This window comes from Mycetocola sp. Y171, assembly GCF_056713165.1.
This window is the reverse complement of record NZ_JBWYGX010000002.1, coordinates 167575-617888: the sequence shown is the minus strand read 5'-3', so window position 1 is coordinate 617888 and position 450314 is coordinate 167575. Positions and strand designations below refer to the sequence as shown.

Genomic DNA, 450314 nt, shown 5'->3' with positions numbered 1-450314 from the left:
CACCGACCCGAACTGGGTGACGAAGACTGTACCGATGCACCGGAACGCCGAAAACGTGTGGGTGGGCCGCTCGCGGACCCTCCGCGCCGGCACCCGCTACTCGATCCGCGCATCCGGACCGTCCTCCCCCACCGCCGCATTCAATCCGTCGCGCTTGCTCATCGACCCGTATGCGCGCGGTCTTGTCCGCGTGGCAGCCGGCCAGTACCGGTCCGCCGTCGTCGACACGGACTTCGACTGGGGTGACGTGGCGAAGCCGGCCGTTCCCCTCGACCGCACGGTCATCTACGAGGCGCACGCCAAGGGCCTGTCGAAACTCAACCCGCACGTGCCTGAGGCGCTTCGCGGAAGCTACGCCGGTCTCGCCCACGAAGCGTCGATCGGGTACCTCACCGACCTCGGCGTCACCGCGGTCGAACTCCTGCCCATCCACGCCTTCGTCTCCGAGCAGCGGCTCATCCGGCAGGGGCTCACCAACTACTGGGGATACAACACCCTCAACTTCTTCACCCCTCACGCTCCATACGCCTCGAAGACGGCACAGGCGAAGGGGCCGGATGCCATCCTCCGCGAATTCAAGGGAATGGTCAGGCTGCTGCATGAGGCGGGCATCGAAGTGATCCTCGACGTCGTCTACAACCACACCGCCGAAGAGGGCAGGGGCGGGCCGACCACGAGCCTCAGGGGCCTCGACAATGACGCTTACTACCGGCAGAACGCCGCAGGCGACTACATCGACGTCACCGGCTGCGGCAACAGCCTCGACACGTCCCACCCCGCCGCAAGACGCCTCGTCATGGATTCCCTGAGGTACTGGGCGAACGAGGTCCAGGTCGACGGCTTCCGGTTCGACCTGGCCGTGACACTCGGCAGGGACGAGCAGCACGCGTTCTCTCCCCACCACGAACTCCTCACCGACATCGTGTCGGACCCGGCGCTTGCCGGGGTGAAGATGATCTCGGAACCGTGGGATGTCGGCATCGACGGCTGGCAGACCGGCAACTTCCCGACCGGCTGGATCGACTGGAACGACCGGTACCGCGACCGGGCACGCAACTTCTGGCTGTCCGACGTCGACTACGCCAGGCGAGCCAGCACCGCCCCGGTCGGGATCGGGGGCTTCGCCACCCGCCTGGCCGGGTCGAGCAACACGTTCTCGGCCGAGCGGGGTCCGTTGGCATCCGTCAACCTCATCACCGCCCATGACGGATTCACCCTCGCAGATCTCGTCTCGTACGACGTGAAGCACAACGTCGGCAACGGTGAGTCGAACCGCGATGGCACAGACAACAACCGTTCGTTCAACCACGGCGCTGAGGGACCGACGGCGGACGCGACCATCCTGGCCACCCGGCGGAAGGCGATGCGGAACCTTCTCGGCACCCTACTGCTTTCGGCGGGTGTCCCGATGCTCACGGCCGGCGACGAGTACGGCCGCACCCAGCGCGGCAACAACAATGCCTACTGTCACGACTCAGAACTGACCTGGCTGAGCTTCCCTGTCGACAAGTGGCAGCACAACCTGCGCGCGCACACCCGCCGCCTGATCGAGCTCAGACGCGAGAACCCGGCTCTCCGGCCTGTCCGCTTCGGCCGGTTCGGCGAGACCGTGCCGAGTGCGAGCCAGATGGACTGGTACGACCAGTCCGGCGACACGATGAGCGAGGACGACTGGACGAGCGCACGCAACCGCACCATCCAGTACGTTGCGGCGAGCACCCCTGAGGTCGAGGAGTTCAACCGGATCCTGCTCATCGTCCACGGCGTGGAGTCGGGCCTCACAGTGACGCTTCCCGCCCATGACGCCGTCACCAGGTACGAACTGCTCTGGCGGAGCGACGATGAGCTCCCGATCGACACCGTGTCCGTGTTCGCACCCGGCGACACCGTCGACCTCGCCGCCACCTCGATGCAGTTGTTCCGCGCGGTGTCCGGGGAGTAGCCGTGGCGAAGAAGACCTCGGCGGGCACGCCGGCGACCGCGGCTCTCATCGCGCGAGGCATCGCGTTCACACCCCACCCGTACGAACATGACCCAGCCGCGGCAAGCTACGGTCTCGAGGCTGCAGACGCCCTCGGCGTCGAGGCCGACCGGGTCTTCAAGACGCTTCTGGCCGATGTGGACGGCGCACTCGTCGTTGGGGTCGTCCCTGTGACCGGGCAGCTGGACCTCAAGTCGCTGGCGTCGACGGTGGGAGGCAAGCGGGCGAGCATGGCGGATCCGGCCGTCGCCGAACGCAAGACCGGCTACGTCATTGGCGGGATCAGCCCGGTCGGCCAGAAGACCCGTCTGCGCACGGTCGTCGATGAAACGGCGACACTCTTCCTCACGGTCTTCGTATCCGGCGGGCGCCGCGGTTTCGACATCGAACTCTCCCCCGATGACCTGGTCCTGGTCACGGGGGCGTCGTTCGCCCCGATCGCCAGGCCCTGACCCGCCTGGCGTCGTGCGACCGGCTCAGGCGACCGCGATGAGCCCCAGTTCTGCCGGGCTGGCAAGAAGAGGATTCTTCGGAACCACGCGCACGCTGTAGCCGAAGCCACCGGGGCGGTTCAGGCTCACCGTTCCTGCGAACAACCACTCGCCCGGGTCGGACGAGTCCGTCCCTTCCGTCTCCGCCTCGAGGTCGGCCGTCTGCACGTCGCGGAGATCGTCCCCGTTCGCGCCGCTCCGCCCGTAGACGACCTGGACCGACACGTCGTCGGGTGTGAGGCTGCCGAGCCGCACGATGGCTCGGAGGTGAAGTTCCTCTCCCACCTGCGGCGTGAGGTCGAGGCCGCCGGATTCGACGTGGGCGATGGCGACGCCAGACCAGGCCTCCGTTACGCGGGCTTTCCACTCGGCGAGCTGCCTGGCGTTCTTGAATCCGTCCTCACGCAGCACCGTGTTGCTGGCGAACGCAGGGCGGTAGAGGGACTCCACGTACTCCCGGACCATGCGGTCGGCACTCAGCTGCGGGGAAAGCGTCGACAGGGTGTGCCGGATCCTCCGCAGCCAGTCGACCGGCAGCCCGTCGGAGTTCCGGTTGTAGAAACGCGGAGCGATCTGGTGCTCGATCAGGTCGTACATGGACTCCGCCTCGAGCCGGTCGCGTTCCTCCGCGTCCGCGGTGACCGCAGACGGGATGGCCCAGCCGTTGTCGCCGTCGAAGAACTCGCTCCACCAGCCGTCGAGGATGGAGAGGTTCAGCACGCCGTTGAGTGCGGCCTTCATCCCGGAGGTTCCGCACGCCTCGAGGGGGCGCAAGGGGTTGTTGAGCCAGACGTCCGTGCCCGGGTAGAGCTTCTGGGCCATCGAGATGTCGTAGTTGGGCAGGAAGACCATGCGTTCGCGGATCTGCGGATCCTTGGCGAACTCCACGATCTTCTGGATCAGCCGCTTGCCCTCGATGTCGGCGGGATGCGACTTGCCGGCGATGACGATCTGCACCGGGCGATCCGGGTCGAGCAGGATCTTCCGCAGCCGGTCGGTGTCGTGCAGCATCAGGGTCAGCCGCTTGTACGTCGGGACCCGGCGCGCGAACCCGATGGTCAGGACACGCGGGTCGAGAAGCGTCGAGATCCAGTCAGGGGCCACGCCACCCGGGTTCTGCTGACGCCAGGCGCGTTCAAGCCTTCTGCGGGCATCCGTGACGAGTTCCTGGCGCATGTCGTTGCGGACGGACCACAGGTCGGCATCCGACACCGCCGGGTTTGCCCAGTCGGCGTTCGCGGTATCCGCGGTGCCGAGGTTGCGTATCGCGAGGGCGCTCAGCTGCGGCGCGGTCCAGCTCGCCGGGTGGACACCGTTGGTCACCGAGGCGATCGGCACGTCTTCGATGTCGAAACCGGGCCAGAGGTCGCTGAACATCTGCCTGCTCACCTCACCGTGCAGCTGAGAGACGCCGTTCGCCCGCTGGCCGAGCCGCAGTCCCATCACGGCCATGTTGAATGCGCCGTTCTCGCCTGCTCCCGGCTCGCGCCCGAGGGCGAGCACGTCTTCCACGGCGACCCCCGGCAGGAGGTCGGTCTCGAAGTACCGGCGGATGAGGCCGGCGTCGAACCGGTCGATGCCAGCGGGAACCGGCGTGTGCGTCGTGAACACGGTCCCTGCGCGCACCACCTGGAGCGCTTCGGTGAAGCTCAGGCCGCCGCGGATGAGGTCACCGATCCGTTCGACGCCGAGGAAGCCGGCGTGACCCTCGTTGGTGTGGAAGACCCGGGGCGGCTGGACCCCTGCGCGCTCCGCCCAGGCGCCGATCGCCCGGACTCCGCCGATGCCGAGCAGGAGTTCCTGCTGCAGTCGGTGCTCCTCGGACCCGCCGTACAGTCGGTCGGTGACGTGCCTGAGCTCGTCCGTGTTCTCCGGGATGTCCGAATCGAGCAGGAGAAGGGTCACCCGCCCGACGCGTCCCTGCCAGACGCGGGCGCTGAGCACCTCGTCGTCAGGGAGCATGAGGGTGACGATGACCGGGCTGCCGTCCGGCTGGCGGAGCACGCGAAGCGGGAGCCCGTCCGGGTCGAGGATCGGGTACGTCTCCTGCTGCCAGCCGTCCGGGGACAGCGCCTGGCTGAAGTATCCGGCGCGGTAGAACAACCCGACGGCGACGAGCGGGACCCCGAGGTCCGAAGCACTCTTGAGGTGGTCGCCGGCGAGGATTCCCAGACCGCCCGAATACTGGGGCAGGGCGGCAGCGATGCCGAACTCCGGCGAGAAGTAGGCCACGAGCTCGGGCTTGTCCCCCTCGAGCCCCTGGTACCAGCGAGGCTCGGTGAGGTACCGGGAAAGATCGTCCCTGAGTGCGTTGGCGCGTTCGACGAAAGCGTCGTCAGCCGCCAGCTGGTCGATGCGCTCCTGGGTGATCTGCCCGAAAAGGCTGATCGGGTCGTGCTGGAACTCGCGCCAGGCATCCGGTGCGATCTCGGAGAACAGATCCTGGGTGGGTTCATGCCAGGCCCAGCGGAGGTTGCCTGCGAGTTGCTCGAGTGCTGACAACCGCTCAGGGAGCGCCGGGCGCACTGTAAAACGTCGAATCGCCTTCATTCGTTCAGCCTAAGCGAGCGGGGTGAGCCGGGAGCAACACTGCGGCCATATTGGCTCGGCGGAGTTTGGTCAAGGCAGCGACTCTCGTCGCCGATTCGGGGTACGGTCGGACGTGTGGCGAAGAAAGCAATGAATACTGCGGCCGGACCTGTCAAGGCCGCGCCCGCTCAGTCAAACGTTCGCACGGCCCAGGGAATCGGAAGGATTCCCGTACTCGGCCTCTCCCCTGTCGTATCCTGCGGCCGATGGCCCGCTCGCGGCTTCGTCGGTGAGGTGATCCCCTTCCGCGCGACCGCGTTCAGGGAAGGTCATGACGCAATCGGGGTGGAGCTGCTGCTCACCGACCCCGCCGGCGTGACGACACGACATCCCATGCATATCATCACCGCCGGACTCGACGATTACGAAGCCCTCGCCCGAGTCGACAAGCAAGGCACGTGGACATTCAAGGTCCGCGCCTACTCCGACGATTTCGAGACCTGGCACCACAATGCCGCGATCAAGATCCCAGCAGGGCTGGACGTCGAGCTGATGTTCACGATCGGAGCCCAGCTGCTGGAGCGTGTCTCCGCCGAGGCCTCCCGTCCGGCAGACGAGCGCGCATACCTGGCGCAGAAGGCCGCGGTCCTCGCCGCGACGGATGCCCCGCTCGATGAGCGCACCGCCGTCCTCGAGGACGCACGCCTGCACGACATCGCCAGGCGGCGGCCGATGACGACGATCTCGAGCGTGTCCGAAGAAGCGGTGGTCCGCGTGGAGCGGACGCGCGCAGGCCTGGGTTCCTGGTACGAGTTCTTCCCCCGGTCAGAAGGAGCGAAGAAGAATGCGGACGGGTCCTGGACGTCCGGGACGTTCCGCACCGCTGCCAAGCGCCTCCCCCCCGTCGCCGCGATGGGCTTCGACGTCGTCTACCTGCCGCCGATCCACCCGATCGGGAAGACCTTCCGCAAGGGCCCCAACAACACACTCACCCCCGGCCCGCACGACCCCGGCTCCCCCTGGGCCATCGGTTCTGCCGACGGTGGTCACGACGCCATCCACCCCGAACTCGGGACGGTCGCGGACTTCCGCTACTTCCTCGGCCAGGCCGCGAAGAACAACATCGAGATCGCGATCGACCTGGCGCTGCAGGCCTCCCCAGACCACCCCTGGGTCACCGAACACCCGGAGTGGTTCACGACCCTCCCCGACGGCACCATCGCATACGCGGAGAACCCGCCGAAGAAGTACCAGGACATCTATCCGATCAACTTCGACAACGACCCGGAAGGCATCCGTGCCGAGGTGCTCCGGATCGTCCGGTACTGGGTCTCTCTCGGGGTGAAGATCTTCCGCGTGGACAACCCGCACACGAAGACCGTCGAGTTCTGGGAATGGCTCATCGCCACGGTCAACGCCGAGGACCCCGATGTCATCTTCCTGGCCGAGGCCTTCACCCGCCCGGCCATGATGCAGGCTCTCGCACGGGTTGGCTTCCAGCAGAGCTACACCTACTTCACCTGGCGGAACACGAAGGAGGAACTCGAGGAGTTCTTCACGACGATCAGCAGCGAGACGGCCGACTTCCTCAGGCCCAACCTCTTCGTCAACACCCCGGACATCCTCACCGAATACCTCCAGTTCGGCGGGCCGGCCGCGTACACGATCCGTGCAGCTCTCGCGGCTACCGCTGCTCCGGTCTGGGGCGTGTACTCCGGATTCGAACTGTTCGAGAACGTTGCACGCCCCGGCGCCGAGGAGAACATCGACAACGAGAAGTTCGAGTTCAAGCAGCGCGATTTCGACGCCGCGGATGCCGCAGGAAGATCCCTGTCCCTGTACCTCGGGATGCTCAACGGGATCCGCCGCGAACATCCCGCGCTGGGGCAGCTGCGCAATCTGCACCTCCACTCGAGCGACGACGATTCGATCCTCGTGTACAGCAAGCACCTCGCCGCCGAGTTCACCGACAGCGGCGAATCCGACACAATCCTGGTCGTCGCGAACGTCGACCCGCACTCGGTGCGGGAGACCACGGTACACATCGACAGTTCCGCGTTCGGCCTCGGACCAGGGACCCCGTATCAGGTCACCGACCTCATCACCGGCGCGAGCTGGACGTGGGGCGAGCACAACTTCGTGCGCCTCGACGCGTTCACCGAACCGGTCCACATCTTCCACGTTCAGGAGGCCACTCAGTGACCGATCCCACCACACCCGCAACGACTCCTTCACAGAGCACGACCCCGCCGAAGGCAGCCGCCGCCAAGGCGACACCGCTGACGCAGGCATCCGCGCCCCAGGCGCCGTCGCAGCACGTCCTCGACTCCGTCGCCACCGGCTCGTACTACGACCCGCACTCCGTCCTCGGACAGCACCCGTACGGCGACCGGACCGTCGTCCGCACTCTCCGGCCGCTTGCCCGGACGGTCACGGCCATCCTCGACGGCGGCGAGAGGGTCGAACTCAGCCACCTGCACAACGGCATCTGGGAAGGCAAGCACTCCGCCGGCTTCCCCGACTACGCCGTCGAGAGCGACTATGGCGACGGTGTCCTCTGGACCACGGATGACCCGTACCGGTTCTCCCCCACCATCGGCGAACTCGACCTCCACCTCATCGGTGAAGGACGCCACGAGCAGCTCTGGGAGGCGCTCGGCGCGCACCTCGTCGACCACTCCGCCGGAGGCGCAGCCGTCGCGGGCACCGCGTTCAGCGTGTGGGCACCGCACGCGCAGGCCGTCCGTGTCATCGGCGAGTTCAACGGCTGGGACGGGCGCCTTCACTCCCTCCGCAACATGGGGCCGACGGGCGTCTGGGAGCTTTTCGTTCCCGGGCTGGCCGCAGGAACCCTGTACAAGTTCGAACTGCTCGGAGCCGACGGCAACTGGGTCCGCCGCGCCGACCCCATGGCGCGTTTCACCGAGACGCCGCCTGCGACGGCATCCGTCGTCGGCGAGTCCAGCCACGAATGGGCGGATGCCGCGTGGATGGATCACCGCGCAGCCACAAACCCGCACGACGGACCGATGAGCATCTACGAGATGCACCTCGGCTCGTGGCGCCCAGGACTCGGCTATCGTGACGTCGCGGACCAGCTGATCGAGTACCTCCGCGCCCTGCACTTCACGCACGTCGAGTTCATGCCCCTGGCGGAGCATCCGTACGGCGGTTCGTGGGGATACCAGATCACCGGGTACTTCGCCCCGACGAGCCGGTTCGGCCGCCCGGACGACCTCAAGTACCTCATCGACCGACTGCACCAGGCCGGCATCGGCGTGCTCATGGACTGGGTGCCAGGACACTTCGCGACGGACGAATGGGCGCTGGCACGTTTCGACGGCCAGGCGCTGTACGAGCACCCCGACCCTCGCCGCGGAGAGCACAAGGACTGGGGCACGTACATCTTCAACTTCGGCAACAGTCAGGTGCGCAACTTCCTCGTTGCCAACGCCCTGTACTGGCTGGAGGAGTTCCACGTCGACGGCCTCCGGGTCGACGCCGTCGCCTCGATGCTCTACCTCGACTATTCGCGCGAAGAGGGCGAGTGGTACCCGAACGAGCACGGTGGCCGCGAGAACCTCGAGGCCATCAGCCTGTTGCAGGAGGCGAACGCCACCGCATACAAGCGCAACCCGGGCGTCGTGATGATCGCTGAGGAATCCACCAGCTGGCCGGGCGTCACCGCTGCGACATCAGCCGGTGGTCTCGGTTTCGGCATCAAGTGGAACATGGGCTGGATGCACGACTCGCTGCAGTACATCAAGCACGACCCGATGTATCGCTCGTACCACCACGGCGAACTCACCTTCAGTTTCGTCTACGCGTTCAGCGAGAACTTCCTCCTGCCGATCAGCCACGACGAGGTCGTGCACGGCAAGGGGTCGCTCCTCTCGCGGATGCCTGGGGACCACTGGCAGAAGCTGGCGAACATGCGCGTGTTCCTCGCGTTCATGTGGGCCCACCCGGGCAAGCAACTGCTGTTCATGGGTTCGGAGTTCGGCCAGCCGTCCGAATGGTCGGAGGCCCGCGGCCTCGACTGGTGGATTCTCGACCAGCCCAGTCACCAGGGCCTGTTCAGCCTGGTCGGCCAGCTCAACGGCCTCTACGGCGAGAACTCGGCGCTCTGGGCCCGCGACAACGACCCGGGCGGTTTCGAGCTGCTCGACGGCGGCGACTCGGCCAACAGCGTCGTGTCGTTCCTGCGCAAGGATCACGACGGGAACACCATCGCGGCCCTGTTCAACTTCTCCGGCGCGCCGGTCGGCCCGTACCGCGTCGGCCTGCCTGAGTCCGGCGAATGGGAAGAGCTCCTCAACACGGACGCCGCCGAGTTCGGCGGCTCAGGTGTCGGGAACTACGGCACTGTCGTCGCCGTCGACGAGCCGTGGGCGGGGCGCCCGGCCTCGGCCGAACTGACCCTCCCGCCGCTCGGCGCCCTCTGGCTCAGGCGCCGCCGGTAGGACGCCCGCACGCGAAAACACCCGCTTCGGTCGAGAGCATCAGTTGCAACTGATGTCCTCGACCGGAGCGGGTGTTCTCGTTGGCGTCCGGCGCTAGAAGAGCAGGTTCGTCAGTCGCGCACGAGCGCGGACGACCCGCGGGTCGTCCAGCCCGGCGACCTCGAAGAGCTCGAGGAGTCGCGTGCGGATGGTGTTGCGTCCGTCGGCGTCAGCGCCCTCGAACAGTGTCAGCAGCCGGTCGAAGGCGTCCTCGACGTGACCGCCGGACAGGTCGAGGTCGGCGACGTCGAGTTGCGCGTCGAGGTCGTCCGGCCCTGCGGCACCCGCTGAGCGGATCTTTTCGATCGTCTTCCCCTGCAGGCGATCGAGAAGGCTCACCTGGGCGAGCCCTGCGACGGCCATCTTGTCCGTGGGGTTCTGTGCGATCGCGGTCGTGTACGCCCGGATCGCCCTCGGATAGTCGCCCTGCTCGATGGCGTCGTACGCCTCGGCGTGCAGCGGCGGCAGCGGTGGTTCGACCGGTTCCTCGGCTTCGACCGGTACCCCGGAGACGGATGCCGCCCCGGTGACGCCGCTCTGCGCGGCGGCCTCGAGCACCTGGTCGAGTACCTGCCTGACCTGGTCCTCAGGAAGCGCGCCTGCGAACAGCTGCAGGGGCCGCCCGCCGATGAGCGCGACGGCGGCGGGCACCGACTGGACCTGGAAGGCCTGGCGCAACTGCAGGTTCGCCGTGACGTCGACGGTGACCAGAAGGAGCCGGCCGCCGTAACTCCGCACGATCGTCTCGAGCTCAGGTGTCGGCGAGCCCGCCCACAGGTCGACGACGATCGGCACGTTCATCGACAGGTCGAGGAACTGGCTGAAGTTGGCGTCTGTGCCTTCGAGCACGAGCGAGGGAACGTCGACGGCGGCGCCTGGCGCGGGTGCCACCCCAGGCCCTGCAGACGCTGCGGGGCCCGCTGGGGCGCCCGGCTGGTTCCGGTTCACGAGGCTGGAGAGATCGACGGCGCCGCGCAGGTGTTCAGCGGCCGGCTGGATGCCACTCATCAGAGTTCCGCCGCCTTCGTCAGGCCCTGGCTGAAGCCCAGCAGGCGGATCTTCTCCGTGCTGCCGGCGGGCGGGACGTAGAACAACAACTGGTCACCGTAGGTCGACTGCACACCCTTCTCCGTTTCTGTCACACCGCTCAACGCCGCTACGGCGCCGGCGAGTTTGATTTTCGCACCGGCCTCGACCGGTTTCACCACTTCGGTCTCCACGATGTTCACCGCGACGATGGCGCCCGACTCGTTCGTGGCAAGCGCGATGGGAGACATCGTGCCTGCTGCCGTCGAGAACTCGATCGTCGCGGTCGTGGGGAGGGCCTTCTTCTTCGCAGCCCTGTCGGCGGTGATCGCCGTGCGCAGGGAGTCTCCCTCGGCGTCGAAGAGATCGAAGTACTCGCTCTCCTCGCCCTTGGTGATCACGTCTGCGTATGCAGCCGCGAGCTGGTCGGGCGGAAGCACCTGGAACGTCGAGTCAGGCGGAAGCTGCGCCGTCCCGATCGTCGCAGGGGCGACATCCGGGATCTGGGCGTCCGGTTCGAGCCGGACCGCCGACTGGATCTCGTAGTTGGCCCTCGGGCTCTCCTGAACGAGCACGATGGCGGTCGGAGCGATGGTCTCGTCCGACTGGTCGTGGACGACCGTCATGACGGTGCGCGGCCAGGTGTCCGTCGCCTGGGGCAGGGTGAGTCCGCCTGGCGCCGCGGGGATCGGGGTCGGCAGTGCGAAGTCCGTGATCGTGCCCCGAATGGCGTAGTTGGCCGTGCGCTCATCGAGCGCGGGCCCGGCGAACCGGGTGCCTGCGAGTGCCGGGTCGAGCTCGGCGTCTGCTTCGAGGGCGACGCCGGAGATCCGGGCAACGATGCGTTCGAGCTGCGGGGCGGTCACCGCGGGGGCCGGCTGGTCCTCGTCTGGGATGACGTCGGTGGGCGTCGGCGTGGCGCTGGGGTCCCCCGTACCGGAAAGATCGGGCCAGAACCCAGCCGAACAACCGCTGAGTGCCAGTGACGTCACCAGCACGACCGGCACGACCGCGATCATCGACTTGCGGCTCACACGCTTGCGTTTCGGGGCGCTGCCGTGCTGCTTGTCTGACTTGTACCTGGACGGCTTCGGCACCTTGGGCATCTTCTCCATTCCCGGTCCTGCGGAGATGCTCTTCCGGCGAGGGCCGCGGGACTTGCGCATGTGGTGGATGCCGAGGAGGTAGAGCACGAGGCCGCCGATCAGCAGGATGATGCCGCCGACGATCAGCGGGCCTGCCCACGGCGTCGCATTGTTGAGCGGCCAGGAGACCTGGACGGTGTCCGGTGCCGGGTCGGTGCCGTTCGAGGCGATGATCACGGAGACGTCCTCAGGGACGCTGATGGTCGCGAGGACGGCGCCTTCCTCGGCGTATTCGGCGAGCCACAGGTCGCTGCCTGCGGGGTCGGCCAGTGCTTCTGCCGCCGCCTGCTCCTCCTCGGTCAGGGGCTCGCCGTCCTCTCGCGGGTCGGTGTCGTCGGCGTCGACGACCTCGGGGGTGACGACGGATGCCGTGAGGCTCCCCTCTTCCGCCGTGTCGACCGAGAGTTCGTTGTACGACGACCCGTCCAGCCATGCGATGACGTCGGCCGTCCTGCCGTATGCGAGGAAGACATCGTCCGCTCCGGAGACGGTCAGCGATTGCTGCCCCGGCTGCGACGCCAGCTCCTCACCGCTGATGACGGTGTACGGCAATTCGCCTTTCACCGTCGTCTCGACGGCGTAGGTCGACGGGCCGAGGAAAACCGTGCGTTGGGCGATGCCCAGCACGATCATGGTCGCGGCGACCACAAACGCCAATATCGCAAAAACGAAGCGCACTACATCTCCTTCTGGGTTGCGACCGCAGGGGCGGTGCACCCGCAAATCCTCAGGATTCCGGGCCGGTAGCAACAGGACAGACGTTTCAGCGTAGTCGAAATCCCTGAGAGGCCGCTTAATGCGACCACCCGCCCTCGTGCGATGCTGTCGCGCGCCCACTGGCCAGTACGATTGGCTGACGTTGTGCGATGGAGGATCTGCAAGTGAAGATTTCGAACCCGTTCCGGGTCGGCCTGATCGGCACTCTCGGTGTCGGGCTCGGGCTGCTCATCATCGTCTCGGTGATCAGCCTGCAGACGATCCTCAGTTACATCGGCGCTGCCATCTTCATCTCGCTCGGCCTCGACCCGATCGTCTCGTGGCTCGAGAAGAAACGATTCCCCCGGTGGGCAGCACTCGTCACCGTCATCGTCGGCGTGCTCGCCCTCTTCGCCGGGCTGGTCTGGATGGTCGTGCCGATCATCATCGACCAGATCTCCGAGCTGATCAGGATCATTCCAGGATTGCAGGCGCAATTCCAGGACTATCCGCTTGTGGAGGTCCTCTCCGACCAGTTCCCCGGCATCGACGTGCGGGCGATCATCGAGGACGCAGGCAATTTCCTCACCGACAACATCACGAACATCAGCTCGGGCGCCATCCAGGTCGTCCTGGCGATCGGCTCGACCTTCTTCGGCGCGTTGATCATCCTGATCCTCACCATTTATTTCACGGCGTCCCTCGGCTCGATCCAGCGTGGCCTGTACCAGCTGATCCCCGCAACGCGTCGTGAGCGTTTCGCCGACCTCGCCGAGCAGATCACCGATTCCGTCGGCCGCTACGTCATCGGCCAGGTCAGCATCGCAGCGTGCAACGGCATCCTGAGCTTCATCTTCCTGTCGATCATCGACGCGCCGTTCCCGCCAGTGCTCGCGTGTATCGCGTTCTTCTTCTCGATGATCCCCCTCGTCGGAACGCTGACCGGGTCGATCATCATCACGCTCGTCTGCCTCATCCCAGGCCTGGGCTCGCCCGTCACGGCACTCTGGGCTGCGATTTACTACCTGATCTACATGCAGGTCGAGGCGTACGTGATCAGCCCGAATGTCATGAAGCGGGCGGTCGCCGTGCCCGGCGCTGTCGTCGTGATCGCCGCTCTCGCCGGCGGTGCGCTGATGGGACTCCTCGGAGCGCTCATCGCCATCCCGACGGCCGCCGCGGTCCTGCTCATCATCAAGCAGGTCGTGATCCCGCGGGCCAACGAGCTCTAGTCAGGCGACGCAGCGAACCTAGGCCCACTCCGTCGGCAACGGCAGCGCCTGGGGGTTCACGGCCCGCACGATCTCCTCGAGCACGCGCCTGGTCTGGTTCTCCCCCACCCACAGGTGTTTCCCGCCCTCGACGGGGATGAGGGTCATGTCCGGAACACTCGCGAACCGTTCAGCAGCCTCATCAGGCCGCAGGTAATCGTCGAACTCGGGGATGATCGCGATCAGCGGGCGGTCGTGACCGTGCCACGCGGCCACATCATCCGCCTGGGCCCGGTGCAGCGGCGGCGACAGCAGGATGGCCCCGTCGATGGGGTGTGCTCGACCGTATTTCAGGACGAGTTCCGTCCCGAACGACCAGCCGACGAGCCACGGGTGCGGGAGTCCTCGTTCGGCGACGAAAGCCATCGCGGCGTCGACATCGTGCTCTTCTGTGACGCCGTCGCCAAAGATTCCCTCGCTCTTTCCGCGCGGCGACGCGGTTCCGCGGGTGTTGAACCGCAGCACGGCGATGTCGGCCAGCGCGGGTAGCCTGGCCGCGGCCTTCCTGAGGATGTGGGAGTCCATGAAGCCGCCCGCGGTGGGCAGCGGATGCAGCGTGACGAGCGTTGCGGACGGCGTCCGGTCGATCGGGGTCGCCAGCTCGCCGACAAGGGTCAGGCCGTCTGCCGTCTCCAGCTCGATCTCCTCGCGAAGGGCGGGTAGTTCGACGCCGCCTCGGATCTCCAGGGTCATGGCATCCTTCCTATCCGATTCGCCAGCAGTGCGTGTGCCAGTGCCTGCGCGACGCGAGGTCGGCAGCATCGCCGAGCACCCCGTCAGCGCGCCAGATCACGAGGTGTGCCGTTCCGCGGGCAACGGTGAGCGAGCAGGCGGGGCAGACGTAGTCCTTGACCGCTTTCGCCGCGCTCACGGGCTGCACGTGCCATTCGGCTCCTCGCCGGGTCTCCGTACGTTTCCAGCCGCTCAGCAGGTGCGACAGGTCGTCGGCATCGTCCCGTTCGGGCCGGGTGCCGCGTGGTCGGTTGCTTCGGGGCATGAATTCATCCTAGGCAGAACCGCGTGGATGCGGCCTGCTCGCCACAGTGTGGCTCAGACGCCGCCGGGACGCGCGCGTGGAACGAGGGGCGGCTCAGTACCAGCCGACGGCCTGCGAGTGTCCCCAGGCGCCGCACGGCGTGCCGTAGCGACCGCTGATGTAGCCGAGGCCCCACTCGATCTGGGTCGCCGGGTTGGTTGCCCAGTCGCTGCCTGCGCTGCCCATCTTGCTCCCAGGGAGCGCCTGCGGGATGCCGTAAGCACCGCTCGACGGGTTCGCCGCGTTCACGCGCCAGCCGGATTCCTTGTTCCACAGGGCGACGAGGCAGGAGAACTGGTCCTCTCCCCATCCGCGGGCGAGGACCATGTCGTGCGCGATCGCCTGCGCGGAACCCGGGTCCGCCGTCACGCGAGGAAGCGAGCTTCCGCCACTGGATTTGCTCTCGGTCTTCTCTACGACGGGCTCGGGCGGCGGGGGCGGCGGAGCGGCGATGACGCTGTAGCCGTCGCGGGTGAAGCTGTTCTCGTACGCACCGCTGACCGCGAGTGCCTGAGTGTCCTTACCGTCGTATCGCGCGGCGACCTGGAAGTACGGCGACGCAGTGGCGCCAGAGTACGGGTCGACCACGTTCACGGCGACAACGGCAACGGCCGCGGTGAAGGCGAAGAGGAAGAGCGTGAACGGGCTCCGCGATTTGGGTCTCTCAAAAGCCCTTCTGACCTTCGGAGCTGGAGCAGAGGACTCGAGTTGCGCTACATGTTTACCCACGATTCGACGATTTTAGCCCAGAACAGGGGCAGAAGCGAGCCGACGGGCGGGCGCGTCACCGAACGGCGAGCATGACCTCGGTCACAGCGTCGAGCAGAAGATCGACCTGTGACTCGACGTAACCTCCGCGCTGAGCCCGGAATACCGCGGTTCTCACCGTGTCGGCGCTGATCGGTGCACCCGTCTCGAAATACGCCTTCAACCGCAGAGCAATTGCATCGACATCTTCGACCCGATACCCCTGTGCGAGGACGCTCGTGCGTGAAAAACGGTGCCCTTCGGGGCGATTGAGGCGGTTGAGGATGACCTGTGCGGTCTCCCGCGCCGAGCTCAGCCACTCCCCCTTGCCGCGCTGGGCGAATGCTCGCTGCCGTTCACGCAGCGCGAAGGCATCCTCGAGTCGTTCGAGTGCGGCATCGACCGCGTGGGTCGCGTACCCGCCACGGGCGAGCGAGAACGATGTCCGGCGGATGTCTGCTGCGGTCATCACGGGCGGCTCGCTGTCATCGAGATCATATGCGGCGCGCGCAGCCGCCAGGAACGCATCGACCTGTTCGCGGTTGTACCCGCGAGTGCGGCCCTGTGCGGTGGGGAATGTCGTGCTCACCGGTTCATCCTTTCAGCCTCTGGCTCACGTGTCGTCGCCGCGGTCAGCCGGCGATGGGTGCCCCGCTGAAGAGCAGGAACAGTCCGAGCGCGATCGGCGCAGACGGCAGCATGGAATCCAGCCGGTCGAGGAAGCCCCCGTGCCCCGGCAGCCAGGAGCTCATGTCCTTGATGCCCAGGTCGCGCTTGATGAGCGACTCGGTCAGGTCACCCATGGTCGCGGTACCGAGGATCGCGAGGCCAAGGATGATGCCGACCCACCAGGTGCTGTGCAGCATGAAGATCGCGAGCAGGACACCGGCGACGACAGCGGTGAGTGCCGCTCCTGCGAAGCCTTCCCAAGTCTTCTTCGGGCTGATCAGCGGCGCCATCGGGTGCTTCCCGAAGTTCAGGCCGCTGACGTATGCGCCGATGTCGACGGCGATGACGATGATGAGGAACGCGAGAACCCACCATTGCCCTTCCGGCTGGCGAAGGAGGATGATCGCGAAGCTGGCGAGCACGGACACGTACACCTGTACGAAGACTGCAGAGGACAGGTCGCGGATGACGTCGAGGGTACGGCGGTGAGCGTGGTGCGCCATCTGCGCGATCAGACGCCACGCCAGAATGAAGACGACGACGCCGACGAGTACGGCCCAGCGGGCCGCGGGGTCGAGGAAGTAGCCGGATCCGACGATGGCGAGGCTGCCGAGAATCGCAGGCCACACGTCGACCGCTCGGCCGGCCTGGCGAAACGCGTGAACGAGCTCGAACACGGTGAACGCGACGATCGCGCCGGTGAAGAGAACGAAGAGTTCCTTGACGACGATCAGGCTGAACAGCATCCCGAGACCGAGGCCGAGGCCGATCACGGTCGCGAGAACGAGGTTCCGCCCGGCACGCGCCTCGATCCGGGCGTTCGCTTCATCGAGCTGGGCGCGCTTGGCACGCACCTGGCGTTCGATGTCATCGCGCCGCGACTTCAGCTGCGCGGAGATGTCATCGCGCCCGCCCCGTCGCAGACGGAAGCGGCGACCGGGTGCACCGGTACCATCGTCGGGGTCAGTCACTGCCGCACCCAGGTCTTCCGTTCACAGGGTTCGGTCCTAGATCTCGAGAAGCTCGGACTCTTTGCGTTTCAGGGCGTCGTCGATGGCGTCGATGTGGCTCTTCGTGAGCTGTTCGAGCTCTTTCTCGCCGCGGGCGACATCGTCATCTCCGACCTCGCTCTTGAGCGCGTCGAGGTCGTCCTTGGCCTTGCGACGGATGTTGCGGACGGACACCTTGGCGTCCTCGCCCTTGTTCCGCACGATCTTGACGTATTCCTTGCGGCGCTCAGCCGTCAGCTCGGGCAGGGTGACCCGAACGATCGTGCCGTCGTTGGTCGGATTCGCACCGAGGTTGGGAACGTCGCGGATGGCCTGCTCGATTTCCTTGAGCGCGGTCTTGTCGTACGGGCTGACGATGATGGTGCGCGCTTCGTTGTTCTGGAGCGAGGCCAGCTGGTCGAGCGGGGTCGGCGTCCCGTAGTAGTTCACCAGGATCTTCTGGAACATCTGGGGGTTGGCCCGGCCGGTGCGCACGGTGGCGAAGTCTTCCTTGGCCACATCGACTGCTTTGCCCATGCGGGTTCCAGCGTCGGTCAAAACATCCGCGATCACGGCGACTCCTTCTTGTTGCGTGGTGTACCCCACCCATTCTAGATGGGCGGGTGGCGCTGGCCTCTGCTCGAGGCCCTAGTTGCTGACGAGGGTGCCGATGCTCGCGCCGAGGATGGCCTTGGTCACGTTGCCCGCCGGTTCCATTCCGAAGACCTGCATCGGCATGGCATTGTCCATGCACAGGCTGAATGCGGTCGAGTCGACGACCTTGAGGCCCGTCTGCAGGGCTTCCTGGTAGGTGATCGTGTCGATCCGGGTCGCGGTGGCGTCGAGTTTCGGGTCGGCCGTGTAGACACCGTCGACGCCGTTCTTGGCGAGAAGGACGATCTCGGCGTCGATTTCGAGGGCACGCTGGGCGGCGACGGTATCGGTGGAGAAGTAAGGCAGGCCTGCGCCGGCACCGAAGATGACCACGCGGCCCTTCTCGAGGTGGCGCTCCGCGCGGCGCGGAATGTACGGCTCAGCGACCTGGGTCATGGAGATGGCCGACTGGACTCTGGTCTCAGCACCGGCCTGCTCGAGGAAGTCCTGGAGCGCGAGGGCGTTCATCACGGTGCCGAGCATGCCCATGTAGTCGGCACGACCGCGGTCCATTCCACGCTGGGAGAGTTCGGCTCCGCGGAAGAAGTTGCCTCCGCCGACGACGATCGCCACTTCAACGGTTGCGGATGCTTCCGCGATTTCACGCGCGATCTGGCTGACGACATCCGGGTTCACACCGAGTGAACCGGCGCCGAAGGACTCTCCTGACAGTTTGAGCAGAACCCTGCGCTTCTTCGTGGCTGATGACATCCGTTTATCGTCCTTTCGTGGACCCCTGACAAAACTACTGTGTGCCGGCTCGCGGTTCTATGAAACACGTCGCGCACATGAAAAAGGAGTCCGGATCACAATGTGATCCGGACTCCCAAGGCGAACCTACGCGCCGACCTTGAAGCGGGCGAAGCCCGTCACGTCGAGCTTGGCATCGGCCAGAACCTTCTTGACCTGGACCTTGCTGTCGCGTGCGTAGTCCTGTTCGAGCAGGGCGACCTGCTTGAAGAACCCGGTCAGGCGACCTTCGACGATCTTGGGCAGTGCAGCCTCAGGCTTGCCCTCGTTCTTCGAGATCTCGGTGACGATCTCGCGCTCCTTGTCGACGATCTCGGCCGGTACGTCCTCACGGGTGAGGTACTGCGGGTCGAACATCGCGATGTGCTGCGCGACGGCGCGAGCCGTCTCAGCGTCATCTCCCGAGTAGCTGACGACGACGCCGATCTGCGGGGGCAGGTCCTTCGACGTCTTGTGCAGGTACGTGGCGAACTTCTCGCCGGAGACCAGAGCGACGCGGCGGAGCTCGACCTTTTCGCCGAGGATCGCTGCTTCGTCGTCGATGAGCTGGGCGACGGTCTTGTCACCTGCAGGAGCGGCAAGCGCTTCCTCGATCGATGCGGCGCCCGAAGCTGCGACAGCGTCGAGAACCTTCTCGGCGAGGGCGACGAACTTGTCGTTCTTCGCGACGAAGTCGGTCTCGCAGGCGAGCTCGATCAGCGTGGTGGTCGCACCGTTGTCCTTGGCAGCGACGAGGCCTTCGCTCGTGGAGCGGTCGGCACGCTTCGCGTTGCCTTTCGCACCCTTGAGACGCAGGATCTCTGTGGCCTTCTCCAGGTCGCCATCGGCTTCGACGAGGGCGTTCTTGGTGTCGACCATTCCGGTGCCAAGCTGCTCGCGAAGAGCCTTGACGTCAGCAAGATTGAAATTTGCCATGGTTTGTTGCACTCCTCGTTCGGGTTAGTTGTTGTCGGCGGCCGGCTGCTTCTCAGCGTCGGTCGCTTCAGCTTCGAGGCGCTCTTCGGTCTTCTCGTCGCTCTCGACGGCGACGACCTCGACGGGTGCGTCTTCTGCGATGGCGGCGTTCTTCTCGGCAACCTCAGCGTCGGCGTCGTTCTGCTCGACCGGTGCTTCGGTGGCTTCGGTGCCGGCTTCGGCGCCGAGGAGCTCTGCTTCCCAGGCCGCGAGCGGCTCGACGGGGGCTGAACCCTCTTCGGGCTTCTGGTGGCGCTGGATCAGGCCTTCGGCAGCAGCGTCCGCGATGATGCGGGTAAGCAGGCCGACGGAACGGATCGCGTCGTCGTTACCCGGGATCGGGTAGGTGACCTCGTCCGGGTCGCAGTTGGTGTCGAGGATGCCGATGACGGGGATGCCGAGCTTCTTGGCCTCGTCGATCGCGAGGTGTTCCTTCTTCGTGTCGACAACCCACAGCGCCGACGGCGTCTTGGTGAGGTTGCGGATTCCGCCGAGCGACTTGTGAAGCTTGTCGAGCTCGCGCTTCTTGATGAGGAGTTCCTTCTTGGTGAAGCCGGACTTCGAGGTGTCCTCGAAGTCGAGCTCCTCGAGCTCCTTCATGCGCGCGAGGCGCTTCGACACCGTCTGGAAGTTGGTGAGGAGGCCACCGAGCCAGCGCTGGTTGACGTACGGCTGGCCGACGCGGGTCGCCTGCTCGGCGATCGCTTCCTGTGCCTGCTTCTTCGTTCCGACGAAGAGGATGGTTCCACCGTGGGCGACGGTCTCCTTGACGAAGTCGTATGCCTTGTCGATGAAGCCCAGCGACTGCTGGAGGTCGATGATGTAGATGCCGGAACGCTCGGTGAAGATGAAGCGCTTCATCTTCGGGTTCCAACGGCGGGTCTGGTGCCCGAAGTGCACGCCGCTGTCGAGCAGCTGGCGGATGGTTACGACGGCCATGAGCCGTTCTCCTGTTCTGACGCGCCCATACCGGGCAGGCGTCGATCGGTTGATTCGAAGCGGCCGACTGGCCGCTTGTCCTGGTGCCCGGCGCACGTCCGCCGATCTCCGGAGAGAAAGGACCGAGTGGATGTGTTGGCCGAATGGGCACGCGTAGTCACCCCGACATGCGGGATGCTTCCCCAATCATAACAGGAAGCCGCCGGTGTCCGGGTCCTTCACTCCCCCTGCCGGTCGGCGCGATTCTCCACCGTTCGAGGACGATCACGCTTCGGTGTGGACCGGTGCGGGAGGCTTGCCCGGATGAGAACCCTGTCACGCAACCGGAGGCATCCGATCGTCCTGATCCTGGCGGTCGCGGGTGTGCTCGCGCTGGTCGTGTTCGGGCCGGCACCCGCTGCCGCTGTCGGGCCGTCCGGGTCGACCGGGGTGTGGGAATGGCCGGTTGCTCCACCGCGTCAGCTGCTGAGGCCGTTTGTGGCTCCTCCGACGCCGTACGCTGCGGGCCACCGGGGTATCGACGTGGCAGCATCGCCCGGATCGACGATGTTCGCAGCCGCTGACGGCGTGGTTTCGTTCGCCGGTGTCGTGGTCGACAGGCCCGTTCTGTCGATACGGCATGCCGGTGGGTTCGTCTCCAGCATCGAACCGGTGGCTGCCGGCGTGGCGGCCGGAGACGCGGTCGGGGCAGGCCAGGCCGTCGGGGTCGTGGCATCCGGCGGCCACTGCGATGCCCGTTGCGTGCACTTCGGCGTGCGGCTGCACGGTGAGTACGTGAACCCGCTCGGGCTTCTCGCGACGATCGAACGGGCCGTCCTCCTCCCGTTGGGCCGGTAACTGACTCTGGGACGTTTCCCCGCGCAGCGGTACCGTGAGGGGGTGAAGGTGTCCCGGTTCCTGACAAGCGTTCGTCAGAGCCTCTGGCTCGTGCCCGTGGCCTGCGTGGCATTCGGCATCATCCTCTCGATGAGCACGATCGCTGTCGACCGATATTTCGACTACCAACTCGTTCCCGAATCGGTCGTGGGCGGCCCGGATGCCGCGATGGAGATCCTCTCGGTGGTCGCAGGGTCGATGATCAGCCTCGCCGCCCTCGTGCTGACCATCACCATGGTCGTGGTTCAACTTGCGATGGGCCAGTTCTCGCCGCGGATCGTGCAGCGCATCCTGCAGGACAAACCCAGCCAGTTCGCGATCGGGCTGTTCGTCGCCACGTTCGTGCACGCGATGCTGGCGCTCCGCGAAGTCGACCCCGGTGGCGGCGGCCAGGAAGGCACTGTCCCGGGCGTGGCCGTATTGACCGCATTCGTGCTGGTCGTTGTGAGCATCGCCGTCCTGGTCATCTATGTGCAGCACCTCGGCCAGACCCTTCGCGTTTCGGCACTCATCGAACTCGTCGGCGATGACACGCGCAAGCTGCTGGACCGTGTCTTCCCCGACAAAGGAGACGACGCGGAATCCATCGACAGCACCAACCCTGTGATCGTGTCCGCCAAATCGGGCGTCGTCACGACGATCGGTTATGCACACATCGTCGAAGTGGCGAGGCTGGCGGGATGCGTCGTGGAGCTGGTTCCGGAACTCGGCGAGTTCGTGCCGGCATCGGCTCCCCTGTTCATCGTGCGAGGCGACGCATCGACCCTCGACGACAAACGTTTGATAGAGGGAATCGTGCTCAAGTTCGAGCCGACACTCGATCAGAACGTTGCGTACGGCGTGCGGATGCTGGTGGACATCGCCGAACGTTCGCTGTCGGACTCGCCGTTCCAGGACCCGTCGACCGCAGTACAGGCCATCGACCGCCTGCACGACATTCTGCGGCAACTCGCCCGTCGCCCGTTCCCCGACGGTCGGTACAGTGACGAAGACGGTGAGCTGCGGCTGGTGGTGCGGGTGCTGGACTGGGACGGGTACGTTCACCTCGCTTTTGATGAGATCCGCATGGCCGGAGCCGGCTCTCCCCAGGTGGCGAGGCAACTGCGAAGAGCATTGCTCGATCTGAGGCGGGTTGCGCTGCCCGAACGCAGAGCGGTCATCGACGAGCAGATCGACCTTCTCACGACCGCCACGACGGTGGCAATGGATGACGAGCGCGACGCCAGGAGGACGTTCCTGGATGATGACCGGCCCGCAGGGCGCCCCGACGAGAAGTGATCCAGCCGGCTGCCTGGACGGACGCCATTTCGGGTCATGCCCGCGGGTGAGCCGTGCGGTAGCTCTCCTTCAGCCGCTCCATCGAGACGTGCGTGTATATCTGTGTGGTGCCGAGTGAGGCGTGGCCGAGCAGTTCCTGCACGGCACGGAGGTCTGCTCCTCCGTCGAGAAGGTGGGTCGCAGCGGTGTGACGGAGCGTGTGCGGGCCGGATGCCGTGCCTCCGGGGAGGCCGGCGAGGAGACGGCTGACGAGGTTGTAGACGCTGCGAGGGTTGAGCCGGCCTCCGCGGGCGCCGAGGAACACCGCTGGGGGTGGTGTTGTGCTGCGTGCGAGAAGTGCCGGGCGGGCCCTTCTGAGGTAGTCGACGATCGCTGAATGCGCGGGGACGCCGAACGGGACGACGCGTTCTTTCGATCCCTTTCCGAGCACCCGGACGGTGAGCCGGTCGAGGTCGAGGTCGTCGACGTCGAGGCCGCACAGCTCGGAGACACGGAGACCGCTGGCGTAGAGGAGTTCGATGAGTGCCGCGTCCCTCAGTGCGACGGGATCTCCGGTGCCGGCCTGTTCACTGAGCCGGTCGAGGAGAACGTCCATCTGGGTGCGCTGGACGACGTGTGGGAGCGAGCGTCCGGTCTTCGGTGACCGGAGTCTGGCTGCGGTGTCGACAGGGACCTCCCCGTTGCGTGCGAGCCAGGCCGACCAGCCACGTACAGAGGCGGACCGCCTGGCCAGGGTGGCGGAGCCGAGGCCCGCTTGCGACGACTGCCAGAGCCAGTCCCGCAGCAGCTCGAGGTCGACATCCGTCACCTCGTCGATGCCGCGTCCTGCCGCGAACGTCGTGAACGCGGCGAGGTCGGACTCGTACGCCCGGCTCGTGGCCTCCGAGTACTGGCGCTCGACGGAGACATAGTCCACGTAGCGCGCGACAGCCTGGGGGATCTTCACCCGTCCAGAATCCCCCATCGACGGCTGGTTCGGCCGCAGACTCACCCGCTTGCGGCCCAGCGCGATTTCGCGGAAGGCTGGGACGCATACGGTCAGAGAGGACCCACCGATGTCGATCACCGCCTTTGAGAGCATCACGCTGGACGGAGTCATGCAGGCCCCAGGCCGCCCGGATGAAGACCAGAGGGGCGGGTTCGTCCACGGCGGATGGGCTGCCGGGTTCCAGGACGAGGTGTCGATGCAGTTCGCCGGCGAGGGCATGTCCGGCGACGGGGCGCTCCTGTTCGGACACAGGACCTACAAGGACCTTCTGGGGTTCTGGACCACAACGGCAGACGCGAACCCGTTCACCGACGTGCTCACCCGCACACGCAAGCACGTCGCATCCCGGTCCGCCGACACGGTGCTCGATTACCCGGAGTCTGCTCTCCTCGCCGGTGAGGCCGTCGACACCGTCGGGGCGCTGCGCGAGGAGTCTGACCTCACCATCCTCGGAAGCGGTGAGCTCGTCCGGGCGCTGCACGCAGCGGGCCTCGTCGACAGGTACATCCTGCTGATCCACCCGATCGTGCTCGGCTCAGGGACCACACTCTTCGCCGACGGTGATCGCTCGGATCTCCGCCTCGAGCGGTCGGTCACGACGACCACGGGCGTGATCATCGCGCAGTACGTCACCTCTCGATAGACGACATCAGCCTGGCTGCGGCAGGTAGACCCAGCCGCCGCCCTTGCCGGCGACGAGATCATCGAGTTCGAGAAGCCCGAGCACCGACTGGACGGTGTCCACAGGCAACCCCGACCGGACGGCGATGTCTGGAGCGCTCCGCGGCGACCTCACGCTGAGGGCGTCGAGCACCCTGATTTCATCCGAACTGCGCTCCGCAGGTGTCGAGTCTGGCCCTGGTGGCACGACGCCTGCCAGTTCGGCCATCTCGTCGACGGTCGTGACGCAGACGGCGCCGTACTCCCGGATCAGACGATGGCATCCGGCCGAGGCAGCGCTCGTGATCGGACCGGGAACGGCCCCGAGCGGCCGGCCGATGGCCGCCGCGTGGCCCGCGGTGTTGAGTGAACCGGAACGCCAGCCGGCCTCGAGCACGATCGTCGCGTCGCTGACAGCCGCGATGAGCCTGTTGCGCTGGAGGAACCTCCACTTGGACGGCGCTCCCCCGCACGGCACCTCGGAAGCCACGGCCCCGGTATCGATGATCCGGTCGATCAGCGCCGAATGCCCGCTCGGATACGGGCGGTCGACACCACCGGCCAGGAACGCGACGGTCGTTCCCTGCGACGCCAGCGCGGCTCGGTGGGCCATCCCGTCGATACCGTACGCAGCACCGGACACGATGGTGAAATCACGGCCGACCAGACCGCTGGCAGCTTCCATCGCCACGTGCTCCCCGTACCCGGTCGCCGCGCGGGCGCCGACGAGCGCGACGGACCGGGTGGTGCGATAGAGCGCATCGGTCCGGCCACGCAACCAGAGCGCCAGAGGGGCATGCGCGCCGAGGTCGTCGAGGCGGGCTGGCCAGGCCGGATGGTCAGGGGTGACGAGGACGGCCCGGCACGTGGCTGCCAGGGTCAGCTGCCGCAGGGTCGCCCGCGAGTCCAGTCGAGGCAGCCAGCGTGCCGTCGCCCGCTCGAGCTGGGTGCCAAGAGCCTCCCGGTCGGCGGCAAAGTCGAGCACCGAGGTCATCTGATCCACGCTCCAGTGATCGACGAGCATGGTGAGCGCGGCGGACGCGCCGACGGCCGACACGAGGAATCCCGCGACGCTGTCGCCCGGTTCGGCGATCCCGCTCCACGCGGCGCGGGCGAAGCGCTCCGTCGGGTCGGTGTCCGTGTCGGTGCCCGCCGGGTCGACCCGAGCGATGCTGCTTCTCACCTCGGTGGCGTCGAGCCCGAACAGTGTGCCTCCTGGTCGGTGTGTCATCTCAGATCCCTTTCCTCAGGAACAGCGCCCGGCCGATCTGCGTGGCATCCGGCCGGTCCGTTCCATCGAGGTCGCACAGCGTCCATGCGACGCGGAGCACGCGGTCGTAGCCGCGCATGGTGATGGCGCCACGCTCAAGGGCACGGTCGATCGGCGCCGTGACCGATCGCGCCGGCTTCCTGTCGCCGCTGCGCAGCCACGGCCCAGGGACCTGCCCGTTCGTCGTCCACGGCGTCCCGGCCAGGCGCGCTGCGGTCCGCCGGCGTGCCTCGGCCACGACCCGTCGCGCTGCGTCACTCGTCAGCCGTTCCTCGTCCGCGGACACCGCCAGTTCGGCGGAGGTGATCCTCCGCACCCTCAACTGGATGTCGATGCGGTCCATCAGCGGCCCCGACACCCGGCCGAGGTAGCGCCGGATCGCGCTGGGAGGGCAGACGCAGGTGTTCTCCTTCGCACCGTACTGACCGCACGGGCACGGATTCGCAGCGAGCACGAGCTGGAACCTGCCAGGGAAGTGGGCGACCGCGTTCGCTCGATGAATGCTGATCGTGCCCGACTCGAGCGGCTGCCGCAGTGCGTCGAGTACATTCGCCTGGAACTCAGGCGCCTCATCGAGAAAGAGCACGCCGTGAGCCGAACGCGCCGCGGCGCCCGGCCGGATGACTTTGCTGCCCCCTCCGAGGATCGCCGCGGCCGTCGCCGTGTGGTGCGGGTTCTCGAACGGTGGGCGGAAGGCCAGGCCCCTGCCGACGCTCTGCCCGCCCAGGGAACGGATCGAGGTCACGTCGAGCGCCTCGGGCACGGTGAGATCGGGCAGGATCCCCGGCAATCGCGCGGCAAGCATCGTCTTCCCTGCACCGGGCGGACCCAGCATCATCAGGTGGTGTCCGCCCGCTGCGGCAACGAGCATCGCCTGGACGGCATCCTCCTGGCCCACGACGTCGGAGAGGTCGGGTTCCTGCTTTCCGGCGTCGGCTGGTTCCGGTTGCAGGATGGGGTCGACGGGGATCGGGTCGAGTTCGGCGCCGTGCCAGATCGCCGCCTCCCTGAGGGATGCGACACCCACGACACGGATGTCGGGGACCAGTCGCGCTTCGTCCTCGTTCCCGCGCGGAACCATCACTGTCGTCCTGCCCGCGCGCATGGCGGCGAGAACCGCTGGCAGGATCCCGGGGGTCGGCCGGAGCCGTCCGTCGAGGCCCAGCTCGCCGATGTGGACAACCCGGTCGATCGATTCGTTGGAGACCACCGCGTCTGCAGCCAGGCAGGACAGGGCGATGGCGAGGTCGAAACCAGAGCCGTTCTTCGGAAGGCTCGCCGGCGACAGGTTGACGGTGATCCGCTGGCCGGACAACCGGCATCCGGAATTCGTCGCCGCCTGCCGCACGCGGCCCTCCGCTTCGCCGAGCGACTTGTCAGCGAGGCCGATGATCACGAACCGGGGCAGCTGCGACGAGATGTCCGCCTCCACCTCGATGAGCGAACCTTCGAGGCCGAGGAGGGCAACAGACCAGGTTCGGCCGACCGGCATCAGAACACGCCCAGGAGGTGCTCGATCTGGGGCCGCTGCCCGCGCGGTGCGACCACGGCGATGGCGTCCAGACGGATGCGGGTCGCCGACGGGGAGTGCTCGGCGCACCACGCGCCGGCCAGGCCACGGAGGCGCGCGAGTTTCGACGCCGTGATCGCCTCGAACGGATGCCCGAACGCGAGGCTCGATCGTGTCTTCACTTCGACGAAGACGATCGTGTCGCCCCTCTCGGCGATGATGTCGATCTCGCCCTGCCTGCAGCGCCAGTTGCGTTCGATCAGGCGGTAGCCGGCATCCTCGAGGAAGTGAGCGGCGAGGTCCTCTCCCCTGCGCCCGAGCTCGTCCTTACGTGCCATGATCGCCTCCACCACCCGATGGTGTCGGACGAGTTGCGACAGGGACGCGGGCTCACCAGATCTGTGGATCCGCGCGACGGCGGCGCGAACTGTGGAGGGCTACTCCTCGTCCTGCTCCCCCAGCGCCCGCGCCAGCACGGCAGCCTCGTGCTGATGCCCGAGCACCTCGTATCCGATGACGATCACCGCCGGCGCAGCGGTCACCACGAGCAGGCACACGCCGAGCGATACCCCGCCAGCCGCCAGGACGACGGAGAGCATGAGAACGAGGACCGTTCCGACGAAAAGCCCGACATGAAACCGGTCGAACTCCCCGACCAGGAAGCTGTACAGCGCGAACAGCGACGCGCAGAAGATGAGCACGGGAACAGCAACGGCGAGCACCGCCCCGACGACGCCGATGTGCGCGACGTCTTCCACGACGTACGCGGCGACGTGCAGCCCCGCCCCCGTAGCCGCGATGGCGGAATACACCACCATGTGTCCGTACCCCCAGACCCAGCTTCGCCCGCGGTAGCGCGCCAGCAACGGGCCGGACGGGAGCACGAAATAGTTCCACCACATCCCGAACGTGATGCCGACCCCCGCAACGACGACGAGCACCGCCTCGACGCTCCAGCCCTGCTCGTCGACCACCGCGGCGACCGAGGCGACCGTTCCCAGAATCACTTCGCCGAGCGCAATGATCGTCAGCAGTCCGTATCGCTCGGCGATGTGGTGCGGATGCCACCCGAGGCCGCCATACCGGTACTCCGCTACGATCGGCCCCCCGACCTCGATCAGGTAGAGCACAGGCGCCACGACCAGAACGAGGGCGATCGATGTGTCCAGGACGGCCATGGCGATCCAGCCGATCTGGGCCACAGTGATGAACGCGGCATAGGTGAACGCCACATTGCGCCTGGCCGGGTCCTGTTTCGCTGCGCGCAACCACTGGGCCACCATGGCGATGCGCATGATCACGTAGCCGGAGACGACGATCCCGTTGTCCAGGTGCTCACCCTCGTCGATGGATTCGAAGACGGCGGGCAGCCCGAGCGCGAGCACAATGACGCCGATCATCTGCACCATTGTGGTGATCCGGTAGAACCAGTCGTCGGTGTCGTAGGCGGAGGCGAACCAGGAGAAGTTGATCCAGGCCCAGCAGATCGCGAACATCGCGAATGCGAACGCACCCAGTCCGGATGCCACGTGTCCCTCGGCGAGCAGGTGGGCGAGTTGCGAGCTCGCTGTGCCGATCGCGACGACGAAGGTGAGGTCGAAGAGGAGCTCGAGAGGGGTCGCCGTGCGGTGCGATTCCTTGGGGTCCCTCCCGGTCATCGGGATGAGACGATGGCTCAGCCCTCGCTGCTTCTGCGGGTCGGTGATCTCGGCCATGTGCACAATAGTGACACGCGTGAGGACCGGAATCGAGGCAGGAATCGGTCGCGTCCGCGGAGGCGGGAACACGCGCGAAGCTCCGCGCAACTCCCGAAAAGTGAGTGTCACTCAGATGAGGCCTAGACCGCGCGGGTCAGATTCGGCAGAATCGTGCTCATGACGCACACCACGGGTGCCATCCGAACGCCCGACCATCGGTTGCGAGTCTTCGTCAGTTCCACCCTGAAGGAGCTCGCCATCGAACGGAAGTACGCGCGCCTGGCGGTCGAACGCCTCCACCTCGCTCCCGTCATGTTCGAGCTCGGTGCCCGGCCACATCCGCCCCGTGAGCTGTACCGCGCCTACCTCGAACAGAGCGACGTCTTCGTGGGCATCTACGCCGAACGATACGGCTGGGTGGCACCTGGCGAAGCGGTCTCCGGCCTCGAGGACGAATACAACCTCGCCCCTGACTTCCCGAAGCTGATCTACATCCGCGAGCCCGCCCCCGACCGGGAGCCCCGCCTCGTCGACCTGCTCTCCCGCGTCCGCGACGACGATCGGGCATCATTCAAGACCTTCGCGACGCCGCAGGAGCTCAGGAAGCTGATCGAGGCCGACCTCGCGACGCTCCTCGCCGAACGGTTCGACCAGAGCAGGCCGACCCCGACCACCGAGACGAACCCGATCGTGCTCGGTGACCGGGCGGCAAGTCTGCCAGCAGCGCTGACCGAGCTCATCGGTCGTGAGGCGGAGATCGACAGTGTCGACGATCTGCTGCGCCGCCCCTCCGTCCGCCTGGTCACCCTCATCGGGTCCGGAGGCATCGGAAAGACCCGACTCGCCCTCGAGGTCGCCAACCGGGCGAAGGCGATCCCCGACGTCGAGGTCACGTTCGTCGACCTCTCGTCGGTGCAGGATGCCGCGCTCGTGCCGAACGCGATCGCCGAGGCGCTTGGGGTGCTCGACACGGGTGACGAACCCGTGGTCGAGAAGCTGAAGACGGCGCTTCGAGAACGGCGCATGCTCATCGTCATGGACAACTTCGAGCAGGTGCTCGACTCCGCACCGCTCCTCATCGCGCTGCTCTCCGTCGCGCCACACGTGAAATTCCTCGTCACGAGCAGGTCCCTTCTCCGCGTGTCTGGGGAACACGCTGTCGAGGTCGGCCCGCTCGAACTGCCGGACACGGCGCGATCGCTGAGCCCCCGAAACGCGATGATGTCGGCATCCGTGGCGCTTTTTGTCGAGCGTGCCAGAGCGGTCAAACCGGACTTCGAGGCGACCGCGGACAACGTGGACGCCATCGCCGCCATCTGCGTCGCCCTCGACGGCGTCCCGCTGGCCCTCGAACTTGCCGCCGCCCGGATCCGGATGCTTCCCCCCGCGGCGATCCTGTCCCGTCTCGACCGGCGCCTGTCGCTGCTCTCCGGCGGCGCGAGGGACCTGCCGTTGCGGCAGCAGGCGCTGCGCAGCACCATCGAGTGGAGCACCCAGCTGCTCGGCGCGGACGAGAAGCGCCTGCTGGCCCGGCTCGGCGTGTTCGCCGGCGGTTTCTCGCTGGATGCCGTCGAGTTCGTAGCCGGCGAGGTGTCGGAACCAGGGGCGGACACGATGACCGCGCTCGGAGTACTCGTCGACAACAGCCTGGTGCAGGAACTGGACCGCGGCGACCTCCCCTACTACTCGATGCTGGCCACCGTCAGGGAGTATGCGCTCGAACAGCTGGAGGCCTCAGGCGAACTCGACGCAGCACGGGCCGCTCACGCACGGTACTTCATCCGGCTCGCGTCAGAACTCGAGGACGACCTCGAAGGCACCAGGCAGCGCGACGTGATCGCGCTGCTCAACGACGACAGGGACAACCTCCGGGCCGCGGCTCGCTACCTGCTCGATTCGAAGGACATGGTCACGGTCGCCCAGTTCACCTGGTGCCTCCTCATCTACTGGTGGGTCGGTGGCCTCCTCGGCGAAGTTCGGGCCTGGATGGAGGAGGTACTCGCCGGCGAAGAGCCGCTGCCCGAGCGCACGAGGGCGATCGCACTGTATTTCACTCGATCGATCCTGCTCTGGCACGAGGCCAACGACCGCGTCGTTCCAGGCCTCGCCGAGAGCGTCGACCTGTTCCGTCACATCGACGACCGGGTCGGGGAGGGATTCGCCTTGATCTTCCTGGCTCTCGCGGTCGTCGCCGATCGGAAGCCGGACACCGCCCGCGCAGAACAGTCACTGGAGCGGAGCGTCCAGCTGCTTCGGAACGCGGGCTACCGCTGGGGCGAATCGATGGCCCTCGTCACCCTCGGCCGTCTCGCGTTGATGCAGGACGCCGTTCCCGAGGCGATCAGGCACTTCCAGCAGAGCCTCACCCTGACCAGGAAGGGCCACGACGATCTCGGCACGACCGTCGCGCTTCAGCACCTCGGCTGGGCGCAGTTCGTGAACGGAAAGAACGTCGACTCACGCATGCTCTTCGAGGAGAGCCTCGAGACGGCCGCACACATCGGGCATGCCGAGGGGGTCGTCTACGGGCTCGAAGGACTGACCGCCATCGCGGCGGCCGGGCGGGAGCTGAAACGCGCCGGGCGGCTGCTCCACGCGGCGGACGAGCTCCGGAAGCAGACCGGACTCTACGGAGCGAACCGGTTCTCGTTCCACGAACGGTACCTGGCCCCTCTCCTCGCCGGCGAGGACGCGGAAGCGCTGGAGAAGGTCCGTTCGGAGGGCGAAGCGTTGTCGATCGACGAAGCCGTCGTCTACGCCCTGCACGCGGACTGACCGTCACACCGGGCAGACGGAGATCACTCGTCGAGCGCGAGTTCCTTCGGCAGTTCGAAGTCCCGGGTCGAGAGCTCCTCGATGTTGACGTCCTTGAACGTCAGCACGCGCACGCTCTTCACGAAACGGTCGGAACGGTAGACGTCCCAGACCCACACGTCGTTCATGGTGATCTCGAAGTAGAAGTCGTGCTCGGTGTCCCTGCGGACGAGGTCGACATCGTTGGCGAGGTAGAACCGGCGCTCGGTCTCGATCACAAATTTGAACTGCGACACGACGTCGCGATACTCCCGATACAGGGCAAGCTCGACCTCGCGGTCGTAGTCCTCGAACTCGTCTTCTTCCATGGTGCATCCATCCTACGCGTAGGCGACGAGCCAGCTCTTCCGGTGGAGCGACGTCACGCCGAGCGACCGGATGGCGTTCAGGTGGGTCTCGCTGCTGTAGCCCTTGTTGCCGCTCCAGCCGTAGCCGGGAGACACACTGTCAGACGCGATCATCATGGTGTCGCGGTGCACCTTCGCGATGACGGATGCCGCCGCGACAGACACACAATCCCTGTCGGCCTTGATACGGGTCCGCACGTCGAGCGGGCTCGCCAGCACGGGGTTGAGGTAATCGGAGTTGCCGTCGAGCAGGATGACACTCGCCGCGATGTCGGCGCCCTGGTCGAAGAGCTGGCGCAGGGCGCGCTTCGCGGCGAGGCCGAGGCAGTGGATGATGCCGAGCTCGTCCACCTCCACTGCGTCGGCGAGGCCGACCGCGGAGAACAGCACCCAGTCGCGCAGGAGCGGGTCGAGTGCGACTCGGCGTTTCTCGCTGAGCATCTTCGAATCGCGAAGGCCGTCCGGGTGGGGTCCGCAGTCTGCTGCGACCACGGCCATCCCGACGGCGACCGGTCCGGCAAGTGCCCCACGACCGACCTCGTCACAGCCGATGATGTATCTGGCCCCTCCGGCGAACAGTTCGCGCTCGACCTCGTCCGACGGGTCTGAGACCGCCATCATTTCGCGGAGACCTCGTCGGGCACGCCCGAGAAGACCTCCGGATAGTTGGAGAGCCAGTCCCAGTGCGCGGTCGGCCAGCTGATGACGAAGGCGCGCCCGACGACGTTGTCGACGGGGACGAAGCCGTTGCCGGGCTGTTCCTGGTTGTAGCGGGAGTCGCGCGAGTTGTAGCGGTTGTCCCCCATCACCCAGAGCGAGTTCTTCGGCACGACGACGTCGAAGGCGACCTCGGAGACATCCGTCTTTCCGGCGGGCATCGTGATGTACGGCTCGGTCAGGGGCACATCGTTCACGCTCATCTGACCGAGCGCGTTGCAGCAGACGACGTGATCGCCCGGCAGGCCGACCACCCTCTTGATGAGGTGGTCGTCGCTGTCCGAGGCGGACAGGCCGACGAGGGAGAGCACCCAGTCAGCCGCGGCGGTGAGGGGCGGCAGGTCGGGGCCGGGGGTCGGGGGCAGCCATCCGCCCGGATCACGGAAGACGACGACGTCGCCGCGTTCGAGACCGACGAGGTCTGGGACGAGTTCGTTGACGAGGATCCGGTCGTCGATGCGGAGCGTCTGCTCCATCGATGCTGACGGGATGTAGAACGACCGCACCAGAAACGTCTTCACGAGGAAGGAGACAAGGAGTGCGACGATGAAGATGACAAGCACATCGCGCAGAAAAAGGAGCGTTCCCTTCTTGCGGGAACGCCGACGTGGCCCGGCGGACAAATCGTCTGCCGGCAGGATTGTTTCAGTCATTTAACCGCCCGAGCTCCCCACCAGTTTATCGGTGGGGAGCTCGGGTTCGGTTCACTCGGAACGGATCTGCGGGACTTAGTTGTCGCGCTTTTCCTTGATCTTCGCCTTCTTGCCGCGGAGTTCGCGGAGGAAGTACAGCTTGGCGCGACGCACGTCACCGCGGGTGACGACCTCGATCTGGTCGATCACCGGGGAGTGCACCGGGAACTTACGCTCCACGCCGACACCGAAGCTGACCTTGCGGACGGCGAACGTCTCACGGACGCCCTCGCCCTGACGGCCGATGACGATGCCCTGGAAGACCTGGATACGAGAACGGCTGCCCTCAACGATGTTGACGTGCACCTTGACGGTGTCGCCCGCACGGAATGCAGGAATGTCGGACTTGAGGGATGCTGCATCGACGCTGTCGAGGATGTGCATGATATTTCGCTCTCTGTAACCGCCACAGGTCGACTACGAATTCAGGGATGATGGGGGGTGTGTCCGGCGCCTCGATTTCCGAGGCAGTGGCGCTGGCTCCCCTGTGGCAGAGTCTGGCCGCGGCACAATCGTCTATTCTGCCATGAACGGGCTCTCCCGCGCAAAAGCGCGAGGTCAGTCCTGAGGGTCGATCGGCTTCTCCCGGATAACGATGAGCTCGTCGCCGTCACGGATACCGGACGGGCTCACGCTCGACGGCCGCGCGGCCGCCTGCTCGAACTCGGCGATCGTCTCGCGTGCGCGGTCCCTGGCGTCGGTGAAGAACTCCCACAGCACCAGCCAGAACGCGGCGAGTCCGACGATCACTCCGAGGACCGCGAATGCGTTGGATGCCGGTCCGAAGAGGCCGAAACCGATCACCGACACGTGCCAGAGGGTGAGGATGCCGACGTCAGGCCAGGAGACGGCCCTCTCGCGGCGCACCGTCGGTCGGGCCCAGATGAGACCGGCGACGACCATCATCGCGATGAACAGGATCGGCATGGAGATGAGCAACCCGAGGAACGCCCAGCCGCCACCGCCGAAGATGCCCCAGCCGACAAGGGGCCAGATCGGCAGCACGACGGCCGCAATGACCATCCAGGTGCGGAAAGCGCGACGAATAATCATGGCACCAGCCTAGAACCTATGCGCTGGGAGAATCCCGGTGATTTTCAGCCCCCGCGAGCAGGTCAGGCCGCACACGTCTGGTCCGCTCGAGCTGCTGCTCCTTGCGCCAGGCCGCGATGGCGCCGTGGTTCCCGCTCAGGAGGATCGGTGGCACGTCGAGGCCGCGCCATGACGCCGGCTTGGTGTAGCTGGGAGCCTCCAGGAGCCCGTCCTCGTGTGATTCCTCGACGAGCGAGTGGGGGTTGCCGACGACGCCGGGGATAAGCCGGCCGATGGCCTCGACCATGGCCATCACGGCCACCTCTCCCCCGTTGAGAACGTAGTCTCCGAGGCTGACGAGTCGCACCCTGGCCCTGGTCGACGTGTCGTCGAAGACACGCTGGTCGATGCCCTCGTAGCGGCCGCAGCCGAACACGAGGTGCGGTTCGGCAGCGAGTTCCCGCGCCATCGCCTGGGTGAAGACCTCTCCGGCCGGCGACGGGAAGATGACGAGAGGTCCGGCATCCGGTTCGTCGTCGGCATCGAGGATGCCGTCGAGGACCTGCCCCCACGGCTCCGGCTTCATCACCATGCCGGCTCCCCCTCCGTACGGGGTGTCGTCGACCGTGCGGTGCCTGTCGGTCGTCGCGTCGCGCAGGTTGTGCACGCCGAGGTCGATGATCCCCGCCTGGCGGGCTTTGCCGAGCAGCGAGATATCGAGCACGTCGAAGAACTCGGGAAAGATCGTGACGATATCAATGCGCATGCTGAAATCCTAGGCGGACACACGCGCCAGGATCGCCCCGGCCGGATGGAGCTAACCCTGCTCAGGAGGCGTCGGCCCCTGCGAGCATGGCGAGGTAGCGGTCGCGCACGATCTCGATGAGCTCGGCAGGCGCCTCGCCTCCGTCGGTGAGGAGCGGCGGCGTTGCAAGTTCGGCACTCGTGGCGTTCGCGAGGTCGGCGAAGTAGCCGGGCGCCAGGAGGTAGGTGGCGACGAGCACCCTGGCGTCAGGACTAGCGGAACGCGCTTCGCCGACGGCGGTCTCGATCGGCGGGTGCGCGGCCGAGATGAACCCGAGGCTCACCGGGCGGTCGAGCACACGGCTGAGCCTCTCGGCGGTCTCGCGGCAGTCGGCGACGGCCCTGGCATCGGTGGACCCGGCGGCACAGAGCACCACGGAATCCGAATCGGTGAGTCCGGACTCGTCGAGCCGACGGGCGAGAAGGCTGACCAGCCGATCGTCGGGGCCGAGGGCGCGAGCGATCGCTGTCACCCGGCCGGAGGCCTCAGCTTCGTTCACGAGGTCGACGTGCACGTGGAAACCTGCGGAGAGAAGCAGCGGAACGATCACCGCTGGCTGGTCTGTGTCGAGCCTGTCGAGGGTCGCGGGTACGTCCGGCTGCTGGACGTCGACGAATCCGCCTTCGACCTTCGAGCCGGGCAGGCTCGCCGAGACCGCATCGACCAGGCCTTCCACAGCGGCCTGGCCCGCCGGGGAACTCGTCCCGTGCGAAATCGCGACGAGAGCCGCGGTGGTCCTGGTGCGCGGGAACCCGGCGAGCAGCGTCACGCTGACAACTCCACTTCGATCATTCCCCCGACGATGCGGGTGCGGTACGTCTGGAGAACGAGTTCCGGATTGCTGAAGCACTCGCCGGTCGCGAGGTCGTAGACCTCCTTGTGGAGGGGTGATGCGACGGTGGGCCTGTCGCCCTTCGAGCCGACGATCCCCCTGGCCATGACGTTCGCGTCCGTGTGCGGGTCTCGATGTGACACGGCATACACCTCATCTTTCGACAGCAGGAACAAGGCGATCTGCTGGGCCCTGAGCAGGGCCACCTCACCCCACGAGGGTTCGAGATCCTCGACGGCGCAGACGCTCTCCCACTCGGCCACCGGTGTCCGGCGAACGTCCGTGTCGATTGCTATGGTCATGCGAACCACCCTGCCCATCGTGTCCCGGCTCAGCGCGGTGCGAGCCTTTCCGGTCACCAGCGACGCTATGCGCACCCTGTTTCGCCGAGGGCAATGGGATGTTTCGGTCGTGTGAATCCGTCCTCTCACTCCACTCCACCCGCTGTGCGGCGCCCGACAAGACGTGGACATATCCGGGAAATTGGGCGGTAACGGCGTGAGGTTACGCTCGCCGGACACCAGTTACTTGGAGGTACCTGACGATGACTGACTCCACTACGGGTCCGGCCCGGTCCGACGGCGTTCGCGAGATCGTCGTGATCGGAGGAGGCCCCGCCGCCCACCGATTCGCCGACGCCGTGCACTCCCGTGACGATGCACGCACCCTCCACGTCACGGTGATCTGCGAGGAGCCGTACCTCCCGTACGACCGCGTCGCACTCAGCAAGCGCCTGGAACACGACGCAGATCTGACCCTGCAGCCCGCGAACGTCTGGGACAACGACCACGTGACACTGCTCCTCGACGAACGAGCGGATGCCGTCGACCCCGACGCGAAGACCGTCACGACGTCCAGCGGACGCACGCTCCGGTACGACGACCTCGTCTTCGCCACCGGCTCATCGGCTCCCGTCCCTGAGATCACCGGGCACGAACATGCCAAGGTGTACCGCACGATCGACGACGTCGACTACCTCTCCGCCGAGGTCGACCGGCTCGCCGTCGAGCTGGGCCGCCCCGCGCGCGTCCTCGTCGCCGGTGGCGGGCTGCTCGGCCTCGAAGCCGCAGGCGGCCTGTCCAGACGAGGTGCTGACGCCAGTGTCGTCCACTCCGGCTCCTGGCTGATGTCCGCCCAGCTCGACGAAGGCGCCGGCCGCGCCCTCGGACGCATCATCTCCTCGCAGGGCATCGGCCTGCACCTCGGGACCCGGCCGCGCAGCATCCTCGACTCCGACAACGGCACGGTGACCGGCGTGAAGTTCGCCAGCGGCCAGCAGATCGCCGCGGACCTCGTCGTCTTCGCCATCGGCATCCGCCCGCGTGACGAACTCGCCCAGGCCGCCGGGATAGACCTCGGCGAGCGCGGCGGGATCGTCATCGGGACGGACTGCAGGACCTCGCACGAGAACGTCTGGGCGATCGGCGAGGTTGCGAACTTCGAAGGGCGTTGCACCGGGCTCGTTGCCCCGGCCAACGCCATGGCCGAAGTCGTCGCCGACCGCCTCCTCGGCGGGTCGGCAGAATTCACCACCGTCGACGACGCCACGAAGCTGAAGCTGTCCGGTGTGGACGTCGCCAGTTTCGGTGACGCCCTCGCCACGACGGAGCACTGCCTCGAGATCGTCTACGCCGACCCCGCCCGCGGCCTCTACCAGAAGCTCGTGATGACCGACGATGCGAAAACGCTGCTCGGCGGCATCTTCGTCGGCGACGCCTCACCGTACGCGGCGCTGCGCCCCATGCTCGGGTCTGAGCTCTCCAGCGAACCGGCCGCGTACCTCTCCGCATCGGGCATGGAAGCGCCTGCGGGTGACGAGCTGCCTGACGACGCCCTCGTCTGCGCCTGCAACAACGTCAGCGCCGGCACGGTGCGCGACGCCATCAACGGCGTCCACACCGACGCATGCACCGACCTCGGCGAGCTGAAGACCTGCACACGGGCGGGTACCCAGTGCGGATCGTGCGTCCCCCTCGTGAAGAAGATCCTCGAGACCGAGCTGACCCGGTCGGGTATCGCCGTCTCACGTGCCCTCTGCGAGCACTTCGAGCTCTCCCGCCAGGAACTGTTCGAAACCGTCCGCGTCTACGAACTGACCTCGTTCGACGAGATCATCGAACGGTTCGGGCAGGGCAGGGGCTGCGACGTCTGCAAGCCGGCCGTCGCATCCATCCTCGCCAGCCAGCACGACGGCCACATCCTCGATTCCGGCCGTGGCACCCTCCAGGACACCAACGACCGCGCCATGGCCAACATGCAGAAGGACGGCACGTACTCGGTGGTCCCCCGCATCCCCGGCGGCGAGATCACCCCGCAGAAACTCGCCGTCATCGCGCAAGTGGCCACGGACTTCGGTCTGTACACGAAGATCACCGGCGGCCAGCGCATCGACCTCTTCGGAGCGCGCCTCGACCAGCTGCCGCAGATCTGGAAGATCCTCGTCGACGCAGGCATGGAGTCAGGACAGGCCTACGGAAAGTCCCTGAGGAACGTCAAGAGTTGTGTCGGCTCCACCTGGTGCCGCTTCGGCGTCCAGGACTCCGTGAGCATGGCCGTCGCCCTCGAGCTGAGATACCGTGGCCTGCGCTCGCCGCACAAGTTCAAGATCGGCGTGTCCGGCTGTGCCCGTGAATGCGCCGAGGCGAGGGGCAAGGACGTCGGCGTCATCGCCACAGACAAGGGGTGGAACCTGTATGTCGGCGGCAACGGCGGCTTCCAGCCCACCCACGCACAGCTCCTCGTGGGCGACATCGATGACGAGACCCTGATCCGGTACATCGACCGCTACCTGATGTACTACATCCGCACAGCTGACCGGCTGCAGCGCACGGCCAGGTGGATGGAAGACCTCGACGGCGGTATCGACCACGTCCGTGAGGTCGTCGTCGAAGACTCACTCGGCCTCGGCGTCGAGCTGGAAGAGTCGATGGCGAAGCACGTCGACAATTACGAAGACGAGTGGGCGGCCACTCTCGCCGACCCCGAGCGCCTCAAGAAGTTCCGCTCATTCGTGAACGAGCCAGCAACGGCCGACCCGAGCGTCGCACGGGTTTCCGAGCGGGGACAGATGCGCCCGGCGACGAGCGAGGAGATCGAGAGAGGCGACGCCGTCTACCTTGCAGGGCCTACCATTCCTGTAAGGGAAGGGGCGTAATGACGGATGCCGGAACAGTCACGCTTGTCGGTGGAGGACCCGGGGACGAAGCGCTGCTGACAGCCGCTGCCGTCGCCGCGCTCAGCCGCGCAGACGTCGTCCTGTACGACCGGCTCGCTCCGCACTCTCACCTGACCGAACTCGCCCCGAAGGCGACTCTCATCGACGTGGGCAAGCGCCCTGGGCACCACCCGATCGGGCAGGAGGGCATCGAGGCGGAAATCGTCCGGCACGCCCTCACCGGTGCGAACGTTGTCCGGCTCAAGGGCGGCGACCCGTATGTTTTCGGACGCGGAAGCGAAGAGGTTCTCGCCTGCCACCGCGTCGGCATTCCGGTGAAGGTCATCCCCGGCGTGACCAGCGCCGTCGCCGTTCCCGCCTCAGTCGGCATCCCGCTGACCCACCGTGGTGTGAGCCACATGTTCACCGTTGTGTCAGGTCACGCCCCGCTCACCGACAGCGAACACCGCCACCTGGCCGGTCTCGGCAGCACGATCGTCGTGCTGATGGGGGTCGGCACGTTGCCGACTCTCAGCCAGGGGCTGCTGCGTGAGGGTCTCCCCTCAGACACCCCCGTGGCGATCATCGAACGCGGATTCAGCGTCGACCAGCGAACGACGATCGCCGACCTCGGTTCTGTCGTCCACGTGGCGGCCCAGGTCGAGGTCCGCTCGCCCGCCGTCCTCGTGATCGGACGGGTCGTCGACCTCGCATTCGAGGGCGATCTCGACGCCGGCGCGCTGATGGACCGCGCCGGCCGGATGGCGGCGTTCGGATGAGCGACAGCACCACAGGCAGCACCGTTCCCGGATTCCGCGCCGACCAGCTCGAAGGATTCCGCATCGGGGTGACCAGCGACCGCCGGTCACAGGACCTGATCGATTCGTTCGAGCGCCGCGGGGCGCAGGTCGTCCACGCGCCCACCCTGCGCATCGCGCACGCTGCACACGACGAACCGCTGATCGCAGACACCCGCGCGATCATCGCCGCCCAGCCCGATGTGCTTCTCGCGACGACCTCGTACGGCATCCGCCGCTGGTTCGAGATCGCAGACACAGCAGGCCTCGGCCACGACCTCGTCGACGCCCTGTCTGAGACCTCCATCCTCGTCCGTGGCCCTAAGGCGCGCGGGGCGATCCGGGCCACAGGGCTGAACGATGTCGGGATGAGCGAGGAGGAGACCACGGCGTCCCTCGTCACGAAGGTTCTCGCGGATTTCCCACCCGGGCTCCGCATCGCCGTCCAGCTGCACGGCTACACCGACGAGGGGCAGCTCGACCGGTTGCGTGCCGTCCACTCCGAAGTGCTCACCGTCGCCCCGTACCGCTGGGCCGACCCCGATCAGACCGACGACAGGGTGAAGAAGCTCATCGATGCGGTCATCGGTGGAGCCATCGACGTCGTCACATTCACGAGTGCCCCGGCTGTCGACGCCCTGTTCAACGCCGCTGAGGCGCTCGGCCAGGACTCTGACCTGCTCGATGCGTTCCTCGGCGACGTCTTCACCGCTGCCGTCGGACCCGTCACGGCCGCGCCGCTCATCGCCTACGGGATCAGCCCGATCATGCCGGAGCGATACCGGATGGGCGCGCTGATCCGGCTGGTCTGCGAACACCTCGAACAGTACGGGGTGATCCGGCTGGAGACACGCCTGGGATCCGTCGCCCTGCGCGGATGCCTCGTCGACCTCCCGACCGGACGGGTCCAGCTGGCTCCGTCGGCTCTGGTGCTCTTCCGGCGGCTGATGAAGGCAGGCGGCGGAGTGGTCTCGCGCGCCGAACTGGCCGCCGCCCTTCCTGGGACCGTCGACGAGCACGCCCTCGAGGTCTCGATGAGCCGGCTGCGGCAGTCGCTCGGGGTACCAGGCCTCGTCAACACCGTGGTGAAGCGCGGCTACCGGATCGACGTCTGAGACCGAGATGACCCAGCCCCCTTCCTCGCGGACTACGCGACCGGAAACGACCGAGAGGTACCGCCGCCAGACGGTGCTTCAGGAGGTCGGAGCGGCAGGGCAGGAACGCATCTCCGCCGCACGGGTCCTCGTCGTCGGTGCAGGCGGGCTCGGCTCACCACTCCTGATCTCGCTCGCCGCCGCTGGGATCGGCACGATCGGGCTGGTCGACGACGACGTCGTCGCCGAGTCGAACCTCGCCAGGCAGACCGTCCATCGGTCGGACAGTGTCGGTGAGGCGAAGACGTCCTCCGCGGCGCGCACCCTCGCGACGGTGAACCCGGACGTGACCGTGATCCAGCATCCGGTGCGCCTGACCCGGGAGAACGCACTCGCCGTGACGACGGGGTACGACCTGATCGTCGACGGAACGGATACGTTCGAAACGCACTACCTCACTGCCGATGCGGCCGAGCATCACTCGGTCCCGCTCGTGTGGGGGTCCGTTCTCCGGTTCGATGGGATGGTCTCGGTGTTCGATCCAGCGTCCGGGCCGGACTCCCCCGGGTTCCGCGACCTCTTCCCCGATGAGGCGGCATCGAACACCGCCGAGTCCTGCGAGCTGGTAGGTGTGCTCGGCTCGAGCTGCGCGATCGTCGCCGGGGTGATGGCCGCCGAGGTGATGAAGCTCGTGGTCGGCTTCGGTGAACCCTTGCTCGGGCGGGTGCTCGTCATCGATGCCCTCACCGCCGGGTTCCGCGAAATCCCCCTGCGGGCGGGGGGTTCCCGGCTGCACGGGTCGACGAGCCCGCCGACCGCGACGCACGAAACCGTGACCGCTGCCGAGTTCGACGCGCTTCGTGCTGACGGAAGCCGTCTGACGGTGATCGACGTGCGCGAAGCGGATGAACACCGTGCGTCAGCGATTCCGGGATCGCTGAACATCCCGCAGGATGACCTCGCGGATGCTCTCGGCCGGCTCGACCCGGACGTTCCGCTCGTCGTGTACTGCGAGATCGGCGTGCGCTCCGCGGTCGCCACCGCGTTCCTCACCCGGCAGGGGTACCAGGCGATGAGCCTCGACGGAGGCATCCGTTCCTGGCTGAGGCGTCAGCCGCCCGCGAACGGCGGCAACACGTCGAGCTGATCGCCGTCGGCGAGTTGCCTGTCCCGATCCCGCGTGGTGACTCCGTTGACGATGAATGAGCAGCGTCCGAGGACGGTGCCCAGCATCGTCTCGCCTGTCGTCGCCGACCGCTCGACGTCCGCGAGAACCGCGTCGATCGTGACGGGCTGTGAGTACTCCAGCCGGTCCGTCGTCCTGCCGACGCCTGCGGCCGCGGCTGCGAAGTAACGCACGTCGATTCCGATGGTCATCCGCTCAGCCTCCAATGGCGCTCATCGTGCGTTCCGGCTGCACGAAACCGGGGGTGTTGACCTCGTGCCCTGCCGCCTTTCGCCACATCTCACCCTGCCAGAGCCGAGCGAGCGTGTCATCGTCTGCTCCGCTTCGCAGCGGGCCGAGCAGGTCGGTCTCATCGTTCGCGAACAGGCAGTTGCGGACTCCGCCTTCAGCTGTCAGCCGGGTCCGCCTGCAATCGCCGCAGAACGGTTCGGTCACCGATGCGATGATGCCGACGCGACCGAGAAGCCTGTCGGTCCCCGGCCTGCGGACCTGCCAGAGCTCCGCCGGCGCACCGTCCCTCGGGACGACATCCGGTGTGAGCGCGAATTCGGAGGACAGCATCCGCCGGATCTCCGCTGCCGTCACCATTCCCTCGCGGGTCCAGCTGTGGTCAGCGTCGAGGGGCATCTGCTCGATGAACCTGAGCTGGTGGCCGTGGCGCAGCGACCAGTCCAGGAGTTCGACGGCCTGGTCGTCGTTCACCCCGCGCACAAGGACGGTGTTGATCTTGATCGAGCCGAACCCGGCCGTCCCTGCTGCGGCGATTCCGTCGAGAACCCTCTGGAGGAACGGACGCCGGGTGATGAGGGCGAAGACGTCAGGGTGCAGGGAGTCGAGTGAGATGTTCAACCGGTCCAGGCCTGCGGCGTGGAGTTTCTCCGCCCGGGAGGCCAGGCCGATCGCATTCGTGGTGAGGGAAATCTCCGGCCGGTCTGGCAGGCCAGCACAGGCCGCGACGATGTCGACCAGGTCGGCGCGCAACAACGGCTCCCCGCCGGTGAACCGCACCTGGCGCACTCCGAGAGTGCCGACGGCTATGCCGACGAGCCGCCTGATCTCGTCAGCGGTCATCAGCGCGTCGACCGGCTGGCTGGGGAGCCCCTCAGCCGGCATGCAGTAGGTGCAGCGCAGATTGCACTTGTCGGTGAGGGAGATCCTGAGGTCGGTGGCTGTGCGTCCGAAGGTGTCGATGAGGGCGTCCGATCGCGGCCGTTCGACCGGCAACCGGAACGATTCCGGCTCGATGGCGCTGGGGCGATGGCGCGGGATGCCCAGGGCAACACTCATGCGGTAACCCTACGAAATTCTTCGCCGAGCCGCATTGCGGGCATGTTTCGTGAGCGTAAATTCGGCTCAAAACCGCGGTTTTCGGGCTGCTATGAGGGTTATCGTTGCCTAGCACCGACGAAACGGAACACGCGAATGCCCCCCTGCCTTGCCTCCTGCAGTCCCCGGTTCTCAGGCGGTGGCGACCATGTCTCCGACGAGTGACGGCGGCGTTCAGGACGAGCGCTCCGACGCGGTGAAGGTCGCGATCGTGACCGCGGACCCGATCGATCTCGACGGGCTTCGTGCCGCAGTGACGGACGCCACGATGGGCGCTGTCGTCACGTTCGAGGGCGTCGTGCGCAACCATGACGACGATCGGGGCGTCACCTGGCTGAGCTACTCGGGGCATCCGCTCGCCGGGGACGCGCTGCGCGCCGCGGCGGAGTCGGTCTGCCGTGATTTCCCCGACGTCGTCGTCGCGGTCGCCCACCGGGTCGGCCGACTCGACATCGGCGGGCTGGCCCTCGGCTGCGCTGTGGCGAGCGCCCACAGGGCCGAGGCGTTCCTGGCATGCGCTGCCCTCGTCGACCGGGTGAAGGAGTCCGTTCCGATCTGGAAGGAGCAGGCGTTCGACGACGGGGGCACCGAATGGGTGCAGGCGATCGGTTGATGCTGGCCCCTGCTCCGACGGGCCGTCGCGCCTCATGTAACGAACATGTGACGCGTGCCCCACGGAGTACCCGCACCGGTGTGAGCGGCAGGGAATGCAGCGTTAACGCCCCACTCGAAGAACGGAAACACGGACTCTCTAGCGTCGGAACCAGACATACTCCGCACCGCCTTTGCTCCCCCGACGTTCTTGGAGTCCTCATGACCGCACCGCTCACCGCCCCGCCCGCCACCGCAGCGCCGTCCACGGTCGAACTGGTCCACCGGCCAGGCCGCTGGATCGACAACTGGGACCCGGAAGACACCGGATTCTGGGACCGGCAGGGCCGCTCGATCGCCCGCCGCAACCTCAGCTGGTCGATCTTCGCCGAGTTCCTCGGCTTCGTCATCTGGCAGCTCTGGAGCATCGTCGTCGTCATGCTCCCCGCCGCCGGGTTCACCTTCACGACGACCGAGACGTTCTGGCTCATCTCCATGCCGAGCCTTGTCGGGGCGACGCTGAGGTTCCCCTACTCGTTCATGGTGCCGAAGGTGGGCGGCCGCAACTGGACGATCATCTCGGCCGGGCTGCTCCTCATCCCCTCCATCGCCCTCGCGTTCGCCGTGCAGAACCCGGAGATCCCGTTCCCGGTCATGCTCGGCATCGCAGCCCTCGCCGGCCTCGGCGGCGGCAACTTCGCCAGCTCCATGTCGAACATCACCTTCTTCTACCCGCAGAGGGAGAAGGGCTGGGCACTCGGCCTCAACGCCGCAGGAGGCAACCTCGGTGCATCCGTCGCGCAGTTCGTCGTGCCGATCGCCGTCACCATCGGAGCGGGAGCCAGCCTCAACCTCTCCCTCGCCGGCTGGATCTGGGTGCCGTTCATCCTCCTCGCCATGTTCGGCGCATACCGCTACATGGACAACCTGTCGAGCGCCAAGGCCGACTTCGCCGGCTCAGCGGCGGCTCTCCGCGAGCCGCACCTGTGGATCCTCGCGGTCCTCTACATCGGCACCTTCGGTTCGTTCATCGGTTTCGCCTCGGTCTTCCCGAAGCTCATCGCCGACCAGTTCCCCGAGTTCTCCACCTTCGCCGTCGGGGCAGCATCGATCTCCCTGGCGTTCCTCGGTGCGCTGACCGGTTCGCTCGCCCGACCGTACGGCGGCAAGCTCGCCGACCGCTTCGGCGGTGCCGTAATTACGATGGTCGCTTTCAGCGTCATGGCCGTCGGCGCTCTCGCCGTGCTGTGGACCCTTCCGCTGGGCAACTTCTGGCTGTTCCTCGGTTGCTTCCTCGTGCTGTTCATGGCGTCAGGTGTCGGGAACGGTTCCACCTACCGGATGATCCCGAGCGTCTTCGCCGCACGGGCAGGTTCGACCAACGCCCACTCGGCCGGGTCGGATGTCACGACTCAGCGCAAGGCTGCGGCCGCACTCGGCCTCATCTCGGCGATCGGCGCATACGGCGGGTTCGCGATCCCGCAGATCCTCAACCTGTCGCAGTCCACGACGGGAGGTTATGAAGCCGCGTTCTTCGGATTCGTCGCCGCATACGCCGTGCTCGTCGCCGTCACCTACCTCGTGTACTACCGCAAGAACGCCTCCCTGGCCGGCCAGCGACTCTGAACCGCCCACGAACGAAAGCACCACACATGAGCACCATCGGAACATCAGCTGGGACAGCAACCCACTGCCCGTACTGCGCACTGCAGTGCGCCATGGCGCTCACCCCGCAAGACGCGACACCGGAAGGCGGCCCCGCCCGCCTTCCGGTTGTCGTGTCCGGTCGCGACTTCCCCACCAACCGTGGCGGGCTGTGCAAGAAGGGCTGGACGTCAGCCGAGCTGCTCGCGTCCGGCGGGCGCCTCACGTCTCCGCTCCTGAAGGATGCGACCGGTGATTTCCGCGAGGCCGGCTGGGAGGAGGCACTCGACCTCATAGCCACGCGGCTGATCGGCATCCGTGAGGCTCACGGGGCGGATGCCATCGGCGTCTTCGGCGGTGGCGGGCTCACGAACGAGAAGGCATACCAACTCGGTAAGTTCGCGCGGATCGCCCTCGGCACGAGCCGGATCGACTACAACGGCCGTTTCTGCATGTCCTCCGCCGCTGCGGCGGGGAACAGGGCCTTCGGCCTCGACCGCGGGCTCCCGTTCCCTCTCGAGGACCTCGATGGGGCATCCACGATCCTCATGCTCGGTTCGAACGTCGGCGAGACGATGCCCCCGTTCATCGGCCACCTCACAGGAGCTCAGGCGGCCGGAGGACTCATCGTCGTCGATCCGCGGCGCTCATCCACAGCGAAGCTCACCGACGACGGCAAGGGCATCCATCTCCAGCCCGCGCCGGCAACCGACCTCATCCTGCTGCTCGGCCTCATCCACATCGTGATCGCCGAGAAGCTCGTCGACGAGGCGTACGTGGCTGGGCGCACGACCGGGTTCGCCGAACTCCGCCGCAGCGTGAGCGCCTGGTGGCCCGAGCGGGTCCAGGCATCCACAGGAATTCCCGTCGCACAGTTGCGTGAGGTCGCGCGCCGCCTCGCATCCGGCGGCGGCAGCTACATTCTCACCGGTCGCGGCATCGAACAGCACGTCGACGGAACAGACACCACGACAGCCGCCATCAACCTCAGTCTCATCCTCGGCCTTCCCGGGCGACCGGGATCCGGCTACGGCACGCTGACCGGGCAGGGTAACGGCCAGGGGGGCCGGGAGCACGGCCAGAAATGCGACCAGCTCCCCGGCTACCGCAAGATCACCGATCCGGCCGGCCGGCGCCACGTCGCCGCCGTCTGGGGCGTCGACGAATCCCTGATCCCCGGCCCCGGGCTCCCCGCCGTCGAACTCCTCAAAACGCTCGGCCGCCCCGACGGTATCCGTGCGCTCCTCGTCCACGGGTCGAACGTCGTCGTCTCAGCGCCCAACGTCAGTTCGGTGCGCGACGGTCTCGCCCGGCTCGACCTCCTCATCGTCTGCGACTTCTTCCTCTCCGAGACCGCCGCTCTCGCCGACGTCGTCCTCCCCGTCACCCAGTGGGCGGAGGAAGAAGGAACCATGACCTCCCTCGAAGGCCGCGTCATCCGCCGCAGGAAGGCGCTGGACGCACCGGCAGGAGCACGAACGGAACTGTGGATCATGCACGAACTCGCTCGCCGCCTGGACTCCCCGTCGACCTTCAGCACTGACCCGCGTGAGGTCTTCGACGAGCTCGCCCGCGCGTCCGCAGGCGGCATCGCCGACTACTCCGGCCTCAGCTACGAACTCCTCGACACCGAGGCCCCTGCGTTCTGGCCCTACCCCGTCGGATCGACAGGAACCCCCCGCCTGTTCGCCGAGTCGTTCGCGCACCCCGACGGCCTGGCCCGCATCGTCGCCGTCGCTCCGCACGCGAAAGCCGAACGGCTCTACACCGACGGGCAACTCACCCTCATCACCGGCCGCCTGCTCGAGCATTACCAGTCTGGCGCCCAGACCCGCCGCGTCGATGAACTGAACGACGCCCAACCCGAGGTGTTCGTCCAGATCCACCCGGCAACGGCCGCACGGCTGGGCATCGTCGACGGAGGGATGGTCGACGTGGCCAACGATCGTGGGCAGCTCCGCTGCCGGGCGAGGCTGAGCACAGACATCCGTCACGACACGGTGTTCGTCCCCTTCCACTACGCGGGAGCGGATTCGGCGAACCTGTTGACGCAGGATGCCACCGATCCGGTGTCCGGGATGCCCGATTTCAAGACGGCGGCCGTCACGGTGAGTGCCGTTGCAGGGGCGGTCGTCTGATGCGAGCCGCTGAGCGGGTCGTCCTCGTCGGGTTCGGGTCCGTCGGCGCCCGGTTCGCCGAGGAACTCCTCCCCTCCGTGAGCGACGGTCGGATCGCGTTGACGGTGATCGGCCGCGAGGACTCCGAGCCGTACAACCGCGTACTCGTCGCCGAATACGCGGTCGGCCACGCCGAACTCGACGCAATGATCCTGCCGGGCACTGCGGAGCTCAGCGCCGCAGGCGCCACCGTGCACACGGGCGTCACGGTGCTGTCGGTCGACCGGGAGCTGCGTCTGGTCGGGCTGAGTTCGGGCGATCAGGTCCCGTATGACCGTCTCGTCCTTGCCACGGGCGCCCGCGCCAACGTCCCGACGCTCGAGGGTGTCGACAAACACCGCCGGGACCGGATGTCCCTCGAGAAGTACACGGATACCCTTGTCGGCGCCGACGACGAGCTGCCGGACGGCATCACAGTGCTCCGCGACCTCGCCGACGCCGACAGGGTCAGGAATGCGGTCGACGGCAGGAAGCGGATCATCGTGCTCGGCGCAGGCGTGCTGGGCCTCGAGGTCGCCCTCGCCGCTGCGAAGGAGGGCGCAGAGGTGTGCGTTGTGCACCACGGCGGGTTCCCGATGCCGCGCAACCTCGACCGTGGAGCCGGCAGCGTGCTCACCGCTGCCCTCCGACGGCTGGGCGTGAGCGTCGTCGCCCACAGCAGGGCCGAGGCCGTGAGCTTCCACACCGACGACAGCGCAGGCACGCACACCTTCGACGCCCTCATCACCGCAGACGGCAAGAAGATTCCCGGCGATCTGCTGATCCTCTCCTGCGGAGTGAGCGCCCGCACCGACCTCGCCGTGCTTGCCGGCCTGCGGGTCGCCGCCGGCATCCTCGTCGGCGAGAACCTCCGGTCCTGGTCGGACGACCGCGTCTACGCCATCGGCGACTGCGCCCAGATCACCGAGCCGACAGACGAACTCCGGGTGCAGCGGGACGTACCCGGCGCCCCCTCTGGCCTGATCGGCCCCGGCTGGCGGCAGGCTGAATGGCTCGCCGGCCACCTCGCCGCAGAGGCCGCAGGCGATCGCGCTCCGACTGAACCGCCCGTCGAACGACCGGCCCTCGTGATGCTGAAGGCCGACGGCGTCGACGTCGTCGCTGTCGGCGATGTGTCGGTCGAGCCGTGGGACGACGACCATGACCCCGCCAGCGGCCCTGTGCACCCCGTCGCTCCGCGGCGGGTGGCGCAGTGGGCCGACCCGGAGCATGGCCGCTACCTCAAGATGGTGACCCGCGACGGCATCCTCACCGGATTCGTCAGTGTGGGTATGCCGAGGACGGCCGCGGAACTGACGATGCTGTTCGAACGCGGAAGCGAACTGCCCGCTGACCGCTCCGTGCTGATGCGCTTCGATGGCCCCGACTACTCCGCAGAATCGACCGCTGACGCGTTCGCACCGACCGCGACGGTCTGCTGGTGCAACGGCGTCACCGTCGAGAAGATCGAGGAGTCGGCACACCAGGGCAACACGACAGTGGCGTGCATCGGGAAATCCACCCGTGCTGGAACCGGCTGCGGCGGGTGCAAGGGCCGCATCGGTGAGCTGCTCACGCGTTTCGCCGAGTCGGAGGGGAAGCAGGAGCTGGCAGTCTGACCGGCTGCCCTCACCAGGGCAGGTCGAGCAGCCTTACGCTGAAGCCGGGTGACGCGTCTGACGGTTCGACGACGAGCAACCCGTCCGCGTCTGCCAGTCCCCTCAGCATTGCTGGGCCTCGCCATCGGCTCACGACGGGGATGCCGCGTTCCCGGCTGAACGGGACGAGAACGGTGAGTCCGCGGCCGACGGCGGTCGTCACGTCATGGGGCAGAGTCGGCGTGTCGATCTCGGGGATGGTCTCGTCGTCCATCCCGAGCATCCCCCGGATCAGCGGGATGCCGAAGCTGACGAAGCAGACGAGTGCAGCGAGCGGGTTCCCCGGCAACGCGAGCACCGGGGTGCCTGCGCTCGTTCGCCCCAGGAGCACAGGATGACCGGGGCGTACGTCCACACCGTCGAACACGATCGCCCCTGAGCTAAGGAGCACGGGCCGCACCCGGTCGGTGTCACCACGTGAACTCCCCCCAGTGGTCACGACGAGGTCGCCCTCCGCCCTCTCGATGGCGGCCTCGGTGCCGACGGCGGTGTCACTGACCGCCTGGACATCGACGATGGTCGCGCCCGCCCCGCGCACGAGACCGGGGAGCACAGGGCCGAGCGCATCCCGCACCGAACCGGGCGACGGGATTCCCGACGTCAGGAGTTCGTCTCCGGTGATCAGGATGGTGACCCGAGGGCGTTCCGTCACCAGGACAGAATCGTGCCCGCAGGCCGCGGCCAGGGCGATGCGGGCGGGCGTGAACACCGCACCGGCACGGACAAGGGTCGTGCCAGCGTCGAGTTCCTCCCCACGCAGCCGGACATGCGCGTCCGCGGTCGGGTGGTCGGGACCGATTCGCGTGCTGCGCTCCAACCACAGGGTGCCGTCCGTGTCGGGCTCGACCCGGCCGTGTTCGCTCCGCAGCACGCCGAACGTTCCTGCGGGAATCGGTGCGCCTGTGGTGATCGGACGCGCCGAGGACGACGCGAGCGGGATGTCGTCGGGAACGCTGCCCATTCCGACCCGTTCGCCCACGCGCCAGGGAGGGTCGCCGGCGACGGCCCATCCGTCCATGGCGCTGACGGATGCCGTCGGCAGCCCGACGAGCGCGATGAGCGGCGCGGCGGCGATCCGGCCGAGGGCCTCGTCCAGCGGGACACGCGACCGTTCCAGAGGTGTGTCGCGCCCCGTCTGCCACGCCAGATCCCGCGCCGTCGCCCAGGACGTACCGCTCACGGCGTCTGGTCGCCTGCGGCCAGGGCGCTCGCTGTCCGGCTGAGTGCTTCGATGTCGCGTGCCGACCCTCCGGTCTTCCCTGCCGCATAGCCGACCAGGAACGTGGTCAGCGGGGCAGCGGGGCGCGCGACACCGTGCGCGGCGTCGCGTGCGAGGTCGAGGATGAGCGCGATGTCGGGGTCGAAGTCGGGGATCCCGAGTGCTTCGGTCAGCCGGCGCGCCCACCCTTCCAGGTCTGATGGATCGGTCATGAGATGTCGCTTCCAGTGAGGACGGGAACGCGGATGCCGTGACGGGCGGCATCCTCTGCGGTGTCGATGTCGGCGCAGAGCCCGCCGTCGATCTGCACGTCGGTGAGTTCGATGGCGTCGATCAGCCGACGCAGCGGAAGTCCGTCGAGACCACCGGCGTACCTGGCCACCTCCCGGCGCAGTGCTCCGCTGGGGTACACACCGAGCAGGAACTGGCGACGCCCGGTGTCGTCGACCGCGAGGACGCCTCCCCCTGTGCGGAGAAAGCCCCGCAGGAGCTCGGGGACCGCGTCTGTGGCGCGTGGAAGGTCTGCCGCGAGGACGAGCGTGAAGGGGGCTGCGTCCGGCCCGAGCGCGGCCAGTCCGGCGGCGAGGGCGGCGGAGGGACCCGCGAATGCGGGCTGTTCCCTCGTCACCACGAGCTCCGGCCAGGCGTCGACGGCGAGGGCAGAGGTCGACTCCCCCACCCAGACCACGCGGCGGGCAGCCCGCACGGCGGTCAGGACGTGTCGTCGGAGGGGTGCGCCCCTGAAGACGAGAGAGGACTTGTCCGTCCCTCCGAGACGGGAACCTCGGCCTCCGGCGAGGATGACGACGTCGAGGTCGGCGAGCAGGGTGGGTGCCACGTCTGCGTGTTCCGACATGTCGTGCCTCGATCCGGCGCCGTCAGATGTCCAGGCGCTGTACCCAGCCTAGATCGGGCGTGTTTCCGACGTGTGACGGCGCCGGAGGAGAGTCGTCAGCGCGACGAGTCGTCCTCGGTCGTCGATGCGTCGTCGGTTTCGAGGACGCCCGGTGCGTCGGTGGTGTCGCCGTCGGCCGCGGTTTCCCCGGCGGCGGGCTCGTCGTCGTCTGCGTCGTCCTCGGGGAGCTCTTCGAAGAGCCCGGCGGGAGGAGTGACGGTGACGATGCCGGTCTCGATGTCGACGGCGGGCACGAGTGCCTTGACGAACGGCACCATGACGTCACCGGTCGCCGTGGTGACGATGAGGAGGTCCTGGGCCGGGAAGTGGTCGACGCGGGCGACGGTGCCGACCTTCTGGCCGTCACGGTGAACGGCGAGGCCGACGAGCTGGTGGTCGTACCAGGCGTCCTCTTCAGGGGATGCCTCGGCCGAGTCCTGCTCGATCCAGAGGATCGCCTTCACGAGCGTCTCAGCCTCTGAGCGGTCGGTGACACCCTCGAAGAATCCGACCGGGTGGCCGTTGTACCAGCGCAGCTCGGTCAGAGTGAGCGATTTGCCGTGCCAGGCGGACCCGGTGGGAACCTGGAGGGTGAAGACGGCCCCGGGGACGAACCGGCGTCCGGGGTCATCGGTGAAGAGTTCGAGCTTGATGGCTCCCTTGAGCCCGTGGGCCTTCGTGAGCCGTCCGACCCTGAGCTGGGTCTTCGGCGTCTGGGCAGCGCTCACGTCAGGAATCGGTGTCGACGACGTCGACGCGAACGCGGCGACCATCGGCGAGAGCGGAAACGAGTGTGCGAAGCGCCTTGGCCGTCCGGCCTGAGCGGCCGATCACACGGCCGAGGTCCTCGGGGTTCACGCGAACCTCGAGGACCTCACCGCGTGGTGAGCTCTGCGCTACGACGGTCACGTCGTCCGGATTGTCAACAATCCCCTTGACGAGGTGTTCGAGAGCAGGTGCGAGCAATTGTTACGCCTTGTCTTCTTCAACGGCCGGAGCGGCCTCAGTCTCGGCGGGAGCTTCTTCCTTGACCGCAGGCTTTTCGGCCTTCGGCTTGAGAACGGGCTTCTTCTTCTCGTCGGCGACGAACGGAACCTTGGGCTCCTTCACCTTGACGGTCGAGACGGCATCCTTGTCACCCTTGAACTTGCCCCAGTCGCCCGTGAGCTTGAGGATGGCTTCGACCTGAGGGGTCGGCTGGGCGCCGACGGACAGCCAGTACTGTGCACGCTCGGACTTGACCTCGATGAACGAGGGCTCCTCGGTGGGGTGGTACTGGCCGATTTCCTCGATGACGCGGCCGTCACGCTTGGTGCGTGAGTCGGCGACGACGATGCGGTAGTACGGTGCGCGGATCTTGCCCAGGCGCTTCAAACGAATCTTGACAGACACAATTCTCCTGAAAGTTATTTGTTGTGTGATTGTGCTCGTCACCGGCTGCGTGGGGGCACACTCGGTCCGAAAGCTCTTATTGCTGCAGCGCCTGATTAGAGGGTCGGGCGAGTGCAGACTCGACTAACCATTCTGTCAGATATTCGGCGACTGTGTTACCAGCGCGCGTGGGAGGTTCAGGATGTGACGCTGTCACGCCAGGCGAGCCAGCGCTTGACGTTGGCGATGTCGTGGTGAGGGCCGGTGATCCCCAGGGTGAACATCGTCGTGCCGAGGGCATGCAGCTCGTCTGCCGTGGCCTCGTCCCTGCCCCTCAACTCGGTGGAGATCTCGATGGAGGTCGTGTCGCGGCCGACGGCGTCACCGTGCCCGCGGAGGATCTCCAGTTTCTCGGTCAGGACCTCCGGCGTGCTGAAGCTGTGCCAGATGTCGGCGTGCTCGGCGACGATGCGCAGGGTCTTCTTCACACCGCCTCCGCCGATCATGATCGGGATCTGACGCGTGGGCGGCGGGTTGAGCTTCGACCAGCGGTCGGTGATGACCGGGAGCGCCTCGCCGAGTGCGGCGATCCGGCTGCCGGGCGTGCCGAACTCGTAGCCGTACTCGTCGTAGTCGCGTTCGAACCAGCCGGCACCTGTGCCGAAGATGAAGCGGCCACCGGAGATGTGGTCGAGCGTGCGGGCCATGTCTGCCTGGAGGTTGGCGTTGCGGTAGCTGTTGCAGTTCACCAGGGTGCCGAACTCGACCCTGCTGGTCTGCTCAGCCCATGCTCCGAGCATGGTCCAGGCCTCGAAGTGCAGCCCGTCCGGTTCGCCGCTCAGCGGGAAGAAGTGATCCCAGTTGAAGATGATGTCGACGCCCAGGTCTTCGAGCTCGGTCACCGTGTCGCGGATCGCGGCATAGGGGGCGTGCTGAGGAGCGATCTGGACACCGATGCGGACGGGGCGGTTCTGCGCTGAGGACATTGCTCAAGCCTAGGCCCGGCATGGAAGGATGAAGCGTGCCGGACGACCACCCGGCAGAATCGGACGGGTGAACATGGGAATCGACTTCGCCAGGTCGGAACGATCGACGGTGGGCATCGAGTGGGAGCTCGCCCTCGTGGATCGTGACAGCGGCGAACTCGTGTCGGCAGCGGACGAGGTACTCCTCGCCCTGCACCAGCCGGACGGCTCCCCGCACCCGTACATCACCGGTGAACTGCTGCTCAACACCGTTGAACTGGTCAGCGCGGTGCACACGACCGTCGGCGCCGCGGTCGCCGACCTCGACGGACAGCTGCAGGAACTGCGGCAGGTCACCCTCGGCCGCGGGATCGACATCATCGGGAGCGGCTCGCACCCGTTCGGACAGTGGTACGACCAGCCCGTCGCCAACAAGGAGCGCTACCACAAGCTCATCGAGCGCACGAAGTGGTGGGGCAGGAACATGATGATCTGGGGCGTGCACGTGCACGTCGGCATCGAGGATCGCGACAAGGTGATGCCGATCCTCAACGCCATGCTCAGCTACATCCCCCACCTGCAGGCGATCTCGGCGTCCAGTCCGTACTGGAGCGGGATCGACACCGGCTACGCCTCGAACCGTGCCCTGATGTTCCAGCAGCTCCCCACCGCCGGGCTCCCCTACCAGCTCGCCGACTGGGCCGCATTCGAGAACTACGTGGCCGACATGACCACCCCGGGGATCATCGACGACTACACCGAGGTGCGCTGGGACATCCGTCCGTCACCGCACTGGGGCACCCTCGAGGTGCGGTTCTGCGACGGCGCGTCGACGCACCGCGAACTCGCCGCTGTCGCCGCCCTGATCCACTCCCTCGTCGAGCACCTGTCCACGCGACTCGACCGTGGCGAGACCCTGTCGGTGCTCCAGCCCTGGTATGTGCGAGAGAACAAGTGGCGGGCCGCACGCTACGGCCTCGACGCGGAGATCATTCTCGACAACGAGGGCAACGAACGCCCCGTCACCGACGACATCCGTGACCTCATCGGGACGCTCGCGCCGGTCGCCGACCGGCTGGGCTGCGGCGCGGAACTCGCGTCGATCGAGAGGATCCTCGACGACGGCGCAAGCTACGCGAGGCAGCTGCGGGTCGCCCAGGCGAACGACGGCGACCTCACGAGCGTCGTGAAGGCGCTTGCCCAGGAGTTGCGCGAGGGTTCGGTGCCGCGACCGGATCTCTAGCGGCCGAGGAACTTCTGCAGGCTGGCGAGCTCTTCTTCGCTCGGCCCTGCGGCGCCCGCTGCACCGCCGGCACCGCCGAGACCGAACCCGGTCCCGCCCGTCGGAGCAGCCGCAGGCTTCACGCCTGAGGCCAGTGCCGCGTTCTCAGAAGCGCGCTTGGCCGGGTTGCCCGACTTCGAGCCCTTCTTCTTCGGCTGCTGCTTGCGGGAACCGCCGCCGCCGCCGCCGGGGATCGGGCCCATGCCCGGGATCTGGGGCACGCCGCCCTTGGCGACGGTCTTCATCATCTTCGCGGCCTGCTCGAACCGGTTCACAAGCGCGTTGACCTCGGTCACGGTCGAACCGGAACCCCGGGCGATCCGCAGGCGACGGGACCCGTTGAGAAGCTTCGAGTTGCGGCGCTCAGCGAGGGTCATCGACTGGATGATTGCTTCGGTCCGCACGATCTCCCGCTCGTCGAAGGCGTCGAGCTGCTGCTTCATCTGGCCCATGCCGGGGAGCATGCCCATCATCTTCTTGATCGACCCCATGTTGCGCAGCTGCTGCATCTGCTTGAGGAAGTCTTCGAGGGTGAAAGTGTCGGTCGAGAACTTCTCGGCCATGGCGCGGGCTTCGTCCTCGTCGAACGCTTCCTGCGCCTGCTCGATCAGGGTGAGGATGTCACCGAGGTCGAGGATGCGGCTGGCCATCCTGTCGGGGTGGAACGGCTCGAAATCGTCGAGACCCTCACCGGTGGAGGCGAAGATGATCGGGCGGCCGGTGACGGATGCCACGGACAGCGCGGCACCGCCCTTGGCGTCGCCGTCGAGCTTCGAGAGGACGACACCGGTGAAGTCGACACCGTCCTGGAACGCCTTGGCCGTTGCGACGGCATCCTGTCCGATCATCGCGTCGATGACGAACAGCACCTCATCGGGGCTGATGGCGTTACGGATGTTCGATGCCTGCTTCATCAGCTCGGCATCGACACCGAGACGGCCGGCCGTGTCGACGATGACCGTGTCGTACTGCTTCGTGCGCGCGTAGGCGATGGAGTCCCGCGCGACCCTGACCGGGTCACCGACACCGTTGCCCGGCTCGGGTGCGTAGACCGCGACCCCGGCCTGCTCCGCCACGACGCTCAGCTGGGTGACGGCGTTCGGGCGCTGGAGGTCGGCGGCGACGAGGAGCGGCGTGTGACCGTCCTTCGCAAGCCACTTGGCCAGCTTTCCGGCGAGGGTCGTCTTACCTGCACCCTGAAGGCCGGCGAGCATGATGACCGTCGGCGGGTTCTTCGCGAACTCCAGCCGGCGCTGCTGACCGCCGAGGATGGCGACGAGTTCGTCGTTGACGATCTGCACAACCTGCTGGGCGGGGTTGAGAGCCTTGTTGACCTCGTCGCCGAGGGCGCGCTCGCGCACCTTGCCGGTGAAGTCCTTGACGACGTCGAGCGAGACGTCGGCCTCGAGGAGGGCGCGCCGGATCTCGCGCACGGTGCCGTCGACGTCTGACGCCGAGAGCGAGCCCTTCTTACGGAGGTTCTTGAAGGTCTCGGAGAGCCGGTCTGAGAGGTTTCCAAAAGTAGCCATTTGACATCCAGTTTACCGAGCCCGACGACTCTGTCGCGCCGCAACGGGCCGACACCGTCGAAGGCATTATTGGACTGCGTCCATTTACTACTAGGCTGACCGCATGACCGACGTTCTCGTCGCCGGAATGGCGCCCTCGTATCTGAAGTACATCGACGGGTGGGAGATGCAGCGTCGCATCCACCGGGAGGTCGTCGACGGTTCGTCCCCCGACACGCTGATCCTGTGCGAACACGCCGGCGTGTACACGGCAGGAAAACGCACGTCGGCAACCGAACGCCCCACAGACGGCACCCCCGTCGTGGATGTCGACAGGGGTGGCAAGATCACCTGGCACGGTCCAGGACAGCTGACGGGGTATCCGATCGTGCGGCTGCAGGAGCCGGTCGACGTGATCGAGCACGTCCGCCGCCTCGAGCAGCTGATGATCGACGTGATCGCCGGCGTCGGTGTGCGTGGTGAGCGGGTCGAGGGGCGCTCTGGCGTCTGGGTCGATGGCGTGAACGGGTACAACAAGATCGGTGCTGTGGGTGTCCGTGTCGCTGACGGCGTCACGATGCACGGCTTCGCCCTCAACTGCAGCAACTCGCTCGAACCGTTCAGCCACATCGTGCCGTGCGGCATCACGGACGCCGGGGTCACCACGCTCAGCGTCGAGTCCGGGCAGACGATCACCCCGTCGGAGATCCTGGACAGGCTCGTCTCGGTGTTCCTCGCGGATGCCGACGCCGCCGACGACGACGAAAGCGCTGCATGAGCGCGTGCGGCAGCCCGGCACAGGCCCCACAACTCCCCGGGAACGGGCGCAAGCTGCTTCGCCTCGAGGTGCGGAACGCGGCCACCCCGATCGAGAAGAAGCCGGACTGGATCAAGACGAAGGCGAGGATGGGCCCCGAATACCGACGACTGCAGGGTCTCGTCCGCGACGAAGGCCTGCACACCGTGTGCCAGGAAGCGGCGTGCCCCAACATCTACGAGTGCTGGGAAGACAGGGAGGCGACCTTCCTCATCGGCGGCTCGCAGTGCACCAGGCGGTGCGATTTCTGCCAGATCGACACCGGCAAACCTGCCGAGTACGACACAGACGAGCCGCGCCGGGTCGCCGAATCGGTGTCGGCGATGCAGCTGCGCTACGCCACTGTGACCGGTGTGGCGCGCGATGACCTGCCGGACGAGGGAGCCTGGCTGCACGCCGAGACCGTGCGCAGGATCCACACCGACAACCCGGGAACAGGCGTCGAGATCCTCGCCACCGACTTCTCCGGCAACCCGGACCTGCTCGGCGAGGTGTTCTCCTCCAGGCCGGAGGTGTTCGCCCACAACGTCGAGACGGTCCCGCGCATCTTCAAGCGGATCCGCCCCGCATTCCGCTACGACCGGTCGCTGGGTGTCCTGACCCAGGCCCGTGCCGCCGGGCTGATCACCAAGTCGAACCTCATCCTCGGCATGGGCGAGGAGGAGCACGAAGTCGCTGAGGCCTTGCGTGACCTCCACGATGCAGGCACAGACATCATCACGATCACCCAGTACCTGCGTCCGACTCCCAGGCACCTGCCCGTCGCCCGCTGGGTGCGACCGGAGGAGTTCCTGGCGTTCAAGCAGATGGCGGAGGAGATCGGATTCCTCGGGGTGCTCGCAGGCCCACTGGTGAGATCCTCCTACCGCGCTGGCCGCCTCTGGGCGCAGTCCATGCATCGCAAGGGCCTGCCGATCCCGGCCGGTCTCGAACACCTTGCGAACCCGGAACTGGGATTCGCGCAGGCGGTCGGGGAATTCAGCTGAGCAGTTCGATCCCGACGGATTCGCCGCGCGGCGAGAGGAAGACGATGAGTGCGAGATCCGAGTTGTCCGGGTCGAATGCGAACTCGAACGAGGCGAACGGCGCGCTCTCTCCGCCCTGGTGGGGCGAGACGGCCACGCGGATGAGCTGGAGCGACCGGATGATGTCGACGTCGTTGTCGCCTGAGTGGTCGACGAGCATCTCGACGAGGTCCTCTCCGACCTCCTCGACCGTCTGTTCGATGAACTGGGTCACGTCAGACGTACGGTCGTCGACGTCGGACAGCATGGCCTCACGCGCGCGAAGGTCGAGGCCCTCGAGCGAGCTGATGATGCCTGCGGCCGTGTCGAGTGCGTCTGCGGAGATCTTCTCGCCGGCGGGGGCGCTCAGAGACACATCGACGGCCTGGTCGCCGACTTCGACGGTCTCCGACCAGTAAAGGCCGCCGGAGGCATCCGTCTCGATCGCCCCGAAGAAGTCGTGCTCGATCATCAGCCCACCAGTTTCTGTGCGAAGACGTGCGGGGTGAAACCGGTGAGGTCGTTGATCCCCTCACCCTGGCCCACCAGTTTGATCGGGATGCCTGTGCGTTCCTGCACGGCGAGGACGAAGCCTCCGCGGGCTGAGCCGTCGAGTTTGGTGAGCACGAGCCCGGTGACCCCGGCGTGTTCGATGAACGCCTCAGCCTGAGCGAGCCCGTTCTGCCCCGTCGTGGCGTCGAGGACGAGGAGCACCTCTGAGATCGGCACCTGTTTCTCGACGACGCGACGGATCTTCGACAGCTCGTCCATCAGCCCGCTCTTCGTCTGCAGCCGGCCTGCCGTATCGATGAGGACGATCTCGATGCCGTTTCTCTTCGCGTAGTCGACGGTCTGGAAGGCGACGGATGCCGGATCCTGGCCCTGCTGCTGCGGGCGGATGATCTGCGCTCCCCCACGCTCGGCCCACGTCGCGAGCTGCTCGACGGCGGCGGCGCGGAACGTGTCTGCAGCTCCGACGACGACGCTGCGTCCGTAGGTGCCGAGGAATTTGGAGAACTTGCCGATGGTGGTGGTCTTGCCGACGCCGTTGACGCCGACGACGAGGACGACGGCGGGGCGCTCGGAGAGTTTCAGCGTCGTGTCGTATTTCGACAGCCGTTCCTCGATCGACTCGCGGAGCATCCGCTGGAGGTCCCTCGGGTCGGTCGTGCGGTAGCGGTCGACCTTCGCTCGGAGGTCGTCGATCGTCGATTCGGTGAGGTCAGGCCCGAAGTCCGCCGTCAGCAGCGCGTGTTCGAGGTCGTCCCAGGTGGTGTCGTCGATGGTCTGCTTCTGAAACATGCCCCTGAGGGCGCCGGAGAGTGACCAGGGCGTGCGTTCTGCCATATGCCCAGACTATCGAGACTTCGCGGGGTGCAGCGTTCAGCCGGCTTTCTCCTCCGGCGCTGCGACCCGCTGGCCGACGACGGCGGAGACGCCATCCTGGCGCATCGAGACGCCGTACAGGGCGTCGGCGATCTCCATGGTGCGCTTCTGGTGGGTGATGACGATGAGCTGGCTGGTGCGCCTGAGGTCTTGAAAGATCGTGAGGAGTCGTCCGAGGTTGGCATCGTCGAGGGCAGCCTCGACCTCGTCCATGATGTAGAACGGGCTCGGCCTGGCTTTGAAGATCGCGATGAGCAGGGCGACCGCGGCCAGCGACCGTTCACCGCCGGAGAGCAGCGACAGGCGCTCGATCTTCTTGCCTGCCGGCTTGACCGCGACCTCGATGCCCGTGGTGAGCAGGTCGTCGGGGTTGGTCAGCGAGATGCTGCCTGTGCCTCCGGGGAACAGCACGGGGAACACTTCGGCGAATGCGGCCTTCGTGTCGTCGAAGGCGTCGCCGAAGATGACCTGCATCTTCTCGTCGAGCTCGTCGATGATCGCGAGGAGGTCCTTGCGCGTGTTGGTGAGGTCGGTGAGCTGCTCCGTGAGGAACGCGTGCCGCTGCTCGAGGGCGGCGAACTCCTCGAGGGCGAGGGGGTTCACACGACCGAGCTGGGCGAACTTCCGTTCCGCCTTCTCGAGGCGTCGTTGCTGCACAGCACGGTCGAACGGGATGCCGGCGGGTGCTGCGTCCTGCTCGTCGCCCTCAGGAGCATCCGACCCAGCCCGCGACGGCGCCTCTGCCTGCGGCTCGGTGCCGTCGGGCGGGACGGGGACGTCCGGGCCGTACTCGGCGACGAGGACGTCTTCGACCAGTCCGAGTTCGGAGCCGGCACGTTCGAGGAGGCTGGAGAGGTGGAGTTTCTTCTCGTAGATCTGGAGCTCGAGCCCGTGGACGTTCTCGGTGATCGCCTGCAGCCGCTCGCGGAGTGCTGCTTCGTCCCTGCGCAGCGCGACGAGTTCCGCGTTCTGGCTGGCGCGTTCCTGTTCGGCGCGTTCGAGGACGAGTTTCGCCTCGGCCACCGAGCGGTCGACCGAGGCGAGGACGGCGGGGAGGGCGTCTGCGACGCCAGTGGCTGCTTCGACCTGCCTGGCGCGGATCACGGCGCGTCTGGCCGCAGCCTCGGCCGCGAGCCGGTCGGCTTCCATCTGCGTGACGAGGTTGCGAGTACGTTCCTCCTCGGCGCGGACCCGTTCCCTCGCGGTCTCGAGTTGCAGGCGGGATTCGAGTTCGCGTTCGCGGGCAGCCTCGAGCTCGACGAGGAGCGATTCCCTGGCGCTGAGGTCGAGGATCGGCCTGGGCCTGGACTTGGCGGTGTCAAGGTCGGCTTTGGCCTTCGCCGCGGCGTTCTCGGCTTCGGTGACGGCGTCACCCGAGAGAGCGAACGCGGCGCTGAGCCGGTCGAACTCCGCTGCCGACGCCTCCACCTGGACGCGGGCCCGGTTGAGCCTTTCGGCCTGGGCTGCCACCTGCGAGTCGAACTCGCGAAGGGCACCGAGGGCATGCTTCGACTGTTCCTTCGCCGAGCTGAGGAGTCCGCGGTGCTCGGCCAGGTCGAAGCGGACCGTGTCGAGGAGTGATGTCACCTCTGCCAGGCGCTCGGCGGCAGCGTCGCGTTCGGCGAGGAGTTCGATGCGCCCCTGCTTGCCGCCTGACCCGCCGCGCAGAACGAACTCGGTCAGCACGTCTCCCGCCCGAGTGATGAGGGTGACCGGTCCGCCGAGTTTCGCCGCGGCGAGGGCGGGTGCAGCTGCCCGTGCCGCCTCGACGTCGTCGGCGATGGCGAGGAAATTCAGGATGCCGAGGATGCCGTCCGGCGCTGTGACCACGGAGGCAGCGGGGATGACCCCTGGCAACGATGGCCAGTCGACCGGCGTGCCTGCGGCATCGGCGATGACGATCTCGACGCGCCCGAGCTCGTTGGCGCGCGCGTGTTCGATGGCGCGCTCGGCGGCGGTGCGGTCGTCGGCGAGGACGGCGTCCGCGAGGGTGCCGAGCGCTGCGGCCACGGCGCTCTCGAATCCGGGCTGCACCGAAACCGAGTCCGCGACGACACCGCGGATGCCAGACAGGCCGGCGGCGACGAGGTCGGTGGACCCGTCCTTGATGTCGAGGGCCCTCGACAGGGCGCTCGTCTGCGCGGCGAGGGCGTCCCGCTCACGCTCGTGGCCGTGCAGCAGGTCGCGGAGACGCTCGATCTCCGCCTCGGCCTCGAACACGGCGGCCTGAGCGAGTTCGTAGGCTTCGTCGAGCCCGCTCTCCCCCGCGTCGACGTCGCCCGCGGACTCCTCGACCTCGTCGAGCTGCCGTTCGGCGGCCCGTCGCCGATCTGTTGCGGCGTCGAGGGCGTTCTCCTGTCGCAGCCGCTCACCGCGGACGGCAGCGAGCCGGGACGCGGCCGTGTCTGCCTGCCCTGACAGTTTCGTGATCTCGAGGTCATGGCGCGACACCAGCGCGCTCTGGGCGGCGATCTCACTGTCGACGGCGTCGAGCCGGCTGCGCGCCGATCGGGTGCCGGCCTGCGCGCTTGTCCACGCGGCCTCGGCGGTGCCGATCGTCTCCCTGAGCCGCGCGACTTCCGCCCTGGCATCGTCGACCATCGACCGGGTGACGCTGGGGCCGGCATCCTGGGCGTCGCCCTGCGAGCCGAGGAGCGCGAGCCTCTGGTTGGCGAGGGTGAACAGGTTGCGAAGGCGTTCCTGCGCGCTCTCGAGGGCGAAGCTGGTGCGCCTGGCGCCGTCGACGGCGTCTCCGACCTGCGCCTGTTCGATCCGCGCGATCCTGAGCTGTTTCTGCTCCAGCTGCTCCTGCAGCACGATGCGCTCGGTGTGACGTTCGCTCTCGGTGCGGCCGTGGTCGTCGAGCGCGCGGCGGAGCGTGACGACGTCGTCAGCGAGGATTCTCGCCCGGGCGTCGCGGACGATGGCGGCGATGGTCTGAGCCTCACGCGCGATCTCGGCCTGGTGCCCGAGCGGCTTCAGCTGCCGGCGGATCTCTCCGGCCAGGTCGCTCAGCCGGGTCAGGTTGGTCTGCATGGCGTCGAGCTTGCGGAGGGTCTTCTCCTTGCGGCGACGGTGTTTGAGGATGCCTGCGGCCTCCTCGATGAACCCGCGGCGCTCTTCGGGGCTGGCGCGGAGAACCGCGTCGAGCTGCCCCTGGCCGACGATGACGTGCATTTCACGGCCGAGACCGGAGTCGCTGAGCAGTTCCTGCACATCGAGCAGCCGGCAGTTCTCGCCGTTGATCGCGTAGTCGCTTCCGCCGTTGCGGAACAGGGTCCGCGAGATGGTGACCTCGGTGTACTCGATCGGCAGGGCGCCGTCGGAGTTGTCGATGGTGAGGATGACCTGTGCCCGGCCGAGAGGACCTCGAGTGGACGTGCCGGCGAAGATGACGTCTTCCATCTTGCCGCCGCGGAGCGTCTTGGCGCCCTGCTCCCCCATCACCCAGGCGAGGGCGTCGACAACGTTGGACTTGCCGGAGCCGTTCGGACCGACGACACACGTCACTCCGGGTTCGAAGGCGAATGTTGTCGGTTGCGCGAACGATTTGAAGCCCTTCAGCGTGAGGCTCTTCAAATACACCGCGGATTCCTTCCGTGTCGCGCCGGCCGCGCGAATCTCTGGACTACCGTACCGAAGGATGCCCGCTGCGGGGTTCAGCGACCCGCTATCGCCCCGGGAACCTGAGGCCCGCGCTGATTGTCGGATGTATTCGGTACGGTCGAGGCATGCAACAGAGCTCCAGACCGCCGGTCGTCCTTGAAGGTGTGACGCTGCTGGCCGACGATGTAGCCGCGATGGCTACGTTCTACCAACAAGGCCTCGGATTCGATGTCGCGGTGCGAGAGACGGACTATGTCGCTCTCGCCACCGCAGGCATCCGTCTGGCGATCTTCCGGCGGTCAGGGATGGGTGCGCACACCCGTGACCACGTGTCGTTCCGCGAGCCGCGCGGCGGCCAGGCGGTGGAGCTCAACTTCGAGTGCGCGACCCCCGACGACGTGCGTGCCCGGTTCACCGAGATGGTCGCACTCGGCGCCACGGCGATCGCGGAACCCACCGAACAGGACTGGGGTCACCTCACGGGATTCTTCGCAGACCCCGAGGGCAACATCCACTCGCTCTTTGCAACGATTTCTCGCTGACCTTCCTCTGGCAGCGGGCGGCGGCCTTCGCTAAGCTGGTCGGCTGTTCGAATCCGGGCGGCAGACACGACACCGCTGGAGCTGCCATGAACGCCGACACCGTCATCGACGGCCTGATCATCGACGAACTGCCGATCCCGGAGAGTCTGGACGCGCCGGGCGGCGCGGATTTCGCCGAGATGGTTGCCGTCCGTAACACCGTCGAGCAGGAGATCCTCGGAACCGACGACATCTCGCCGACCGCGAAGGAGCTGCTGGCGTTCTTCCGGGACCCGTTCGCTCCGAAACGCCTCTTCCTCGCTCGCGTGGGCGGGCGCATCGTCGGGCGCGCTGTGTACGAATGGCAGCCAGAGGAGGGCGCAACTGCGGCGTTCCTCGAGGTGGAGGTGGCGCGGGAGGCCAGGCGGAAGGGAGTCGGGACCGCCCTGCTCCGCGCTGTCGAGTCTTCGGCATCCGGTGACGGCCTGAAGGTGTACCAGTCGTGGAGCCTGCACCTCCCCCCGGTGAGCGACGACCTGCTCAGGCCACCGACCGGTTTCGGTGCGATCGACACGGACTCCCCTGCTGTCCGATTCGCCCTGACGAACGGGTACCGGATCGAGCAGGTCGGGCGGATGTCCCGCATCGACCTGCCCGTAGACCCTGCGCTGCTCGCGGCCAAACGTGCGGAGACCGCCGCGTACGCCGCGGACTATGACGTCGTGCAGTGGGTCGGCCCGTGCCCTGAGAAATGGCTCGGCGACATGGCCAGGCTGCACCAGCGCATGTCGACGGATGCCCCGTCAGCCGGGATCGAGTTCGCCGAGGAGCAATGGGACGAGAGCCGGGTGCGCAACCTCGACGACATGAACGAGGCAGGAGGCCGGCTGAATCTCACCTCGGCGGCGCTGCACGTACCGACGAACCAGCTCGTCGGCTACAGCGACATCGCTCTTCCGGAAGAGGAGGGTCGCCCCGCGACGCAGGAGGACACCCTCGTACTCAAGGAACACCGTGGCCACCGGCTGGGCATGCTCGTGAAGATCGCGAACCTCGAACTGCTGGGGCGGGTGTCGCCGTCAACACCGAGGATCACGACGTTCAACGCCGAGGAGAACCGCCCGATGCTCGACGTGAACGAGGCGGTCGGATTCGTGCCGACCGCGTACGAGGCGGCCTGGAAGAAGACCGTCTGACGCGTGCCGCGCGCGGGGCCAGCGCTCGACTCGGCGCAGACGAGCCACCTACTCACCCGTTCCGGACGCAGTCACCCCGCGCACCACGTGAGTGCGTCCGGAACGGGTGAGTGCGTCGACTGCGAGGACTACGCGGGTCAGCGGCGGCGCTGGCAGCGCGGGCAGAAGTGCGAGGAGCGGTTCATGAACTTCTCACGCCGGATCGGTGTCCCGCAGCGCGCGCACGGCTCCCCCTGACGCCCATAGGCGTTGAGGCTGTGGGCGAAGTACCCGGATGCTCCGTTGACGTTTACATACTGCGCGTCGAAGCTCGTCCCGCCCTCCGCAAGCGCCTTCGCCAGCACGGCCCGGACCTCGGCCAGCAGGAGGTCGGACCGCGCCCGCGAGAGGGACGACGCCTGCTGGTCGTAGTGGATCCGCGCCGCCCAGAGGGCTTCGTCCGCGTAGATGTTACCGATCCCCGACACGAGGGTCTGATCGAGCAGTGCCCGCTTCACCCCTGTCGCCTTGCGAGCGAGCAGCCGCAGGAATCGATCGGTGTCGAAAGCGGGATCCATCGGATCGCGGGCGATGTGCGCGACCTGGCTGGGCACGAGGGCCGGTCCGATCACGGCACCGGAGAACCCGCCGGGGAATCCGTCAGCGGTCGGGAGCATGAGGTCGACGGCCATCCCGCCGAAGATGCGCTGGTCGACGAAGTTGACGACGAGTTCGCCGTGGTCAGGCGACTCGATGCCGATCCGGATGCGCGTCAGCCGGTCGTCCATTCCCGGTTCGCGCAGCAGCATCTGCCCGCTCATCCCGAGGTGGGTGACGAGCGCCTGGCCGTTCTCGAGCGGGAACCAGAGGAACTTACCCCTGCGGACAGCAGCGGTGATGGTCTGCCCCATCAGGACGTCGGCGAAGATCCCGGATGCCGCGGCGTGGCGTTTGAGGGATCGCTGGTCGAGAACCTCGACGCCGCTGATCCGTGCGCCGGTGACGGCGGGTTCGAGGCCGGCACGGACGACCTCGACCTCAGGAAGCTCTGGCACTCAGCTCGGTCCACGCTGTGAGCGCCGCGGACATCTCGGCGTGTTTCTTGCTCGAGCCCTGACCGACAGCGGTGACGAGGTCGCCCACGGTGACGGTGGCGATGAAGACCCGATCGTGGTCAGGGCCTGAGCTCTCCATCGAGTACACCGGGGCAGGGGCGTGATGCGCTGCCGCCGCTTCCTGCAGGCTCGTCTTCGGGTCCATCGCCGCACCGAACCTGGCCGGGTCGGCGAGCAGGGGCTCCACGAGACGGAGGACGAGAGCGCTGGCGACGTCCAGGCCCTGGTCGAGGTAGACGGCGCCGATGAGTGCTTCCATCGTGTCGGCGAGGATCGACGCCTTCTCACGTCCACCCGTGAGTTCCTCACCCCGGCCGAGCCGGAGGTATGGTCCGAGGCCGATGGTGTGGGCGATCTCCGCCAGGGCGACCGTCGACACGACGCTCGCCCGCATCTTGGCGAGCGACCCTTCGGGGAGGTCGGGGTTCTCTCGGTACAGCTTCTGCGTGACCGACAGCCCGAGCACGGAGTCGCCGAGGAACTCGAGCCGCTCGTTGTGCGGGATGCCGCCGTTCTCGTACGCAAAGGAGCGGTGCGTGAGCGCATGCTCAAGCACCGCTGGATTAAGCGACACACCGAGGGTCGCCAGAAGCGGCCCTCGGTCTGTCAAGCTCTCTGCCATCCGGAATCGATGGAGTTCAGCGTGATCGCAGACTAGACGTCGGCGACCTTGCGGCCCTTGTACTCCATGAAGAGTGCGGTGCCGGCCGAGTCTTCGACAACCTTGGCGCGGTGCGGCAGGCTGTAGGTGACCTTGCCGTTTTCGACGGTCTTCACCAGGGTGGGCGCTTCGGCCTTCCACTGCGCACGGCGTGCACGGGTAGAGGCTCGTGACATTTTCCGCTTCGGAACAGCCATGACTTATCTCTCTTCTTTGCTTACAGCATCCGAGTTGTCGGAGCCTGGGTCTGGGGAGAACCCGGCGAGCGCAGACCAGCGAGGATCGACGATCTCTTGGGGTTTTCGGTCCGGGTTTTCTGCCAGCCGCTCGCCGGTCTCGGGGTCGAGTCCGGGGCAATCTGGCTGGCATACCGGCTGAAACGGCAGTGACAAAACCACTGCATCTCTGATCAGAGGTTCAAGATCCACGTGGTCATCGTGAACTTCGTAGTCAGAGGCTTCATCACCAGAGTACGCGAAAAGTTCCTGAAACTCGACTTCGACGCTCTGCTCCATGTCGATCAGGCATCTCCCGCACACGCCGGAGGCGACGGTGTCGATCTGCGCGGTGACGAGGACACCCTCGTGGACCGACTCCAGCCGGACGTGCTCGTGGATCGGCGTGCCCTCCTGGACCGCAACGAGTCCCTCGCCGAACTGTTCGGGTGCGTTAACGACGAGGTCGTGCTCACGCATCTCTCCGGGGTGCCGTACGAGGTCGCGCATATTGATCGCGAACGGCAGTTTCTTGTATTTACTCACACCCACGATTCTATCGTCGGGATGCGCCCTCACCTGCGTGCGCGCTGAATCCGACGGGGTCAGGCGGGCACTGGGCGCTTGCTCTCCCTCACCGGAGACAACACGGATGCTGGCGCGCACGTCGCGCGCACCCGGTCGCCGATCCCCGCGCTGCGTCTGACCGCGGCGCTGATGAGCTCGGTCGTGTCCGCGAAGCCGCGCCCGATGATGGCGGCGTCCGGGCGGTTCGGGTCGGCGAACCGCACGTGTTCGACGGCGTCGAGGAGCTCCGCGAGGGCGTCCCGCTCCCGCGTGGTCGTTGCCGCGCGTTCGGCGAGCACCCCAGCGAACGCCCGCGGCGTGTCGACCTCGCTCACCGGGATGCCGTGGTCCTGGGCGGCGTCCGAGATCTCGCGCCAGGCGACGAGCGGGCTCGCGCGACCCGATCGCAGGGCGCGGAGTCTGCTCCGCCGTCTCGCTGCGCGCAGGAGCGCAGGAGCACTCAGGATCAGCAGGAGGACGAGCGCCGCACCGGCCAGCACACCGGGAGACGGCGGCTCCGACGTTCCCCCGCCGGTCGACGATGTCGTGGTCTCGGGGGCGGCAGGGGCCTGTTCCGCCTGCTCACGCTGGCTCACGCCGAGGTCGCCGGGGTCCCTGCCATCCGCGCCGCTCGTCTCGGCCCTGGCGTATGCGGGGACGACGCCGCGGCCTGGCGTCGGCTCGAACGGTACCCAGCCGACTCCCGAGAAGTACAGCTCAGGCCAGGCGTGCAGGTCGTCAGTGCCCACCGTGTAGGTCGACCGGGTGTCCGCGCCGACGACCCGGTCACCGGGCAGGTAGCCGAGCGAGATCCGGGCGGGAATGCCCGCCATCCTGGCCATGATCGCCATGGCGGAGGAGAAGTGCACGCAGTAACCGCTCTTCTTCTCCAGGAACTCCGCAATCACCGCGAATCCGTCGCCGTCGTATCCATCGTCGACCGGCGCCTCCACCGAATAGAGGAACGGTGTGTTCCTGAGGTACTGCTGGATGGCGAACGCCCTGTCGTAGGCGTTGGTGCTCTCGGCGGTGACCTCGAGAAGGGTCTCGGTGATGATCGGTGGAATCTCCTCGGGCAATTCGAGGAACGTGTCGACGCGCTCGGGGAACGACGGCTGGGCCGCGATCAACTGCTCCCTGGTCGGCTGGATCAGCACGCTCTCGGCGATGTAGCTCTGCCCGCTCGCACTGGACAGCCTGCTCGACAGGGTGAGCCCGTCGGTGTCCCACATCCAGCGCCCGTCAACACCCACCACCCTGACGCTCGGGAACGGAACGGGGAGCCACGGCGCCACCATGCCGTCGACCTGGATGGTGGTGGTGGTCGGATCGGTCGCGATCTCATCGGACAACCCGGGAACGGAGAGCAGGGTGTCCGCTTCGTTCACCCGCCGATTGCGATCCGACCCCGCGCTCCAGGTGGTCCCGTTGAACTCGTCGAGGGTGAGCAGTCGGAAGTACAGCGACTGATCCGTCGTCGTCGAATAGGAGAACTGCTGTGCGCCTCCCGGACGGCGAAGATCCTTGCCGAGATCGACAAGCGGGCTCACGCCGCGACCGAACACCGATCCGCCGCTGGACGCCAGCAGGCTCTCCCCGTTGAACCCCGGGGCGGCCGCGGCGAACACGAGCGAGCCGATCACGGCGATCGCGCCGATACCGAGCATCCCGCCTGGTCGCTGGTCGGAGACGCGCCGCACCCGGGTATCCGCCCACAACACCAGCAGGTACGAGGCTCCGCAGACGGCGAGGGCCAGGAGGTTGATGTCGCCCTGGACGAAGCCCGGGACGAGGGCGATGGCGACGGCGGGGATACCGACGAATGCCGGCATCCGTGCTGCGACACCCACGGCGTCGAGCAGCAATGCGAAAGCACCCGCTCCGACCGCGAGCACGAAACGGATGCCGAGGTCCGCCTCGGCCGGAGTGCCCTGCCTGGCGATCGACCGCATCCCGTCCCTGCCGAGTTCACCGAAGACGTCGATGGTGTCGAACGTCGGGATGACGAGAGCGAAGGAGTCCTCAGGCGCGAAGAAGAGCACGAGAAGAGCGAGCCAGACGACGGTCGCGATGAGGGTGGCGACCCACGTCCTGGCGCCGATCGACCGGGCTGCTGCTGCCGAGCACAGCACGACGGCACCGAGCATGGCGACGCTCAGCCACCATGCTGCGCCGTCGAGGAGCGGGCTGAGCGTCGATACGGTGACGACGTAGAAAAGGATGAGCGCTGAGGTGAGACCCCAGAGCCGGTGTGCCTGTTCCCTCCGCGCCATGAGGTCCACCTGCGCACGGGTCCTGCGGGGAGCGCTGGGCCGCGTGGCCGGGCGCTGCGGGCTAACGACGACCATGGCTCGCCGCCCTCTCCGCCGCCGCCGAGTCGCCGAATGCCACGCGGGTCCACGCCGCCTCGACTGTGGTGCGCTCGTCGAACAACGCGGCGCGCCAGCCGGCATCCGCCATTGTCCTGACCTCGTCGAATCGTGGTTTCCCCGTGGTCTCTGCGCGGGTGAGGAAGACGACGGCGGGGTCCGCGTTCACCTTCGTCGACACGAGGCGCCGGGCGCCGAGCGGCGACAGCCGGCCGACGACCGCGAAGACGGGCATGACCTTGCCGGTGCGGCGGATGACGGGGCGCAGCCCGACGCTGAGATCGTAGAGGTCGGAGACAGCGAAACGTTCCGTCTCGGCGAGGGTCTCGAGGAGCCCTCCGGCCTCGCCAGGGGCGAAGCGGGAGATGCGGTACGGGATCGTGCCGTCGGTGAACGGAACGGCATCCGTCGCGGTCTCCACGAGGGAGACGACGTAGCCTGAGTCCAGGAGATGGATGCCGAGGGATGCCGTCAGCTCGACCATGCGTTCGAAGTGCGCGTCTGAGACGGCCCCTGCGACCTCGTTCTTCGCCGGAATTGCCGTGTCGAGGAGGAGAACGGCCTCCGGGTCGCCTTCCTGTTCCTCCTGGCGCACCATGAGCTCACCGCGCCTGGCGGTCTGGCGCCAGTGCACGCGACGGAGCGGGTCCCCTGGCCGGTACTCCCTGGCGATGAGTTCGTCGGCCCGCTGTGTGGCGAAGTGATTGAGTTCGTGCTGCACGCCATCGCCGCTCGAGGACCGCAGGCCGGCGTCGGTAAGGACTGTGACGCGGGGCGTGACCGTGAAAACGCTCGGGTCGGCGATCCGCCGCTCTGTGGTGACGAGGCCGAACGGGTCACCGTGTGTCACGCGGAACGGGCCGATCTCGAACCGCCCGCGGTGCGACGACCGCAGTTCGTATTCGAGGATCGCGCGATAGCCGCGCACCGTCCCTGGCAGACGCCTCGGCAGTTCGCCACTCGGTGTGCGGGCGAACACCGGAGGAGCCTCATCGCGCCAGGAGGCGATCGCTGCGACGTCCTCGTCGCGGGTCTGGACCGTTGTTCTGACGATCGCAGGCTCCCCCACCGAAACCGAGCCGGGCGTGAACGTCCGCGTGGCGGTGAGTCGCGGCCGGTGGGTGCGCACGTAGACGGCGGACCCGGCGAACAGGAGGATGAGGAACAGGAAGAGGAAGAGGCCTTCCTTCCTGTCGACGAGCGTGGCTGCCACCAGCACGCCAGTGGCCACGGCGACCACACCCCAGCCCCGAGCCGTCGGTCTGACGGCTCGGAATCTGCCGGGCTGCGGCGCGCGCACGGTGGCTACCTCGGGTTCGGTGTGGTGGGCGGGACGACCGCCTGATCGATGATGCCGCGGATGAGGTCCGCGATGAGTTCGTCACCGTGCTGGTGGTGACCGAGCGCCCGGCTCGTCGGCATGAGCCGGTGACCGAGGACGGGAAGTGCGAGTTCGTCGATGTCGTCGGGGAGCACGAAGTCCCGTCCGGCGACGAGAGCGAGGCCCTTCGCAGCACGGACCAGTTGCAGGGTCGCACGGGGACTCGCCCCGAGGCGGAGGTCGGGGTGGCTGCGCGTGGCGCGGACGATGCCCACCGCGTACTCCTTGACGCTCGGTGAGACGTAGACGTTGCGCACGGAGACCATCATGCGCTGCAACGACGCAGCCGAGACGACCGGCTCGAGGGTCGACAGAGGGTTCGATGTGTCGCGGGTCGTGAGCATGCTCAGCTCGGATCCCTCGTCCGGGTATCCCATGGAGATCCGCGCCATGAACCGGTCGCGCTGGGCCTCAGGGAGCGCGTACGTCCCCTCCATCTCGATCGGGTTCTGGGTGGCGATCACGGTGAACGGGCTCGACAGCGGGTAGGTGGAGCCGTCGACGGTGACCTGGCGTTCCTCCATGCATTCGAGGAGCGCTGACTGGGTCTTCGGCGACGCACGGTTGATCTCGTCGCCGATGACGATGTTCGCGAACACGGCTCCCGGTTTGAACTCGAACCGGCGGTCGGCCTGGTTGTAGACCGAGATTCCGGTGACGTCGCTGGGCAGCAGGTCGGGGGTGAACTGGATCCGCGACACCGTCGCATGCACCGATTTCGCCAGAGCCTTGGCGAGCATCGTCTTGCCCACACCGGGGACGTCCTCGATGAGCAGGTGCCCTTCGGAGAGCAGGACCGTGAGGGCGGTGCGCACGGCGTCACGCTTGCCGTCGATCACCGACTCGACGTTGCGGATGATGTCCCCAGCCAGCCGGTGGGCCTCGGTCGTCGGCAGCCCGTCGACGCTTGGCGCGAAAGCCGATGAGCCGTCGGTCGGGGCGTGGGTGGGCAGGCTGGTCATGATCGCTGGAGGAATCGGGCCACTGCCGGCGGAACGTAAGGCGAGACATCGCCTCCGAGCGACGACACCTGTCTCACCAGCGAGCTGGAGACGTGGGCGTGGGCGGGGTCTGGAAGCATGAAGATCGTCTCCACTCCTGCGAGGTGCCTGTTGACGATCGCCATCGGTGTTTCGTAGGCGACATCGACCTGCGATCGAATGCCCTTCACGAGAACGGATGCTCCGACATCTGTCGCGTAGTCGACGAGGAGTCCGACGTTCCAGGAGGCGATGACGATGTTGCCGGGAGAACCGGCATCCTCGATCGACTTCTCCAGGAGCGAGACACGCTCGGCGATCGGCAGGAGCGCCGTCTTGGCCGGGTTGTGCACGACGAGGACATGGAGCTCGTCGAAGAGCCCTGCGGCGCGCTGGATGACATCCATGTGCCCCAGGGTGACGGGGTCGAACGAGCCCGGAACGACGGCGATCCTCTGCATTGCTCAAGCCTAGCGGGAGCACCAATCCCGCGGCCACGACAGACAGAAAACGGTCAGGCTTGGAAACCGCCCGTCAACGGCCCGATTTCGTCAGTTCTTCGACAGCGCGGCTCGCGCCGAGGCGTCGACGCGCTGCTCGAGGGCGGCGCGGAGCGCCGGGTGATCCGACAGCGCCGGGTCGGCGTCGAGCACCGCGGACGCCTCCGACCTGGCCCTGGCGATGAGGTCGGCGTCGTGGACGACCCGGAGAAGCTTGAGAGACGACCGCCCGCCGGACTGGGCGCTGCCGAGGACGTCGCCCTCTTGCCGCAGTTCCAAATCCACCTGGGCGAGCTCGAAACCGTCGAGTGTCGCCGCCACGGCGTCGACGCGTTCCCGCGCGATGCTTCCCGGCTCCGCTGCCGTCACCAGCAGGCACAGGCCCGGAAGGCTTCCGCGCCCGACCCGGCCGCGCAACTGGTGCAGCTGCGACACGCCGAAGCGGTCGGCGTCGAGCACGACCATGGCGGAGGCGTTGGGGACGTCCACCCCGACCTCGATGACCGTCGTGGCCACGAGGATGTCGATACCCCCCGAAGCGAAGAGCCGCATCACGGCATCCTTCTCGTCACTGGGCATCCGGCCGTGGAGTGCGGCGATGCGCAGCGAACGGGTGGCTTCCGTGGCCGCGAGTTCGGCGACGGTGCCGACGACGGTCGCGCGCTGCCGCTCCTGTGCGCCTTCCGTGGCGGGCGGTCCGTCGTCGACGGCGCTCTCCCCGTCGTCCTCAGGCTGCCCGACGTCGATGGCCGGGCAGACGACGAAGGCCTGCCGCCCGGCGGCGACCTCCTCTGACACGCGCGTCCAGACCCGGTGGATCCACGCCGGGTGGTCGACGAGACCGACGACGAACGAGTCGATTCCCGCCCGCCCGGCCGGCAGCTCACGGATGGTGCTCACGTCGAGGTCTCCGAAGACGGTCATGGCGACCGTTCGCGGGATCGGAGTCGCCGTCAGCACGAGCACGTGCGGCGGCTTGTGACCCTTCTGCCTGAGCGCCTCACGCTGTTCGACGCCGAACCTGTGCTGCTCGTCGACGACGACAAGGCCGAGGTCGAAGAAAGTCACGTTCTCGCTGAGAAGCGCGTGGGTGCCGATCACGATCTTCGCCTGGCCGCTGACGATCCGGAGCATGGCCCGTTTGCGCTCCGCTGTCGGCAGCTGCCCGGTGAGGAGGGTCGGCATGAGGGTGGCGGCGAGATCGGGTCCGAGCGACCGCACGATGGAGCGGAGGTGCTGGGCGGCGAGCACTTCCGTCGGCGCGAGAAGGGCGGCCTGCCCGCCGGAATCCGCGACGGCCAGCATGGCGCGGAGGGCGACGAGGGTCTTCCCGGAGCCTACCTCCCCCTGTACCAGCCGGTTCATCGGGACGGGGTCGGCGATGTCTCCGGCGATCTCGGCGCCGACGAGCTGCTGGTCGCCGGTGAGATCGAACGGCAGCGCTGCGTCGAAGCGTTCGAGGAATCCGCCCGGCGTCGGCACTCGTGGGGTCGTCTCTTCGAAGCGTGCGATCTGCCGCTGCTGGAGCAGGGCGGCCTGCAGGAGGAACGCCTCCCGGTGACGGAGGGTGTCGCGGGCGACGTGCGCGTCTGCATCCGTTTCCGGGCGATGGATGCGTTCGATCGCCTCGCGGTAGCCGAGGAGGTTCTCGCGTTTGCGGACGGCGTCCGGCAACGGGTCAGGGAGCTCGCCGAGGCCGTCGAGAACGATGGCCATGGCCTTCGCGACCTGCCAGCTGGCCACACTCGCCGTTGCCGGGTAGATCGGGATCGGTGTCAGGGCCCACTTGCGTGCGGCTTCTGCACTCGTGCCCTGCTCCGCCGCTTCGAAGAGTTCGTAGTCGGGATGCGCCAGCTGGAGGGCGCCCTTGTAGTCGCCGACCTTGCCGGCGAAGATTCCGCGGACGCCAGGCGCGAGCTCCTTGGCCCGCCAGGCCTGGTTGAAGAAGGTGAGGATGAGGATGCCCTGGCCGTCGGTGATGCGGACCTCGAGGATCGATCCCCGCCTGGCCTTCATCGGCCGCTCGCGTACGTCGACGACCTCGGCGACGATGGTGACGCTTTCACCGACCGGGATACGGCTGAGCGCGGTGAGTTCGCCCCTGCTGGCGTACCGGCGCGGGTAGTGCTCGAGGAAGTCTCCGACGGTGACGACGCCGAATGCACGCTGGAACGCCGCGGCCGTCCTGCCGCCGAGCACGCCGTCGAGCTTCATGGCGGTGGCGTCGATCGGCATACGTCGAGTCTAGGCACCGCCGCCGACGCAGGAGGCTGCACCGGTACTGTTGAGCGGTGACGAGAATCGTGTCCGGGTTTGCCGGCTCCCTGACGCTGAAAGTGCCGAAGTCGGGCACCAGGCCCACCAGCGACCAGGTGCGAGAGGCGATGTTCTCCGCCCTCGAGGCACGCGACGCCATCGACGGGGCACAGGTGCTCGACCTCTACGCCGGGTCCGGTGCCCTCGGCCTCGAAGCGGCGAGCAGGGGTGCCGTCGAAGTGGTCCTGGTCGAACGGGCCGCCCCTGCTGCTGCCGTGTGCCGCGAGAACGCGCGCGCCGTGCAGAAGGCGGCTCCAGGCAAGCTGCTGGTCACCGTCGCCCCGCGTTCGGTGCAGAGTTACCTGGACTCGGCGGTCGGAACGTTCGACCTCGTCTTCCTCGACCCGCCGTACGACCTGCCTGAGCGCGAACTGTCGTCCAACCTCGCCGCGCTCCCTCGCGTGCTCTCGGAACACGCCCTCGTCGTGGTCGAGCGGAGCACCCGGTCGCCTGAGCCGACCTGGCCTGAAGATCTCACCCCGTTGCGCTCGAAGAAGTACGGCGAGACGACGGTGTGGTGGGCAGAGCCCACGCACGAGGAGTAACGCCGCCCGCCCTGCTGGTCGCCTTCGAAGGGCTGCCCGGGCCCCCGGCGAACGACCACTCGGACCCACCCGAACACGACAAAGGATGCGACCGCAGGCGCGGATCGCGATTCGCCACGATTCGTCGTCCACTGCGCGCCTGGAGGACACGTTGTGGCGACCCGCGCACGCTGACGACGCGTTGTGGAATCTCGAGCGCACACGGGCGTCAGAAACACCGGCCCGCCGCAGGCGCCTAGCCCGCGCGGCCGTCCCAGCCGACGTACGGGTCCCAGCCGAGCACCCCGGCGATCTCTTCGCCGTCGAGGGTCACTCCGCTGCCGTTGACGACGCTGCCGATCACCCGGAATGTATCAGGGAGCGTGGCTTCGGCAGGGAACGTGGCGAGTAGCGCGTGGTCCTCCCCACCCCGCAGCGCGGACTCCGGATCCTCGCCGAGCGCGGACGCCCACAGGTCGACACAAACGCCGCTCGCTGAGGCCAGGCGTCCGGCGTCGAGGGCGAGTCCGTCCGACACGTCGAGCATGGCGGTCGCGCCCGCGACGGCGGCATCCACGCCGGACGAGATCGGCGGTTCAGGGGCCAGTTGAGCCCCGACGAGGCCCGGCTCGCTCTCGCGCAGCCGGGCGGCCGCCTCACGATCCGGGATGCCGTCGGCGTCGACCCCGCGCTCGAACAGCAGGCGGAGCCCGGCAGCGGCATGACCGGCCTTCCCGGCCAGCGCGACAACGTCCCCGACTGCCGCGCCAGACCTGAGCACCGGGGCGCGCCCATCGAGGTCGCCGAACGCCGTCACGGCGATGGTGAGCGTGTCGGAGACGGAGAGGTCTCCCCCGACCACGCCGCAGCCCGGTGCGAGCTGCGCGCAGGCATCCCTCAGTCCGGCGGAGATTCCCTCGAGAACGCCGACCGGCGTCTCTGGGGTGGCCGCGATCGCGACGACGAGCGCCGTCGGCCGAGCACCCATGGCGGCCACGTCGGCGAGGTTGGATACCGCGGCCTTCCAGCCGAGATCGTGCGGTTCCGACCAGGCGAGTCTGAAGTCAGGGCCGTGGATCATCATGTCGGTCGTGACGACGTAGCGTCCGTCGGGCGCGGCGACGACGGCCGCATCGTCACCAGGGCCAAGCAGCTGGGCCGACGAGGTGGGCAGTAGGGGGAAGATCCGCCGGAGGATGGCCGACTCGTGCACCTCGTGCACGGTATCGGCGCCTGGGGCTGCCGCCGGCCGCTCACCGCTTTCTGTCATGCGTTCAACGGTAGCCTGAGAGTGATGTCTCCCCGCACCGTGCTTCTCCGTTCCCTCGCCCGCACGACCGTCCTCGTCGCTGTCGCCACCACGCTCCTCACCGGCTGCGCCCAGGCGGTTCCGCTGTCCGCTGCTGACGACGCGAACAACCCGGCGTGCGCGGACGTCACCGTGCGACTGCCTGAGGTCGTCGCCGAGAAACCGCAGCGCGAGACGGCCGCACAGGCGACCGGCGCATGGGGCGACCCCGCAGCGGTGATCCTGCACTGCGGGGTCGCCGTTCCGGGTCCGACCACCGACGCGTGCATCTCGCTCAACGGTGTCGACTGGATCGCCGACGAGTCCGAAGCCGCAGACGACACTTACCGCTACACGACGTACGGCCGCGACCCCGCGATCGAAGTCGTGATCAACGCGGATGCCGCAACAGGCGGCGTCTCAGGGACGACGGCACTGATCGACCTGACCGCCGCCGTGCAGGCGGTCCCGGCCACATCGGCGTGCGTCGGCGCCGAAGACCTCCTCGAGCCGGAATCAGCCGACTAGCACCGCGGCCGCCGGGCGACGCGCTGCAGCGACCTCGAGCAGTTCGGTGATGAGGTCTTCGTAGCTCAGCCCCGACTTGATCCAGCAGGTGGGGAACATCGAGATCGGCGTGAATCCGGGCATCGTGTTGACCTCGTTGACGATGATGCGGCCGTCTGCGGTGAGGAAGAAGTCCACCCGGGCCAGCCCCTCGGCACCGATCGCGTCGAACGCGCGGATCGCGACGCCTTGCACGCGCGCGAGTTCGTCAGCAGAGAGGTCTGCGGGGCAGACGAGGTCGATGCCAGGGGCGTCGAGGTACTTGGCGTCGAAGTCGTAGAACTCACGACCGCTCAGCACGATCTCACCGGCGACGGATGCCCGTGCGGGCTCCCCAGGACGACCGCCGAGGACGGCGATCTCGACTTCACGCCCAGGCACACCGGCCTCGATGAGCACCTTGGAGTCCTCGGCGAGAGCGACGCGCATCGCGGCATCCAGTTCCGAGACATCTGACACGCGGCTGACGCCGACACTGGAGCCGGCGCGGGCAGGCTTGACGAAGACGGGGGTTCCCAGCGCCTCGAGGGCCTCAGCGGCCACCTCGGGTCGCGCCAGGTACTCGCTGTCGCTCACGGTGCGCCACGGCGCAACGGCGATTCCTGCGTGTTCGAGCACGGTCTTGGTGAAGTGCTTGTCCATCCCGAGCGCAGACGCGAGGACGCCGCTGCCGACATAGGGGTAGCCGACGAGCTCGAGCATCCCCTGCAGGGTGCCGTCCTCGCCGAACGGCCCGTGGAGGATGGGGAACACGATGTCAGGGCTGCCGAGAGACCGCTCAACACCGTCCACGTCTGTGACACGGAGTTCGCGGGAACGGATGCTGTCAGGCCAGCGCACCCGGCTGCCGTTGTCGACGACTTCTGGGAGCCTGGCAGGGTCGAGCGCGAATTTCGCCGGGTCGTCCTGCTCGAGCACGAAAGCGCCGTCACGGGTGATCCCGACAGGGATCACGTCGAAGCGGCTGCGATCAATTGCTTTGAGGACTCCGCCCGCCGTCGCGCAGCTGATCGAATGCTCGCTTGATCGACCTCCAAACAACACCACCACCAGGCGCTTCTGCGTCATCGTTCGTCCTTTCGCCTTGCGGCTCGTCGCTGTCTGTCGTGAGGTGAGGTGCAATGTCTTTGGGGTCGAGGGTGCCGTCGAGCACCTGTTTGACCTGCTCGACGATCGGCATCTCCACGCCGATCGACCTGGCGAGTTCGAGCACGGGCGCGACGGATGCGAGGCCCTCCGCGGTCTGCTGCATCTGCTTCACCACCGCCGAGTAGCTGTAGCCCTGACCGAGAAGCCTGCCGGCCGTGTTGTTGCGTGACAGAGGCGACTGGCAGGTGGCGATGAGGTCGCCGAGTCCGGCCAGCCCTGCGAGGGTTTCGGCCTGCGCGCCCTGGGCCACCGCGAAGTCTGTCATCTCGACGAGACCACGGGTGATGATCGACGCCTTGGTGTTCTCGCCGTAGCCGACGCCGTCGACGATGCCGATGGCCACGGCGATGAGGTTCTTGAGCACACCGCCGAATTCGGTGCCGATGACATCCGTGTTGACGAACGTGCGGAAGTAGCGGTTGCGGGCGAGCAGAGCGACGGCCTGGGCGGTCTCCAGGCTCACCGAGGAGACCACGGCGGCCGTGGGCTGTTCCCTGGCGATCTCGAGCGCGAGGTTCGGACCGGATGCCACGGCGATGCGCGTCGGGTCGATGTCGAGACCCTGCCGGATCACCTCACTCATCCGCAGTCCCGAACGCTTCTCGACGCCCTTCATCAGCGACACGACGATGGTCTCAGGCCCGATGAACGGTCGGATCGCGACGAGGTTGTCCCGGAGCGACTGGCTCGGGACGGCGATGAACACCTGCTGGGCGCCGTGCAGGGCCTCGGACAGGTTCGACGTCGCCGTGAGGTTCGCAGGCAGGTGGATGCCAGGCAGGTAGTCGCTGTTGCGGTGCTGCTTGGCGATCTCCCTTGCGAGCTCCGGTCGACGGGCCCACATGGTGACGTTGGCGCCGCCGTCGGCGAGGATCTTTCCGAAAGTGGTGCCCCAGCTGCCGGTCCCGAGCACGGCGACGCGCGCCGGTGCTGTCAGTCGTCGGCTCAAAATCGACCCGTGTCCTTCTGGTTGTGCTTGCTCGGGTCCCAGGGCTCGGCGGGTGCCTTCTCGCCGCGGAGGTCTTCGAGCAGAGCCGTGATCTCGGTCATGACGACAGCGGTCGCCTCGGTGAGGGTGGCCGCGTCGAGTGGACGGTCGGCGAATGCCGAGAGGTCGACGGGGTCGCCGACCTTGACGCGGATCTCCTTCGGCGGGAAGAAGCTGATCTTGCGTGAGTATCGCGCCATCACTTTGTCTGTGCCCCAGTGAGCGATCGGAGTGATGGGGATGCCGTGGGTGAGCGCCACCCGCACGGCACCGGTCTTGCCGCGCATCGGCCACATGTCTGGGTCGCGGGTGAGCGAGCCCTCCGGGTAGATGACGACGCCCTGACCCTTCTCGACGAGCACTCCGCCGGCGCGAACGGGATCGTTCCCCCGCGTCGTCCCGGCCCGCTCGACAGGGATCTGGCCTGACTTCGTCAGCAACCAGCCGATGACGGGAACCTTGAACAGCCCGGCCTTCGCCATGAACCGGGGCTGCCTGCCCATCTTCCAGACGGCGACGCCGATCACGATCGGGTCGATCTCACTGAAATGATTCGGAGCGAGCACGAACGGGCCGTCGATGGGCAGCTTGTGCCCGTCCGTGATCCGAACCTTCATCATCAATCCGGCAGGCGGGAGTGCGATGCACGCCAACAGCCAGTAGATCGAGGGCCTGGTCTTCTCGTGGCTCGCCCTCCTGCGCTTCTGCGTCGTGGTCACCCGCGCATCAACCTTCGAGAACGAAGTCGGCTCCCAGCTGCTCCAGCTTGGTGATGAACTTCTCGTAACCGCGGCTGATGATGCCGACGTTCGAGACCCTCGAGGTTCCCTCCGCACTCAGGGCCGCGATGAGGTGGGAGAAGCCACCGCGCAGGTCAGGAACGACGATGTCGGCGCCGTGCAGGTGGGTCGGACCGGAGATGACGGCCGAGTGGTTGAAGTTCCGCTGTCCGAACCGGCAGGCCTGGCCTCCCAGGCACTCCTTGTGCACCTGGATGGTCGCGCCCATCTCGACGAGAGCGTCGACGAACCCGAAACGCTGTTCGTAGACGGTCTCGTGGACGATGGAGACACCCTTCGCCTTGGTCAGCGCGACGACGAGAGGCTGCTGCCAGTCGGTCATGAAGCCGGGGTGCACGTCGGTCTCGATGATGACCGGGTTCAGCTCGGTTCCCGGGTGGTAGAACCGGATGCCGTCGTCAGCGATGTCGAACTTGCCGCCGACCTTGCGGAAGACGTTGAGGAAGGTGAGCATCTCCGGCTGACGGGCGCCGCCGACGAAGATGTCTCCCTCGGTGGCGAGTGCGGCTGCGGCCCAGCTGGCGGCCTCGTTGCGGTCGAAGAGCGCGGTGTGCGAGTACCCCTCGAGGCGGGCGACACCCTCGATGCGGATGACGCGGTCGGTGTCGACCGTGATGATCGCACCCATCTTCTGCAGGATGTTGATGAGATCCATGATCTCGGGCTCGATCGCCGCGCCGCGGAGTTCGGTGATGCCCTCGGCACGGACGGCGGTGAGCAGGACCTGCTCGGTCGCCCCGACGCTCGGGTACGGCAGGTGCACTTTGGTGCCCTTGAGCCCGTTCGGCGCGGTCATCTTGATGCCGCTGGGCAGCTTGTCGACAACGGCGCCGAACTGGCGGAGAACCTCGAGGTGGTAGTCGATCGGGCGGTCGCCGATGCGGCATCCGCCGAGGTCGGGGATGAACGCCTCGCCGAGACGGTGCAGCAGTGGACCGCAGAACAGGATCGGGATCCTGCTCGAACCCGCGTGCGCGTCGATGTCGGCCATGTGGGCGCTCTCGACGTTGGACGGGTCGAGGTGCAGCACACCGTCTTCGTCACTGGTGACCTTGACGCCGTGGACGTCGAGGAGGCCGCGGACGACACGGACGTCGCTGATGTCTGGCACGTCGCGCAGAACGCTGGGGGTCTCACCGAGGATCGCTGCGACCATGGCCTTGGTGACCAGGTTCTTCGCGCCCTTCAGTTCGATGCGGCCGCGGAGCGGACGTCCACCGTGAATGGTGATTGTGTCGCCTGTGAGGCCCACGCTGGCTCCTGCCCGTGATGCGTCCTGAAGAAGTGAAGTCAAATGAATTACCTGCGCTGCCTGTTACTTGATCGGAAGAGCCCTGGGTCTCCAGGACTCTCGTGCGGCCTCGAACCGGGTGATTTGCGCTTCGTTACGCAGGGTGAGACCGATGTCGTCGAGGCCTTCGAGGAGCCGCCACCTAGTGTAATCATCGATCTCGAATGAAACCGTGAGGTCACCTATAGTGGCCGTCTGTGCAACCAGATCCACCGTGATCTCTATTCCCGGCTGCTCGTCGATCTTCGCCCAGATCTTTTTCGTGTCCTCTTCGGAGATCTGCGCGGCCAGCAGGCCCTGCTTGCCCGAATTGCCCCGGAAGATGTCGCCGAAACGCGGGCTCAGGATGACCTGGAACCCGAAGTCCCTGAGCGCCCAGACGGCGTGTTCACGAGACGAACCTGTGCCGAAATCCTGGCCGGCGACGAGGACTTTGGCGCCCTGGAACGGGGGCTGGTTGAGCACGAAGTCGGGATCCTGCCTCCACGCGGCGAAGAGGGCATCCTCGAAGCCGGTCTTGGTCACCCGCTTGAGGTAGACGGCGGGGATGATCTGGTCGGTGTCGACATTCGACCGGGTGAGCGGCGCGGCGATACCGGTGACTGTGGTGAATTTCTCCATGGTCAGTTCGCTCCTTCGAGGTCGGCGGGGCTCGACAGGGTGCCGCGGATCGCCGTCGCCGCTGCGACCAGCGGTGAGACGAGGTGGGTGCGTCCGCCCTTGCCCTGGCGGCCTTCGAAGTTACGGTTGCTCGTCGATGCGCATCGCTCCCCCGGGGCCAGCTGGTCCGGGTTCATTCCCAGGCACATCGAGCAGCCGGCGAAGCGCCACTCGGCGCCGAAATCGGTGATGATCTTGTCGAGGCCCTCTGCCTCCGCCTCGATCCGCACGCGGGCCGAGCCCGGCACGACCATGACACGAACACCGTCGGCCTTCTTCTTGCCTTCGATGACCGAGGCGAACGCCCTGAGGTCCTCGATCCGGCTGTTCGTGCACGAGCCCATGAACACGGCGTCGACGGGGATCTGCTTCATCGGCGTGCCCGCCGTGAGGTTCATGTATTCGAGGGCGCGCTCGGCTGCTGCGCGTTCGTTCGGGTCTGCGATGTCGTGCGGGTTCGGGACGGCGTCGCTGAGCGAGACACCCTGCCCGGGGTTGGTTCCCCAGGTCACGAACGGATCGAGCGTGTCAGCGTCGAGGAACACTTCGGCGTCGAACGTCGCGCCCTCGTCAGTGGGCAGGGTGTCCCAGTAGGCCACCGCCTCGTCCCAGTCGGCTCCCTGAGGAGCGTGCGGGCGACCCTTCAGGTACTCGTAGGTCGTCTCATCCGGTGCGACCATCCCCGCGCGGGCGCCGGCTTCGATCGACATGTTGCAGATCGTCATCCTGCCCTCCATCGAGAGCGCACGGATGGCCGAGCCGCGGTATTCGAGCACGTAGCCCTGGCCCCCGCCTGTGCCGATCTTGGCGATGACGGCGAGGATGATGTCCTTCGCAGTGACGCCAGGTCGCAGCGTCCCCTCGACGTTGATCGCCATCGTCTTGAACGCTTTGAGCGGAAGGGTCTGGGTGGCGAGCACGTGCTCCACCTCGCTCGTCCCGATCCCGAACGCCATGGCGCCGAAAGCTCCATGCGTCGAGGTGTGGGAGTCACCGCAGACGACGGTGATCCCCGGCATGGTCAGTCCGAGCTGGGGCCCGACGACGTGCACGATGCCCTGCTCGATGTCGCCGAGCGAGTGCAGGCGGACACCGAATTCGACGGCATTCTTCCGCAGCGTCTCGATCTGGGTGCGGCTCGTGAGGTCGGCGATGGGCTTGTCGATCGCCAGTGTCGGCGTGTTGTGATCCTCGGTGGCGATCGTCAGGTCGGGCCGGCGCACCGGGCGGCCCGCGAGCCGGAGTCCGTCGAACGCCTGCGGGCTGGTGACCTCGTGCACGAGGTGGAGGTCGATGTAGATGAGGTCAGGGGTGCCGTCTTCGCCCTTGGCGACGAGGTGGTCTTCCCAGATCTTTTCGGCCAGGGTGCGCGGCTGTCGTGCCGGCGCGGCATGGCGGGGGTGCTTGGCGGTGTCGGTCTCCTGACCGGCAGACGTCACGGTGTTTTGCTGCATCAGTGTCCTCGCAAGAAAGGGTGGATCAGGCAAGTCGAACCCCGCGACGGGGAGGCCTGGAAAGTTAGGCCCCGTCGCGGCGACTAAGAAGGAACCCGAACAGCACGAAGCCAGAATAACATCCGCTCGCGGTCGCCTCCCGCTGGCGCGCCTGAAACGAGGACGGCGCCCCGGGAGAAACCCGGGACGCCGACATCTGCTGAGCGTGGTCAGTCGATCGAGATCGATTCCTTCTTGCGCGCGTCGCGGCCTGACTTGATGAGGCTTGCGATGGTGGCGACGGCCATCGAGATGATGATGACGCCGAGCGAGGTCCAGGTGTTGATCTCGGGCGCCCACTCGATGTGCTGGCCGTTGTTGATGAACGGAAGCTCGTTCTCGTGCATGGCGTGCAGCACCAGCTTCACGCCGATGAAAGCGAGGATGAAAGCGATGCCGTACTTGAGGTACTCCAGGCGCTCGAGAAGACCGCCGAGCATGAAGTAGAGCTGGCGGAGACCCATGAGCGCGAAGATGTTGGCGGTGAACACGATGAACGGACTCTGCGTGATTCCGAAGATCGCGGGGATCGAGTCCAGAGCGAACATCACATCGGTCGTGCCGATCGCGATGAACACGATGAGCATCGGCGTCCACACCTTCTTGCCGTCGATGACGGTGCGAAGTTTCGAGTCGTGGAACTCGGGCGAGATGCTGATGTGGCGCTTCATGTATGTGATGAGTGCGGTCTCGCCGTCCTCGGCATCGTCGTTGTGGCCGAACGCCTGCTTCCACGCCGTGTAGAGCAGGAAGGCGCCGAAGAGGTAGAACACCCAGCTGAAGCTCTCGATCAGCTGCGCGCCGAGGACGATGAAGATTCCGCGGAAGATGAGGGCGATGATGATGCCCACCATCAGCACTTCCTGCTGCAGCCGCTTCGGCACCGAGAACCGCGCCATGATGATGACGAAGACGAACAGGTTGTCGATCGACAGGCTGTACTCCGTCAGCCAGCCGGCCAGGAACTGCCCCGCGAACTCACCGCCGGAAATGAGGAACATCAGCCCGGCGAAGATCAGCGCGAGGGTGACGTAGAAGACGACCCAGAGGGTGGATTCCTTCATCGATGGGATGTGCGGCCGCTTGACGACGAGCAGGAGGTCGGCGAGCAGGATGAGTCCGAGCACGACGTATGAGCCGATTTCGAACCAGAGGGGCAATACCGGGTGCATCCGGGACCTTTCGGTGGGAGTGTGAGTGGGTGCGGTGAACGCCCGAAAGTCTCTCCCGCATCGGCCGGGGAACGGCCGTGCCACGACGCCCGGGGTCTCAACGATGTGACCCGTGATGACGGATGCCGTGCAGAGGGATACTCCCCTTCGCTGTGTCCACTTTAGCCGATCCTCACGGCCTGCCGTGCACACCACCGCGGCGGAAACTCGCAGGTTCTCCACCCTAGGATTTACGCAACGCGCCTTCGCGCGGCATCCGTCGCCCCTCATCCCCCAGGAGCTCCTGTGTCCTCATCCCCGAATCCGCCCGTTCGCAGTTTGGCAGTTTCCAGCATCGGCTACATGATCTTCCTCAGCCGCTGGCTGCAGGCTCCGCTCTACCTGGGACTCATCGTCGCCCAGCTCATCTACGTGTGGGTCTTCATCCAGGAGCTGTGGCACCTGGGCGATGACGTGATCAACCACTCCGCCGACGTCACCGAAGCGAGCGTGATGCTCGCCGTGCTCGGCCTCATCGACGTGGTGATGATCGCGAACCTGCTGATCATGGTCATCATCGGCGGGTATGAGACGTTCGTGTCGAAGATCAACCTCAACGGGCACCCTGACCAGCCCGAGTGGCTCTCCCACGTCAACGCCAACGTGCTCAAGGTCAAGCTGGCGATGGCCATCATCGGGATCTCGTCGATCCACCTGCTCAAGACCTTCATCGAGGTGGGCAACATGACGGATGCCGGAAGCGGCCAGGAGGTGACGGACGAGAACTACACCTCGCTCGGCGTCCTCTGGCAGGTCGTCATCCACATGGTGTTCATCGTCTCGGCGCTCGCTCTCGCCGCCATCGACCGGATGTCGAAGAGCACGGCACACCCCGCGCAGCCGCTGCCGGGGATGCCGGGTGTCGACGCGGACCCTGCGGGACACGGAACGGCCGAACGCCGGCTCACCGACAGCCATGTCGACCACGACGCGATCGCCAGGGCCGCAGCGGACCGCTCGCCCGCCCGGTTCTGAGGCAACTCCCGCCTCCAGCCCCGTGATCGGCTTTGCTGGGGAACCGGCGGGAGAACGCCGACGACCCGGTCCGCGGATGACACACTGAACCCGTGGCCATGGGAATCGAAGACTACGCGCTGATCAGCGACTGTTACACGGCGGCGCTCGTCGGCGCCGACGGCAGTATCGACTGGCTGTGCATGCCGAGGTATGACTCCCCGTCGATGTTCGGCGCACTGCTCGGCACCGAGGACCACGGCCGCTGGCACCTGGCGCCGACCGACCCCGATGCGACAGCGACCCGGTCGTACGAAGGCGATTCGTTCACACTCATCACACGGTGGACGACCGCGACCGGCATCGTCGAGGTCACCGACGTGATGCCTCGCGCCGACCACCGCGCCGACATCATCCGCCGCGTGCGTGGCATCTCCGGCCACGTCGAACTCAGCCAACGGCTGCGCATCAGGTTCGGCTATTCGATGGCCATGCCCTGGGTGCGGAAGATCCACGGTGACGACGGCACAGCGCTCGTCGCCGTTGCCGGACCCGATGGCGTCATCGTCCGCGGGCCGGAGATGGCCGCCACCGACCACGAGCACGCCGGTTCCTTCGTCGTGGCCACGGGCGAGATCGTCGACATCACGATGACCTGGTTCCCCTCCCACCGCGAACCGCCTGCCGCGATCGACGTCGACTCACAGCTCGCGATGACCCGCGACTGGTGGGAGGACTGGTCGGGGATCTTCGAGCAGCACGGCGCGTACTCCAGCGAGGTGGCCAGGTCCCTGCTCGTGATGCGGGCGCTCACGCACGAGGAGACTGGCGGCATCGTCGCAGCCGCGACGACGTCTCTGCCCGAGAACTTCGGTGGCAGCAGGAACTGGGACTATCGGTACGTCTGGCTTCGCGATGCATCGCTCACGGTCACCGCGCTCCTCTCGTGTGGCATCACCGAGGGAGTCGACCGCTGGCGGCTGTGGCTTCTGCGGGCCATCGCCGGCGATCCGAAGGACGTGCAGATCATGTACGGCCTCGGGGGGGAGCGCGACCTGCTCGAGCGGGAGATGCCGAGCCTGCCCGGTTACGCCGGCTCGTCGCCGGTGCGGATCGGCAACGCCGCGGCACTGCAGTTCCAGTCGGACGTCATCGGCGAGGTCATGATCGCCCTCCACGATGCTCGCGTCGCCGGGGTCGAGGAGACCTCGTTCTCATGGTCGCTGCAGCGCTCCCTGGTGAGCTTCATCGAGACCCACTGGCAGACACCCGACCAGGGCATCTGGGAGATCCGGGGGGAGCCCCGCCGCTTCACCCACTCCCGCGTCATGATGTGGGCGGCGTTCGACCGCGCGATCCGGGCGGTCACCGACTTCGGTCTCGACGGCCCTGTCGACCGGTGGATCGAGATGCGGGCGCTCATCCGTGAGGAGATCGAAGCTGAAGGCTTCGACGAAGCGCGGAACACCTATACGCAGTTCTACGGCACCACCGAGGTCGACGCCTCGCTGCTGCAGCTCGTCGACGCCGGTTATTGTCGAGCGGACGACCCGCGGATGCTCGGCACGGTCGCCGCCATCGAGGCAGACCTGTTGCGCGAGGGCCTGCTGCTGCGCTACCGGACGCAGGCGGGTGTCGACGGACTGCCGGGCGACGAGCATCCATTCCTGGCCTGCTCGTTCTGGCTGGTCTGCCAGTACGCCCGCACCGACCGGCTCGATGAGGCGCGTGCGCTCATGGACCGGCTCGTCGGCTTCTCGAACGATGTCGGCCTGCTGAGCGAGGAATACGATGTGACGAACGGCCGCCAGGCCGGCAACACCCCTCAGGCGTTCTCCCACCTCGCGCTCGTGCTCGCCGCGAAGGCGATCCGCGCCGGTGACGCCCGCAGGGCCGCCTGATCACCAGGGCGGCCGCTGATCACCGCCTGCCGGACGCCAGGGCCATCAGCCGCTCCATCGGCCCGCGACCGAAGACGTACCGCCACAGACTTGCTCCGACGATCGACGCCACCGCCAGACCGATCAGCAATGGCCAGCCCGGGTAGTCGGGACCACCGGCATCTCGGGCCCCTGCCACCATCGCGAGCACGACGATCTGGGTCGTGTAGACGGTGAGCGCCAGCGCCCCTGTCGCACCGAGAGGCCACAACGCGAACCTGACGGCGCTGGGCGCCCCTTCGCCCGTCGTGGCGAGGACCAGGAGACCGATGACGGCGATCGCCGTTCCGCCCGAACCGAGCATCTCGGCTGTCGATGAGGAATGGGCTGCCGCCGTGACGTCGGGAAGCACGGCTGCGCCGCCGTAACCGGCTACTGCGCCCGCTGACCCGCCGAGAATCATCCAGGCCTGCGTTCGGCGCCGGCGCAGGCCGGACCGCGCGGCGATGAGTCCGGCGATGAGGACGGGTAGCCAGACGAGTGCCGGGTACGCCCCCGTCAGGAGATAGTCCCGGGCGAGCTCGATCGCCGAACGGACGACATCATCCTCCGGAGCGACCTGCCGCGCGAGCGCAGGCGCTGCGAAGAGGAGCACTGCAGCGATCACCGCCAGCGCGACCCGCGGCAGGAAGAGGAGCGGGAGAAGAAGCAGGAACATGACGGCGTAATAGTCGAGGATGATGGCGATCTCGCTGCCGAGGGTGGCGAGCAGCACGCCGAGCAGGAACACGAAGAGGGCACGGACGAGGACGACGCGTCGGATGCCTCCGCGCGCACCGCGAGCAGGCGCCTCCTCCCCTCCAGACAGCAGCCCGAGCGAGACGCCGGCGAGTGCGGCGAAGAGGATCGATGAACGCCCGTCGACGAGGAGTTCACCGTCACCGTCCCTCGGCATCGCGTGAGCTACGAACATCCCGAGGATGGCGAGGCCGCGCGCGATGTCGACCCCGGCGATGCGGGGAGTTCCCACAGCGACGGGGTCGGACACGGCGGTCACCTGCGGTGAGACTCAGGCAGGCGCGTCTGCTGAACGCAGGGTCGCCAACACGCGGCGTCGTTCGGCCTGCGCGATCGGATCCGGCACCGGCAGCGAAGCCAGCAGCCTCTGCGTGTACGGGTCCTTCGGTGCCCCGAGGACCTCGTCGCCCGTCCCCTCCTCGATGAGTTTGCCGTGGTAGAGCACGGCAATCCGGTCGGAGAGGATGTCCACGACCGCGAGGTCATGGCTGATGAACAGCGCAGCGAAGCCGAGTTCGCTCTGCAGCTCGGCGAACAGCTCGAGCACACGGGCCTGGACGGAGACGTCCAGCGCCGATGTGGGCTCGTCGGCGATGAGCAGGCTCGGGTCCAAGGCGAGGGCGCGCGCCAGGCTGGCACGCTGACGCTGGCCTCCGCTGAGTTCGTGCGGGTACCTGTTGCCGAAAGCCTTTGGCAGCTGAACCGCCTCGAGGAGTTCACCCACACGCTGGGTGACGGCTCTCTGGTCGAGATCCTTACGGTGCACCTTGAGGGGCTCTGCGACGCACTCGGTGATGGTCAGCAGCGGGTTGAAGCTCGTTCCGGGGTCCTGGAACACGAATCCGATGGAGCGGCGGAGCGGCCGGAACCTGCTCTCCTTCACCCCGTTCATCTCGGTTCCGAGCACGGTCAGCGACCCGCCGGTCACCGTGGTGAGTCCGGCGATGGCGCGACCGATCGTGGTCTTGCCTGACCCCGACTCCCCCACCAGTCCGACGACCTCACCGGGGGCGATGGAGAAGGACACGCCGTCCACGGCGACGAACCCGGGCCGGCCGAGACGGCCGGGGTATTCGATCTGCAGGTTCTCGGCACGAACGACAGGGACGGCGGCTGTGTCGACCGGAGCCTTCCTCTCGGCGGCCTCGATCTTCTGCCCGATCCTCGGCACTGCGGCGAGGAGCTTCTTCGTGTAGTCGTTCTGCGGGTTCGCGAAGAGGGTCAGGGCATCTGCTTCTTCGACGACGCGACCCTGGTACATCACGGCCACCCGGTCGGCGAGGTCGGCGACGACACCCATGTTGTGGGTGATCAGCACGATCGACGCACCGAATTCGTCGCGACAGCGCCGCAGAAGGTCGAGGATCTCGGCCTGCACGGTGACGTCGAGGGCGGTCGTCGGCTCGTCGGCGACGATGAGTCCCGGGTTCAGCACGAGCGCCATGGCGATGACTACACGCTGCTTCTGGCCACCGGAGAACTGGTGCGGGTAGTAGTCGACGCGGGTCTCCGGGTCGGGGATGCCCACCTGGGTCAGGATCTCGACGGCACGAGCGCGTGCCGCCTGGCGCTTCAACTTCGGGTCGTGGGCCCTGAGGCCGGCGGCGATCTGCCAGCCGACGGTGTAGACCGGGTTCAGGGCGCTCGACGGCTCCTGGAACACCATCGAGACGTCTGCGCCACGGATCCGGCGGAGTTCGTCCTTCGACACCGAGACGACGTCGTTCTCGGACATCCCGTCCCTGCTCCGCAGGATGATGGCGCCGGCACTCGTCGCCGTCTCGGGAAGGAGACCGAGGATGGTCTTCGCTGTGACGGTTTTGCCACTGCCGGACTCCCCCACGATGGCGAGGACTTCGCCTGGTGCGACGGTGAGGCTCACCTGATCGACAGCCTTCACGGCTCCGGCGTCCGTCGCGAACGAGACGTCCAGGTTTCTGATCTGCAGCACGTCGCTCATGGTCGTCCTTCGTTCTCGAGCCCGGCGAGTCCGCCGGGGCCTGCAGTGAGCGTTCCGCCGGGTACGACGGATGTCTCAGCGACGGTACCTGACGCGGCTCCGACGGCACGGCGGCCGCGCAGGCGCGGGTCGGCGAGGTCGTTGAGGCTCTCGCCGACGAGGGTCACACCCATCACCGTGAGGACGATCGCGAGACCGGGCGGGATCGAGGTCCACCAGATCCCGCTGGACACGTCTGCGAGGGCCTGCTTGAGGTCGAAGCCCCATTCTGCCGCCGATGTGGGCTCGATGCCGAAACCGAGGAATCCGAGGCCCGCCAGGGTGAGGATGGCCTCGGAGGCGTTGAGCGTGAAGATCAGCGGCAGGGTCCGTGTGGCGTTCCTGAGCACGTGGCGGAACATGATCCGGACGTTGCTCGTGCCGACGACCTTCGCCGATTCGACGTACGCCTCCGACTTGATCCGCACGGTTTCGGCGCGGATCACCCGGAAGTACTGCGGGATGAAGACGACGGTGATCGAGATCGCCGCCGCGAGGATGCCGCCCCAGAGGCTGGACTGACCACCCGAGATCGCGATCGACATGACGATCGCGAGAAGCAGCGTCGGGAAGGCGTAGATCGCGTCGCAGATCACGACGAGCACGCGGTCGAGCCAGCCGCCGAAATAGCCGGAGACGAGGCCGAGAGCGACACCGGCGAAGATCGACAGGATGACGGCAACGACGATGACGCCGAGCCCGGTCTGCGCTCCCCAGATGACCCGGGACAACACGTCGTACCCGCCGACGGTGGTGCCGAGCAGGTGCTCGGGATTCGGGGGCTGTTGTGCGCCGAACGGCCCGTCTGCGTCCCGCAGCTGGCTGAACCCATACGGCGCGAGCACAGGGGCGAAGATCGCCGTGAGGATGAACAGGGCGGTGAGAACGAGGCCGGCGACGAGCATCCCGCGCTGGATCCCGACACTCTGGTGCAGCTGGTGGACGACGGGCAGGCGTCGCCAGAGGCTCCGCTTGCGCACAGGGGGAACCGTCGATGTCTGAGGTGTGGTCACCATGGTCAGTACCTCACTCGCGGGTCGATGAGCGCCGCGATCACGTCGACGATGAAGTTGGTCACGGCCACGATCACGGCGAGGAGCACGACGATGCCCTGCACCGCGACGAAGTCACGTGCCTGCAGGTATTCGGTGAGCTGGAATCCGAGCCCCTTCCATTCGAAGGTCGTCTCGGTCAGGACAGCGCCGCCGAGCAGCAGGGCGATCTGGAGTCCGATCACCGTGATGATGGGAATGAGCGCCGGGCGGTAAGCGTGCTTCGTGACGAGACGGTACTCGCTCACCCCGCGGGACCTGGCCGCGTCGACGTAGTCCGTTGACAGCGTCCCGATGACATTGGTCCTGACGAGACGGAGGAAGATTCCCGCCGTGAGCAGTCCGAGTGTCAGTCCGGGAAGGACCGCGTGGGCGACCACGTCGCCCAGGATCTCGGGATCCCCGATGCGGAGTGCATCCCAGAGGTAGATCCCTGTCTTGCCCTCGAGCAGTTGCATCTCGAGTTCGGTGTTCGTGGTGCCACGCCCTGAGACGGGCAGGACCTTGAGCCAGACCGAGAAGACGAGCTTCATCAACATGCCGGCGAAGTACACCGGGATGGCGTAGAAGAGGATGGCGAGCACGCGGAGAACGGCGTCAGGCACCTTGTCGCGGAAGTAGGCCGAGACCATACCGAGCGGGATTCCGACGGCGAAGGCGACGACGAGCGCATACAACGCCAGTTCCAGCGTCGCGGCGCCGTAGACGAAGAGCACTTCGATGACGGGCCGGTTGTCGCTGAGGGTCGTGCCGAAGTTCCCCGTGAAGATCTGTCCGAGGTACTCGAAGTACTGCACGAAGATCGGCCGGTCGTAGCCGGCGGCGGCGATGCGCTCGGCCAGCTGGTCGGCGGTGAGTCGGTCGCCGAGGGCGGCCGTGATCGGGTCGCCTGTCGTGCGCATGAGCACGAAGACGAGCGTCACCAGGATGAAGATCGTGGGGATGATCAGGAGGAAACGGATGAGGAGATAGCGCCAGAGGTTGCCGCCGAGGCGCTTCCGGGAACGTGCGGGAGCCGGCTTCGTCGCCGGTGTCTGACTCCCGTTCGCGGGGAGAGTGAGGGAACTCAGGGTTCGACCTGCCAATCACAAAGGGTGTGCAGGGCGACCGGTCTGTCGACCGATCGCCCTGCACGAGGAGACCGAAGAATACTTCGGCCGGTTACTTTACTTGGTCAGCGTCGCGTAGCGGAACTTGAACGACGCGTCGAGGGTGACCCCGCCGACGTCGGCTCCGGCGACCGCGACCTGCGATCCCTGGAGGTACGGAACCGTCGAGAGGTCCTCGGCAACCTTCGCCTGGATCTCTTCGAACACGCCGGCACGCTCGTCGGGGTCGACGGTCGATGCCTGCTTCAGGATCAGGTCGTTGACTTCCTGGTTCGCGTAGTGGTTGGCGAGGAAGTTCTCGATCAGGAAGAACGGCGTGAGGTAGTTGTCACCGTCGGAGTAGTCCGGGAACCATCCGAGCTGGTACGCCGGGTAGACGTCGCTCGAGCGGTCCTTGGAGTACTGCACCCATTCCGTGGTCTGCAGGTTGACCGTGAACAGTCCCGACTCTTCGAGCTGCGACTTGATCAGCGCGTACTCGTCGCCAGAGGACGGACCGTAGTGGTCGTTCGAGTACTGCAGGTTCAGCTCAACGGGCTCGGTGATCCCCGCGGCCTCGAGACGTTCAGCGGCCTTCTCTTCAGAAGGTGCGCCGCTGCCGTCGCCGTACAGGTCCTTGAGCACGGTGGTCGCGCCGGTCAGGCCGTCAGGCATGAAGGAGTACAGCGGCGTGTATGTGCCCTTGTAGACCTCTTCAGCGATCTCGTCGCGGTCGATCAGGTCGGCAACGGCCTGGCGGACGGCGAGTGCCTTGGCCGGGTCGGCCTCCGCGGTCGTCGCGCCGAACGGCTGAGTGTTGAAGTTGAAGACGATGTAGCGGATCTCTCCACCGGGGCCCTGGTGAACCTTGACGTCCTTGTTGCCCTCGAGGTCGGCGATGTCCGTGGCGCTGAGGCTGCGGAATGCCACGTCGATGTCGCCCTCCTGAACGGCGAGCTTGAGGTTCGAGGACTCGGCGTAGTACTTGACGTTGACCGTCTTGGTCTCGGCCGCACCGAGCAGTCCCTGGTAGTCGGGGTTCGCCTTGTACGAGATCAGGTTGTTGAAGTCGTAGCTCGCGATCGTGTACTGGCCGGCGAAGGCTTCACCGTCGACGATCTCCTTGTCGGGAGTGATCGCGTCAGCCGCGAAGACTTCCTCATCGACGATCGGGCCTGCGGGGCTCGAGAGGATCTGCGCGAAGACCTGGTCGTTCTCCTGCTTGAGGTTGAAGACCGCGGTCAGCTCGTCAGGGGTCTCGACGCTGTCGAGGTTGTAGAGGAGCGAGGAGGGACCGTTGTCATCGGCGATCGCCAGCTGGCGGTCGAACGAGAACTTCACGTCTGAGGAGGTGAGCTCGTTGCCGTTCGCCCAGGTGAGTCCTTCCTTGAGCGTGACCGTGTACTGGGTCGGCGAGGTGAACTCGGCGCTCTCGGCGATGTCGGGTTCGACGTCCGGGCTGCCGTACGGGGTGTTCATGAGGAACGGGAACACCTGGTTCATCACGGCGAATGAGCCGTTGTCATACGAACCGGCCGGGTCGAGGGTCGTGACCTTGTCGGTCGTTCCCACCGTGATCGATGACGCTTTGCCGTCTGATGACTTGTCGCCGGACGTGCCTGCGCAGCCGGAGATCGCGAGGGCCGTGACAGCGAAAGCTGCTGTGACCGTTGCGATTCGCTTGCCGTTGGTGGATGCGGATGCCATATCCGTCTCCCCTTCTGTGAATGTGCGGACAGAGGGCGCGCAGACAGTTCTCTGCAACGCCGCAGTGCTTTGGTGTGTTCCTTTACTAGCACAGGACTATGCAGGACGTGAGGCACTACGGCCCAGGACGCGCGGGATTTACACATTCGCAACAATACGGCGAAGATACTGCAGCGAATTGCGGAGATCGCTGTACGTGGGAGAGAAAGCAAAAATGCCCGGCCCCCTTTTTCAAGGGAACCGGGCGTGTTGTGACCCCAACGGGATTTGAACCCGTGTTACCGCCGTGAGAGGGCGACGTCCTAGGCCGCTAAACGATGGGGCCGGAAACAACGTGTTCGAGTATGGCACACGAATCGGCGGTGATCAAATCAGCCCGGGAGCGAGAACCCGGAGCGCTCCGGGGAGCACGTGGATGTCGATCGGGAGCGGGCCGATCCGCTCTCCATCCGCGTACGCGACGACACCATCTGCATCGATCCTGACTCTTTCCAAAGTGCGAAATGACACGACATCCAGCTGTGTATGCGTGCCGGCGAATACTTTGGGGAAGAACCGCAGCAGCCGGAATCTGCCGACAGGAGCGACCGTGAAGAGGTCGAACCGCCCGTCGTCCACCCGGGCATGCGGAACCACCTTCATCCCGCCTCCGATGGACACGTTGTTCGCCACAGAGATGAGGACGGCGTCCACGGCGATGGGCACGCCATCGACAACGAGGTCGTACCGTCTGGACGACAGGAAGAGAAGCTCACGGAGCAACGCGAGGGTGTACCGACTCTTGCCCCTGGGCCGCCGCCACGAGTTGGCGCGGTCGTTGACGAGGGCGTCGAACCCGGCCGAGACGACGCCGACGAACCGGGTCTCGGAGATGCCGTGACGCACGACACCCACGTCGATCACCCGCGGCGCAGTGCCGAGAGCACTCAGCAGGCCACTGATGGCCGCGACGGTGTCGTCGACGGGGATCCCGAGACCGCGTGCTGTGTCGTTCCCGGTTCCGCTCGGCACGATCCCCAGGGGGATGCCGCTGTCCCCGAGTTCGTTGACGGCCAGGCTGACCATCCCGTCACCTCCGACGACCACGAGGGCGTCCACGCGGTCGTCGACGGCGCGGGCGACGGCGATACGCAGAAGCTCGGCGTTCGGCTCCTTCAGCGCCCTCACGTGGTGGCCTGCCGCCAGGAGAGCGTCGACCACGGCAGGGCCGACGTCTTGGGTCCGGCCGAAGGATGCGGTCGGGTTGATCGCCACGGCGATGTGGCGTGTGATCGGGTTCACGCTGTTGATTATGGCAGTGGAACACACCGCCTCTGCGCGCCGTCTTGAAAGCGCACCCGCGAGGGTATTAGCTCTGGGTATGCGATTGACCAAGCTCGAGCACGCCGCCCTCATTCTCGAAGAAAACGGACGCAAGCTGTTCATCGACCCCGGGTCGTTCACGACGGCGATCACCGAGTCGGCCCAGGCCGTGGCGATCGTGATCACCCACGAGCATCCCGATCACTGGACCCCAGAGCAACTCGGTCGCATCCTCGACAAGAACCCGGATGCGCAGGTGTTCGGGCCCGCCGGCGTGGTCGCCGCTGCCGCGCCGTTGCCCGTGCGGATGGTGCAGGCCGGGGACGTCGTCGAGGTCGGCGGATTCACCCTCGAGTTCTTCGGCGCCAGGCACGCGGTCATCCACGAAAGCATCCCCGTCGTCGACAATCTCGGCGTGCTCGTCAACGGGTCGGTGTACTACGGCGGCGACTCGTACACCGTGCCGGAGGGCGTCGAGGTCGACGTCCATGCCGTGCCGGCAGGCGCCCCATGGTTGAAGATCGGCGACGTCATGGACTACGTGCTCGCGGTGAAGGCGAAGCGCACCTTCCCCACCCACGAGATGACCCTCTCGAAGGCGGGCAAAGACATGGCAAATCTGCGGATCACCTGGGCCACGGAGCAGAACGGCGGAGAGTTCTTCGCCCTCAACCCCGGGGACACCCTCGACATCTAGGAGTGCGCGGGAACCTTCGCGTCGAGCGGGAGACGCAGGGTGAAGACCGTGCCCGCCCCCTCCACGCTGGCTACATCGAGCTCTCCCCCGTGAGCCTGCACGATGGCCTTGGTGATGACGAGGCCGAGCCCCACCCCAGGCACTGCGTTCGCCGTCGCCGTCGTGGCCCGGAAGAACCGGGTGAACAACTGGTCGAGTTCAGCGGCCGGGATTCCGATGCCGGTGTCGCGCACGGTGATCTCCAGAGGGCGATCGCCGTCGGGCTCGACGAGTCCTACGCTCACACTTCCTCCACGCGGCGTGAACTTGATGGCATTCGAGATGAGGTTGTCGATGGCCTGCCCGAGCCGTCCCCGATCACCGAGGATGACGAGGTCGCTGAAGTTCCCCTCGGCGGACAGCTGGATGCCTGCGGCCTCTGCGACCGGCCTGGCCGAGTCGACGGCACTCGACACGAGTTCGCTCGGAACGACCTCCCCGAGGGAGAGCGGGAAGCCACCTGAGTCGGCCTGTGCCGTGAAGAGGAGGTCGCCGACCAGGCCGAGCAGACGGTGGGCGTTGCGCTCGGCCACGCCCAGGTAGAGCTGCTGCTCCGCGGAAAGCGGTGAGTCCTCGTCGTCCTTCATGAGCTCGAGGTAGCCGAGGATCGAGCTGAGCGGTGTGCGGAGCTCGTGGGACACGAGCCCGACGAACTCGTCCTTCAACCGAGACACCTCGACCGCCTGCGTGATGTCTGTGGCGACAAAGATGTACCCGCTCGTGGCGCCGGCAGCGTCCACGCGCGGCGTCACGGCCACCTCGACAGGGAACTCCTCGCCGTTATGCCGCCGGTAGGTCCAGTCATGCATCTCGGGCACCCCGAGGCGAGCGGATTCGACCAGGGCTGAGAAGCCCGGGTTCAGTACTGTCGCTCCTGGAGGATAGTTCAGCTCCCGTGAGCGGTTCTCGAGCTCGTCTTCCCGGTGGAAGTCGAGGATGGACGCGCGTCCGATCGTCTCCTCCGCCGTCCGGCCCAGCATCGAAGCCGCACCCGGATTCCACACAGCGATCGTTCCCGTCAGATCCGTCCCGATGATCGCCTGAACGGTGACGGCGTCGAGCACGCTGCTCGTGAGCTCGTTGGCTTTGCGCAGTTCGAGGCCGGACTGATGAAGCTGTGCTGCCTGCTCCTGAGCTTCGGCGAGGGCCGCCTCGCGCTCCTCGGCGAGGGCGCGGATGGACTGCAGCCGGGCGCGATTCTGACGGGACATCTCGTTGACGACGGCAGCGACGACGGTGAAGACGAACGGCGCGACGACCCCGCGCAGCCATTCGGCCCTACCGTCGGGCACCTCACCGAGGACGATGAACGGCATCATGAGGGCAACCGCCGTGCCGACGCCGGCGACCAGGATCCAGCGCCGTCCCTCCTCTGCCGCGATCCAGACCACCGGCAGGATGATGAGCGACGAGAAGAGCGAAGTTGCCCCTCCCGTACCGACCCGGAGCAGGGCAATCGCGAGGAGGGCGATCAGGGGGACGACGAGTGCGACCGTCGATGACACCGGCCTGCGGGTGAAGACGAAGGCCAGCACCACCGAGAACAGCCCGACGAGGATCGATGCGGTGAACGCCATGGGCTGGGTCACCGGCAGATCGGGCGCCGTCAGGGAGATGGCGACGGCGACGCCGAGGGCGATGGTCGTTGGGACGTGTTTGATCAGAGGACTCGGCCGGTCGACGCTGACCCAATGGCTGACGATTGCGAACGGCGATCTCACTCCGCGCGCCCCCGTTCTGCGGCGAGGGCGATAAGTTTCTCGGACAGCAGCTTCGGGCTGAACGGCTTCGGCATGAAGTCGTCAGCACCCGCCTGGGTTCCGGCCTCACGCGAGGCGCCGCTGACGCCGGCGGAGAGCAACAGCACAGGGATGTGGGCGAGCGACGGTTCGCTGCGCACGAGGCGGCACACGTCGAGTCCGCTCATCCCTGGCATGGACACGTCGAGGACGACGAGTTCCGGCTTGTGATCCTGGATGGCTCGCCAGGCGTCATCTCCGTCGACGGCCGTGGCCACGAGCTCGAGGCCTGCCTTGCGAACGGCGATCTCCACAAGCATCCGCATGTCCGCATCGTCGTCGGCGATCACCACGCGGCGGGTCACAGCGGATTCACTCATCGGTACTCCAGTCAGGGAGGCAGTTCGCTAGCACGTCCTCGACCTGCGCGCGGGTGAACGGTTTGGGCAGCACGCCGTCCGAGCTCGGGAAGTCGCTGGGGTCGAGCACGCTCGTCACCACGATCGCGCACTCAGGACGTTCGCGCTTCATCTGGGTGATGAACGTCGGGCCGTCCATTCCGGGCAGGATCAGGTCGACCACCGCGAGATCCGGTGTGGTCTCCCGGTACGAGACGATGGCCGCTTCGGCAGATTCTGCCAGGACCACGGTGCAGCCGGCACGCTCGAAATTGAGACGGAGAAGGTCACGCTGATCGACGTTGTCCTCGACGATGAGAACCAGGGGGCCAGCGCTCATACGAAGAACAACTCACGGATGACGACGAGGACGACGACGAACGCGAGGGCGATGACCGCTTTCGGGATGAGAGCCCACTCACCGGAGCGGTTGCGATCGATTTCTTCCTGGAGGACGGCGTCACCGCGATTTCGCGGATCGACGGGTGCTGCATGTCGAGCGGTCATGCGGTGACCCTTCCCGTCTTTTCGGTCTTGTCCCACTTCGCCTCAGCGTGTCGGAGTTCCTTGATGTACGAGTCGAATGTGATCGCGCACAGTAGAGAACCATATCCGACGAGATAGACGAGAGTGGGCGTGAGCACGCGGCCGATCGCCGTGTTCTCGATTTTCCGAGCGAGCCACGCGCCAAGCATGGATACGGAGATCCAAAGGTAGATCGACAGGGTGATCCAGAACAAGCCGCTCTCGGTCACTTCAAGACCGAACAACGATGGCAGCCACTCCAGGAGGAACCCGGGGAAGAACGCGGTCAGCATGACGAGCATGGAGATGATCCCGGGGAAGGTGAGCACTTCACGCCAGGTCTTCCGCGTCAGTTCAGGATCGAGCTGGACCGCGAAGGCAAGCGTGAAGACGAACGTGCACGCCGCAGAGATCCAGAGTGCCCGGAAGATGACCGAGGCCAGGTCACTCTGCAGCAGGAGGAGCCCGACCAAGCCGACCGACGACAGAATCATGGCGATCGGCAGCAGCCAGAGACTGAACCAGACGAGTCCGAACGAGATCGTGCCGAGCTTGTGGGTGCGGGAGGGGCGGAACCAGATGTTGCGATACCTCGAGGTGACCGTCACGTTGCCGCGTGCCCACCGCAACCTCTGCTTCCACAGCGCGTCGATCGATCCGGGCTCCTCGGCGAGGACGATGGCGAGCGGTTCGAAGACCACGGTGCGGCCGCCGAGTTGCGTCTCGAATGTCGTGATCGTGTCTTCGGCCAGCGACGACGTGTCGATCTGACCGCCGATGGCGAGGAGGTTCTCCCTCGAGTGCAGCTGGGCTCCCCCGGCGAGGCAGGCCTGCGCGCCGAGGACGTTCTGGGCGCGCCTGGCCGCAGGCTGGGAGAGCACATACTCCAGCGCGATGAACCGCGTCAGGTAGTTCTTGTCCCTGCTGCCCTCGCGGATGTAGGCGGAAACGGCCCCGACCTCAGGGTCCGCAAGGTGGCGGGTCATCCGCCGAAGCGAATTGGGCGAGTAGATCACGTCGGCGTCCATGACGAGCAGGGCTTCCATCCAGTCGTCTTCGAGGATGACCCGGATGCCGTGGTTGAGGGTGTGGGCCTTGCCCTGGCCACCCTGCTCACGTCGCAGGTGGAACACGTTGCCGGGGAATTGTTCGGCCTTCGCGCGGATCACGTCAGGGGTGTCGTCGGTGCTGGCGTCGTCGACCACGTAGAGCCGGAGCGATTCCAGAGGGTATTCGAGGGCCATCAGCCGGTCGATGGACGCACCGATCACCGCGCCTTCGTTCCAGGCAGGGATGACGATGGCCACGCGCGGCGTGTACGGCTTCGCCTTGGCGTAGTGATTGCGGAACGCGTGGAGAGGGATCGCGAGGAATGAGTATGCCGCTGAGATCACGGGAATCGCACCGGTGCCGACGAAGACGAGGAGCACGATGGTCAGAGCGCCGAGAAGGATTGTGCCGATGTCGAGGGCGTTCATCGGGCACCGGCATCCGTCAGAAGTGTCACGACCTCGGCGTATCGGCCGACGTCCTCGGCCGAGTGGCTGTCGGTCGACGCGACGAGCTCGACCCCTGCGTCGAGGGCGGCCCGCAGCGTTCGCGGCACTGGGCACGCCCACTTCTCGTTCACTTCGAGGAGCGTCCCGGTGCGTGCGGCGGCCGTGGCCCACGCGGAGAGGTGCTCGTCGGTGAGATCTGACTCGGCCAGCCCGATCTTCGGAAGGATCGAGAAGCAGTGGGCGAGCTGGCCGGCCGGCACGGACTCCATCGCCCCGATCAGAGCCCCGACGAGAAGGTCGATCGCGTCGGATGCCGCGAGGCCCGCATCGAGTCGCTCGCGGGTCTCCCGTGGCGACCAGGGCCCGTCCGGCCCGGGGAACTGGTGGTCGGCGATGAGAACGGCGTCGATCCCGTCTTTTCCGAACTGCAGGCCGGGAGGCACGTCGAGGGTTCCCCTGGCGTCGAGGATCTTCGCTTCGACACCGCTGAGCACTGTGAGCCCGTCGGGGACGTCGAGTTTCCTCACCGACTCAAGGAACTCGGGCACCCACGCGGTCGACTGCCGGACATGGTCCACGAGGCGGATCCGCTCGAGCCCACGTGCCGCTGCAGCGGCGACGTTCTCCGACAGTGTGCTCGTCGCGTCGTCCGAGTACGTGGAGTGGACGTGGTGGTCCCCCGCGAGGATCGAGCGGACCCCAGCTGTCACTGTTCGGGTCCTTCGTCGTGCGCCGCGTTCTCGGAGTACAGGATGTCGTCGATGGGCACGAAGACGTCTTCGAGGAACCTGACGTTTGCGATCTCGGCGAATGGGACTGATTCGGGCAGCTGCACGCCGAGCGCGAGGTCGAGGGCCAGGGACGGCATGTCGACGCCCGCCGCGATGGTGAGCGGCATCGCCCCTGGAAACCTCGGGTTCACTTCGAGAAGCGCCGCGACTCCGTTGCGGTCGTACCTGAGTTGCACGTTGGCGACACCGACGAGGCCGATGGCCGCTGCGACGGAGGCTGCGGTGCGCTCGAGTTCGTCGTTGCTGACCGTGCGCCCGGCGATGGAGACACCGGAGTCGACCCGGGTGCGGGTGCGGGGCACGGCTGCGATCACACTGCCGGAGGCGTCGGCGAAGACGTCGACCGAGAACTCATCACCGGGGAGGTGCTCCTGGATGATCAGGGCATCGTCGTGGCCGAGCGCGGTGAGCGCGTCGCGGTCCTCGACGACACGCACGCCGCGCGAACCGGCCCCCCGGCGGGGCTTCACGATGACCGGGAATTCCCACCCCTCTGCGACACCGTCGGCGTCGAGCAAGCGAGTCTCTGGGACGCGGACGATCCCTGTGCAACGTTCGGCGAGGAGGAATTTGTCGAGCGTGACCTCGAGGGTCTCGATCGACGGCGCCGCGAGGACGGCTCCGGTCCCGTCATGGAGCTCGTCACGGCGGGCAGCCAGTGCCGGCAGTTCGGCGTCGACGGTGGAGAAGACGACGTCGATCTCGTCGGCCCGGCAGATGTCGATGATCGCGTCGACGAACTCGGGGGCGAGACCGCGCGGGACGATGCGACGACGGTCAGCCGGCACGAGGTACAGACCACTCGCCCAGCCGTCCATGTCCGCCGAGAACAGGTCGACATCCGCCCGCTTCAGCAGCGAACGGACCACGGCGACGCCGGCAGGACCTCCGGTTCCTGTCACGAGTACTCGCGTCATCGTTGTGCTCCCTGCTCGTAGTTACGCTGTCTCTCGGCTCGCGCGGCGCTTTCGATGTCGGCGTGCGACGCCTTCACGTCGGATGCTTCCCTGATGATCTCGAGAGGCTCGCTGCTCTTCCCCGCGCCGTAGCGACTCCAGTACCGGGCGGTCGCCAGCACGAAATCAGGTTCGAGGTAGTCGCGGATGTCAGCCTGCGACGCGAAGCAGGCCAGCAGCGCGAGCTTCTTCTCGGTAAAGCCGTCGATGGAGGCGAACCGGTTGGGTCGGAAGTCGACCGTGGCCGACGGGCTCTGGAAGCACGCGACCGTCTTCACCCGGCGCGTGGCGACGAGGGCGGCTGCGTGCACGGCACGGTGGTCCTGGTGGCGATCGTGGTCGCTGTGCGTGTAGACGATGGTCGGTTTGACCTCGGCGACGACCCGCTCGATGATGCCGACCGTCGGGTCGGCGTTGCTGATGGCCGTGTCAGGCAGGTCTTCGAGGAAGAGGCGAGCACCGAGCATCTCCGCCGATGCCAGGGACTCGTGCTGCCGGCCGTCTGCCTCGCCACCGCGGGCGCCGCGGGACAGAGTGAGGATCGCGACCGTGTCTCCTGCGGCCCTGTGCGCGGCGAGCAGACCACCCACGCCGATCTCGACGTCGTCAGGGTGGGCGCCGATCGCGAGTACGACATTGCGGCTGACGGACGCCTGTGCTCGGCGGAATTCTTCGGCGAGCCGGGTGGACACGCTCACGAGATCGGCGGATGAGACAGGTTTCGTCAGGAACTCGTCCGCTGCGTTCCGCAGGGCGGAAACCGCGTAACTGACGGAGACGTGGGCGGTCATCACGACGACAGGGGTGCCCGGCTGGACGTCGCGGACCTGTGCGATGAGGTCGAGTCCGCTGAGCCCCGGCATCTCGATGTCGGTGATGACGACGTCTGGCGCGAAATCGCGTACGGCCTGTGCGGCCTCCAACGGATCGGAAAGCGCCTGGACCTCGAATCCACGCCGCGTGAGCACGGTGCGGACGTAATACAGGACGTCGAGGTCGTCTTCCACCACGATCGCGCGGAACGGGTTGGTTGTCACAGGTCTCCCCTCAAGGCCGTCCGACTACTCTAGGTCCCAGAGGATCGGCGTCACCGCATATGTCCCGCTCACCGCCCGGCGTTTTCACTATCGGCCGCTTACCGGCGTAGCGTCATCCGTTACACCACAACCCGACCATCGCACCACGGGCACCACCTCGTTACCGCTCGATGCGGACAGCGGGCATATTCTACAAACGCGGGAAGGCCGACCGCCGCTCCGCGGCCACCTGACCAGAGGAGCACGACACGATGACTGACGAACCGGAGATCGAGCCGATCGAGATCACCTATGACGAGGATCTCTACCCGGCACGGCCCAAGCGCCTGCGGCCCCGCTCCAACATGAGGGCCAGCAGCATCCGCCGTTCTTTCTCCGACCCGAGGTCCGCTGACGGATCGAACCCGTCGTACGTGGAGTGGCTGACCCGCCAGTCGATGCTCAGGGATGCCGAGGTCCTCGGTCGGGGACTGTCAGGGCAGCCGAGCATGTGGAGGAACCCCTACGCCCGCCCGGATGCTCGCCGGGCGATTCGCACGGCATCGGTCTGGTTCACGGCGTACCCGATCTCGCTGATCACCGGCGAGCAGTCCTACCTCGCCTCGCTCGGAGACGAAGCTCTGTGGGAGGCCTTCGAGAAGATCGGGATCACCGCGGTGCACACCGGTCCGGTGAAGCAGGCAGGCGGAATCACCGGCTGGGCGAGCACCGCAAGCGTCGACGGTCACTTCGACCGCATCAGCACCCAGATCGACCCTGCGTTCGGGTCAGAGGACGAGTTCAGGCAGCTCTCCGACGTCGCCGACCAGCACGGCGGCAGCGTCATCGATGACATCGTTCCCGGTCACACCGGAAAGGGCGCCGACTTCCGCCTCGCCGAGATGGGTTACAAGGATTACCCGGGGATCTACCACATGGTGGAGATCCCTGAGGAGGACTGGCACGAACTGCCCCCGGTGCCGGACACGCGGGACTCCGTGAACCTCGACGCCGCGACGGAGGCCAGGCTCGCCGACCTGGGATACATCATCGGTCAGTTGCAGCGCGTCATCTTCTACTCCCCCGGCACGAAGGAGACGAACTGGAGCGTCACGGCCCCGGTGCTCGGTGCCGACGGCCGGACCAGGCGATGGGTGTACCTGCACTACTTCAAGCAGGGTCAGCCGTCGATCAACTGGCTCGACCCCACCTTCGCCGGGATGCGGCTCGTCATCGGCGACGCCCTCCACTCACTCGGAGACCTCGGATCCAGCGCGCTCCGGCTCGATGCGAACGGATTCCTCGGCGTCGAGAAGAGCGCAGAAGGCACCCCGGCGTGGTCGGAAGGGCACCCCCTGTCCGAAGCCGCCAACCACCTCATCGCCGGCATGGTGCGCAAGGTCGGGGGCTTCTCGTTCCAGGAGCTCAACCTGACCATGGAGGACATCCGCGACACCGGTCGTGTCGGCGCCGACCTGTCGTACGACTTCATCAACCGGCCTGCGTACCAGCACGCCCTCGCGGTGGGTGACACGGAGTTCCTGCGCCTCACGCTTCGGACCTCGCTCACGACGGGCGTCGAGCCGGTCGGGCTCGTCCACGCCATGCAGAACCACGACGAGCTCACCTACGAGCTGGTCCACTGGGCGACGAGACACCGCGCGGACATCTACCCGTTCCGCGACGAGGAGATGACCGGCGCCCAGCTCGCCGAGACCATCCGCGGCGACCTCCTGGAGAAGCTCACCGGGGACTCGGCCGACTACAACCTCGTGTTCACGACCAACGGGATCGCCTGCACCACGGCATCCGTCGTCGCGGCCGCACAGGGACACACCACCCTGGCGTCGATCACCGAGGCGCACGTCGACGAGATCAAGCGCGCTCATCTCCTCCTTGTGATGTTCAACGCCTGGCAGCCAGGGGTGTTCGCGCTTTCCGCGTGGGACCTCCTCGGCATGCTGCCCCTGCCGTCGAGCGAGGTCACGGACCTCATCGCCGAAGGTGACACCCGCTGGGTGCATCGTGGCGCCCACGACCTCATGGATGTCGACCCGGAAGCGACCGTCTCCAGTTCGGGGATGCCTCGAGGGCGGTCCCTCTACGGGTCGCTCCCCCACCAGCTGGCCACTGAGAATTCCTTCGCCAGCGAGGTGTCGCGCATCCTGACGATCCGGTCGACGCTCGGTATCGACGTCGGAACACAGCTGGACATCCCGGATGTCGCCCACCCGGGCATGCTCGTGATGGTGCACAGGCTCGACGACGGCGACGCGTCGATTGACGACGCCCAGATTCAGGTCACCGTGCTCAACTTCACCGGTGAGCCGATCGAAGGTACGGTGCGCTCCGAGGCACTCATCGCGCGGCGCTCGGTCATCGACGCCGAGAGCGGTCTCGAGATCGGACGGGTCGACGACCTCGAGAGCTTCGCCGTACGGCTGGAGCCGTACGCGGGTCTGTGCCTGCTGATCGGTGATGCCGAGGAGGATGCGTCGGTCGCGAACGACTGACCGGGAATCCGTCGTCGGGGGCGGTCAGAGCTTGATGCCGCGGAACGCCATCCACGGTGCCGGGTCGATGAATACGCCGCCGACGCGGATCTTGAGGTCGAGGTGGCAGCCTGTGGCGACACCGGTTGCTCCGACGTTCGCGACGATGGTCCCTGCACGGACCTGCTGCCCGACGGTCACCTTGCGGGAGCCGAGCTGGGCATGCCCGTAGACGGAGGCAACGCCTGCACCGTGGTCGATGATTACTCGCTGGCCGAAACCGCCTCCATCCCCGGAGAAGGTCACCCGGCCGGGTGACACGGCCTTGATCGGCGTTCCGCAGGGCGAGCCGAAGTCGATTCCCTCGTGAATGGACGAGGAACAACCAGCGGGGTTGCAGATGATGGGTCGCGGTCCGAACACCGAGGTTACCCGCCCAGGGACCGGTCTGATCCATGCGGCGTCAGCGTCGTGCATGTAGTTGCCGTCCGCGGTCACGGCAGCCCCAGCCGGCAGCGCGACGCCACCGAGAAGGCTGGGGACGCCCACCAGCAGTGCGAGGAGCGACAGGACCGCGGTGCGACGCAACCGCGACATCGCCGGCGGAGCGGTGGAGGCTCGGCGGGTCATCGGGGCACAGGTCCGGCGCTCGAACGGGGCAGCTGGTCAGCCATGTGAGTGTGTCCTGTCGGTCGGAAAGATCGGAGGCCGCGCGAGCGGATACCGTCGAGGACTCCCCCACCACCGGCAACCCTCGACGGGATGACGGTGCGCTGACCGGTACCCAGTGTCGCACGCCGACAGCGTCTCGGGGAGGCCTCTTTCGCGGGGTGCCTGGCGCGCCGCCGCTTTCCGATGGCTAAGGTTTCCTGTGGAGGGAAGATGAAGACTGGTCGACGGCGCCCAACGGTGTACGACGTTGCCGAGCGCGCCGGGGTGTCGATTGCGACGGTGTCGTTCTCGTTCCGCCGCCCGGATCAGGTGCGCGAGGAGACTCGAAATCTGGTTCTCGCCGCCGCCAAAGAGATCGGCTACATCCCCAGCGCTTCAGCGAGAAGCCTCGCGCACGGGCGTACCGGCGCCTTCGGACTTCACTCGTTCGATCTGCTGCTCGAGGAACCACAGGGCGGCGATGCGACCGCGTCCGATCGGGTCGGCTCCTCGCAGACCCTCGACATCTCCCAATCGATGATCCCGTGGGACGACGCCAACGACGACCTGCTGTCGAATCCCAGGGCGTTTCCCCTCTACGTCGACGAGGTCCAGCGTGGATTCGAACTGGAATGCAACAGCCAGGGCCGCCCTGTCCTCCTCAGCAGCGGCGCTGAGGCAAGCACGTCTGTGGCCGAGACAGCCGGACGGGTCGACGGACTCGCGATCTTTCCGGCGCAGACCGGACTGGCCGCACTCGAGCACGTGTCGTTGAAGATGCCCGTCGTCTTGTTTAGCGCTCCTCCTGCTGACGACGGCCACCACCGCGTGCTGGTCGACAACGACGGCGGCATGCGCGAGCTCGTGACCCATCTTGTCCGCGAACACGGACAAACGGATCTGGCATTCGTCGGCGCCCTGACGGTCGCGGACTATCGCGAACGATTCCTCGCCATGCAGGACACCCTCCGGAGTTTCGGTCTCCCCGCTCCCGAGTCGGAACTGGACGCAACGGTGCTCGGAGAAGGACGTGGCTTCGCGCGGGTGCTCGAACTGCTCCGATCGGGCAATCTCCCTGGCGGACTCGTCTGCGCCAGCGACCAGCTCGCCCTCAACCTCCTCGACCTGCTCCAGAGCCACGGCGTACGGGTGCCGGAGGATGTCGTCGTCACCGGTTTCGACGGCATCCTGGCCGGCCGGTTGTCGCAGCCGTCGATCACCACGGTGCGGCAGCCGATGGAGACCATGGGCCGCGTGGCCGCCCGTCTCCTGATGGACGAAACATCTGCTCCTGCCGCTGAGGCCCGGGTGATCCGGCTCGGAACGAAACTGGTCCTGCGGGCCAGTTGTGGCTGCCCGGCCCGCACGATTCACGTCGTTTAGTTGAACTGGCCCCGTTCTCGTGCCATACTCGTGGGCATCCGATCTATGCGCTTAGATTCGGACGACTCGCTGAGGCGAGCTACTTGTTCAAGGAGGAACACGTGAAGAAGACCACCCAACTCGGCGTCCTGGCGGTGACGATGGCTGCGGTACTCGGGCTCACCGGCTGCGGCCGTGCCGACGAGTCTGCGTCCACTCCGGATGACGCGAGCACGATCGGATCCGGCCCCGCCACAGGGACTGTCACCATGTGGGCCATGGGCGCCGAAGGTGAGAAGCTGCCCGAATTCGTGAAGGAGTTCGAGAAGGCGAACCCTGATGCCACCGTCGAAGTGACCGCGATCCCCTGGGATGCCGCTCACAACAAGTTCCAGACTGCGATCGCCGGGGGCAACACCCCGGACATCGCGATGATGGGTTCGACGTGGATGGCTGACTTCGCCGACGCGTTCACCACCGTTCCGACCGACCTCGACACGTCTGACTTCTTCGAAGGTGCGCTCAGCACCACCGAGGTCGCCGACCGTGCGACCGGTGTGCCGTGGTACGTCGACACCCGCGTGCTCTACTACCGCACCGACTTGGCCGAGAAGGCCGGCTGGAGCGGGGCTCCCACGACGTGGGACGACCTCAAGCAGATGGCCTCCGACATGAAGACCAAGGCAGGAGCCGACTTCGGGATCCGCCTCCCTGCGGGGAACGACTCCTTCCAGGGCACGCTCTGGATGCCCTGGTCCAACGGTGCGAGCCTGACCGCGGACGACGCCTGGACTCTGGACACGCCCGAGATGGTCGAAGCCTACGAGTACTACCAGAGCTTCTTCGCCGACGAGGTCGCGGACGCTGACGCGGATGTGTCCGCCGGCGCCCAGGAGGCCGCGTTCGTCGACGGAAGCACGCCGATGCTCATCGAGGGTCCGTTCATGATGGGCCAGCTCGACACCCTCGGTGGCGAGGGCTTCGCCGACAAGTACACCACCGCTGTGCTGCCCACGCAGGAGTCGTCGACGTCGTTCAGCGGCGGGGCAAACCTCGTCGTGTTCGATAAGAGCGAGAACCAGAAGTCGGCGTGGAAGCTCGCCCAGTGGCTCAGCACTCCCGAGACCCAGCAAGCCTGGTACGAACTCACGGGTGACCTGCCGGCAACACCGACGGCATGGGATGCCCCTGCACTGGCCGACGACCCCAAGCTCGCCGTGTTCGGCACCCAGCTGGAAACCGCTGAGGCGCCTCCGGTGAGCACCACCTGGGTTCAGGTCTCAGCGGCAGCCGACCAGGCGCTCGAGCAGATCCGACGCGGGAACGTGTCGGTCGCTGATGCGCTGAAGGATCTTCAGGGCAAGGCTGACTCGATCGGTCTGGACTGATCTTGTCTCTCCCAGCCGTCCTCCCGGCCGAGGTGCGCCAGCGCCCCGGCCGGGGAGGCAAGACCAGAATCCGGCAGTCGCCGCGAGCACGTCGGCATGCGCTCATCGCGTGGGGCTTCGCGCTCCCGTTCGTGATCGTCTTCGCAGTTTTCATGCTCGTGCCGATCGTCGGCTCGTTCGCGATGTCGTTCACCGATTTCCGGGCCAGCGACATCCAGACCCCGTTCGCGGTGAGCTTCACCGGCTTCGAGCAGTACGCAACGCTGTTCGCCGACAACCGCTTCCTGAAATCGCTCGGTGTCACCGGGATGTTCGTCATTGTCGGCATTCCCCTCACCATGGCGGTCGCCCTCGCGCTCGCCCTCGGCCTGAATACCGGCAGGGGACGGATCGTGTCCGTTCTCCGGGTCGGCTTCTACGCTCCCGTCGTCACGAGCATCGTCGCCATCTCCGTCGTGTGGCGCTACATCCTCCAGCAGGACGGGCTCCTCAACAGCGGTCTCGCGATGATCGGCATCACCGGTCCCAACTGGCTGAACGACACGACCTGGGCGCTCCCGTCGCTGATCATGATGGCGGTCTGGCGCAACGTCGGAACCCTCATGGTCATCTTCCTCGCCGGCCTGCAGGCCATCCCGGAGGACGTGCAGGAGGCTGCTCTCATGGACGGCGCCGGCCCGTGGCGCCGACTGCGCTCGATCACGATCCCGCTCCTGCGCCCGACGCTCCTTCTCGGTGCTGTCCTGATCTCAGTGGGCTACCTCCAGTTCTTCGAGGAAGCGTTCGTGATGACTAAGGGTGGGCCGCTGGATTCGACCCTGTCCATCGCCTATTACACCTACCAGCAGTTCGGATTCGGCGAGTACGGTCTCGCGTCGGCTGCCAGCTATGTTCTGTTCCTCGCGATCGCTCTCCTGGCGCTGGTTCAGTTCCGCGTCCTGCGTTCGAAGGATTGAGGGAAAAGCCATGACCGCGACAACCACCTCACTCTCCGCTCCGGCCTCCGTGCAGGACACACCACCTCCCGCACGGCGTCGCCGCCGCCGTGTCAGCGGACGCGCCCTGACCTTCATCGTTCTCGGCCTGGGCCTCCTGGTCTGGCTGGTGCCGTTCGTCTGGATGGCACTCGGGTCGGTGAAGACCCAGAGCGAGATCCTCCAGCGACCACCCACCTGGTGGCCGGAGAACCCGACATTCGATAACTTCGCCCAGTGGTTCGGGCCGCTGAACTTCGGTACATTCTTCTCGAACAGCCTCATCGTCGCCGTCATCACCGTGCTCGGCAACATCGTGTTCTGTTCCATGGTCGGCTACGCCCTCGCGAAGCTGGAGTTCCCCGGCAAGAACGTGCTCTTCACCCTGGTGATGGTGACCCTGATGGTCCCTGGCGTCGTCACCTTCGTGCCTCTGTTCGTGATGGTGTCCAAGCTCGGTCTCGTCAACACCTATGCCGCGCTGATCCTCCCGTTCATCACAGCCCCGATCGGGGTGTTCCTGATGCGGCAGTTCATCCTCGGCATCCCGGATGCGCTCATCGAGGCCGCGAGGATCGACGGCGCCGGGGAGTTCCGGATCTTCTCCCGGATCGTCATGCCGCTGTGCGGTCCCCCGCTGGCGACTCTCGGCATCCTGACCTTCCTGGCGTCGTGGAACAACTTCCTTTGGCCACTCGTCGCGGCGCAGAGCGAGTCGAAGTACACCCTGCCGGTCGCGCTCTCGCTGTATTCGACCGGTCAGAACGCCACCAATTACGGCATCCTGCTCGCGGGATCGGTGCTCGTCATCACCCCGATCCTCGCTCTGTTCGTACTGCTCCAGCGCTACTTCATCCGTGGCGTGGCCACAGCGGGGCTGAAGTAACTCGTCCGGTCCGCTCCATCGACCTGAAAGATACGACTCCATGACACCGAACGACCTTCGCTTTCCCGACGACTTCATCTGGGGAGCGGCGACCGCCGCACACCAGATCGAGGGCAACAACGTGAACACCGACTGGTGGGTGCGCGAGCACGCAACAGGCACGGACATCGCCGAGCCCAGCGGAGACGCCGCCGACAGCTTCCACCGGTACCCGGAAGACATGGCCCTTCTCGCGCGGCTGGGCTTCAACACCTACCGGTTCAGCATCGAATGGGCACGCATCGAACCGGAGCAGGGATTCGTCTCGAAGGCGTCTCTGTTGCACTACCGGCGCATGATCGACACAGCGCTCGAACTTGGGCTCACCCCGATGGTGACTCTGCACCACTTCACGAACCCGAGGTGGTTCGCCGAGGGCGGGGGCTGGACGCGCGAAGACGCACCTGAGCTCTTCGCGAGGTACACCGAGATCGCGTCGACGATTCTGCACGGGGTCCCGTGGGTGTGCACGATCAACGAACCCAACATGGTCGCCATGACGCGCGGCACCGAGGGCACCGACATGGCGGCGGCCGCCCTGCCCTCCCCCGACGCCCGCATCACCGGGCAGCTCATCAAGGCGCACAAACGTTCCCGCGAAGTCCTCGCGGCGACAAGCAGCGCGAAGACCGGCTGGACGATCGCCGGCCAGGCCTTCCACGCGGCACCAGGGTGCGAGGTCGAGATGCGCGCATACCGGTACCCGCGGGAGGACATCTTCCTCGAGGCGGCTGCCGGCGACGATTACGTCGGCGTCCAGGCATACCTGCGCACGTTCATCGGCAAAGACGGCCCGCTCCCCGTCGCCGAAGGCAGGGAGACCACGCTGACCGGCTGGGAGTACTTCCCGCAGGCGCTCGAGATGGCTGTCCGCCATGCCTGGGACCTGACGGACCGGACTCCGATCCTCATCACCGAGAACGGACTCGCGACATCAGACGACACGCGCCGCATCGACTACACGCATGTCGCGCTGTCCGGACTTCACGCCGCGATGAGCGATGGGATCGACGTGCGGGGCTACTACCACTGGTCGGCTCTCGACAACTACGAGTGGGGCAGCTTCACACCGACGTTCGGTCTCATCGGCTGGGACAGGGAGACGTTCGAACGCACGCCGAAGCCGAGCGCGCACTGGCTCGGCGACGTCGCCCGCACCGGGACGCTCGCCCACCGGGCCGAGTCCGTGCCAACGCCCGCAGGCTGAGGCGGGACTCACCCGAGTTCAGGCCCGATGCTCTCAGCGTCGCTTCGTCAGCTCAGCAGCACGAGGTTGTCGGACAGCCGGATCCAGTCGTCGTGCTCTATCTCCGGCGAACCTGGCGGGAGATAGCGAACTGCGCGTTGACCGTTCATGTGCGTTGTGAGCTCTCCGCCGCCGCTGCACGCGCGGTACCCGGCCTGCGGGGACTCAGCGGGCACGACGAGAATGCACACCCCGTTCTTCGTGTCCGTGTCGGTGGACCGAGCGAGGAAGTAGTCGTTGCCGTCATGCGTCCCGACCAACCGGACCGAGTCGGCGTCGATGCCGTCCTGGTGCCCGTATCCGTCCGGGAGGAGATCAGACGACGTCTGCTTCGAGGACAGCTCGGTGTACGCCGGCGGCGTGGCCGCTCCACATCCGCTCATCAACAGAACCAGGGCAGCCATCACGCCGATTCGCCTCACCGCTGAACGACCCATGTCCCCCACTTTCGTTGGTTCACCGTATCGGATCAGGGAGACGAAAACACGGCCCCATCAGGGTGAGCTCCTGGTTCGGGTTCCTGACCGCGTGAGTCAGAGTCCCCGACGCCGCCGACTACGGCCAGAGCGTGTCATAGACCGGCTGCGTGGTGTCCGCCATGGTGCCAGCGGTGCTTGCTCGCCAGCTGCTCACAACGAGCCCGTCGCGGAAGTAGAGCTCTTCTGACACGGTCCACTGATCCGGGTCTTCTTCCGGGCTCAGCTGGACGGAGATCGAGCACACTGTGTACGAGTCCGCGTCATTGTCGACGCAGGTGAAGTCTTCGGCTGTCGCTGCGGCGATGAGGGCGGCCCTCTGCTCGGGCGTTGTCGAGTTCACAGCGTTCGAGCTGCCGCCTTCGGTCGCGCCGCCCCAGAGGCAGTCGATTCCCGGGAGCGTGACGCGGATGTCTTCGATCGCTGGATGACGGGAGATGCCGACACCATCGAGCTGGGGCGAGTTCAGTTCCTCGCCTGCCCATGCGTCCAGGAACTCCTGGGTGTAGATCTTCCTGCAGTCGGTGGGAAGCGCAACGGGCTGGACGGTCGGTGTGGGCTCCGCCGTGACCGTGGGAGTCGGGGACGGGGTGTCCGTCGGTGTGGGTTCGGCTGCCGCAGGGGGCGTCGGCGCAGGCTGGTTGCTGAGAGTGAAGGCAATTCCGGCGCCGACGATGACAACGACGGCGAGTGCGATCGCTGTTCCCCAGACGAGCCTGCGCTTGCGCCGGCTCGCGTCAGGTATGGAGGTGTTCGGAGTCATGGTGGCCCTTCGCTCAATTGTGAGAATAGGCGGCATCGGCGACATCCGTGTCCACCTCGGTGATGACACGCGGCGACCACCCGCCGCAACACGGCTGAGTCGCCACAAACGGTCGCCCCCGCGACATCGTGAGCGAGACTTTGTGGCAACTCGAGCGCACGGCCTCGGCGGGTGCCCCGCCCGCGCCGATTGGCGGGGGCAGGGCGCGCCAGCACTCATCCCGACGAAAGGTGTAAGCACTGGCTTGAACACGCTATCCGTCGCCGTCTGTCTGCCCGCACCCCAGTGCGGGGCACACCGTCGGCGTCTCAGACCGCGGCGACCCGACCGACGGCATCGCCCGCGCCCAGTTCGCGCTACGACGACCGTGCGAACAGGACCTAAAGTCCTTCCGCGATCGTCTTGATCGCGGAGAGGCGGCGGTCCCATTCCGCGGCGACGGCGTCGAGCCGGCGCGCGGTGGCGTTCAGCTGCGAACCGATCACCCGGTACTTCAGCTCGCGACCGGCGCGCACCGGTTCGACCAGGCCGACCTCATGGAGCACGGCGAGGTGCTTCGCGATGGCCTGGCGGCTGACCGGAAGACGCCCGGCGAGAGCGGACGCTGACGCGTCGCCCCCGCCGAGCGCCTCGAGGATGCTCCACCGAGTCTCGTCACCGAGAGCCGCGAAGACGGGAACCATCGTCACAGCGGTCATGACACGGTCTCGAGCAGGGCAACGAGTTTGTCGAGTTCAGCTGTCCACCCGTCGACGTGGCTCGCGAGGTTCGCGGCCGGGTCCGACGTGCGGTCGAAGCCAGTCTCGACGACGGTGAGTTGCGTGCCGTCCGCCGTGGGCTCGAGAGTGAAGGTGAATACGGTCGAGGTTCCGTCGTCGAATTCCCGGGGAGGCCGACCGAGCGCGTCGTCGTTGTTCCATCGGTAGGAGACCCGGCGCTGCGGGTCGATCGCCTCGATCCGCAGCGGAATGGCGCCACCATCTTCGAACGTCATGTTCCCCTGCGCCCCCGCCTCGGTCCCGTCGAGCTCGGTACGCCCGAACCATGCGGAGATGTGGGAGGGTTCGGTGACCGCGGACCATACCTTCGCGAGAGGAGCGGCGATCCGGATCGTGCGCCGCACCGAGTACTCGCCTTCATCGGCGACGGCTGGCTGATTGGTTGTCAGGCTCATGCTGATCAGTCCCTTCGATTTCGTGTCGCAGTCTCTGCGTTCACTGCGATCTGCAATTCAACGATTGCAGATTACTCACCGAAATGCAACCTCAGAGTTGCATCAAGTTCCGAATCCGACCGCGGAGACCTCGAGGCCCTGTCCTAGTTGTCTCCTGGGAATGTGTTACTCCTCATGTGTGAGCGTCATTGGTTGAGAAAGAGGTTGACGGTGTCGCGGCTCACGGTCAATGTCCTACCTGGACCGCGCGAGGAGAGTGCGAGCAATGCTCCTTCCGCGGTGGGGGCACGCGCGGTGGACCGGAGCCCGACAGCATCACGCTCGAAAACTACGGGCGCGAGATCCCCGAAGCGTAATTCGGGTCGGCGCTCCACGACGCAAGAAGTTTGAGCCGCTCCGAAGACGGGGACCCGGGCTCGGCGGTGTAAATCAGGAGCACGTTGCCCGGCTCGGCGGTGATCGCGAGCTCCTCGTACGCGAGGACGATTTCGCCGACAAGCGGGTGCTGGAACCTCTTCGTCCCCGAGCCGTGGGTCCTCACGTTGTGCGCCGCCCACAGGGTGCGGAAGGTGTCACTGCGAGTCGAGAGTTCGCCGACGAGGTCCTGGAGCGCTTTGTCGTGGGGATCCCGGCCGGCTTCCGCCCGCATGATGCCGACACACATTTCAGCGAACAGGTCCCAGTCGGGGTAGAAATCACGGGAAGCAGGGTCGAGGAATTGGAAGCGGGCGAGGTTCGGCGTGCGTCCACCGTCGCCGATGACCAGTGAATAGAACGCCCGGCCGAGTTCGTTGACGGCGACGAGGTTCTGCCGTGGGTCTCGCACGAACGCGATCCCGTCGGTGATCGATGCCAGCGCCCACTCCAGACTCGGCCGAGGGGCGGAGGGCTTGCCGACGCGGCGGCGGGGCCGGCCGGAGGTCGGAATGCCGTCGGCGGCACGGGCGAGGTCGAGCAGGTGAGCACGCTCGGTGTCGTCCAGTTGCAGCGCACGCGATATGGCGTCGAGGACGGATGCCGAAGCGCCGGCGATCGCCCCGCGCTCGAGCTTGGAGTAGTACTCCACGCTCACACCGGCGAGCGCCGCGACCTCGGTGCGCCGCAGTCCGGTCACGCGCCGGTTGGGTCCGGCGGAGATGCCGGCGGCGTCGGGGGTGACGCGGGCTCGGCGGGTCATGAGGAATTCGCGTACCTCTGCTCGGTTGTCCATACGACCAAGGGTAGATCCGCTGCCCCCAAGAAGGGATGCCCTGTCATGGCACCCCTGAGGATGAGGGGTCCTCTCGCAGTACACCCCTCATCAGAGACTCCCACCCGGGGACTGCGGCACGAAGACTGGGTTCATGCCAGACACCACAGCACCGTCCCGATCGCGAGCCGTCGCCCTGTTGCCGACGCTTCTCCTGCTACTCACGGTGTTCGGTCCGATCTCGATGGACCTCTACCTCCCAACGCTTCCTGCTCTCACGGTCGAGCTCGCCGCCGCCACATCCGTGGCCCAGCTCACCGTCACGGCCTGCCTGATCGGCCTGGCCGCCGGACAGCTGATCGCCGGGCCCCTCTCCGACAGGTTCGGCAGACGGGGCATCCTGCTGATCGGTGTCGTCGCGTACATCGCGACCTCGGCGCTGTGCGCGTTCAGCCCGACCATCGAACTCCTCATCGCCGCCCGATTCGTCCAGGGCCTCGCGGGTGGAGTCGGGATCGTGATCGCTCAGGCCGCCGGCCGAGACGTCTACTCCGGCGGTGCGCTGATCCGGTTCTACGGGCGGCTGACCGTCATCGGCGGGTTCGCCGCCGTCGTCGGCCCCTTGCTCGGCGGTGTGCTGAACACGGTTCTGGACTGGCGGGGGCTGTTCCTCTTCCTTGCGGTGGTCGGCGCCGGCATTCTCATCATCACTCTCTTCGTCTTCCGGGAAACGCTTCCGGCGACGCGCCGCACCCGCGGCGGGCTCAGGCAGACCGTGCACGATTTCCGCACATTGCTCGCGGACCGGGTGTTTCTCGGCGCGGTCCTCAACCAGGGATTCCTCTACGCGGCTCTGTTCGCCTACCTGGCAGGAGCGACCTATGTGCTGCAGGACATCTACGGGCTCTCTCCGCAGGAATATGCGGCGGCATTCGCCCTCAACTCCGCCGGATTCATGATCTTCGGATATCTCGCCGGCCGCGCTTCGGAACGATGGAGCATTCCGGGTACCCTCACGATCGGTATCCTCGTCGCCGGTATCGGAGCGACGGGCCTGCTCGGATCCGGCCTGACGGCAATGCCGTTGTGGGTGGTCATCGTCTCGCTGTTCGCCCTCGCCAGCGGTGTCGCGATCTCGTCGACCCCGGCGACGACCCTCGCCCTCACCGAATACCCGCAGATCGCCGGAACGGCGTCTTCCCTGCTTGGAATGGTCCGGTTCGGGTTCGGCGGCATCGCAGCCCCGCTCGTCGGCGTCGCCGGCGCCACCAGCATCCTCCCGCTCGGGGTGGTCACGGTCACTGCGGTGATTCTCGCCGCGGCCGCCTATCTCGTCCTCGTCCGCCCCTCCTCTGCCCGGTCTGACACCACGACGCTGTCGGCGTCTGAACCAGCCGCGTAGCCACCCAACCCCAACCGAAGGAGAACACCACCATGCGTGGAGTCACCATGTACGCCCCAGGCGACGTCCGGGTCGAAGACCGCGAGATACCGGCGATCGTCGATCCGACGGATGCCATCATCCGCGTGTCGGCGAGCTGCATCTGCGGGTCAGACCTCTGGCCGTATCGCGGAGCCGAACCCGTCGACCACCAGGCGATGGGACACGAGTACGTCGGCGTCGTCACCGAGATCGGTTCCCAGGTCTCGACCATCGCCGTCGGCGATTTCGTCGTCGGCTCGTTCTTCGCCTCAGACAACACCTGCGAAATCTGCCGGTCCGGCTACCAGACTCACTGCATCCACCGGCAGCCCGGTGCGCCGACCGGTGCGCAGGCGGAGTACGCCCGCATTCCTCTGGCCGACGGCACCCTGGTGGCCACCCCCGGGCAGCCGGACGCCGACCTCATCCCCTCGCTGCTGGCGGCATCCGACGTTCTCGGCACCGGCTGGTTCGCTGCTGTCGCCGCCGAGGTCGGCCCAGGGAAGACCGTGGCCGTGGTCGGAGACGGCGCGGTCGGTCTGCTGGGCGTTCTCGCCGCCCGGGAACTGGGCGCAGAACGGATCATCGCCATGTCCCGTCACGCCGACCGTCAGGCGCTGGCTCGCGAGTTCGGGGCCACAGACATCGTCGAGGAACGCGGAGACGACGGAGTGGAGAAGATCAAGGAACTGACCGGGGGGCTCGGCGCTCACAGCGTCATCGAAGCCGTCGGCACTCAGGAGTCCATGCGTCAGGCGATCCAGTCCACCCGTGCCGGAGGCCACGTCGGCTACGTAGGAGTCTCACACGATGTGACCATCGACGGGCTCGAACTGTTTTTCTCCGGCGTGCACCTGCACGGCGGCCCGGCCCCGGTGCGCCGCTTCCTTCCCGAGCTGATCCAGTTGATCTGGGACCGCAAGATCGACCCGGGAAAGGTCTTCGACCTCACTCTCCCGATCGAGCGCGCTGCCGAGGGATACACGGCGATGGACGAGCGTCGCGCCATCAAGGTTCTGCTCACCACCGACTGATCGAACCGGGTGACCGGGCGCCTGGGTGCCCGGTCACCCGCCAACCCCAAGGAACACAATGAACATCGAACCAACCACACCCACTGTCAAGAACGCGCCCGAGCAGTTTGCCGGCGACGTCTGGGTCGACGTGATCGCCTCACCACACGCGCCCGACCAGCGGATGACCGTCGCCACCGTTCGTTTCGCACCTGGCGCCCGCACCGCCTGGCACTCCCACGCCCGAGGCCAGTACCTGCGCGTCACCCAGGGCGTCGCCCGATTCGGCGACCGCGATGGCAACGTCATCGAGGTCCACCCCGGGCAGACGTTGTACACACCGCCCGGCCAGGACCACTGGCACGCTGCCGCACCTGGCTGCTTCATGGAGCACATCGCGATGCTCGAAGCGGCAGACGACCCGACCGCTACCACCCAGTGGAAAGAGCACATCACCGACGCCGACTACACCGGACCCGCCGGCGCCTGAGGAGGCCACGAACTATGACGAATGAACAACCGTCCGCAGCCCGGCGAACGCTCGGCGGGTTCGCCGACAAGCTCGTCGACCTCACCGACGACGTCCTCTTCGGGGACGTCTGGGAACGCCCGGAGCTCGCTGCGCGCGACCGAAGCCTCATCACCATCGCGGCCCTGGTCGCCGGCGGTCACACCGAACAGCTGCCATTCCACCTCGACCTCGGGAAAAGCAACGGGCTCACCGAGGAAGAGTTGGTGGAGGCCATCACGCATCTGGCGTTCTACACCGGTTGGCCCAGGGCCATGTCCGCCATCGCAGCCGCGCGTACGGCATTCACTCCACAGACGGACTTCACCGCATAGTAGAGGCCGCGAGCCTACGCCGCAGGTGGCACCTGGGACCGCACAGGCCGATAGGTGATGTGCGTCACGAGCGATGCCTCTCGCACCGAGACCCGCTCAAGCGCCTGCGCAGGCACTCCGTCGAACACCCGCTCGCCAGCGCCGAGGATGCAGGCCGTAACGTGCAGCCGGAGCTCGTCGAGCAGCCCGGCGGCAAGGAATTGATTCACCGTCCCCGCGCCGCCCGCAATCGAGATGTTCTCATCGCCCGCTGCGGCCCGTGCTCTCTCGAGGGCGGAATGGATGCCGTCGGTGACGAAGAAGAACGTCGTACCGCCTTCCATCTCGATGGGCTCATGCTCGAAGTGGGTGAGGACGAAGACGGGCCCGTGGTACGGCGGCTCAGGACCCCACCAGCCCTGCCAGTCGCGGTCCCACTCCCCCCGGACCGGACCGAACATGTTCCGTCCCATGATGGTCGCGCCCGAGTCGACGATCGCGTCGACCTCTTCGCGGTTCTCCTCGTACGTCTCGAACATCCACCGGTGCAGCCAGTTCTCATCGATGTCGCCGAGCGGCTTCTCCTCGCTCTGATTCACGCCGGCGGCATAACCGTCGGCCGAGACCGCGATGTCGCAGAACACTTTGCCCATGGTCGAACTCCCCCGTCCAGAAATTTCCGTTGATTGGCAGGCTAACGAACCGGGTCGAAACCGCAAGGGGCGGTTTCGACCGGGTCGCTCATGCCTCTCCAGCGTCAGACCCAGAATTCAGTGAGCCGCGCGGCCTGCGCTGCCCCCTGCGCGTATCCGGCTCGAGCAGCGAGCGGACGCAGCGACAGGTCCATCGCGTTGGGGCCGAACAGGTGCTCGACACTGCTCTCCGGGAACACCGTTTCGACCTCGCTGCCGCGCGCACGGAGTTCGTCGACTTGTGTGGCGAGATGCGTACCCCAGTCGACCGGAGTCAGGGATCTGCCCCCGAAGGGTGACAGCACCAGCACTCGCCCGTATCCGGCTGCCAGATCGGCGTTCTCGGCATTGGATCGGTATCCACCGTCGATGTATCGGTGATCTCCGATCCGGTACGGACGGCCGCTGGAACAGCTGGCGGCGACGGCGTCCACCAGGTCTACGTCGCTGAGCTGGTCGAACACGACCGGCTCACCGGAGTCGGCATCCACCGCCGTGATGAGAACAGCGCGTTGCGGCCAGCGCACACCGGGCAGGCGTGAGGCGACCGTGGCACGCCACTGTGTTTGCCAGGAGCCATCGGACGCATCCATGTCGATCGCCGATGCGCCCATTCTGCGGCGCATGTCGGCGGCATCCGCAGAGGAGGCGATGATCGTGGTGATCCTCTCCATATGGTCCGTCACCGGCCGGGTCGGTGCCCGTCCTTGATCGGATCCGACGGGACCGGTCGGATGCTTCGGCGCAGTGGCTTGGATGGCCTTGAAAAGCTCGGTCGGCGTGGCACCGGCGATCTGGGCCGCGGCGGTCGACCCGGCCGACGTCCCGATGGTCAGGTCGGCAGTGGTCACGTCCAGGCCGGCATCGAACAGACCAGCGAGAACGCCGATCAGCCAGGCGTTGCCTGTCGATCCCCCACCGCCGAGGACTAGGGCCGTCTGGGCGGAGTGTGACCGGATGCCGTCGGAGACTGTCTCCGGGTTGAACTGAGGTGAAGAACTCATCGTCGTAGCTTTCTGAGAGTGCATGCAGCGCTCCCCGCGACGGCTACGTCAGTCGCGCGATCGTGAACTCGAAGGAGCGCCCAGAGTGGACAGTGTGTGCATCGGGCTCACCTCCTCGAATCGTGTCACGTTCGTCGAGGACTCTACCGCTGCGCCGGCCTGCTCGCCATCCGCCCTGTCGCGCTGACCCGCGCGGACGCCGGCGCCATTCGGTCATCCGAACGTGAAGCAGTAGGCCTCGACCCCTGCCTCGAGGAACTCGATTTCACATCTGAGGTCCTCGATCGGTCCCGGCTGGCGGACGAGTTGATAGACGTTGTGGTCGCGAACCGTGCCGCGCCCGTCCTCGTCGACGTCGCTGCCGCTGGCATCGCCGAGGGAGTGGCCGTCGACGGTGACCACGAAGGGAATGGCGGTGTCCGGCTTGGCCGAGCCCATGACGAGGTTGACGTCCCTGGCATGGAACTGGAAAGCGATGCGCGAACCTGGGCTGTTCGAGCGCGCGGTATTCGCGGCCACGGTCCAGTTTCCCGAGAGGTCCCACGCGTTGAGCGGCAGCCAGGATGCTGCGTAATAGTCGTGAGGCAAGTCCAGTGCGGCCTCCGCTTCCGAGGCGAATCCCTTGCTCTGGGTGTAACCCAGGTAGGTCTCAGGGGAACGTAATGCTGGCCAGTCCGCCGCGACTTCGAGCCCGCGCGGCGTGGCTTCAACGAGGTCCATGTCGATGTCGGCTGCGCCAGCGTTCAGCAGAAGCCGCTGGATCACCATCTCGGTCTGCGCGTACTCCCCCTCGCCGAAATGATGGAATCGGATTCGACCGTCGGCATCCGCGATGTAGACCGCCGGCCAGAACCGGTTCGCGAATGCACCCCACACGCGATATTCGCTGTCGATCGCGACCGGGAACTCCACGCCCAGGTTCCGCGTCTGGGTCACGACGTTCGCGACGTCGCTCTCGAAGTCGAACTCCGGAGTATGTACGCCCACGACGGTGAGCCCGGCTGTTTCGTACTTCGCTGCCCATGCCCGCACATAGGGCAGCGTGCGCAGCCAGTTGACGCAGGTGTAGGTCCAGAAATCGACCAGCACGACTCGTCCGCGAAGTCCGTCCGGAGTCAGGGGCTCGGAGTTCAGCCATCCGGTGGCGCCATCGAACGCCGCGAGTCGCCCCTCGACAGGCAACTCACCTGTGTCCCCTGCGAGCCAGTGAGCGATCGTGCGGACGACGCCGGTGCGGGCAGGCGGCGGCGATCCGCTCGCATCGTTGTCGGGATCCGGCTGGTCAGACACGAGCGACCTCCTGTTGTGCGTGTGACTCCGATGTCAGGCAGGACCGAATGCAGCGCGCCGACACAGTAGCCGATGCCGTCGGCGGGGTGACCGGGGACGCGCGCACGTGCAGCCTGGCAGCGAGCCGAACTGAACCATCGATTTGCGACGGAATTTACTCCGCACCATGCCGGTGCGCAACCATCGGCGCCCCGCGGAGCGCCGCGAGTTGCGTCGAAAGTCAGCCGGCCGCCCGCGCAGTCATCGTCGCCACGATCATGTCGCCGATGAGACGCCGGTGCGGTTCCTGGAGGGCGGGCTCGAGCATGTCGCGGTCGAAAATCGCGGCGAAGGTGTGCCGGTTGGCGACGTGAAAGCACGCGAAAGCGCTGATGATCATGTGCACGTCAAGCGCGTCGATGTCATCACGGAAGACGCCTTCGCCGACACCCCTCTGGATGACCCCTTCGAGCACTGTGATGGCGGTCGCATTCTCGCGCAGGATTGTGGGCGACTGCCGAAGATGCTCTGCGCGGTGGATGTTCTCGATGCTGACGAGCTGGATGAACTCCTGATGCGTGGTGTGGTGGTCGTACGTGGCTTCGGCCAGTTTGCGCAGGGCATCGCTCGGTGACAGCTCGTCGATCCGGACCCCGCGCTCGACCCGACGGATCTGGGCATAGACACGCTCGAGGACGCTGAGATAGAGCCCCTCTTTCGAGGTGAAATAGTAGTAAATCATCCGTTTGGTCGTCCGGGTCCGCGCGGCGATCTCGTCCACCCTGGCGCCGGCGTATCCGTTGGCAGCGAACTCTGCTGTGGCGACATCGAGGATGTCTTCCCTCGTTCGTACGGCGCGCGCCGTCGATCCGGTGTCTCGAGCCTCGCGCAACTCTTCAGTCATCTCTGTTTCCATCACCCTCGTACCGCCCGTCCAGACGTCTCCTCCGGTCGGATGAGTGCACGGAAGTGCTCTTCCATCCGTTCCCGGTCGGGCTGCTCACCCGTGATGATCTGAAGGCTAGCGTAGGCCTGACCGACGGCCATCCAGCCACCATCAAGCACGGGATGGCCTCGGTCGACCGCCCGGCGGATGAGTTCCGTCTCCAACGGCCGGTAGACGACGTCAGATACCCACGCCTCCGATCGAAGGAGTTCGACGTCGAACGCGACTCCCGGATGGTGGTGCATCCCCATCGGTGTCGCATGCACGACGCCGCTGGCCTGGGCGATCATCCCCGCGAGACCATCGCGCCGAATTGTGGCGACGGTCTGCGTCGGAAAGTGTGAGCGCATGCGTCTGGCAAGCTCCTCCGAGCGTGCGTGGTCGACATCGAACAGGTCGAGCCTCGCGGCTCCGCACGAAAGAAGCGCATAAGCGGTCGCCGCCCCGGCACCACCGCAACCGATTTGGACGACGCGTTCGAAGGAAGCATCCGGCAACCCGGAGACGAGACCGTCGCGGTACCCCATCCAGTCCGTGTTGAACCCGATCATGCCCTCGTCGTCGAACAACACCAGGTTGACCGCTCCGAGGTGTTCAGCTCGCGGGTCCAACCTGTCGACGATGTCGAGCACCAGCTGTTTGCAGGGGTGGGTGATGTTCATCGCGGAGAAGCCCTGTCGGCGAGCATCGGCGAGCAACGTCCCGACATCCTCCGCCTGCTTTCCCAGCTCGATGAGGTCGAGGATGCGGTATTCGTAGTCGAGCCCCAGCGCTGCCGCTTCGACCTCGTGCATCGGCGGAGTGAAAGACGCCGTGATTCCTTCGCCGATGAGACCGACCAGGTGGCGGTCACGGTGCGTGCGCGACCCACCGTGCTCTTGTCGGGTCATCACGTTTCCGGGACCTCGAAGTCGACGGTGGCCAGCGACAGCTTCACTGGTGCGGAGATCCTCAGGACCTCCGCGTGCGCCGGGTGCCGGTTGTACGCTTCGAGCCCGTCGAGGTCCTCGAAGTCAGCGACGATGGCAAGTTCGTGCGAGGTGACCCCGCCGAGCACATCGACGCCGACACTCATGCTTCGCAGGGACGGGATCTGCGACGGCAAGGCCCTCAGCAGCGACATCCAGTGCTCTCGTTGGTCACTGGTGAACTCAGGCGCGAACCGGAACACTGCGACATGTCGGATCACGCCGGTACTCCTTTCGCCTCACGCCGCTGCTGGTACTGAGCGGCAAGGCGGACGGGCGCGTTGAGAGCCCCGTATCCCTCATAGCCGTCGCGGCGCTCGACGACCTCGAGGAACACCGTCCCGATCGGATGGGTGTAGAAGTGGAGAAAATCTCCCGTCTCGTCCCGGTCGTACATGACGTTGAGCTCTTTGAGCTCGTCGAGAAGCGACGGCGGAATCTCGTACCGCGCCTCGATGTCGTCGTAGTAGTTGGCTGGGATGTCGAGAGGGTGGAATCCTCGCTGTCGCGCCTCTCGCGCCAGCGCGAGGACGTCGGATGCTGCGAAGGCGACGTGCTGGGGAAGGATTGCGTCGTCGTTCGCACCGGAAGGCACGAGGTTGAGTGCAATACGAATGACCCCATCGGCCGCCCTGAGCACCTGACTGCGTACGAGACCGACAGGGGCGGCCACCTCCATGGAAGGCTGCGAACGGAGATCAAGCACTGAATGGAAGAAGAGCACTCCGGCGTCGAAATGATGCCAGTGCTGCGCAAGGTTGATGTGGTCCACTCGCGCGATGCGGTCGACGCCGGTGCCGGCTGGCTCCCCGAACTCCCGCACCCACCCTGGTGCAGACTTTCCCTCAGCGCCGAAGAATATCTCAGATCCATCCGGTGCCCGCACGCCGACCAGCGGCTCATCGCCGGGGCCTTCCGAACGGTGGATCTCCGGCGCGAACAGCTCAATGGCCCGCAGGAGAGCCGCCTTCGGATCGTGTACCGACAGTCCGATTCCCGCGACGGTGGGGATCGGTTGGTGTGACTCGGGACGGCCGAGCACGACACGCGCGGCCCCCTGAGACCAGAGCTCGACATTCTTGGTGCGGTGGCGGCCGTGCGCGGAGAATCCGAGCTGCTCGAGAAGGGTTCGCAAGTCTTCGACCGCGTCAGTGCGCAGCTCCACATAATTGATGTCGGCGGGCGGCTCCACCACCGGCAGCGGTCTGGCGGACATCTGGCCCGCGCGACCACCAGAAGTCCCACCCAGCCAGCTCAGCGTCTCGTCCTCAAGCAAACGGAGGGAGCGTTTGGCGTCGATTGCCGTCGCTCGCGGATCCGACTGGCGGAACGTGTCGTTGAAGATCTCGAGCGACACCGGCCCGTCGTAGCCTGTCCTCATCAAGTGACCCATGAACCCAGGGAGGTCGAATCCACCCTCTCCGGGAAAGAGGCGGTGGTGGCGGCTCCAGGAGAGCACATCCATGGACAGGATCGGAGCGTCGGCGAGCTGGACGAAGAAGATCTTGTCGGCGGGGATCGTCTCGATCGCCTCTGGGTTGTGCCCCTTGGACAGGATGTGGAAGCTGTCGAGGCAGAGCCCGACTCTCGGGTGATCTGTGAGCCGCACGATGCGCGCGGCCTGCTCGTAGTCGTCGACGAATCGGCCCCAGGCGAGTGCCTCATAAGCAACGCGGACGTCGAAGCGCTCCGCCAGCTCGCCGAGTTCGCGCAACTGCGCGGCCGCGAGCTGTTCGTCTCCGCTTCGGGCCGTCGCAACGTTGCTGCACAGCAACATCGTGTCGATGCCGAGGCGGTTCATGAGTGCGAACTTCGCCGCCGCGCGTCGCAGGTTCTGCTCCAGCAGGTCCGGCCCCACCCCTTCGAAGTCGCGGAACGGCTGGTAGAGGTCGAGTGACAGTCCGAGTTCCTGCGCCCGTGCGCGAATGTTTTCGGGTGAGTCCGGCGATGCGATGAGATCGGGCTCGAATATCTCCACCCCGTCGAACCCGGCCTCAGCGGCGGCCACGAGCTTCTGGTCGAGCGTCCCCCTGAGGCATACCGTCGCGATCGAAGTTCGCATGTTTCCTCCAGCGGGCACCGACGCTGGTGCCCCGTCCGATGTTCAGAATGGGCGTTGCAGAGAAACGTACTAACTAGTACGTTCGACCACAACGGGCGATCATGGACGATTCAACCCGCAAAGAGGAGATCTTCAATGATGAGTTTCGCCGAGTGGAACACGCCGAGTAACCCGGCAGCCGATTCGGCGTCGGTGCTCGAACGTATTGTGGCAATTCTCGAGGCCGTGAAGGAATCGGGTTCCCTCTCGGTCACCGCACTCGCGGTACGAACCGATATGCCGAAGTCCACCGTGTCGCGGCTGGTGGGCGAACTGGTCCAGCAACGCTACCTGGAGCGCACCGAGGACGGTGTGACGCTCGGTTTCCGACTCTTCGAACTCGGGGCGCGCGTCAGCCTTCCGCGTCGACTTCTCACGGCCGCGGCCCCGGTGATCCGAGAACTCGTGGAAGTGACCGGCGAGCGTGTCGGTCTCTGGGTGCACCGGGGAACCCACATGATCTCCATCGCGGCGGTGGCCGGACGGCTCCCGATGCTGCCGACGCGCGCCGGCATGCGTTCGCCCGCCCTGACGACGGCCAGCGGAAAGGCATACCTCGCATTCTGCGAGGATCGCAGTGTCGTCGAGCGAGCGGCCGCCCCCCTCGTCGATGATGCGGCCGACCAGTTCCGAGACGAATTGAGCCAGGTGCGGGCGACGGTGGTGGCCACTGACAGAGGGGTCGCGTACCCGGGCATCCTTGCTGTGGCGAGCCCGGTGCTGTCTGCGAACCGCGTCGTTCTCGGCGCGATCTCCATTGCTGGACCGAGCGGTGGGATGGACCCGGACCAGGTGGCGCCACTGGTGCGTGCGGCTGGTATCGCCCTGACACGTCGACTCACGGCGGCGTAGCGACGATGCGAAACGCAGCGTGGACCACGTCCGTGAGCGTGCTGGATCGTGTCACGGCCCTTTTCGACGCTTTCGGAGAGCACGACGAGGGTCTCGGTGTTTCTGAGCTGGCCCGCCGCGCGAATCTCCCGAAGTCCACGGTGTCGCGGATCGCCGCCGACCTGGTCGATCAACGCTTCCTCGATCGAGAGGGCAGCAAGCTGTATTTGGGAATTCGCCTCTTCGAGCTTGGTCAGACCGTCGCGGAACCGCGGAAGCTTCGCGAAGCGGCGCTTCCGCTGATGAATGAGCTCAGCCTTGCCACCGGGCGAAGCGTTCATCTCGCCGTCCTGGAGCATGCCGACGTGATTCTTGTCGCCGTGGTCCGCGGAGGGCGCGAACTGAAACCGCTTGGACGAGTCGGCGAGCGACGCCCGGCTCACGCGACGGCGCTCGGGAAGGCCATACTCGCGTTCTCGGCGCATGATGTGGCCGCAGAAGCGGTGCGCGGTGTACTCGATCCGCACACCCGTCGCACCCACAGCGAGCCATCGAAGCTCCTCCGGGAACTGGCCGAGATCCGCAAGACCCGAATTGCAACGGAACTGGAGGAATATGCCGCGGACATCGTCAGTGTCGCAAGCCCGGTCCTCGGTCATCTTTCCGTCCCGGTCGCCGCGATCTCCGTCGCTGGCCCCACCGAGAAGATGGATGCTCGCGGACTTGCTCCCACCGTTCGCTCTGCCGCCGTCAATCTGAGCCATCGGATCGGTGCCGGACGAAACCGACCGGCCTAGCGTGGGAACGGGGTGGCCGCGAGAATCGCAACCACCCCATTCGTGCCGGAAAGGCTAGCCAGCCATCTCACGGATGGCCTGGTAGGCCTCGAGGGTCTCTCCCGAGAAGTGGTCTTCGAAGAAGGACTCGGCGTCACTGGTGAACGCGTCCATGTCGATGTCCTCGGTTTCGATGACGGTGAAGCTGTCGTCCGCCCGGTACTCGTCGAGGATCTCTTCCGTCGCCTCGTCGACGCAGTCGCGATTCTCAGGACGGATCTCGTGGATCGCCTCCTCGAGCACGGTGGCCTGCTCATCGCTCATCCTTTCGTACGTCTTGTCGCTGACAATGATCCAGTGGATGCCGACGTTGTGGTTGTTGAGAACGGCGACGTTGAGCACCTCGTCATAGCTCGATGAGCGCGTTGCCACGATGGGGTTCTCCTGGCCGACGGCGATCCCCTGCTGCAACGCCGTGTAGAGCTCTTCGACCGCAACGGAGACGGGGTTGTCGACTCCCAGCGCCTCAGCGTTCGCAAGGAAGGCAGGCGAGTTGGGGAATCTGATCGGCACTCCCGCGAGATCCTCAGGTCCACGGATCTCGACGTCCTTCGTGGTGAACGTTCGATTGCCGAAGAACCATCCATCGACGATGCGGACGCCAGTCGCCTCCTGGAACCCCGAGAACATGTCTTCCGATCCTTCGTCGATCCAGTTGAAGGCGTGGTCGACGTCGTCGAACGCGTATGCCGCATCGACAACGCCGATGGGCTCGTAGGTGGAACTGAGCGCGGAGGCGCCCTGCAGATCTATGTCGATGTCACCGGCCTGAACGAGCGGGAACCGATCCGCGTCAGGGCCGAGCTGGCTTGCCGGGTACAACTCGACGGTGAGTTCGACGTCTGCCTCCTCGAGCCGTTCCTTGAGCAACTCGACTCCGCAGTAATAGTTCGGGGTCTCCTCGTTCTGGCTGGTGGCGACGGTGATCGTGACGGGCTCGTTTGTCGAGTCACCTTCGCCGGAGGTACTTTCAGGGGTGCCGCCACCGGCGCAGCCGGTGACGACGAGCGTAGTTGCTGCGAACACGGACGCGACCATCAGGCCTCGACGCGTCGATCGGGGTGTGCCCATGTGACTCTCCTCTTTTCTGCGCACGCCTTCGTGCATGGGTGATATTCATTCCGTGACCGACATCGCGACACTGAGTCGATGAGGCCTCTGCTGGGACGAGGGCACCGTCGACCACATTGTCAATGAAGCAGCCCTGTGGCAATGCCGACTCTCGTCCAGCCCGATGCGTTCGTAAAGCAACGTCCCGGCGAGTGGAACACGTGCGGCGTCCGAGGCCGAACCGTCAGCCTGCGCCGCTGAATGGGACACTCCGTGTGTGTCGACCCATGCTCGCATACGCTGGGCTAGACCAACCTCCGAGGCAGTGATGCAGGAGTATTCGTGACCGCAACAACGTCCAACGCCGTCCACATCGGCGTCATCGGCGCCGGCTTCATGGGGCGTCAACACATCGAATTCGTTCGGATGGCAGCGGACGCTGAGCTGTCGGCGGTCGCCGATCCTGTCGCCACCGACGAACTGTTCGGGTGCCCGGTATATCCGGATGCAGACGCGATGCTCAAATCCGAAGAGCTCGATGCGGTCATCATCGCGAACCCGAATGCGCTCCATGTGGGCACCGCGATCGTTTGTCTCACGGCGGGTGTCGCTGTGCTTCTCGAGAAGCCCGTCGCCGTCGACTATGCCGAGTCTCTGCGGCTCGTCGACGCGGTCCAACGTCTGGACGGCCGACTCCTCGTCGGGCACCACCGCCGACATCACCCCGCGGTCGGCCGAGCGCGGGCCGCCGTGCTCGATGGCGAAATCGGGCAGATGGTCGGAGTCAGCGGGATGTGGTCTGCTCGCAAGGAGAATTCCTACTTCACGGAATCTCCCTGGCATCGGCAACGTGGCGCGGGCGTGCTGCTGATCAACCTCGTGCACGACCTCGATCTCCTGCGCCATCTGTGCGGTGAGGTCGCTTCGGTCCAGGCGATGGTGAGCTCGCATGCTCGCGGCCTGGAGGTCGAGGACACCGTGGCCGTGAATCTCCGTTTCGAGAGCGGTGCCATCGGCAGTTTCCTTGCCTCGGATGCCGGAGTCTCGCCGTGGGGCTGGGACCAGTCCACGGAGGACACCACCGAGTTCCCCTTCCTCCCCGACGGCGTCGCCTACCAGTTCGTCGGCACCCGCGGCGCGCTCGCGGTGCCAAATCTCGCGAAGTACTCGTATGATCCGTCCGTGGACGCCGACTGGCACTCCCCGCTGTCCCGCAGCTACCTCCCGGTCACACCGCGTGTCTCGTTCCACGCTCAGCTCGAACATTTCGTCCGGGTCGCACGAGGGGCCGAACCGCTTGTCTCGGCGGAGGATGCCTCGCGGACGCTTGCCCTGGTCGAGGCTTCAGTCCTGGCGGCAGACCGTCGCGAGACGATCGACATCGCTCAGTTCCGTGCAGGCATTGTCGCGAGGGCGCGAGCGTGAGGGCTGCGTCGGTCGCTCACCCCGCACCGTGCACGTTCAGCCGCTCGCGGCGTTCGTCAGCCTGTCGGCTGCACGAATAGCCAGTTCGTACCCGAACACACCAGCGCCGGCGATCACCGCGTGCGCCGCGGTCGACATGAGCGAGTGACGATGGGCCGCGTCGCGCGCGTGGATGTTGGTGATGTGTACTTCGACGATCGGCGTATCCAGGATCAGCAGAGCATCGAGCACAGGCACGGAGCCGAAACTGAAGCCTGCCGGATTGATCACAACGGTCGCCTTCTCGCGGTACGCATCGTGGAGCCATTCGACGATCTCATGCTCCGCGTTCGATTGCGCGAAGAAGAGATCGAAACCCAGCTCGTCGGCGACACGTGCGCAGTCTGCTCGAACGTCGTCGAGAGACGCGCTACCGTACAGTTCCGGCTGTCGCTGACCGAGCATGTTCAGATTCGGGCCGTTCAGAACGTAGAGCTTTCTGGTCACTGGTGGTTCCTTTCCGCGGGCATGGGTGCCCCTATTGGTTCATTCGGCCGACGACGGGGTCCGCCGTGACGTTGATGCTGACGCACGGATGTCACAACAGACCGAGAAGTGTGGGAACGACGGTGACAATCCACGGAAACACGGTCAACAGCAGGAGCACGACCCCCAACGGGATGAGAAAGGGGAGGATTCCACGGAAGAGCTCACCCATCGGTCTGCGCGTGATCGAGCCGACGACGAAGAGGACGGCTCCGACGGGCGGTGTGAGCGAGCCGATCATGAGGTTCAGGATCATGATGACTCCGAGATGGACGGGGTCGATTCCGAATTCCGCACTGATCGGCATCAGAATCGGCACGAGCACGAGGATGACGGGTGGTGCCTCCAGGAAGATGCCCAGAAGAATGAGGAGCACGTTGAGCAGCAATAAGAAGACGATGGGGTTGTCCGTCAACGACGTGAGCCACTCCCCCAGGTTTCGGGAGACCTGTTCGCGCGCAAGCACCTGACCCATGAGGTTCGACGCCCCGAGGATCAGAAGGATCCCTCCAGAGATGATGACGGTTTCCTTGGCCGCGCGGTAGAACACCCGCAACGTCAGGGTCCGGTAGAAAAGCCCGAGAACGAGCATGTACGCGGCAGCAATGCCCGCGCTCTCCGTCGGCGTGAACATTCCGCTGAAGATACCGCCGAGGATGATCACGGGAAGCAGCGCGGGGCCGATGACCCGTACCGCCGCTTTGCGGAGCATTGCACCTTCGAATGGGCGGCTGACCGCCACCTTCGGATGCATCCGCACCCAGATGAAGATGTACACCGCGAGGCCGACGGCCATCAATCCGGCGGGCAGGATGGAGCCGGCAAAAAGGGCACCAGTGGAGATGGATGCGGTCGCTGCGAAGAGAACCGCTGGGATGCTCGGTGGCATCACGGTGCTCATCAATGATCCCGACGCCGTCAGACCCGCCGAGAAGCCGTAGGGGTACCCTGCTTTGAGCATCTGAGGAATCTGCACCTTGCTCGTCGACGCGGCATCCGCGAGCGCAGAACCGCTGATCCACGAGAACCCGATCGCGGTGCCCAGATTCACGTAGGCGAGGTTGCCAGGCAGCCGCGGGAGCAGGGCCTTGGCGAAGTCGTACAGCCGTGTCGCAATGCCGAGATGATTCGCGATCGTGCCGACGAAGATGAACAGCGGCACTGCGAGCAGCGGAAAGCTGTTGATTCCGTTGACGATCGACGAAATCGCGTAGCCCGCTGACAAGCCATGGCTGTAGAAATACAGCATGCTGGGGGCGATCATCGCGAACGCGACGGGCACCCGGAGCAGGAGGAGGACGACGAGAAGGAGGATGTAGAGCCAGAGATCCATGCGGTCAGCCGTCCATCTCTGAGATGTCGAGCTTGCGTTCCGGACGGTTGGCGTACGGAATCTTCCACGCTGAGTGAATTGCAGCTGACACGAATCCAACGAATGCGAAAACGTACAGCATCCCGAGCGGTATGTGCATCGCCGCGCTGGTCCGAGCCCATTCGGTGTCGATCTTCACGTAAGCCTCGTACGCCAGTGCCAGGCAGGTCGCGACCATGATGAGGGCCGAGACGACACGCAACACGACAAAGAGCTTTCGGCCTGCGAGTGCCTGATCGAAGACTTCGATCACAATGTGACCGTTGAGACCGACGAGGTAGCCGGTGGTGATGAAGGTCAGAGCGACCATCGACATGAGCGCGAGTTCGCCTGCGCCCACCCATCCGAGCGCGGGAATGTAGCGTCCGAGTACCTGCCACATCACCCCGATGACAATGAGTGCGAACAGTGCGACGCCGATCGTGATCTCCGCGGCGGAAAGCACGCGGATGAATTTCGGGTCGGGCGGAACACCCTGGTTGAGGGCCGGGGTGCTGAAGGGCTTCTCCGAGTGGTTGTAGATCGACTCACCGGGCTCGTTCTCCGTCATGACACCACCGCCCACGCGAGGATCGATGAAGAGCGGGGCGTGGTGCCCCGAAGGTGGTGCGCCATGGAATCACGGTGCATGTTCAACCTCTCTGTTGGTCAGGGTCCCCGCGTGCGCACACATGCGATCGCATTCCGACTTTGGTCGTTGTATGCATCCAGGCAAAGCGTTGTCTCGCCGAATGGGACATGTTGCGCGACAGCCAAACGCTATACGGTGTGGATGTCATCGATCGAAGGATTCACCATGTCTACTCACCACGAGCACGCCCCTCAGGAGCACAATCCCGACCAGGGTGGGCCGACCATTCCGGAGCTCGAGGCCGACGAGTCCATCGCGCCGCGTCCGGAAGAGGAGATCGCCGACATCCTGCGGGCGGAACCAGATGTCGAGGACCACAGCCGGCATGCCGAGTGATGGTTCCTCATGTGCCGGTCGGCACGAGCGAAGTGGAAGGCTTCCGCAAGCCCCTGCTCGCTTTCGGAGATGCTCCGTAAACTCACCGGATGCTCCTCATCTTCGGCACGACACTCCGCGACAGGGTCCTCGTCGTGGTCAGCTTCATCTGTAACTACTGCGGCGTATCTGCGTCCCAGGACGTGATCGAGCGAGCCACGAAGTTCTCGGCATTCTTCGTCCCGCTGTTCACCGTCTCGCGGCGGCATCTCGTCGTCTGCTCGAACTGCGGCGGTGTGACGGCCCTGAGCAAGGAGCAGGCGACGAACGGTCTTGAGTGGGCCGCGCGAAACCGTCAGATGAGTTGACGAGGTTCGCCGCGCTCGCGTTGCGGAGCGCCGCTCCGCTCATATTCGTTGATCGGGTCCCCGTCAAGACCCTGGGCCCTTTTAGGTGCTCCTCAACGCGGTGAATAGTCTTTCCGAGGCCCTGGCGACCGTCAGGGCAACATGTCGGAAACGTCTTCCGTCCCCTTTGAAGGAGAACACCATGTCGAACATTCCCGGCACCGCTCGCAACGAGCACAACACCGCCACCACAGTCCGTCGCGTCGAGACCAAGCCGGCCTACAAGACAAGCGAGTTCTACGCGTGGATCGTCGTATCCCTCGCCATCCTCGTGGCTTCGGCCATGGTGGACAACGGCGAAGACGGCCAGGGCTTCGGCGCTGACCACGCCTGGCAGTACGTCGCCTTCGTAACCGTCGCCTACATCCTCAGCCGTGGCATCGCCAAGGCCGGAACCCGCGGCCGCGCGCGCGACGACCGCAACTAGTCAAGCCGCGCGACCCGTAAGGTCGCTGGAAACGACAAGCCGCCTCGGTTCAATCGAGGCGGCTTGTCTCGTTCCGTCGCCTAGCCGATGTGCTGGACGACGCCCTTGTTCGAACACTCCACATTGGTGCAACGCCACCCGGACTTCCCTCGCGAGCCTGGTTCGATCACCGGCACGAGCGACAGGTGCCCGCAATACCGGCAGATTCGTTCCTCGTTTGCCATGCTTCGAGCCTAAACCTGGTCGGATCAAAGCATCCAGATCCAAGGCCGGGCGGGAAACCGCCAGCGGCCGACCGAATTCACCCGCCCGGGGCGATCCACGGACGAGAGATGTGGCCCATAGTCGACGATGCACGATGTCCGTGGCCGCCGACCGACGTCGACAGGGAGTGGTTCATGACCGGTGAAGGGCTGGCACTGCTTCTCATCTCGGTCGCGGCGGTGCTGGCGGGGATCGTCGCCGCCGCCGTTGGCCGGGTCGCGCGCATCCCGCTGGTCGTTTTCGAGATCCTGTTGGGAATGCTGCTCGGCCCGAGCCTGCTCGGATGGATCCAACCGAACGACGTCACGGATGCCCTCGCCGACTTCGGTCTCGCCATGTTGTTCTTCATGGCCGGCAGCGAGATCGACTTCGCCGCGATCCGCGGGCGCCCCCTCGTGCGCGCGAGTCTCGGCTGGCTGATTTCCCTCGGCGCCGGCGTCACGGCCGGTGTGCTCTTCGCGCCGAACCTCGCCGCCGGGGTGATCATCGGGATCGCGCTCAGTTCCACGGCCCTCGGAACGATACTGCCGATCATCCGCGACGCCGGCGAGCTTCAGCGACCGTTCGGGAGGGCTATCACGGCGATCGGGGCAGTCGGCGAGTTCGGTCCGCTCATCGCCATCTCGATATTTCTCAGCGGACGCCAGCCCGGGCCGTCGACCGCAGTCCTGATCCTCTTCTTCCTGATCGCGGCAGGCGGGATCTGGATTGCGTCACGCGGATCCCACCGGTCGTTGCATCGCCTCGTGGCGGCCACACTGCACACCAGCGGCCAGTTCGCGGTTCGCCTGGTGCTCCTGATCGTCGCCGGCCTGGTTTCGCTCAGTGCGGTGCTGGGCCTCGACATGCTCCTCGGTGCCTTCGCGGCCGGGGTACTCTGGCGGATCCTCGTTGCCGAAGCGCCGACGCACGACCGCGAATTCGTCGACGCGAAAATCGACGCGGTCGCGTTCGGCTTCCTCGTGCCTGCGTTCTTCATCAGCACCGGCGTCACGTTCCAGCTGCAGGCCCTCCTCGGCGATCCGCGTGCCCTCATCCTCGTCCCAGTTTTCGTGCTGTTGCTGCTCCTCGTGCGCGGCCTCCCTGGCCTCCTGTCCACACCAGCGGATGCCAGCGGAGCTGACCGCCGTGCCATCGTGCTCTTCAGCGCAACGGGCCTCCCGATCATCGTCGCGGCTACCGGCATCGGCGTCGAACACGGCGTGCTCGAGGAGGCGACGGCCGCGGCACTCGTCGGAGCAGGGATGGTCTCGGTTCTGCTGTTCCCGCTCATCGCCCTGGCCCAACGCCCACGTGTGCCGGTTTCCACCCGCTGATCACTCCACGATGCGTACGACGCGGCCGTCGATGGCCCTCAGCAATCGTGAATATGTGAGAAACCCTCGCTTTCATCCCCCGAAGGGGAGTAACGTGCGAGCCACGCTTCGCCGGCCGCGTCCCTCGACGGTCCGTGCGAAGTCGTCCGGGTACCCGAACCTGAGGAGACGCCGATGTCGCCAACTCCGCTCCACGCTCCGCGCCTTCGTGCCGAAGGGCAAGGGATTCGACGGCGCACCGTCGCCGTTTTCGCGGCAATTGCCGTCACGGCCACCCTCGTCGTCGCCGCGCCGCAGCCGGCCGGCGCGCACGAGGGGGACCTGCCCTCGCTTCTCGTCAGCTCTGCGGCCAACCGGTCCGCAGCCGCATCGCTCAGCGGCGCGACGGTCAAGGGACCGATCTACCCGTTCTTGCCGGAACAAACGGGAATCAGCGTTGTGGAGTTCTGGCTCGACAACACGTCGATGACCGGCGCTCCACGCCAAGTCGAGCGAGGCACTCCCTTCGACTTCGCGGGCGGATCCACTGCCACCGCGAATCCCTTCGACACGACGAAGGTCAGCGAGGGCTCCCACACGATCTCGACACGGGTGACGTACACCGACGGCGACGTGCTCACCGGTGAGACGACATTCACCGTCGACAACATCCCGGAGCCTCAGCCGCCCGCACCGGCATCGGCGCTGCGTTGGAATGCCGGTGGTGGCGCGGTTACGACGGGCGGCGCGACCTGGGCCGCTGACGCGAATTTCTCTGGCGGAAAGTCGTACTCCAACCCAGCTGTCACGGCGATCGCGGGAACGACCGACGATTCGGTCTATCTCAATGAGCGCAGCGCCACCCAGAGGCTCGGCGGGTTCAGCTATTCCATTCCCGTCAGCGCTTCCGGAACGCACAACGTCACGCTCCACTTCGCAGAGATCTACCACGGCGCGACCGGAGGCGGCCCCGGCGGTGCAGGCAAGCGCGTCTTCAGCGCGAACTTCGAAGGCGGCAACGCTGAGCTGGTCGACTTCGATATCTTCGCGACCGTGGGCGCGATGACGGCCACAACACGCTCCTTCGCCGTTCCCGTCACGGATGGCCGACTGGACATCGCGTTCACGGCAAGAGTCGATCAACCATCCGTCGCGGCAATAACCGTCCTTCCGCCTGCCGGCGGCCCGACGACTCCCCCGCCCCCGACCGGAGATTCCACCCAGTTCACCTGGGACACTCGAGCGCAGTCACCGATCGCGCGCTCTGAAGGCCAGGGCGCCGTCGTGGCAGGCAAGCTCTACGTGTTCGGAGGTTTTTACACCGGCACAACCACCACGGCGAGAAGCGACGTCTACGACCCTGCCGCGAACTCCTGGTCGCAACTCCCTGATCTGCCGGAGGAGCTGACGCACTCGGCGGTCGTCGCCGATGGCAACACCGTCTGGCTGGTCGGCGGTTACGTCGACAACCACCCTGGGCCCTCAACCCGAAGCGTGTGGAAGTACGACACCGTCAATCGCACGTACACTCGCGGACCGCTGCTTCCTGCACCACGGGGCGCGGGCGGCGCGGCGATCGTGGGGCGGGAGTTGCACTTCTTCGGCGGCACCAGCCGCGTGGCCGGGTCGACGGCCGACCCGGATCAGCGGGACCACTGGGTGCTGAACCTGGACAACGGAACCTCCTGGGCCGCTCGTGCAGCCCTGCCGAATCCGCGGAATCACCTCGCAGGCGCGACTGTCGACGGCAAGATCTACGCGATCGGCGGCCAGCACAACGAGAACGAGAACACCGGCCTACAGTCCGATGTCCATCGGTTCGATCCGGCCACAAACGCCTGGACGAAGATGGCGAGCCTGCCCAAGGCCCGCAGCCACATCGTGAGCGTGGTGCGCGACGGGCAGATCCTGGTGCTCGGCGGAACCAACCCGGGCAACACGGCGAGCAGCGATGTGACGGCGTACGCGCCTGAGAGCAACACCTGGTCGAAGCTTCCCTCGCTTCCGGGCGGCCGCAAGACCTCGGTGGCGGGACTCGTGAACGGTGTCGTCTACCTCACGGGTGGCAGCCTCGCGACCAGCACCTATGCGGGCCGCTTCGCCGCGCGATGGGAGACCGGCCCGTCGATGCCCGTCGCGCTCGGCGAAGTTGCCGGCGGCCGTATCGGATCCACCCTCTACCTGGTCGGTGAGAGCAGCAACGCGACCCTCGCACTGGACCTGGCAACTGGCGTCTGGCGCTCCAACCTGCCTGTCCGGCCGTTCGTCGGCCACCACCACGCTGCTGAGGTGGTCAACGGCAAGCTGTACCTCCTCGGCGGTCTGGGCGCCGGGGCGGGCAAGGTGCAGATCTACGACCCGGCGACGAACGCCTGGACGCTCGGCAAAGACATGCCGTTTGCCGCCGGATCCAGCTCCTCCGCCCTCATCGGAGGGCGGATCTACCTGGCGGGCGGCATCATCGGGTCGGTCACGACGAACCGCACGGCCCGCTACGACCCCGCCTCGAATACGTGGACGGAGATGGCCGCGATGCCGCTGGGTCGCAACCACGCCGCATCGACTACTGATGGCTCCCTGCTCTTCGTGGCCGGCGGTCGCGGCCCCGGCAGCGGAGACGGGAACACGGTCGCAAACGGGTTCAACACCCTGCAGGTCTACGACCCGGCAACCAACACGTGGCGCTCCAGCACGACAGCTGGGTCTGGGCTCGCAGCGCTCCCCCAGGCCAGGGGTGGGATGGGCAAGGCAGTGTTCTTTGGGGGTGAATTGTATGTGATGGGTGGCGAGACCCAGAACGGCCCCGGAGCCACCAACCGGAACGTGTACTCCCGGGTCGACATCTACAACCCGGCGACGAACACCTGGCGCCTCGGAACACCGATGTTGACCGCCCGGCACGGTATTTTCCCTGTGCTCACCGGGAACAGAATCACGGTGGCCGGCGGCGGAGTGCAGGCCGGGTTCTCCGCTTCGTCGGCCGTGGAGACGTACACCGCGCGATAGGGCGCGACGCCGAGGGCCCCGATCAAACCTTGTGATGAGCTACGCCAGCACAGGAACCGGCCCGACGGTCGGTGTGGCAGCATGACGTCATGCCACGACTTCTTCTGATCCGGCATGCGGACGCAACCGGTCACGACGCTGATGACCCGGGCCTCTCTCCGAAAGGGGTGGTTCAGGCGAAACAGTTGGCCACGGCTCTCGCAGGACTCGACGTTCGCGCAGTCTGGCATGGGCCGAGACTCAGGGCCGAACAGACAGCAATCACGATCGAAAACCTGGTCGGATGCGAACGACTGCGAACCGAGCTGCTGGACGACCGGACACCGTATCCCGCTGATGGTCGCTGGGGCGACTATTCGCAAGCGCGACGGGAGTGGTTCACCGACATTCCGGCTGACGAAAGGGATCCGGGTGGGGCAGCTCTCTCGGCTGCGTGGACGACGATCTCCTCGGAGTTCGACAGTCCAGGGACGGTCGTGGCGGTCACGCATGCGTTTGTCGTCGCCTGGTTTGTGGCGCGAGCGTTGGATGCATCCGAGTCGTCGTGGACCCACCTGGCTGTGGCGAACGCGGCGATCACTGAGATCGAGCTCCGCGCCGGTGGACATCACATCGTCCACCGCTTCAACGACAGGGCACACCTGAGTCCGTGACATCGGGCTCGAGCCCGAATCGTGTCCTCAGCTCGCGTCGCCACGGCGGATTCGCTCCTGCCCGGGAGGTCGTGACGCCCGCGACAGTTGCCGCCCAGTCGCCGATTCGACGAAGCGTGGGCGCGGAAAGCTCTTCGAGTCCTTCTCGCCGTACGCCGTCGATGATTGCACCCATGGCGGAGTCCCCAGATCCGATCGTGTCGGCCACGGTGATGCTTGCGGCGGGCACGTCGACGCTGGCGTGTCTCGATGCGAGCAACAGGCCATCCCCGCCACGGGTGATGATGGCGAGTCGAACGTCGAGCGCAAGCAACCGGGCGATCACCCGTGCGGGAGTTTCGCCCGGGTACAGCCAGAGCGCGTCTTCGTCACTCAACTTCACGACGTCGGCAACGGAGGCTAAGGCCTCGAACCGCTTGAGGGCCTCGTGATGGGGACCGATGATCGACGGTCTGATGTTGGGGTCGAAGCTGCTGGTGACTCCGGCGGGAAGCGTGCTGAGGAGTTCGCGGACTTTGTCCGCGCCCGGGGCGAGGAAGGCCGCGATCGACCCGACGTGAACATGCGCCGCTCCCCGAACTTCCGGTGCCACGGGGTCCCACGCGATGTCAAATGTGTATTCGGCAGATCCATCGATCTGTATTCGGGCGAGTGCAGTTGGCGTCCGCTCCGCGGCCCGGGAGATGACCCGTACGTGTGACTCGGCGAGGTGCGAGCGGGCACGTCGACCCCGGTCGTCGGCGGCGATGTCGGTGACGAGTCTCACAGGGTGGCCGAGCCGTGCGAGGGTGAGCGCGACGTTGGCGGGCGAGCCGCCGACGTGTTCAGTACGTGCGCTGCCGCGGTCGACGATGTCGATGATCGTCTCCCCCACGACCAATACATCGCCCTCAGCGGTGGAGTTGCTTTCGCTCATCCTCCAGGTCCTCTCGTGGCAGCCTTTGTCAGCGGACGTCGATCGGCTCGATATGCAGCGTGGTCAGCGGAACCGAAGGATGAACCTGTTCGGTGAAGGTGATGAGGCCGCCGGCGGCATAGACCTCGACGATCGACGCATCGACGATCACGCGAACATCGATCTCGCCAGTGTGGCCAGCGGGCAGGGGCGCCCAGTCGACGGAAGGGAAATCCGGGTGGAAAGTGACGTTCCCGCTTTGGGTCCGGTCGAACGTGATGCTTCTGTCGTCTCCGTCGATCGTGATGACGACGCGATCCGCGCCGCCCTCACCCGTCAGAACCACAGCGTTCCTGTCGTTGGGACCACACGGAACGGACAGTTCGAAAATGTCGACTCCGACGGTGCCGGCGGGAAGCACGGGTTGCTGTCGAACCCGGAGCTGACCGCCACCGTCGCGAACGAGCACAACTTCGCGGACAAGTGACATGGCGGACCGCCAGGGGTGCGTGGGGGTGTGCCCTGCATACTGCCAGTTGCTGGCCCAGCCGATCATGAGGCGCCGTCCATCCGGTGCGTCGTTGAAAGAGACGGGTGCGTAGTAGTCGCGGCCGTAGTCCAGCCAGTCGTAGTCTGCGAGGTTCTTGGAATCCGTGAGTCTTTCCGCAGTGAACGTCGCGCCATCGAAGTCCCCGATGAAGTATTGGGCGCCGGAGCCACCGGCGATCCCGCCCGGGTTCAGGCTCACGACGAGTACCCATCGGGTCTCGTCGGTCCCGTCGACGCGGAGCGGGAACAGGTCGGGGCACTCCCAGACGCCGTCGACGGCGTGGGCGGGTCCGAAGCGTGATTGCAGGTTCCAGTCACGGAGATTGTCGGAGGTGTAGACGACGACCTCGCGCGCCACGGCTTCGACGGCGACCATGACCCAGTGTCCGTCGGTGCCGCCGTACCAGAAGACCTTCGGGTCCCGGAACTCATCCGAGCCGATGTCCAGGACCGGGTTCCCGGCATAACGGGTCCAGGTCGCTCCGCTGTCCAGGCTGTACGCGAGGGACTGAGCCTGAGATCCGGGGTGACCGTCCCGCGGTGGTCTGGCACTGGTGAAGATCGCGACGAGCGCGGTCTCCCCCGAGGCAGCGAACCCGGCCGTGTTGTTGACGTCGGCGACGGCGCTACCGGAGAACACCATTTCCTCTGCGGTGTACGGGATCGCGATGTCCTGCTCGGTCCACGTGACCAGATCTGTCGAGGTGGCGTGACCCCAGGACAAGTTGCCCCAGACGTTCGCGTGCGGGTTCGTCTGGAAGAAGAGGTGGTAGACGCCGTCGTGATAGAGCAGCCCGTTGGGGTCGTTGAGCCACGAGGCGGCAGCGGTGAAGTGCGCTGCCGGGCGCGCCGGAGTGCTGGTGGGCTGGTCGGCGACGGTGGTCGCTTCGGGGCGGGGCGCGGTCACAGAGAACTCCTGGTGGATCGGTTGGGGTGAGCATTCGGTGCAGAATTTGCAGAGATTTGAGCCGGTGCAGAAAGGATCTCTTCCTGCACCGGCTACCGGCTACTTGCCGCCTTGCTGGAAGCGGTCGTATGCGCTCTGGTATGTGGCGATGACGTCATCGATGCCCATCGACTCGAGCTGGGAGACATAGCCGTCCCATTCGTCGTCGATTGTGCCGTTGACGATCCACGACGCGAACTTCTCCTTGACGAGGGTGTTGATGTCGGTGACGGCGAAGGACACCTGATCCAGTTCATCGTTCGACAGCATCACGGGCGGGTAGGCGTCGTTGGCCTTGTGTGGGGCGTAGTACTCGGCAACGAGGTCCTGTCGTTCCTTGGCGCGCGGCTCGGGTGCGACGACGGTTTCGAAGTCTTCCTTGGTGGTGATCTTCGGTCCGCCCGGGGCGACCTTCTGACGGCGTTCGCCCTCGGACTCCCCTGCTGCTGCGGGGATCTGTTGGAGGATTCCGTTCTCGTCTTCTTCGAGGGTGACGCCGATCGGTCCCCAGTTGACCTGCGCGGACATCACCGGGTCGAACAGCCGGTCTGCCCAGCGCATGGTGGCGGCGGGGTATTCGTTAGCGCGGGTGATTGCCATGGCGCCACGGCCGATCTCCTGGTTGTTCGCCACGCTGGCCAGCTGCTCGCCGTCGACGCCTTCGAGGATGCCGACCATCTCGTAGTCGCCGACTCTGTCGTCACCGACCATCTCTTTCAGTTCCCACCAGAAGAACGAACCGAGGACCGGGGTCGCTGCCTTGCCCTTCGACAGGTAGGCGACGTCGTCCTGGGAGAAGGATTCGGGGTCGATCAGCCCATCGGCGTGCCAGTCTGCCAGCGCGGCGACTCCCGCCTTGTAGCCGTCGGTGTTCGCCGTGAATTCGACTTTGCCGTCACGGACGATGCGATGGTCGTTGTTCTCGGGCTGGCCGCCGAGTGCGGCGATGAGGTCGTTGGGGTTGGCGCAGAAGGAGTCGGTCCTGAAAGACAGCGGGATCTCATCCGTTTGGCCGTTCCCGTTCGGGTCCTGAGTCCTGAATGCTTCGAGAGCGTCGCGGTACTCCTCGATGGTCGAGGGCATCGGCAGGTTGAGAGCGTCGAGCCACGACGTGTTGATGTACAGGAAGTTCGGGTACTGCAGGATGCCCAGCTCTTCGACAGAAGGGAGCGTGTAGATGTGGCCGTCGGATGCCGTGATGGCGGCACGGATGTCTGGACGATCGTTCAGGATGCCGGAGAGAATCGGCGCGTGTTCCTTGATGAGATCCTCGAGCGGTAGCAGGGTACCGTTGTCACCGTTCTGAACGATCTCCGCGTCGGTCAGTCCGGAGTTGTACAGCACGTCGGGAAGCTCGTCGCTGGCGAGCATGAGGTTCTTTTTCTCGGCGTACACCTGTTCAGGGACGTTCTTCCAACTGATCGCGATGTTCGTGTCCTTCTCCCACTGCTTGACGAGTTCCATCTCGGAGTACTCAGGAGCGAGCGGAGACTTCGTGCCGCCGAAGGTGAGGGTGAGGGTGTCGTCCACGATTGGAAGACCTTCGGTGTTGAACCCGAAGTCGGCCGACTTGTCTTCGATCTTCTTGGCATCCCCTCCGCCGGCGCAGCCGGCGAGCAGAACGGTGCCCGCAATCGCGATGGCAGTGGCGGTATAGAAACGGCGGTGTCTCATGTGTTTTGTCCTTTGATTTCGAGGTGTGGTGCAGGAATGTGGGAGGTCAGCTCTTGACGGCGCCGAGCAGGGCGCCCTTGGTGAAGTGCTTTTGCATGAAGGGAAGGATGATCAGCAGCGGGATCGTGGAGATGACGATCATTCCGTACTTGATCAGCTCACCCAGGCGTTGGGCTGCGGCGTAGGAATCGAGTGCACCCGTGCCGCCGGCCGAGGTCACTTCGGACTGAATGAGCACGTTGCGCAGAACCAGCTGGAGCGGGTACTTGCTCTCGTCGTCGAGGAAGATCAGTGCGTCGAAGAACGCGTTCCAGTTGGCGACGAGGTGGATCATGATCATCAGGAAGATCAGCGGCTTGGACAGGGGAAGCACGATGCTGAAGAAGAAGCGGAAGTCGCTTGCGCCGTCCATCTGTGCCGCGTCGCGGAGCTCCCCGGGAACGTTGTTCTCGAAGAAGGCCCTGGCGATGATGAGGTTCCAGACTCCGACAGCACCAGGAAGTACGACCGCCCAGATGGTGTCGAGCATGCCCAGGTCGCGGACCACGAGGTAGCGGGCGATGAGTCCGCCGTCGATGAACATCGTGATGATGAACAGCAGCATGAAGAACGTGCGGCCGTAGAGGTCTTTCCGTGACAGGGCGTATGCGGCGCAGAGGATCGTCGCCACGCTGATGATCGTTCCGAGCACCGTGTAGAGGACGGAGTTTCCGAACCCGCGGAGAATGGTGGAGTCGGAGAAGATCCTCGTGTAGCCCTCGATCGTGAAGCCCTGCGGCCACAACCAGACGTTGCCGTTGAGGATTTCGGTCGGTTCGCTGACCGAGGCGATGACGATGAAGTACATCGGGTAGATGATCGCGGCCATGGCCAGGATCAGGGCGCCGATCGCGAGGGTGTTGAACAGCGGATCTGCGAAACGATCGCCGAAAGTGGCGCGTTTCCTGGGCCGAGGGGGCGTCAGACGGCCGTCTGAGGGAGACGACTCGTCGAGTCGTTCGGGCGCGGTGTGCAGTGTGTGGGTCATGGGGTCGTCACCAAAGGCTCGATTGGCCCGAACGGCGGGCGACCCAGTTGAAGGTCAGCAGCAGAACGAGGTTGATGAGGGAGTTGAACAGACCGATTGCGGCCGAGTAGCTGAACTGCGCTTGTTGCAGCCCCGCCTTGTACACGTAGGTCTGGATGACCTCGGAAGTCGGCAGGTTGAGGTCGGTTTGCATCAGCAGCACCTTCTCGAACCCGAGGTTGAACAGGTTGCCGATCGCAAGGATGAACAGGATCGTGATCACGGGCATGATTCCAGGGATGTCGATGTGTCGGATCCGCTGCCACTTGTTCGCTCCGTCGACGCGGGCCGCTTCATGAAGTGCCGGGTCGATGGCGGTGAGTGCGGCGAGGTAGACGATCATCGAGAAACCGGCGGTCTGCCAGATGTCAGATCCGATGTACAGCGGCCGGAACCAGTCAGGCGACCCCATGAAGAAGATCGGATCACCGCCGAAGGTGACGATGGCGTTGTTGACGATGCCCGATCGCGGGGAGAAGAGCAGGTGAATCATTCCGACCACGACCACGACCGAGATGAATGACGGCGAGTAGAGCACCGTCTTGGTGAGCTTTTTGAACCGCTCGCTCTGCAACTGGTTCACGATGAGGGCGAGGATGATCGGCACCGGGAACGCGAGCAGGAGCCCCAGGGCGTTCACGGTGAGGGTATTCACCAGGAGCCGCTCGAACTGGAACGATTCGATGAAACGAATGAAGTGTTCCAGCCCGACCCATGGGCTGCCCGCGAACCCGTCCGCCGGGTTGTAGTCGCGGAACGCGATTTGCGCACCGTACATCGGCCAGTACTTGAACAGGAGGATGTAGACGACGGCGGGGGTTAGTAATACGTATAACTGCCACGAGTGGAGCGCTCGACGTACGTGCGAACGCACGCGCCCAGCCTTCGGGGCAGGCCTCTCTGGGGAGAGGATCCGCGACGGGGTTTCTGTGGTCATGCGGGCACCTTTGCACTCGCCACTGATCCACGACGGACCAGTGAACATTCAATGGGATTCTGGGTGGGCGTCTCAGCGGTGAGAAGCAACTCGACGGCCCGCCGGGCCATCTGTTCGTAGGGCAATGCGACCGTGGTCAGACCAGGATCGAGATATGGGGCGAGGGTGTCCTGGTTGTCGAAGCCGACAATGGAGCAGTCGTCTGGGGCCTGCAGGCCGAGGGACTCAAGGGCTCGATACGAACCCCAGGCGGTCCGGTCATTGCCGGCGAAGATCGCGGTCGGCCGGTCCCCCTCGTTCCACAGGTCTCGAGTGAGGTCGTATCCGTCTTCGACAATTCCGGAACCGTAGCGCAGCAGGCGGGGATCCTGTTCGATCCCGGCTTCACTGAGAGCGCGACGGTAGCCAGCGAGTCGGCCGATTCCGGCAGGCAGGTCGCTTTCGGGTGGCTGGATGTTGATCATCCCGATCCGCGTATGGCCGGCTTCGATGAGGTGTTTCGTGGCGGTGTATCCGCCCAGCTCCTCATCAGGGAAGACGCTGGACACGAGGCCGGCGCGATCTTGCGCGTTCACCACCACCGTGGGGATACCGGCCAATGCGGCCGGCACGTCGACGACACGATGGTACATCGACGCGTAGACGACTCCTTGCACGCGGTAGGACAGCATCATGTCGATTGCTGCCGCTTCGAGTTCGGGTTCGTTGAAGGTGTCGACGCTGAGGATGACGTTGCCGGCCTCCCATGCGCAGAGCTGGCTTCCCTTGAGCAGCTTGCCGGCGAAGGGTGCGCTGGCAACTTCGTCAGAAATGAAGCCGATCATTCCGGACTTGCCGCTCCGCAGGGACTTCGCGAAAGCGTTGGTCCGGAACCCGAGTTCCTCGACCGCGTCCAGAACCCGAGCCTTGGTCGCCTCGGCCACGCGGCTTCCGCCGACATTGTTGAGCACGAGGGAGACGGTGGCCTGAGAGACGCCGGCACGCTCGGCGACCTCCCACATTGTCGGAGTATTGCTCTTGCGTGCCATGTTTCTCACCTCTTCGTAAGTTGGTTATTCGTATAACTTGATCAGAGTAACCCCTCCTGCCTCGTGCGTCAACAAGAAGTTTCGAGACTGAGCTGAAGGTCATCAGTTCTTCCTCTCCGACGGCACCGGATGCCAGGCTAAGTGCCCAGTCGCCCCTCGGCACGCAGCCTCTCCGTCAGAACATCCAGCACGGCCAGCTGCCCTCGCACCAGCTTCGCCCGGGCCTCTGCCAGCCCCACCCAGCGGGCATCGTCCACCTCGGGGAATTCCCGCAGCACGCCGGATCCCTTGGGCCACTCCAGCTCGAAGGTATTGCTCGCCAATTGATCAACGGCGAAGTCCGTCTCCGCGGCGAACACCGTCACCACCTTCCCCGACGGCTGGCGAAAGTCCCCCAATCCCACATACTGCACATCGGGCGCCGGCACACCGATCTCCTCCTCGAACTCGCGCCGCGCGGCCATGATCGGGTCTTCCCCAGGCTCATACTCCCCCTTCGGAATCGACCACGCCGCATCCTGCCTGCCCGCCCAGAACGGACCGCCCATGTGTGCGATCCAGACCTGCGGCTCCCCTGCTTCCGTCTGTCGGTAGAGCAGGATGCCTGCGCTTCGCACCACCATCAGCTCTCCGTTTCGTTCAGCTTTCTCGGCTCGCGATTCCTCAGGTCAGACATCACCAGCGCCCGTGGTGGCCACCCTAACCATCCGAGGGGTAGCTCTATAGACTGAGTGTCGGTGAGCCGGGAAGTCTGGTCGGCGTTCGATCAATTCGATCGATCTGATGTAGATGATTCCGCTCTGCGCGGAGGACAGGCCACCATGACGATCTCTGCAGCCGGCCAGAAGAAGATGCGTCTGTTGCCACGGCGAAACCCACGTCAACTCGTCGACTCGCTAGCCAAGAGCTCACCCGCGCGTCTGGCGCTTGTGGTTTTCGCTTTCGTCGCGCTCACCTTCACATTGCTTTTGAGCCTCCCGATCGCAGCGGCTGACGGTCGATCTACCCCACTGCATGACTCGCTGTTCACTGCGTTTTCGGCCGTGACAGTCACGGGCCTCGTCACTGTGAACACAGCAGTGCATTGGTCCTTCTTTGGGCAGGTCGTCATCCTTCTCGCAATCCAGGTGGGTGGACTGGGCATCGTCACGATGGCTACACTCCTGGCCCGCGCCGTAACGAGGCAGCTTGGCATTCGGAGCAAGCTCCTTGCCCAGCAAGGCATCAGCACAGGGAAACTCGGCGAAGTCGGAAGCCTGCTTCGGATCGTTGTCTTGACGACGCTGGCAATCGAACTCGCGCTCGCCGTACTTCTCGTCCCGAGTTTCATCATCGCCGACAAATCGTGGACGACGGGGCTCTGGCATGGGATCTTCTATGCCGTTTCGTCCTTCAACAACGCCGGCTTCGTCTCCCACCCGGACGGGTTGGCTGGCTTCGCCGACAACCTCTGGATCCTTCTTCCGATAATGGTGGGAGTGTTCGTTGGCAGTTTGGGCTTCCCCGTTTTCATGGTGCTCATGGCGACCCGGTTCGAACTCCGCAAGTGGAATGTTCACACCAAGCTGACGCTCCTGGTCACGACGATATTGCTCATCGCCGGGGCGGCCATCTGGGCTGTATTCGAGTGGTCCAACCGTTCGACGATCGGCGACATGGACACGGCAGAAAAGCTCTTCAACGCGGTCTTCGCTTCGACGATGATGCGTTCAGGTGGCTTCAGCATCGTGGATCCGAGTGCGTCAAACTCGGTGACGTTGCTCGCCACAGACGCCCTGATGTTCGCAGGCGGGGGGTCGGCATCCACGGCGGGCGGCATCAAGGTCACGACAATCGCGGTTCTCTTCCTCGCGATCATTGCCGAGGCACGAGGTGACTCGGATGTTAGGACCTTCGGACGCACGATCACCGAGGGAGCGCTGCGGGTAGCGATCAGCGTTCTGTTCCTCGCTGCCACGCTGATTCTGGTCGCAACCGGACTTCTCATGGCCGTCAGCAGGGAACCACTCGATCGGATCCTCTTCGAGGTGATCTCAGCCTTCGCCACCTGCGGACTCAGCGTCGGCCTCAGCGAGGAATTACCGCCGTTTGGCAAGTACGTGCTCTCAGTGCTGATGTTCGCCGGTCGGATCGGCCCGATCAGTCTCGCGGCGGCCCTGTCCATTCGTCAACGACGTCGGCTGTACCGGTTCCCGAACGAGAGTCCCATCATCGGCTGATGGGGTGAACGGACATACCATGCCCATCCTTCGCACTCCCTGCCCGCCACATTCGGGTGTCCACTCATGACCGCGGCGCGGGTGCGTGCCCGTGGCCTCGTCCGCGCGTTCAGCGCAGACGTCGGCATCCGAGGAATCGACCTCGACGTGGCTCCGGGCGAAATTCACGCTCTCGTCGGGCTGAATGGGGCGGGCAAGTCGACTCTGATGCGCCTGCTGCTCGGCATGCTGCGGCCCACTACAGGCACCGTCGAACTCGACGGCCACGACATCCGGGCTTTGCCGTTGGCGGCATGGGCCGGAGTGGGGCATTTCGTCGATTACCCCCTCGCCTATGCGGAGCTGACCAGCCGTGACAACCTCCGGCTCGCCGCCCGCTTGCACGCCGTACCCCGCGCCGAGATCACGACGATGGTGGAGTCGTCCATCGATGACCTGAACTTACGGCCGTACGCGTCGATTCGTGCCGGACGCCTGTCGCTCGGGAACCGTCAGCGACTAGGACTCGCCTCGGCGCTCCAACACCACCCGCGACTGATCATCATGGACGAGCCGACCAGCGCCCTGGATCCTTCGGGTGTGATCCTCCTCCGCGAGACGTTGCTGGCTCGTGCCGCAGCAGGCGCCGGAGTGCTCGTGTCCAGCCATCACCTCGATGAGGTGGCGCGCATCGCCGACCGAATCAGCGTGATCAACAAGGGTCGCCTGATCGGCAGCCTCGATCCGCACGGGACCGACCTCGAGCGGTCATTCTTCGAACTCGTCCACGCCGACGACCGGCAGCGTCCAGCATGATCGGGGCCGCTCTCGCCACCGAAGCGATGCGCTTCGTGCGCGCCCGCGTGACCGTCGTGACCGCTGTGCTGCTTACCCTCGGCATTGCCGCGCTCTGCGGTTCGCTGCTGCTGGCCGTCGACACGACCGACCCGCTGCTCAGGGCGAAGCTTGGTCCACTCCTCGATCCCGGCGGATGGGCTGGGTACCTCACGACGACGGCGCAGGTCACGACCGTCGCCGGTCTGGTGGGGTTCGGCGTCGTGCTTTCGTGGATCTACGGTCGCGAGTTCGCCGACGGGACGATCACCGGATTGTTCGCGCTTCCCGTCGGCCGGGGCACAATCGCGGCGGCGAAGTTCCTCATCTATCTCGCCTGGGCGGTTGTCGTGAGTCTCGTGCTCGCGATGGTTCTCGTGGCCGTGGGGTTCGTGCTCGGCCTCGGTCCTTTCCCGGCCGACGCATGGCCTGGCCTCCTCCGATTGGTTGTCGGTGCCGTACTCACCGCTCTCGTCGCCGCCCCCGCTGCGTGGGCGGCGACACTCGGCCGTGGCATCCTGGCCGGTATCGGTACGGTCAGCGGCATCGTGGTCGTCGCTCAGATCGCCGTGGTGGCCGGGGTCGGCGCCTGGTTCCCCTTCTCCGCTCCAGGGCTGTGGGTCGTGTCAGGCGGCGTTGCAGTGTCTGCGGGTCAGCTGGCCCTGGTTGGCCCGACCGTCGCCGTGTTTCTCGGTTTGACGATCGGTTCGTGGCGGCGCCTCCAGCTTGACCGCTAGAAGATCTAGCCGACCTGCAACCGCGCTTGAGAGGGCGTCGCAACGTCTCGCGCCCGAACTCCCTGGCACGCCGATGTTCTCGTCAATAACGGCCCAACCGGGGTCATATTCACAGATGCAACCACCCCGTCAGGAATGGACCGTGCGCTGTGGCGGCCATTACGCTTACGAGGATCTGGCCACACCGCAAGTGGAAGGGGCTTCGTGCGATCCGTGCTCCTGGCCGTTCGGCTGATAATCCTCGCCCTGACGGTGTGGGCGCTGTTGTCTCGAACCAGTTGCTTCTACATCTACGGGTCGTGCGCCGCCATCAACGTCCTCAGTTACTTCACCATTCAGAGTCACGTGATCATGGTCATCGCCCTGGCTCTCGCTATCGCAGTTGGCATCCGAGGCAATACGGAGCCTCAATCGCTCACCATTCTTCGCCTTCTGGCGACCACGTACGTTGTCGTTTCCGGAGGCGTGTTCGCGCTGCTGATCCTCGACGAGTCGCTCTCGCCGTTCCTGTTGCAAGCACCGCTTTCGTCACGACTACTGCACTTCGTCCTCCCCGTGTACGCGGTCGGGGATTTCATTCTTGCGACTCAGCGTCGCCTGCCGTGGCGAACGGCCTGGCTGGCCCTGGCATTTCCGGTCGCATGGGCCGCATACACACTGGTGCGGGGACGGGCTGCGAATTGGTATCCGTACTTCTTCCTGGACCCCGATGCGGCGGGTGGCTACGGAATGATCAGCTTCTATGCCCTCGGTCTTGCCTCGGTGATCGTCTCGCTGGCCTGCGCCCTCGTCGCATCGACAAGAATCCGACCGGCCACTCGGCAGTCGTAGTGCACTTGGTTGTAGAGTGACCGTAGGAGTGCCGGGAAGCCTGGTCGGCGAGTAATCGTCGATTGGATCCAGCAATGCGAGTTCTCATCCTCACCTTCGGCACCCGAGGCGACATCGACCCGTTCGCCGCTCTCGCCGAGCGTCTCAGTGCATCCGGCCACGTCGCCGTGCTCGCTGCGCCCGAGCCCTACCGCGATGTCGTCTCATCCGGAGTCAGCTTCGAGCCGATGGCAACAGAGATGGATCGGGTCATGCGCGCCGGCATGTCCGACCTTGGCGGTCCTGCGCAGGCCCTCACCCTGGCACGACAGATGATGGCGGCGATGCGGACGTCGCTCCACGAACAGTGGGAGATCGCCCAGCGAGTCCAGCCGACGCTCATCGTCGCGCACCCCAAGGCTCTCGGGGGCCTCCACATCGCTGAGCGACTCGACGTCGCCTTCGTCCCCTCGCTTCCGCTGCCGTTCCTCACGCCCACGAACGCGTTTCCGATACCGTTCCTCGCACGCCCGCTGCCGTGGGGGTTGAACCGGCTCACCTACCAGTTCAACCGTTTCACGGCGCTGGCGTACGGCGGAATGATCAACAGGTTCCGTCGTGACCGTCTCGGTCTGCCGCGGATGAGCAGACTCAGCGACTACCTGACGACGCGGAGCGATGATCCCGCACCCGTGCTGTATCCGTTCAGCCGACACGTCGTCCTGGTACCGGGCGACTACCCCGCCTCGGCACACGTGACCGGCTACTGGTTTCGGGAAACTTCGTCGACATGGGACCCGCCAGTAGATCTCCTCGATTTTCTGAAGGGCCCTCGGCCTGTCATCTACGTCGGTTTCGGCAGCATGGCATTCGGTGCGAAGGCACACGAGCGGGGTCGGGTCGTGTTGCAAGCGATCCAGGATGTCGGTGCGCGGGCCGTGGTCGCGACCGGGTGGGGCGGGCTCGCCGCTCGATCAACGAATGAGATCTTCGTCGTCGAGGACGTGCCGCATGAATGGCTGTTCCCACGAGTGGACGCCGTCGTCCACCACGGAGGGTCGGGCACGACCGCAGCCGGCCTGCGTGCCGGCAAACCCACGCTGATCTGCCCGGTTCTGGGCGACCAGCCGTTCTGGGGTCGGCGTATCCACGAGCTCGGCGCAGGACCTCGCCCGCTGCCCTTACGCAGCGCGGTTCCCGACACTCTCGCGGAACGAATGCGCGAACTCCTCTCGCGCAAGGAGTACGCCGCCGCATCGGCGGCTATCGGCGAGCGAATCGCCGCTGAGGATGGCACCGGCGATTCGGTTGAGGTTTTGCAGTCCATCGAGGCGACCTTTACTGCCCGTCGCGTGGCGCCCGACCCTTAGGACTGTCTTGCGGCTCTCCAGCGTTCAACGACGATCACGCCTTCGACGCGGATGAGACGGATTGTGTCTTTTCGACGCCGAGCTCTATAAGCATGGCTTCCACGTGGCCCCGGATGTCGTCGCGCACGCGACGGACGTCCTCGAGCGGGAGGCCGGCCGGGTCGGTGAGGGCCCAGTCCTGGTAGCGCTTGCCGGGATAGAGAGGGCAGGCGTCTCCGCAACCCATGGTGATGACGACATCAGCTGCTTGGACGACATCGTCGGTGAGGGGCTTCGGGAAGGCCGTATCGAGATCAAGCCCGATCTCGGCCATCGCGGCAACGACCAACGGGTTGATCTGATGAGCTGGCGCGGAGCCGGCCGAACGCACGTGCACTGCACCGTTGGACAGTGCCGCGGTGAGGATGGCAGCCATTTGTGACCGTCCTGCATTCTCCTCGCAGACGAATAGAACCTCAGGCACCGGGCGATCGATTGCGCCCTTCGCCTGTGCCAGCGCGGTGAGACGATCGGTGGCGAATCGGATCGTGTTGTTCGTCAGATGAGCCTTGACCGTCGAGGTTCGCAACAGCGCCGTGTACGACTCCAAGACGTAGCGCTCAACAGTTTCGAGTGCGAAGACGCCGACGAACTTCGCGGCGAGATCGTCTGCGAGGCGCTTCAGGTGATCCTCCGGGAAAGTGAGGCCAGGAAGGGCACGACGCGAGTAGATGTCAGACATGGCGGGCCTCTAGACGGACGCGGGAAGGATCTCGGCGAGGAGGCCCTGGATGCGGGCTTTGATGTCATCGCGAATCGGGCGCACTGCGTCGATGCCCTGGCCGGCCGGGTCGTCGAGCTTCCAGTCCTCGTAGCGCTTGCCGGGGAAGATCGGGCAGGCGTCGCCGCAGCCCATGGTGATCACGACATCCGAATCGCGCACCGCCTCGGTGGTGAGAATCTTCGGCACGTTGTTCGCGATGTCGATGCCCTCTTCGGCCATGGCCTGGATCGCGACCGGGTTGATCTGATCCTTGGGTTCGGACCCGGCGGAGAGTACCTCGACGCGGCCTCCGGAGAGTGCGGTCATATAGCCGGCGGCCATTTGGGAGCGGCCGGCGTTGTGGACGCAGACGAAGAGAACGGAGGGCTTGTCAGTCATGGGGAAACTCGCTTTCGGTCGGTACATAAAGCATAGACCCGTATCTATGGGTTGTACCAGTGGAGGTGGCTGAGTTCACAGACCGTTCACCTCAGAGGGTCGCCAGGAGCTCCCGGACGCGTGTCTCGATTTCGTCGCGGATATGGCGGACCTGGTTGAGCGGGAGCCCCGCGGGGTCGTCGAGTTCCCAGTCCAGGTAGCGCTTGCCTGGGTAGACCGGGCAGGCATCTCCGCAGCCCATGGTGATCACGACATCCGCCGCACGGACGACTTCGTCCGTGAGCGGTTTGGGGTACTCGCCGTCGAGGGAAACGCCGATCTCGTCGAGCGCCGTTGCGACGACGGAGCGCACCGCTGCCGCGGGTTCCGATCCGGCGGTGCGAACCAGGACCTTGTCGCCGGCGAGGTGGCGGAGGATCGCGGAGGCGATTTGCGAGCGTCCTGCGTTCTGCACGCACACGAACAGGACTTCGGGGATCTCGGTGGCGAGCCTGGACTTCTCCTTGGCGAGGGCGGATAGTCGGTCGGCGGCGAATCTCGACGTGAGGGATGTGAGGTAGCGGCTGATGTGCGCCCGCTCTGCGAGCAACGCGTAGCTCTCGTGGACGTAACGCTCCACCGTCTCGGCGCCGAACGTGCCGGCGAATCGTTGCGCCAGATCCAGGCTGATACGACCGAGTACATCCGCATCCACAGGCGACTCCATGGGTTTCCGAAGCACCTCGGAGACCTCGTCGACACGGTCAGGAGCGACTGAATACCACACCTGCCGACCCACCGGTTCGCGCTGGAGAATGCCGTCCTCGGTGAGTGCTTTCGCGTGGTGCGAGAGCGTCGGTTGGGACAGGTCCAGTCGCTCGGCCAACCTCGTCACCGTCGCCCGCCCGTGTTCGCTGTCCAGGATCAGGGTGATGATCTTGGCGCGCGTCGGATCTGCAAGAAGGCGAAGGGTCGCAGCCGGAACTGACGTTTGAGCTTCACTCATAGACCGGAGTCTATGCGATCAGGCGGTCATGAGCAGCAGGATGATCCGGATGCCTCATCGGTTGAGCACACCCCGGTCGCAGGCAGGACGAGTTCCACCTTGCTCGCAGCCGTCATATCGTCGTCCAGCCACGCCGAAATCGAGCGCACCTGCTCGTAGCCGGTCGCGAGCAGGAACGTCGGAGCGCGGCCGTAGCTCTTCATCCCGGCGATGAAGAAGTTGGGTTCCGGCTGCTGCAACTCGGCGAAACCGTGAGGGGCGACGGTCCCGCAGCTGTGCAGATTCGGGTCGATCAGCGGCGCGAGTCGACGGGGCGCCTCGACGATCTCATCCAGCTCAAGCCGAATCTCGCGCAGCATGTCAAGATTCGGTCGGAACCCTGTCGCGTTCACCACGATGTCGGCGTGGATGCTCTCGACACCGCCGGCGCGGCTGCCAATGACGACAACGCCTCCGTCCGAGCCGGCGAGGCGCACGATCTCGAACCCGTCGATGCGGTCGATCGCCCCGGAGGCGATCAGCCGTTCGACGCGCTGACCCAGCGATGCCCGGGCGGGGAGTTCGTCGTCGTCCGAGCTGGATACCCGCACGGCCGTGCTGTTCCGGATGACCCACGTGACAGTTGTCCCAGATTCCTCCCGTGCGAGTTTGGCGAGATTGATGAGGGTGTTTGCGGCGGAGTGGCCGGCACCGACGACCACGGTGTGTTTGCCGGCGAACCGTTCCCGTTCGGCGCCCAGGACGTCAGGCAGGGCGTGACTGATCCTGTCGGCGACATCCGCGTAGCCCAGGGGAACCAGTCCGTTCGAGCTGAGGCTGTTGGGGTTCCCGTAGGTTCCGGAGGCGTCGATCACGGCCCGCGCCGTCACCTCCGACACGTCCGCCCCACTGTGAATACGAAGGACGAAGGGGGTGCTCGCTCGCCCGGTCGACCGGGTGCGATCCATGCCCTCCCGCGAAACCGACTCCACCGTGACTCCGAGTCGGGTGCGGGATGCGATCGGCTCGAGCGCGGCGAGCGGCGTCAGATAGTCGTCGATGATGGCGGCGGCGTACGGCGCAACGCCGGCTTGCGGTTCCTTCCACCCCGTGGGTTCCAACAATCGTCTGGCGGCCGGGTCGACGAGGTGCTCCCACGGAGAGAACAGCCGGATGTGACGCCAGGCGTTCATGCTGGACGCGATTGAGTCGCCGCTTTCGTAGATGACGAAGTCGATGCCGCGCTCGACCAGGTTGGCCGCGGCCGCGAGCCCGATCGGCCCGGCGCCGATGATCGCGACAGGCAGGCTGTCCAGCCGGGACGAACGGCGAACCGTGGGCGTGAGGTCGAGCAAAGTCATGACTACTCCGGCTTTCTGTATATCGACGGATCTCGATGAACTGAGTATGACAACCTATATCGACAGTTGTCAATATCCCGTATGCTGTGGTCGTGTCCACAATCACCCTGCTTCCTGTCACCGACGTCGCGGCCTGCTGCGCCCCATTGACGCGCGAGACGCTCAGCCCCGAAAACGCCGACGGCCTGGCGCGAAGCCTCAAGGCATTGGCGGACCCGACTCGACTGCGTCTGATCTCGATCGTCGCGGCATCCGAAGGTGAAGAGGCCTGTGCCTGCGACCTGACCGAGCCTGTGGGCCTGAGCCAGCCCACCGTGTCACACCACCTCAAGGTCCTCGTCGACGCGGGTTTCCTCACCCGCACGCAGAGAGGGACGTGGGCATATTTCAAGCTCGTACCGGGTGCACTCGACGCCGTTTCCCGCCTGCTGATCAGCGCGTGAAGCGTTCCGCGCCCGCCTGGGCACGCTCCTCTCTTGCCGAGTTCCTGGGCAGCGCCCTTCTCACCGCGCTCGTTATCGGTTCAGGTATCGCCGCAAGCAATCTGTCGCCGGGAAACACCGGCCTTCAACTCCTCGAAAACGCCTTCGCAACCGCCTTGGGCCTGTTCGCGCTGATCCTCATCTTCGGGCCGGCCAGCGGTGCTCACTTCAATCCCGTTGTCTCGCTCGCTGACGCCGCCCTTGGCTACCGCCCCTGGCGCGACGTCGTCTATTACATACCGCTTCAGATCCTCGGATGCATCGCCGGTGCGGTCCTTGCCAACAGCATGTTCGGCGAGCCGACGACATTCAGCGCAACCGACCGGATGACGGGGCCGCACTTCCTCGCCGAGATCGTTGCCACCGCAGGCCTTATCCTCGTCATCTTCAGCCTCGCCCGTACCGGCCGTTCGACACTGGCGCCAGCGGCCGTCGGCGCTTACATCGGCGCGGCATACTTCTTCACGAGCTCTTCCAGCTTCGCCAACCCCGCGATCACCATCGGCCGGACCTTCAGCGACACCTTCGCCGGCATCGCGCCGACCTCAGTCCCTGGCTACGTGGTCGCCCAGATTGTCGGACTGGTGATCGGACTTCTCGTGATCACGGTGCTCTACCCGCGCGCGGACTCCCCCGATACCCCGGTCGGCGATGGGCGCACCGTTCTGGTCAGCGCGGACACCAGCCCGTCGGCGTGACGCAAACCGATGGCCGAATGACCTCGCCGGTGCCTCAGAGGTAGGGCGCGAAGTCGAGTTCCTCGAACGCGGCCACTTCGTTCGCCCAGCGCGTGGTCACGAAGCGCTGGTGATCAGGATGCTCGTTGTAGGCGGCGTACGCTCCCTCGTCAGTGAACGTCATCGCGAATTGGAACTGATAGTCGCTCTTCGGACTCACCTGTCGAGACACGGTGAAGTCTTGTACCCCGGGGATGGCACGCAGTGCGTGAGAACCCGACGAGAGGAACTCGGCCTCCTGCTCAGACCCGGCAGGGTGAACGAGAGTGAACGCTACGGTGTGACGGATCATGCGATCAGACTATCGATCCCCGACGCAGTGTGACGCCGGCACCAGTCAGCCCAGTCGCACACCCGCGGCCCTGTAGATCATGTCGACACTGTCCATGGTCGAGACAGAATCATGCCCCTCGGTCGGCAGCAGCTCGCCGGTCGCGATGCCGGACAGAAGCGCCTCAAGCTGGTGATCGTAGGTACTCCGACCGGCGACGGTTTCGGTCCGCTCGATGCCGTCGATAGTGTACGAAATGCTGTGACCCTTGGACGGGAACACCACTCCGCTGACGCGAAGCTCACCCCGCTCGCCGACCACCCGAAGCCAGTTCTCGAAGTCTGCAGACATGCTTGCCCGGACAATGCCGGTCACACCGGAAGGAAAGGCGAGCTCGGCCTCGATCGACTCATCGGCGCCCGCCGGGTTGAGTGTTGCGACAGCTGTGGCGCCAACGGGCTCTTCGTCCAACAGGTTCCGGATGCCATGGAGTGGGTACACACCCAGATCCATCAGCGCGCCGCCCCCCAGCGCGGGCTCATGACGCAGAGCCCCTGGCGTGAAGGGGTTACGCGCGAGGAATACCCCTTCGACGCTGATCAGACGCCCCAGCATGCTCGCGAGAACTTTCGTCCGGGCCGCGAGCGGGTGGTAGTGATCGTGAAACGCCTCCACAAGACGCCGACCGGTTGCTGCTGCTGCGTCTGCCATCATTCGGGCTTCCGCTCCGTTCACCGCGAACGGCTTCTCGCACAGCACATCCTTCCCCGCCTGAAGCGCCGCAATCGACCACTCGGCGTGCGCGGATGGCGGAAGTGCCACGTACACAAGGTCGATGGCGGGGTCTGCCAGAAGCTCCTCGTACGAACCATAGGCCGTTGCGATGTCATGCTGGCGCGCGAAGTCACGTGCGCGTTCGATCCCGCGAGAGGCGATCGCGGTTACCGTCACATCGGTGCGCCGGCGAGCGGGATCGATGATCGCTGCTGGGGCGATGGCAGCTGCACCGAGAATGCCGACTTTCAACATGATGACTCCTTCAGAATGAGAGATGGGTAACCGTGCCGACTTGTCACGCCAGATCGATCGCGCCCAGATTTACGCCAGGTCGCAACACAACATCGTGCACTCGCGGAGACGATCCAGTATTGCGCAATCGCCGAACGGGCGGACAATCTGACTCGGCTACCCCGACGCGTCTTGCGTCAGGCGGCAGCCCGAGCTGGCTCATGCTTCAAAGGTTCCCGCGGCATCACGCAGAAACTGCATGACTTTTTCCTCTGGCACCTCACACGGTCTGAGAATTGAGCCCTCAGACGTCACCCACACGTTTGCGCCGAGATGCTCGTTGCCGCCGAGACGCTCAGCATCGAACGAGATCGTCTTGCCGCCCGCACGCGTGGTCCGCGTGATTCCCCAACCTCGACCCGCGATCTGCACACGGGTCCATCCCTCGGGTATCGCCCGGATCAGCGCTGCGAGCTCGTGATCCGGTTCTACATCCATGTGTCCATCCTCACCCGCGAGAGAGACGATCCCTCATTCTGGTTGTGCCCACCGTCAACACGCCGCTGAACTCCGAAGCTCCCCATATGAGTCGATGATGCCAACAAAAACCCTCGCCGAAGCGGAAGGTTCGGTGCGTTTCTGGTCACGCTCCAGAAGTTCTCTCGCCAATGCTTGACCGGCCTGAGGCTTGATCGCAGGACGAGCGCAATGCAGAGCCGATGACCGCAGCGGACGTTTCGAACAGGGCGGTCCCGAGGAGGGCACGGACGACGCCAGGGTCACCCAAGGTCGTCAAGACGCTGTGTAAAGAGTTCGGCCAGAACGAGAGCTGCCTGGGTCTCGGCCGGGCGTTCGGCGACCCCGTGGCCGAGGACGGACTGAATCCGCTCAAGCCGGTTGATGAGTGTGTTGCGGTGCAGAAAGAGCCGCTCGGCAGCCGGAGCGATACGCATCCGGGTATCGAAGAAAGTCCGGAGCGTCTGGCGCATCTCGGCCATTTCAGGGCTGTCAGTGGCGAGTCCGCGAAGCTCATGTTGAACGAACCAGCGGGCGCGTTCCTCGTCCCGGCTGAGGACGATCGCCAAGGCGGCGTCGCCGTAGGAGACTCCGCCTTTGTTGCCCAGACTGGCAGCCAGCCACAGCGCATCGGATGCTTCCAGGTAAGTCCGCCGAAACCCGTCGGCGCCGGGATGGGATTCGCCAATGCCAACCAGCAGCGACGAAGGGACGTGTAGATCCTCAACTCGAGGTGCCCGCCCGGGGAGATCTGTGGTGACCCAGAGGTGAACCTTCCCTGCGTTCGTTTCATAGCGCAGCATTCGATCGCTGCCGACGAACCGAGTGAACAAGTGCACGACGCCGTCCAGGATTCGCCGTTCGACCGCACCTCCCGGAGGTACTCCGATGGCACAACTGAGGTGCCAGCCGATCAGCGGAATCCGCAGCAACCGGGTGGCTGCATCGGCGTCCACGGGCCCTCCCGCCACCAGCGATTCGATCACGCTTCGACTGCGAACCTGTTCGGCCAGGTAGACCCGTCGGCGCTCGTCGACGATCGCGTCGGTCGCAACGCTGATCCACGAATCCATTGCCCCGGTGACGGATGTCGCCAGGCCAGGCACGAGGCGGATGCCGTCTGGGCCGGCGTCCACGGCGGCGTCTATGAGGAGCGAGAGCCACTCACGCTGCATGCGCCGCAATGCCTGAGTGATGTCCGACAACGGGATATCCCTCGCTACGATATCTTCGGCAATCTGGCGATCGATCGTCCCTGTGGCGGCTGGCAGCTCATCCTCGCCGGCAATGCTGAGCAGGGTTGTGGTCAATACGTGCCGGGCATACGTCCGAATCAGCGGCCACGGTGCGAGCGAGTCGTGAATCTGCCCGTGCAGTGCGCCAAGAGACTGTTCCACCGCCCCGGCAACCCACCGGGTTGCGCCGTCTCCGAGTCGGGACCGCAGCTGCTGGACCTCAGGTACCGCCAGAGAGGCCGGTCCGAGGTCACCGTCCCAATCCAGCGAGGAAATGATCTTCGCCACCGAGTCTGCGGTAGACACGCGGTCAGTCTAGCCCCAGGGATGCAGAGTGCACAGAAATGCGTCCACGGCCGCGACAGAACGCACGATGACCCGAACGCCCCTTCACGGGATGGTTGATGTGTCGCGGAAATGCCGCGGCAGTCCAATGAAAACCAACGTGATCTGGAGGTCACTTTTATGTTCGAACACAATGTCATCGCCGTCTCTTTCGAGGACCGCAGCAATGCGTACCAGGCACTCAGCGAGCTCAAGCGCGCCGGACTCGACGGGCGAGTTGAGGTGCTCGCTGCGAGCATCGTCACCCGCGACGAGCAGGGCCGATTCGACACCCCGGAGGGAGACGATGTCGTGGGTGGGGCCGCCACATGGGGAGGCAGCCTGATCGGGCTCATGCTCGGCGTCATCGGCGGCCCGATCGGAATGCTGTTCGGGTGGACCGGAGGCCTGCTGGTTGGAGGGGCCTTCGACATCCGTCGTGCGGACCGCTCAGACAGCGTGCTCGGCGAGATCAGCCGCTCCATCCCACTCGGCGGAACGGCCGTCGTCGCAGAGGTCAACGAGTACACCGTCGAAGTCATCGACAAGCTGATGACCGAGCAGGGCGGGGCCGTGTACCGCCGTTCCGCAGATGTGGTCCTCGCCGAGCTCGAGGCGGCAGAGGACGCCTACGCGAAGGCACAGGAGGAAGCCGATCGGGCAGCGCGCGAACAGCGCAAGGCTGAGCGCCGCAAGAAGGCCGAGGAACAGAAGGCGGTCATCAAGGAGAAGCTCACCATCCACTGAGCCGGGCGAATCGGGGCACCGAGCGTACCGCGCGGTGCCCCGATCGCCGCGACTCTCCGGCAAAGACGAGCAGTTTTGATCGGTTGGCCCAGAGCATCCGCCAACCAGGAGCGAAGGATCTTATGGAAACCGAACGAGATACGCGTGTCACCGATGCCCCCGGAGGCACCGGGCCGACGCGAATGACGCAGCACGCCCGGGAGGCGCTTTATGCGTCCATCAGTGGCGTCGCCACTCTGTTGGTCATGATGCCGTCGTCTGAGGCGTTCACCGGGCGCTCCGCCGCGAGCAGTCTCCTCGGCACCATGGGTGGCCTGTTTGCCGCAGGCCTGGTCGCCGACACGATCGCACACGCCAGCGAAAGCGGAGGGGCAACACGGCGCAGCACGATGCGTCGCATCCTGGGAGCGTCGACCCGCGCCCTGGAAATCACCGTCGTGCCCGCCATTCTTCTGCTGTTCAGCGACACCGGCATCTGGAGTCTGAAGACGGGTCTGACGCTCGCGATTGCGACTCTCACCGTCACCCAGCTCGCGTTGGTTCTCTGGGGCTTGCGCGGGAGCGTAACCACGAAGTGGCAGAAGTTGGGTTTCCTGCTGCTCCAGCTGGCCGCGGTCGGCGGAGTGGTGCTGCTCAAGGTCTTCGTCCACTAGCTCACACCTCGACCACTCGAAACGACGGAGAATCATGCCAACACGTAGTAGGTCACTCTGGAGCGGCGGGCTCGGGCGCGCCGCGACCCGCGGGGCGCAGGTACTCCTCGTCAGCGTCGTCGTCGCGGCACTGCTCTGGCTGATCAGCCGCCTGGCGGTCGTCACAGTACCTTTTGCGCTTGCCCTCATTCTCGCGGCAGCGTTCGCACCGTGGATGAAGTGGACACAGCGACGCCAGCTCCCGCCCGCCATTGGCGCTGCGCTCGCGCTCGTGTTCCTTCTCACCGTGATCACCGGCGCGCTCGTCTACGTCGTAGCGTCCGCCAGCCAGGAATGGCGCGAGCTTACGCTCAAGAGCCAGGACGGCTTCCAGCGCATCGTGGCCTGGTGGCAGGCTCTGCCTTTCTCTCTGGACCGGCGTCTCCTGGACGACGTCACCGAGCAGATCAGCGGTTTCGTCACGAGCGCCGAGTTCGGGTCCGGAGCACTGGACGGAGTCGGCGCCGTGAGCGAAGTCAGCGCCAGCGTCGGGATCACGGCGATCGTCCTCTTCTTCCTCCTCAAAGACGGCCCGCTGATATGGGAGTTCGTCCTCCGACCTTTCGAGGGAATCGCCTACGACCGCGCAGAGCGCATCGGGCGCAAAACCGTCGCCGTTTTCGGGGGCTACATCTCCAGCACAGCCGCCGCTGCACTGTTCGACGCCTTGGGAATCCTCATCGGTCTATTTCTTCTGCGGGTCCCCCTCGCGGTACCCCTCGCGATTCTCACCCTCCTGCTCGCCTTCATTCCGATCATCGGAGCCGTGAGCGCGGGTGCAGTCGCAGCGCTTGTAGCCCTCGTCAGCAACGGACCGCTCACCGCGGCACTAGTCGTGCTCATCGTCGTCATCGTCAACCAACTCGAAGGGAACGTCCTGAAGCCGATCCTGATGGGAAAGACGGTCAACCTGCATGCGTTCGTCGTCCTGGGAGTCATCGCGGCGGGCACGGCCATCGCCGGAATAACAGGAGCCCTCCTCGCCGTCCCACTGACCGCCGCCGCCTGGGGCATCGTCAACGTGTGGGACGGAGACAACACCCCCGCACACTGGGCGCGCCCGAAGACCCGCGATCGGCCGGCGCCGGCCCCAAGTGGGACACTGCCACCCTCTGTGGCGGGCGATTCCGTCGTAAATTCTATGCCGGAGGCGTCAGCGGCCGGTCACGGTTGACCCGCCGAGAACATCCCCCAGCATCGGTCCGCGATGTCCTTCCCGGCCTGCGCGCTCGACTTCCAGTGGGTCCGGGGCCGGGTCACCGTCCGGCAGAAGAGCAGGTGCTTCCCGCTGCTCGACCATGGCGCCCTTTGCTTCCTTCTTGAGCAGCTTCTTCGCAGCTTTCTCGACGAGGACCGGAACGAAGTCACGGACTCCACCCTCGCCGAACTGCCGGTGCTCCTGCTCGACGACCTGCGCGATGTGGTCGCGCTCGAGAGTTGGAAACCGCTCGGCCAGACGGTTGATTACCTGGTCAATTGCTTGAGTTTCGTCGAGCTCGCTCATGGGGACATTCTCGTGGGTCGGCGCTCCCCCAGCAACTGATTCGACGTGAATTATTGCATCGCGCAATGGATAGCGCCGTCAGCTTGCTGCGCCGTAGCGCGGCCGGGCGCCCTCGCACAAGAAGAGACAACCAACGAGCGGAGTCGCCTCAATTTTCGGCGCTCCACTGGCTCGAGCCGTCGCGACGGCGGCGCCCCTCACTTTTCTGAGGTTCGAGCACGTTCAGGACGCGGTAGTCGATGACGCACCAGCTTCGCTCCGCGATATCGACGGCGTGATCCTCCCCCGCGGCTATATCGAACATTCCACGGACCTGGACCTGTCCGCGGACTCAGGGCGCATTCTGGTCAAGCCGAGGGGATTCTTGGCGCGTTTCTGGTCACATCTTCCATGGGGCGCACGATGAGGCAGGTGCTTGATGCGGTGGCGAGGAGCCGCCCGTCGGCATCGCGAAGGTCGGCCTCGACGAAGGTCGCGTTCCGCCCGCCCTTCGTCACCCAGCCGTGTGCGGTGACAGTGCCGGTGTCAACGGTGACCTGCCGAAGGAACGAGACCTTGAGCTCGAGGCTCGTGTACCCGACGCCAGCCGGCAGCGTCGAGTGGACGGCGCAGCCGCATACCGAGTCGAGGACGGTGGCGAAGAAGCCGCCGTGGACGGAACCGATCGGGTTGTAGTGTGACTCATCGGGCTCGGCGGTCATGACTACGTCGCCTTCCTCGACGCTCACGACGCGCAATCCGACGTGGCTGCTGATCGGCGGATCCGCGACATCGCCAACGGCCATTGCTCGGAGGTGCTCGATTCCCGACCGCGAGAACACGGTCCCGGCGTCGCGTTCCGCCGGGTAGTACTCGAGTGTCTTCAGACGAACCTCGGAGTCGGACATCGCATCTCCTTCGAAACGGTCGGTGGACCTCAGGCGGGCAGGATCGCCTGGATCTGGTCGGCGATCTCGTCGATGATCTCGTCGACTGATCGCCCAGCGTTGGCGGTGGCGGCCATACTGATGAACATGATGGCGGAGACGACATGGGCGAGGGTGCGCGCGGTCTCAACGGACACGCGCTCCTTCCGCGCGATGACTTGCGCGACAAGCTCCTCCGTCTCACTCGTGAGGCGGAGTGCTTCGCGGTGATGCGGCTCCCCTGGATCACCGAAGACGATCTCGCGCAGGTAGGTGCGACCGTTGTCGATCTGTTTGCGGTTGCATTCGACAACGGGGCGAACGACGGCCAGAACCCCGTCGAGCACACCCGCGGCTGCTGCGGCACCTGCCCTGCCCTGGTCGAGCGCTACGGCGTAGGCCGAGTTCTGCACGAGTAGCAGCAGCTCGCCTTTGGTTTTGGCGTAGAGGAACAGCGTGCCGGTGCCAATGTCTGCGCGGTCGGCGATTTCCTGGGTCGTGACATCGTCGACGCCACGAACGGCGAAGAGTTCCCCGGCCGCAGCGGTGATCCGTTCGAGCTTGTCGAGTTTGTTGCGCTCGCGCCGGCCCAGCGATTCGATCTCGACGGCCATTTGTGTCCTTCAGGAATAGATGTTGACTATGCTCAGTTATGAGCATAGTCACTGTTGTGTGGGCTCGAATACGTTCAGGCTCATTATCCCACGCCGGTCAAAGACACCGAGTTCTTTGACCGAGGGCGGTGGCGGACGCTACGAACACCTAAGGATCGACTCCATGACCTCTCCATCCCTTTGGCAGCCCTTCACCCTCGGCCGGGTGGAGTTGCCGCACAGGCTCGCTCTTGCCCCGATGACCCGGAACAGGGCGGAAGCAGACGGCACGCCCAGCGACCTCGTCGCGGAGTATTACGGGCAGCGCGCCTCGCTTGGGCTGGTCATCACCGAGGGGACGCAACCATCGGAAGACGGCCAGGGGTATCTGAACACACCCGGCATCTACACCGAGGAGCACATAGCCGGTTGGCGTCAGGTCGCGGACGCCGTGCACGCTGGCGGCGGCTCGCTCTTCATCCAGCTGATGCACGTCGGACGGATGTCGCACCCTGACAACACCCGGCATCACCGCGAGCCGGTCGCCCCATCTGCGATCGCCCCGGGACAGGAAATGTTCACCGCGAGCGGCCCCCAGTCGATCCCAACGCCACGAGAGCTCAGCATCGAGGACATTCAGGCCACCATTGGGGAGTTCCGTCACGCCGCGGCGTCGGCGATCTCCGCCGGCGCGCAGGGCGTCGAGATCCATGGCGCCAATGGCTACCTTCTCCACCAGTTCCTCTCCCCCAACGCGAACCACCGCACTGACGCGTATGGCGGGTCCATCGAAAACCGCTCGCGCTTCACCATCGAAGTCGCCCAGGCAGTTGCCGACGAGATCGGCGCCGACCGCGTGGGCATCCGCATTTCCCCCGCAATGCCGCTCGGCGGACTCGACGAGGGCGATACCGAGAGCGTGCGTGCGCAGTACCGACAGTTGGTCGGTGCACTCGCACCGCTGAACCTCGCCTACCTGCACGTCCACCATGTCGGTGACGACGAGCTCCTGCGTTCCTTCCGCGAGGCATGGCCGACCGCAGTCCTCGTCGTCCGGTACGGCCGCACCCGTGAGCAGATCGCCGACGACATCGAAGCCGGCCTCGCCGACATCAGCCCTCTCGGCCGTTTTGCCCTGGCGAACCCCGACGTCGTCGACCGCCTCCGGACCAACGCCCCGCTGAACGACGTCGACCCTGCCACGGTCTACAGCGGCGGCGCCACCGGCTATACCGACTACCCCGTCCTGGCCCGAGCCTGACTGGTTTGACCGCCCGCCCTGGTCCCGAAAGACCGGGGCGGGTCGCACCCCTTCTCACCCCGCCACCTGAAATACCACCGACAGAAAGTTCATGATCATGCCTTCACTTAATGGAGCAGTCGTCCTCGTCACCGGCGCGAACGGCGGCATCGGCACCCACTTCGTTCACGAAGCTCTCGCACGCGGTGCGGCCAAGGTGTACGCAACCGCACGCACCCCCAGAGCCTGGGATGACGAGCGCATCGTGTCCCTGGCCCTCGACGTCACCGACTCGGCGTCGATCGCGGCGGCAGTCACCGCCGCGCCGGACGTCACCGTCCTCATCAACAACGCGGGCGTGTCAGTTTCGACCGCAGGCATCCTGTCGCACAGCGATGATGAGATCCGAGCGAACGTCGAGACGAACTTCCTCGGCCCGCTCTTCCTGGCTCGAGCGTTCGCCCCGATCCTGTCGGCGAACAACGCATCCGCGATCATCGACATCCACTCCGGCCTGAGCTGGTACGCCGTCGCCGGAATCTACAGCGCCACCAAGGCCGCCTTATGGTCAGCGACCAACTCGCTCCGGCTGGAACTCGCACCGGCAGGAGTTCACGTCGTCGGGGTGCACGTGGGCTACGTCGACACAGCGATGGCAGCGAACGTCACAGTTCCGAAACTCGAACCGGCCGTCCTCGTGGCCAAGGTGTTCGACGCGACGGAAGCGGACGAGTACGAAGTGCTCGCAGACGACACCTCCGTGCAGCTCAAGGCCGCGCTGAGCGCGCCGCTCGAAGCGCTGTACCCGGAACTCGCCAGGACCGCCGAGTAACTGAGACTCATGTTGGCGCCGCGACCGATCACTATTCTCGGCCGCGGCGCCACCGCCTGCCAGGGCTCCCGGAGTCCAGTGACGGCATCGCCGCCCAGGAGAGGATGCGGGCTCAGCGGGTGAGGAACTCGACAGCGACCGGCGCGAACTGCTCGTGGTACTGGAAGATGCCTCCGTGACCGGAGTTCGGGTAGATGATCAGCTCCGAGCCGGCGATTCGCCGGTGAAGGTCCTCGGAAAGCACGGAAGGCACCATACGATCGTTGTCGCCATTCGCGATGAGCGTTGGCTGCGTGATCTTCGCGAGGTCTGACGGAGCCGAGCGGCCGAAGCGTTGAATCGCCTTGAGCTGAGTCTGAAATGCCCTTGTGCCGATCGCCGCATCTCGGTCGACGGTGCGCTCGGTCAGACGTTTGACGAAGGCCTTGCCCGCACGCTTGCCCTCGGTATCGCGATTGAAGAAGAGGAATTCCTTCGGATCGGAACGCGTCACCGTGGCCCGGAGGATGTCCCAGTAGGTGGTGCCGACGACCTTGTCCATGTCCTTCCCGCCGCGCGGGCCGGTGCCCGTGAGGATGAGCTTACGGACGAGGTGCGGGTGCTTCACGATGAGGTCTTGCGCGATCATGCCGCCCATGGAGAAGGAGAACACGTCGATAGTGTCGTGGCCGAGCGCGGTGACGAGCTCGTACGCGTCGTCGGCTGCTGCCTCGAGGGTGTTCGGCACGTTGCCGCTGGAGGCGCCGACGCCGCGCTGGTCGAAGGTGATGACGTGGCGGTGCTGGGCAATGGGATCGATGATGCGGGGATCCCAGTTGTCGAGCGTCGCAGCAAGGTGGACGAAGAAGACGACGGGGATGCCGCCCTTCGGACCGAGTTCCCGGTACGCGTAGGTGACACCCCCGGCCGTGATGGTTTTCGCCGGTGCGTGCGCGTAAGACGTGACCGTTGGTTCGTTTGAGGTTTTGCTCATGATGATGCTCCTTGCGTGTTGAGTGAGACTGAGAAGAACTGACGTTGGTGAGTGCGGGTCGATCAGGGATTGCTGACCACGGCTTTGCCGCGGACGCCGCCGGTCGCCAACGATTCGAGGCCCTGGACGGTTTCGTTGAAGGGGTAGACGCGTCCGACGATGGGACGGATGGCTCCGCGATCGATGAGCGCCGTGATCTCGCGCAGCTGATCGCCGCTCGCGTGCATGAGGAGGAACTGGTAGCTGACGCCGAGTCGCTTTGCCTGCTTCCGGAGCTTGCTGCTCAGCGCGGTGATCGCGATCCGCAGCATGGGGTTGAGGCCGGCTGCTCGGGCGAAGTCGGGCGTGGGTGGTCCGGAGATGCCGATCGCCTTTCCGCCGGGCCGCAGAATACGGAGGGATTTCTCGAGGTTCTCGCCGCCGAGGCTGTCGAGGACGAGGTCGTAACCGCTGAGCACCTGCTCGAAGTCGTCGCTTCGGTAGTCGATCACATGATCCGCGCCGAGCTCGCGGACGAAGGCGGCATTCGATGCGCTGGCCGTGGTCGCCACCTGTGCGCCGAGCTGCTTCGCAAGCTGGATCGCGATCGACCCGACTCCGCCCGCTCCGGCGTGAATGAGTGCTTTCTGGCCCGGTTGCACGTCGCCGAGCTCGACGAGCGCCTGCCAGGCGGTCAGCGCGACCAGGGGCAGAGAACCCGCCTCCTCCATGGTGGTTGAACTCGGTTTGAGCGCGACATCGCCTGCGTCGATGGCGATCCGTTCAGCGAAAGTGCCAATGCGGTGGTCCCGGGGTCGTGCGTACACCTCGTCACCCGGCTTGAAGCCACGCACGCCGGCGCCGACGCGGATGACGGTACCGGCAACATCGTGGCCGAGGATGATCGGCAGCTTGTACGGCAGAATGGGCTTGAACTCGCCGGCCCGGAGCTTCTCGTCGAGTTGGTTGAGTCCCGCGGCCTGCATGCGGACGAGGACGTCGTGCTCGCCGACGATCGGTTCTGGCATGTCTGCCGCGTGCATTGCGGTCTTGTACCTCGAGAGGATGAACGCTCTCATGGGGTGATGCTCCTTAAGGTCCGGTGTCGATGTCGTTGTGCTGGTATGGGGAGTCGAATCGGGCTTCAGCGGCGCAAGAAGGCGCGCACCGCGATGACCACGTCGTGGTGGTTCTGGAAGACGACGCCGTGTCCGGCGTCGGGGAACACCCTGATCTTTGCCGCCGGGAACACTCGGGCGAGTGAACTCGTATTCGCGACCGGAACCATCCGGTCGCTGTCGCCGTGCAGGAGGAGTACTGAACCGCCGAAAGGTGACCTGCCCGCAGGCGGCCGGAGGCCCCAGCGATGCACTGCCCTGAGCTGCGCCCGCAGCACCCCAGGCGTGACGGCGGCATCCCGGTCGGAGGTGCGCTCCCGGAGTCGGGCCAGATACTCGCGAGCAGCGTTCCTGCCGTTGGCCGTGCGGGTAAAGAAGAGTCTTACCTTCGGGTCAGTGAACCCGAGGAATGCGCGCGCGGTGCCGAGGATCATGACGCGGGTCATGTCGGCAAGCCCCGGCCCGCCAGCGGAGCCGCTGCTGGCCAGGATGAGGCGATCGACGATCGCGGGCTGCTGGGCCACGATCTCCTGGACGACCATGCCGCCCATCGAGAGGCCGAAGAGGTCGAACCGGTCAATGCCGAGCGCTCGCGTTGCAGCGATCGCGTCGCGGGCCATTTCCTCGATCGACGTGCGGACGGGACCGCCGGATCCACCGACGCCGCGGTAGCCGAGGAGGATGACGCGACGATCTATGGCAAGGCCATCGATCGTTCGCGGGTCCCAGTTGTCGAGATTCGCTCCGAGGTGATTCAGCGCGACAAGAGGGACACCATCCGGTCGGCCGACCTCACGGTAGACGACACTAGCCCCGTCGACGAGGATCGACCGTGTTGCCGCGTCACGGAACCAGCTGGCAACTGCCTGCGGTGTCATCTCGTGCCTTCCGGTCCCATTCTCAGATTTAACCGAGTAAACTCAATCATGAGTGAACTCAGTTATTTTGTCAAGGAGGTCGGATGAGTAACCAAGGAATGCCGCCGGGGCGCCGGGAACGGGCCAAACAGGACAAGCGCGATCGAATCATGATCGCCGCGCGCGAAATGTTGGCTGTCACGTCCCGGAGAGCTGACCCGAAACGCTGCCCCGCTTGCCAGGAAGAGTACGACAGGTTGAGCGCCGAAGAGAGCGCCCGTCGTGACGTCGCTCGGAAGGTCGAACAAGACGCCCGCGATGAGCGGTACCGTGAGCAGCTCCGCGCAGACCGGACGGTCGAGGAGATATACGCCGAGAAGACATCACCGCTGGACGGTGACGGCCGCGTGCTGGGAAGCATCCAGCGGGTCGCCGACGAGTTCTACCGGGACGAATCGCAGAACGCGTTCTAACTCGTCGGATGCACAATCACGTTCTCCGAGATACGGACCCAACCATCGGGGAGCTCCAAACCTGAGCTGGCCGGCGGGCGGAACCGGACTGACCCGAACCCGGTCCATCCCAGAGTGAACTCCCCTCCTCCGCTGCAACCCGAAGTGTCGCCGTCACCGTCAGGTGTCTGCATGATCAGGCAGACGCCGCCGCGGGTGTCAGGGTGGGTGGAGATGGCGAGGTAGATGTCGGAACCGTCGTGCGATCCGACGTAGCGGACAGACTCGGGGTCCACGTCATCCGGCGTCCCGCTTGGAATACTGTCGTCCTCAATCTGCGGGTCGCCCAGCTCGGTGAAGGCAGGTTGAGAGGCGGTTCCGCACCCGCTCAGAAGAAGGACGATCGTTGTGAGCGCTCCGATGCGCCACGGTGTTGAACGGGCCATGGTCCACTCCTTCGTGTTGGTTCACCGTAGCGGACCCTCCGACAGCTGGACACGACGGTCGCGCTCGCTGCACTCGCTATTCCAGGTCGTCCTCGGTAGTCGGCGGCCCGACCCCGACATAGTGGGGGCTGCGTGTGCTGCTGACCACCTCGTCCCGAGGTGCTCTAGCGTGCGTCCTTCTTTGCCTGTCGTTGAGCGCCTTGCGACTGGCTCGACGCGTCGCGTTTCATCCCGCCGGTGGTTTTCTGGTGCGAACGCGGTCGACCAGATCCGCCCGCCGAGGGGTCTTCGAAACCGGATGCCTGTGGTCCGGGTGATTTTCCGGCTCGCGCCCGTGCCAGCCGCTCATCCTTGAGTGCTTCGGCGGCGTCGTGGGCGACGCGAGCTAGTTCAGTGCTGACGATCGAAAGGGCCTCCTCGAACACGTATGCCCGTGCCCGCGCCTTGTCGGACTTGTTGGCCGCAGCCCCTCGTCCGCCCGCTTCCGACACCTTCGACGCTGCCTTCCGGCGATAGTTCGTCGTGTGTTTGTTTCGAGCGCGCCGCACCCGTTTGTGCAGAGCCAGGAGGCCGTCCTCGTCCAGTTCCGCGAGGCGGGAATCCTCCAGTTCACGGATCAGGTCGAGCTCGTCATTCTTCAACACCCACAGATATTGGTCCATCTACCGATGCTTCCACACTCGAGGCCGGAGGGATAGAGACGAAGATCCAGGTGTCCAGCGACTACCGCTTCATGAGCCCCGGCAGTTCCCAAAAGACAGCCAGACGGCGTTCCGTTGCTTCTCGGTCGGCTCAGCTCCGCCGGAGTTCATGTCCGGTTTCGCTGAATGTCAGAGGGTGAGTGTATAGTCACTCACATGACACAACGCAGCTCCATCCTCTCCACCGCCGAGACCCGCAAACCTCTCGTCGCTTCTATCGCCGTCCGTGAGTTCGCTCAGCGCGGCTTCCACGCCACGACGGTCGCGGACGTCGCCAGGGAGTCGAAGATCTCACCTGCGTACGTCTTCAAGCTGTTCCCGAGCAAGGAGCGCCTCTTCGTCGCGGCCCTCGATGACTGCTTCGAGCAGATCGTCGCGGCACTGGATGCCGGTGCCGACGCAGCTACTGATCAGAATGCCGACTCGCTGCTGTTCGCGATGGGTACCTCCTATGCGGAGCTGATCCAGGACCGCACGCTGCTCATGCTCCAAGTCCACGCCCAGTCCGTCGCAGACATCCCCGAGATCGGTGACGCGCTTCGCGCTGGACTAGAGAAAGTGACCATGTTCGCGAAGGCTCGGTCCGGCGGCAGCGATGAAGCCGTCCAGCATTTCATTGCGTACGGGCAGCTGTGCCATCTGATCGTCACTGCCCGGATCGAAGAGATTCCGGAGGCGTGGGCGACGCTCCTGTCCCGAGGCATCCGCCACCCCGCCTGAGCCCCGGCGTGCCGTTCGTCCGTAATGGCATTTCATATCCAAAAGAGTGAGTGACTAGTCACTCTCCGCACACATGTAGGGAGAACGTCGTGAAACAGATCCCATCCAACACCGCAGCAACAGAGAACAGAAGGCAGATCATGAGCGAGAACAGCACCGCAGCACCGCAGGCTCCGGCCAGCACCCATCAAATCGAAAGGAGCAGCACTATGACCACCACAGCCACAAGTCCGGCCGCTTCAGCGCCCGCATCCGCCACCCGGAGCACCCGCCGCTGGCTCGCCCTGAGTATCCTCGCTCTGGCCCAGTTCCTCGTCGTTCTCGATGCCTCCATCGTCAACATCGCCCTACCCGTCCTCGGTGCCCAGCTCGGCATGGACACCGTGGCACTGGCCTGGGTCATCACGGCGTACGTCCTGCCATTCGGCGGCCTGCTACTCCTAGGCGGCCGACTCGCGGACCGCTACGGACACCGCAAGCTCTTCCTGATCGGCACCATCGGCTTCGTTGCCGCATCTATGCTCGCCGGACTCTCCACCACCAGTGCCATGCTCCTCGGCGCCCGCGCCATCCAGGGAGCATCCGCAGCCCTCCTCGCCCCGGCAGCCCTCGCCCTCGTCACTCAGCTGTTTCCCACCGCAGCCGACCGCACGAAGGCACTCGGCATCTGGGGTGCCGTCGCCGGCATCGGCTCCGCAGCCGGCGTGCTGCTCGGCGGCGTCCTGACCGCAGCCATCGGCTGGCAGGCCGTGTTCTACGTCAACGTGCCCATCGGAATCCTCGTAGTCGCTCTCATCCCGACCCTCATCACCCGCGACCCGGCGAGCACACCTTCACGCCTCGACTACCCCGGAGCCGCCACCATCACCGGCTCCCTCGTCGCTACAGTCGGCGCGTTCAGCGCCGCCGAACAGGTCGGCTTCACCAACCCGCTCACCATCGGCCTTCTCGCTCTGGCTGTCATCCTCGGGATCTCGTTCGTGCTGATCGAGCGACGCACGGCGAACCCCCTCGTCCCCCTCACCGTCTTCCGCAACCGCAACCTCACCGTCGGCAACCTCGCCATGCTGCTCCTCGGGGCCGCTATGGTGGCGCTCTTCTTCGCACTGTCCGTCTACATGCAGGCCGTCCTGCACTACGACGCCCTCGCTGCCGGCCTCACCCAGCTCCCGCTCGCCGGTGCGCTCGTCATCGTCGCCGGTCTCGCCCCCACCGTCGTCGCCAAAGTCGGATTGAAAAGCACCCTCATCGGTTCCCTCGTGATCCTTGCCGCTGGCCTGGTCTGGCTCGCAACCGCGCCCAGCGACGCGAGCTTTGTGCTTCACATCCTCGGACCGAGCATCGTCGTTGGTGTCGGCCTCGGCGGCGCGTTCGTGACGGGAACCCAGCTCGCCGTCGACGGCACTGACGGGGGCGAGGCCGGCCTCGCGGGTGGACTCATCAACACCAGCCAGCAGATCGGCGGCGCACTGGGCCTCGCCATCCTTGCGTCAATCGCTACGGCCCGCACCGCCGCCCTGGAAGCCACGGGCATCGCAACCCCGGATGCCCTCACCTCCGGGTTCTCCTGGGTGTTCCTCGGAGCCGCCGTCTTCGCCCTCATCGGAGCCGCCATCGCGACCCGCGTACACACCACACGCCAGAGCCAGTAAACCCGACCCGGCCGACCGGGTCGGGCCCAACACCCAAGCCACACCCAATCACAGAAAACGAGAACAACCATGCCCATTCAGACGCCCACCACGACCCCTTCCACACGACCGCAGAAACTCCGCCGAGCCCACCCTGCGATCACCGTCTCCGCCTGGGCGATCCCGCTGCTGATCCTCGGTCAGTTCGCGCTCCTCGCCGTCGTACCCGTCGTCATCGCGCTCATCGCAACCCTCCGGGACGCCCGCAGCCGGGCGTTGCGATGGTGGGTGGGCACACTCGCGGCGCTCTACGCCGCACCACTCCTGATCTGGGCCCTCAACCCCGACCGGGCACAGAGCCTCAGCAAGGACATCAGCCCCATCTTCGTGGCCCTGATCGTCGCCTTCTCCACCGCTCTCATCATCAAGATCCACACCCGCCGCAAGCGCTGAACAACCAACCAAGGAGATCACCCTCATGTCAACACCCACCTCGATCAACGAGTCCGCCCCCGTCGTCGTCCGTCACAGCATCACCATCGACGCACCCCTCCAGCGGGTCTGGGAACTCCACACCAACGTGGACCGATGGACCAGCTGGCAGCACGACATCACAGACACGAACGGCCCCTCGCCCATCGCCGTCGGTGACTCATTCACCTGGACGAGTTTCGGGTTCACCGTCACCTCCACTGTCTACGCCGTCGACTCGAGCACACGTGTCCTCTGGGGCGGCGAAGCCGGCGGCATCATGGGTATCCACGAATGGACATTCGAGACAACGCCAGCCGGAACGCTCGTGTCCACCGCCGAGTCATTCGCCGGCACACCCGTCAACGACGCCCGCGACGAACTCGGGGCTCAGCTCGACTTCTCACTCACCTCATGGCTCGAGAAACTCAAGGCAGCGGGTGAAGCGAACGAGGCTCAGGCGTTCGACGCATCCGAGCCGGTCTAGTCCGGAGCTACCCAGTCTGGCCTCCCGGAACTGCACTGGACACGGTAACGCCAATCTCGGAACGCTCACTACCCGCCCCGGAGAAAGGGGCGGTAGTGAGCGTTGAAGCTCCAGCGAGGCGCAGCGGCTGCGCGTAGTTTGCGTTCCGCAAGACGACAAAGCCGCCGATCCGCTAGGTTTCAGTTGTGTCGCATCGGCTTGGAGACGAACGGGGATGCAGTGGATCTGGATGTAGCCGGGGTTGGACAGGCGGCGGGCACAGGGGCCGTACCTCCGAAAGCGACCATTGATGAGCTCCTTATCGCAGCTTTCAACCGAGCTGAGGCTCACCATGAAGGTGTCGTCGCGGATTACATTCCGGTCCTGGCGCAGGCCGACCCTGATGCGTTCGGCCTGTGCATCGCCGATGTCGACGGTGGCCTTCATGAACTGGGCGACACCCGCACCCGGTTCTCCATTCAGTCCATATCGAAGGCGTTCGTCTACGCCCTCGTCTGCGAGGAGTTCGGCCACGAGAAGGTCCTCGACGTCGTCGGGGTGAACAACACCGGGCTCGCGTTCAATTCTGTTGTCGCAATCGAACTCAACGATGGCCACCCGATGAACCCGATGGTGAACGCCGGCGCTCTAGCCACCACGGCTCTCATGCCCGGAGACACGGCAGAACAGAAATGGGCTGCCATTCTCGCCGGCTTGTCCGCATTCGCCGGACGACCTCTCGATGTCGACGAGGTCGTCTACCGCTCGGAGGCGGCAACCAATCAGCGCAACCGGGCGATCGCGCGCCTGCTCGAGAGCTACGGACGGATCACTAACGACCCGGTCGAGGTGGTCGACGTCTACACTCGCCAGTGCGCCATCTCGGTCGACGCCCGCGACCTGGCCGTGATGGCAGCGACCCTCGGTGACGGCGGCGTGAACCCCGTCACCGGAACGCGCGTGGTCTCCGCCGAAGTCGCCCGCGACACCTTGGCGGTCCTCGCGGCGAACGGGCTGTACGAACGCTCTGGTGAATGGCTTTTCGAGATCGGGCTGCCCGGCAAGTCTGGAGTCGCTGGCGGTCTCGTGACGGTCGCACCCGGAAAGGTCGGCATCGGCTCCTACGCGCCGCGCCTGGACTCCGCCGGAAACAGCATCCGAGGCCAGATCGCCGCCGCGTACCTGTCCAGAACTCTCGGCCTGAACGTGTTCGCATCCGATTCCCACTTCACGTCGGCGAAGCCGGCGTTCCGCAGCAACGAGGAGACACGATGACATCCGTCACAACCCGGCCGGAGCACCGCACCTCCTGGGTTCCGATGATCGGCCTCTTCCTGGCGCAGATCCTGATGTCGTACAACGTATCCGCCCTCCCTGTGTCACTCGGCGGCATGGTCGACGAATTCGGGGTACCACCCACCGACGTCAGCACGGCGATCGTCACCTACGGACTCGTCGTCGCCGCTCTCGTGATGGTCGGCGCGAAGATTGGTCAGCGTATCGGCTGGATCGTCGTGTTCCGCGTCGTGGTTGCGCTGTTCGCTGTCTCCGCCGTCACTATGATCTTCGCCCCCTCCGTCGGGTGGGTCATTTTCGCTCAGGCCCTTGCCGGTGCTTCCGCCGCCATCATCGTGCCGTCGCTGGTCGCCCTCATCGCCGAGAACTACCGCGGCGCCCAGCAGGCGACCGCCATCGGTTCCCTCGGCTCGGCACGCGCCCTCGCCGGCGTCAGCGCCTTCCTCATCGGCGGCACCCTCGCCACCCTCGTCGGCTGGCGCCAAGTGTTCGTCGTCGTCCTGCTCCTCGCGATCGCGGTGTTCATCCTCAGCTTCTGGCTCCGCTCCGACAAGGGCAACCCCGACGTCAAGATCGATGTCGTCGCCGCGATCCTTATCGGTGCCGGAATCGTGATGCTGACCCTTGGGGTCAACAACCTCAACTCCTGGGGCCTGTTGCAAGCGACATCCGGTGCCCCATTCGACATCGCCGGAATCTCCCCCGCACCGGTCCTCATCGTGCTCGGCGTCGTGTTCGTGCAGCTGTTCTTCCTCTGGACCCGCCGCCGCACGAAGGCCGGCAATGTCCCTCTGGTGAGCCTGTCTGTGTTCGGTTCCTCGCGGGAACGAGCCGCGGTCTACGCCATGTTCATCGTCGTGTTCATGGAAGCCGCACTGAACTTCACCGTGCCGCTCTACATCCAGATCGTGCAGGGACGCACACCGTTCGACACGTCCCTGGCGATGCTCCCGTTCAACCTCACCGTCTTCGTCACCGCGACTTTGGTCGTGCGGTTCTACAAGAAGTTCACGCCGCGCACCATCGGCATGTTCTCCTTCGGGCTCACGACCATCGCGTTGATCTGGCTGTCGTTCGTCGTGACCAACAACTGGGAGACCATCCCGACGATCCTCGGCCTGGTCGTCTTCGGCATCGGCCAGGGCGCCCTCGTCACCCTCGTCTTCAACGTTCTCGTCACAGCATCACCGAAAGAGCTCGCCGGCGACGTCGGCTCCGTCCGCGGCACCACTCAGAACCTCGCGTCGGCCGTCGGAACAGCCGTGGCAGGTGCCCTCCTCGTCGGCATCCTCACTGCGAATGTCGTCAGCGCACTCGCCGGCAACGTCGACCTTCCCCCGTCCCTGGTATCCCAGGTGGACTTGGACAGCACGAACTTCGTCAGCAACGACCGGCTCAAGGACGTGCTCTCCGAGACCGATGCCTCCCCGGCGCAGGTCGACGCGGCTGTTGCACTGAACGAGGATGCCCGCCTCAGCGCCCTGCGCACCGGCTTGCTCGTGCTCGCTGGTGTCAGCGCCCTCGCGATCGTACCCGCCAGCCGGCTCCCGAAGTATCGACCGCAGGAGATCCCGGAATCGGTGGCCACCGGAGAACGCGCTAGCGCCAGTCGCTGACGGGGGAAACCGGTGACGGGGATGCGTGAACGCGAGCAGGCGGAGCAGCGCAGCCTCCGTCTGTCGATCGTGTTCTCGATGGCGCTGGCCGTCGTCGCGTTGCTCGTGGGCATGTTCTCCGGGACCCGCATCATCATCTTCGACGGCGCTTACATGCTCATCGGGCTCATCTTGTCGTGGGCGTCATTGCGGGCGTCGTCCGCCGTAGCTGCGGGACCGACAACCCGGTTTCCGTTCGGGCGGGATGCCCTCGCCCCGTTCGTCGTAGCGATCCAAGGCGTCGCCATCGCGGGGACCCTGCTGTATGCCGCTGGGGACGCCGTCGTGATCATCCGCGACGGAGGCACCGAGGTGAATCCGGTCGTCATCGTGGCATACGGTGCTGTCACGGCGGCCGTCGGAACGTTTGTGGCCTGGTGGTTGCCGCGCACGGCCCGCGGATCGGACCTCGTCGCGGCTGAATCCGCCCAGTGGCGTGCAGGCGCGGTGCTCAGCGTCGTCATGACCGTAGGTGCAATCGCCGCCATTCTTATCGAGCTGACTGACCTTCGAGAGGTTGTGCAGTACGTCGACCCGGTGCTTGTCCTCATCTCCTGTGTGATCCTCGCCCCCATCCCGATCCGGTTGATTCGCTCGGGGTTGAACGAACTGCTCGAAGGAGCTCCTCCCCGCGCGATGACCGAGGAGATCGCCCGCGTCGTCGGACTCGTCCGGGACCGGTTCGAGCTCGGTGAACCCATTATTCGTTCCAGCAAAGTCGGACGAAAGCTGTACGTCGAGGTGGACTTCGTGGTCGCGGCGTCCCAGTGGGACGTGAGCGATGAGGACGACGTACGGCATGCGGTCATCGACGGACTGGCCCACGTGGGTCTGGAGGTGTGGGCCACCGTGGCTTTGACGACGGACCCTGGGCTCATCGACTGAGACCTATCGCGGATCCACCCCAAGCTGGCATGCTGAGTGCATCGCGTCGACTGGTTCGGGGGCTCAGTGGTCAAGATCGCAAAGCATCACGAGGGCCGAGTCGTTGGTGTGGTCGCGTTGGCTGGCTGCGCCTTGATGCTCTCAGCATGCTTCCCGTCGCCTTCGCCTGACCCGACTGGGGAGCCGGACGACTCGCGGCTGCCGCAGGTCGCTGACCCGCTCCCCCTTTCCGACCTTGCAGCGTTCAGCGGTGTCGCACGCCTGAACATGGGATCCAACTGCACCGGCACATTCATCGACACCGGGGCCGCAGACGCTCCCGCCTACATCCTGACGAACGGGCACTGCACCGGCGACATCGGCCGCAGTTCCCAGGGCGTCACCGTCGGCGAGGAGTGGTTCGGTCCCGCTGACTTCTTCGCCGCCGCAGGAAGCGACGCCGTCGTACCCGTCGAGGCGGAGGTGCTCGAGTACTCGACGATGCGTGGTCGAGACATCGCCATCGTCCGACTTGACAGCACCCTCGGCGAACTCGAACAGCTGGGCGTCCAGCCTGTCCCGATCGCTGAGGAGGAGCCGGACACCGGAGAGTCCGTGGTGAACATTGGCGTTCCTGTGCAGGAACTCGACCCGGAAGACTGGGTGCTCCGACGGGGTGAATGCACCCTCGGCGAGCAGCACACCCTCATCGAGTCGTCCTGGCTGTGGTCCGGGGCATGGTCGAACGACTGCCCCGGCATCATCCAGGGGTCGTCCGGGTCACCGCTCCTCACCGTCGACGACACCGGGGCGCCCACCTCTATCGTGTCGGTGATCAACACGACCTCCTGGGGTGTGACAGCCGCCGACGGCGGCGCGTGCTCCATCAACCGTCCCTGCCAAGTGACGCCGGATGGCGCCGAAATGGTTGAGGAAACCAGCTACGGCGTCTCCGTTGCCGGTGTCAACCGGTGCTTCAACACTGCCGGTGTGTTCACGCTGGGCGGTGAATGCCCGCTCGAAACGTCGTCAGTGTGGGCGACCCGTGGAGGTGGCAGCTTCCGTGGCGGCCAGGTCGCGAACGCGGTCGGCCAGGTCCCGGAAGTGTCGCTTGCTGGCACGGACTCCGGAACCGCGCGCACGGCGCTCGTCCCACTGGATGACGGAGCCGCGTGCCTCTCGCCGGACACCTATACGTCGGCGCAGGATGTCGCATTCCGTGCTGCTGGCGAGCCGTGGGAGGACGGCACTATCGTCCCGGTCACCCTTCCTGAAAAGGAAGGACATTACGTGTTCTGCGCCGTTGTCGGCGACGACTACGCCGGCGCAGCCTCCGTCCTCTTCGACGTCGATCGAACACCGCCGATCTTCGCGGCCGACGCCACGGTCGAACCCGTCGGTGAAGGGGCGATGCTGGTGCGCCCGCATCTGAACCCGCCCGAGATCTCAACCGTGCGTTTCACCTGGGGTGACCCGGATGACATTGACTGCGACGAGACGGCCGCGTTCCAAGACCTGTTCATCGCTCCGCTTACCATTCTGGATGAGGACCTGCCCGCGACGTACTGTGTGTACGGCATGGACGCGGCAGGTAACCCGACCCCGGTGAAGAAGATCGACATCCCACGCGAGCGGTGACCCACAGGGGCGGCCGGGTTGCCCCAGGGAGACAGGTTCGTAGCCTCCGGCGGCATGGTCATCCCGCCACACTAGCTTCAGGTCTCACCACTTCCCTAGCCCCGGCAGTCCCCCGGACACAGTCCAGACGCTCCGCTTCTTCTTGCTGGCGTTCCGCTGCTTCTCGGACGGTTCGACTCCGCCGGAGCACCAACGCCCGGTGGTCGGTTTCTGGTGTGCAGCGAGACGGTCAGGTTTACCGCCGACGGTGCGACCGCAGACCGGGCATTCGATCCCGGCCTTCTTCGGCTTCACAGTGGCCGGTTTCTTCTTGGCGGCCGCGGCTGCATTCTGCGCCTTCTGCACCGCGCGCTTCCGGGCCCGTTCGTCGGCGGCGGCCTGCTTCTGCTCCGGGGTCATCTGCGGCCCCCGTGATCCCGCTGAATGAGCGGTCCGAGTGAAGGTGCACGGTGCGCCGTCGACCAGGTGCTCGCGGACGTAACCGCCACGGATGACGGTGACCTCCTGATGGCAGGTCGGACACGGAATGAGAACAGGCATGGTCTCAGTCTGCCGACGGCGTCTGACGAAATGGAGATCGGCTCACCCGGTGTGGACCGACGCTCAGAGAGGAGCCTTGGGTCACAGCGTCGGACGGAACATCAGGTTCTCCGAGATCAGGATCCAACCCTCGTCGAGCTCTGACTCGACGATGGGCTCCCTCTCGTAGCGGGCTGTTCCCCAGGTTGGCCAGGTGCTCCTGATCTGCCCGTCGCCGCAGGCCGCGGCATCTCCGACGTCAGCATTGTCTGCTGAAACCAGGATGCAGACCCCGGCGTCCATGTTCGGGTTGCCGTACTTCGCGAGGTAGAACGATGCTCCGTCGTACTCGCCGACGAGCCTGACCGAGTCCTCTTCGATGTCGAGTCCATCCCCGAGACCGATGGGAAGGAGGTCCTCGTCGGTTGACGGGTCTGACAGCTCCGCGTATGCGGGCGCGTCGACCGCCGCACATCCGCTCAACATGAGAGCCATCACGGTGAGCGCTCCGATGCGCCACGGGGCTGAACGGGTCACAGCGATTCCTTCGCCCACCTGCCCGCACCGTGTGGCCCCCGAACGCACGATCAATTCACCCGCCGTATTCGGCCATGATGGTGACCGGCGTCCCGTTGTCGTCACACACCTGGGTGGTGATGTCCGACGCAGCCATAAACGGCTTGTTCGCGAGGAGGGTGTCGGCAGTCGCGTAGTCACCCGCGAGCGCTTGGGTCAGGGCTGGCACCTGCTGACCTATCAGTCCGCTCGGGTTGTCGCTGAGCTCCGTTAAGTCCGTCCGGGTCTGCTCAAGGATCGCCAGCCAGTCGTCGGCATCGATGTCGCCAACCTTGAGACCTTCGCTGGCGTTGAAGAGCGAGGTTTGAATTGTCGAGAGAACCTCGCAGTCAGCGGCTTTGATGGGATCCGGGACCGTTTTGGTCCGGACGAACGATCCAGTCAGAGCGAATGTTGCGTCTTCGTCGAACAACGTTGCCGTGAGCCTGAGATTCTTGGTGTGCGTTACTGGAACGATGTAGGTTCGTGCCCCGCCACAAGGTCCGTGACGATCTCCCGCCATCTGCCCGCCGAAGCCGATCAGGAAAACGCCGCTTGTGCAAGCGAACTCGACCTGGAGCGAATTCGCCCCCTTGGGTACTGTGACACTCTCGACGAGCTCCCCTCCACCGCTGAGAGCCACGACTGGCCACGAGCTGTCCGTGCCACTCCCGACTGCGGCGGCAGGTGTTCCTGTTGCATTCGGGGTCTGCTTCGCCGCGCAGCCCGATACCGAGAACAGAACGCCAGCCGACAAAACTGCCACCGCTGACAAAACAGCCTTCGATCGACGCACGTTTCCCCCAGTCACCCACCCTTTCCGGGTGCGTGCTCAAGCTAGCAGCCAGACCGTCCGCGGTCCAGAGCACCGGACTTCCCGTCCGATAGCACTGACCCTTGCGTGGCTTGTGATCGCAGGCGCCCCTCCACGCCTACCAGGCCGGCTCCTCGAACCCGTAGGTGCCGAGCACGATCGAATCGCCGTTCGCTTCCACTCCGGTGACCCACACGCCCATCCAGCGGATGTCACTGAGCTGCCCCCGATCCTTGAGGATCTGGATGTACGTCGGCACCTCGGTTCCCGGGCCCGGTTCACTCACCCACGGGCTCGATCCTTCCGGCACTGGAAGGCCGGCCGGGATCCTGACCTCGAAGTCGACGATTTCATAGTTGCCGAGAAGTCCGGGCTTCTGAGTTGACGTTTCGACGATGGAACCCTCAGGGAAGTCGACGTCCGTCGCCGATTCGATTTCGGACAGCGGAATCTGCACGCAGGTCGGGCCGTAGCACGGGATCCTGCCCAAATGACCGAGCGCCTGAGACAAGGCCCACTGTGACGAGACGTGGACGAGCAGGATCAGAACGATCACGCTCACAACGACGGCGACCAAGATCTGTGTGACGGTACGGCGAACGGGCGCATCCTCAATCTCCATGCCCGCGGCGGCCGCTGCGAGCTCGTCGACGTTCGTCGGCAAAGCTGGCGCCTTCGACCCGGCACGAAGGATCATCCTGTTCCGCATGACGGGACCGGATGATCTCGGCACTTCGTCAACATAGCGGTGCGGGTGAGCCTCCCTACGCGACGGTTCCGGTTCCATCTACGACCGCCACGGTTCGAGCATGCAGAGGTTGAACAGCCGATCGTATGGTGTGAGGTCGTCCCAGCGTTCTTTCTGCTTGACGGCCGCCTCCCATGACCCGCTCGCTTCGAAGACGTCCTGCGGTGGGACGAGTGCGCTGGTCGCCATGCTCTCGCCCGTGCTGGCCTTCGCCGCTTCGATACGTTCGGCGATGTCAGGGTTGCTGCACAACTCGCGCTCACCCGTGTCGAGTTCAACGGTGATGAGGGCCAGGTCCTCGGCGGAGATCGCCGGTGTTGACGAAGCGGCGCCGTCGACACCTGGTGCTGCGGTCGATGGAACCGTGCAGGCCGTCGTTCCGAGGAGTACGGCGAGTGCGACCGCCGCCATCGACGCACGCGGACGTCGTTGACCTTTGTCCACTGACCCTGTCATTCCACTGCGCCAGATCGTCAAACGGTTCATGCCCACTCCATCGTGTTGATTCGAGGTCGATCAGCCAGCCCAGTAGAAGATCTGTCCGCACCACGGACCCTGCTCGTCGAACGGGCCACAGACGATACGCTGCGACTCGAACCACGCCATGATCGCGAACGCCGGGAGGTAGACGAGAAGGACCGCGAGGACGAGGAACACCGCCACGGTGACCGAGAACCGAACAACGGACCGCCGGGCGGGTTCGTCGTCGAACTCCCCCGTCCCCGCGACGATCAGGACGTCCAGGTCATCAGGCTGATCATCCGCAATGACGTCCGCATGGCGGCTCGCCCGGTCCCGCGGCGGGAGTGCGTGCGGCTGCGTCATGCTGTCCATCCTCCGTGTGAGCACGCGAGCCGGTCATGACCAGCGACCTTCTCGACGGTGAAGGCAGACTCTCTGCCTTGCAGCAGAAACCCGGCCGCCATCACGAGCACCACCAAGATGACTCCCCCGACGCCGGAGATGATGAGGGCACGTCTGTTCCGGGGCATCAGCGGGTCCAGCGCGTAGGCGTAGGTGAAGATCAGGCCGCCGATGCCCAGCCCCGCCGGGATGAGAGCCAAGACGTACCCGGCGCCCGCCTCCCCTTGGTCGTACATCTGACTTTCGACGAACTTGCCATCGATCAGAACGAGACCCGTCAGCGAAAACATGAAGATCGCAACAAGGCCGAAGAACAGCACGACGATGGACATTGCGACCACAGCCACCCATGACGTTCCGCCCTTCGGTTTCCTCGCCTGCGGCATCGTCATGTCGTCACCATACCGGGTGGCTCAGACCCTCCGGGTAACGGTTCCGAGATCTTGCTGGCCGAACGTCGGATCCTCCAGCTAGGTTGAAGCCAGCGCCGGAACCACCCGGTCACGTGCGCAATCGAGGCCTTGAGGCTCGACCGCCCGTGAGGAGACGATCCGTGCCGACCCGTTCAACGATCAGCCGCGCTGTGCTGGCAGCTGCGATTGTCATGCTCGCCTTGTCAGGGTGCAGCCCGGTCACCGCGGCACCGACCCCAACGTCGACCCAGGCGGCGAAGCCCGCGAAACAGGCAGGCCCACAGTGCCAGGAGATCTCCCCGTCGCTCCTGACCGCACTGAAGGACCTCGTGGCCGCGAAAGGGATGGACGCCACGCTGACCGTCGGCGCCGCCCTGTTCGACGAGGAATCAGGTTTCACTCACGTGGCGGGAAACGTGGACATCACCGACCCGGCCCAGGAAGACGTCGCCGCCATCTGGGCAACCCTCGGTGACGTCACCGCAGACCCGTTCGAAGGCAAGATCTGGTCCACCAACGACGGCGGTGCCCAGATGTACTCGGATGCCCCGGTGACGAATGAGGCGAACCTCGACCCCACTCGCGTGCCGGTGCTGGGGTGCTTGCACAAGGCGATGAGCGGCTAGGCACTCGAGGATTCGCGGTCCCGAGCGGGATCTATGACGTCCAGAAGTCGTGCTTCGGCGGATGGCTCAGCACCCGCAACAGGTTTATCCCGTTGCCCAGCGTGATGACGCCCACCAGCAGGTTGACAGCGTGCCGCCAGAATGACCCGTCGATAACCATCAGAGCGATCGCAGCTCCGATTATGAGAGTGCCGGCCCAGCACGAGACCACAGCGATCACCCGCAGCCGGCGTTTGGCTTTGGCAGCATCGACGGACGTATTCGGCGGCCAAGTTTTGTCCGTCCACGACTTCCTCAACGTCCAGACAGCACCGACGGCGAAGAGGATCGAGGCGCCGACGATGAGGACTGCGCCGAGGATGCCTGCCCAACCGTACTGAAACAGGGTGCCGCCGAAGATGGCCAGGCCGATGGCGGCGATCATGACGAGGATGCCTGTGAGGCGGGGGCTCATGACTCACGCTCCTGAGTCTCGCACTTGCGACGGATGGCCGCCCAGATGAAGAAGGTCGCCGCCGCGATCGCTCCCCAGATTGCGAGGGGAAGGAACGGGATAAGGACGCCGAAGATGGCGAGCACCCCATTCAAGCAACCCATGACAAAGAGGTACCTTGCCGAGTCGGGCTGCCTCTTCGTCATGGCCTCTGTCTAGCAGACCGGCAGGATGGGTGCACTGGGGTCGAAACCCGGTCGGTGGCCGCCGGGTGTTGTACCGCTGGCCCTCAAGGGCTACAGCCCGTATGGCTCGTATGTCTTGAGCCGTCCCCACCGAAGCCACCCTGGTTGCGGAACGAGCAGCGTGAGACAGCCTTCGAGGTTGACCGTCGTTTCGGGGGTGCCGTCGGCGAGCTCAACCGTCACTGCCGACCGACCAAGTGCACTTCGCTCGGTAACCCTGCCAGCGATCGCTCCTTCGAGGAGCTTCTTCGCCAAGTCGATGTCGTCGTCGTCATAGCCGAGTTCCCAATTGTCACCGCCGATCCGGATGTGAAGGAACTGTTCCGCGAGGATTCCGATAGGGCATGCCTGCGGGTTGTAGGGAACCACGTCGAGTGCGCGAATCACTTCGTTGGGCGACCAGCGTTTGAGCTTCGCCACTCCGCCGACGAGCGGAAACAGGAAACGTTCGAACTCATTGACCGCCAGTTCGAATTCGGGGTACATCGGGTCGGCCGCAGTCTCATCGGGCATCCGGTCAATCACCCCACCCGAAGCGTTCCCACGCGTCGTCCCGTTGCGCACCGGTGAGGAATTCGATTCGCAGCTGGACGGGTTCGTCGTCCTCTTCAGTACCTGTCGGCTCGTGGTCGATCTCGAGCATCCAAGGGGCCACCGGCCAGAGGTCCACTTCTACCTCACCCGGTCCTGAGGCCGTGAAGGACCAGTCGTTGACGCGTTCGTCTGGACCACCCGGGCGAAGCCAGTCCATCGACTCGAGGATGTAGAACGGCTCAGAGAACCGGCTCCACCAGAGTGCGCCGCTGGTTCGTGTCGCGGTCATGCGCAACCGGAAGGAGACGTATCCCACAGGCACGCCGTCGTGAAGGAGGCGTCCGACGGTGTTGTCGAATACGACGAGGTGCGCGGGGACGACATGACCGTCCGGCCGACGGGGCTTCCAGGGCACGGCCGTACCTCTCTTGATGGATGGGTGAATCGGGGTTCAGTGATCAGCACATGCGGCGCGGAATTCTACGACCGCAACCGACGAGCCTATGTGGGCTTGGCGGTCAAGCGCAGCCCACAAACGGGGCGCTCCGTCCTGACGTCCTCGCCTTCCCGGTCGGTGGCCGCCGGTATCATCAGCCCCATGCCCCTTCACTCCCGCGTCTGGTCCGCGCTCACGACGATGCCCCGCCGCGAGCTCTTCTGGACGATCCTCGGGGTCGCCGGTTTCCTCGGCCACGTGTTCTGGGGGACCCTCCACTTTCTAGGCAGTCAAGACTTTTGGCTGCTCATGTGGGTCATGCTCGGTTCGTTCGCGTGCTGGCTCATCGCCTCCATCGATTACGGGGTCTACAGAGTGGCCCAGGAGCACCGCAGGTGGAAGCGGAGGAATGATCCCAAGCCCGTCGGCGGGGAACGCACGCAAGCGCGACGGCTGCTGGCTGAGGGCGGCGACGCAGCCTAGAACGAGTCGTCGCTGAAGTCGGCGGCCACCCCTACGCTGACCGCATGACTAAGACGATCGTCGCCATCACCCGCGACTGGCGAGCGAACCATGGCCTCGGGGAGCGCATCCTCCGGGAGCTGTCTGGGCGCGGGGTCCCAACGCTGTACCACTTCGGCGAGTACGGCGCGAGACCAGACCAGTACGGTCGCAACTGGTACGCCGAGACGATCGAGAACCTCTGCGCAAAGTACGGTGTCGAGATCCGGGTCGCGCCGAGCGAGGCCGACAAGCTCTCGTGGGAGATGTCCCGGCTGATCGAAGACGCCGGAGACGAACCACAGCCAGTCATTCCCGTATTCGGTGAGCACCAGCTGATGCTCACGTCCGGACAGCTGGACCCGGCGATGACCGCGACGCTCGCTCGTCTGGCGGAGCGGTCACGGCTCGGGATCGTGAACCTCGGTGCGCGCCGCCTCCGGCCGCGCTGGGTCGACCTCATCGTCTGACCCGGCCGGGGGTAGCCGCAACCGCCCTCACCTCGCGCGCCGCCCCGGTGCCGACGATCTTCCCGCGGTAGCGGAAGAGCACCGGCGCCCTCGTTCCTCGGTCGCCTCGTCCCTGCGTCGCTGGCGCTCCCTCGAACCTTCCGTCCTTCCGGCGTTCTGCGATGGACGATCCCGCTAGGAGCGGGGCCACTGCCGACGCTGGCTCCTACAGAAACCGTGGTCCCCGCCGGAGGTTACGCGTGCCCCTGGCGCAGGACCTCGACTTCCCGCTCCAGCAGCCGGATCCGCTTCCATAAAATCCCTGCTGTCTTTGCTCGGCAAGGGGTCCGTCTGCTCCTCGTCGGCCTGGTCGGCTGGTGGGTCCTTTGCACCGGGTTGGGCAGGCGATTCCTGAACCGCCGGGACTACTCTGAGGCATGAATAGTCGAGTACAGACCTGGCACGACAAGCACAAAGCATCCCTGACTCGGGGCGAGCGGGCCGCCGATGTCATGCGCAACGGCATGGGGAGCTGGCCCTTCGTGGGAAGCTTCATCGGTTTCATGCTGATTTGGGCCGCCATCAATACCTGGCTGCTGGCGAAGAACGCTTGGGACCCGTATCCCTATATTCTCTTGAACCTCTTGCTTTCCATGCTGGCCGGGCTCCAAGGCGCCATCCTGCTTATCGCTGCCAAGCGCCAGGACGCGATCGCCGCGGCGAAGGCGCAGGACGACTACGAGACCAATGTGAGAGCAGAAGCAGAGATCAAACTTTTGATGAAGGTCAACAACCAGCAACTGGAACTCCTGCACGAGCTAAAAAGCCTCGCGACCGCGGGAGGCCCGGGTGTGGACCGGAGCCCGGGTGCCTGACTCACCCTTTACCCTCCAATATGCGTGTCGGCAGTTCAGATGGACGGCGACGGAGTTCTAGCGGTTGGACTGCCCTAGCCGCAGGGTGGTGTCCGGGGTCCGATTTACGGGCGGATCGGGTCAAGGGCGGCACGGCTCAACGGGGCTTGAGTTATGCGATCAGGATTCGGTGCTGGAAACGGGGCTCCCTTTCACCGAGCTCGAGGAAGGTCTTACGCACTCGTGCGATCAATCGTCACCACTGAGGGTTCCCGCTGAGGGTTCCTCGTCCGCACCTCGTACTTGTGGCTGCCGTCTCTGCCCGGGATACTGGGCGGATGCTGTCGTCGAAGACTCGTGTGATCGCCTGGTGCATCGCTGCCGCTGCGGTGATCGCTGGCTGGGCGGTTCTCGCGAACCTCGCGGTCCGGCTAAACGCCTACGGCGAGTTCATGGACCAGGTCAGCGGAAACTCATACTCGTTGCCGGACGAGACGTTAGCGCTCGTTACCGGGATTGGCCTGATACTCACCGGTGTGATCCTCGGGTTTGTTCTGGTTGTGCGAGCGCACCGGTACGTCGCCGCGAGCGAGTAAGCGCTCCCGATGATCCGAGTCGCGTAGAGCGTTACTTGGAAATCGCCACGATTCGTTAGTGTGACGTAATTGGGCACCGGGGGAACCATGCAGAAATCAACAGCCGCTGTCACCTTCGTGGCGGGTCTGGTCATCTTCCTGGCCGTGTTGCTCTTCAACTACTGGACGGGGCTCCGAAACCCGGACTTCTTCTGCCAGGTCGTAGCTCCGTACCCGCCAGAGGCTCTGCCCGAAGGTGAGATCACTGGCGAACCGTCCCTTGTCCCACTGGGCATCACATGCCAATTCCCGGCGCGCGCAGGTGGGTACATTTCCGTGCAGCCTACCCGGACAGCAACGGTCATCGCAGCGAGCGGGATCGCGTTGATGATCACCGGAGTCGTTCTCTTTGTGCGCAGTCGTTCCAGCAAGATCTGATGCAGTAGGGGTTCCGCCAGCGCGGCCCGGTGGGTGCCGCTACGGGACTGCGAAGGACATAAGCTATGCCCCACAATGACGGACAGCGATGAGCGGGCTCGATACGTACCGATTCGACCAGAGTCGGCCCGTACCGTGCCCGCTCATCGTCTGCCGTTCGACATTTCGAACCTGTCAGTGACCGGTCTGGTGATCATTTGCGAACTCGATGACCCGTCCCCAGAAAACCTCAGGCCTTCCATGAGCATGAAGATGACTCAGTATTTCCGGCTGTCGGACGAATCGATGATTCGTCTCGATATGGATCGCGGAGTGTCCGCGTCCAAGCTGGGGCGGCTCGTCGAGCCCGTTTCTTGGAAGCGACCCGCGGCCGATGTGATCTCAGAAGTTCTCGACCTGGTGCAAGCAGATGCACCTGAACCCAGTTCATTTGCGTGGGAACAATACGCGGAGGCCGCACGGTTGCGGGGAATTTCGGTTGACGCCGAGGCGCTGCGCGACCTCCCACACACGGTGCTGCTGTCGGATGAGGTCGCCGCGATCTACGAACTCTGATCGACACGTCTCACGGCGTGCCAGCTCGGCTGGGTCTTCGATCGGCCAGACATGAACGCCAGCAAATAGTTGCCGTTGAGGGTTCCGTTTGAGGTGCGGTCCAGCGTTGCAAGGGCAGACCCTTGTCACCGACGATGTCATCGTCTCCGATGCGGTGGTCTCGGCGGCCGCGGACGTTGGGATGGATTGACCCTGTCTATGTCGTCGTGGGTGATGGTAATAGTCAGCGGGAGCTCGGTGACCAGGTTTATGGATGGTATCGCCGCGTGTACGAGGTGCTGACCTACGCCGGCGTCTATGACTCTATTCGCGGGAATATCGACGTGGACGCGAGCATATTCGCCGGGATCGAGAATGTATGCCGGACTCTGCCCGCCGACATACGCGTACATGTACCCCTCTGGCATTTCTACATCGCCACTCGCCGCGACCAGCATGCCGACCGTGTGAAAGTCGTCCACCGGGGTGGCGGTCCAACGCTCGGTTGACGTGTTGAGCACGTCGATGAACAAATGATCCACTGACGCGTCCGCCGCTGCTTCTGGCCACCTCAGCTTCAGACTCGCGCGGCGTTCTTCCCGGGATGGGAGGCGTGAAACGGGGCCGTGAAAGGAGAAGTTCCACTGGTCGTCATGCTTTGTCAGCTGGCCCAAAAACCAGTGCCCGGCCTGGAGCGGAGCACCAAGCATTATCCGGTCCTCTCGGTCAAGTGAGGTCGGCAGGACCCGCCATCCCGAGTGCGGAGCTCCTGAGCCTGCAAACTCAGAAGGCACGTCCAGCTGCCGAGGATCTAGAAAGCTTCGTAAAGGCTCGCCGTCGCCGTCCAAGGCGGTAATCGAAACTTCCACCGGGCCCAACTGCGCCATGCGCTCACTGTTCATGACTCCACCGTCCCACACCGCTGCTCCGTGGCTCCACCCAAAGTGGCTGACATAGACACCAAAGGGCGTGGGTCTCCGTAACCTGTCCCGCTGAGCGTTCCCCGAACGAGTGAGTCCCATGTTGGTGACGTTAGCAGGACCTCTTGCTTGCCGGTGTCCCAGTTGGGCCGAACGCACTAGAGCGTCCGCCCCGGTTCCTTTGGAGGGCGTCGCCCGCGACCGATATGCCGAACGACCCTCCGCTCCATGCCATCGTGCAGGAGCGGAGAGTTTTGTCGTGGGTACGTCGATCCGGTCAATCCGCCACAGGACCATCGCGGGTCCACCGACGTACGCGCAACGGTGGCAGCTCATCCTCGGGAACGTCTGTGGCCACGATGGCAGCGATCGGCGTGGCAGAGATGTAGCCGGTCAGGCCCTCGTTCGCCAGGATCACACGAAAGTGCTTACCGATCGCATCGGAGTACAGCCGGTGAATTTCGACGAAGTTCGCGCCGAAGGGCTCGGGTTCCTCGTCTTCACCGGGAAGCACCCGCATCCGAAAGTTCACCAAGTCGAGGTCCACTCGGGTGCCGCAGGGCGTTTCAAAGGTGATCCGCATCAGTAGCACCGTTTTCATGCGCTCATCCTCTCGTGCGCCAGTGACGCTCACTCAGTCGAAGCTGATGTCGCCGTCGGCGTCGTAGTTCATGAAGTCCTCACGCATCCATACCGGGAGGGGCGGTTCACGTCGGCCCGCGGAGGGCTGGAAGAGCCGCAGGCTCGTGAGCTGTTCAGAGACCAAGTACTCACCGACGTAGGTGATCAGACGAAGCTCTTCGCCTACAGCCACCGTTTGAACCCAGCCGATCTCCAGGCGCTCCGCCGTGACGCCTTTGCTGGCAACGATCGCTACGAACGGCCAGCGTCCGAAATCGATGTCCCATCGACGGCGGGCCTCGTCGGTCGCAATGAAGCGCCCAGGGTTCAGGGGCGGCAACGTGCCGTACGAAACGTACATGGACCCCTCCCTTCTTGTCTCTCGGTCTATGGGCGGCAACCGACTTTCGATGCGCATTGCCAAGTTTCCTTCGACGACTGCGCAAAAGACTTGAGGTGCCGCGCATGAACTGGGTAGAAGCCCGAACCGGGGCTTCATCCTCACCAACGCTGGGCAGTGAAGGTGAGGATGAAACCCCGGTTATCTGGGTCCACCGACCGTAAACAGAGCTCATGACCTACCCGACCCCGACCACTCGAAGTAAGCACCGCCGGCTCCCCCGCCGCCTTCTGGACGCTCCCCCGATCCCAGAGAAGGGCGCACCGGTGAACATGATGGTCACGATCAGCGGGACGGGCCTCTGGCGCGTGACGAGCCGGTTCGTGTCCCCGGAGAACTCGCTTACCTACCGGGCGTCCTCCCGCGGTACCGACATTCGAGCGGTCACACAGCGACACCTCGAGCGCCTGGGCCTCGTCGAGCCGGCCGTGTCGGACGCTGGGCAGAAGCTCCTGCGAGCACACCCGCGCAAATCCTGGCTCAAGCCGCGCATGGACAGAGTGTGGGAAGGCGCTGCGCTGGCTCTGACTACGAGATGCGGGCCCGGCATGGCACCGCATCACCGGGTAACAACTTCGCGGGCACGCGAAGTTGTCACCCGGTCTCACCTCGCGTGCATAGAGAAATTCGAGAGGCATCCCGCCTCACCGAAGGAGCAAAACCGATTGAGCAAGACAGCACCCGCCCGCCCCACGGCGCCGGCAACCCAGATCACCGCCCTCGCCCCCGAACCGTTGTGGACCGTCGAAGGGACTGCTGAGTACTTCGGCATCACCCCCGGCGGGCTCCGGAACATGCTGACGCAGGACCGGTTCCCCATCCGTCCCGTACGTATCGGCCGCAACGTCCGGTTCCGCGGTGAGGACGTCCGCTCGTTCATCGACAACCAGCTGGTTGTCTCATGAAGGGCCGGCCCCCGCTGAACCTCGGCCAGCACGGGAAGATCAGCACCAAGAAACTCCCAACCGGCAAGTGGAGGGCGACTACGTCCTACCGTCACCCGAGCACCGGCGACTTCTCCGTCATCACCCGGAGCGCCCCGACCGAGTACAAGGCCCGTGTGGCCCTCCAGGAAGCCCTGGCTGTCGCAGGCGGCGTCAACCAGAGAGACGGTTCGATGACCGTCGAGGAGCTGTGCGGAATCTTCGCGGGACAGATGACGCAAGCCATCCAGACCCGCTCCCGGTACCGCTCGACGATCAAGAACACCATCACCCCGAAGATCGGTCTGCTCCGGCTGAGGGAGCTCACCAAGCCGAGGTTCGTCGGATTCATGAAGGAGGTCCCTACCGCCAGTGAGAAGCGGACGGCGCGCGCTGTCCTCAACGGCGCGATGCAGCTGGCGATGGAGAAGGGCTGGGCGGGGCAGAACCCGACAGTGGACTCCGGCATCCGGATCGACGACAGCGGGAAGAAGCAGACCCGCGCCCTCAGCTTCGAAGGCGTGCAGGAGGTTCTCGACCTCATCACCATCCACGCCAAAAAGGAGCGGGGCGGTGGACCGAAAACCAGGAAGCTCCACGAGGACCTCGGAGAACTCCTCCTCATCCAGCTGGCCGCCAACGGTCTCCGGCCCGGAGAGGCCGCCGCGATCCGCGCGCAGGATGTGGACCTCGAGAATGGGACCGTATTCGTCCACGCAACGGTTGTCTATCAGGAGACAGAGAAGGATGAGGAGGGGAACGTCGTCGTCCCGGGCGGGTACATCGTCCAAGAGAACACGAAGCCCAAGGACCTCGTCACCGTCCGGCTGCCGGACTACGCGCTGGATATCCTCCGCCGCCGGATGGAGAAGCCCGGTGAGGGTGGGCTCCTCTTCCACACGGGCCAATGGAAGGGCTCCCCTGGGAAGCCGCTGAATCTGAACAACACCAGAAGGACCATGAGGGAGGCGCTCGCAGACACTGAATTCGCCTGTGTGACTCCCCACTCCGCGCGCCGGACGATCGGAACCCTCGCATACCGGGACCCGCAGTTCGGTCTCGACGGCGCCCAGGCGCTCCTCCGCCACAAGCACCGGGCAACCACCGAAATCAGCTACGTCGAGAAGAACAACGTGGCCCCGGACGCCCGGTCCATCACTGAGAGGTTCGCCCGGTAGCCCGACAACCAAAAGCCCCGCTGGTCATATGACCGGCGGGGCTTTTTCTGTACCCGAATCCAGAAGTATTCCCGAGCAATTCCGGACTTATTCCAGCAATATGCAGATGCAACCCGGTGATCTGGGATGACAACCGATGACAATGTTGACGTCCGCCGCAGCGTTCCCCGGATAGAGATCACATGAACTTCCGCATGATTCCGGGGCGAGGGCAAGAAAAAAGCCCCGGTTTCCCGGGGCCAACTTCGTCGTATAGAGATTTCATGAGCTGGGGTACCTGGACTCGAACCAAGAACAAATGAACCAGAATCATCCGTGTTGCCAATTACACCATACCCCAATGGCCAAAAGCATTGCCCCGGCCGAGTGTCAACTGTAGCCTACCGGCGGCTCACTCTCAAATTGAGCGGGCCTCAGCGAAGACCGTGTCACGGATGATCGTCGCGGACACCTGAGCGCCCTCCCCCGCGGCCACAATGAGCTGCTCAGGCCCCGGCGGAGTGATGTCGCCAGCGGCATATAGGCCGGGAATCGACGTGCGCCCGGCGACGTCCACGATGAGCAGGCCGTCCTCGTCGGTGTCGGCGCCCAGGGCGTCGAGGTAGTCCAGTGCGGCTGTCCAGCGCGGTCGCACGAAACCGGCAGTGCGCGGCACGACCTCACCATCTTCGAGTCGCAGGCCGGTGAGCTCACCCCGGTCGCCGACAATCTCGGCCACGACGCGTCGCTCCACCGGGATGCCGCGCGCAGCGAGCATCCGTTCGTCGTCGTCGGTCACGGTTCCGACCCCGTTGGTGAAGACGATGATGTCGTCGCTCCACACCGCGACCATCAGGGCACGCTCGACGAGGTCGTCGGTTTCTCCGATCACGGCCAGCGCCTCGCCGGCCTTCTCGTAGCCGTCGCACTCGTAACAGCTGTGCAGGGCGGTGCCATAGTAGGCGCGCAGGTTGCCGATCGACGGCAATGTTTCGCGGAGCCCGGCAGCCACGAGCACGCGCGTCGTGGTGACGTCACGGTCGGGAGCACCACGCACTCCGGATGCCGTGACGCGGAATCCGCCGTCAACCGCCGTCACACTGTCGACGAGGGCGAACTGCACCTCTGCATCGGAATACGACGTAACCTCAGCGCGGCCCATCCGACGGAGCTCAAGCGGCGAGACACCGTCGCGGGTGAGGAATCCGTGCGAGTGCAGGGTGGCCGCGTTCCGCGGGCGGTTGCCGTCGAGCACCAGCACGCGCTGGCGCGCCCGGACCAGGTTCAGGGCAGCCGAAAGGCCGGCCGGTCCCCCGCCGACGACGACGACATCGACCGGCGCGGTCATGCGGCCAGGTGCGCCGACAGTCGCGACAGACGCGCAAGCGTGTCCGTCTTGCCCAGGATGTCCATCGATTCGAACAGCGGCGGCGAGACGCGGCGACCGGAGACGGCGACCCGGAGTGGGCCGTAGGCGATCCGCGGCTTGAGCCCGAGTCCCTCGATGAGCGTCGCGGCGAGGGACGCCTGCACGCTCTCGTGGTTCCAGTCCGCGTCGGCGATCGCATCGAGCGCAGCAACGGATGCCGTGAGCACCTCGTCGGCGTTCTGCGGGAGGCTCTTCAGCGCGTCGTCCTGGTACTCGATGCCTGCGGCATCCGTGAAGAGGAAGCCGAGCATCCCCGGCGCTTCACCGAGCAGGCCGATGCGTTCCTGCACGAGCGGCGCCGCCGCGGTGAGAATCGCGCGCTGGTCATCGCTGAGCGGCTCAGTGAGGACGCCTTCGGTCACGAGATACGGAATCGTTCGTTCGGCGAAGTCGGCGACATCGAGCAGGCGGATGTGGTCTCCGTTGATCGACTCGGCCTTCTTGAGGTCGAACCGCGCGGGGCTCGGATTGACGTTGACGACGTCGAAGGCAGCGACCATCTCGTGGAGCGAGAACACGTCGCGGTCGGCGGACAGCCCCCAGCCGAGGAGGGCCAGATAGTTGACGAGGCCCTCGGGGATGAACCCGCGGTCGCGGTGGTGGAACAGGTTCGATTCCGGATCACGCTTCGACAACTTCTTGTTGCCCTCGCCCATGACGTAGGGCAGGTGGCCGAAGCGGGGAACGAAGGTGGTCAGCCCGATGTCGATGAGCGCGTGATACAACGCGATCTGGCGCGGGGTCGACGGCAGGAGATCCTCTCCGCGGAGCACGTGGGTGATCCCCATCAGCGCGTCGTCGACCGGGTTCACGAACGGGTAGAGCGGGTGCCCGTTGGGGCGCACGACGACGAAGTCGGTGAACGAACCGGCCGGGAAAGTGATCTCACCGCGGACGAGGTCGTCGAAGCTGAGGTCGGTGTCCGGAACCTTGAGCCGCAGTGCGGGCTGGCGGCCTTCTGCACGGTAGGCGGCCTTCTGCTCGTCGGTGAGGTCGCGGTCGAAGTTGTCGTAACCGAACTGCTTGGGCCGGCCGGCGGCGGCGTTGCGCTCGTCGATCTCCTCGGCGTTCGAGAAGCTCTCGTAGACGTGCCCGGCCTCCATCAACCGGTCGATCACGCCGCGGTAGATGTCCGAGCGCTGTGACTGGCGGTACGGCCCGTGGTCTCCCCCTGCGCCCTCGCCCTCGTCCCAGTCGAGCTTCAGCCAGCGCAGGGCCTCGATGATCAGACCATAGCTTTCCTCGCTGTCGCGGGCGGCATCCGTGTCTTCGATCCGGAAGATCAGCTTGCCTCCCGTGTGCCGCGCATATGCCCAGTTGAACAGGGCGGTGCGGATCAGCCCGACGTGAGGCGTACCGGTCGGAGACGGGCAGAATCGGACGCGAACGTCGCTGCCGGTGGCCGTTGAGAAGAGGGAAGAAGTTGCGGTTGACATCACCGGCAATCCTAGCCGTTGCGCGGCACGAGGGTCGGTGGCCGCCGCGAGACGACGACGGCACCGACCACGACGACAGCGACGAAACCACTGCCGGCGACGGCCAGTCCGCCGAAGCCGATGAGGGCGAGCGTCGGCCCCGCGAGTGCTCCCCCGACGGCGCCGGACAGGTTCATCAAGGTGTCGGTGATGCCCTGCACCCGCGGCCGCCGGAGCGGAGCCGTCGATTCGGTGACGAGCGCCGAACCGGCCACGGTCGACGCACTCCAGCCGAGGCCGAGCAGGATGAGCCCGACGGTGACCGCAGCGGTGGCCTCGGCGCCGATCGCGATGGTGACGAGCGCGGCTGCGAACAGTCCCTGGCCGAGCAGGATGATCGGGATCCGGCCCAGCCGGTCGGCGAGGATGCCGAAGACGGGCGACAGCGCGAACATGCCGGCGACGTGCAGGCTGATGGTGAGCCCGATGATGGTGAGGGTCGCCCCGTGGTGCAGCAGGTGCACCGGCGTCATCGACATCACGGCGACCATGGTCGCATGGCTGAGCGCCACGGTGAGGATCGCGAAGCGTTCCCTCGCGCGGGACTCGTGGGCGGCCACCGCTGGCTTCGCCGAGGCATCCGCCGTTGCGCCGAGCGCCCGCGCCGTGAGGAGCGGGTCAGGCCGGAGGGCGAGCAGGTAGACGGCTGCGGCAAGCACCTGGGCGGTGATGCCGAACAGGAAGGGGCCGCTGAGCGGCACGAGCCCGAAGATCCGGCCGACAGCGTCTCCCGGTTCGAGGAGGTTCGGGCCGACGACCGCGCCGAGGGTAGTGGCCCAGACGACGATCGAGAGGTCACGGCCGCGGGTACGGTCGGTGGCCAGGTCTGTGGCGGCGAATCGTGCCTGCAGGCCGACAGCGGCGCCGGTGCCGATCAGGGCGAGGGCGAGCAGCAGGAGAGGGAAGCTGCGAACGGATGCCGCCACGATGGTGAGCGCGGCACCGAGCGCGGAGACCAGCGCCCCCGTGCTCAGCGCGACCCTCCGTCCGCGGCGAACGGCGAGTCGGGCCAGCGGGATCGCCGCAATGGCCGCGCCGAGAGTCGACATCGTTGCGGCCATCCCGGACCACGCGTCCGAGCCGGAGATGTCAGCGGCGAGGAGGGCGCCCAGCGAGAGCGTGGCGCCGATGGCGAACCCGCCGAGTACCTGACCGGCAGACAGGAGCCAGACGGTGCGTCGCTGCAGGGCGGCGAGCTCCGCCTCCTCGAGTCCGCTGGCGGTCATCCGCGTCAGACGGCGGTGTTGCGGAGGATGCCGAGTCCGGAGACGGCGACCTCGACAGTGTCTCCGGAGACGATGGGACCGACACCCGCGGGAGTGCCGGTGAGGATCACGTCGCCGGGGAGCAACGTGAAGACGGCCGACGCATAGGCGATGATGTCGGCGACGGAGTGGATCATGTCAGACAGTGGCGCGTGCTGGCGTACCTCACCGTTCACGCGCGTCTCGATCGTGGCGCCGTCGAAGGAGAACTCCGTGTCGATGACAGGGCCGAGGGGGCAGAACGTGTCGAAGCCCTTCGCCCGCGTCCACTGGCCGTCCTTCTTCTGGAGGTCGCGTGCGGTCACGTCGTTGCCGATGGTGTAGCCGAAGATGACGCTCTCGGCATCCTCAGGGCGGACGTTCTTCGCCACAGAGCCGATCACGACGGCGAGTTCACCCTCGTGTTCGACCCGTTCGGAGATGGCGGGCAGCACGATCCGGTCGCTGGGCCCGATCACCGACGTGTTCGGCTTGAGGAAGAGCAGCGGCTCGGCTGGGGCCTCTCCGCCCATTTCCTTGGCGTGGTCGGCGTAGTTCTTACCGACGCAGACCACCTTCGACCGTGGGATGACCGGGGCGAGGAGCACCGCATCCGCCAGGGCGACCCGCTCGCCGGTGGTCTCGAAACCACCGAACATCGGGTCTGCGGCGAGCACGACGAGATCGGACTCGTCGATGATTCCGAAGTTGATGGCACCGTCATGACTGAATCGCGCAATTTTCACGAGTCGAGCCTAGCCGGTGTGTCTCGCGAGCGTCAGGCGATCTCGCCGAACAGCCGGTTCCGGTCTGCCGAGGTCTCGACGACGGCATCCAGCACCGTTATCAGCTGGCGTTCCTCATAGCGGAAATGTGTTTCCATCACGGCTTCGATGCCATCGAGGTGCGCGAGCTGCTCGTCAGCGCTCAACCCACGGTCCATCGCCGCGCGGAGGCCCTGGATGAGATGGTCGATCATGTTGTGATCCTGGCGGAGATTGGCGATCACCGGTTGAAGGTCCGGGCGGGCGGCGACGATCTCGGGGAACAGTGCGGAGTCCTCGCTCCGGTGGTGACCATCGAGCGCGGCGCAGAAACCCCGGCAGTAGACGAGGAGATCCGCAGTGGGATCGCCAGGTGGATCTGCCCCCTCGAGCGATTCCCGCGCGAGTTCGAGCGCATCACGCAGGCGCCGGTGGACGGCCCGCAGTTCATCGCCCCACCTGACGGCGCGGGCACCGTCACCCGACACCGGTCGGGTGGGTGATGTTCCGTCCACCATGTGATTCGTCGCGATGCGTCAGGCGTCGAGCCGGACCAGCCAGCCGTGCCGATCCTCGACGCGGCCGTACTGGATGTCGGTGAGTTCCTGGCGGATCGACATGGTCAGTTCGCCGGGCTCTGCGTCTGCAGCGCCGATCGAGTACTCGGCGGTCTTGAGCTCGCCGATCGGAGTGATGACGGCGGCGGTGCCGCAGGCGAACACCTCGGTGATCTCGCCGGAATCCATGTCTGCACGCCACTCCTCGACCGTCACAGCGCGTTGCTCGACGGTGTACCCGCGGTCCTCGGCGAGCTGGATGATGCTGTCACGGGTGACACCCTCGAGGATGCTGCCGGTCAGTTCGGGCGTGACGATCCGCTTGTCCTTGTGCACGAAGAAGATGTTCATGCCGCCGAGCTCTTCGATGTGGGTGCCGGTTTCGGCGTCGAGGAAGAGAACCTGGGCGCAACCGTTCTCGGCTGCTTCCTGCTGCGGGAGGAGGGATGCCGCGTAGTTGCCGCCGCACTTCGCCGCACCGGTGCCACCGCGACCCGCGCGGGTGTACTGGGTCGACAGCCAGATCGACACCGGCTTCACACCGCCGGAGAAGTAGGCGCCTGCCGGGCTCGCGATCACGTAGTAGCCGACCTTCTGGGCTGCACGCACGCCGAGGAATGACTCGTTGGCGATCATGAACGGCCGGAGGTACAGGCTCGTGTCGTCGCCGGAGGGCACCCAGTCGAGGTCGGCTGCGACGATCTGGCGGAGCGATTCGAGAAAGTCGTCGACGCTCAGCTCGGGCAGCGCGAGGCGCCGGGCCGACCGCTGGAACCGCTCGGCGTTCTTGCCCGGGCGGAACGTCCACACCGATCCGTCGGCATGACGGTAGGCCTTGAGCCCCTCGAAGATCTCCTGGCCGTAGTGCAGCACCGACGACGCCGGGTCCAGCTGCAGCGGACCGTACGGCTGCACGCGGGCGTTGTGCCAGCCCTCGTCGACGGTCCAGTCGATGGCGACCATGTGGTCGGTGAAGTGTTTGCCGAACCCGGGGTTGGCGAGGATCTCCTCGCGTCGCGCCTCGGCGACCGCGTCTGCCGTCGGACGCTGCTCGAAGGCGAGGGGGAAGGAGTCTGTGCCTGTTCCTGTTGCGAGGGTCATGTTCGTTCCTTTGGGTGCTGAGATCTAGTGTGCGCCGATGTCTGCGACGATCGCATCCCCGACCGTTGCCGTCGAGCGGGAACCGCCTGTCCTGGCGGCGATGTCTGCGGTGACCGCGCGGGTGACGGCTGCCGATTCGTCGGCGAGGCCGAGGTGCTCGAGCAGGAGCGCCACGGAGAGGATGGCGGCGGTCGGGTCTGCGACCTGTTGTCCGGCGATGTCGGGAGCTGAACCATGAACCGGCTCGAACATGCTCGGGAACGTGCCGTCCGGGTTGATGTTGCCGGAGGCCGCCAGTCCGATGCCGCCGCTGATTGCGCCGGCCAGATCGGTGAGAATGTCGCCGAAGAGGTTGTCCGTGACGATGACGTCAAATCTAGCAGGATCCGTGACTAGGAAGATCGTCGCAGCGTCGACGTGAAGGTAATCGACGGTGACGGCCGGGAACTCGGCTCCCACGGCGTTCACGATTCGCTGCCACAGGCTGCCTGCGAAGGTCAGCACGTTCGTCTTGTGCACGAGCGTCAGCTTGTTGCGGCGTTCGGATGCCTTCGCGAACGCGAACCGGACGACCCGCTCGACACCGTATGCCGTGTTCACGGAGACCTCGTTGGCGACCTCGTGCTCTGTCCCCTGCCGGATGGCTCCGCCGTTCCCGACGTACGGACCCTCCGTGCCTTCGCGCACGACGACGAAGTCGACGTCACCGGGGTCGGACAGCGGGCTGGGTACCCCGGGGTAGATGCGGGTCGGCCGGAGGTTGACGTAGTGGTCGAGTGAGAACCGCAGCTTCAGCAGCAGTCCGCGTTCGATGTTCGCCTGAGCGAGTCGAGGGTCCCCTGGCACTCCCCCGACGGCACCGAGAAGGATGGCGTCGTGCGAGCTGATGGCGGCGAGGTCTTCGTCGGTGAGCACGTCGCCCGTCTCGAGGAAGCGCGCGGCACCGAGGGAGAACTGCGTCTTGTCGAAGCTGACATCGCTGCCCGCTGTGACGGCATCCAGTACCTTCACGGCTTCGGCGATGACCTCGGGGCCGATCCCATCGCCGGGGATGACCGCAAGCTTGACCTGACGCGACATGGACGCTCCATCTTCGAGAGAGTGTGGGTTTCAGACCCGTCCAGCCTACTGCGCGCGTTTCACCGGCTACCGCACGCGGCGGAGGGAGACGGCTGCAACGATCCCTGCGGTCACGATGAGGGCGAACCCGATCCAGGCGGCGAGGCCGACACCGCTGTCGAAGGCCAGTCTGGCCGAGTCGATGAGCTGTGTCGCGGCGGTCGCCGGGAGCTCCCCGGCCACGGAGATCGCCCCACCGAGCGTCTCCGATGCCGCATGCTGCTGCTCGGTGCTGAGACCGCTCGGCAGCACGACGGCGTTCCGGTAGCTGGCGGTGAGGATCGTGCCCAGGGTCGCGGTGCCGAGCACCGCACCCAGTTCGTACGCCGTCTCCGACACCGCGGATGCCGCACCGGCCTTGTCGATCGGGGCGTTGGCGAGGATCAGCTCGTTCGACACGGTCTCTGCTGCACCGATCCCGAGCCCGAGGGCGACGAAACAGATCGCGATTCCGACGGCGGACACGTCACCGCCGGTGAGGGCGATCGCACCGTAGCCGACCGCTGAGAACGCGAGGGCGACCGGAACGACGACCGCCGGCCGCACCCGCGCGGCGATCGGCACGATGACGAGCCCGGCGATGATCATGGTCACCAGCCCGGGCACGAGCGCCAGTCCGGACTCGAGCGGGGAGAGACCGAGCACGAGCTGCAGGTGCTGGGAGACGAAGAACAGTCCGCCGACGAGCGCGACGACGCTGAGCAGGTTGATGAGCACGGCACCGCTGAACGCGGGCTGGCGGAACAGCGCCATGTCGAGCATCGGAGTCTCGAGCCGGAGCTGCCTGCGCACGAACAGGACGCCAGCGGTGAGGCCGACCACGATGGAGGCGATTGCGAGGAGGTCGAAACCGTCGGTGGCCGCGTGCTTGATGCCGTAGACGACGGGGAGCATGGTGACGAGCGACAGGATGATGCTCGTCGGGTCCAGCTTGCCCGGGTTCGGGTCGCGTGACTCCGGCACGAGGAACGGCGCCAGGACGAGCAGGGGCAGGAGGACAGGAACGGCGATGAGGAAGACGGAACCCCACCAGTGGTGCTCCAGCAGGATGCCGCCGATGACCGGGCCGAGCGCGCTGCCGGCCGCGAATCCGCTCGCCCAGACCGCGATCGCCAGGCGGCGCTGGTCACGGTTCCGGAAGATGCTGCGGATGAGTGAGAGGGTCGACGGCATGAGCATGGCGCCGAAGAAGCCGAGGGCAGCGCGGGCGGCGATGAGCAGCTCGATCGACGGAGCGAACGCGGCGACGACCGACACGGCGCCAAAGCCGGCCGAACCGATGAGGAGGAGCTTCTTGCGCCCGATCCGGTCGCCGAGGCTGCCCATGGAGACCAGGAGACCGGCCAGGACGAGCGGGTAGATGTCGATCATCCAGAGCAGCGATGTGCCGCTCGGGGTCAGCGCTTCGGAGATGGCCGGGAGGGCGAAGTTGAGCACCGTGTTGTCGACGGAGACCAGCAGCACCGGCAGCATGAGGACGGCCAGAGCCACCCAGCCTCGGACGCCGACACGGTCGGTAGAGGTCTCGGGGCGGGCGCCGAGAACGGGGAGAGTCACAGGAGGTCCTTGCGGGTGGAACGAATGGTTGATCCTTTCACTATACCGACTGGACGGTATAGTGGCAATATGAGCCCCTCCCCTCCTCGGTACGATGGCCGCATGACGCGCACCGAAACCGCCCGCGATCGCATCCTCGTCGCCTTCGAAGACCTCCTCATCGAGTCCGGTGAGCGCGGAGCGACCCTCGATGCCGTCGCCGCCAGGGCAGGCGTGTCCAAAGGCGGGCTGCTCTATCACTTCGGTTCGAAGGACGCTCTCACCGCCGGGCTGATCGAACGCCTGACTGAACTCACCGAAGCGGATGTGACGCTGATGCGTGCCGCTCCTGCCGGGGTCGTCGATTACATGGTCCGCACGTCCGTCAACGTCGGCTCTGCATTCGACCGTGCCCTCATCGCGGCCGCCCGCCTGGCTCAGACTTCGGATCCGCGTGCCGGCGACGCACTCGCATCCATCAGGAACAGGTGGCTCGAGATCGTGACCGAGGCCGTCGGTGACGCGACCCTCGCCAGGGCTGTCGTGCTGATCAGCGACGGCCTGTACTACAACTCGGCCCTGATGGGGATGGGAACCCCGGATCCCGCCGACACGTCGGAGGAAGGGCTCGACCGCCTGATCGAGATGATCGGCCGGCTCTCGCCTACCACAGACTGAGGCCGACACTCCGGAAAACGGCATCCCTAGCACCGCGAGGGGAATAGCCCATAGTGTGATCTCACCAGACATCTAGTGGATGTCCACCAGAAAGGGAGCAATCACGATGAGTATTGGTTTGGGAATTTTTCTGTTCGCCGTCGGTGCGATCCTCACGTTCGCATTCAACATCACCGTGGACTGGATCGACCTCGACCTGGTCGGCTGGATCCTCATGGGAGCCGGACTCGTCGTCGTCATCATCGGCATCGCGCTCCTCACACGGAAGCGCCGCTCGGTCACGACCACCCGCAGCGGCGTCGACCCGGCCACAGGGGCTCGCATCAACACTGCTGAGCGCGACGACACTCTCTAGACCACGCAGGAACGACGAGAGGGCCACCGCATTCCGCGGTGGCCCTCTTCGTTTCGATCGGCGGGTTACTGCTCTGTGACCTCGATCGCACGGAGAACGGTCGCGTCGATGTCCGACCGGACCGACTCGAGGATCGCGTCGGGAACGGGCGAGTCGACGGTGAGGACGCTGAGCGCCTGTCCCCCGGCCTCGCGGCGGGCGATCTGCATACCGGCGATGTTGATGGATGCCTCGCCGAAGCGACGACCGTAGACCGCGACGATTCCGGGGCGGTCGGTGTACAGCATGACGATGTGGTGCTTCGCGATCGGCACCTCGACGTCGTAACCGTTGATCTCGACGAGCTTCTCGATCTGCTTGGTGCCCGTCAGGGTGCCGGAGACCGAGATCTGCGAACCGTCGCTGAGCGCACCGCGCAGCGTGATGACGTTGCGGTACTCCTCGCTCGAGCTGTCCGTGATCAGACGCACGACGATGCCGCGCTGTTCGGCGAGCAGAGGCGCGTTGACGTACGACACCGTCTCGCTGACGATGTTCGTGAAGATTCCCTTGAGGGCGGCGAGCTTGAGCACGCTCACGTCGTAGTCGTTCAGTTCACCGTGAACCTCGACGTCGACGCTCGTGAGTGGCGAGTGCGCGAGGGAGGCGAAGATCTGGCCGAGCTTCTCGACCAGCGGGATACCCGGGCGCACGTACGGGTCGATCACGCCGCCGGCCACGTTGACCGCGTCAGGGACGAGTTCGCCGCCGAGTGCGAGCCGCACGGAACGGGCCACTGACACGCCGGCCTTCTCCTGCGCTTCGTCGGTCGACGCACCCAGGTGCGGTGTCACGATGATGTTCGGCAGACCGAGGAGCGCGTCGTTCGTCGGCGGTTCGGAGACGAAGACGTCGAGGCCTGCTCCGGCGATGGTTCCGGTGATGAGCGCTTCGTGGAGAGCATCCTCATCGATGAGGCCGCCACGGGCGACGTTCACGATGTAGGCCGTCGGCTTCATGAGGGCGAACTGGTCGGTACTGATCATGCCGGTGGTCTCCGGCGTCTTCGGCATGTGGATGGTGATGAAATCTGAGCGCTCGAGGAGTTCGTCGAGGGTGACCAGCTGAACACCGAGCTGCTGGGCGCGAGCGCTCGTGACGTAGGGGTCGTACGCGACGATCGTCGTACCGAAGGCCTGGAGCCTGGCGGTGATGAGGGCGCCGATCCGGCCGAGTCCGATGATTCCGACGGTCTTCTCGTAGACCTCGGTGCCGGTGTACTTCGACCGCTTCCACTGGCCCTGGGCGAGGGCGTTGTGCGCCTGCGGGATGTGACGGGCGAGGCTGAGGATGTGACCGACGGTGAGCTCGGCCGCCGAGATGATGTTCGACGTGGGGGCGTTGACGACCATGACACCGGCGGTGGTGGCCGCTTTGATGTCGACGTTGTCGAGACCGACGCCTGCGCGTGCAATGACCTTCAGCTGCGGTGCTGCGGCGAGGGCCTCGGCGTCGACCGTCGTGGCGGACCGGACGAGGATGGCGTGCGCGTCAGCGAGCGAGGCGAGCAGTGCCGGCCGGTCGGTGCCGTCCACCTGGCGGATGTCGAAATCGGGCCCGAGGGCGTCGACGGTTGCTGGCGAGAGTTCTTCGGCGATCAGTACGACCGGTTTTGACACAGGGGACATCCTTTGCTGGCAACGGGGAGGCCGGGCGTCGCAGCCGTCGGGACGCACGTGCTCCAACTTTACTCGACCCGATGCGGGTGTTACGTCAGCACGGCTCCGACCCCGAACAGGGCAAGCAGGCTGAGCGAAACGGCAGCGACCGTGCCGAGACCGGCGAGGTACAGCAACACCTGGGAGAGGACGTCCCGTTTCCGGCCGAGCTGGAAGGCCAGGGCGAAGACGGCGACAGGAAGCAGGATGCCGATGATCAGCACCACCCAGCCGACGGCATTGATGCTCGTCTCCAGGCCAGTTGCGATGAGACTGACCCCGGCGAGGTTACCGACCGCCTCCCACACGTCGTAAGCGAAGAGGAGCCCGAACAGGATGGCGAGGGTGAGAGTGAGCCAGCGCGGCGTAGCCGTGCGGGCGGCGGGAACGGTGGATTCGGTCATGTCAGCTCACCCCGACGATGAAGGGCCACGGCGCCAGAACGACGGCGCCGACGACGAGGGCGATGAACCGCGCACGCAGCGACTGTGACGCCCTGGTCACCCAGAACGTCGCCGCGATCCAGAGTGCGGGCGCGAGCACGGCGAACCACAACCCGACGGTGTACATTGCAGCGCCGACGATGTCGGTCGGGGCGGCGGTGCTCCGCTGGGCGGCGATGAGCCAGCCGATCGAATAGAGCAGGTAGATGCCGGCGATAATCCCGAACGCGACGAGGGCGACCGAGCTCATCTGCCCCTGTCGCTGATCGGCGGGCTCGGGAGCGACACGGCCGGGCTTGCCGACGACCTTCCACCCACCGGCGACCGGGGGCGTGGCGGGCGCCTGTGCACCGCGCGCGGGCGGTGGCGTGGGCTCCGGATCTCCGGCCCAGGTCAGGGCGTCGTCGTCTGGGTGATCCGAACTCATGACTGCCAGCGTACCGGTCGCCCGAACTCTGCGAGATCGCAGTTAGGCACCCAAAACGACCCGATCAGGGGTTTTTGGGTGCGTAAGTGCTCTCTCGCGCGGCGGACACTGCGCGCGCGACGGTGCCGGCATCCGTCACGTCGTGGTTGTCATCGCCACCGCCAGGGCCGCTGCCGAATGTTCTGCCGGCGGCCGCGCGGGCGGAGAGGTGGACGGCGTCGACGCCGATCGACGCGAGCGAGGGGATCGACTCGACGGTCACTCCCCCTCCGGCCATGATCTCGACCCGCCCCGCCGACTCGCGCACGAATTCGGCGAGGACGTCGAGTCCGTCCGCACTAGAGGCGGCGCGCCCCGAGGTGAGGATCCGGTGCACACCCAGCTCCGCGAGCTCTGACACGAGCGATGCGGCGCCCACCGCGATGTCGATCGCCCGGTGGAAGGTGACGGTCAGGTCCCCCGCCGCGGCGACGAGGCTCTCGATGGTGGGTCGATCGAGCGACCCGTCCTCGGTGAGGGCGCCGATCACCACTCCCGCCACTCCCAAGCGTCCGAACTCGTCGATGTCCCGTTCCATCACGTCCCTGTCGCTGCGCGAGAAGACGAAATCGCCCGGCCGGGGACGGATGAGCACGTGGACGTCCTGCGCGCCCGCCGCGCGAGCATCCGCCACGGCGACGCCGACCGCTCCGACGGACGGGGTGAGTCCGCCGAGCACGAGTCCCTGGCAGAGCTCGACCCGCGTCGCCCCGTGTTCCCTGGCGATGCGGGCGCCCTCCACGCTCTGCACGGCGATCTCGACGGCAAGGCTTCCGGCGTGGGCGGGAACGCGGGCGCGGGTCGAATCCATGACGCGAACCTACACGGCGTCGGCCCTCTCCGCACACGCAGACACCGTCCGCCCATGCGGCACTCGGTCCAGGCGAAACGGATGCCGTAACGTCGTCCGCGAGGACGGTCATTCCGTTCGATCCCGTCGCGAAGGACTTCGAATGAACAACGCCCCAGCCTCGCCCGACGTCGCCTGGTTCGACCTCGGGCGGTTCGGCCTCTTCATCCACTGGGGCGTGTACGCGCTCCCGGCGCGGCATGAATGGGTGCAGAACCGCGAATACATCCACCCCGACCGCTACGAGATCTACAGCGAGCACTTCGACCCCGACCTCTTTGACGCACGCGACTGGGCGCGACGGGCGCGACAGGCGGGTTTCACCTACGCCGTCCTCACCACGAAACATCACGACGGGTTCTGCCTCTGGGATTCGGCGCTCACCGATTACTCGGCGCCGAAGACGACCGCCGGGCGGGATCTCGTCCGCGAGTTCGTCGAGGCGTTCCGTTCCGAGGGCATGCGCATCGGGTTCTACCACTCCCTCATCGACTGGCACCATCCGGACTTCACGGTCGACGGCATCCACCCGCTCCGCAACGATCCGGCCGAGATCGAGCGCAACAGTGAACGCGACTTCTCGCGGTACCGCGACTACCTGCACGGGCAGGTGAGGGAGCTGCTCACCGGCTACGGCCAGGTCGACTACCTGTTCTTCGACTTCAGCTATTCGCAGGGCATCGGCTCGCTGCCGGGCAAGGGCGCGGCCGACTGGGGGTCCGACGAACTGCTGCACATGATCCGGGAGCTCCAGCCGGGCTGCATTGTCAACGACCGGCTGGAGATCGGCGGAGACGTCACGACGCCGGAGCAGTACCAGCCCGCCGTCACGCCGACCGGCCACGATGGCGCGCCGATCCGCTGGGAGGCCTGCCAGACCATCAACGGGAGCTGGGGCTACGACCGCGACAACCTCGCGGACAAGTCGAGCGAGCTCCTGCTCAAGATGCTCATCGACACCGTCTCGAAGAACGGCAACATGCTGCTCAACATCGGACCGGATGCCCGTGGGTCACTGGACGACCGGACCACCGAGCAGATGAGCGACCTCGCCGACTGGTTCCGCCTGCACAGCCGGTCGATCTACGGTGCGGGCGCGAGCGAGTTCACGCCCCCGACCGACGTCAGGTACACCCAGCGCGGCGACCGGCTCTACGTGCACGTGTTCTCGTGGCCGTTCGTGCACCTCCACCTGCCGGGGCTCGGCGGTCGCGTGCGCTACGCGCAACTGCTCGCGGACGGATCCGAGATCCCATTCAAGGTGCACCTGCCCGAGCATGACCAGCCGAACCAGCACACGCAGCCCGTCGGTCTGGGGTCAGACACGGTGACGCTGCACCTGCCGGCGCGTTCCCCGAACACCCCTGTCCCGGTGATCGAGGTCTTCCTGACCGAGGCGTGACGGCGAGATCGCAGTTACGTACTCAAACGGGCTCGAAATGGCCGCTGTGGGTGCGCAACTGCGATCTCGAACAACGACACAACAGAGAACGGCCCCCGCCTGAGGCGAGGGCCGTTCTCTGTTCAAGCCGGTCGGACCTTAGCGGGCGACTGAACCGTCGGTGTAGTCGTCATCGTTCGACGCGTTCCACGCGAAGAGCTTGCGCAGTTCGCGGCCGGTCTCTTCGATCGGGTGAGCCTCGCCCTTGGCGCGGAGCTCGAGGAACTCGGGTGCTCCTGCGTCCTGGTCGTCGATGAAACGCTTGGCGAACGCGCCGGACTGGATGTCGGCGAGAACGGCCTTCATGTTCTCCTTGACCGAGGGGTCGATGACCCGCGGGCCGGAGACGTAGTCGCCGTACTCGGCAGTGTCTGAGACGCTCCAGCGCTGCTTGGCGATGCCACCCTCCCACATGAGGTCGACGATGAGCTTGAGCTCGTGAAGAACCTCGAAGTAGGCAACCTGCGGCTGGTAGCCGGCTTCGGTGAGGACCTCGAAGCCGTACTGTACGAGCTGCGAGGTGCCACCGCAGAGGACAGCCTGCTCACCGAACAGGTCGGTCTCGGTCTCTTCGGTGAATGTGGTCTTGATGCCGCCGGCGCGGAGTCCGCCGATTGCCTTCGCGTAGCTGAGGGTCAGCGGCCAGGCGTTGCCTGTCGCGTCCTTTTCGACGGCGACGATGACGGGAACGCCACGGCCTGCCTCGTATTCGCGACGAACGGTGTGGCCAGGGCCCTTCGGGGCGACCATGATGACGTCGACGCCCTCAGGAGCCTCGATGTACCCGAAACGGATGTTGAAGCCGTGGCCGAAGACGAGGGCCTTGCCGTCAGAAAGCTGGTCCTTGATGGACTCTGCGTAGATCGTGCGCTGGAACTGGTCGGGCGCGAGGATGACGATGACGTCGGCCCAGGCAGCAGCCTCGGAGACGGTCTTCACCGTGAAGCCCTGCTCCTCGGCCTTCGCGATCGAGTTGGAGCCCTCCTTGAGGCCGATGACGACCTCGACACCGGAGTCACGGAGGTTTAGTGCGTGGGCGTGGCCCTGTGAGCCGTAGCCGACGACCGCGACCTTCTTCCCCTGGATGAGCGAGAGGTCAGCATCTGCGTCGTAGAAAATCTCAGACAATTGTTGTTTCTCCTTGTTGTTGAGGTTGTTGGTTCGGGCTGTGCCGTCTGTGTCGGCGGATGCCCGGCTAGTTCTTGAAAACGCGCTCGGTGATCGACTTGGAGCCGCGGCCGATGGCGAGCAGGCCCGACTGGGCCATCTCCTTGATGCCGTACGGCTCGAGCACCTTGAGGAACGCGTTGGTCTTTCCCGAGTCTCCCGTGACCTCGATCACGACGGCATCCGTTGCGACGTCGACGACGCGGGCGCGGAACAGGTTGACTGCCTCGAGCACCTGGGACCGCGTGGTGTTGTCCACGCGGACCTTGATGAGCAGGTGCTCACGCTGGACGGACTGGTCGGGGTCGAGCTCGACGATCTTGATCACGTTGATGAGCTTGTTCAGCTGCTTGGTGATCTGTTCGAGCGGAAGACCTTCGACGGTCACAACGACGGTGATCCGGCTCAGGCCGGGGATCTCGCTCGTGCCGACCGCGAGGGACTCGATGTTGAAGCCACGACGGGCGAACAGGCCGGCGACTCGGGTGAGCAGACCGGGCTTGTTCTCGACGAGCAGGCTCAGGACGTGGGTGCTCATGGTCTAGGCCTCCTCATCGAACGACGGGCTGTGCTCTTTGGCGTACTGCACGTAGCTGTTGCTGACGCCCTGGGGCACCATCGGCCACACCATGGCATCCGCGCTCACCACGAAGTCGATGACGACGGGGCGATCATTGGTCTCCAGTGCGAGCTTGATCGCGGCGTCGACCTCTTCGGCCTTCGTGACGCGGATGCCGAGGCATCCGTATGCGTCGGCCAGCTTGAGGAAGTCGGGGATCCTGATCGTGTCATGACCGGTGTTCAGGTCGGTGTTGGAGTACCGGCCGTCGTAGAACAGCGTCTGCCACTGGCGGACCATCCCGAGGGACGAGTTGTTGATGACGGCGACCTTGATCGGGATCTTGTTGATCGCACAGGTCGCGAGTTCCTGGTTCGTCATCTGGAAGCATCCGTCACCGTCGATCGACCACACGACGCGGTCGGGTTCGGCGACCTTGGCCCCCATGGCGGCAGGAACCGAGTAACCCATGGTGCCTGCACCGCCCGAGTTGAGCCAGGCGTTCGGGCGCTCGTACTTGATGAACTGGGCGGCCCACATCTGGTGCTGGCCGACTCCGGCCGCGTAGATGCCTTCAGGTCCGGTCAGTTCGCCGATCCGCTGGATCACGTACTGCGGCGCGAGGAGCCCGTCGGTCGGTTCGGTGTATCCGAGCGGGAACTCCTCGCGGAGTCCGTTGAGGTAGGTCCACCACTCGTCGGTGTCAGGCGTCGATTCGCGCAGTACTGTGCCGAGTGCTGCGGTCAGGTCGATGATGACATCCTTGGCGTCGCCAACGATCGGGACGTCAGCCGTGCGGATCTTCGAGATCTCGGCCGGGTCCACGTCGACGTGCACGATCTTCGCGTTGGGTGCGAACAGCGCGGTCTTGCCGGTGACCCGGTCGTCGAAGCGGGCTCCGAGCGACACGATGAGGTCCGACTCCTGGAGTGCGAGCACAGCGGGAACCGTTCCGTGCATGCCGGGCATGCCGAGGTGCTGCTTGTGCGAGTCGGGGAATGCCCCGCGCGCCATCAGCGTGGTCACGACGGGGGCGCCGATGAGCTCGGCGAGCTCGAGGAGCTCGGCCGATGCCTTGGCGCGGATCACGCCGCCGCCGACATACAGCACCGGTTTCTTGGCCTCGACGAGCAGCTGTGCCGCCGCCTGGATCTGCTTGCCGTGAGCCTTCGTCACCGGACGGTAGCCGGGCAGGTCGATCTTCGGCGGCCAGATGAACGGCGCCTCCTGCTGCTGTGCGTCCTTCGTGATGTCGACGAGCACGGGCCCGGGCCGACCGGTCGACGCGATGTGGTACGCCGATGCGATGGTGGCCGGGATGTCTGCGGCATCGGTCACGAGGAAGGAGTGCTTCGTGATCGGCATGGTGATGCCGACGATGTCCGCCTCCTGGAAGGCATCCGTTCCCATGAGATTGGAGAACACCTGGCCGGTGATGGCGAGCACGGGGACGGAGTCCATGTGCGCATCCATGATGGCCGTCACGAGGTTGGTCGCGCCGGGACCGGAGGTCGCGATGGCGACACCGACCTTGCCGGAGGATGCCGCGTAGCCCTCGGCCGCGTGGCCTGCGCCCTGTTCGTGGCGGACGAGGATGTGACGGATCTTGGAGGTGTCCATCAGCGGGTCGTAGACCGGCAGGATCGCACCACCGGGAAGACCGAACACGTCAGTGATACCGAGAAGCTCGAGTGTCCGGACGACGGCTTGTGCGCCGGTGAGCGTTTCGGGGCCGTCTTGGGCGGCTTTGAGATCGGCGGGCGATATGGCGGTGCGAGGTTCCGCAGGCATCGTATGGATTCCCTTGTCGATGGTTGGATCTGAACTGAACGCGGAAGCTATCCCGTGATCGCGCCCTCCGCAGCGGAGTGGACGAGCTTGGAATACTTTGCGAGGACGCCACGGGTGTAGCGCGGGGGAAGCGGTGCCCAGCCGTTGCGGCGGGCGGCCAGCTCTTCTTCGTCGACAAGTAGGTCGAGCGACCGAGCTGCGATATCGACCCGTATCAGATCACCATCGCGCACGAAGGCAATGGGACCAGCGTCCACTGCTTCGGGTGCTATGTGGCCGATGCAGAGGCCGGTTGTGCCGCCTGAGAATCGACCGTCCGTCAATAGTAGTACATCTTTTCCGAGGCCAGCGCCCTTGATGGCGGCGGTGATGGCGAGCATCTCGCGCATGCCAGGGCCGCCCTTCGGGCCCTCGTAGCGGATGATGATGACGTCTCCAGCGGAGATCTGTCCGTCGGTGAGCGCGTCCATCGCCGCACGTTCGCGTTCGAAGACGCGCGCTGGTCCTTCGAAGACGTCGGCGTCGAAGCCGGCCGTCTTCACGACGGCTCCGTCCGGTGCGAACGACCCGTGGAGCACGGTGATGCCGCCGGTGGCGTGGATCGGGTTGTCGAGGGTCCGGATGACCTCGCCGTCGATCGGCATCGGGTTGAGGTCGGCGAGGTTCTCGGCGACCGTCTTGCCTGTCACGGTGAGAGCGTCACCGTGGAGCAGGCCGGCGTCGAGGAGGGCCTTCATCACGACGGGGACACCGCCGTGGCGGTCGACGTCGTTCATCACGTACTTGCCGAACGGCTTGAGGTCACCGATGTGCGGCACGGTGTCGCCGATGCGGTTGAAGTCGTCGAGGGTGAGGTCGACGTCGGCCTCACGGGCGATCGCGAGCAGGTGCAGCACGACGTTGGTGGAGCCGCCGAATGCCATCGCGACGGCGATGGCATTCTCGAACGCCTTCTTGGTGAGAATGTCGCGGGCGGTGATCCCGAGACGCAGCATGTTGACGACGGCCTCACCTGAGCGGTGGGCGAAGTAATCGCGGCGGCGGTCGGCGGAGGGCGGCGAGGCGGAGCCCGGGAGGCTCATGCCGAGAGCTTCGGCCACTGAGGCCATCGTGTTGGCCGTGTACATGCCGCCGCAGGCACCTTCGCCGGGCGCGATGGCGCATTCGATGCGCTTGAGGTCTTCTTCGCTCATCGTGCCGGCCTTGCACGCGCCGACCGCCTCGAAGGCGTCGATGATAGTGACATCCTTCTCGGTGCCGTCGCTGAGCTTCACCCAGCCGGGCGCGATCGACCCGGCGTAGAGGAAGACGCTGGCAAGGTCGAGGCGAGCAGCGGCCATGAGCATGCCAGGCAGCGACTTGTCGCAGCCGGCGAGCAGCACGGTGCCGTCGAGGCGTTCGGCCATGACGACTGTTTCGACGGAGTCGGCGATGACCTCACGCGAGACGAGGGAGAAGTGCATGCCCTCGTGGCCCATCGAGATGCCGTCCGATACGGAGATCGTCCCGAACTGCAGCGGGTATCCCCCGCCGGAGTGGACGCCTTCCTTGGCACCCTGCGCAAGCCGGTCGAGCGACAGGTTGCACGGGGTGATCTCGTTCCAGCTCGACGCGATACCGATCTGGGGCTTGTCCCAGTCCGCGTCGCCCATCCCGACCGCGCGGAGCATTCCGCGTGAGGTGGTGGCTTCGATTCCGTCTGTGACTGCTCGGCTGCGAGGTTTCAGGTCGATCTCTGACATGGTTCGAGTCTAGAACCTCGAACATGCCCCGGCTTTCATCGGCCGGTGGCGGCTCTCAGCACGGCCAGGCGCTCGAGAACGGCAGCGACCTCGATCGGCTCGGCGACCCGGAACGGCGCAACGGTGGGACCGTCGCCGCTCTTGAGCGCGAGGTCCTCGCCTCCGAGCACCTTGAAGGCATCCTCGTCGGTGACGTCGTCGCCGGCGTAGAGCACGGCCGTGGCGCCGGTGTAGTCGCGCAAGTGCAGGATCGCGTCTCCCTTTGTGGCAGACAGCACGGAGAATTCGAGTACGTCCTTGCCGTCGCGGATCGTCGCATCCGGGTAGACGTCTGCGACGATTCTGCGCGCGGCATCCTCGGCGGTGAACGCGGCGTCGGAGCCGACGCCACGCGTGTGGACGGCGAACCCGGCCGGCTTGCGTTCGATCCGCGTTCCGGGGTGGTCATGGGTGAACCCGGTGAACGCCTGCACGAGGGCGGCGACCCTCTCGGTGTCCTCAGCGTCGAGAGGCGGATGCGCGTCGACGCCGTCGAACCTGTACTCGGCACCGTGCGAACCGACGAGGAGTACTCCGGCCGGCGCCTCCGACGCTCGCTGCAGACTGTCGACCGCGCGTCCGGAGACGAAGGCGACTGTCGTGTGCGAGACCTCGAGCAGCCGCTCGACCGCGAGTCGGGCCTCAGGCAGGGCACGCGCATCCTCCGGGTGGTCGACGAAAGGGGCCAGCGTTCCGTCGAAGTCGAGAGCGACGAGGAGGTGTTCGGTTTCAGCCAGCCGCCCCAGCGCGGCGTCGAGGGCCGGGTCCACGGCGCTCACTTGCGCAGGTCCGGGTACTCGTGGGAGACCGGGTGTGACGTCGAGGCGAGCGCGAGTTCGTCAAGGAAGACCCTTGACCACTTCACCACGTCGTTCTCGAGGACCCGTTTGCGCATGGCCCTCATCCGCCGTCGTCGCTCTGTCTCCGGCATGTCGATTGCCCTGATGATGGAATCCTTCACACCGTCGATGTCGTGCGGGTTGATCAGCAGCGCCTGGCGAAGGTCGTCGGATGCCCCGGCGAATTCGCTGAGGATGAGCACACCACCGAGGTCGGCGCGGGTCGCCACATACTCCTTGGCCACGAGGTTCATCCCGTCGCGGAGCGCTGTGACGAGCATGATGTCGGCGGCGAGGTACAGCGCGACCATCTCCTCGCGCGGATAACCCTGGTGGAGGTAGTTGATGGCTGTGTGGCCGATCGAGCCGTAGTCGCCGTTGATCCGCCCGACCGTGAGTTCGATCTCGTCACGGAGCTGCATGTAACTGGCGACACGTTCACGGCTCGGGCTGGCGACCTGGACCAGTGTCACGTCCTCGACGGCCAGTCGCTTCTCGGCGAGGAGTTCGCCGAACGCCTTCAGCCGGTGGCCGATGCCCTTGGTGTAGTCGAGGCGGTCGACGCCGAGCATGATGGTCTTCGGGTTGCCGAGTTCCTCACGAATCTGGGCCGCCCTGGCCTTGACCTCCGGGCGCTGGGCGAGTTCGACGTAGCTCTCGGCGTCGATCGAGATCGGGAACGCCCTGGCGATGACCCGGCGGACAGGCGCGCCGCTCGTGTGGGAGCGGTCGCCGGTGCTCTCGTCAGACGAGTCGCCGACCGGCACCCAGATCCGGGTGCCCTTGGTGTCGTAGCCGAACAGCCGGCGGACGGCGCGGGCGAAGTTCCCGGCATCGGCGACACGCTGGAAGCCGATGACATCGGCGCCGAGCAGGCCGGAAATGATCTGCTGCCGCCACGGCAGCTGCGAGAAGATGCCGTACGCGGGGAACGGGATGTGGTTGAAGAAGCCGATGGTGAGGTCGGGGCGTGCCTCACGGAGCATCCCGGGCACGAGCTGGAGCTGGTAGTCGTGCACCCAGACGGTGGCGCCGAAGTCCGAGATCCTCGCTGCCGTATCTGCGAATCGACGGTTGACGGCCACGTACGCCTCCCACCATTCCCGGTGGTAGCCGGGCTGCGCGATGACGTCGTGGTAGAGCGGCCAGAGGGTGTCGTTCGAGAAACCCTCGTAGTAGTTCTCGATCTCTTCGGTGTTGAGCGCGATCGGCACCATGCGGATGCCCTCGTGCTCGAACGGATCCAGGTGCACGTCCGGTGCTCCCGGCCAGCCGACCCATGCGCCGTCCGACGCCTTCATCAGGGGCTCGAGCGCCGCCACGAGTCCGCCGGGCGACATCCGCCATCCGGAGCTCCCGTCCGGGCCAGTGACGCTGTCGACCGGGAGCCGGTTGGCGACGACGACGAAGTCGTATGTCTCGTCTGCGCTGGATGTCGTCTCGATGATGTGTTTCCCCCTCGGCCCCTGTTCGGACACCGCCTGTCGGCGACTGTCCGGTGGCCTCACAGGTTACCAGTGGTTGCAGAATGGACACCCCGTGTTCAGGCGCAGATCCTAGGCTAATGGCGTGATCAGGATCGGAATGAGCACATCGTGCGTGTACCCGCTCGGAACGGAGCGGGCGTTCGAGTTCGCCGAGGAGGCCGGCTACGACGGCGTCGAGGTGATGGTCACGAACGACGACGTCACCCAGGAAGCGAGCGCATTGAAAGCGCTGAGTGAGGCCTACCGGATGCCTATCCTCTCGATCCATGCACCGGTTCTGCTTCTCACCCACTTCGTCTGGGGAACGGATCCCCTGGTGAAGCTGCAGAAGTCGGCTGAGCTGGCGAGGGATGTCGGGGCGGACACCGTCGTCGTCCATCCGCCGTTCCGCTGGCAGAAGGAGTACGCGGACGGCTTCCTCGACCACGTCCGCACGATCCGGCAAGACTCTGGCGTCCGGATCGCCGTCGAGAACATGTTCCCCTGGCAGGTCCGCGGGCGCACCATGAAGGCGTACTCCCCCGGCTGGGATGCCGTCGAACTCGACTGCGACGACGTCACCCTCGACTTCTCGCACGCGGCCCTGTCCGGCCAGGATGCTTTCGACCTGGCCACGAGGCTCGGCCCCAGGCTCCGCCACGTGCACCTGTGCGACGGTTCCGGTTCGATCGATGAGGGCCGGGTCTTCGACGAGCACAGCCTCCCAGGGCACGGCACCCAGCCGGTTGCCCGCGTTCTGGAACTCCTCGGCGCTTCCGGCTGGAGCGGTTCGGTCGTCGCTGAGGTGAACATCCGCAAGGCGAAGTCGGACATCGAGCGCCATCTCGCACTGCACGAGACCCTCGAGTTCGCCCGCAGGCACCTCGGGCACCACCGCCCGGGGCCGGATCATCTCCGCGCGTTCCGCCGCCGTTCTCTCGACGCATTGCTCGGGCGCTGACGCGTCGACCGTGACTCCTCCGGCGAATGCCGATAGCGTTGAGAACCTTGGAGGTGCACCCAGATGCGCAAATACATCCTGAACTTCACGGTCATCAGTGCCTTTTTCGGCGCCGTCACCCTGATCCGGACAAGCAAGTCGGCCCCGCGTGACTGGCGGCTGGCGCTTCTGTGGCTCGGCTGGCTCGTCACCGTGGCGAACGCGTTCGCCCAGGTATCGGAGCGGGCCGACCAGGACAAGGTCGAGGCGGAGGGCGGCGAGAGCAAACTGAAGCGCAGGGCAGCCGGAAAAGTTTGATCGACCGCGCGGCCGGAAATACCCTCCACTCAGGAGGTTTCCCGCCGTGATCCGGCGTGTCAACGCCCCGTTTCATGGCCACTCGGCGACACTGTAGACATCACCACAGTCAGTAGCAGGGAGCACCGGACATGTTTGGTCGCCGTCGTCACCGCGCACCGGTCATCGTCGCCCCTCCGGCGCCGGTCCCGATCCCGGGTGTAGAACTCTCCGAAGAGCAACTCTTCGAGAAGATCCGCAGCCGACTCGACCAGCATCTGGGAGCCGGTGGAGACTGGACGCTCGTCCGCCGCAGCGACTCAGACACCGACACGTTCTTCCACGAAATGGCTGCGTTCTCGCTGGCCCGTGAGATCACGTCCGCCATCGTCGCGACCCCGGTCGCTGCGCCCGCCGAGCAGGCCGCAGCCACTGCCGCCGACGTCGTGCCGACCATCACCGTCCAGACCGTCCCGTCAGCGGCATCCGGTCTCACCGACCTCGACTCGGCCTTCAGCGGCGCGCCGGCGGTTGCAGAGCCCGCTCAGGCAGAGGACCGCGAGGTCCTCGAGCACGTGATGTTCGAGCTGAACACCGTGGCTGTCTGGGCGGACCCGCAGCGCCACGACCCGTCGCACGTGGACGCCGGGATGGTCACGCCATCCGGATCCTTCAGAAGGCGCTGGAACGGCACTCGCGCGTCCTGAGCGCGCCTGTCGGTCGACCTCAGGCCTCGGCCGCCTTCGCGGCGACCAATGCCCGTCGTCTGCGGCGGATGACGAACATCGGCCAGCCGATGACCAGAGCAACGAGTCCGAGCGCTGACGGATCGTGACGCCCCAGTGCGTGGCGGCGATCCCACGCACGCCTGAGCGCTCCTCCCCTGCTGCGTCGCGCCGGCCTACGGACGACCAGTCTGCGGTTATCGCGATCGGCCATCAGGTCGGAGAGCCGGCCCTGGAACGTGTTGTCCTCGACGGCGTGGAAGTAGTTCTGCGCCAGCCAGCCCGGTTCGAGCTGCGGGAATCGCAGGTTCAGAAGGTCGTCGGACGGCGCGAGTAGCCCGCTTCCCACGAAGACCTCGGTGATCGTCTCCGCTCCGACCCCGAAGTCGTCCAGCAGGATACTCGGCACCCCGAGGGCTGCCGCTTCGAGGACGGCGGTGGAACTCACCGACGCGAAACCGGCGGCGCGGCGCAGGTGGCCACGCATCGGCCCGGCCTCGACGATGAGATTCGGTGGAGCGTCCGCCGGCAGCAGGTCAGGAAGCGGATACGACTCGGCATGGGTCTGCTCCTCGCCCAGGAGTGCGCGGACCTTGAGAACGACTCGCAGGTCGGGGTGCCTGTGCGCCAGCTCGCACAGTTGCCCGACCAGCCGTAGGCGGTCTGGACGCTCGCGAGGAACGATGGCCTGCGCGGCGAAGATGATGCTGTCCCTGGGGCGATCGGGCTTCGGCGCTGAGCTCGCGGCCCTGGCAAACGGAAGCGTAGCGAGCACGAACTCGACCGGAGTGTCGTGTTCCCGAGCGAGTTCGTCGTATGCGGCCACCTCGCGATGGCTGTGCAGCACGAACAGGTCTGCCTGTGCCCTGTAGAAGATGCCCTTCCACTTGGCAGGGATCGAGATCCCCGGGAGTCCGCTCACGAGCACTGGGCGCTCGGGGCCCCTGCGGGCCAGGGCATGGAGGATGACCTCGGCGACCGGCCCCCTGCACGCGACCAGCACGGCATCCGCACGCGAGACCTCGGAGTCGGCGAGAAGCTCGGCGACCGTGAGGAAGCGGGTTCCGCCCTTCCCGAACCGCGTGTGGGCAACGGCATCCGCCACCTGCCGCGGGCTCGCGGTGAGCGCGCTCGCGACGACGACGAGTGTCAGTTCCCAGTCGTCAGGCAACGAGTCGAGAAGGCTCGCTCCCCATTTGACGAACGAATCCGAATCGGCGATGCCGACGACACGCCGTCCCACCTACGCGCTGACGCGGCGGAGCTTGGCCAGCGGTGCGAGCTCACCCGGGTACACGCGTTTCACCCCGTCGCCGAGTGCCTCCTCGAGCACACGGATGTCCCGGACGAGAGTGGCGAAACCGTGCGGTTCGAGCGAGGCCGCGTGGTCGGAGCCCCACATCGCCCTGTCCAGGGTGATGTGCCTCTCAACGACGCAGGCCCCGAGGGCAACAGCGGCGATGGAGATCTGCAGGCCGCGTTCGTGCCCCGAGTATCCGATTGGGATGCCGGGGAACCGGTCGGCGAGGGTGGGGATCATCCGAAGGTTCGCTTCCTCAGGCGGGAGCGGGTACGTCGACGTCGCGTGGAGGATCGAGAGGCGCTCCGGATCGAACAGGGACACGGCCCTGTCCACCTGGTCGAGTGTCGACATCCCCGTAGACAGGATCACGGGCCTGCCGGTCTCTCCGATGCGACGGAGCAGCCCTTCGTCCGTGACGGATGCCGATGCCACCTTGTATGCGGCGACGTTCAGGTCCTCGAGGAAATCGACACTGGGTTCGTCCCACGGGGAGGCGAACCAGTCCAGGCCGCGGAGGGTGGCGTGGTCGCCGATCTCGATGTACTGCTCCCGGTCGAACTCCACCCGGTAACGGTAGTCGAGGTAGGTCATCTCACCCCACGGTGTGCTCCGCAGGACGCTCTTCATGTGTTCGGGGGTCGAGATCGCCGGTGTCCGTTTCTGGAATTTCACCGCCTGCGCTCCCGCGTCTGCGGCCACGTCGATGAGTTCCTTCGCCAGGGCGACGTCTCCGTTGTGGTTCAGCCCGATTTCACCGATCACATAGACAGGGTGGCCGGGGCCGACGGTGTGGGTTCCAATGGTCAGCGTCATGGCTGCGTCCTTTCGGTGAGTACGAGATCGGCGAGTTCGCGGACGGCGCCGTCACCGCCGCCGCGGGAGAGAATCAGGCGTGCGGCCGGGATGACGTCCCGGTGTGCGTCTGCCACCACGACGGGCCAGCCGACGAGACGCAGGCATTCGAGGTCGTTGACGTCGTTGCCGAGGTAGGCGATCCGGGTCAGCGGAATGCCCTTGCTCGACGCCCAGCCGCGCAGGGCGGACGCCTTGTCTTCCACGCCGTCGCGCACATCGACCGTGAGCTTCGCTGCGCGGGCGGCGACGACCGGGTTGGTCTCTGTGGACAGGATGAGAACGGGCACGCCTGCGGCTTTGAGGAGCGAGACACCGAGCCCGTCACCGCGATGCGCTGCGATCGATTCGGTGCCGTCCTGAGCGACGTGGACTCGGTTGTCGGTGTGCACACCGTCGAAATCCGTGACGACGGCATCCACATCGATACGACGCCCAGTACGGCCTTCAGCGGAAAGCACAGCGGACGCGAGGTCGGCTTCCGTGTCGATCTCAAGAGCTGATGACGGTGAGACGATGCCCATGCCGATCCGGCCGAAGAACCGGTGGCCGGACCGTTTGAAGCCCTCAGTCCTGAGCACGTAGAACCCGCCCGTTTCCAGGAACTGGGGATCACGGTCCTGCCTGCGCGGGCGGGTCGACGCGTCGTGGTTGACGGCAGCCGCCCCGGTCGGGCTCTCCCGCCAGAGGAACGCATGCGATTCGGCGGCGGAAAAGACGACGTCGCACTCGCCGAGCGTGACCCGTTCGATGGCGTCATCGAGGTCGTCAGGCTCGAGAAACGGCGACGTCGCCTGGATGAACACGAGGATGTCAGCGTGGATGCCGTCGTTCTCCAGTTCCTGGAGCGCGTGGAGCAGCGCGCTCTCGCTCGACGCCTCATCGGTGGCGAGCTCGGCGGGTCGTTCGATGACATGCGCGCCGTATGCGGCCGCGACCTCAGCGATCTCCGGAGCGTCCGTCGACACGAACACCGAGTCGATGAGCGTGGCCGACCGGGCAGAAGCGATCGCGCGGCCGATCAGCGGCACGCCGCCGACCCGCCTGATGTTCTTGCCGGGGACGCCCCGGGAACCACCGCGCGCGGGGATGACGGCGACGACCGTGGTCCTGGGTCTTGAGCTCATTTCCTCAGGCTAGGAAGGCTCTCCCCCGCAAAGATGGCCGCGCCCTGACGATCGGGTGAACGATCGGCGACGGATCGGGGCGCACCGTTCGGCTACACCGCCTCGCCGATCGGCTTCCAGCCGTCCGGGCCGGTCGACCCGGCGGGATACTCCTCGAGCGGCACCTCGCCCGAGCGCCAGGCGGCGAGTACGGATTCCACGATCCGCCAGCATTCCTCTGCGGTGTCTCCGCGAACGGACAGAGAGGGGTCGTCGTCGAGGATCCCCTCGAGGACCTCACCGTATGCGTTCAGCTGGCCCGGGCCGAAGTCAGCGGCGAACGTCATCCGCTCCAGTTCGTGTGGGTCGTCCGGTCCGTTGATATTGATCGACAGCGACATCTCGTCTGGGGCGAGGAACAGCCGGAGCACGGTGGGCTCTGTGCTCCCGCGGAATCCCGCCGGGACCTGGTTGGCCGGTTTGAACGTGACGACGATCTCGCGACGCCGCTCCCCGAGCCCTTTGCCCGACCGCAACGTGAACGGAACTCCAGCCCATCTCCATGTGGCGACGTGGAAGGTGACTTCGGCGAGTGTCTCGGTCTCGAGGGCCGGGTCCACTCCCTTCTCGTCGGCGTAGGACGGATAGACCCGGTCGTCGACCGTCCCTGCGGTGTAGCGGGCACGCCGCCCTGCGCCGATCGGGTCATCGTCCCACGGACGTGTCGCGCGCAGCACGAGTCCCTTGGCGTCGCGGAGATCGGCGGCATCCAGTGACGCCGGCGGCTCCATCGCGAACACGGCCAGCACCTGCAGCAGGTGGCTCTGGATCATGTCGATGAGCGCACCGGCTTTGTCGTAATAGCCGGCGCGTCCCTCGAGTCCCAGTTGCTCGTCGTAGACGATGTCGACACGTTCGATGTGCTCGGCGTTCCAGAGGGGCTCGAAGATGCGGTTGGCGAATCGTAGTCCGAGCAAGTTGAACACGGTGGCCCGGCCGAGGAAGTGATCGACCCTGTGGATCTGTTCTTCAGGAACCAGGCGCGCCAGCAGCCGGTTCAGCGCAGCGGCACTGTCACGATCGGTGCCGAAGGGCTTCTCCAGCGCCAGTAGAGTGCCTTCGGGAAGCCGGACCTCCAGCAGCGCCGCGCACGCCTTGACCGTGACGGCAGGGGGCAGGGCGAAGTAGAGGACCGGGTTGCCCTCGGATTCCGCGAGGAGCGGCTCGAGGGCGGACGGATCCGTGACGTCGGCGTGACGGAACACCGTGTCCCCGAGGAGCGCGTCGACAGCGGGTCCTGCCCCGTCGACCGTCGCGAACGATGCCCTGACGATCTCGCGCCAGGCGGCATCCGTCAGCTCGTCGACGCCGACTCCGACGAGGTGAACCCGCCGATCCGGCTGGTGGGTCAGGAGCTGGCCGAGGGCAGGGAGGAGGAGCCGCGAGGAGAGGTCTCCTCCCCCTCCGAGCAGGAACAGGGTCGTCGAGGGCTGCGTCATGGTCCGACCATACGCCAGTGGCGCGCCCTGCACCGTTGTGCTCGCCTCAGGTGTACATCAGCGACCCGGGTGTGGTGAGGAGCTGCCCCGACTCGAGCCAGGTCTTCAGTCCGGACAGGATCATCGGCCAGCCCCCGTAGAGCTGATCGTTGGCGCCTTCCCGCAACTGGTCGTGCGTGACCGTGAGACGGCAGGAGTCCTCGACCTGCTCGATCTCCCACGTCACACGCGATGTGCCCTCGCTCTTCACATCGTCGCCCCAGAGAGCGACCATGCTCTGAACCAGGCGCATGGGAGGGTCGAACTCGAGGATCTCGCCCTCCCCAAGCGGCGCAGACGCGTTCCCGTTCGTCATCTCGTAGTGCGATCCGGGCGCCCAGTCAGTGACGATGCGGTTGCCGAACTGATACTTGCTCCGGATGTCGTTGTCGACGATCGCCTCCCAGAGGCGGTCGGGGGTCGTCTTGATGTAGATCTCGAAAATCTTCTCCATGGTCTCTTCCAGTTCGCTTTTCAGGCCGCTGAGTCCAGCGGTCCAGTTCTCTGCGTATTTGCTCACCCAACGGTCGTGGACGAGCTGAATGGGCACGGCGTTCAGGAAGTGAAGTTTCTCCCGCCCGTCGCGCCTCGTCACAACGAGTCCGGCTTCCTCGAGCTGTTTGAGGTGCTTCATCACACCGAATCTGGTGATGTCGAATCGAGCCTCGAGCGCGCCCAGGGTCTGGCCGTCCTCACGGAAGAGCTCGTCGAGCAACGCACGCCGAGTCGGGTCGGCCAGCGCCTTGAAGATCTCATCCATGGATCGAGGTTATGTGACCATTTGGTCACATGTCAAGGGTGGTGATGAATCCGGTCGGCTCTGGTTACTGCAACGCGGAGGTGAGACGCGCCACCCCGTCGAGGAACGTGGCCGACGCCGGTTCCTTCTGCCATTCCTCCAGGGTGAGCTGCCGACCGGCGTCGCGGTAGCCCTGCTCGACGGCACGCATCTGGGAGACGAACGACGCGCCGCGCACCAGGAGCGACCCCTCCGAGTTGAGGGCGAACGAACGGATGTCCATGTTGCTCGAGCCGATCACGGCGACGTCATCGTCGACCGACAGGTGCTTCGAGTGCAGGATGTACGGGCCCGGGTACAGCCAGATCCCGACGCCTGCACGGAGGAGACTGCCGTAGTAGGAACGCTGGGCGTGCCACACCGAACCCTGGTCGCCGATCTCCGAGACGAAGAGCTGCACGTCCAGCCCGCGCTGGCACGCCGAGGTGATCGCGTACATCATCGCCTCATCCGGCACGAAGTACGGGCTCGTGATGATCACCTTGCGCTGCGCGGACGTCACCAGCGTGAGGAACAGCCTGAGGTTGTTCTCGCCGTCATAGCCCGGCCCGCTCGGCACCACCTGGCAGACCAGGGCATCCGTCGACGTGTCTGCGGGCACGTCGACGGCGGCGAGGTGGTCGTCGTCGCCGAGCAGTTCATCGGTTTCGAGGTACCAGTCGGAACGGAAGACGGCGTTGATGGCGGCGACCACAGGGCCGGAGACTCTCGTCATCAGTTCCTGCCACTGCAGGCCACGCTTCAGGTTCTTCGGCGAGTTGTAGCTGCGATCGATCAGGTTCTGCGAGCCCATGAAGCCCACCAGTCCGTCGACGACGACGAGTTTGCGGTGATTGCGCAGGTCCGGTCGCTGGTACTGCCCCTTGAGCGGCCGGACCGGAAGCATGTAGCTCCAGGTCACGCCGATGCGGTCGAGTTCGGCGAACGTCTCGTCATTTCCTGCGACCCGCCTAGACGCGACGTAGTCCGCCAGCAGGCGCACCCTGACACCCCGTTGGACGGCGCGTTCGAGGGCTGCGAAGAAGCCCGTCGTCGTCGAGTCGAACGACACGATGTAGAACTCCACGTGCACGAAGCGGGTTGCGGTGTCGATCTCGGCGGACATGGCGTCGATCGACCCCTGATAGTCCCCGAGAAGTGTTGCTGTGTTGCCGCCGAGCGGAGGCAGTGCCCCGAGTTCCTCGTTCTGTGTCGTGAGAGTGGTGAACCACTCGGGCCACGTATGGCGGTCAGGAGCAAGATCGACGCCCTCGGCCTTCGCCCGGATGATGCCGTCGATCTCCCTCTGCTTGTCGCGGCGCGCTTTGGGCAGTTTGGAATTGCCGATCAGCAGGAAGAAGAGGATCCCGATGAACGGGATCAGGAAGATCGCGAGCAGCCAGGCCATCGCCGCCGTCGGCTTGCGCTCTCTGGGCACGATGATGAGCGCCGCCACCCGGATGGCGAAGTCAGCGAGCACGAGAATGCCGCCGAGAATGGCGGCCCACTGCCCGTTCACCGACGGACCCCGGACACTGACTGATCGCCCATCTGATCGCTCCCTGTGATCCTCGCCCGGCACGGCTCGCCTGCGCCGATGTCGGCACACTAGTCCCGGGCCGGATCCTGTGGATCACACGGATGGGGTGAGGGTCGGGCCGACGCCTGACCCGCGCCTCAGAGACCCTCGCGGCGTCCCTTGACGAAGTAGGCGATCGGGCCGATCCAGTTCACCGCGATGATCACGGTCCACATGCCCTTCGGACCATTGACTTGATCGGCGGGACGGGTGGCGAGATCCCTCCACGCGACTGCGGCCAGCGCGAGCTGCACCGTCCCGATCACGAGGACGACAGCCTTCCGTCCGGTGCTCATCTCGGTCCACTTCAGCTGCTTCGACTTCGAGTTCTTCGTCACGATCGATGCTCCTGTTCTCGGGAATGCGGTGTGTCGTCTCCCAGACTCCCGGCATCCGCCCCGTGGCACAACCGGTCGAACCATCTTCGGCCGAGTCCAGCGCTCGAACGGCATGAAAAAGCCCCGGTCGAGTCTACGACCGGGGCTGGATGGTGCACCCCCCGAGACTTGAACTCGGAACCCACTGATTAAGAGTCAGTTGCTCTGCCGATTGAGCTAGAGGTGCGTTTTCGACCCACCGACTGCGCGGTGAACCGTGGAAAACCTTAGCATGCGATCCCTGTCGTTCGCCAATCGAGCGGGGCTCGCGACGAGGACCCGTCGATACCCGCAGCACTATCGTGGGAGCATGACTGCGCCTCTCCCCTCCCTTGCCGACGATCTCGACCTGGCCCGCCGACTGGCTGACGTCGCTGACGCGATCTCGTTCGACCGGTTCCGCTCAGCGACCCTGGAGATTTCAACGAAACCGGATGCCACGCACGTGACGGATGCGGACCTGGCGGTGGAGCGCGCACTGCGCGACGTCCTGGCCGCCGAACGCCCTGACGACGGCATTCTCGGCGAGGAATACGGCACGGAGGGTTCGACGGAACGCCAGTGGATCCTCGACCCGATCGACGGCACCGCGAACTTCCTCAGGGGCGTTCCCAACTGGGCGACGCTCATCAGCCTCGCCGTCGACGGCACTCCTGTCGTCGGGGTCGCGAGCGCACCGGCGTTCCGCAAGCGGTGGTGGGCCGCTGAGGGTTCCGGCGCATGGCTCGCCGAGGACGGTCAGGAGCCCAGGCGCCTGCACGTCTCCGGCGTCGAGAAACTGGAGGATGCATCGCTCAGCTTCCAGAGCATCGCGCAGTGGGATGAGGCCGGTTACCTCGACCAGCTGATCGGCCTGTCCCGGTCGGTCTGGCGAGACCGCGCCTTCGGCGACATGTGGTCGTACGGGATGCTCGCGGAAGGACTCATCGACATCGTCGGCGAGTTCGACGTGAAGGAGTACGACATCGCTCCTTTCGTGATCCTCGTCCGCGAGGCCGGCGGCCGGTTCACGTCGATCGACGGTCGCGACACGATCGCGGGCCGCAGTTCCCTCGCGAGCAATGGCATCCTGCACGACCAGGTGCTTAGCACCATTGGCCACGGTCCCGCCATCCTCGCTCAGGACAGCTAGATTCCCCGTCGTTCCCTCTACGCTTTCGGTATGAGCGCGCGAACCAGGGAACCCGTCTACACGACCGCCATCGCAGCGGGACGGCTGCTCTTCGGTGGCCTCCGGCTGAAGCCCGTCGTCACCGGAGCCGAGCACCTTCCCGCAACGGGCGGCGCCGTGCTGGCCATCACACACTTCGGATACATGGACTTCGCTCTGACCGAATGGATGGTCTGGCATCGCAATCGGCGGCGCATCCGCTTCCTCGCCAAGAAGGGTGCGTTCGACAAGCCGGTTGTCGGCTGGCTCCTGCGTGGGATGCGGCACATCTCCGTCGACATGAAATCAGGGGCCGCGGCATATTCGCAAGCCATCGCGGCACTCGAGTCCGGCGAGATGCTCGGTGTCTTCCCCGAGGCAGGCGTCAACACATCCTTCACCGTGCGCGAACTGAAGACCGGAACGATCAGGATGGCCGCCGAAGCCGGGGTGCCGGTCATTCCCATCGCGGTCTGGGGCGGCCACCGTCTGCTCACCAAGGGACACAAGCCATCGCTCAGCGAAGCGCACGGTGTCCCGATCCGATTCGCCGTCGGGTCGCCGCTCGCCGTCGATGCGTCAGGCGACGTCCGAGAGTTGACGGACACCTTGCGCCGAACCATGCAGGCACTGCTCGATGAGGCTCAGTCGAGCTACCCGGACGATGGTGCCGGCGCATGGTGGCAGCCCGCCCACCTCGGCGGAACCGCTCCGACACCGGAGGAGGCCGCAGTGGTCGAAGCCGAGCGTCAGCGACGCAAGGCCGCCGAGGCCGAATCCAGGTGAGCGGCGTGCGACGTCTGCGCACGGTGATGCTCTGGGTTCTCGCCGTCGTGCTGCTCCTCGTCGTGATCGGCCTGGTCTGGGCGCACTCGGTCATGGCCGGCGATCGTGACGCCGCCCTCGAGGCCTGGCGGAACGACGCGATCGCGATCACGTCGACCGATGCGGCGATCGTGATGGAACCGAGCGACAACGCGTCGGCGACCGGCCTGGTCTTCGTGCCAGGCGCGAAGGTCGACCCGTACGCCTATATGTACAAGCTCTCAGGAATCGTCGAAGACGGAGCGACCGTCGTCATCACCAAACCGACCCTGAACCTCGCCATCGCCGACCTGCGCCCGCTCGATGCGTTCACGTCGGCAGCCCCAGGTGTCGAGCGCTGGTTCGTGGGCGGCCACTCCCTCGGCGGAGTGAAAGCCTGCCAGTACGCTGAGGGCGGCGACACCGCCGGCGTCGTGCTTTTCGGCAGCTACTGCTCGTCCGACCTGTCGGGAAGTGGACTGCCAGTGTTGAGTTTCGTCGGCGAGAACGACGGCCTCAGCACCCCCGAGAAGGTCGAAGGCGCGGCAGGCAACCTGCCCGACGACGCCGTCACCATCGACATCCCCGGCGCGAACCATGCGGACTTCGGTGACTACGGCGTCCAGCCGGGCGACGGCGAATCCACCGCAGACGATTCGGACGTCCGGCAGCTCATCGCAGACGAGTTCCGCGCGTGGGCCGACTCCCCCACCGACTGACGAAGATCAGGCGGGCTGGGGTGACCGCAGGAGACCGGGCAGGGCGTCGACGAGTGGCGCCAGCTCCGGGAGCGCGGATGCCTCGCTGAGCGCGCGTTCCAGCGCCTCGTTGTAGACGGGTCGGGCCTGTGAGAGCAGGTAGGCGCCCGGGGGCGTGAGCTCGGTATAGATTCCACGCCGGTCGTCGGCGCAGAGGATGCGGGTGAGCAGGTTCCGGTCTTCGAGCCGGTTCACGAGCCGAGTCGTCGCACTCGGGCTGAGCGCGGTCGCGCGGGCCAGTTGCTGCATCCGCATGTGCCAGCCCTGCTGGCGGCTGAGCGCGTCGAGCACGGTGTACTCCACGGCCGACAGTGACACTGCCGACTGCAACGCGCGTTCGAGTTCGGCCTCGACGAGACCGTGCAGCGCAGCGAGCGTTCGCCATCCCTGCGTCCGCACCTCTACGGCATCGTCTTCGATACTCATGGACCCTCCATCGATTCGCTCCGACCTGCAACACAATTAGTTGCTTGCGCTGGTTAGTTGCGTATGCAATGATTTATCCCGCGCCTGCAAATAACAGCGTACGCGTCATTCAAGCGTAAGTACAGATCGGGAGACACATCCTCATGCCCATCGGCCTCATCGCCCTCGCCATCGGCGGATTCGGGATCGGACTCACGGAGTTCGTCATCATGGGGCTTTTGCCCGACGTGGCACGAGACTTCCAGGTCACCGAAGCGGCGGCTGGCTGGCTGATCACTGGCTACGCGCTCAGCGTGGTCGTCGGCGCGCTTTTCCTCACCGCCGCCGTGACCCGCTTCCCCCGCAAACACGTGCTCGTCGGCCTGATGGTCCTGTTCATCGCCGGGAACCTGCTCTCGGCCCTCGCCTCCGACTACCCGAGCATGATGATCGGGCGGATCGTCGCGGCCCTCTGCCACGGGGCCTTCTTCGGAATCGGATCGGTCGTCGCGGCGAGCATGGTCGAGAAGAACAAGCAGGCGGGCGCCATCGCGATCATGTTCACCGGCCTGACCGCCGCGAATGTGCTCGGCGTCCCGTTCGGCACGTTCCTCGGGCAGACCTTCGGCTGGCGTTCGACGTTCTGGGCCATCACCGCCATCGGGATCGTCGCCCTCATCGGTCTGGTGACCCTCGTTCCGAACGTTCGCTCCCATGGATCGACAAGCCTCAGGAGTGAACTGGGCGCATTCCGGTCCGGCCAGGTGTGGCTGTCGATCCTCGTCACCGTCTTCGGGTTCGGCGGTATGTTCGGCGCGTTCACCTACATCGCGTTCACGCTCACCGAGGTGAGCGGGTTCCCCGCCGGCGCCGTGCCGTGGCTTCTCGTCCTGTTCGGAGTCGGGCTCTTCCTCGGGAACGTGCTCGGCGGCAAGGCCGCTGACCGTGCCGTGGACCGGACACTCATCGTCATCCTCGCGGGCCTGGTCGTCGTCCTCGCGGTCTTCGCGCTGACGGCGCAGAACCCGGTGGTCACCATCGTGTCGCTGCTGTTCATGGGCGGATTCGGCTTCGCGACGGTTCCCGGGCTGCAGATGCGGGTCATGCGGTACGCCAGCAACGCACCGACCCTCGCCTCGAGCGCCAACATCGGGGCGTTCAACCTCGGGAATGCTCTCGGCGCCTGGCTGGGTGGACTGACGATCTCTGCCGGCCTCGGCTACACGTCGTCGATCTGGGCAGGGACGGCGCTCACCGTCGTCGCACTCCTCGTGATGATCGTCGCGGCGGTGACGGCGAAACGCACGACGTCACGCACCTCAGAGACGTTCGCGCCGCCGGTCCTGCAGCACTGACATCTTTCGGCGTCGCTCCGCGAGAGTCAGCGTGGGGCGGATGCCAGCCGGCCCGGCCCGAACGGCAGCAGCGGAGGCACGTACACGAGCGGAGCAGGAGACCCGGCTGCGATGGTGATCTCGGCCGCGCCGAACCGCCACAGCCGGTTGAACAGGAACACGGTCACCTCTGTGGGACCATCCGCCGAGACCTGCCAGGTGCCAGTCCCCCACTGGGCGGGCTGGCCGCGGCCGTTGAACACGACGGTTGGCTTGGGGAACCAGCCGATGCGGGGTTTTCGCAGGGTGAGCTCGAGCCGTTCGCAGTCCGCCATGGTCCCAGCTAACCACGGATCGCCGGAAGCGCCGGCACGCAAAAAGGCCGCCCAGTGGGCGGCCTTTCGGCGTTCAACATCGCGTGACGGCAACAGATGGTGGAGATGCGGGGAATTGAACCCCGGTCCACTGCTGTGGTCGTGTGCCTTCTACGGGTGTATCCAGTGCAGGCGTTCTACTCGGCTCCGGAATTTGCCACTGGCACCTAATCCGACGAGCCCAGCCCCAGTTTGAGTCCCTCTACGCCCTGAGACGAAACGTAGAAGCAATCTCTCTAAATGGCGCCAGGGTCCGGGTAGAGAGCATTTCCGGCCTGACGGACTTCTTTAGTGCGCTCGCTTAGGCAGCGAGGGCGAAGTCAGTGCGCTTTGAATTGGCACTTATTGTTTTCCAGAGATCGTTAACGAGATAACCCTGGATCCTCGACCCGCTTCTCACAGTTGCGCAGGCAATGTCGAAACCGATCATCCCCATGCACACTCCGTGGAGTGAGTTGCTGTCACGCGCTGTGAAATTGCCAAACCGGATGAACCGGCTTCTTCTGGTGCCTTTCGGCCCAGCTTTTCAGTATACGCGTTCCCGGGGCGCTCTGCCAGAACGGGTGAGGCCGAGCGCTCTGGGCAGCACCGGCCGCGGCCTGTAGTGTCGCTGCATGACTGAGAAATCCGAGGCCGGTGGGGTCGTCATTTCCGTGCGCGGCGTCGCGTTCGCCGAGACAGGCGCAGAACGGGCGACCGTTGGTCTGACCATCGGGTTCGATGGGGCGGAACGAACCGACGTCCGCGCGCGGTCCACCCGCGCGCTGGCCGAGTGCATCGACTCGATCACACGTCTGCACGACAGCGTCGACGGACCTCTCGTCGAGTGGACAAGCGACGACGTGCAGGTCTGGGCCGACCGTCCATGGAGCAACGAAGGCATCCAGCTCCCCCTCGTCCACCACTCCCGCGCCACAGTATCCGCAACCTTCGTCGACGTCGTCCAGCTGAGTCTGTGGCTGGAAGAGACCGCGAACCGCGACGGTGTCACCGTGGGCGGGATCGCCTGGACGGTGACGGACCTCACGCGGCGCGAGCTCGAGGCACGCGCACAACGGGATGCCGTCGCGCACGCGCTCGACAAGGCATCCGTCTACGCGGCGTCGCTCGGTCTCAGCACGGTGGCTCCGCTCGAACTCTCCGAGCCGACGGTCTTCGCCCAGCCGTTCGGGCGCCAGGAGGATGCACGGATGTTCGCGATGGCAGCAGGGGCGCCTGTGGACTTCACCCCGGCTCCGGTCCGCGTGGACGTCGAGGTCCACTTGAGGTGCACGGCACGGGGAGACGCCCCGAGCTGACCCGCGCGGTCAGGCGCGATCGACCAGGGAGGCGTGCAGCAGCTCGAGGTCGTGCATGCTCAGCCCCGAGCGGAGCAGGTATTGGCGAACCGACCCGTACTCCTCGTCGATCTCGTCGAGCACGGCATCGAGCACCTCCGCCGGGCTCCCGCCCATGAGCACGCGAAGTTCCGGTGTCTCGACTCCCCCGTGTTCGACGATGAGCTCGATCATCCCCTCGAGCCATTCGCCGCTGAGGTTCGCCTCCGACCTGGCGTAGTCGTCGACGACGAGCCGTCGGTCCACGCCGACCGCGAGCAGCGCGAGCGCGACGACGATGCCGGTGCGGTCCTTGCCCGCGGTGCAGTGCACGAGAACTCCGGTGCTCGCGTTCGCGATTTCGCGCAGGGCCCGCACGACGACGCCCGCGTGCTGGGTGACGATCTTTGTGTACAGCACAGGGAGGCTCACCGCCGCGCTCCCCTGCGACGCGCCAGACCCCTCGAACACCGGGAGCCGGACCACTGTCACATCCAGCCCGTCGAGATCGTCCGGCATGATCTGGGCCTCGAAGTCGTCCCGCAGGTCGACGACGACCCCGACTCCGAGTTCACGCAGGTGGCGTTTGCCGTCCGGTCCGAGCCGGTACAGGCCGTCTGAGCGGAGCAACCGTCCGGATCTCACGTGGCCGTCCACCGCCGGGAACCCGCCGACGTCGCGCAGGTTGTACGTGCCGTTCACGGCGATCCGGCGTGAAGTCGTCATTCGCCCAGGTGGTTCTTCGCAGAGATCGCCCGCGCAGCTTCACGGGTCGCTTCGCGCTCGCGCAGCGTCTGGCGCTTGTCGTACTCGCGCTTGCCCTTGGCGATGGCGATCTCGACCTTCGCCTTGCCGTCGCTGAAGTACAGCTGCAGCGGGATGATCGTGTACCCGCCAGGAGCGACCTTGTGACTGATCTTGAGGATCTGGGCCTTGTGCAGCAGCAGCTTGCGCTTGCGCCTCGGCGGGTGGTTGTTCCAGTTGCCGCCGGAGTACTCAGGGATGTGCACGGCATCGAGCCAGGCTTCCCCACCCTCGATGAACGCGTACCCGTCGACGAGAGATGCCCGGCCGGCGCGCAGCGACTTCACCTCGGTTCCTGTGAGGACGAGACCCGCCTCAAAGGTGTCTTCAATCAGGTAGTCGTGGCGCGCTTTGCGATTGGTGGCCACGACATTTTGACCACGTTCTCTGGGCACGGTTCACTCCGACAGTCGATGCGCGGCGGGGTGCCGCTGGATGCTTGCCGCACCGGTCGCGCGACAGCCCATCAGTCTAACAACACGAAGGATGCCGGTTGGCCGGTCCCGGCTAGATCTTCAGGTACCGCTTGATCGCGAAGTTGGCCGACAGCGCCGCGAGCACCATCCCGAGGAGGATGAGGAGCGGAACGACCACGAAGGCGTCGGAGACGTCGACGAAGCTGACGAACGGCATCCGCGGGGCGAGGTAACCGGCGATGAAGTAGTGCACGATCCCGACGACGGCCGCGCCGGCGAGGACCGAGCCGATCACCGCCGAGAACACGCCCTCAAGGATGAACGGTGTCTGGATGAACCGGTTCGACGCACCGACGAGGCGCATGATCCCGATCTCCTTGCGTCTCGAGTACGCGGACAGCCTGATCGTCGTAGCGATGAGCAGCACGGCGGCGACGAGCATCAGCCCGGCAATGCCGATGGCCGTGTAACTGGCCACGTTGAGCACCTGGAAGATGGCGTCGAGGTATTGGCGCTGGTCCGTCACCTCTTCCACGCCTGCGGTGCTGGAGAACGCTTCGACGAGGACCTCGGACTGGGACGGGTCGTTGAGGTTGACCCAGTAGGTCTCGTTGAGCTGCTCGGGGACGACGAGGGCAGCGAGTTCGTTGCCCTCGAACTGTTCCTGGAAGTTCTCGTAGGCGAGCTGGTGGTCCTCGAAGTAGAACTCATCGATGAACGGCGCCAGGGTCTCCCCCTCGAGTTGCGCGGTGATGCTGGCCTTCTGGTCGTCGGATGCCGCTCCGCCGGTACACGTCTCGGCCGGCGAATCAGCGGTGCAGAGATAGATCGCCACCTGCGCGCGGTCGTACCAGTAGTTCTTCATCTGGCCGATCTGCATCTGCAGCAGGACGGCCGTGCCGACGAAGGTCAGCGAGATGAAGGTCACGAGGATGACAGAGATCACCATGGACACGTTGCGACGAAGGCCGGTGCTGGCCTCCTGCCAGATCAGTGAGAGCCTCATTTGACGGGCCCCACACTCTGCTCGTCGTCACTGTCCGGTTTGTCGGCGGCCCGCAATCCGAGTCGCTCAGCGAGCGACAGGTGGTCGGTGACGGCGCTGAGGTCGTCGGCGTCCGACCGAGGGAGGTTGATCGCCCCGGTCGCTGCGGCCGGGGTCACCCGGTCGGTCTCACCGGTGTCGCCGTGGGCATGCAGGGTCCTGCGCTGTGCTGGCGTGGTCTCGGGTGCTGGGGTGTTGATGAGAATCCGGTGTGCCTCTGTCTCGGCGTCGGCCTGGGCGGTCGCTTCTGCGACCTCCTGGCGGGCGGCCTTGGCCGACTGGCCCTTGGCCACGGCGGGCTTGAGTTCAGGAACGATCCCGGTGGTGCCGTATCCGCCTTCGCGCTCATCGCGCACGATCACGCCGTCGACGAGTTCGATCACGCGGCGCTGCATCTTGTCGACGATGCCGGCCTCGTGGGTCGCCATGAGCACGGTCGTTCCTCCGGCGTTGATCCGTTCGAGGATCTGCATGATCCCTGCGCTCGTCGCGGGGTCGAGGTTTCCGGTTGGCTCGTCGGCGAGGAGGATCTGCGGCTTGTTCACCACTGCGCGGGCGATCGCCACACGCTGCTGCTCACCACCGGAGAGTTCGTGGGGCAGGCGGTCGGCCTTGTTCTCCAGTCCGACCATCTTCAGCACGTCGGGCACGGCTTCCTGCACGTAACCGCGTGACTTGCCGATGACCTGGAGGGTGAACGCCACGTTCTCGAAGACCGTCTTGTTCGGCAGCAGGCGGAAGTCCTGGAAGACCACGCCGAGGTTGCGGCGGAAGTAGGGGATCTTCCGGCTGGAGATCGACCCGAGGTCGTTCCCGAGGACGAAGATCGACCCCTTGGACGGCTTCTCCTCCTTAAGGATCAGGCGCAGGCAGCTCGACTTTCCGGAGCCGGACGCACCGACGAGGAAGACGAACTCTCCCCTGGCGATCTCCAGGTCCATCTCGTTGATCGCCGGACGCTTGGTGCCGGAGTATTTCTTCGTGACGTTCTCAAACCGAATCATGACGATTCGAGCCTAGGCAGGCTTCGGCTCAATGCCGACGTGACACGCCTACGCCCTCCGGGTTGCCGGGCTCGCCGGTCAGTCGTCAGTCGGCTGTTTGCGCCAGCGGATCCCTGCGGCGATGAATCCGTCGATGTCACCGTCGAAAACGTTCTGCGGGTTGTTGACCTCGTGGTCGGTGCGCAGGTCCTTGACCATCTGGTACGGCGCGAGAACGTACGAACGCATCTGGTCGCCCCAGCTCGCCGTGATGTTGCCTGCGAGTTCCTTCTTCTTCGCGTTCTCCTGCTCGCGCTGGACGAGGAGGAGCCGCGACTTGAGCACGCGCATGGCTGCTGCGCGGTTCTGGATCTGGCTCTTCTCGTTCTGGCAGCTCACGACGATGCCGGTCGGGAGGTGGGTGATGCGCACGGCGGAGTCCGTCGTGTTGACGGACTGGCCACCGGGGCCGGAGGAACGGAACACGTCGACGCGGATGTCGTTGTCGGGGATGTCGACCTCTTCGGTCTCCGCCATCAGTGGGACCACTTCGACCGCGGCGAAACTCGTCTGGCGCTTGCCGGCCGAGTTGAACGGGCTCATCCGCACCAGGCGGTGGGTTCCGGCCTCGACGCTCAGCGTGCCGAATGCGTACGGCGAGTCGATCTCGAACGTGGCGGACTTGATGCCGGCCTCTTCGGCGTAGCTTGTGTCGAGCACCGTGGCCTTGTACTTGTGCTGTTCGGCCCAGCGCAGGTACATCCGGAACAGCATGTCGGCGAAGTCGGCGGCGTCGACGCCTCCAGCTCCTGCACGGATGGTGACGACGGCGGGCAGCGGGTCGTACTCACCGTTCAGCAGCGTCTGCACCTCGAGGTCGCCGATCTGCTTCTGCAGGTCGAGGAGTTCGGTGCGGGCTTCAGCTGCCGATTCTTCGTCGCCCTCGGCGATGGCCAGGCCGACGAGCACCTCGAGGTCGTCGAGCTGGTTCTCGATGGCCGTGATGCGCGCGAGTTCGGACTGCCGGTGGCTCAGGGCGCTCGTGATCTTCTGCGCCTTGTCGGTGTCATCCCACAGATCGGGCACACCGGCCTGCTCGCTCAGGTCGGCGATCTCGGCCCGGAGCCGGTCGAGTCCGACGACTTCACGGATGTCGGCGAAGGTGGTGCGAATGGCCGCGATCTGGTCGTTCAGGTCTAGATCTAACATGTCGCACCCAGCCTACCTTCCGGCGGCTCTCCCCGGTCGGCCGCCATAGACTCGAATCACCATGACAGACGGCACCCCGGCATTCAGCATCCGCTCCGTGGCCACCGTGGTCTTTCTCCCGACGCTGTTGTTCTCGATCGGTGAGGGCGCGTTGATCCCCCTCATTCCGATCGCCGCAACGAGCCTCGGCGCCAGCCTTGCCATCGCCGGGGTCATCGCCGGGATGCTCATGATCGGCGAGCTCGTCGGCGACATCCCGAGCGGATGGCTGGTCAGCCGGGTCGGTGAGCGTCCCGCCATGATCGGGGCCGCCCTGCTCTCGATCGTTGCCGTCCTCGGGGCCGTCCTCTCCCCCAACGCCTGGCTGCTCGGCGCCTCGATCTTCGTGCTCGGGCTCTCGACAGCCGTGTTCGCGCTGGCCAGGCACGCGTTCATGACGAGCTACGTGCCGCTGCAGTACCGGGCGCGGGCCCTGTCGACTCTCGGTGGCGTGTTCCGCGCCGGTCTGTTCATCGGCCCGCTCATCTCCGTCCCGGTGATCCACTTCACCGGAGGAGCGCAGGGCGCGTTCTGGATCATGGTGGTGTCGTGCCTCGCCGCCGTCCTGATCCTCGTGCTGCTCCCGGATCCGGAGTCCATGTTCGGCTCAGTGGCCCAGGCCCGGCGCAACGGGCACACCCACACCGCCGGCCAGGACCTGGCCGCTGAGGAGTCCCACGGCTTGTTCCGCACTCTCTGGATGTTTCGGGGCGTGCTGGCACGGATGGGGTCGGGGGCCGCTCTGATCGGCGGCATGCGAGCCGCGCGCACGCTGATTCTGCCGCTGTGGGCGGTGAGCCTTGGCGTCAGTGAGGCCAACACCGCCCTCATCATCGGACTCGCCGGCGCCGTCGACTTCGCGCTGTTCTACGTCAGCGGCCAGGTGATGGACCGGTTCGGTCGCCTCTGGAGTGCCGTGCCGTCGACGATCGGCCTCAGCCTCGGGATGCTGCTGCTCGCCTTCACCCATGACCGGCCGGACGCCGTGGTCTGGTTCATCGTCGCAGCCGGCGTGCTCTCCGTCGCCAACGGACTGGGCAGCGGCATCCTGATGACGCTCGGAGCCGACCTCGCTCCCCCGGCGCATCCGGCCCCGTTCCTCGGGGCGTGGCGGTTCACCGGTGACGCGGGTTCGGCGACGGCGCCGCTCGTCGTCGCCGGGCTGACCGCCCTCCTGTCGCTGTCGTTCGCGGCTGGGGCGGTCGGAGTGATCGGGGCGATCGGGGCCTGGCACCTCGCCCGGATGATCCCCCGCTATATCCCCGGTCGGCCGAAACAGGCGGTCTAACGCAACGACCCCCACGCTGACCCGCTGATGACGACGACGCAGATCAGCGTGACGACAGCGATGGCGCCGAAGACGCTGGCCAGGGCCAGGAGCCGCTTCCGCCCAGCCGGGACGGCGAAGCGGACGACGAGCAGGGTCAGGTAGAGGCAGATGACGACAGTAAGCCCGATCCAGGCGACGACCGGTTCCAGCGCGACAAGGCCGAACAGTACCGCGACGCAGATCCCCGTGAGGAAGGCGCCGAGCACCAGCCAGACCAGTCCGGTCGATGTGGTCAGCGCGGGCTGGTTGCGTACCCCGGTCGGATCCGGCAGGTCAGTCATTTCTGCTCCGCTCGCCAATCGTCGCTCGTGATGTGGGAACCGCCCTGCGGCCCCATCTGCAGCATCCCGCCGTCGACCGCCCAGGATGCACCTGTCACATAACTGGACTGGGCGGATGCGAGGAAGGCGATCACCGCGGCGACCTCACGGGCGTCGCCCGGTCGGCCGAGCGGAACTCCCGGTCGGTGGTGGTCGTGCGGGTCTTCGTCCTCCTGGCCGGTCATCCCGGTGGAGATCTCTCCTGGGGCGACCGAGTTGGCCGTGATCCCGAACTCGCCGAGTTCGAGGGCGAGAGTCTTGATCAGACCGCCGAGCCCGTGCTTCGCCGCATCGTAGGCGCTCGAGGCGTATCGCGGCTGGTGTTCGTGCACGCTCGTCGTGGCGATGATCCGTCCGCCGGCCCCTGCGTCGACCATCCGTCTGGCGGCGCGCTGGATGCACACGAAGGCGCCGTCGAGGTCGGCCGCGACGGTGTGGCGCCACTGCTCGAGGGTCATCCCGAGGAACGGGACGTTGTCACCGAGACCGGCGTTGTTCACGAAGACGTCGATGCCGCCGAGGTCGTCGCAGAGCGCGTCGATGGCGTCGCCACAACGCTCCAGGTCGGTGGTGTCGAGATGGGAGACGACCGCGTTCCTACCGCGCGCACGGACCTCTGCGGCCGTTCTGTGCGCTCCCTCTTCGTTGCTGCTCCAGGTGACCCCGACGTCCATCCCGGCTTCGGCGAGCGCAACCGCGGTCGCGCGCCCGATCCCCGAACTGGAACCGGTGACGATGGCAAAGCGAGGGGTGAACGTCATGTGAGGAGCCTCCAGGTGCGGCGATCGGAATGCTCCCACCGAACACCCTCGTGCGCCTTCGTCTCAAGCCCTTGACGTCATTTCGCCCTCAGCAGGCGATGCGATGTCATCCCGCGGTCGGCGAGACTACCTCCGCAGGAGGACGAGGCGACCGGTGTCGGACCCTCAGCATGGAAGACATGAACAGCGCCTCACCACGACACCGCCTCCTTCCCGCCCTCGCGCTCGCCCTCCCACTGGGGATCGCCTTGTCCGGCTGCTCCGTCATCGACGAGGTCGCGCACAAGATGCGCACGGAACACTTCGACACGGCAGCCGAGCTCACCGACGATTGGCAGGGCGACGCGCCGTGGTTGCCGACAGATGCCACAGACATCCGGATCCGTGAGTCGACGATCAACGACACAGCGGTGCTTCTCGCCACCAGCGACACCGATCTCGATCCGGCGGTGTGCACCCAGGTCAGCCGACAGTCCGCTCCCGCCTATTCAATTGACGATGCGCCCGATGCCTACGGCACTGATCAGGTGTACGCCTGCGGTGTCTGGACCGTGATGGCGTCTGATGACGGCTGGTACGGCTGGAACCCGGGCCACCCGGACGAGCAGGCGAAGGCACCGAAGCCGTAGCCCGGTCGGGGTGGCGTCACCGACGCCGGACGTCAGCCGAAGGTTGCCGCGAACTGAGGCGAGCAAGTCTCTCGCGACGTTGGGCCGCCGGGGAACCGATGGCCTTCGTCGAGGAGAACCGAGCGGAACTCCGTGTCCTCGATGAGATGGAATGCCAGCTCGCCCTCGAACCGGTCGACGATCCGGTACAGGTCGTCGTGTGAGACGCCCAGACGTTCGGTGAGCGCTCGCTCCAGGTCCTCTTCGTCGACACTGACGAGGGCACTCAGCCGAGCCAGGGCGGACTCCGCAGGGTGGGTCGCGAGTCGGCTCGCCACGGCTTCGGGCGCAGGGAGCGGCGCGGTGAGCATGGCGGCAGCATCGACGACTCCGGAACCGTAGGCGTCGGCATCCCAGTCCGCCGGGACGCGGGATCCCCCTGAGCCGAGTTGGTGGAGGAAAGCGGCCTGGACGCGAGGGCCGTACCGTTCCCTGAGCGCTTCCGGCCCGTGGTGCGCGCACCACAGGGCGGCGACACCGGCCAGGTGGGCGACGGCGTAGGAGGTACCCGAGGACCGGAACACGTCCGCGTGCGGGGTGTCACCGGTCCAGAGATACCCAGCGACGTGCACTCCCCACCCTGGCGCGCTCACGTCGACGGCACGGCCCCTCGACGACTCCGGCCATGGCTGGTCGTCCGGCCCGGTCGCCGCGACAGCCAGGCAGTTCGCGTACGAGGCGGGCGCGACAACGATCCGCACATTGTTGCCGGCCGCGGCCATCACGATCATCCCGGCGTCCACCGCGCGTTGGATCGCGGCACGCAGGCCGAAGAACCCCTTGCCGCCGACGCTGATCGACACCACCGGGCAGCCGGTGACCCGCGCGTGTTCGACCGCGCGCGCCACGTCACTGTCGAAGAGCTGTACGACGCTTTCCACCGCGCGGAGCGGGACCACGCGCGCCCCGGGCGCAACGCCGACGATGCCGTCTTCCTCACTCCCCTGCCCGACCATGACACTCGCTGTCGTCGTGCCGTGCCCAGGAAACGCAAGCGGCCAGGGGGAATCGCTCGGGGGCACCATCGGGTCGCGGGCGTCGTCGTCGTTGTCGATGACATCCCGGTCGGTGGCGAGATCCAGTGCCGCCCTGCCGAGATTCGGATGGAGGGTGTACCCGGTGTCCGGATGCCCGATCCGGATGCCGTTCCCTTGTCCAGGCTCGAGCGCCCAGGCCTCATCGCACCGGATCGCGTCACGGGCCCAGCGCGCGGACTCGCTTCCCGGAGGGAACTCCTCGGCGACGAGCGACCGGGCGTCGTGCGGCTCACCGATGAACGCCGTCACCGGGAGGTCCGCTTCCGCCCTGCTGACCGTCCCGGTCTCGAGGATCTCCTGCACCAGGGTGTGGGCACGACGGGCGTACTCCGCAGTGCCGACCTCCTCGTCGACGTGCCCGCAGATCAGCACCAGGCGGTCGTCGTCCGCCGCGAGCGGCTCGATGTTCCAGTCGCCGAGCGAGCCGTTCAGCACATCAGACAGCGCATCGGGCGGGGACTGGAGCGGGTGGCGGCTCTCGACGCAGATTCGCATCTCGTGCACTCGCCGCGTCGCTGCGGCATCCGCTCTGTCCATCTGGCACTCCGCTCCGATCGGGAACCCGCGTGGGTCGGAGCCTAGCGATGCGGTGCGCCGCCGGACAAGGGTCACCGGAACACCGAGCGAGCCACCGCCGTCACTTCCAGCCGGATGCCGTCCGGCACGAACAGGGTCAGGACCGGTGGCGGCCACGCCGCAGACACCGTCACGGTGGCACTCTTGCCGTCGAGGGAGGCGGCTTCTTCGAGGGCGAGGCGATCGAAGGTCCCGACGGGGTTGTCCTCGAGGAAGCCGGTCACGGCATCCCTGACTTCCGGCGACCGGAGGGTGAGTGCCGGCTCACCGCCGTCGAGTGACACGGATGACAGCTCGAACGCCTCCGCCCCGACGAGGGCAGCGGCGTCGGCAAGGCTGTACAACCTCTTCCGTTCGAGGTACAGCGACGTGGCCGCCGCGACCAGCAGGATGAGAAGAAGAGAAAGCATCCCGTAGAAGATGGCGAGAATCAGGGTCGAACCGTCTTCGCCGGGCCCGCCGCGCAGCATCCGTCTCATCGCTCGGCCCAGAACCGGGAGACCTGCTGGCGCGCGGTCGCCTCCACGGGCACGCTCGCCGCATGGGAGAGGTTGAGCACATCGGGGACCAGCGGCAACGGCACGGTCACCCGGACGGTCACTGTCACGACGGCATTGCGAGCCGGGCAGGAGGCGCCGGTCGACCCGCTGCACGACACAGAGACGGATGCCGCCTCCGGGTCGATCCCGTAATCGGCCAGCCCGAATTCGATCGCGCGAGCTGCGCGCTGGGCTGCGTCCTCCGGCGACTCCGCCTGGACGAAGACACGGGCCGCCTGCCGCGCCGCGCCCTCTGTCGCGAGCGCTCCGGCCTGCACGGTGGCCAGCGTCAGGATCAGATACACGAGCGGGACGAGAAGGATCAGGCCGGCCGTGACGAACTCGAGTGCTGCCGTTCCCGCGTCATCGACGAGGCGGAACGGGCGCGGACGGTGCTCACTCGTCGAGGGTTTCGATGGCGGCATGACCGCTGACCTCCAGTGCGCTGTCGAGTCCCACCAGCCCGATCAGGGGCAGCCGGGTGACGACACGGATGCCGACGCTGGGGTGACCGAGGTACGTCCCGTAGTCGGCGGAGACGTCCGAGGCGAAGTCGGACCCGACCGCGACGGTGATGAGCTCGCGAGTGCGCGCCACACCATCTGCCGGTTCGTTGTCGGCGAGCGCCGCGACTCGCGCTCCTTCCGCGGCCGCGTCGATGACAGTGTTCCGCACATGCAAGGCCAGCCCGAGCTGGAGAACTGCGAGGGTGAGCACGGTCAGCAGGATGGCCACGAACGTGAACTCGACAACGGCGGACCCGTCGTCGTCTTTCCACGCCGCCCCAACCATGACTACATTCCCGAGACCCGGGCAATGGCCTGCTCGAAGATCTGGCTGAGTGCCGGACCGGCGAGACTCCAGATCAGGACGACGAGTCCCGCAGTCATCAGGGTGATGAGGACCCAGCCCGGAACGTCGCCCCGTTCGTCATGAACGTGATCGCGCAGGGATCGGTATCGTCTCGACAGGGTGGTCATGATGTCTCCTTCGGTTCGTTGGGATGCGTCCGGGCTGCTGTCAGAATCCGGACTGGAGCACGAAGACTCCCGGGTAGATGGCGAAGAGGATCGAGAGCGGCAGGATCAGGAAGACGAGTGGAACGAGCATCGCCACCTCCTTCTTGCCGGCGATCTCCAGGAGTGTTCGTTTGGCATCCTCACGGGCATCCTGCGCCTGGGCCCGCAGCACCTCTGCCAGTGGAGATCCGCGCTCCAGTGCCGCCGTCAGTTGTTCGACACAGCGGGTGAGTGCGGCGAGGTCGACCCGGCGAGCGCAGTCAGCAAGGGCTTCGGTCAGGGGGATGCCGGTGTTCACAGCACTGACGACCCCACGGAACTCGCGGCTGACCTCGCCGGACCCAATGCGGGCCACCCGCCGGATCGAGTCGAGGATGCCCTCCCCCGCCGACAGGCTGAGACTCAGGAATTCGAGCACGGTGGGAAGCTCGGCGGCGATCCTCCCCAGCCGTGATCGCGCCTGACGCTTGAGTGCCGTGTCGCGGGCTACTGCTCCCGCCACGGCGCCGATGATCGGCGCTGCCGCGACGAGGATCGTCGGGAGGGTGCGGTTGGCACCTCCGACAACGGAGACGAGCACGCCGGCTGCGGCGCCGACGAGTGCCCAGCCCAGTTGCTCCACCCGGAATCGATGCACGGTGGAGGCGCTGCCCGCCTGGCCCAGACGGCGCTGCACGACGGCCGTCCCGCCGAGCAGTCCGGCCAGGAACTCGACGAGTCGGTGCACCGTTGGGGCGAGGAGGGTCCCGAGGATGGGGATCGGATCCACGGTCCGCTTGAGGGTGAAGACCCGTGCGCCTTCTGACACGTCCACGATGTACGGCGCGACGCGTTCGGCGAGAGTCGGCCCGCCCATTCGCGGCAGCACGGTCGCGAGCGACCAGAGGCCCAGCCCGAGGATTCCGCCGAACAGCACGCCCCAGGCCAGTGTCGCACTCATCGGAACCACCGTCGTTCCTGCGGCAGCCGCCCGAGCGAGAGCATCGCGCGGTAGGCGAGAAGTGAAACCGCCGCACCGCCGGCGATGAGCACCGCCCCACCAGCGGAGTTGTACGCCAGCGCTGCCTCCGGTCGTGTGGCCAGCAGAAGGAGGATGCACCAGGGCGCCGCGACTCCAAGCTTCGCGGCGTTGCGGATCCAGGATTGCCGAGCCTCCACCTCTGCGCGGATGGCGATGTCCTCCCGGAGGTATGCGGCGAGGCTCCGGAGCACGACCGTGAGGTCTGAGCCTCCCACGTCCCGTGCCATCCTGAGCGTTTCGAGGATCCGGTCGGGAACCGGATCGGCCAGGGTGTTCTTCAACCGGTCCAGACATCCGCCGAACGACCCTGTGCTTCGGTAGTCGTTCTCGAAGGAGACGAATTCCGGACGCAGGGCCTCAGGGCCGGTGTGCGCGAGACTCGCGACGGCGTCGGGCAGGGCCAGCCCCGAACGCACGGCGCCGATGAGGTGGTCGACGACGTCCGGCCAGAGCGAACGGTTCGACGCACGACGTGCGCGCGCCCTCCACCGGACGATAAGAAGAGGCGTGAGTCCCCCGAGAGCGGCTGCGCACAGCGAGAGCGACCCGACACGCAGCACCGCCTGGGCGAGCGCGCCTGTAACGATCCCGGCCAGCACGGAGAGTGTGACGAAGACGGCCGGGGGCACCCGCCCCAAGCCCGCGAGCGCAAGCGCCGCCTGAAACCGTCCACTCGACTGCGTCCGCTGCCGTGTCTCCTTCGCCCGTCTGGGGAACAGCCAGGGCGAGGCCACAAGCAGCACTCCGGCCGCCAGGAGACATCCGAGTGCGATGGCCATCAGGTACCTCGCCGGAGGATCGCCGCGGGGTTGAGTCCCGCGTTCTCGAATTTCACCAGCCGGGTGGGGTGGCTCCCCGTCGGTTCGAGGAGTCCGTCTCGCATCGCGAACAGAGGGCTCGCCTCGATCACCGGCCCATTGAGGGTGCCGCTGAGTGCGAGGATCTGGACCACCCGCCTGAAGCCGTTCCGGTCCAGCTCGCAGTGCACGACGATGTCGATGCAACTCGCCACCGTGGGTTGGACGAAGGAGGCGTCGATGTTCCGGCCGGCGAGCAGCGGAAGCGTCGACAGTTTGACGAGGGCGTCCCTGGCCGAGTTGGCGTGGATGGAGCACATTCCGGGGACCCCGGAGTTGAGCGCGATGAGAAGGTCGAGGCTCTCCGCCTCACGAACCTCGCCGACGATGAGACGATCCGGCCGCATCCGGAGCGCCTCCTTGATCAGCCGACGCAGGGTGATCTCGCCAGTGCCCTCCAGGCTCGGCTGCCTGCACTGCATCGCGACGACATCGGCAGCGGCGAGGTCCAGCTCGAACGTCTCCTCGACGGTGACGATCCGTTCGGTCGTCCGCACACTCGACAGGAGTGCGCCGAGCAGCGTGGTCTTGCCCGCCTGCGTGGCACCGGAGATAAGGATGTTCTGGCCGGCGAGAACACAGCACCGCAGGAACTCCGCCGCCTGCGTACTGAGTGACCCCCCGGACACGAGACTGCTCAGGTCGCGGACGTGCCGGCTGAACTTGCGGATGTTCACGGCCATGTGCCGCCTGGTCACATCCGGGATCACGACGTGAAGGCGGGAACCGTCCGGCAGGGACGCATCGACGAACGGAGAGCTGAGGTCAACGCGGCGACCGGTGGTCTGGAGCATTCGCTCCACGAGGTCGCGCACCGAGGTCTCGGTCAGCACCGTGTTCGTCAGTTCGGGGATGCCGTCCCGCGCCACGAACACGCGCGTTGGCGAGTTGATCCAGATCTCCTCGATGCTCGGGTCATCGAGGTAGGGCTGCAACGGCCCGAACCCCGTCAACGAGGCGACCACCTCGCGCTGGGTCACGACTTCGTCATGCAGAAGCGGGAGCGCGCTGCCGAGGGCGCGTTCGCTGTAGCGCCGAACCTCTTCGCGCACATAATCCTCGGCGAGACCGTCTGCCCCTGACAGGTCGACGCCCTCCCGCCGCACCCGGTCGCGGACACGGCTGGTGATGATCTCGGTTGCCGACGTCATCCTGAAAGTCTGCCCAAACCATCCGCGGCCCGTTCGGGTTATCCACAGGGAGGTCCCAACGGTGCTTTGGAACCTCACAGGATGCTGAGATCCCTGCCTCTATGCTGGTAATCACTCGCGGGAGTGGTGAAATTGGCAGACACGCAGGATTTAGGTTCCTGTGCTTTCGAGCGTGTGGGTTCAAGTCCCACCTTCCGCACGAGGGCATGTCGCCGACCGGCCTCACAGACAACTGACTATCGGAGTAGCTTCGCATGATCCATACCGGGCTCATTCCCTGGCTCGACCCAGCGACCATCATCGACGGCGCGGGGCCATGGGCCCTACTCGTGATCTGCCTGATCGTCTTCGCCGAGACCGGGCTCCTCGTGGGCTTCCTTCTCCCCGGTGACACTCTCCTCGTCATCACGGGCATCTTCACCTTCGGTGGCATCATCAACATCGACATCTGGTGGGTGGCCCTCGCAATCGGCTTTGCAGCTTTCCTCGGCGGTGAAGTCGGCTATCTGATCGGCCACAAGGCCGGCCCGCGCATCTTCGAGCGCAAGGAATCCGGCATCTTCAGCATCGAGAACGTGCAGCGCACCAACGCGTTCTTCGAGCGGTTCGGCGGTCTCGCCGTCATCCTCGCCCGCTTCGTGCCGATCATCCGCACGTTCGCGCCCGTCGCCGCCGGTGTCGGCCACATGAACTACAAGAAGTACACGCTTTACAACCTGATCGGTGCCGTCATCTGGGGCGCAGGTCTCACCTACTTCGGTTACCTGCTCGGGTACATCCCTCCTGTGGCTGAGTTCGTCCAGGAGTACATCGACGTCATCCTCATCGGTGCCGTCGTGATCACGCTGATCCCGACCGTGTGGCACTACATCCAGTCGAGCCGCAAGGCCAAGCGTCTCGCAGCAGCGGGCGCAGACGTCGTCACCGATGAGGACGAAGCGCGTCAGATGGTGCTCGACGCCAAGGCGTTCGAGAAGAAGCCCGAACTCTAGGACCTCATTCCCGCTCAGGAATGTTGCGGATGCTCGTGACCGGCGTGTTTGGACGGCTCGAGCTGGAACGTCGAATGCTCGACGTCGAAGTGACCGGCGAGGCACTCTGACAGGGTGTCGAGCATCTCACCTGCTCGGCCTTCTGCGAAGACCGCCGGTTCGACGACGACGTGCGCCGTGAACACGTGCTCCCCCGTCGTGATCGACCAGACATGGACGTCGTGCACGTCGATCACGCCCGGGGCACCACGGATATGGCTGCGGATCAGCTCCACGTCCGTGTCAGGCGGTGTGGACTCGTTGAGCACCCGCCACACGTCGCGCAGGAGGAACCAGGCGCGGGGCAGGATACCTGCGGCGATGATCAGGGAGGCGATGGCATCCACCTGGACGAACCCGGTGAGCAGGATGATGACAGCGGCGATGATCACGCCGATCGACCCGAGCAGGTCGCCGAGCACCTCGAGGTAGGCCCCTCGCATGTTGATCGACGTCTTTGCCGAGTCGCGCAGGATGAGCATCGACACGGCATTCGCCACGAGGCCGACGATCGCCACGACGAGCATCGGCCCGCCGAGCACCTCGATGCCCTCAGGGTCCATCAGGCGGGTCACGCCCGTCACGGCGATCGACACAGCGACGACAACGAGGATGATTCCGTTCGCCAGCGCACCCATCACTTCGACCCGCCGGTACCCGTAGGTGTGCCGTTCGGTGGCTGGGCGCGCGGCGATACCGAGCGCCACGAGTGCGATCAGGAGGCCGGTGAGGTCGCTGAACATGTGGCCGGCGTCTGCAAGCAGGGCGAGGGACCCGGTGAGGATTCCTCCGACCACCTCTGCGACGAGGACGACGGCGACGATGGCGATGACGAGCACCAGCTTGCGCCGGTTCGTCGTGTTCTGAGCGTGATCGTGTGCCATGGTTCTTCCACGCTAAGCCCCGTCTGGGGCTCCGGGCCAGCGGAACGCACAGATAGGAATGATCGCCGTTCTCATCACCGCGGCTGCGAGGTCCGGAGGGCTAGCCGAGCGCCGGCTTCACGTCCCGCACGATCGATTCGAGGATGCGGGCGTTGAACTCCACGCCCAGCTGGTTGGGCACCGTGACGAGCAGGGTGTCAGCGGCGGCGACCGCCTCGTCCTGTGCGAGTTCGGCGGCGATCTGATCGGGTTCGCCGACGTAGCTGCGGCCGAACCGCGCGAGTCCGCCGTCGAGCACGCCGACCTGGTCCTTCGCCTCGACCTGGGCGCGGAGGCCGAAGTAGTGCCTTGTCTCGTCGTCGATGAGGGGAATGATGCTCCGGCTCACCGAGACGCGTGGTTCACGATCGTGACCGGCTTCCGCCCATGCCGCCCGGAACATCCGGATCTGCTCCGCCTGGAGCTGGTCGAACGGCACACCCGTGTCTTCGGTCAGCAGAGTCGAGCTCATGAGGTTCATCCCCTGCTCGGCGGCCCAGACGGCTGTGGCCCTGCTGCCGGCGCCCCACCAGATCCGCGCGGGCAGACCGTCGGAGCGCGGCTCGATCGGGAGCGGCTGGTCGACGCCCGTCATCTGCGGGTTCGACCGGGCCACTCCGGCGCCGGCGATGGCCGCACGGAAGAGTTCCGTGTGCCGCCTGGCCATGTCTGCGTCGCTCTCGCCGTCGGCGGGAAGATGGCCGAATGATTCGTAGCCGCGCAGGGCGGTCTCGGGTGACCCTCTGCTGATGCCGAGCTGCAGCCGCCCGTCGCTGATGAGATCCGTTGCCGCTGCTTCCTCGGCCATGTAGAGCGGGTTCTCGTAACGCATGTCGATCACGCCGGTGCCGATCTCGATGCGGCTCGTCCTGGCTGCCGCAGCGGCGAGCAGCGGGAACGGCGAAGCGAGTTGCCGGGCGAAATGGTGCACCCGGAAATATGCGCCGTCGACGCCGACTTCCTCAGCGGCCACCGCGAGCTCGATCGACTGGAGAAGCGCGTCCCTGCCGGTCCTGACCTGCGATCCGGGTACCGCTTGCGAATGGCCGAAGGAGAGGAACCCGATGCGCGTCATGCTGAGTGCAGCGCCCAGGGGTGCGCGTGTATTCCTCCGGTCAGGCGAAGCGGATCTCTAGCGCCCATCCTTCTTCGCCTGGCGCCTGGCGCCCTGCGACTGGCTCGATGCGTCGCGTTTCATTCCCCCGGTCGTCTGCTGATGCGAGCGCGCTCGACCCGTGTCAGTGCCGGGTGCGCTCTCGATCCCGGATGATCCCGGTCCGGTCGATTTGCCGGCGCTCGCCCGTGCCAGACGCTCATCCTTGAGCGACTCAGCGGCGTCATGCGCGACCCGAGCCAGTTCGCCGCTGACGATCGACAACGCTTCTTCGAAAACGTAGGCCCGCGCCCGAGCCTTGTCGGACTTGCTGGCGGCAGCGCCACGGGCCCCGGCGTCGACGACTTCGCCCGCCGCTTTTCGTCGATAGTTCGTCGTGTGCTTGTTCCGCGCCCGTCGGACGCGCTTGTGCAGCGAAAGCAAGCCGTCTTCATCCAGCTGCGCGAGGCGAGCGTCCTCCAGTTCGCGAATGAGATCGAGCTCGTCCTGTTTCAACACCCACAGATATTGGTCCATTTGCCGATGCTCGCACACTTCGCCGTACCGGGAAAGAGAGGATGTTGCGTCGAGTCGCCCACTTTGACGGGTGCTCGCGGCGGCTCACCCGTCGAAGTGGGCAACTCGCGGTCAGATCAGGGTGCGGAGCGTCGGCACGAGGTCGGCGAAGGCCCGTGCCCGGTGGCTGATCTCGTTCTTCGTCTCCGGCGGCAGTTCGGCGGAGGAGACCGCGTGGCCTTCGGGGATGAAGATCGGGTCGTAGCCGAACCCGTTGGTTCCGGATGCCTGCGTCGCCAGTCGACCGGGCCACACGCCCTCGGAGACATGCTCGAACCCGCCGTGAGGGAGTCCATCAGGCACGACGAGAGCGATCGTGCAGCGGAAGCTGGCCGACCGGTGTTCGGCAGCGATGTCGGCGAGCTGGGCCAGCAGGAGGTTGAGGTTGTCGCTGTCGCTGTGCCCCGGTCCTGACCACCGAGCGGAGAAGATGCCTGGGGCCCCGCCGAGCACGTCCACGGAGATGCCGCTGTCGTCGGCGAGGGAGATCTTCCCGGTGTGCGCTGCGGCCGTCCGAGCCTTGATCAGCGCATTCTCGCTGAAACTCACCCCGTCCTCGACGGGTTCGGGGCCGTCGTACGCGACGACCGTGATCTCGGGCATGGCGCCGCCGAGGATCCGCTGGAACTCCTGGACCTTGTGCTGGTTGTGCGTAGCCAGCACGACCTCGATACTCATGCCGAGTCGCGCCCGAGGGCCTCGACCTGCAGCTTCGTCAGGTCCGCGGCGCCGCCGAGGGCGAGGTCGAGGAGCGAGTCGAGTTCGCGGCGATCGAATGGGGCGCCTTCGGCCGTGCCCTGCACCTCGACGAAGAGGCCGCGGCCGGTGACGACGACGTTCATGTCGGTCTCTGCGCGCACGTCTTCGACGTAGGCGAGGTCGAGCATGGGTGTGCCGTCGATGATGCCGACCGACACGGCCGCAACGCTGTCGATCAGTGGTGAGGACTTCTGGCCGATGAACTTCTTCTCGCGAGCCCACTCGATGGCATCCGCGAGGGCGACATAGGCGCCGGTGATGGCGGCTGTGCGGGTCCCGCCGTCGGCCTGCAGCACGTCGCAGTCGATGACGATGGTGTTCTCTCCAAGAGCCTTCGTGTCGATGACGGCGCGGAGGCTGCGCCCGATGAGGCGGGAGATCTCGTGAGTGCGCCCGCCGATGCGGCCCTTCACGGACTCACGGTCCATGCGGCTGTTCGTCGACCGGGGAAGCATCGAGTATTCGGCGGTGACCCAGCCCTTGCCCTTGCCTGCCAGCCAGCGCGGCACTCCGTTCGTGAACGAGGCGGTGCACAGCACCTTCGTGTTGCCGAAGGAGATGAGGGCCGAGCCTTCGGCCTGGGCGCTCCAGCCGCGCTCGATGGTCACCTCACGCAGTTCGCTCGTCGTTCGGCCGTCTTTGCGGGTGATGTCGGTCATGTCGTGGTTCTCCCTGGTGGGCGCCGATCGGCGCGGGTGTCGGAAAGGCGAAAAATCAGTGGCTGCGGATGTCGGATGCTGCGCGAAGGCCGGACAGGTCGATGACGCCGGTCTGCACGAGGTCGACGTGCGAGATCTCGCGGCCGATCAGCCGGTGGGCAAGTTGCAGGAACTCATCCTCGCTCGCGCCGGTTGCCTCGTAGTGGTGTGCAGGCGGTGCCGGGCTGGTGCGTTCGAGACCGCTGGAGACCAGCTCTCGGTAGACGTCGTTGGCCGTCTCCGTGTCGCTCGAGACGAGGGTCACGTCCGAGCCCATCACGTACGAGATGGCCCCCTTCAGGAACGGGTAGTGCGTGCAGCCGAGCACGACAGTGTCCACGCCGGCGTCTTTGAGCGGCTGGAGGTAGGCCTGCGCTGTGGCAAGGACCTCGGGGCCTGTGGTGATGCCGTTCTCCACGAATTCGACGAACCGGGGGCAGGCCTGGCTGAACAGTTCCAGGTCCGGGGCTGCGGCGAACGCATCCTCGTATGCCCGGGAGTTGATGGTCCCCGCTGTGCCGATCACGCCGACGCGGTGGTTGCGTGTGCTGCTCACGGCCGTGCGGACGGCGGGCTGGATGACCTCGATCACCGGAACGGAGTACCGCTCACGGGCATCCCTCAGCATGGCCGCGGATGCCGTGTTGCAGGCGATCACGATCATCTTGACGCCCTGGGCGACGAGATCGTCGAGCACCTCGAGGGCATACCGTCGCACGTCCGCGATCGGCTTCGGACCGTACGGGGAATGAGCGGTGTCGCCGATGTAGAGGATCTCTTCGTTGGGAAGCTGGTCCTGGATCGCACGCGCCACGGTGAGCCCGCCGACGCCGGAGTCGAAGATCCCGATAGGCGCGTCATTCACACTCCCAGCCTACTCGCCGCATTCACCGGCCGTAATCGTCGCCGCCATCGCTAGGCTGGCGTCGTGAATCCAACGCCGATCCCCGGGGCCTCGACCGCGCTGCACACCGATCGCTACGAACTGACCATGGTCGATGCGGCCATCCAGCACGGAACGGCAGACACCGAGTGCATGTTCGAGGTCTTCGCACGCCGGCTGCCAGGCGCCCGCCGCTACGGCATCGTCGCCGGCACCGGCCGACTGCTCGACCTGATCCGCGACTTCCGGTTCGGTGACGCCGAGCTCTCCTGGCTCAGGGAGAACGACGTCGTGACCGCGAGAACGCTGGACTGGCTGGCCGATTACCGCTTCTCCGGCGACATCTGGGGGTACCGCGAAGGTGAAGCGTACTTCCCCAACTCCCCCGTCCTCGTCGTCGAGTCCAGCTTCGCCGAGGGTGTCCTCCTGGAGACGCTCGCGCTCAGCGTCCTCAACTACGACAGCGCCGTGGCGAACGCCGCCACGCGGATGGTGACCGCCGCGCGAGGCCGTCCGCTGGCCGAGATGGGCTCACGCCGTGCACACGAGCACAGCGCCGTCGCAGCATCCCGCGCCGCGTACATCGCCGGTTTCGAAAAAACCAGCAACCTCGAAGCGGGGCGCACCTGGGGCATCCCGACCATGGGAACCGCAGCGCACGCTTTCACTCTGCTCCACGACTCGGAGGAGGAAGCGTTCCGCGCCCAGGTGGCAGCGGTCGGCGCAGACACCACTCTCCTCGTCGACACCTACGACGTCCTCGAAGGGGTCAGGGCAGCAGTGCGGGCTGCTGGCACGGGCCTCGGCGCCGTCCGACTCGATTCCGGCGACCTCCCCACCCTTGTCGTCGAGGTCCGCGACCTGCTCGACTCACTCGGCGCGACCGGAACGAAGATCACGGTGACAAACGACCTGGACGAGCACGCGATCGCCACACTCGCCGCCGTCCCTGTCGACTCATACGGGGTCGGAACATCGGTCGTCACCGGCTCCGGATCCCCCGCGGCGGGAATGGTCTACAAACTCGTTGCGCGCCGCGGCGCGAACGGCGAGTGGATCTCTGTCGCCAAGAAATCAGCTGAGAAGGTAAGCATCGGCGGACGCAAGTTCCCGGTTCGACGGCTCAACGGGGCGAACATCGCCGTCGAGGAGCTCATCTACGTCGGCGACGGCCCCGAGGATTCCGATTCGGGTTCCACTTCGGAGCGCCCCCTGCTGGTTCAACTCATCCGCGACGGGAAGATCGACGAGCAGTACACCGGTCCTGAGGGCACCAGGCTGGCCCGTGAGCACCGTGCGCGGATCCTCTCGGAGTTGCCGGCGGATGCCTCGCGGCTCGGTCGCGGGGACCCGACGCTCCCGACGACCTTCAGGAACTGAACGGCTCTATTCGGACTTCATCTTCTCGTAGATGGCCTTGCAGCTCGGGCAGACCGGGAACTTCTCCGGGTCGCGCCCCGGGGTCCACTTCTTGCCACACAGGGCCTTGACCGGCTTGCCGCTGAGCGCCGACTCGAGGATCTTGTCCTTCTTCACATAGTGCGAGAAGCGTTCGTGGTCGCCGGGTTCGATTCCCTCGTTGTTGAGGAGTTCCTCCAGCTCACGGTCCAGGACCGAGGTGCCGCCGCCCTCCGATGGGGAGCCGGGATCTGCAATGCTCAGGCGCGCGTCAATCATGGGTCGATTCTACCCGCGTCCGCTGAACAGTCGAGCGGAGTCAGTGGCTCAGGGCGAACGCCATGATCTCGGGACCGCGACGGTCGAAGACCCGACCGCCCGCCCAGACCCCGACGATGACGGCGATCAGGCCCGCACCGACGCCGAAGAACAGCGACGCGAGGTGCAGCGCCGGGTCCTGGGTCAGGCCGAGCCAGCCGAAGATCAGCGCGGGCGTCGCGACGACCAGAGACCCGATCAGGCCGATCGACTGGGACAAGCCACCGAGTGTTCCGGAGGACTGGGGCTGCTGGAACGGGCTGTCGCCGGGCAGTGTGGCCGGGTACGGCAGGCGTGCGGAGATGTAGCTGGACAGTCCGACACCACCGAGGAACAGCGCGCTCGAAACGCCGATCATCGACGGGAGTGCCGACCAGTCGCCGTACAGCAGAATGCTCACCATCGACCCGATGATGACCAGCGGGATGCCGATGAGCAGGACGGGAAACATCCGTCCGATCCGGTCGGCATACCCGCGAACTCCGGAGACGAAGTGCAGCCAGACGGCCGTCGAGTCGAAGGCGAGGTCGTTGTGCAGCGACCAGCCGAGGAAGATCGCCATCACCGGGAGCGGGAGCAGCGCGAGCGTCTGCAACGGCACTCCGACGACGAGCAGCGCTGCGACCATGACCACGGGGACGACAGGGATGATCACGATCGACGAGAGATAGCGGGCGTCGCGAGTCCAGTAGCTGATGCTGCGGGCCGCGATGACGGATGCCGGCCGGGCCGGAAGCACGTCGAACCAGCCCATGCCGCCGTAGGTCTTGACGACCTGCTCGCGCTCGGGGGTGACAAGCATGTGGGCGACGAGTCGATCCCAGGCCAGCCAGAGCAGCCCGACGGTCGCCACGGCGATGACAAGTTTGAGGAGGGTGGCGAAGATATCGCCCAGAGCGGCGTCCCCGGGGATCGACCACACGGAGCCGAACGGTGTCCAGCTCACGACATTCGCAGCATCTCCCAGCACTGCGGCACCGTCGCGGGTCCAGTCGACGCTGGACAGGAGGATCACGGCTGGCGCAAGCAGCACGAGGACGAGCGTTCCGATCACTCCGGTCAGCTCGCGGGAACGCCGCGTGGCCAGAAGAAGGGAGGCAAGAGCGGTCATGACCCTGGCGGCCAGGACGCAAGTCGCGACGGCCAGTGCCGCGGAAATGACGGCGAGGATCACCGGGAACACCCCGCGCGACCAGGTCACGACGGTGAGGAGGCTGAGGATGATGATCACGACGGACGGCACGCTGACGAGGGCCGCGATGAGCAGACCGGTCGACAACTCACGCGGTTTCAGCCCGACCAGCGCGAATCTCCGCGGATCCATGTCGTCATCGACGCCGAACACGAGCGGGAGCAGCACGAAACCGAGCACGACGAACGACCCGACGATGACCAGCACGTTCCTGGTGAGTTCGTCAGGCGCGAACCGAAGCGCGATGAGCCCACTGCCGATGAGCATGATGAGCGCGATACCGGCAGCGGTGCCGAAGACGATACCGATGACCTGCCAGACACTTCGCCGGAACCCGTTGGCCAGCAGCTGCAGCCTTAGTCGGAGAAGCTGTGCAACCATTCCATTCCTTCTGCGGCCTTGCGACCGCCGGCAAGTTCCACGAACCGGTCTTCGAGCGTTCCGTTGCCGCGCACGTCGTCGACGGCCCCGGATGCCAGCACCTGACCGTTGACGATGATCGCGACGTGGTCGCACACCCGCTGGATGAGGTCCATGCCGTGGCTCGACAGGACGACGGTTCCGCCGTGGGCCACGTACTTCTGGAGGATCTCGATGACGTTGGCCGCTGACACGGGGTCCACCGACTCGAACGGCTCGTCGAGCACCAGGAGTCGTGGCGAGTGGATCATCGCGGCGGCAAGGGCCACCTTCTTGGTCATACCGGCCGAGTAGTCGGTCACGAGGCGGTTGAGCGCGTCTTCGAGCCCGAATGCCTTGGCCAGGTCCTTCACCCGGGAACGGACGGTTCCGCCGTCGAGGCCGCGGAGGATCCCGGCGTAGTAGAGAAGTTGTGCGCCGGTAAGACGGTCGAAGAGGCGCAACCGGTCCGGCAGCACGCCGATCGATCGTTTCGCGGTGTCGGGGTCTGCCCACACGTCGATCCCGTGGACGGAAATCGACCCGGAATCCGGACGGAGGAGGCCGGTGACCATCGACAGTGTCGTGGTCTTTCCCGCGCCGTTCGGTCCGACGATTCCGTAGAACGACCCTTCGTGCACGTCGAGGTCGATGCCATCGACGGCGACCGTGTCGCCGAAGCGGCGTGACAGGCCGGAGATCTGGAGCACGACGGGCGACGTCGACGGGTCGACCCTGGCGGCGTCAGCTGCACCGGTCTCGTCTGCGGCCTCGATTTCGTCGAGAAGCTCATTCACCATCGCTGCATCGACGTCGGCGGATGCTGCGTCGACGGCGTCGTCACTGACAAGCTCCTCCTCGGTGACGGGAGGGGCAGCGACAAGCGCGGCAGCCGCGATGGCGGCGGTGAGTGCGGCGTCGTCGGCCAGGGAGTCCTTGGATGCGTCGCGGTCGGTATCGCCAGGCCCGACGAACTCGGGTTCGATGAACTCACGTTCGATGGACTCACGTTCGATGGACTCCGGTTCGATGGACTCCGATTCGACGAGCGGAGCATCGGCGTCGATTGCCGTGTCCCGGCCGGGAGTCTCGTCCAGGACGAGCGCGTCGGCCCCGGGTTCCTCGGCCGCGTCCGACGGCTGTGGCTCGGAAAAGATCGGCTCTGCTTCCTGGGCCGGAAGCGGAGGCAGGGGTGGCACCGGCGGCACATCAGAGACGACGGTCTCCTGGAAGTCGGAGGCCGTTTCGTCGGGCTCGTCGCTGACGGGGCGGGCGTCGACGTCCGGCTCCGCGACGGACGATGCCGGCACGAGCGCGAGGAACGGCCAGCGTTTGCTCCACACGAACCGCATCGGCTCCTGGTCTTCGAGGAGCGGGTGCTGCTCGGGAGCCTCTGGCATCGTCTCGAACTTCAGCGCCGCCTCTTCGGGGCTCAGCGATGGCAGCGGAGGAAGGACACCGGCGGGAGCGGGCACGGCGTCCGTCGGCAGGACAGCGGTGGCGGCCTCGGGCGCGCCTGCGGCCGGCGCACCGGTCTTCCCTGAGTCGCCTGGGGCTGTGATCGCGAAGTCGCCGGAGGTGACCTGCGCGGCAAGGGTGAGAGGAGCGCGCTTCGCAGGTGCTCGTTTCGCCGTGGTGCCCGGGCCGTTCCGCGGCGCCGATGACGTTGACTTCCGTGCGGGAGTCGTCTTCTTCGCCGGTGTCGTCGAGGGGCTGGCGGTGCGCTGAGGTGCTTCAGCCGATTCCGTCGTGCCTTCCTCGGCGGGACCGGCAGTGTTCTCTGCCGAAGGCGAAGAAGTCGGTGTCGCGGCAGCGTCGACGGCAGCGGGTGTGGAGTCGATGGTGGTCGGTACTGTCTCGGAATCCGGAACGGGCTTCGTCCCAGCGGCGGCCGGCTTCCTGGCGGCGGCATTGGGTTTCTTCGCGGAACCACCGGTGGCCGGACGCTTCACCGTCGACGCGGGGCGAACGGGCGTCGTCGGCGCCGGGGTGGTCGAATCACCCTCGGGCGCTGGCGACTTCGGTGCCGTGCTCCTCGGAGTCGTCGTCCGCGCCGGGCGCGACGTGGTGGGCGTGGCTTTCACCCCGCCGGCCTTCGAGGCCGCTGGCTTACGTGCGGCGGGCTTGCGGGCAGCGGGACGCGCGGCTGGTGTCCCCGTCGCCTCGGTGGAGCTTGAGGCAGACTGCGGCTTAGCAGACGATTTCGCGCCGGATGTCCCGGATTTCGGCGTCGAGCTGCTGGTCTTCGGTGACCTCGTCGTCGCGGATTTTGTCGAGGGTGCGGAGGCATCCGACGACTGCCCGACAGGGGATGCGTCCTGCATCTTCTGGTCGGGCGCGTCCTGGGGGGAATCGAGCTCGGGAGTCACTGGTACAACCTACCAAGTGGCCACCGTCTATTCGAGGCCGAGGCCGACTTCGACGTCATTCGAACCTGTTAATACCCCGAGTGCCGTATTACGATACGACAACAACAGAGCGGCCACTGCTGTCCCCAGTAGGGGTGTCGCGCTAACGTGGGCGGTGGCATAACGGGGTGTCATTTCATCGACTTACAGGTTAATTCCACGCAAACGTTGCCATCGCTGGCGGCCGGGGGGCCTGAATCTATCTTGAGGAGAATCTCGTGACGACCCAGGTTGTAATTCTTGCAGCGGGCATGGGCAGCCGACTCGGCCGCTCGCTGCCGAAGCCGCTCACCGAGCTGAGCGACGGCCGCACGATCATGCAGCAGCAGTTCGACAACATCCACCACGCGTTCGGCAAGACCGCCAAGGTGACCATCGTTGTCGGCTACAAGCTCGAGCACATCATCGAGGCGTTCCCTGACGCATCCTTCGTCTACAACGAGCAGTACGACCAGACGAACACGTCGAAGAGCCTGATGCGCGCACTGAGCGCGTCACAGCCCGGCGGCGTCCTCTGGATGAACGGCGACGTGGTCTTCGACCCGACCGTCCTCGACCGCGCTGCCGCCATGATGGCTCGCGACCAGTCCTTCGTGACGGTCAACACCTCGAAGGTGTCCGACGAAGAGGTCAAGTACACGACCTCAGCCGAGGGCTACATCAAGGAACTGTCGAAGACCGTCAAGGGTGGCCTCGGCGAAGCCGTCGGCATCAACTACATCTCGCGCGACGACAAGGCGAACCTGCTTCGCCACCTCGCCCGCGTCGACGACCAGGACTACTTCGAGCGTGGCCTCGAACTCGCCATCGAACAGGACGGCCTCCTCGTCGAGCCCGTCGACATCTCGGACCTGTACGCAGTCGAGGTCGACTTCGCCGAAGACCTGGAACGAGCGAACCTTTTCGTCTAGACCGCACAGACACACTGACCGGCACGCGTCCCTGACCGTGCCGGTCTTTGTTTGCCGGTAGGTTGGTCGCTGTGAGTTCACCCGCCGCCGTACGACCGCCACAGCGCTCGTCCGTCACTCGCTACCGGCACGCGCTCTGGCTTCTGACCAAGAGGGATCTGCGCGTCCGGTATTCGACGAGCGCGCTGGGCTACGTCTGGTCGATTCTCGACCCGTTGGTCATGGCCGGGATCTACTGGTTCGTCTTCGCTGTCGTCTTCGACAGGGGCGGGCGTATCGGCGAGCAGCCATACATCGTCTTCCTGTTGATCGGACTGCTGCCGTGGATGTGGTTCAACGGTGCGGTCTCAGACAGCACCCGCGCTTTCCTCCGCGAGGCAAAGCTCGTCAGATCCACGTCGATCCCCCGCACGATCTGGGTGAACAGGCTCGTTCTGTCGAAGGGCATCGAGTTCATCGCTGCCCTTCCGGTGCTCGCACTGTTCGCGATCGTCGGCGGCGCACCGTTGCACTGGGAAGCCGTGTTCTTCCCGCTTGCGATCCTCATCCAGGCGATCCTCACCGTCGGCGTCGGCCTGATCGTCGCTCCACTGGTGGTCTTCTTCCGTGACCTCGAACGGGCGACGAAGCTGATCCTCCGGTTCCTCTTCTATGCCTCCCCTATCGTCTATGGGCTCAGTGATCTTCCGCCCGAGATACAGCCCTTCGCGCGATTCAACCCGTTGGCCGGGATCTTCTCGCTCTACCGTGGCGCATTCTTCCCCGCGCAGATCGACTGGCTCGCCGTCGCCATCGCCATCGGCATGTCCCTGCTGTTCCTCGCCCTTGGCCTGTGGATCTTCAAGAGGTCCGAACGCACCGTCCTGAAGGAACTGTGATGCCGGCACCCGTGATCCGCGTCGACAACGTCGGCATCCGTTTCCGAAGGAACCGCGGCGGGCGACGCAACTTCAAGGACCTGTTCTCCAGCCGCGACCGACGGTCACGCCCTGGCGAGTTCTGGGCGTTCCGCAACGTGTCGTTCGACGTCCAGGCCGGCGAGGCGATCGGCGTCGTGGGTCGCAACGGGCAGGGCAAGTCGACCCTCCTCAAGCTCGTCGCCGGCGTCGTGCTCACCGATGAGGGAACCGTCGACGTCAACGGAGGCGTCGCGCCGCTCATCGAGATCACCGGCGGTTTTGTCAACGACCTCACCGTGCGCGACAACGTCTATCTCACGGCCGGCCTGCACGGCATGACCCGTCGCGAGATCGAGGAACGGTTCGACGAGATCATCGAGTTCGCCGAGATCGGCGACTTCATCGACACGCCGTACAAGCACCTCTCCAGCGGCATGAAGGTGCGGATCGCCTTCAGCGTGATCTCGATGCTCGAAGAGCCCATCATCCTCGTCGATGAGGTCCTGGCCGTCGGAGACCGTGGCTTCAAGGAGAAGTGCTACCAGCGCATCGAAGAGCTCCTCGCCGGCGGGCGCACGCTGTTCTTCGTCTCGCATAACGAGAAGGATCTGCGCCGGTTCTGCACGAGGGGCCTCTACCTCGACAAGGGCAAACTGGTCCTCGACGGGCCGATCGGCGACGTCCTCGACCGCTACAACGCCGAATACCACCGCTGAGGCGGTTCGGGAACCCCACGGTCGATCCTGCTCGTTCCCAGCACGGAAACCTAGACTTGTGCGCGAACAGCACCACCGATCGTGCCGCAGGGGGACGAATGACCACACAATCTGACCGCGTGAGAATTCTTGATGACGCGACGCCGGCATCCGCACCGGAGAGCGGCCCGGCATGGCTCCGTGGCATCGACAAGGCACTCTCAGTACAGCGCCCCGTCGTTGTCGCCCACATCCGTGCGCTGAGGCGCGCACACCCGAACGCGACGCCTGCCCAGCTGGTGCGCATCCTCGAACGGCGCTACCTCGCTGCAATCACCACCGGCGGCGCAGCCGTCGGCGCGACCGCGATGGTGCCCGGCTTCGGCACAGGCCTCACGCTGACGCTCTCAGGCGTCGAGACCGTCGGTTTCCTCGAGACCACCGCGCTGTTCGCGCAGTCGGTCACCGAAGTGCACGGCATTTCGCTCGATGACCCGGTGCGAGCCCGCGCCCTCGTGATGACTCTCATGCTCGGCTCCGCCGGAACGGACCTCGTCCGGCAGTTCACCGGTCAGGTGCTTGGGAGCGGACCTGCCCGGAAAGTGTTCTGGGGCGAGATGGTCGCACAGCGCGTGCCCCAGGCGATGATGGGACCGGTCGCCGATCAGCTCAAGCGGCGCTTCATGAAAATGTTCGTCGTCAACCAGGGCACCTCGTTCATCGGCAAGGCGATGCCATTCGGCATCGGCGCGGCCATCGGCGGTATCGGCAACAACATCGCCGGTCGGCAGGTCGTCAACTCCTCCCGCAACGCGTTCGGGCCGGCGCCGCTCTACCTGCCGCTGGAACTCGAGCCGGTCGGCCGGGCGCCACGACCGACGATCAGGGAACTGCGGGAGCGCCTTCCGCTTCCACGCCGCGCGCGACGAATCGACAAAGCAATCGTCAAAGACAGCACGCAGCCCTAGCGGAGGTCGTCGTCGTCCTCGCCGGTCTCCTGGGACTGGGTGGGGTCGTCGGCGCCGGTCGGCTGCATGGTCGGTACCGCGGTCGAACCGGTCTCGGCGGATGCCGCGAGCTGCGTTTCCTCGTCGTCGGCGTGCAGGGCAGCGTAGCGCTCCCACTCCCCCATCAGGTGCTCGACTGCATCGTGGAACCGCTGCGTCGCCGCGCCGGGCGTAGGGTCCCCGAAGTAGCGCCGCACCCACTGGTCCAGCCTCCCGACGGTCTCGGGGTCATGGAGCAAACGGTCGGAGTGTGCGACGATCGACGACGCTTCCGAAGCATCCAGCCATTCGCACGCCGCGAGGTAACCGGCGGTGTCGACCTGGGCTTCCGGATCGGCGGGGCGGGTGATCATCAGCGGCTTCCCGCTGGCGAGACGGTCGTAGACCATCGCGGAGATGTCGACGACGGCGACGTCGGCTGCTGACAGCTGCCAGCCCAGGTCGGAACCGGTGTCGTACACGTGGTGTGCTCCGGGGTCGGACGCATTGGCGGCCGCGAGCATCCCGATGATTTCCCGGTTCGCTGCGCCATAGGCGTGATCGACGACCCCGCTGCGCGGATGCGGCCGGTAGATCACCCGGTGCGTCCCTGTGGCGAGGAGAGCACGGACCATCGGCACACCGTGCGTGGCGATCGACCCGTATGCGGCGGCCCTGCGGTCGCCCTCCCAGGTGGGCGCGTAGAGCACGACCGTGCGGTCGTCAGGGGTGTACGGCAGGGTTCCTGAATAGTGGTCCGCCTGCGGCCGGCCGATCTTGATCGCGCGCTTGTCGAAGTCGTAGTCCCAGAGCACCTTCTGCAGCCGGGCGATGGCGGCGTCGCCGGCGACCAGGCTGTAGTCGTAGGCCTTGAACTGGTTCGTCGTCATGTACATCTTGTCGCTCTCACCATGGTTGATGAAAACGTGCCAGCGCTGCCCGTAGCGGAACATCTGGAAGTTCTTGGTGTTCTGATTGACGTAGAACACGATGCGGATGTCCTGCTCGGCCAGCGTCTGTTCGAGCGCGACGACCGTGCGCACGTAGGCAACAGGGAGCGGGGACTCCTCGAAGAGCCGGGTCGCGGCTGTGGCGCCCCTGCTGAGGACGACGACCGGCCACGTCCGACCGAGGACCTCGAGCGGCTTGTACCACTGGCGGATCTGGTACATGTTCACCTGGCTGTCGGCGAAGTACACGGCGATCTTGTACTTGCCTGGCTCGAGCGGAGGGAGCTGCGCCAGCCGATGTGACAGCGCGGCACGTGCGCGGCGGTTGGCCAGGAGGTCCCGGCCGATCCTGACAGCCTTGCGCGCGTCCCTCAATACACCCATGGGATCCAGCGTAGCCAACTAGATCACCGGGGGTCGGCCTGCGCGGGTCATCCGCCAGACTGTCGACCATCGAATCGGGCGACGCTCCTCCGGGTCGCTTCGCCAGCCTTCACGCCAGCCGCCGAACCAGGCCCGCAGCGCCTTCGGCTGCCGCCACCAGCGCAACAGGTGCACGCCGGTCCAGGCGCCGACGTAGACGGGAACAAGCGGCAGCGGCAGGTTGCGGCGCGCCAGCCAGACCCGGTTGCGGGCGTTGAGCCGGTAGTACTCGGAGTGCCGGGTCTGCACGACCACGGGGTGGTGCGCCTCGAGATCGCCCGCGTACCACGCACGCTTGCCCTGGTCCCAGACCCGCCACGCCAGCTCGATGCCCTCGTGTGCATAGAAGAAGGGCGACGCCCATCCACCGGTCGCGTCGAACACCGCGCGGGGCAGGAAGACCGCCGCCTCGAGGCAGGAGAACACATTGCCCGGGTCGCGCGCGTCACCCTTGCGGATGCGTGGAATCCAGCGCCGCGGCGCCGGTTTGCCCGTCGGATCGGTCAGTCGTGGCTGGATCAGGCCGATCCCGGGCTGGCGGTCGATCAGTGCGATACATGCGGTCAGGAAGCCGGCATCCGGGATGAAGGCGTCGTCGTCGAGAAAGAAGATGTACTGGCCGGTGACGGCATCCGCCCCCCGGTTCCTGCCTGCCGGGATTCCGATGTTCTCGGGCAGCGCGACTCCGCGCACCCCGTCGGGGAGCCCCTCCGGCTGCCAGCCGTTTCCGACCACGACAATGTCGAGGTCGACGCCCCGCTGGTCCTGCATGCTCCGGATGCCACGCGCCAGGTCCTCAGGACGCGTCCCCTGGGTGAGGATCACGACGCCGACGTGTGGGAGCAGCTCAGGCACGGACGCGCTTCGATGACATGATCGCGACGAAGTGGCCGAAGAGCGTGATGATGCCCAGGCCGAGGAGGAGGACGAGGACGGCACGCATCGCGGTCAGCTCACCGACGAACAGTCCGACGATCGCCGCAACGAAGATGACCATGGTCAGTTCGACCGAGTGGAAGATCCGGTGGAACGGGAGGAACTTGGCGACCCGGCGTGCGACCGCGAGGATGCCGCCGGTCGGGGCGGACTCCCCCTCGGTGTAGGTGAGCTTGGGGGCGCCGTAGTTGGCCCTGGCGACCCTGACCATGTCGTTGAGCGCCTTGTTGAGCACGATGACGAGCGCGAGCAGCGCACCGAGTGTCGTGTACAGGTAGTCGGCCGGTGCCTCGAACGGGTATCCGGCGGCACGGATGGCGAGAGCGAGCGGGATCAGGGACTCCGTCGAATAGTGGCCGACGGCATCCAGGAACGCGCCTGCGGGTGAGGAGGTGCGACGCCATCTGGCGACCTCGCCGTCGCTGCAGTCGACGAGCATCTGCAGCTGGCCGAGGAGCAGGCCGAGGAACGCGCCCCAGATCCCGGGGATGAGCAACGCTCCGGCGACCGACCAGCCGGTGAGGATCATCAGGCCGGTGACGCCGTTGGCGGAGATGCGCGTGCGCAGCAGCAGCCAGGTCAGGTATGGCGAGATGTCACGCAGGTACAGCGACGCCGTCCAGTGTTCCGCGTTGCGCCTCCCCCTGACCTCAGGAGGTTGCGCGACTTCGCGCAACTCCGCGATCGACCGGGGCTTGAGCGGACGTTCAGCCGGCGCTTCCGACACTCGTGCCTCCGGTTCTTTCGTTCTTCAGTGCTGAGATGTTGCTCGCCAGCGACAGGAAGCCCAGCACGAAGCCGACTCCCCAGCAGAAATGGATACAGGGCAACACTACGAGAAACCAGAGCTGCGACCGAAGACCGTCACCGCGAGCGACGACGAGCGTCGCGACGATCACGAGAAGGAGGTAGACGGCGGGGACGAACCAGCCGAGCAGGAGGACGGTGGGGTTGCCCATCGCTGCCTGGAGCAACCCGACGAGGCCGAGGATGATGCCTAATCCGACTCCCACCACCATGACCGGAGGGGCGAAGTACCTCAGGGTGTTCGCGGTCGGGAATCGGCGGGTCAGTTCTCCCCGCCACATGCCGGTGGAGAAGAATTGACGGGCGAGGGCGGTGAAGCTCGGCCGCGGACGGTAGGTCACCTTGAGGTCAGGCGTGAACCAGACGACTCCCCCAGCGGAACGGATGCGACGGTTGAGTTCCCAGTCCTGACCGCGCTTGATGCGTTCGTCGAACATGCCGACGCGTTCGAGCGGTTCACGCCGGAACACCCCGAGGTACACGGTGTCGGCCGGGCCTTCGGCTCCGCCGACGTGGTGTGGGGTTCCGCCGAGTCCGACGCGACTCCCGTAGGCGCGCGCCACGGCGCGCTCGAACGGGGTCGTTCCCTGCGCGTCCATGATCCCGCCGACGTTGTCAGCGCCGGTCCGCTGGATGGTTTCGACGGCGATCCGGGCGTAGTCACTCGGCAGCACCGAGTGTGCGTCGACCCGCACGACGACCGGGTAACTGGTCGCCTGGATGGCGATGTTGAGACCGGCAGGGGTCGACCCGACGGGGTTGGAGAGCACTCGGATGCGGGAGTCAGCGCGGGAGAGCTCCTCGACGAGCTCGTTCGTTCCGTCGATCGACGGACCGACGGCGATGGCGACCTCGAACGGTCCGGTGTAGTCCTGGCTGAGGAGGCTGTCTACGGCCGCTCGCACGTGGGTGACATCGTTGAGTACCGGCATCACGTAGGAGACTCCGACAAGAGCGGCGTTGGCGCCGGTCGATGTGCTCTCTGCCATGGTCTCCACTCGATGATTTGGTCGGTTGAGCCTATCAGTGGGCCTCATGGCCAACGTGTTCCGCCCACGCAAAACGCCCGCGAGCAGAGCTCGCGGGCGTTCCGGCGGAAGGATCAGAGAACGAGTTCGCCGAGCGTCACCTCGACGGTCTTGGTCTTGCCGTCGCGCACGTAGGTGACCTCAGCCGTTGCGTCTGCCGCGAGTGCGCGGACCTGCGCGGTGAGGTCGGTCGCGTTGGTGACCGGATGTCCGTCGAAGTTGGTGACGATGTCACCCTTCGCCAGACCCGCAGCCGCTGCCGCGCCACCCGAGCTCACGTCGCTGATGAGGGCGCCGACGACCGGGCTGTCTGCCGAGCTGGCGGCGTCTCCGACGCTGGCACCGAGCAGACCGTGGGTCGCTTCGCCGTTCTTGATGATCTCATCGGAGACGCGCTTGGCGATGTTCGCGGTGATCGCGAAACCGACGCCGATGTTTCCGCTCTGGCTGGAGCTCTCCGAGCTGCCGGCGCTGGCGATCGCTACGTTGACACCGATGAGCTTGCCATCGCCGTCGACGAGCGCGCCACCGGAGTTACCCGGGTTGATGGCGGCATCCGTCTGGATCACCGAAAGCGAGATCACGGACTGGCCCTGGGTCTGGGTCTCCGGTTCTTCACCGGGAAGCTGGAATCCCCACACGTCGTACGGGCTGTCAGAGCTGTCGTCGCCTGAGGAGTCCTCGGGGACTGCAGACGACGCGACGGTGATACTGCGGTTCAGCGCGCTGACGATGCCGTCGGTGACGGTGCCGGCGAGCCCGAGCGGTGCACCGATCGCAACGGCGGCGTCACCGACGTTGAGCTTGTCGGAGTCGGCGAACTCCATCGGGGTCATGCCGCTGGCGTCCTCGAGCTTGATCACTGCAAGGTCGTAGACCGGGTCGGTTCCGACGATGGTGGCCTTGTAGAGGTTGCCGTCGTTGTCGGTGACCTGGATCTGCGGGTCGGACAGCTTGCCGTCGAGGGTGACGACGTGGTTGTTGGTAAGCACGTAGCCGTCTTCGCTGAGCACGACGCCTGAGCCGCTTCCGCCACTGTCTGAACTCTGGACGGCAATCGTCACGACGCTCGGGGAGGCTTTCGCCGCGATGGCCGTGGCGCGGGTCACGTCGCTCGTGTCGTTGATGGTGACGTTCTGCGATCCGGTGGCGCCGGAGGTGACGGTGCCTGACTGGTTCTCCATGAGCAGGGCAGCGGTGCCGGCTCCTGTCGCACCGCCGACGAGGGCGCCGATGGCGAGCCCTGCGATCAGCAGGCCGACGCTGGCGCGGCGCTTGCCGGGCTTGTCGGTCGGCGCCGGGGCACCGGCGAACTGCGGGGCATTCGGGTCGGTCGGGAAGTGCTGGCCGGCGAACTGGTGCTGGTCACCGACCGGCGGGTACACGTCTGTGGCGTAGCCGGTGGGGTTTGTCGGGTAGGCGGCGGTGTGGCCGTGCGGCGCCTGTGCACCGATTCCGAAAGCGGCTCCGGATGCCTGAGGGTATGCGTCTGTTGCAGCTGTCTGCGAGTACTGCGGCTGTGCGGCCTCGGGGAAATACGTCGGCGCCGGCGGAATGTTCTCCGAGGCGGGCGCGGTGGGCGCTTCGACGGCGGGTGTCGCGGCTGCCGGCTCGTGTGACGGAACGTACTCGGGGGTGGATTCGTGGGAACCGTCCGTGGGCGTCGCCGTGGCAGCGGGTGTCTCCGTGGCGCTGGAGGCGGCATCCGTTGCGTGGTCAGAAGGAGCCTGGGGCTCCCGAGCGTCGTTCGAGTCCTGTGGGTGTTCGTTCATGGTGATTGCTCCTTCCAAGCACAGTCAGCATCCAACGCCAAGCTGTACGTTCTATAAGCGCGCGCTGTGAGCGGACTTTGGTCCCGCCGTGACCTTGCCACAGGCACTGCTCGCGGGTTTGCAGACCTTTGAGGAGCGGACTTCCAGCCTAACGCCGGATCAGCAACCAGGCCCGGTCGGATTCCTCGTGCACTCCCGTTCGACCAGTACCGTCTTGGCGTCTCCGGCGAGCGCGGCGACGATCGTCGCCGGGCCGGGAAGAGTGCCTGCGATGCTCCGCCACGGCAGGGAGTCGACCCGGAATTCCACGGTGTACGACACGGTCACGCCGATCCGGTAGACACCCTTCGTGTCGAACACGTGGCTCGTCGGAGTGGGAGAGAATTCTGGGAGGCCGAGGGCAGCCCAGGATGCCCCGGGAACCGTCGACCGCGACGTCGAACCATCGCCCCACGACCATGCGTAACTGGTGGGGGTGAACCGGACGTCGAGCGGGTAGCTGAACAGCGTGCCCGAGACGACATGGGTCTGCGTTCGAACCATGAAGTTCGCTGGGAGGCCGATAAGCATCCAGCCGTCCGGCTCCATCGTGAGGGTCGGTGCGATCGGACGGAAACTCGCGAGGTCGCTGAGGGTGATCGCTTCGATCACACACATCGGTCCGCTCCCGCATTCGAGGTCACGATTCGGAACGCTTGGCCCGGCGTCTCCCCCACCGCCCCCGTCGTTCCCATCGCCACCGTCGTTGCCGCCGTTGTTCCCTCCGTCGGTGCCCCCATCACCCCGGATGATGGCCTCGCCGCCGTCGATCGAGCCCTCCACACAGAGGCCTCGCGCGGCATCGGCGGCGGAACACTCCGCTGCAACAGCCGTGCTGGCGAACGGCCCCACGATCAACGGCGAGAGTGTAAGCGCTAACGCGGCCAGCGCGGCTAGCAGAAGTCGTCGCCGGACCATGATCCGCTGTCAGCAATCAAGAGCTCGGCAGACTGAGGCGCTGAAGAAATCAACTCGACCTCAACCGGAAATCGCTCAAGCCGAGTCGATGGAGTCACGTCGTTGCCGTTTGCATCGAGAATCTTGACGGCGGACACGTCGCGGCACAGACGAACGCGAACGCTCGCCAACTCCTCGGCTTCAGACTGCGCGACCAACGCAATACTGTCGAAGGTTGTTACACCGCTCGTGTGCCATGCGTTCTTCTTCAAGAGACTCGGAACCTCGAGCTTCTCGAAATATTCCGGCGTGACCAGCGGACGCATGAGCTCTGCCGAAACATCGCCGTTAGCCGATTCCTTGTCCAGTGCAGCCGTGTACTGCTGATACACATCCGTCGCCGCCGCGAGCGCTTCCTCCTCGGAAGCGAAGATCGAGGTCGGCGTTGGCGTCGCAACCGGTGGATCCGCGGGGGCACATCCGACGAGCGCGACGGCACCGAGAAGGCAGGCGAGTGATCCTGCGACCACGCGCCGCAGCATCCGTGTCATCGTTCGCGACCGCTCGAAGGCCATGGCGACAGGTTAGAGCAGTGCTTCTCGGGGCGGGAGAGTTATCCACAAGATCGGACCGGCCCACGGCTAGCCTTGAACCCTCGGCGGCAGGCGCCTCCGGCGAAAGGACAGGTCATGGCGGAGCACGGAGGCTGGCAGCGAGCGGCAGCGGGTGCAGGGCTGCTTCAGCCGGATGGGTCCATCGCGGCCACGATCTTCGCTGAGATGAGCGGACTAGCCGTCGCGACCGGTGCGATCAACCTCGGCCAGGGATTCCCTGACGAGGACGGGCCACAGGAGGTGCTCGATGCCGCACGGCAGGCGATCAACGACGGAGCGAACCAGTACCCGCCAGGTCGCGGCATCCCTGACCTGCGCCTCGCCGTCTCCGAGCATCAGCAGCGCTTCTACGGACTCGCTGTCGATCCTGACACCCAGGTGCTCGTCACCGCGGGCGCGACGGAGGGCCTCGCCGCTGCGATCCTCGGCCTGACCGAACCGGGAGACGAGGTCCTCACCTTCGAGCCGTTCTACGACGCGTATGGCGGACTGATCTCCCTCGCCGGCGCCGTTCACACGACGGTTCCTCTGCGCTGGCCGGACTTCCAACCGGACCCTGACGACCTGCGCCGCGCTGTGACGGACCGCACCCGGGTCATCCTGATCAACAACCCGCACAACCCGACCGGAGCGGTGTTCGACCGCCAGACACTCGAGCTCATCGTCGAGCTTGCTCACCGGCATGACGCGGTCATCGTGACCGATGAGGTCTACGAACATCTCACCTACGGGGTCGCACACACGCCGGTCGCGTCGCTGCCCGGGGCGTGGGAACGCACCGTCTCCTTGTCCTCAGGCGGCAAGACCTTCAGCACCACCGGCTGGAAGGTCGGTTGGGCCACCGGCCCCGCCGGGCTGATCACGGCGATCACCACCGTCAAGCAGTTCCTCACGTACGTCAACGGCGCGCCGTTCCAGCCGGCGATGGCCACCGGCCTGCGCCTGCCGGACGAGTACTTCCACCGGATCTCGGCCGACCTCGCGGCGAAGCGTGACATCCTGGCCGCCGGTCTGACATCCGCGGGGTTCAGCCTGTCGCTTCCTGACGCGTCCTATTTCATCGTGGCGGATGCCGCAGCGTTCGGCGTCGCGGATGCCGCGGAGTTCTGCCGCCAGTTGCCGTCCCGCGCAGGGGTCGTCGCGGTTCCCATCACGGCCTTCGTGCACGAGGACCACCGGAGCGACTACCGCTCACTGGTGCGGTTCGCTTTCTGTAAGCGCACGACCGTCCTGGAGGAGGCAGCCGCTAAGCTCGCCGGCCTCAACGCCTGAGACAGCCGACTCACTCGGTGCGCGGGACCACCGTGAAGCGACGCGCCTGAAGGGCGGGATTGACCGAGCGAACCGCAGCGATCGTCGCCGCCGACGCGAACCCGACAGCGACATCCGTCTCGGTTCCAACGCCGGCGATCTGCGTTCCCCTCGGGTCGATGATCATGCTGTTGCCGACACCGATCGGCGGCGCGTGGTCGGCAGCAGCCACGTAGACCGTGTTCTCGATCGCCCGCGCCGTCACCAGGGTGCGCCAGTGGTGCTCCTTGAGCGGCCCCCTCACCCACTCGGCCGGAACCAGGACGACATCCGCGCCGGCGTCGACGATGCGTCGCGTCACCTCGGGGAAACGGATGTCGTAGCAGGTCTGGATGCCGAACCGGAGTCCGCCCGCCTCGAAGGTCTCGGGCTCATCCAGGTCACCAGGAACCACCCAGTCACTCTCGCGCTGGCCGAAGGCGTCATAGAGGTGCTGCTTGCGATACCGCGCGACAAGTTCAGCCTCAGGAGACAGGACGACGATGGTGTTCGCGAACCGAGAAGGATCAGCCGTTCGCTCGACGAGGCCGGCCACCACGTGGACGTGGAGTTCCTGGGCCAGCCCGGAGAGCGACTGCACGAACGTCCCATCGATCGGCTCGGCGTGCGAGACGAGGTCCTCCCCCATCGGATCGCTGAAGTAACTCGAGTACTCAGGGAAGACGACGACCGATGCTCCGCGCTCGACCGCACGCTCCGCGAGGACGCGAATGGTGAAGAGGTTGGCCTCTGCGTCTGCACCGGGAACGAACTGGGAGACGGCGACCCCGACGGGCGCATGTTCGGTCATTGCCCCAGCTTAGGGAAGGTGAACCCCAAAGTGGTGGCCCGACTTGACCGCATACATGCCCGTAGTCGTGCAGAATGAGTGCATGGGATTTCTGGTCTATGGCGATGGCACTGAGTACGAGATCGACGACCGGGCACTTGCGCACCTCAAGATCGTCGTCGGGTCGAAGCTCCGGCGGCAGGAGGGCTTCTTCGTCAGTTGGGAGCATTCCCCCGAGCAGGGCTCAGGACGGGTCTCGATCTGGGTGTCTCCGTCCATTCCCCTCCAGTTCCGTTTCGTGGGCAGCAAGACACCTGAATTGAACCGGCAGTGGCTCGAGGTTCTGGCGGACTCCTCCTTCGGCCCGCGCGGACTCCACCTGATCAGCGAGGCCGAAGCGAGCAAGCAGGCACCGGCCACAAAGCCCTGACCTCCGCTGCACCAGCCGTAAACTTCGTCGCGGGCGCCTTGGAACAACCTGTGCATTTGCATGGATTTGTCGATCTGCCCGCACTGCTGGTCCGGTCCCTTTTTGCCATGATGTTGCGACTGACCCCTGTTCAGGTGTCAGTTTGCGCGCAACCGCGTATTAATCGCACGCATCTTGCTTCACCGGCCGTTACCGATTTGTTAACTTAACCGCGCTAAGAGATGAAAATCGGGCCCGTTTCGCGTAGGGTCTATGTAGTCCAACCGCTCGAACCTGAGCGACCGGACGTGCGTGAGATGCCTCCCCTCTCGTCTTCTCACGCGGTCAATCCCGAATCATGTTGCAGACGAGGCAGCGTCCTTTTGCGTGTCGCTCGTGAGGCCCCCGGAGAATTTACTTTGGCGAATGATGGTGCCCCCCTGTCACGGAACGGCGAGTTGACCCGACGCGACAGACAGCGAACCATCCGCGAAGCAGCCGTCGAAACCACGGAACTCCCCAGCCGTCGCGTGCTGCGTGAACGCGCCGCTGCCGCACAGGCGGCCAACCTCTCGTCTTTTGATGTCGAGGAGCCCTCCGCGCCGCTCACTCCTGAGCCCACACCTCTTCGACGCCGTCGTGACGCCCGTGCCGCGGTGCAAGCGGAGCGCCCCACACCTCTCGAAGACATCCAGATCGTCGAAGAGACCGTCGACCTGTCGCCCGTCTGGGCAGACCCGACGCCGTCGCAGGACTTCACCGAGCCGGCTGCTGTGGATGCGGCCTCTGCTCCCACCTACGACGCACTCGGATCGCCCGATGAAGCCGACGCCCCTCGCGAAGACGCACCGGCTGACGCCTTCACCCCGATCGATGCTCACCACTCCTTCATCGCAGCGGCGTTCATCGCTCCGCCTACGGCCACCCATCGCCCGCTGATCATGTCAGCAAGCGCGGAGTCCGCACCGGTCCGCGCCAGCGACGCAAGCGCCCCGGCGCCCGCTCCGAAGCCCGGCCGATGGCGTTCACTCCGTTCTCCTGCGATCGTCGCCCTGGCCATCCCCGCTCTGCTCGGCACCGTCGCCCTCCCCGCCTATGCGTTCTCGCCCGGCAGTGGCACGGCCGCAATCACCGACGCGAATGCAGCGCTCTCCAGCGACAACCTCACCGCCCAGTCACTCACGGTGAGTGACGACGTCACTCTGGCCGAGGTCGAACGCGATGGCTACTCGGCCACGAGCGAGGCTGAGCTCGAAGCGAGCTATGCGGCCGCCGGCTACATCTACGACAGCGCTGCTGCCCTTGCCGGGTACCTCGCACCCTCGTCCAGCGGATGGTGGCGTCCCCTGCCCGGCGAGATCACGTCGAAGTACGGTCCTCGTGGCCTGATCTGCAACGGCGCCGGATGCTCCAGCTCGTTCCATGAAGGCATGGACTTCGGCGGGGCGTGCGGCACCCCGATCAAGGCCACCGCGGCTGGCACCGTCAGCTTCACCGGCAACGCCGGCGCGTTCGGCAACCGGGTCATCATCGACCACGGCAACGGCCTGCAGACGATCTACGGCCACCTGCTCGGTGGGTCGTACAAGGTTGCGGTCGGCGACGTCCTCACCGGCGGAGAAGTCATCGCAGAAGTCGGCGCCACCGGCGTCGTCAGCGGCTGCCACCTCGACCTCAAGGTCGTCATCGACGGAGCACACACCAACCCCGCACCGTTCCTGCGCGAGCACGGCGTCACCGTCTAGTTTCCTGCGCATCGCGCGCTGCCTACAGGCCCGGCGACGTTTTTGCTTGCCATTCGGCGTCCGAGCGGCCAAAATCGGCACTACCCGTCGGTCACGGCGGGATGTTCGCGATCAGGCTTGCCAGGTCGCAGACCTGGTTCGGATGAGACGAGTGGGCATGGGCACCCTGACGTACGACGGCGTGATCGTTGAATTCGACGACCGGCTCCTCGCACACCTCCAGATCGTGATCGTCCAGAAGCTCCGATGCGGCGAGAGTTTCCTCCTGTCGTGGAAGGATGCCGTCAGCATCGGCAACGGCCGCAGCTCTGTCTGGCTCCACCCATCGATCCCGCTGTACTTCAAGTTCTGGGGAAGCCGACCGCCGACCATCAACCGTCAGTGGATCGCGGAACTGACCGCCTCCGCGAACAGCGCGCATGGCCTCGTGGTCTTCGGCGAGGATGGCTCGCACCAGCCCACCGCGGGTCGCGGCGGCGAGCCCGCCGGGCCTCACGCGCCCCACGCACCCGGCGAGAATCCGCCCCAGGAGCACTGACTGCCTGGCCTGTGCGGCGCGGCATCACCCACGATCAAAGTCAAGCCCTTGTCGGGCCCCTGTTCTTGAGGTTTGATGTAAACGATCATTCACTGAGTCTGCCCGCCATCGGGACGGAAGACGGACACGTGGCTGATCATGACCCGCTGGAGATCAGAATGACCATCGAAGCTGTGCTCCCTCCTGCCGGTACTCAGAAGTCGTTCTCGGCAGTCTGGGTGCCCGTCGCGACCGGCCTGTGGGCCGGCAGCACCGAAGGCAACTTCATCGGGTTGATCGAGAAGGTCGCCGATCGTGGGTTCACCGCCAGGAACGGCCGGAGCGAGAATCTGGGCCTGTTTCCGACGCTGCCGGAGGCCAAACGGGCTGTGGAGCGCCAGCGCCGCTGAGTGCTCCTACGGTTGCTCGGACCGCTCTCCTGTGACGTTCACGGAGGTCTCCGCACCGTCGAGCCATGATGTGAGGACACGGGTGGCCGCTGTGGCTAGAGCGGGCCCAAAGGTCGTGGCCTGCTCCCGGATGGTGCTCGGGTCGATACCGCGGGCAGCGAGTTCGTGCGCGTGGCCGATGAGCCATCTTTCGATCTGCGTGTGATCGGCCTCCAGGTGAAACTGGATTCCGAGCACCCTGTCCCCGATCAGGAACGCCTGGTGCGCTGTCGTCGGCGTCGAAGCGAGGGATGTTGCTCCTGGCGGGAGGTCGAACTCCTCCCCGTGCCAGTGGAACACTCGCACACGCTCCAGCGGACCGAGCGCCGAACCGACACCCGCAGGGGAGAGATCGATGGTGGCGTAGCCTATCTCGGCCTTCGTCGACGCGCGAACCGGGGCATCGAGCGCCCTCGCGATGAGTTGCGCGCCGAGGCAGACGCCCAGGGTGGGCCTGTTGACGGCCAGCCGCTCGCGAATCGCATCACGTTCGTTCGACACGAACGGATACGTGGTGGTGTCGTTCACGCTGATCGGACCCCCGATGACGACGACGAGGTCCGGCGCGAGAAGAGAATCGACTTCCATCGGAAGAACGCCGGCTTCGACGTACGTCACGTCATACCCGCGGGCGTCGAGAATCGGCTCCAGAAGGCCGAGATCTTCGAATCCGACGTGGCGGATGGCTGTCACTGTGCGGCTGATGTGATGCTCCCTTCAGGCGGTGCCGTACTGCCCGCTGGTCGGCCCGGAGAAGAGCGTCACCCGCGAGCACGTCCCGAGAGGACATGGTCACCACAGCTCAGCATTGTAGGGACGCGACCAGAGAGCAACCGTTAGGGTCACGGCCTTGAACCACGCCTGGTGCATCGCCTCGAGTTCTTCCCGGCTGGAGACACCTCTGGCGAGAAACGGCTCGATCGTTGCAGTGATCGGCACGATGAAGGCGATGAGGTGTCGCATCGGGATGTAGGGCGACGCGGATGCCACCTTGTCGGTGCGATTCTTTCCATCTGGAGTGTGACGCCATCGTCGGAGGTCCTTTCGTGCCGTGATGGGTGTTGAGAGGGGCTGTCGGATTTGTCAGCTGTAACGGTCGGGCGGGGCGGACTTCACCCGCCCGACCGTCGTCATTGCTCCTAGCGGGTCGCTTTCACTGCGCTGAGAATGAGGTCGACGACCTTCTTGGGCTGGCTGATCATCGGCACGTGGGAGCTCCTGACCTCGACCGTCTTCGCTCCGGCCCGTTTCGCCATCGCTCGTTCTGCCTCAGGCGGGATGATCCTGTCGTTCGAGGCAACCATGTACCAACTCGGGATCGTCTTCCATGCCGGCGGCCCTGACGGGGTGACCAGAGACGCAAGGGCGCCGGGACGCTGGCTCGCAGCCATCACGGACGCCTGCTTCTTCGACAGATCCTGCGCGAACAGGCGGTGGAACCAGACGGGATCGATGTAGGCATCCTGATTCCCATCAGCGGCTCCAGGAATCGGTCGCGTGACGAGATGATTGATCACGTCCGTGTGACCGCCGCCGAGTTCGTTGGCCTGTTGCACCGATTCACCTTCGGCCAGGGCGAACGCAGCGATGTAGACCAGCGCTTTGACGTTCTTGTTCCCTGTCGCGGCATTCGTGATGACTGCACCGCCGTACGAGTGCCCGACGAGAACAATCGGTCCTGGAATGGTTGAAAGGAATGACTTGAGATACTCGGCGTCGGTGGGCACTGCCCGCAGGGTGTTGGGCGGGGCGTAGACCGTGTACCCATCCGATTGGAGACGTTCGATGACACCGGACCATCCGGATGCGTCCGCGAACGCCCCGTGAACGAGTACGATCGACGGTTTTGCGCCTCCTTTGCCTCCGCCCTCCTTCGCCGGTGACGCCGTCGCGGGTGCCGCGAACGTGAGGCCGGCGAGGAATGCGGTGAGGAGCGCCAGGACGATGAGTCGCGGCTTTCTGCGTCGGGTTTCGGTTCTGAACTGCATTGTGATTCTCCCTTGCTTGGCAGAGCGAATTCGCCCGAACGGTTGCTACGGCGACCGTTCTTGTGATGGCGATTCGACCGGTGTGGGCACGCCTGCCTGGAGCCATCGGATCGTCGATCTGACGGCATCAGGAGCGTGGCTGAACACTTCCCGGGCGCTCGTGGCACCCTCGCTGAAGTGGCTCCACCCGTCCGTGTGAACGGGTACGGCGATTCTGGGTTTCAGGCCGGCAAGAAGTGTGGTCGCCTGAGTGGCGGTCATGGTGAAGCGGAGGGGGCCGGTGACGCCGAAGCGCACCGCCCCCATATGCAGGACGGCGACATCGACGTCCAGTCGTTCGGCGACCTGCTTCAGTCCCCGGTAGTAGACGGAATCCCCCGAGAACCACACGGCGGCTTGCTTCTCGGATTCTCGGCGGATCGCGAATCCGATCACCGCCCCCGCGATCGGCCGGCTCAAGGGTGGACCATGACGGGCTGGTGTGGCCGTCACGATGATCGGCCGCCGGCCCGGGTGTTCGAGTCGGGTGCTGGACCACGTACGCAGGCCACGTACGTTCGATGCCGCCAGTCGTCGGCTGCCTGGCCGGGTGGTCACCACGGTGGGGATGTTCGGTAGGAGGGCCCTACCGACGTCATCCAGATTGTCGGCGTGATGGTCGTGGGACAGAAGGACAGCATCCAGGGGCCCGAGATCCTCCAGCGGAATCGCAGGCGGCTCTGTCTTGACCGAGGATGTGCCGAACCCGAACGAGTAGCGTCGGCCCGGGACATCGAAGGTGGGATCCGTGAGAATCCTCCAGTCATCGATCTCGAGAAGCACCGTTGGACCACCTATGTGAGTGAGCACGATGTCGTTCACGGATCCCACCTCCAGCCTCAGTGAAGAAGTTGCGACTGGTTCGTTGTGGCGTGCGTCAGCGCCCAGGACAGGGCATAGTCTGCGACTTCTTCCCACCCCTTCTGGCTGACGATGCGGTGCGAACGCCCGGGGAACTCCACACGCTCCACCAGCGACGGACCCGCGGAATACTTCTTCAGCATCGCTTTCTGGATGGCCGGAGGTGCCACGTGGTCGATACCACCCGAGATGAGCAAGAGAGGTGCCCGGTCCTTCTTCAGGAAGTCCACTCGGGTGATTCCTGTCTTCTTCTTCGGGAGCGAGAGGACGCCCTCGAAGAAGATGCGGTTGGCGGAGTTCACAGCGCTGGCTTCCCACTCGCGGTCGGATTCAGCCCGGCCGAGATCATTGCCGAAGGTGTAATGGAAATGGCCTGTGCTGAGTCGATTCGCCTTATTGATGCGGAACGGGTTGGACAGGATCGGCAGCCCGGTCCGCAGAGTGGACCACGGCAATGTCAGGACGCCGGCCGGCTGACCGGGTTCGACGCCCACTCCGGCGATACCGAGTCCGCGGTCGAGCAGAATCTGAGTGAAGATCCCCCCGAAGGAATGCCCCATGATGATGGGTTTCGCCGGGAGGTCGCGAATGATTCTGTCGTAGTGGTCCACAGCCTTCGTGATACCGAGACCCTCGAGGGGTTTCGGATTGCGGCGGACCTCAGCCGGCGTCCGGTCGCCGATACCGGGCCATCCCGGCACGATGACGTCGTGGCCCAGGTCCCGGTAGCGCTGCGCCCAGGTGTCCCAACTGGATGGGGTCATCCAGAGTCCATGGACGAGGACGATGGGCGGTTTGGGTGCGAGGTTGTCTGACATGATGCTTCCTTCGGGTTGGGGTCAAGACCGGATGAAGTCGAGGAGGTCCTGGGAAAGGCGATCCTTCTCGGTGTCGGTGATTCCGTGGGCTGAGCCTTCGTAGACCTTGAGTTGCGCGCCCTTCACCATCGCCGCGGAGCGTTTCCCCCCGACTTCGAAAGGGACGATCTGGTCGTCGTCACCGTGGATGACGAGGGTGGGGACATCGACCTTCTCCAGGTCCGGGCGGAAGTCGGTGGCGGAGAATGCAGCAATGCACTCGTATGCTCCGCGGTGGCCGGCCTGCAGGCCGTTCAGCCAGAATGCGTCACGGACTCCTTGCGGTACATCGCCGGTTCGGTTGTTGCCGAAGAAGGGTCCGTCCGCAAGATCCCTGTAGAGCTGCGACCGGCCGCTCTTCTCCCCCGCTCGGATGCCGTCGAACACCTCGAGAGGAAGTCCTTCCGGGTTGTCGTCGGTGCGAAGCATCATCGGCGGTACGGCGGAGACGAGCACGAGTTTGGCCACCCGACCGCTTCCGTGGCGGCCGATGTAGTGTGCGACTTCACCGCCGCCGGTCGAGTGCCCGACCAGTACCACTCCCGTCACGTCGAGCGTGTCGAGAAGCTCTGCGAGATCGTCGGCGTATGAATCCATCTCGTTGCCGTTCCACGGCTGGGACGACCGCCCGTGCCCGCGCCGGTCGTGGGTGATGACGAAGCATCCGTGTTCCGCCAGGAAGAGTGCCTGTGATTCCCAGGCGTCCGCGTTCAGAGGCCAGCCATGGCTGAGCAGGACTGGGGTCCCCCCTGGTTCACCCCAGGTCTTGTAGTAGAGATCGACGTCGTCGCGGGTCTTGATGTAGCTCATGGGTATCACTTTCCGTCGGTTCTGTGCGTTGGACCGCCAGGCGGTGCTGGCTGCTTGTAATGACAAGAGCGAATGTAATGACAGGTGGGTGCGCACCGCCTTCACGCAGGGTGCACATTCCTGTGCCACCCGTGCACGAGGAGGCACGACGGCACACCGGGAGGCACTCCGTGCACAGGAAGTTGCACGCTCGGCCATCGCGACCGCGGCCAGCGGCGATTATCGTCCTTCTCGACGGGAGAACTTCGACCGTCGCGGCTGGCTGAAGGGGTGCCCATGAAGCGCTTCGACGCAGACGTCGCCCTGGTGACGCGCGCCACGGATGCACTGGGAGAGGAGTTCGTCGCCGCCTTCCTGCGGGAAGGCGCTTCGCGGGTCTACGCGGTTGGCGAGACTCCCCGGGAGTGGGCTGACAGCCGTGTGGTTCCTCTCGTATTCGATCAAGCGAAAACCGGCTCTCTGACGGATCTGGTCTCGGTCGCTCGGGACGTCACCGTCGCGGTGAGCATCCCGGCGCCCGAACCGGCAGCTGTCCCGCTCCTGACGGTCGACGACGGGACGTTCACGGACCTGGTCATGAAGAACACACTGGGAGCGATCCACCTGGCCGGCGCCTTCGGTCCGGTCCTCGCGAAGAACGGTGGAGGCGTGCTCGTGATCGTCCGGTCGGTCCAGGCATGGATCAGCGTGAACGGTGCATACGCGGCGAGCCAGGCTGCGCTGTGGTCCGTGACGAATGCGCTGCGGGTGGAACTGGCCTATGCCGGAATCGACGTCGTCGGTGTCGTGCTCGGCCTGACCCTGCGTGACGCGACCGGTGATCCGTCGCACCCGCGAACCGATGTGCGCTCTGTGGCCACGATGACACTGGATGCCATCAGCCGGCAGGATCCCGAGGTCCTCGTCGATGAGTACTGCCGCTCGGTGAAGTCGCGCCTCTCCCAACCTCTGGTGATGCTGTATCCCGAGCTGGAATGACGTCAGGGTTACGGAAGGTGATCGGGAGACCACGCCTGTCGCCGACGGAGCACGACCTGTTCGCCCGGGCCCCGGTGGGACCATTCGGAGGGTGCGCAGCCGAACCGCAGCCGGAAGGCTCGCGAGAAGGATGAATGGTCGCCGAAGCCGCACAACCGCCCGACAGCGGCAACGGAGATGCGGGCGTTCTTGGGCTCGCCCAGCATGGTCGCGGCGCGGATCAGTCGCTCTTCGCGAATCCATTCATGCATCGGCACGCCGAGTTGGCGCATGATGGTGAAGAGGTACCGACGTGAGATGCCGAAGTGTGCCGAGATCCGCTCCGCGGTGAGATCTGACTCGGTGACGTGGGCACGGATGTACGTCATCACACGTAGTCCGAGAGTGCGCCCAAGGGGCTCCCGGCTTCGGAATTCGTCACCGACGGCGATCGCCAGCACGGCTCTGACGATGTCCATCGACGGGGTCGCCAGCACTGACTCGCTTTCCGACTCCATCGGAGGCAGGTCGGCGAGGCTCGTGATGTGGCGGGACAGCAGCGAAGCCAGCGGGCTCCTGCTCAGATCCTTCGTCACCAGATCGCGGACGAGAAGATGCGGGAGCCCGAGTTCGTCCATTGGAATCGAGAATCCCCAGAAGGAACTGCGTTCAGGCACGGCCACTTTCCAGGGCGACAAGCTCCAGATCGGAACCAGCGATCGACCTCTGCCGCGAACCTGCCCGTCGCCCTGCTCGAAGTCGACCCGGCCCTCGGAGAAGGTCAGAACGAGACGCGGTGATGACAGGTCCCTGGCCTGAGATGCCGTCCGCTCCCCCAGATAATTGCAGAAATCCGTGCTGGTGAGTTCGATGTCGCGAAAACGGCGGGTCCTGTGGGTGAACTCGATAGCCGCTGACGGGTCAAGAGCCCGGGCGTGGAACGGAACCGAGGCACCCTGGGCGACCTCGTCGAGCAGCGCGGAGCGCTCCGACGAGCGCAGGTCGCGCAAGCTGAACTCTTCCATGCGGTCGCACCGGCCCTAGAAAGACGGATGCAGCTCGGCGTCCTCCCGAGCCGCTGTTGGCACGACAGTAGCGCACGGCCAGAGACGTTGGCTAGCGGGTTTGAGAGCGCGATCATCGGCGAACGTCCGCAGTGGATGCTCGCGGCGGCGAACAGTCGGTCGGAAGTGCCGGTCAACGGGCGCAGCCGGAGAAGAGAATGGCTGTCCCGGGCAAAGGAAAAGGCCCGGAATCTCAATGATTCCGGGCCTTCTTTGTTGCGGGGGCAGGATTTGAACCTACGACCTCTGGGTTATGAGCCCAGCGAGCTACCGAACTGCTCCACCCCGCGGCACAAGAACTTACTCTAGCACGGGATCAGGGGCCGCGCGAATCGAGGCGGGCCCGGGATCGGGGTCAGGACAGGATCGCGTACGCCTTGATCGACCGTCGCTCGTCCATGGCGCGATAGCCCTCGGGGATCGACTCGAGATCCACCCGCAGATCGAAGACACGGCCGGGATCGACCCGCCCATCAAGGACATCCGGAAGCAACTCGTCCGCATACGCACGGGCGGGCGCCACTCCCCCGACGAGTCCGATATTGCGCCTGAACATCAGGGTGATCGGCACGTCCACGCCGTGCGGCACCCCGACGAAGCCGACACGCGAACCGGCTCGGGCCAGCCCGAACGCGGTCGTCATGGACTGCTCCGTTCCCACGCACTCCAGCGTGGCATCCGCACCGACGCCGTCGGTAAGCTCCAGCAACTCGGCCACGGCGTCGTCACCACGGGAGGCCACGACGTCCGTGGCGCCGAACTCCCGAGCCTTCGCCTGGCGGTCGGCGTGCCTGCTGAATGCGATGATCCGCGCAGCGCCGAGGCGCTGAGCGGCCAGCACACCGGACAGACCGACAGCTCCGTCCCCGACGACGGCGACGGTCGCCCCAGGCGCCACGCCGGCGGACACGGCGGCGTGGTGGCCCGTGGCGAAGACGTCCGAGAGGGACAGGAGCGACGGCAGCAGCTCATCGGCCGGCCTACCGCCGGGAACGACGATGAGAGTGCCGTCGGCAAAGGGAACGCGGGCGGCCTCACCCTGGCCGCCGTCTGCGCCGGCGGAACCCCAGGCCGACCCGTGCGTGCAGACACTCGTGAAGCCATGGAGGCAGTTCGCGCAGGTGCCGTCGCTCCAGGTGAACGGCGCGATGACGAAGTCGCCGACCCCAACCTTCGCGACGTCGCTTCCGACCTCGGTGACCTCGCCGAGAAACTCGTGCCCGATCGTCGAGCCGGATGCGCGCGGGTTCTCGCCGCGGTACGGCCAGAGGTCACTGCCGCACACGCAGGTGGCGACGATCCGCACGACGGCATCCGTGTCGTCGACGATCACCGGGTCGGGTCGGTCGACGACGCGGACGTCGCGTGGCCCGTAGAACTGGATGGCTCTCATGACGCGGCTCCGTTCGGTTTCGATGCAACAAGGGTCAGCGCGAGGGGCAGCCAGGTCGTTTCGGGCCAGCCGAACATGCCCTCGCCTCGCGGCACGAGAGTCGGGAACATCCGCCACGGCAACTCGTCGTGTTCGCCGAGGTGGTCGATGGTGAGTCCGGCCTCGCGAAGGGCGCCGAAGGTGGCGGACAGCGGGTGCATCCATTCCCACGTGCGCGTGTTCTGGAGCACAGCGGTCTCGTCGGCGTAGTCGACGGTGTCGTCGAAAATGTCGGGCTCCGCGTCGGAGTACGAGTAGGTGAACACGGGAAGGCTCCCGCCCGCCGGGTCCTCATCGAAGACCTGGGCTGACGGATGGCTGTCGGCGAAGTACAGCATCCCGCCCGGCTTCAGGAACCATTCGATGATGCGCGCCCATTCAGCGACATCCGGAAGCCAACCTATTGTTCCCCAGGTAGTGAACACGAGGTCGAAAGAGTCGGGTTCCGGCAGAGCGTGCCTGGCGTCGTAGATGTTCGCCGCGACGAAGCGGGACCGGTCGGCGAGACCGACCTCCTCGGCGAGTTTCCGTGCCTCGCGGACGGCTGGGAGAGAGAAGTCGAGTCCGATGACGGATGCTCCCCGCTGGGCGAGGGTGAGTGTGTCTGCCCCGAAATGACACTGGAGGTGGAGCACACGCTTGCCGCTGAGGTCGAACCGGCCGTCCTCCCCCGGGAACACGCGTGCCAGCTCGGCCTCATCGACGCGGGTGAGCCGACCGGAACCCTGGCGCAGCGCCGACTGGTCGTAGAAGGTGCTGTTGACGTGGATCGGGACGCGTTCGTCCCATTGTGCCCGGTTGGCGTCGAGCCAGTCACCTGAGCGGAGATCGACCGGGCGTGGGATGTCTGACGTGTTCTCTGTCATTCACCCCACGCTACCGGTCGACTAGCCGTCCAGCAGGTCGAGAGCCTCGGCCAGTGCCGCGTTGAGTCGGGCGTCGGCTTCGCCGTACGCCGTCCAGTTGCCCTCGGACAGAGCGGCAGCCTTGTCGTCCATGGCCGTCTTCGCGTCATCCAGCGCGTTGCGGAGCGCTGCGTCGACAACCGGGTTGCCGGTGTTGGGATCGACCAGGTCGTCCGGCTCCTCCGGCTCGGTCGGCGTCTCCGGCGCTGCCGGGTCGTCGGTCCCCGGCGTGTTGCCGTCTCCGGCGCTGGCGCCCGAGTCGCCGCCGAACAGGGAGTCGAGCGCCTCATCGAGGGTGTCCTCGAATGCGATCTGGTCGCCGAACGCCACGAGCACCTTCTGCAGCAGCGGATAGCTGGTCTCACCGGTGGACTGCACGTAGACCGGCTGCACGTAGAGCAGTCCGCCACCGACAGGCAGTGTCAGGAGGTTTCCGTTCAGCACCTTCGACTGCCCCTGCTTGAGCAGGTTGATCAGTGAGGAGACCTCGGTGTCGGTGTTGAACGCGTTCTGCACCTGCCCTGGGCCTGGAACCGTCACGTCCTTCGGAAGGGTCAGCAGCCGGAGCTTGCCATAGTCATCCCCGGGCTTTCCTGCACTGGCACCCGCATCGGCATCCACGGCCAGGTAGCCGGTCAGCACACTGGACGCGCTGTCACCGGTGCCGCGAGGCACGAAGGTGGAGTACAGCGAGTACGTCGGCGCCTCCTGCCCAGGCATCTGCATGGTCAGGTAGTACGGCGGCTGGAGCAGGTTCTCGGCGGCTTCGGACTGCGGGTCGGTCGGAGTCGACCACGCGTCGGTCTTCGAGTAGAACTTGCCGGCATCCGTCACGTGGTACTGCCCGAGGATCTGGCGCTGCACCTTGAACAGATCGGCCGGGTAGCGCACGTGGCTCATCAGGTCGCCACTCATCTTCGACATCGGTTCCACCGTCGACGGGTAGATCTTCTGCCACGTCTTAAGGATGGCGTCGTCCGTGTCCCAGGCGTAGAGGGTGACCGATCCGTCATAGGCGTCGACCGTGGCCTTCACCGAGTTGCGGATGTAGTTGATGTCGTCGAGCGCGAATCGCTGGTCTGCTGTCGCGGAGTCGGCGATCGCCGTGGACAGGCCCACCGTGCGTGAGTAGGGGTACGCGTCCGAGGTGGTGTACCCGTCGACGATCCACACGACGCGGCCGTCGACCACACTGGGGTACGGGTCGGAGTCGAGCGTCAGGTACGGCGCGACCTTCTTCACACGCGTCGCCGGGTCACGGTCGTAGATGATCTGCGACTCGCTGGTGACGTCGTCCGAAAGGAAGATCTGCTCGGACTGGAACTTCAGCGCGTATACGAGCTTGTTGAGCACGTTGTCGAGTTTGGGTCCGCCGTCGCCCTCGAAGGCGTTGTAGGTCTCTGACTCGCCTTCGTCTCCGGACGGGTAGTCCAGCTCGACCGGCTTGTTGCCCTTGGGAGCTCCGACGATGGAGTAGTCGGGAGACGCCTCACCGAAGTAGATCCGCGGCTCGAAGTCGCCGAGGGCACCGGTGGTGGGGATGCCTGACTCGAGGAAGACGGGCTGGCCGTCGACGGAGCGCTGGTTGCCGTAGGCGGCGACCAGGCCATAGCCGTGGGTGTAGACGAAGGTGTTGTTGTACCAGGTGTCATCGGCGTCCTGCTTGAGTTCGCGGAGCGCGACGACAGCGTCCTGGCTCTCCCCGTCGACCTGGTAGCGGTCGACGTCGAGGTCTGGCGAGAAGCTGTAGTAGTTCTTGAACCGCTCGAGCTGCGAGATCGACGGGCTCACGAGTGCCGGGTCGATGATCCGGATCGACGCCGTGGTCTCGGCGTCCTCACGGAGGGCACCCTTCGCGGCGTCCGTCGTCGCGTTGTACGGGATCTCCTCGACATCGGCGACGCCGTACGCGTCCCTGGTCAGGTCGATGTTCCGCTGGATGTATGGCGTCTCGAGGGTCTTCGCGTTCGGGTCGACCTGGAACCGCTGCATCACCCACGGGTACGCGGTACCGACGAGGAGGCCCGCCACGAGGAGCAGCGCGGTTCCGACGACCGGGAGCCGCCAGCGTCCGATGAACGCTGTCACCAGGAACAGGACGGCGACGAGAGCGGCGATTCCGGCGAGGATGACCCGACCGGGGATCGTGGCGTTGTCGTCGGTGTAGTTCGCACCGGTGATGAGGTCGCCGGTCTGGTTGAGCGTGACGTACTGGTCGAGCCAGATCGAGACGGCCTGGAGTGCGATGTAGAGGGCGGCGAGGATCGCGATCTGGATCCGTGCGGCCTTCGAGATGCGGAGCTCACGGCCGGAGACGCGGATAGATCCGTAGAGGTAACTGACGGCGATGGTCAGCAGGGTTGCGAGCAGCACGACGGCCGAGGCGAAGCCGACGAGGCCGCGGAAGAACGGAAGCTCGAAGAAGTAGAACGAGACGTCGAGGCCGAATTGAGGGTCGGTCTCACCGACCGGCGTGCGGTTCAGCCAGAGAAGCACGACTTCCCACCGCGTGGCGGCGGCGAATCCGGCGAAGAGCCCGAGGACGATCGGGATGCCGTAGGTCGCGAGGCGCCGCAGCGGCTCGACGAGTTCCTGGTAACGGTCGAGCTGGCTGCTCAGCTTCGCGTAGACCGGACGCAGTCGGTAGGCGAGCTGAATGCTCGCCCAGATCGGAATGGCCATGCCGAAGAAGCCGATGGCGAACATCACGGCGGTCGCGATCCACTGGGTGGTCAGGACCTTCGCGAAGCCCAGCTGCTCGAACCAGAGGTAGTCCGAGTACAACCCGGCGAAGATGAAGAACGCAACCACGAGCGCGCCGACGACTGCTGCCGTGATGGCGAGCGGCGCGCGACTGCGGTTGGGGGCGGGACGAGCTTGTGCTGCTTGAGCGGATGTCACTTGTGGCCTCTGTCAGTGTTCGGGGTCTGGTCACAAGTCTATGGGGATGTGCACTCCAGAGGCTGGGAGCTAGCCGGTCGACTGGTGGGGATGCGCCCGGCGAAGGCTGGAAATCAGTCGGTCGACCTCGGCGCCTCACAGGTGGGGAGGGCGTCCAGTCCGTTCGACGACTCGATCGCGTCGAGGGCGGCCAGCGAGTCGTCCAGCGTCGCGACGCTCAGCACCCGCAGGCCGTCAGGAACATGGCCGACCACTTCGTTGCAGTTCGCGGCCGGGGCGAGGAAGTAGCTCGCGCCGGCGTCGAGGGCTCCGTAGAGCTTCTGACGGATGCCGCCGATCGGCCCGACGGTGCCTTCGGCATCGATCGTCCCCGTGCCTGCCACGTTCTCGCCGCCGTTCAGCTTGCCCGGCGTCATCTTGTCGATGATCCCGAGCGCGAACATCATGCCAGCACTCGGACCTCCGACATTGTCGAGCTGAATCGTCACGTCGACAGGGAAGTCATAGAGAACCTTCGTCGCGATGCCGATGATGCTCGTGTCCTCGCCGTCAGCGGACGTCGCAGCGACGGGAGTGATCGACACCGTTGACGGCACTCCCCCTCGAACGATGTCGAAGGCGGCTGCCTGGTCGGTTCCGTTCGCAGTGATGGCGTCGCGCAGCGACGTGAGGTCGCTGACGGCGGTGTCGTTCACCGCGATGATCTCGTCATCGACTTTGAGCTTTCCGTCCGCCGGGGCGCCGTCGGCGACCTGCCCGACAGCGAGCTGCGCCGGGAAGTCGTAGTCGAGTTCGGTCAGAGCCGCCGCAATGGCATCCTGCTGCGAATCGACCATGAGGGCGGCGTTCTCCGCTTCGCGCTCCTCGGTCGACACACCTTCCGGGAAGAGAGCTTCGACGGGCACGACGGCCTTGCTCGGGGAGAACCAGGCGAGGGCGATCTCGAACCAGTTCGGACGCTGTTCCCTGTTTCCGACCGCCTGGACGGTGAGCATGTCGAGTGCACCCCCGGTGTCGAAGGTCTCCGCCCCCTTCACGGTGACCATCGGTACTTCTTCGTCGTCGATCGTCACAGTGCCGAGCGTGTTGAACACCGGGCCCGGCTGCTGGATCACATAGGACGTGGGCCAGAGTGCGAGGGCGAGGAGGATCACGAAGGAGAGGGCGAGGGCCAGCCAGCCGCGGGTGCGTCGACGGTGCGCGCGCTCCATCGACGCGAGCTCCGCCTCCGAATAGAGCGCCTGCGGTTCGGTGCCTGGCGGGTATTCGCTCAAGAGACTCATCGTGCCTTTCATGGTGTTCGCGACGGGCGGACAGCAGCCAGGGGCAGCCGCGCGAAACTCGGAGGATCACCGACTAGCGTAGATCCCGCAACCGAATGCTGTCTGAAAGGTGGCCTCTGTGCCCGACGAATCCGACAAAAACCCCGAGGACGAGTTCCGCGACATGCTGCGGCAGTTCCTGGCAGGGAACGCCGGGATCGACCCGAGTCAGCTCGCCGGTGCCGCCGGTCTTCCCGGTGATCCTGCGTCGGTCAACGCGATGCTCAGCCAGCTCCGAAACGCGCTCCAGGGCGGCGGAGACGGAAGCATCAACTGGCAGGCCGCCACCGACCAGGCCGTGACGCTCGCGAACGGTGAAGCCGTCCCGACGAGTGCCGAGCAGCGAGCTGCGCTCGACCAGGCCTTCTCGATCGCCGCGTTGTGGCTCGACGACGTCACCGGCATCACCGAGCTGACGAGCGTCCCGAAACTCCTCACCCGCGCCGAGTGGGCCCGCGCGACGATGCCGGTCTGGACCCAGCTGGCCGAGCCGGTCGCCACCAGCATCTCGGATGCCCTCACCCGCGTGCTCAGGGAGCAGGCACCCGAGGAGTTCCAGGGCATGGTCGAGAACGCCGGAGCCCTGTTGAGGAGCATCGGCGGCGCCCTCTTCGCCATGCAGCTGGGGCAGGTCGTCGGCCAGCTCTCGATGGAAGTCGTTTCTGGCGGCGACGTCGGAATCCCTCTCCTCGACGACAACCAGGCCGCGATCCTCCCGCAGAACGTCGCGGCGTTCGGCGACGGGCTCGACATCCCTGACGACCAGGTGCAGCTGTACCTGGCGGTGCGGGAGATCGCCCACGCCAGACTGTTCCGTCACGCCCGCTGGCTCCGCCTGCACCTCATCTCCTCGATCACCGAGTTCGCCCGTGGCATCCGAATCGACACCGACCGGCTGGAGAGCCTCGCGGACGGCTTCGACCCGTCGAACCCCGAGGAACTGCGCCAGGCCATGGTCGACGGCTCGCTCATCCCACCGAAGACCGATGCCCAGCTGGCCACGCTCGCCCGCCTCGAAACCATCCTCGCCCTCGTCGAAGGCTGGGTCGACGTGGTGACCGCCCGCGCGACCTCACGCCTGCCCAAGGCCGACGCCATCGCCGAGATGGTCCGTCGTCGCCGCGCGACCGGTGGTCCCGCTGAGTCCGCGTTCTCGACCCTCGTGGGGCTCGAACTGCGGCCACGGCGATTGCGCGAAGCCGCAGCGATGTGGCAGCAGATCACGGATGCCGTCGGCGACGAGCAGCGCGACGCGCTCTGGTCGCACCCTGACGTCATCCCGACCGGCGAAGACATCGACGACCCGGCAGCGCTGATCGCCCGGCTCGAGGCGCATGCTCGCGGCGAGGTACCGGAACCGGACGACTTCGACACGGCGCTCGAGAACCTTCTCCGCGGCGAAGAGGGCTCAGGCAGCAGCGAGAACCCGCCGGTCGTCTGAACTGACGACGCTGCCCTGTGGAGAAACCGCACGGGGCAGCTCCAAGTGGGGCATGATCTCCCGCATGCTTCTCAGACTCGACCCCCGGTACCCGATCGTCTGGCGAACTCCGACGTCGCTGCAGATCGGCGCCGAGCAGGCCATCGCCCGGCTCGACACGATCAGCACGGCCGTCGAGCATCTGCTCGGAGCGGTGATCGCCGGCATCAGCCGCGAAGAACTCGATGAGCTGGCCGTCCGGGTCGGAGCGGCTCCCGCCGAGGTCCAGGACTTCCTCGACGGTGTCGCGCCTGCACTCGTCTCCCCCGAAGCCCAGCGCGAGTCGCCCGTCTGGATCGTCGACGGGCACGGCAGCACTGCCGACGGCATCCGCTCACTGCTCCTGCGCGAAGGACTAGCGGACTCTGAGGACCCCGACACCGAACGACCTCCGGACCTTGCGGTGGTTGTCGCCACCCACGTGATCGACCCGAGACGATACGTGAGGTGGCTGAGCCTCGACATCCCGCATCTCGCGGTGGTCTACACCGACGTCGGTGTGGAGATCGGTCCCCTGGTCGAACCGGGCGCCGGGCCGTGCCTGCACTGCCTCGCCCTCGAACGGACGGATGCAGATCCGGCGTGGCCGGCGATGGCATCCCAGTTGCTCGGTCAGCCGTCCCTGGCCGAACGCGAACCGCTGGTGAGCGAGGTCAGCGCGCGCGTCGCCCGGATCGTGACAGCCCGGCTCGCCGACGGAACGAACGACCTCGCCTCCGCATCCCTCAGGATCGACGGGTTCCGGGTGACGGGGCACCTGCTCGCGCACCGGCCACACCCGGATTGCGGATGCCGATCTCTGTCAGGAACCGCGAGCGATCCCGCGGTTGCGGCGAACGACCGGAGTGCTCCGCCCACGACATGAACAGGCGGGACCGCGCCCTCGTGATCCCGACGTACATCAGGCGCCGTTCCTCATCCACCTGCTCGAATGACTTCGCGTAGCTGATCGGGACGAGTCCCTCGCTGAGCCCGAGGAGGTAGACGACGTCCCATTCGAGTCCCTTGGCGGAGTGGAGGGTGGCCAGCGTCACCGCAGACACCGTCGGTTCGTGCTGTCCGGCCTGCCGCTCGAGCAGTTCGTCGGTGAACTGCCGGAAGGTCGTTCCAGTCGGAGCCTGATCGACGAGACCCATGATCGCGTTGAGGGACTCCCACTTGTCACGCACAGCGCCGGCGACCTCCGGGGCGACCTGCGTCCAGCCGAGCGAGCGCAACACGTCACTGACCGACTTGAACAGGGGCTCCCCCGTGATCGACACGGATGCCCCGCGCAGCGCCATGATCGCCTGGCGGACCTCGGGCAGGTCGAAGAAGCGCTTGCTGCCCCTGAGCAGGTACGGGACTCCGACATCGCCGAGCGCCGTCTCGAGCGCCGCCGACTGCACGTTGACGCGGTAGAGGATCGCGATGTGCTCGGGTTTCGTCCCCGTTGCGATCTGCTCGAGCACGGATTGCGCGATCGACCTGGCCTCGGTCATGTCGTTCGGGTACGCCGTGATCTCCGGTTGCTGGTGCGTATCGGCCGACCGGCTCGCATGCAGGCTCAGCGCGCCAGGGCGTCCGCGCATGAGGCGGTTGGCTGTGTCGACGATCTGCGGTGTCGACCGGTAGTTCTGTTCGAGGCGCACCACCGTCGCATCCGGATGCCGCGCCGGGAAGTCGAGCAGGTATTCGCTGCGCGCACCGGCGAAGGAGTAGATGGTCTGGCTGGCGTCACCGACGACGCAGACGTCGTTCCTGCCGCCGATCCACAATTCGAGGAGTTGTTGCTGCAGCGGCGAGACATCCTGGTACTCGTCGACGACGAAGAACCGGTACTGCTCGTGCACCTGCATGGCCACGGCGGGTTCCGTCTGGATCATCCCGGCGCAGGCCAGAAGCACGTCTTCGAAGTCGAGCTGACGGCGCTCGTCCTTGAGGTCTTCGTATGCCTGTTGCATCGCCGCCACCTGGTCTGCGGCGAGGTTCTGGGGTGCAGGGCGGTCGGCAGCCGCGTACTGCTCGATGCTCAGGCCAGACACTTTGCGCCATTCGATCTCGGCCGCGATGTCACGGAGAGTCGCGGTGTCGAGTTTGAGCTGGAGGCGTTCCGCCGCATGCCCCAGCATCCGTCCCTTGCTGGTGACGAGAGCCGGCATGATTCCGCCGACCGTGTGCGGCCAGAAGTAGTTGAGCTGGCTCAGCGCTGCAGCGTGGAAGGTGCGTGCTGCCACCCCGCCTGCACCGAGGTGGCGGAGCCGGCCCCGGAGTTCGGCTGCAGCCCGGTTCGTGAAGGTGAGGGCCATCACCCGGTTCGCGGCGTAGGTTCCCGTCGCGACTCCGTGGGCGATCCGGTGCGTGATCGCGCGCGTCTTACCGGTTCCGGCACCGGCGAGCACGCACACAGGTCCTCTGAGCGCCTCGGCGGCGACGCGCTGATCGTCGTCCAGGCCGGCGAGGAGATCGGTCGGCTCAGCGCTCATGCCTGTGTCACCGCGGAATCCGCCGAAGCGGCCCGCGCGGCTTCGTCGAGACCGGGGCCACCGTCTGCGACGAGCCAGTGGTCGATGAGGGAACGGGCGATCGACGCCGGACCCGGCAGGAGCAGGGTTCCCGCTTCGCTGCGAAGCTGCTTGCGGCTCAGCCAGCGCAGGTCGACGATCTCCTCTCCGTCCGGTTGGAGAAGGTCGGGGTCGTGTCCTGCTGCGACCCGGGCGGAGAAGCCGAGCATCATGGACCGTGGGAACGGCCACGGCTGGGAACCGAGGTAGACGGGATTCTCAACCGTCAGTCCGGACTCCTCAGCGATCTCCCGGCACACGGCCTGCTCGAGCGACTCGCCCGCTTCGACGAAGCCGGCCAGAAGCGAGTAGCGGCCTTCGGGCCAGAGGATGTTGGACCCGAGGAGGAGCCGGTCGTCGTCGTCGAGGACGAGGACGATGACGGCGGGGTCCGTCCGCGGGAAAACCTGGTTGTGGCAGTTGGGGCAGAGCCGCATCCAGCCACCGAGCGACGGCTGTGTCGCGGTTCCGCACTTGGGACAGTGGCCGTGGGAGGCGTGCCAGTTCGCGAGGGCAACGGCCGCGGTCATGAGGGCCGAGTCGCCGGCGCCGAGTGTGCTCCCAGATTCCCTGAGCGACACCCACCTGTCCGGGTCCGCTTCGATTGCGTGCGCGACGGCATCCGTCACCACGGCGAGGACCACCGGAGCGCCGACCTCGGCATGGGTTCCGGCGTCGACCGTGCGTCCGAGGTAGCACAGCACCTCTGCGGCCGGCATGGCTTCGGGAGTGAGCAGGGCCAGGCGGTCGCCGTCCATCAGAGTCTTGCCATGCCAGAGCGGGAGGACCCGCGCCTGCGGGTCGGCAAGCAGTTCGCGAAACAGGTCGGGTCTGACCCGGGCGTCGGCGTCACGGTTCACCGCGGTCCGAGCGAGGGGAAGATCGGTGAGCGCGCCGAGAACGAACAAAAGCACTCCCAAGTGCAAGGGCGTGGCGGATAGCTGCCACGGGGGTGGGCGACCTAACCTAGATGCCATGGCCAGATCGCATCTAACTCTAGCCGCGTTGGCAACCTCAGCTGTCGCGGACCTGCAGATCGTCGGCGCAGGCCCGTTCGGGCACGGATCGACTGGCGATTTCGACTCGGCGCTGTTGCGCACGAGCGATGACCGCGAATTGGTCATCCGGGTTCCCGCGAATGAGCGAGCGGCGAGCGAGCAGTCCGTCGAACTCATTGCGCTGCAGGCGATGACCGCGGGCATCCGCAGTCGGCTTCCCTTCGATGTCCCTGCCGTCGTCGGGCAGGTGTCGACGCAAGGCACCCGTGCCGTCGTGTACGACTACCTTCCCGGTTACACCGTCGAAGCCGCCGGAATTCCCGCAGGCGACGGCGTCGCCAGCTCGATCGGTGCGGCGATCGCCGCCATTCACGCCCTCCCCGGCTCGTTCGTCGCGGAGGTCGGGCTCCCCCATCTCACCGCCGCCGAGTGTCGCAACGAGGCGCGAAGCGTCATCGAACGCGCCGCGTCTACCCGATTGCTCCCCACCGCCGTACGCAAACGATGGACGGATGCCGCCGCTGACGACAGCCTCTGGCAGTTCCAGCCCGCGGTGATCCACGGGTCCCTGGGCGCGGAGTCGTTCGTGATCACCGATCATGATGTCGGACCGATCGTCACGGCCGTTCTCGGCTGGAACGCGCTCCGCGTCGGCGACCCGGCCAGGGATCTGCACTGGCTGAGCGGCGCGGGCGAGGCGGCGGAAAGTGTGCTGACCGCCTACCGCTCCGCATCGTCTCGAAACCCGGATCGTCTGCTCGTTCAACGCTCCATGCTGCACGCCGAGCTCGAGTTGGCCCGCTGGCTGCTCCACGGAGTCGACGCGAGAGACAAGAGCATCGTCGATGACGCCGTCAGCCTCCTCGACGGCCTCGTAGACCACGTCCTCGGCGACCTCATGCATCCGCTGTCGCCACAGACCGGACCGATCATGGCCGTGTCGGATGTCGAGGACATGCTCACCCGCACGCCGCAGGCTTCTGGCACGCCCGGTTCGTCAGGGATCGGCATGGAGACCGACAGTTACGACCGCTCAGAGCTCGAGGCCGTCTTCGGTCAGGACGCCGAACGGATCGGTACCGAGAAGACGTCGGTTCCCGCCGGCCAGGCGCGAACCGCGGATGAGAACGCCGCGGAACCCGACGATGCTCCTCTGGTCTTCTCCGACGCTTTCGACCCGGATGCTGTCGAGACCGGTCCGATCGAGATCGTCTCCTCGTCGGACGACCGCTCATCGGACGACAGCGGCGAACGGCGCACAGACGACCACCGCGGCGATGCCGGCTACACGGCCGAGTTGGACTTCTCCGCGCTCGAAGCGGCGGAGTCCGGCGAGATCACTCCCCTGGTCCAGCGGCGACCGAGGTCTTCGGCGGAGTAGAGCCACTCCGGCCGGATCACGAGGTCATCGGTCACGTAATAGAACACGGCGTCGATGATCTCGGGTGAGACCCTCTTCCACTGCGCGAAAGCGAGACGGTAGAGCGCGAGCTGGTACTGCCGTTCGTCGAGCTCAGCGGCTGTCTTCGGGGCTTTGCCCGTCTTCCAGTCCACGATCTGGAACCGTCCGTCCCGCTCGTACACGGCATCGAGTTTGCAGATGATGATCTGTTCCCCGAGAACGAAGTTGATCTCCCTCTCCACCTCGACCGGGCGGAGATCCGCCCACTCGGACGCCTCGAAGGTGCGCTGCAGGACTCTGAGTTCGTCGATCTCCCTCTGCTCGAGTGGCAGCAGGGTTCCGGGCGCCTGGTCGATGTCCTGCTCGAGCAGGGTGGAATCCAGCGATTCCTGGCCGCCGGCGACCCCGGCCCGCTGCTCGACCCAGCTGTGGAACAGCGTGCCGAGCCTGGTCTGCCGGTACGGGCGTTCAGGGAGCGGACGCCGCATGCGTGTGGCGAGGGCAGCGGCATCCGTCACGAAGTCCTTGAACCGGGAAGCGGGGACTCGATCGGGCAGGTCGACGTACTCGTCGGACTGCTGGCGGGCTTCCCGCTCGGCGAGGAGGAGGGCGATGTCGTTCGACCAGATGGTGCGGAGATCGGGATCGGCTGATCGCACCGCTGTTGCGGCGGCGTGCACGGCTCCCGTTCTGGCGCCGAGCGGGTCGAGCGGCCACACGACGGCGTTCTGTTCGTCAGCGAGCGGATTCTCCTCGAATTCTGATTCGTCGGGAAGTCCGTCGCAGCTCGATGGGACGGCAGCGACGATTTCACGGAGGAACCGGCCCGGCCCGCGGGGCCTCGCCTGGGTGGACCAGAACGATCCGCTGGCGAGGAGGGCGTCCCTGGCCCTGGTCACGGCGACGTACGCAAGACGACGCTGCTCGCCCGCGTTCCGCGCCTCGAGTCCCTCGCCGAACGCCCCGTATGCCGCGTCGAAATCGGCCTGAGTGCCGGCTCCCCGCCAGTCCAGAGCGGGCAATTCGCCGCGGTCGCCGCGGAACTCGTACGGCAGTTCACCGAAGGCCGTCCAGCCCCGCTTGCTGCGGAGCGTGCCGGGCAATTCGTCCTGGACCATTCTCGGAACGACGACGCTGTCCCATTCGAGTCCCTTGGACCCATGGATGGTGAGGATCTGGACGGTCCCCGGCTCCGGATCCTCGCCCCTCGGACTGAGGTTCTCTCGTCGCTCGGCCTCCGCCAGCCAGGACAGGAAAGGGCCGAGAGTTCCCCCGTCATCGATGGCGAGGTACGACGAGATCTGCTCCGAGAATGCGTCGAGGCTGGCCTGGCCGAGCGGGTTCTGCTCGTTGGCCGCTACCTCGATGTCGAGCTGGAGTTCTTGCACCACGAGGTTGACGAGGTCGTAGAGGTCGAGACCCGAGCGGCGACGGAGGGCATTGAGCTGGCGGGCCACGAGCCGCATCCGGCGGATGCCCTCTGCGCTGAATTCGCGCAGCGCACTGTGATTCGCGGGGGCAGTCTGGAGGAAGTCGATGGCGTCGACGATGGATTTGCCGTCGTCGTTCGCCGCGGATGCCGCGATCCGCTCGCGGATGTCTTCCGCGATCGGCTGCTGGGCCAGATCACGGTCTGCGAGCCACCTGGCGAGCCCGCTCAGCGCCTTGATGTCTTTCGGCCCGATCCGCCAGCGTGCGCCGGTGAGGAGCCGGACCAGCTCCGAACCTGCGGTCGGGTCGTGCAGGACGCGGAGGGCGCAGACGAGGTCGACGACGACCGGCTGCTCGAGCAGACCGGCGACACCGAGGATGTGGAACGGCACGTTGTTGCGACGCAGTGCCTCAGTGAAGACGTCGACCTTCTTCAGCGAACGGCAGAGCATGGCCGCGGTGCGCTGCCCTCCCCTGCCCGACGGCCGGCCAAGTTCCGCGGCGAGCCAGCGGGCCACGGCATCCGCTTCGTCGACCACCGTCTCGGCGAAGACGACGGTGATGTCGCCGGCACCCGCGTGCGGTGGGCTGGACAGCTGCCGCACCGGGACCCGCGGTGTGGGAGGAAGAGGTGCGACGATCGCGTTCGCAGCGTCGAGCACGCGACCCGAGTTGCGCCAACTCGTCGAGAGCGCGAATGCCGCTGCCGTTCCCGTCGTCGCGAAGTCGTCGGAGAACCGTGCGAGGTTGGCCGCACTCGCTCCCCGCCAGCCGTAGATCGACTGGTTCGGGTCGCCGACCGCCATGACCGGATGTCCGGAGAACAACCGGGCCAGGAGATCGGTCTGGACCACGGACGTGTCCTGGTATTCGTCGAGGATGACGACGCGGAACCGGGCCCGGTACTCATCGACCACTCGCGGCACGCGCCGGCAGATCTCGAGGGCGAGCGCGACCTGGTCGCTGAACTCCACGAAGCCGAGCCGTTGCTTCTCGGCGGCAAACCGTTCGGCGAGGTCGACGATCAGCGCAAGCGAATCCACGTCGGCGACCGCGGCCGACACGGAGGCGAAAGGAGTGACCTTGCGCGATGAGCCGTCGTGCAGGGGCAGGGTTTCGAGCTCGTGGAACGCTTCGGCGAATGAGCGGATCTCATCGGTCCGGCCTGCCACGTCGTTATCGCTGAGCGCATGGCTGAGTGAAACCACGGCTGCAGTGACCTGGTCGACGCTCTTGTCGAGCCCCACGAGGCGCTCGTCGCCGCTGTCGACGACGATGCGCCTGGCCAGTCGCCACGCGGACGCCTCGGTGATGACCGTCGCATCGGGTTCCCTGCCGATCAGGCGGGCGTACTCGCGGAACAGCCCGCTGGCGAAGGAGTTGTACGTGGCGATGGTCGGGGCCTCGAGAACGTCGACCTCGGATTCCGGGTTCTCGGCGCGTTGGAGGTCCTGGAGCTGGCCGATGCGTACCCGCACCCGTTCGGCCAGTTCACCGGCGGCCTTGCGGGTGAACGTGAGTCCGAGGATCTCTGGCACCCGGACCTTGTGGTTGGCGAGGAGCCAGACGATGCGGTTCGCCATCGTCTCGGTCTTGCCGCTGCCTGCACCTGCCACGACCAGGGCCGGTTCCAGGTCGGCTTCGATCACGGCGACCTGTTCGGCTGTCGGCTCGGGGAGCCCGAGTCTGGCCGCGATCTCCCGCGCCGAGATTCGCGGTGCACCGGTCTGCGGGGTCATGCGCTCACCGCCGCGACGAGGTGGATGCGATACATGGAGCCTGCTTTCGGGTCGCGCTCGTCGAGGTTCGGGTTGCCGGTGAATTCCGCCGCTGCCATGCCGTGCCCGGCAGTCACCACCCGTCCGGTGAACGCAGCGCGCTCCTCGGCACTCATCGGCTGTTGCGTGAGCACGCGGTAGTTCTTGCCGGCTGGCCCGCCTGAGACGTAGAGCAGCGTGGCACCGCCGGACGTGTCCTCAGGGCTCGTCCCGTCGATGGCTCCTGCGGCCAGCGCGAGCTGGTAGCCGCCGAGCTGCGGGTTCTCGGCGACCTTCGATTTCGTCGGCGCGGTCTTGCCCGTCTTCAGATCGACGATGACCACCTCACCACCTGGAAGCCTTTCCACGCGGTCGATGGTGCCGGAGAGTTTCACCTGGCCGAGAGTCACCGAGAAGGTCCCCTCCGCGCTGATCGTCTCGCTGCCCGCACGGCGGAAGTCGCGCAGGTATTCGGACAGGCCCTCGACGAGGCGGTGGGTGAGCCTGCGCTGCCGCTCGGCGAGCCATGGGGCCTCGAAGTACAGCTCGGACCAGTGCTCGTCGATGTGCTGCCAGAGTCGTTCGACGCTGATGTCGTCGTCCGTGAGCTCGGCCGCCGGGATCCTTCCCGCCTGTTCCATGGCGGCGTGGACGACGGTTCCGATTCCCGCGGCGAGCCCGGAAGGGGCGGCCGCCATCGTATCGATGAACCACGCCAGACCCGACTTCTCGAAGGTCTCGAGCTTGGACGGCGACACGGAGACGAGGGCATCCTCCTGGCTGAGATCCACGAGAGGTGCCGTCGTCGTCGAATCGAGGAGCCCGTACCAGTCATCAGGGTGAGCACCGGGGACGTCTTCGGCCGCCAGCCTCGCGAGCGCGGTCGCCGCGTGGGGATCTCCGGTCGTGACCAGCCGACGGCGCAATGCTCCGACCATCCCGCGTAAAGACAACGGATGCTGTGCTTCGCTGCCGGACAGGGGCTCCACCGCGCGGATGGCCGGGAAACGCAGGAACGCAGACGGCTGCTCGTCGTCATTCACCGTCGCGGTGAGCACGACCTGGAGCCGGGCGCGGGAGACGGCCAGCGCGAACATCCGCAATTCATCCGAGAGGACCTCAGCGCGGGCGTCCAGGTCGGCGATGGGGAGGCCAGCAGCCAACTGACTGAGCTGGTGCGGATACAACAGTGACCCGCGCAGTTGCGGGTTTGGCCAGGCGCCGTCCTGAAGACCAGCGACGACGACGACGTCGAATTCGCTGCCGACGACGGCGCTCGGGGTGCCGATGAACACGGCCGCCGCCGCAGACTGGGGCGTCAGGGAGTCTTCGGGAACCTCCGAAGCGAGAACCTCGTCGATGAAACGGCCTGCTGGTTCCTCTGGGTGTCGTTCGACGAAGCGCTTCGCCGCTGTGAAGAGCGCCATCACGCTGTCGAGGTGCCGGTTTGCTTCGTCTGCGGCCAGTCCTGAGCCGAGCGCCTGCGCGGACCACGCCCCCGCCAGGCCGCTCTTCTCCCAGAACAGCCAGAGAAGTTCCTCGATGCTCGCGCCGGAGTCTGCTGCCGAGCGTGCGTCGGCGAGCGTCTGCGCGAACCGACCGGCTGCGCGTGCTGCTGCAGAGTCGATGGTGGCGAATCGCCCTGGCTGCTCGACCGCGTCGAGGAGGAGGTCATCACCCGAGCGGTTGCCGTCTCCGGCGAGTTCTTCATGGCGGAGGGCACGTCTCACCCGCCGCAGCGAGATTCCGTCGAGCCCGCAGAGCGGACCGCTCAGCATCGAGGTGACGAGCTCTGCTGTCGGTTCGAGCCTGCCGATCGCGAACGCCACGGCTGTGATGAGCTGCGCGGAGGCGTACTCGGCGCGGATCGTCCGGCCGCCCGAAGGGGTGGACGTCGGGACCTCGACGAGGGCCAGAGCCCTGGCCAGCACAGGGATCGTGGCGCCCGACCGCACGATGACGGCGAGACGGGACCAGGGGATGCCGCCGAACAGGTGGTGTTCGCGGAGCACGCGTGCGATGCGCTGGTGCTCGGCAGCGGTCGATGCCGCCTCGATCCGGACGACCGGCTGGGGCACGTCGATCGGGAACTCTGGCGCGGGAGCGCCCTCGGCCGCACGATGTGCCACGGCGCCTGCCGCGCCCACCCTCGTGGTGATCTCGCGCACGAGGGTGCGGATGCCGTCGCCGTGGCGGTACGCCGTGTCGAGCGTCAGCCGTTCGATGGGGCGCCCCAGTGCTGCGCCGAGACCGGCCAGCGCCGCCGGGTCCGACCCGCGGAACGTGCTCGATGTGACATCCGGGTCGCCGAACGCCACGACCGCGACTCCGCGCCCGGCGAGCGCTCGCAACAGGGCGATCGCCGACGGTCCCTGTTCCTGGAAGTCGTCGACGACGACGAGCCGGAGCCCCTCCAGACCGAACCCCCTGTTCAGTTCGGTGGTGGCCTGCGCGACGAGTTCTGCGGAGTCGAGGTGGTCGGCGCCGAAGCTGTCGACGACCTGCTCATACTCTGAGATGAATCGGGCTGCGGCGATCCACTCGGGACGCCCGTGGTCGCGGCCGAGCCTGGCCAGCGACTCGGGTCGGAGGCCCGCTTCGACGGTGCGCATCATCAGTTCGCGGAGCTCGGTCCGGAACCCCTTCAGCCGGCGCACCTCGGGGACGAGCGGCTCCGGCCACTCCGGCCCTGTGCCGTCGGCCTCGTGCCAGGCGAGCAGCTCGGAGATCACCGTGTCCTGTTCGGCGCCGGTGAGCAGACGTGGTGCGTCACGTCCCTCGAGAGACGCGCGGGCACCGACGATCTGGAAGGCCACCGAGCTGAGTGTGCGGGCCAGCGGCCCCGTCGTCGGCACTGCCACGCGGAGGGCGAGCCGGTCGCGCAGAGCGGCAGCGGCACGCCGGTTCGGTGCGAGCACGAGAACCTCGTGCGGTTCGTAGTCGCGGAACACGATGCGATCGGCGACGAGTTCGACGACGGTCGACGTCTTGCCGGTGCCTGGGGCTCCGGCAATGGAGGCGCTGACGCCGTCCGCGAGGTCGATGACCGCCTGCTGGGAGGGATCCGGGACGACCAGCGGGGAAGCTGCCGTCGCGCGGCGCTGAGCGTTGAATCCCCGGATGGTCACGACAGCAAAGTTATCGCGGGCCACCGACACGACGTGTCTCGCACGCCGGGGACGGCGGTGTTCGCTCTCGGCGAGTCCCGCCGGTCGAGGAGGGCAGGGCAACTGCCGTAATGTGGGCGGTAACGCATGGAAAGGTGCTTTACGTGGAGATCCGTATCGGTATTACCAACAGCGGGCGCGAGCTCAGCTTCGAGTCGGCACAGACCGCCACCGAGATCGAAAAGACGATCTCAGACGCGCTCGGTTCTGACAAGAGCTACTTCACCCTCACCGATGACAAGGGTCGCCTGTACATCGTCCCCACCGCAGGTCTCGCCTATGTCGAGGTCGGCAGCGAAGAGACCCGCCGCATCGGTTTCGTCGGCTAGGACCTGTCCGTGGAACTGCTCTTCATCATCCTGTTCGGCATCGCGGCCGGGATCGGCGTTCACTACGCACTGCCGTGGCGGGGCACCCACGGGATCGCCCTGACGCCTGCCATCGGCGGAATCGTCGCGGCGATCGTCTGGGTCGGTCTCACCTGGCTCGGCTGGGCATGGGATGGCGGCTGGATCTGGGCGGTCACCCTCGTCGTTGCGACGATCGTCGCCGCGGTCGTCGACCTGTTCCTCGGTCGCGCGCGCAAGGTCGCAGACCAGAACCGGCTCGTCGCGCTCGGCGGCTGAACGCCTGAACCTCTGGTCAGCCGTCACGCTGACCGCCTATCGTTGTGGAAACCCACGCGGAGGTAGCCATGACCAGGTTCGTCGTCGACGCCGGTGCACTCATCCACCTGGTGACCGCTGAGCTGGACGTGTCGCCGTCTCACGACTTGCTCGCCCCGACGCTGATCCGCTCCCAGACGCTTTCGGCGCTGCATGAGGCCGTCGCCCGCGGCGAACTCGAGGACGATCTCGCCCGCGACCGGCTCGCCCGGATCGGACGTATGCCGATCCGGCTCCTCGGCGACGCCGTCCTCCGCCGCCAGGCGTGGAAGGTGGCCGACCGCCTGGGCTCGGCGTCGACCTACGCCGCCGAGTACGTCGCCCTCACCCAGTTGCAGGCCGATGCCCTGGTGACGCTCGATGCCGACCTGGCGCGGAACGTCGAGGGAATCGTCAGGACCGAGTCGATAGACGCTCTCGTCAGGCCGTGAGCCCGAGGGCATCCATCCGGCGGGTGTGGGTGGCGATCAGCTCGGTGAACACCGGTTCGATCCGCTCCTCGTCGCTCTTGCTGTGCCCCTCGAGGTTCAGCGCCGAGTGCGCCAGGAGCAGCGTGTCGCCGACGAGGCGCCGACCGCACATGGCGAAGAAGTGGGCCCTCTTCGCGTCGACGGCGATGGCATCCATCAGCAGGCCGACGATCCCGGCAGATCCTGAATCGGCGCCGAGCAGGCTGGCGTAGCGGGCGCCGATGTCCGGGGGCAGGCCGTCCGACAGCCGGATGAAGAAGTCGTCCAGGAAACCCTGCGTGATGTAGAGGCTGAGCAGGCTCTCGTTGACGGATGCTCCGCGGGTCAGCGCGAGGAACCGGTCGACCCTGTCGACGAAAGGAGCCATGACCTCCGTGGGGTCTTCACCGCGACGGCGGATCTCCGCGACGAGGCCCTGGTGCTTGGCCAGCGCGAAGCCGGCAGCGGCCGAGAGGGTCTGCGTGGCGTCGAGATTGCTCGAGGTGGCGCTGATGTTCGATATCGACTGGAAGAAGCCGAGCTGGAGGTACGCGACCTGTCCGAGGTAACTCGACGTGTCTGGCGCGAGCTCTGCGAAATCGACCTTGGTGGCCTCGATCGTGCTCGCCCGGGAGCGCAGGCGCGGGACCGATGCTCGGGACCGGGACGCGCTAAACCATGAAACCACGGCTCCAGTGTAGATGCTCCGGTAGGCTGGGCTCTGTTCCCGGCACTGGATCGGGATACTACGCCTCGGTGAATATGCAGGGCGTAGACCGCTTATATGCATTGACAGGCAACCAACACGTGACTTTTACCGATCTCGGCGTCGACCAGGACATGGCAGACGCCCTCGCAGCCAAGGGCATCCTCGAACCCTTCCCCATTCAGGAACAGACCATCCCCCTCGCGCTTGACGGCCAGGACATCATTGGCCAGGCCAAGACAGGAACAGGCAAGACCTTCGGTTTCGGACTCCCCCTCCTCCAGCGCATCGGCAAGGACCCGGCGCCCGGCGTCGTCGCCCTCATCGTCGTCCCGACCCGTGAACTCTGCGTCCAGGTCACCGAAGACATCGAGCTCGCCGCCGGCAACCGCCCCACGAAGATCGTCTCGATCTACGGCGGCAAGGCCTATGAGGGCCAGATCGAGCAGCTGAAGGCCGGTGCGCAGGTCGTCGTCGGCACCCCCGGCCGCCTCATCGACCTCAACAACCAGCGCCTGCTCGACCTGTCGAACGTGCGCGAGATGGTGCTCGACGAGGCAGACAAGATGCTCGACCTCGGCTTCCTGGCCGACATCGAGAAGCTGTTCTCGAAGACCCCCCAGGATCGGCACACCATGCTGTTCTCGGCGACCATGCCCGGCCCGATCGTCGCGCTCGCGCGTCGTTTCATGTCGAAGCCGATCCACATCCGTGCGTCTGACCCTGACGAGGGCCTCACCCAGGCGAACATCAAGCACCTCGTCTACCGTGCGCACAACATGGACAAGGACGAGGTCATCGCCCGCATCCTGCAGTCCAACGGCCGCGGCAAGACCGTCATCTTCACCCGCACCAAGCGGGCGGCAGCGAAGCTCGTCGAGGAACTGAACGACCGCGGCTTCAACGCCGCCGCCGTTCACGGTGACCTCGGCCAGGAGCAGCGCGAGCGCGCCATGGCCGCGTTCAAGGCAGGCAAGAAGGACGTCCTCATCGCCACGGATGTCGCGGCACGCGGAATCGACGTCAACGACGTCACCCACGTGATCAACCACACGATCCCCGAGGACGAGAAAACCTACCTCCACCGCGTCGGCCGAACCGGCCGCGCAGGCAAGACCGGCATCGCCGTGACCTTCGTCGACTGGGACGACCTGCACAAGTGGGCGCTCATCAACAAGGCGCTCGACTTCGGTCAGCCCGAGCCGACCGAGACCTACTCCTCGAGCCCTCACCTGTTCACCGACCTCGACATCCCTGAGGGCACCAAGGGCAGGCTCAAGCCGTCCGCCGCCTCAGGTGCTCCGACCGAGAAACGCACGGGGCCGCCCCGTGACAGCTCGCGGCCGCCGCGCGACGGCGCACGCGACTCCGGTCGCGGTCGCACCCGCACACGGACGGCACCGGCAACGGATGCTTCGCAGGAGGACGCCACGGTAGTCGCCGCCGGAACGCACGACGGACAGGGCCCTGAGCACCACGACGGCAACAGCGCACCGCGCCGTCGCAGCCGCACGCGTCGCCGCACCAACCGCCCGGAGTAATCCTCCCCGAGCACCGAACGAGGTCCGTCCCGACATCTGTCGGACGGGCCTCGTCCCATTGCGGGAGCCCAGGTGTTTTCGGAATGTCGAGTTATGGCGCGTTCAGGACCGGCCTCAAGGGCAGGTCAAACGCTGCTCATCAGGAGGAAACACCTGGCCTCCCGCGGCACAGCGGAGCTACGGATAAACTGGCGTCGACCCCGTCGCCGCGTCGATGATCGCCTGCACCACGGCATCCGGAGTCGTGTTCTCCCCCAGCCGGTTGGGTTTCCCGGCCCCGTGATAGTCGCTCGATCCGGTGAGCACGAGACCGAACGTATCGGCGAGCTCGCGGAGTCGCTTCTTGCCGTCGTCGGTGTTCTCGCGGTGATCGATCTCCAGACCGAACAGGCCGGCGGCGACGAGTTCGCCAAGGTGCTTCTCATCGATCATCGCGTCTCGGCCGCGCGTGGCCGGGTGCGCGATCACCGGCACGCCGCCCGCCGCTCGCACCAACCGGACCGCCTTGAGCGGGTCGGGCGCGTAGTGCGGCAGGTAGTACCCGGTTCTCGGGTGCAGGATGCCGGCGAACGCCTCACTGCGGGTGGGCACATGTCCGCGGGCGACGAGCGCGTCAGCGATGTGGGGCCGTCCCACGGTGGCACCCGGTGTCGTCTGGGCGACAACGTCGTCCCAGCTCAGCGCGTAGTCGGCTGCGATCTTCTGCACGATCGACTCGGCCCGGCGCAGACGTGACTCGCGGATCCTGGCCGTCTCGGTGTTCAGGTCCCCGTCGGCAGGATCGAACAGGTACGCGAGGAGGTGCACGCTCTTGTATCCGAAGCGGGTACTGAATTCCATTCCGGGAATGAGTGTGATGCCCACGTCGCGGGATGCGACGGATGCTTCATGCCAACCGGCTGTCGAGTCATGGTCGGTCAGTGCCACGACACCGAGCCCTGCTTCGGCGGCCTGCCGGACCACTCGCGAAGGAGATTCGGTGCCGTCTGACACCCGCGAGTGAGTATGGAGGTCCGCTGGCCCGGTGAAGAGGGGAACGGCGGTCATTCTCACAGTGTATGGCGCGCGCGGCGCGGAGCCGTTTCCGGGCTTCTCCCAGTCCTGGGTCGATAGTGTGGCTGGACCATGCTCAGATTTCTCGGCGCCATCGCCACCGTCGCGGTCGCGGTCGGTCTGCTCGTCATCTCCTGGCCGCAATTCTTCGGGCTGCAGACGACGTGGATCATCGCCCAGATCACCTCGATGCGTTCTTTGGCCATCGTCGCGGCGCTCCTCGCCGCCGTCGCGTTCGCCCTCCTCGCGCTGCTCCGTCCGCTCCGTGCGTTCGCGGGTACGATCGTCGTCCTGCTTTTCGTCTTCGCGGTCGGCAACGCCGCCATCAATGTGTCGAGAGGACTCGGGAACACCGACTTCGCCGAGGAGACCCCGGACGCCATTACCGTGCTCAGCTGGAACACTCTTGGCGACGCCCCCGGCGCGACGGCCGTTGCCGACCTCGCCGTCGAGTCAGGCGCCGATGTGATCTCCCTGCCCGAGACCACACAGGAAACCGGAATCGAGATCGCCGAGACCATGCGTGCCGCCGGCCGCCCGATGTGGGTGCACACCGAATGGTTCGACCAGATCTCGCCTGCGCGGTCCACAACCGTCCTGATCAGCCCCGACCTCGGCGATTACATGAAGATCACGAGCAACGAGGAACGGGACGACAACACCACCGTTCTTCCCACGATCATCGTCGAACCCGTCGACGGCGACGGCCCCACATTCGTCGCAGCCCACGCCGTGGCCCCGATCACCGGGCAGATGGACAACTGGCGCGACGACCTGTCCTGGTTGGCCGAACAGTGCCAGGGCGAGAACATCATCATGGCGGGCGACTTCAACGCCACCCTCGACAACATGGCCGGACTGGGCAGCGCCCCCGATGCCGCGCTCGGTGCGTGTGTCGACGCCGGGCGGGCCTCGAACAACGGTGCGGTCGGAACCTGGCCCACCCGCATCCCAGCGCTCACCGGAGCCCCGATCGACCACGTCATGGCCACGCCCGACTGGACCGTGACGGGGATGCGCGTCGCCACCGAGTTCGACGGCACAGGAAGCGACCACCGGCCCGTGATCGTCCAATTGACCCGGGCGGGCACCGGCGGCTGACCCCCCACCCGATGGCCATCGGTGGAACAATGGGAGCATGCAGACCCCCAGCGACACAACAACCACGACTTCGACCCCTGGCGTCGTGCCGGCCAGCGACGAGACCACGAGCGAAGAACCGCGCGGCACCTCGAACCGGTCGACAACACCGGCGTCGACCCAGTTCCAGGACTTCATCGGCTCCAAGTGGGCCGATCGCGTCGACGAGCTCCCCGCTCCGCGTGAACAGGCCGGCTACACCGCCGGCCGGCGCGCCCGCGTGTCCGCCGCCTTCACTGGCAAGCGCCTCGTCATCCCGGCGGGATCGCTGAAACCGCGCTCGAACGACACCGACTACCCCTACCGCGCCCACTCCGCGTTCTCGCACCTGACCGGCTGGGCCTCCGACGCCGAACCCGACTCGGTCCTCGTCTTCGAGCCGAACGGCGACAGCCACGACGCGACGCTGTACTTCCGTGAGCGCGCCGACCGCACGTCGAACGAGTTCTACGCGAACCCTGCCATCGGCGAATTCTGGATCGGCGCCCGGCCCTCCCTCACTCAGGTCGCCGCCGACCTCGGCCTGGCCACCGCGCACATCGACACCTTCACGACGACGGATGCCGACGTCACGCTCGAAGAGGACGACGAACTGACCACGTTCCTGTCCGAACTGCGCCTGGTCAAGGACGACTACGAGATCGCACAGATGCGGCTCGCGGTCGACGCCACCGCGCGCGGCTTCGACGACGTCATCTCGGACTTCCCGCGGATCACCGCCCACGAACGCGGTGAACGCGCCGTCGAGGGCGTCTTCTACACCCGCGCACGGCTCGACGGGAACGCGGTCGGGTACGACACCATCGCCGCATCCGGCCCGCACGCGTGCATCCTGCACTGGACCCGCAACGACGGCCCCGTCTCCCCCGGCGACCTCATGCTGCTCGACGCAGGCGTCGAAGTCGACAGCCTGTACACGGCAGACATCACGAGGACGCTTCCGGCGAACGGCCGGTTCTCGGATGTCCAGCGCGCCGTCTACGAGGCCGTCAGGGAAGCCGCAGACGCCGCGTTCGCGATCGTGCGCCCCGGCATCGTCTTCCGCGACGTCCACGCCGAAGCCATGAATGTCATCGCGAAGCACACCGCCGCGTGGGGACTCCTGCCGGTGAGTGCCGAGGAATCCCTCGAGCCGGAGAACCAGTTCCACCGCCGATACATGGTGCATGGAACGAGCCATCACCTCGGGATCGACGTCCACGACTGCGCCGCCGCCCGCCGGGAGATGTACCACGACGGTGAGGTGAAGGCCGGCATGGTTTTCACCATCGAGCCCGGGCTCTACTTCCAGCCGGACGACCTCACCGTTCCTGAGGAGTTCCGCGGGATCGGCGTCCGGATCGAGGACGACATCCTCGTCACCGCCACCGGCGCCGAGAACCTGTCAGCGGGCATCCCGCGCACGGCCGACGAGGTCGAGGCCTGGATCGCGCGCCTTTCTCCTTCGGTCATCGGCTCCGCCGCTGCCCTCTAGGAAACGCGACAGTTATCGGGGCAGTCGCCGCGTCAGAGCGGCTGCTGCCCCGCTCCGTTGAGCACGTTCTTCGCGCGGTTGGCGAGGTCGGGTGCGACGGTGACCGTGTAACTCGTCGCGATGACCTGCATGACGGAGGTGAAGTCGCGGCGCCTGCGGTTCACCGCGTAGGACACGATGGTGAACATCATTCCGAACGCGGCACCGATGAGCACCGCTGCCCCGACGAAGACGAGGTCGGACGCCGGGTTGATGATCACGAGCAGAAGCCCGAAGAAGAGACCGAGCCAGGCACCGCTCAGGGCGCCGGCGCCTGCCGCGCGGCCGTAGCTCAGTTTGCCGGTGACGCGCTCGACGCTCTTCAGGCCGTCGCCGACGATCGAGACCTTCTTGACTGGGAAGTCGGCCTGGGCGAGGAGATCGACGGCTCGCTGCGCTTCGCTGTACGTCTCAAAGCTGGCGACGGTCTCGCCGCGGGGAATGACGGTGTCGAGGGGGGCGCGGGACATGCCGCGGCGCTGCTGTTGATTGCTCACTGCCCCATTCTCCCACCCAGCCCGGCAATCCGCCGCAGACCGCGGCATCCGTGCCCCCGCTCCCGGCTTCGCGCACTAAGTTAGAGGGGTGAGTGGCACCAGAGTTTTCGTCGCCCGTCTGGCCGGGTGCACCGTTTTCGACCCCGCGGGCGACCGCGTGGGCAAAGTGCGCGACGTCCTGGTTGTCTACCGAAAAAACGATCCGCCCCGCGTCGTCGGCCTCATCGTCGAGATCCCCGGAAAACGACGGGTCTTCGTATCGATCGGCCGCGTGACCTCGATCGCGTCCGGCCAGATCATCACGACCGGTCTCATCAACGTGCGCCGGTTCGAACAGCGCGGCGGTGAAGTCCGCGTGATCGCGGAACTCCTCGGACGCAAGGTCGTCTTCGTCGACGGTTCAGGCGAGGCGACCATCGAAGACCTCGCCATCGAAGAGGTCGGCCCTGGGGCATGGGCGGTCAGCCAGTACTTCGTTCGCCGACCCAAAGTGTCCTCTTCACCGTTCGCCAAGGGGACGACGGCGTTCGCCACCTGGCGTGAGATTCGGGAAAAGCAGACAGGCAGCGAAGCACAGTCCGCCGAGCAGCTCATCGCGACGTACTCCGATCTGAAGCCTGCCGACCTCGCCAACACCCTCCTCGACCTTCCGCAGGACCGCATGATCGAGGTCGCGGAGGAACTCCCCGACGACCGTCTCGCCGACGCTCTCGAAGAGATGCCGGAGTCGGACCAGGTCCACATCCTCACCCAGCTTGACGACGACCGTGCCGCAGACGTGCTCGACCAGATGCAGCCTGACGACGCCGCAGACCTCATCGCGCAGCTTCCCGCCGAGCGCGGCGAGCACCTGCTCCAGCTGATGGAGCCCGAGGAAGCAGAAGACGTCAGGATGTTGCTGGCGTTCGCCCCTGACACGGCCGGCGGTCTGATGACGACGGAACCCGTGATCCTCTCGGCCGACTCGACGGTCGCCGAGGCCCTGGCGCTCATCCGCCGCCCCGAGCTGCCGCCCGCGCTGGGCGCCGCCGTGTGCATCACCCTGCCCCCGTACGAACCGCCCACCGGTCGGTACCTCGGGATCGTCCACTTCCAGCGGATGCTCCGCTACCCGCCGCACGAACGGCTCGGCACGATCATGGACCAGAGCCTGGACCCGGTCACCGCCAAGGCGTCGGCCGCCGAGGTGTCGAGGATCCTCGCCAGCTACGACCTTGTCTCGGTTCCGGTCGTCGACGACACCCATCGACTCGTCGGGGTGGTGACGATTGATGATGTCCTCGACTACCTGTTGCCGGAAGACTGGCGAAGTCAGAATGATGACGACCCCGTAACGACGCACAGACCACAGGGAAGGAGGGCAGCCCGTGCCTAAGATCCGCAGGAATGAGGTTCGCCTCGACGCCCCGAAGGGCCTTCGCACGTCGATGATCCCCGGCCGCAACCGGGAGTCGAGCGACCGGTTCGGCCGCTTCACCGAGTGGGTCGCCAGAAAGATGGGTACCCCGACCTTCCTCGCCGGCCTCACCATCTTCTGCCTGGCCTGGATCGCGTACAACACGTGGGGCCCCGAGAACTTCCGGTTCGACTCCGCCGCCCTCGGGTTCACGGCGCTGACCCTCATCCTGTCCCTGCAGGCGTCGTACGCCGCACCGCTCATCCTCCTCGCGCAGAACCGCCAGGACGACCGTGACCGGGTGCAGATCGAACAGGACCGCCAGCGCTCTGAGCGCAACCTCAACGACACGGAATACCTCGCGCGTGAGGTCGTCGCCCTGCGCCTGGCCATGAAGGATATGGCCTCGAAGGACTTCATCCGCCAGGAGCTTCGCGGGCTGCTGGAGGAGCTCGACAAGGACAGGGACGATGTCCAACGCTGACCTCGAAGCCCGCATCACCGCAGCACTCGGTCGGGTGATCGACCCCGAGATCCGCAAACCGATCACGGAGCTGGGCATGGTCGCCGGCGTGTCCGTCGATGACGCCGGCGCGGCATCCGTCGCCATCTCCCTCACCATCGTCGGCTGCCCCGCCGCCACCGCCATCGAACGGGATGTCACCACAGCGGTCGCAGGTGTGCCGGGCGTCACCGGGACGACGATCACCGTCGGCGTAATGACCCCTGACGAACGCCGCGCTCTGACCGATCGCCTGCGTGGTTCGAAGGCGGCCAGGGTCATGCCCTTCGGCCCCGACTCGCTCACCAGGGTCATCGCCGTCACGAGCGGCAAGGGCGGGGTCGGCAAGTCCACCCTCACCGCCAACCTCGCCGTCGAGCTGGCATCCAGGGGGCTGACCGTCGGCATCGTCGACGCCGACGTGCACGGTTTCTCGATCCCCGGCCTGCTCGGTCTGACGGATGCCGCGGCCGCGGCAGGTGCGATCACCCGCCCAACGCAGGTCGGCGACCTCATCATGCCGCCCATCGCCTACGGGGTGAAAGTGATCTCCATCGGCATGTTCGTCGAGCCCGGCGCCGGCTCAGCCGTTGCCTGGCGTGGACCCATGCTGCACCGCACGATCACCCAGTTCCTCACCGACGTGTACTTCGGCGACCTCGACGTGCTCCTGCTCGACCTGCCCCCGGGTACCGGCGATGTAGCCATCTCGATCGGCCAGACGCTCCCCCACGCCGACGTGATCGTCGTCACCACGCCGCAACCCGCGGCGGCGGATGTCGCCGAACGAAGCGGCATCGTCGCGAGGCAGACCGGTCAGCGAGTGATCGGCGTCGTCGAGAACATGGCCGGCCTGGCCCAACAGGACGGCACCATCCTGTCGCTGTTCGGCGAGGGCGGAGGCTCGGAGGTGGCCAGACGGCTGAGTACCGATGACGCGGGACCCGTACCCCTGCTGGCCTCCGTTCCGCTGAGTGTGCCGCTCAGAGCCGGAGGCGACTCGGGGATCCCCGTCGTGCTCGGAGCGCCCGGTGACCCCGCCAGTGTCGCGATCAGGTCCGTCGCCGACCGGCTGATGTCGAACGGTCGCGGCCTTGCCGGGCGCCGGCTCGGCCTGGCGCCGGTGTAGCAGACCATGCGCCGGTGGTGGACGACGCCCCTCCTGGTGGCCGCATGCGCCGTCGCGCTCCCGGCTCTGGCCGGTTGCGCCGTTCCCGCTCCTGCCGGGCTGCCAGACGGCGTCACCGTCGACGTTCTCCAGGGCCGCACCGACTACGCGAGCGGGACCCTCGTGATCCGGATCGTCAACGAGTCCGCCGAGGAACTCGTCGTGAGCAGGGCGAGCCTGGACGCCCCGGGTTTCGCAGAGCCGGCCACCTGGGACAGGGGAACGACGGTGCGGGCGGGGACGACGGTCGACCTGCGGGCCTCCGTGCCCGAGCAGGACTGCACCGAAGCGTCAGGGTCACCCCGGGTCGAGCTGACCACCGGAGCCGGAGACCGGCGAGCCACGGTCGCCGTGGAGGCGACGGATCCGCTCGGCACCCTCGAACGGCTCCACGCCACCGGCTGCATCACCACGCTCGTGGATCGGGTCGCCCGGATCTCCGTCGGCCCGCCCGTCGTGGAAGGGGTCGGCGCGGCATCCGTTGCCGTCCTGCCCCTCAGCCTGGCCCCGACCGGCGCGGACGGCAGCGTCAAGATCGCCGGGATCGGTTCCACCCCTCTGCTCCGGCCCGCCCAGGATGCCGCGGGCGATGCGGACGGCTGGCCGGTCACGCTGGCGGTCGACGCGGCATCCGCACCGGTCACCGTGCCACTGCGAATCGTCCCTGCGCGCTGCGACCCGCACGCGATCGCCGAGGACAAGATCGGTACGGTCCTCGTGATCTCGGTCACGCTGTCGGATGGCACGACGGGCGACTACCGCCTGACCCCGTCAGAGGACATCCGCGAGGCACTGCTCGACTTCGTCCGTGAGCACTGCGGCATGGCCTGAGATGCAACGGAGCTGGTCGAGAGTGCACTAGTGGCCCGAAAACGGTCCGTCAGAGCGCCACTACTGCAGTCTCGGCGCGTTCCCTGAGTGCAGGGCCGAACGGTTACGTCGATTCGGGATCGAACGGCGGCGGCTCGACGGCCTCGCCTGCCGCCATGCGACGACCCCTGTCGACCGCAGCAGCCGACACGATCGTCGGTGTGCTGACGGCGGGGGTGGCGGCGGCCGCGGCAGGAGCCGGCGGCTTGATCACCGGTGCAGGGTCAGGGGCGTCGTCGTCGTCGAGGAGGGCCTCACGGATGATCCGGCGCGGGTCGTATTGCCGCGGATCGAGCTTCTGCCAGTCGACGTCGTCGAACTCGGGGCCCATCTCGTCGCGCATGCGATCCTTGGCACCACGGGCCATGTCCCGCAGCGTCCGGATGAGTTGCGCGAACTTCGCGGCATAGCCGGGCAGCCGCTCGGGTCCGAGCAGGAAGACGGCGATCACTGCGATGATGAGCAGCTTCTCGAACGTGAGGCCAAAGAACACGAGTTCAGACTATCGCGCCGCGCCTCACAATTCGGCGCGCCGTGCGCCGGTACTGTTGTGCCAACCACCATCGGGAGCGAAGAAGTGTCTGAACAAGATTCGAACTGGAAGTACGCCGACTACATCGTCACCGAATCTGAGGCGATCGCGAAGGCACGGGCGCAGTCCCTCGAGCTCGGCATAGAACCGCTGTCCCCCGCCATGGGAGCCCAGGTCGCCGTGCTCGCCGCTGCCACCGGCGCCGTCAACATCGTCGAGATCGGCACAGGTGCCGGTGTCTCCGGCCTCTGGCTGCTTCGCGCGTCCACCCGCTCGGTACTGACGTCGATCGACTCGGAGGTCGAGCACCTCGGCTACGCGCGCCAGGCATTCGCCGACGCTCGCATCGCCTCGAATCGCGTGCGACTCATCACAGGCAAGGCACTCGACGTGCTCCCCAGGATGAACGAGAACTCCTACGACCTCGTCTACGTCGACGGCGACCCTGCCCAGGTGATCGAGAACGTCGAGCACGGGCTGCGTCTCGCCCGCACCGGCGGCACCGTCCTCGTGCCACACGCCCTGTGGCGTGGCCGGGTCGCAGACCCCGCGCAGCGCGACGACGTGACGAGCGCGTTCAGGACCCTCGTCCAGGAGATCGCCTCGTCGAGCGCTGTCGTCAGCGCCCTCTCCCCCGTCGGAGACGGGCTGCTGCAGATCACCAAGCTCGACTAGCCCCGAAACGACGAAAGACGCGGATGCGTGTGGTCTTGTGACCACCGGCATCCGCGTCTTTGTTGTTCGACTGACTAGCTGGGAGAAACGACCCCGGCCAGCGCATCGTGAAGTTCTTTGGCCTCTGCATCGTTGACAGAGACGACAAGTCGTCCGCCACCTTCGAGCGGAACCCGCACGATGATCAGCCGACCCTCCTTTACGGCCTCCATTGGCCCATCCCCAGTCCTCGGCTTCATCGCTGCCATTCGGCTCCCCTTTCGTGGCTGTGACTTCTATTATCGGCTATGCAGGGCGGGCAGACGAAATCCGATCGCCCCAATGCCCGTAACTGGGGGCACGATCACGGCGGCGTCCAGTCGTATCCGTCGACCTGCCAGGCGATGAAAACCCAGCCCACCTGCCCGGCCAAAGAGAGCGCGACCATCGACACGCGGTACACGACAGACCGCGGTTGGGCGAGAATGCCCGCCACCGGGAACACCGGAACGAGCAGACGGAACGTGCTCGACTGCGGGAAGAACACCGCAAGCAGGTAGAGCAGGTAGCTCGCCACCCACAACCGGAGATCGACGCCCAGGCGTTTCGCCTGCGGCGAGAACAACAGGGTGACGGCCGCGGCCACGAACAGGACGACGCCGCAGAAGCCCCACCAGAAGCCCGATGGAAGACCGAGGCCGTGGACGGCCCACCAGTCCAGGCCCTGGATCCACGGCGTGAACGGCACAAGATGGGCGTAGCCGATGTAGCTCGACCTCCAGGCCAGTTCGGTGTCCGTGTATGCCGTGAGCGACCCGGTCACGGCCCACGCGATGAGCAGCCAGCCCAGGCCGAAGATTCCGCTGGTGACCGCTGTGACGGATGCCGCGACCACTTCCCGGCGCGGGAACGGCACCCGGCGGCGCGTCCACCACCGATGGCCGACATGCAGTGCGAGGAACAGGGCGAAGGCGAGACCGCTCGGCCGGGTGAACGACATCACCGCGATCACCGGCAGCGCCGCCCAGTACCTGTGGCGCATCACCAGGTACAGGGCGCCGGCCAGGAGCATGAGGTGCATCGACTCGGCGTACGCCACCTGGAGGATCGGCGACAGCGGCGACACCGAATAGAGCACGACCGCGAACATGGCCGTTCCGGCGTCGAGGACGAGCCGGAACACCTTCGCGACGAGGACCGCCGAGACGAAACCGCAGGCGACGGAGACGAGCACGGCGACCGGCGCCCACGGGAGGCCGGTGAGCACCATGAGGAGCCGAACCACCGCCGGGTACACCGGCATGAAGGCCCACGCGTTCTCGGCGACGTGACCATCCGCCGTGAGCGGGAGCTCGCTCGGATAGCCGACCTCGGCGACGATGTTGTACCACCGGCCGTCCCACATCGATGCAAAGTCGGCGTAACCGGGGCTCGCGCCGGTCCAGGCGTTCGCGTGCTGCCCCGCGGCGAAGACGAGAAGGATGCCTGTCGTCACGATCCGCGCGGCTCCGAAGACGAGCAGGGCCTGCCCCCACCACGGGACACGCCGCCACAGGTCGACGATCGACCTGCCGGTGACCTCAGTCACGCGCGCCGGTCAGCCAGGTGCGCAGCGCCGTCTCGACCGAGGTGATCTCGTCGATGGCGACGCGCTCGTCATCCGCGTGCGCCTTGAGGGGATCACCGGGGCCGAAGTTGACGGCCGGGATGCCGAGGGCCGAGAACCGCGCCACATCGGTCCAGCCGTACTTGGGCATGGCGCGTCCGCCGACCGCGGCCAGGAACTCCTGGGCGATCGGGGCGTCGAGGCCCGGCCTGGCCCCGTCGGCGGCATCCGTCACTGTCACGTCGAATCCGGCGAAGATCTCGCGCACCTCGTCCGCTGCCTGCTCTGCGGTGCGGTCGGGAGCGAACCGGTAGTTCACCTGTACGGTGCAGTCGTCGGGGATGACGTTGCCCGCGACGCCTCCGGAGATGATCACGGCGTTGAGGCCCTCACGGTAGACGAGCCCGTCGACCTCGATCGACCGGGGCTCGTACGCGGCGAGGATGCCGAGGATCGGGGCAGCCTTGTGGATGGCGTTCTCACCGACCCAGCTGCGCGCGGAGTGCGCACGGAGGCCGGTGGTCGTGACATCGACGCGGAGGGTTCCGTTGCAGCCGCCCTCGATGTCGCCGCGGGTCGGCTCGCCGAGAATGGCGAAGTCACCGACGAAGAGGTCAGGCCTGCGCTCGGCCAGCAGGCGAAGGCCGTTGATGTCGCTGGAGACTTCTTCGTTGTCGTACCACATCCAGGTCACGTCGAGTGCCGGCTCCGTGAGCTCCGCGGCGAGCTTCAGCTGGACGGCGACACCACCCTTCATGTCGACCGTTCCCCGGCCCCACAGGTACTCCCTGCCGTCGCTGGTCTCGAACCGGGTGGGCAGGTTGTCGTTGAGAGGCACGGTGTCGATGTGCCCGGCGATGATCACCCGCTTGTCCCGGCCGAGTGCCGTCCGCGCGACGATGGTGTTGCCCTCACGGACGACCTCCAGGTGGGCGAGGGGCGCGAGCGCGCGCTCGATGGCATCCGCAAGAGGGGCTTCGTTCCCGGAGACCGACTCGATGTCGCAGATCGCCTGCGTGAGGTCGATCGACCCGGCTGAGAGGTCGAGGACAAGGGCTGGGGCGGTCGAATCCGGCATCGCCCCAGTCTACGGGCGGTCGAACCGCCCGGCAGGGCGTCAGCCGGACAGGGGCTGATTCGCTAGCCTTGAGGCATGACGACCGCACCCGAGACCGCAACCGCCCCGACACACGCGTGGGGCTACGGCCTCGCCACGGTGAGCGCGAGCGGAACCGTCCTCGACACGTGGTACCCGGAGCCGCGTCTCGGCACGCTCCCGGCCGGCCGGGAGCGATGGATCGCCCCAGCTGACATCGAAGCGCTGGCCATCCCAGACGATCGCCGGAACGTCCGCGTGGACATCGTCACCGTGGAGATCGACCTCCGCGAACAGCCGAAGGACACAGCGGATGCCTACCTCCGTCTGCACCTGCTCAGCCACCTCCTCGTTCAGCCGAACACGATCAACCTCGACGGCATCTTCGGTCACCTCCCGATCGCGGTCTGGACGAACGCCGGGCCCGTCGCGCCGGATGACTTCGACCGACTGCGCCCGTCCCTCTCCCGCCAGGGCATCCACGCGACCGGCATCGACAAGTTCCCGCGGATGCTCGACTACGTCACGCCTGCCAAGGTTCGCATCGCCGACGCCTCCCGGGTGCGTCTCGGCGCCCACCTGGCACCGGGTACGACCGTCATGCACGAGGGCTTCGTCAACTTCAACGCCGGGACCCTCGGCTCGTCCATGGTCGAGGGACGCATCTCGCAGGGCGTCGTGGTCGGTGACGGCTCAGACATCGGCGGAGGGGCATCCATCATGGGCACACTCTCCGGCGGCGGCACCCAGCGGGTCTCCATCGGGGCCCGGGCGCTGCTCGGTGCGAACTCCGGTATCGGCATCTCGATCGGCGACGACAGCGTCGTCGAAGCCGGCCTGTACGTCACCGCCGGAACGAAGGTCGTCGTCCTCGACGGACACACCGCCGACGACGGCAGCCCGCGGACGGTGAAGGCCGTCGAGTTGTCAGGCGTCCCGAACATCCTCTTCCGGCGGAACTCCGTCACCGGCGCCGTCGAGGTCCTCCCCCGCACCGGTGCCGGCATCCAGCTGAACGAAGCCCTGCACGCCTGACCCGTTTCCCGACCTCTTCACAAAGGAGTGATGTGGCCCGCACCGCGACACCCGGCCGGCGATCCCGCGCCTTCACCGTCTTCCTCAGCATCGTGGCGGTGTTCGTCGTCGTCGTTCTCATCGGAGGCGGGTTCGTCGTCTGGACCGTGCAGCGGTCGTTCCCCCAGCTCGCCGGGGAGATCTCCGTGCCAGGGCTCGACGGCGAGGTCAGCGTTCTCCGCGACGACGCCGGCATCCCCACCCTCGAGGCGGAGAGTGCACACGACCTGTTCCTGGCACAGGGTTTCGTCCACGCGCAGGACAGGTTCTGGGAGATGGACTTCCGCCGCCACGTGACCAGCGGCCGGCTCTCCGAACTGTTCGGCGACGCGCAGGTCGGGACGGACACGTTCGTCCGCACTCTCGGCTGGCGCGCGGTGGCCGAGGAGGAAGTGAAACTGCTCGACGAGGAGACGCTCGGCTGGTACCAGGCGTACGCCGACGGGGTGAACGCCTACCTCGAGCAGAAAAGCGGCGCAGACCTGTCGCTCGAGTACGCCGTCCTCGGGCTCCAGAACCCCGGCTACGAGCCGGAGAAGTGGACACCGGCGGACTCGGTGGCCTGGCTCAAGGCGATGGCGTGGGACCTCAGGTCGAATCTCGAGGACGAGATCGACAGGGCCCTGCTTGCTACGGAACTGACCCCTGAGCAACTGGCGCAGGTGTACCCGCCGTACCCGTACGACGAGAACCCGACGATCGTCCCGAGCGCCGCCCCCGTGCCCGCCCCGGCATCCGTCGGCGAGGCAACGGCGTTCAGCGCGGTCAGCGACGAGACCGTCGAATCGCTCGTCCAGCTCCGCGGCATCCTCACGAAGATGCCTGCCCTGCTCGGCCGCGCAGGGTCAGACATCGGTTCCAACTCCTGGGTGGTGTCAGGCGACCTCACCGAGTCGGGCAAACCGCTCCTCGCCAACGACCCCCACCTCGGCCCAGCCCTCCCGTCGGTCTGGTACCAGATGGGGCTTCGGTGCTCCACGGTCTCGGACGCGTGCCCGTTCGATGTGGCCGGTTTCAGCTTCTCCGGCATGCCCGGCATCATCATCGGGCACAACGACCGGATCGCCTGGGGTTTCACCAACCTCGGCCCCGACGTCGCCGACCTCTACCTCGAGAAGGTGTCAGAAGACACCGTGGAACTCGACGGCGTCTCGGAGCCGCTCACCATCCGGGAGGAGACGGTCAAGGTCGCAGGAGGCGAGGACGTGCCGATCCGCATCCGTTCCACCTCCCGTGGCCCCCTCGTCACCGGGATCAGCGACGAGTTCGGCACCATCGCCGCCGACTACCCCGCGACAGCCGAGCTGCCTGAGGGCAGCTACGAGTTGTCCCTCCAGTGGACCGCACTCACCCCCGGCCGCACGCCCGGTGCGATCTTCGCGGTCAACAAGGCGACGGACTGGGCGTCATTCCGTGAAGGCGCGAAACTGTTCGACGTACCGTCGCAGAACCTCGTCTACGCCGACGTCGACGGCAACATCGGCTACCAGGCCCCCGGGCTGATCCCGATCCGGCGCAGCGGTGACGGCACCGTTCCGCAGCCGGGCTGGACGAGTACAACCGGCTGGGCTGGCTACCTCACGTTCGACTCGCTCCCGTCGCAGTACAACCCCGCCGCCGGGTACATCGTCACGGCCAACAACGCCGTGGCAGGCAGCGGCTCTCCCACCATGATCACGAGGGACTGGGATGCCGGCTATCGCGCCTCGCGCATCGTCGAGAGGATCGAGGAGGGCATCGACTCCGGCGGAGCATTCACCGCGGAAGACATGAGCTCGATCCAGGCCGACAACGCGAACGCCATCGCCGAACGAATGGCACCGTTCATCGCCGACCTCGCGCCGTCGAGCAACGCCAGTCTCGGCAAGAAGCTCCTCGACGGCTGGGACTTCCAGGACGACGCGGACAGCGCACAGTCCGCGTACTTCAACATCTTCTGGCGGAACCTGCTCGAGAACTCATTCGCGCCGAAGCTGCCGGAGAGCGTTCCGCCCGCAGGGGGCTCCCAGTGGTTCCAGGTGGTCGGCGCCCTGCTCGAAGACCCGGACTCGGACTGGTGGGCCGGCCCTGACGACAACATCGTCACGCGGGACGATGCGCTCACCCTCGCCCTCAGCGAGGCGTGGACCGAGGCGAGCCGCCTCATGGGAGACAACCCCGAGAACTGGACGTGGGGCGAGCTTCACACCCTCACCATCCGCAACGGAAGCTTCGGGGAGTCGGGGATCGCGCCGATCGAGATGCTGTTCAACCGGGGGCCGTACGAGCTTGCCGGTGGGTCGAGTGTGGTGAACGCGGTCGGCTGGTACGCACCTGACGGCTACACCGTCGACTGGGTGCCGTCGATGCGGCAGGTCGTCGACCTGGCCGACTTCGACTCCTCGACCTGGATCAACCTCACCGGGGCATCCGGGCACGCCTACCACGCCAACTACGTCGACCAGACGCCACTGTGGCAGAAGCACGAGACGCGGGTCTGGCCGTTCAGCCCGGACGCCGTCGAGGACGCGGCGAGGGACACACTGACTCTCGTACCGTGACCCGGCTGGCCGCGCCCGACGGCGGCCTGCCGTGGGTCAGGGGGTGTCGGCGACGAAAATGACCTCGGCCACGGCCGGCCAGTCGGTCAGGTCGTCCAGCGGGTCTTCGTCGAAGTCCACGGGTTCGGCGTCATCCGCGACGGTGATGACGACCGCGCGCAGTCGCCCGCCGGAGACGACGACGGATGCCTCGGCGAGAATCCCCGATGGCGTACGAAATTGCGCTCTCACGGGGAAGGTGAAGTCGTACGGGACGACTCTCGGAGTGGCTTCGTCGACCGAGATGACGACCTGACCGTCGAAGACGGCCGTGTCTTCGGTCGGCCAGTACTCGGCCTGGGCGGTCGCCCACTGCCGGCGGAGATCCTCGGCGGAGTACGCCGTGGTTTCGGACAGTATCCCGTCGACCAGGTCCCGGACGGCCGGGTCGACATCGGCGTGGCGCGGGGCGTCATCCCTGTCATCACGCGGATCAGCGCGCCATTCGTAAGGGCTCTGCCAGGGGCTCCCCACCCGGTCGCTCGAGCGGAAAGCTGCAATCGAGGTCAGGGTAGAGGCCACGGCGAGAAGGAGCCGCGGGCGCCGCACGCCCGCCTTCCTCAGCCCGGAGGTGATCCTGGCGTCGATCTTCTCGCTCACGTCGGAGAGCCCGAAGACGGTACCGGCGACGCCGACGGCGGCCGCTGCCCGCACGAGGATCTCGTCGTGAAGCGCCTCGGTTCGCTTCAGCTCGAGGAACGTGAGTCCACCCGTGATCACGGCGGTGACAGCTCGGAACGCGAGCCGAGGGCCCGGGCCAAGTCGCGCCGGATCGACCAGGCTGAGCGCTCCGACGACGATGCTGGATGCGACTCCGTATTCGATCCGCTCCGGGTCGAGGGGGCTCCTGAGCAGTCGTGAGCCGGTGTTGTCGCGCATGAGCCGGATCCGTCAGCGCTGGGGCAGTTCGCGTTCCACCGAACCGGTGTACAGCTGCTGCGGGCGACCGATCTTGGTCTGCGGGTCGAGATTCATCTCACGCCAGTGCGCGACCCAGCCGGGCAGCCGTCCGATCGCGAACAGCACGGTGAACATGCGCGTCGGGAAGCCCATCGCCTTGTAGATGACGCCGGTGTAGAAATCGACGTTGGGGTAGAGGCGACGTTCCTTGAAGTAGTCGTCTTCGAGGGCGATCTGCTCGAGTTCCTTGGCCAGGTCGAGCAACGGGTCGGAGACGCCGAGCTGGGCCAGGACCTCGTCTGCGCTCTCCTTGACGATCTTCGCGCGCGGGTCGTAGTTCTTGTAGACGCGGTGCCCGAAGCCCATGAGCTTGACACCGTCCTCCTTGTTCTTCACCCTGTCGACGAAGCGCTGGACGCTCTCCCCCGAGTCGCGGATGCGACCGAGCATCTCCAGAACGGCCTCGTTGGCGCCGCCGTGCAGCGGACCGGAGAGGGCGTTGATGCCGGCCGAGACGGAGGCGTACAGGTTGGCGCCGGTCGATCCGACGAGGCGCACGGTCGACGTCGATGCGTTCTGCTCGTGGTCTGCATGCAGGATGAGCAGTCGGTCGAGCGACTTCGACAGCACGGGGTCGATCTCGTACGGCTCGGCCATGTTGCCGAAGTTGAGCCTGAGGAAGTTGTCGGTGAAGCTCAGGCTGTTGTCCGGGTACAGGAACGCCTGGCCGAGCGCCTTCTTGTGCGCGTATGCCGCGATGATCGGCAGCTTGGCGAGCAGGCGGATGGTGGTCAGTTCGACCTGCTCAGGATCGCGCGGGTCCGCTGCTGTCTCGTAGTAGGTGGAGAGCGCAGATAGTGCGCTGGAGATGACGGCCATGGGGTGCGCGGTGTGCGGAAGTGCCGAGAAGAAGTGCTTGAGATCCTCGTGCAGCAGCGTGTGCCTGCGGATCTTCTCGTCGAATTCACCGAGCTGGTCTGCCGTCGGCAGTTCGCCGTAGATCAGCAGCCAGGCCACCTCGAGGTAGCTCGACGAGTTCGCCAGCTGCTCGATCGGGTAGCCGCGGTAGCGCAGAATCCCTGCGTCTCCGTCGATGTACGTGATGTCGGACTTCGTCGCGGCCGTGTTGACGAAACCGTAGTCGAGCGCCGTCAGCCCCGTCTGGCGGGTCAGCGTGGACACGTCGATGCTGGAGGCCCCCTGGCTGGACCCCAGGAGCGGGAACTCGGCGGTGCCCCCAGGATAGGTAAGGGTCGCTTTGTGGTTTCCTGCGCGGAAGTCCTGCTCGACGTCGCCCACGGCGCCTCCTTGTACTGGTGATTCGCTTCGGACCGTCCTGCTGGAACCGCTCTGAGCGGTGCAAGGTCCGGATACAGCCTAATCGGCTCCCGGGCCAACTGTTGCATCCGCCAACGACCCGGATGCGGTGTTGGAGCTAACCTCCAGCGCCGCTGGCACTCAGCCGCTCGGCAGCAGCGGCGATCCGCTCGTCGGTGGCGGTGAGCGACAGCCGGACGTGCTGAGGGAAGACGTCTCCATAGAAATGACCTGGACCGGCGAGGATGCCGAGGCCCGCCAGTCTGTCGATCGACGCCCAGGCATCCTTCCCCTCTGTTGCCCAGAGGTAGAGCCCGGCCTCGCTGTGGTCGATCCGGAAGCCGGCGCACTGGAGCGCCGGGAGAAGCACGTCGCGGCGGGCGCGGTAGCGCTCCTTCTGCTCCGCCACATGGTCGTCGTCGCCGAGTGCGGCGACCATGGCAGCCTGCAGCGGCCCTGGGAGCATGAGTCCCGCGTGTTTGCGGACGTTGAGAAGCCGCGCCAGCGTCTCGGAGCAGCCCGCTGCGAAGGCCGCGCGGTAACCGGCCATGTTCGACTGCTTGCTCAGTGAGTAGATCGCGATGATGCCGCTGGTGTCGCCATCGGTCACCCGGGGGTCGAGGATGCTCGGGATCGGTGTCGACTCCCACTCGCCGTCCCAGCCGAGTTCGGCGTAGCACTCGTCGTTGACGATGAGCGCGCCCAGTTCACGTGCTCGCGTCACCGCTGCACGCAACCGGTCGACGCCGAGCACGCGTCCGTCCGGGTTCCCGGGCGAGTTGAGCCAGACGAGCCTGGTCGAGTCCGGCCAGTCTGCGGGGTCGTCGGATGCCATGGCGACCGCACCGCACAGGGCCGCGCCGATCGCATAGGTGGGGTACGCGGCCAGCGGATGCACGATCGTGTCGCCCTCGCCCATTCCCACCATGAACGGCAGCAGGGCGACGAGTTCCTTCGAGCCGATGCTCGGGATCACGTTGTCGACCTCGAGGCCGGGGACGCCGCGGCGGCGGGCGAACCACTCGACGATCGCCTCCCGCAGCGCAGGGGTTCCTGCCGTCGTCGGATACGCGTGGGCGTCGGTCGCGGCCGAGAGCGCCGCGCGGACGACCTCAGGAGTCGCGTCGACCGGGGAGCCGATCGACAGGTCGGCGATGCCGTCCGGATGCGACCGGGCGCGCTCGGCGTACGGCGCCATGGCATCCCACGGATAGTCGGGAAGGGGCTGGAGCGCCACCGGTCAGGCCTGCGGCGGAAGGGCCGTGATGATCGGGTGGTCGTACTTGATCACGCCCACCTTGGCCGCTCCGCCCGGAGAACCGACCTCGTTGAAGAACTCGACGTTCGCCTTGTAGTAGTCAGCCCACTCCTCGGGCAGATCGTCCTCGTAGTAGATCGCCTCGACCGGGCAGACCGGCTCGCAGGCGCCGCAGTCGACGCATTCGTCCGGCTGGATGTAGAGGGACCGTTCACCCTCGTAGATGCAGTCGACGGGGCATTCATCGATGCACGCACGGTCTTTGACATCCACACACGGGAGGGCGATGACGTAGGTCACAGTGGCTCGGTTCCCTTCGAAAACAGGTGAGGCAAGTCTACGCCTCGGGCTGGTGCCGCTCGTCCGCCTGGACGGTCGCGGCGTCACCGCCGGGCTGCGCTGCGACGCGTTGAGGCAGGCGTGGCCAGGCGACGACCACCGTCGCGAGGCCGACCGCGCCGTACGTCCAGACGAAACCGAGGACGCCCTGCGGGATGAGCACCGAGCCGCCGGCACTGGCGAGGGAGAACAGTCCGATGACGACGACCATGCCCAGGGCTGCCCAGAAGACGGCCAGTCGGTCCGTGAAGAGCAGGCGGAAGCCGATCATCAGCGCGAGGACGCCGACGAGCGCGAGAATGAGCGCGATGGGGATCGAGAGTTCGCCGATCCGGAACACGTTCTGGTGAACGACCGTTCCGACGGCGCCGTAGATGGCCCCGACGAGGAAGCAGAGGAGAGCTCCGGCGACCCGTGACAACAGCGGAGAACCGCCTTCGGTGCGGGGGGCGGCCGGCTGGGCGTCATCAAGAGTCACCGCCACAGTGTAACTGGACAGCATCCACGGCCCCGGCTAGTCTCTACTTTGGTAAGGCTATACTTACTTCCCCCCTCCTCCGGTCGCGTCAGCGTTGATTCCCGGCTGCCTCCATCACAGAAGGTCCCGTGTTCGCTAACTACCTGATCGGCCTGCGCGAAGGCCTCGAAGCGGCCCTCATCGTCGGCATCCTGATCGCCTATCTGGTCAAGATCGACAGGAAGGACCTGCTTCCGCGGATCTGGCTCGGCATCGGTATCGCGGTTCTCGCGTCTCTGACCACCGGGGCCATCCTGACCTTCGGTCCGTACGGCCTGAGTTTTCAGGCGCAGGAGGCGATCGGGGGGATCCTCTCGCTCGTCGCCGTCGGCTTCGTGACCTGGATGATCTTCTGGATGGGCCGCACGGCCAAGGATCTCAGCCGCAACCTTCGCACCGGCGTCGACCGGGCAGCAGCGGGGGCCGGATGGGGAATCGTCCTGCTCGCCTTCCTCAGCGTCGGCCGCGAGGGCATCGAGACAGCGTTGTTCGTCTGGACGACGGTCGGCCCCAACAGCACGGGGACCGAGGCGCTCACCGGCGTCCTTCTCGGCATAGCGACAGCCGTCGTCCTCGAGATCCTGATCTATCGCGGGCTCCTCACCATCAACCTCTCCGCGTTCTTCACGTGGACCGGTTATGCCCTCATCCTCGTCGCTGCCGGCGTTCTGCTCTACGGCATCGGAGACCTGCAGGAAGCAGGCTTCCTCCCCGGCTGGGGTGTGACGGCTTTCGACGTCAGCACCGCGATCCCGCCCACGAGTTGGTACGGCACCCTCCTCGGCGGCACCCTCAACTTCAACCCTGCGCCCACCTGGCTGCAGGTCGGCTGCTGGCTGGCTTACACGGCCATCACCATCGTGCTGTTCGCCCGGCTCACCAGGCGACCGGCGACAGCAAAAACCCCCGCCCTTGTCTAACGGAGTAACCCATATGACCGCTCGTCCCGCCCTGGGCCTCGCCGCCCTCGCCGCCGTCGCCCTTACCCTCACCGGATGCGTCGCCAACAACACGGAGACCGACGCCCTGACCGTCGATATCACCGACGACAACTGCGCGGTCTCCAGCGCAACAGCGCCATCCGGCGCGATCACCTTCAGCGCGACGAACAACGGCACGGCCGTGAACGAGTTCGAGATCCTCGCAGAGGACAAGCTGCGGATCGTCGGCGAGAAGGAGAACATCACCCCAGGGCAGACCGTCGACTACGTCATCCAGCTCGAACCGGGAACGTACTACACCGAGTGCAAGCTCGGAATGGTTGGCGCGGGGATCGGCACAGCCGAGTTCACCGTGAGTGGAAACGCCGGGGCGGTCGACGCCGACGAGCAGGAGCGCACGGATGCCGCTGTCACGAACTATGTCTCCTACGTCAAGGACCAGGTCGGCGAACTGGTCGCCGCAGTCGACACCTTCGGCGAGGCATACGCCTCCGGTGACGACGAGACGGCCAGGTCCCTCTTCCCCACCACCCGCGTGCACTACGAGCGCATCGAGCCGACGGCTGAGGCATTCGGCGACCTCGACCCCAAGCTCGACTTCCGCGAGCCGATGGCAGAGGAGGACGGAATCGAGTTCACCGGCTTCCACCGCATCGAGAAGGACCTCTGGGCTCCTGAAGGCTTCACTCCGAGCAACGCCGCCGAACGTCGCGTCCTCGCCGACGGCCTCATCGAGGACGTCGCAACACTGTACGACCTCGTCTACTCCGACGACTTCACCGTGAGCCTGTCCGACATCTCGAACGGCGCCATCGGTCTGCTCGACGAGGTCGCGGCGTCGAAGATCACGGGTGAGGAAGACGAATTCAGCCACACCGACCTCTGGGACTTCCAGGCCAACGTCGAAGGCGCATCCGTCGCCTACGGCAACGTCCGTGAGATCGCAGCAGCTCGCGGCGAGGAAGGCAAGGAGCTGGTTGCGGACATCGACGAGCAGTTCGAGAACCTCAACACCCTCCTGGCACAGCACGGCAACCTCGCTGACGGCTTCGTCTACTACGACGAGCTGACCCCGGAGCAGATCAAGGAACTCTCCGACGGCATCAACGCCCTCGCCGAGCCCCTCGCCGTGCTCACCCACACGGTCCTCGACATCGCCGAGCCCACCGAGTAGATGCAGATGACCGACGCCGAACCCGCACGCACCGACCGCGGTGGGCTGTCCCGCAGGGGGCTGCTCGCCCTGGCCGGTGCGGCCGCAGGAGGGCTCGCGGTCGGCGGGGTTGCCGGTGCCGCGGTCGGCGCGGCCGTCGCTGCGACGCCTGCAGGGCGAGCGACGACGTACCCGTTCTTCGGCGAGCACCAGGCCGGGATCACGACGCCGGCGCAGGACCGCCTGCATTTCGCCGCATACGACGTCTCACGGACGACGGACCGCGCCGATCTGATCGAGCTGCTCCAGGACTGGACATATGCGGCATCCCGGCTGACACAGGGTCTTGACGTGAGCGAGGAGGGCGCCGTCGGCGGATCGGATGTCGCCCCGCCAGATGACACCGGCGAAGCGCAGGGGCTGCCAGCGGCCGGGCTCACGATCACGTTCGGTTTCGGTCCGACCCTGTTCACCACGGCTGACGGCGTCGATCGCTTCGGGCTCGCGGATCGCAGGCCGGCCGCGCTCGTCGATCTTCCGCACTTCTCTGGTGACACTCTCGACGAGAGCATCTCGGGCGGTGACCTGTGCATCCAGGCCTGCGCAGACGACCCGCAAGTGGCCGTTCACGCCATCCGCAACCTGTCACGCATCGCCTTCGGCCGTGCAGCACTTCGGTGGTCGCAGCTCGGGTTCGGGCGCACATCGTCGACGTCGACCGCCCAGGTGACACCGCGCAACCTGTTCGGCTTCAAGGACGGCACGGCGAACATCAAGGCGGAGGAACCGGCTACCGTCACCGAGCAGGTGTGGGCCGCTTCCGATGATGGCGCCGAGTGGATGGCGGGCGGTTCCTATCTCGTCGCCCGCAAGATCCGCATGATCATCGAGACCTGGGACCGGGCGTCGCTCGGTGAACAGGAGCGGATTGTCGGGCGGACCAAGGGTGAGGGAGCCCCGCTCAGCGGTGGAACCGAGTTCACCGAGCCCGAGTTCGACTCGTCGGAGGGCGCAGCGATCGACCGCGACGCCCATGTGCGGCTCGCGCATCCGAGCATGAACGACGGCGCGAAGCTCCTGCGCCGTGGGTACAACTTCGTCGACGGCAACGACGAGCTCGGCCGCCTCAACGCCGGCCTGTTCTTCATCTGCTTCCAGCGCGACCCGCGCACGCAGTTCATCCCGATCCAGAAACAGCTGGGCCGGAGTGACCTGATGAACGAGTACGTGAGGAACATCGGTTCGGGCATCTTCGCCATCCCGGCCGGCGTCAAGGACGGCGGCTGGATCGGGTCGGCACTGTTCGCCTGAGCTGTGCACCCCGAGGGAGCAGCGCGTTGACCCCTCGAGTCGCCACGAATGGTCGTTCGAGCGCCGAATCGCCAGGAGCTGCTGCCTGCACCCGCAAACGACGACATCTCGTGGCGAATCAGCACCGGATGCTGGCAGCGTTGCCGTCGGCGCTCAGGCCATCCCTGTCCACAGGCGGAGCAGCGCCGCCACGGCGGCGGCCGCGATCACGACGACCAGGAACGGCACACGGAGCCAGTACAGCGCAGCAGCGACGACGAGGGCGGGCACCCGGGCGTCGAGCACCAGCTGCTGACCTGCTCCGAGCGTCTGGACGGCGATGAGCGCGGCGAGAAGCGCGACGGTGAGCAGGTCAGCCGTCCGGGCTGCCGCCGGCTTCTCCAGCCAGTGCGGCGGAACCGCATAACCGACCAGCTTGATGGCGACACAGGCGATGGATGCGAGCAGGACGATGTGCCAGACCGTCATGACGTCCCCGCCTCTCCCGCGGGCGTCCGTGCGCCAAGCCAGTTCGTCACCCCGAAGATCACGGCGACGAGGGCAGCGGCGATCACCGGGACACCGGGAGACACCACGGGCGTCAGGGCGGCCGCGAGGACCGCCGCCGCGCAGGCGACCGCGATGGTCTGGTGACTCTTCAGGCGCGGCCACAGCAGGCCGAGGAAGGCGGCAGCGGCCGCCGCGTCGAGGCCATAGGCGCGCGTGTCCCCGAGCAGGTCGCCGATCAGCGCGCCGAGCAGCGTGGTGAGGTTCCACCCGATGTAGACGACGATCCCGGTGACCCAGAACCCGCGGCGCTGTGCAGCAGGTTCGTCCTGGGCGAGGGCGACGGCCGTGGATTCGTCGATGGTGAGCCACGCCGCAGCGGAGTCGCGCCAGATCCCCCTGCCGCCGACCACGGGCTTCATCCGCATGCCGTACGCGGCGTTGCGTGAGCCGAGGAGCACGGCACTCGCGATCGCGGCAGGGCCGGCGGCGACTCCCCCGGAGGCGAGAACGCCGACGAGGGCGAACTGCGACCCTCCGGTGAACATCAGGAGGCTCAACACGCAGGTCTGCCAGACGTCGAGCCCCGCAGCGACCGCAAGGGCACCGAACGACACCCCGTACGCAGCGGTCGCGACGCCGACAGCGATGCCCTGGCGGGCCGCCGCCTTCTCAGGGGTAGTCGGTTGGCGTTCTCGTCGTCGCATCGGCTAGGCGACAGGCACGACGGTGTATATCACCGTCTCAGGCGTGGAGACGAGAGTGACGTCGTAGCCGTCACCGGACAGGTGCACGACGGAACCGTCCGCATTCGACACACGCCCGGTCTCACTGAAACCGGCCCCGGCGAGGGCTTCGGATGCTGCGTCTCCCGAGTCCTGCGCGGTCACGTTCACGACCCAGCCAGCTTTCCCGTCGATCGTGGTCTCTGCGCCCATGACGTTTCCGCTGACGAGGGGAACGGCGTCGGACGGGAACCCGTCCGGCACTCCTCCGCTGAGCTTCACGTCGAGCGCTCCGCCCGTGGCATCCTCGATCGCCTGTTCGACCCCGCCGGTGATGCCCTCGCCGATCTGGGTGCACCCGGTGAGGGCGGTTGGGACGGCCAGGCAGGCGAGAAGGGCGACGGTGAGACGAATTCTGGGCATGGATAGAGATTACCGTCCAACGACAAAGCGCCCGGGATCAGGGATCCCGGGCGCTTCCGCCGTTCGGCGGGTACTACTAGTCGTTCTGCTTTTTCAGCCGGCTCGTGTTGCGCGCGCGGGCGTTGGCGTCGAGCTCGACCTTGCGGATTCGCACGATTGCCGGGGTGACCTCGACGCACTCGTCTTCACGGGCGAACTCGAGGCACTCCTCCAGCGACAGCTGGCGTGATGGCGTCATCGACTCGAACGTGTCCGAGGTCGACTGGCGCATGTTCGTCAGCTTCTTCTCTTTGGTGATGTTCACGTCCATGTCGTCATTGCGCGAGTTCTCGCCGATGACCATGCCCTCGTAGACCTCTTCGGTCGGGTTGACGAAGAACGTCATCCGCTCCTGGAGGGCGATGATGGCGAACGGGGTGACCACACCTGAGCGGTCGGCCACGATCGAGCCGTTGTTTCGCGTGACGATGGCGCCTGCCCACTCGTCGTATCCGTGCGAGATCGCGTTGGCGATTCCGGTGCCGCGGGTAAGCGTCATGAACTCGGTGCGGAATCCGATGAGGCCACGCGAAGGAATGATGAATTCCATGCGGACCCAGCCGGTGCCGTGGTTGGCCATGTTCTCCATACGGCCCTTGCGAGCGGCCAGGAGCTGGGTGATGGCGCCGAGGTACTCCTCGGGAACATCGATGGTGAGGTGCTCGTACGGCTCGTGCGTCTTGCCGTCGACCTTCTTGGTGACGACCTGCGGCTTGCCGACGGTCAACTCGAAGCCTTCACGACGCATCTGCTCGACGAGGATGGCGAGGGCGAGTTCTCCACGGCCCTGCACTTCCCACTTGTCAGGCGCACCGATGTCGAGGACGCGGAGTGACACGTTACCGACGAGTTCACGGTCGAGACGGTCCTTGACCATGCGGGCGGTGAGCTTGTGGCCCTTGACCTTGCCGACGAGCGGTGAGGTGTTCGTTCCGATGGTCATCGAGATCGCCGGCTCGTCGACCGTGATGGTCGGGAGCGGGCGGACGTCGTCGGGGTCCGCGAGCGTCTCACCGATGGTGATGTCCGGGAATCCTGCCACGACGACGATGTCACCGGGGCTTGCGCTCTCAGCCGGGTAGCGGTCGAGGGCCTTGGTGATGAACAGCTCGGTGACGCGCACATTGTGAACGGAGCCGTCGTACTTGACCCAGGCGACCGTCTGACCCTTCTTGATCGTGCCCTGGAAGATGCGAAGGAGCGCGAGGCGACCGAGGAACGGCGAGGCGTCGAGGTTGGTGACGTGAGCCTGGAGGGGGTGCTCGTCGTCGTAGACGGGAGCGGGGATGTGCTTGATGATGGCGTCGAACAGCGGCTCGAGGTCGTCGTTGTCCGGCAACGTGCCGTTGTCAGGCTTGTTCCAGCTCGCAGCACCGTTGCGGCCAGAAGCGTAGACGACGGGTACGTCGAGGACGGCGTCGAGGTCGAGGTCGGGGACGTCATCTGCCATGTCGCTCGCGAGGCCGAGGAGAAGGTCCTGGCTCTCGGCGACGACCTCATCGATGCGGGCATCGGGGCGGTCGGTCTTGTTGACGAGGAGGATGACGGGCAGCTTGGCCTCGAGCGCCTTGCGGAGCACGAAGCGCGTCTGCGGGAGCGGGCCCTCACTCGCGTCGACGAGGAGCACGACGCCGTCGACCATGGACAGGCCGCGCTCGACCTCTCCACCGAAGTCGGCGTGGCCGGGGGTGTCGATCACGTTGATCGTGATCGGACCGTTCGTCGCGTGCTTGCCCTTGTACGACACCGCCGTGTTCTTGGCGAGGATCGTGATGCCCTTTTCGCGCTCAAGCTCGTTCGAGTCCATCGCGCGCTCTTCGAGGTGTGAGTGCTCGGCGAACGAGTCCGTCTGACGGAGCATGGCGTCAACCAGCGTGGTCTTGCCGTGGTCAACGTGAGCAACAATGGCTACGTTTCGGAGGTCGTCGCGCGAAGCTTGCGCCATGAAGAAAATCCTTACAGAGAATGGATGCCGCTGGAATTCGGTGCGGCCGGAAGTGGAGAGGTGGGCACAGAGCCCGACCCAACAGAATATCCTACCGCACTCGGCTCGCTCCCCCGCTGGGAGCCCCCGGTGGAGCCCCGGTGGCACGGGCCGGAACGATGAAACGGGACCGCCCCGAAGGGCGGCCCCGCTCTGATCAGCTGTGGCGTCGAAGGACACCGACGCTCTGGTGGTGTCGGGTCAGCGCCCGAACTCGAAGTTGCCGCCCGGGATCGCCTCGAGGAGTTCCTGCGTGTAAAGCTCGCGCGGGTTGTCGAAGACCTCGTCGGTCGTCGCGGACTCCACGATCTTTCCCTTCTGCATCACGCTGACGTTGTCGGCCACGAGGCGGACGACGGCGAGGTCGTGTGTGATGAACAGGTAGGTCAGGCCGAGCTCGGACTGCAGCTCGGTGAGCAGGTTGAGGATCTGCCCCTGCACGAGGACGTCGAGCGCCGAGACCGCCTCGTCGAGTACAAGCACATCCGGCTTCAGCGCCAGCGCACGAGCGATGGCGATGCGCTGCCTCTGACCTCCGGAGAGTTCACTCGGGTAGCGGAACCGGGTCGCAGACGGAAGCGAGACCTGGTCGAGAAGCTCGCGGACGCGGGCCTCCCGTTCCTTGGCGTTGCCGACCTTGTGGGCGAGCAGAGGTTCGGCGATCGTGTTGCCGACGCTGTACTGCGGGTCCAGCGACCCGTACGGGTCCTGGAACACGGGCTGCACCCGGCGCCGGAACTTCAGCAGGTCCGGCCCCTTCAATGAAGCGACGTCCTGACCGTCGAAGTCGATCTTTCCGCTCGTGATGCTCTCGAGCTGGAGGATGAGCTTCGCCACGGTGGATTTACCCGAACCGGACTCACCGACGATCGCGGTCGTGGTTCCGCGCTGGACACCGAACGACACGTCGTTGACGGCAAGGAGTTCATCGTGCTTGAACCCCGCTTTGCGGATCCGGTACAACTTCGACACGTTCTGAACCGAGATGAGATCCGCGGCCGGTGCCGCGTTCTCCCGCTCGGCAGCCCGGGCGAGGAGCGCGTCATCCAGCGAGCCTTCGGAGAAGATCTGCGCTTCGTTCGCGGCACGGTGCTTGACCGACTGGATGCGACGCGAGGCAAGGCTCGGCGCAGCAGCGACGAGACGCTGGGTGTACGGGTGCATCGGGTTCGCGAGGATCTCCTGCGACGGTCCTGACTCGACGACTTTGCCCTGGTACATCACCACGAGCTGTTCAGCACGTTCGGCGGCGAGGCCGAGGTCGTGCGTGATGAACAGCACACTGGTGCCGTAGTCGCGCGTGAGCGTCGCCAGGTGGTCGAGGATCTGGCGCTGCACCGTGACGTCGAGCGCCGATGTGGGCTCGTCGGCGATGAGCAACTTCGGCCGGGACGACAGCCCGATACCGATGAGGACCCGCTGGCGCATTCCGCCCGAGAACTGGTGCGGGTACTGCTTCAGACGGTCGCCGGCATCAGCGAGCCCGGCCTCCTGCAGCACCTGGATGGTGCGTTGGCGCGCCTCTTTGCCCTGGGCGATGTTGTTCGCCTTGATGGCTTCCTCGACCTGGAACCCGATGGAGTGCACCGGGTTGAGGTTCGACATCGGGTCCTGGGGCACGTAGCCGATCTGGTTTCCGCGAACCGCCTGGATCTCCCGGGCGGAAAGCTTGGTCAGATCGCGCCCTTCGAAGAGGATCTGGCCGCCGGTGACCTTACCGGTGCCCGGCAGGAGGTCGATGATCGACTGCGCGGTCGTCGTCTTGCCCGAGCCGGACTCACCGACGATCGCGAGGGTCTGGCCTGCGTACAGGGTGAAATCCACACCCCGCACCGCAGGAACGATGCCGCGCTGGGTCTCGAAGCCGACCTGAAGATCGCGGATCTGCAGGAGAGGTTCGTTCGACGGGTCGTCGAGCGAGTTGACGGTCTGGGTGGCTGGCTGGCTCATCGGCGCGCCCTCGCCTTCGGGTCGAGTGCATCACGGACGACGTCGCCGAGCATGAGGAACGAAAGGACGGTGATAGAGAGCGCCGCGGCCGGGTACAGCAGAGTCTGCGGGCTGGTGCGGAGCGAGTTCGTCGCCTGGTTGATGTCGTTGCCCCAGGACATGACGTTCGTGGGCAACCCGACTCCCAGGAACGACAGCGTCGCCTCAGCGACGATGAATGTTCCGAGCGAGACGGTCGCGATGACGATGACCGGGGCGATCGAGTTCGGCACGACGTGTCGGAGAAGGATTTTGCCCCTCTCCACGCCCAGCGCGACGGAAGCCGTCACGTAGTCGGAGTTTCGGGCGCTCAGGACCGCGCCGCGCATGATGCGGGCGATCTGTGGCCAGGCGAAGATGCCCAGCACCACGGCGACCGTGACCGGCGTGCGGTTCGGGAGGACCGAGATGAGGACGATGGCACCGAGGACGGTGGGAACGGCGTAGAAGATCTCACCGACGCGGGAAACGACGGAGTCGAGGAATCCACCGAAGAAGCCGGCGAGAGCTCCGACAACGACACCGATGATGGTCACCATCAACGTAGCCAGCAGGCCGACCGTGACCGACGCCTGTGCCCCATGGATCACGCGGGAGTAGACGTCACAACCCTGTCGGGTGAAACCGAACGGGTGCCCGGCTTCGGGACCGCCGTTGCTGTTGGCCAACTGGCAGTCCGTGTTCGGCGGCACCTGCGTGAACAGACCGGGGAACAGCGCGACGACGATGATGAGGACGATCATGACCGACGAGATCCAGAACATCGGCCTGCGGCGCATCGCGTCCCAGGCATCCGCCCACGTGCTGCGCGCCTTCTGTGACTCGTCCAGCTTGTCGACCGGGGCGACAGGGGTCTCCTCGATCGGGGCGACGTAGTGGCCCTGAGGTGTGAACTTCTTACTTGGCATAGCGAATCCTTGGGTCAAGCAACGCGTAGAGCAGGTCGACGAGCAGGTTGGCGATCACGAAGATGATGACCATCACTGCGATGAATGAGACGACCGTCGGGCCTTCGCCGAGCTGGATAGCCCGGTAGACCGTTCCTCCGACTCCGTTGATGTTGAAGATGCCTTCGGTGACGATCGCGCCGACCATCAGCGACCCGAGGTCAAGGCCCAGGAAGGTGACGACCGGGATGAGCGAGTTCCGGAGCACGTGAACGCGCACGACACGGTTTCGTGAGAGCCCCTTGGCCGTTGCTGTCCGAACAAAGTCAGCGCTGAGATTGTCGGACACGCTCGCCCGGGTGAGCCGGACGATATAGGCGAACGAGACGGATGCCAGCACGATGGCCGGCAGGATCAGCTCGCTCCACGGAGCGTCGCCAGACACGGTTGTGCGTGCCCAGCCGAGTTGAACTCCGAAGATCAGCTGGAGCACGAAACCGATGACGAAGGTCGGCACGGAGATGAGGAGAAGACTGACAACGAGAGCGGACGCGTCGAACAGTTTGCCCTTGCGCAGTCCGGCGATGAGGCCGATCAGGATTCCGGCGATCGATTCGAACAGCAGCGCGAGGATCGCGAGGCGGGCCGTGATCGGGAACGCCTGGGCCATCACGTCCGAGACGGGGCGACCGGAGAACGTCGTGCCGAAGTCGCCCTGGAACAGGCCGATGATGTAGAGGAAGTACTGCACGATGAACGGCTTGTCGAGGTTGTACTCCTCACGGATGATCTCGATCACGCCAGGGGCAGGTGGTCGGTCTCCGTACAGCGCCGCAATCGGGTCTCCCGGAAGCGAGAAGACCATGAAATAGATGAGGAACGTTGCCCCGAAGAAAACGGGGATCGTTTGGAGGATGCGTTTGCCTGTGTACCAGAGCATCAGGCAGTCTCGCCGGGTCGAATGAACATGAATGTCGCAATCACTGGAGAAGTCTAATCAATGAAATGTCCGGGGCGAATCCGCCCCGGACATTTCATTGCTTGTTTGTGCTGGGCTGGTGAAACTTAGCCCTTGGTGATCTGGTAGTACAGCGGAACCGAGTTCCAGCCGAACACCACGTTGTCGACGGTGTCAGCCGAAACGCCGGTGACGTTGGAGTACCACAGCGGGATGGACGGGAGGTCCTCGAGGAGGACTTCCTGAGCTTCCTGGTACTTCGCGGTCGCGTCTTCAACGCTGCTTGCCGTTGCACCTTCCTTGAGGAGGCTCTCGAACTCTTCGCTCGAGTAGTCCTCGTAGTTCGATCCGGCGCCAGTGACGTACAGCGGAGCGAGGAAGTTGTACAGCGACGGGTAGTCGGCCTGCCATCCGGCACGAGTTCCACCGGTCAGCTTGTCGGCGTCGCGGTCTTCGAGAGCGGCCGCGAAGGTCGGGTACGGCTTGCCGACAGCCTCGATGCCGAGGGTGTTGACGATGCTGTTGATGACAGCGTCGACCCAGGCCTGGTGGCCACCGTCGGAGTTGTACGCGAGGTCGAACACGGTCGAGCCGTACGGCGCGATCTCGTCGGCTTCAGCCCACAGCTTCTTGGCTTCTTCAGGGTTGTACTCGAGGACTTCAGCACCCTTGAGCTCGTCGGTCCAGCCGTCGATCACCGGGGAGGTGAAGTCGGTGGCCGGGGTACGGGTGCCCTGGAAGATGACATCGGTGATCTCATCGCGGTTGATGGACATCGAGAGCGCGGCGCGACGCAGCTTGCCTTCCTCGCCACTCCAGTGCTCGAGGTAGTACGGCATGTTGAATGCCTGGAAGACCGCTGCCGGCTGGTTGACAGCACGGTCACCGAACTCATCTTCGTAGGTCTCGAATGCGGAGTCGGGAACAGCGTCGAGCACATCGAGGTTTCCACCCTGGATGTCCGCGTAAGCGGCTTCCTGAGTGGCGTAGAAGATGATGTCGAGTCCGCCGTTGGCCGGCTTGCGCGGACCGTCGTAGTCAGGGTTGGTGACCAGCGAGATCTTTTCCTCGTGGACCCAGGCGCCTTCTTCGGCCAGCATGTACGGGCCGTTGCCGATCGGGTTCTCGCCGAAGGCTTCCATGTCCTCGAATGCGGCCTTGGGCAGCGGCGAGTATGCCGAGTAGCCCAGGCGCAGCGGCCAGTCAGCTTCGGGAGCGGCGAGTTCGACCGTGAAGGTCGTCTCGTCGACGACCTTGAGGCCGGTCAGTTCGGAGTCCTTCTCGTAGTCGAATCCGACGATGTTGTCGAAGAAGTACGAAGAACCCTGCGCGTTGCTGAAGAGTGCGCCGTAGTTCCAGGCGTCGACGAACGACTCAGCCGTGACGGGCTCGTCGTTGCTGAAGGTCCAGCCGTCTTCGAGCGTGACCGTCCAGTTCGTCGCGTCGTCGGACTCGATCGACTCAGCGACCTCGTTCTCGATTTCACCGTCAGCGGTGTACGAAACGAGACCAGCGAAGAGCGAGTCGATGATCTTTCCGCCGCCCACCTCGGTGGTGTTCGTCGGGATCAGCGGGTTCTGCGGCTCGTTGCCGTTGGTGGTGATGATCGCTGTGGCGTCACCCTTGGGGTCTTCTGCTGCCGGCTCATTGCCCGACGCGCAGCCCGTCAGCGCAAGTGCGCTGGCAGACAGCAGCGCAAGGGCGCCGAGGCCAATGCGTGATTTCTTCAATTTTCCTCCTGTGCAAGTGAGCACGGCAGGCAGAATTGTGCCCCGTCTACCGCGCTGGATACAAGAACCCTAAGTATCGTTGGGGTGATCTGCAAAATTCGGCGGGCAATCGTTACACACCGGTAACTCAGTCTGAAGAATCTTGCATTTTTCGCACGTTTCTTGCACTTCTGAGCGTGACGGCGCGCGAAATCCACAACTTTCCCCCATAACGCACACGGAGCGAGAATGCCAGAGCAGAGCCGGGCGCGGGCATGGTGGGAGATCGCGATCGTTTTGGGGCTGAGCGTCGGGGCCTCGGCGGTCTATTCGCTGGTCGCGATCGTCGCCCGGCTGACCGATGACCGGCCGCTCTCCGACCAGTCGGCCAGCCTCAACCCGTCGCAGAGCGAACGGGAGTGGCTCGATTTCACCTACCAGTTCCTCGGCATCACCTTCGAGCTCTTCGCCGTCGCACTCGCGCTGTACCTGCTCTGGCGGCCCGGCATGAGTGGCATGGCGCGGATCGGTCTGGACTTCCGTCAGCCCGGACGCGACGCGACCCGGGGCATCCTGCTGTTCCTGGCCATCGGCATCCCCGGCATCGCCCTGTACGCGGCGGGACGGCTGACCGGGATCACCGTCGCCATCGTGGCCTCACCTCTCGACACCCACTGGTGGACGGTTCCCATCCTCATCCTTTCCGCCTTGCGTGCGGCACTCGTCGAGGAGGTCATCGTTGTCGGGTACCTCTTCACCCGGCTGAAGGAACGGGGCTGGTCTGACTGGACGATCATCCTGTCCACGGCAGTGCTCCGCGGAAGCTACCACCTCTACCAGGGCATCGGTCCGTTCATCGGCAACGTCGTCATGGGGATCGTCTTCGGCTGGTGCTACCGCCGATGGGGCCGCGTCGCGCCCCTCGTCGTCGCTCACACGCTGCTCGACGTCGCGTCGTTCGTCGGCTATCCGTTGGCCGTCATGCTCTGGCCGGACTTGTTCATGCAACCGAAGTAACGCCATCCGGCACCTTGTCGCGCGATCACCGACCCCATTAGGGTGTCACGCAGTGCACAGAGCGGTGCGCTGCGCATCGCTGCGCTGAATCCCAGGAGGATCATGGCACACGACGACACAGGGACGAACGCCCCTAACACCGCGATCGACTACATCGCCATCGAAGAATCCCCGCCATTCATCGAACACAAGAGACGGCATCGAAGTTTCGTCTTCCCGCTCACCATCGCCTTCCTCGTCTGGTACTTCGCGTACGTCCTTCTCGCCGACTACGCGCACGAGTTCATGTCGATCAAGGTCATCGGCAACATCAACGTCGGACTGCTGCTCGGACTCAGCCAGTTCGTGACGACGTTCGCCATCACGACCTGGTACGTCTCGTTCGCGAACCGGAAGCTCGACCCGGCCGCTGAGAAGTTCCGGAACGAACTCGAGGAGATGGAACGCTCATGACCGTCGGAGAACCCATACTCAACATCTCGATCTTCGCGGCGTTCGTCGCCGTGACCCTCGTCATCGTCATTCGCGCCTCGCGGTCGAACAAGACGGCGAACGACTTCTACGCTGCTGGGCGATCGTTCAACGGCGGGCAGAACGGTACAGCCATCGCCGGCGATTACCTCTCTGCAGCATCCTTCCTCGGGATCTGTGGGGCCATCGCGGTCAACGGATACGACGGATTCCTCTATTCGATCGGTTTCCTCGTCGCCTGGCTCGTCGCCCTGCTGCTCGTCGCCGAGCTGCTCCGCAACACGGGCAAGTTCACGATGGCGGATGTCCTCTCGTTCCGTCTCAAGGAACGTCCGGTCCGTCTCGCCGCAGCGACAGCGACACTCGCGGTCTGCTTCTTCTACCTGCTCGCGCAGATGGCAGGGGCCGGCGGACTCGTCTCGCTGCTGCTCGGCGTCAACGACAGCCTGGGTCAGTCCGTGGTCATCGCCGTCGTCGGTGTCATCATGATCCTTTACGTACTCATCGGCGGCATGAAGGGCACCACCTGGGTGCAGATCATCAAAGCCGTTCTCCTCATCGCCGGCGCCGGTGTCATGACGGTATGGGTGCTCGCGCTCAACGGGTTCAACCTGTCCACACTGCTCGGCAGCGCGGCGGAGGTCGCGGGCGAAGGCATCCTGAACCCGGGCGCGCAGTACGGACTCACCGGGTTGTCCCGGCTGGACTTCGTCTCGCTCGCGCTCGCGCTCGTACTCGGAACCGCGGGTCTCCCCCACGTGCTGATGCGGTTCTATACGGTCCCGACCGCCAAGGAGGCCAGGCGAAGCGTGGTCTGGGCGATCTGGCTCATCGGGCTGTTCTACCTGTTCACTCTCGTGCTGGGCTACGGAGCCGCGTACCTCGTGGGCAAGGAGACCATCCTGGCCGCACCGGGCGGGGTGAACTCCGCGGCACCACTGCTCGCGTTCGAACTCGGCGGGTCGATCCTGCTCGGGATCATCTCGGCCGTGGCGTTCGCGACGATCCTCGCGGTCGTCGCCGGGCTCACCATCACAGCGGCAACCTCGTTCGCACACGACGTCTACGCCAACGTGATCAAGAAGGGTGCCGTCCCGCCGAACGGCGAAGTGAAGGTCGCCCGCATCACCGTCGTGGTGATCGGACTCCTCGCCATCGCCGGCGGCATCGGCGTGCAAGGCCAGAACATCGCGTTCCTCGTGGCACTCGCGTTCGCCATCGCAGCGAGCGCCAACCTGCCGACCATCCTCTACTCCCTGTACTGGCGCAAGTTCACCACGCGCGGCGCACTGTGGAGCATGTACGGCGGGCTGGGTTCCGCACTGCTGCTGATCATCTTCTCCCCCGTCATCTCAGGGGCGGAGACCTCGATGTTCCCCGACGCGAACTTCGCGTTCTTCCCACTGAACAACCCGGGCATCATCTCCATCCCGCTCGGGTTCCTGCTCGGCTGGCTCGGAACGGTGACGTCGTCGGTGAAGGAGGATCCGAGGGTGGCTGCTGAAATGGAAGTGCGCTCGCTTACCGGTCATGGTGCGGAGAAGGCTTCTTCGCACTGACCCCTTAGTGGGTGAAGGGAGTATTTTCTCCTCAGCTCAGACAATGACAAGGAACGCCCCCGGACACTCGGGCTCCCGCTTCACGCGGACCGTCCTGTCCGGGGGCGTTCCTTGTCATAACTCGACACCCCGAAAACACTCCCTTCACCCGGCGAATTCGAGTGTGGCGGCCGTGGCATAACCTGCGGGCTCGCTCGGTGGACGGGCAGGCGCGCTGAGAGGCCAGGACCGGCGGGCTCGCTGAGCGCTGGAAGGTCGCCCCGGGCTGGGGGCGGGGGCAAAAAGGGCCGATTGGTAGGGTTGGCCGGGACACGGCGTTTCGGGACGCCGATTTCTGAGGGGAAAACATGTCCACTGATACAACGTCGTACATACGCGGCCGCTTCACCGTCATTGCACTTGCCACTGCGCTGCTCGCCTCCGCCCTCGTCGCCGTTCCGGTCACCGCCCAGGCTGCAGAGCCCGCCGTCGGCGGCTACACACTCACTGAGGCGAGGAAGATCATCCTCGAAGACACCAACGCGATCCGTAAGGGTCTCGGACTCAAACCGGTGGTCCAAAGCGCTGCGCTCAACACCGTCGCCCAGAACTGGTCGGCGAAACAGGCGAGCGTCAGGACGATGTCCCACAACCCGTCGTACGCGAAGCAGTACCCGGCCGGCTGGACGACAGCGAGCGAGAACGTCGCATACGGCTACGCGGTGAAATCCGTCGTCGCCGCGTGGAAGGCCTCCCCCGGCCACTACAAGAACATCACCCAGGCATCCGCCAACGCACTGGGCGTCGGTGTGGCGACAGCCAGCAACGGGTCGCTCTACTACACCCAGAATTTCGCCACCTACCCGGGAGGCGTCCCGTCTGCCATCGCCGGCACCAGACCGAGCATCAGGACACCGGGCGACATCGTCGTCGCCGACACGTCCGGTCGGCTCTGGAACTACGGCAGGCAGGGTCAGGTCGGCACGACAGCGAGGACGCTCATCGGAAGCGGCTGGACGGGGATCAGGGAACTCCACGTCAACGACTGGAACAGCGACGGCATCCAGGATCTCGTCGTCCAGTGGCAGAACGGGCAGATGCACGTCTACCCCGGTCGCGCAGCCGGGGGGTTCACGCCCAGGATGCTCATCGGTTCCGGCGGCTGGGGCAACGTCGAGGTCGACATCGCGAAGTGGAAGACGACGGACAGGTATCCGTCCGTCGTGATGAAGGATGCCGCGGGCGCGCTCTGGCTGTACCCGAACACCCGCGGTGCGACGCTCTCCGCCCGCACATCGATCGGCAGCGGCTGGTCGGCGCTGAGCGTCAAGATCGCCGACTACAACAAGGACGGCAAGCAGGACGTCCTCGCGACGAACGCGAAGGGTGAGATCTGGCTCTACCGGACCACCGGCGCCGGACGATTCGTCGCGGAGACTCGGACGAGGATCGGTTCAGGCTGGTCGGGCTTCACATCCGTCGTCCTCAGCGGCTTCGGCGGAGCCGGCACCACAGGCCTCATCGGCAAGGATTCGGCCGGGGCGCTGTTCTATTACCCGATCCTCACCGGCAAGTTCGGCGCCCGCCAGGCGATCGGCACCGGCTGGGGCGCGATGGCGCTGAGCAACGACTAGATTTCAAACACCCGCAGGGCGCTGGAGCGTTTTGCGGGGTGTCGAGTCATGAAGCGCTGCCTCCGGGGCACGTGCTCAACTTCCTCAGTCGAGGAAGCCGAGCGCCCGGGTGGCAGCGCTTCATTGTTTGAGCTGAGGAGCAAAATGCTCCAGCGACCTGCTAACCCTCAAACGCCTCGGGGGGCGGGCAGGCACACACGAGGTTGCGGTCTCCGAACGCGTTGTCGATCCTGCGCACCGGCGGCCAGTATTTTGTCCGCACGAGTGAACGGACCGGGTACACGGCCTGCTCGCGGGTGTAGGCGTGCTCCCACTCCCCCTCGATCACGGCTTGCGCCGTGTGCGGTGCGTGGACCAGCGGGTTGTCGTCGGCGGGCCAGGTTCCGGCTGCGACGGCATCCGCTTCACCCTTGATCGCGATCATCGCGTCGATGAACCGGTCGATCTCGGCGAGGTCCTCACTCTCGGTCGGCTCGACCATGAGGGTGCCTGCGACCGGGAAAGACATGGTCGGCGCATGGAATCCGTAGTCGACGAGGCGCTTTGCGACGTCGTCGACCGTCACACCCGTGGCTTCCTTGAGCGGACGCAGGTCGAGGATGCACTCGTGCGCGACGAGACCGTTGTCGCCGGTGTAGAGCACCGGGTAGTGGTCCCGCAGCCGGGTGGCGATGTAGTTCGCCGCCAGGACGGCAGCGCCTGTCGCCTTCTTGAGACCCTCTGCGCCCATCATGCGCACATAGGCCCACGAGATCGGGAGGATGCTCGGGCTGCCGTAGGGAGCGGCTGAGACCGGTCCGCCGCCGTGGACGAACGGTCCGTGGTCGTCACGCTGGGCGAGCGGGTGCCCGGGGAGGAACGGCGCGAGGTGCGCCTTCGCCGCGACCGGCCCGACACCCGGGCCGCCACCGCCGTGCGGGATGCAGAACGTCTTGTGCAGGTTGAGGTGCGAGACGTCGCCGCCGAAGTCACCGAACCTGGCGTAGCCGAGCAGCGCGTTGAGGTTGGCGCCGTCGACATAGACCTGTCCGCCGGCGTCGTGGACGGCCTGCGTGATCGCGGTCACCTCGTGCTCGTAGACGCCGTGCGTCGACGGGTAGGTGATCATCAGTGCGGCGAGCGCGTCGGCGTGCAGGGCGATCTTCGCCTTGAGATCGTCGATGTCGACGTTGCCGAGCTCGTCGCACGCGACCACGACCACCTTCATGCCGGCCAGAACGGCGGATGCCGCGTTGGTGCCGTGTGCACTCGACGGGATGAGGCAGACGGTGCGATCCGTCTCGCCGTTCGCGCGGTGGTAGCCACGGATGGCGAGGAGCCCGGCGAGTTCGCCCTGGCTCCCGGCGTTCGGCTGGAGGGACACGGAGTCGTACCCGGTGACCTCGGCGAGCCAACTCTCGAGCTGCTCGATCAGTCCGAGGTAGCCGATCACGTCGGCCTCAGGAGCGTACGGGTGCAGCCCGGCGAACTCGGGCCAGGTGACGGCTTCCATCTCGGTCGCCGCGTTGAGCTTCATCGTGCACGAGCCGAGCGGGATCATGCCGCGGTCGAGCGCGTAGTCCCTGTCGGCCAGCTGCTTGAGGTAACGCATCATGGCGGTCTCGGAGTGGTGGGTGTTGAACACCGCATGGGTGAGGTACTCGCTCGTGCGACGGAGGCCGTCAGGCAGTCGAGTGGTCTCAGCACCGTCGACGATGTCGACCTTCTCGTCGCGTGAGAAACCGAACGCGACGACGACGGCCTTCAGCTCCGCGGCGGTCGTGGTCTCGTCGACCGAGATGCCGATGGTGGCGTCATCGACGAGGTGCAGGTTGATGCCCAGCTCGCGAGCCCGGCCGATGATCGTCGACGCCTTGCCGGGGATGTGAACCCGGATGGTGTCGAAGAAGGTGTCGCAGACGAGGGTGAGTCCGTAGCTCGTGAGGATGCTTGCGAGCACGTCGGCGCGGTGCGCTGTCTCGGTGGCGATCCGGCGGAGCCCATGCGGGCCGTGGTAGACGCCGTACATCGATGCCATCACGGCGAGGAGGACCTGCGCGGTGCAGATGTTCGACGTCGCCTTCTCCCGGCGGATGTGCTGCTCCCGCGTCTGCAGGGTGAGCCGGTATGCAGGGTGCCCCGCGGCATCCTGGCTCACCCCGACGAGGCGGCCGGGCAGCTGGCGTTCGAGTCCCTTGCGCACGGCCATGTAGCCGGCGTGAGGGCCGCCGAAGCCCATCGGCACGCCGAGTCGCTGGCTCGTGCCGACGGCGATGTCGGCGCCGAGTTCGCCGGGCGAGGTGACGAGGGCGAGGGCGAGCAGGTCTGCGGCGACGACCGTCAGCCCGCCCTGTGCCTTCACTGACGCGAGAACGGTCGACGGGTCCCAGACGCGGCCCGATGCGCCCGGGTACTGGACGAACGCGCCGAAGCTGGCGTCAGGGAGTGCGCCTCCTCCTGCGAGGTCCACCTCGACGAGATCGATGCCGACGGCTTCTGCCCTGCTGGCCAGGAGTGCTTTCGTCTGCGGGAACGCGTCTTCATCGACGACGAACACGTTCGTCGCGAGCTTGGACGCGCGCCTCGCGAGGAGCATCCCCTCGACGACGGCGGTGCCCTCGTCGAGCATCGACGCGTTCGCGGTGTCGAGTCCGGTGAGGTCGGTGACCATGGTCTGGAAGTTGATCAACGCCTCGAGGCGGCCCTGCGAGATCTCCGGCTGGTACGGCGTGTACGCCGTGTACCAGGACGGGTTCTCGAGCACGTTCCGCTTGATGACCGCTGGGGTGACCGTGCCGTAGTATCCGAGCCCGATCATCGACGTGCGGACCGTGTTGAGGTCGGCGAGTTCCCGCAGTTCGGCGAGGGCTTCACGCTCACTGGCCGCTGCGGGGATCGATGAATTGAGGATCTCGCCCACGTGGATCGACTCGGGCACTGCGGCCTCGACGAGTGCGTCGACGCTCTCGTAGCCGACGGCGGCCAGCATTCCGGCCTGCGCCGCGGCATCCGTTCCGATGTGGCGCTCGGAGAACAGTTCCGCCATTATTCGCCGACCAGCGCGGAGTACTCGTCCCAGCTGAGCAGGCCGTCCGGCAGGGCGTCGAAGCGCACCTTGATCAGCCAGCCGGCTCCGAACGGGTCACTGTTCACCAGGCTCGGGTCATCGACGACGTCGGAGTTCTGCGCGGTGACCGTGCCGTCGACAGGTGCGAAGAGTTCGCCGACGGACTTCGTCGACTCGATCTCGCCAACGACGGTTCCCGAGGCGAGCGTGCCGTCGACGTCGGGCAGCTCGACGAAGACGACGTCACCGAGCTTCTCGGCGGCGTAGTCGGTGATGCCGACCGTGGCGATGTCGCCGTCGATGTCGAGCCACTCGTGCTCGGGCGTGTACTTCAGCGTGGTCTTGTCAGCCATGGCCTTACTTCTCTCTTCTGTAGAACGGGAGTGCTGTGACAGTTGCGGGAATCGCGGTGCCGCGGACATCGACGGCCAGTTCGGTGCCGGGCTCGGCAAGCGCCGGATCGACGTACGCCATCATGATCGGATGCCCGAGGGTCGGCGACAGGGCGCCACTCGTGACGATTCCGACCGTGGCGCCGTCGGCGACGACGGGGTATCCAGCCCGGCCGGCGCGACGCCCGTCAGACACGAGGCCGACGAGGACCCTGGCGCCGTCGGCAGGACCGGCTTCGACGGCACGACGGCCGACGAAGTCGCCCTCCTTGGTGAGATGGACGACGCGACCGAGCCCGGCCTGAACCGGCAGGGTGTCGACGCCGAGTTCGTGGCCGTAGAGCGGCATGCCCGCTTCGAGGCGCAGGGTGTCCCTGCTGGCGAGGCCGGCTGGGACGAGCCCGCGCTCCGCTCCCGCGACGGTGAGCGCGCGCCAGAGATCGGCGGCATCGGCGGCGTCGACGTAGAGCTCGAACCCGTCCTCGCCGGTGTATCCGGTGCGCCCGACGAACACGGAACGACCGTTGAAGGTTGCGCCTGTCGACCAGTAGTACTTGAGGTCGGCGAGCGGCTGCTGGCCCTCCGCGACGGCGAACCCTGCGGTGTTCTCGATGATGGCGAGGGCGTTCGGACCCTGCACGGCAATGAGCGCAACGCTGTCACTGACGTCGCGGACAGCCACGTCGAAACCGTCTGCGCGGTCGGTCAGGGCGGTGACGACGGGTTCACGGTTCCCCGCGTTGGCCACGACGAGATACGCGCCGGGAGCGTTCTGGTAGACGATGAGATCGTCGATGATCCCACCGGTCTCGGTGAGCAGCAGGCTGTACTTGGCCTGCAGGAATTTGACCGTGGAGATCTTGCCAGCGAGGGCGTAGTCGAGGAACGCTGCGGCATCGGGGCCTGTCACCTCGATCTCGGCCATGTGCGAGATGTCGAAGATACCGGCGGCCGTCCGCACGGCAGCGTGCTCGGCGAGGTCGCTGGAGTAGCGGACGGGCATCTGCCAACCGGCGAAGTCGGTGAAGCTCGCCCCGAGGCTCTCATGGATCGGGAAGAGCGGGCTGGTGCGTTCAGGGATGGGGTCCGACACGAGTTCTCCAGAGTTCCGCCCGAGTCGCTCGGACGGTCGCAAATGCGGCTGCGGCACGCGAGGTGCCTTGGGAACTCCCCCTCTGTCATCGGCCTGAGAGTTTCGCGCGCCTCCATCATCTTGACGAGAGGCGGCTTTCACCGTCGGCGGAACGCGCAAGCGTGTTCGCTTTCCAGAGTGGCCAGTTCGATGCGGTACGTAAACCTGAGAGATTGGCGGGGAGGCTTGCTCCTTCGGTGCCGGGCGTGCCCGGCTCTCCCGCATCGCGTGTGCGGCCCGATATTCGATTTGCGCCCAGCCTACCGCGAGCGCGCCCCTCCCCGCGCCGCAATCTGTGGATGTGACGGACGATGAAGGACCGGACTTTCTGTTTTGGTCACAATGACACTAAGATGGTCAGAGACTTAGAGTCATTCCGACTTTAACCACAGATGAACGGGAGGACACCATGACCGCAGCGCACGCCGCCGTTCAGGTTGCCGTTTCGACCGTCATCTTCGCGCTTCGTCCCCATCCGGAAACCGGGCTGATGACGATGTGGATGCCGCTCGTCCGTCGCATCCGCGAGCCGTACGTGGGTCAGTGGGCGCTCCCAGGCGGTCCGCTGGAATCCGACGAGGATCTCGCCGAGTCCGCAGCCAGGACCCTCGCCGAAACCACGCTGCTCACCCCGCGGTACCTCGAGCAGCTGTACGCCTTCGGAAACACCGACCGCTCCCCCGGCGACCGCGTCGTCTCGATCGTCTACTGGGCACTCGTGCGCTCGGAGGAAGCCGACGTGGCGGTCGAGACCGAGAACGTGCGCTGGTTCGAAGCGGACACCCTGCCCGACCTCGCCTTCGACCACAACCTCATCGTCGAATACGCCCTCTGGCGCCTCCGAAACAAATTGGAGTACAGCCACATCGCCCACGAATTCCTGGGCGACACCTTCACCCTCTCCGAACTGCGCGAGGTCCACGAAGCCGTGCTGCAGAAATCACTGGATCCGGCCAACTTCCGGCGCCAGATCGAGGGCTCAGGCCAGGTCGTTCCCACCGAACACCTGCAGACCGGCGGCCGGCATCGCCCGGCGCGCCTCTACCGCTACAACCGCGCGGCGACCGCCGAGAACAACGGACCCCTCGGGACCCGGTCGGTTTCTCCCCGCCCGGTGCAAGGAGCATCATGACCATCACCGCCTCCGTCGACAGCACCCTGACGCAGATCTCCGCCGGCACCGCACCAGGCGCGTCGTGCAGCCCCGACCTCGTGCAGAAGCCCTGGGTCTTCGACCTGCAGCCACCCGGCTACGGCCCTGGCTCGTCGATGGGCGATGTCATCCCGGCCGGCTCGCCCCGCCAGGGGGCTCTGCCCGCCTTCTACCGTGAGGCCGGCGCCGACGAACTCGACCGCCGCATCCGCGCCGCCAAGGCCGCCCTCGGCGACCGGCTCGTCATCCTCGGGCACTTCTACCAGCGCGACGAAGTCCTCGCATACGCGGACTACGTCGGCGACTCGTTCCAGCTGGCGACCGCCGCGAGAGAACGAACCGAGGCAGAGGCGATCGTCTTCTGCGGCGTGCACTTCATGGCGGAGACCGCCGACCTGCTCAGCACCCGGGAACAGTCGGTCATCCTGCCCAACCTCGCCGCAGGATGCTCGATGGCCGACATGGCGAACATCGACCAGGTCGAGGAATGCTGGGAACAGCTCGCCGAGCTGTACGGAACTGAACCGGACGCCTCGGGCCGCGTCCCCGTCATCCCGGTCACCTACATGAACTCCTCCGCCGCTCTCAAGGGCTTCTGCGGCCGCAACGGCGGAATCGTCTGCACATCGTCGAACGCCCAGACGGTCCTCGAGTGGGCCTTCGAGCGCGGACAGCGCGTGCTCTTCTTCCCCGACCAGCATCTCGGCAGGAACACCGCCAAGGCGATGGGGGTGCCGCTCGAGCAGATGCCGATGTGGAACCCGAACAAGCCCCTCGGCGGCAACGACGCGCAGTCGCTCGACGACTCACGCGTCATCCTCTGGCACGGTTTCTGCTCGGTGCACAAGCGCTTCACGGTCGACCAGATCGCGAAGGCCCGAGCCGACTTCCCCGGCGTTCGCGTCATCGTGCACCCCGAATGCCCCATGCCGGTCGTCGACGCCGCAGATGAAGCCGGCTCGACCGACTACATCCGCAAAGCGATCGAAGCAGCGCCCGCAGGCACGACCTTCGCCATCGGCACCGAGATCAACCTCGTCCAACGGCTCGCCGCCGAACACCCGGAGCACACGATCTTCTGCCTCGATCCGGTGATCTGCCCGTGCTCGACGATGTACCGGATCCACCCCGGCTATCTGGCATGGGTGCTCGACGCCCTGCTCGACGGCGAGGTGCTCAACCAGATCACCGTCTCGGACGACGTCGCCCTTCCGGCACGAGTCGCCCTCGAGCGGATGCTCGCCGCCCGCCCGCCCGTGCAGGCGGGGGCCTGACCATGAGCCGCGTGCTCGTCGTCGGCAGCGGGATCGCCGGACTCACGACAGCGCTGTCCGCCGCTTCACGCCACGAGGTCGTCCTTGTCACCAAGTCCACTCTGGGCCAGAGCAACACCCGCTACGCGCAGGGTGGCATCGCCGGTGTGATGTTCGCGGACGACAGCGTCGATGCGCACATCGCCGACACCCTGTCAGCAGGGGCCGGGCTGTGCGACGAGGACGCCGTGCGGGTGCTCTGTGCGGAGGGGCCCGACCGGATCCGTGAGCTCATCGGGCTCGGGGTCGAATTCGACCGCACGGGAGGCGATTTCGCCCGCGGGCGTGAGGCTGCCCACTCCTACCCACGCGTTCTGCACGCCGGCGGCGACGCGACCGGCGCGCGGATCGAGGCGGCACTCGTGGCACGCATCCGCGAAAGCGGGGCCGAAATACTCGAGGACACATTCCTCATCGACCTCACTCTCGAAGCGGGACGTGTCTCCGGTGCACGACTCCGGCTGGCCGACGGCACCGAGCGCACTGTCGACGCCGATGCGGTCGTTCTCGCCACGGGCGGCGCCGGGCACCTGTACCCGTACACGACCAATCCGTCTGTCGCCACGGGCGACGGGGCCGCCGCCGCGCTTCGTGCCGGTGCGGCGCTGGCGGATCTCGAGTTCTACCAGTTCCACCCCACAGCGCTCACGACACCCGACCGTTTCCTCGTCTCAGAGGCGGTTCGCGGAGACGGCGCCGTGCTGAGGAACGCCGACGGCCACCGGTTCCTCGAGGCGATCCACCCCGACGCAGAACTCGCCCCGCGCGACGTGGTCGCCAGGGGAATCGCCTCCGAGATGGCCGCCCAGGGCGGGCTTCCCGTCGTCCTCGACGCGACCGCGCTTGGAGCGGACTACCTGGCCGAGCGGTTCCCCGTCATCGACCAGGCCGTGAGGGCATCCGGAATCGACTGGTCGCGCGAGTTCGTCCCGGTCAGCCCGGCCGCGCACTACTGGATGGGCGGTGTCGTCACCGACCTGTGGGGTCGCACGACGGTGCCAGGACTCTACGCCGTCGGCGAGGTGGCCCGCACGGGCGTGCACGGGGCGAACCGCCTGGCCTCGAACTCGCTGCTCGAAGGCGCCGTCTTCGGGGCCCGCGCCGCAAACGCGCTCGACACTGATACCGGCAGGGACTGGCCGGTCGCGGCCGTCGACACGGTCACGCTCCTCCCCGATCCCGCCGTTGACGCTCCTGAATTCTCACGCGACGCCCTTCAGCACCTGATGTGGGACGAAGCCGGGCTCCTCCGCAACGGCGCCGACCTCCGCCGAGCCGCCCGTGTTCTCGGGGCCTGGGCTGGTCGCGCGTTGCCCGCCGACGGCATCCGTTCCCTCGAGGATCGCAACCTGCTCGCCCTTGCCGTCGAGCTCGTCCGCGCAGCCATCGCCCGTACCGAATCGGTCGGAGCGCATGCGCGCTCGGACTTCCCCGCACAGGTCGCAACGCCGGCCGAACCCCGAGAGGTCGTCACCGCATGCTGACCCGCCCGTTCATCGATCGCGTCGTCGGCGCCGCCCTCGAGGAAGACGCCCCGTGGGGCGATCTCACCAGCTCGACCCTCATCCCAGAACAAGCCGTCGCGACCGCGGATCTCACCGCCCGCCAGGACGGAGTCTTCAGCGGTGGTGACGTCTTCGAGGCCGCATTCCGGCTGGTCGACCCCACGATCGAGGTCAACCTGCTCGTCGCAGACGGCGATCGGTTCGCGCGCGGGGACCGGCTCGCGACGGTGACCGGACCGGCCCGCGGCATCCTGCAGGCCGAACGGATCGGCCTCAACTTCACCCAGCGGATGTCGGGAATCGCCACGCTCACCGCGCGATACGTCGCCGCTGTGGCCGGCACGAAAGCGCGCATCGTCGACACTCGCAAGACCACACCGGGGCTCCGCGCGTTCGAGCGCCACGCTGTGCGTTCCGGGGGCGGCCACAACCACCGTTTCTCGCTGTCTGACGCCGTGATGGCGAAGGACAACCACCTCGCCGTGCTCACGGCGGGCGGCCTGTCCGTGACCGACGCACTCCTCGGGGTCCGTGCCCGGCTCTCGCACACCACCCACCTCGAAGTCGAGGTCGACCGACTCGACCAGATCGACGCCGTGCTCGCCGCCGGGGTGGATACGATCATGCTCGACAACTTCAGCCTCGACGACCTCCGTACCGGCGTCGACCTCATCGCCGGGAGGGCGATCGTCGAAGCCAGCGGCAACGTCACTCTCGACACGGTCGGTGCCATCGCCAGGACCGGCGTGGACGTCATCTCGTCCGGCGCGCTCACCCACAGCGTGCCGTCGCTCGACCTCGGGCTGGACGTGTCGATCAGCGCACCGCAGGAACCCTGATGTTGTACCTCGACCACGCCGCGACGACACCGGTTCGCCGGGAAGTGCTCGAGGCGATGTGGCCGTACCTGACCGGTGAGTTCGGCAACCCGTCCAGCCACCACACGGTCGGTGAACGGGCGGCGGTCGCCCTCGCCGACGCGCGCAACCGGGCAGCTGCCGTCCTCGGCGTGCGCGCGGGAGACGTCGTCTTCACGTCGGGCGGCACAGAGGCGGACAACCTCGCAGTGAAGGGCATCGCACTCGGATCGCCTCGTGGCAGGCATCTCGTCACGGCGGCCACCGAGCACGAGGCCGTGCTCGAGTCCGTCGACTACCTCAGGCGTCTGCACGGCTTCGTCGTGACCCTCGTCGATCTCGAACCGGACGGCACCGTCACGGCCGAAGCGCTCGACGCGGCGATCCGCCCTGAGACCGCCCTGGTCACTGTGATGTACGCGAACAACGAGATCGGCACGGTGCAGGACCTCGCGGCCCTCGGTGCCGTGACGTCAGCTCACCGCGTGCCGTTCCACACCGACGCCGTCCAGGCCGCCGGCTGGCTCGACCTCCGCGTGTCGAGTCTCGGCGTCGACGCCCTATCGCTCGCCGGGCACAAGATCGGAGCGCCGAAAGGCATCGGCCTGGCGTGGCTGCGCGGCCGCATCCCGATCGAACCGCTCGTGCACGGTGGCGGGCAGGAGCGCGGTCGCCGCTCAGGCACCGAGAACGTCGCGTCAGCGGTCGGCCTGGCCACCGCGCTGGAACTCGCCGAATCCGAACGGACGGATGCCGCGGCGCGAGTCGGCGCGCTCCGCGACGAGGTCATCGCGCGAGTCCTCCACGACGTCCCAGACGCCGTCCTCACCGGGTCGGCGACGTCGCGGCTGCCGAACTCGGCGTCGTTCTGCTTCCCCGGCACGAGCGGCGAGGCGATCCTCCTGGAGCTGGAACGACGCGGAGTGGTCTCATCGAGCGGATCGGCCTGCGCGGCAGGAAGTGATGAGCCGTCACACGTCCTCACGGCCCTCGGTGTGCCCGCGGACCTGGCGAGGACAGCGGTCCGCCTCACTTTCGCCGCCGACCTGACCCGCGAGCAGGCGGACTCCGCCGCCGACGCTGTTGCGGCATCCGTCGCTGCTGTCTCCGCCCTCGGCTGAACCGGATTGCTACAGCGAAAACGGGGACCTTCCGTTCGCCTCTGCTCGGGCGTACGGTGGCGTCATGGAGATCAATTCATCCGAGCGGAGGCCGAAACGGCCCGGGGTGACGAGCGCGCTGAAACTCGATGACTCGACGGCGACCGAGAGCCTGGAAACCACTCGGCGCGACCTGTCCGAGCTGCGCAAGCCGCACAGCCCGGTTGAAGGCCTGCTGCCGCACCTGGCCCAATTGCGTGGAGGCGAAGCGCCCCCGCCTCCCTGATGCGCGGCGATGACGACTCCGGTCAGGACCGGAGGACCTTCCACGCGAGCAGGTGCTCGACCGTGATCCCCTCGTAGCCCGGCAGAGCACCGAAGGCGCGTCGCACTTTCGCGGTTTCCGCCTCGAGGACCGCCCGGCCCTCGTCGAAGAAGGTGTACTGCGCACCACCCGCCACATCGGGCGTATCCGTCTCCACTCCGATCGAGAACGGGGTTCCGGATGCCACGGCGGCTCGCACAGCGGGAGTGGCCAGTTCCACGATTCCCTCCTCCCCGCCGGCGTGGTCGGAGAACGCGACGATGGCCACGGTGTCGATTTCGGCGACGAGCCTGTCGAAGACGGTGCCGGCTTGATACGGCATCCGTGCCAGCCACCACGGCAGGTCCAGGCCGAGCTGCAGTGCACCCGATGCCGACCGGGCAGAGTCGAGCAGCCGGAGAAACCCCTCTGTGAGCTTCTTGGGTTCCATCGGTTCGGTCCTTCCGGCCCACGGTTCGACATTCAGCTGAACGGCGGGGAAGCCCTCCGTCGCGCGGGCATCGCGGATCCACTGTGCGGCGAGCCGCGGGTCGCGGAACCACGGCCGGTCACCGCCCAGCGCGGAGACGCGAACGCCCTCGGCGGTCAGCCCATCGACCGAGGCCGAGAACCAGCCCGCCATTGCACCGGTGTGCGTAGCCCAGGGTGCGTTGCAGAACACCCGCCGGAGATGGTGCTGTCGGGCGAAGGACGCGATCTCCGCTGGGGCGAGATCGGCCTGTCCGCGACCACGCTCGTCGACGGCTGGGTCCACCGAGTTGCCCCAGGCCCATGTTCCGGTGATCGCCGAGGCGTCAGGAGTGTCAGTCACGAGGACCCCATCGTCGGGCACAGGAGGCTCAAAAGCAAGGCTCTGTCGTGAATGCCCGGATGTTCCTATCGTGTGGGGATGACTTCAGACAGCTTCGACACAGATCCGCACGACCCGACTGAGTCTCCGCGGGAAGTTCCCGGCTCTCCCGACTCGCCCGATGCGCCGCTCACGTCAGCCGGAGAGCGCTCGGACACGATCGAGGAGGACGAGGACGGCGGCGTCCTGCCCATCGCGGAACCGACGGCGGATGGCGCCCCCGCTCCGTGATCGTCTCCCAGCAGGACCGCGTAACCTGAAGGTTGCGGTCGCGGTTCTTCGTGGCCAGACGAAAGGCTGCCCATGGACACCATCGCGCTCAAACGATTCGTCGTGGCTGCCGAGGAGCTGCACTTCGCCCACGCCGCCAAGTATCTCGGCATCCCGCGGTCGACGCTCATCGCGTCGGTCCGCAGCCTCGAGGACGAGCTCGGCACTCCCCTCTTCGACACGGGTGCGTCGACCACGACCCTGACCGCAGCAGGGCGGGTACTCCTCGCCGAGGAGCAGCGCAAGGCGGATGCCACGGCAGCGTCGGTGCAATTTCGTCCCCAGCCGGCCGGCGGCAAGGCGAAGGCGAACAAGGGCAAAGGGCGCGCGCCGGCCGTGAAAGGGCAGCCCCGCCCAGGAAAACGGCGGCAGTCGCGCTGAGCCGGCGAGGAATCTTCAGCCGCCTAGGCTGTCAGGCATGATCCAGTTCGCTCTCCGGCCGGCGCCACGCACCTCGATCCCCCGCGCCATCGCGCGCCTCGCGCTCGGGGCCTTCCTGCTGATGGCCGGTATCAGTCACCTCACCTGGAGCCGGGAGGCCTTCCGGGCCCAGGTTCCGACGTGGCTGCCGCTCGACACCGACTTCGTGGTCCTCGCCTCCGGCGTGGTCGAAATCCTCCTCGGGCTCTCACTTCTCCTTCTGGCTCGTTGGCGGGTTCCGGTCGGCTGGATCACTGCGGCCTTCTTCGTCGCGGTGTTTCCCGGGAACATCTCGCAGTTCACCACCGGCACCGACTCGTTCGGACTCGACACCGACCTGGCACGCGGCATCCGCCTGCTGTTCCAGCCGCTTCTGGTGATCTGGGCACTCTGGGCCACCGGCGCCTGGCGGGCCTGGCGGGAGGCGAGGGCCGAACGTCGTAACCCGGCGGACGAGACAACGGATTCCGCACGACGCTAGCGTGGACGGCATGATCATCGACGTACCGACCTCGCTGGGCCCCGGCCGCCTGACCGTCAGCGAAGCCGCTGAGCCGAGGGCGCTCCTGTGGCTCGGACATGGGGCGGGCGGGGGCATCGGAGCCGCGGACCTGACGGCTCTCGCCGGCGCTCTCCCGTCGCGTGGGATCACTGTCGTCCGGTATGAGCAGCCCTGGCGGGTGGCCGGCAAGAAGGTCGCGTCCCGCCCGGCGACGTTGGACATCGCCTGGCGGGAGACCGCGCCGGTCGTCGCAGGGTTGGCCGCAGGGGTGCCTCTCATCGTCGGCGGTCGAAGCGCCGGCGCGCGGGTCGCCTGCCGGACAGCCGCGGAGCTCGGTGCTGCCGGCGTGGTCTGTCTCGCCTTCCCGTTGCATCCGCCCGGGCGACCTGCCGTGTCGCGAATCGAGGAGTTGCTGCAGGCGACAGCCCCTGTACTCGTGCTGCAGGGCGATCGCGACACCTTCGGGACCGCGACGGATGTGGCCTCGGATGCGGCCGGTCGCGACAACATCCGCGTCGTCGAGGTGACCGGTGCCGACCACGGAATGAAGGTGCTGAAAGCGTCCCCGCTGACCGCCGGAGACGTTGCCAGGCTCGTGACGGCATCCGTCGTCGAGTTCGTCGATGGCTTACCCGGCTGAGTTCTCCGGACGGACGGATGCTGGTGTCGCCGCCTGAGCCGACGACCTACGCCGCGCGGACCTCGATCTCACCGGGCAGAGCGCCGGCGACACCGAAGACGAGCTTGCGGTTCGCGACCTTGTCGCTGAAGAAGCGGTCGTGACTGACCACGACCACTGCGCCAGGGAAGTGCACGAGAGCCCGCTCCATCACCTGGGTACTGGCCATGTCGAGGTGGTTGGTCGGCTCGTCGAGGACGAGCACAGACGCACCGGACAGCAGGCACTGGGCCATGGCGACGCGTGCCCGCTGTCCTCCGGACAGGGTGCCGATGCGCTGCTTCAGCTCGGCCTCTGAGAACTGGAACATCGCGAGAAACCGCCCGACCGACTTTCGCGTGGCCGCGAAGGCGAGGCTGCCGGGCATCGCGTTGACCGAGTGGGTGATGGTGTCTTCGTCGTCGAGTTCGGCGAGAACCTCGTTGTACGACACCACTCGGGCACCGCTGGCCCAGACCGCTTCGCCAGAGTCCGCCTTCTCCTGGCCGGTCAGCACACGCAGGAGGGTCGATTTGCCGCTGCCGTTTGCACCGATCACGACGATACGGTTACCGCGTCGGACCTCGAAAGTGAGGTCCGAGAAGAGCTGTTTATCTCCGTAGGCCTTGGACAGTCCTGACACGCGGCACAATATGTCCTTGACGTGGAGGCCGCCGTAGATCTCGGTGATGATCTGGTCGACGGGCCGAGGCGCGCGGGATTTCTTGATGCCCGACAGCTTCTTGTCGAGCCCGCGACTCGCGGCCTTCGCGGCCTCGCGACGGTCGGCGATGCCCTCCGCCTCGAACGCCAGCAGCTCTGACTCATGCACGAACTGCTGCTCGAGGGTCTTGAGCCTGAACTGTTTCTGCACCACGTACTCGGCGAAGTTGCCCGGGTACTCGTGCAGGTGGAAGTTCTCGAGTTCGACGATGCGGGTGACCACGGAGTCGAGGAACCGCCGGTCGTGCGAGACGATGATGGCCGCGCCGCGGAAGTCCCGGAACCAGGCTTCGAGCCACTCGACACCCGCGACGTCGAGGAAGTTGGTCGGTTCGTCGAGGAGAAGCACGTCAGGGCGCTCGAGCACGATCTTCGCCAGCGCGGCGCGGTTGCGCCATCCGCCGGACAGCTCGTCGATCGGGCACACCCGGTGCGCGGCGTCGAACCCGAGTCGGGTCAGGGCCTCGTCGATCCGGCGCGTGTAGTCCCATCCGTCGAGCCGGTCCATCTCCTCGAACAACTCACCCTGACGGCCGACCAGTGCGTCGAGGTCAGCGGTCGGGTCAGCGGCGATGGCCGCGTCGATTCCGGCGAGCTCCGCTTCAACGGCACGGATGTCGCTGAAGACGTCGTCGAGGACCTCGCTGATGGTGGCAGACCCGTCCAGCTCGGAGAACTGCGAGAAATAGCCGAGGCGGATGCCATTCTCCAGCGCGAGCGTTCCGGCATCCGGCGTCACCTGCTCGAGGATCAGTTTGATCAGGGTCGTCTTGCCAGAGCCGTTGCGGCCGATGAGACCGACCCGGTCGCCGGTCTCGAGCCGGAAAAAGGTGTCACGGAGCACCGGAGTGTTCTCATAGCGGACGGTGACGTCGTTCAGCCGGATCAGGCTCATGCCCATGTCCTCCTCAAGGATCGTGTCGTTGAGGAGGAAGTACCTGAACGCTGGAGCACCTCCACCGTAGCCGAACGATCTGCGACCCGCGTCCAGCGGGTCACGCGACCGGGGCTACGACAGCAGCTTCGCCTTCGCGGCGGAGAATTCTTCGTCGGACAGGATGCCCTGGCTGTGGAGTGCGGCGAGGCTCTGGAGCTGCGCCATCATGTCGTTCCCGCCGCCGGCGGGCGGTGGAGGCGGAGGCGCCTGTTGCGCATACTGCGCCGCTGCTTGCTGCGCAGCGGCGTCGATCTGAGCCTGCTGCTGTTGCTGCGCCCACGCGTCCGCCTGGGCCGCTTCCTGCGCCTTTGCCGCTTGGCGGTTCTGCATTCCACCCGACACCGCTGTGGCGGTTCCAGCCACGACCGCGGTCGTCGCCGCCGCACGGATCAACCCTCCGCGCCTCCGTCGACCCAGCATGATTACACTCCTTCGTTCGTAGATTCGGCGCTCATCGCCGCAACCAATTCGTTGACGACGGGCGCGGGAATCTGTTCGGTGTGAAGCACCCGGCCGCCTGCTGAATAGAGGGTCTGCGCGAATTCTTTCGCCCATCGGTGCTCGACCACGAGGATCGCAGCCGATGTTCCCGGTTCGATCGCACCGGCCAGGTCCTCCACGTCTTCTTCTCCGGCAAGCCCGACTTCGACGATCTCGAGCTGACCGAGGCCGTACTCGTCTGCGACGGTATCCAGCTCGATCACCCGCAGTTCGTCATCAGCAGACCGCGAGACGAAGAGGAGATCGAGCAGCCTCACCGTGTCTGCCTGCACGAGGTCGACGATCGCGTCGAGCACGGTTGTACCGGGCCGGTCACCGTCGAATCCGATCAGATAGAGCTCCACCGGCCCGTACTCAAAATCCGACATGATCTGCGCTCCACCTTCTCTTTGTTTGCATGGGTCCGCGCGACACCATCGCTTTCTCGAAGCGTAGGCAGACGCAGCGGACGGAGCCTCACCCGCACCGGATGATGTCGGCCGGATTTCAGGATTACCGGGTGCCGGGTGCCTGCGTGCCTGCGTGCTGGGTGCTGGGTGGTGGGTGGTGGGTGCTGATCAGGATGCACGCGATGCGTCAGTGGATCAGCACCTTGAGAAGGATCATCGCAACTCCCATAAGTGCCGTGCCCAGACTGCCCAGGATGCGAATACTCAGCTTTGCCCCTCGGACTGCGAAGACCCGGTACCCGACAACGGCAAGGATTCCGACTCCCAGCCACAGGGCTGTCCAGACCGCCGCGTCGTCCGAGATCGCCTCGAGTGCGCCGAGGAGCAACACGATCGACGGCGCGATGGCGGCAGTCAGGAAACCGACGGACCGGCGGAGTGCCCTTCTGAACGCCTCACGCAGCGTCGTCTCGTCCCCTGCGACTGTGTGATAGCTGGCCACCGTTCCTGCGTAGAGGTGCGCGATCCAGAAGACAAGAACTGTGCCGAGTACTGCCTCGAGCGTCTCCCACGCGCTTGCCCCCGCACCTCGTGAGACGACGATCATGCCTCCGACGAGCACCGTTCCATAGACGGACTCTTCGCTGATGAGGTACTGCCGAGGCTTCCTATGCAGGTGCTCATGGTGGTGATGCGTCGGTTCCGACATCAGAAGTTCCCGATACCTTTGCCGATCATCACCACTCCGATCACAAGGAGAAGCACAGCCATCACGGTCGCGTTGTTGTGAACGAGCCACCCGCGCAGTTGCTCGAGGGGACCAGCCATACGCTTCGCCGCGATGAGATAGGCGATCACCGGAGTGGCGACCGAGCTCGCTGCGATGACGACGAACACGAGGATGGCACCTGTGGTCTCCCCCGGGGTCAGCTCGCCGGTGCCGATGATCACCCCTGCGCCGGCCGCCATCAGGAGGTTCTTGGGATTCACCGCAGCCAGCAGGAAGCCCAGGCCGAGGCTTCGTGCCGGAGTGATCGTGTCGATCGCGGCCATCCATTTCGGCAGCGCCGACTCCTCACCCGGTTTCGGGCGGCTCCGCCATTGTTTCAGGGCGAGGAAGAGGAGCCCGGCGCCGAGAAGAATCTTGATGGTTCCGGCGATCGGCTTCGAGGCATCCGAATCCTGCTCAGGGATGACCGACGACACGAGGGTGAAGACGACGACGCCGACGATGATGCCGAGAAGCCAGCCAACGAGGAACCCGACGCTCGCTCCTCGAGCCTTCGGCGCGAGCAGCATCAGAATCGCCGCGATGATCGGGATCGGACTGATCGCAATACCGAGTGCCAGCGGCAGGATGTCTCCGATTACTGATCCCACAACCTTCCCTCCGTGCCGTCGAGGCCCACGCGTCGCCCGGTCCCGCGGGGCTGGTCGGTTCAGGCTATCCAGCGGGAATTGCCGCCGACTCATCCGGAACGGGTGAGGACCCTCGTCGGGCACGGATTCGCGTCTCATCTCTTCTGCGTGAAGTCGTCACTCGGGGGTGGCAGACGATCTTTGGCCGGGTCTATGCTGCAGCGATCCAAGGGGCTTTGAGCTTCGCTCACGAATGGAAGATTGACATGCCAAAACACGACCGCCACGCCCGCTCCATGCTGCCGATTCCGGATCGGCCAGCGCCAGGTTTGACCACGTACGACGCGAAGGATCCGGATACGGCCTATCCCCCGATCGAGCCCCTGCTCCCACCGGACGGTGCCCCCAACGTGTTGATCATCCTGGTCGACGACGTCGGCTTCGGCGCATCGAGCGCCTTCGGCGGACCCTGCCACACGCCGAATGCCGAGAAGCTCGCTGCGGGTGGCCTGAAATTCAACCGGTTCCACACGACAGCGTTGTGTGCGCCGACGCGGCAAGCGATGCTCACCGGCAGGAATCATCATTCGGTCGGGATGGGAAGCATCACAGAAAGCGCCACGTCGGCGCCCGGCAACAGCTCACTCCGTCCCAATACCAAAGCGCCCATCGCGATGACGCTCAAGCTCAACGGATATGCGACGGCGCAGTTCGGAAAGTGCCACGAAGTCCCGGTCTGGCAGTCGTCGCCCATGGGTCCCTTCGACGCCTGGCCATCAGGTGGTGGTGGCTTCGAGACGTTCTATGGCTTCATCGGGGGCGAGAACAACCAGTGGGAACCTGCGCTGTACGACGGCACAACACCGATCGAGCCGCCGGCGACCGCCGAGGAGGGTTACCACCTCACCGAGGATCTGGCCGACCACGCCGTCAGCTGGATCCGGTCGCAAAAGGCGCTCATGCCTGACAAGCCGTTCTTCGTCTACTTCGCGCCGGGAGCCACGCACGCTCCACATCACGTTCCTTCGGAATGGCCGGCGAAGTACAAGGGCAAGTTCGCCGACGGCTGGGACGCCCAACGCGAATCAACGTTCGCTCGGCAGAAGGAGCTGGGTGTCATCCCGGCCGATGCCGAACTCACTCCACGGCACAAGGAGATCCCCGCATGGGATGACATGCCCGCCGAACTCAAGCCGGTCCTCGAGCGGGAGATGGAAGTGTATGCCGGGTTCCTCGAGCACACCGACCATCATGTCGGGCGAGTGATCGACGCGATCGAAGATCTTGGAGTGCTCGACAACACGATCATCTACTACATCATCGGCGACAACGGCGCGTCTGCGGAGGGCACCGTCAATGGTGCCTTCAACGAGATGGCGAATTTCAACGGAATGGCGGCGCTCGAGACCCCGGAATTCATGGTTTCCAAGATGGAGGAGTTCGGTAGCCCCAGCTCCTACAACCACTATGCGGTCGGCTGGGCGTGGGCGATGGACACGCCGTTCCAGTGGACCAAGCAGGTGGCATCGCACTGGGGCGGCACCCGGAACGGCACCATCGTCCACTGGCCGAATGGCATCCAGGAGAAGGGCGGATTGCGGTCCCAGTTCACTCACTGCATCGATGTCGCCCCCACGATCCTCGAAGCGGCCGGCCTGCCAGAACCCACAATGGTCAACGGTGTGTTGCAGACGCCGATGGAGGGCACCAGCATGCTGTACGCCTTCGGCGATGAGGCGGCCGAGGAGCGCCACTCCCTGCAGTATTTCGAGATGTTCGGCAATCGAGGGATCTATCACAAGGGCTGGAGCGCGGTGACGAAGCACCGCACACCGTGGGAGATGGTCGGGGGCACCGTCGTGCCGTTCGATGACGACGTGTGGGAGTTGTATGACGGGAGCACCGACTACAGCCAGGCACGCGATCTTTCCGCCGAGCAGCCGGATCGGTTGCACTCTCTTCAGCGCCTCTGGCTGATGGAGGCGGTCAAGTACAACGTGGTCCCGATCGATGACCGCCTCTCAGAACGGTTCAACGCCGAACTCGCCGGCCGACCGACTCTGATCCGCGGGAACTCCCAGCTGTTCTTCCCGGGGATGGGACGCCTCTCAGAGAACAGCGTCGTCTCCATCAAGAACAAGTCCTTCTCGGTGACGGCTGAACTGGCGATTCCCGAAAAGGGTGCCAGCGGTGTGGTCATCGCCCAGGGCGGCCGCTTCGGCGGATGGAGCTTGTATCTCTCGAACGGAAAGGCGAAGTTCGTCTACAACGTGCTCGGCATCAGAGAATTCGCCACCGAAGCCGACAACCCCGTTCCCGCCGGGACCCATCAGGTGCGCATGGAGTTTGCGTACGACGGTGGCGGTTTGGCGAAGGGCGGCGACGTCACGCTGTACTACGACGGCACCGCCGCCGGCACCGGCCGGGTGGACGCGACGCAAGCGATGGTCTTCTCGGCCGACGAGACCACCGACATCGGGTACGAATCCGGTACGTCCGTCAGCCCCGATTACGACCTGCACAGCAGCCGGTTCACCGGGAAGATCAACTGGGTGCAGATCGACGTCGGCGACGACGACAACGACCATTTCATCGACCCGGACGAACGCATGCGTGTCGCGATGGCGAGGCAATAGGCGGCGGCCGTCCCCCAGCGCTCTAGTGTGCGTCGTCGACGAGCTTCAGGCCGACGATGCATCCGATGAGCCCGAGAAGCAGCGCGATCTTGATCCAGGAGATGCTCGCATCACCGGTGATCATCGACCACGCCACGGTCAATGCCGCGCCGATGCCCACCCACACCGCGTAGGCGGTGCCGATCGGGATCTCACGCATGGCCCACGCGAGACCGCCCATGCTGACGGCGAGAGCGACGCCGAAGATTACCGACGGCCAGAGCTTGGTGAAGCCCTCGGATTTGCCCAGAGCAGTCGCCCAGACGGCTTCGAGGATTCCGGATGCAATAAGAATGACCCACGACATGGCTGTTCGTTCCTGGCCAGTCTTGTCGCGTTCCGGGTACTGATCCCTCGTCCGGGGCCGCATCCCGCGGCCTTCAATCAGGTTAGCAAGGATGGGTGTTTTTGGCCCGTTTGCTCCGCATTTGCACAGGGAGCGAAGCTCCCTCCAGTGCCTGACGTGAATCATCCCGATCGGGTGATGATTCGGGGGGATGCCGGAGGGAGCCTGTGCATGCGCGCGAAATTCGCGCTGATCGAAAATCACCCAAAGGATTGGCGAACATGGCTGACAGTGACGTGGACAAACTGGGACCGGTGGATTTTCTCGTCATCGAATTTCCGGCAGACCGGGCGAATTTCACGGGCGAGATCGCTCAGGAACTGGTGAAGCTGGTGGACGCAGGCACGATCAGGGTGATTGACATGGTCATCCTTTCCAAGGACGACGACGGAAGCGTCGAGGCGATGGAATTGTCGGATCTCGGCGATCTCGGCGCTCTGGTCCAACTCGAAGCCCAGCTCGCCGAGCTGCTCGCGGCCGAGGACGTGGACCGGCTCGCCAACGCGATGGAGCCGGGAAGCGTAGCCGGTGTTCTCGTCTATGAGAACCTCTGGGCGGCGCCCTTCGCGTCGGCGGCGCGGCATGCCGGCGGTCAACTGATCGCCAGCGGACGAATTCCTATCCAGGCGATCATTGCCTCGGTCGAGGCCGATGAAGCTCGCGAGAAGACAGGAGCATGAGATGCCTTTGAGAGCTGCACGAGTCGGACGGGTGGGCGTCGTCGGCGCTCCGGTAGCCCGCGCCGCTGTCGTGGGAGCCGCGGTCCGCCCCGGCCCTGCCCCGGTCGCAAAAGCGGCAGTGGTCACGGCAGCCGTCACACCGGGGCGGCGTCGCCGTTTCTAGACGGGACCGGGTCCGAGTGCGCTGGAATCGTTCTCAGACACGGCCGGGCGTCTCAGCCCAGCTGCGCCGTCAGCGCGCCTGCTTCCGAGGCCAGGGTCACAGACGCCGTGTGTCCGTCCGACCGCACGACGTAGTCGCCGAGGAACCCCGAGAGCGACAGCCGCCCGTCGGCATCCGTACGCATCGGAGTTTCTGGCAGCCACCACTCGCCCTTGATCAGTGACCGCAACGCCTCGAACGACGGCTTCGCCGAACCGTCGGCACGGACGAGGCCTCCCGGCGCGCCGAGCCAGGCGCCGTCATCCGTGATTCCCCAGTAGGTGATCGCCTCGACCGCCGGATGCCCGACGAGCGAGCGGTAGTGGCGGACGATCTCGTCGGCCTGGCGCTCCTCGCCCTCCGGCGTCGACGGCCACGACGGGATCTGATAATCGTTGAGGTCAACGATGTCAGCCGGCATGAGGTGACCGGAGAGGATCGTCGACTCGGTCAGGTGCAGGGGCAGCCCGAAACGGGCGAAACGGTCGACCGTCTCGAGCATGGCTTCCTCGCCCCAGTAGCCCTGGTGCATGTGAGTCTGAAGGCCGATCGCATCCACGGTGATCCCCGCGTCGAGGACCGCCTCGATCAGTGCCTCGTATTCACTCGACAGGTCGAAGTCGTTGAGGATCAGTGTGGCCGACGGGTTCGCCGCCCGCGCCTCCTCGAACGCCAGCCCCACGATGGGAACACGCCCGATGCTTCTGGCCAGCCGGGAGATGCCGTTCTCCTCTGCCGTGAACACCGGCATGATGACGACCTCGTTGATGGCATCCCAGGTGTCGATGACGCCGGCGAAGTCGGTGACTTCACGTCGGATCCGCGCCCGCTGCAGTTTCTCGATCTCGTCGACTGGCACTGCGGCGAGCCATTCGGGAGCGAGCGTGTGCCAGGTCAGCGGATGCCCCTTCACCGTCACTCCCCGGTCGGCGAACCACTTCGCCGCGGCGAGGAGACGCGCGGTGTCTGGGTTGCCCTGAACCGGCTCGAACCCCCGCCAATAGAACGGCAGGGTCGCGGTGTTGAAGAGCTCCAGCCACTTCGCGGACAGATCGGCGAGCCCGTCGAGCGACGCACCACCGAACGTCGCTTCGTTCGCCGGGTCTCGACCCGTTTCACCGTTGGCGAGCGGGATGAAATCGAACCCGATGTTGCCGAAGGCGAAGGCGTGCCGCTGCTGTTCGACGGTGACGGTCGCATCACGAACCCGCTCACCGCGAGCGTCGAGCACGGTGACCTGGGCGGTCGCGCGTCGGTGGTCGACGCTCACCCGGTGTGCCGCGCGATCTCGTCGATACTCGGGTGGAACGCACGGTCGAACCCAACCCGGCGCGTGTCGCCGGTCAGCCGAACGGAGTGCGAGATTCGGATGTCGGTGCTCGACGCTCCGAGCCCGACCACGATCTCGCCCGGCTCGACGACGCGCCGTCCGTCTCGCCCGGTGAAGCTCGTGACATCGGCGGGGACGTGGATCGAGAGGTCGACCGATTCCCCGGGCTCGAGTTCCACACGGTGGAAGCCGACGAGACGCTGGACCGGCCGGACCACGGATGCGACGGGGTCATGGACATAGACCTGCACGATTTCGACGCCCCTCCGCTCCCCTGTGTTCTGGACCCGCAGGCCCACGGTCGCGACACCGTCGACGGAGATCGTGTCAGGGCCGTGGTCGCGAGCGCTCCAGGCGAAGTGCGAGTATCCGATGCCGTGACCGAACGCGAACGCCGCGGTCGGGTCGATGCTCGACACGCTGTTCGAGCGGGCGAGAGGCGCGGCGAGGTACGTGGACGGCTGCGTACCCTCAGAAGCGGGGATGCTCACCGGAAGACGGCCGCTCGGGTTGACCCGACCGGAGAGGATGCCGGCGAGTGCACCGGTTCCTTCCTCACCTGCGAAGAAGGCCTGCACGATCGCCGCGGCACCGGTGACGGCGGATCCGAGAGCGTACGGCCGGCCGGCGAGCAGGGTGACGACGGCGGGGGTCGACGATGCGAGGACCGCGTCGAGCAGATCCTGCTGGGCGCCGGGCAGACGGAGCGACTCGACATCGCATCCCTCACCGCTCGTGCCGCGGCCGAAGAGCCCGGCCCTGTCGCCGAGCGCGACGATGACGATGTCTGCCCGATTGGCAGCATCCACCGCGGCGTCGATCCCGGACGTCTCTCCCCCGTCGATCGTGGTGCCGACGACGTACTCGATTTCAGCCCCGGGGAACTCGGCACTCAGGCTCTCCAGCAGGGTCGGCAGCTCGATTCCCATGGCCGAATCGGGATGCTGGACGCCCACGTGGGCAGGGAACGAATAGCAACCGAGAACGGCGAAGGGATCGTCGGCTGTCGGACCGACGACGGCGATGCGCCGCGGCGAGGCGAGCGGGAGGGTGCCGTCGTTGCTCAGCAGGACGATCGACTGTTCAGCGATCTCGCGGGCGACGGCGCGGTTGCCGGCATTGTCGAGGTCGATGGTCCCGCGAAGCGCTTCGGCGTCATTGACGTTGACGCCGTTCAGGGCGTCAGGGGTGGCATCCCAGTCGAGGTCGAGCAGACCGAGCTCGACCTTCTGACGCAGCACGCGACGCACGGCGCGGTCGATGACGGTTTCGTCGAGGTCCCCGGATCGGATCGCTTCGACGAGCGGCTCACCGAAGGTCTTCACGGTAGGGAGTTCGACATCGACACCTGCGGTCAGCGCGAGCGCCGCAGCCTCGCCCCAGGAACCGGCGACCCGGTGGAGCATTTTGAGAAAGGCGATGCCGAAGTAATCGGCGACAACGGTTCCGTCGAAGCCCCAGGTGTCGCGCAGCAGCCCGGTGAGAAGTGACTCGTCAGCGGCCGACGGCACGCCGTCGATGTCGGTGTACGAGTGCATCACCGAACGCGGCTTGCCCTCCCGCACGACCATCTCGAACGGCGCGAGCAGCACATCGGCGAGCTCCCGCGGGCCGACCGAGACAGGAGCGAGGTTGCGCCCGGCCTTGGACGCCGAGTAGCCGACGAAGTGCTTGAGGGTTGCGATGATCCCGGCCGATTCAAGGCCGCGGACGTAGGCGGTTCCGATCGCGCCGATGAGGTACGGGTCTTCTCCGATGGTCTCTTCGACGCGACCCCAACGGGCATCCCGGACGACGTCGAGCACCGGAGCGAGGCCCTGGTGGATGCCGACTGAGCGCATGTCGGAGCCGATGCGGTGTGACATCCGTTCGATGAGGCGGGGGTTGAACGACGCACCCCATGCCAACGGCACCGGGTATGCGGTTGCCCCCCACGTCGCGAATCCGGCCAGGCATTCCTCGTGGGCTACGGCGGGTATGCCGAAGCGATTGGATGCCGCGATCCGGCGCTGGCTGCGGAGGAGCGACAGGGCTCCGAGAGCCGGGTCCACCGGTGCGGATCCGAACGGCCGGGTCAGCTGACCGAGACCGTTCGGCAGGAGAGCATCGAGGTCGACGACGTCGTCCATGTCATGCTGGTGCGGTGCGACGTCTCCTCCCTCACTTGAGGCGCCGACCCAGACTCCGAACAGCTGGGCGATCTTCTCCTCGAGGGTGAGTTCGGCGAGAAGTGCTTCGACCCGGTCGGGACCGGATGCGGTGACGTCACGCCACGCAGGCGCGGTTGTAGTCGGTGTCGTGGTGCTCAAGGGAGGTCCTAACCTTTGACGGCGCCAGTGAGTCCGCCGACGATGCGGCGCTCGAACAGCGTGAAGAAGATGAGTGCCGGGATCATCGAGAGCGAGGTGAACGCGAGCACCTTGGCCGTGTCGACCGAATACTGCGAGGCAAACGCCTGGACGCCAAGCGGCAGTGTGTACGTCGACTGGTCACTGAGGATGAACAGCGGCAGGAGATAGCTGTTCCAGCTCGCCACGAAGGCGAGGATGCCTGTCGTCACCACGCCGGGCAGGGATAGCGGAACGACCATCCGGAAGAAGAAGCCGAGTCGGCTGGTGCCGTCGATCGACGCGGCCTCCTCGATTTCATCGGGGATGGCTTTGAGGAAGGGCACCAGGATGATGATCGTCACAGGGAGGCCGAAGGCGATCTGCGGGAGGATCACGCCCGCCAGGCTGTTCATCAGGCCCAGGTCCTTGACGAGGATGTAGAGGGGTGTGATCGCCACGGTCATGGGGAACATGAGCCCGGCGGCGAACAGCGAGTACATCGCTCCCCGACCGGCGAACCTGTATCGAGCGAGGATGAAGCTCGCCATGAGACCGAGTACCACCACACCGAGTGTCGTGGCGATCCCGGCGATTGCCGAGTTGCCGACCTGCTGCCAGAACGTGGAGCTTGCGAGCACCTCGGCGTAGTTGTCGAATCGCCACGGGTTCGGGAATCCCGCGGGCGAGTTGGTGATCTGCGAATTGTCGCGGAACCCACCGAGGATGATGTAGATGACTGGTCCGAGACAGAGTGCGATGAAGACAAACGCAATGAAGTAGGTCGCCGGGCTGCCCCACGGCTGGCGGCCACCTGGTGGACGCTTTTCGCGAGGGAGCGCGGGGGCTTCGAGAACAGTCATCACTTCTTTCCTTCTGTGAGAGCGCCGGCTGTGTCACGTCGAAGGACGAACCGCTGGTAGATCAATGCGATGACGAGGGAGATCAGGAACATGACGACCGCGACAGCACTGCCGTAGCCGAAGTTGCCCGATGTGCGTCCGTTGGCGACCATGTAGGTGGCCATCGTGGAGGTTCCAGCCGTCGATGCGACGTACTGACCCCAGATGATGAAGACGAGGTCGAACAACTGCAATGAGCCGATGATCGAGAGGAACGCCCAGATCCGGAGGGTCGGTCCGAGGAGGGGCAGAGTGATCGTGCGCTGAATCTGCCAGTAGCTGGCTCCGTCGATCGCAGCCGCTTCGAACAGTTCGTCGGGAATGCTCTGCAAACCCGCGAGGAACAGGATCACGGCGAAGCCGATGTACTTCCACGAAATGATGACCATCAGAGACCAGATGGCGATGTTCGGATCCGAGAGCCAGTCGGCCTGGAGTGCGCCAAGTCCGATGCTCTCGAGAAGTGCGTTGACAGCACCTGAGGTCTGGAGCATGAGGCCCCAGCCGATCCCGACGATGACCTCGGAGATGATGTACGGGACGAAGATGAGGACGCGGATGAGCGAACGGCCTCGGATCTTCTGGTTGAGCAGGAGTGCGAGGATGACCGCGATGGGTCCCTGGATCACAAGTGACAGCACCAGGATGAACCCGTTGTGGCGCAGCACGTCGTGGAACGCAGGGTCCTGGAAGATGATCATGTAGTTGTCGAAACCGACGAAGTCGGTGGCTGGCCCATAGCCCTTCCAGCGGAAGAAACCGTAGTAACCGGCGAGGATGACCGGGAAGATCACGAAGCCGACGAAGACGACGATCGCTGGTCCGGCCAGGACCGTGATTTCGAGGCGCTTGCGCCAGTCAGTTTTACGCCGTCTGGGCCGCGGTGCGGCAGGGGACGACGCGCGTGCGCCATCCCCTGCCGTAACCGTGGCCTGCGGCGGCTGCTTGTCGGTCATTGACGAAGCACCCCCTGCAGGTTCAGTCATTATCTGGTGCTATCCCTTTGCTGCTGCGTCGTTCACAGCGGAGACGATGTCTTCAGCGGTGCCCTGACCGGCGAACAGGTCGACCACACCCTTGTTGAGCGCGTTTCCGACGTTCTGTCCGAACAGCGTGTCGAGCCACACCGTGACGTACGGCGCCTCGTTGTAGGACTCGATGATGGAGAGCAGCGCAGCGTCCTTCACGACGCCCTGAGCCTCCTGGTTGGCGGGAATCGTCTGGAACGCCTCCGCGTAGCCTTCCTGGTACTCCTTCTGCATGAAGAAGTTCAGGAAAGCGCTGCACTCTTCCTTCGGGGCCTGTGCCGAGCAGGTGAAACCGTCGACGCCGCCCATCATTGCGCCAGGCTCGCCCTCGCCACCGTCGACCTCGGGGAACGGGAACCAGCCAAGGTCGGGCAGCGGCTTCTCGTCAGGGGTCAGCGAAGCGATGACACCCGGGTTCCACGCACCCATGAGTTCCATGGCTGCCTTGTGGTTGGCGATGAGGCCTGCGGAGCTACCTGCACCCTGCTGCGCCGAGGTGGTGAGGAATCCGTTGTTGAACGGCTCGGTCTCGACGAAGTCTGCGAGGTTTTCGCCAGCCTCCAGCCAGCACGGGTCGTCGAACTTCATGGTTTCGGCTGCCGTGTTGAGGGTGTCCTGCGAGCAGGCCCGAACCGCGAAGAAGTAGTACCAGTGCGCTGCAGGCCAGGCATCCTTCGCCCCGACGGCTATGGGGTCGACACCTGCACCCTTGAGCTTGTCAACGGCTGAACCCAGCTCGTCGAGGGTCGTCGGCGTTCCTTCGACACCTGCTTCAGCGAAAAGGTCCCCGCTGTAGTAGATGCCGCCGGGCAGCACGGCCGTCGGCATTCCGTAGATCTTGTCTTCGATTGCGAAGGCGCTCAGCACGCCTTCCGGCACCGCGGCCTTGGTGGAATCGTCGACCAGGTCGGTGATGTCCATCGCCTGTCCGGCCGCCACGACGTCGGCGAGCTTGCCGCCACCACGTGCCATGAAGATGTCGGGAGCGTCACCGGAGTTGAGCGCCGTCTGGAGCTTCCCATCCATTTCTTCGTTCTGGATGGACTGGACCTTGATCTTGACGCCCGGGTTCGCCTCCTCGAAGTCGGCGACCGTTGAGTCCCAGTAGGCCTTGCCTGCGCCGGTTGTCGAGTTGTGCCAGAACGTCATGGTGACATCGCCACCATCTCCGCCCTGGTCACCCGAACTACAGGCTGCCAAGCCTGCGAGCGACACTGTCGCGACAGCTCCCGCCGCGAGCAGCTTTTTGATGCTGCGTTTGTTCATCGTTGAACGCCTCTCGAAAGTTTCGACAACCACGTCGAAAGTGATTAGGATGGTTTGAGCCTAGGCATTTGCCTGGCGAAGCGCAAGTTGTCTCAGACAACAAATAGGGATTGGTTTCTCCATGGCCGACACCGAACACAAGGTGAAGCTTGCTGAATTGGCCGATGAGGCGGGTGTTTCGCTCTCCACGGTTTCGAAAGTCCTCAACGGACGATCCGATGTTTCTGCCGGAACGAGGGCGAAGATCGAGAAAATTCTGGACCGCCAAGGGTACAAACGACGGGCTGGACTCCCCAATCGCGGCACACTGATCGAGCTGGTATTCCCGGAACTCGAGACGGCATGGGCGATGGAGATCATTCGTGGCGTCGAAAATATCGCCCGTGCCAACGGGCTCAGTGTCGTCCTCACTGAGTCCGGTGACCGCCACTCCCCCTCCGCGCCGTGGATCACCGGCGTGCTGCGACGTCGCCCGGTCGGGGTCGTGCTCGTATTCTCCGATCTGGCCGCCGAGGCGAAAGCGAAACTGCGGTCACGCGCCATCCCCTTCGTGATCATCGACCCCGCAGGGGACCCCGCACCCGACGTCCCCTCGGTCGGATCCGCGAACTGGTCCGGCGGCCTCGTCGCCACCCGTCACCTCATCGAGCTCGGACACACCAGAATCGCAGCGATCACCGGCCGTGACGACATGATGTGCTCGTTCGCCCGCGTCGACGGCTACCGGTCAGCCATGAACTCGGCCGGCATCGAGATCGACGATCGATTCGTACGTTTCGGAAACTTCCAGGTCGACGGTGGCCGCAGCATCGCGCTCGAACTACTCTCGCTTCCCGACCGCCCCACGGCGATCTTCGCGGGAAGCGACCTGCAGGCACTCGGCGTGATCGAGGCGGCCAGGACACTCGGACTCCGCGTTCCCGACGACCTGTCGATCGTCGGCTACGACGACCTGCAGCTCGCACAGTGGTCGAGCCCAGCGCTCACGACCGTGCATCAGCCGCTCACCGCCATGGCGGAAGAGGCGGCTCGACTCGTCATCCGGATGAGCGAGACGCCGCTCGACTCCGCCCCGCGGATGGATCTCGCCACGCGGCTCGTCGTCCGCGAGAGCACGGCGGCACCCGCTTCGGTCTAGTCGCCTCAATCGAGACTGCAGTAGTGGCTCTATCTGGCGAGGTTTTCGAGCCACTGCTGCACTCTCGATCGTTCGACGCGCCCTCTTCCCGCCGAGTGATCGTTGATGGCACGATGGACGCGCGTCCACAAGGACGGACGGAGGCGGATGTCATGACCATCGAGGTGAGACCGGCCCACGACTTCGACGACATGGCGACCATGTTCGCACCGAAGAAGCCGGAGTCCTCGGTCTGCTGGTGCCTCTCGTGGCGGTTGAGTGCGAAGGAGAACCGGGAGCTCAAGGGAACACAACGGGCGGACAAGGTCCGCGAGCTCTGTTCGCGGAAGCTTGCGCCGGGCGTTCTCGCGCATCGGGACGGCGAGGTGGTGGGCTGGGCCGGAATCGCGCCGCGCGCAGACCTGCATCCGTTTGCGAACTCGAAAAAGATTCCTCACATCGACGACATCCCGGTGTGGTCACTGTGGTGCATCCGGGTTCGGCCCGGTTTCCGAAAACAGGGCATCACCGAGGCGCTCATCGAGGGCGCAGTCGAATATGCACAGGCATCCGGAGCGCCGGCGGTCGAGAGTTACCCCGTCGACAACGCCGGTGAACGTGTCGATCTGACGATGGCGTTCGTCGGCACGCGCAGCATGTTCGAGCGGGCGGGCTTCACGAAGGCCGCCGACACCGACTCGATCGCGGGCGGATTCCCGCGGATCCTGATGCGGCGGAGTCTCGTCTGACCCGGAGCTTTCGCCTCATTGGTCGGCGAACTCGAACCGTGCCTCTGGGCGGTTCTCCACGGCGACCTGAATCCGCCGGAACATGTCGGGCGACAGCGGGGGCAACGCATCCAGGGCGAACCATGATGCCTCGGTGTTTTCGTCATCGGCAGGCGCCGGATCGCCCGCCACCCACGACAGGCGGAACACGAGATCGAGGTACTGGGTCACATCACCGTTCGAGTACACGACGGGTTCGGTGACACGCACCCAGACCAGGCTTTCCGGACGGGACTGAACACCCGCCTCTTCCTCCACCTCGCGAACCGCCGCAACTGCGGGTTCTTCGCCCGGGTCGATGATCCCCGTAACCGGTGTCCACGCCCCGTTGTCGACTCGCCGCACGAGCAACACCTCGTTTCCTCGAACGACGACGGCCGTGACGCCGGAAAGCCACAGCGGGGCGGTGCCGATCTTCTCGCGCAGGGCCAGCACGAACTCCGGTGTCGCCATCGTCAGGACCTCTCCCCTGTGTTCGGTGGAATTGGCCAATCCTGACACGGTTGATACTCATCTACTCGCCAGAACGCACCCCGCGGCTCCTGGCTAGTCGGTTCTTGGAGCGAGACTCTCCACGACATCGATTCGATGGTGATCAGAGACGTCGGGTCTTCGAAGACTCGGAGAAAATCGTCATCATCCCGTGGCAGCCACAGCGGACGACCGCCCTTCTCCCTGACGTTGTTCCGGCACACTCGATACATCCCGAATCTTCCGATGCGCCGCAGCTCGTCTGAGAGGCGTCCGTCGCTGGTCATCGGGTACCAATCCGCCGAAGCGTGCGTGCAAGCTCATCGAGAGTAGCCGCGGTTCGCGGTAAATCCAGCTCCGTTGCCCGAACGAGCAGCGACTCAATCTCGCGCAGCATCGGTGATCTGCAGGCACACCCTCCCTGATTCACTTTCCAGAATCGACTCCCCGCGAACCAGCTTTGCAAGAGGTCGAGGTCTGCAGCGAGCTCCCAGACCTCCGAGGCGAGGCGTTCGTGCGCGTCCGCGAGGTCCCCGGGGCGGATCTCGTCGAGGAGGGAGTCGCTGAGGGAAAGCACCGTGCGTCTGGCGCCCGCGCGGGCGATGTGAGTCCGTATGTTCATCGTTTCTTCTTTCGCGCCCACATCTGGGTCCGATGCAATCCTCGCGCGGCGTGTTCGTTGTACCTGGTCAGGGCCCCCGGCACGGTCCAGAACACCGTGATCGGCGTCAGGCGCGTGCGACCCTTCGTATTCGTCCAGATCAGCCAGCTGAAGTCGGAGACGCCCTTCACTCGATCGCGTCCTACCGTGCGACCCCACAAAAGACCACGCACGACGATGTGGTCGGGGGCGAGTGTCACCGACTGATGCCAGGATCGCACGCCGAGCAGCACGGCGACTCCCACCGACGCGACCACCGTCTGTGCCGTCCATGATTCTGGAATCACAGACTCACGGACGCCTGTAAACGCCACATACAGGAGGCAGAGCGGCACGACCTGGCAGGCGATACGCGTCGCAAGAAGGGGTCGAAGGACCACCGTTCTCGGTACATGCGTCATCCATCGCCTCCTTGTGCGCCGGCCGAGCCTATCGCCAGGATTGCGCCGCGGTCGCAACCTGCACGCCCCCACAAGATGGGTCAGAGGTACATCCACTTTCGTGCCGTGCACAGCCGAGTCGTCGCGTCCGCTCTGCCAGACTGACACCCACCATGCACCCGTTGACAACCACATCCCATAACGGCGTAACCACCTACTCGCTCGGGCGTGAAGGGGTCACGACCGGAACGCTGACCTTCGGGGTCGGGATGCGCGACGAGCCTCCGGCCATGGCAGGAATCACTCACCTGATGGAGCACGTCATCTTTCGGTTGGTCCAACCCGTTCCGAACATCCACAGCGGGACCGTCGGTCCTGACTCCGTCGAGTTCTTTGCTTCTGGGACGGATGACTCTGTCGCCAATTTTCTGAACAGCGTCGGTGCTGCGATCGCCACGTTTTCTGCTGTCACCGACGAAGCCGTGGCGCTGGAGAAGCACGTGATCGAAGCAGAGAATCCTTGGGCGTTCCACCATGTTTCGCCCGGGCTGCTGTCGTATCGCTTTGGACTCCAGGGGCTTGGAGTCGCAGGACTCGGCGCGCCGACCGTCCACGGCATCCGCCGACCCGAACTTGTCGAGTGGGCTCAGCGTTGGCTGACCACGGAGAACGCGGCGTTGTCATTCACAGGAGCCGTGCCGACAGCCCTTGACGTCGTCCTGCCGTCGGGGAGACCCGTGACGCACGAGCCCGCGCCTTCTGCGGTCAACGCACCGAGAATCATCAGAACCTCGAAAAGCGGAATCGCGCTGTCCCTCCTCGTGCCGGTGGGGCAGGCTGATGTCCTCGGTGCCGCGCTGATCTGCGAGCTTGTCACCCGACTTCGACACGCCCGCGGGCTGATCTACAGCGTCGAACACTTCATCACCCGCGTCGACAACGATGTCTGCCAACTGGACCTCATCCTTGACCCGATCGAAAAGAATCTCGCCACGACCCTCACCACGAGCATCGACACGATCCGGGAGGTTGCGACGCTCGGATTCTCTGGGGACGCCATTGAATACGCCCGCAACACCGTCGCGGCAGACGTTGGCAAGGACGAGGTCAGCGGGAGTGAGTACCTCGACGCCGTGGCGGTTGACGGGATCCATGGCCGGGTAACTCCCACCCGCGCGGCGTCGATCGACACGGCCGGGTCTGTTACGGCCACAGGGCTGAGCACGCTGCTCAGCGGCTGTCTGGCGTCGATGATCGTCGCCGTGGAGCGCGAGGGACGCCTTTCGAAGACCGTCCGCAAGGCGCTCACCCTGCCCATCGACGACTACAGCATTTGGCATGAGCACACGAGCAAAAAAGCCAGACGTCAGCACGAGAGTATGCGAGAGGGCCACCCCGACTGGCGGAACACGTCCTCCAAGGGTCGCCTGTGGCTCACGGAATCGCACCTCCTGAGACGCAAGGCGGGACGACTGTCCTCGATCCGGTTGGCCGACATCGTGGTCGTCGGGGATCGCAGTTGCGGATGCATCTGCCTGATTGATCGTGAAGGCCGCAGTCTGGAACTCGTTGTGCGCGAGTGGAAGCAGAAGAAACGTCTCCGGCGTCAACTGTTGAACGCCTTTCCGACCGAGCTGATACGAAAGTTCCCCGGCGATGAGTGAGCTGGCCGTTCGCGCGTTGATTGACAACGTCTGACCATATCAAGAGCGCGCCCATGCTCGTGGCGTCGATTTCAAGGGGATGCCACGGTACCCGCATGAGGTCTATGTTGAGCCCGTGAGCCCAACGAAGAGCCCAGCCGCGGTGCTGGAGATCGACGACCGCGAGGTGCACATCTCGAACCCCGACAAGATGGTCTTTCCCGAGCCGGCACTCACGAAGCTCGACCTGGTCAAGTATTACCTGGCCGTCTCCGACGGCGCCCTCCGTGGCGCGGCCGGCCGGCCCATGGTTCTCAAGCGGTTCGTGAAGGGCATCGACCAGGAGGCCTTCTTCCAGAAGCGCGCGCCCGACAAACGGCCGGAGTGGATCGACACCGCCACGCTGCACTACGCCTCAGGGAATTCTGCTGAGGAAGTCGTCCTCCGGGATGCAGCCTCCCTGGCCTGGGTCGTGAATCTCGGATGCATCGACCTCAATCCGCACCCTGTCCGCGCGGAGGACCTCGATCACCCGGATGAGCTCCGCGTCGACCTGGATCCCATGCCCGGCGTCGACTGGCGCCAGATCGTCGACGTCGCGATGATCGCCCGCGACGTGCTCACCGACCATGGTCTCGTCGGCTGGCCGAAGACATCCGGATCCCGTGGCATCCACATCTACGCCCGGATCGAACCACGCTGGGATTTCCGACAGGTCCGGCTCGCGGCCGAGACCCTGGCGCGCGAAGTCGAACGACGCGCGCCAGGCCTCGCCACCGCGAAGTGGTGGAAGGAGGAGCGCGGCGAGAGCGTCTTCGTCGACTTCAACCAGAACGCGAAGGACCGCACCGTCGCCTCGGCGTACTCGGTTCGCGCACTGCAGGATGCCCGCGTGTCGACGCCACTGGACTGGGAAGAGGTTCCGGGATGCCGCCCGGAGGAGTTCACCGTGCGCTCGGTCATGGAACGGTTCGCAGAGCGCGGCGACCCGGCATCCGGAATCGACGACGCGGCCGGCAGCCTTGACGCGCTGCTCGCTCTCGCCGAAGAGCTCGGCCCAGCAGAGAAACCACCGAAATCCACCGACGGTTCCGGAAGACGGGCATCGACGATGCCGCTCATCGAGATCGCCCGCGCGAAGACCAAACCAGAGGCCCTGGAGGGGCTCGAGCGCTGGAAGTCGAAAAACCCCGGCGTGGTCACGCTCCTCGAGCCGGCCGACGTGTTGGTCGACGGGATGCGGGGCTCGAGCTCGCTCTGGTACCGGATCCGGGTGAACCTGCAGCACGTTCCAGACAAGCAGAGGCCGGAACAGGCGGAGCTCGAGGTCGACTACGACCCGTGGGCGGGCAAGAGCCACCCCTAGACGCCGCTCGGGAACAGCGCGACCATTGGTCCGGGGCTTCTCATAAGGAGGTGCTCGTGGACCGGGCTGGCGCTCCCAGCCGACGCATGCACAGCTCACGGACGAAGCGAGCCGTCATGGTCGTGGTCCTCTGTGCGGCCGCTCTGGCCGGCACCGGCGTGTGGAGTTCCTTCTCCCGCCCAGCTGAACCGGACGGCGCCCCTGGGAACGCCCACATCTCGGTGTTCACACTGGTTTCCACCGGGATCGTGTACGTCGAGCCGGAAACCTTGGAGATCGTCTGGAAGGACGCTGGCCGCAACCAGCAGACCATCGGCGAAACCCCCTGGCGGAATCCGGGGCAGGCGCGCCCAAGCGAGCCGACGGGCTTTCCGGCGTGGCGCGGAAATCGCGATCTCGTCGGGAACCCGGATCACGACCTCGTCACGTGGGTCGAGACGAACAACGGCGAGCGCGGAGATCTCATCGTCGTGCAGGCGAGCACAGGGGAGCTCCTGGCCCGAACGTCGCTGCATGCCCCAGCGAACAGGTTCATCGTCATCGCCTCGGTGGATGAGAACGCCGTCTACTTCGCCACCCCTGATCCATCGACGGGATTTCCGGATGTTCCGGGGTCTGAAATCCGGATTTGGAGATGGGCGGCCGGTGACGACCTAGAGAGGGTGGAGCGGGGCCGGTACTACAACGATGTCAGCGCGGGAATCTGGGCGGTCTATGGCAACGGGGTTGAGTTCGAGGACGACCAGGGTCGAACGCTTGCGACATTCCCGTTCTCCGACGAGAAGCCCACGGACTTCGGCGGCGCACTCAGCCCAGACGGCAGGTTCTGGTACGGAGCAACGACCTCGCTGATCGTCACCACTGCGACAGGGAACACGATCGATATCCCGGCCGCGCGTGAGCAAAGCTACGCATGGACGGGTTCGGCCGAACTGACGCTGAGCAAGCCGTTCCTGGTGTGTTCCGCCATCACGGGTCGGTGCCAGGGGCCCGCCACCTTTGTTGCGCAGGACGTCTGCGCACCCTACGGAATCGTCTGTGGCGACAACCTCCCGGTGAACTGAGGCGTCAGCCGAGATTCGAAATCGGCAGGACGATGGTTCCCATGCCCCAGATGCGGGCGCATCGAGCGCATGCGTAGTACTTGCCGCCGTCGGTCTCGTCCCGCTTGAGAACGCGTTTGTGCAATCCGAGGCGGCAGCGGAGCGGGCGTTTCATGGTGTCCTCGCCTCACCCAGAGAAGATCATCGTCGTCGGACGGTCCTCAATGTCCAGTGTCTTGTCGCAATAGCGGCAGCCGTAATACCTCGCGGCGTCCCGAGCATCCTGTTTGAGAATCCACTTGTGAAGCCTGAGCCGGCACCGAAGTCGACGTTTCATGTCCGCCTCCCTTTGGTTGGGGCGGCGCCACAAGCGGTGACCGGTTCGTTGCTTCCAGCCGACGCCTCGGGCGCCGTTTCTCGAAAAATACTCCCGAACGGGCTGAGGAGCAACCGCCTGACTGGACCTTTGCTGAACGGTGTTAGTCCGGACATCGCCCGGCGCTGAGGGCGCCCCGAAGTGGGTGGGGTGCGCACGCGCTTCCGGACAATACGCTCGTGGCCATGCCTCCAATGAATGTCGCGCCGGCAACGCCGTCAGTGTGTGACCTCCCGCGTGAACACTGACCTCCCCGGCAACGGCGCGAGCGACGTCCACCCCGCACCGTTTCCCCACCCATTTGCCACAAACCCAGAGACACCAGGCCCTCCAACCGGGGATCCCGGGTACCCCGGGCACCTCGTGGAGCGGGCCGACAACAATTCCCATGCATGGCCTGCAGCCCCGTTCCAGGCGCCGCCTCCTCCGCCGGCTCCGAAGAGGCGAAGAGGATGGCTCGTCATCGCGGCCTGGATCGGCGGCGCGGCCCTGGTGCTCGGTCTGACGCTCCAGGCCGGCACCCTCGTCGCCGACGCGGTCACCGACGCTGTGCAGGGCTCCGACTTCCTTGCCGACCCCGTTAAAGCAATCTATTCCGACCCATACCTCGTGGACGGCGTCGAGGTCGTAGAGGTTGCGGAGGCGTGGACTTTGTGCGCGAGCGAGTCATGCTGGGAGTGGGTGCTCATGACCGAACCGGAGTGCGCCACCGCCACGGTCACAATCACATTCACCAACATGTACGGCAACTTCCCTCACGAGATCGAGCGTTTAGTGACGGTCGAACCCATGACATCCATCGTCGTCGAAGCCGCTGAAGCGGAAGGCGACGACTATGCGCAGCTGACATCGATCAGCTGCAAGTAGGTCGGTGCGGGTGGGATCTACCCAGGCGAACGTTTGGCTGTTTTCCTCCTCTTCGCCCGAGGCTCCTCTTCCAATGATTCATGGACGCCTGGTGCAGGCGTGTGTCTCGGACGTATCGTGTTGAGACGTTCGCGGGCGACGGTTTCGACCTGTCAGCTCGACTTGTGGGCCAGGTGCCGCGGCGAAAGGAGATTCCCATGCCAGGACGCATCCACATCGACCACTTCACAACGCTCGACGGGGTTGCCCAGGCCCCAGGTGGCCCCGACGAAGACACCGAAAGCGGGTTCAGGTTCGGCGGCTGGCAGGCGCCCCTGATCGACGAGACCGACGGCGCCCAGGTATCCGAGGGGATACAGGCCATGGACGCCCTCCTCCTCGGGCGGCGAACCTACGACATCTTCGCCTCCTACTGGCCCCATCAACTCGACGGGCCCGCTGCCGAGATCGCACGCAAGTTCGAGGCGATCCCGAAATACGTCGCGTCGCGGGGAACGCCGGAGCTGACCTGGCGCGACTCGCACCTGCTCGGGAGCGATCTCGTTGCAGAACTGTCGACACTGCGCGAGCGGCACCAGGAGATCCACGTCATCGGCAGCATCGACTTCGCCCGTACCCTCGTCGCCGAGAACCTGTTCGACCAGTTGAATCTGTGGGTGTATCCGATCGTGGTCGGTGCCGGCAAACGCCTGTTCGCCGACGACGGACCACCCACCGCCCTCACTCTGCTCGCTGCAGAGCCTGCTTCTTCGAAGGGCGCGGTCCTCCTGCGTTACGGCCCGACCGGATCTGTCCCCGAGACAGGCGATATGAGTGACGAGGGCGGCGCATGACCGGCGCGCCCACAGCGTTCGAGGTCCACGAATCGGGAGCCCTGTTTCACGGCACGAAGGCGGACCTGACGATCGGAGAATTCCTGGTTCCCGGACGCGGCTCGAACTTCGAAGAAGGAAGGACGGCCAACCACGTCTACGTCACCGCAACTCTGGATGCCGCCACCTGGGGCGCTGAGCTGGCCGTCGGTGAGGGCCGCGGTCGGATCTACATCGTGGAACCGACCGGCGCGCTGGAGGACGACCCCAACGTGACGGACAAGAAGTTCCCCGGCAATCCGACCCGGTCATTCCGTACCCGGGAACCGGTGAAGGTCGTGGGAGAACTCGTGGAATGGGTGGGACACACGCCCGACCAGGTGCAGGCCATGCGCGACGGCCTCGCTGACCTCCGACGCCGAGGCCAGGCGGTCATCTACGACTGACGCCAACCGCGGAGTGCGGGCACCCGAAGTGGGTGGCGTCCGACGGGCCGGCGAAACCATATTCTGGGGGCTATGCCCCGAACGATCGTCGCGCCGGCAACGCCGCCTGCCCTCGAGATGTCATGTGAACGCTAGAGAACCCTCTCAAGGCGCGAATGCTCTTGACTCCGCTGAACCGCTGAACCCATTCGATGCGGGGCGAATCTCCTCCGAGTCGTACCTGTACCCGGCGAACCCCGGGCATCCACCGACGTTCACCTCTCTGGCGCCCGAGCCCCCGACAGCTGAGGTGTCTCCAGCCCCGGACGGGAGCTCGGGGTTCCTCCACCGGTGGCGCCAGGCGACACGACGGGAGTCGGAGAGTGAGCAGGCCCGCGACCCGATCAGTGAAGATATCCGGGCCGAGAGGCGTAGGTCGATCCGTCGGATCGCCGTCCCTGGCGTGCTCGTCCTGATCGCCGTCGCGGCTCTCGCAGTGGTGCTGGCAGGAGTCGTCGAGTGGTGGTCGCTGGCGACATTCATGGTCTCTTTCTTTGCGTACAGGGTCTACATGGCGACCGATGAATTCCGCAGGCGCCCACCGTCGACCCGTCCGCCTGGCGAAAGACGCAGACGCGTCGCGCAGCTTCGTGAAGCAGAAAGCCGGCGACTCGAGGTGAAGGAGGGTCCATTCGGCTAGCCGGTGAGGTACCACCATTCCCCTCCAAAACTTAGCCCTTGTGCTTAGTATCTTCATCCGATAACTTAGCCGTATGGCTCAGTATTCGGTCCCGCTCGACGGCGTCTTCCAGGCCCTCGCCGATCCCACCAGACGTGCGGTTCTCGGACGTCTGGGATCGGGTCCGGCGAGCATCGGTGAGCTAGCGCAACCATTCGACATGGCACTGCCCTCGTTCATGAAGCACATCCGCTACCTCGAGGACACGGGGTGGATCACGACCCGCAAGAGCGGCCGGGTGCGGACCTGCACCATCGAGAAGAAGTCGTTCGACGTGCTCGAATCCTGGCTCAGCGACCAACGACGCATCTGGGAAGCCCGCACCGACCGTCTCGAGCAGTTCGTCACCACCGATCACGACAAGGAAGCATCCGAATGAACACGACGCCGCATCCCGAACTCGACCTGACCGTCTCGCGCATCATCAAGGCTCCACGGACCGTGGTCTGGAACGCGTGGACCGAACCGGAGAGGTTCCAGCAGTGGTGGGTTCCCGCGCCGGAGATCTGCCGAGTGCAGGAGATGGACCTGCGGCCGGGTGGCTCGTTCCGCACCGAGATCAGCCAGGATGCTCGCGAGTTCGGCCCGCACATCACCGGCTGCTTCCTCGTCGTCGACGAACTCGAGCGCATCGTTTTCACCGACGCCCTCGTCGCCGGCTGGCGCCCATCCGAGACATCCTTCGTGACCGCCGTCATCACCATGAAGGATCACCCCGAAGGCACTGAGTACACCGCCACCGCGATGCACCGTAATGTGGCCGACCGCGACCAGCACGAAGCGCTCGGGTTCCACGACGGCTGGGGCACCGTCACACGACAACTCGCCGAGCTGGTCGAGTCGCGAGCCTAGCGGTCCACCCGAGTCAGCCAGTGCGACCCGCTTGACGCGTGCTCGACCCTGAGTAGCATTTTTCGCATGTCCGGTCGCATCGTCGCACGCACCCTGTCCGCCGCCTCACTGAGCGCCCTCCTGATCATCTCGGGAGCACCCGCGGTCGTCGCCGCTCCCCAGGTGACGCGAGGCCACGTCGAGGATGTGATCGCGCTGCCCGACGGGTTCCAACCGGAGGGCATCACGATCGACCATCGCGGCACCGCATACGTCGGCTCACTCGCGGACGGCGACATCTACGCCTTCGACGTGCGCTCCGGCGAGGAGATCAGGACCCTCGAGGGCCCCGGCACCCCGTCGGTCGGCCTGAAGATCGACAATCGGGGCCGGCTCTTCGTCGCAGGCGGGCCGACCGGTGAGGGCCGGGTCGTGGATGCCGCCTCTGGCGATATTCTTCGCAGCTACATTTTCACCGATGCGCCGACGTTCGTGAATGATGTCGTCCTGACGCGCGACGCAGCATGGTTCACGGACAGCCAGCAGGCGCAACTCTACAAACTCCCTCTGGGACGTCGCGGGGCTCTGCCGAAACCTGAAGGCTTCAAGGTCCTCCCCCTGTCGGGCGCATGGGTACAGCAGCCGGGGTTCAACGCCAACGGCATCGCAGAAACGCCCAATCACAAGGCGCTTCTCGTCATTCAGTCGGCCACCGGCATCCTGTATCGCGTCGACGCCAGGACCGGTGTCGCAACGGCGGTTGATCTGGGTGGTGCCCTGCTGCCCAACGGCGACGGGCTGCTCGTCGTCGGACGGACGCTGTACGTCGTGCAGAACCAGTTGAATCAGGTCGCCGTGATCCGCCTCAACGCGTCGGGGACCAGCGGAACGCTCGTCGACGAGCGCACAGATCCGGACTTCCAGGTGCCGACGACGATCGCACGGTACGGCAAGGGTCTCTATCTGCCGAACGCGCGCTTCGGCACTCCGCCCACGCCGGACACCGAGTACTCGGTGGTCCGCCTTCGCCGGTAATCAGACGTTGAGGCGGAACACCCCGTTCGTCACCTCCATGTTCCGCGCCACTTGAACCATTGCCTGATCGAATATCCACCGCCCATCGCGACAATGGCCCACGGCAAAATGGGAGCAAGTGCGGCGCCCGTTTCCGTGTGCACGATGTTGTTGTCTGCGTCGTTGATGATCCCGGTTGGCCGATACTGGGCCTCTACCGACCCGTCGGAACCCGGTGACCCGTCCAGATACACATGTTCAAGACGGATGCTCCGGTCGTCGCTCACCCAGGTGCCCAGGCTTCGGCATCCGCGGCGCCCCGCATCGACGCAGCTCTCCTCGGTGAAAGTTCCCCGGTAGGCGGGTTCTCTGGAGTCAAGAATTCCCGCCACGCCAAGGAGCACGCCCGCCACGATGAGACCGCCCGACACTACGAAAAACAAAACCCGGCCCCACCGCCCCAGATACCACCACGCGCGCACCCAGCGGGAGGGGAGCGGGCTTGCGGGCCCTCGGTGTTTCAACGACCTGCGACCTCGGTTGCACTCGATTCTGGCGCGCCGAGCGAGCGCAGGGCCAGTCCGTCGAACCGATGCATCATCGACCATTCCAGCACAGCAGCTTCAGTCCGAACCGTGACAACGATTGTTCTGGCTCCGCCGACGATCTCGCTGAGCCTCGCGGGCCGTCGTGTTCCGGCGATTGTCTCGACAACAGGAACTACCACGGTGCCCATGCGCAGTTGGCCGGGAACAATGCTCCACTCACCGACAAGCCACTCGGCACCGAGGCCCTTTTGCCTTCCGGATGCGACGCGAAGCCCGCACACGAACAGCCCTCGTTTCGCGGCGCTAGCTCGCTTGCGTCCGATGAGCACCATCGCGATCCACACGCCCAGAGAAGTTCCGATCAAGCCGAGAACGAAATCACCCATCATCGCGTCGTAGGAAGCGCCGGCAACGTCTCGGCAAACGAAGGTTGGACTAGCATTCCGCCATCGTAGATCGCCGAAGGATGTGGCCGGGCTAAAGCGCTCGTCGACACGCTAAACCCGCCCCATCGCACTTGTCGTGATCGGGCGAAGCAGGTGAACTAGACGTTGAAGCGGAACTCCACCACGTCGCCATCGCTCATGACGTAGTCCTTACCCTCCATGCGGGCTTTGCCCTTGGAACGCGCCTCGGCGACCGAACCGGTCTCGACGAGGTCGTCGAAGGAGACGATCTCAGCCTTGATGAAGCCACGCTCGAAGTCGGTGTGGATGACACCGGCCGCCTGAGGCGCCTTCGCCCCCTTGGGGATCGTCCATGCACGAGTCTCTTTCGGACCGGCCGTGAGGTAGGTCTGCAGCCCGAGCGTGTCGAAGCCGATGCGGGCGAGCTGGTCGAGGCCGGACTCCGCCTGGCCGGTGGATGCCAGCAGCTCGGCGGCATCCTCGGGGTCGAGGTCGATGAGCTCGGACTCGAGCTTCGCGTCGAGGAAGATCGCCTTCGCCGGGGCGACCAGAGCGGCCAGCTCGGCGAGCTTGGCCTCGTCCTGCAGCACGGCCTCGTCGATGTTGAAGACGTAGATGAACGGCTTCGACGTGAGCAGTCCGAGTTCCTTGATCGGCTCGAGGTCGAGGCCGGAGCTCGACAGCGGCTTGCCGGTGTCGAGATAGGCCTTCGCCGCCTCAGCAGCCGTCAGAACGCTCGGGTCGAGCTTCTTGCCACGGACTTCCTTCTCGAAGCGCGACTGCGCCTTCTCGAGGGTCTCCAGGTCGGCGAGGATCAGCTCGGTGTTGATGGTCTCCATGTCGCCCGCCGGGTTCACTGCACCGTCGACGTGCACAACGTCTTCGTCGGCGAATCCGCGGATGACCTGCGCGATGGCATCCGCTTCACGGATGTTGGCGAGGAACTTGTTGCCCAGCCCCTCCCCCTCGCTCGCGCCACGGACGATGCCGGCGATGTCGACGAACGACACGGCAGCGGGAAGGATCCGCTCGCTGCCGAAGATCTCGGCGAGCACGGGCAGTCGCGAGTCTGGCAGGTTCACCACACCGATGTTCGGCTCGATCGTGGCAAACGGGTAGTTTGCCGCGAGCACCTGGTTCTTGGTGAGCGCGTTGAACAGGGTTGATTTGCCGACGTTAGGAAGACCGACGATACCGATAGTTAGAGCCACGAGGGTCTATCGTACCGGGCGTTCCTCCACGAGCCGTGCCCGGAAGCACTCGGTGATGTACGGCAGCTCGACCACCGGTCGGCCGGACAGGTCGGGGTGGTCCTCGAGCAGCTCGATCACAGCGGCGATCGTCGCATCCTGCTCCGCTTTCGACTTGACCAGGAAGTAGCTTCGCGAGCGGACGAGGTCGAGCATCCCGTCGCGGTCCAGCGTCTGCACCCACCGGGTCTGCCAGGTCTCGAGCGGTCCGAACGGCGGACCGACCGGAGGCGCCTCATCGTCCATCTCGTAGTGGGCCGTCCCACCCATGAGCTCGCCGAGCCGCGCCACCCAATCGATGCTCTCGTCACGGGTGTTCCAGACGAGGCCGAGTGTTCCTCCCGGGCGGAGCACCCGCGCCACCTCCGGCACCGCCCGCTCAGCATCGACCCAGTGCCAGGCCTGCGCCACGGTGACCGCGTCGACGCTGGCATCGGCGAGAGGGATCGTCTCCGCGGTTCCGACGAGGGTTGTGATGTCGGGGGCGGATGCCGTGAGCTGGGCGAGCATGTCGGCGGACGGATCGATGGCGATCACGTCTCGGCCGCTCCGTGCGAGAAGGGTGGTCAGTTTGCCGGTCCCCGCCCCGAGGTCGAGCACGGTGCCCGCGCCATCAGGAACGAGCCACTCGACGGCATCCACCGGATAGCTGGGCCGCGCAACTGCATAGGCTTCCGCGGCCTGCCCGAAGGACAGCGCATGGTGCTCAAGCCGGCTGCGGTCACGCATGGAATCTCCCTGGTTATCGGTTCACGCTAACGGACGGCACTCCGTCCGGACACGTCGGCGAGATCGACCGCAGGTGCCGGACGGCTGGTGAGCCACACACCGGCGATCACGAGCGCCCCGCCGATGAGCTGAACGATGGTGATCGGCGTGCCCATCGCGAGCGCGATCAGGGCAGTGAAGACGGGCATGAGGTTGAGGTAGACGCCGGCGCGGTCAGCTCCGATCTTCTTGACCGAGATGTTCCACAGCATCAGGCTGAGCACCGACGGGAACAGACAGATGTACGCCACACCCCACCAGCCTGCGGCGTCGAGGGTGATCGGGCCGCCGATCGTCAGGCTGATCGGGGCGAGGATGACAGCGGCCATGACCGCCTGTACAGCGGCGGATGCCACCGGCGGCGTCGAGAGGGACCGCCCGATCACCGTGTACGCGGTCCACACGGCGACGGCTCCGAGCATGAACAGTCCACCGATGTTGTAGTCGGTGGTGAAGACCTGCAGCAGTCGACCGTCGGTGAGCACGAGCAGCACCCCGAGGAGCGAGATGGCCAGTCCGATACTCGCAGCCGGGCGCATCCGCTGCCGGATCACGATGGCGGCGACGACCGCGATCAGCGCCGGATTGGTGGCGCCGACGAGGGCCGCGTTGAGCGCGGTCGTGTGCCGGAGCGCCTCGTAGCTGAACAGACAGAACGCGATGAGTCCGAGGCACGCCTGGAGCAGATGCATCCGCCACTCACGGAGCGCCGCACGCCAGTTCGGCTTGTCGATCACAACGGCAAGGCCGACCAGGAGCGGGGCCGCGACAGCCCAGCGGATCGACGTCAGCTGAAGCGGACTGACGTGCCCGGCGACGAGGTGGCCGACGACGTAGTTGCCTGACCAGAACAGGTTGGCGAGCACGAGGAAGAGGTACACCCGCCACGAAGCCATTGCTCGAGCCTATCGAGTCATTCCGCCGGTCGAGTTGCGGGCGTCAGCGGGACCGCAACCGGCCGCTCTGCCTCCCGTCGAGTGTCGGCGGTCGCTGTCACACTGGCGACATGGATCCCATACTGGCTCTCGTTCTCGGAGTACTGCTCGGCGCTCTCGTCGGCGCCCTGGCCACGCTCGTCGTCGTTCGGCGACGGTCGACGGGTTCGGTCGACCCGGCTGTCACCGAGGCCAGGCACGAGTCCGAACTCATGCGCCTGCGCGCAGCAGAGGGTGAACGCCAGGCCCAGCTCGCCGAGCTCCTGGCCCGTGCCGAGACCCGGGCAGAAGCCCTGCAGGAGCGCATCGACGCTCAACGCGACCAGTACCAGGACCTCGTCGACCGGCACCGCCGCGAGCGCGACGACGAGGCCGAACGCGCCCGCGCCGAGAGCCGGGTGTTGCAGGCGCTCGCCCCCGTGCGCGAGAGCCTTCAGGAGATGCAGCTGAAGGTGACCGAACTGGAAACCCAGCGCAGCCGCCAGCACGGCGAACTCGCCCAGCAGCTGCGGAGTGCGACCGAGTCAGAGGAACGACTCCGTTCGACGGCTGAATCGCTCGCAGCGGCGTTGAACAACAACTCCACGCGTGGGGTGTGGGGTGAAACGCAGCTCCGGAGCGTGGTCGAAGCCGCCGGCCTGCTCGAACGGGTCAACTTCGATGTTCAGTCCAGCGTGACGAGCGACAGCGGCGCCGGCCGCCCAGACATGGTCGTCTACCTGCCCGGCGGCAAGAGCATCGCCGTGGATGCCAAGGTGCCATTCAGTTCGTACATCGAGGCGAGTGCGATCCCGCTGACGGCATCCGAACCCGAACTCGCCCGCCGGGCGCTCCTGCTGAAGGCGCACGTGAAGGCGGTGCGTGACCACATCACCGCGCTCGGCAGCAAGACCTACTGGGACGGCCTCGACGCGAGCCCGGAGATGGTCATCGCGTTCATCCCGAGCGAGTCACTCGTCTCCAGCGCCCTCGAGGCCGACCCGACCATCATGGAGTTCGCGTTCAGCAAGCGCGTCGCCCTCTCCTCCCCCGTCACCCTGTGGTCGGTGCTGAAGACGGTGGCGTTCAGCTGGCAGCAGGATGTCGTCTCCCAGGAGGCGAAGACCCTCTTCGACCTCAGCCGCGAGCTCTACGGCCGCCTGGCGACGATGGCCGGACACATCGACAAGCTCGGACGCTCGGTGAAGGCGACCGTTGCCGACTACAACCGTTTCGTCGGATCACTCGAACGCCAGGTCCTGCCCTCGGCACGCAAACTCAACGTGCTCGACGAGTCGAAGACGATCCCTCCGCTCGCCTCCCTCGACGAGTCGGCTCGCGACCTCGCCGCCGTCGAACTCGTCTCCGAACTCGACAGCGGGATCGAGGCGGGCAGGATCACCCAGGAGATCCGTGACCGCGCCAACAACTGACCGGGCTGCAGCGGAACGTAGGTCCTAGAGCCACTTCTCCGCGAGATGCTCGGCCACGATACGGCGCATGGTGCCTGACTTGGACCGGAGCACGACGCTCTCCGTACGGATGATGGAGCCGAGCCGGCGCACGCCGTCCACGAGCCCACCGTCGGTCACTCCGGTGGCGACGAAAAACGTGTTGTCACTGGCGACCAGCTCGTTCGCTTCGTAGACGTAGTCCATCTTGAGACCGGCGTCGATGCCACGCTGGCGCTCGAGGTCGTCCTTCGGCCACAACTGGCCCTGGATCAGACCGCCGAGGGCCTTGACCGCACACGCGGTGACGATGCCTTCAGGGCTTCCGCCGACGCCGACGCACATGTCGATACGGGTCGAGTCACGGACGGCATTGATGCCGCCGGCCACGTCGCCGTCGAGCATGAGCCGCGTTCCCGCGCCGGCTGCACGGATGTCGTCGATGAGTTGCGCGTGGCGCGGGCGGTCGAGGACGGCGATGGTCATGTCACCGACGGACTTGCCCTTCGCCTTCGCGAGTGCACGGATGTTCTCACCGATCGGCTTGCGGATGTCGACGACACCGATCCCCTCGTGGCCGGTGACGATCTTGTCCATGTAGAACACGCTGGACGCGTCGAGCATCGTGCCACGGTCGGACACGGCGATGACCGACAGGGCGTTCTGTCGCCCGGCCGCGGTGAGGCTCGTGCCGTCGATCGGATCAACGGCGATGTCGCAGGCGGGGCCGCGGCCGTTGCCGACACGCTCCCCGTTGTAGAGCATGGGGGCTTCGTCCTTCTCGCCCTCACCGATCACGACGAGTCCATCGAAGTTCACCGTTCCGAGGAACGCGCGCATGGCGTCGACCGCAGCGCCGTCGGCGGCGAGCTTGTCTCCCCGGCCGATGAACGGAACGGCGCGAATCGCTGCCGCTTCAGTGGCTCGCACGAGCTCTAGAGCGAGGTTGCGATCCGGGTGTGCGAGGAGCGAAGAATTGTCGGTGGTCACAATGGTCCTTAATCGAAAACGACGGCGTTGCGATGGCGGGCTCGCTGTGTACCCCTTCAGCTTATCGGCGACCCACTCCCCGGGCCACGAAGATGAACGCATGTGCGGTCGCCTCGGCGAACGACACCACCCGTGCGCGGCTGCGTCGCATTGTCAGCGAGGTGTTCGGACCTCGGTGTCCCGAATGTCGATTCCCGGCCCGACGCTCCAGGAGCGGGTGACGATGTGGTCCCCGTCGACCCGAACGCCGGCGAGGACGCTGCCCGTCTCCAGCCGGCAGTCGGTGACGGCCGTGAGGAACAGCCAGGCATCTCCGGCACAGAGATCGGCGAGTGTGAGGATCGTGCCGGTGCTGAGACCGGCCCGACGGATGCGGTCTGCCTCCCTGCGGCGCTGCGGCGCGAGTCGGCCCTGCATCTGCCCGCCGAGCGCGCGAACGGCCGCGGCCGTGAGGATTCCCTCAGGTGCTCCCCCGATGCCGACGACGAGGTCGATCTCCGTGCCGGTCTGAGCGGCCAGCAGGGAGCGTTCGACGTCCCCGTCGCCGAAGAGATCGACCCGGGCACCGGCCGCGGTCGCCTCCGCCGCGAACGCGGCATTCCTCGGCCGGTCCTGCACTGCGACGACGAGATCACTGACACTGATGCCGCGCGCTGCGGCGAGGCGCGCGAGGTTCTCGCGCAGCGGGGCGGCCAGATCAAGCGACAGGCCCGAAGCATCCGTCACCAGCTTCTCCATGTAGTGCGCCGGACCGATGTCGAACAGCGTGCCGCGGGCGGCAGCGGCGAGCACGGCGACCGATCCCGGGCGGTCCTCGGCGGCGAGTCTGGTTCCGTCGACGGGATCGACGGCAATGTCGACGGCCGGTCCGTTGCCTGAACCGAACCTCTCGCCGATGTGGAGCATCGGCGCTTCGTCCTTCTCGCCTTCCCCGACGAGGACGAGCCCGTCGACGTCGAGGGAGGCGAGCGCGTCGCGCATGGCGACGACGGCGACCCTGTCCACTTCGTGTTTGTCGCCTGAGCCGATCAGGTCCAGAGTGGCGATGGCCGCCCTGCGCGTGGCGTGGGTGAAGCCCTCGAGGACGTCGGGGGTCAGGGCAGGAGAAGGCACGGCTCCATCCTGCCCTGTCCCCGCGCGGACGCGTCGCCGATGGGCTGATCGCTACACTGAATCCGAAGACATCCATCTCGTCAAGGAGAAGCTATGCCCGTCGCAACCCCAGAGCAGTATGCAGAAATGCTTGACACCGCGAAGGCGAAGGGCTTTGCCTATCCCGCATTCAACGTGTCGAGCTCTCAGACCATCAACTCCGTACTCCAGGGTCTGACCGAAGCAGGCTCTGACGGCATCATCCAGGTCACCACCGGAGGCGCAGACTACTTCGCCGGGCACACCGTGAAGAACCGGGCTGCCGGAGCGATCGCCTTCGCGAAGTTCGCCACCGAGGTCGCGAAGAACTACCCCGTCACCGTTGCGCTGCACACGGACCACTGCCCGAAGGACGCCCTCGACGGCTTCGTGATGCCGCTCATCGCCGCCTCCGAAGAAGAGGTCAAGGCCGGCCGCAACCCGCTGTTCCAGTCGCACATGTGGGACGGTTCAGCCGTTCCGCTCGACGAGAACCTCGAGATCGCCAAGGAAATGATCAAGCGCACCCGCGCGATCAACGCCATCCTCGAGGTCGAGATCGGCGTCGTCGGCGGCGAGGAAGACGGTGTCAGCCACGACATCAACGAGCACCTCTACACGACCCTCGATGACGCGATCGCGACCGTCGAAGCGCTCGGCCTCGGCGACAACGGCCGCTACATGGCAGCTCTCACCTTCGGCAACGTGCACGGCGTCTACAAGCCGGGCAACGTCAAGCTCAAGCCTGAGCTGCTCAAGGAGATCCAGGACGGGATCGCCGCGAAGTACGGCACGGCTGCCAAGCCCCTCGACCTCGTCTTCCACGGCGGATCCGGCTCGACGGACGCCGAGATCGCCGAGGCCGTCGCGAACGGTGTCATCAAGATGAACATCGACACAGACACCCAGTACGCGTACACCCGTGCGATCGCCGACTACATGCTCAAGAACTACGACAGCGTGCTCAAGGTCGACGGCGAAGTCGGAAACAAGAAGGTGTACGACCCCCGCGCCTGGGGCAAGGTCGCCGAGTCCGCCATGGCCGCTCGCGTCGTCGAATCGACCCGCCAGCTCGGCTCGGCAGGACACTCTCGCGGCTGATCCCCGCCCGAACAACGACGGATGCCCCGGCCGATTCGGCCGGGGCATCCGTCATTCCACGGGAAAAGCGGTCAGTTCATCCGGTTGACGTACTCGGCGAAAGCCGGGTCGCCTGCCATGGCGATGGCGATACAGGCGAACACGGCGATGTTCGCGATCACGCCGAAGACGAGCGGAATCCACCAGGCGACCTTGCCGCGGCCGAGCGCACGGAGCGAGAGCCAGAGGGCGAGACCCCAGAGCAGCACCTCGACGACGATGGCGGTCCAGCCCATTGTCGCGGCGAGACCGGTGGAGGTGAACTCGCCGACATCCAGCTGCGCGAACGCGGCGGTGATGGCATCCGGCAGATCGACGAGGGCGGACAACGACAGGAGGATCGTCACGAGTCCGATACCGAGCAGAAGCACCGTGGCGAACCGGTCACCGCTCGGCGCCTTGCGTTCCGGCGTCTGGACGCTGATGTGGCTGGTGGGCGACACCTGCGATTCGACGGGAACCGGCTCGATGTCGTCAAGCGGTACCTTGATGGCCGCGCGCTGTTCGTCTGGCGTAGCGTATTCGCCGAACTGCGGGCGCGGGCGGGGAGAGTCGCTCATGGTCGGTTGCGTCCGCCGAGGGCTCGGGAGTCCTTGGCGCCCTTCAGATTGGTGCGGAGTTCCTTCGGCAGCGAGAACATGAGGTCCTCTTCGGCCGTCTTCACTTCCTGGACGTCGACGTATCCCGCCGACGCAAGGCTGTCGAGCACTTCGGTCACGAGAACCTCGGGCACCGATGCGCCGCTCGTCACACCGATGGTCTCGGCCCCGTCGATCCATTCCTGCTTGATCTCGCTGGCGTAATCGACGCGGTACGCCGTCTTCGCCCCGTATTCGATGGCGACCTCGACGAGCCGGACCGAGTTGGAGGAGTTCGCCGAGCCGACGACGATCACGACGTCGGCATCCTTCGCGACCTTCTTGATCGCGACCTGGCGGTTCTGGGTGGCGTAGCAGATGTCGTCGCTGGGTGGGTCCTGCAGGTTCGGGAACCTGGCGCGCAGGCGGCGGACCGTCTCCATTGTCTCGTCGACGCTCAGCGTCGTCTGGGAGAGCCAGACCACCTTGTCCGGGTCCCTGACCTGAACGGTGTCTGCTTCGTCTGGGCTGCCGACGAGCGTCGTGTGCTCGGGCGCTTCGCCTGCGGTTCCCTCGACCTCTTCATGGCCTTCATGGCCGATCAGCAGAATCTCGAAGTCGTCTCGGGCGAACCGAACGGCCTCGCGGTGGACCTTGGTGACCAGGGGGCAGGTGGCGTCGATGGCCTGCAGGCCACGATCGGATGCCGCGTTCACCACAGCGGGAGAGACCCCGTGCGCGCTGAAGACGATGTGCGACCCCTCGGGGACCTCGTCGACCTCCTCGACGAAGATCGCACCCTGGCTCTCGAGTTCCGAGACCACGTGGATGTTGTGCACGATCTGCTTGCGCACGTAGACGGGGGCGCCGTAGTGCTCGAGCGCCTTCTCCACAGCGATGACGGCACGGTCCACACCGGCGCAGTACCCGCGGGGCGCAGCGAGCAGCACCCGCTTGTGTCCGACCACCGGGGTATCCTTGAGCCTCGAACGCACGCCGGGGATTCTCGGCATGGGCAGGCTGATTGTTGCGTCACTCACGTTCCAATTGTAGGTGGCTCCCGATGTGCACACGCTGGACGACGAAGAAGAGAGCAAACGGATGCCGGACGCCCCCGCCACCGCAGAGAATCCGTGGCCGGTCGGCCTGCTCGGCGCGAAGATCCGGGACTACATCGACCGGCTCGGCACGGTCTGGGTCGAGGGCGAGATCACTCAGTGGGGAACCTCGGCCGGGAACATCTACGGCAAGCTCAAGGATCTCAACCAGGACGCCACGGTCGGCTTCACCATCTGGTCGTCTGTGAAGGCACGGATCCCCGATGACCTCAAGCACGGCGATCATGTCGTGGCCCTGATCAAGGCCAACTACTGGGTCAAGGGCGGAAGCCTGACCATGCAGGTGCTGCAGATGAAGCACGTCGGGCTCGGCGATCTCCTCGAACGCCTCGAGCGCCTGCGCACCCAGTTGGCCGGTGAGGGCCTGTTCGACGTATCGCGCAAGAAGCGGCTCCCATTCCTGCCGCACTGCATCGGGCTGATCACCGGCAAGGATTCGGACGCCGAGAAGGATGTCATCCGAAACGCACAGTTGCGCTGGCCCGCCGTGAACTTCCGCGTCGTCCATGCCACCGTCCAGGGCGACCGCACAGTGCCCGAGGTGATCTCGGCGATCAAGCGCCTCGACGCCGATCCGGAGGTCGATGTCATCATCGTCGCCAGGGGTGGCGGCGACTTCCAGAACCTGCTCGGTTTCAGTAACGAGCGGCTCGTGCGGGCCGCAGCCGCGGCATCCACCCCCCTGGTCAGCGCTATCGGCCACGAAGCCGACCGGCCGCTCCTCGACGACGTCGCCGACCTCCGTGCCTCGACACCGACCGATGCGGCGAAGCGGGTCGTCCCCGACGTCACCGAGGAACTGGCTCGCGTCCAGCAGGCCCATGCCCGGCTCGGAATGAAACTGGCGTCGTACCTCAACACGGAGACCGCGAAGATCCACCAGATCCGGTCCCGACCCGCCCTGGCCTCAGCGACGTGGATCGTCGACACCAGGGCGCAGGAACTCACGCGATACGTTGCCCGCGGGTCCGAACTGATCGAGCGCATGCTCGACCACGGCTCGCGCGAGATCGCCGACCTCCGCTCTCATCTGCGCGCACTGTCTCCGCAACGCACCCTCGACAGGGGTTACGCGATCGCCCAGCGCGTCGACGGCGGCATCCTGCGTACCCCTGCGGATGCCCCAGCAGGCACCGCCCTCACCCTCACCCTGGCCGCCGGTCGGATCACCGCCCACTCGGACGGAGAACCGGACGAGGCCGAAGCCGTCCGCAGTTAGGATTGGACCATGCCAGAAACCTCCGAGGTGGCCAGCCTCAGCTACGAAGACGCGCGCGATGAACTCGTCCGCGTCGTCTCCGAACTCGAGCAAGGGGCTCCGACACTGGAGCAGTCCCTCGCCCTGTGGGAGCGCGGCGAAGCACTGGCACGCCGCTGCGAGGACTGGCTGATCGGCGCGAAGGCACGGCTCGATGCTGCGCGCGCGGCGACTGGGTCGACTGAGGCGCAGATCACCGAATGAGTCCCCGCCGCCCACCGCGAGTCGTCGCTGAGCTCGGCCGCCCCGAAACTCCCGAGGAGACGGCCGCTCGCAAGGCCGAGAACTCGCGGAACTACCGCAAACGCAAGACGATCAACAACCTCGTCTACTCACTGCTCGTGTGCGTCGCCCTCGTCGTGGTCATCGCGCTGGCGGTGCCCCGCTCAGACACCTCCCTCCTCGAGGACGTCGACTATCACGCCGTCGCCGCCGACGCTCAGAAGTCCTCGGACGCACCACTCGCCGACCCCGAGCTCCCGGGCAGCTGGAGCGCGAACCGCGCCGAAACCGACACCGAGGGCGGGGTGTCGTCCTGGAACATCGGGCTGATCACGCCCTCCGACCAGTTCATCCAGATCACGCAGGGCTTCGACGCCAACGAGACCTGGCTCTCCGACCAGCTCAGGAAGTCCGCGGCCTCTTCGACCCTCACCGTCGACGGCGTCGAGTGGACCGTCTACGACAACCAGGAGCTCGACGACGTCGGCAACGTCGAGTATGCACTGACCACCGAAGCAGGCACGTCGACCTTCATCGTCTTCGGAACCGCGACCGAGGAGGAATTCCTCACCGTGGCATCCGCACTGAGCGATCAGGTCACGGCCAATCTGAACGAGGGAGACCAGTAATGCCCACTCTCAGGCCCAGCAAGGCATGGTCAGTCATGCAGCGCGGCAACGCGAGGTTCGTGTCGGGCGAACCGGAGCATCCGCGCCAGGACGTCGAGCGACGGGAAGCCCTCGCGCTCACCCAGGACCCGGACGTGGTGCTCTTCGGCTGCTCCGACTCCCGGCTGGCCGCCGAAATCATCTTCGACAAGGGACTCGGTGACCTCTTCGTCGTGCGGAACGCCGGCCAGGTCATCTCCGACTCCGTCGTCGGGTCCCTTGAATACGCCGTCGGCGTCCTCCACGTTCCCCTCATCGTCGTCCTCGGACATGACGGATGCGGCGCGGTGCGGGCCGCCATCGACGCGTGCGCGCCGGATGCGACACCGCTGCCCCCGCACATCGACGGCCTGATCCAGCAGATCGTTCCCGCCGTCCACCGGGTCGCGAAAGCCCGCGGCGTCGAACCCCAGAACGCCGACCCGTTCGAGGTCGGTCGCGAGCACCTGCGCGACACGGTCGCCGAACTGCTCGAACGGTCGGAGATGATCAGCGACGCGATCGCCGCAGGCACGCTCGGTATCGTCGGAGCCAACTACAAGCTTCTGGAAGGCACCGCCGTGCCAGACATCATCATCGGAAACATCAGCTCCACCCCCGAGGCGGAGTAACAACGCAGCACAACGACGCAGAGCAGCGTCGCAGAACACACATCAAGGAGATCACATCGTGTCTGACACCACCGAGTACCGCATCGAGCACGACACCATGGGCGAGGTCCGGGTGCCGGCGAACGCGCTGTACAGCGCACAGACGCAGCGCGCCGTCGAGAACTTCCCGATCTCGGGCGCCGGACTCGAATCGACCCAGATCGCCGCGCTTGCCAGGATCAAGAAGGCCGCCGCGGCCGCCAACGCCCGCCTCGGTGTGCTCGACCCCGCCATCGCCGAGGCAATCGGTGGCGCCGCTGACGACGTCATCTCCGGCCGCTACGACGACCAGTTCCCGATCGATGTGTACCAGACCGGTTCAGGGACCTCGTCGAACATGAACATGAACGAGGTGCTCGCGAACCTCGCCGGAACCCGTCTGGGCTCTCCCGTTCACCCCAACGACCACGTGAACTGCTCGCAGTCGTCGAACGACGTATTCCCCACGTCGGTGCACATCGCGGTCACCAGCGCCCTCATCGACGACCTCATCCCCGCTCTCGACCACCTCGCCGTCGCGCTCGAGGCGAAGGCCGAGCTGTGGAAGGATGCCGTCAAGGCGGGCAGGACGCACCTCATGGATGCGACGCCGGTCACCCTGGGCCAGGAATTCGGCGGCTACGCCCGCCAGGTCCGGCTCGGCATCGAGCGGGTCCGCTCCGCACTCCCCCGCGTCGCCGAGGTCCCGCTCGGCGGAACCGCCGTCGGCACCGGCATCAATACGCCGGCAGGGTTCCCGCAGCTGGTCATCCAGCTGCTCGTCGAGGACACCGAACTCCCGATCACCGAGGCGGCAGACCACTTCGAGGCGCAGGCCAACCGCGACGGACTCGTCGAGGCATCCGGTGCCCTCCGCACCATCGCCGTGAGCCTCACCAAGATCTGCAATGACCTGCGCTGGATGGGTTCAGGCCCGAACACCGGGCTCGGCGAACTGCACATCCCCGACCTTCAGCCCGGCTCGTCGATCATGCCGGGCAAGGTCAACCCGGTGATTCCCGAGGCCGTGCTCATGGTCGCCGCTCGTGTCATCGGCAACGACGCGACGATCGCCTGGAGCGGGGCATCCGGCTCGTTCGAGCTGAACGTGCAGATCCCCGTCATGGGAACCGCCCTGCTCGAGTCGATCCGCCTGCTCTCGAACGCGTCTCGCGTTCTCGCCGACAAGACCGTCGACGGGCTCGAAGCGAACGTCGAACGGGCTGAGGCTCTGGCCGGGATGTCCCCGTCGATCGTCACCCCGCTCAACAAGATCATCGGCTACGAGAAGGCCGCGAAGATCGCCAAGCACGCCGTCGCGCAGGGCATCACGGTCCGTGAGGCCGTCGTCGACCTCGGCTTCGTCGAACGCGGCGACATCACCGAGGAGCAGCTGGACAGCGCCCTCGACCTGCTGTCGATGACCCACCCCGGTTAAACCCGTCACGAGTTGCCCGGTTCGGCAGGTTCTGTCCAGGCAGAACCCGCCAGATCGGGCAACTCGCGTCAACGGCGGTTACCAGCGGTCGTGGACCGCGCACTTGATGTCGGCGTCATAGATGGTGCGCACGGCGTCGAGGTACGCGGCGGGAAGCGGGCCTGCCGTGCCGGCCTCGGCGTTGGCCTCGGCCTGGGCGATCGACCGTGCTCCGGGGATCACCGAGGTGACGCCGTCCTGCTGGCTTACCCATGCCAGAGCGGCCTGAGCGGGCGTGAGCCCTGCCGGGGCGAACGAGGCCAGTTCGGCCGCGGCACGGACACCGGTCGAGAAGTCGACCCCGGCGAAGGTCTCGCCGACGTCGAAGTGGCTGCCATCTCGGTTGTAGTTGCGGTGGTCGTCGGCGGCGAACTCCGTCGTCGGCGTGTAGCGACCGCTGAGCAGGCCTGACGCGAGCGGGACACGGGCGATGATGCCGACGCCGGCCTCCTTGGCGGCCGGGAGCACCTTGTCGAGGGGCTTGAGCCGGAACGCGTTGAGGATGATCTGAACGCTCGCCGTGCCAGGACGCGCGATCGCGGCGAGGGCCTCGTCGCAGGTTTCGACGCTCACCCCGTAGTTCGCGATGGCGCCTTCGGCGACGAGGGTGTCGAGGGCGTCGTAGACGGCGTCTGAGGAGAACACCGGAGTGGGCGGGCAGTGCAACTGCACGAGGTCGAGTCGGTCGACGCCGAGGTTGAGGCGTGACCGGTCTGTCCACTCTCGGAAGTTGGCGAGCGTGTAGTTGGCTGGGTCCTGTTCGGCGCGACGGCCCATCTTCGTGGCCACGAACACGTTGGTTCCGGGATTCGCCGCGAGGAACCGGCCGATGACCTGCTCGCTGCGGCCGTCGCCGTAGACATCGGCGGTGTCGAAGAAGGTGACGCCGGAATCGACGGCGGCGTCGAGCACGGCGAGTGCGTCAGCCTCTGACACGTCGCCCCAGTCGGAGCCGAGCTGCCAGGTGCCGAGGCCGATGATCGAGACGGGGTGGCCGGTGCGGCCGAGGGTGCGCTGTTCCATGCCCACAGCCTACGGGGTGGACCCCGTCATCGGAGCGAGTGCGAGAGTCACCCAGAAGCCCGCAAGAAGGAAAGGCCCGAACGGGATGCGGGTGTGTCGACCACCCACGCGGCGAGCCAGGACGACGACCCCCGCGACGCCTCCTGCGACGAATGCCAGCACGATCCCGAGCACGGCGGGGACCACTCCGAACGAACCGAGGCAGAGCCCGAGCACACCGGCGAGCTTCACGTCGCCCATGCCCATTCCCCCGCCCAGGTTCAGGAGCAGGAAAAACCCGAACCAGGCCGCGCCCGCGGCGAGCGCGACGGTCGGCGGCGACCCGGTCAGGATGCCGTGCAGCGCGATCCCGGCGATGGCCGCCGGATAACAGGGCAGGACGAGCCGGTTCGGCAGCCTGCTCGACTCGACGTCGATACGGACAAGGTCGAGGGTGACGGCGGCGACGGCCAGCGGACCAAGAAGGAGCGGACCTGGCCCGATCGCGAGCGCGGCGACGGCCGCGAGCATCAGTGCGGCAGCAGTGCGACGCACGAGCAGGAACCGGTGCCGACGGGCATCTGTCTCGATTCCAGGTGCAGTCTGCAGAGCCATGGCGACACGCTAGCCGGGCTGTGGCGCCCCGAGGGGGTTATCCACAGCCCGGCATTGCTGTCAGGCGAGTTCGTTACCCTCCAGGAGCTCGGTCACCAGGGCGGCGATGTTGCTCCGCTCCGACCGGGTCAGCGTGATGTGCGCGAACAGATCGTGACCCTTGAGGGTTTCGATGACGGAGGCGACGCCGTCGTGACGGCCGACCCGGAGATTGTCCCGCTGTGCGACGTCGTGGGTGAGGATCACCCTCGAGTTCTGGCCGATCCGCGACAGGACGGTCAGGAGCACGTTGCGTTCGAGGGACTGGGCCTCATCGACGATGACATACGCGTCGTGGAGGGAACGGCCACGGATGTGGGTCAGCGGCAGCACCTCGAGGATGCCGCGCTCCACCACCTCTTCCAGGACGTTCTGGGAGACGACCGAGCCGAGGGTGTCGAAGACGGCCTGGCCCCACGGGTTCATCTTGTCGCCCTGGTCACCCGGCAGGTAGCCGAGTTCCTGGCCACCGACCGCGTACAGCGGACGGAACACCATGATCTTGCGGTGCTGCTGGCGTTCCAGAACGGCTTCGAGTCCAGCACAGAGGGCGAGCGCGGACTTCCCCGTCCCTGCTCGGCCTCCCAGGGAGACGATGCCGACCTCCGGGTCGAGGAGCAGGTCGATCGCGAGGCGCTGCTCGGCGCTGCGACCATGGAGGCCGAACACGTCACGGTCGCCGCGAACCAGCTTGAACTCCCGCTTGCCGGTGACCCGCCCGAGCGCCGAACCACGGTCGGAGTGGATGACCAGACCGGTGTTGACCGGCAGGTTCTCCACCGACTTCGACAGCCCGATCTCGGTCTCGTAGAGGTCGCTCATCTCGTTCGCCGAGACGGTGATGTCGGCCATCCCGGTCCAGCCCGAATCGACCGCCTGCTCGGCGAGATATTCTTCGGCGGCGAGACCGATCGACGCGGCCTTCACCCGGAGAGGCAGGTCCTTCGAGACCACGGTCACCGCGAGTCCGTCGTTGGCCAGGTTCATGGCCACGGCGAGGATGCGGGAGTCGTTGTCGCCGAGCTGCAACCCACTGGGGAGAACGGCCATGCTGGAGTGGTTCAGTTCGACGCGGAGCGTTCCGCCTTCGCCGACGGGAATCGGGAAGTCGAGCCGCTCGTGTTCGATCCGGAGTTCATCGAGAATCCGCAGGGCCTGGCGGGCGAAGTACCCGATCTCGGGATCGTGACGCTTTCCCTCGAGCTCTGAGATCACCACCACCGGGATCACGACGGCGTGTTCCGCGAACCGGAACAGCGCCTTCGGGTCAGACAACAAAACCGAGGTATCCAGGACATAGGTACGCTCGGTCTGCTTCTGGTGTGACGGCTGTGAGGTTGTGTTCTGTGCTTGCCCTTCTGTTCTCTGCTGTGCTGTGTGGGTGCGTGTCGCGGTCATAGCCACTCCCAGCCGAACCTTTCGGTTCGGTTCTCCAGCGAGTGCGGCCACGTACGTTTCGAGTCGAACTTATATGGCCGTCTCGACCAGGCGCCGTGCCTGATAACTGAGACGTTACGACTCCTCTGCCGCGGTGCCACACCCGACACGCTGACTGGACATTGCGCGCAGGTAAACTTTTCCCGAACGCCGGGTCAGTACGCGATCGCCGTGGAGAACGAGACGAAGGAGTCGCGGAGCATCCCGAGCGTTTCGCTCGTCGTCCCGGCGTGGATGCTGAGCCGGATGCGGTTCTGCCGAATCGTCGCCGTGACGCCGTGGTTGTGCAGCGAAGCGACGAGGAGGGTGACCTGGTCTTCGGGCGGGTCGAGGATGACGATACCGGCCCGCTCGTGTTCAGCCCTCGCCGATGCGACCGAGATCACGAACTCGTCGGCGAGCTCGAGGACTTCGCTGACCCGCTCGCTCACCGCCGAGTGGATCACACCGACACCGACACCGGCGATCTCCTCCAGTGCGGCGGACAGCCGGGCTTCGGCTGAATAGTCCGGGTTCGCCACGCTGTAGGCGCGCGCCGTCTTCGACGGGGGTGGAACGGCGTCCCAGGGTTCGTACTCGTCTGTTCCGGTGTAGCCGCTCACGACGGGGACGAGGTGGTCGAGTGCCCGGTCGCTCAACGCGAGGAATCCGGTCCCCCACCCGGCGCGCACCCATTTCTGGCCACCGGATGCGACGACATCCGCGAGTTCGAACGGTGCGTCGACGACGCCGAAGCCCTGGATGGCGTCGACGATGAGCAGGCGCTCCCCGATGACCTGCCTGATGCCCTCGAGGTCGGCGAGGTAGCCGGTCCTCGTGTCGACGAGGCTGACGGCGACGGCCGTGATGGCCGGCGTGAGCTGCTCCTTGATGGTGTGTGGTGTGACCCGCCCGTGGTCGGTCTCGAGCCAGGTGGGCTGAAGGACCTGCATCGACTCAGCGGCCCTGGTCGCAGCCACGGTCAGGCTCGGGAAGTCCCCTGCAGACAGCAGCAGCCCCCCGGTCATGCCGAACATGGTGTGCATGAGGCCCATGCTCGTGTTCGGCTGGCTGACGATGTTCTCCGGTGCGAAGCCGGTCAGCGCAGAGACGGCCGTGCGCATCCGTTCGTCCTGGCTTCGGAGCGCGTCGGCGGCGCCGAAGCGTGCCCGCCCCAGCAGGTCGACCTGCCCACGGACCTCGTCCTGTACGACGGCGGCGAGCGGACCCACCCTCCCATAGTCGAGATAGCCGGATTCCTCACCGAATCCGTCGATGAACTCGTCGATTCCGGTCATCATTCCCCCTCAGCCGCCGTAACGACGTTGCCGTCTCGAGTAGTCGCGCAGCGCCCGGAGGAAGTCCACCTCGCGCAGGTCAGGGCCAAGCGCCTCAACGAAGTAGAACTCGCTGTGGGCGCTCTGCCAGAGCATGAAATCGCTGAGCCGTTGCTCTCCGGAGGTGCGGATCACGAGGTCGGGGTCCGGCTGGCCGCTCGTGTACAGGTGCTCGCCGATGAGGTCGGGGGTGAGGAGTTCGGCGAGGGACTCGAGGTTGCCGCCGGTGAGGTGGTGCTTCTCGACGATGTCGCGCATGGCGTGCACGATCTCGGTGCGCCCGCCATACCCGACGGCCAGGTTGATGTGGAGGCCCTTCTTCTGGGCGGTCCGCGATTCAGCGGCGTCCAGTGCGCCGATGAGGGGCTCGGGCAGTCCGACCGTCGACCCGACCCGCTTCACCCGCCAGTCGCGGTAGTGCGACAGCTCTTCGGCGAGGTCGGCGATGATCTCGATCAGATCGTGCAGTTCGTCGGACGACCGGGAGCTGAGGTTGTCGCTCGACAGGAGATAGAGGGTGACGACCTTGACGCCAAGATCGTCGCACCACTCGAGGAACTCACGCATCTTCGCAGCGCCGGCGCGATGGCCGTGCGCTGCGGTCTCGTAGCCGAGCTGCTTCGCCCACCGGCGGTTGCCGTCGATGATCATCGCCACGTGGTGCGGGAGCGACTCGGATGTCAGACCGCGGCGCAGGCGCTTCTGGTACAGGTTGTAGAGAAACCCGGGTCCCGGCTTCGACTGGCTCTTTGTCACACCGTTACGTTAGTCCAATCCGTCGGATTCCTGCGGTCCTGCCGCGTATCCTGTGATCTATGCCCCGAACTCCCCCTGCAGCTGAACGTCCCCGGCGCGGAGCCGGGAATCCGCCGGTCGGGTCGGACGAGGCCGTGGATGCAGCGGTCGCCCGCGACGACGCCGAGGGCCCGTCGCTCCCCAACATCCCGCTCCTCGACGATGAGATCGCCACCCCTGAGGACGTGAAGCCGACCTGGCGCGGCTGGATCCACGCCGGCACGTTCCCGCTCGCCATCGTGGGCGGAATCGTGCTCGTGACCATTGCCCACGGCCCACCGGCGAAGTGGAGCACTGCGGTGTTCGCGCTGAGCTCGATGCTGCTGTTCGGCATCTCGGCGCTCTACCACCGCTTCAACTGGGCTCCACGGACGAAGATCCTCCTCAAGAGGATGGATCACGCCAACATCTTCCTGCTCATCGCGGGCAGCTACACGCCGATCGCGGTGCTCGCCCTGCCGCCCGAGAAAGGGACGCTCCTCCTCGCACTGGTCTGGGGCGGAACCATCCTCGGCATCGCGTTCAGGGTGTTCTGGCTGCATGCGCCTCGCTGGCTGTACGTGCTGCTGTACATCGCTCTGGGCTGGGCGGCCGTGATGTACCTGTTCGACATCTTCCGGGTCAACCCGGCCACGATGACGCTGATCATCGTCGGAGGACTGCTGTACACGGGCGGCGCCGTCGTCTACGCGATGAAACGGCCGAACCCGTTCCCCGGGCATTTCGGATTCCACGAGATCTTCCACGTCTGCACGGTGCTGGCGTTCCTCTGCCACTGGACCGGCATCCTGCTCCTGGCGATCGATCCGGCCTACAACGTCGGCTGATCCCGCTCAGTCTCGGCGGGTGAGAACGAACACCGGGATCTCGCGCTTCGTCTTCGTCTGGTAGCCGGCATACGGCGGGAAGGCCGCCACCGCGCGCTCCCACCAGAGCGCCTTCTCGTCCCCGGTCACTTCCCTGGCCGTGTAGTCGTGCTTCTCGGTCTCGTCCTGCAGTTCCACGTGCGGGTGTGCCCGAACGTTGTAAAACCAGACCGGATGCTTCGGTGCGCCGCCGAGGGACGCCACGACCGCGTACTCTCCGTCGTGTTCGACGCGCATGAGGGCTGTCTTGCGGATCTTGCCGGTCTTCGCCCCCAGGGTGGTGAGGACGATCACCGGACGGCCCTGGAGGGTCGTCCCCTCCGTACCGCCCGAACTCTCGTACAACTCGACCTGCTTCAGGGCCCAGTTGGACTTCCCCGGTGCGTACTCGCCTTCCAGCGGCATGATCCCCTCCACGTGTCGGAGGCGTTCGCATCCGACCCGATCAGTGTAGTGTCGCCGCTTCCCGGTCCCTACCATGGGAGCGTGGGCGAACCATCCGCAGCCAGGAGGACCGAGGTCCTCGTCGTGGGAGCCGGCCCGACCGGCCTCCTGCTGGCGGTCGCGCTCACGAAGCTCGGTGTCGATGTCATGCTCACCGACGGCAAGGACGGACCCTCCCGCGAATCACGCGCGCTTGCGGTGCAGGCTCGCACCATGGAGATCCTGGAACAACTGGGGCTCGCCGATGACTTCCTCGACGAACGGATGCTGGCGACACGCGTGAGTCCCGGATTCGAACGCACATCGTTCGGCGTCGTCCCGATCGGTAGCATCGGCGCGGGGGTGTCACCGTTCCCCGGGCTGAACATCCTCGAGCAGTCACGCACGGAGCGGATCCTCGTCGACGAGCTCACCGGACTCGGTGGGGCGGTGTTGTGGAAGCACGCACTCTCCGGCCTCGTCTCCCCCGGCTCGAGCGGAACGGGCGTGGATGCCGTCATCGACGGACCTGACGGCCCCGTGACCATTTCCGCCGAGTACTGCGTCGGTGCCGACGGGGCCTCGTCGGCCGTGCGCAAACTCCGTGGCATCCCGTTCGAGGGCATCACAAACGAGCACACGTTCTACGTCGCCGACGCCCACGGCGTCACCGGTCTCGAACCCGGTGCGGTCTGTGTCCGATTCGGCACGGACGACTTCCTCGTGACATTCCCGATGGCTCCAGGAGGTCACGACCGTCTGCTCGGCACGATCCGGTTGTCGCGTTCGGGCGAGGCCGTCACCGAGGACGCCGCCAGGGCCAAACTCTCGAAAGTGTTCGGGGTCGACTACGACACCACGAGCTGGTTCTCCACCTATCGGATCTCACACCGGGTGGCTGCTCGGTTCCGCGACGGCCCCGTGTTCCTGGCCGGGGACGCCGGGCATGTGCACTCGCCGGTCGGCGCGCAGGGCATGAACACCGGTCTCCAGGACGCACACAATCTCGCCCTGGCCCTCGCCGGCGTGCTTCGGCGAGGCGTGGATCCGTCTGCGCTCGACCGGTATGAAGCCGAGCGCCGGCCGGTGGCGCTGCGGCTGGTGTCGACGACCGACCGGGTGTTCGCTCTCGTGACCGGCACCTCGCGGCTGTCCCGGTTCATCCGTCGCCGTGCCAGCCGCGTGGTCGTACCGCTCGTCGTCCAGGTCGTTCCGGGGGTGCCAGGCGCGAGCAGGTTGTTCGAGTATCTGTCGCAGACCAGGATCCACTACTGGATGAGCGAGGATTCCAGGAAGACGGGCAAACGGGGACGCGTGGTCGGCCGGCGGTTGCCGTGGACCGGCTCGAACTATGACGTCCTTCGCAGCCTCGACTGGCAGGTGCACGCGTATGGCCCGGTCGAGCGCCGCGACGTGGTCCGGGTGAGATCAGGGACCGGACTCCCGCTCCACCTCTTCGCGACGACAGGAGGCAGCCGCCTAGTGAGCGGCCGGTTCTACCTCGTCCGCCCCGACGGATTCGTGGCCGCGGAGTCGGCGGGCCCGCCCGCGCCGGCGGTGTTCGGCCGCGCGCTCGAGGACGCCGGCGTGCGGCGCGCTCGCCCGTGGCGGGTCGATACGCTGGTTCGATGAGTTCTGTCAGGATCACGTCACCCACCGAAGACGACTGGGAGCGCGTGCGCGCCCTCCGAATCGAAATGCTCAGGGACACTCCGATCGCCTTCATGGAGACCGTCGAGGCGGCCGAAGCAAACACCGAGGACGTCTGGCGGATGCGCGCGAACCGCGGCTCCACTCCTGACAGCGTCCAGCTCGTGGCCGTGGACGAGGCCGGATCCTGGGTGGGGACGATGAGCGGTTTCGTCGATCACGTCGAGACGAGCGGTCCGCTGCTCGTCGGTGTCTACGTCTCGCCCGGTTTCCGCGGCAGCGAGGCCGGCGTGACCGATGCACTCCTCGACGCCGTCGAGGAGTGGGCGCGGGGCCTCAGCGACGTACTGACCCTGCACGTACACGAAGACAACGACCGGGCGATCGCCTACTACCGCAGGCGCGGTTACGAGGCGACCGGCCACACCGTTCCGTACAACCTGGACCCGTCGAAGAACGAGATCGAGATGCGGCGCAGCCTCTGACCGCTACGGTCGCTCGTCGCCTGGCCGTGGCGCGTCGCCGGCTGGGCCGTCATCCGTCGCGGCAGTGCCGTCACGTTCGTCCAGCTCGGCCTGGAGACGCTCGCTGATCTCCGCCTTGTAGTTGACCCGCCTGATACGTCGCAGCATGTCGAAGATGAGCAGGAATACGGCTGCCGCGATGGCCGCCACGATGAAGAAACCGGCCGGCCCCGGGGTGACATCGTTGGCGTCGATGTTCAGCGACGGCGTCGGAGTCGGGGTCGCCGCCAGCCGCCATATGGCATCCGTCACGGTGTTCCAGCTGGCGGTCATTCAGTGTCCTCAATCCCGGCGAACAGGTCGCTCTCGTTTGCGACGGGCGGCACAAGGGAGCGCACCCGTTCGAAGTCTTCGTACGGCCACGCCGCACGTTGCAGGTCGTTCGACCAGAAGAAGAAGCTGGAGTCTGCAGCGACCTGGCTGGCGTGCGACCTGAGCGCGGCATCCCGCACCTCGAAGAACTCGCCGACCGGCACGTGCGTCGTCGCACGGGCAGGACGATCCTTCATCCAGGACACCATCTCGCTGAGCTGCTCGATGAGCGGCGAATCCGGCTCCTGCCGCAGGAGTTCGTCGAAGTTCGCCTGGACCCGTTCCGCATTGAAGATGTGGTCGTAGTACAGCTTGGAGACCTGCCAGGCCGGTCCGGCTTCCGGATAGGCCGATGCATCGGATGCCGCATCGAACGCAGCGACGGACACCTCGTGGCAACGGATGTGGTCGGGGTGCGGGTACCCACCGTTCTCGTCGTAGGTGATCATCACCTGCGGCTTGAACTCGCGGACGATTCGCACGAGCGGCTCGGCGGACACGCTGAGCGGGATGGCAGCGAACGAATTCGGCGGCAGGCTTCCGTCCTCCTGGCGCATTCCGGAGTCGACGTACCCGAGCCAGCGGTGCCTGACGTCCATGATCCGCGCCGCTTCGCCCATCTCCCGGCGTCGGAGTCCTGCAAGGTCCCGCTCCCCCATCGCCCGCTCGGCGAGATCGTCATTGAGGATGTCGCCCCGCTCGCCGCCGGTGCAGCTGACGACGAGGACTTCGACGCCCCGCGAACGGTAGTAAGCGGAGGTCGCTGCGCCCTTGCTCGACTCGTCGTCGGGATGCGCGTGGACCGAGAGCAAGCGGAGTGTCACGATGGCCTGGTCTTCCGGTGAGAGTGTGGAGGCGTCGAAGCGATTAGCCTTGTCTCTACAGACTAACGTTTGCACGGATGAGGGTTGATGGTTTCGAACACTGAGCGGGACGCCTCCGTCATCGATGACCGCTACGGACGCACCCCGCGCCGGCGGACCCGCGAACGCCGCATCGCCTGGACTGTCGGTGGCGCGTTCGCCCTCGTCTTCGTGGCCTGGGTGGTGTGGGCAGGGCTCGACGCAGCCGGTCCGGGAATCGACGTGAGGGATACCGCGCACGTGGTCGTCGATGAACGGACAGTCAACGTGACATTCGAGCTGTCCGTCGGTGAGGGAACGACGACCCATTGCGCCGTCCAGGCGCTCAATGACACGTTCGCCGTCGTCGGCTGGAAGGTCATCGAAGTCCCCGCTTCAGAGCAGCGAACCCGGACATTCACCGAGTCGGTCACCACCATCGAAAAAGCTTCGACGGGTTTGATTTATCGCTGTTGGCTGGCATAAGCTCATCTGATACCCGGAAGCCGGGTCCAGTTGATACGCCCTGACGCAACCGTCAGGGCGTCCGTTTATGTAAGGAGTTCGCCATGGCTGCAGAGACTCAGGTCACCTTCCTCACGCAGGATGCTTATGACCGACTCGCCGGCGAGCTTGAGACGCTGTCCACCGTCGGGCGCGAAGAGATCGCCAAGAAGATCGAATCCGCTCGCGAAGAGGGCGATCTCAAGGAGAACGGCGGCTACCACGCCGCCAAGGACGAACAGGGCAAGCAGGAAGCGCGCATCCGCACCCTCACACAGCTTCTCCGCGACGCGACGGTCGGTGAAGCCCCCGAGAGCCACGGCGTCGTCGAGTCCGGTACCGTCATCACCGCCACCGTCGCCGGGGGCAAGGAAGTCTTCCTCCTCGGCAACCGTGAGATCGCCGCCAACTCCGACCTCGATGTCTACAGCGAGCAGAGCCCCCTCGGCTCCGCCATCCTCGGGCTCAAGGTCGGCGAGAGCACGACGTATACCGCTCCGAACGGCAAAGAGATCACAGTGAAGATCACGAAGGTCGACACCTACGCGGGACAGTAGCCCCGACGACACACGAACGGGCCGGCGAGATTCTTCTCACCGGCCCGTTTCTCGTATCGCGCCTCGGTCAGTCCTCGACGATCTGAGGTGAGTAACCGGCATCCTGCAACGTCCGGACGACGAGGTCTCGGTGTTCAGGTCCCCTGGTCTCCACACTGAGCTCGAGCTCCACTTCGCCGATCTTCAGTCCGTGCCCGTGCCTGGTGTGCAGCACCTCGATCACGTTGGCGTTGGCCTGTGCGACGAGTTCCGCGGTCCGTGCCAGCTGCCCCGGACGGTCGGGCAGCGGAATGCGCAGGGTGAGGTACCGGTCGGATGCCGCGAGACCGTGGCTGATCACCCTCTGCATGAGCAGCGGGTCGATGTTTCCGCCGGAGAGGATGACGACGGTCGGTCCGGTCGGGGCAACGCTGCCGGCGAGGATGGCTGCGACGCCGACGGCTCCGGCCGGCTCGACAACGAGCTTCGCCCGTTCGAGCAGCACGAGAAGAGCTTTGGCGATGTCGTCCTCGCTCACCGTGATGACCTCGTCGACGACGTCGCGGATGATGTCGAAGTTCAGCAGCCCGGGCTTGCCGACGGCGATCCCGTCGGCGATGGTGGCCTGCACGATCACCTCTTGCGGGGTTCCTGCGGCCAGCGATGGCGGGTAGGCGGCCGCGTTGGCCGCCTGGACGCCGACGACGCGGACCGTGCGGCCGGCCGCCGCAGCGCGCTGCTTGAGCGCTGAGGCGACGCCGGCGATGAGCCCTCCTCCACCGATCGGGATGATGACGGTTTCGACCTCGGGGACGGAGTCCCAGATCTCGAGACCGAGGGTGCCCTGCCCGACGATCACGTCGGGGTGGTCGAACGGCGGAATGAAGATCGCCCCGGTCTCCTCGGCGTACGCGGCCGCGGCGAGCAGGGGCTCTGCGACTGTGTGTCCCTTGAGGATCACCTGGGCGCCGTACTGCTTCGTGGCCTGCAGCTTCGGCAGCGGAACACCGATCGGCATGAAGATCGTCGACGCGATGCCGAGTTCCCTCGCCGCGAATGCCACGCCCTGGGCATGATTTCCGGCCGAAGCCGCCACGACGCCGTGCGCCCGCTCCTCGTCTGTCAGCTGCGCCATCCTGTTGTAGGCACCGCGGATCTTGTACGACCCCGTCCGCTGGAGGTTCTCGCATTTGAGGAAGACCGGTGCGCCCAGAAGCTCGGCGAGGTACCGCGAGCTCTCCATCGGTGTCTCCTCCGCGACCCGGGCGACGACCGTGCGTGCCTTCTCGAACTGGTCGAGCGTGGGTCCTGCGAGGGGGGTGTCAGTCATTCGGGATTCCTTGCTGTGGTGACGCTGCTGCCTGCGGGTGCGCCGCGGGCTTCTTGCGGACGTGCCGCTCGGTCGGGACGGTCTGCCAGATCACATCGCCGAGGATGAGGGGGGAGCCTGGTGCCCGGGTTCTCCACGCGCCGGACGAGATGTACTTCGCCATCACGTTGATCACGGCGGCCACCGGAACGGCGAACAGCGCGCCGGGGATCCCGGCGAGCAACGTGCCTCCTGCGACGACGAGGACGACAGCAAGCGGGTGGACCTTCACCGCCGCACCCATCAGGAGCGGCTGGAGCACGTGGCCTTCGAGCTGCTGCACCAGGAGAACCACGCCGACCATGAGCAGGGCGATGACCCAGCCGTTGTAGACGAGGGCGATGAAGACGGCCACCGTACCGGTGACGACAGCACCGACGATCGGAACGAACGAACCCAGGAAGACGAGCACGGCGATCGGGATCGCGAGGGGCACCCCGAGGAGGAACGCGCCGAGACCGATGCCCACGGCGTCGATTGACGCAACGAGGATCTGCGTCCGCGCGTAGTTGGTGAGCGTGGACCACCCGGCCTTGCCCGCGCCGTCGATCGCCGGTTGGGCCTTCTTCGGCATCAGCCGGACGATCCATCCCCAGATGCCCTTGCCGTCGATGAGGACGAAGATCAGGCAGAACAGCGCGAGGAAGACACCGGTGGCGACGTGCCCGATGGTGGAGCCCAACGACAGCGCACCGCTCAACAGCGCCTGGCCGTCGTTCTGGACCGCGCTGAGGGCATCCGCGATGAAATCGTTGATCTGCGAGTCGGTGAGATGCAGCGGCGACTGCAGGAGGAACGTCTTCAGGTCCTCGAACGACGCGACCGTCCGCTCGCGGACGACGTCGAAGTCACGCGTGATCTGCCAGATCGCCAGCCAGAGCAGTCCGCCGACGATAGCGAGGGTGCCGAGGATGGCCGTGGCGATCGCCAGTCCCCTCGGCCAGCGATGGCGGGTCAGGAAACCGACCAGCGGCGTGAGGAGCGCGGAGACCAGCACACCGATGAGCAACGGGATGATGATGAGTCGCAACTGGACGATGAGGACCACCAGGACGGCGAGCGCACCGGCGATGACGAGCAATCGCCACGACCAGGCGCCGGCGATCCGCATGCCGCGGGGGACGTCGTGCTCGATCCCGCTCGATGGCACGGGGTCGTGGGCTACGGCTTCGGTTTCTGAGGGCCGAAACACGCGGGCCCACCAGCTTTTCTCAGTCGATTTGGCCACCGGATCAGTCTATGCCGCCACTGTCGGCGGCACGCGCTAACGTCGGGAGCTATGACCGACACTGTTTCCCCGGCGCTGGCCAGACGGATCGCCCTCTCCGCGCAGGGTTTCGGGCGGCCCCTTCCCGCCGACGCCGGCACTCGTCAGCTGAACGCCCTCGTCGACCGGCTCGGAGTGCTGCAGATCGACTCGGTGAACGTGTTCGAACGCAGCCACTACCTTCCTGTGTTCGCCCGGCTCGGTGCCTACGACAAAGCAGCGCTCGACGCCCTCACCTTCGCACCGAAGGGCCGGTACATCGAGTACTGGGGTCATGAGGCGACGATCATGCCGCGCGACAGCTGGCCGTTGTTCCGGTGGCGGATGCAGGGCTACCGCGATCGCAGCTCCGCCGACCCCGAGAGCTGGTCGAACGCGAACACCGAATTCCTGCGCTGGCTCCACTCGGAACTCGCCGAGAAAGGGCCGTTGCCCGCGAGCCAGATCGAGCACGACGCGAACAAGCGGGTCGGTCCATGGTGGGGCTGGTCGGACGTGAAGATCGGCCTGGAGACCCTGTTCCGCTGGGGCGAGATCGTCTCAGCGGGCCGTGTCGGGTTCGAACGCCGCTACGCGCTCCCCGAGCAGGTTCTGCCTGGCGAGGTGCTGGACCGGACCATCCCGAAGGCTGATGCGATCCGGGAACTCGTCAGGCGGTCGGCCGTCGCGCACGGCATCGGAACCCTCGACGACCTGGCGGACTACTACCGCCTTCCCTCCGCAGACGCCAGGCTGGCCGTCGCCGACCTCGAGGACGCGGGCGAGCTCCTGCCCGTGACCGTACCGGGCTGGCTCCGGGGAAACCGGCCGAGGGAGGCCTGGCTCCACCGGGACGCACGTCGGCCTCGCAGCATCGAGGCATCCGCTCTCCTGTCGCCCTTCGACCCGGTCGTCTGGGCGCGCAACAGGGCACACCGGCTGTTCGACTTCCACTACCGGATCGAGATCTACACGCCGAAACACAAGCGCGTCCACGGCTACTACGTGCTTCCCGTGCTGCTCGATGACCGCCTCGTCGCACGCCTCGATCTCAAGAACGACCGCGCCGCAGGCACGCTCCGCGTGCAGTCCGCCTGGCTCGAACCCGGTGCCCCGTCGGATACCCCAGAACGGGTCGCGCAGCTCGTCCGCCGGGCAGCCGCCTGGCAGCGAAACGATTCCGTCACCGTGACCGACCGTGGCACGCTGGCGCGGGCGCTGGCCGGGGCGCTCGGCGTGCCTCTCGGCGTCCCGGCCGATGACGATGGGGAGAAGTCCCCATAGATCAGGGCATTTTGCGCTCAGTGAGTCCCCTTCTTGGATGCTAGGTTTGCAGCGATCACGTACGACGAGGGGAACGCACACATGGCCGAGGACGACAAGACACCGGCAACACCCGGGGGCAATGGGAATGGCCAGGACGGTGAGCCGATAAACGCGCCACAGCCCGGCACTCCCGGCACCGGTCAGGAGCCGTACAGCCAGGGTCCGAGCGACCCCCAGGCTCCATACGCTCCGGGGCAGGACAACCAGCACAACCCGTACACCCAGGGTCAGGCAGCCCCCCAGAACCCGGCCTCGCCGCAGAACCCGTACGGGCAGGCCCCGGCCGCTCCGCAGAACCCGTACACGCAAGGCCAGCCCGCATACGGCCAGGACCCGAGCGCTCCCCAGGCTCCGTACGGTGAGAACCCCTACGGTCAGACCCCCGCGCAGAACCCGTACACGCAGGGACAGCCACCCGTCGACGGTTACAGCCAGGGGGCACAGGCTGCAGCTGCGTACACGCAGGGCGCATACAGCCAGGGCGCTCAGCAGGCAGGTAACCAGGGTGGCTACCCGCAGGCCGGCTATGCTCCCGGCGCGTACCCTCAGGGTCCTGCCGGCGCACCGACCCCGGCGGGCTACCCGCAGCCGGCGGGCGGACAGCGGCCCCCGATGGACCCGAAAAAGAAGAAGAAGATCATCCTCTTCTCGTCGCTCGCCGCCGCACTGGTCCTCCTGCTCATCATCGGTTCGGTCGTCATCAACGTCATCAACTCGACCCAGTACGGCCCCGAAGCTACTGTGCGCAGCTACCTGACGGCGATCAGCCAGGGTAAGGCGTCGCAGGCCAACAAGCTCGTCGACCCCGGAGTGACGAAGGACGCCGCGTCGCTCCTCTCCGATGACGTGCTCGGCGAAGCCAAGGCGCTCATGAAGAACGCCAAGGTCACCAAGGTGTCCTCGCGCGGCGACTCCGCGTACGCCGAGGTCAGCTACAGCGTCGACGGCACCGCCTTCGACGACGTCCTGGAACTCAGCAAGGACGGCAAGCAGGGCGTGTTCTTCGACAAGTGGAAGATCGACAAGCCGCTCCTGTCATCGGTGTACGTGTACACCGACCAGGGCACGGTCGTCTCGGTCAACGGCAAGGACGTCGACTTCGGCAAGGAATACGAACTCGCCGCGTACCCGGGCACCTACGAAATCGGCGCACCTGAGGGCGACTTCTTCGAGGCCGAATCCCAGACGTTCGTCGCTGGTACCGGTTCGAAGGCCAACTACGAAGCGGTCGAACTCGAGTTCACCCCGAGTGAAGGTCTGACCACGGCGGTCCAGGAAGCACTCGACGCCCACCTGGACGAGTGCGCAACGTCGAAGACGGACGACCCTGAGGGTTGCGGGATGTACACCGGCGCTGTCTATGACTTCGCCGATGAGCCGACGATGAAGTACACCGTCGAGAAGTACCCGGTTGCCGTCGTCGACGAGTCCGGCCGGTACTTCTCCACCGAGGGCGGAAAGGTCACGGCAGTCGCGACCGGCACGCTCTACGGCGGTGGCACAGGCACCGAGAGCTACACGACAGGTACGGACTGGAACCTCGACGGTTCCATCGTCATCGACGGTGACGAAGTCACCCTCGAGGACATCTACTAAACGCGCGGTACAACGAAGCGGAGTGGGCCGACAGGCTCGCTCCGCTTCTGCGTTTCAGCGGTAGATGACCGCCAGCCCGTGCGCCACCTCCTCCCGGCGTCCACCCGTTCCGGACCCTGTCACCCGGCGCACCGGGTGAGTTCGACCGACGTGAGTCCGTGAGCAGCTGTGCCGCGTATGAGTCGCGAGTAGCGCTGCCGACGGCTAGAAACCTCCGCCGATGGTCCGCAGCCGGGCGACCCGCTCGTCGATCGGCGGATGTGTGCTGAACAGGCGCGCGACAGCTCCCGGCTTCAGCGGGTCGGAGATCCACAGGTGCGCCATCGACGTGTTCTGCCGCCGCATCGGCCGACCGTAGGCCGCAAGCTTCTCGAGGGCGCTCGCGAGGGCGTCCGGGTGGCGGGTCGTCAGGGCACCGGTGGCATCCGCGAGATACTCACGCTGCCGCGAGACGGCCATCTGCACGAGGCTGGCCAGCAACGGTGCGATGATCATCGCGGCGATCCCGAAGATCAGGACGATCGGGTTCCCCCCACCATTGCTGTTGCGGTTTCCGCCACCGAACCAGACCATGCGCATGAGCATGTCGGCGAGGAAACCGATGGCGACGACGAGCCCGAAGACCATCATCGAGACGCGGATGTCGTAGTTCTGCACGTGGCCCATCTCATGTGCCATGACTCCTTCGAGCTCGGAGTCCGTCAGGATGTCAAGCAGTCCGGTCGTCGCGGCGACCGAGGCGTGCTGGGGGTCTCGGCCGGTGGCGAATGCGTTGGGCGCCGGGTCGTCGATCAGATAGACCTTCGGCATGGGCATACCCGTCGTGATCGCGAGGTTCTCGACGATGCGGTAGAGCCGCGGGTTGTCCGACTTCTGGATCTCGTGCCCGCCGCTGACAGCGAGGGTTTGGCTCGACGCGAAGAAGTACTGGATGACGGCGTAGATCGTCGCTCCGACGAGCGTGAAGATCGTGATGGTCAGGCTGTTGTAGATCGCGCCGGCCAGGGCGCCCAGTCCCCCGATGATGAGCAGGAACACGAGAATGATGACAACGGTGTTCACCTTGTTCTTGCGGATGGCCCGGTACATTCAGTGTCCTTTCGGGGAGACAGAACAGGCTCGGGTGCACGCTGTTCGCGCGCACCCGAGCCCGGAAATCGCTCTGGCGCTTAGAACTGCACGCGCGGCGGCTCTGCGATGGCCGCGTTGTCGGTGACCTCGAAGAACTCGCGCTCGCTGAAACCGAGGTTCTTGGCGATGAGGTGGTTCGGGAAGACCTTGATCTTCGTGTTGAGTTCGCGGACGCCGCCGTTGTAGAACCGGCGTGAGGCCTGGATCTTGTCTTCGGTGTCGACGAGCTCACCCTGCAGCTGCAGGTAGTTCTGGCTGGCCTGGAGCTGTGGGTACGCTTCGGCGACCGCGAAGATCGACTTGAGTGCCTGCTGCATGTGGTTCTCGGCCGCTGACGCGTCTGCCGGGCCCTGCGCGCTGAGGGTCTCGGCTCGCGCCCGCGTGACGTTCTCGAAGACTGCCCGCTCGTGTGCCGCGTAACCCTTCACCGACTCGATCAGGTTGGGGATGAGGTCGGCCCGTCGCTTCAGCTGCACCGTGATGTCGCTCCATGCCTCGTCGACACGGACATTGAGGGACACCAGCGAGTTGTAGGTGACCCAGAAGTAGATGCCGATGATGGCCGCCAGTGCGACGACGATGAGTACCGGAATGAGCCATTCCATGGCGAGAACTCCCTTATGTGCTGTGTGCAGTGCGTACGGGTGACGCCTGTGAACTCCATCATTCTACGTGCCTGACCAGCCCGGGAGCGCGGTAATCAACCCACCTCAAGGCAAACCCTCGGGGTCAGGAACCGAGAACCCGGTCCAGGTACGCGTTGGAAAAGAGGCGGCGGGGGTCGAGCCTGTCTCGGAGGGCGATGAAGTCGCCAAAGTGCGGATACAGCGGGGACAGCGACGCGGCATCCTGCGTGTGCATCTTGCCCCAGTGCGGCCGGCCGCCGTACTCCTGGAAGATCGATTCGACCGCCGCGAAGTACGAGTCCGGGTCTTCGCGGTGATACCGGTGCACGGCGATGTAGCCGGTGGCGCGACCGGATGCCGTCGACATCCAGAGGTCGTCCGATGCGGCGAAACGCACCTCGATCGGGAAGCTGACGCGCCATTTCCTGCGCGCGATGAGCGTCGTGATCTCGCGGACGACGGCCGGAACGTGTTCAGCGGCGACTGCGTACTCCATCTCACGGAAACGGACCGTCCTCCGTGTCGTGAAGACCCGATGGGAGGAGTCCGTGAACCGCCGGTTGCCCGTGAGCTTCTCGGCCAGCCGGTTCACGGTCGGCGTCACGGACGGCACGACCGTTCCAGCGAAGCAGCTGGCACGGTAGATGCCGTTGGCCATGACCGTGTCGTCGACCCAGCGTGAGAGCGGAGGGAGGGGTTTGCGGGGTGCGGATGCCGGCAGTCTCGTGTTCGTCTTCGTCAGGGCGGTCTCGGTGTGGGGGAACCAGTAGAACTCGAAGTGGTCTGCCGTCGCCGCCCGCTCGGCGATGGTGTCGAGCACGTCGGCGAGGGGCTCGGGCCGTTCGACCGCGTCGAGGAGGAACGTCGGCACACACGCGATCGTCACCTCGGCCAGGATGCCGAGCGCGCCGAGGCCCAGCGCGACGGCAGGGAGGAGATCGGCGTTGTCGTCCTTGTCGATCCGCAGCACGTCACCGTCCGCCGTGACGAGCGTGGCGCCGACGACCTGGCTGGCGAGTCCGCCGAACCGCGACCCGGTGCCGTGAGTGCCCGTGGAGATCGCTCCACTTATGCTCTGCCGGTCGATGTCGCCGAGGTTGGCCATGGCAAGGCCGAACGGTGCGATCAGACGCGGGATCTGGTGCAGCCGGGTGCCCGCGTAGAACGAGACATGACCGTCCGGGGTCGGCCGCCCGACCAGGCCGGTGAGGTCATCCAGCGCGAGCTGGACTCCTGTGGCGACCGCAATGCCTGTGAACGAGTGTCCTGCTCCGACGGCCTTGATCGGGATTCCTGACCCGGCGGCGGCCCGGACGGCGCGCTGCACCGCCGCCGTGGTGCGTGGTCGTTCGACCCGGAGTGGCCTCGACTGCTCGGTTCGCGCCCAGTTGTGCCACACTGCCCCGGTCGCCGTCACAGAAACGCCTTTCCCTCGCCGCGATAGGTCGGAAGCCGGTCGATCACCTGGTCGCCGTCGACGACCACGAAGTCGTTCACCCGCTCGCTCAGCTCGCCCGATTTCGAATGCCGGAGCCAGACCCGGTCGCCGGTGCTCAGGCCGGATGCGGCCGCGCCGCGGATCGGCGTCTGCACCTCCCCCGCCATCTCGCGCGGGATCAGCTCGAGGCCTTCCGGCCACGCCAGTCGTGGAAGCCGGTCCTCGCCTGGCGGGCCTGATGCCACCCAGCCGCCGCCGAGGATGACGGCCATCGACGGGGAGGGTTTGCGCACCACCGAGAGCGCGAACGATGCCGCGGGCGCCGGGTGGAACGTGCGGTAGTTGTCGAACAGGTGGCCGCCGAGGATGCCGCTTCCTGCGGCGATCTCGGTGACCGAGTCGTCCTGGGAGGTGCTCTCGACCGAGCCGGTGCCCCCTCCGTTCACGAATTCCAGGTCGGAGACCGCGCGCACGGCCGCAACGGCCTCGCCACGGCGCTCGGTGAGCTCGCGGATCGAGTTTCGCTTCATCCAGCGCATGGTTTTGGACCAGGCACCCCTCGACGCGGTCTTGTCGCCCAGGCCGGCGATCTGTGCCTCGTACGCCATCATCCCGACCAGCGTGTACCCGGGCCGCGCCTCGATCGCTCGCGCGAGAGCCGCCGCCTCTTCCGCCGTGCGGACCGGCGAGCGCCAGACACCCACGTGGCCGAGTGGAGCAGCGGTCTGCCACGACACGTCCAGTTCGAGGCAGACGCGGATGTTCTCCCGTGCGTTCGGCGGCACGCACGCGTCGACGAAATCGAGATGCTCGACCGAATCGACCATCAGCGTCACGCGCGAGGCCGCAACGGGGTCCGCTGCGAGCCTGCAGATTGCCGCGGTGTCCGCCGTCGGGTAGCCCACCACGATGTCGTCCACGGTCTCAGCGAGCCAGAGTGCCTCAGGCAGTGTGAACGCAAGGATTCCGGCGTAGCCGTCGGTGTCCAGAAGGGCGTCGACGAGCCCCCGCACCCTGATCGACTTGCTCGCCACCCTGATCGGCTTGCCTGCTGCACGCCGGACGAGGTCGTGGGTGTTGTGCTGGAGGGCCCCGAGGTGCAGCACGGCGAGCGGGCTTTCAAGACCTGCCGTCGCGGCATCGAGCCCCGTCCAGAACCGATTCGGGTCCTGCCAGGGCGCCGGAGTTGGGACCGCCTTGCCCATGGCGGAGAGCGTGATGGCCATCGGCCCTCCCTTCCGGTCTCCACGCTAGCGGTTCCCGGCCCCAGGACGCCCTGTCTCTGAGACTGAGAATGACCCCCAAACAGGCGTGGCGGTTTGACATCAGGCAGGGCCGGCTCGTAAATGGAAGCACGGTGGGGATACTCAGAGTTGCTCGACGTGTTGGGGGCCGGTCGGCGCAGCTGACCTGGCGACGCTCGCGAGCCTCCGGGTCGATCATGGCAGCATCCGTCGCTCTCATTCTGCTCCTAGCCGCTCCGACCGCCGCCCATGCCGACCCCGACGACCTTCCGCTGGCGCCTGAAACCGCACCCACGATCACCTCGCCGGACACCGGAGAGTTCCTCGGCTCTGCGAGCACGGTGATCACCGGCACCAAGGCCGCGGGATCGGAAGTCCAGATCCTCGCCGGCTCGTCGCGCACGAATGTCTGCACGGTCGAGAGCGATGACACCGACTTCTCCTGTGAAGTCTCTCGTCTGCCCAGCGGCCCGTCGATCAGTCTTTCCGCCGTACAACTGGGCGAAGGGGGCCCCAACCTCGAGTCTGTTCCCGTCGTAGTCGACGTCCTCGCTGAGCCCACGATCGCAGGGTCGACGCTCCAGCTGACCAGCGGCCTGGTCCAGGGCGGCGGCTACCCCAACGCGACGATCACCCTCTCCGTCGGCGGCGGATCATCGTGGAGCTTCCCTGCCGGTCCGGATGGCACGTGGGCCTACGTCCTGCCCCGCTCCATCGGAAGCGGTGCACACACGCTCACGGCGACGCAGGCGACCTCGTTCAGCCACGGCCGGCAATCGAACCCCGCCCCCGAGAGACGAATCCTCCTCGACGTCGACGCACCAGCCGTTCCGCGGCTGACATCCCCCGCCCCCGGCAGCACCGTCCGCACGAGCGGTGTGGTGTTCGCCGGCACCGGAGAGAATCAGGCGACCGTCGAAGTCTTCGCGGTCACGGCATCGGGCTCGGACGTCGCCCTGTGCTCGGCCGTCGTCTCCCGCGGGTCGTGGACCTGCACAGGTGCTGCTCTGCCCGCCGGCACGGCCAGGGTGACGGCGTTCCAGAAGGATGCCGCAGGCAACGTCGGCGGAGGGAGCGCCCCGCTCGAGCTTCGGATCGTGGCGCCATCGACGACGTCGCCGTCCCCGAGCCCGACACAGGAGGACAGCGAAGGGCCCGATCCGGCTCCCGTGGTTCCCGCCGTCCCGCCGACGACACCCAGCCCGACTCCGCCCGGATCCGGACCGACGACCACCCCCGAGTCGAACGGCTGGGTGAACGCGACGCCGTTCACGTCCGGGGTGCCGTCGGCGCTCGGCGCCGTCGACCTGTCCTGGCTCCGCGCGCTTTCCCTGGCCGCCGTGGCCATCCTGCTCCTGCTCGTGCCGGCCCGGATGCTGGCGACCACCGTCGGCGCACGCCGCGCGGGCCACCGCCCGCCGAGCCTCACCGGCAGGAACCGGGTACCGACGCACGACGATCCCGATCCCCTCGTCTCGACACCCGGCGCCGTCCTCACCGCCGGCGGTGCGGTCGTGGCCGCAGGCGGCATCGTCCTGTTCGCCAATCCCGTCCACGGGCAGCCGGAATACCTCCGCGTTTTCCTCGCTTCGGTGATCGCGATCGCTCTGCTGAACCTGGCCTCCACATACCTGCCGAAGCTCCTTGCGCCCCGGTGGGCGGCGAGCACAGCGCGGATCGCGCTGTCGCCGCGGTTCCTCGTCACGGTCGCCGCCGTCGCCCTCTTCTCACGCCTGCTCGACCTGCAGCCCGCTCTGCTGTTCGGCGTCGTCTTCACCGTCTCCGCCGTAACAGGACTCCGAACCGCCCGTGGCGTCCTCGCCCTGATCCGCATCGGTGTGGTGTTCACATTCGGCCTCGTGGCCTGGCTCGCCTCCACGGTGCTCGGCGCGCCCTCCGGCTTCGCCGACATCCTCCTCACCGAAGTAGCGAACATCGCCGCAACCGCCGGCATCGGCTCCGCGGCGATCCTCCTCGTACCGCTGGGGAGACTGGATGGCCGGGCGCTGCTGATCTGGTCACGACCAGCCTGGTTCGCCTCTGCGTTCGTCGTGCTGACCGTCCTCTTCGCGCTCCTCGCTCCCGTCGTCGACGTGTGGCAGAACAGCGGCGGCATCCTGATCGGGCTGTTCGCTCTCGTCGTGTTCGGCGCCATCGGGATCTCCGTCTGGCTCTGGCGCCGCCTCGTCCAGCCCGACCTGACCTCGGACTGAATCCACCGCCCACGGGCTGACGACGTCGTCCGTGTCGGTCGCCTGCAGGAGAATGGGAGCGTGTTCATCGTGCTGTCAGGGTCCCCCCGCGGTGCGGTGACCCTGACAGAACTCGACGACGACGGTGCCGTCACGGGGTCGTTCCTGCTCGGCGCCGACGTGTCTGGAGACATCGCGCGACGTGAGCGCGACCGCCCGCGCTGGGTATGGAGCGACACGACCCTCTGGTATCCGGTGCTCCTGGCCGCCGGGATCACGATCGAACGCACGCACGATCTGCGCCTCTGCCACCGCATTCTCAAGCTGTCAGAGGCCACGAGGGGAACGCAGCTGGCCGACGCACCGCAGAACGCCTGGGATCAGGCCGCCGTCCCGTCGAGCGATCACACGAACACGCTCTTCGATGACGGGCCATCCCCGGACGAAGCCGACCCGGTGGAGGAGTTCCTGCTGCAACGGCGCACCCTGGACGAGGTCGCGAGGGCCGAGCCGGAGCGAGCGTCGCGCCTGCGGCTGCTTCTGGCCGCTGAGTCGTGTGGCGCGCTGATCGCGGAAGAGATGCGACAGCGCGGGATGCCATGGCGGGCGGACGTTCACGCGGCCACCCTGTCCGAGGTCCTCGGTCCGCGGCCGCAGTTCGGCGGACGCCCGGCGAAGCTGGAGATCCTGGCTGAGCAGATCCGCGTAGCGCTCGACGCCCCGAGCCTCAACCCCGATTCGCAGCCCGAGCTGCTCCGCGCGCTGAAGCGCGCCGGCCTGGCCGTCACCGGAACGAGCAAATGGGACCTCCGCGAGCTGGAGCATCCGGCGATCGCACCGCTCCTCGAGTACAAGAAGCGCGCCAGACTGCTGTCTGCCAACGGCTGGGTGTGGATGGATGCCTGGATCCGCGACGGCCGGTTCCATCCCGAGTACGTCGTCGGGGGCGTGGTCACCGGGAGGTGGGCGACGCGGGGCGGCGGCGCGCTGCAACTGCCTGCGCAGGTGCGTGGCGCGGTGATGGCCGATGACGGCTGGACCCTCGTCGTCGCGGATGCCGCACAGCTCGAGCCGCGCATCATCGCGGCGATGTCCCGAGACGAGGCCATGGCGAATGCCGGCCGCGGACGCGACCTCTACCAGGGGCTCGTCGACGCCGGGGTCGTCGACACCCGGGCGCACGCCAAGGTGGCGATGCTCGGCGCACTGTACGGCGCGACCACCGGCGAAAGCGCGCAGCTCATGCCCAGGCTCACCCGGGCGTTCCCGCGGGCGATCGGTCTCGTCGAGGCAGCAGCGAGGTCCGGGGAGCGTGGCGAGCAGGTGAGCACCTGGCTCGGTCGCAGTTCCCCGCTGCCCGGCGAGAACTGGCACGAGGTCCAGCGCGCGGGGACCGACCCTGAGGCAACCGCACAGGACGAACGTCGCGCTCGTCAGGTTGGCCGCGATTGGGGCCGCTTCACACGAAACTTCGTCGCCCAGGGCACCGCGGCGGAATGGGCCATGTGCTGGATGGCCGGCCTTCGGCAGCGACTGCGGGCGCTGGGCGACGAGCGGGGTGAACCGCACCTGGTGTTGTTCCTCCACGACGAAGTCATGGTCCACTCCCCCGAGCACCTGGCGGATGCCGTCGGCGACGCGATCCGAGAAGCAGCCGCCGAGGCCGGTCGCCTCCTGTTCGGCACGTTTCCGGTGGACTTCGCGCTGACCGTTGCAGCGGTGTCGAGCTACGACCAGGCGAAGTAGGGCGCCGTCACGCCAGCCTCGCCACCATCTCGACGGGAGCGAGCACCCCTGCCTTCATGCCGGCGAGGAGGTTGCCCATCCGGTTCCTGCCGTCCGGACCGAGCACGAGGTGCATGCCGAGTGGTGACGGCTGACCGCCCGGTGACGGCTGCGGGCCCCGTTCGATGAACTCGATCCCGGCGTCACGGCGATCGGTGGTGCTCTCGACGGTGAACCCTGCCGCCTGGAGCGCCTTCGCGTAGTCATCCGGCGAGCCGACGAACGAGATGTCTGCCGTCGGTGCCCACGGCTGGGGATAGGTCATCTCCCCGGAACTCGTGATCATGATGTCGTAGAGGGCGAAGACTCCCCCCGGCTTGAGAACCCTGGACACTTCGGTGAACAGGGCCGGCTTGTCTGCGATGTTCATCCCGACGTGGATCATCGTGGCCACGTCGAACTCGTCGTCGGTGAACGGCAGTCGGAGTCCGCTTCCCTCGATGAAGGCGACGTTCTCGGAGAGGCCGGTCCTGCCGGTGAGGGACGTGGCGGTTCGGACGAACTCCGGCGTGACGTCCACGCCGACGACCGTCGCCCCGAAATGGTGCGCGAAGAGCCGCGCAGGTCCGCCGATGCCTGAGCCGACGTCGAGCACGGTCGACCCTGCAGCGATCCCGGCCGCGCGGGCCAGGTCGCGGGTCGCCTGGACACCGCCGACGTGGAACTCATCGACGGCGAGGAGGTCGTCGGGCTCGAGCCGATTCAGGTCATGCCCTGTTCGCACCAGTGCGTCGAGGATCGAGTCCTCGAGCTCAGGGTTACCGTAGTGGCGGGCGACGGCGGTGTCGGTGTCCATGGCATGTCCTCTTCATCGAGTTGTCCGCGAAGTATACGCGCGGAGGCACATGCCGGGACAGGGGTAAGGCGAGGAGACCGACTGTCGTCAGCCTGCGACCTTCGGGTTCGACACACAGGCAAGGAAGGCCTTCCATGCCGGATCGGTGACGAAGCGGACGACGGGGATGTTCTCGGTCGAGTCGTTCCGCCCGAGAGGAACGAGGGTGATCGCTCCGGCCCGAGGGACCGCGAGGAAGAAGCTGCCGTGACGGACTGCGATGAACATGTCGGCTCCTGCCGGAGGAATGAATGGCGCTGCGAGGCTGGTTGCCGCTCGAGCGAGCGAGAACCGGTTCAGGGAGACCGTGACGGTCTTGCCTGCTGTGAGGAACTTGAGTGGGTCGACGTGCTTGCCGTCGAGCCAGAGGCCGTTGTGGACATGCTTGCCGCTGGCCGCTAGCGCGGACTTTCCCGCGAGCCCGACGATGTCGCCCATCGTGACCGTGGCGCCCACTCTGAAATTGGCCGGCCCGTCGAGGGAGTGATGGGACGTCTCGATGCCGTTGTCGTGCCGGATGCGAATGTACCAGCCGAACTCGGGGTGCTTCTTCTCCTGCGGAGACGCGACCACGACACCGTCACCGAACGCCGAATGCTCGTACCTCTTGCCGTTCGCTGTGTCGACGCCTTTGTGGAAGTTGCGTTTCCCGGTTTTCTTCAGGACGCGATCGCCGTACGGGCTCGACACCGGGACGGAGGTCATTCTCAGGCGCGCGGTGGCCATCAGCAGCTCGCCGTCGGCTCGAACGCCTGCACGGGATGTCGCAGAGCCGCAGGCACAGCGGGAACCGAGCCTGCCTCCGTCGAGTCCGTGAGGCCAGGCGAACCGGGAAAAACACCAGTGCGGGCCATGCTCTGCTCCGAGACCAAGAATACGCACGGTCAGCGGATTGGAACAGGCCACGCACGAAAAACCGCCCGGATCTGATCGCCGGTCGGGCGACGGGCGTATGAGCGCACAGCTCGGACGCAGTCCCCCAGAGAGGGGACTGATCGTTACCCGGTGCATCGGCATAGGCTGACGACCTGGGCAAGGGGCATTGCTCGGGAGAAAGCGATAGTCCCCTCGCAATACTCCGAATGCATTGCGAGGGGACATTTGCCCGATCGGGGGCACTCCCGGGCCCCTCAACCGTATTGGTTCGCCCAGGCACTCCGGTATCCCTCGGACGGGGCCGTGGCATCGATGATCGCCGTCAACGGTTGCAATTCGGTGAATATCTGGTGCACCCCTGCCGCCGGGGCATCCCGGATCCTATTCTCGAAGACATGAGCGGGCGTCCTCGGCGTGTGTGTCAGTTCTGCAGGGAACTGAGTCTGATCCTGGAGCTCTCCGAGGGTGCGATCAACGACACCGCTCCTGCCTGGCGCTGCCACAACAAGTACTGCGAGCACCACAACGAGGTGCAGTGCCTGAAACCGTCGGCGAGGCAGCGAGGCGACGCTCGAGATCATCACGAGGCCCGCGGCTGACGTGAGGGCAGTGGTACCCCCGGTGGGACTCGAACCCACACTGGAGCGATTTTAAGTCGCCTGTCTCTGCCATTGGACTACGGGGGCGTGCGGTTCCAGCTTATGGGGCGCGTCACGGCGATCCAGACGGAATACCACGTTCAGGGAACGACGACGACCTTGCCGAGTGCACGGCTCTCCCCGACGCGGCCGAGCGCCTGCGGCACCTCGTCGAGGGTGAACGTACGGTCGATGTGGATGCCGACTTCGCCGGCGACACATCGTTCCGCGACCGGCTCGAAATATGCAGGCCCCTCCCGAGCGACGAGGATCCCCATTCGGCGACCAGTGACGAGCCCGATCGCCGCCCCGACCGTCACGATTCTCAGGAGCGCCCGGACGCTGCCGCCCACGCAGTAGTACCGCCCGCCCGGCGCCAGCGCCCGGCGGTACGCGAAGACGGATCGATGGGCGACGAGATCGAGCACCAGGTCGAACGGCTCCATACGGGTGAAGTCCTGCGTGCGGTAGTCGACCACGGCGTCAGCGCCGAGCTCGCGCATGAAGTCGAGCTTGCCTGCGTTGTCGACACCTGTCACGTGCGCACCGGCGAGCCCGGCCAGCTGGATCGCGAAGGACCCGGCGCCGCCCCCCGCCCCGTTGATCAGCACCCGCGCGCCCGGACGAGCGAGCGACATCCCCTGACTCGCAATCGCTCCGGCCTGTGGCAAGGTCGAGGCCTCGGCGAACGTGAGTTCCACCGGTTTGGTTGCGAGAGCATCCGCCGACGCCACAGCGAATTCGGCGAACCCGCCCAGAAGAGCCAGATTGTCGCCGTACACCTCGTCCCCGACCCGGAACCGGGTGACTCCGGGTCCGACGGCAGTGACCCGCCCGGCGATGTCGGAGCCGAGCACTCGACGCCTCGGCGCTCGCAGGCCGCCGATCCTGGCGTACCCCGGAGATCCAGTCAGCCCTTCCCAATCCGAGAGGTTGACGGAAGTCGCGGCGATCTCGACGAGCACCTGGCCAGCGCCCGGCACCGGCACGGGGACGTCCTCGACCCTCAGTACGTCCGGCAGGCCGTACCGGTCGTGAACGACGGCTTTCATGCGTCAGCCGGTTCGGCACCGACCACGCGACCGTCACCGCCGGTGACGTAACGGCCGATGGAGAGATCGAGCACGACGATGGTGTTTCCGAACGGATCGTTGACGACCGCAAGGCGTCCGACGGGAATGTCCGTCGGGGCGACGACGACCGATCCCCCGGCGCTGACGATGTCCACCACGGCATCGTCCGCGGACTCCACGAGCCAGTTCACGGCCGCGTCGAGCGTCGTGGTCAGCACCAGTTCGGTGTCACTCGCCGGCAGACGCAAACCCGCCTGCCCGATGTCGTCGTTGCGCCACGCCAGCTCGTGGCCCAGCCGATCCCGGTAGAAGCGGAGCCCCTCCTCGATATCCGGCACGGGGATCATGACGGCGTCCACGGAGCGAAGAATCGCTGTTCTGTTCATCGATCGCCTCCCAACAGTCGGCTGAGGCGATTCTAGACAGACATCCCCGCCAACGGGAAAGGCCCGGTCCGTTCCCGGACCGGGCCTTTCTCTTTCTCGAGCTACTTCGACGCGGCGACAGCTTCCTTCTCGGCCACAGGCTTGGGGGCCTTCTTCGTCGCAGGCTTCTTCACGGTTTCGACCGGCTTCACCACTTCGGCCGCAGCAGGCTTGGGCCGGGAGGCGAACTCCTCGAACGCGGCGCGCGGGTTCTGCGCGGCGCTGAGGTTCACAATGTCGCGGCCCAGGAAGAAGTTGTTCACCCAACCGACGATGACGCGGATCTTGCGCTCCCACGTCGGCATGGCGAGTCCGTGGTAGCCACGGTGCGCGAGCCAGGCCGGAAGGCCCTTGATGGCGATCTTGCCGGCCTGGAAGACGCCGACGCCAAGACCGAGGCCGGCGACGGCACCCATGTTCTTGTGGAAGTACTGCTTGGGCTCTTCGCCCCGCAGCACGGCAACGATGTTCTTGGCCATGAGCTTGCCCTGACGCACAGCGTGCTGTGCGTTCGGAACGCAGAAGCCGCCGACTCCGCCACCGGACAGGTCGCGGATCGCGGTGACGTCACCGGCGCCCCAGGCATCCGGAATGAACTCGTCATCGGTGCCGACGCGGAGGTCAGGACGGACGACGAGGCGCCCGCGCTCTTCGATCGGAAGGTCGGTGTTGCGAACAATCTGCGGGTTCGCCATGACGCCTGCGGTCCAGACGATGAGGTCTGACTCGAATGTCTCACCCGTCGACAGCTCGATCTTGCCGTCGAGCGCAGACGAGAGCTGGGTGTCGAGGTGCACGAGGGCTCCTCGCTGGGCCAGGTTCTTGAGCACCCAGTGGCTGGTCTTCAGGCTGACCTCGGGCATGATTCGCCCCATGGCCTCGATGAGGTGGAACTGGACGTCCTCGAAGGTGATCTGCGGGTACCGTTTCAGCAGAGCGCTGGCGAATGAACGCAGCTCGGCGAACACCTCGATGCCGGCGAACCCTCCGCCGACGACGACGAAGTTGAGCAGGCGGTCGCGTTCGGGGCCGGCGGGAAGGCTGGCCGCCTTGTCGAAGTTGGCCAGCATGCGGTCGCGGATCGCGATCGCCTCTTCGATCGTCTTGAGGCCGATGGCCTGGTCGGCGACACCCGGGATCGGGAAGGTCCGCGACACGGCGCCTGCGGTGACCACGACGATGTCGTAATCGAACTCCCACGATTCGCCGAGAGAAGGCTGGATGGTGGCCTTCTTGTCCGCGTGGTTGATGTTGGTGACCTTGGCGGTGATCACCGTCGTCTTCTTGAGGTGGCGTCGCTGGGCGACCACCGCGTGGCGGGGCTCGATCGAGCCTGCAGCGACCTCCGGGAGGAAAGGCTGGTACGTCATGTAGGGAAGCGGGTCAACGACGGTGACCTCTGCTTCGCCGTGGCGAAGCCACTTTTCCAGCTTCCATGCGGTGTAGAAACCGGCATAGCCGCCGCCGACAATCAGAATTTTTGGCACGGTGAGAATTCTCCTACTGGGGGGTCACAAGGACTCAAACAGGTTACTTACTGCGAGACACACGTTTGAATTGCCGGGTAGCGGCGATGGCACCGAGCACTACTAGGGTACCAGTTCCCAGGAACAGGGCGAGCGGGAGGCTGACATAGAGCAGGCTGTCCCGCGTCGGCAGGAACGGATTGGCCGGTCCGGCCACGGTATCGAGCGGAGGCACGGTCGGGATGCTTCCCTCATCTTCAGGCACAGGCTGAGGTGTGGATGCGGCCTTCCTGTGCTGGGTGATCCACGCGGCCAGGTCGCCCATCGGGTTGGCGTCGACGGAGGGAACGTCAGCCGTGAGTGCGGCGAGAGCGTTGATGTAGCCGTATCCATAGATCGCGCTGGGGAGCTTCTCGCCTGCCACGGGCGACGCGGTCTTGATGATCCGATTGATCACGTTGGCGGCATCCATGTCCGGGTAGCGCGAGCGCACGAGGGCAGCGATTCCCGCGACGATCGGCGACGCGCCCGAGGTACCGGCCCACTGAACGTAACTGCCGTCCGGAGACACTCCGACGAGCTCCTCGCTCGGTGCGGCCACCGACAGGGTGATGCCCTGGCTGGACGCGTCATAGCTGGCCTTGCCTGACGGGTCGACCCCGGCGACGACGAGCACGCCGGGGATCGTTGCAGGGGCACCGACCTCGTCTGTGCCGCTGCCGCGGTTGCCTGCGGCAGCAACGATGATGACGTCGTGCTCGTTGGCGTAGGTGAAGGCTTCGTCCCAGCTCTCCGGCCAGTCCTTCGTGTTCGTCGTGAGCGACATGTTGATGACGTCAGCACCGTTGTCGACAGCGAAGTGGATGGCGTCGGCGATCTGGTCGGCGAACGGGATGGTCGATCCGCTCGAGCCGAAACCGACGGAGATGGCGATGAGGTTCGCTGAGGGCGCGGTGCCGATGACCCCGGTGTCGCTTCCGTTGCCCCGGCCGGCCGCGAGCGATGCCACCCAGCTGCCGTGCGGGTTCTCGTCCGCTCCACCGACCGGTGTGCGTCCGTCTGCGCTTCCGACACCGGATGCGTCATGACCGGCGACGACCGCGCCGGTGAATTCAGGGGGCCCGCTCGCGATGCCGGTGTCGATGATCGCGATCGTCGCCCCAGCACCTGTGCTGAACTTCCATGCCTCCGAGACGCCGTAGTCGGCGAGCCAGTATTCGGCGTCCCTGACGGGGTCGGCACTCGCCGGGCTGGCGCCGGCCGTCGCCGTGCCCGCCACGATGAGGGCGGTCAGCCCGCCTGCGAAGATCCCCCGATACTTCATGCCCCTGCTCACTCCCCCGCCGGAACGGTTTCTGCGATGTCGACGACGCACTGGCACACCGTCGGACTCCAGTCTGCACGTTCGAGCGCAAGATCGCCGACCGGATTCACTCCCGGCCCTGCCGCGAGCGTATGACCGACGAGAGCGTGGAGGCATTTCACGCGCACAGGCATCCCCCCTGCGGAGATGCCGGCGATCTCAGGAACCACGGCGATGCTCTCCCGATCGGCGAGGTACGCCGCGTGCGCTGCGGCGTAGCCGGACCGCAGCGCGTCGTCGTCAGCCAGCAGGTCGTTGTACTCGTTCATCACCTGTGTCGCCTCGAGGGCAGACACTGCTGCGGTCGCCGCGGGGTGGGTGAGGTAGTAGAAAGTCGGGAACGGGGTCCCGTCGTCGAGCCGCGGAGAGGTGGAGACCACGGTCGGTGCTCCGCACACGCAGCGGGCGGCGATCCCCACCACGTTGCGCGCGGGGCGGCCCAGCTGGGCTGAGACGGCCCGGATGTCCTCAGCCGTCACGGTCTCGAAAGGCGGTGTCGTCATGCATCCATTATCCCTGCTCGGGACGACGGGTCAGGGCGTCGGCTCAGGGGTGGGCGTCGCCGGGACACCCGAGTCGGTGGCGACCTCGGCGAGACCTGCGCTGACGAGGGAAGCGAGCATGGATTCAGCCCAGTCGACCCTGGTGGCCTGTAGCTCCGTGCTGACCGGCGCTTCCGACTCTCCGAACAGCGCGGCATCCACGTCGTTCATGACGATGAAGCTGATCTCACCGGGGTTCACATAGAAGAGCCGGTCGCGCGCCTGCGTCATCACGTATGTGCTGTCGTTCCACCGTTCACGTTCTTCGCTGAGCCGGCTGATCTCGTCTTCGCTGGCGTCGACGGATGCCTGCAGCTGCGCGATCTGCTGGCGCTGCTCGATGTATGACTTGAGGTTCGGCGCGATGACGATGATCCCCAGAACGAGAAGCGCCATCATCAGCAGTCCGAACCCGGAGAAACGGATGCCGCGGATCCAGCTGCCCGCCTCGGATTCGGGCACAGCGACAACGGGCTCGGGCAGGCGCGCGTCGCGCTCGCGGCCGATGCGCCACTTGCCTGCCTGCGTGCCGGTGGAACCCGGTCGTCTGGCCATGCGTACCGCCCCGTTCCTGTCGTCGCTCCACGCACAACTCCCGGTGTGCGCCGATTTCTCAGCGCGCACCGGGAGTCGGGTGAAAGTGGTTTACGCCGAGAACCTCGGGAAGGCGCCGCGACCCGCGTAGACCGCGGATTCGCCCAGCTCTTCTTCGATCCTCAACAGCTGATTGTACTTTGCGACCCGCTCGGATCGGGCAGGCGCACCGGTCTTGATCTGGCCCGCGTTGGTCGCGACCGCGAGGTCGGCGATGGTCGTGTCCTCGGTCTCACCTGAACGGTGGGAGAGGATCGCCGTGTAGCTGGAGCGCTGCGCAAGGGCGACGGCGTCGAGCGTCTCGGTGAGCGTTCCGATCTGGTTCACCTTGACGAGGATCGAGTTGCCGACCTTGAGGTCGATGCCCTTGCCGAGACGGCTCGGGTTCGTCACGAACAGGTCGTCGCCGACGATCTGGACCTTGTCGCCGAGTTCAGCGGTGAGGTGCTGGTAGCCTTCCCAGTCCTCTTCCTCGAGCGGGTCTTCGATCGACACGAGCGGGTACGCGGCAACGAGCTCGGCGTAGTACGCGCTGAGGTCCTGTGCCGAGAGCTGCTTGCCCTCGAAGTGGTACGAACCGTCCTTGAAGAACTCGGTCGCCGCGACGTCGAGCGCGAGGGCGATGTCCTTGCCGGGGGTGTAGCCGGCGTTGGTGATTGCCTCGACGATGAGGTCGAGCGCTGCGCGGTTGCTCGGCAGGTTCGGTGCGAATCCGCCCTCGTCGCCGAGCCCGGTTGCGAGGCCCTTCGACTTGAGGAGCGCCTTCAGCGCGTGGTAGGTCTCGACGCCCCAGCGCAGGCCTTCAGAGAAGCTCTCGGCCCCGAGGGGAACGATCATGAACTCCTGGATGTCGACGTCGTTGTCCGCGTGGGATCCGCCGTTGATGATGTTGAGGAGCGGCACGGGGAGTACGTGTGCGTTCGGCCCACCGAGGTAGCGGTAGAGCGGGAGGTCTGCAGCCTGCGCTGCGGCCTTCGCGACGGCGAGGCTGACACCGAGGATGGCGTTGGCGCCGAGGCGTTCCTTGTTGTCGGTGCCGTCGAGGTCGATGAGGGTCTTGTCGAGCAGGCGCTGGTCGTCGGCTTCGAGGCCTTCGACCGCTGCACCGATCTCGTCGAGGATGCCGTCGACGGCCTTGAGCACGCCCTTGCCCTGGTAACGGTCGGAGTCACCGTCGCGCAGTTCGTACGCTTCGAATGCGCCGGTGGATGCGCCGGATGGAACGGCAGCGCGCTCCACAACGCCGTTGTCGAGGAGGACCTCGACCTCAACGGTCGGGTTCCCACGGGAATCCAGAATTTCGCGAGCGCCTACAGCCTCAATGAGTGCCACAGTATTTCTCCTGTTCGGGGTGGTGCGGTGGATTGTGTGGAGCGACGTTGACCCGAGGATCAGTCTAGCCATCCGGTTCAGGCAGGTTACGAGTGCGTTGCGGGAGGCACCCCCCGAACGCCCGGAAAGTTGCAGCCCGTGCACAAAGAAGGCGAACCGCGGCCAGCTGGGAGTTGTGGAGTTCCCCAACAATTCGATCCGATCGTCGTTCACCATCGCCAACGCTGCTACGTTCACCCTGCTACCAGGAGTGACACCGATGGGCCGCGTCAGAGACGACCGGACCGGAGGCGTCGAGGCCACAAACCGGCTGGTCGCAGCATCCCGCAACCCGCCGGTTCGCCGGCACCCCGAACAGACGTACGTCACAGCAGACCACTCGCGTTCGGCTTCCCACCTGCTCCTCCGGTGGCGGCTGCCCGGTCTCTTCATCGCGCCTGTGAGGGTCCCCCTCGGCACACTTCAGGAGAATCCTTTGAGCAGCACTCCCCTATCAGGCCCGGCCCCCGCCCTCGCCTGGAAGATCGCGACCATCGTCCTCAGCGTTCTGATGATCGCCGCGGTGGCGTTCTTCTTCTACTTCACCCAGAAGATCACAGACGGAGCCCAGCAGCTCGACTCGGGTGCGAGCCTGGCCGCCGCCGGATCAGGCGACCTCTCGGACGGTGCGACCGAGATCGACGACGGTGCTGCGACCCTCGCGGACGGCGCGACGAGCGCCGCCGCAGGGGCGGAGAAGCTCGAGGCAGGCGCGACAAGCGCCTCTGCGGGAGCCGGAAAGATCGCGACGGGTGCGCAGAGTGCCGCCGATGGTGCCTTCGCCCTCTCGAACGGTGCAACGAGCGCCGCGGCGGGAGCGCAGAAACTCTCCGCAGGTGCGACGAATGCATCGGCGGGCAGCTCAACGCTCGCAGCGGGCGCCGGAAGCGCCTCAGACGGCGCTGCGCGGGTCTCCGCCGGGGTCGCCGGCGTCAGGGACTCGATCAAGGACAAGCTGTATCCGGGTGCGATCGACCTCGCCGCGGGCGCCAAGCGGCTCAAGGCCGGGGTCATCGAGCTCAGCACTGGTGCCACCACTCTCGCGACGGGCGCCGGTCAGCTCGCTCCAGCCGCGAGCGCGCTGAACACGAACCTTCCCGTCGTGACGGCCGTAGCCCTTTCAGCGCGGAACGGCGCCGCAGGCGTCGTCACCAAGCTCGACACCCTCATCGGCGAGCTCAAGGACACGGTCGCAGACCCCGCCCTGATCACCAAGCTTGAATCCATCAAGACAACAGCCACCGGTACGAGCGCAGCCGCCACCGGGGTGGAGAACGGCCTCAAGCTGCTCGAGCCCGCCGTCACCGCTATGGGAAGCTTCCCGGGAATCGCTACGGGAAGCGCTGGCCTCGCTGCCGGGCTCGGCAACACCGCACCGATCGACGACGTTCTACCCAAGGGCGGGCTCCTCTACGCCACGAACGTGCCGGCACTCGATGCAGGCGCCAGCCAGATCGCGGCCGGTCTCGGGGCCACCCCTCCTCGCAAGGGTCTCGAGACCGGCGGCCTGCTCTACGTCAAGAACCTGCCGACGCTCGCTGCCGGAGCATCCGACTTGTCTGCCGGGGTGGACAAACTCTTCGTCGGCGCGACGAGCCTCAACGCAGGTCTGTCGACGCTGCAGGCCGGCGCGTCGAGCTTGTCCGTCGGCAGCGACAAACTGGCCGTCGGCGCGTCGAGCCTCTCCACCGGCACGCAGACACTCGCCGAAGGCTCATCCAGTCTGAACGCGGGACTCGCCGCCCTGTCGGCAGGCTCGACCTCACTCGCTGAGGGCACCACGAAACTGGCCGACGGCGCAGGCACGCTCAGCGACGGCACCACCACGCTGGCCGATGGCGCCGCCTCGCTCGCCGACGGCAACGCGAAGATCAGCGACGGCACCACCGAACTGCACAGCGGCGCAGCTGCCTTCAGTGCGAGCCAGCTGACCGGTTCCCCGTGGCTCTGGGCTACTGTCCTTGTGCTCGTGCTCGCCGGAGCAGCACTTCTCGTCCGTCGCATGGTCCTCACCACGCGCGCCGAGGCCGCAGCCGACTCGGTCTGACCAACTCGAGAGGCGTGGATCACGGGGCCAGCCGGCATCCGTCATCCACGCCCCTCGCGTCGTCAGCTGAGTGGCTTGAACTCCAGGTCCTCCACGGATGCCGTCGAGGCTGCGGCGAAGGCGAACGCGCTGAATCCGGCAGTGGTGACGCGGTCGAGCAGTGCCTTGATGTTCTTCACCCGCGGTTCGAGCCTGACCCGCCTGCCGGAGGTGACGAGGTTAGATTTGAGTGCGATGAGGGCGGCTGGGTCGACGTCACGGTCGTAGACAAGCACGACGGACTCGACACCGGCGTCCTCGGGCAGGTCGAGCAGGTCCACGATCCGTTCGAAACCGATCGAGAAGCCGGTCGCGGGCACATCCTGGCCGAGGAACCGGCCGATCATCCCGTCGTAGCGTCCGCCGCCCCCGAGGGAGTAGCCGAGTCCGGGGTGTTCGATCTCGAAGATCGGGCCCGTGTAGTAGCCCATCCCCCGCACGAGGAACGGGTCGAAGACGACGGGGGTCGCGCCGCTTGCGTCTCCCTGCCCAGCCGCCAGTCCGATGGCCGCCAGTTCGGCGATCACCGACTCGTCGACCCCGCGGGGCAGCCTCGAGCGGATCTGTTCGGCGCCGAACGGCAGCGCGGGTGCTTCGGGCTGGGCGAAATACTCCTCCAGCCGGTCGACGGCCGCCGGGGTGGCCTGTCGTTCGCGCAGTTCGGCGATGACGCCGGCCGTGCCGACCTTGTCGAGTTTGTCGACGGTGATGAGAACCCCGGGGTGCTCGTCCGCGACGAAACCGAAGGCGTCGAGCATGCCTGTCAGCAGTCGGCGGTCGTTGATCCTGACCCGGCAGTCTGTGAGGCCGAGGGCGGCGAGCGCGGCGGAGGTCGCCGTGATCAGTTCGATCTCGGCGAGCGGCCCTGCCTCACCGATGATGTCGATGTCGCACTGCACGAACTGGCGATAGCGGCCCTTCTGCGGCCGCTCCGCGCGCCAGACCGGCGCGATCTGGATCGACCGGAAGACGGGCGGCAGTTCGGCGCGGTGGGTGGCGTAGAACCGCGCGAGCGGCACGGTGAGGTCGAACCGCAGGCCGAGGTCGGTGAGCGAGTCCAGGCTGTCCGATGACGCCGCGGCGGCGGCATCCTCAGCGGTCAGGCCGCGCTTGAGCACGTTGAAGGCGAGCTTCTCGTTGTCACCGCCCAGTCCGGAGTGCAGGCGAGCGAAGTCCTCGACGACCGGCGTCTCGATCTCGTCGAAACCGTATGCGGAGAACACGCGCCGGATGACACCGAGGGCGTGTTCTCGCCTGGCCTTGTCTCGGGGAAGGAAATCGCGCATGCCGCGGGGCGGTGTCACAGGAGAGGCCATGGCTCAATTCTGGCACGCGGTCGGGCGCGGCCCCGGTCAGTCGCCGCGGTCTGCGCGTTCCCGCTCCCTGATGCCGTCCTGAAGCTCGCGCAGCGCTGAGCGGAGGGCGCGCTCCGCGTCGAGTCCCTGCGACCTCGCGTCCGCGGCGATGTCGAGCAGGACGCGGCCGAGCTCCGATTCGTCGGTGAACCTCTCGACCGGGCGCTCGACGGGTGGTGTGAGTCCCGCGCGTTCTGCCCGGGTGAGGACCTTCTCGGCGAGGGCGAGGGCAGGCATGCTCTGGGGAATCCCGTCGAGGGCGCTCGTCCGCGTCGACTTCTCGGCGGCCTTCGCTGCGCTCCAGACCCGCCAGACATCCTCGACGGTGAGCGCGGTCTCGTCGCCGAAGACATGCGGATGCCGACGGATCATCTTCTCGTTGGCCGCTCTCGCGATGTCATCGAGCGAGAACCGCTCGGAGTCGGTCCGCCTGGCGATCTCCGCGTGGAAGACCACTTGGAGAAGCACGTCTCCGAGTTCTTCGAGCATGACGTCACGGTCATCGGCCTCGACCGCGTCGATCAGTTCGTAGCTCTCTTCGATCAGGTAGGTGACGAGGGAGGCGTGGGTCATGGTCTTGCTCCACACGCAGGTGTCGAGCACCGTTCTCATCGACGCGGCAAGCGCGTCCATGTTCGGCAGCGCGCGAGGGTTCCCCGCTCCGAGGTCGTCCGTCATCGCTTGCGACGCCAGGTCCTGGCGATGACGGCGCGGATGAGGAAATCGCGGAGGTCGTCGTGCGGGGGGTAGATGATCTGAAGGGTGTCAGGCTTCGTCGACTTCGACAGCACGGCCTTCTCGTGGCTGAAAGTGTCGATCGAGAACCTGCCGTGGTACCGCCCTGTGCCGCTCTCCCCCACTCCGCCGAACGGCAGGGTCGGAACGAGCAGGTGGGCGGCGGGGATGCCGAGCCCGACAGCACCGGAGGAGGTCTCCCTCAGGAACCGGCGCTCCACCGACCGGCTCGGGCTGAAGACGTACAGGGCGAGCGGCTTGTCACGTTCGGTGATGAAACGGATGGCGTCACTCACCCCGGCGACGTGCACGATCGGCAGCACAGGGCCGAAGATCTCGTTCTCCATGAGTGGGTGGTCTGGATCGACGCCATTGAGCACCGTCGGTGCGATGTACCTGGCGTCCCTGTCCACCTCCCCGCCGATCTCCGGGGTCGTCCCTGCGAGCAGCGTAGCGAGCCTGTCGACATTCTGCCCGTTGACGATTCGAGCCAGGTCCGCGCTCGTGCGTGGTTCGTTCCCATAAAGCTCGGCGATGGCCGCCGCGAGGTGCGGTACGAGGGCTGCGGCCGTCTTCGCCGTGGCGAGAAGGTAGTCGGGCGCGACGCAGGTCTGCCCGGCGTTGAGGAACTTGCCCCATGCGATGCGCCGTGCCGCGACGGCGAGGTCCGCGCCGTCGTCGACGAAGACCGGTGACTTGCCTCCGAGTTCGAGCGTGACAGGGGTGAGATGCTCGGCGGCCGCGCGCGCGACGATGCGTCCGACACGTCCGTTGCCGGTGAAGAAGATGTGGTCGAACCGTTCGGCCAGGAGAGCGGTCGTTTCGTCGACGCCTCCTTCGACGACGGCGACGGCGGCCGGGTCGAGGTACTCCGGCAGGAGTTGGGCCATCAACCGGGATGACGCGGGGGCGAGTTCGCTCGGTTTCACGAGCACCGCGTTGCCCGCGGCAAGTGCGCCGACGAGCGGGACGAGCGAGAGCTGTACGGGATAGTTCCACGGGCCGATCACGAGGACGACACCGAGCGGCTCCCGCACGACCTTCGCGCTCGCTGGGGCGAATGCGAGCGGGACCGCGACGCGGCGCGGGCGCAGCCAGGACCGGAGGTGACGAAGGGTGAAGTCGATCTCGCCGACGATGAGCCCGATCTCGCTGATCTGAGCCTCTGTCGGGCTTTTTGCGAGGTCGGTGGCGAGGGCCCGCTCGAAGTCGGGTCCGCGCTCGATCAGCATGCGCTTGAGCGCGGTCAGCTGCCGCACCCGCCAGGCGAGCGGCTTGGTGCCGCCCCGTTCGAACGCTTTGCGCAGCGCGCCCACGATCGACGCGGCATCCGCACCGGGAACGGACACGACGGGGACGCCGGTCTCTGTCGTGCTCATGCTTTCGGCTCCTCCGGAACGACGGCAACGGGCGGAGCGGTCTGCTCCGTCCTGCCGGTGAACTCTTCCATGCTCGAGTACACGCGGAACACCTGGTCGGCGACGACGTCCCAGGCGCGCTGAGGGAGGGCACCCTTGAGAACGGTGGCGAGGCTCACCGTCCACGGTGTCATCCGCATCGGCCTGCCCGAGAGCATGGCCTGCCAGGCCCGCGCGACCGCGATGTCGGGAAGAAGGACTGGCGTGAGCAACGGCCCGCGTGCGCCGTCGAACATTCCCGTCGCGACATACGACGGGCAGAACGTGGTGATCTTGACGTGGGTGTTGCCGGACCGTTCGAGTTCGAGCCGGACCGAGTCGCTCCAGCCGATGAGCGCCCACTTGGACGCCGCGTAAACGCTCATCCTCGGGTTGGACAGGGTGCCTGCTGCCGACGCGATGTTGAGGATCCGCTTCTCCCTGGTGGGATCCAGGATCATGGCCGGCAGGAATTCGCGGGTGACGTGCATCGGAGCGATCGCGTTGATGCGCATCGTCGGCTCGGTGTCGCGTTCCGAGTCGGTGTTCCAAAAGTAGTCGTTCCCCCGAACGATTCCGGCGTTGTTGATGAGGACGTCCGGGACGCGTCCCTCATCGAGTTCGTGGCCGGCCGCGCTCCTTACGTCGTCGAGTTTCGACACGTCGACGACGCGGGTGTGGATCACCGTCCCGTAGCCGGAGAGGGCGCTGGCCGTCGCATCGAGGGCGAGCGGATCGATGTCCCACAGGGTCACCGATTCCGCCTCTTCCTGGACGGCGCGTTGCGCGTAGAGCCGGCCCATCCCTGACGCCCCTCCCGTCACCAGGACGCGGGCGTGTGCGACGGTAAAAGCCACGGGAACCTCCATCGGTTGCTGAGGATTCTCACCCTATTCCATGCCGGAAGCACGAGGGCCGGGGCACGCTAGGAAGCGGCCTCGGCCTCCTTCGGAGGGAGTGGGAACAGTGCGTCGAGGAACTGCGCCACCCACGCGATGAGGTCGGCGTCGGTGAGTTTCTCGCCGTGCTTCTCCGGCATCGGGACGATCAGTGCGTTGGCCTGCGCCAGGTATTTGCCGCCGGGGTACATCCGTCGGAGGCGTGCCTGCAGAGAGTCGGGCAGGTTCGCCGGGGCGGCGCGCAGGTTGCTGCCCATCGCCACGAGTTCGCTGAGCCCGACGCGCTGGGCACGCTGACGCAGCTGGGACACGGCGATGAGGTTCTGTACCTGGGCCGGCGGCTCTCCGTACCGGTCGGTCAGCTCGTCGATGACGAGTCCGATCTGGTCGTCGGCCGCAGCGGGCCCGGATGCCGCGGACAGCTTCTGATAGGCCTCGAGCCGCAGTCGCTCGCTATCGACATATTCCTCGGGGATGTGGGCGTCGACGGGCAACTCGAGACGGAGTTCCGTCTGGCCCTCGGCGACGTCCCCGCGGAAGTTGGAGACCGCCTCGCCGATCATCCGCAGATAGAGGTCGAAGCCGACGCCGGCAATGTGCCCCGCCTGCTCGCCGCCGAGCAGGTTGCCCGCTCCACGGATTTCGAGGTCCTTGAGCGCCACCTGCATCCCGCTGCCGAGTTCGTTGTTCGCGGCGATGGTCGACAACCGGTCGTGTGCCGTCTCGGAGAGCGGCTTGTTCTCGTCGTAGAGGAAGTAGGCGTATGCGCGTTCGCGACCGCGGCCGACTCGACCGCGGAGCTGGTGCAGCTGGCTCAGCCCGTACTTGTCTGCCCTGTCGATGATGATGGTGTTGGCGTTCTGGATGTCGAGGCCGGTCTCGATGATCGTCGTGCAGACGAGCACGTCGAACTTGCGTTCCCAGAAGTCCACGACGACGCGTTCGAGCACGTTCTCGGACAGTTGCCCGTGGGCCACGGCGATGCGGGCCTCCGGAACGATCTCGGCGAGCTGTGCCGCGATCCGGTTGATGCTCGACACCCGGTTGTGGACGAAGAAGATCTGGCCCTCGCGGAGGAGCTCCCTGCGGATGGCTGCACCCACCTGCTTCTCGCTGTACGGGCCGACGAAGCTGAGGATCGGATGCCGTTCCTCGGGCGGGGTGGCGAGCGTGGACATCTCCCGGATGCCGGTGACCGCCATCTCGAGGGTGCGCGGGATCGGCGTGGCGCTCATCGCCAGGATGTCGACGTTGGTCTTGAGCTTCTTGAGGGCGTCCTTGTGCTCGACACCGAACCGCTGTTCCTCGTCGATGATGACGAGTCCGAGGTCCTTGAACTTCATTCCCTCGCTGAGCAGCCGGTGGGTTCCGATCACGACGTCGATGGTTCCACGTTCGAGTCCGTCCCTGGTCTCCTTCGCCTCCTTCGCCGTCTGGAACCGGCTCAGTGCCCGCAGGTGCACGGGGAACCCGGCGAACCGCTCGGAGAAGGTTTCGAAGTGCTGTTTGACGAGCAGGGTGGTCGGCACGAGCATCGCGACCTGCTTGCCGTCCTGGACGGCCTTGAACGCCGCCCGGATGGCGACCTCGGTCTTGCCGAAGCCGACGTCGCCGGAGAGGAGCCGGTCCATCGGTATGGGCCGTTCCATGTCTGCCTTGACTTCGTCGATCGTGGTCAGCTGGTCGGGAGTCTCCGCGAACGGGAAGGCCTCTTCGAGTTCACGCTGCCACGGGGTGTCCTTGCTGAAGGCGAACCCCTTCGACGCCATCCGCGCCGAGTACAGCTTGACGAGTTCGATGGCGATGTCGCGCACGGCCCGGCGCGCCCGGCCTTTGGCCTGCGACCAGTCGCTTCCACCCATCTTCGACAGGGCGGGGGCTTCTCCGCCGACGTACCGGCTGAGCAGGTCGAGCTGGTCGGTGGGGACGAGGAGTTTGTCTCCCGGGTAGCCGCGCTTGGACGGCGCGTACTCGAGGGTGAGGTACTCGCGGCGCGTCTTCGTGGGGTTGCGTCCGCCGCTGGACACCTCATGCTGGCTCAGTTCGACGAACCGGCCGATGCCGTGCGTCTGGTGCACGACGTAGTCACCGGCTTTGAGCTGCAGAGGGTCGACGACGTTCTTGCGCCGCGAGGCCAGCTTCTTGACCTGGCGGGAGTCGTAGCCGATCGTGCGGCCGTAGAACTCGTTCTCGCTGATCAGGGCGAGCCTGGCGTCGACGAGCTCGAAGCCGTTCTCGACCGTCGCCTGCAGGAGGTACGCGATTCCCGGTTCGGGATCGGAGGGGAACTCGGCGACGAGCCTCGCCGGTACCTCACGCTCCGCAAGGACGTCCCTCGCTCGTTCGACGAGGCCGGTTCCGCGGGCTGCGATAGCGACGACCCAGCCGTCTCGGAGCCGTTCGGCCACGTGATCGATAGCACCGTCGACGTTTCCGGAGAAGCTCGGGACCGGGTCGGCCGAGACACGCACGGTGAGGAGCTCGTCCATCTCGCGTTCCTCGGGCAGGACGTCGTCCGGCCCCTGCTGGAAGGTACTGAACGTCCACCACGGGTGGTCGGAGGCCGGGGCACCTGGTGCGGTGAACCTCGTGGCGTCCCTGAGGTCACCGAGGCTGATGAACTCGCCGCTGGCGAGGTCGATCGGCGCCTGAGCGCCCGCGGTTGCCGCGCTCCACGCCGCAGCGAGGAACTCGCGGTTGGTCTCGGAAAGGCTGATCGCCCGCGTCGCGACCCGTTCAGGCGAAATGACGGCGACCGCCGCTCCGGCCGGGAAGTAGTGGCTCACGGGGACGAGCCGCTCGAGCAGCGCCGGTGCGAGCGATTCCATGCCTTCGACCGGGATGCCGTTGGCGATCTTCTCGAGCATCGCGGTCATGCTCGGGAACTCGTGCTGCATCTCGGCCGCACGCTGGCGCACGGCATCGTTGAGCAGCAGCTCGCGCGCCGGCGGGAGGGCGATCCGGGCGACGGCATCCGGGATGGACCGCTGGTCGGCGACCGAGAACGCGCGGATCTGCTCCAGCTCGTCGCCGAAGAACTCGACGCGGTACGGATGCTCCGCCACCGGTGGGAAGACATCCAGGATGCCGCCTCGGACGGCGAACTCGCCACGACGGGACACCATGTCGACGCGGACGTACGCGAGTTCGACGAGCTGGCGGGCAATCTGCCCGAGATCGTGACCGCGGGCACCGGCGACGAGCGGAAGCGGCTCGACCGCGGTGAGGTTGTCTGCCAGGGGCTGCAGGGCAGCGCGGACGGAGGCGACGACGATGAGCGGCGCGTCTCCTGACCAGTCCGTCATCTCGCGCAGGGCGGCGAGCCGCTTGCCGACGATCTCGGCGCTCGGGCTGAGTCGCTCGTGCGGCAGGGTCTCCCAGGCCGGGAAGTCGACGATCCTGGCATCAGGAACGACGCTTTCGAGCGCAGCTCGCAGGGATTCGGAGTCGCGTCCGGTCGGTGTGACGACGAAAAGCGCTGCGGGAAGACCCGCACGCCGCCTCGCCTCGATCAGCCCGGCCAGGAGGGGCGCGCGGAGGCCGTCGGTGACGGAGAAGTCCGCGTCACGGGTGGCATAGCCCAGGGCGTTGTCGAACGTGGAGGCGCGCGAAAGCGCTGCGATTAAGCCCTGAAGGATCACCGGGACAGTCTACGCGGCACGTCCGACATTGCCGCCCGCAGCGTCAGGAGGGCGAGTGGACCTTGAGCTGTGCGGCCTGCAGCCCGACCGTCGCGATGAGCTCGACAGCATCCGCCGCGTCCGCGATCAGATTGGGCAGGACGTCCCTCTCCGCGCCCGCGAAGTCCTTCAGCACGTAGTCGGCGGGATCCTGGCGGCCGGGAGGACGCCCGATTCCCACGCGAACCCGGAGGAAGTCCGGGCTCCCAGTGGCCTTCACGATGTCGCGGACACCGTTGTTGCCCCCGTGCCCGCCACCCTGCTTGAGCTTGATCGTGTCGAACGGAAGGTCGAGTTCGTCGTGCACGATGATGAGGCGCTCAGGCTCGAGCGAGTAGAAGCGGAGCAGGGCGGCGACGGGTCCGCCCGACACGTTCATGTAGCTGTTGAGCTTCGCCAGGACGAGCTTCGGTCCGCCGGGAGCCGCGAACCCCTCTGCCACCAGGGCAGGGGTCTTGTGCTTCTTGAACCCTGAACCCAGACGTGTGGCGAGCTCGTCGACGACCATGTGCCCGACATTGTGCCGGTTGCGGGCGTATGCAGGACCCGGGTTGCCGAGCCCGACGACGAGCCAGGTGTTCTCCGCCACAATCGGCTCCTTCTTTCTGCGCCACCACATGAGTTCTCCTTAAGCGGACGAGCCCGCCGGTTCGCAACCATTCGGCTGCGAACCGGGCAGGCTCGGTCTGTTCGACGGGACGTTACTCGGCGGCCGGAGTCTCGGCTGCTTCGGCCTCGGCTGCAGCTTCGGCTTCTTCTTCGGTCTCCTCCGGCTCGGCGATCGCGACGACGAGCAGGTCGGGGTCGCTGAGCAGGCTGGAGCCGGTGGGCAGCGGGACGTCCTTGGCGAGGATGTGCGCACCGACCTCGAGGCCCTCGATCGAGACGGTGAGGTTCTCGGGGATGTGAGTCGCCTCGGCCTCGATGGACAGCGTGGTCGCGTCGCGGTTGACGACGGAGCCGGGAGCGGACTCGCCCTCGAGGTGGACGGGGATGTCCACGGTGACCTTCTCGCCCTTGATGACGACGATGAGGTCGAGGTGCTCGATGATGCGGAGCACGGGGTCCTTCTGGACGTCCTTGACGAGGGCGAGGCTCTGCTTGCCGTCGATTTCGAGCTCGAGGACCGCGTTCGACTTGCGGATGATGAGGCCGATCTGGTGCGCGGGGAGCGCAACGTGCTTCGGCTCGGTGCCGCGACCGTACATGACGGCCGGGATCTTGCCTGCGGCGCGAAGCTTGCGCGCCGCACCCTTGCCGAATGAGGTGCGGGTTTCTGCGACTACTTTGTTGTCGTCAGCCATGGTGATCTCCTTGGGGTGAGCCTGGGCTCTTTCGCGTGAACCGGAGCGCACTCCGGATGGTCTGGGAGGAGGGCCGGCGAACCGGACTCCGTGTCAACTCGAACGCATGTCAGCGTGAGGAAAAGCCGGTTCCTGGAGAAAATCCTGGGTGCCTTGCCCACCGCGTCGATTACGGATGCCGCTGTGCAGCATCCCTCGCCGAAGTTCAGTCGCCAAGTCTACCCCATGACGCGGAGCGGTAACGCGGAGCGGTAACGCGGGCAAGCGAGAGACGGCGGGCGATCAGCGCTCGGCGTTGACGGAGTTGATCGCGTCGACGGCTTCGGAGACGATGGCGGGGACGGCCTGGTCGATGTCGACGACGATTCCCGGCTCGTCGTCCGCCAGGGGCTCGAGGGCCGCGAACTGCGAATCGAGGAGACTGGGCGGCATGAAGTGGTCGCTGCGGCCCTCGAGGCGTGAGGCCAGCACCTCGCGCGAGCCGGAGAGGTGCACGAACCGCGTCGCCGGCGCGTTCTTCAGGATGACATCCCGGTAGACACGGCGGAGTGCTGAGCACGCGATCACCATTCCCGTTCCCTCCTTGCCCGCTGTGGCGAGGGTGGAGCCGACTGTCGCAAGCCACGGCCAGCGATCGTCGTCGTTCAGCGGGGTCCCGCCGGCCATCTTCTCGACGTTCGACTGGGGATGCAGCGCGTCACCATCGACGAACGGAACCCCGAGGGCGCCGGCGATGAGCGCGCCGATCGTGCTCTTGCCCGACCCCGACACCCCCATCACGATGATCTGGGCGCCCTCGGATGTTCCGTGTGAATTCGTCATGCGTCGATTCTGCCTGTTACCAGTCGTGGACGGTGCCGTCGGCGAGCCGGTTGTACGGCAGGTAGGCGGTTTCGTACGGGTATTTGCCTGCCTCGTCGACGTTGAGCTCGACGCCGAGACCCGGCTTGTTGCCCGGGTGCAGCATGCCGTCGTTCCAGGTGAACGACTGCTCGAAGACGCTGTTGGTCTTCTCTCCGTGCTGCATGTACTCCTGGATGCCGAAGTTGTGGATCGACATGCCGAGGTGCATGGCCGCGGCCATTCCGACCGGCGAAATGTCGGTCGGTCCGTGCATGCCCGACTTGATCTGGTACTGCGACGCGTAGTCGAGCACCTTCTTGAGGTGGCTGATTCCGCCCGTGTGGGTGACGGCGCTCCGCACGTAGTCGATGAGCTGTTCACGGATGATCTGCTGGTAGTCCCAGACCGTGTTGAAGATCTCTCCAATGGCAAGCGGGGTCGTTGTGTGCTGGCGCACGAGGCGCAGGGCTTCGGGGTTCTCGGCGGGCGTGCAGTCCTCGAGCCAGAACAGGTCGTACGGTTCGAGCGACTTGCCGAGCTTCGCGGCCTGGATCGGAGTCATCCGGTGGTGACCGTCGTGGAGGAGCGGGATCTCGGGGCCGAACTCGTTGCGGACAGCCTCGAAAACCGTGGGGACGTGGCGCAGGTAGCTGCGCGTGTCCCAGTCCTCCTCGGCCGGCAGCGCACCGCGCTGGGCGGGTTCGTGGTCGTAGCGCACGCCGGTGTTCGCCTCGAACGTCGCGTTGGACGCGATGCCGTAGATCGACTTCAGCCCGGGAACGCCCGTCTGGATCCGGATCGACTTGTAGCCCTGTTCCTGGTGCTCGCGCACGCTGTCGAAGAGCTCGGGGAGCGACTTGCCCGATGCGTGGCCGTATGCCATGAGACCGGTGCGGGACGCGCCTCCGAGAAGCTGGTAGAGCGGCATGCCCGCCGCCTTGGCCTTGAGGTCCCAGAGCGCCACGTCGACGGCGGCGATGGCCGCCATGGTCACCGGTCCGCGACGCCAGTAGGCGCTGCGGTACAGGAACTGCCAGGTGTCCTCGATGTTGTGGGCGTCACGGCCGATGAGCAGCGGCACCACGTGTTCGGTGAGGTACGCCACGACGGCGAGTTCCCGGCCGTTGAGGGTGGCGTCACCGAGGCCGGTGATTCCGTCCTCCGTGGTGAGCTTGAGGGTGACGAAGTTCCTGTCGGGACTCGTGACGATGACGTCGGCCTTCTCGATTTTCATTGGGTTCCTTGTGTCGTTGGGGATGATTCGCAGGAGGGGCTATCTGGCGGCGGGGTCGTCGACGTCGGTCGGCGGGACCGCCGTAGCCGCCGGGCGCTGTGCCGTGAAGGCAGCGGTGGAGAGAGCAGGGTCGATCGGCGACGGATCCTGGCCGGCGTCGTCGCGGCGCGCGGCGATCTCGAGGACGATCTCCTTGTGACGCTTGTCGGTGAGCGGGTAGAAGAACATCACGACGATGGCGAGAACGGATGCCACCACGGGGATGAGGCCTGCACCGGCCCGGATGCCCCACTCGGCCTGAACGGACTGCTGCACTCCGCCGGAGACGTAACCGCCCCAGGCGAGGGCGTATGCGGCGAGCGCGCCGCCGACGGCCTGGCCGGTCTTGCGGGTGAAGGAGAACAGGGCGTAGATGATGCCCTCGGCGCGGACGCCGGTCTTCCATTCGCCGTATTCGACGGTGTCGGCCTCCAGCGCCCAGACGAGCATGTTCACGAGCACGATGCCGAGCTGGCAGACGACGAGTCCGCTGAAGCCCAGCCAGACCAGATTCGGCGGGGCGAGGAAGACGATCACGCCGCCGACGGCCATGATTCCTGCGCCGGCCATGTATGCGGCGCGTTTTCCGAACGTGCGGACGATCTTCGGCACGAAGCCGGCGATGCCGAAGACGATGACCAGCTGAATGATCGAGAACACAGCGTAGAGCGGGAGCGCGCCGAGGACGTCACGCAGGTAGTACAGCTGCACCGTACTGAGTGCAAGCATGCCGGTGAGGAACACGAACGAGCTGATGCAGAGCATGACGAGCGGCTTGTTGCTCTTGAGAATCGCGAAACTCTGCTTCATGGTCACGTGCGGCACGTCGCGCTTCACGCGCTCCTTCGCCGTGAACGCCGTGAAGAAGTACAGCATCGTCCCGACCACGACGAAGCCGAGCGTCATCGACGTGAAGATCGACTGGAGGTCGTTCTCCGGGGTGATCAAGGGCGCGACGAAGATGCCGAGGCCTGCGCCGACGATCATGGCGCCGATGGTCCTGGCGCTCGCGAGCTTGGCCCGCTCCCCCGGGTCCTGTGTCATCGCGCCGGCGAGCGAACCGAACGGGATGTTCACCAGGCTGTAGGCGAGGCCGAGGGCCGCGTACGTGAGGTAGGCGTAGATGAGCACGCCGGTTTCACCGATCTGCGGGATGGAGAAGGTGGCCACGCTCAGCAGCAGGAGCGGAACCGAGCCGAACATGAGGAACGGACGGAACTTACCGAATCGCTTGCTGTAGGTCTTGTCGACGATGCGGCCGGCGAACAGGTCCGCGAACGCGTCGAACACCCGCACGACGAGCAGCAGTGTTCCTGCAGCAGCAGCCGAAATACCCGCGACATCCGTGTAGTAGATGAGCAGGAACATCGTGGCCGTGGTGAACGCCAGGTTGTTGGCCGCGTCACCGGCGCCGTACCCGATGATGCTGATCTTCGGCAGCTTGCCGAGCGCCTCGATCGGTGGCGTCGTCGTTGTCGAACTCATGGGGGCTCCTTTACCCGTGTGGCCGCGAGCGGCTATGCGTCGAGGGCGCTCCGCGTGCGGAACAGCATGGGCCAGGAGGTGCGGGCACCCGCTGGCGTTCTCGTGGTGTCGGCAACCTCACCGGTCGTGGTGCTCGCCAGGATGGCAAGGTTGCCGAGCTCGATGGAATCGCGTCGATTCCTGATCGTTGCGATGAGCGTGCGCGACGCGACGGAGCGAGCCGACCGGCGGAAGGCAACTGCCGACATGGTGTCTCCTCTACGCATCGTTGCGGGAACGCGTCCTCGCGAAACTTCGAATGATTTCGGTCGGGATACCCGGCCGCTGGTTAACAGTGAAGCACGGATTTCTCGATTTGGCAAACGGTTGCCAATCTGGTCTCGAAAGATGTCCTGCGGCCAGGTTCACGTTCGACGAACCACCCGGCGGCGACCCTGCATCCCTCATGTGTCACAAACGGTCGGTATACGGTCCGCAAACCCGCACGTCGCGTCCAACGAGCGATCGGCGGTGACCCACCATCCGTTCATCCGTCGCCAATGTCGGGTTCCGGCGCAGATACTCGGCGCACGCGCCGGATGAGCCAGCGGCGACGCGCTTCACCCGTTCATGTGTCACAAACGGTCGGCATACGAGTCGCGAACGCGCACTTTGCGGCGTCGCGGCATCCCACCGGGCCCCGCGTCGGGTCGTGCGTCAGACGAGGGTGGGCACGACTTCCGCGGCGACGGCCCGGATGTCGGAGAGGAGGCTCTCGTCTGCGGCGAGCCGGGCGTCGATGAGGCGCAGCAGTGCGGCCTCCCGGGCGTCACCCGAGGCCAGAGCGGTCGCGATCGCGGGCGCCTGGGCGTCCGGCAGCTCGGTTCCCGCCGTCACCAGGGCCAGCCACGACCCGATGGCACGGATGCCGCCGTCGCCGTCACGGCCGGCCGCTCGCTCCGCGAGGAGCACGTCGACGACCCGGACCCTGAGCTTCGTCACGCCCTCCATCCCGATCTGGGCCAGCTGGTGTTCGATGCGCGCGTTTCGAAAGCGTTCGAGAAGCGAGGCTCGGTACTCGTCGAGGTCCAGTCCCTCAGGCAACTGCCTGGAGGCCTCGTCCCAGAAGGCTGTGACCCACGCCAGGCAGGTCTCGTCGACGATGGCCGCGGCCACGGTCTGATGACCCCGCAGGCGTGCCGCATAGGCCAGAAGACTGTGGGCGCCGTTGAGGAGCCAGAGCTTGCGGCGCTCGAACGGTTCGATGTCGTCGACGAACCGTGCTCCTGCGCGTTCCCATGCCGGGCGCCCTGCCGGGAAATCGCCTGACAGGACCCAGTCTCGGAACGGTTCCGTGATGACCGGTGCGGTATCGAGCCAGCCGGAGATCCGCGCAGCCTGGTCGATGTCAGCCGACGTCGTTCTCGGCGTGATCCTGTCGACAGACGTCGAGACGAACGACACGTTGCCGGTGATCCAGGATGCGGTCGCCGGGTCGACGAGGTTCGCGAGAGCCGTCAGGCCGGTTGCGACGAATGCGCCGTTGTCCGGCATGTTGTCGCAGGGGATGATCGCGAGTGGTCCGCCGCCTGCCAGCCGGCGGGCGTGCAGGCCGAGAACGAGGCGACCCAGCGTCGTCGTAGGCCCGCCGGCGAGCGACGGCGGAGCCTCGTCGCCGAGAGCGGCCGACAGCCAGTCGATATCGGCGCGCACCGCGGCGTCATCGAGGTTCGGCTGCGCGGCCGAGGTGAGGCGATAGCCCGGCTCGGTGACGGTGGTTGTCACGATGGCGGTGGTCGATGCGGCCAGAAGGTCGACGAAGCGGTCGAGATCGGTGCCATCGATTGCCTCGACGATACTGGGGACGACGGATGCCGAGTCCCCATCGGCCGACCGCTCGATGAGCGTGTAGAGCCCGCCCTGCGGCGCGAGTTCCTGTGCGGCGGTGGCGTTGCGTCCGGTGAAAGCTGCAATACCCCACTCCCCCTCCGGGTCGGCCTGGGCCGTGTACCAGGCCTGGTGCGCGCGGTGGAAGGCGCCGAGCCCGATGTGGACGATCCGGACCGGGGCGACGGATGCCTGTCGCCCCTCACGGGCGGCATGCGTCTCACGGGTGAGCGGCTGGGCGGGTGTGCCGGAGGGCGAAGTCACAGTTTGAAGACCTTTCGGGGCAGGGTGTCGACGAGGTCGACGGCGATGCGTTCGGCGGCGGCCTGGTCGACCCGTCCTTCGCGGACGAGCCTGGAGAGGAACACGGAGTCGAGCCGCCTGGCCATGTCGTGCCTGGCAGGAATGGAGAGGAATGCGCGTGTGTCGTCGATGAACCCGGAGCTGCGGTAGAAGCCGGCCGTCTCGGTCACGGCCGACCGGAACCTGAGCACGGAGTCGGGGGCGTCGAGGAACCACCACGGCGCACCGATGAACACGCTGGGGTAGAAGCCGGCCAGGGGCGCGACCTCACGCGAGTAAACGGTCTCGTCGACGCTGAACAGGACCAGGTGGAAGTCCTTGTCGTTGCCGTACTTCTCGAGCAGGGGGCGGATGTTTTCGACGTAAGTGGTCGTGACTGGGATGTCGTGGCCGGTGTCCGGTCCGAACGCGGTGAAGGTCTCGCTCGAGTGGTTGCGGTAGACACCGGGGTGGACGGTCATCACGAGACCGTCCTCGACGCTCATCCTGGCGCTCTCGAGCAGCATGTGTCCGGTGAACGCACGGCTCTCGTCTGCGTCGAGCGCGCCGGAGAGCGCGCGGTCGAACAACGCAGCGGCATCCGATGGCGACAGGTCGACCGTGTACGGTTCGAGCACGCCGTGGTCGGCCGAGACGGCCCCGTTGTCCACGAAGAAGCGCCGGCGGCCGGCGAGAGCTTCCAGATAACCCGTGTAGCTCGAGAGGGATGTTCCATTCCAGTCGGCGAGCCGGCCCACATTTGCGGCCCATCCCGGCGCAGCGGGGTTGAGGTAGGCATCCGGACGGAACGTGGGCAACACACGACCGGCGAAGGACGGGTCCCCCGCAAGGGCTCGGTGGCCGGCGAGGTCGTCCATCGGGTCGTCGGTCGTGGCCAGCACCTCGATGCCGAAGCGCTCGAAGAGGGCACGCGGCCGGAAAGCCGGGGTGGCCAGCGACGCCTGAATCCTGTCGAAGACGGCATCCGCATTGGTGGAGTCCGGGTGCACGTCGATGCCGAACAACTCGCTGAACGTGCTCTGCAGCCAGTACCCCGAAGCGGTTCCGGCGTAGAGGTGCCAGTGGGCGCTGAAGGTGCGCCACACCTCGCGGGGGGACGCAACGGCCCCACCAGAGGTCCGGTCAGGGATGCCGAGAGCGTCGAGACCGACACCGGACGCGTGCATGAGCCGGGTGACGTAGTGATCGAACCGGATGAACAGTTCGGCCGGATTCGGGAACGGCTCGTCGTCGACGAGGAGCGCTGGGTCCACGTGGCCGTGCGGGGAGATGATAGGCAGGTCTGCGACCCGTCCGTACAGCGCCCTGGCCACGTCACGCGTGGCGGGGTCTGACGGGAACAGTCGGTCCTGGTCGAGTTGCAGCTTCATTGACACTCCTTCATTCAATCTGCACCCTACCGTTTTGTCAACCGGTTGCCAAGTCACGGCCCCTGTGCCACACTGAGGACTATCGAGGGACCCGCTCAGCGGTCCCGGTATCTGTCAACCGGCTTCCACTGGCGGCGGCCGCGAATCCAATGGAGGACTTCACTGTGGCGAAAATCGGCGTTCAGGCCATGATGCTCAAAGACAGCTTCGCGGAGGTCGGTCCGTTCGAGACACTCCGCCGCGTCAGCGACATCGGCTACTCGGCCGTCGAGATCTCGCAGATCCCGATGACAGGCGAGAACGTTGCCGAGCTGGCGAGGGCACGCGATGAACTCGGCATGGACATCGCCTCACTCTCCGCGAACCTCACGATCGCTACGGGGATGCCGGGGGAATCGCTGACGACGGGGTTCGACAAGATCGTCGCAGACGCGAAAGCACTGGATACGTCGATGGTCCGCATCGGCATGCTCCCGTTCGATGCAATGGGGTCTCTCGACAAGGTGCTCGCCTTCTGCGACGCCACGAATGACGTGGCCGAACGCCTCGCCGGGCACGGGATCAGCCTGTACTACCACAACCACCACATCGAGTTCGCGAAGTACGACGGCAAGCACCTGCTGGACATCATCGCCGACCGGGCCCCGCTCCTCGGCCTCGAGCTCGACGTGCACTGGATCCAGCGCGGAGGTCTCGACCCGGTTTCCACCATTGCGAAGTACGGTGACCGCGTGGCGATGATCCACCTCAAGGACTACCGGATCGGCACGCTGCCCGACTCGGCGTTCACGGCCCTGGCGGCCGGGGACTTCCCCGGCTTCATGACCGCGTTTACCGGCGTCGTCCAGTTCGCCGAGGTCGGCGAGGGAAACCTCGACTTCCGCGGGATCATCGAACAGAGCATCGCAAGCGAGGCGAAGTACCTCCTCGTCGAACAGGACGACCTCTACGGGCGGGACGTGTTCGACTGCCTCACCACGTCGAAGGACAACCTCGTCAGGCTCGGCTACGCCGACCTGTTCTAGGATCGCCGCCGGGTTTCGCCCGGAACGCCCGATCAGCGCCTGGGCGTCCCGGTCGAACCGCGGATGACGAGTTCGGTGACGATGGGCTGCTCGTCGGCATCGGCGGCCACGTCCGCACCGCCGCCGCTGATCATGCTCAGCGCGAGACGCACGGCCCGCTCCCCCGCGAGCGCCAGCGGCGTGCGGATGGTGGTGAGTGCAGGGGTGGTGAAGTCCGAACCGAAGATGTCGTCGAAGCCGATGATGCTCATCCGCCCGGGGACGTCGATCCCCTGCTCGGCAGCCGCGCGAAGAAGGCCGATGGCCATGAGGTCGTTGTACGCCACGACGGCGGTGACGCCTGCGGCAACAACGCGCGACAGCGCGGCGCGACCACCGTCGAGGGTCGGGACGCCTGGCCCGATCTCAACGATCGACATCCCGCGCGCCGGAGCACGATCGAGCAGGCTTGCCCACCTGGTCGCGCTCATCCACGAGGTCGCCGGGCCTGACAGGTAGGCGATGCTGGTGTGGCCGAGGGATTCGAGGTGCGCGAGTGCCTCCTCGATGCCCGGCGAGACATCCGGAAGAATGCTCGACACGCCTTCAACGTCGCGGTTGATCAGCACGAGCGGCTTCGATTCGGCCAGCTTCTGGATCTGTTCGTCGTTGAGTCGGGTGGTACCGAGGATCAGGCCGTCGACGGACGGCTGAACACGCTCGGCCGTCGTCGCCTCGCGCTCCCCCGATTCCTGCGACTCGGCGATGACCAGGGTGTATCCCTGCTC

At 66.2% G+C, this 450314-nt stretch carries 445 protein-coding genes, 6 tRNA genes, 1 other RNA gene, 3 pseudogenes and 3 riboswitches (2 of these 458 only partly in view); of the genes and pseudogenes, 167 read left to right on the top strand and 288 right to left on the bottom strand.

What is annotated here, in order from left to right:
- Together glgX and ybaK are read left to right on the top strand one after the other, a co-directional pair.
- Window positions 1–1942 carry the 3' portion of a glycogen debranching protein GlgX gene (gene glgX / locus AC1M2K_RS12675; protein WP_480241266.1) on the top strand. It extends 113 nt beyond the left edge of the window, so 1942 of the gene's 2055 nt are visible here — the last part of the coding sequence; its start codon lies beyond the left edge, outside the window; the stop codon is at window positions 1940–1942.
- Window positions 1943–1944: 2 nt separating this feature from the next.
- Window positions 1945–2433, top strand: coding sequence for a Cys-tRNA(Pro) deacylase (gene ybaK, locus AC1M2K_RS12670; protein WP_480241265.1), 489 nt, complete (start codon window positions 1945–1947; stop codon window positions 2431–2433).
- Between the two features lie 24 nt (window positions 2434–2457).
- Here ybaK and glgP read toward each other — a convergent pair whose 3' ends face one another.
- Complete coding sequence (gene glgP / locus AC1M2K_RS12665) at window positions 2458–5022, bottom strand: alpha-glucan family phosphorylase (RefSeq protein ID WP_480241264.1); 2565 nt, start codon at window positions 5020–5022, stop codon at window positions 2458–2460.
- Between the two features lie 129 nt (window positions 5023–5151).
- On the opposite strand from glgP, the gene AC1M2K_RS12660 reads away from it, so the two are divergent.
- Together AC1M2K_RS12660 and glgB are read left to right on the top strand one after the other, a co-directional pair.
- Window positions 5152–7203 carry an alpha-1,4-glucan--maltose-1-phosphate maltosyltransferase gene (locus AC1M2K_RS12660; protein WP_480241739.1) on the top strand — a complete coding sequence of 684 codons (2052 nt, stop codon included), beginning with the start codon at window positions 5152–5154 and terminating at the stop codon, window positions 7201–7203.
- A 77-nt stretch (window positions 7204–7280) separates the two neighbouring features.
- Entirely contained in the window at window positions 7281–9464 is a 2184-nt protein-coding gene (glgB, locus tag AC1M2K_RS12655; RefSeq protein ID WP_480241738.1) for a 1,4-alpha-glucan branching protein GlgB, read from the top strand.
- A gap of 93 nt (window positions 9465–9557) precedes the next feature.
- Here the strand turns inward: glgB and AC1M2K_RS12650 are convergent, their stop codons facing one another.
- Both AC1M2K_RS12650 and AC1M2K_RS12645 read right to left on the bottom strand, forming a co-directional pair.
- On the bottom strand, window positions 9558–10511 hold the full coding sequence (locus AC1M2K_RS12650) for a co-chaperone YbbN (RefSeq protein WP_480241263.1): 954 nt from the start codon (window positions 10509–10511) through the stop codon (window positions 9558–9560).
- A complete protein-coding gene (locus AC1M2K_RS12645) occupies window positions 10511–12352 on the bottom strand; it encodes a DUF8094 domain-containing protein (RefSeq protein ID WP_480241262.1) in 1842 nt (613 codons plus the stop codon). The genes AC1M2K_RS12650 and AC1M2K_RS12645 overlap by 1 nt, the downstream gene beginning before the upstream one ends.
- Before the next feature lie 203 nt (window positions 12353–12555).
- On the opposite strand from AC1M2K_RS12645, the gene AC1M2K_RS12640 reads away from it, so the two are divergent.
- Complete coding sequence (locus tag AC1M2K_RS12640) at window positions 12556–13602, top strand: AI-2E family transporter (RefSeq protein WP_480236783.1); 1047 nt, start codon at window positions 12556–12558, stop codon at window positions 13600–13602.
- Between the two features lie 18 nt (window positions 13603–13620).
- Here the strand turns inward: AC1M2K_RS12640 and AC1M2K_RS12635 are convergent, their stop codons facing one another.
- The 9 genes from AC1M2K_RS12635 to rpsB all read right to left on the bottom strand — a co-directional run bounded on the left by AC1M2K_RS12635 (window position 13621) and on the right by rpsB (window position 20379).
- Window positions 13621–14334 (bottom strand): alpha/beta hydrolase, encoded by a 714-nt coding sequence (locus AC1M2K_RS12635; RefSeq protein WP_480236784.1) that lies wholly within the window; start codon window positions 14332–14334, stop codon window positions 13621–13623.
- A gap of 10 nt (window positions 14335–14344) precedes the next feature.
- Window positions 14345–14638 carry a hypothetical protein gene (locus AC1M2K_RS12630; RefSeq protein WP_480241261.1) on the bottom strand — a complete coding sequence of 98 codons (294 nt, stop codon included), beginning with the start codon at window positions 14636–14638 and terminating at the stop codon, window positions 14345–14347.
- A gap of 93 nt (window positions 14639–14731) precedes the next feature.
- A complete protein-coding gene (locus AC1M2K_RS12625; protein WP_480241260.1) occupies window positions 14732–15406 on the bottom strand; it encodes an aggregation-promoting factor C-terminal-like domain-containing protein in 675 nt (224 codons plus the stop codon).
- Window positions 15407–15461: 55 nt separating this feature from the next.
- Window positions 15462–16013: a DivIVA domain-containing protein gene (locus tag AC1M2K_RS12620; RefSeq protein WP_480241259.1), complete on the bottom strand. Its 552-nt coding sequence runs from the start codon at window positions 16011–16013 to the stop codon at window positions 15462–15464.
- 43 nt (window positions 16014–16056) lie between these two features.
- Window positions 16057–17064, bottom strand: coding sequence for a phosphatidate cytidylyltransferase (locus AC1M2K_RS12615; RefSeq protein WP_480241258.1), 1008 nt, complete (start codon window positions 17062–17064; stop codon window positions 16057–16059).
- Window positions 17065–17100: 36 nt separating this feature from the next.
- Entirely contained in the window at window positions 17101–17655 is a 555-nt protein-coding gene (gene frr, locus AC1M2K_RS12610; RefSeq protein WP_480241257.1) for a ribosome recycling factor, read from the bottom strand.
- Window positions 17656–17730: 75 nt separating this feature from the next.
- Window positions 17731–18447 carry a UMP kinase gene (gene pyrH / locus AC1M2K_RS12605; protein WP_480236790.1) on the bottom strand — a complete coding sequence of 239 codons (717 nt, stop codon included), beginning with the start codon at window positions 18445–18447 and terminating at the stop codon, window positions 17731–17733.
- A gap of 126 nt (window positions 18448–18573) precedes the next feature.
- Window positions 18574–19401, bottom strand: coding sequence for a translation elongation factor Ts (tsf, locus tag AC1M2K_RS12600; protein WP_480236791.1), 828 nt, complete (start codon window positions 19399–19401; stop codon window positions 18574–18576).
- A gap of 24 nt (window positions 19402–19425) precedes the next feature.
- Window positions 19426–20379 (bottom strand): 30S ribosomal protein S2, encoded by a 954-nt coding sequence (gene rpsB / locus AC1M2K_RS12595; protein ID WP_480236792.1) that lies wholly within the window; start codon window positions 20377–20379, stop codon window positions 19426–19428.
- Window positions 20380–20682: 303 nt separating this feature from the next.
- On the opposite strand from rpsB, the gene AC1M2K_RS12590 reads away from it, so the two are divergent.
- Both AC1M2K_RS12590 and AC1M2K_RS12585 read left to right on the top strand, forming a co-directional pair.
- Complete coding sequence (locus AC1M2K_RS12590) at window positions 20683–21216, top strand: peptidoglycan DD-metalloendopeptidase family protein (protein WP_480241256.1); 534 nt, start codon at window positions 20683–20685, stop codon at window positions 21214–21216.
- Window positions 21217–21258: 42 nt separating this feature from the next.
- Window positions 21259–22533, top strand: a complete 1275-nt coding sequence (locus tag AC1M2K_RS12585; protein WP_480241255.1) for a DUF2254 domain-containing protein — start codon at window positions 21259–21261, stop codon at window positions 22531–22533.
- Window positions 22534–22567: 34 nt separating this feature from the next.
- On the opposite strand, the gene AC1M2K_RS12580 is transcribed toward AC1M2K_RS12585, so the two are convergent.
- Entirely contained in the window at window positions 22568–23479 is a 912-nt protein-coding gene (locus AC1M2K_RS12580) for a tyrosine recombinase XerC (protein WP_480241254.1), read from the bottom strand.
- 109 nt (window positions 23480–23588) lie between these two features.
- On the opposite strand from AC1M2K_RS12580, the gene AC1M2K_RS12575 reads away from it, so the two are divergent.
- Complete coding sequence (locus tag AC1M2K_RS12575; protein ID WP_480241253.1) at window positions 23589–24164, top strand: dihydrofolate reductase family protein; 576 nt, start codon at window positions 23589–23591, stop codon at window positions 24162–24164.
- 6 nt (window positions 24165–24170) lie between these two features.
- Here AC1M2K_RS12575 and dprA read toward each other — a convergent pair whose 3' ends face one another.
- The 4 genes from dprA to AC1M2K_RS12555 form a co-directional block, all read right to left on the bottom strand.
- Window positions 24171–25412 carry a DNA-processing protein DprA gene (dprA, locus tag AC1M2K_RS12570; RefSeq protein ID WP_480241252.1) on the bottom strand — a complete coding sequence of 414 codons (1242 nt, stop codon included), beginning with the start codon at window positions 25410–25412 and terminating at the stop codon, window positions 24171–24173.
- A gap of 1 nt (window position 25413) precedes the next feature.
- The gene (locus AC1M2K_RS12565) at window positions 25414–26943 is read right to left on the bottom strand and encodes a YifB family Mg chelatase-like AAA ATPase (protein ID WP_480241251.1); all 1530 of its coding nucleotides are present in this window, start codon (window positions 26941–26943) and stop codon (window positions 25414–25416) included.
- A complete protein-coding gene (locus tag AC1M2K_RS12560; RefSeq protein WP_480241250.1) occupies window positions 26943–27299 on the bottom strand; it encodes a YraN family protein in 357 nt (118 codons plus the stop codon). Before AC1M2K_RS12560 ends, AC1M2K_RS12565 begins: the two co-directional genes overlap by 1 nt.
- A 99-nt stretch (window positions 27300–27398) precedes the next feature.
- Entirely contained in the window at window positions 27399–28676 is a 1278-nt protein-coding gene (locus AC1M2K_RS12555) for a low temperature requirement protein A (protein WP_480236800.1), read from the bottom strand.
- A gap of 159 nt (window positions 28677–28835) precedes the next feature.
- Between AC1M2K_RS12555 and AC1M2K_RS12550 the strand changes: the two genes are divergently transcribed.
- Window positions 28836–31433, top strand: coding sequence for an ATP-binding protein (locus AC1M2K_RS12550; RefSeq protein WP_480241249.1), 2598 nt, complete (start codon window positions 28836–28838; stop codon window positions 31431–31433).
- 23 nt (window positions 31434–31456) lie between these two features.
- On the opposite strand, the gene AC1M2K_RS12545 is transcribed toward AC1M2K_RS12550, so the two are convergent.
- The 8 genes from AC1M2K_RS12545 to nirD form a co-directional block, all read right to left on the bottom strand.
- A complete protein-coding gene (locus AC1M2K_RS12545) occupies window positions 31457–31780 on the bottom strand; it encodes a DUF2469 domain-containing protein (protein ID WP_196834316.1) in 324 nt (107 codons plus the stop codon).
- 12 nt (window positions 31781–31792) lie between these two features.
- On the bottom strand, window positions 31793–32437 hold the full coding sequence (locus tag AC1M2K_RS12540) for a ribonuclease HII (protein ID WP_480237354.1): 645 nt from the start codon (window positions 32435–32437) through the stop codon (window positions 31793–31795).
- Window positions 32437–33189 carry a signal peptidase I gene (gene lepB / locus AC1M2K_RS12535; RefSeq protein WP_480241248.1) on the bottom strand — a complete coding sequence of 251 codons (753 nt, stop codon included), beginning with the start codon at window positions 33187–33189 and terminating at the stop codon, window positions 32437–32439. Before lepB ends, AC1M2K_RS12540 begins: the two co-directional genes overlap by 1 nt.
- A 75-nt stretch (window positions 33190–33264) precedes the next feature.
- Window positions 33265–33612 carry a 50S ribosomal protein L19 gene (rplS, locus tag AC1M2K_RS12530; protein ID WP_480236803.1) on the bottom strand — a complete coding sequence of 116 codons (348 nt, stop codon included), beginning with the start codon at window positions 33610–33612 and terminating at the stop codon, window positions 33265–33267.
- A gap of 174 nt (window positions 33613–33786) precedes the next feature.
- Window positions 33787–34281, bottom strand: a complete 495-nt coding sequence (locus tag AC1M2K_RS12525; RefSeq protein WP_480241247.1) for a hypothetical protein — start codon at window positions 34279–34281, stop codon at window positions 33787–33789.
- Window positions 34282–34297: 16 nt separating this feature from the next.
- Window positions 34298–35026, bottom strand: a complete 729-nt coding sequence (gene trmD / locus AC1M2K_RS12520) for a tRNA (guanosine(37)-N1)-methyltransferase TrmD (RefSeq protein WP_480241246.1) — start codon at window positions 35024–35026, stop codon at window positions 34298–34300.
- Between the two features lie 61 nt (window positions 35027–35087).
- Window positions 35088–35834, bottom strand: coding sequence for a sirohydrochlorin chelatase (locus AC1M2K_RS12515; protein ID WP_480241245.1), 747 nt, complete (start codon window positions 35832–35834; stop codon window positions 35088–35090).
- On the bottom strand, window positions 35831–36199 hold the full coding sequence (gene nirD, locus AC1M2K_RS12510) for a nitrite reductase small subunit NirD (protein WP_480241244.1): 369 nt from the start codon (window positions 36197–36199) through the stop codon (window positions 35831–35833). Before nirD ends, AC1M2K_RS12515 begins: the two co-directional genes overlap by 4 nt.
- 242 nt (window positions 36200–36441) lie before the next feature.
- On the opposite strand from nirD, the gene nirB reads away from it, so the two are divergent.
- Genes nirB through AC1M2K_RS12490 form a run of 4 tightly spaced genes read left to right on the top strand, consistent with a single transcriptional unit; the run spans window position 36442 to window position 42089 of the window.
- The gene (gene nirB, locus AC1M2K_RS12505) at window positions 36442–39051 is read left to right on the top strand and encodes a nitrite reductase large subunit NirB (protein WP_480241243.1); all 2610 of its coding nucleotides are present in this window, start codon (window positions 36442–36444) and stop codon (window positions 39049–39051) included.
- Window positions 39051–39830 carry a uroporphyrinogen-III C-methyltransferase gene (gene cobA, locus AC1M2K_RS12500; RefSeq protein WP_480241242.1) on the top strand — a complete coding sequence of 260 codons (780 nt, stop codon included), beginning with the start codon at window positions 39051–39053 and terminating at the stop codon, window positions 39828–39830. The genes nirB and cobA overlap by 1 nt, the downstream gene beginning before the upstream one ends.
- Window positions 39827–40963 carry a uroporphyrinogen-III synthase gene (locus tag AC1M2K_RS12495; protein WP_480241241.1) on the top strand — a complete coding sequence of 379 codons (1137 nt, stop codon included), beginning with the start codon at window positions 39827–39829 and terminating at the stop codon, window positions 40961–40963. Before cobA ends, AC1M2K_RS12495 begins: the two co-directional genes overlap by 4 nt.
- A 7-nt stretch (window positions 40964–40970) precedes the next feature.
- Window positions 40971–42089: a ThiF family adenylyltransferase gene (locus AC1M2K_RS12490; protein ID WP_480241240.1), complete on the top strand. Its 1119-nt coding sequence runs from the start codon at window positions 40971–40973 to the stop codon at window positions 42087–42089.
- Here the strand turns inward: AC1M2K_RS12490 and AC1M2K_RS12485 are convergent.
- The gene (locus AC1M2K_RS12485) at window positions 42053–42319 is read right to left on the bottom strand and encodes a MoaD/ThiS family protein (RefSeq protein ID WP_480241239.1); all 267 of its coding nucleotides are present in this window, start codon (window positions 42317–42319) and stop codon (window positions 42053–42055) included. The two genes, AC1M2K_RS12490 and AC1M2K_RS12485, sit on opposite strands and share 37 nt — an antisense overlap.
- A gap of 4 nt (window positions 42320–42323) precedes the next feature.
- The gene (gene moaA, locus AC1M2K_RS12480) at window positions 42324–43415 is read right to left on the bottom strand and encodes a GTP 3',8-cyclase MoaA (RefSeq protein WP_480236813.1); all 1092 of its coding nucleotides are present in this window, start codon (window positions 43413–43415) and stop codon (window positions 42324–42326) included.
- Between the two features lie 187 nt (window positions 43416–43602).
- Between moaA and AC1M2K_RS12475 the strand changes: the two genes are divergently transcribed.
- The 4 genes from AC1M2K_RS12475 to AC1M2K_RS12460 all read left to right on the top strand — a co-directional run bounded on the left by AC1M2K_RS12475 (window position 43603) and on the right by AC1M2K_RS12460 (window position 49464).
- The gene (locus AC1M2K_RS12475) at window positions 43603–44067 is read left to right on the top strand and encodes a molybdenum cofactor biosynthesis protein MoaE (protein WP_480241238.1); all 465 of its coding nucleotides are present in this window, start codon (window positions 43603–43605) and stop codon (window positions 44065–44067) included.
- 200 nt (window positions 44068–44267) lie between these two features.
- Entirely contained in the window at window positions 44268–45671 is a 1404-nt protein-coding gene (locus tag AC1M2K_RS12470; protein ID WP_480241237.1) for an MFS transporter, read from the top strand.
- A gap of 26 nt (window positions 45672–45697) precedes the next feature.
- Window positions 45698–47827, top strand: coding sequence for a molybdopterin oxidoreductase family protein (locus AC1M2K_RS12465; protein WP_480241236.1), 2130 nt, complete (start codon window positions 45698–45700; stop codon window positions 47825–47827).
- Complete coding sequence (locus tag AC1M2K_RS12460) at window positions 47827–49464, top strand: FAD-dependent oxidoreductase (RefSeq protein ID WP_480241235.1); 1638 nt, start codon at window positions 47827–47829, stop codon at window positions 49462–49464. The genes AC1M2K_RS12465 and AC1M2K_RS12460 overlap by 1 nt, the downstream gene beginning before the upstream one ends.
- 10 nt (window positions 49465–49474) lie before the next feature.
- On the opposite strand, the gene AC1M2K_RS12455 is transcribed toward AC1M2K_RS12460, so the two are convergent.
- The 7 genes from AC1M2K_RS12455 to AC1M2K_RS12425 all read right to left on the bottom strand — a co-directional run bounded on the left by AC1M2K_RS12455 (window position 49475) and on the right by AC1M2K_RS12425 (window position 53974).
- The gene (locus tag AC1M2K_RS12455) at window positions 49475–50683 is read right to left on the bottom strand and encodes a molybdopterin molybdotransferase MoeA (RefSeq protein WP_480241234.1); all 1209 of its coding nucleotides are present in this window, start codon (window positions 50681–50683) and stop codon (window positions 49475–49477) included.
- Window positions 50680–50934, bottom strand: a complete 255-nt coding sequence (locus tag AC1M2K_RS12450; protein WP_480241233.1) for a DUF6457 domain-containing protein — start codon at window positions 50932–50934, stop codon at window positions 50680–50682. Before AC1M2K_RS12450 ends, AC1M2K_RS12455 begins: the two co-directional genes overlap by 4 nt.
- A complete protein-coding gene (gene mobA / locus AC1M2K_RS12445) occupies window positions 50931–51578 on the bottom strand; it encodes a molybdenum cofactor guanylyltransferase (protein ID WP_480241232.1) in 648 nt (215 codons plus the stop codon). The genes AC1M2K_RS12450 and mobA overlap by 4 nt, the downstream gene beginning before the upstream one ends.
- A 95-nt stretch (window positions 51579–51673) precedes the next feature.
- Window positions 51674–52390 (bottom strand): ribosome maturation factor RimM, encoded by a 717-nt coding sequence (gene rimM / locus AC1M2K_RS12440; protein ID WP_480241231.1) that lies wholly within the window; start codon window positions 52388–52390, stop codon window positions 51674–51676.
- Complete coding sequence (locus AC1M2K_RS12435; protein WP_090709355.1) at window positions 52347–52583, bottom strand: RNA-binding protein; 237 nt, start codon at window positions 52581–52583, stop codon at window positions 52347–52349. Before AC1M2K_RS12435 ends, rimM begins: the two co-directional genes overlap by 44 nt.
- Window positions 52584–52586: 3 nt before the next feature.
- Window positions 52587–53009 carry a 30S ribosomal protein S16 gene (gene rpsP, locus AC1M2K_RS12430; protein WP_480236822.1) on the bottom strand — a complete coding sequence of 141 codons (423 nt, stop codon included), beginning with the start codon at window positions 53007–53009 and terminating at the stop codon, window positions 52587–52589.
- 176 nt (window positions 53010–53185) lie between these two features.
- Window positions 53186–53974, bottom strand: a complete 789-nt coding sequence (locus AC1M2K_RS12425; RefSeq protein ID WP_480241230.1) for an LLM class F420-dependent oxidoreductase — start codon at window positions 53972–53974, stop codon at window positions 53186–53188.
- 73 nt (window positions 53975–54047) lie between these two features.
- Here AC1M2K_RS12425 and AC1M2K_RS12420 point away from each other — a divergent pair, with 73 nt between their 5' ends.
- Window positions 54048–55196: a glutamate--cysteine ligase gene (locus AC1M2K_RS12420; RefSeq protein ID WP_480241737.1), complete on the top strand. Its 1149-nt coding sequence runs from the start codon at window positions 54048–54050 to the stop codon at window positions 55194–55196.
- On the opposite strand, the gene ffh is transcribed toward AC1M2K_RS12420, so the two are convergent.
- Window positions 55193–56764: a signal recognition particle protein gene (gene ffh / locus AC1M2K_RS12415; protein ID WP_480236824.1), complete on the bottom strand. Its 1572-nt coding sequence runs from the start codon at window positions 56762–56764 to the stop codon at window positions 55193–55195. The genes AC1M2K_RS12420 and ffh overlap by 4 nt on opposite strands.
- Before the next feature lie 103 nt (window positions 56765–56867).
- Here ffh and lipB point away from each other — a divergent pair, with 103 nt between their 5' ends.
- A complete protein-coding gene (gene lipB, locus AC1M2K_RS12410) occupies window positions 56868–57521 on the top strand; it encodes a lipoyl(octanoyl) transferase LipB (protein WP_480241229.1) in 654 nt (217 codons plus the stop codon).
- Complete coding sequence (gene lipA / locus AC1M2K_RS12405) at window positions 57518–58546, top strand: lipoyl synthase (RefSeq protein ID WP_480241228.1); 1029 nt, start codon at window positions 57518–57520, stop codon at window positions 58544–58546. Before lipB ends, lipA begins: the two co-directional genes overlap by 4 nt.
- Here the strand turns inward: lipA and AC1M2K_RS12400 are convergent.
- Genes AC1M2K_RS12400 through smc form a run of 3 tightly spaced genes read right to left on the bottom strand, consistent with a single transcriptional unit; the run spans window position 58539 to window position 63535 of the window.
- Window positions 58539–59036, bottom strand: coding sequence for a DUF2004 domain-containing protein (locus tag AC1M2K_RS12400; RefSeq protein WP_480236827.1), 498 nt, complete (start codon window positions 59034–59036; stop codon window positions 58539–58541). The two genes, lipA and AC1M2K_RS12400, sit on opposite strands and share 8 nt — an antisense overlap.
- The gene (gene ftsY, locus AC1M2K_RS12395; protein ID WP_480241227.1) at window positions 59036–59911 is read right to left on the bottom strand and encodes a signal recognition particle-docking protein FtsY; all 876 of its coding nucleotides are present in this window, start codon (window positions 59909–59911) and stop codon (window positions 59036–59038) included. The genes AC1M2K_RS12400 and ftsY overlap by 1 nt, the downstream gene beginning before the upstream one ends.
- A 36-nt stretch (window positions 59912–59947) precedes the next feature.
- The gene (gene smc, locus AC1M2K_RS12390) at window positions 59948–63535 is read right to left on the bottom strand and encodes a chromosome segregation protein SMC (protein ID WP_480241226.1); all 3588 of its coding nucleotides are present in this window, start codon (window positions 63533–63535) and stop codon (window positions 59948–59950) included.
- A gap of 146 nt (window positions 63536–63681) precedes the next feature.
- Here smc and AC1M2K_RS12385 point away from each other — a divergent pair, with 146 nt between their 5' ends.
- Complete coding sequence (locus AC1M2K_RS12385) at window positions 63682–64098, top strand: VOC family protein (protein WP_480241225.1); 417 nt, start codon at window positions 63682–63684, stop codon at window positions 64096–64098.
- 86 nt (window positions 64099–64184) lie between these two features.
- On the top strand, window positions 64185–65273 hold the full coding sequence (locus AC1M2K_RS12380) for an N-acetyltransferase family protein (protein ID WP_480241224.1): 1089 nt from the start codon (window positions 64185–64187) through the stop codon (window positions 65271–65273).
- 137 nt (window positions 65274–65410) lie between these two features.
- Here the strand turns inward: AC1M2K_RS12380 and mutM are convergent, their stop codons facing one another.
- The 9 genes from mutM to AC1M2K_RS12335 all read right to left on the bottom strand — a co-directional run bounded on the left by mutM (window position 65411) and on the right by AC1M2K_RS12335 (window position 75275).
- Complete coding sequence (mutM, locus tag AC1M2K_RS12375) at window positions 65411–66307, bottom strand: bifunctional DNA-formamidopyrimidine glycosylase/DNA-(apurinic or apyrimidinic site) lyase (RefSeq protein ID WP_480241223.1); 897 nt, start codon at window positions 66305–66307, stop codon at window positions 65411–65413.
- The gene (gene rnc / locus AC1M2K_RS12370) at window positions 66291–66989 is read right to left on the bottom strand and encodes a ribonuclease III (protein WP_480241222.1); all 699 of its coding nucleotides are present in this window, start codon (window positions 66987–66989) and stop codon (window positions 66291–66293) included. The genes mutM and rnc overlap by 17 nt, the downstream gene beginning before the upstream one ends.
- Window positions 66990–67021: 32 nt before the next feature.
- Window positions 67022–67225 carry a 50S ribosomal protein L32 gene (gene rpmF / locus AC1M2K_RS12365; RefSeq protein WP_108391343.1) on the bottom strand — a complete coding sequence of 68 codons (204 nt, stop codon included), beginning with the start codon at window positions 67223–67225 and terminating at the stop codon, window positions 67022–67024.
- A 3-nt stretch (window positions 67226–67228) separates the two neighbouring features.
- The gene (locus AC1M2K_RS12360; protein ID WP_480237356.1) at window positions 67229–67753 is read right to left on the bottom strand and encodes a YceD family protein; all 525 of its coding nucleotides are present in this window, start codon (window positions 67751–67753) and stop codon (window positions 67229–67231) included.
- A gap of 95 nt (window positions 67754–67848) precedes the next feature.
- Entirely contained in the window at window positions 67849–70158 is a 2310-nt protein-coding gene (locus tag AC1M2K_RS12355; protein ID WP_480241221.1) for a transglutaminase TgpA family protein, read from the bottom strand.
- Window positions 70145–71410, bottom strand: coding sequence for a DUF58 domain-containing protein (locus AC1M2K_RS12350; RefSeq protein ID WP_480241220.1), 1266 nt, complete (start codon window positions 71408–71410; stop codon window positions 70145–70147). The genes AC1M2K_RS12355 and AC1M2K_RS12350 overlap by 14 nt, the downstream gene beginning before the upstream one ends.
- 74 nt (window positions 71411–71484) lie before the next feature.
- The gene (locus AC1M2K_RS12345; protein WP_480236836.1) at window positions 71485–72522 is read right to left on the bottom strand and encodes an AAA family ATPase; all 1038 of its coding nucleotides are present in this window, start codon (window positions 72520–72522) and stop codon (window positions 71485–71487) included.
- Window positions 72519–73001 (bottom strand): pantetheine-phosphate adenylyltransferase, encoded by a 483-nt coding sequence (gene coaD / locus AC1M2K_RS12340; protein WP_480241219.1) that lies wholly within the window; start codon window positions 72999–73001, stop codon window positions 72519–72521. The genes AC1M2K_RS12345 and coaD overlap by 4 nt, the downstream gene beginning before the upstream one ends.
- A 90-nt stretch (window positions 73002–73091) precedes the next feature.
- On the bottom strand, window positions 73092–75275 hold the full coding sequence (locus AC1M2K_RS12335) for an ATP-dependent DNA helicase RecG (RefSeq protein ID WP_480241218.1): 2184 nt from the start codon (window positions 75273–75275) through the stop codon (window positions 73092–73094).
- A 56-nt stretch (window positions 75276–75331) separates the two neighbouring features.
- Here AC1M2K_RS12335 and rsmD point away from each other — a divergent pair, with 56 nt between their 5' ends.
- Window positions 75332–75901, top strand: coding sequence for a 16S rRNA (guanine(966)-N(2))-methyltransferase RsmD (gene rsmD / locus AC1M2K_RS12330; protein ID WP_480241217.1), 570 nt, complete (start codon window positions 75332–75334; stop codon window positions 75899–75901).
- Window positions 75902–76136: 235 nt separating this feature from the next.
- On the opposite strand, the gene thiL is transcribed toward rsmD, so the two are convergent.
- Window positions 76137–77150, bottom strand: coding sequence for a thiamine-phosphate kinase (thiL, locus tag AC1M2K_RS12325; RefSeq protein ID WP_480241216.1), 1014 nt, complete (start codon window positions 77148–77150; stop codon window positions 76137–76139).
- Window positions 77151–77174: 24 nt separating this feature from the next.
- Here thiL and AC1M2K_RS12320 point away from each other — a divergent pair, with 24 nt between their 5' ends.
- Window positions 77175–77696, top strand: coding sequence for a DUF3515 family protein (locus AC1M2K_RS12320; protein ID WP_480241215.1), 522 nt, complete (start codon window positions 77175–77177; stop codon window positions 77694–77696).
- Here AC1M2K_RS12320 and AC1M2K_RS12315 read toward each other — a convergent pair.
- The 7 genes from AC1M2K_RS12315 to AC1M2K_RS12285 all read right to left on the bottom strand — a co-directional run bounded on the left by AC1M2K_RS12315 (window position 77685) and on the right by AC1M2K_RS12285 (window position 85288).
- The gene (locus tag AC1M2K_RS12315) at window positions 77685–78803 is read right to left on the bottom strand and encodes a D-alanine--D-alanine ligase family protein (RefSeq protein WP_480241214.1); all 1119 of its coding nucleotides are present in this window, start codon (window positions 78801–78803) and stop codon (window positions 77685–77687) included. The two genes, AC1M2K_RS12320 and AC1M2K_RS12315, sit on opposite strands and share 12 nt — an antisense overlap.
- On the bottom strand, window positions 78706–79833 hold the full coding sequence (locus AC1M2K_RS12310; RefSeq protein WP_480236843.1) for an NAD(P)H-dependent glycerol-3-phosphate dehydrogenase: 1128 nt from the start codon (window positions 79831–79833) through the stop codon (window positions 78706–78708). Before AC1M2K_RS12310 ends, AC1M2K_RS12315 begins: the two co-directional genes overlap by 98 nt.
- Window positions 79830–80591 (bottom strand): lysophospholipid acyltransferase family protein, encoded by a 762-nt coding sequence (locus AC1M2K_RS12305; protein WP_480241213.1) that lies wholly within the window; start codon window positions 80589–80591, stop codon window positions 79830–79832. The genes AC1M2K_RS12310 and AC1M2K_RS12305 overlap by 4 nt, the downstream gene beginning before the upstream one ends.
- 7 nt (window positions 80592–80598) lie before the next feature.
- Window positions 80599–81924, bottom strand: coding sequence for a UDP-N-acetylglucosamine 1-carboxyvinyltransferase (gene murA / locus AC1M2K_RS12300; RefSeq protein ID WP_480236845.1), 1326 nt, complete (start codon window positions 81922–81924; stop codon window positions 80599–80601).
- 63 nt (window positions 81925–81987) lie between these two features.
- Window positions 81988–82584, bottom strand: a complete 597-nt coding sequence (leuD, locus tag AC1M2K_RS12295) for a 3-isopropylmalate dehydratase small subunit (protein WP_480241212.1) — start codon at window positions 82582–82584, stop codon at window positions 81988–81990.
- A 2-nt stretch (window positions 82585–82586) separates the two neighbouring features.
- On the bottom strand, window positions 82587–84077 hold the full coding sequence (leuC, locus tag AC1M2K_RS12290; RefSeq protein ID WP_480241211.1) for a 3-isopropylmalate dehydratase large subunit: 1491 nt from the start codon (window positions 84075–84077) through the stop codon (window positions 82587–82589).
- A gap of 209 nt (window positions 84078–84286) precedes the next feature.
- Window positions 84287–85288, bottom strand: a complete 1002-nt coding sequence (locus AC1M2K_RS12285) for a TerC family protein (RefSeq protein ID WP_480236848.1) — start codon at window positions 85286–85288, stop codon at window positions 84287–84289.
- A gap of 342 nt (window positions 85289–85630) precedes the next feature.
- On the opposite strand from AC1M2K_RS12285, the gene AC1M2K_RS12280 reads away from it, so the two are divergent.
- Together AC1M2K_RS12280 and AC1M2K_RS12275 are read left to right on the top strand one after the other, a co-directional pair.
- Window positions 85631–86302: a TIGR00645 family protein gene (locus AC1M2K_RS12280; protein WP_480241210.1), complete on the top strand. Its 672-nt coding sequence runs from the start codon at window positions 85631–85633 to the stop codon at window positions 86300–86302.
- A 92-nt stretch (window positions 86303–86394) separates the two neighbouring features.
- Window positions 86395–88182, top strand: coding sequence for a glycoside hydrolase family 15 protein (locus AC1M2K_RS12275; protein WP_480241209.1), 1788 nt, complete (start codon window positions 86395–86397; stop codon window positions 88180–88182).
- Between the two features lie 19 nt (window positions 88183–88201).
- Here AC1M2K_RS12275 and AC1M2K_RS12270 read toward each other — a convergent pair whose 3' ends face one another.
- The 7 genes from AC1M2K_RS12270 to AC1M2K_RS12240 all read right to left on the bottom strand — a co-directional run bounded on the left by AC1M2K_RS12270 (window position 88202) and on the right by AC1M2K_RS12240 (window position 96086).
- Window positions 88202–89209, bottom strand: coding sequence for a DUF418 domain-containing protein (locus tag AC1M2K_RS12270; protein ID WP_480241208.1), 1008 nt, complete (start codon window positions 89207–89209; stop codon window positions 88202–88204).
- 21 nt (window positions 89210–89230) lie between these two features.
- Window positions 89231–90919 carry an ABC transporter ATP-binding protein gene (locus AC1M2K_RS12265; RefSeq protein ID WP_480236852.1) on the bottom strand — a complete coding sequence of 563 codons (1689 nt, stop codon included), beginning with the start codon at window positions 90917–90919 and terminating at the stop codon, window positions 89231–89233.
- Window positions 90916–91974: an ABC transporter permease gene (locus AC1M2K_RS12260; RefSeq protein ID WP_480236853.1), complete on the bottom strand. Its 1059-nt coding sequence runs from the start codon at window positions 91972–91974 to the stop codon at window positions 90916–90918. Before AC1M2K_RS12260 ends, AC1M2K_RS12265 begins: the two co-directional genes overlap by 4 nt.
- Before the next feature lie 2 nt (window positions 91975–91976).
- Window positions 91977–93095: an ABC transporter permease gene (locus AC1M2K_RS12255; RefSeq protein ID WP_480236854.1), complete on the bottom strand. Its 1119-nt coding sequence runs from the start codon at window positions 93093–93095 to the stop codon at window positions 91977–91979.
- 81 nt (window positions 93096–93176) lie between these two features.
- The gene (locus AC1M2K_RS12250; protein WP_480241207.1) at window positions 93177–94805 is read right to left on the bottom strand and encodes an ABC transporter substrate-binding protein; all 1629 of its coding nucleotides are present in this window, start codon (window positions 94803–94805) and stop codon (window positions 93177–93179) included.
- 252 nt (window positions 94806–95057) lie between these two features.
- Window positions 95058–95130: transfer RNA gene (locus AC1M2K_RS12245), tRNA-Glu, on the bottom strand.
- 41 nt (window positions 95131–95171) lie between these two features.
- A complete protein-coding gene (locus tag AC1M2K_RS12240; protein ID WP_480241206.1) occupies window positions 95172–96086 on the bottom strand; it encodes a diacylglycerol/lipid kinase family protein in 915 nt (304 codons plus the stop codon).
- A 79-nt stretch (window positions 96087–96165) separates the two neighbouring features.
- Here AC1M2K_RS12240 and AC1M2K_RS12235 point away from each other — a divergent pair, with 79 nt between their 5' ends.
- On the top strand, window positions 96166–96804 hold the full coding sequence (locus AC1M2K_RS12235; RefSeq protein ID WP_480236857.1) for an MBL fold metallo-hydrolase: 639 nt from the start codon (window positions 96166–96168) through the stop codon (window positions 96802–96804).
- On the opposite strand, the gene AC1M2K_RS12230 is transcribed toward AC1M2K_RS12235, so the two are convergent.
- From AC1M2K_RS12230 to AC1M2K_RS12195, 8 genes are read right to left on the bottom strand one after another with little or no spacing between them, the layout of a single operon-like run.
- The gene (locus AC1M2K_RS12230) at window positions 96801–98564 is read right to left on the bottom strand and encodes an ATP-binding protein (RefSeq protein ID WP_480241205.1); all 1764 of its coding nucleotides are present in this window, start codon (window positions 98562–98564) and stop codon (window positions 96801–96803) included. The genes AC1M2K_RS12235 and AC1M2K_RS12230 overlap by 4 nt on opposite strands.
- Window positions 98561–98962, bottom strand: coding sequence for a response regulator (locus AC1M2K_RS12225; RefSeq protein ID WP_480236859.1), 402 nt, complete (start codon window positions 98960–98962; stop codon window positions 98561–98563). The genes AC1M2K_RS12230 and AC1M2K_RS12225 overlap by 4 nt, the downstream gene beginning before the upstream one ends.
- Window positions 98955–99320, bottom strand: coding sequence for a response regulator (locus AC1M2K_RS12220; protein WP_480241204.1), 366 nt, complete (start codon window positions 99318–99320; stop codon window positions 98955–98957). The genes AC1M2K_RS12225 and AC1M2K_RS12220 overlap by 8 nt, the downstream gene beginning before the upstream one ends.
- Window positions 99317–99487 (bottom strand): hypothetical protein, encoded by a 171-nt coding sequence (locus tag AC1M2K_RS12215; RefSeq protein WP_480241203.1) that lies wholly within the window; start codon window positions 99485–99487, stop codon window positions 99317–99319. The genes AC1M2K_RS12220 and AC1M2K_RS12215 overlap by 4 nt, the downstream gene beginning before the upstream one ends.
- Entirely contained in the window at window positions 99484–100983 is a 1500-nt protein-coding gene (locus AC1M2K_RS12210; protein WP_480241202.1) for a glycosyltransferase family 2 protein, read from the bottom strand. The genes AC1M2K_RS12215 and AC1M2K_RS12210 overlap by 4 nt, the downstream gene beginning before the upstream one ends.
- Window positions 100980–101714 carry a PHP domain-containing protein gene (locus AC1M2K_RS12205; RefSeq protein WP_480241201.1) on the bottom strand — a complete coding sequence of 245 codons (735 nt, stop codon included), beginning with the start codon at window positions 101712–101714 and terminating at the stop codon, window positions 100980–100982. Before AC1M2K_RS12205 ends, AC1M2K_RS12210 begins: the two co-directional genes overlap by 4 nt.
- Window positions 101711–102712 (bottom strand): ATP-grasp domain-containing protein, encoded by a 1002-nt coding sequence (locus AC1M2K_RS12200; protein WP_480241200.1) that lies wholly within the window; start codon window positions 102710–102712, stop codon window positions 101711–101713. Before AC1M2K_RS12200 ends, AC1M2K_RS12205 begins: the two co-directional genes overlap by 4 nt.
- The gene (locus AC1M2K_RS12195; protein ID WP_480236865.1) at window positions 102709–103788 is read right to left on the bottom strand and encodes a PIG-L deacetylase family protein; all 1080 of its coding nucleotides are present in this window, start codon (window positions 103786–103788) and stop codon (window positions 102709–102711) included. Before AC1M2K_RS12195 ends, AC1M2K_RS12200 begins: the two co-directional genes overlap by 4 nt.
- 251 nt (window positions 103789–104039) lie before the next feature.
- On the opposite strand from AC1M2K_RS12195, the gene treS reads away from it, so the two are divergent.
- A complete protein-coding gene (gene treS, locus AC1M2K_RS12190) occupies window positions 104040–106280 on the top strand; it encodes a maltose alpha-D-glucosyltransferase (RefSeq protein WP_480241199.1) in 2241 nt (746 codons plus the stop codon).
- Window positions 106281–106304: 24 nt separating this feature from the next.
- On the opposite strand, the gene AC1M2K_RS12185 is transcribed toward treS, so the two are convergent.
- Window positions 106305–106889, bottom strand: coding sequence for a M23 family metallopeptidase (locus AC1M2K_RS12185; RefSeq protein ID WP_480241198.1), 585 nt, complete (start codon window positions 106887–106889; stop codon window positions 106305–106307).
- A 252-nt stretch (window positions 106890–107141) separates the two neighbouring features.
- Between AC1M2K_RS12185 and AC1M2K_RS12180 the strand changes: the two genes are divergently transcribed.
- From AC1M2K_RS12180 to AC1M2K_RS12160, 5 genes are all read left to right on the top strand, one after another.
- A complete protein-coding gene (locus AC1M2K_RS12180; RefSeq protein WP_480241197.1) occupies window positions 107142–108293 on the top strand; it encodes a LacI family DNA-binding transcriptional regulator in 1152 nt (383 codons plus the stop codon).
- Window positions 108294–108394: 101 nt separating this feature from the next.
- Complete coding sequence (locus AC1M2K_RS12175; protein WP_480241196.1) at window positions 108395–109660, top strand: extracellular solute-binding protein; 1266 nt, start codon at window positions 108395–108397, stop codon at window positions 109658–109660.
- Window positions 109660–110616, top strand: coding sequence for a carbohydrate ABC transporter permease (locus AC1M2K_RS12170; protein WP_480241736.1), 957 nt, complete (start codon window positions 109660–109662; stop codon window positions 110614–110616). Before AC1M2K_RS12175 ends, AC1M2K_RS12170 begins: the two co-directional genes overlap by 1 nt.
- 10 nt (window positions 110617–110626) lie before the next feature.
- Window positions 110627–111520 (top strand): carbohydrate ABC transporter permease, encoded by an 894-nt coding sequence (locus tag AC1M2K_RS12165; protein ID WP_480241195.1) that lies wholly within the window; start codon window positions 110627–110629, stop codon window positions 111518–111520.
- 40 nt (window positions 111521–111560) lie between these two features.
- Window positions 111561–112766 carry a glycoside hydrolase family 1 protein gene (locus tag AC1M2K_RS12160; RefSeq protein WP_480241194.1) on the top strand — a complete coding sequence of 402 codons (1206 nt, stop codon included), beginning with the start codon at window positions 111561–111563 and terminating at the stop codon, window positions 112764–112766.
- A gap of 47 nt (window positions 112767–112813) precedes the next feature.
- Here AC1M2K_RS12160 and AC1M2K_RS12155 read toward each other — a convergent pair whose 3' ends face one another.
- From AC1M2K_RS12155 to AC1M2K_RS12135, 5 genes are all read right to left on the bottom strand, one after another.
- A complete protein-coding gene (locus AC1M2K_RS12155) occupies window positions 112814–113242 on the bottom strand; it encodes a hypothetical protein (RefSeq protein WP_480241193.1) in 429 nt (142 codons plus the stop codon).
- A 118-nt stretch (window positions 113243–113360) separates the two neighbouring features.
- Complete coding sequence (locus tag AC1M2K_RS12150) at window positions 113361–114044, bottom strand: hypothetical protein (protein ID WP_480241192.1); 684 nt, start codon at window positions 114042–114044, stop codon at window positions 113361–113363.
- 380 nt (window positions 114045–114424) lie between these two features.
- Window positions 114425–114742: an ArsR/SmtB family transcription factor gene (locus AC1M2K_RS12145; protein WP_480241191.1), complete on the bottom strand. Its 318-nt coding sequence runs from the start codon at window positions 114740–114742 to the stop codon at window positions 114425–114427.
- Complete coding sequence (locus AC1M2K_RS12140; protein WP_480241190.1) at window positions 114739–115218, bottom strand: SRPBCC domain-containing protein; 480 nt, start codon at window positions 115216–115218, stop codon at window positions 114739–114741. Before AC1M2K_RS12140 ends, AC1M2K_RS12145 begins: the two co-directional genes overlap by 4 nt.
- 328 nt (window positions 115219–115546) lie before the next feature.
- The gene (locus AC1M2K_RS12135) at window positions 115547–116428 is read right to left on the bottom strand and encodes a helix-turn-helix transcriptional regulator (RefSeq protein WP_480241189.1); all 882 of its coding nucleotides are present in this window, start codon (window positions 116426–116428) and stop codon (window positions 115547–115549) included.
- 133 nt (window positions 116429–116561) lie between these two features.
- Between AC1M2K_RS12135 and AC1M2K_RS12130 the strand changes: the two genes are divergently transcribed.
- From AC1M2K_RS12130 to AC1M2K_RS12115, 4 genes are read left to right on the top strand one after another with little or no spacing between them, the layout of a single operon-like run.
- Window positions 116562–117809, top strand: coding sequence for a multidrug effflux MFS transporter (locus AC1M2K_RS12130; protein ID WP_480241188.1), 1248 nt, complete (start codon window positions 116562–116564; stop codon window positions 117807–117809).
- Between the two features lie 32 nt (window positions 117810–117841).
- Window positions 117842–118864: a zinc-dependent alcohol dehydrogenase family protein gene (locus AC1M2K_RS12125; RefSeq protein ID WP_480241187.1), complete on the top strand. Its 1023-nt coding sequence runs from the start codon at window positions 117842–117844 to the stop codon at window positions 118862–118864.
- 58 nt (window positions 118865–118922) lie between these two features.
- A complete protein-coding gene (locus AC1M2K_RS12120; protein WP_480241186.1) occupies window positions 118923–119333 on the top strand; it encodes a (R)-mandelonitrile lyase in 411 nt (136 codons plus the stop codon).
- Between the two features lie 14 nt (window positions 119334–119347).
- Complete coding sequence (locus AC1M2K_RS12115; RefSeq protein WP_480241185.1) at window positions 119348–119686, top strand: carboxymuconolactone decarboxylase family protein; 339 nt, start codon at window positions 119348–119350, stop codon at window positions 119684–119686.
- A gap of 14 nt (window positions 119687–119700) precedes the next feature.
- Here AC1M2K_RS12115 and AC1M2K_RS12110 read toward each other — a convergent pair whose 3' ends face one another.
- The 7 genes from AC1M2K_RS12110 to AC1M2K_RS12080 form a co-directional block, all read right to left on the bottom strand.
- A complete protein-coding gene (locus AC1M2K_RS12110; protein ID WP_480241184.1) occupies window positions 119701–120318 on the bottom strand; it encodes a dihydrofolate reductase family protein in 618 nt (205 codons plus the stop codon).
- 104 nt (window positions 120319–120422) lie between these two features.
- A complete protein-coding gene (locus AC1M2K_RS12105) occupies window positions 120423–121361 on the bottom strand; it encodes a patatin-like phospholipase family protein (protein ID WP_480241183.1) in 939 nt (312 codons plus the stop codon).
- A gap of 213 nt (window positions 121362–121574) precedes the next feature.
- On the bottom strand, window positions 121575–122651 hold the full coding sequence (locus AC1M2K_RS12100) for a thioredoxin (RefSeq protein ID WP_480241182.1): 1077 nt from the start codon (window positions 122649–122651) through the stop codon (window positions 121575–121577).
- A 220-nt stretch (window positions 122652–122871) separates the two neighbouring features.
- The gene (locus tag AC1M2K_RS12095; protein WP_480236885.1) at window positions 122872–123534 is read right to left on the bottom strand and encodes a TetR family transcriptional regulator; all 663 of its coding nucleotides are present in this window, start codon (window positions 123532–123534) and stop codon (window positions 122872–122874) included.
- Window positions 123535–123545: 11 nt separating this feature from the next.
- Window positions 123546–124466 carry a shikimate dehydrogenase gene (locus tag AC1M2K_RS12090; RefSeq protein WP_480241181.1) on the bottom strand — a complete coding sequence of 307 codons (921 nt, stop codon included), beginning with the start codon at window positions 124464–124466 and terminating at the stop codon, window positions 123546–123548.
- Window positions 124466–124765, bottom strand: a complete 300-nt coding sequence (locus AC1M2K_RS12085; RefSeq protein ID WP_480241180.1) for a Dabb family protein — start codon at window positions 124763–124765, stop codon at window positions 124466–124468. The genes AC1M2K_RS12090 and AC1M2K_RS12085 overlap by 1 nt, the downstream gene beginning before the upstream one ends.
- Complete coding sequence (locus AC1M2K_RS12080; protein ID WP_480241179.1) at window positions 124762–126606, bottom strand: bifunctional sugar phosphate isomerase/epimerase/4-hydroxyphenylpyruvate dioxygenase family protein; 1845 nt, start codon at window positions 126604–126606, stop codon at window positions 124762–124764. The genes AC1M2K_RS12085 and AC1M2K_RS12080 overlap by 4 nt, the downstream gene beginning before the upstream one ends.
- Window positions 126607–126741: 135 nt before the next feature.
- Between AC1M2K_RS12080 and AC1M2K_RS12075 the strand changes: the two genes are divergently transcribed.
- A complete protein-coding gene (locus tag AC1M2K_RS12075; RefSeq protein WP_480241178.1) occupies window positions 126742–127497 on the top strand; it encodes an IclR family transcriptional regulator in 756 nt (251 codons plus the stop codon).
- A 32-nt stretch (window positions 127498–127529) separates the two neighbouring features.
- Entirely contained in the window at window positions 127530–128273 is a 744-nt protein-coding gene (locus tag AC1M2K_RS12070; protein WP_480241177.1) for an IclR family transcriptional regulator, read from the top strand.
- A 54-nt stretch (window positions 128274–128327) separates the two neighbouring features.
- Here the strand turns inward: AC1M2K_RS12070 and dctP are convergent, their stop codons facing one another.
- A complete protein-coding gene (gene dctP / locus AC1M2K_RS12065; protein WP_480241176.1) occupies window positions 128328–129383 on the bottom strand; it encodes a TRAP transporter substrate-binding protein DctP in 1056 nt (351 codons plus the stop codon).
- Window positions 129384–129704: 321 nt separating this feature from the next.
- Between dctP and AC1M2K_RS12060 the strand changes: the two genes are divergently transcribed.
- A complete protein-coding gene (locus AC1M2K_RS12060; protein WP_480241175.1) occupies window positions 129705–130787 on the top strand; it encodes a Gfo/Idh/MocA family protein in 1083 nt (360 codons plus the stop codon).
- Window positions 130788–130823: 36 nt separating this feature from the next.
- Here AC1M2K_RS12060 and AC1M2K_RS12055 read toward each other — a convergent pair whose 3' ends face one another.
- The 3 genes from AC1M2K_RS12055 to AC1M2K_RS12045 all read right to left on the bottom strand — a co-directional run bounded on the left by AC1M2K_RS12055 (window position 130824) and on the right by AC1M2K_RS12045 (window position 133234).
- Window positions 130824–131273, bottom strand: coding sequence for a type II 3-dehydroquinate dehydratase (locus tag AC1M2K_RS12055; protein WP_480241174.1), 450 nt, complete (start codon window positions 131271–131273; stop codon window positions 130824–130826).
- A gap of 91 nt (window positions 131274–131364) precedes the next feature.
- Window positions 131365–132645: a TRAP transporter large permease gene (locus AC1M2K_RS12050; protein WP_480241173.1), complete on the bottom strand. Its 1281-nt coding sequence runs from the start codon at window positions 132643–132645 to the stop codon at window positions 131365–131367.
- A 4-nt stretch (window positions 132646–132649) separates the two neighbouring features.
- A complete protein-coding gene (locus AC1M2K_RS12045) occupies window positions 132650–133234 on the bottom strand; it encodes a TRAP transporter small permease (protein WP_480236895.1) in 585 nt (194 codons plus the stop codon).
- Between the two features lie 246 nt (window positions 133235–133480).
- Here AC1M2K_RS12045 and AC1M2K_RS12040 point away from each other — a divergent pair, with 246 nt between their 5' ends.
- The 6 genes from AC1M2K_RS12040 to AC1M2K_RS12015 all read left to right on the top strand — a co-directional run bounded on the left by AC1M2K_RS12040 (window position 133481) and on the right by AC1M2K_RS12015 (window position 139682).
- Window positions 133481–133651: a hypothetical protein gene (locus AC1M2K_RS12040; RefSeq protein WP_480241172.1), complete on the top strand. Its 171-nt coding sequence runs from the start codon at window positions 133481–133483 to the stop codon at window positions 133649–133651.
- Between the two features lie 89 nt (window positions 133652–133740).
- Entirely contained in the window at window positions 133741–133998 is a 258-nt protein-coding gene (locus AC1M2K_RS12035; protein ID WP_480241171.1) for a zinc-ribbon domain-containing protein, read from the top strand.
- A gap of 181 nt (window positions 133999–134179) precedes the next feature.
- A complete protein-coding gene (locus AC1M2K_RS12030) occupies window positions 134180–134464 on the top strand; it encodes a hypothetical protein (RefSeq protein ID WP_480236898.1) in 285 nt (94 codons plus the stop codon).
- 398 nt (window positions 134465–134862) lie between these two features.
- On the top strand, window positions 134863–136044 hold the full coding sequence (locus AC1M2K_RS12025; RefSeq protein ID WP_480241170.1) for a cation:proton antiporter: 1182 nt from the start codon (window positions 134863–134865) through the stop codon (window positions 136042–136044).
- A 174-nt stretch (window positions 136045–136218) separates the two neighbouring features.
- Window positions 136219–139029, top strand: a complete 2811-nt coding sequence (locus AC1M2K_RS12020; protein WP_480241169.1) for a Kelch repeat-containing protein — start codon at window positions 136219–136221, stop codon at window positions 139027–139029.
- An 89-nt stretch (window positions 139030–139118) separates the two neighbouring features.
- On the top strand, window positions 139119–139682 hold the full coding sequence (locus AC1M2K_RS12015; protein WP_480241168.1) for a histidine phosphatase family protein: 564 nt from the start codon (window positions 139119–139121) through the stop codon (window positions 139680–139682).
- On the opposite strand, the gene AC1M2K_RS12010 is transcribed toward AC1M2K_RS12015, so the two are convergent.
- The 7 genes from AC1M2K_RS12010 to AC1M2K_RS11980 form a co-directional block, all read right to left on the bottom strand.
- On the bottom strand, window positions 139654–140598 hold the full coding sequence (locus tag AC1M2K_RS12010) for a carbohydrate kinase family protein (protein WP_480241167.1): 945 nt from the start codon (window positions 140596–140598) through the stop codon (window positions 139654–139656). The two genes, AC1M2K_RS12015 and AC1M2K_RS12010, sit on opposite strands and share 29 nt — an antisense overlap.
- A gap of 28 nt (window positions 140599–140626) precedes the next feature.
- Window positions 140627–142033: a glycoside hydrolase family 32 protein gene (locus tag AC1M2K_RS12005; RefSeq protein ID WP_480241166.1), complete on the bottom strand. Its 1407-nt coding sequence runs from the start codon at window positions 142031–142033 to the stop codon at window positions 140627–140629.
- Between the two features lie 99 nt (window positions 142034–142132).
- Window positions 142133–143746, bottom strand: a complete 1614-nt coding sequence (locus AC1M2K_RS12000; protein WP_480241165.1) for an ABC transporter substrate-binding protein — start codon at window positions 143744–143746, stop codon at window positions 142133–142135.
- Between the two features lie 46 nt (window positions 143747–143792).
- On the bottom strand, window positions 143793–144773 hold the full coding sequence (locus tag AC1M2K_RS11995; RefSeq protein ID WP_480241164.1) for a carbohydrate ABC transporter permease: 981 nt from the start codon (window positions 144771–144773) through the stop codon (window positions 143793–143795).
- A 7-nt stretch (window positions 144774–144780) separates the two neighbouring features.
- Window positions 144781–145749 (bottom strand): ABC transporter permease, encoded by a 969-nt coding sequence (locus tag AC1M2K_RS11990; protein ID WP_480241163.1) that lies wholly within the window; start codon window positions 145747–145749, stop codon window positions 144781–144783.
- Window positions 145746–146777, bottom strand: a complete 1032-nt coding sequence (locus AC1M2K_RS11985; protein ID WP_480241162.1) for a LacI family DNA-binding transcriptional regulator — start codon at window positions 146775–146777, stop codon at window positions 145746–145748. Before AC1M2K_RS11985 ends, AC1M2K_RS11990 begins: the two co-directional genes overlap by 4 nt.
- A gap of 137 nt (window positions 146778–146914) precedes the next feature.
- Entirely contained in the window at window positions 146915–147400 is a 486-nt protein-coding gene (locus AC1M2K_RS11980; RefSeq protein ID WP_480241161.1) for an NUDIX hydrolase, read from the bottom strand.
- 198 nt (window positions 147401–147598) lie between these two features.
- Between AC1M2K_RS11980 and AC1M2K_RS11975 the strand changes: the two genes are divergently transcribed.
- From AC1M2K_RS11975 to AC1M2K_RS11955, 5 genes are all read left to right on the top strand, one after another.
- Complete coding sequence (locus AC1M2K_RS11975) at window positions 147599–148996, top strand: TrkH family potassium uptake protein (RefSeq protein WP_480241160.1); 1398 nt, start codon at window positions 147599–147601, stop codon at window positions 148994–148996.
- Window positions 148997–149062: 66 nt separating this feature from the next.
- Entirely contained in the window at window positions 149063–149791 is a 729-nt protein-coding gene (locus AC1M2K_RS11970; protein WP_480241159.1) for an ABC transporter ATP-binding protein, read from the top strand.
- Window positions 149788–150546: an ABC transporter permease gene (locus AC1M2K_RS11965; protein ID WP_480241158.1), complete on the top strand. Its 759-nt coding sequence runs from the start codon at window positions 149788–149790 to the stop codon at window positions 150544–150546. The genes AC1M2K_RS11970 and AC1M2K_RS11965 overlap by 4 nt, the downstream gene beginning before the upstream one ends.
- Window positions 150547–150750: 204 nt before the next feature.
- Window positions 150751–151377 (top strand): Pr6Pr family membrane protein, encoded by a 627-nt coding sequence (locus tag AC1M2K_RS11960; protein ID WP_480241157.1) that lies wholly within the window; start codon window positions 150751–150753, stop codon window positions 151375–151377.
- A 74-nt stretch (window positions 151378–151451) separates the two neighbouring features.
- Window positions 151452–152726 (top strand): glycosyltransferase, encoded by a 1275-nt coding sequence (locus AC1M2K_RS11955; RefSeq protein ID WP_480241156.1) that lies wholly within the window; start codon window positions 151452–151454, stop codon window positions 152724–152726.
- 34 nt (window positions 152727–152760) lie between these two features.
- On the opposite strand, the gene AC1M2K_RS11950 is transcribed toward AC1M2K_RS11955, so the two are convergent.
- From AC1M2K_RS11950 to AC1M2K_RS11935, 4 genes are all read right to left on the bottom strand, one after another.
- Window positions 152761–153447: an arsenate reductase ArsC gene (locus AC1M2K_RS11950; protein ID WP_480241155.1), complete on the bottom strand. Its 687-nt coding sequence runs from the start codon at window positions 153445–153447 to the stop codon at window positions 152761–152763.
- Window positions 153448–153456: 9 nt separating this feature from the next.
- On the bottom strand, window positions 153457–153867 hold the full coding sequence (locus AC1M2K_RS11945; RefSeq protein ID WP_480241154.1) for an arsenate reductase ArsC: 411 nt from the start codon (window positions 153865–153867) through the stop codon (window positions 153457–153459).
- Between the two features lie 91 nt (window positions 153868–153958).
- Window positions 153959–154852: a metalloregulator ArsR/SmtB family transcription factor gene (locus AC1M2K_RS11940; RefSeq protein ID WP_480241153.1), complete on the bottom strand. Its 894-nt coding sequence runs from the start codon at window positions 154850–154852 to the stop codon at window positions 153959–153961.
- A 26-nt stretch (window positions 154853–154878) separates the two neighbouring features.
- The gene (locus tag AC1M2K_RS11935) at window positions 154879–156192 is read right to left on the bottom strand and encodes an NAD(P)-binding domain-containing protein (protein WP_480241152.1); all 1314 of its coding nucleotides are present in this window, start codon (window positions 156190–156192) and stop codon (window positions 154879–154881) included.
- Window positions 156193–156284: 92 nt separating this feature from the next.
- Between AC1M2K_RS11935 and AC1M2K_RS11930 the strand changes: the two genes are divergently transcribed.
- Together AC1M2K_RS11930 and AC1M2K_RS11925 are read left to right on the top strand one after the other, a co-directional pair.
- Window positions 156285–156635, top strand: coding sequence for a metalloregulator ArsR/SmtB family transcription factor (locus AC1M2K_RS11930; RefSeq protein WP_480236920.1), 351 nt, complete (start codon window positions 156285–156287; stop codon window positions 156633–156635).
- Window positions 156632–157372 carry an MIP/aquaporin family protein gene (locus tag AC1M2K_RS11925; protein WP_480241151.1) on the top strand — a complete coding sequence of 247 codons (741 nt, stop codon included), beginning with the start codon at window positions 156632–156634 and terminating at the stop codon, window positions 157370–157372. Before AC1M2K_RS11930 ends, AC1M2K_RS11925 begins: the two co-directional genes overlap by 4 nt.
- A 34-nt stretch (window positions 157373–157406) precedes the next feature.
- On the opposite strand, the gene AC1M2K_RS11920 is transcribed toward AC1M2K_RS11925, so the two are convergent.
- From AC1M2K_RS11920 to AC1M2K_RS11905, 4 genes are all read right to left on the bottom strand, one after another.
- Window positions 157407–157703 carry a Dabb family protein gene (locus AC1M2K_RS11920; protein ID WP_480241150.1) on the bottom strand — a complete coding sequence of 99 codons (297 nt, stop codon included), beginning with the start codon at window positions 157701–157703 and terminating at the stop codon, window positions 157407–157409.
- A 45-nt stretch (window positions 157704–157748) separates the two neighbouring features.
- The gene (locus AC1M2K_RS11915) at window positions 157749–158711 is read right to left on the bottom strand and encodes a Gfo/Idh/MocA family protein (protein ID WP_480241149.1); all 963 of its coding nucleotides are present in this window, start codon (window positions 158709–158711) and stop codon (window positions 157749–157751) included.
- A 198-nt stretch (window positions 158712–158909) separates the two neighbouring features.
- Entirely contained in the window at window positions 158910–159188 is a 279-nt protein-coding gene (locus AC1M2K_RS11910; protein ID WP_480236924.1) for a hypothetical protein, read from the bottom strand.
- Window positions 159189–159469: 281 nt separating this feature from the next.
- The gene (locus tag AC1M2K_RS11905) at window positions 159470–160747 is read right to left on the bottom strand and encodes a PucR family transcriptional regulator (protein WP_480241148.1); all 1278 of its coding nucleotides are present in this window, start codon (window positions 160745–160747) and stop codon (window positions 159470–159472) included.
- A gap of 159 nt (window positions 160748–160906) precedes the next feature.
- On the opposite strand from AC1M2K_RS11905, the gene AC1M2K_RS11900 reads away from it, so the two are divergent.
- The 3 genes from AC1M2K_RS11900 (at window position 160907) to AC1M2K_RS11890 (ending at window position 163378) form a co-directional block, all read left to right on the top strand.
- Window positions 160907–161512 carry a DUF1269 domain-containing protein gene (locus AC1M2K_RS11900; RefSeq protein ID WP_480241147.1) on the top strand — a complete coding sequence of 202 codons (606 nt, stop codon included), beginning with the start codon at window positions 160907–160909 and terminating at the stop codon, window positions 161510–161512.
- A 182-nt stretch (window positions 161513–161694) separates the two neighbouring features.
- On the top strand, window positions 161695–162165 hold the full coding sequence (locus tag AC1M2K_RS11895; protein WP_480241146.1) for a hypothetical protein: 471 nt from the start codon (window positions 161695–161697) through the stop codon (window positions 162163–162165).
- 34 nt (window positions 162166–162199) lie between these two features.
- Entirely contained in the window at window positions 162200–163378 is a 1179-nt protein-coding gene (locus AC1M2K_RS11890) for an AI-2E family transporter (protein ID WP_480241145.1), read from the top strand.
- On the opposite strand, the gene AC1M2K_RS11885 is transcribed toward AC1M2K_RS11890, so the two are convergent.
- The 3 genes from AC1M2K_RS11885 to AC1M2K_RS11875 form a co-directional block, all read right to left on the bottom strand.
- The gene (locus AC1M2K_RS11885) at window positions 163358–163708 is read right to left on the bottom strand and encodes a three-helix bundle dimerization domain-containing protein (protein WP_480236929.1); all 351 of its coding nucleotides are present in this window, start codon (window positions 163706–163708) and stop codon (window positions 163358–163360) included. The genes AC1M2K_RS11890 and AC1M2K_RS11885 overlap by 21 nt on opposite strands.
- 347 nt (window positions 163709–164055) lie before the next feature.
- A complete protein-coding gene (locus AC1M2K_RS11880) occupies window positions 164056–164595 on the bottom strand; it encodes a PaaI family thioesterase (protein WP_480241144.1) in 540 nt (179 codons plus the stop codon).
- Between the two features lie 29 nt (window positions 164596–164624).
- Window positions 164625–165227 carry a TetR/AcrR family transcriptional regulator gene (locus AC1M2K_RS11875; protein ID WP_480241143.1) on the bottom strand — a complete coding sequence of 201 codons (603 nt, stop codon included), beginning with the start codon at window positions 165225–165227 and terminating at the stop codon, window positions 164625–164627.
- 163 nt (window positions 165228–165390) lie between these two features.
- On the opposite strand from AC1M2K_RS11875, the gene AC1M2K_RS11870 reads away from it, so the two are divergent.
- Both AC1M2K_RS11870 and AC1M2K_RS11865 read left to right on the top strand, forming a co-directional pair.
- Complete coding sequence (locus AC1M2K_RS11870) at window positions 165391–166467, top strand: alkene reductase (protein ID WP_480241142.1); 1077 nt, start codon at window positions 165391–165393, stop codon at window positions 166465–166467.
- Between the two features lie 97 nt (window positions 166468–166564).
- Window positions 166565–167278 (top strand): SDR family oxidoreductase, encoded by a 714-nt coding sequence (locus tag AC1M2K_RS11865; protein WP_480241141.1) that lies wholly within the window; start codon window positions 166565–166567, stop codon window positions 167276–167278.
- Between the two features lie 112 nt (window positions 167279–167390).
- Here the strand turns inward: AC1M2K_RS11865 and AC1M2K_RS11860 are convergent, their stop codons facing one another.
- From AC1M2K_RS11860 to AC1M2K_RS11850, 3 genes are all read right to left on the bottom strand, one after another.
- Window positions 167391–168251, bottom strand: coding sequence for an alpha/beta fold hydrolase (locus tag AC1M2K_RS11860; protein ID WP_480241140.1), 861 nt, complete (start codon window positions 168249–168251; stop codon window positions 167391–167393).
- Between the two features lie 62 nt (window positions 168252–168313).
- Window positions 168314–169309, bottom strand: a complete 996-nt coding sequence (locus tag AC1M2K_RS11855) for an NADP-dependent oxidoreductase (protein WP_480241139.1) — start codon at window positions 169307–169309, stop codon at window positions 168314–168316.
- Between the two features lie 65 nt (window positions 169310–169374).
- Window positions 169375–170226 (bottom strand): alpha/beta fold hydrolase, encoded by an 852-nt coding sequence (locus AC1M2K_RS11850; protein WP_480241138.1) that lies wholly within the window; start codon window positions 170224–170226, stop codon window positions 169375–169377.
- A gap of 236 nt (window positions 170227–170462) precedes the next feature.
- On the opposite strand from AC1M2K_RS11850, the gene AC1M2K_RS11845 reads away from it, so the two are divergent.
- Window positions 170463–170678 carry a hypothetical protein gene (locus AC1M2K_RS11845; protein WP_480241137.1) on the top strand — a complete coding sequence of 72 codons (216 nt, stop codon included), beginning with the start codon at window positions 170463–170465 and terminating at the stop codon, window positions 170676–170678.
- Here the strand turns inward: AC1M2K_RS11845 and AC1M2K_RS11840 are convergent.
- Window positions 170675–171103 carry a hypothetical protein gene (locus tag AC1M2K_RS11840; RefSeq protein WP_480241136.1) on the bottom strand — a complete coding sequence of 143 codons (429 nt, stop codon included), beginning with the start codon at window positions 171101–171103 and terminating at the stop codon, window positions 170675–170677. The two genes, AC1M2K_RS11845 and AC1M2K_RS11840, sit on opposite strands and share 4 nt — an antisense overlap.
- Window positions 171104–171267: 164 nt before the next feature.
- Window positions 171268–171765: a hypothetical protein gene (locus AC1M2K_RS11835; protein ID WP_480241135.1), complete on the bottom strand. Its 498-nt coding sequence runs from the start codon at window positions 171763–171765 to the stop codon at window positions 171268–171270.
- A 195-nt stretch (window positions 171766–171960) separates the two neighbouring features.
- On the opposite strand from AC1M2K_RS11835, the gene AC1M2K_RS11830 reads away from it, so the two are divergent.
- The 8 genes from AC1M2K_RS11830 to AC1M2K_RS11795 all read left to right on the top strand — a co-directional run bounded on the left by AC1M2K_RS11830 (window position 171961) and on the right by AC1M2K_RS11795 (window position 180545).
- Window positions 171961–172524: a TetR/AcrR family transcriptional regulator gene (locus tag AC1M2K_RS11830; RefSeq protein ID WP_480241134.1), complete on the top strand. Its 564-nt coding sequence runs from the start codon at window positions 171961–171963 to the stop codon at window positions 172522–172524.
- A 209-nt stretch (window positions 172525–172733) separates the two neighbouring features.
- Entirely contained in the window at window positions 172734–174176 is a 1443-nt protein-coding gene (locus tag AC1M2K_RS11825) for a DHA2 family efflux MFS transporter permease subunit (protein WP_480241133.1), read from the top strand.
- A gap of 69 nt (window positions 174177–174245) precedes the next feature.
- On the top strand, window positions 174246–174608 hold the full coding sequence (locus AC1M2K_RS11820; protein WP_480241132.1) for a hypothetical protein: 363 nt from the start codon (window positions 174246–174248) through the stop codon (window positions 174606–174608).
- 25 nt (window positions 174609–174633) lie between these two features.
- A complete protein-coding gene (locus AC1M2K_RS11815) occupies window positions 174634–175113 on the top strand; it encodes an SRPBCC family protein (RefSeq protein WP_480241131.1) in 480 nt (159 codons plus the stop codon).
- 225 nt (window positions 175114–175338) lie between these two features.
- Entirely contained in the window at window positions 175339–176367 is a 1029-nt protein-coding gene (gene glsA / locus AC1M2K_RS11810; protein ID WP_480241735.1) for a glutaminase A, read from the top strand.
- Window positions 176364–178004 carry an MFS transporter gene (locus tag AC1M2K_RS11805; RefSeq protein ID WP_480241130.1) on the top strand — a complete coding sequence of 547 codons (1641 nt, stop codon included), beginning with the start codon at window positions 176364–176366 and terminating at the stop codon, window positions 178002–178004. The genes glsA and AC1M2K_RS11805 overlap by 4 nt, the downstream gene beginning before the upstream one ends.
- 21 nt (window positions 178005–178025) lie before the next feature.
- Window positions 178026–178928, top strand: a complete 903-nt coding sequence (locus AC1M2K_RS11800; protein WP_480241129.1) for a cation diffusion facilitator family transporter — start codon at window positions 178026–178028, stop codon at window positions 178926–178928.
- Window positions 178929–179063: 135 nt separating this feature from the next.
- Window positions 179064–180545, top strand: a complete 1482-nt coding sequence (locus AC1M2K_RS11795; RefSeq protein WP_480241734.1) for a trypsin-like serine peptidase — start codon at window positions 179064–179066, stop codon at window positions 180543–180545.
- An 84-nt stretch (window positions 180546–180629) separates the two neighbouring features.
- On the opposite strand, the gene AC1M2K_RS11790 is transcribed toward AC1M2K_RS11795, so the two are convergent.
- From AC1M2K_RS11790 to AC1M2K_RS11760, 7 genes are all read right to left on the bottom strand, one after another.
- A complete protein-coding gene (locus AC1M2K_RS11790; protein WP_480241128.1) occupies window positions 180630–181085 on the bottom strand; it encodes a hypothetical protein in 456 nt (151 codons plus the stop codon).
- Window positions 181086–181166: 81 nt separating this feature from the next.
- Complete coding sequence (locus tag AC1M2K_RS11785; RefSeq protein ID WP_480241127.1) at window positions 181167–181601, bottom strand: hypothetical protein; 435 nt, start codon at window positions 181599–181601, stop codon at window positions 181167–181169.
- Window positions 181602–181656: 55 nt separating this feature from the next.
- Window positions 181657–182262 (bottom strand): hypothetical protein, encoded by a 606-nt coding sequence (locus AC1M2K_RS11780; RefSeq protein WP_480241126.1) that lies wholly within the window; start codon window positions 182260–182262, stop codon window positions 181657–181659.
- Window positions 182263–182551: 289 nt separating this feature from the next.
- Window positions 182552–183142, bottom strand: coding sequence for a hypothetical protein (locus AC1M2K_RS11775; protein ID WP_480241125.1), 591 nt, complete (start codon window positions 183140–183142; stop codon window positions 182552–182554).
- Between the two features lie 78 nt (window positions 183143–183220).
- The gene (locus tag AC1M2K_RS11770; protein WP_480241124.1) at window positions 183221–183667 is read right to left on the bottom strand and encodes a hypothetical protein; all 447 of its coding nucleotides are present in this window, start codon (window positions 183665–183667) and stop codon (window positions 183221–183223) included.
- Between the two features lie 30 nt (window positions 183668–183697).
- Entirely contained in the window at window positions 183698–184006 is a 309-nt protein-coding gene (locus tag AC1M2K_RS11765; RefSeq protein ID WP_480241123.1) for a hypothetical protein, read from the bottom strand.
- Window positions 184003–184437, bottom strand: coding sequence for a hypothetical protein (locus AC1M2K_RS11760; RefSeq protein ID WP_480241122.1), 435 nt, complete (start codon window positions 184435–184437; stop codon window positions 184003–184005). The genes AC1M2K_RS11765 and AC1M2K_RS11760 overlap by 4 nt, the downstream gene beginning before the upstream one ends.
- Before the next feature lie 161 nt (window positions 184438–184598).
- On the opposite strand from AC1M2K_RS11760, the gene AC1M2K_RS11755 reads away from it, so the two are divergent.
- Window positions 184599–185084: a hypothetical protein gene (locus AC1M2K_RS11755; RefSeq protein WP_480241121.1), complete on the top strand. Its 486-nt coding sequence runs from the start codon at window positions 184599–184601 to the stop codon at window positions 185082–185084.
- A gap of 31 nt (window positions 185085–185115) precedes the next feature.
- On the opposite strand, the gene AC1M2K_RS11750 is transcribed toward AC1M2K_RS11755, so the two are convergent.
- The 4 genes from AC1M2K_RS11750 to AC1M2K_RS11735 all read right to left on the bottom strand — a co-directional run bounded on the left by AC1M2K_RS11750 (window position 185116) and on the right by AC1M2K_RS11735 (window position 186711).
- Complete coding sequence (locus AC1M2K_RS11750) at window positions 185116–185538, bottom strand: hypothetical protein (protein WP_480241120.1); 423 nt, start codon at window positions 185536–185538, stop codon at window positions 185116–185118.
- The gene (locus AC1M2K_RS11745) at window positions 185535–185723 is read right to left on the bottom strand and encodes a hypothetical protein (RefSeq protein WP_480241119.1); all 189 of its coding nucleotides are present in this window, start codon (window positions 185721–185723) and stop codon (window positions 185535–185537) included. The genes AC1M2K_RS11750 and AC1M2K_RS11745 overlap by 4 nt, the downstream gene beginning before the upstream one ends.
- Window positions 185724–185813: 90 nt before the next feature.
- Complete coding sequence (locus AC1M2K_RS11740) at window positions 185814–186275, bottom strand: hypothetical protein (protein WP_480241118.1); 462 nt, start codon at window positions 186273–186275, stop codon at window positions 185814–185816.
- Between the two features lie 4 nt (window positions 186276–186279).
- The gene (locus tag AC1M2K_RS11735) at window positions 186280–186711 is read right to left on the bottom strand and encodes a hypothetical protein (protein WP_480241117.1); all 432 of its coding nucleotides are present in this window, start codon (window positions 186709–186711) and stop codon (window positions 186280–186282) included.
- A gap of 183 nt (window positions 186712–186894) precedes the next feature.
- Here AC1M2K_RS11735 and AC1M2K_RS11730 point away from each other — a divergent pair, with 183 nt between their 5' ends.
- The 6 genes from AC1M2K_RS11730 (at window position 186895) to AC1M2K_RS11705 (ending at window position 190104) form a co-directional block, all read left to right on the top strand.
- Window positions 186895–187215 (top strand): hypothetical protein, encoded by a 321-nt coding sequence (locus tag AC1M2K_RS11730; RefSeq protein WP_480241116.1) that lies wholly within the window; start codon window positions 186895–186897, stop codon window positions 187213–187215.
- A gap of 44 nt (window positions 187216–187259) precedes the next feature.
- Window positions 187260–187703 (top strand): hypothetical protein, encoded by a 444-nt coding sequence (locus AC1M2K_RS11725; RefSeq protein WP_480241115.1) that lies wholly within the window; start codon window positions 187260–187262, stop codon window positions 187701–187703.
- Between the two features lie 416 nt (window positions 187704–188119).
- Window positions 188120–188557 (top strand): DUF1003 domain-containing protein, encoded by a 438-nt coding sequence (locus tag AC1M2K_RS11720; protein ID WP_480241114.1) that lies wholly within the window; start codon window positions 188120–188122, stop codon window positions 188555–188557.
- 317 nt (window positions 188558–188874) lie between these two features.
- Complete coding sequence (locus AC1M2K_RS11715) at window positions 188875–189132, top strand: hypothetical protein (RefSeq protein WP_480241113.1); 258 nt, start codon at window positions 188875–188877, stop codon at window positions 189130–189132.
- 87 nt (window positions 189133–189219) lie between these two features.
- Window positions 189220–189549: a hypothetical protein gene (locus AC1M2K_RS11710; protein WP_480241112.1), complete on the top strand. Its 330-nt coding sequence runs from the start codon at window positions 189220–189222 to the stop codon at window positions 189547–189549.
- A gap of 75 nt (window positions 189550–189624) precedes the next feature.
- Window positions 189625–190104, top strand: coding sequence for a hypothetical protein (locus AC1M2K_RS11705; protein ID WP_480241111.1), 480 nt, complete (start codon window positions 189625–189627; stop codon window positions 190102–190104).
- Window positions 190105–190241: 137 nt separating this feature from the next.
- Here the strand turns inward: AC1M2K_RS11705 and AC1M2K_RS11700 are convergent, their stop codons facing one another.
- The 3 genes from AC1M2K_RS11700 to AC1M2K_RS11690 form a co-directional block, all read right to left on the bottom strand.
- On the bottom strand, window positions 190242–190970 hold the full coding sequence (locus AC1M2K_RS11700; protein WP_480241110.1) for a hypothetical protein: 729 nt from the start codon (window positions 190968–190970) through the stop codon (window positions 190242–190244).
- A 310-nt stretch (window positions 190971–191280) separates the two neighbouring features.
- Entirely contained in the window at window positions 191281–191637 is a 357-nt protein-coding gene (locus AC1M2K_RS11695; protein ID WP_480241109.1) for a hypothetical protein, read from the bottom strand.
- A complete protein-coding gene (locus AC1M2K_RS11690; RefSeq protein WP_480241108.1) occupies window positions 191638–191985 on the bottom strand; it encodes a hypothetical protein in 348 nt (115 codons plus the stop codon).
- 704 nt (window positions 191986–192689) lie between these two features.
- On the opposite strand from AC1M2K_RS11690, the gene AC1M2K_RS11685 reads away from it, so the two are divergent.
- Window positions 192690–192929 carry a helix-turn-helix domain-containing protein gene (locus AC1M2K_RS11685; RefSeq protein ID WP_480241107.1) on the top strand — a complete coding sequence of 80 codons (240 nt, stop codon included), beginning with the start codon at window positions 192690–192692 and terminating at the stop codon, window positions 192927–192929.
- Window positions 192930–193141: 212 nt separating this feature from the next.
- Window positions 193142–194125: a tyrosine-type recombinase/integrase gene (locus AC1M2K_RS11680; protein WP_480241106.1), complete on the top strand. Its 984-nt coding sequence runs from the start codon at window positions 193142–193144 to the stop codon at window positions 194123–194125.
- Between the two features lie 268 nt (window positions 194126–194393).
- Here the strand turns inward: AC1M2K_RS11680 and AC1M2K_RS11675 are convergent.
- The 9 genes from AC1M2K_RS11675 to AC1M2K_RS11635 form a co-directional block, all read right to left on the bottom strand.
- Window positions 194394–194465, bottom strand: a tRNA-Gln gene (locus AC1M2K_RS11675).
- A 57-nt stretch (window positions 194466–194522) separates the two neighbouring features.
- The gene (locus tag AC1M2K_RS11670) at window positions 194523–195452 is read right to left on the bottom strand and encodes an NAD(P)/FAD-dependent oxidoreductase (protein WP_480241105.1); all 930 of its coding nucleotides are present in this window, start codon (window positions 195450–195452) and stop codon (window positions 194523–194525) included.
- On the bottom strand, window positions 195449–196969 hold the full coding sequence (gene gltX, locus AC1M2K_RS11665) for a glutamate--tRNA ligase (RefSeq protein ID WP_480241104.1): 1521 nt from the start codon (window positions 196967–196969) through the stop codon (window positions 195449–195451). The genes AC1M2K_RS11670 and gltX overlap by 4 nt, the downstream gene beginning before the upstream one ends.
- 11 nt (window positions 196970–196980) lie before the next feature.
- Complete coding sequence (locus AC1M2K_RS11660; protein ID WP_480241103.1) at window positions 196981–198234, bottom strand: MFS transporter; 1254 nt, start codon at window positions 198232–198234, stop codon at window positions 196981–196983.
- A 5-nt stretch (window positions 198235–198239) separates the two neighbouring features.
- A complete protein-coding gene (locus AC1M2K_RS11655; RefSeq protein WP_480241102.1) occupies window positions 198240–198998 on the bottom strand; it encodes a fumarylacetoacetate hydrolase family protein in 759 nt (252 codons plus the stop codon).
- Between the two features lie 32 nt (window positions 198999–199030).
- Window positions 199031–199531: a hemerythrin domain-containing protein gene (locus AC1M2K_RS11650; protein WP_480241101.1), complete on the bottom strand. Its 501-nt coding sequence runs from the start codon at window positions 199529–199531 to the stop codon at window positions 199031–199033.
- Between the two features lie 21 nt (window positions 199532–199552).
- Window positions 199553–200674 carry a branched-chain amino acid aminotransferase gene (locus AC1M2K_RS11645; protein WP_480241100.1) on the bottom strand — a complete coding sequence of 374 codons (1122 nt, stop codon included), beginning with the start codon at window positions 200672–200674 and terminating at the stop codon, window positions 199553–199555.
- A gap of 24 nt (window positions 200675–200698) precedes the next feature.
- The gene (locus tag AC1M2K_RS11640) at window positions 200699–201754 is read right to left on the bottom strand and encodes a 3-isopropylmalate dehydrogenase (RefSeq protein ID WP_480241099.1); all 1056 of its coding nucleotides are present in this window, start codon (window positions 201752–201754) and stop codon (window positions 200699–200701) included.
- Between the two features lie 66 nt (window positions 201755–201820).
- Window positions 201821–203350 (bottom strand): MFS transporter, encoded by a 1530-nt coding sequence (locus AC1M2K_RS11635; RefSeq protein ID WP_480241098.1) that lies wholly within the window; start codon window positions 203348–203350, stop codon window positions 201821–201823.
- A gap of 102 nt (window positions 203351–203452) precedes the next feature.
- On the opposite strand from AC1M2K_RS11635, the gene AC1M2K_RS11630 reads away from it, so the two are divergent.
- On the top strand, window positions 203453–204007 hold the full coding sequence (locus tag AC1M2K_RS11630) for a TetR/AcrR family transcriptional regulator (RefSeq protein WP_480241097.1): 555 nt from the start codon (window positions 203453–203455) through the stop codon (window positions 204005–204007).
- 106 nt (window positions 204008–204113) lie between these two features.
- On the top strand, window positions 204114–204362 hold the full coding sequence (locus AC1M2K_RS11625; RefSeq protein ID WP_480236952.1) for a DUF6458 family protein: 249 nt from the start codon (window positions 204114–204116) through the stop codon (window positions 204360–204362).
- A 65-nt stretch (window positions 204363–204427) separates the two neighbouring features.
- On the opposite strand, the gene serA is transcribed toward AC1M2K_RS11625, so the two are convergent.
- The 4 genes from serA to AC1M2K_RS11605 form a co-directional block, all read right to left on the bottom strand.
- Entirely contained in the window at window positions 204428–206020 is a 1593-nt protein-coding gene (gene serA / locus AC1M2K_RS11620; RefSeq protein WP_480241096.1) for a phosphoglycerate dehydrogenase, read from the bottom strand.
- Window positions 206021–206109: 89 nt separating this feature from the next.
- Window positions 206110–206463 (bottom strand): hypothetical protein, encoded by a 354-nt coding sequence (locus tag AC1M2K_RS11615; RefSeq protein WP_480236954.1) that lies wholly within the window; start codon window positions 206461–206463, stop codon window positions 206110–206112.
- A 1-nt stretch (window position 206464) separates the two neighbouring features.
- Window positions 206465–206929: a hypothetical protein gene (locus AC1M2K_RS11610; RefSeq protein WP_480236955.1), complete on the bottom strand. Its 465-nt coding sequence runs from the start codon at window positions 206927–206929 to the stop codon at window positions 206465–206467.
- 64 nt (window positions 206930–206993) lie between these two features.
- The gene (locus AC1M2K_RS11605; RefSeq protein ID WP_480241095.1) at window positions 206994–207779 is read right to left on the bottom strand and encodes a copper homeostasis protein CutC; all 786 of its coding nucleotides are present in this window, start codon (window positions 207777–207779) and stop codon (window positions 206994–206996) included.
- A 142-nt stretch (window positions 207780–207921) separates the two neighbouring features.
- On the opposite strand from AC1M2K_RS11605, the gene AC1M2K_RS11600 reads away from it, so the two are divergent.
- Window positions 207922–209220, top strand: a complete 1299-nt coding sequence (locus AC1M2K_RS11600; RefSeq protein WP_480241094.1) for an alpha-L-fucosidase — start codon at window positions 207922–207924, stop codon at window positions 209218–209220.
- 138 nt (window positions 209221–209358) lie between these two features.
- Here AC1M2K_RS11600 and ilvC read toward each other — a convergent pair.
- The 6 genes and pseudogenes from ilvC to AC1M2K_RS11570 form a co-directional block, all read right to left on the bottom strand.
- Window positions 209359–210399, bottom strand: a pseudogene (gene ilvC / locus AC1M2K_RS11595) (ketol-acid reductoisomerase); the annotation flags it as partial.
- A gap of 55 nt (window positions 210400–210454) precedes the next feature.
- A complete protein-coding gene (ilvN, locus tag AC1M2K_RS11590; RefSeq protein ID WP_480241093.1) occupies window positions 210455–210964 on the bottom strand; it encodes an acetolactate synthase small subunit in 510 nt (169 codons plus the stop codon).
- A 3-nt stretch (window positions 210965–210967) separates the two neighbouring features.
- Entirely contained in the window at window positions 210968–212776 is a 1809-nt protein-coding gene (locus tag AC1M2K_RS11585; RefSeq protein ID WP_480241092.1) for an acetolactate synthase large subunit, read from the bottom strand.
- Between the two features lie 47 nt (window positions 212777–212823).
- Window positions 212824–214518: a dihydroxy-acid dehydratase gene (ilvD, locus tag AC1M2K_RS11580; protein WP_480241091.1), complete on the bottom strand. Its 1695-nt coding sequence runs from the start codon at window positions 214516–214518 to the stop codon at window positions 212824–212826.
- A gap of 35 nt (window positions 214519–214553) precedes the next feature.
- Window positions 214554–215336, bottom strand: coding sequence for a trehalose-phosphatase (gene otsB / locus AC1M2K_RS11575; RefSeq protein ID WP_480241090.1), 783 nt, complete (start codon window positions 215334–215336; stop codon window positions 214554–214556).
- Window positions 215333–216844, bottom strand: a complete 1512-nt coding sequence (locus tag AC1M2K_RS11570) for an alpha,alpha-trehalose-phosphate synthase (UDP-forming) (protein WP_480237361.1) — start codon at window positions 216842–216844, stop codon at window positions 215333–215335. Before AC1M2K_RS11570 ends, otsB begins: the two co-directional genes overlap by 4 nt.
- A 136-nt stretch (window positions 216845–216980) precedes the next feature.
- Here AC1M2K_RS11570 and AC1M2K_RS11565 point away from each other — a divergent pair, with 136 nt between their 5' ends.
- From AC1M2K_RS11565 to AC1M2K_RS11555, 3 genes are all read left to right on the top strand, one after another.
- Window positions 216981–217823 (top strand): sugar phosphate isomerase/epimerase family protein, encoded by an 843-nt coding sequence (locus AC1M2K_RS11565; protein WP_480241089.1) that lies wholly within the window; start codon window positions 216981–216983, stop codon window positions 217821–217823.
- 63 nt (window positions 217824–217886) lie between these two features.
- Window positions 217887–218120 (top strand): hypothetical protein, encoded by a 234-nt coding sequence (locus AC1M2K_RS11560; protein ID WP_480236962.1) that lies wholly within the window; start codon window positions 217887–217889, stop codon window positions 218118–218120.
- A 131-nt stretch (window positions 218121–218251) separates the two neighbouring features.
- Window positions 218252–218806 (top strand): hypothetical protein, encoded by a 555-nt coding sequence (locus AC1M2K_RS11555; RefSeq protein WP_480241088.1) that lies wholly within the window; start codon window positions 218252–218254, stop codon window positions 218804–218806.
- Window positions 218807–218825: 19 nt separating this feature from the next.
- Here AC1M2K_RS11555 and AC1M2K_RS11550 read toward each other — a convergent pair whose 3' ends face one another.
- The 8 genes from AC1M2K_RS11550 to AC1M2K_RS11515 all read right to left on the bottom strand — a co-directional run bounded on the left by AC1M2K_RS11550 (window position 218826) and on the right by AC1M2K_RS11515 (window position 226544).
- Window positions 218826–220067, bottom strand: a complete 1242-nt coding sequence (locus AC1M2K_RS11550; RefSeq protein ID WP_480241087.1) for a DUF6716 putative glycosyltransferase — start codon at window positions 220065–220067, stop codon at window positions 218826–218828.
- A complete protein-coding gene (locus AC1M2K_RS11545; protein WP_480241086.1) occupies window positions 220068–220940 on the bottom strand; it encodes an N-acetylneuraminate synthase family protein in 873 nt (290 codons plus the stop codon). It abuts the gene before it with no gap.
- The gene (locus AC1M2K_RS11540; RefSeq protein WP_480241085.1) at window positions 220937–222106 is read right to left on the bottom strand and encodes a cytidylyltransferase domain-containing protein; all 1170 of its coding nucleotides are present in this window, start codon (window positions 222104–222106) and stop codon (window positions 220937–220939) included. Before AC1M2K_RS11540 ends, AC1M2K_RS11545 begins: the two co-directional genes overlap by 4 nt.
- A 92-nt stretch (window positions 222107–222198) precedes the next feature.
- Complete coding sequence (locus tag AC1M2K_RS11535; protein ID WP_480241084.1) at window positions 222199–223584, bottom strand: glucose-6-phosphate dehydrogenase; 1386 nt, start codon at window positions 223582–223584, stop codon at window positions 222199–222201.
- A 46-nt stretch (window positions 223585–223630) separates the two neighbouring features.
- On the bottom strand, window positions 223631–224383 hold the full coding sequence (locus AC1M2K_RS11530) for an ArsR/SmtB family transcription factor (protein WP_480241083.1): 753 nt from the start codon (window positions 224381–224383) through the stop codon (window positions 223631–223633).
- Window positions 224384–224447: 64 nt separating this feature from the next.
- The gene (gene cls / locus AC1M2K_RS11525; protein WP_480241082.1) at window positions 224448–225920 is read right to left on the bottom strand and encodes a cardiolipin synthase; all 1473 of its coding nucleotides are present in this window, start codon (window positions 225918–225920) and stop codon (window positions 224448–224450) included.
- 158 nt (window positions 225921–226078) lie between these two features.
- A complete protein-coding gene (locus AC1M2K_RS11520; protein ID WP_480241081.1) occupies window positions 226079–226318 on the bottom strand; it encodes a PLD nuclease N-terminal domain-containing protein in 240 nt (79 codons plus the stop codon).
- A 150-nt stretch (window positions 226319–226468) separates the two neighbouring features.
- Window positions 226469–226544, bottom strand: a tRNA-Lys gene (locus tag AC1M2K_RS11515).
- 123 nt (window positions 226545–226667) lie between these two features.
- On the opposite strand from AC1M2K_RS11515, the gene AC1M2K_RS11510 reads away from it, so the two are divergent.
- Genes AC1M2K_RS11510 through AC1M2K_RS11500 form a run of 3 tightly spaced genes read left to right on the top strand, consistent with a single transcriptional unit; the run spans window position 226668 to window position 229030 of the window.
- The gene (locus AC1M2K_RS11510; RefSeq protein ID WP_480236971.1) at window positions 226668–227489 is read left to right on the top strand and encodes an inositol monophosphatase family protein; all 822 of its coding nucleotides are present in this window, start codon (window positions 226668–226670) and stop codon (window positions 227487–227489) included.
- A gap of 30 nt (window positions 227490–227519) precedes the next feature.
- Window positions 227520–228293, top strand: coding sequence for a lysophospholipid acyltransferase family protein (locus AC1M2K_RS11505; RefSeq protein ID WP_480241080.1), 774 nt, complete (start codon window positions 227520–227522; stop codon window positions 228291–228293).
- A gap of 5 nt (window positions 228294–228298) precedes the next feature.
- Window positions 228299–229030 (top strand): alpha/beta hydrolase, encoded by a 732-nt coding sequence (locus AC1M2K_RS11500; RefSeq protein ID WP_480241079.1) that lies wholly within the window; start codon window positions 228299–228301, stop codon window positions 229028–229030.
- A 6-nt stretch (window positions 229031–229036) separates the two neighbouring features.
- On the opposite strand, the gene AC1M2K_RS11495 is transcribed toward AC1M2K_RS11500, so the two are convergent.
- The gene (locus AC1M2K_RS11495) at window positions 229037–229495 is read right to left on the bottom strand and encodes a MarR family winged helix-turn-helix transcriptional regulator (RefSeq protein ID WP_480241078.1); all 459 of its coding nucleotides are present in this window, start codon (window positions 229493–229495) and stop codon (window positions 229037–229039) included.
- Between the two features lie 143 nt (window positions 229496–229638).
- Here AC1M2K_RS11495 and AC1M2K_RS11490 point away from each other — a divergent pair, with 143 nt between their 5' ends.
- Window positions 229639–230829: an MFS transporter gene (locus AC1M2K_RS11490; RefSeq protein WP_480241077.1), complete on the top strand. Its 1191-nt coding sequence runs from the start codon at window positions 229639–229641 to the stop codon at window positions 230827–230829.
- Between the two features lie 26 nt (window positions 230830–230855).
- On the opposite strand, the gene AC1M2K_RS11485 is transcribed toward AC1M2K_RS11490, so the two are convergent.
- Entirely contained in the window at window positions 230856–231143 is a 288-nt protein-coding gene (locus AC1M2K_RS11485; RefSeq protein WP_480236976.1) for a hypothetical protein, read from the bottom strand.
- Window positions 231144–231240: 97 nt separating this feature from the next.
- Window positions 231241–231616, bottom strand: a transfer-messenger RNA (tmRNA) gene (gene ssrA, locus AC1M2K_RS11480).
- Between the two features lie 180 nt (window positions 231617–231796).
- On the opposite strand from ssrA, the gene AC1M2K_RS11475 reads away from it, so the two are divergent.
- The gene (locus tag AC1M2K_RS11475; RefSeq protein WP_480241076.1) at window positions 231797–232480 is read left to right on the top strand and encodes an SIMPL domain-containing protein; all 684 of its coding nucleotides are present in this window, start codon (window positions 231797–231799) and stop codon (window positions 232478–232480) included.
- 9 nt (window positions 232481–232489) lie between these two features.
- Here AC1M2K_RS11475 and AC1M2K_RS11470 read toward each other — a convergent pair whose 3' ends face one another.
- The 5 genes from AC1M2K_RS11470 to prfB all read right to left on the bottom strand — a co-directional run bounded on the left by AC1M2K_RS11470 (window position 232490) and on the right by prfB (window position 236955).
- Window positions 232490–233224 carry a tyrosine-protein phosphatase gene (locus AC1M2K_RS11470; RefSeq protein ID WP_480241075.1) on the bottom strand — a complete coding sequence of 245 codons (735 nt, stop codon included), beginning with the start codon at window positions 233222–233224 and terminating at the stop codon, window positions 232490–232492.
- Window positions 233221–233697, bottom strand: coding sequence for an SsrA-binding protein SmpB (gene smpB, locus AC1M2K_RS11465; protein WP_480236979.1), 477 nt, complete (start codon window positions 233695–233697; stop codon window positions 233221–233223). Before smpB ends, AC1M2K_RS11470 begins: the two co-directional genes overlap by 4 nt.
- Window positions 233698–233809: 112 nt before the next feature.
- The gene (ftsX, locus tag AC1M2K_RS11460) at window positions 233810–234724 is read right to left on the bottom strand and encodes a permease-like cell division protein FtsX (RefSeq protein WP_480236980.1); all 915 of its coding nucleotides are present in this window, start codon (window positions 234722–234724) and stop codon (window positions 233810–233812) included.
- The gene (ftsE, locus tag AC1M2K_RS11455; protein ID WP_480241074.1) at window positions 234721–235767 is read right to left on the bottom strand and encodes a cell division ATP-binding protein FtsE; all 1047 of its coding nucleotides are present in this window, start codon (window positions 235765–235767) and stop codon (window positions 234721–234723) included. Before ftsE ends, ftsX begins: the two co-directional genes overlap by 4 nt.
- 78 nt (window positions 235768–235845) lie before the next feature.
- Entirely contained in the window at window positions 235846–236955 is a 1110-nt protein-coding gene (gene prfB / locus AC1M2K_RS11450; protein WP_480236982.1) for a peptide chain release factor 2, read from the bottom strand.
- A gap of 61 nt (window positions 236956–237016) precedes the next feature.
- Between prfB and AC1M2K_RS11445 the strand changes: the two genes are divergently transcribed.
- Window positions 237017–238282, top strand: coding sequence for an MFS transporter (locus tag AC1M2K_RS11445; protein WP_480241073.1), 1266 nt, complete (start codon window positions 237017–237019; stop codon window positions 238280–238282).
- Here AC1M2K_RS11445 and AC1M2K_RS11440 read toward each other — a convergent pair.
- Both AC1M2K_RS11440 and AC1M2K_RS11435 read right to left on the bottom strand, forming a co-directional pair.
- Window positions 238279–238605, bottom strand: a complete 327-nt coding sequence (locus tag AC1M2K_RS11440; RefSeq protein ID WP_480241072.1) for a hypothetical protein — start codon at window positions 238603–238605, stop codon at window positions 238279–238281. The genes AC1M2K_RS11445 and AC1M2K_RS11440 overlap by 4 nt on opposite strands.
- Window positions 238602–239405 carry an SDR family oxidoreductase gene (locus tag AC1M2K_RS11435; RefSeq protein WP_480241071.1) on the bottom strand — a complete coding sequence of 268 codons (804 nt, stop codon included), beginning with the start codon at window positions 239403–239405 and terminating at the stop codon, window positions 238602–238604. The genes AC1M2K_RS11440 and AC1M2K_RS11435 overlap by 4 nt, the downstream gene beginning before the upstream one ends.
- 179 nt (window positions 239406–239584) lie before the next feature.
- On the opposite strand from AC1M2K_RS11435, the gene AC1M2K_RS11430 reads away from it, so the two are divergent.
- The gene (locus AC1M2K_RS11430) at window positions 239585–240034 is read left to right on the top strand and encodes a hypothetical protein (RefSeq protein ID WP_480241070.1); all 450 of its coding nucleotides are present in this window, start codon (window positions 239585–239587) and stop codon (window positions 240032–240034) included.
- Between the two features lie 32 nt (window positions 240035–240066).
- Here AC1M2K_RS11430 and AC1M2K_RS11425 read toward each other — a convergent pair whose 3' ends face one another.
- From AC1M2K_RS11425 to AC1M2K_RS11390, 8 genes are all read right to left on the bottom strand, one after another.
- On the bottom strand, window positions 240067–241647 hold the full coding sequence (locus AC1M2K_RS11425) for a S8 family peptidase (protein ID WP_480241069.1): 1581 nt from the start codon (window positions 241645–241647) through the stop codon (window positions 240067–240069).
- Between the two features lie 71 nt (window positions 241648–241718).
- Window positions 241719–242165, bottom strand: a complete 447-nt coding sequence (locus tag AC1M2K_RS11420; RefSeq protein ID WP_480241068.1) for a pilus assembly protein TadG-related protein — start codon at window positions 242163–242165, stop codon at window positions 241719–241721.
- Window positions 242162–242650 carry a hypothetical protein gene (locus tag AC1M2K_RS11415; protein WP_480241067.1) on the bottom strand — a complete coding sequence of 163 codons (489 nt, stop codon included), beginning with the start codon at window positions 242648–242650 and terminating at the stop codon, window positions 242162–242164. Before AC1M2K_RS11415 ends, AC1M2K_RS11420 begins: the two co-directional genes overlap by 4 nt.
- Entirely contained in the window at window positions 242622–243017 is a 396-nt protein-coding gene (locus AC1M2K_RS11410; RefSeq protein ID WP_480236990.1) for a TadE/TadG family type IV pilus assembly protein, read from the bottom strand. The genes AC1M2K_RS11415 and AC1M2K_RS11410 overlap by 29 nt, the downstream gene beginning before the upstream one ends.
- 2 nt (window positions 243018–243019) lie before the next feature.
- Window positions 243020–243205: a hypothetical protein gene (locus AC1M2K_RS11405; RefSeq protein WP_480236991.1), complete on the bottom strand. Its 186-nt coding sequence runs from the start codon at window positions 243203–243205 to the stop codon at window positions 243020–243022.
- Window positions 243206–243245: 40 nt separating this feature from the next.
- Window positions 243246–244184, bottom strand: coding sequence for a type II secretion system F family protein (locus AC1M2K_RS11400; protein ID WP_480241066.1), 939 nt, complete (start codon window positions 244182–244184; stop codon window positions 243246–243248).
- Window positions 244181–245044 (bottom strand): type II secretion system F family protein, encoded by an 864-nt coding sequence (locus AC1M2K_RS11395; protein WP_480241065.1) that lies wholly within the window; start codon window positions 245042–245044, stop codon window positions 244181–244183. Before AC1M2K_RS11395 ends, AC1M2K_RS11400 begins: the two co-directional genes overlap by 4 nt.
- Entirely contained in the window at window positions 245044–246273 is a 1230-nt protein-coding gene (locus tag AC1M2K_RS11390) for a TadA family conjugal transfer-associated ATPase (protein WP_480241064.1), read from the bottom strand. The genes AC1M2K_RS11395 and AC1M2K_RS11390 overlap by 1 nt, the downstream gene beginning before the upstream one ends.
- Before the next feature lie 117 nt (window positions 246274–246390).
- Between AC1M2K_RS11390 and AC1M2K_RS11385 the strand changes: the two genes are divergently transcribed.
- Both AC1M2K_RS11385 and AC1M2K_RS11380 read left to right on the top strand, forming a co-directional pair.
- A tRNA-Leu gene (locus AC1M2K_RS11385) sits at window positions 246391–246472 on the top strand.
- 55 nt (window positions 246473–246527) lie between these two features.
- Window positions 246528–247265, top strand: a complete 738-nt coding sequence (locus AC1M2K_RS11380; protein WP_480236995.1) for a DedA family protein — start codon at window positions 246528–246530, stop codon at window positions 247263–247265.
- A gap of 14 nt (window positions 247266–247279) precedes the next feature.
- Here the strand turns inward: AC1M2K_RS11380 and AC1M2K_RS11375 are convergent, their stop codons facing one another.
- From AC1M2K_RS11375 to murI, 6 genes are all read right to left on the bottom strand, one after another.
- On the bottom strand, window positions 247280–248188 hold the full coding sequence (locus AC1M2K_RS11375; protein WP_480241063.1) for a cation diffusion facilitator family transporter: 909 nt from the start codon (window positions 248186–248188) through the stop codon (window positions 247280–247282).
- Between the two features lie 100 nt (window positions 248189–248288).
- A complete protein-coding gene (locus tag AC1M2K_RS11370; RefSeq protein WP_480236997.1) occupies window positions 248289–249302 on the bottom strand; it encodes an LLM class flavin-dependent oxidoreductase in 1014 nt (337 codons plus the stop codon).
- Window positions 249303–249359: 57 nt separating this feature from the next.
- Complete coding sequence (locus AC1M2K_RS11365; protein WP_480236998.1) at window positions 249360–249857, bottom strand: hypothetical protein; 498 nt, start codon at window positions 249855–249857, stop codon at window positions 249360–249362.
- A gap of 111 nt (window positions 249858–249968) precedes the next feature.
- The gene (gene rdgB / locus AC1M2K_RS11360; RefSeq protein WP_480241062.1) at window positions 249969–250574 is read right to left on the bottom strand and encodes an RdgB/HAM1 family non-canonical purine NTP pyrophosphatase; all 606 of its coding nucleotides are present in this window, start codon (window positions 250572–250574) and stop codon (window positions 249969–249971) included.
- Window positions 250571–251314: a ribonuclease PH gene (rph, locus tag AC1M2K_RS11355; RefSeq protein WP_480237000.1), complete on the bottom strand. Its 744-nt coding sequence runs from the start codon at window positions 251312–251314 to the stop codon at window positions 250571–250573. The genes rdgB and rph overlap by 4 nt, the downstream gene beginning before the upstream one ends.
- A gap of 55 nt (window positions 251315–251369) precedes the next feature.
- Window positions 251370–252218, bottom strand: coding sequence for a glutamate racemase (gene murI, locus AC1M2K_RS11350; protein ID WP_480241061.1), 849 nt, complete (start codon window positions 252216–252218; stop codon window positions 251370–251372).
- Window positions 252219–252344: 126 nt separating this feature from the next.
- Here murI and AC1M2K_RS11345 point away from each other — a divergent pair, with 126 nt between their 5' ends.
- Complete coding sequence (locus AC1M2K_RS11345; protein WP_480241733.1) at window positions 252345–253616, top strand: nicotinate phosphoribosyltransferase; 1272 nt, start codon at window positions 252345–252347, stop codon at window positions 253614–253616.
- Between the two features lie 6 nt (window positions 253617–253622).
- Here the strand turns inward: AC1M2K_RS11345 and AC1M2K_RS11340 are convergent, their stop codons facing one another.
- From AC1M2K_RS11340 to AC1M2K_RS11330, 3 genes are read right to left on the bottom strand one after another with little or no spacing between them, the layout of a single operon-like run.
- Complete coding sequence (locus AC1M2K_RS11340) at window positions 253623–253913, bottom strand: DUF3039 domain-containing protein (protein ID WP_480237002.1); 291 nt, start codon at window positions 253911–253913, stop codon at window positions 253623–253625.
- 40 nt (window positions 253914–253953) lie between these two features.
- Window positions 253954–255525, bottom strand: coding sequence for a hypothetical protein (locus tag AC1M2K_RS11335; protein WP_480241060.1), 1572 nt, complete (start codon window positions 255523–255525; stop codon window positions 253954–253956).
- Window positions 255501–257627, bottom strand: coding sequence for an ABC transporter ATP-binding protein (locus tag AC1M2K_RS11330; protein WP_480241059.1), 2127 nt, complete (start codon window positions 257625–257627; stop codon window positions 255501–255503). The genes AC1M2K_RS11335 and AC1M2K_RS11330 overlap by 25 nt, the downstream gene beginning before the upstream one ends.
- A 542-nt stretch (window positions 257628–258169) precedes the next feature.
- On the opposite strand from AC1M2K_RS11330, the gene AC1M2K_RS11325 reads away from it, so the two are divergent.
- From AC1M2K_RS11325 to AC1M2K_RS11310, 4 genes are all read left to right on the top strand, one after another.
- A complete protein-coding gene (locus tag AC1M2K_RS11325; protein WP_480237006.1) occupies window positions 258170–258862 on the top strand; it encodes a phosphocholine cytidylyltransferase family protein in 693 nt (230 codons plus the stop codon).
- 62 nt (window positions 258863–258924) lie between these two features.
- On the top strand, window positions 258925–259740 hold the full coding sequence (locus AC1M2K_RS11320; protein ID WP_480237007.1) for an ABC transporter permease: 816 nt from the start codon (window positions 258925–258927) through the stop codon (window positions 259738–259740).
- Window positions 259740–260477, top strand: a complete 738-nt coding sequence (locus AC1M2K_RS11315) for an ABC transporter ATP-binding protein (protein WP_480237008.1) — start codon at window positions 259740–259742, stop codon at window positions 260475–260477. Before AC1M2K_RS11320 ends, AC1M2K_RS11315 begins: the two co-directional genes overlap by 1 nt.
- Before the next feature lie 98 nt (window positions 260478–260575).
- A complete protein-coding gene (locus tag AC1M2K_RS11310; protein WP_480241058.1) occupies window positions 260576–261424 on the top strand; it encodes a hypothetical protein in 849 nt (282 codons plus the stop codon).
- Here AC1M2K_RS11310 and AC1M2K_RS11305 read toward each other — a convergent pair.
- The 7 genes from AC1M2K_RS11305 to AC1M2K_RS11275 all read right to left on the bottom strand — a co-directional run bounded on the left by AC1M2K_RS11305 (window position 261421) and on the right by AC1M2K_RS11275 (window position 268869).
- A complete protein-coding gene (locus tag AC1M2K_RS11305) occupies window positions 261421–262776 on the bottom strand; it encodes a CDP-glycerol glycerophosphotransferase family protein (RefSeq protein WP_480241057.1) in 1356 nt (451 codons plus the stop codon). The genes AC1M2K_RS11310 and AC1M2K_RS11305 overlap by 4 nt on opposite strands.
- Window positions 262777–262794: 18 nt before the next feature.
- Window positions 262795–263670, bottom strand: coding sequence for a glycosyltransferase family 2 protein (locus tag AC1M2K_RS11300; RefSeq protein WP_480241056.1), 876 nt, complete (start codon window positions 263668–263670; stop codon window positions 262795–262797).
- Window positions 263663–264478, bottom strand: coding sequence for a CDP-alcohol phosphatidyltransferase family protein (locus AC1M2K_RS11295; protein WP_480241055.1), 816 nt, complete (start codon window positions 264476–264478; stop codon window positions 263663–263665). The genes AC1M2K_RS11300 and AC1M2K_RS11295 overlap by 8 nt, the downstream gene beginning before the upstream one ends.
- Window positions 264459–265547, bottom strand: a complete 1089-nt coding sequence (locus tag AC1M2K_RS11290) for a glycosyltransferase family 2 protein (RefSeq protein ID WP_480241054.1) — start codon at window positions 265545–265547, stop codon at window positions 264459–264461. Before AC1M2K_RS11290 ends, AC1M2K_RS11295 begins: the two co-directional genes overlap by 20 nt.
- Window positions 265548–265660: 113 nt before the next feature.
- Window positions 265661–267358 carry a S1C family serine protease gene (locus tag AC1M2K_RS11285; RefSeq protein ID WP_480241053.1) on the bottom strand — a complete coding sequence of 566 codons (1698 nt, stop codon included), beginning with the start codon at window positions 267356–267358 and terminating at the stop codon, window positions 265661–265663.
- Between the two features lie 159 nt (window positions 267359–267517).
- Window positions 267518–268255: a hypothetical protein gene (locus tag AC1M2K_RS11280; RefSeq protein WP_480241052.1), complete on the bottom strand. Its 738-nt coding sequence runs from the start codon at window positions 268253–268255 to the stop codon at window positions 267518–267520.
- A 35-nt stretch (window positions 268256–268290) separates the two neighbouring features.
- Window positions 268291–268869, bottom strand: a complete 579-nt coding sequence (locus AC1M2K_RS11275; RefSeq protein WP_480241051.1) for a hypothetical protein — start codon at window positions 268867–268869, stop codon at window positions 268291–268293.
- 114 nt (window positions 268870–268983) lie between these two features.
- On the opposite strand from AC1M2K_RS11275, the gene AC1M2K_RS11270 reads away from it, so the two are divergent.
- Window positions 268984–270180: an aminotransferase class I/II-fold pyridoxal phosphate-dependent enzyme gene (locus tag AC1M2K_RS11270; RefSeq protein WP_480241050.1), complete on the top strand. Its 1197-nt coding sequence runs from the start codon at window positions 268984–268986 to the stop codon at window positions 270178–270180.
- Between the two features lie 10 nt (window positions 270181–270190).
- Here the strand turns inward: AC1M2K_RS11270 and AC1M2K_RS11265 are convergent, their stop codons facing one another.
- Window positions 270191–271009 carry a carbon-nitrogen hydrolase family protein gene (locus AC1M2K_RS11265; protein ID WP_480241049.1) on the bottom strand — a complete coding sequence of 273 codons (819 nt, stop codon included), beginning with the start codon at window positions 271007–271009 and terminating at the stop codon, window positions 270191–270193.
- Between the two features lie 82 nt (window positions 271010–271091).
- Between AC1M2K_RS11265 and AC1M2K_RS11260 the strand changes: the two genes are divergently transcribed.
- From AC1M2K_RS11260 to AC1M2K_RS11245, 4 genes are all read left to right on the top strand, one after another.
- The gene (locus AC1M2K_RS11260) at window positions 271092–271418 is read left to right on the top strand and encodes a DUF7882 family protein (protein ID WP_480237019.1); all 327 of its coding nucleotides are present in this window, start codon (window positions 271092–271094) and stop codon (window positions 271416–271418) included.
- 437 nt (window positions 271419–271855) lie between these two features.
- Complete coding sequence (locus tag AC1M2K_RS11255; RefSeq protein ID WP_480241048.1) at window positions 271856–273142, top strand: M23 family metallopeptidase; 1287 nt, start codon at window positions 271856–271858, stop codon at window positions 273140–273142.
- Window positions 273143–273299: 157 nt separating this feature from the next.
- Window positions 273300–273680 (top strand): DUF7882 family protein, encoded by a 381-nt coding sequence (locus tag AC1M2K_RS11250; RefSeq protein ID WP_480241047.1) that lies wholly within the window; start codon window positions 273300–273302, stop codon window positions 273678–273680.
- 158 nt (window positions 273681–273838) lie between these two features.
- A complete protein-coding gene (locus AC1M2K_RS11245) occupies window positions 273839–274069 on the top strand; it encodes a hypothetical protein (protein ID WP_480241046.1) in 231 nt (76 codons plus the stop codon).
- A 6-nt stretch (window positions 274070–274075) separates the two neighbouring features.
- Here AC1M2K_RS11245 and AC1M2K_RS11240 read toward each other — a convergent pair whose 3' ends face one another.
- The 6 genes from AC1M2K_RS11240 to AC1M2K_RS11215 all read right to left on the bottom strand — a co-directional run bounded on the left by AC1M2K_RS11240 (window position 274076) and on the right by AC1M2K_RS11215 (window position 278663).
- Complete coding sequence (locus AC1M2K_RS11240; RefSeq protein WP_480241045.1) at window positions 274076–274801, bottom strand: glutamine amidotransferase; 726 nt, start codon at window positions 274799–274801, stop codon at window positions 274076–274078.
- Between the two features lie 99 nt (window positions 274802–274900).
- A complete protein-coding gene (locus AC1M2K_RS11235; protein WP_480241044.1) occupies window positions 274901–275098 on the bottom strand; it encodes a protoglobin domain-containing protein in 198 nt (65 codons plus the stop codon).
- A 149-nt stretch (window positions 275099–275247) separates the two neighbouring features.
- Complete coding sequence (locus AC1M2K_RS11230) at window positions 275248–276096, bottom strand: alpha/beta fold hydrolase (protein WP_480241043.1); 849 nt, start codon at window positions 276094–276096, stop codon at window positions 275248–275250.
- 45 nt (window positions 276097–276141) lie between these two features.
- Entirely contained in the window at window positions 276142–276957 is an 816-nt protein-coding gene (locus tag AC1M2K_RS11225) for an MBL fold metallo-hydrolase (RefSeq protein ID WP_480241042.1), read from the bottom strand.
- Between the two features lie 17 nt (window positions 276958–276974).
- Window positions 276975–277814, bottom strand: coding sequence for an alpha/beta hydrolase (locus AC1M2K_RS11220; RefSeq protein WP_480241041.1), 840 nt, complete (start codon window positions 277812–277814; stop codon window positions 276975–276977).
- A gap of 21 nt (window positions 277815–277835) precedes the next feature.
- Complete coding sequence (locus tag AC1M2K_RS11215; protein ID WP_480241040.1) at window positions 277836–278663, bottom strand: alpha/beta fold hydrolase; 828 nt, start codon at window positions 278661–278663, stop codon at window positions 277836–277838.
- 276 nt (window positions 278664–278939) lie between these two features.
- Here AC1M2K_RS11215 and AC1M2K_RS11210 point away from each other — a divergent pair, with 276 nt between their 5' ends.
- Window positions 278940–279641: an SDR family NAD(P)-dependent oxidoreductase gene (locus AC1M2K_RS11210; RefSeq protein ID WP_480241039.1), complete on the top strand. Its 702-nt coding sequence runs from the start codon at window positions 278940–278942 to the stop codon at window positions 279639–279641.
- 8 nt (window positions 279642–279649) lie between these two features.
- On the opposite strand, the gene AC1M2K_RS11205 is transcribed toward AC1M2K_RS11210, so the two are convergent.
- The 6 genes from AC1M2K_RS11205 to AC1M2K_RS11180 all read right to left on the bottom strand — a co-directional run bounded on the left by AC1M2K_RS11205 (window position 279650) and on the right by AC1M2K_RS11180 (window position 287205).
- Window positions 279650–280645 carry a helix-turn-helix transcriptional regulator gene (locus AC1M2K_RS11205; protein ID WP_480241038.1) on the bottom strand — a complete coding sequence of 332 codons (996 nt, stop codon included), beginning with the start codon at window positions 280643–280645 and terminating at the stop codon, window positions 279650–279652.
- A gap of 255 nt (window positions 280646–280900) precedes the next feature.
- A tRNA-Met gene (locus tag AC1M2K_RS11200) sits at window positions 280901–280974 on the bottom strand.
- 65 nt (window positions 280975–281039) lie between these two features.
- Window positions 281040–282077 carry a zinc-binding dehydrogenase gene (locus AC1M2K_RS11195; protein WP_480241037.1) on the bottom strand — a complete coding sequence of 346 codons (1038 nt, stop codon included), beginning with the start codon at window positions 282075–282077 and terminating at the stop codon, window positions 281040–281042.
- Window positions 282074–282982 carry a class I SAM-dependent methyltransferase gene (locus AC1M2K_RS11190; RefSeq protein WP_480241036.1) on the bottom strand — a complete coding sequence of 303 codons (909 nt, stop codon included), beginning with the start codon at window positions 282980–282982 and terminating at the stop codon, window positions 282074–282076. The genes AC1M2K_RS11195 and AC1M2K_RS11190 overlap by 4 nt, the downstream gene beginning before the upstream one ends.
- Before the next feature lie 21 nt (window positions 282983–283003).
- Window positions 283004–285922, bottom strand: coding sequence for a UPF0182 family membrane protein (locus AC1M2K_RS11185; protein ID WP_480237033.1), 2919 nt, complete (start codon window positions 285920–285922; stop codon window positions 283004–283006).
- A 113-nt stretch (window positions 285923–286035) separates the two neighbouring features.
- Window positions 286036–287205, bottom strand: coding sequence for a YlbL family protein (locus tag AC1M2K_RS11180; protein WP_480237034.1), 1170 nt, complete (start codon window positions 287203–287205; stop codon window positions 286036–286038).
- 118 nt (window positions 287206–287323) lie between these two features.
- Here AC1M2K_RS11180 and AC1M2K_RS11175 point away from each other — a divergent pair, with 118 nt between their 5' ends.
- Both AC1M2K_RS11175 and AC1M2K_RS11170 read left to right on the top strand, forming a co-directional pair.
- Window positions 287324–288685, top strand: coding sequence for a zinc-dependent metalloprotease (locus tag AC1M2K_RS11175; protein WP_480237035.1), 1362 nt, complete (start codon window positions 287324–287326; stop codon window positions 288683–288685).
- Window positions 288579–289508 (top strand): annotated as a pseudogene (locus AC1M2K_RS11170) (hypothetical protein); the annotation flags it as partial. The gene AC1M2K_RS11175 and the pseudogene AC1M2K_RS11170, both read left to right, overlap by 107 nt.
- On the opposite strand, the gene AC1M2K_RS11165 reads toward AC1M2K_RS11170, so the two are convergent.
- Window positions 289450–291189, bottom strand: a complete 1740-nt coding sequence (locus AC1M2K_RS11165; protein WP_480241035.1) for an ATP-dependent helicase — start codon at window positions 291187–291189, stop codon at window positions 289450–289452. The pseudogene AC1M2K_RS11170 and the gene AC1M2K_RS11165 sit on opposite strands and share 59 nt — an antisense overlap.
- Complete coding sequence (nudC, locus tag AC1M2K_RS11160; RefSeq protein WP_480241034.1) at window positions 291186–292181, bottom strand: NAD(+) diphosphatase; 996 nt, start codon at window positions 292179–292181, stop codon at window positions 291186–291188. The genes AC1M2K_RS11165 and nudC overlap by 4 nt, the downstream gene beginning before the upstream one ends.
- A 91-nt stretch (window positions 292182–292272) precedes the next feature.
- Between nudC and AC1M2K_RS11155 the strand changes: the two genes are divergently transcribed.
- Entirely contained in the window at window positions 292273–293646 is a 1374-nt protein-coding gene (locus AC1M2K_RS11155) for a phosphotransferase (RefSeq protein WP_480241033.1), read from the top strand.
- On the opposite strand, the gene AC1M2K_RS11150 is transcribed toward AC1M2K_RS11155, so the two are convergent.
- Both AC1M2K_RS11150 and AC1M2K_RS11145 read right to left on the bottom strand, forming a co-directional pair.
- Window positions 293550–296837 (bottom strand): ATP-dependent DNA helicase, encoded by a 3288-nt coding sequence (locus AC1M2K_RS11150; protein WP_480241032.1) that lies wholly within the window; start codon window positions 296835–296837, stop codon window positions 293550–293552. The genes AC1M2K_RS11155 and AC1M2K_RS11150 overlap by 97 nt on opposite strands.
- Window positions 296834–299983 (bottom strand): PD-(D/E)XK nuclease family protein, encoded by a 3150-nt coding sequence (locus tag AC1M2K_RS11145; RefSeq protein WP_480241031.1) that lies wholly within the window; start codon window positions 299981–299983, stop codon window positions 296834–296836. The genes AC1M2K_RS11150 and AC1M2K_RS11145 overlap by 4 nt, the downstream gene beginning before the upstream one ends.
- 143 nt (window positions 299984–300126) lie before the next feature.
- Here AC1M2K_RS11145 and AC1M2K_RS11140 point away from each other — a divergent pair, with 143 nt between their 5' ends.
- The 3 genes from AC1M2K_RS11140 (at window position 300127) to AC1M2K_RS11130 (ending at window position 301118) form a co-directional block, all read left to right on the top strand.
- Complete coding sequence (locus AC1M2K_RS11140) at window positions 300127–300351, top strand: DUF3107 domain-containing protein (protein ID WP_480237041.1); 225 nt, start codon at window positions 300127–300129, stop codon at window positions 300349–300351.
- Between the two features lie 9 nt (window positions 300352–300360).
- Complete coding sequence (locus tag AC1M2K_RS11135) at window positions 300361–300648, top strand: hypothetical protein (protein ID WP_480237042.1); 288 nt, start codon at window positions 300361–300363, stop codon at window positions 300646–300648.
- Between the two features lie 68 nt (window positions 300649–300716).
- On the top strand, window positions 300717–301118 hold the full coding sequence (locus AC1M2K_RS11130) for a type II toxin-antitoxin system VapC family toxin (RefSeq protein ID WP_480241030.1): 402 nt from the start codon (window positions 300717–300719) through the stop codon (window positions 301116–301118).
- Here the strand turns inward: AC1M2K_RS11130 and AC1M2K_RS11125 are convergent.
- Window positions 301108–301824, bottom strand: a complete 717-nt coding sequence (locus AC1M2K_RS11125; RefSeq protein WP_480237044.1) for a ferritin-like fold-containing protein — start codon at window positions 301822–301824, stop codon at window positions 301108–301110. The two genes, AC1M2K_RS11130 and AC1M2K_RS11125, sit on opposite strands and share 11 nt — an antisense overlap.
- Before the next feature lie 119 nt (window positions 301825–301943).
- Here AC1M2K_RS11125 and AC1M2K_RS11120 point away from each other — a divergent pair, with 119 nt between their 5' ends.
- Window positions 301944–303383, top strand: a complete 1440-nt coding sequence (locus AC1M2K_RS11120) for a DEAD/DEAH box helicase (RefSeq protein ID WP_480241029.1) — start codon at window positions 301944–301946, stop codon at window positions 303381–303383.
- Between the two features lie 177 nt (window positions 303384–303560).
- Here AC1M2K_RS11120 and AC1M2K_RS11115 read toward each other — a convergent pair whose 3' ends face one another.
- Complete coding sequence (locus AC1M2K_RS11115) at window positions 303561–304430, bottom strand: PHP domain-containing protein (RefSeq protein WP_480241028.1); 870 nt, start codon at window positions 304428–304430, stop codon at window positions 303561–303563.
- Window positions 304431–304508: 78 nt separating this feature from the next.
- Between AC1M2K_RS11115 and AC1M2K_RS11110 the strand changes: the two genes are divergently transcribed.
- Both AC1M2K_RS11110 and AC1M2K_RS11105 read left to right on the top strand, forming a co-directional pair.
- On the top strand, window positions 304509–305537 hold the full coding sequence (locus AC1M2K_RS11110) for an endonuclease/exonuclease/phosphatase family protein (RefSeq protein WP_480241027.1): 1029 nt from the start codon (window positions 304509–304511) through the stop codon (window positions 305535–305537).
- A 37-nt stretch (window positions 305538–305574) separates the two neighbouring features.
- Window positions 305575–307050, top strand: coding sequence for an aminopeptidase P family protein (locus AC1M2K_RS11105; protein WP_480241026.1), 1476 nt, complete (start codon window positions 305575–305577; stop codon window positions 307048–307050).
- 32 nt (window positions 307051–307082) lie between these two features.
- On the opposite strand, the gene AC1M2K_RS11100 is transcribed toward AC1M2K_RS11105, so the two are convergent.
- Window positions 307083–307586 carry a YflT domain-containing protein gene (locus tag AC1M2K_RS11100; RefSeq protein ID WP_480237049.1) on the bottom strand — a complete coding sequence of 168 codons (504 nt, stop codon included), beginning with the start codon at window positions 307584–307586 and terminating at the stop codon, window positions 307083–307085.
- Window positions 307587–307674: 88 nt separating this feature from the next.
- Here AC1M2K_RS11100 and AC1M2K_RS11095 point away from each other — a divergent pair, with 88 nt between their 5' ends.
- From AC1M2K_RS11095 to AC1M2K_RS11080, 4 genes are read left to right on the top strand one after another with little or no spacing between them, the layout of a single operon-like run.
- A complete protein-coding gene (locus tag AC1M2K_RS11095; RefSeq protein ID WP_480237050.1) occupies window positions 307675–308961 on the top strand; it encodes a magnesium transporter MgtE N-terminal domain-containing protein in 1287 nt (428 codons plus the stop codon).
- Between the two features lie 52 nt (window positions 308962–309013).
- Window positions 309014–309466, top strand: a complete 453-nt coding sequence (locus AC1M2K_RS11090; RefSeq protein WP_480237363.1) for a DUF1003 domain-containing protein — start codon at window positions 309014–309016, stop codon at window positions 309464–309466.
- The gene (locus tag AC1M2K_RS11085; RefSeq protein ID WP_480241025.1) at window positions 309453–310613 is read left to right on the top strand and encodes a P-loop NTPase; all 1161 of its coding nucleotides are present in this window, start codon (window positions 309453–309455) and stop codon (window positions 310611–310613) included. Before AC1M2K_RS11090 ends, AC1M2K_RS11085 begins: the two co-directional genes overlap by 14 nt.
- A gap of 6 nt (window positions 310614–310619) precedes the next feature.
- A complete protein-coding gene (locus AC1M2K_RS11080; protein ID WP_480241024.1) occupies window positions 310620–311483 on the top strand; it encodes a hypothetical protein in 864 nt (287 codons plus the stop codon).
- Window positions 311484–311586: 103 nt separating this feature from the next.
- Here the strand turns inward: AC1M2K_RS11080 and AC1M2K_RS11075 are convergent, their stop codons facing one another.
- Window positions 311587–312015 carry a twin-arginine translocase TatA/TatE family subunit gene (locus AC1M2K_RS11075; RefSeq protein WP_480237053.1) on the bottom strand — a complete coding sequence of 143 codons (429 nt, stop codon included), beginning with the start codon at window positions 312013–312015 and terminating at the stop codon, window positions 311587–311589.
- Between the two features lie 84 nt (window positions 312016–312099).
- Between AC1M2K_RS11075 and AC1M2K_RS11070 the strand changes: the two genes are divergently transcribed.
- The gene (locus AC1M2K_RS11070) at window positions 312100–312729 is read left to right on the top strand and encodes an O-methyltransferase (protein ID WP_480237054.1); all 630 of its coding nucleotides are present in this window, start codon (window positions 312100–312102) and stop codon (window positions 312727–312729) included.
- 74 nt (window positions 312730–312803) lie between these two features.
- Here AC1M2K_RS11070 and AC1M2K_RS11065 read toward each other — a convergent pair whose 3' ends face one another.
- From AC1M2K_RS11065 to dapE, 3 genes are all read right to left on the bottom strand, one after another.
- The gene (locus tag AC1M2K_RS11065; RefSeq protein ID WP_090712530.1) at window positions 312804–312977 is read right to left on the bottom strand and encodes a DUF3117 domain-containing protein; all 174 of its coding nucleotides are present in this window, start codon (window positions 312975–312977) and stop codon (window positions 312804–312806) included.
- 95 nt (window positions 312978–313072) lie between these two features.
- Window positions 313073–314296 (bottom strand): hypothetical protein, encoded by a 1224-nt coding sequence (locus AC1M2K_RS11060; RefSeq protein ID WP_480241023.1) that lies wholly within the window; start codon window positions 314294–314296, stop codon window positions 313073–313075.
- Window positions 314289–315392: a succinyl-diaminopimelate desuccinylase gene (gene dapE, locus AC1M2K_RS11055; RefSeq protein WP_480241022.1), complete on the bottom strand. Its 1104-nt coding sequence runs from the start codon at window positions 315390–315392 to the stop codon at window positions 314289–314291. Before dapE ends, AC1M2K_RS11060 begins: the two co-directional genes overlap by 8 nt.
- 75 nt (window positions 315393–315467) lie before the next feature.
- Here dapE and dapD point away from each other — a divergent pair, with 75 nt between their 5' ends.
- Together dapD and AC1M2K_RS11045 are read left to right on the top strand one after the other, a co-directional pair.
- A complete protein-coding gene (gene dapD / locus AC1M2K_RS11050; protein WP_480241021.1) occupies window positions 315468–316445 on the top strand; it encodes a 2,3,4,5-tetrahydropyridine-2,6-dicarboxylate N-succinyltransferase in 978 nt (325 codons plus the stop codon).
- Window positions 316446–316477: 32 nt separating this feature from the next.
- A complete protein-coding gene (locus tag AC1M2K_RS11045) occupies window positions 316478–319024 on the top strand; it encodes a penicillin acylase family protein (RefSeq protein ID WP_480241020.1) in 2547 nt (848 codons plus the stop codon).
- Window positions 319025–319060: 36 nt separating this feature from the next.
- Here the strand turns inward: AC1M2K_RS11045 and AC1M2K_RS11040 are convergent, their stop codons facing one another.
- From AC1M2K_RS11040 to AC1M2K_RS11020, 5 genes are all read right to left on the bottom strand, one after another.
- Window positions 319061–319942 (bottom strand): hypothetical protein, encoded by an 882-nt coding sequence (locus AC1M2K_RS11040; RefSeq protein WP_480241019.1) that lies wholly within the window; start codon window positions 319940–319942, stop codon window positions 319061–319063.
- A gap of 12 nt (window positions 319943–319954) precedes the next feature.
- Entirely contained in the window at window positions 319955–321262 is a 1308-nt protein-coding gene (locus tag AC1M2K_RS11035; protein WP_480237060.1) for a citrate synthase, read from the bottom strand.
- Window positions 321263–321398: 136 nt separating this feature from the next.
- Window positions 321399–322517 (bottom strand): succinyldiaminopimelate transaminase, encoded by a 1119-nt coding sequence (gene dapC / locus AC1M2K_RS11030; RefSeq protein WP_480241018.1) that lies wholly within the window; start codon window positions 322515–322517, stop codon window positions 321399–321401.
- 3 nt (window positions 322518–322520) lie between these two features.
- Entirely contained in the window at window positions 322521–322838 is a 318-nt protein-coding gene (fdxA, locus tag AC1M2K_RS11025; protein WP_480241017.1) for a ferredoxin, read from the bottom strand.
- 37 nt (window positions 322839–322875) lie between these two features.
- Window positions 322876–323355 carry a hypothetical protein gene (locus AC1M2K_RS11020; RefSeq protein WP_480241016.1) on the bottom strand — a complete coding sequence of 160 codons (480 nt, stop codon included), beginning with the start codon at window positions 323353–323355 and terminating at the stop codon, window positions 322876–322878.
- A 128-nt stretch (window positions 323356–323483) separates the two neighbouring features.
- Between AC1M2K_RS11020 and efeU the strand changes: the two genes are divergently transcribed.
- From efeU to efeB, 3 genes are read left to right on the top strand one after another with little or no spacing between them, the layout of a single operon-like run.
- Window positions 323484–324314, top strand: a complete 831-nt coding sequence (gene efeU, locus AC1M2K_RS11015) for an iron uptake transporter permease EfeU (protein ID WP_480241015.1) — start codon at window positions 323484–323486, stop codon at window positions 324312–324314.
- Between the two features lie 13 nt (window positions 324315–324327).
- Window positions 324328–325509 carry an iron uptake system protein EfeO gene (efeO, locus tag AC1M2K_RS11010; RefSeq protein ID WP_480241014.1) on the top strand — a complete coding sequence of 394 codons (1182 nt, stop codon included), beginning with the start codon at window positions 324328–324330 and terminating at the stop codon, window positions 325507–325509.
- Window positions 325510–326799 carry an iron uptake transporter deferrochelatase/peroxidase subunit gene (efeB, locus tag AC1M2K_RS11005; RefSeq protein ID WP_480241013.1) on the top strand — a complete coding sequence of 430 codons (1290 nt, stop codon included), beginning with the start codon at window positions 325510–325512 and terminating at the stop codon, window positions 326797–326799. It begins immediately after the preceding gene.
- Between the two features lie 153 nt (window positions 326800–326952).
- Here the strand turns inward: efeB and AC1M2K_RS11000 are convergent, their stop codons facing one another.
- The 8 genes from AC1M2K_RS11000 to AC1M2K_RS10965 form a co-directional block, all read right to left on the bottom strand.
- A complete protein-coding gene (locus AC1M2K_RS11000) occupies window positions 326953–327267 on the bottom strand; it encodes an AzlD domain-containing protein (protein WP_480241012.1) in 315 nt (104 codons plus the stop codon).
- The gene (locus AC1M2K_RS10995; RefSeq protein WP_480241011.1) at window positions 327264–327992 is read right to left on the bottom strand and encodes an AzlC family ABC transporter permease; all 729 of its coding nucleotides are present in this window, start codon (window positions 327990–327992) and stop codon (window positions 327264–327266) included. The genes AC1M2K_RS11000 and AC1M2K_RS10995 overlap by 4 nt, the downstream gene beginning before the upstream one ends.
- 3 nt (window positions 327993–327995) lie before the next feature.
- Window positions 327996–328433, bottom strand: coding sequence for a hypothetical protein (locus AC1M2K_RS10990; RefSeq protein WP_480241010.1), 438 nt, complete (start codon window positions 328431–328433; stop codon window positions 327996–327998).
- A 76-nt stretch (window positions 328434–328509) separates the two neighbouring features.
- On the bottom strand, window positions 328510–330417 hold the full coding sequence (gene typA, locus AC1M2K_RS10985) for a translational GTPase TypA (RefSeq protein WP_480237070.1): 1908 nt from the start codon (window positions 330415–330417) through the stop codon (window positions 328510–328512).
- Between the two features lie 240 nt (window positions 330418–330657).
- A complete protein-coding gene (locus AC1M2K_RS10980; protein WP_480241009.1) occupies window positions 330658–332406 on the bottom strand; it encodes a dipeptide ABC transporter ATP-binding protein in 1749 nt (582 codons plus the stop codon).
- A complete protein-coding gene (locus AC1M2K_RS10975) occupies window positions 332403–333353 on the bottom strand; it encodes an ABC transporter permease (RefSeq protein ID WP_480237072.1) in 951 nt (316 codons plus the stop codon). The genes AC1M2K_RS10980 and AC1M2K_RS10975 overlap by 4 nt, the downstream gene beginning before the upstream one ends.
- A complete protein-coding gene (locus AC1M2K_RS10970) occupies window positions 333343–334272 on the bottom strand; it encodes an ABC transporter permease (protein WP_480237073.1) in 930 nt (309 codons plus the stop codon). Before AC1M2K_RS10970 ends, AC1M2K_RS10975 begins: the two co-directional genes overlap by 11 nt.
- A gap of 125 nt (window positions 334273–334397) precedes the next feature.
- On the bottom strand, window positions 334398–336020 hold the full coding sequence (locus tag AC1M2K_RS10965) for a peptide ABC transporter substrate-binding protein (protein ID WP_480241008.1): 1623 nt from the start codon (window positions 336018–336020) through the stop codon (window positions 334398–334400).
- Between the two features lie 228 nt (window positions 336021–336248).
- On the opposite strand from AC1M2K_RS10965, the gene AC1M2K_RS10960 reads away from it, so the two are divergent.
- The 4 genes from AC1M2K_RS10960 to AC1M2K_RS10945 all read left to right on the top strand — a co-directional run bounded on the left by AC1M2K_RS10960 (window position 336249) and on the right by AC1M2K_RS10945 (window position 340659).
- On the top strand, window positions 336249–337016 hold the full coding sequence (locus tag AC1M2K_RS10960) for a CPBP family intramembrane glutamic endopeptidase (RefSeq protein ID WP_480241007.1): 768 nt from the start codon (window positions 336249–336251) through the stop codon (window positions 337014–337016).
- A 102-nt stretch (window positions 337017–337118) separates the two neighbouring features.
- Window positions 337119–337469 (top strand): DUF485 domain-containing protein, encoded by a 351-nt coding sequence (locus AC1M2K_RS10955; RefSeq protein WP_480237076.1) that lies wholly within the window; start codon window positions 337119–337121, stop codon window positions 337467–337469.
- Window positions 337466–339046, top strand: coding sequence for a solute symporter family protein (locus AC1M2K_RS10950; protein WP_480237077.1), 1581 nt, complete (start codon window positions 337466–337468; stop codon window positions 339044–339046). Before AC1M2K_RS10955 ends, AC1M2K_RS10950 begins: the two co-directional genes overlap by 4 nt.
- A 347-nt stretch (window positions 339047–339393) precedes the next feature.
- Window positions 339394–340659, top strand: coding sequence for a CAP domain-containing protein (locus AC1M2K_RS10945; RefSeq protein WP_480241006.1), 1266 nt, complete (start codon window positions 339394–339396; stop codon window positions 340657–340659).
- Between the two features lie 160 nt (window positions 340660–340819).
- Here AC1M2K_RS10945 and gcvP read toward each other — a convergent pair whose 3' ends face one another.
- The 3 genes from gcvP to gcvT are packed head-to-tail and all read right to left on the bottom strand — an operon-like array spanning window position 340820 to window position 345190.
- Window positions 340820–343684 (bottom strand): aminomethyl-transferring glycine dehydrogenase, encoded by a 2865-nt coding sequence (gcvP, locus tag AC1M2K_RS10940; protein ID WP_480241005.1) that lies wholly within the window; start codon window positions 343682–343684, stop codon window positions 340820–340822.
- Window positions 343684–344058: a glycine cleavage system protein GcvH gene (gene gcvH, locus AC1M2K_RS10935; RefSeq protein ID WP_480237080.1), complete on the bottom strand. Its 375-nt coding sequence runs from the start codon at window positions 344056–344058 to the stop codon at window positions 343684–343686. Before gcvH ends, gcvP begins: the two co-directional genes overlap by 1 nt.
- 4 nt (window positions 344059–344062) lie before the next feature.
- Window positions 344063–345190: a glycine cleavage system aminomethyltransferase GcvT gene (gene gcvT / locus AC1M2K_RS10930; protein WP_480241004.1), complete on the bottom strand. Its 1128-nt coding sequence runs from the start codon at window positions 345188–345190 to the stop codon at window positions 344063–344065.
- A 75-nt stretch (window positions 345191–345265) separates the two neighbouring features.
- Window positions 345266–345371: riboswitch (glycine riboswitch) on the bottom strand.
- Window position 345372: 1 nt separating this feature from the next.
- Window positions 345373–345461: riboswitch (glycine riboswitch) on the bottom strand.
- Between the two features lie 177 nt (window positions 345462–345638).
- Here gcvT and AC1M2K_RS10925 point away from each other — a divergent pair.
- From AC1M2K_RS10925 to AC1M2K_RS10900, 6 genes are all read left to right on the top strand, one after another.
- Entirely contained in the window at window positions 345639–346361 is a 723-nt protein-coding gene (locus AC1M2K_RS10925) for an NUDIX hydrolase (protein WP_480237082.1), read from the top strand.
- The gene (nadA, locus tag AC1M2K_RS10920) at window positions 346358–347656 is read left to right on the top strand and encodes a quinolinate synthase NadA (RefSeq protein WP_480241003.1); all 1299 of its coding nucleotides are present in this window, start codon (window positions 346358–346360) and stop codon (window positions 347654–347656) included. The genes AC1M2K_RS10925 and nadA overlap by 4 nt, the downstream gene beginning before the upstream one ends.
- 2 nt (window positions 347657–347658) lie before the next feature.
- The gene (gene nadB / locus AC1M2K_RS10915) at window positions 347659–349179 is read left to right on the top strand and encodes an L-aspartate oxidase (protein ID WP_480241002.1); all 1521 of its coding nucleotides are present in this window, start codon (window positions 347659–347661) and stop codon (window positions 349177–349179) included.
- The gene (gene nadC / locus AC1M2K_RS10910) at window positions 349173–350039 is read left to right on the top strand and encodes a carboxylating nicotinate-nucleotide diphosphorylase (RefSeq protein ID WP_480241001.1); all 867 of its coding nucleotides are present in this window, start codon (window positions 349173–349175) and stop codon (window positions 350037–350039) included. Before nadB ends, nadC begins: the two co-directional genes overlap by 7 nt.
- A complete protein-coding gene (locus AC1M2K_RS10905; protein WP_480241000.1) occupies window positions 350039–351178 on the top strand; it encodes a cysteine desulfurase family protein in 1140 nt (379 codons plus the stop codon). Before nadC ends, AC1M2K_RS10905 begins: the two co-directional genes overlap by 1 nt.
- A 64-nt stretch (window positions 351179–351242) precedes the next feature.
- Window positions 351243–351443 carry a hypothetical protein gene (locus AC1M2K_RS10900; protein WP_480237087.1) on the top strand — a complete coding sequence of 67 codons (201 nt, stop codon included), beginning with the start codon at window positions 351243–351245 and terminating at the stop codon, window positions 351441–351443.
- A 22-nt stretch (window positions 351444–351465) separates the two neighbouring features.
- Here AC1M2K_RS10900 and AC1M2K_RS10895 read toward each other — a convergent pair whose 3' ends face one another.
- Window positions 351466–352293 (bottom strand): hypothetical protein, encoded by an 828-nt coding sequence (locus AC1M2K_RS10895; RefSeq protein ID WP_480240999.1) that lies wholly within the window; start codon window positions 352291–352293, stop codon window positions 351466–351468.
- Between the two features lie 78 nt (window positions 352294–352371).
- On the opposite strand from AC1M2K_RS10895, the gene AC1M2K_RS10890 reads away from it, so the two are divergent.
- The 4 genes from AC1M2K_RS10890 to AC1M2K_RS10875 all read left to right on the top strand — a co-directional run bounded on the left by AC1M2K_RS10890 (window position 352372) and on the right by AC1M2K_RS10875 (window position 354164).
- Window positions 352372–352563, top strand: a complete 192-nt coding sequence (locus tag AC1M2K_RS10890) for a hypothetical protein (RefSeq protein ID WP_480240998.1) — start codon at window positions 352372–352374, stop codon at window positions 352561–352563.
- A 72-nt stretch (window positions 352564–352635) separates the two neighbouring features.
- Window positions 352636–352983 (top strand): LysR family transcriptional regulator, encoded by a 348-nt coding sequence (locus tag AC1M2K_RS10885; RefSeq protein ID WP_480240997.1) that lies wholly within the window; start codon window positions 352636–352638, stop codon window positions 352981–352983.
- 37 nt (window positions 352984–353020) lie between these two features.
- Window positions 353021–353503, top strand: coding sequence for a DoxX family protein (locus tag AC1M2K_RS10880; protein WP_480240996.1), 483 nt, complete (start codon window positions 353021–353023; stop codon window positions 353501–353503).
- Between the two features lie 10 nt (window positions 353504–353513).
- A complete protein-coding gene (locus AC1M2K_RS10875) occupies window positions 353514–354164 on the top strand; it encodes an alpha/beta hydrolase family protein (RefSeq protein ID WP_480240995.1) in 651 nt (216 codons plus the stop codon).
- Window positions 354165–354210: 46 nt separating this feature from the next.
- Here the strand turns inward: AC1M2K_RS10875 and AC1M2K_RS10870 are convergent, their stop codons facing one another.
- The 5 genes from AC1M2K_RS10870 to AC1M2K_RS10850 all read right to left on the bottom strand — a co-directional run bounded on the left by AC1M2K_RS10870 (window position 354211) and on the right by AC1M2K_RS10850 (window position 358112).
- A complete protein-coding gene (locus AC1M2K_RS10870) occupies window positions 354211–355800 on the bottom strand; it encodes an ABC-F family ATP-binding cassette domain-containing protein (protein ID WP_480240994.1) in 1590 nt (529 codons plus the stop codon).
- 114 nt (window positions 355801–355914) lie between these two features.
- A complete protein-coding gene (locus tag AC1M2K_RS10865) occupies window positions 355915–356262 on the bottom strand; it encodes an SHOCT domain-containing protein (RefSeq protein WP_480240993.1) in 348 nt (115 codons plus the stop codon).
- A 2-nt stretch (window positions 356263–356264) separates the two neighbouring features.
- Entirely contained in the window at window positions 356265–356711 is a 447-nt protein-coding gene (locus tag AC1M2K_RS10860; protein ID WP_480240992.1) for a DUF6325 family protein, read from the bottom strand.
- Window positions 356712–356919: 208 nt separating this feature from the next.
- Window positions 356920–357441, bottom strand: a complete 522-nt coding sequence (locus tag AC1M2K_RS10855) for a hypothetical protein (protein WP_480240991.1) — start codon at window positions 357439–357441, stop codon at window positions 356920–356922.
- Window positions 357441–358112, bottom strand: coding sequence for a GAP family protein (locus AC1M2K_RS10850; protein WP_480240990.1), 672 nt, complete (start codon window positions 358110–358112; stop codon window positions 357441–357443). Before AC1M2K_RS10850 ends, AC1M2K_RS10855 begins: the two co-directional genes overlap by 1 nt.
- Before the next feature lie 245 nt (window positions 358113–358357).
- Between AC1M2K_RS10850 and AC1M2K_RS10845 the strand changes: the two genes are divergently transcribed.
- Complete coding sequence (locus AC1M2K_RS10845; protein WP_480240989.1) at window positions 358358–360727, top strand: sulfatase-like hydrolase/transferase; 2370 nt, start codon at window positions 358358–358360, stop codon at window positions 360725–360727.
- A 22-nt stretch (window positions 360728–360749) separates the two neighbouring features.
- Here AC1M2K_RS10845 and AC1M2K_RS10840 read toward each other — a convergent pair whose 3' ends face one another.
- Entirely contained in the window at window positions 360750–361073 is a 324-nt protein-coding gene (locus tag AC1M2K_RS10840; RefSeq protein ID WP_480237099.1) for a DMT family transporter, read from the bottom strand.
- Between the two features lie 11 nt (window positions 361074–361084).
- A riboswitch (guanidine-III (ykkC-III) riboswitch) is annotated at window positions 361085–361149 on the bottom strand.
- A 184-nt stretch (window positions 361150–361333) separates the two neighbouring features.
- Here AC1M2K_RS10840 and AC1M2K_RS10835 point away from each other — a divergent pair.
- The gene (locus tag AC1M2K_RS10835) at window positions 361334–361792 is read left to right on the top strand and encodes a DUF6325 family protein (RefSeq protein ID WP_480240988.1); all 459 of its coding nucleotides are present in this window, start codon (window positions 361334–361336) and stop codon (window positions 361790–361792) included.
- A gap of 215 nt (window positions 361793–362007) precedes the next feature.
- On the opposite strand, the gene AC1M2K_RS10830 is transcribed toward AC1M2K_RS10835, so the two are convergent.
- The 5 genes from AC1M2K_RS10830 to AC1M2K_RS10810 are packed head-to-tail and all read right to left on the bottom strand — an operon-like array spanning window position 362008 to window position 368847.
- Window positions 362008–363264: an endo-1,4-beta-xylanase gene (locus AC1M2K_RS10830; protein ID WP_480240987.1), complete on the bottom strand. Its 1257-nt coding sequence runs from the start codon at window positions 363262–363264 to the stop codon at window positions 362008–362010.
- Entirely contained in the window at window positions 363261–365633 is a 2373-nt protein-coding gene (locus AC1M2K_RS10825) for a beta-xylosidase/alpha-l-arabinosidase (RefSeq protein ID WP_480240986.1), read from the bottom strand. The genes AC1M2K_RS10830 and AC1M2K_RS10825 overlap by 4 nt, the downstream gene beginning before the upstream one ends.
- Before the next feature lie 8 nt (window positions 365634–365641).
- Window positions 365642–366514 (bottom strand): carbohydrate ABC transporter permease, encoded by an 873-nt coding sequence (locus tag AC1M2K_RS10820; RefSeq protein ID WP_480237104.1) that lies wholly within the window; start codon window positions 366512–366514, stop codon window positions 365642–365644.
- Complete coding sequence (locus AC1M2K_RS10815) at window positions 366514–367509, bottom strand: carbohydrate ABC transporter permease (RefSeq protein WP_480237105.1); 996 nt, start codon at window positions 367507–367509, stop codon at window positions 366514–366516. Before AC1M2K_RS10815 ends, AC1M2K_RS10820 begins: the two co-directional genes overlap by 1 nt.
- Before the next feature lie 39 nt (window positions 367510–367548).
- Window positions 367549–368847 carry an extracellular solute-binding protein gene (locus tag AC1M2K_RS10810; RefSeq protein ID WP_480237106.1) on the bottom strand — a complete coding sequence of 433 codons (1299 nt, stop codon included), beginning with the start codon at window positions 368845–368847 and terminating at the stop codon, window positions 367549–367551.
- A gap of 121 nt (window positions 368848–368968) precedes the next feature.
- Between AC1M2K_RS10810 and AC1M2K_RS10805 the strand changes: the two genes are divergently transcribed.
- Together AC1M2K_RS10805 and AC1M2K_RS10800 are read left to right on the top strand one after the other, a co-directional pair.
- Complete coding sequence (locus AC1M2K_RS10805) at window positions 368969–369985, top strand: LacI family DNA-binding transcriptional regulator (RefSeq protein ID WP_480237107.1); 1017 nt, start codon at window positions 368969–368971, stop codon at window positions 369983–369985.
- Between the two features lie 152 nt (window positions 369986–370137).
- Window positions 370138–370713, top strand: a complete 576-nt coding sequence (locus AC1M2K_RS10800) for a GNAT family N-acetyltransferase (protein WP_480237108.1) — start codon at window positions 370138–370140, stop codon at window positions 370711–370713.
- A gap of 15 nt (window positions 370714–370728) precedes the next feature.
- Here AC1M2K_RS10800 and AC1M2K_RS10795 read toward each other — a convergent pair whose 3' ends face one another.
- From AC1M2K_RS10795 to AC1M2K_RS10785, 3 genes are all read right to left on the bottom strand, one after another.
- The gene (locus AC1M2K_RS10795) at window positions 370729–371244 is read right to left on the bottom strand and encodes an NUDIX hydrolase (RefSeq protein ID WP_480240985.1); all 516 of its coding nucleotides are present in this window, start codon (window positions 371242–371244) and stop codon (window positions 370729–370731) included.
- Between the two features lie 262 nt (window positions 371245–371506).
- On the bottom strand, window positions 371507–371845 hold the full coding sequence (locus tag AC1M2K_RS10790; RefSeq protein ID WP_480240984.1) for a hypothetical protein: 339 nt from the start codon (window positions 371843–371845) through the stop codon (window positions 371507–371509).
- Window positions 371842–372285, bottom strand: coding sequence for a hypothetical protein (locus tag AC1M2K_RS10785; RefSeq protein ID WP_480240983.1), 444 nt, complete (start codon window positions 372283–372285; stop codon window positions 371842–371844). The genes AC1M2K_RS10790 and AC1M2K_RS10785 overlap by 4 nt, the downstream gene beginning before the upstream one ends.
- 161 nt (window positions 372286–372446) lie before the next feature.
- Between AC1M2K_RS10785 and AC1M2K_RS10780 the strand changes: the two genes are divergently transcribed.
- From AC1M2K_RS10780 to AC1M2K_RS10770, 3 genes are all read left to right on the top strand, one after another.
- Complete coding sequence (locus AC1M2K_RS10780) at window positions 372447–373928, top strand: peptidase M16 family protein (protein WP_480240982.1); 1482 nt, start codon at window positions 372447–372449, stop codon at window positions 373926–373928.
- Between the two features lie 115 nt (window positions 373929–374043).
- A complete protein-coding gene (ligD, locus tag AC1M2K_RS10775) occupies window positions 374044–375273 on the top strand; it encodes a non-homologous end-joining DNA ligase (protein WP_480240981.1) in 1230 nt (409 codons plus the stop codon).
- A gap of 56 nt (window positions 375274–375329) precedes the next feature.
- On the top strand, window positions 375330–376337 hold the full coding sequence (locus AC1M2K_RS10770) for a hypothetical protein (RefSeq protein ID WP_480240980.1): 1008 nt from the start codon (window positions 375330–375332) through the stop codon (window positions 376335–376337).
- Window positions 376338–376341: 4 nt separating this feature from the next.
- Here AC1M2K_RS10770 and AC1M2K_RS10765 read toward each other — a convergent pair whose 3' ends face one another.
- Window positions 376342–376491 (bottom strand): hypothetical protein, encoded by a 150-nt coding sequence (locus AC1M2K_RS10765; RefSeq protein ID WP_480240979.1) that lies wholly within the window; start codon window positions 376489–376491, stop codon window positions 376342–376344.
- 693 nt (window positions 376492–377184) lie between these two features.
- Here AC1M2K_RS10765 and AC1M2K_RS10760 point away from each other — a divergent pair.
- From AC1M2K_RS10760 to AC1M2K_RS10730, 7 genes are all read left to right on the top strand, one after another.
- Window positions 377185–377559 carry a hypothetical protein gene (locus AC1M2K_RS10760; protein WP_480240978.1) on the top strand — a complete coding sequence of 125 codons (375 nt, stop codon included), beginning with the start codon at window positions 377185–377187 and terminating at the stop codon, window positions 377557–377559.
- A gap of 197 nt (window positions 377560–377756) precedes the next feature.
- Window positions 377757–378392, top strand: a complete 636-nt coding sequence (locus tag AC1M2K_RS10755; protein ID WP_480240977.1) for a dihydrofolate reductase family protein — start codon at window positions 377757–377759, stop codon at window positions 378390–378392.
- A complete protein-coding gene (gene arr / locus AC1M2K_RS10750) occupies window positions 378389–378817 on the top strand; it encodes an NAD(+)--rifampin ADP-ribosyltransferase (RefSeq protein ID WP_480240976.1) in 429 nt (142 codons plus the stop codon). The genes AC1M2K_RS10755 and arr overlap by 4 nt, the downstream gene beginning before the upstream one ends.
- 289 nt (window positions 378818–379106) lie before the next feature.
- Entirely contained in the window at window positions 379107–379496 is a 390-nt protein-coding gene (locus AC1M2K_RS10745) for a hypothetical protein (RefSeq protein WP_480240975.1), read from the top strand.
- Window positions 379497–379569: 73 nt separating this feature from the next.
- Complete coding sequence (locus AC1M2K_RS10740; protein ID WP_480240974.1) at window positions 379570–379914, top strand: ArsR/SmtB family transcription factor; 345 nt, start codon at window positions 379570–379572, stop codon at window positions 379912–379914.
- Entirely contained in the window at window positions 379911–380387 is a 477-nt protein-coding gene (locus AC1M2K_RS10735; RefSeq protein ID WP_480240973.1) for an SRPBCC family protein, read from the top strand. Before AC1M2K_RS10740 ends, AC1M2K_RS10735 begins: the two co-directional genes overlap by 4 nt.
- A gap of 66 nt (window positions 380388–380453) precedes the next feature.
- Window positions 380454–381401, top strand: coding sequence for an SMP-30/gluconolactonase/LRE family protein (locus AC1M2K_RS10730; protein ID WP_480240972.1), 948 nt, complete (start codon window positions 380454–380456; stop codon window positions 381399–381401).
- Between the two features lie 29 nt (window positions 381402–381430).
- On the opposite strand, the gene AC1M2K_RS10725 is transcribed toward AC1M2K_RS10730, so the two are convergent.
- From AC1M2K_RS10725 to AC1M2K_RS10705, 5 genes are all read right to left on the bottom strand, one after another.
- On the bottom strand, window positions 381431–381811 hold the full coding sequence (locus tag AC1M2K_RS10725; RefSeq protein WP_480240971.1) for a hypothetical protein: 381 nt from the start codon (window positions 381809–381811) through the stop codon (window positions 381431–381433).
- Window positions 381812–381900: 89 nt separating this feature from the next.
- Window positions 381901–382314 (bottom strand): hypothetical protein, encoded by a 414-nt coding sequence (locus tag AC1M2K_RS10720; RefSeq protein ID WP_480240970.1) that lies wholly within the window; start codon window positions 382312–382314, stop codon window positions 381901–381903.
- 158 nt (window positions 382315–382472) lie between these two features.
- A complete protein-coding gene (gene ychF, locus AC1M2K_RS10715; protein ID WP_480240969.1) occupies window positions 382473–383546 on the bottom strand; it encodes a redox-regulated ATPase YchF in 1074 nt (357 codons plus the stop codon).
- Window positions 383547–383552: 6 nt separating this feature from the next.
- Window positions 383553–384314, bottom strand: coding sequence for a class I SAM-dependent methyltransferase (locus tag AC1M2K_RS10710; RefSeq protein ID WP_480240968.1), 762 nt, complete (start codon window positions 384312–384314; stop codon window positions 383553–383555).
- A 26-nt stretch (window positions 384315–384340) separates the two neighbouring features.
- Entirely contained in the window at window positions 384341–385249 is a 909-nt protein-coding gene (locus AC1M2K_RS10705; protein ID WP_480240967.1) for a DMT family transporter, read from the bottom strand.
- A 110-nt stretch (window positions 385250–385359) separates the two neighbouring features.
- Here AC1M2K_RS10705 and AC1M2K_RS10700 point away from each other — a divergent pair, with 110 nt between their 5' ends.
- Window positions 385360–386700: a DNA recombination protein RmuC gene (locus AC1M2K_RS10700; protein ID WP_480240966.1), complete on the top strand. Its 1341-nt coding sequence runs from the start codon at window positions 385360–385362 to the stop codon at window positions 386698–386700.
- 24 nt (window positions 386701–386724) lie between these two features.
- Here the strand turns inward: AC1M2K_RS10700 and glpX are convergent, their stop codons facing one another.
- Together glpX and AC1M2K_RS10690 are read right to left on the bottom strand one after the other, a co-directional pair.
- Window positions 386725–387708 (bottom strand): class II fructose-bisphosphatase, encoded by a 984-nt coding sequence (gene glpX / locus AC1M2K_RS10695; RefSeq protein WP_480240965.1) that lies wholly within the window; start codon window positions 387706–387708, stop codon window positions 386725–386727.
- A 153-nt stretch (window positions 387709–387861) separates the two neighbouring features.
- Window positions 387862–388821 (bottom strand): fructose-bisphosphatase class II family protein, encoded by a 960-nt coding sequence (locus AC1M2K_RS10690; protein WP_480240964.1) that lies wholly within the window; start codon window positions 388819–388821, stop codon window positions 387862–387864.
- A 93-nt stretch (window positions 388822–388914) separates the two neighbouring features.
- Between AC1M2K_RS10690 and fbaA the strand changes: the two genes are divergently transcribed.
- Window positions 388915–389940 (top strand): class II fructose-bisphosphate aldolase, encoded by a 1026-nt coding sequence (gene fbaA, locus AC1M2K_RS10685; protein WP_480240963.1) that lies wholly within the window; start codon window positions 388915–388917, stop codon window positions 389938–389940.
- 71 nt (window positions 389941–390011) lie between these two features.
- On the opposite strand, the gene AC1M2K_RS10680 is transcribed toward fbaA, so the two are convergent.
- Both AC1M2K_RS10680 and AC1M2K_RS10675 read right to left on the bottom strand, forming a co-directional pair.
- The gene (locus AC1M2K_RS10680) at window positions 390012–390539 is read right to left on the bottom strand and encodes a DUF6264 family protein (RefSeq protein ID WP_480237126.1); all 528 of its coding nucleotides are present in this window, start codon (window positions 390537–390539) and stop codon (window positions 390012–390014) included.
- Window positions 390536–391570 carry a 4-hydroxy-3-methylbut-2-enyl diphosphate reductase gene (locus AC1M2K_RS10675; RefSeq protein ID WP_480237364.1) on the bottom strand — a complete coding sequence of 345 codons (1035 nt, stop codon included), beginning with the start codon at window positions 391568–391570 and terminating at the stop codon, window positions 390536–390538. The genes AC1M2K_RS10680 and AC1M2K_RS10675 overlap by 4 nt, the downstream gene beginning before the upstream one ends.
- Window positions 391571–391658: 88 nt before the next feature.
- On the opposite strand from AC1M2K_RS10675, the pseudogene xseA reads away from it, so the two are divergent.
- The 5 genes and pseudogenes from xseA to AC1M2K_RS10650 form a co-directional block, all read left to right on the top strand.
- Window positions 391659–392946, top strand: a pseudogene (gene xseA / locus AC1M2K_RS10670) (exodeoxyribonuclease VII large subunit); the annotation flags it as partial.
- The gene (locus AC1M2K_RS10665; RefSeq protein ID WP_480237127.1) at window positions 392904–393137 is read left to right on the top strand and encodes an exodeoxyribonuclease VII small subunit; all 234 of its coding nucleotides are present in this window, start codon (window positions 392904–392906) and stop codon (window positions 393135–393137) included. The pseudogene xseA and the gene AC1M2K_RS10665, both read left to right, overlap by 43 nt.
- Complete coding sequence (locus AC1M2K_RS10660) at window positions 393134–393784, top strand: DUF4245 domain-containing protein (RefSeq protein ID WP_480240962.1); 651 nt, start codon at window positions 393134–393136, stop codon at window positions 393782–393784. Before AC1M2K_RS10665 ends, AC1M2K_RS10660 begins: the two co-directional genes overlap by 4 nt.
- On the top strand, window positions 393784–394434 hold the full coding sequence (locus AC1M2K_RS10655; RefSeq protein WP_480237129.1) for a carbonic anhydrase: 651 nt from the start codon (window positions 393784–393786) through the stop codon (window positions 394432–394434). The genes AC1M2K_RS10660 and AC1M2K_RS10655 overlap by 1 nt, the downstream gene beginning before the upstream one ends.
- 58 nt (window positions 394435–394492) lie before the next feature.
- Window positions 394493–395890: a class II fumarate hydratase gene (locus AC1M2K_RS10650; RefSeq protein ID WP_480240961.1), complete on the top strand. Its 1398-nt coding sequence runs from the start codon at window positions 394493–394495 to the stop codon at window positions 395888–395890.
- Between the two features lie 78 nt (window positions 395891–395968).
- Here the strand turns inward: AC1M2K_RS10650 and AC1M2K_RS10645 are convergent, their stop codons facing one another.
- The 5 genes from AC1M2K_RS10645 to AC1M2K_RS10625 all read right to left on the bottom strand — a co-directional run bounded on the left by AC1M2K_RS10645 (window position 395969) and on the right by AC1M2K_RS10625 (window position 401094).
- The gene (locus AC1M2K_RS10645; RefSeq protein WP_480240960.1) at window positions 395969–396952 is read right to left on the bottom strand and encodes an aldo/keto reductase; all 984 of its coding nucleotides are present in this window, start codon (window positions 396950–396952) and stop codon (window positions 395969–395971) included.
- Between the two features lie 9 nt (window positions 396953–396961).
- Window positions 396962–397546, bottom strand: a complete 585-nt coding sequence (locus tag AC1M2K_RS10640) for a prepilin peptidase (protein ID WP_480240959.1) — start codon at window positions 397544–397546, stop codon at window positions 396962–396964.
- A gap of 60 nt (window positions 397547–397606) precedes the next feature.
- Window positions 397607–398983, bottom strand: a complete 1377-nt coding sequence (locus AC1M2K_RS10635; RefSeq protein ID WP_480237133.1) for a PhoH family protein — start codon at window positions 398981–398983, stop codon at window positions 397607–397609.
- Window positions 398984–399177: 194 nt separating this feature from the next.
- On the bottom strand, window positions 399178–400299 hold the full coding sequence (locus tag AC1M2K_RS10630; protein WP_480240958.1) for an aminotransferase class V-fold PLP-dependent enzyme: 1122 nt from the start codon (window positions 400297–400299) through the stop codon (window positions 399178–399180).
- Between the two features lie 9 nt (window positions 400300–400308).
- Window positions 400309–401094, bottom strand: coding sequence for an isoprenyl transferase (locus AC1M2K_RS10625; RefSeq protein WP_480240957.1), 786 nt, complete (start codon window positions 401092–401094; stop codon window positions 400309–400311).
- A 59-nt stretch (window positions 401095–401153) separates the two neighbouring features.
- Between AC1M2K_RS10625 and trhA the strand changes: the two genes are divergently transcribed.
- On the top strand, window positions 401154–401960 hold the full coding sequence (gene trhA, locus AC1M2K_RS10620) for a PAQR family membrane homeostasis protein TrhA (RefSeq protein WP_480237136.1): 807 nt from the start codon (window positions 401154–401156) through the stop codon (window positions 401958–401960).
- Between the two features lie 6 nt (window positions 401961–401966).
- On the opposite strand, the gene AC1M2K_RS10615 is transcribed toward trhA, so the two are convergent.
- Window positions 401967–402404 (bottom strand): nitroreductase family deazaflavin-dependent oxidoreductase, encoded by a 438-nt coding sequence (locus AC1M2K_RS10615; RefSeq protein WP_480237137.1) that lies wholly within the window; start codon window positions 402402–402404, stop codon window positions 401967–401969.
- Window positions 402405–402485: 81 nt separating this feature from the next.
- Between AC1M2K_RS10615 and AC1M2K_RS10610 the strand changes: the two genes are divergently transcribed.
- On the top strand, window positions 402486–404054 hold the full coding sequence (locus tag AC1M2K_RS10610) for an FAD-dependent monooxygenase (protein WP_480240956.1): 1569 nt from the start codon (window positions 402486–402488) through the stop codon (window positions 404052–404054).
- A complete protein-coding gene (locus AC1M2K_RS10605) occupies window positions 404051–404557 on the top strand; it encodes a GNAT family N-acetyltransferase (protein WP_480237139.1) in 507 nt (168 codons plus the stop codon). Before AC1M2K_RS10610 ends, AC1M2K_RS10605 begins: the two co-directional genes overlap by 4 nt.
- Window positions 404558–404560: 3 nt before the next feature.
- Here the strand turns inward: AC1M2K_RS10605 and AC1M2K_RS10600 are convergent, their stop codons facing one another.
- Both AC1M2K_RS10600 and mca read right to left on the bottom strand, forming a co-directional pair.
- A complete protein-coding gene (locus tag AC1M2K_RS10600; protein WP_480237140.1) occupies window positions 404561–404869 on the bottom strand; it encodes a hypothetical protein in 309 nt (102 codons plus the stop codon).
- A complete protein-coding gene (gene mca, locus AC1M2K_RS10595; RefSeq protein WP_480240955.1) occupies window positions 404866–405732 on the bottom strand; it encodes a mycothiol conjugate amidase Mca in 867 nt (288 codons plus the stop codon). Before mca ends, AC1M2K_RS10600 begins: the two co-directional genes overlap by 4 nt.
- 87 nt (window positions 405733–405819) lie before the next feature.
- On the opposite strand from mca, the gene AC1M2K_RS10590 reads away from it, so the two are divergent.
- Window positions 405820–406236: a DUF4307 domain-containing protein gene (locus tag AC1M2K_RS10590; protein ID WP_480240954.1), complete on the top strand. Its 417-nt coding sequence runs from the start codon at window positions 405820–405822 to the stop codon at window positions 406234–406236.
- Between the two features lie 83 nt (window positions 406237–406319).
- Window positions 406320–406811, top strand: a complete 492-nt coding sequence (greA, locus tag AC1M2K_RS10585; protein ID WP_480237143.1) for a transcription elongation factor GreA — start codon at window positions 406320–406322, stop codon at window positions 406809–406811.
- A gap of 67 nt (window positions 406812–406878) precedes the next feature.
- On the opposite strand, the gene ilvA is transcribed toward greA, so the two are convergent.
- The gene (ilvA, locus tag AC1M2K_RS10580) at window positions 406879–408120 is read right to left on the bottom strand and encodes a threonine ammonia-lyase (protein WP_480237144.1); all 1242 of its coding nucleotides are present in this window, start codon (window positions 408118–408120) and stop codon (window positions 406879–406881) included.
- Window positions 408113–409351: an AI-2E family transporter gene (locus tag AC1M2K_RS10575; protein WP_480241732.1), complete on the bottom strand. Its 1239-nt coding sequence runs from the start codon at window positions 409349–409351 to the stop codon at window positions 408113–408115. Before AC1M2K_RS10575 ends, ilvA begins: the two co-directional genes overlap by 8 nt.
- 87 nt (window positions 409352–409438) lie before the next feature.
- Here AC1M2K_RS10575 and AC1M2K_RS10570 point away from each other — a divergent pair, with 87 nt between their 5' ends.
- Both AC1M2K_RS10570 and AC1M2K_RS10565 read left to right on the top strand, forming a co-directional pair.
- Entirely contained in the window at window positions 409439–410689 is a 1251-nt protein-coding gene (locus AC1M2K_RS10570; RefSeq protein WP_480240953.1) for a winged helix-turn-helix domain-containing protein, read from the top strand.
- An 81-nt stretch (window positions 410690–410770) separates the two neighbouring features.
- Window positions 410771–412327, top strand: a complete 1557-nt coding sequence (locus AC1M2K_RS10565; protein WP_480240952.1) for a zinc ribbon domain-containing protein — start codon at window positions 410771–410773, stop codon at window positions 412325–412327.
- A gap of 204 nt (window positions 412328–412531) precedes the next feature.
- On the opposite strand, the gene AC1M2K_RS10560 is transcribed toward AC1M2K_RS10565, so the two are convergent.
- The 4 genes from AC1M2K_RS10560 to AC1M2K_RS10545 all read right to left on the bottom strand — a co-directional run bounded on the left by AC1M2K_RS10560 (window position 412532) and on the right by AC1M2K_RS10545 (window position 416748).
- The gene (locus AC1M2K_RS10560) at window positions 412532–413416 is read right to left on the bottom strand and encodes a M48 family metalloprotease (protein ID WP_480237147.1); all 885 of its coding nucleotides are present in this window, start codon (window positions 413414–413416) and stop codon (window positions 412532–412534) included.
- A gap of 80 nt (window positions 413417–413496) precedes the next feature.
- A complete protein-coding gene (locus tag AC1M2K_RS10555; protein WP_480237148.1) occupies window positions 413497–414063 on the bottom strand; it encodes a LemA family protein in 567 nt (188 codons plus the stop codon).
- Window positions 414064–414187: 124 nt separating this feature from the next.
- Window positions 414188–415501: a D-arabinono-1,4-lactone oxidase gene (locus tag AC1M2K_RS10550; protein ID WP_480240951.1), complete on the bottom strand. Its 1314-nt coding sequence runs from the start codon at window positions 415499–415501 to the stop codon at window positions 414188–414190.
- Window positions 415498–416748 carry an alanine racemase gene (locus AC1M2K_RS10545; RefSeq protein ID WP_480240950.1) on the bottom strand — a complete coding sequence of 417 codons (1251 nt, stop codon included), beginning with the start codon at window positions 416746–416748 and terminating at the stop codon, window positions 415498–415500. The genes AC1M2K_RS10550 and AC1M2K_RS10545 overlap by 4 nt, the downstream gene beginning before the upstream one ends.
- Window positions 416749–416963: 215 nt before the next feature.
- On the opposite strand from AC1M2K_RS10545, the gene AC1M2K_RS10540 reads away from it, so the two are divergent.
- Together AC1M2K_RS10540 and AC1M2K_RS10535 are read left to right on the top strand one after the other, a co-directional pair.
- A complete protein-coding gene (locus AC1M2K_RS10540) occupies window positions 416964–418979 on the top strand; it encodes a hypothetical protein (protein WP_480240949.1) in 2016 nt (671 codons plus the stop codon).
- Between the two features lie 60 nt (window positions 418980–419039).
- On the top strand, window positions 419040–420704 hold the full coding sequence (locus AC1M2K_RS10535) for a bifunctional 3'-5' exonuclease/DNA polymerase (RefSeq protein WP_480240948.1): 1665 nt from the start codon (window positions 419040–419042) through the stop codon (window positions 420702–420704).
- A gap of 7 nt (window positions 420705–420711) precedes the next feature.
- Here the strand turns inward: AC1M2K_RS10535 and AC1M2K_RS10530 are convergent, their stop codons facing one another.
- The 10 genes from AC1M2K_RS10530 to eno form a co-directional block, all read right to left on the bottom strand.
- Window positions 420712–421539 carry a class I SAM-dependent methyltransferase gene (locus tag AC1M2K_RS10530; protein ID WP_480237153.1) on the bottom strand — a complete coding sequence of 276 codons (828 nt, stop codon included), beginning with the start codon at window positions 421537–421539 and terminating at the stop codon, window positions 420712–420714.
- Between the two features lie 87 nt (window positions 421540–421626).
- Complete coding sequence (locus tag AC1M2K_RS10525; protein WP_480240947.1) at window positions 421627–422304, bottom strand: M23 family metallopeptidase; 678 nt, start codon at window positions 422302–422304, stop codon at window positions 421627–421629.
- A 760-nt stretch (window positions 422305–423064) separates the two neighbouring features.
- Window positions 423065–423140: transfer RNA gene (locus AC1M2K_RS10520), tRNA-Leu, on the bottom strand.
- Window positions 423141–423193: 53 nt separating this feature from the next.
- Window positions 423194–424144 (bottom strand): NAD(P)-dependent alcohol dehydrogenase, encoded by a 951-nt coding sequence (locus AC1M2K_RS10515; RefSeq protein WP_480240946.1) that lies wholly within the window; start codon window positions 424142–424144, stop codon window positions 423194–423196.
- Window positions 424141–424551, bottom strand: a complete 411-nt coding sequence (locus AC1M2K_RS10510; RefSeq protein WP_480240945.1) for a VOC family protein — start codon at window positions 424549–424551, stop codon at window positions 424141–424143. The genes AC1M2K_RS10515 and AC1M2K_RS10510 overlap by 4 nt, the downstream gene beginning before the upstream one ends.
- 101 nt (window positions 424552–424652) lie before the next feature.
- Complete coding sequence (locus AC1M2K_RS10505; RefSeq protein WP_480237157.1) at window positions 424653–426077, bottom strand: NAD(P)/FAD-dependent oxidoreductase; 1425 nt, start codon at window positions 426075–426077, stop codon at window positions 424653–424655.
- Window positions 426078–426120: 43 nt separating this feature from the next.
- On the bottom strand, window positions 426121–427380 hold the full coding sequence (locus AC1M2K_RS10500; protein WP_480240944.1) for a S8 family serine peptidase: 1260 nt from the start codon (window positions 427378–427380) through the stop codon (window positions 426121–426123).
- Between the two features lie 8 nt (window positions 427381–427388).
- A complete protein-coding gene (locus AC1M2K_RS10495) occupies window positions 427389–427922 on the bottom strand; it encodes a DUF501 domain-containing protein (protein ID WP_480240943.1) in 534 nt (177 codons plus the stop codon).
- Between the two features lie 30 nt (window positions 427923–427952).
- The gene (locus AC1M2K_RS10490; RefSeq protein WP_480237160.1) at window positions 427953–428516 is read right to left on the bottom strand and encodes an FtsB family cell division protein; all 564 of its coding nucleotides are present in this window, start codon (window positions 428514–428516) and stop codon (window positions 427953–427955) included.
- A 90-nt stretch (window positions 428517–428606) separates the two neighbouring features.
- Window positions 428607–429887 carry a phosphopyruvate hydratase gene (eno, locus tag AC1M2K_RS10485; RefSeq protein ID WP_480237161.1) on the bottom strand — a complete coding sequence of 427 codons (1281 nt, stop codon included), beginning with the start codon at window positions 429885–429887 and terminating at the stop codon, window positions 428607–428609.
- 259 nt (window positions 429888–430146) lie between these two features.
- Between eno and AC1M2K_RS10480 the strand changes: the two genes are divergently transcribed.
- The gene (locus AC1M2K_RS10480; RefSeq protein ID WP_480240942.1) at window positions 430147–431973 is read left to right on the top strand and encodes a hypothetical protein; all 1827 of its coding nucleotides are present in this window, start codon (window positions 430147–430149) and stop codon (window positions 431971–431973) included.
- A gap of 62 nt (window positions 431974–432035) precedes the next feature.
- On the opposite strand, the gene hisS is transcribed toward AC1M2K_RS10480, so the two are convergent.
- The 13 genes from hisS to uxaC form a co-directional block, all read right to left on the bottom strand.
- Complete coding sequence (gene hisS / locus AC1M2K_RS10475) at window positions 432036–433328, bottom strand: histidine--tRNA ligase (RefSeq protein ID WP_480240941.1); 1293 nt, start codon at window positions 433326–433328, stop codon at window positions 432036–432038.
- Window positions 433329–433364: 36 nt separating this feature from the next.
- Window positions 433365–434045 carry a nucleoside triphosphate pyrophosphohydrolase gene (locus AC1M2K_RS10470; RefSeq protein ID WP_480240940.1) on the bottom strand — a complete coding sequence of 227 codons (681 nt, stop codon included), beginning with the start codon at window positions 434043–434045 and terminating at the stop codon, window positions 433365–433367.
- Window positions 434042–435481: an aldehyde dehydrogenase family protein gene (locus AC1M2K_RS10465; RefSeq protein ID WP_480240939.1), complete on the bottom strand. Its 1440-nt coding sequence runs from the start codon at window positions 435479–435481 to the stop codon at window positions 434042–434044. The genes AC1M2K_RS10470 and AC1M2K_RS10465 overlap by 4 nt, the downstream gene beginning before the upstream one ends.
- On the bottom strand, window positions 435478–436356 hold the full coding sequence (locus AC1M2K_RS10460; protein ID WP_480240938.1) for an SDR family NAD(P)-dependent oxidoreductase: 879 nt from the start codon (window positions 436354–436356) through the stop codon (window positions 435478–435480). The genes AC1M2K_RS10465 and AC1M2K_RS10460 overlap by 4 nt, the downstream gene beginning before the upstream one ends.
- A 68-nt stretch (window positions 436357–436424) precedes the next feature.
- Window positions 436425–440039, bottom strand: a complete 3615-nt coding sequence (mfd, locus tag AC1M2K_RS10455; RefSeq protein WP_480240937.1) for a transcription-repair coupling factor — start codon at window positions 440037–440039, stop codon at window positions 436425–436427.
- A gap of 43 nt (window positions 440040–440082) precedes the next feature.
- Complete coding sequence (gene pth, locus AC1M2K_RS10450) at window positions 440083–440697, bottom strand: aminoacyl-tRNA hydrolase (RefSeq protein WP_480240936.1); 615 nt, start codon at window positions 440695–440697, stop codon at window positions 440083–440085.
- Between the two features lie 82 nt (window positions 440698–440779).
- Entirely contained in the window at window positions 440780–441382 is a 603-nt protein-coding gene (locus AC1M2K_RS10445; protein ID WP_480237169.1) for a 50S ribosomal protein L25/general stress protein Ctc, read from the bottom strand.
- 282 nt (window positions 441383–441664) lie between these two features.
- Window positions 441665–442204 (bottom strand): gluconokinase, encoded by a 540-nt coding sequence (locus AC1M2K_RS10440; RefSeq protein WP_480237170.1) that lies wholly within the window; start codon window positions 442202–442204, stop codon window positions 441665–441667.
- A 16-nt stretch (window positions 442205–442220) separates the two neighbouring features.
- Window positions 442221–443459: a D-mannonate dehydratase ManD gene (gene manD / locus AC1M2K_RS10435; RefSeq protein WP_480240935.1), complete on the bottom strand. Its 1239-nt coding sequence runs from the start codon at window positions 443457–443459 to the stop codon at window positions 442221–442223.
- A gap of 39 nt (window positions 443460–443498) precedes the next feature.
- Window positions 443499–444983, bottom strand: a complete 1485-nt coding sequence (uidB, locus tag AC1M2K_RS10430; protein WP_480240934.1) for a glucuronide transporter — start codon at window positions 444981–444983, stop codon at window positions 443499–443501.
- A 32-nt stretch (window positions 444984–445015) separates the two neighbouring features.
- Window positions 445016–445231, bottom strand: a complete 216-nt coding sequence (locus AC1M2K_RS10425; RefSeq protein WP_480237173.1) for a hypothetical protein — start codon at window positions 445229–445231, stop codon at window positions 445016–445018.
- A gap of 448 nt (window positions 445232–445679) precedes the next feature.
- Window positions 445680–447113 (bottom strand): mannitol dehydrogenase family protein, encoded by a 1434-nt coding sequence (locus tag AC1M2K_RS10420; RefSeq protein WP_480240933.1) that lies wholly within the window; start codon window positions 447111–447113, stop codon window positions 445680–445682.
- Window positions 447110–448522, bottom strand: a complete 1413-nt coding sequence (gene uxaC / locus AC1M2K_RS10415) for a glucuronate isomerase (RefSeq protein ID WP_480240932.1) — start codon at window positions 448520–448522, stop codon at window positions 447110–447112. Before uxaC ends, AC1M2K_RS10420 begins: the two co-directional genes overlap by 4 nt.
- A 164-nt stretch (window positions 448523–448686) precedes the next feature.
- Here uxaC and AC1M2K_RS10410 point away from each other — a divergent pair, with 164 nt between their 5' ends.
- Entirely contained in the window at window positions 448687–449547 is an 861-nt protein-coding gene (locus AC1M2K_RS10410) for a sugar phosphate isomerase/epimerase family protein (protein WP_480240931.1), read from the top strand.
- Window positions 449548–449579: 32 nt separating this feature from the next.
- On the opposite strand, the gene AC1M2K_RS10405 is transcribed toward AC1M2K_RS10410, so the two are convergent.
- Window positions 449580–450314: the 3' portion of a LacI family DNA-binding transcriptional regulator gene (locus AC1M2K_RS10405; protein WP_480240930.1), read on the bottom strand. Its footprint extends 330 nt past the window's final position; the window shows 735 of its 1065 coding nt (coding positions 331–1065); the start codon falls outside the window, past its right edge; it ends in the stop codon at window positions 449580–449582.

Bases quoted from the DNA above. Each gene is read 5' to 3' on its own strand.
- glgP (WP_480241264.1), bottom strand. From the start codon at position 5,022: ATGAAGGCGATTCGACGTTTTACAGTGCGCCCGGCGCTCCCTGAGCGG.
- AC1M2K_RS12660 (WP_480241739.1), top strand. From the start codon at position 5,152: ATGAATACTGCGGCCGGACCTGTCAAGGCCGCGCCCGCTCAGTCAAAC.
- AC1M2K_RS12650 (WP_480241263.1), bottom strand. From the start codon at position 10,511: ATGAGTGGCATCCAGCCGGCCGCTGAACACCTGCGCGGCGCCGTCGAT.
- AC1M2K_RS12635 (WP_480236784.1), bottom strand. From the start codon at position 14,334: ATGACCCTGGAGATCCGAGGCGGCGTCGAACTACCCGCCCTTCGCGAG.
- AC1M2K_RS12630 (WP_480241261.1), bottom strand. From the start codon at position 14,638: ATGCCCCGAAGCAACCGACCACGCGGCACCCGGCCCGAACGGGACGAT.
- pyrH (WP_480236790.1), bottom strand. From the start codon at position 18,447: ATGTCATCAGCCACGAAGAAGCGCAGGGTTCTGCTCAAACTGTCAGGA.
- tsf (WP_480236791.1), bottom strand. From the start codon at position 19,401: ATGGCAAATTTCAATCTTGCTGACGTCAAGGCTCTTCGCGAGCAGCTT.
- rpsB (WP_480236792.1), bottom strand. From the start codon at position 20,379: ATGGCCGTCGTAACCATCCGCCAGCTGCTCGACAGCGGCGTGCACTTC.
- AC1M2K_RS12590 (WP_480241256.1), top strand. From the start codon at position 20,683: ATGAGAACCCTGTCACGCAACCGGAGGCATCCGATCGTCCTGATCCTG.
- AC1M2K_RS12575 (WP_480241253.1), top strand. From the start codon at position 23,589: ATGTCGATCACCGCCTTTGAGAGCATCACGCTGGACGGAGTCATGCAG.
- dprA (WP_480241252.1), bottom strand. From the start codon at position 25,412: ATGACACACCGACCAGGAGGCACACTGTTCGGGCTCGACGCCACCGAG.
- AC1M2K_RS12565 (WP_480241251.1), bottom strand. From the start codon at position 26,943: ATGCCGGTCGGCCGAACCTGGTCTGTTGCCCTCCTCGGCCTCGAAGGT.
- AC1M2K_RS12560 (WP_480241250.1), bottom strand. From the start codon at position 27,299: ATGGCACGTAAGGACGAGCTCGGGCGCAGGGGAGAGGACCTCGCCGCT.
- AC1M2K_RS12555 (WP_480236800.1), bottom strand. From the start codon at position 28,676: ATGGCCGAGATCACCGACCCGCAGAAGCAGCGAGGGCTGAGCCATCGT.
- AC1M2K_RS12550 (WP_480241249.1), top strand. From the start codon at position 28,836: ATGACGCACACCACGGGTGCCATCCGAACGCCCGACCATCGGTTGCGA.
- AC1M2K_RS12545 (WP_196834316.1), bottom strand. From the start codon at position 31,780: ATGGAAGAAGACGAGTTCGAGGACTACGACCGCGAGGTCGAGCTTGCC.
- AC1M2K_RS12540 (WP_480237354.1), bottom strand. From the start codon at position 32,437: ATGGCGGTCTCAGACCCGTCGGACGAGGTCGAGCGCGAACTGTTCGCC.
- lepB (WP_480241248.1), bottom strand. From the start codon at position 33,189: ATGACTGAAACAATCCTGCCGGCAGACGATTTGTCCGCCGGGCCACGT.
- rplS (WP_480236803.1), bottom strand. From the start codon at position 33,612: ATGCACATCCTCGACAGCGTCGATGCAGCATCCCTCAAGTCCGACATT.
- AC1M2K_RS12525 (WP_480241247.1), bottom strand. From the start codon at position 34,281: ATGATTATTCGTCGCGCTTTCCGCACCTGGATGGTCATTGCGGCCGTC.
- trmD (WP_480241246.1), bottom strand. From the start codon at position 35,026: ATGCGCATTGATATCGTCACGATCTTTCCCGAGTTCTTCGACGTGCTC.
- nirD (WP_480241244.1), bottom strand. From the start codon at position 36,199: ATGACCATAGCAATCGACACGGACGTTCGCCGGACACCGGTGGCCGAG.
- nirB (WP_480241243.1), top strand. From the start codon at position 36,442: ATGACTGACTCCACTACGGGTCCGGCCCGGTCCGACGGCGTTCGCGAG.
- cobA (WP_480241242.1), top strand. From the start codon at position 39,051: ATGACGGATGCCGGAACAGTCACGCTTGTCGGTGGAGGACCCGGGGAC.
- AC1M2K_RS12495 (WP_480241241.1), top strand. From the start codon at position 39,827: ATGAGCGACAGCACCACAGGCAGCACCGTTCCCGGATTCCGCGCCGAC.
- AC1M2K_RS12490 (WP_480241240.1), top strand. From the start codon at position 40,971: ATGACCCAGCCCCCTTCCTCGCGGACTACGCGACCGGAAACGACCGAG.
- AC1M2K_RS12485 (WP_480241239.1), bottom strand. From the start codon at position 42,319: ATGACCATCGGAATCGACGTGCGTTACTTCGCAGCCGCGGCCGCAGGC.
- moaA (WP_480236813.1), bottom strand. From the start codon at position 43,415: ATGAGTGTTGCCCTGGGCATCCCGCGCCATCGCCCCAGCGCCATCGAG.
- AC1M2K_RS12475 (WP_480241238.1), top strand. From the start codon at position 43,603: ATGTCTCCGACGAGTGACGGCGGCGTTCAGGACGAGCGCTCCGACGCG.
- AC1M2K_RS12470 (WP_480241237.1), top strand. From the start codon at position 44,268: ATGACCGCACCGCTCACCGCCCCGCCCGCCACCGCAGCGCCGTCCACG.
- AC1M2K_RS12465 (WP_480241236.1), top strand. From the start codon at position 45,698: ATGAGCACCATCGGAACATCAGCTGGGACAGCAACCCACTGCCCGTAC.
- AC1M2K_RS12460 (WP_480241235.1), top strand. From the start codon at position 47,827: ATGCGAGCCGCTGAGCGGGTCGTCCTCGTCGGGTTCGGGTCCGTCGGC.
- AC1M2K_RS12450 (WP_480241233.1), bottom strand. From the start codon at position 50,934: ATGACCGATCCATCAGACCTGGAAGGGTGGGCGCGCCGGCTGACCGAA.
- mobA (WP_480241232.1), bottom strand. From the start codon at position 51,578: ATGTCGGAACACGCAGACGTGGCACCCACCCTGCTCGCCGACCTCGAC.
- rimM (WP_480241231.1), bottom strand. From the start codon at position 52,390: ATGGTCGCCGCGTTCGCGTCGACGTCGTCGACACCGATTCCTGACGTG.
- AC1M2K_RS12425 (WP_480241230.1), bottom strand. From the start codon at position 53,974: ATGTCCTCAGCGCAGAACCGCCCCGTCCGCATCGGTGTCCAGATCGCT.
- AC1M2K_RS12420 (WP_480241737.1), top strand. From the start codon at position 54,048: ATGGGAATCGACTTCGCCAGGTCGGAACGATCGACGGTGGGCATCGAG.
- ffh (WP_480236824.1), bottom strand. From the start codon at position 56,764: ATGGCTACTTTTGGAAACCTCTCAGACCGGCTCTCCGAGACCTTCAAG.
- lipB (WP_480241229.1), top strand. From the start codon at position 56,868: ATGACCGACGTTCTCGTCGCCGGAATGGCGCCCTCGTATCTGAAGTAC.
- lipA (WP_480241228.1), top strand. From the start codon at position 57,518: ATGAGCGCGTGCGGCAGCCCGGCACAGGCCCCACAACTCCCCGGGAAC.
- AC1M2K_RS12400 (WP_480236827.1), bottom strand. From the start codon at position 59,036: ATGATCGAGCACGACTTCTTCGGGGCGATCGAGACGGATGCCTCCGGC.
- ftsY (WP_480241227.1), bottom strand. From the start codon at position 59,911: ATGGCAGAACGCACGCCCTGGTCACTCTCCGGCGCCCTCAGGGGCATG.
- AC1M2K_RS12385 (WP_480241225.1), top strand. From the start codon at position 63,682: ATGCAACAGAGCTCCAGACCGCCGGTCGTCCTTGAAGGTGTGACGCTG.
- AC1M2K_RS12380 (WP_480241224.1), top strand. From the start codon at position 64,185: ATGAACGCCGACACCGTCATCGACGGCCTGATCATCGACGAACTGCCG.
- rnc (WP_480241222.1), bottom strand. From the start codon at position 66,989: ATGGCAGAGAGCTTGACAGACCGAGGGCCGCTTCTGGCGACCCTCGGT.
- rpmF (WP_108391343.1), bottom strand. From the start codon at position 67,225: ATGGCTGTTCCGAAGCGGAAAATGTCACGAGCCTCTACCCGTGCACGC.
- AC1M2K_RS12360 (WP_480237356.1), bottom strand. From the start codon at position 67,753: ATGCGCGACCTCGTACGGCACCCCGGAGAGATGCGTGAGCACGACCTC.
- AC1M2K_RS12355 (WP_480241221.1), bottom strand. From the start codon at position 70,158: ATGGTCGTCGTTAGCCCGCAGCGCCCGGCCACGCGGCCCAGCGCTCCC.
- AC1M2K_RS12345 (WP_480236836.1), bottom strand. From the start codon at position 72,522: ATGACCAGCCTGCCCACCCACGCCCCGACCGACGGCTCATCGGCTTTC.
- coaD (WP_480241219.1), bottom strand. From the start codon at position 73,001: ATGCAGAGGATCGCCGTCGTTCCGGGCTCGTTCGACCCCGTCACCCTG.
- AC1M2K_RS12335 (WP_480241218.1), bottom strand. From the start codon at position 75,275: ATGCCGATCGACGCCACCGCCATGAAGCTCGACGGCGTGCTCGGCGGC.
- thiL (WP_480241216.1), bottom strand. From the start codon at position 77,150: ATGACAGAAAGCGGTGAGCGGCCGGCGGCAGCCCCAGGCGCCGATACC.
- AC1M2K_RS12320 (WP_480241215.1), top strand. From the start codon at position 77,175: ATGTCTCCCCGCACCGTGCTTCTCCGTTCCCTCGCCCGCACGACCGTC.
- AC1M2K_RS12315 (WP_480241214.1), bottom strand. From the start codon at position 78,803: ATGACGCAGAAGCGCCTGGTGGTGGTGTTGTTTGGAGGTCGATCAAGC.
- leuD (WP_480241212.1), bottom strand. From the start codon at position 82,584: ATGGAGAAATTCACCACAGTCACCGGTATCGCCGCGCCGCTCACCCGG.
- leuC (WP_480241211.1), bottom strand. From the start codon at position 84,077: ATGCAGCAAAACACCGTGACGTCTGCCGGTCAGGAGACCGACACCGCC.
- AC1M2K_RS12285 (WP_480236848.1), bottom strand. From the start codon at position 85,288: ATGCACCCGGTATTGCCCCTCTGGTTCGAAATCGGCTCATACGTCGTG.
- AC1M2K_RS12280 (WP_480241210.1), top strand. From the start codon at position 85,631: ATGATCTTCCTCAGCCGCTGGCTGCAGGCTCCGCTCTACCTGGGACTC.
- AC1M2K_RS12265 (WP_480236852.1), bottom strand. From the start codon at position 90,919: ATGAGCGACGTGCTGCAGATCAGAAACCTGGACGTCTCGTTCGCGACG.
- AC1M2K_RS12260 (WP_480236853.1), bottom strand. From the start codon at position 91,974: ATGGTGACCACACCTCAGACATCGACGGTTCCCCCTGTGCGCAAGCGG.
- AC1M2K_RS12250 (WP_480241207.1), bottom strand. From the start codon at position 94,805: ATGGCATCCGCATCCACCAACGGCAAGCGAATCGCAACGGTCACAGCA.
- AC1M2K_RS12235 (WP_480236857.1), top strand. From the start codon at position 96,166: ATGCGATTGACCAAGCTCGAGCACGCCGCCCTCATTCTCGAAGAAAAC.
- AC1M2K_RS12225 (WP_480236859.1), bottom strand. From the start codon at position 98,962: ATGAGTGAATCCGCTGTGACCCGCCGCGTGGTGATCGCCGACGACGAT.
- AC1M2K_RS12220 (WP_480241204.1), bottom strand. From the start codon at position 99,320: ATGAGCGCTGGCCCCCTGGTTCTCATCGTCGAGGACAACGTCGATCAG.
- AC1M2K_RS12215 (WP_480241203.1), bottom strand. From the start codon at position 99,487: ATGACCGCTCGACATGCAGCACCCGTCGATCCGCGAAATCGCGGTGAC.
- AC1M2K_RS12210 (WP_480241202.1), bottom strand. From the start codon at position 100,983: ATGAACGCCCTCGACATCGGCACAATCCTTCTCGGCGCTCTGACCATC.
- AC1M2K_RS12200 (WP_480241200.1), bottom strand. From the start codon at position 102,712: ATGACGCGAGTACTCGTGACAGGAACCGGAGGTCCTGCCGGCGTCGCC.
- treS (WP_480241199.1), top strand. From the start codon at position 104,040: ATGACTGACGAACCGGAGATCGAGCCGATCGAGATCACCTATGACGAG.
- AC1M2K_RS12185 (WP_480241198.1), bottom strand. From the start codon at position 106,889: ATGACCCGCCGAGCCTCCACCGCTCCGCCGGCGATGTCGCGGTTGCGT.
- AC1M2K_RS12180 (WP_480241197.1), top strand. From the start codon at position 107,142: ATGAAGACTGGTCGACGGCGCCCAACGGTGTACGACGTTGCCGAGCGC.
- AC1M2K_RS12165 (WP_480241195.1), top strand. From the start codon at position 110,627: ATGACCGCGACAACCACCTCACTCTCCGCTCCGGCCTCCGTGCAGGAC.
- AC1M2K_RS12160 (WP_480241194.1), top strand. From the start codon at position 111,561: ATGACACCGAACGACCTTCGCTTTCCCGACGACTTCATCTGGGGAGCG.
- AC1M2K_RS12155 (WP_480241193.1), bottom strand. From the start codon at position 113,242: ATGGGTCGTTCAGCGGTGAGGCGAATCGGCGTGATGGCTGCCCTGGTT.
- AC1M2K_RS12150 (WP_480241192.1), bottom strand. From the start codon at position 114,044: ATGACTCCGAACACCTCCATACCTGACGCGAGCCGGCGCAAGCGCAGG.
- AC1M2K_RS12145 (WP_480241191.1), bottom strand. From the start codon at position 114,742: ATGACCGCTGTGACGATGGTTCCCGTCTTCGCGGCTCTCGGTGACGAG.
- AC1M2K_RS12140 (WP_480241190.1), bottom strand. From the start codon at position 115,218: ATGAGCCTGACAACCAATCAGCCAGCCGTCGCCGATGAAGGCGAGTAC.
- AC1M2K_RS12135 (WP_480241189.1), bottom strand. From the start codon at position 116,428: ATGGACAACCGAGCAGAGGTACGCGAATTCCTCATGACCCGCCGAGCC.
- AC1M2K_RS12130 (WP_480241188.1), top strand. From the start codon at position 116,562: ATGCCAGACACCACAGCACCGTCCCGATCGCGAGCCGTCGCCCTGTTG.
- AC1M2K_RS12125 (WP_480241187.1), top strand. From the start codon at position 117,842: ATGCGTGGAGTCACCATGTACGCCCCAGGCGACGTCCGGGTCGAAGAC.
- AC1M2K_RS12120 (WP_480241186.1), top strand. From the start codon at position 118,923: ATGAACATCGAACCAACCACACCCACTGTCAAGAACGCGCCCGAGCAG.
- AC1M2K_RS12115 (WP_480241185.1), top strand. From the start codon at position 119,348: ATGACGAATGAACAACCGTCCGCAGCCCGGCGAACGCTCGGCGGGTTC.
- AC1M2K_RS12110 (WP_480241184.1), bottom strand. From the start codon at position 120,318: ATGGGCAAAGTGTTCTGCGACATCGCGGTCTCGGCCGACGGTTATGCC.
- AC1M2K_RS12105 (WP_480241183.1), bottom strand. From the start codon at position 121,361: ATGAGTTCTTCACCTCAGTTCAACCCGGAGACAGTCTCCGACGGCATC.
- AC1M2K_RS12095 (WP_480236885.1), bottom strand. From the start codon at position 123,534: ATGACTGAAGAGTTGCGCGAGGCTCGAGACACCGGATCGACGGCGCGC.
- AC1M2K_RS12090 (WP_480241181.1), bottom strand. From the start codon at position 124,466: ATGACCCGACAAGAGCACGGTGGGTCGCGCACGCACCGTGACCGCCAC.
- AC1M2K_RS12080 (WP_480241179.1), bottom strand. From the start codon at position 126,606: ATGCGAACTTCGATCGCGACGGTATGCCTCAGGGGGACGCTCGACCAG.
- AC1M2K_RS12075 (WP_480241178.1), top strand. From the start codon at position 126,742: ATGATGAGTTTCGCCGAGTGGAACACGCCGAGTAACCCGGCAGCCGAT.
- dctP (WP_480241176.1), bottom strand. From the start codon at position 129,383: ATGGGCACACCCCGATCGACGCGTCGAGGCCTGATGGTCGCGTCCGTG.
- AC1M2K_RS12050 (WP_480241173.1), bottom strand. From the start codon at position 132,645: ATGGATCTCTGGCTCTACATCCTCCTTCTCGTCGTCCTCCTCCTGCTC.
- AC1M2K_RS12045 (WP_480236895.1), bottom strand. From the start codon at position 133,234: ATGACGGAGAACGAGCCCGGTGAGTCGATCTACAACCACTCGGAGAAG.
- AC1M2K_RS12040 (WP_480241172.1), top strand. From the start codon at position 133,481: ATGTCTACTCACCACGAGCACGCCCCTCAGGAGCACAATCCCGACCAG.
- AC1M2K_RS12035 (WP_480241171.1), top strand. From the start codon at position 133,741: ATGCTCCTCATCTTCGGCACGACACTCCGCGACAGGGTCCTCGTCGTG.
- AC1M2K_RS12030 (WP_480236898.1), top strand. From the start codon at position 134,180: ATGTCGAACATTCCCGGCACCGCTCGCAACGAGCACAACACCGCCACC.
- AC1M2K_RS12025 (WP_480241170.1), top strand. From the start codon at position 134,863: ATGACCGGTGAAGGGCTGGCACTGCTTCTCATCTCGGTCGCGGCGGTG.
- AC1M2K_RS12020 (WP_480241169.1), top strand. From the start codon at position 136,219: ATGTCGCCAACTCCGCTCCACGCTCCGCGCCTTCGTGCCGAAGGGCAA.
- AC1M2K_RS12015 (WP_480241168.1), top strand. From the start codon at position 139,119: ATGCCACGACTTCTTCTGATCCGGCATGCGGACGCAACCGGTCACGAC.
- AC1M2K_RS12010 (WP_480241167.1), bottom strand. From the start codon at position 140,598: ATGAGCGAAAGCAACTCCACCGCTGAGGGCGATGTATTGGTCGTGGGG.
- AC1M2K_RS12000 (WP_480241165.1), bottom strand. From the start codon at position 143,746: ATGAGACACCGCCGTTTCTATACCGCCACTGCCATCGCGATTGCGGGC.
- AC1M2K_RS11995 (WP_480241164.1), bottom strand. From the start codon at position 144,773: ATGACCCACACACTGCACACCGCGCCCGAACGACTCGACGAGTCGTCT.
- AC1M2K_RS11990 (WP_480241163.1), bottom strand. From the start codon at position 145,749: ATGACCACAGAAACCCCGTCGCGGATCCTCTCCCCAGAGAGGCCTGCC.
- AC1M2K_RS11985 (WP_480241162.1), bottom strand. From the start codon at position 146,777: ATGGCACGCAAGAGCAATACTCCGACAATGTGGGAGGTCGCCGAGCGT.
- AC1M2K_RS11980 (WP_480241161.1), bottom strand. From the start codon at position 147,400: ATGGTGGTGCGAAGCGCAGGCATCCTGCTCTACCGACAGACGGAAGCA.
- AC1M2K_RS11975 (WP_480241160.1), top strand. From the start codon at position 147,599: ATGACGATCTCTGCAGCCGGCCAGAAGAAGATGCGTCTGTTGCCACGG.
- AC1M2K_RS11970 (WP_480241159.1), top strand. From the start codon at position 149,063: ATGACCGCGGCGCGGGTGCGTGCCCGTGGCCTCGTCCGCGCGTTCAGC.
- AC1M2K_RS11965 (WP_480241158.1), top strand. From the start codon at position 149,788: ATGATCGGGGCCGCTCTCGCCACCGAAGCGATGCGCTTCGTGCGCGCC.
- AC1M2K_RS11955 (WP_480241156.1), top strand. From the start codon at position 151,452: ATGCGAGTTCTCATCCTCACCTTCGGCACCCGAGGCGACATCGACCCG.
- AC1M2K_RS11950 (WP_480241155.1), bottom strand. From the start codon at position 153,447: ATGTCTGACATCTACTCGCGTCGTGCCCTTCCTGGCCTCACTTTCCCG.
- AC1M2K_RS11945 (WP_480241154.1), bottom strand. From the start codon at position 153,867: ATGACTGACAAGCCCTCCGTTCTCTTCGTCTGCGTCCACAACGCCGGC.
- AC1M2K_RS11940 (WP_480241153.1), bottom strand. From the start codon at position 154,852: ATGAGTGAAGCTCAAACGTCAGTTCCGGCTGCGACCCTTCGCCTTCTT.
- AC1M2K_RS11935 (WP_480241152.1), bottom strand. From the start codon at position 156,192: ATGACTTTGCTCGACCTCACGCCCACGGTTCGCCGTTCGTCCCGGCTG.
- AC1M2K_RS11920 (WP_480241150.1), bottom strand. From the start codon at position 157,703: ATGATCCGTCACACCGTAGCGTTCACTCTCGTTCACCCTGCCGGGTCT.
- AC1M2K_RS11915 (WP_480241149.1), bottom strand. From the start codon at position 158,711: ATGTTGAAAGTCGGCATTCTCGGTGCAGCTGCCATCGCCCCAGCAGCG.
- AC1M2K_RS11910 (WP_480236924.1), bottom strand. From the start codon at position 159,188: ATGGATGTAGAACCGGATCACGAGCTCGCAGCGCTGATCCGGGCGATA.
- AC1M2K_RS11900 (WP_480241147.1), top strand. From the start codon at position 160,907: ATGTTCGAACACAATGTCATCGCCGTCTCTTTCGAGGACCGCAGCAAT.
- AC1M2K_RS11895 (WP_480241146.1), top strand. From the start codon at position 161,695: ATGACGCAGCACGCCCGGGAGGCGCTTTATGCGTCCATCAGTGGCGTC.
- AC1M2K_RS11890 (WP_480241145.1), top strand. From the start codon at position 162,200: ATGCCAACACGTAGTAGGTCACTCTGGAGCGGCGGGCTCGGGCGCGCC.
- AC1M2K_RS11885 (WP_480236929.1), bottom strand. From the start codon at position 163,708: ATGAGCGAGCTCGACGAAACTCAAGCAATTGACCAGGTAATCAACCGT.
- AC1M2K_RS11880 (WP_480241144.1), bottom strand. From the start codon at position 164,595: ATGTCCGACTCCGAGGTTCGTCTGAAGACACTCGAGTACTACCCGGCG.
- AC1M2K_RS11875 (WP_480241143.1), bottom strand. From the start codon at position 165,227: ATGGCCGTCGAGATCGAATCGCTGGGCCGGCGCGAGCGCAACAAACTC.
- AC1M2K_RS11870 (WP_480241142.1), top strand. From the start codon at position 165,391: ATGACCTCTCCATCCCTTTGGCAGCCCTTCACCCTCGGCCGGGTGGAG.
- AC1M2K_RS11865 (WP_480241141.1), top strand. From the start codon at position 166,565: ATGCCTTCACTTAATGGAGCAGTCGTCCTCGTCACCGGCGCGAACGGC.
- AC1M2K_RS11860 (WP_480241140.1), bottom strand. From the start codon at position 168,251: ATGAGCAAAACCTCAAACGAACCAACGGTCACGTCTTACGCGCACGCA.
- AC1M2K_RS11855 (WP_480241139.1), bottom strand. From the start codon at position 169,309: ATGAGAGCGTTCATCCTCTCGAGGTACAAGACCGCAATGCACGCGGCA.
- AC1M2K_RS11850 (WP_480241138.1), bottom strand. From the start codon at position 170,226: ATGACACCGCAGGCAGTTGCCAGCTGGTTCCGTGACGCGGCAACACGG.
- AC1M2K_RS11840 (WP_480241136.1), bottom strand. From the start codon at position 171,103: ATGGCCCGTTCAACACCGTGGCGCATCGGAGCGCTCACAACGATCGTC.
- AC1M2K_RS11835 (WP_480241135.1), bottom strand. From the start codon at position 171,765: ATGGACCAATATCTGTGGGTGTTGAAGAATGACGAGCTCGACCTGATC.
- AC1M2K_RS11830 (WP_480241134.1), top strand. From the start codon at position 171,961: ATGACACAACGCAGCTCCATCCTCTCCACCGCCGAGACCCGCAAACCT.
- AC1M2K_RS11825 (WP_480241133.1), top strand. From the start codon at position 172,734: ATGACCACCACAGCCACAAGTCCGGCCGCTTCAGCGCCCGCATCCGCC.
- AC1M2K_RS11820 (WP_480241132.1), top strand. From the start codon at position 174,246: ATGCCCATTCAGACGCCCACCACGACCCCTTCCACACGACCGCAGAAA.
- AC1M2K_RS11815 (WP_480241131.1), top strand. From the start codon at position 174,634: ATGTCAACACCCACCTCGATCAACGAGTCCGCCCCCGTCGTCGTCCGT.
- AC1M2K_RS11805 (WP_480241130.1), top strand. From the start codon at position 176,364: ATGACATCCGTCACAACCCGGCCGGAGCACCGCACCTCCTGGGTTCCG.
- AC1M2K_RS11800 (WP_480241129.1), top strand. From the start codon at position 178,026: ATGCGTGAACGCGAGCAGGCGGAGCAGCGCAGCCTCCGTCTGTCGATC.
- AC1M2K_RS11795 (WP_480241734.1), top strand. From the start codon at position 179,064: ATGCTCTCAGCATGCTTCCCGTCGCCTTCGCCTGACCCGACTGGGGAG.
- AC1M2K_RS11790 (WP_480241128.1), bottom strand. From the start codon at position 181,085: ATGCCTGTTCTCATTCCGTGTCCGACCTGCCATCAGGAGGTCACCGTC.
- AC1M2K_RS11775 (WP_480241125.1), bottom strand. From the start codon at position 183,142: ATGCGGAACAGGATGATCCTTCGTGCCGGGTCGAAGGCGCCAGCTTTG.
- AC1M2K_RS11770 (WP_480241124.1), bottom strand. From the start codon at position 183,667: ATGAACCGTTTGACGATCTGGCGCAGTGGAATGACAGGGTCAGTGGAC.
- AC1M2K_RS11765 (WP_480241123.1), bottom strand. From the start codon at position 184,006: ATGACGCAGCCGCACGCACTCCCGCCGCGGGACCGGGCGAGCCGCCAT.
- AC1M2K_RS11760 (WP_480241122.1), bottom strand. From the start codon at position 184,437: ATGACGATGCCGCAGGCGAGGAAACCGAAGGGCGGAACGTCATGGGTG.
- AC1M2K_RS11750 (WP_480241120.1), bottom strand. From the start codon at position 185,538: ATGAGCCCCCGCCTCACAGGCATCCTCGTCATGATCGCCGCCATCGGC.
- AC1M2K_RS11745 (WP_480241119.1), bottom strand. From the start codon at position 185,723: ATGACGAAGAGGCAGCCCGACTCGGCAAGGTACCTCTTTGTCATGGGT.
- AC1M2K_RS11740 (WP_480241118.1), bottom strand. From the start codon at position 186,275: ATGCCCGATGAGACTGCGGCCGACCCGATGTACCCCGAATTCGAACTG.
- AC1M2K_RS11730 (WP_480241116.1), top strand. From the start codon at position 186,895: ATGCCCCTTCACTCCCGCGTCTGGTCCGCGCTCACGACGATGCCCCGC.
- AC1M2K_RS11725 (WP_480241115.1), top strand. From the start codon at position 187,260: ATGACTAAGACGATCGTCGCCATCACCCGCGACTGGCGAGCGAACCAT.
- AC1M2K_RS11720 (WP_480241114.1), top strand. From the start codon at position 188,120: ATGAATAGTCGAGTACAGACCTGGCACGACAAGCACAAAGCATCCCTG.
- AC1M2K_RS11715 (WP_480241113.1), top strand. From the start codon at position 188,875: ATGCTGTCGTCGAAGACTCGTGTGATCGCCTGGTGCATCGCTGCCGCT.
- AC1M2K_RS11710 (WP_480241112.1), top strand. From the start codon at position 189,220: ATGCAGAAATCAACAGCCGCTGTCACCTTCGTGGCGGGTCTGGTCATC.
- AC1M2K_RS11705 (WP_480241111.1), top strand. From the start codon at position 189,625: ATGACGGACAGCGATGAGCGGGCTCGATACGTACCGATTCGACCAGAG.
- AC1M2K_RS11700 (WP_480241110.1), bottom strand. From the start codon at position 190,970: ATGGCGCAGTTGGGCCCGGTGGAAGTTTCGATTACCGCCTTGGACGGC.
- AC1M2K_RS11690 (WP_480241108.1), bottom strand. From the start codon at position 191,985: ATGTACGTTTCGTACGGCACGTTGCCGCCCCTGAACCCTGGGCGCTTC.
- AC1M2K_RS11680 (WP_480241106.1), top strand. From the start codon at position 193,142: ATGACCGTCGAGGAGCTGTGCGGAATCTTCGCGGGACAGATGACGCAA.
- AC1M2K_RS11670 (WP_480241105.1), bottom strand. From the start codon at position 195,452: ATGACCGCGCCGGTCGATGTCGTCGTCGTCGGCGGGGGACCGGCCGGC.
- gltX (WP_480241104.1), bottom strand. From the start codon at position 196,969: ATGTCAACCGCAACTTCTTCCCTCTTCTCAACGGCCACCGGCAGCGAC.
- AC1M2K_RS11660 (WP_480241103.1), bottom strand. From the start codon at position 198,234: ATGACCGCCAGCGGACTCGAGGAGGCGGAGCTCGCCGCCCTGCAGCGA.
- AC1M2K_RS11645 (WP_480241100.1), bottom strand. From the start codon at position 200,674: ATGACCCTCGCAACAGGAACAGGCACAGACTCCTTCCCCCTCGCCTTC.
- AC1M2K_RS11640 (WP_480241099.1), bottom strand. From the start codon at position 201,754: ATGTCGCGTCAGGTCAAGCTTGCGGTCATCCCCGGCGATGGGATCGGC.
- AC1M2K_RS11630 (WP_480241097.1), top strand. From the start codon at position 203,453: ATGACGCGCACCGAAACCGCCCGCGATCGCATCCTCGTCGCCTTCGAA.
- AC1M2K_RS11625 (WP_480236952.1), top strand. From the start codon at position 204,114: ATGAGTATTGGTTTGGGAATTTTTCTGTTCGCCGTCGGTGCGATCCTC.
- AC1M2K_RS11615 (WP_480236954.1), bottom strand. From the start codon at position 206,463: ATGACCGAATCCACCGTTCCCGCCGCCCGCACGGCTACGCCGCGCTGG.
- AC1M2K_RS11610 (WP_480236955.1), bottom strand. From the start codon at position 206,929: ATGAGTTCGGATCACCCAGACGACGACGCCCTGACCTGGGCCGGAGAT.
- AC1M2K_RS11605 (WP_480241095.1), bottom strand. From the start codon at position 207,779: ATGGATTCGACCCGCGCCCGCGTTCCCGCCCACGCCGGAAGCCTTGCC.
- AC1M2K_RS11600 (WP_480241094.1), top strand. From the start codon at position 207,922: ATGAACAACGCCCCAGCCTCGCCCGACGTCGCCTGGTTCGACCTCGGG.
- ilvN (WP_480241093.1), bottom strand. From the start codon at position 210,964: ATGAGCACCCACGTCCTGAGCCTGCTCGTCGAGAACAAGCCCGGTCTG.
- AC1M2K_RS11585 (WP_480241092.1), bottom strand. From the start codon at position 212,776: ATGCCTGCGGAACCTCGCACCGCCATATCGCCCGCCGATCTCAAAGCC.
- ilvD (WP_480241091.1), bottom strand. From the start codon at position 214,518: ATGTCAGAGATCGACCTGAAACCTCGCAGCCGAGCAGTCACAGACGGA.
- AC1M2K_RS11565 (WP_480241089.1), top strand. From the start codon at position 216,981: ATGAGCACATCGTGCGTGTACCCGCTCGGAACGGAGCGGGCGTTCGAG.
- AC1M2K_RS11560 (WP_480236962.1), top strand. From the start codon at position 217,887: ATGCGCAAATACATCCTGAACTTCACGGTCATCAGTGCCTTTTTCGGC.
- AC1M2K_RS11555 (WP_480241088.1), top strand. From the start codon at position 218,252: ATGTTTGGTCGCCGTCGTCACCGCGCACCGGTCATCGTCGCCCCTCCG.
- AC1M2K_RS11545 (WP_480241086.1), bottom strand. From the start codon at position 220,940: ATGACGCTGACCATTGGAACCCACACCGTCGGCCCCGGCCACCCTGTC.
- AC1M2K_RS11540 (WP_480241085.1), bottom strand. From the start codon at position 222,106: ATGAGCTCAAGACCCAGGACCACGGTCGTCGCCGTCATCCCCGCGCGC.
- AC1M2K_RS11535 (WP_480241084.1), bottom strand. From the start codon at position 223,584: ATGACGCAGCCCTCGACGACCCTGTTCCTGCTCGGAGGGGGAGGAGAC.
- AC1M2K_RS11530 (WP_480241083.1), bottom strand. From the start codon at position 224,383: ATGGATGAGATCTTCAAGGCGCTGGCCGACCCGACTCGGCGTGCGTTG.
- AC1M2K_RS11510 (WP_480236971.1), top strand. From the start codon at position 226,668: ATGACTGCGCCTCTCCCCTCCCTTGCCGACGATCTCGACCTGGCCCGC.
- AC1M2K_RS11505 (WP_480241080.1), top strand. From the start codon at position 227,520: ATGAGCGCGCGAACCAGGGAACCCGTCTACACGACCGCCATCGCAGCG.
- AC1M2K_RS11495 (WP_480241078.1), bottom strand. From the start codon at position 229,495: ATGAGTATCGAAGACGATGCCGTAGAGGTGCGGACGCAGGGATGGCGA.
- AC1M2K_RS11490 (WP_480241077.1), top strand. From the start codon at position 229,639: ATGCCCATCGGCCTCATCGCCCTCGCCATCGGCGGATTCGGGATCGGA.
- AC1M2K_RS11485 (WP_480236976.1), bottom strand. From the start codon at position 231,143: ATGGCGGACTGCGAACGGCTCGAGCTCACCCTGCGAAAACCCCGCATC.
- AC1M2K_RS11475 (WP_480241076.1), top strand. From the start codon at position 231,797: ATGACTGAGAAATCCGAGGCCGGTGGGGTCGTCATTTCCGTGCGCGGC.
- AC1M2K_RS11470 (WP_480241075.1), bottom strand. From the start codon at position 233,224: ATGACGACTTCACGCCGGATCGCCGTGAACGGCACGTACAACCTGCGC.
- ftsX (WP_480236980.1), bottom strand. From the start codon at position 234,724: ATGAGGCTCTCACTGATCTGGCAGGAGGCCAGCACCGGCCTTCGTCGC.
- ftsE (WP_480241074.1), bottom strand. From the start codon at position 235,767: ATGATTCGGTTTGAGAACGTCACGAAGAAATACTCCGGCACCAAGCGT.
- prfB (WP_480236982.1), bottom strand. From the start codon at position 236,955: ATGTTAGATCTAGACCTGAACGACCAGATCGCGGCCATTCGCACCACC.
- AC1M2K_RS11445 (WP_480241073.1), top strand. From the start codon at position 237,017: ATGACAGACGGCACCCCGGCATTCAGCATCCGCTCCGTGGCCACCGTG.
- AC1M2K_RS11440 (WP_480241072.1), bottom strand. From the start codon at position 238,605: ATGACTGACCTGCCGGATCCGACCGGGGTACGCAACCAGCCCGCGCTG.
- AC1M2K_RS11435 (WP_480241071.1), bottom strand. From the start codon at position 239,405: ATGACGTTCACCCCTCGCTTTGCCATCGTCACCGGTTCCAGTTCGGGG.
- AC1M2K_RS11430 (WP_480241070.1), top strand. From the start codon at position 239,585: ATGAACAGCGCCTCACCACGACACCGCCTCCTTCCCGCCCTCGCGCTC.
- AC1M2K_RS11425 (WP_480241069.1), bottom strand. From the start codon at position 241,647: ATGGACAGAGCGGATGCCGCAGCGACGCGGCGAGTGCACGAGATGCGA.
- AC1M2K_RS11420 (WP_480241068.1), bottom strand. From the start codon at position 242,165: ATGAGACGGATGCTGCGCGGCGGGCCCGGCGAAGACGGTTCGACCCTG.
- AC1M2K_RS11415 (WP_480241067.1), bottom strand. From the start codon at position 242,650: ATGCCGCCATCGAAACCCTCGACGAGTGAGCACCGTCCGCGCCCGTTC.
- AC1M2K_RS11410 (WP_480236990.1), bottom strand. From the start codon at position 243,017: ATGGTTGGGGCGGCGTGGAAAGACGACGACGGGTCCGCCGTTGTCGAG.
- AC1M2K_RS11405 (WP_480236991.1), bottom strand. From the start codon at position 243,205: ATGACCACCCTGTCGAGACGATACCGATCCCTGCGCGATCACGTTCAT.
- AC1M2K_RS11400 (WP_480241066.1), bottom strand. From the start codon at position 244,184: ATGAGTGCGACACTGGCCTGGGGCGTGCTGTTCGGCGGAATCCTCGGG.
- AC1M2K_RS11395 (WP_480241065.1), bottom strand. From the start codon at position 245,044: ATGGCCATCGCACTCGGATGTCTCCTGGCGGCCGGAGTGCTGCTTGTG.
- AC1M2K_RS11390 (WP_480241064.1), bottom strand. From the start codon at position 246,273: ATGACGTCGGCAACCGAGATCATCACCAGCCGTGTCCGCGACCGGGTG.
- AC1M2K_RS11380 (WP_480236995.1), top strand. From the start codon at position 246,528: ATGATCCATACCGGGCTCATTCCCTGGCTCGACCCAGCGACCATCATC.
- AC1M2K_RS11375 (WP_480241063.1), bottom strand. From the start codon at position 248,188: ATGGCACACGATCACGCTCAGAACACGACGAACCGGCGCAAGCTGGTG.
- AC1M2K_RS11370 (WP_480236997.1), bottom strand. From the start codon at position 249,302: ATGACGCGCATCGGGTTCCTCTCCTTCGGCCATTCGCAAGCGGTACCC.
- AC1M2K_RS11365 (WP_480236998.1), bottom strand. From the start codon at position 249,857: ATGGACCAATATCTGTGGGTGTTGAAACAGGACGAGCTCGATCTCATT.
- rdgB (WP_480241062.1), bottom strand. From the start codon at position 250,574: ATGAGTATCGAGGTCGTGCTGGCTACGCACAACCAGCACAAGGTCCAG.
- rph (WP_480237000.1), bottom strand. From the start codon at position 251,314: ATGACCGACATCACCCGCAAAGACGGCCGAACGACGAGCGAACTGCGT.
- AC1M2K_RS11345 (WP_480241733.1), top strand. From the start codon at position 252,345: ATGGTCGATGCGGCCATCCAGCACGGAACGGCAGACACCGAGTGCATG.
- AC1M2K_RS11340 (WP_480237002.1), bottom strand. From the start codon at position 253,913: ATGATTGACGCGCGCCTGAGCATTGCAGATCCCGGCTCCCCATCGGAG.
- AC1M2K_RS11335 (WP_480241060.1), bottom strand. From the start codon at position 255,525: ATGGTTGCACAGCTTCTCCGACTAAGGCTGCAGCTGCTGGCCAACGGG.
- AC1M2K_RS11315 (WP_480237008.1), top strand. From the start codon at position 259,740: ATGCCGGCACCCGTGATCCGCGTCGACAACGTCGGCATCCGTTTCCGA.
- AC1M2K_RS11310 (WP_480241058.1), top strand. From the start codon at position 260,576: ATGACCACACAATCTGACCGCGTGAGAATTCTTGATGACGCGACGCCG.
- AC1M2K_RS11305 (WP_480241057.1), bottom strand. From the start codon at position 262,776: ATGGGTGTATTGAGGGACGCGCGCAAGGCTGTCAGGATCGGCCGGGAC.
- AC1M2K_RS11290 (WP_480241054.1), bottom strand. From the start codon at position 265,547: ATGGCAGAGAGCACATCGACCGGCGCCAACGCCGCTCTTGTCGGAGTC.
- AC1M2K_RS11285 (WP_480241053.1), bottom strand. From the start codon at position 267,358: ATGAACGAACACCCACAGGACTCGAACGACGCTCGGGAGCCCCAGGCT.
- AC1M2K_RS11275 (WP_480241051.1), bottom strand. From the start codon at position 268,869: ATGGCCTTCGAGCGGTCGCGAACGATGACACGGATGCTGCGGCGCGTG.
- AC1M2K_RS11270 (WP_480241050.1), top strand. From the start codon at position 268,984: ATGGCGGAGCACGGAGGCTGGCAGCGAGCGGCAGCGGGTGCAGGGCTG.
- AC1M2K_RS11265 (WP_480241049.1), bottom strand. From the start codon at position 271,009: ATGACCGAACATGCGCCCGTCGGGGTCGCCGTCTCCCAGTTCGTTCCC.
- AC1M2K_RS11260 (WP_480237019.1), top strand. From the start codon at position 271,092: ATGGGATTTCTGGTCTATGGCGATGGCACTGAGTACGAGATCGACGAC.
- AC1M2K_RS11250 (WP_480241047.1), top strand. From the start codon at position 273,300: ATGGGCACCCTGACGTACGACGGCGTGATCGTTGAATTCGACGACCGG.
- AC1M2K_RS11245 (WP_480241046.1), top strand. From the start codon at position 273,839: ATGACCATCGAAGCTGTGCTCCCTCCTGCCGGTACTCAGAAGTCGTTC.
- AC1M2K_RS11230 (WP_480241043.1), bottom strand. From the start codon at position 276,096: ATGCAGTTCAGAACCGAAACCCGACGCAGAAAGCCGCGACTCATCGTC.
- AC1M2K_RS11220 (WP_480241041.1), bottom strand. From the start codon at position 277,814: ATGTCAGACAACCTCGCACCCAAACCGCCCATCGTCCTCGTCCATGGA.
- AC1M2K_RS11215 (WP_480241040.1), bottom strand. From the start codon at position 278,663: ATGAGCTACATCAAGACCCGCGACGACGTCGATCTCTACTACAAGACC.
- AC1M2K_RS11210 (WP_480241039.1), top strand. From the start codon at position 278,940: ATGAAGCGCTTCGACGCAGACGTCGCCCTGGTGACGCGCGCCACGGAT.
- AC1M2K_RS11205 (WP_480241038.1), bottom strand. From the start codon at position 280,645: ATGGAAGAGTTCAGCTTGCGCGACCTGCGCTCGTCGGAGCGCTCCGCG.
- AC1M2K_RS11195 (WP_480241037.1), bottom strand. From the start codon at position 282,077: ATGAGAGCCATCCAGTTCTACGGGCCACGCGACGTCCGCGTCGTCGAC.
- AC1M2K_RS11190 (WP_480241036.1), bottom strand. From the start codon at position 282,982: ATGACAGAGAACACGTCAGACATCCCACGCCCGGTCGATCTCCGCTCA.
- AC1M2K_RS11180 (WP_480237034.1), bottom strand. From the start codon at position 287,205: ATGAGTCTCTTGAGCGAATACCCGCCAGGCACCGAACCGCAGGCGCTC.
- AC1M2K_RS11165 (WP_480241035.1), bottom strand. From the start codon at position 291,189: ATGAGCGCTGAGCCGACCGATCTCCTCGCCGGCCTGGACGACGATCAG.
- AC1M2K_RS11150 (WP_480241032.1), bottom strand. From the start codon at position 296,837: ATGACCCCGCAGACCGGTGCACCGCGAATCTCGGCGCGGGAGATCGCG.
- AC1M2K_RS11130 (WP_480241030.1), top strand. From the start codon at position 300,717: ATGACCAGGTTCGTCGTCGACGCCGGTGCACTCATCCACCTGGTGACC.
- AC1M2K_RS11115 (WP_480241028.1), bottom strand. From the start codon at position 304,430: ATGACCGCCGTTCCCCTCTTCACCGGGCCAGCGGACCTCCATACTCAC.
- AC1M2K_RS11110 (WP_480241027.1), top strand. From the start codon at position 304,509: ATGCTCAGATTTCTCGGCGCCATCGCCACCGTCGCGGTCGCGGTCGGT.
- AC1M2K_RS11105 (WP_480241026.1), top strand. From the start codon at position 305,575: ATGCAGACCCCCAGCGACACAACAACCACGACTTCGACCCCTGGCGTC.
- AC1M2K_RS11090 (WP_480237363.1), top strand. From the start codon at position 309,014: ATGATCCCCGGCCGCAACCGGGAGTCGAGCGACCGGTTCGGCCGCTTC.
- AC1M2K_RS11085 (WP_480241025.1), top strand. From the start codon at position 309,453: ATGTCCAACGCTGACCTCGAAGCCCGCATCACCGCAGCACTCGGTCGG.
- AC1M2K_RS11080 (WP_480241024.1), top strand. From the start codon at position 310,620: ATGCGCCGGTGGTGGACGACGCCCCTCCTGGTGGCCGCATGCGCCGTC.
- AC1M2K_RS11065 (WP_090712530.1), bottom strand. From the start codon at position 312,977: ATGGCAGCGATGAAGCCGAGGACTGGGGATGGGCCAATGGAGGCCGTA.
- dapE (WP_480241022.1), bottom strand. From the start codon at position 315,392: ATGCCGGATTCGACCGCCCCAGCCCTTGTCCTCGACCTCTCAGCCGGG.
- dapD (WP_480241021.1), top strand. From the start codon at position 315,468: ATGACGACCGCACCCGAGACCGCAACCGCCCCGACACACGCGTGGGGC.
- AC1M2K_RS11040 (WP_480241019.1), bottom strand. From the start codon at position 319,942: ATGCGCGACAACACCGGCTCACGACTGCTCAGGAGCCCCCTCGACCCG.
- efeO (WP_480241014.1), top strand. From the start codon at position 324,328: ATGACCGCTCGTCCCGCCCTGGGCCTCGCCGCCCTCGCCGCCGTCGCC.
- efeB (WP_480241013.1), top strand. From the start codon at position 325,510: ATGCAGATGACCGACGCCGAACCCGCACGCACCGACCGCGGTGGGCTG.
- AC1M2K_RS11000 (WP_480241012.1), bottom strand. From the start codon at position 327,267: ATGACGGTCTGGCACATCGTCCTGCTCGCATCCATCGCCTGTGTCGCC.
- AC1M2K_RS10995 (WP_480241011.1), bottom strand. From the start codon at position 327,992: ATGCGACGACGAGAACGCCAACCGACTACCCCTGAGAAGGCGGCGGCC.
- AC1M2K_RS10990 (WP_480241010.1), bottom strand. From the start codon at position 328,433: ATGCCCAGAATTCGTCTCACCGTCGCCCTTCTCGCCTGCCTGGCCGTC.
- typA (WP_480237070.1), bottom strand. From the start codon at position 330,417: ATGGCGCAAGCTTCGCGCGACGACCTCCGAAACGTAGCCATTGTTGCT.
- AC1M2K_RS10980 (WP_480241009.1), bottom strand. From the start codon at position 332,406: ATGAGCCAGCCAGCCACCCAGACCGTCAACTCGCTCGACGACCCGTCG.
- AC1M2K_RS10975 (WP_480237072.1), bottom strand. From the start codon at position 333,353: ATGCCAAGTAAGAAGTTCACACCTCAGGGCCACTACGTCGCCCCGATC.
- AC1M2K_RS10970 (WP_480237073.1), bottom strand. From the start codon at position 334,272: ATGCTCTGGTACACAGGCAAACGCATCCTCCAAACGATCCCCGTTTTC.
- AC1M2K_RS10960 (WP_480241007.1), top strand. From the start codon at position 336,249: ATGCCAGAGCAGAGCCGGGCGCGGGCATGGTGGGAGATCGCGATCGTT.
- AC1M2K_RS10955 (WP_480237076.1), top strand. From the start codon at position 337,119: ATGGCACACGACGACACAGGGACGAACGCCCCTAACACCGCGATCGAC.
- AC1M2K_RS10950 (WP_480237077.1), top strand. From the start codon at position 337,466: ATGACCGTCGGAGAACCCATACTCAACATCTCGATCTTCGCGGCGTTC.
- AC1M2K_RS10945 (WP_480241006.1), top strand. From the start codon at position 339,394: ATGTCCACTGATACAACGTCGTACATACGCGGCCGCTTCACCGTCATT.
- gcvP (WP_480241005.1), bottom strand. From the start codon at position 343,684: ATGGCGGAACTGTTCTCCGAGCGCCACATCGGAACGGATGCCGCGGCG.
- gcvH (WP_480237080.1), bottom strand. From the start codon at position 344,058: ATGGCTGACAAGACCACGCTGAAGTACACGCCCGAGCACGAGTGGCTC.
- AC1M2K_RS10925 (WP_480237082.1), top strand. From the start codon at position 345,639: ATGACCGCAGCGCACGCCGCCGTTCAGGTTGCCGTTTCGACCGTCATC.
- nadA (WP_480241003.1), top strand. From the start codon at position 346,358: ATGACCATCACCGCCTCCGTCGACAGCACCCTGACGCAGATCTCCGCC.
- nadB (WP_480241002.1), top strand. From the start codon at position 347,659: ATGAGCCGCGTGCTCGTCGTCGGCAGCGGGATCGCCGGACTCACGACA.
- nadC (WP_480241001.1), top strand. From the start codon at position 349,173: ATGCTGACCCGCCCGTTCATCGATCGCGTCGTCGGCGCCGCCCTCGAG.
- AC1M2K_RS10905 (WP_480241000.1), top strand. From the start codon at position 350,039: ATGTTGTACCTCGACCACGCCGCGACGACACCGGTTCGCCGGGAAGTG.
- AC1M2K_RS10900 (WP_480237087.1), top strand. From the start codon at position 351,243: ATGGAGATCAATTCATCCGAGCGGAGGCCGAAACGGCCCGGGGTGACG.
- AC1M2K_RS10890 (WP_480240998.1), top strand. From the start codon at position 352,372: ATGACTTCAGACAGCTTCGACACAGATCCGCACGACCCGACTGAGTCT.
- AC1M2K_RS10885 (WP_480240997.1), top strand. From the start codon at position 352,636: ATGGACACCATCGCGCTCAAACGATTCGTCGTGGCTGCCGAGGAGCTG.
- AC1M2K_RS10880 (WP_480240996.1), top strand. From the start codon at position 353,021: ATGATCCAGTTCGCTCTCCGGCCGGCGCCACGCACCTCGATCCCCCGC.
- AC1M2K_RS10875 (WP_480240995.1), top strand. From the start codon at position 353,514: ATGATCATCGACGTACCGACCTCGCTGGGCCCCGGCCGCCTGACCGTC.
- AC1M2K_RS10870 (WP_480240994.1), bottom strand. From the start codon at position 355,800: ATGAGCCTGATCCGGCTGAACGACGTCACCGTCCGCTATGAGAACACT.
- AC1M2K_RS10865 (WP_480240993.1), bottom strand. From the start codon at position 356,262: ATGCTGGGTCGACGGAGGCGCGGAGGGTTGATCCGTGCGGCGGCGACG.
- AC1M2K_RS10860 (WP_480240992.1), bottom strand. From the start codon at position 356,711: ATGTCGGATTTTGAGTACGGGCCGGTGGAGCTCTATCTGATCGGATTC.
- AC1M2K_RS10855 (WP_480240991.1), bottom strand. From the start codon at position 357,441: ATGTCGGAACCGACGCATCACCACCATGAGCACCTGCATAGGAAGCCT.
- AC1M2K_RS10845 (WP_480240989.1), top strand. From the start codon at position 358,358: ATGCCAAAACACGACCGCCACGCCCGCTCCATGCTGCCGATTCCGGAT.
- AC1M2K_RS10840 (WP_480237099.1), bottom strand. From the start codon at position 361,073: ATGTCGTGGGTCATTCTTATTGCATCCGGAATCCTCGAAGCCGTCTGG.
- AC1M2K_RS10835 (WP_480240988.1), top strand. From the start codon at position 361,334: ATGGCTGACAGTGACGTGGACAAACTGGGACCGGTGGATTTTCTCGTC.
- AC1M2K_RS10820 (WP_480237104.1), bottom strand. From the start codon at position 366,514: ATGACTGTTCTCGAAGCCCCCGCGCTCCCTCGCGAAAAGCGTCCACCA.
- AC1M2K_RS10815 (WP_480237105.1), bottom strand. From the start codon at position 367,509: ATGACCGACAAGCAGCCGCCGCAGGCCACGGTTACGGCAGGGGATGGC.
- AC1M2K_RS10810 (WP_480237106.1), bottom strand. From the start codon at position 368,847: ATGAACAAACGCAGCATCAAAAAGCTGCTCGCGGCGGGAGCTGTCGCG.
- AC1M2K_RS10805 (WP_480237107.1), top strand. From the start codon at position 368,969: ATGGCCGACACCGAACACAAGGTGAAGCTTGCTGAATTGGCCGATGAG.
- AC1M2K_RS10800 (WP_480237108.1), top strand. From the start codon at position 370,138: ATGACCATCGAGGTGAGACCGGCCCACGACTTCGACGACATGGCGACC.
- AC1M2K_RS10790 (WP_480240984.1), bottom strand. From the start codon at position 371,845: ATGAACATACGGACTCACATCGCCCGCGCGGGCGCCAGACGCACGGTG.
- AC1M2K_RS10785 (WP_480240983.1), bottom strand. From the start codon at position 372,285: ATGACGCATGTACCGAGAACGGTGGTCCTTCGACCCCTTCTTGCGACG.
- AC1M2K_RS10765 (WP_480240979.1), bottom strand. From the start codon at position 376,491: ATGAAACGCCCGCTCCGCTGCCGCCTCGGATTGCACAAACGCGTTCTC.
- AC1M2K_RS10755 (WP_480240977.1), top strand. From the start codon at position 377,757: ATGCCAGGACGCATCCACATCGACCACTTCACAACGCTCGACGGGGTT.
- arr (WP_480240976.1), top strand. From the start codon at position 378,389: ATGACCGGCGCGCCCACAGCGTTCGAGGTCCACGAATCGGGAGCCCTG.
- AC1M2K_RS10740 (WP_480240974.1), top strand. From the start codon at position 379,570: ATGGCTCAGTATTCGGTCCCGCTCGACGGCGTCTTCCAGGCCCTCGCC.
- AC1M2K_RS10735 (WP_480240973.1), top strand. From the start codon at position 379,911: ATGAACACGACGCCGCATCCCGAACTCGACCTGACCGTCTCGCGCATC.
- AC1M2K_RS10730 (WP_480240972.1), top strand. From the start codon at position 380,454: ATGTCCGGTCGCATCGTCGCACGCACCCTGTCCGCCGCCTCACTGAGC.
- AC1M2K_RS10720 (WP_480240970.1), bottom strand. From the start codon at position 382,314: ATGGGTGATTTCGTTCTCGGCTTGATCGGAACTTCTCTGGGCGTGTGG.
- AC1M2K_RS10710 (WP_480240968.1), bottom strand. From the start codon at position 384,314: ATGCGTGACCGCAGCCGGCTTGAGCACCATGCGCTGTCCTTCGGGCAG.
- AC1M2K_RS10705 (WP_480240967.1), bottom strand. From the start codon at position 385,249: ATGGCTTCGTGGCGGGTGTACCTCTTCCTCGTGCTCGCCAACCTGTTC.
- AC1M2K_RS10700 (WP_480240966.1), top strand. From the start codon at position 385,360: ATGGATCCCATACTGGCTCTCGTTCTCGGAGTACTGCTCGGCGCTCTC.
- fbaA (WP_480240963.1), top strand. From the start codon at position 388,915: ATGCCCGTCGCAACCCCAGAGCAGTATGCAGAAATGCTTGACACCGCG.
- AC1M2K_RS10680 (WP_480237126.1), bottom strand. From the start codon at position 390,539: ATGAGCGACTCTCCCCGCCCGCGCCCGCAGTTCGGCGAATACGCTACG.
- AC1M2K_RS10675 (WP_480237364.1), bottom strand. From the start codon at position 391,570: ATGCCGAGAATCCCCGGCGTGCGTTCGAGGCTCAAGGATACCCCGGTG.
- AC1M2K_RS10665 (WP_480237127.1), top strand. From the start codon at position 392,904: ATGCCAGAAACCTCCGAGGTGGCCAGCCTCAGCTACGAAGACGCGCGC.
- AC1M2K_RS10660 (WP_480240962.1), top strand. From the start codon at position 393,134: ATGAGTCCCCGCCGCCCACCGCGAGTCGTCGCTGAGCTCGGCCGCCCC.
- AC1M2K_RS10655 (WP_480237129.1), top strand. From the start codon at position 393,784: ATGCCCACTCTCAGGCCCAGCAAGGCATGGTCAGTCATGCAGCGCGGC.
- AC1M2K_RS10645 (WP_480240960.1), bottom strand. From the start codon at position 396,952: ATGGAACAGCGCACCCTCGGCCGCACCGGCCACCCCGTCTCGATCATC.
- AC1M2K_RS10640 (WP_480240959.1), bottom strand. From the start codon at position 397,546: ATGGCTCTGCAGACTGCACCTGGAATCGAGACAGATGCCCGTCGGCAC.
- AC1M2K_RS10635 (WP_480237133.1), bottom strand. From the start codon at position 398,983: ATGACCGCGACACGCACCCACACAGCACAGCAGAGAACAGAAGGGCAA.
- AC1M2K_RS10630 (WP_480240958.1), bottom strand. From the start codon at position 400,299: ATGACCGGAATCGACGAGTTCATCGACGGATTCGGTGAGGAATCCGGC.
- trhA (WP_480237136.1), top strand. From the start codon at position 401,154: ATGCCCCGAACTCCCCCTGCAGCTGAACGTCCCCGGCGCGGAGCCGGG.
- AC1M2K_RS10615 (WP_480237137.1), bottom strand. From the start codon at position 402,404: ATGCCGCTGGAAGGCGAGTACGCACCGGGGAAGTCCAACTGGGCCCTG.
- AC1M2K_RS10605 (WP_480237139.1), top strand. From the start codon at position 404,051: ATGAGTTCTGTCAGGATCACGTCACCCACCGAAGACGACTGGGAGCGC.
- AC1M2K_RS10600 (WP_480237140.1), bottom strand. From the start codon at position 404,869: ATGACCGCCAGCTGGAACACCGTGACGGATGCCATATGGCGGCTGGCG.
- AC1M2K_RS10590 (WP_480240954.1), top strand. From the start codon at position 405,820: ATGGTTTCGAACACTGAGCGGGACGCCTCCGTCATCGATGACCGCTAC.
- greA (WP_480237143.1), top strand. From the start codon at position 406,320: ATGGCTGCAGAGACTCAGGTCACCTTCCTCACGCAGGATGCTTATGAC.
- ilvA (WP_480237144.1), bottom strand. From the start codon at position 408,120: ATGACTGACACCCCCCTCGCAGGACCCACGCTCGACCAGTTCGAGAAG.
- AC1M2K_RS10570 (WP_480240953.1), top strand. From the start codon at position 409,439: ATGACCGACACTGTTTCCCCGGCGCTGGCCAGACGGATCGCCCTCTCC.
- AC1M2K_RS10565 (WP_480240952.1), top strand. From the start codon at position 410,771: ATGGCCGAGGACGACAAGACACCGGCAACACCCGGGGGCAATGGGAAT.
- AC1M2K_RS10560 (WP_480237147.1), bottom strand. From the start codon at position 413,416: ATGTACCGGGCCATCCGCAAGAACAAGGTGAACACCGTTGTCATCATT.
- AC1M2K_RS10555 (WP_480237148.1), bottom strand. From the start codon at position 414,063: ATGGAATGGCTCATTCCGGTACTCATCGTCGTCGCACTGGCGGCCATC.
- AC1M2K_RS10545 (WP_480240950.1), bottom strand. From the start codon at position 416,748: ATGGCCATCACGCTCTCCGCCATGGGCAAGGCGGTCCCAACTCCGGCG.
- AC1M2K_RS10540 (WP_480240949.1), top strand. From the start codon at position 416,964: ATGGCAGCATCCGTCGCTCTCATTCTGCTCCTAGCCGCTCCGACCGCC.
- AC1M2K_RS10530 (WP_480237153.1), bottom strand. From the start codon at position 421,539: ATGGACACCGACACCGCCGTCGCCCGCCACTACGGTAACCCTGAGCTC.
- AC1M2K_RS10525 (WP_480240947.1), bottom strand. From the start codon at position 422,304: ATGGCCACCGCGCGCCTGAGAATGACCTCCGTCCCGGTGTCGAGCCCG.
- AC1M2K_RS10515 (WP_480240946.1), bottom strand. From the start codon at position 424,144: ATGAAAGCCGTCGTTCACGACCGGTACGGCCTGCCGGACGTACTGAGG.
- AC1M2K_RS10510 (WP_480240945.1), bottom strand. From the start codon at position 424,551: ATGAACAGAACAGCGATTCTTCGCTCCGTGGACGCCGTCATGATCCCC.
- AC1M2K_RS10500 (WP_480240944.1), bottom strand. From the start codon at position 427,380: ATGAAGTATCGGGGGATCTTCGCAGGCGGGCTGACCGCCCTCATCGTG.
- AC1M2K_RS10495 (WP_480240943.1), bottom strand. From the start codon at position 427,922: ATGACGACACCGCCTTTCGAGACCGTGACGGCTGAGGACATCCGGGCC.
- AC1M2K_RS10490 (WP_480237160.1), bottom strand. From the start codon at position 428,516: ATGGCCAGACGACCGGGTTCCACCGGCACGCAGGCAGGCAAGTGGCGC.
- AC1M2K_RS10480 (WP_480240942.1), top strand. From the start codon at position 430,147: ATGGGCCGCGTCAGAGACGACCGGACCGGAGGCGTCGAGGCCACAAAC.
- hisS (WP_480240941.1), bottom strand. From the start codon at position 433,328: ATGGCCTCTCCTGTGACACCGCCCCGCGGCATGCGCGATTTCCTTCCC.
- AC1M2K_RS10470 (WP_480240940.1), bottom strand. From the start codon at position 434,045: ATGACGGACGACCTCGGAGCGGGGAACCCTCGCGCGCTGCCGAACATG.
- AC1M2K_RS10465 (WP_480240939.1), bottom strand. From the start codon at position 435,481: ATGAGCACGACAGAGACCGGCGTCCCCGTCGTGTCCGTTCCCGGTGCG.
- pth (WP_480240936.1), bottom strand. From the start codon at position 440,697: ATGTGGTGGCGCAGAAAGAAGGAGCCGATTGTGGCGGAGAACACCTGG.
- AC1M2K_RS10445 (WP_480237169.1), bottom strand. From the start codon at position 441,382: ATGGCTGACGACAACAAAGTAGTCGCAGAAACCCGCACCTCATTCGGC.
- AC1M2K_RS10440 (WP_480237170.1), bottom strand. From the start codon at position 442,204: ATGACGAATTCACACGGAACATCCGAGGGCGCCCAGATCATCGTGATG.
- manD (WP_480240935.1), bottom strand. From the start codon at position 443,459: ATGAAAATCGAGAAGGCCGACGTCATCGTCACGAGTCCCGACAGGAAC.
- uidB (WP_480240934.1), bottom strand. From the start codon at position 444,983: ATGAGTTCGACAACGACGACGCCACCGATCGAGGCGCTCGGCAAGCTG.
- AC1M2K_RS10425 (WP_480237173.1), bottom strand. From the start codon at position 445,231: ATGTCGGCAGTTGCCTTCCGCCGGTCGGCTCGCTCCGTCGCGTCGCGC.
- uxaC (WP_480240932.1), bottom strand. From the start codon at position 448,522: ATGAAGCTGCAACTCGACCAGGACCGACTGTTCCCGTCAGACCCCGCC.